Here is a 324,546-nt window from a genome sequence, read left to right on the forward strand (position 1 = left end):
GTGTTCAGTTCTGTCGTCACAAACGGAGCTTGGACACCCTCGCTGTACGCCCGCAGCCGATTAACGAACCTCAGCCCTTGGAATCAACCATCTAGGCGAGGGTGAGGATCTCGCTGCCGCCGTCGGTCACCAGGATGGTGTGCTCGAACTGCGCGGTGCGCTTGCCGTCCTTGGTCACCGCCGTCCAGCCGTCGGCCCACATGTCGTAGTCGATGGTGCCGAGCGTGAGCATCGGCTCGATCGTGAACGTCATGCCGGCCCGCAGCTCCACGCGCAGCGAGGGGTCCTCGTAGTGGGGGACCATCAGGCCGGAGTGGAAGCTCGTGCCGATGCCGTGCCCGGTGAAGTCGCGGACGACGCCGTAGCCGAAGCGCTTGGCGTAGGACTCGATGACGCGGCCGACGACGTTGAGCTGGCGGCCGGGGGCGACCGCCTTGATGGCGCGCATCATGGCCTCACGGGTGCGCTCGACCAGCAGCCTGGACTCCTCGTCGACCTCGCCGACCAGGAAGGTGGCGTCGGTGTCGCCGTGGACGCCGCCGATGAACGCGGTGATGTCGACGTTGACGATGTCGCCGTCGCGCAGCACCGTGTCGTCGGGGATGCCGTGGCAGATGACCTCGTTGATCGAGGTGCACAGCGACTTGGGGTAGCCCTTGTAGCCGAGCGTGCTCGGGTAGGCGCCGTGGTCGAGCAGGAACTCGTGGCCGACCCGGTCGAGCTCGTCGGTGGTGACGCCCGGCCGTACGTGCTTGCCGACCTCGTCGAGTGCCTGGGCGGCCAGCTTGCCGGCGACCCGCATGCGCTCGATGACCTCCGGCGTCTTCACGTCGGACTCACCGGTCTTGGGGCGTTTCTTGCCGACGTACTCCGGCCGCTCGATGTGGGCGGGGACCTTCCGCATCGGCGAGATCCGTCCGGGCTGGAGCAGTGTCGTCATGGGACACGAGTCTACCGAGCCCCAGTCGGTTGACAGATGTTGCGTCACGCCCCCGGCTCATACGGTCGTCGACATGATTCTTGTTACCGGAGCTACCGGAAAAGTCGGCGGCCAGGTGGTCGCCCAGTTGCGTGAGCAGGGTGTCGAGGCGCGGGCGCTGACCCGCGATCCGAAGCGGCCCGGCGAGGTGTACGGCGACCTCACCGACCCCGCCACCTTGGACGCCGCCCTCGACGGCGTGGACAAGGTGTTCCTCGTGTGGCCGACGCTGTCCGCCGACGAGCGGGCCGCCGAGGTGCTGAAGAAGATCACGGAGCGGGTGCGCCGGGTGGTCTACCTGTCCTCGGCGGGGGCGGAGGAGGAGCCCGATCCGGTGAACTCCTCCCACCGGATGATCGAGGGCCTGGTCAGGGAGTCGGGCGTCGAGTGGACGTTCGTGCGGGGCGGCGGCTTCGCCGGCAACGACCTGGGCTGGGTGGCGGGCATCCGGGACGGCGGGGTGGTGCGGGAGCCGTTCGGCGGGTGGGCCAGGTCGCTGGTGCACGAGGCGGACCTGGCCGCCGTGGGAGTGCGGGCGCTGCTGGACGACGGCCACGTCGGGGCCGCGTACGCGGTGACCGGGCCCGAGGCGCTGACGCAGCGGGAACGGGTGGAGATCATCGGCGAGGTCATCGGGCGGCCGCTGCGCTTCGAGGAGTTGCCGCAAGAGGAGGCCAGGGCCTACTTCGAGACGTGGCTGCCGCCGGAGGCCATCGACGACACCTTCGAGGACATGCGGGCGCTCACCGCGCGGCCCGAGCCCGTGACCACCGCGGTCGAGGAGATCACCGGACGGCCGGCGCGCACCTACCGGGAGTGGGTGGCCGATCACGCCCGGGACTTCGCGGGTAGCCTCTGAGGCATGCTGCACGGGCGGACGGACGAGACGGCCATGATCGAGCGGCTGCTGTCCGGGGCCCGGGAAGGCACCAGCGCGGCGCTGATCATCAGGGGTGAGGCGGGCATCGGCAAGACCGCGCTCCTGGAGGCCGCCGCCGCGCGCGCCGGCGAACTGCCGGTGCTGCGGGGGGCAGGGATCGAGTCGGAGCACGAGCTGCCCTATGCCGGTCTCAGCCTGCTGCTGGGCCGTACCGCCGGGCGGCTGGACCGGCTGCCGGAAGGGCAGGCCAGGGCGCTGGCCGCCGCGCTCGGCACCGGACCGGCGGGGGAAGGCGACCCGTTCCTGGTGGGGCTGGCCGTGCTGACGCTGCTGGCCGAGGCGGGGCCGCTGGTCTGCCTCATCGACGACGCCCAATGGCTCGACCACGCCTCCGCCGCGGCGCTGCTGTTCGCCGCGCGGCGGCTGGAGGCCGAGGGGGTGGTGATGCTGCTGACGGTACGCGAGCCGCACGCCCCCGGCTTCCAGGCGGCCGGCCTGGACGAACTGCTCCTGGGCGGCCTGGCCGACGAGAGCGCCCATGCCCTCCTGACCGAGCGCGCGGGCGGCCTGCCGGCCCGCGAGCGCGAGGAGGTGCTGGCCGAGTCGGCGGGCAATCCACTGGCCCTGCTGGAGCTGTCGGCCGCGCGGCGGCAGTCCGGGCCCTACCCGATGGGGATCGTGCCGGTGCAGAGCCGGATCCAGCAGGGGTTCGCCGACCGGGTCGCCGCCCTTCCCGCGGCCACCCGCACGCTGATGCTGGTGGCCGCCGCCGACGACACCGGCGAGGCGGCCGCCGTGCTCGCCGCCGCGGGACTGCTCGGCGCCGGGCCCGCCGACCTCGAACCGGCGGAACGCGCGGACCTGCTCACCGCCTCCGGCGCCCGCCTGGCCTTCGTCCACCCGCTGATCAGGAGCGCCGTCTACCAGCGCGCGCCACTGGCCAGGCGGATGGCCGCGCACCGCGCGCTGGCCGACGTCCTCGACGGAGACCGGAGCGTCTGGCACCTGGCCGCCGCCACCCAGGAACCCGACGAGGACGTCGCCGCCGCGCTGGCGGTCACCGCCGAGCGGGCCAGGGACCGGGGCGGTTACGCGGCCGTCGCCGCCGCCTACGCGCGGGCCGCCGAGCTCACCCCCGACCCGGCCGTACGCGCCCGCCGCCACGTCGCCGCCGCCCGCGCGGCCACCGACGCCGGGCAGTTCGAGAAGGCCGCCGAGCTGCTGCGGCTGACCGGGCTGGAGGAGCGGGTGCACGCCGCCAAGCTGCGCGCCGTCCTCGCCGAGTCCCGCGACGACGCCCAGGACGCCTACCGCATCCTGCTCCACGAGACCGATCCGGCGGCCCCGGGCGACTCCGTCGTCCTGCTGCGCGACGCGGTCGCGGCGGCCTGGCGCAACAACGACTTCGAGTGCGTCGAGATGATGGGCGGCTTCGCGGGCACGCTGGCGGGCGGCGCCCCGGTCGCCACGCTGGCCACCGCCGCCCTGGCCGCCGACCGCGTCGAGCGCGGCGAGGTGGCCGGCGGCCTGGCCGCCCTGCGCGACCTGCTCGCCGACCCGCCGGGCGAGGACGCCGATGTGCGGGACCGGCTGCTGTTCGCCCGGATGCGCCTGATCACCGGCGACGTCGCCGGCGCCTACGGTGAGGTCTCCTGGCTCGAACGCGACGCCCGTGAGCACGGCGCGCTCGGCACGCTGCCCGACGTCCAGGTGATCCTGGCCCGCTGCCAGCTGTTCACCGGCGCGCACCGCGACGCCCGGCTCACCGCCGAGGACGGGCTGCGCATCGCCGCCGACACCGGGCAGAGCAGGCCCGCGCTGGAGCTGCGGGCCGTCCTGGCCGAACTGGCCGCCATCGAGGGCGATGAGCAACGCTGCCGCGAGATGTCGGCCGGGGCGCTGGAGCGCGGGCTCGCCCCCGGCTCGGTGCACGCCGCCGCCGCGCTCAGCCTGCTCGACCTCGGGCTCGGCCGCTACGAACCGGCCCACGACCGGCTGGCCGCCGTCCTCGCGGGCTCGCGGCCGATGGGGATGCTGTCCGCGCTGCCCCTCATGGTCGAGGCCGCGGTACGGCTCGGCCGCCGCGCCGACGCCGCCGGTCCGGCCGCGACCTACGAGCGGTGGGCCCGCGAGAGCGGCCAGGCCTGGGCCCTGGGCGTGTCCCTGCGCAACCGGGCGCTGCTCACCGACGACCTGGACGACTACGCGCGGGCCGTACACCATGAGGCCTTTCCGCTCGACCGGGCGCGTGCCGGGCTCCTGTACGGGGAGCGGCTGCGGCGCGAGCGCAGGATGAGCGAGGCCCGCACGTGGCTGCGGACCGCCGCCGAGGACTTCGAACGCCTGGGCGCGCCGCCGTGGGCCGAGCGGGCGCGCCGCGAGCTGCGCGCGACGGGCGAGAGCCGCGCGGTGCGCACGCACGCGCCCGACCTCGCGCAACGGCTCACCGCCCAGGAACTCCAGGCAGTACGGCTGGCCGCGCAGGGGCTCAGCAACCGGGAGATCGGGGCACGGCTGTTCCTGAGCCCGCGCACGGTCGGCTATCACCTGTACAACGCGTTTCCCAAGCTGGGCGTGGCTTCGCGGGGAGAACTGGCCGGACTCGGCCTGTGATGTTCATGCTTGGGAAGGGATCAAAGGGGCATCATTGCTCACGTGAGCGAAGGCCAGTGGTGGTTCTGCCTCAAGCACATGAGGGTGGAACCCGACCAGGGATGCCCCAACAAGGACCGGATGGGTCCCTACGCCACCCAGGAGGAGGCCGCGGGCGCGCTCGAACGCGCCGCCGCGCGGAACAAGGCGTGGGACGAGGCCGACCAGGACGAGGACGACTGAGGCGCCGCCCTACGGAATGACGGCGTAGGCGCGCACCGGGAAGGTGCCCATGCCCGCCACCATGGGCGGCGCGGCGTGGAAACGGAAACCGCCGGCCGGCAGCGCGGACAGGCCGGTGAGGTGCTCGACGATGGGGATGCCCGCGGCGAGCAGGACGGTGTGCGCGGGGCGTTCGCCGCGTGGCGGTGTGTCGTCGATGTTGAGCGAGTCGATGCCGACCAGCGCGGCGCCCTGCTCGGCGAGCCATCCGGCCGCCTCGGAGGTCAGGAACGGGTGGCCGTTCATGTACGCCTCGGTGCCGAAGTGCGCGTCCCAGCCGGTCCGTACGAGGACGGCGCGGCCGCGTACGAACAGGCCGTCGAAGGCGTCGAGGCCGATCGCGCGGCGGCCCTCGGCGGGCACCACCAGTCCGGGCAGGTCGGCGAGCTTCTCGATCGGGACCCGCGCGAGGTCCGCGGCGCCGGCGTAGCGGTGGTGCGGGGTGTCCAGGTAGGTGCCGGTGTTGGCGGCCAGCGTGATCACGCCGATCTCGAACTCCGTGCCCGGCGCGTAGACCTCCCGGGAGTCCTCCCTGCTCAGGTGGAGGCCGAGCACGGGCCCCGGCACGCCCGGGTAGGTGGTCATGCCTTCGACGATGCGGTGGCTCAGTTCGACGATCATCGGGCGACTCCCAGACGGTAGAGCTTGACGAGGGCGACGATACCGATCCCGGCCCAGATGAGGTTCAGGGCCGCCGACGGCCACGCCGCCTTGTACCCGCTGTTGATCATCAGGCTGACCGATCCGAACAGATTGATCACCTGGTACGGCAGGCCGTCCCCGGACATCTTCCCCGAGGAGACCATGGCGTAGCCGTACAGCAGGGTGGCCGCGCCCAGCCAGCCGAGGGCGTCGAGGAGTAACTCCATGGCGCACATTCTCCGGATTTCCCCAGCTAAAGCACAAGTAACGAGATCTAAATCTGCGCGTAAGCTGACCTGCATGGACATCGATCCTCGGCGCCTGCGTGTCCTGCACGAGGTGGCCCGCCGCGGTGGCGTCATGCGCGCGGCCGAGGCGCTCTTCCTCACCCCCTCGGCCGTCTCCCAGCAGCTGGCCCACCTGGAGCGCGAGGTTGGCCTGGCGCTCATCGACCGTTCCCAGCGCCGCGTGTCGCTCACGCCCGCCGGGCGCGTGCTGGCCGGGTACGCCGAACGCGTCGAGGACGAGCTCGCCGAGGCCCGGCGCGAGCTCACCCGGTTCACCGAGCGGCTGGCCGGTCCGGTGCGGATCGCCGCCTTCCCGACCGTGATCAAGCACATCCTGGTTCCGGCGATGCAGCGGCTCGCCGTACACCATCCGAAGATCATTCCGATCATCCACGAGGTGTACGGCCCGCCCGCCCTCCAGGAGCTCAGGCTCGGCCAGGTCGACGTGCTGATCACCGAGCAGGACATGAGCCTGCCCGCGCTGTCGCAGCCGTCGCTGTCCACGCGGACCCTCTACGTCGACGAGTACCGCATCGTCGCCCCGCCCGCCTGGCCCGAGGCGCCGCGCACGATCGGGGAGCTCACCGGGATGCCCTGGGTGGCCGGTGAGCCCTCCCAGGCCTGCGGGCAGGCGCTTGACCGGCTGGCCGCGATCCACGGGTTCGAGCCGCGCAAGGTGCACGTCATCACCGAGTTCGGCCCGACGCTGTCACTCGTCGTGGCCGGGCACGGGGTCGCCATCGTGCCGGAACTGGCCCTGCTCGACGTGCCGGAGGGCGAGGTGCGGGTCAGCTACATCAAGGACGTCGGGGCCCGGCGGCTGGACGCCGTGACGCGCGTCAGCCGTACCCGGTCGGGGGAGCCCGACCCCGTGCAGGCGGTCGTGATCGGCGCGATCGAGGACGCGACGCGGGAGCTAGTCGGTCACCTGCGGTCCGCTCACGCGGTCGAGGAGCCTGGCGAGCCGGTCACGTAGGCTCGGCCGCTGCGGGATCTCGCCCGCGGCGGTGCTGACCAGGTGCTGGGCGCCGTCGAAGGTGATCAGCCCGTGCTGCGGGATCGCCAGCGCCTCGTGCGCCAGGCCGGTCAGCTCGGGGTCGCCGCTCTCCAGCGCGATGATCGTCGCGCCGATACGGCGGGCGTCGTCCACCCGTTCGAGCAGCGGCACCGGCGCCTGCTGCTCCGCGACCACGAACAACGTCTCGCCGCGCCGCGCCGCCTCGATGCGCTCCAGCCCGATCCGCAGGTGGGCGGGGGCGTCGGCGGGCGGCTGCCAGCGCACCAGCGTGGGCGCGAGCTGCGGCAGGCCGGACAGGCGCGCCTCGTCGCCCAGGTGGGCGGTCAGGTGCCACGGCTCGTCGCCGGGGGTGCCGACCAGGAGCAGGCCGCCGGGGGATCGGGTGGCCCGCAGGGCCATGCCGAGTTCGCGGGTGCGCTCGATCCAGCCCGTGTCGGCGAGGAGCTCGCGGAGGAAGGCCACAGACCCTGAGTCCATCCGACCATACTGCCGGACGGATGTCCTGACCGGCGTTATTTCGGGCCTTGACAGAAGGTTACCGCCGAGTAACGATCAGCGTGGTTTCCACGCTGCCAGCGTGGCCTTCGCGCGGGAGGACGGCGCCATGAGACTGTCCGTGATCTTATCCCTGGTCATCTCGCTCATCCTGCTCCCGGTACCCGCACAGGCGGTCTCGGCCGGAGACGTGATCTCCGCCCGGCCGACCACGGTGTACCTGCTGCCGGGCAAGCTCCTGGAAGTCCCGGTGAACGCCTGGAACGTGCTCTACCGCTCCACCTCCGCGACCGGCGCGCCCAATGCCGTCTCCGCGACCGTGCTCGTGCCCAAGGCCTCCTACCCGTTCGGCCGCCGACCCGTCATCGGCTACGCCGTCGGCACCCACGGCCTCGGCGACCAGTGCGCCCCGTCCCTCGCCATGCGGGAGGGCAGGGAGGCCGAGCTGGCCCTGGTCAGCCTGTTCCTGCTCAAGGGCTTCGCGGTGGCCGTCACCGACTACGAGGGGCTCGGCACGCCCGGCCAGCACACGTACATGGCCGGGATCTCGCAAGGACAGGCCGTCCTCGACTCCGTACGCGCCGCGATCCGGCTGCCCGGCTCCGGCCTGTCGGCCGGTGCGCCCGTCGGCATCATGGGCTACTCGCAGGGCGGCGCCTCCGCCGGGTGGGCCGGCCAGCTTCAGCCCTCCTACGCTCCCGACCTCCGCCTCAAGGGCGTCGCCGCGGGTGGCGTACCCGCCGACCTGAAGGCCGTCGCGCAGAGCCTCGACGGCGGCCCCAACTTCGGCCTCGCCGCCGCGGCCGGTGTCGGCTTCGACGCCGCCTACGACGAGCTCGACCTGTTCAACGACCTCAACGACCGCGGCAAGGCCCTGATGACCGACGCCGCCGACGACTGCGTGGGCGACCTCGGCAAGCTCGCCGGCCTGCGCTTCTCCGACCTGTCGCCCATCGACCTCATGAACCAGCCCAAGTGGCTGGCCCGCCTGGCCGAGAACCGCCTGGGTGCCCGGCCCCCGCGCGTGCCCGTCTTCCTCTACCACGCCCGCGGCGACGAGATCATCCCGCACGCCGTCGGCTCCACGCTGCGCTCGGAGTACTGCCGGGCCGGAGTGAACGCGCGCTGGCTGTCGATCCCCGGCGGCAACCACGTGCTGGGCGCCGTCGAGGGCGGTCCCCTCGCGATCGAGTGGCTGGCCCTGAGGATGTACGGCCTGCCCGCCTTCGGCAACTGCTGAAACCCCGCGGACCAAGGGGTCGCGCCCCACACCCCCCAGCGCGACCCCTTCCCGCGCCTGACAGGCCCTTGGCCAGGTGCTCTCAGCCGGTCAACGTGGCCGGGTCGGTGTTGGAGCCGCAGAGCACCACGGCCACGCGTTCCCCGTCGGCGGGCCGGTACGCGCCGCTGAGCAGGGCCGCGTAGGCGGCGGCGCCGGCGTGCTCGACGGCCAGCCGGTGCTCCGACCACAGGCGGCGGCGCGCGTTGATGATGGCCTCGTCCGAGACCAGGACGCTCTCCACGCCCGCTCCCGACAGGACGCTCTCCGAACCGGCTCCCGACAGGATGCCGAAGGCCAGGTCGCCCACCTGGGTGGCGCCGAGCGCGTCCGCGCCCACGCCGCTGACCTCGATCGGGACGGGGTGGCCCGCCAGCAGCGCCCGGTGCAGGGCCGGGATCAGCTCGGGCTCCACCGCCACCAGCTTCACGTCTTCGCGCAGGCCCAGCGACACACCGGACGCCAGACCGCCGCCACCCACCGCGACCAGGACGGTGTCGACGCCGGGCGCCTGCTCCATCAGTTCGAGAGCCAGCGTGCCCTGCCCGGCGATCACCTCGGGCTGGTCGTAGGCGTGCACGGGCAGCGCGCCGGTCTCCGCGGCCCGCTTCGCCGCGGCTTCCGCGGCCGCGGAGTAGATGGCGCCGGTCTGGGTGATCTCGGCCCCGAGGGCGCGCAGCCCGGCGACCTTCACCGGGCTGGCCACCGTGGGCACGAAGATCTCGGCGCGGACGCCGAGCGCACGGGCGGCGTAGGCGACGGCCAGGCCGTGGTTGCCGCCGCTGGCCGCGATGACGCCGGCGGGCGGCAGGCTCCCCGCCGACAGGATGCGGTTGAACGCCCCGCGCACCTTGAACGAGCCCGACCGCTGCACCTGCTCCAGCTTGAAGATCAGCCCCGGGGAGATCTCCAGGATGGGAGTGCGCAGGACGTGGCCCGCGACGCGTTCCCCGGCCGCCTGCACGTCGGCGTGCGTCACCGTCATCGTCATCCCCTCGCTACGGCGTCGTCGTTCCATCCGACCTTAGGACAGCGCCTGTTCGAGGTCGGCCCAGAGGTCCTCGGGGTGCTCGATGCCGACGGCCACGCGGACGGTGCCCTCGCCGATGCCGTGGCGGGTCAGTTCCTCGGGGCTGAGCGAGCGGTGGGAGGTGGTGGCAGGGTGCATGACCAGGGTCTCGACGCCGCCGAGTGAGGGGGCGAGCAGGGCCAGCCGTACCGCGCTCATGAACTTCTCTCCCGCCGCCCGCCCGCCGGCGAGCTCGAAGGAGAAGACGCCGCCGAAGTCGGGCAGCAGCTTGCCGGCCAGCTCGTAGGAAGGGTGAGAGGGCAGGCCGGGCCAGTGGACGGCGGACACGGCGGGATGGGCGGCCAGGCGGGAGACCAGGTAGCGGGCGTTGGAGCAGTGGCGCTCCATGCGCAGGTGCAGGGTCTGCAGTCCGCGCAGCGTCAGCCACGCGGCGAACGGGTCCGGCGTGGCCCCCAGCTCCACCGAGAAGTGCCAGACCTTGCGGTAGAGGGCGTCGTCGGCGAAGACCGCGAGGCCGCCGACGACGTCGGTGTGGCCGGACAGGTACTTGGTGGCGGAGTGGACCACGATGTCGGCGCCGTGCTCGATCGGGCGGCAGAGCAGGGGCGTGGCGAACGTGTTGTCCACGACCGAGACGACGCCGAGTTCGCGGGCCACGGCGCACATGCCGGGCAGGTCGGCCACCTGGAGGGCGGGGTTGGCGAGCGTCTCCAGGTAGACGAGCTTGGTCTCCGGGCGTACGGCCGCGCGCAGGGCCTCCGGGTCGTCCTCCGGGACGTAGGTGACGGTGACGCCGAAGCGGTGGACCAGCTCGTTGATCATGGCGGCGGTGCCGCCGTAGATGGCCTTCTGGGAGACGAGGTGGTCGCCGGGGCCGAGCAGGCCGAGCAGCACGCAGTTGATGGCGCCCATGCCGGAGCCGGTGGCCAGGGCCGCGACGCCGCCTTCCAGGCCGGAGACCGCGCTCTCCAGGGAGCGGACCGTGGGGTTGGCGAGCCGGCCGTACACGAAGGAACCGTCGGGGCGGCCCATGGCGTCGGCGAAGACCGCGGGATCGTCGAACACGAATCCGGACGTCTGGTAGATCGGCACGGTGATCGGCCTGCTGCCGGTGATCTCCGGCTGGGGCAGGTGGACGGCACGGGTCTCGGGACGAAGTTCCATGTCAACAGCATCTCCAGAAAAGTCCTGCGATGTCAGATCCAATGGGGGAGAATTGGTCCATGGATGGAGCCAATCTGGTGGACCTGCTCGGCCGGTGGGCGACCGGCCGGGGGCCGCTGTACCTCCTGCTCACGGCCCGGTTGCGCGCCCTCATCGACGACGGCGTGCTGCCGCCCGGCCATCTGCTCCCGCCCGACCGCGCGCTGGCCAAGCTCCTGGCCGTCGGCCGCGGCACCGTCGTGGCCACCTACGACCTGCTCCAGCAGGAAGGACGCGTCGTACGCCGCCAGGGCAGCGGCACCCGCGTCGCCGCCGCCCAGCTGTCGGCGGCCCGCGTGGCCGACGGCGTCCCCGCCAACCCGCTGATCCAGCACATGCTCCACCCGCCCGACGGGGTCCAGCTCCTGACCTGCGCCGCGCCGGACGTGCCGCCGCCGTACATGGTGGAGGCCTACGCCGAGGCCGCGGAACGGCTCGCCGCGCGCCCCCACGACCTCGGCTACTACCCGGCGGGCCAGCCCGCGCTGCGCGAGGCCGTCGCCGCCTACTACCGCGCCCGCGGCCTGCCCACCACCGCGGACGAGATCGTCGTCACCACCGGCGCCCAGCAGGCGCTGTCGCTGCTCGCCGGCCTGCTCGTGCAGCCCGGCGACACCGTCCTGACCGAGACGCCCACCTACCCGGGCGCGCTGGAGGTCTTCCGCCACGCCGCCGCCGTCGTACGCGGCGCCGAGCACGGGGTGGCCGGCGCGCTGCGCTCACGCCCCGCCCTCGCCTACACGGTCCCCACCGCCAGCAACCCCTCGGGCGCCGTCATGGACGTGCCCGCCCGCCGCCGCCTGGCCACGCTCGCCGCCGAGCACGACGTGCCGCTCATCGACGACGAGGTCTGCGCCGAGCTGTGCTTCTCCGGCGAGACCCCGCCGCCGCTGGCCTCGTTCACCACGGGCGAGCAGATCATCACGATCGCCTCGCTGAGCAAGGTCGTGTGGGGTGGGCTGCGGATCGGCTGGATCCGCGCCGCCGCGCCGCTCGCCACCCGCCTGGCCCGGCTGCGCGCCATCCACGACCTGGCGGGCGAGGCCGTCTCACAACTGGCCGCCGTCGCGCTGCTGCGCCGCCTGCCGGAGATCCGCCGCGACCGCACCGCCGTACTGCGCGAGCGTCACGACCACCTGTGCGCGGAGTTGCGCGAGCGGCTGCCGTCGTGGTCGTTCGAGCCCGCCCTGGGCGGCCAGACGATCTGGGTACGGCTGCCGCACGGCGACACCGACGCCTTCGCCCAGGTCGCCCTGCGCCACGGCGTGGCCATCCCGCCCGGACGCGCCTTCGACCCGGTGGGCGGGCAGGGTGCCTGGACAAGGCTGCACTTCCTGTTCACGCCCCGCGAGCTCAGCCGGGCCGTGGCCGGGTTGTCGGCCGCCTGGCACTCCTACGACGGCACCCACCAACCCACCACCACCCACGCCCTGATCGTCTAACCCCTCGCTCCCGGCCCCTTCCCTCCCGGCCCCTCCCAGGGCCGCGAGCCCGCAGGGGCGCGAGGGGCCGTGGACCAGGGAGCGGTGTAGCCCGGAAGGGCGGCCTCTGAGGTGTCCGGGGTGGTCGCTCCGGGAATGTCCGGCGGGCATCGCTGGGAGCAGCGATATCGCGGCGGAGGGCTTCGCGGGCGTGGGAAGGTGGCGGGCATGCAGGCGATCTTCGTGCTCGTGCACAGCCCCTCGGTAGGTCCTTCGACGTGGCGGCCCGTGGCCGAGGCGCTCGGCCGGCGGGGGAGGCGGGCCGTGGTGCCGGATCTGACGGCGGTGACCGAGGGCGGCCCGCCGCACTGGCCGAGGGTGGTCGAGGCGGTGCGCTCCGCCGTACCGGAGGAAGGGCCGTTGGTGCTGGCCGGGCACAGCAACGCGGGCCTGTTCCTGCCGGTCGTGAAGGAGGGGCTGGGGGAGCGGGTGGTGGCCTGCGTGTTCGCGGACGCCCACCTGCCGCCACGTGACGGGCTGGTCAGGGCGGGGGAGGAGGCGTTCCTGCCGTTCCTGCGCGACCTCGCCGGAGAGGACGGGCTGCTGCCTCGCTGGACCGACTGGTGGAGCGAGGAGGACGTCGCCCCGATGCTGCCCGACCCCGAGGTCAGGCGGCGCGTGGCCGATGAGCAACCTCGGCTGCCGCTGGCCTACTACACCCAGCTCGTGCCGGTCCCGGCCGGGTGGGACACGGTTCCGTGCGGCTATCTCTGGTACGGCCCGCCGTACGACAAGGTGGCCGAGCGGGCGGCGGGCCGCGGCTGGCCGGTCACCCGGGTTCCGGGCGCTCACCTCCACCAGGTCGTCGACCCGGACGGGGTGGCGGACACACTCCTGCGGATCGTGAATTCTTCACTGTTCCCCGAACGCCGGTCACCGCGACGATCGGAGGCATGACAGCCATCCAGGTATCCGGCCTCGTCAAGCGCTACGGCGCGTTCGAGGCCGTGAAGGGCGTCTCCTTCGAGGTTCAGGAAGGGGAGATCTTCGCGCTGCTCGGCCGCAACGGCGCGGGCAAGACGACGACGGTCGAGGTGCTGGCCGGGTTCCAGCGGCCGGACGAGGGCACGGTGCGGGTGCTCGGGCTCGATCCGGCGGGGCAGCGGGGGGAGGCGCGGCGCCGTACCGGCGTGATGTTGCAGGAGGCGGGGTTCTTCCCCGACCTGACGGTGGCCCGCACGGTCGACACCTGGCGGGACTTCACCGCGGCGGCCCGTCCGCGCGACGAGGCCCTGTCGCTGGCGGGGCTCGCGCACAAGGCGGGCACCAAGGTGCGGCAGCTCTCCGGCGGGGAGAAGCGGCGGCTGGATCTGGCGCTGGCCACGCTGGGACGTCCCGAGGTGCTCTTCCTCGACGAGCCGACGACCGGCATGGATCCGCAGGCCCGCCGCGACACCTGGGAGCTGGTGCGCGGCCTGGCCGCCGAGGGCGTCACGGTGTTGCTGACCACGCACTACCTGGAGGAGGCACAGCGGCTGGCCTCGTCGCTGGCGATCCTGGACGGCGGCGCGATCGTCGCCGCGGGCGGGATGGCCGAGACGCTGGCGGCCCAGAGCGGCCGGGTGGCCTTCCGCATGCCGCCGGGCGTCGCCCCCGGCGAGCTGCCGCTGCCGGTCACCCTCGACGGCGAACTGGCCGTCTGCCGCGCCGAGGATCCCGACCTGGCCGCGCAGACGCTGCTGAGCTGGGCGGCCGGGCGCGGCCTGCGGCTGACCGGGCTCGACGTACGCGCCGCCACCCTCGAAGACCTCTTCCTCGACAGGAGCACCTCATGAGCGTCGCCGCCACCTACAAGCTCGGCGCCCGCCTGTTCTGGCGGGACAAGTCCATGCTGGCCGGGTCGGTGATCACGCCGGTGGGCCTGACCATCGGGATGCCGCTGCTCATGCGGCACGTCCAGGCGGACGGCGTCGCCGCGGCCACCCAGATCTTCTACGGCTCGACCGCGATCGTGCTGTCGATCACCGGGTTCATGAACATCGTCGTGGCGCTGTCCATGCGGCGCGACCAGCTCGTGCTCAAGCGGCTGCGCTCCACGATGCTGACCGACGTGCAGATCCTGGCCGGGGAGATCGCCAGCACGGTCACGCAGACGGTCGCGCTCGTGGCCGGTTGCCTGGTGGCGGTGCGGTTCGTGGCGGATGTGCCGTTCCCCGGCAATCCGGTGGTCTTCGTCGCGGCGACGCTCGGGGGCGCGGTCTGCGTGGCGGTGCTCGGCGCCGCCTACACCGCGGCGATCCCGCGGGCGGAGCTCGCGGCGGCGATGACGGTGCCGGTGTTCCTGCTGTGCGGGGTCGGGGCGGGCGCGATGGGGCCGCTGCTCGACCTGCTGCCTTCCTGGGTGCGTACCGGGTTCGACCTGCTGCCGACCAGCGCCGCCGTACACGCGATGAAGACCGGCGAGTTCGCCGCGCCCGCCCTGAACCTGGCGGTCTGGACGCTCGCCGGGCTGGTCGCGATCCGGCTCTGGTTTCGCTGGGAGCCGCGGCGCTCGTAGATTTGTCGGACAATGACCGCTTCCTCTGCTCAACGCCTCGCCACCTGGCTGATCGCGGTGATCTCCGTCGGCTATCCGATGCTCGGCCTGATCTACCTGAGCTCGGGCCGCCTGGACGTCACCCTGGTCGTGCTCGCCGCGCTCGCCGCTTGCTGGATCCCCCACGTCCTCAACATGCGGGCCGCGCTGAGGGGCGTGCGGCCCCCGCTGTTCCCGCTGACGGTCGTGGTCCAGGCCGTGGCGACCTATCTGCCCGACCCGTTCCTGCCGAGCGGCTGGTCGGGGGTGACCGCGCAGCTGCTCGCCGGCACGCTCCTGCTGTACCTGCCGCTGTGGGCGGCCGGCCCGCTGCTCGCGCTGATGACGGTGGTGCAGGCCGGCGGCATCATGGTCACGCTGAACATCCCCGTCGTCGCCGCCCTCTACGCGGTGACGATCCCGATCAGCGGCATCATCGTGTACGTGGTGGTCCGCCTGGTCGCCGTCAGCCGCGAACTCGAGTCGGCCCGCGCGGGGCTGGCCGAGGCGGCCGTGCTGAAGGAACGGCTGCGCATCTCGCGCGACCTGCACGACGGTCTCGGCCGCAGTCTCACCGCGATCGCGCTGAAGGGCGATCTGGCCGCCCGTCTCATGGACCGCGATCCCGGTACGGCCCGCGCCGAGGTCGGCGACCTGGTGAAGGTGGCCAGGGAGGCGGCCCAGGACGTACGGCAGGTGGCCCGCGGGTACCGGGAGCTGACGCTGCGGGGCGAGACGCAGCGGGCCGCTTCGCTGCTGGAGGCGTCCGGGGTGAGCGTGCAGGTCAACCTCGCCGACGCCGTGCCGCCCCGGGCGTCGGAGGAGGCGCTGGCCTGGGCCGTACGCGAGGGCGTCACCAACGTCCTGCGCCACAGCGCCGCCACGACCTGCACCATCACCACGGCGGCCCAAGCGGGCCGGCTGCGCCTGGAGATCGTCAACGACGGCGCGCCCGGCCCGCCCGGCGAAGACGGCAGCGGGCTGACGGGCCTGGCCGAGCGCGCCGGGCAGGCAGGCGGCAGCGTCGCCGCGCACGCGGACGGCGGCGCGTTCCGGCTGGTCGTGGAGGTGCCGGCGTGATCAGGGTCCTGCTGGCCGAAGACATGCTCATGATCCGCGCGGCGCTCTCCGCGCTGCTGCGGCTGGAGCCCGACCTCGCCGTGGTGTCCGAGGTGACGCGCGGGGACGAGATCGTGCCCGCCGCGCTGGAGCACCGTCCCGACGTCGCGATCGTCGACATCGACCTGCCCGTCGTGGACGGCATCACGGCCGCCGCCGAACTGCGCGAACGGCTGCCGCAGTGCCGCATCCTCGTGCTGACCGCGCTCGGCAGGCCGGGCCAGGTGCGCAGGGCATTGGCGACGGGGATCACCGCGTTCCTGGTGAAGGACGCGCCGGGGGAGCGGCTGGCCGACGCGGTCCGCCGTACGCACGCCGGGCTGCGGGTGCTGGACCCCGAGCTGGTGAGCTCGGCCATGGAGTACGGCGAGAGCCCCCTGACCCAGCGCGAGACCACGGTCCTGCGGCAGGCGGCCCAGGGGGTGAGCGCGGAGGAGACGGCCGGGCGGCTGCATCTGTCGCCGGGCACGGTACGCAACTATCTGACCTCGGCCATCACCAAGACCGGGGCACGGAACAAGATCGACGCGGTGCGGATCGCCGAGGATGCCGGGTGGTTGTGAACCACGTGGCCGGTGCACGGGCCTCGTGGCGGCGGGGAGTGTGTCCGACGTGAGAAGCGCCCGATGACCGGGGGCCGCTCACGTCGGCGGGAGGCGGGTTGGTGGCGGGAGCCGTAACGGATGGGCCGGAGCCGTCAGGAGCGCTCAGACGTCGGCGCGGCGGCCGTCAGGAGCGCTCAGACGTCGGCGCGGCGGCCGTCAGGAGCGCTCAGACGTCGGCGCGGCGGCCGTCAGGGCCGCTCAGACGTCGGTGCGGCGGCCGTCAGGGCCGCTCAGACGTCAGTGACGCGCAGGCCCGCGTGGGCCTTGTAGCGGCGGTTGATGGAGATCAGGTTCGCGGTGAACGCCTCGACCTGGTGGGCGTTGCGCAGGCGGCCGCCGTAGACGCCGCGCACGCCCGGGATGACCGCCGCCAGCGCCTGGACGGTGTCGGTGGCCTCGCGGTCGTCGCCCAGGACCAGCACGTCCAGGTCGACCTTCTCCACGGTCTCGTCCAGGAGCAGCACGGCCGAGACGTGGTGGAAGGCGGCCACCACGCGGCTGTCCGGCAGCACGGCGGCGGCCTGCTGGGCGGCGCTGCCCTCCTCGACGGGCAGCGCGTAGGCGCCCTGCTTGTCGAAGCCGAGTGGGTTGACGCAATCAATCACGATTTTTCCGGACAATTCGGTGCGGAGGGATTCGAGCAGTTCCTTGTGGCCGTCCCAGGGGACCGCGACGATCACCACGTCCGCCTGGGCGGCCACCTCGGCGTTGCCCGCACCCCTCGCGCCGATGGGCTCGGCCGCCTGCTGCGCCCGTTCCGCGCTGCGCGACCCGATGAGGACGGTGTGCCCGGCCAGCACGAACCGCCGTGCCAGCCCCTTGCCCTGGTCTCCGGTGCCACCGAGGATGCCGATCGAAAGCCCGCTCACGTCAGTCATGGCTCAGATCATGCCAGCCCGGCCGCCCGGAGCGGCCTCCAGGTACCGCCCTGCGGAACCGCGGACGCCAGGTGGAGGCCAGGTGGAGGTCAGGTGGAGGCTAGGTGTAGGTGTGCTCGGCGGACGGGAACGCGCCCGACACCACCTCGTCAGAGAACGCGCGGACGGCACGGTCGAGGTCGTCGGCCAGCGTGCCGTAGGCCTTCACGAACCTGGCCGGGTGCTCCGTCAGTCCCATCATGTCCTGCCATACCAGGACCTGGGCGTCGGTGGCGGCACCCGCGCCGATGCCGATCGTCGGGATGGAGAGCGACGTCGTGACCCGCTCGGCCAGTTCGGCGGGTACGCATTCGAGCACCACCGCGAACGCGCCGGCCCGTTCGAGGTCCTTGGCGTCGGCCATGAGCTCGTCGCCCGACTGCCCGCGACCCTGGACCCGGTAGCCGCCGAGCGCGTTGACCGACTGCGGCGTCAGTCCCAGGTGCCCCATCACCGGAACCCCCGCCGACACCAGCAGCTCGACCTGCGGCAGAACGCGGCGCCCGCCCTCCAGCTTGATCGCGTGCGCGCCCGCCTCCTTCATGAAGCGGGCCGACGTCTCCAGCGCCTGGGCGGGCGAGCCCTGGTAGGAACCGAACGGCAGGTCGGCGACGACCAGCGCGCGCGAGGATCCGCGCACCACCGCCGCCGTCAGCGGCAGCAGGTCGTCGACCGTGACGGGCAGGGTGGAGTCGTAGCCGTAGACGACCATGGCCGCCGAGTCGCCGACCAGCAGCACCGGCACCCCGGCCCGGTCGAACGCGCGGGCGGTCATCGCGTCGTACGCGGTGAGCATGGGCCACCTCTCGCCCCGCTCCTTGGCCTGGGCCAGATCGCGGATGGTGACCCGGCGGCCCGTGACGCCGCCATACAGAGAGGACATGGAACAACCCTCCTGAACAAAGCCTCGAGTCGCCCCAGTGGCGTACCCGGACACCATCGATGATGCCTCACCCGGGCCGAATGTGTCAGTGCGACCCGTCACAATAGGGGTCGGAGGTAAGTAACAATCATGGCGATCGAGCCTTACCGGCGCCTGCTGCGGCTGCCCGGTGTCCGGAACCTGCTGCTGATCGGGCTGTTCGCCCGTGTCCCGTCCACGGCGACGGGCATGGCGCTGACCCTGCACGTGGCATACTCCCTCGACCTCGGATTCGCCAAGGCCGGCCTGGTCACGATGGCCAGCACGGTCGGCATGGCGGTGGGTTCGCCGTTGTCGGGGCGCTTCGTCGACAAGTACGGCCTGCGCCCCGTCCTCATCATCACCACCCTCGCCCAGGCGGTGTTCTGGGCCACCGCGTGGACGCTGCCGTTCCCCGTCCTGGCGGTCGCCGCGGCGGTGGCCGGGCTGCTGGCGCTGCCGGTGTTCAGCGTGATCAGGCAGTGCCTGGCCGCGCTGGTGCCGCCGGAGCAGCGCCGGATGGGCTTCTCGCTCGACTCGATGCTGGTCGAGCTGGCGTACATGGCCGGGCCCGCCCTGGCCGTCGCGGGCGTCACGACGCTCGGCAGCACGTGGACCATGACGGTCGTCGCCGTCGGCCTGGTCGGCTCCGGCACCGCCCTGACCCTGCTCAACCCGCCCACCCGCTCGGCCGAGGAACTGCTGGTCGAACAGGTCCGCGTGCCGCGGCGCCAGTGGCTGACGCCCGCGTTCGTGGCGCTGCTGGGCACGACCGCAGCGGCCACGTTCATCCTGACCGCCTCCGAGCTCGCGATGGTGGCCACGATGAAGAACGCCGGCCACGTCGGCTGGGTGGGCCTGGCGGTGGCGATCTGGTGCTTCTACTCGCTGGCCGGCGGCTTCGTCTACGGCGGCCTGTCGCGGGGCTTCTCGCCGCTGCTCCTGATCGGGCTGATGGGCGTGCTCACGGTCCCGGTCGGGCTGGTCGGCGGCGACTGGCGCCTGCTGCTGCTCGCCCTGGTGCCGGCGGGCGTCCTCTGCGCGCCCGCCCTGGCCAGCACCGTCGACACGGCCAGCCGCTGGGTCCCGGCCGCGGCCAGGGGCGAGGCGATGGGCTTCCACGGCACCGCGCTGCTGATCGGGGGCGCGTCGTCCGCGCCGATCGCGGGCGCCCTCATCGACGGGTACGGCCCCGCCTGGGCGTTCGCCGCGGCCGGCCTGGTGGGCGTGGTCATGGTATTGATCGCCCTCCCGCTGTGGCGGCGCCGCCCGGCCGCCTCCGCCCCCGCCCCGGTCCTTGAGGAGACGGTCGCCACGACCTCACCTCGGTGAGAACCCTTGCCCCGCCCATCGCGGGCGAGCGTCTACCGTAGAGCGGGAATTCTCGCGAGAGGGGTACGGCGGTGCGGCTCGGCAACCTGGAGCGCTCGGTCATGGAGGCACTCTGGGCGCACCCGGAGGGGATCCTGGCCCAGGACCTCGCCGCCGCGCTGCCCTCCTCGCCCGCCGTGACGACCGTGCTGACCGTGCTGGTGCGCCTGTCGCGCAAGGGACTGGCGACCAGGGAGCGGGCGGGCCGGGCGCATCTGTACCGCGCGGCGGCCGGCAAGGACGCCTTCGTGGCCGAGGCCATGCGGGAGGCGCTGGACGAGGCCGGTGACGTGGAGGCGGCGGTGAACCGGTTCGTGGGCGTGGTGTCACCGGAGGTGGCGGCCGCCCTCCGGGCCGCCCTGGTGGACCGCCCCGACCTGACGGCGGCCCGGGAAGCGGACGGCGGCGCCACGGACAGGGGCGGGGGGTCGTGACGCTCTGGCTGGTCGTGGCCGGGGTGGCGCTCGTGCCCGCGGTGTTCGGCGGGCGGGTGGCCGCGGCCCTGGCCGGGGCGGAGTGGGCGCGGCGGCATCCGCGGGCGGCGCTGGTGCTCTGGCAGGCGATCGGGCTGGCGGGTGGACTCGGGGCCGTGGGGATGGGGCTGGTCGCGGCGGTCGCCCCGCTGGCGGCGGCCTTTCCGCATGGGATGCACACGTTCGGGCACCAGGTGGTCGACGGGCGCGGCCTGGCCGGGCTCGGTCCCGGCCACCACCTGGCGCTGGCCTGGTCGGCCGCGCTGATCGCCTGGCTCGTGGCGCACACGGCCCGCACCGCCGTCACGACCGTGGCCAGGCAGCGCCGCCAGCGCACGCTCGTGGACATCCTGGCCGACCGGGTCGACGAGCGCGAGGTGGGGCTGGGGACCGGCCGCGAGGTGGGGCTGGGGGCGGGCCGTGAGGTGGGGCCGGCGGCCGGTCGTGAGGTGTACGTGCTGCCGGGCGCCGCGCCCGTGGCCTACTGCGTGCCCGGGTGGCGCTCCCGGGTGGTGCTGAGCCGCGGGGCGCTCGATCTGCTGGACCCCGCCGAGCTCCGGGCGGTGCTCGCGCACGAGCGGGCCCACGCGCGGGGCCGGCATGACCTGTTCCTGATGCCGTTCGCGGCGCTGGCCGCCGCCTTTCCGTGGCTGCCGGTGGTGAAGGCGGCGCGGCGGGCCGTACCGGTGCTGCTGGAGATGCTCGCCGACGACCGGGCACGGCGGGTGAGCGGCGATCGCACGCTGGCCCGCGCGATCGTGCTCATGGCCGTCCCGAAGGGGCCCGAGGGGGCGTTCCGGCTGGCCGACGAGGGCGTCGCGCAGCGGGTGGAACGCCTGCTCGGCACGTCGCGGGGCCGGAGGTGGATCCCGGCAGCGGTGTACACCGCCGCGCTGGTCCTGATGAGCGGCCCGGTGGCGGTGCTGGTCGCCCCGGTGGCTTGCGGCGCCTTCTGGCCCGGCTGAGCCGATGTTCGTCCGACCGCCGGACCGACCACCGTCCTCATCTTCTACGCTATGTAGAAATCCAACTTTCTACGTGACGTAGAAACTCCAGGGAGGCCACGTGTCGGACGAGCAGGATCGGGCCCGGGCGCGCCGCGCCAAGGTCGAGGCCATGCGCGAGGAAGACGACCGCCTGCGCGCCAGAAAGCGCAACACCGCCTTCGTCCTGACCGCCATCGCCGTCTTCGCGGTCGTGGTCGCCGCCGTCCTGGTGGTCGGCAGGTCCGGCGGCGAGGCACCGGCCGGGCAGGCCCAGGTGGTACGCGCCGACAGCCACCGCCTCCAGACCGCCCGGGACGGGAAGGTCACGCTGGTGGAGTTCCTGGACTTCGAGTGCGAGGCCTGCGGCGCCGCGTTCCCGGTGATCGAGCAGTTGCGGAAGCAGTACCAGGGCAAGGTCACCTTCGTCGCCCGCTACTTCCCGATCGCCAGCCACTTCAACGCCGAGCGCGCCGCGCGGGCGGTCGAGGCGGCGGCCCGGCAGGGCCGCTTCGACGCCATGTACCAGCGCATGTACCAGACACAGAAGCAGTGGGCGGAGAAGCAGACCCCGGCCGACAAGCTGTTCAGGGAGTTCGCGCAGAGCATGGGCCTGGACATGGCCGCCTGGGACAAGGCCTACGCCGCCGAGGACACGCTGGCCCGCATCAACAAGGACGTCGCCGACGGGCAGGCGCTCGGCGTCGAGGGCACCCCGACGTTCTTCCTGAACGGCCAGAAGCTCCAGCCCAAGTCCACCGACGACATCAAGGCGGCCATCGATGCGGCTCTCGCCAAGTGAGCAGCGGGCCGAGCCGTTCCCGCGGCTCCTGCCGTACCTGCTGCTGACCGGCGGCGGGATCGGGCTGGTCGCCGCGTTCGTGCTGGCGGTCGAGAAGATCGCGCTGCTGAAGAACCCCGCGTACGTCCCGAGTTGCAGCATCAACCCGGTCCTGTCGTGCGGCTCGATCATGTCCACGCCGCAGGCGGAGCTCTTCGGCTTCCCCAACCCGCTGCTGGGCGTTGCCGGGTTCGCGATCGTCACGACCACCGGTGCCGCACTGCTGGCCGGGGCGGTGCCGAAGCGGTGGTTCTGGGCGGGGCTGCAGATCGGTGTCACGGCGGGCGTCGTGTTCGTGCACTGGCTGATCTACCAGAGCCTCTACGTGATCGGCGCGCTCTGCCCGTACTGCATGGTCGTGTGGGCGGTGACGATCCCGATCTTCCTCTACGTCACGCTCAGGAACCTCGCCCGCCCCTTCGCGCGCAACCACGTGATCGTGCTGACGCTGTGGTACCTGGCCGTCCTCACGCTGATCACCATCCGCTTCTGGACATACTGGAGCAGCCTGGTCTAGCCGCAGGGCGAGGTAGGCGCGCAGCATTGTCTTGGTCTCGTTGATCAGGTGTGGCTCGTCGTGGTGGGCGCGCAGCAGTGCGTCCGCCGCCTCCACCGCGACGAGCAGGACGCCGCTGTCACAAACCAGCCCGGCCTGTACGGCCAGCACCTCCGCCAGCGCCCCGGCCACCTCCGCGTTCGCCCCGAAGTCGACCACCGCGAACCCCGGCACCGTCCGCTTCATCTCCAGGTACTCATCGACCACGGCCTCCACCAGCGGCTCCCAGTGCGTGATCCCGCGCCCGCGCACCCGGCGCACGAACGCGGCCAGGTTCCGCGCCGCCAGCGCGTCGGCCAGTTCCCGCTTGTCGCGGAAGTACCGGTAGACCGAGCCGATCGGCAGCCCGGTCACCGCCGCGACCCGGCGGGTGCTCAGCCCGTCGTAGCCGCTCTCGTCGAGCAGCCGGGCGGCGGCGTCCAGGATGCGCTCGACCCGCTCGGCGCTGCGCCGCTGGACCGGTGCCCTCCTCATGCGGCCAGCAGCAGGGTCAGGCCGCCGATGGTGTAGCAGATCATGAGGACGAACATCGGGATCTGGCCGGCGACCGCCCGCGCGGGCGGCAGCAGGCGTACCGACCGGTCGTGCGCGGCCACCACGCCCGCCACGTGCCCGATGACGATGGCCAGCACCTGCACCGCGGCGATCGTCGCCGGGCTCACCGCCTCCAGGTCCACTTCGGCTCTCAGCCCCAGCGCCAGTACGAACGCCTGCCGGCCCTCGATCACCAGCAGCGAGAAGTAGTGGGCGACCAGGTAGCCGACGGCGATGGGCACCAGCGAGTGCGCGAACCTCGGCGCCAGCCCGCCCGCGCCGCCGATGCGCCCGGCCAGCCACAGGCAGCCCGCGTACAGCGCCGCCACCAGCACGATCGCCCCCACCAGCCCCGCCGTGCCCAGCACGACCCGGCCCGGCGCACCCGACTGCAGCGCCTCCACCCAGACCGGCGCGCCGGAGAACCCGTCGTACCCGGTGCTCCCGAGCAGCACGCACACGGTCGCGACCAGCCCCGGCGCCGGCTGAACGGCATCCAGCCCGTCGAACGGATTGCGCAGCACGAGCCGCCCGTCAGCCCGCCGGCCGAACGGGGCGAGATGCCCGATGAGCGTTGAATACACCTCGAAGGCCTCGCCTCGGGCCAGCCACGCGTGGCCGTACCGGAGCGTGGCGAGGATCTGCGCGCCGCCGTACACCAGCAGAAAGACCAGCAGCGTGTACGGCGCGGCGGGCTCCGGCGAGACGAGCTCCACCCACGTGAACGCCAGCAGTCCGGCGGCGGCCGGCCAGTACCCGAGCCGTGGCGGCAGCGGGCGGCGCGCACGGTCCGGCAGCAGCCGCAACGGGCTCAGCACCCGCCACACCGGCCCGAACACCAGCGAAGCCGGCACCAGCCCCACCCAGAAGATCACATAGACGAGATGCGGCCCCGCGTTGCCCTCCTCGGGCCCCAGGACGAGCCACCCCAGCGTGTACCCGGCCAGCAGAAGCGTGCCCACCCGCAACATCCGCGACATCGCGGGCAGGCGCAGCGGCAGCACGCGGCCCGCGACCTCACCGCGGAAGCGCGAGTCCGGCCACAGCAGCCCCAGCGCCAGGAACGACACCACCAGTGCCGCGAACGCCCCCGCATACGCGTAGAACAGCGGGATCGGCAGGTCTCCCCGGCTGCCGACCCCGTGCGCCAGGATCCCGCTCACTTCACCGCCAGCTGGGTGAGCACCAGCTTGTTCTCATGCGTCTCCACCTGGAACACCCCGGCCACGTCCGCCGTGAACCGCACCGTGACCGCCTTGCCCGCCAGCAGCTCGGCCTCGACGTCGTAACCGTGCACGTGGACCTCGTCGGAGACGTCGCTGGTCACGGTGATGGCGACCCGCTGTCCCTTCTTGATCTCCACCCACCCCGACGGCGGGCTGACCTGCCCCTGCGCGATCGTGATCGGCACCACGACCTCGCCGTCGACCGTACGGGGCGCGGCGGTGGCCACCTCATGGCTGTTTCCGGGCCGATGATGCGTATCGGACAACTGCCCGCACCCCGCCACCAGCACGGCCGCCACCAGCAGTCCCCGCACCCGTCTCACCCGGCCACCCCCCGCTCTCCGGTACGGCGGCGCGGCGCCAGCACCACCACCGCCCACAGCACCCAGACCCCGGTGAGCAGCCCCCGCACCCAGCCCGGACCCAGCGGAACGAACGGGATCAGGTGAACCGCCCGGTCGAAGGCGTCCGCCGCGGTCAGTACCCCGAGCACCACCGTGAACCACCCGAACACCGGCCTGACCCGCCGCGCCACGGCGCCCAGGCAGACCAGCCACCCCGCCACCCCGGCCAGCGCGACCGCCGTGAGCAGAGGCGAGTCGAGGGAAGCGGCCACCACGTCAAGCACCAGCCCGGCCACTCCGGCCACTGTCCCGACCCCAAGCCCAACCCCAAGCGAACGCCCGGCACCCGCCACGCCCGCCGTGCCCGGAGCGCCCGAGATGTCCGCGAGCACGCCCCGGCCGTCCGCCGCGCCCGGACCGTCCGCGGCGCCCGGACCGTCCGCGGCGCCCGGGGCTGCCGCGGCGCCCGGGGCTGCCGCGATCGCCGGGTCTGTCCCCACCGGGGTGTCCGCCATCGCGGTGCCCGCCGTGATCCCCGGTTCAGCCGCCGCGGGGGCTGTCACGTCGGCGGCCCGCGCCGGGGCGCGGTACCAGAACAGTACGGCCAGCAACCCCAGCACCAACGACCCGCCCAACGCCAGCTGCGTCTCCACCTTCCCCAGTCCCGCGGCCCCGAACCAGTCGCACCCCGCGGGCAGCCGGGCGTCCTGGGCCGAGAAGTCCGAGCACAGGTACAGCTTGAGGATCTTCACCGGCTCCGCCACCCACCGATGCGACCCGCCCGACACCCCGGGCGCCGAGGCCGCGCACACCGGCAGCGCCTGCGGCGAGGACGCCCCCGTGTCGCCCTGGAAGCAGTTGCCCGTGCCCTGCCCGTCCCACCACACGTCGCGCCCGTTGGGACGCTGTTCGCCGGTCGGGCTGAGGCCGAAGACGTTGCCCTCGTAGCGGTTGTGGTTGGAGGTGTCGGCCTGCTTGGCGAGCGACTCCTCGCCCCGGATGAACGCCGGCACCCCGAACAGGTGGAACGCGCTGTTGGCGTGGCCCCAGATCCGGTTGTTCCTGAAGACGTTGTAGTTGCCGCCCGCGACGAGGATGCCGGTGCCCGGTGGCACGCCGACCTGGGGGCAGACGACCCCCTTCTCGTAACCGCGTTCGGCGGGTGGCTTCGCGCAGGTGCCGTCGCGGGTGTACCGGTAGTAGTCGCGGTTGTTGTTGTAGATCTTGTTGTTCTCGAACTTCGCGTGGTTCTGCGGGAGTCCGGGGTGGTCGGGCCAGAGGCTGTCCATCGTGGCGCCGACCATGTTGTCGTAGAACTCGTTGTCGTGCACCCACATCGAGTCGCCCGCGGTGCCCGAGTAGCCGAGCGCGTTGTGGTGGCTCTTGCAGCGGCGGATCTCGATGGCGTAGCGGGGGACCTCGTGGCCCCGGCCGTCGTTGAGGTTGGAGGCGCTGCCGGGGTAGAGGCCGCCGTCGCCGTTGCCGTAGGACTCGCAGTCGGTGTAGAGGCCGTGGTCGCTGGCGAAGGTGAGGAAGCCGTACTCGTCGTTCCAGCGGGTCAGCACCTTGTCGATGACGAAGCCGTCGGTCTCCAGGACGTACAGGGAGTTGAAGGTGGTGCGCTGGGCGGTGAAGTTGCGGAAGTAGATGCCGTTCGTGCGGTCGGCGCGGATGGCGTTGAGTTTGCGGTACTCCGCGTCGATGACCACGTCCAGCGGCCCGGCGCCGGTGCCCTCGATCTGCAGATCCTTCTTGCCGAGGATCGCGACGAGGTTCTGGTTGTGCGGGCAGGCCTGCTGTTGTTCGAAGGAGAGGATCTGGTAGCCCCAGCTGGACCAGCGGGCGGGCAGGTTCGCGCACGCGCCGGTGGGGGCGGCCCTGCTGGGCTCTTCGAGGTAGAGCCCGGGAAGGATGGCGATCGCCATGCCCGGTCTGTCGACCTTGTCGACGGCTTCCTGAAGGTTCCTGAAGCCCTTTTGCCGGCATAACTCGTAGAGCTGGATATTGCGCTGCTTGAGGGCTTCGGGGAAGTTTTCGATGCGGCGCTCGAAGTCGGGCCGGTCGCTCTTGCAGACCAGCAGATCGGGCTCGGCCTGCCGGTAGGCCGGGACACTGCCGCTGCCGTCCGGGAGCGTGACCTCGCGCTCCTCGTGGGCCAGTGCGGCGGTGGCGGGTAACAGGAGCCCTAATGTCAGGGCGCCTAAGGCCACGATCCTGCGCATGGGGGGCATGGCCGCGAGACTAGAACATTGCTCACGTTCTGCCCAGCCCCGGCGACGCCATTCCCCGTCTCCCGTACGGCGGGCCGCCCCGCCGTACGGGCAGGGGATGGTTCAGGGTGCGATCCCGGCCAGGACCTGATCGACGATGCCCTCGGCCAGCTCGGGGCCGCGCTCCGTGGTGTCACCCCACTTGGTGAACCAGACCATCGTGCCGGTCAGGATGGCCATGGCCAGCTCGACCTCCAGCGTGGACCGGAGCTCGCCGCTGGCCATGCCCCGCTCCAGGACCTGGCGCATCGCGGCCCGGCGTGGCTCGATCGCGATCTTCCTGAACTTCTCGAACAGGTGCGGATACCGGTCCGACTCGCTCATCGCGATGTTCATCACACACTTGGTCCTGACATGTCCGGACTCGTTGCGCATCTGGTCGAGCAGCGTGACCAGGTCGTCGCGCACCGACTCGCCCGCCAGCGGCGGCACCGGCGCCTTCAGCGTGGCCAGCGCGTCGACGACGAGGTCCTCCTTGTTCGACCAGCGCCGGTAGATCGTCGTCTTGCCGACCCCGGCCCTGGCCGCGATCGCCTCGATCGACAGCTCGGAGATGCCCATGCCCTCGCCGATGAGGTCGAGGGTGGCCTCGAGAATGGCCTTCTCGGCCTTTTCGCTACGCGGCCGGCCCGCCGGACGGGCCGCCGCTGCATCCTGAATCGTCATCGCGGCCTCACACTACCGCTGGTTCCTTGTCGTCCACGGGCAGGACCGCCGCGGCCTTGCCCGGCATCCACTTGGCGACCACCCCGACGCCCACGAGGGCGATGACGGCCGAGACCAGAGCGGTCACGTGCATGCCGTCGATGAAGGCGGTGAAGGCGGGGCCGAGGATGGCCGGGTCGCCCTGCGCCGCGGCGACCGTGTTGGTGATGGATTCGCCGGCCGCGTGCCGTACCGCCTCGGGAAGGGCGGTCAGGGCGGGGGCCACCTCGCCGCGGTAGGCCGAGGACAGGACCGCGCCCAGGACGGCCACGCCGAGCGCGCCGGCGACCTGGCGGACGGTGTTGCTCATCGCGGAGCCGACGCCCGCCTTCTCACGGGGCAGCGCCTCCATGATCGCGGTCGTCGCGGGCGGCATGATGTTGGCCATCGCGGCGCCCTGGATGAAGAAGACGATCTCGATGAGCACGATCGGGGTGTTCTGGTCGAACAGCGCGTAGCTGGCCAGGATCAGGGCGATGATCGTCATGGCGACGGTCGAGGAGAGCTTGGCGCCGAAGCGCTCGTTGATCCGCTGGCTGAGCGGCGCGAAGATGAGCTGCGCGGCGGCGAACGGGATCATCATGGCCCCCGCCTGCAGCGCGCTGAACCCCAGCACGATCTGCAGGTAGAAGGTCAGGAAGAACATCCCGCCCATCATCGCGAAGAAGACGATGCCCATCATGCCGATGGCCGAGCTGAAGCGGACGTTGGAGAAGTTGCGGACGTCGAAGGCGGGGTGCTCGACGCGGCGCTCCCACCAGACGAAGGCGCCCAGCACGAGCAGGCCGAACAGTGTCGGCAGCAGGACCTCGGCGTTGACGACCGAGCCCAGCTCGCCGCCGCGGATGATGCCGTAGACGACCGCGACCAGACCGATGATCGACAGGATCACGCCCACCGGGTCGAGCTTGGAGGGCTTCGGGTCACGCGACTCGGGCACGATCGTGCCGATGAGGATCATGCTGATGATCACGATGGGGACGTTGATCAGGAAGACCGAGCCCCACCAGAAGTGCTCGATCAGCAGGCCGCCGGTGATGGGGCCGATCGCCACCGCCAGGCCGACGCCGCCGGCCCAGACGCCGATGGCCTTGCCGCGCTCGTGGGGCGGGAAGACGTTGGAGATGATGGCCAGCGTGGCCGGCATGATCGCCGCGCCGCCGATGCCCATGGCCGCCCTGGCCAGGATCAGCTGCGTCGGATCCTGGCTGTAGGCGGAGGCAAGAGAGGCCAGCCCGAACAGCAGCATGCCGATGAACAGCATCCTCTTGCGCCCGGTACGGTCACCGATGACGCCGAAGGTGAACAACAGGCCGGCGAACACGAGGGTGTAGGAGTTGATCGCCCACTCCAGCTCGCTCTGGGTGGCGCCGAGTCCTTGGACCGGATCGGCGATCGTCTTCATCGCCACGTTCAGGATGGTGTTGTCGAGCACGACCGCCAGCAGGCTGAAGACGAGCACGCCAAGGATCGCCCATCTGCGGGGGTGTCCGTTGGTGGTTTCCATGGGGGAAGGGTCCTTAATTTCGATACGGGAAAGTTTCGCAACGTCACCGTATCGCAAGAGATTCCGATACGCAACGGTCCCGTTTCGTAACGAAGCTCACAAAAAAGGGGCCAAGGGGATGTGCCCCTCGGCCCCTCCGAAACCCGCTACAGAACCGGCAGGTAGCGGCCCAGCTCGAACTCGGTGACCTGGCGGCGGTAGTCACGCCACTCGGCGCGCTTGTTGCGCAGGAAGTAGCGACCCGGTGCAGTGGCCTGCAAAGGATGGCCTGGTGGGCGCTCTGAGCTGCCAGGGAGGCGTCATCGGTGGCCGTTGTCTGTCATCTATGGCCGGCCCCGGGCGGCCCCTAGGCGGCCCGAGGAACTCGGAATGCTGGCCCGCGGTGAAGTCGATCGACTTGGCAATCGGATGCCAAAAATCGACATCCAAATCGCATGTTAGTGAGGCGTATCCGCATGCGTTGTCCGCTAAGGTAGATCACAAGCAAAGTGATCACAGGAGGACTTCCCCCATGACCATCTCCGCCCCCACTCCTGCATGGACGCTCAAGCCCGGGCAGCAGATCGAGCGCAAGAAGCTGCATGAGGACTTCGGGGGCCGCACCCAGGGCGGCATCGGCCCGTCCAGCCGCAGCGACAACGTCTTCGTCTTCACCGATCCCATCGCCGGCGAGAAGCACGGCTACTTCGACGGCTGGATGCCCGACGGGCTGTTCCACTACAGCGGCGAGGGCCAGTACGGCGATCAGCGGATGGTTTCCGGGAACGCCAGCATCCTCAACCACAAGCAGGACGGCAGGGCTCTGCGCGTCTTCCAGGGCGCCCGCGGCACCGTCACCTACCTCGGCGGGTTCGACGTTGACGACAAGGAACCTTGGTACGAGGCTGACGCACCCGAATCCGGTGGCGGCGCCATCCGCCGCGTCATCGTCTTCCGGCTGCGTCCTATCGACGCCGCCGTACAGCCGCCCCAGACCAGCCTGGCCCGGCTGCTCGATGCCGCCAACGACAACCCGAACGAAGACCAGGTGCAGGAGCTGGCGCTGGAGCAGCAGCTCACCGAGCGGACGTTCGTCAATCCCGACCGGGAACCGTACGAAGCTGAAAGGAGGGAATCCACCCTTGTGCAGGCGCTGGGCGACTACCTGCGCGGCAAGAACCACAAGGTCAGCCGGCACCAGGTGCTGCCCAAGGGCGAGACCCGTCCGCTCTTCACCGACCTCTACGACCACAACCTGAAGCTGCTGATCGAGGCCAAGGGCAGCGTCACCCGGGAGAACGTCCGCATGGCCATCGGCCAGCTGGCCGACTACGGCCGCTTCCTGCCGGATGCGACCAGGGCGATTCTGCTGCCGAGCAAGCCGCGCCAGGACCTGATCGACTTGGCCCACAGCCAGAAAATCGTCGTCGTCTGGCCGGTGAAGGGTGGGTACGGCGTCAGCCAGCCGGACTTCGAACTGTAGCTGTACACCAAAGCCTCGAAGGGCCTGGTCGTCTTTGATCAATGACCGGGTCCTTCGTGTTGCAAAGGCGCAGGTGCTCTAGAGCTGACCATCTGATCCGTAGGGAGAGGCCCAGCTCGACTCATTCCCGCCTATGACCTGCACGGATGTGCCGAAACAATGAGAACGAAGATCCGTCCGGAAAGCCATTGGGAACCGTGAAACGCCACCATGCCCTCTAGCGATAACAGGGTGTGACTACAGGACTGAGATACGTTGATGCGGTACGCCTGCTAGGCGGACAAGATCCTTTACTTAAACGCATTGACACGCTGGCGGGATTGGCTTCTTTGGGAGCACTCCCCGTAGTGGAACTTATCGAAGCGAAAAACGAAGTCATGAAATTAGGCAATGACCTCGTAAATAGAGTTAGAGACCGGCGTTCAGGCGAGTCGTGGACTAGCCGTACTGCCCGCATAGAAGCCGCTCATACTATTATTGTGACAGCCGCGTTCTTTTCCGAAGCGCAGACGCTAAGCTTGCCCTTTAAATGGTCAAATTTGCGCATCACAAAAGAAGAGCAATGTGTGATGGTGGTTGATCTTGTGACTCCTGCACACCCTTCCCCCGAGCTTTCTTTCGAGAAGACATGCAGTAGCATATATACCTATTACGGTTCGTTAAGCAAATCATTGAAGCAGTTCGTAAGTGGATTGAGTTTCTGGAACGATCTCGCGCATCACAAGCGCAAAAAGACATCGACTGAGATTACTAAAACTCTCCCCGTTCGAGCCCTTGAACGATACAAAGACTATTACCGACAACTTCAGGTTGACGTTCAAGAGTTCGCATACTGGGCGAACATGGTCAGTGATGAAGCCACTCGCACTGAATTGGCCTCGGTCAATTCACTATTGACTCGACTGACCGAGGGTTTAGCACTGCCCGTGCAGTTGGAGTCCTTGGCCAAAGTACAGGCCGCGCGCCTTCAACGCCCGATTGCCAAGTCTGGCGACGTACCAATTGGGATGAGCCTTCCCTCGTTGCAGGACGCCTACATAACTCCTCGTTATCGGGCTGTAAGAGCTAATGAGGGAGCGAGTGCTAGCAGCGGAGACGAGGACTACTGGGGAGAGCAGGAAGTAAGAGACGATCTCCCAGCTTTTATAGCAGGCTTTCTTTCTACTTCGGATGCCGCCGCCGTCCCTCTATTAGTATTAGGGCATCCGGGAGGAGGAAAGTCGGTCCTGACGGAGGTGCTCGCCGCCCATTTGCCTTCATCATATATGCCTATCCGGGTTCCCCTTCGAGAGGTATCTGCGAGTAGGGATATCCAGGGCCAGATCGAGCAAGCCATTTACTTATCCACGGGTGAACGTCTGGCGTGGCCATCGCTGGCCAGATCTACCGAGAAGGCCCTCCCAGTAGTAATACTCGATGGATTCGATGAGCTCCTCCAAGCCACAGGTTCCCATCAGTCCGCCTATCTTGAGCGTATTGTGGAGTTCCAAGAACGAGAACGGGATGCGGGACGAGCTGTCGCATTCATAGTAACGTCTCGCATTGCAGTGATAGAGCGGGCACGGATGCCGCTACGGTCTTTGCTCGTTAGAATCGAACCATTCAATCAACTTCAAATAGAGCGATGGATAGATATTTGGAATCGCTGGAATGCAGCGTACTTCACTCGCGCTAATTTGAAGCCATTTAGTGCAGCACTGATTGAGTCTCACTTCTCTTTAGCCGAGCAACCTCTGCTTCTCATGATGTTGGCACTTTATGATGCGGACGACAACGCATTGCACTACACTATTCGCGGGCTTCGCGAAAGTGAGCTATATGAACGGTTGCTGAAGTCTTTTACTTCTAGGGAATTAAGGAAACATCATTCCTCAGAGCGTGTCGAGCAACTCGTCGAACAGGAACTGTTGTCTCTCTCAATAGTCGCTTTCGCAATGTTCAACCGCGGCCGGCAATGGGTCGCAGCAGCAGAGGTCACCGAAGACCTCAACGCCCTCTTGCCAAGCCATCAGATGCATTCGCGGGACCTGGACCTTCCACTGAGCCCAGGCGAGCTGGTGTTTGGGAGATTCTTCTTCGTCCATAGCTCGAAAGCGAACTATGATGAAAAGGCCCTCCAAACATACGAGTTCCTGCATGCAACATTCGGCGAATTTCTCATTGCGCGACTTGTGGTATTGATGTTGCGGGAAATGGCGTCACAAAGAACTAGCCTTTTCACGTCCGAAATTGAAGACACGTGGTTCAGTGCCTTAATGTCGTGGAGGGCAATCAGTACCCGCACTCCCATTCTTGGCTTTCTACAGGAAATACTGGCAGACCTACCGTCGCACGAACGCAATACTTGCCTTCGTCGGGTTCAGGCCATCTTTCATGGGCTGAGTAATCGCCAAAGCGTGGGGCATTCCGCGTATCAACCCATGGCTGCCAACTCTATTGAGCTTCACGCACACTATTCAGCGAATTTGCTCTGTGTTGGGCTCGCATGCACTCCGTTCATAACTGTAAGCCAGCTCTTTCCTGACTATCCAGACGAAGCCCCTGCAGAATGGTTAAAGCTCGTTCGGCTGTGGCAAGCAGGATGCGACGCAGATGAAGTGACAAGTCTTGTGGCTACGATACAAGCGACTTCGCAGCAGGACTCAAAAGGTACGCGTGATCTGCGACTTAGCTACGCGCCCAAAGGTTGGGATCGACCCCCGATTGATCTCCCCTGGATACTTGATCTAAGTCATGGAGCTAATGGTAGTCGTACAATATATCTAAATAAGCCGTGGGCGGAAGTTTGGGCTCGACAGATACACTTCTCATTCTCTCCTTTTGAGAGTATCTTGCTCCATCTAGTGGAGCCTATGATGGAGGAAGGTTGGGACCTACTGAGCGCCTTCCATATTTTAGGTGATTACACTTCCCGCAGCGTTGAGTCCGGTTTGCGAGATCTTCTGTGGTTGCTGGTTAACAACGCTGGGTCCGTAGAGCACCGTGCCGGAGCGTACATTCGACTCCTCATGATTCCTCGATTCGAGGAGACGGAACTATCGGTCTTTAATGTTCTCGCTGCAGATCTTGCTGCTCTAGATGATGAGGACGCGAGGGAGATTGTGAGCACTATAATCTCGCTCAATCCCAGTGGCGAGGTCATGGCATTGGTTCGCAGTCTTGCGCTGGAACGTGGAGTGACGGATCTAGATCATGATGGATAATCATTGGGCTATTGGCAAAGTCCCCGAGCCGGTTCGCGAGGCCCGGTTGTGAATCGAGCATACTTCATCGCTCTTTCGTACGAAGAGCGATGAAGTGCTGAGAAGGTGATCAAGGAGCCAGGGATGCGGCGACTGGTGGACGCTGCTACCGGTTAGGAACTGGGCTGTCGCCGGCGCGCAGGATGCTAAGTATCTCGTCCAACTTAGCCGTGTGGACACGTTCGATTTCAGTGAGTCGTGTCTGAAGCTTAGAGATCTCCACGGCAAGGGCATCCAGCATCGCACCTGGCTCGTCAGGAGCGTCTGCCATTGTGTGCTTAGAGGTCCCTGACTGACGTTCGATTTGGTCCGCGACAAAGACACCGCGCCGGGGTACGGCGCGAACAAGTCCCTGGTTCTTGAGTAGATCGAGGGCCTTGCGAACCACTATATCCGAGACTCCATTCTCCTCGGCGATCTCTTTGTAGCTCGGCAATTGCGCGCGTGACGGCAATTCTCCGCCGCGAATGCGTTTGGCATACTCACATGCGATGCGGATGTAAGCCGGTTCCGACACTTGGTGATCAACCCCTTCGGCCGCGGTTTGGGTTAGACCTGACTGCGAAAGACCGGGCACAGCTTGCGGCGCGAGATGCCCTGAGGAAGGTGTTTCGTTCCCCAGGGCTCCCGACTCGAGACCGGACTCAATCGACGTAGTGGAAGGTCGGCTTTGGATGCATCAAAAAGTCGTGATGCGAGATATTCCAGGCATAGGCGCCGGCCATCAGGAACTCCACCACATCCCCTGTCTTCAGACTTGCCCGCACGTGCCGCGCCATGGTGTCTTTCGGCGTGCACAGCTGCCCGACGACTGTGGTTGGCTCTCCCTGTGTGTCAATGACCATCGGCTGACTGTGCCCCTTGGTCGCCGGGGTCCGGATGTGGTGCGTTCCGCCTGCCACTACAGCGAACAGCTCTCCATGGACGCGCTTCACGTCCATGACTCTCGTGACGTATCGGCCGCAGTAGACCGAGATGGAACGCCCTGGCTCGATGCGTAGCGTCTCGTCAGGGCGTCGGAGAGAGGCAAGTCCAGCGCCGTACGTCTGCCAGTCGAACAGTGCTTCCGGATCGGTGTAGGACACGCTCATGCCGCCGCCGATGTTGACCTCCGTGACGCCAAGGCCGCGCGCGTAGTCGAGGATGGCGCTGGCTAGTTCGAGCATGCTCGGCGCGTCCAAGCCGCTGGCCAGATGGGCGTGGATGCCTCGAAGCCGCACAGCGTCCTGGCCCTTGAGCATGTCAAAACATTCGGCAACGCCCGTCGGGTCCATGCCGAACGGAGTAGCGCCGCCGCCCATCGCCAGTGATGCACCCTTGATGGGGATGTCGAGATTGACCCGTAGGAGCACGTCAGTCGATCGGCCGGCCGCGAAAAGGCGCCTGATCTCGCTCGGGCTCTCGATGTGGAGCCGGTAGACATCGGCGAAGAGTTCGCCGTCCGTCTTGCCCGGACCGCCAAGTGCGATACGTGATCCGGGGAAGTGCTCACGCACATGGGCAAGCTCCCCCCCGGACGCGATCTCGAAGCCCTCGACATAAGGCGCGATGACCTTCATGAGGTTCGGGTCCGGGTTGGCCTTGACGGCGTAGTAGACCTCGATGTCCCCCATGGCCGCCCGGATGGCGGCCATGTGCGCGTCAAGCTCGGCAAGGTTGTAGATGTAGGCGGGCAGCTGGCCCGCGTCGGCCAGCTCCAAGGCCCGTGCGCGGATCGGGAGGGTGGCAGATGTCATCTCGCATCGTCTCCTTCGGGTGGTCTGGCCGTGCGTCAGTTAAGCGGGAAGGTGTGCTCGATCACCAGATAGTGAGCGGGAGTCACGGTCGTCGTGACCTCGACTGCCTGGCCTGATTCCGTCTTGCCTACGTGGAAGATGTCTAGAACTGTGCGCTCCGGGCTGATCTCCAGGGCATCGGCTTCCTCCTCCGTGGGAGGCCTGACGTGAATACGCTCCGTCGCTTTGGTCTGCACGTAGCCGAGTTCGGCCAGAGCGGACTTGACCCCGCCCCGGATGTTCGGCCCTTCGGCTTCCAGGTCGCTGCCCTTCGCGATGGAGAGTGGAAACCATGAGGCGTTGAGCCGTACGGGGATGCCGGAAGCCAGAAGCCGCCGACGGCGAACGAGGGCGTTCTCCTCGCCCGGCGGTAGACCAAGGGCTTCTGCCACGTCGTTCGGTGGTACGGCGCGCTCCACGATGATCTCGTGCTGTGGTTCGAGCCCCAGTTCGCGGATCTCTGCGTCGAAGGCTCCACGAGCGGCACCGCTCTCACGGGCTTCGCGCGAGTACCGAGCTGCCGAGTGGAGCATCGGTGGGATGTAGGTCACCATCGTTCCCCTTCCTTGACGAGGGCGGATCATGCCCTCTGCTGCGAGCACCTGCATTGCCCTGTTGACCAGGCTTCGGGACGCGCCGTACTTATCCGCGAGCACCGGCTCTGGCGGAAGGACCGAAGCCGTCAAGTAGACGCCGTCGATGATCTCCTGCCTGATCCGCGCCGCCATTTGGCGGAAACCCAACTTGTTTGGGGTGCCCATTTCTCCCTCTTTCGGTCCTGGCGTGTCTAACCTTAAACATCAAACGTTTGGCGTTTATTGACACGGGCCTCATGGAGACCCATCATCGAGCTATCGCCAAACGTTTGATGTTTCCTTCGCAGCATACATGCCACGTCAGACCAAGTCGATGAGCCGAGGTGTGGGTTGCCTCACCTGCATTGAGTCAGACCTTGCACGGTCCTACGCCCTGGGGAGGGCGACGCACTCCAGCGTCCCAATGGGCTGTCGCACCTGGAACAGCTTGAGAACTCAACAGCGGGATCGAGGGTCGCCGCCTCCCGAAAAAGGCGGTCCGCGCAGCAACGGGCTGCGCGGATGGGTTGCCCATCTCCCTGCACATCCTTGCGTATGGGAGCGCTCGGCACCTGGATTCACCGCAGTCGCACCATTGCCCTCGGCTCGTGAGCGCATCACGCGCAACCCCTGCTGGCAGGGCACATCAAGGCTCGACTCCCGAGGAGAAACACTCATGTACTCCGATCGCAGGCCGTTGCGCCGCTTCCTGCTGTACGTGCTGATCGCGCTTGTGCTGATCTTCATCGTTCGTCAACCGGACCACGCCGCCACTGCCGCAACTCAGCTCTTCGCATGGCTGGTGACCGTGATCGACGCGCTGGCTTCCTTCGCCACCAACCTCGGCTGAACCACCCCATTCACGAAGTTGCCGCGGTCGTCGCCGCGCCAGCGACCCCGAACGCCCTGTTCTGCCCACGCACCCCCTGAGGGAGTACCTGATGCTGTCCATTCGTCTGGTCGGCGCGCCCGCCGACGTCGCCGACGCCGTGCTGACTCTGCGCGAGGCGTTCTCCATCACCGCGATCAAGGGCCTGTGCTCTGCGGTCCCGGCGCAGTCCAGTGTCCGCGTCTACGTCGAGGTTGACCCCGCCGCCACCTGAACCGCGTTCATGATGCCCGGCTGGCAGCCCCCTTGGGGTGTGAATGCCGGGCGGGCACGGTCGGGTGCCGTTGAGCACCCCGACCACGAGGGAACCACGTCTGTCCGCATCGTTCCGGTGATGGCGCGCCCGACCCCGCCAAGAGCAGAGCGCGCCGCCCGGCTCCACGAACAGGAGACCCCCAGCATGGCACAGACCCCGCACGACAAGGCTTACGACAAGGCCCAGTCGCGGCTGGCGCAGGATGCCGCGCGCCGCTATCAGCAGCCGGACTGGGGCACCGAGGACCCGCACACCCGCGACGCCTACGACCGCCAGCTGGCAGAGACGATGCCCGTGCGCGGACGTAAGAACCGACGCTGATGGCTGTCCCGCGGATTTCCGCCCTGCAGCGCAGGCAGCACCGGGCGCGCATGGATGCCCTGACCGGTCTGCGTGACCAGCTCATCGCCCTGGGCCACCCCGCGGGCATCCGCATCGATCTGGCCGGCGACTCGCTGGAGATCATCGAGTCGATGGAGTACGGCGAGACGGCCCGCCTGATCGTCTGGTTCGGGAACGGCGTTGCGCTCTACATCGACAGCCTCGACACCCCTGGCCGCTACATGATCGACCAGCGGTACGAAACCCCGCGCGGTGTCACGACGGTCACCAGCGCCGGTAAGGATGCCGACGACGTGGATGACGCCGGCGCGCTGCGTATCTATCGGCGGTTCCTGGCCCGCTACGGCCTGCCCGAGCGCGACAGCCTCGGCTGAAGTTCGGGACCTGACTCTGTTCATTCATCCGCCGGGGGCGGCCCACTGATCCGCCAAGACCTCCAGGCCGCCCCCTTGGACTCCCGCAAAGGAGTACGCCCATCATGTCCCACGACCTGACCGCGCATGCAAGACAGGCGCGGACGCCGGCGCGCGATCGTGGCGCGCTGACCTTGCTGGCCGCGCTGACCGAGGCCGGTGCGCCGCGTCACCTGGTCGGGTCGGCCGCCTGCACGGCCGACCCGGAATTGCACACCGGCCCCGACGCCTTCGACGAAGAGCCCGCGGAGGAGCGTGCGGCGCGTGAGCAGGTGGCGCGCGAGGTGTGCGCCGAGTGCCCGGTGCGGGTTTCGTGCCTGTTCTACGCCCTGGACGCCCGCCCCGAGGCTGGCGTGTGGGCAGGGCTGACCGCCGAAGAGATCGCCGCCATGACCGCCCCCGAGGGCGCCGACAGCGTGTCGCCGTTGGAGGTGGCGTAATGCCGGACGCGACGACTTCCCCGAGCCACGCCGCCGCGGTTCCGTACGCGAGCCGCGTCAACGCCGGCGTCAGCATCCACCACCCGCGCGCCGGCGAGATGCGCCTGAGGCCGAGCACCGACCACGACGCGCTGTTCCTGACGCTGTCGGACAGCCACGTGTGGTTCTGCCTCGGCATGGCCGGCACCGACGTGCCCGCCGAGATCGCCGCCATGGAGCGGCTGTCCGCGCTGGCCGCGGAGGCCGCCGACCAGCTCCGCGCCCTGCACACGGCGACGCGCGAGAGGGCGGCATGATGACGAAGCCGCGCCCGACCTGCCGCATCACCTTCGTGCCCGACGATGACGACCGGCCGGAGATGGATTGCGTGCGTACCGGCTTTCACGGCCCGTTCCACGCCACCGCCACCGAGACGTTCACCCGCGTGCCCGGCGGCGCGCTGGTCGCACCCAAACCGACCGATCGCAGGGGCGGGTGAACAGGCAATGTCGCGTATCCGTGCCCGCTTCTGGGACCCGACCGGCGCCCGGTATGGCCTGCCGTCTTACCCGTGGCGGATGGCGCCGCCGCATCTGCTGACCCTGCGCCAGCTGGCCGCCCGCGGGCTTCGTCCCGGCGGTCAGGGTGTGCAGGCGCTGCTGCAGTGGGCCTCGCGCCGCTACCGCGCCCGCGGCGGTGTGCGCGCCGCCTACCTGTATGACATCCGGTTCGCGCTGCCCAAGCGCACCCCAACCCTTCGGCAGCTTGGCGCGCTGGCCAAGGCCAACGCCGCCCGCCGAACCTGTCCGGACTGTTCACGTGACGTTGGCTATGTGCTGTCGCGTCGCCTGGGCGTCTGCAACGACTGCGCCGAACGGCGCGAGATGGAGCATGCCGCATGACCACCCCGACCGCCCCCCACGCCCCCACGCCCGCCACCCCCCACGCCCCCACGCCCGCCACCGCCCAGGCGGCCGACACCGTGAGCGTGTTCGTCCTGATCACCGTCCAGAACCACGGACAGATCGCCACCACCACCGGCCACACCCTGACCATCGCCTCGGGCACCACCCACGCTGACCTGGCCGCCCACGTGACGGCCACTTGCATCGCCGAGGACATGCGCGGCGGGGTGGTCTTGCACTACTCGGTGCATCCGGCGGTGATCACATGAGCACGCTCGTGGCCATCCCCGCCCCCGACCCCGATGACGGCATCGCCCGCGAGCTGGCCGAGCTGGAACGCCAGTTCCAGCCGCCGGCGCCTGTCGAGGCCGCGGACGCCGTACCGGCCGGCCTCGGCGACACCCGTAAGGTGCGGCGGCTGCGACGCAAGGTCGCCGAGGCGCACGTGCTGGCCGGCCTGCACGATGACGACACGCCCCTGCTGCTCGACACGGCCCGGGTACGGCGCCGCCGCCGCGCCGCCCACCAAGCGGCACGGCTGCACGAGCTGAGCCAGGACCCCGCCGCGCTGGCCTACCGCGATCAGAAGGTGCGCCGCACGGTGAGCGTGATGGTGATGGCCGCGGCCGGCATCGCGCTGGCCGTCTCCAGCATCGGCGTGCAGACATCCGTGGTCGCCGCGCTCAACCTGGCCAAGGAGGGCGCGGCCTGGTGGGCTGCCTACCTGGTAGAGCCTGCTCTGTCGCTGCCGTTGCTGGCCACGGTCGCGGTGCAGGCATACGCGGCGATGCGCGGCCAGGTCATCGACCGGCGCAGCGAGCAAGGCCGCAAGATGTTCCGCACCGAAGCCCTCCTGCTCGGGCTCACCCTGGTGCTGAACTGCTGGCCCGCGCTGGCCGGCGGGTTCGATCTGCTGTCGCTGATCGTGCACAGCCTGGGACCCATCGCCGCGGTGACCGCGATCTGGGTGCTGCCCGCGCTGTGGTCGGCGCTGGCCGCCCTGCCCATGCCGCCCGCGGTCCCTACTGCGGGGGCTACTGCCGCGAAGTACAGCGCCAACGCCCACCCGGCAGGAGGGGTGGAAACGCGTGCGGTGGACGTGCACCGCGAGCGGGCACGCGCGCTGATCGCCGCGGGGAAGCTGCCGGCGCAGCCGTCTGCGAGCGCGCTCCGTACCGCGCTGCACTGTGGCACCGACATCGCCACCGTGTTGCGTGACGAACTGGCGGGAGGCGCGCGATGACCGGTGCCGACTCCACCGTGTACGTGATCACCGACGCGGCCTCCCCCCACCCCAACATCGAAACCGCGCCCGTCTCGACCCTCGCGCGGCGGGTGCGGCTGTGTCGGCGCGCCGTGCTGGCGCTGGCCGTGCTGCTGGTGGCGCGCTGGCTGCTGGCTGAGGCGTTCGACGGCTGGCGCTGGTTGATCGGCCCCGTGCTGCTGGTCTGGGTGTGCTGGCCGCACCTGAGGTGGCTGCGCCGTGTCGTCGTGCTGCTGGCCGGTGCGCTGGATGCGCTGGTCACCGCCTATCTGGCCATCCCCCGGCTGGCCTACCTCCTGCAGCGTTTCACCCAGATCGTGCGGGACACCCGCCGAGAGGAGAACCCGTGAGCAACGACCCCAGTGCCGCAGCGCCCGGCCCGTCGTCTGGTACCTCGTCCGGCCCCCGGACGTCTGGCAGGCCCGGCCGTAACCGCATCCCGGAACTGTCGGCGATCCCGTGGGCTGGCCCTTCGGCGATCACCCGTTATGCGCAGGTAGGCCGCAACCTCACCCGCGACATGGCCGAAGAGTTCGCCACCGGCTCCGATGAGCTGTACGCGGTGCTGATCCGCAGCTTCAAGGGTCACCCGGTGCTGAGCCTGTTCGGCGCCCCGGACGTGCGCCGCCGCGCCAGACGGGTGGTCAAGCGGCTCAAGCGCGCCGCCGAACTGCAGAAGGGCGCGGGGGTGGAGCTGGTGAAGTTCCACGCCCAGTTCCGCAAGGAGTTCGTGGACATCTTGCCGCAGGCCAAGCCGGAGAAGCGGCGCAGCACCTTCAACTGGAATGAGGGCACGTGATGCCGCGTACCACCACCCCGCCGACGCCGCACGCGGTGCTACCCGCCGTCCCCGAGTCCGGCTCGTGGGAACAGGTGGCCACCCGCGAGGTGTCCAAGGCGCTGCTGTACCTGCCGCCCTGGCTGATCGGTTTCCTGCTGTTCGGCCTCGGCTTCGTCTTCCACGTCACGTTGCGCAGCGACGACCCGCAGACCATCGCGTGGACCACCGCCGCCATCATCACCTGCGTCCTGGTCTTGACCGCGCTCACCTGGCGCCAGTCGCACGCCCGCAGCATGACAGGCCGCGCGCATACGACGCTGACCACGCTGGCCGGCGGGCTGTGGGTGTGCGCGGCCACCATCAACGGCCCCGCCACCACCGTCACCGGCCGGCTGATCCTGATCGGCGGGGTGGCGTTCGCGCTGTCGTTCAACATCCGCACCGTCATCCGCGCCAAGCAGATCGACGTCAGCGGCGCGGTCGCCGATCCGCTGAGTTTCCTGTTCAACCGCGGCGCGGACAAGGCCGGCCTGCCGCCGGTGCAGGCGCGCACGATCCAGGCGACCGCGCACAAGGTGACCGGCGAAGTGCAGCTCTCGGAGGGCCGGCAGATCGCCGATGACCTGCAAAAGAAGGTCCCCTACATCGAATCCGGGATCGGCCTGCCGCCCGGTTCGATCACCACCGCCGTTGATCCGGATGACGCAAGCAAGGCCAAGGTGATCATCTCGGATGCGCGGGTGATGAAGCAGCCGATCGCCTGGCCCGGCCCCTCCCGCATCGGCGCCAGCATCGCCGCGCCGATCCGCCCAGGGCTGTGGCAGGACCTGGACGAAGTCGAATACGTTATCGTCGGCCACCACGTGCAGGTCATGGGCAAGACCGGCGCCGGCAAGTCCATCGGCGGTGCCTGGAACATGCTCGCCGAGATCGTCACCCGCTCCGACGCCGCGGTGTTCTGCATCGACATCACCAAGGGAGAGCAGACCCTCGGCCCGCTCAAGGCCGCCCTGCACCGGCTGGAGACCAGCAAGGAAGGCGCCCGCACCCTGCTCGGCGAGATGTTCGAGAAGATCAAGCCGCGCACTGACCTGCTCGCCTCCAAGGGGCTACAGAAGTGGGTCGAGGGCTGCGGCCTGACCTATTGGGTGTTGTGGCTGGAGGAGTTCCCCGACATCTACGACGCCCTTTCCGACAAGCAGCAGGAACAGTTCCTGTCGCTGATCAAGGCCATCCGCTCCGCCGGCGGCACCGTCGTGCTGTCGCTGCAGCGCTCGGACTGGACGCAGATGCCGACCATCGCCCGCGGCCAGCTGGCCAAGATGTGCTTCGGCGTCGATTCCAGCGCGGACGCCTCGTTCGGGCTGTCGGAGGCGCAAGAGGAAGCCGGATGCCGGCCCGAGCTGTGGAGCAACAAGCAGCCCGGCATGGCCTACCTCGACGCCCCCTCCATCCCCGAGGACCGCATCGCCATGCCCATGCGCACCTACGCGTGGGGAATCACCGCGGCCGGCGCGTTCGACGACGAGCACGCCAACGCGCAGATGCGCGCCCACGCCGCCGCCTTCCCCGCCATCCACAAGGACATCGACCCGATGACCGCCACCCTGGCCCGGCTGTCGGCCGAAGCGCTCGCCGCGCCCGCGCCCCTGCCCGCCCTCGACAACCCGCACACCGACGACGAATCCGACGCCTACGGCGACGATGACGAGGATGTGCGCGAGGTGGCCGCCGAATACCTGGCCACCGACGACCCCGACCCTGAGGTCAGCGCCGGCCTTGATGACGAGATCACCGACTTCCCTGACGGGGAACCGCCGCTGACTTTCGCCCCGCCCGAGCAGACGATGACGCCCGAACAGCGCGGTGCCGTGCTCATGGCCCGCTTGCACGAGCTGTGGGACGGCGGCGCCCGCGATGTCGGCACCGGCGACTTCAAGATGCTGTGGGAGAGCACGGACATCTCCCGCGCCTGGTTCCAAAAGCAGATGAAGCGCCTGTCCGAGGCCGGCGTCATCGGCGCCTACGACGACGACCGCAACCGCTACCTCATGCCCACCCGCCCCGAACTGCCCTAGCAGACAGGAGAGCGCATGCCGCAAGTCCGCGTCATGGGCGACGACCCCGACCACGTCGAACAGGTCGTCGCCCTCCTCCTGGCCCTGATCGACGCCTCACCCGCCCTCACCGCCGGCGACCCCACCCGGCTGCGCCACCGCAGCGGTGGGGGACGCATCGTCTTCGACGCCAACGCCACCGGCCGCGCTGCCACCTCCGCGGCGCAGCCCGAACGGGTACGCGCCCAGCGCATCGACAACCAGCCCGCCAACCGGCCACGCCGCACACCCCGCCGGCGCGAACTCCCACCCGCCTGACCGGCGACACCTCCCCCGCCTCATGATCCCGTGGCCCCACTGAGGGGGGCCACGGTAGGGGGCTGGGGGAGGGATATACAGGTCAACCCCAGGGCCACACCGCGTGGCCCCCCTCGTGGCCCCCACGCGTGGCCCTCCCACAGCCCCCCTCGCATCCAGGCGTGGCCCCTCGTGTGGCCCCCACTTTCAAGATCGAAAACTTTCGCGGGTGCATCCCACGCGCAGCCGTGCGCGCGAGCATGCCCGCACATCCCGGAAGGGACAACACCTCTGTGATCACCACCGAAACCTGCCTAGTCGTCACCTGCACCCGCTGCGGTCAGGTCGATCCCGACGAGGGTTACGACACCCTGCACGCCGCCAACCTCGACCAACTCCGCGCCTGGCTTCCCGACTGGCAGTGGAGCGATCCCGACACCCCCGACCTGTGCCCCGCCTGCGTCGCCGAAGCCGCCTGCGAGCGCGACGGCCACCCATGGAGCGACTGGCGCCCCAGCGCTATCGCGCCGGAATGGCGGTTCCGCTCCTGCGACCGCTGCCACGTCTGCGAACGCGAGCCCGCGCACACCTCGCCCTCGCCCGCCCTGTCTGGAAGGGACTGAACTGTGAGCCCGCTCAAACTCAACCCGCCCCAATGGCGCATCCTGCGCCTGCTCGGCGCCAACCACGCCAGCGCCACCCGCGCCGGCCTGCGCGCCCCCTACGTGCGCGACCTGTGCGCCGCCACCCCCGCAGACCTGAACACCCTGGCCAACCTCGGCCACATCACCGGACGGCTACACGGCAGCACCGACACCCCCACCGCCGACCTCGTCCACGCCGCCAGCGCCGACCGCAAGCTACGCCTCCACCTCACCCCCGCGGGCAAGAGCGCCGCCGCGATCCTGGACACTGCCTACCGCGCCCTGAACCACCTCAACGTGTACGGCGCCTACGGCGCGCTGCCCGTGGCCACGCTCCACCACGACGCCGGCGTCGGCCTCGACACCCTCACCCAACTCCAGCGGCATGGCCACGTCCACACCACACCCGGTGCGTTCCTAGCCTGGCGCAGCGGCGGCTACACCCACCTGTGCGGGCCACCCCGCACCACCGGTGCGTTCGATAGCGACCCCTGCCCAACCTGCGGCACCCGCCCGACGGCCGGCGCCCGCATCTGGGCCGACGGCTACGGCGAGACCTACTGCGACCGGTGCGCCCGCCACCACGCCGGCGCCTCCCCCACCACGCTGGTCACCCTCACCTCGACCGGAGCCAGCCACGTCGGACGCCCGGCCCCGCAGGACCCGTCATGAGCGGCGCCTCCATCTTCGACGTGCTCGCCATCTTCGCCGCCACCGTGACCATCGTGGCCCTTCTCGTCACAGCGTTGGTGGTCGGCTACCGCTACAGCCTCAAACGCCACCCCTACACCGACTGCCGACGCTGCGAAGGCACTGGTGAGCGGCGTAGCCGGCTGTTCGCCCACTCCTACGGCCACTGCCCCGACTGCACCGGCACCGGCCGCAAAATCCGGCTCGGCGCCCGCCTGCTCAACGTCCGCTAACCCCCCAACGGCAGGAAGGAACCCCGGCCCATGTCCGGAGAGACCACCATCACCATCATCGGCAACCTGACCGGCGACCCCGAAATGCACTACACCGACAGCGGTGCCGGCGTGGCCAGCTTCACCATCGCCTCCAGCGCCCGCGCCTACAACAAGCAACTCGAACAATGGGAAGACGGCGAAGCCCTGTTCCTGCGCTGCAGCGCCTGGCGAGACCTCGGCGACCACATCGCCGAATCCCTCACCCGCGGCACCCGCGTCATCGCCCACGGACGCCTACGCATGCGCACCTACGAAACCAGCGAGGGCGACAAGCGCACCGTCACCGAGATGACCGTGGACGAGATCGGCCCCTCCCTGCGCTTCGCCACCGCCAAACCGCAGAAGGCCGCCCGCAGTGCGAGCAACGGCCAGAGCGGCGGCACCGACAACCCGTTCGCCCACCCCGCTGACGACCCGTGGCTCTCCAGCACCCCCGCCGCAAAGCAGAACCGCGACGGCACCCGGAACGGCGACGAGCCCCCGTTCTAGCCAGCCCAACGGCCCGCCCCGACCCGAAGGAAACCGTGATGACCACCACCCTGCACGAGCTCACCGGCCACGAGTCGCCGCATCCCCTCGCCGCCGCGCTGGCCGCCTACCGCACCGAGCAGAAGCGGCGCGCCGACTGCGAGTACGCCATCGTCGCCGCCCACGCGCGCACCCTGTGCGATCTTCTCGGCCGGCTCAATCTCGCGCCCCTGCGCGGTCTCAGCAGCACCGGCCTCGACACCGTCACCGCGCTGATCGCCGAACTGGCTCCGGATCAGGACGAGAGCGGCCTGGAGTTCGGCCGACGCGTCTGGCTCCAGCTCACCGCCGGCCACCTGCGCATCCTGACCGGCAACAGCGAAACCCCGCGCCACCTCGCCCGCCTCGCCGCAGACTTCGGCCCCGAATGGCGCGACCTGCTCACCGATGACGACCTGCTGGCCCACATCGGCAAAGCCATCCTCCACGACCCCGACCCCGACGACCTGCCACAGCAACCCACCCACTACGAGATCGCAACCGCGTTCCTCAGCCCCACCCCGCTGTCCACGAGCGAACCCGCCGTGTCCCTGGACGCCCGCGAGATCTGCACCGCACTGACCGGCCTCACGTACGCGGTCCTGGCCGTAGCCGACCAAATCGCCGCCCATCAGCCCGCATGAGACAGGCGCCGTGTGCGGCCTCGGCGACAAGCCGCCAAGCACCCCGCCGAGGCCGCCGCGCCCCACTCCAAACCACACAGAGGAAGGCGATACCAGCATGTCAGCCGCCGGTGCCCGCAACCAGCGCCACCACTACCAGCCCTCACTGTCAACACCAACGCCCGCCGCGCTCACCGCGACGCGTGCGGGCGACCTGCGACCAGGCAACGCCGTACGCATCGCCGGATACGGAACCCTCCCCGTTGCGGCACCCGCCGCACCCGTGGCGGCGCCGCTGGTGGCCATCCGCCTCGGTTGGGCTGGTCTCTCCATGGTGGTGCACCCGGCCACCCCATTGGACGCTCTCACCGGCCACCCCGCCGAGGTCTACCGCATCTGGTGGTGTCACCACTGCGCCGGCACCGGCCAATGGCAACCCGAAAGGACGGCGTCCAATGGGGGGCGTTGACACCCACGCCGGCGGCATGATGCACCTCGCACCACCAACCACATGGTCACAGACGGACATCCCCACGTTTGTGATCGGCATACCGGAACCCTCATGGCTGGCGCGCATCAGCTACCCCGTGATGATCAGCTACGGCAGACTGTCCCGCCGGCCCTTGTCCCGCCAGCTGGCCGCGCGCTGCCCCACCTACGTGGACTCACGCGGTTTCACCGAACTCCAGCACCACGGCCGATGGACCATCACCCCACACGAGTACGTGGAATGGCTGCGCCGCCACCGCACGCAGATCAACCTCAAGTGGGCCGCTCAACAGGATTGGATGTGCGAGCCCGCCATCATCCATGGTGGCCGCCTCGGACGACAAACCTTCGTCGGTACCGGATTGAGCGTGCGTGAGCACATTTTCCGCACAGTCGAGAACTACCTCACGCTCACCGAGCTTGCCCCCGATCTGGACATCTTCCCAGTGGTGCCACCCGCAGCACCGGCAACGGCCAGACCAGCGCCGGCAACGACCCGTGGGCCAACACTGCACCCGCCGGCAAGCAGACCCGGGGCGACGCCTGGAACGACGACGAGCCCCCGTTCTAAGCACCCCACCGGCCCCGCCCCCGACCTAAAGGAGGAAACCGCGATGCCGACCCTGAACGACCTGACCAACCACGAATCCACATCCCTGGACGCCCGCGAGGTCTGCGCCGCGTCTACGGACCGGATCACCGCCTGCCAACCCGCATGACCAGCGGGGTGTGCGGCCTCGGCGACAAGCCGCCAAGCACCCCGCCGAGGCCGCGCCCCACTCCCAATCACGCAGAGGAAGGCGCTACCAGCATGTCAGCCGCCGGTACCCGCAACCAGAGCCGCCGCCGCCCTCCCGTATCACCGCAGCCCCCGCCCGGCCTGCTCGCCCCGACGCGTGCAGCCGACGTTGATGGCACCCAACTGACGATCACTCACCCCCGCGATGCGTCGCGTTCTGCCGTCGCCACCCGACGCGTCGCGTCTCTCGGCAATGAACGCGACGCGTCGTCTCCCACCGTGGTGGCACACGACGCGTCGAATCGCGACGCCCGCGTCGACGCACGACGGCTATGCGCCTGGTGTCGCAACCCGATTCCGACCGGTGCACGCCGGGACGCGGTGTGCTGTTCCACCCGGTGCCGGCAAGCCCGGCACCGCTTCACCCGAACCGTGGGCACCGCACAACCAGGCGTCGCCCCTGGCCACCCGCTACGGCTCGCCTACGCAGACCCGCCCTATCCCGGCAAGGCATGGCTGTACCGGGGCCACCCCGACTACGCCGGTGAGGTCGATCACGCCGCCCTGATCCGTCGCCTGTCGACCTACGACGGGTGGGCGCTATCCACCTCCGCCGCCGCCCTGCCCGCCGTGCTCGCCCTCTGCCCGCCCGGCGTCCGCGTCGCGGCCTGGCATCGCGGCGAACGACCGGCGATAAGCCGATGGCCGCTCAACGCCTGGGAACCCGTCATCTTCACCGGGGGGCGCCCCGCCGACCCGTCGCGCGTCGACGCGCCGCTGCGGACGCGACGCGTTGACTCACTCGTACACGGCGTCTCCCCGATGACCACCCTGCCCAGCCGCGTCATCGGCGCCAAGCCCGCCGCGTTCTGCCGCTGGCTGTTCGACCTCCTCGGCGCACAACCCGGCGACAGCCTCGACGACCTGTTCCCCGGCTCTGGCGCCGTCACCCGCGCATGGACGGCCTACACCCACGTCCCCGACCCGTCACCCCAGGCCGAAACCGACACGTCGCGCCCGACGGCAGACGCGACGCCTGACAGGGGCGATGCAGCATGAGCACGCCCGGCACCGTCTACCTACTGCACTTCGCACACCCGTACAAGCACGCCCGCCACTACATCGGATGGACCGGCGACCTGGACGCCCGACTGGCCGAACACCAGGCCGGCCGCGGCGCGCGACTGCTGGCCGTGGTCAAGGCCGCCGGCATCACCTGGACACTAGCCCGCACCTGGAACGGCCCCCGAAGCCGCGAACGCGCCCTCAAACGCCAAGGCGGCGCAAGCCGCTGCTGCCCCCTGTGCGGCGTACGCCCCCGCCCCGACACCCAACCACCCCCACCGACTGCTGCCAAGCCGGTCGTCATCGCCCGGCCGCGGCCCGGCGACCCGGACATGCTCGCCAAAGTGGCCGCCGCCTTCCACGAGTCCGAAACCCTGCTACCCGTCCACGAGATCGCCCAACGGCTACCCGTCCGCCCCGGCGGACCCTGCTTCGGCTGGGAAACCCCCGTCATGGCCGCCACCCTGCGCCGCAACGCCATCCCCATCCACCCCCACACCCACCCGGCCGGCGCCATCCTGCTCACCGAACTACGCACCGCCCTATCTCACGAGGTGGCCGCATGAACACCTGCACCCGCTACGCCCTGGCCGCTGCCGCCCGAGGATGGCCTGTATTCCCGCTCGCCATCGGCGACAAGGCGCCCCCGGAGGGCTTCACCGACTGGGAACAGCGCGCCACCCGCGACCCCCGCCGCATCCGCGCGTGGTGGCGGCGCGCCCCGTTCAACGTCGGTATCGCCACCGGCCCCGCCAACCTGCTCGTCATCGACCTCGACATCCCCAAACCCGGCCAGCACCCACCCGCCGAATGGGACCTGCCCGGCATCCGGTCGGGCGCCGACGTCTTCGCCCTGCTTTGCCGGCGCGCCGGCATTCCGGCGGAGTTCGACACCTTCCGCGTCCAGACTCGCCGCGGCGGCACCCACCTGTACTTCACCGCCCCGCCCTACATACGACTACCAAGCACGAACGGCAGTCTCGGATGGCTGATCGACACCCGCGCCTGGGGCGGCTACGTCGTCGCGCCCGGCAGCACCGTCACCCTCCCAGACGGCACCGGCACCTACACGGTCCTGCACCGCGCCGCGCCCGCCCCGCTACCCCCCTCCCTGTTCAAGCTTCTCCAACCCGCCCCGATCCCGCCCAAGAGCCCCGTCCACGTCCCCATCCCCGACAGCCGCCATTCCGCCTACCTACGCGCCGCCCTCGAACGCGAACTCGCCCACCTGGCCGCCGCCCAACCCGGCCAGCGCAACCGCACCCTCTTCGGAGTATCCGCCGCTCTCGGCGAACTCATCGCCGGCGGCGCCCTCCCCCAACAGCAGGTCCAAGAACGGCTTGAACAGGCAGGGGTGGCCCTCGGACTCACCCTCGCCGAAGCCGCGCGAACCGTCGCCTCCGGGTTCCGGCACGGCGCCCGCCGACCCCGCCGCCTGTCCACCAGCCGCACGCTCACATCAGGGAGAGCCGCATGACCCATCCACCCGATGGCGCCGCCCTGCTCGACCAGCTACGCGACGCGCTCACCCGCTACGTGATCCTGCCCTCGGCCGAGGTCGCCGACGCCGTCACCCTGTGGATCGCCACCAGCCACGCCCAACCCGCCATGGCCCACGCGCCGCGCCTGGTCATCCGCGGCCCCGAAAAGCGCTGCGGCAAGTCCCGGCTGCTCGACGTGGTGGAAGCGACCTGCCACAACCCGTTCATCACCGTGAATTCGTCGTCGCCGGCCGTCTACCGCTCCATCGGCGCTGATCCGCCCACCATCCTGGTCGATGAAGCAGACACCATCTTCGGCCCCAAAGCAGACGGCAACGAAGACCTCCGCGGCCTGCTCAACGCCGGCCACCAACGCAACCGGCCGGCGAAGAGATACGACGCCGCCCGCAATCAGGTCGAGAGCATTCCGACCTTCGCCATGGCCGCTCTGGCCGGTATCGGCCAGATGCCCGACACCATCGAAGACCGCGCCATCGTCGTACGCATGCGCCGCCGCGCCCCCGGCGAGAAAGCCGCCCCCTACCGCATCCGCCGCGACCGGCCCGCGCTACGCGAACTGGCCACCGCCCTCAACCAATGGCTCCGAGCCGACCTGCCCACCCTGGAGGAAGCCGAACCCGCCATGCCCGTCGAAGACCGCGCCGCCGACACCTGGGAACCCCTGGTCATCATCGCCGACCACGCCGGCGCCAGCTGGCCCGACCGAGCCCGCGCCGCCGCCCTCGCCCTCACCGCCGAAGCCGACGACAACGGCACACCATCCGCAGGGCTCCGCCTGCTCACCGACTGCCGGCAAGCGTTCGGCGCCGATACCGCCCTGGCGACCGCCACCCTGCTCGACCGCCTCAAAACCAACCCCGAATCAGGCTGGGCCGACTACGGACCCGCCGGCCTGACCGCCATGAAACTCGGCGCCCTCCTCCGCGAATACGACATCCGATCATGCAACATCCGCTTCACCAACGGACAAGCCAAGGGCTACCAACGTGCCGATTTCCTCGACGCCTGGGCCCGCTACTGCCCCGCCGTCGAACCCGTCCCACCGGCCGACGTGCTCCCCTTCGAGGGGGGTACCCGTCCCAGCCGTCCCAGCCTCATCACCCCAGCTCAAAGCGGGACGGCTTGAAATCGTGGGACGGCTCAAGCCGTCCCACCAAAAAAGCCGTCCCAGGGCTGACCAGCCAAAACGAGGCTGGGACGGCTGGGACGGCTACCCCCTCAAAACGCGCCAACAGGCCCCGGCGACAAGCCGCCAAGCACCCCGCCGAGGCGATCAACTCCCTCACCGATCACGCGCCAAAGGACTCTCGCCCATGGCTGCCAGCCTGCGCCCGGAACCCGTTGGATCCGCCTATCCCGTCATCCTTACGCCGGACGAGCTCGCCGAAATGCTCAAGCTCGACTCCAAGGAAACGATCTATCAGTGGCGTCGTAAGCGGACAGGCCCGCCTGGGTTCCGCGCCGGCCGACACCTTCGGTTCATGCTCTCCGACGTCCTCACTTGGATGGGTGACCAGACCCAGGTTGGAGCGCGATGATATGGCCGGCCACGTCCAAGACCGCTGGTACAAGACCACCTCCAGCGCCGATGGGAAGCCGGCGCGCGTCCGGACCGAGAGGTACGGCACCGGCATGCGATATCGAGCCAGGTACGTCGGCCCCGACGGGACAGAGAAGAGCCGTTCGTTCCCTGATCGGCAAAAGCGCCGAGCTGAGACCTGGCTCACGGAAATCGAAGCGGATATGTCGCGAGGCCAGTACGTCGATCCGCGCGCCGGCCGGACCACCTTCAAGCAGTACGCAGAGAAGTGGTTGGACTCACTGACAACGGACCTCAACACGCGTTCATCTGTCGAGACCCAGATTCGGCGGCACGCCATTCCCTATCTCGGACCGCGCCCGCTCGACTCCTTCCAGCCGAGCCACATTCGTGAGTGGCTTGCCCAGTTGGAACCTGCCCTTCCCAACTCCTCGTACCGTCGGGTCATCTTCGGGAGCGTGTCAGCCATCTTCACCGCCGCAATAGATGACGGGGTGATAGCAAAGAATCCCTGTGCTGTGCGGTCCGTCACCGCGCCGGCACCCGCTAAAGGTCGTGTCCAACCATGGACGGCAGGCCAGGTGTTCGCAGTGCGCGAGGCACTACCAAACCGCTATCAGGCCATGGCCGACCTCGGCGGCGGCTGCGGACTTAGGCAAGGAGAGATCTTCGGTCTCCCGCTAGACGAAGTCGATTTCGGCACCGGATGGCTCCACGTCGCATATCAGATAAAGGTCATCAGGGGGCGCCTAGTATTCGCCCCGCCCAAGCGTGAAAAGGAACGGGATGTGCCACTTCCCGATCGTGTCGCAGGGGCGTTAGGTGAGCACGTCGAGAGCTTCCCTCCGGCAGAAGTCACGCTGCCATGGCGAACGCCGGACGGTCCGCTGCTGACCAAGCGACTTCTGTTCACGCGCGACCAAGGTGGCCCGGTACGACGGAGCGACTTCAACGTGTACGCCTGGAAGCCGGCGCTGGTGGTCGCTGGCATCATTCCGCCGCCGAACGGCAGCGAACGACACCAAGCAGCACGAGAGCATGGCATGCACGCTCTCAGGCACTTCTACGCCTCGGTGTTGCTGGATGCGGGGGAGAACATCAAGGCGCTGAGTCAGCACCTCGGGCACGGCGATCCAGGCTTCACGCTGAGGGTCTACACCCACCTCATGCCGAGCAGCGAAGGCCGTACACGGCGAGCCGTGGACAAGGTCTACGAGGCCACCGACACACAGCCAGACGGCCCACAGACGGCCCGGGGGTGATCAAGCAGGTGTGGGCCAGGGGAACTCATACCTCTGTCCCACACCTGCAAATACCAGCAAAAGGCTTCTGACCTGCCGCTACAGAACCGGCAGGTAGCGGCCCAGCTCGAACTCGGTGACCTGGCGGCGGTAGTCGCGCCACTCGGCCCGCTTGTTGCGCAGGAAGAAGTCGAAGACGTGCTCGCCCAGCGTCTCCGCGGCCAGTTCGCTCTGCTCCATGACCCCGATGGCCTCGTCAAGCGACTGGGGGAGCGGCCGGATGCCCAGGGCGCGGCGTTCGGCGCTGGTCAGGGTCCAGACGTTGTCCTCGGCGGCCGCCGGGAGCTCGTACCCCTCCTCGATGCCCTTCAGGCCGGCGGCGAGGATGACGGCGAAGGCGAGGTAGGGGTTGCAGGCGGAGTCCAGCGAGCGGAACTCGATGCGGGTCGAGCCGCCCTTGTGCGGCTTGTACATGGGGACGCGGACCAGGGCCGAGCGGTTGTTGTGGCCCCAGCAGATGTAGGAGGGGGCCTCGCCGCCCTGGCCGGCGATGGCCTCGGCGCCGCCCCAGAGGCGCTTGTAGGAGTTGACCCACTGGTTGGTGATCGCGGTGATCTCGGCGGCGTGCCGCAGCAGGCCGGCGATGAAGGAGCGGCCGGTCTTGGAGAGCTGGTACTCGGAGCCCGCCTCGTAGAAGGCGTTGCGGTCGCCCTCGAACAACGACATGTGGGTGTGCATGCCCGAGCCCGGGTGCTCGGTGAACGGCTTGGGCATGAACGAGGCCCAGATGCCCTGCTCCAGCGCCACCTCCTTCATGACCAGGCGGAAGGTCATGATGTTGTCGGCGGTGGTGAGGGCGTCGGCGTAACGCAGGTCGATCTCCTGCTGGCCGGGCGCGCCCTCGTGGTGGCTGAACTCCACCGAGATGCCCATCGACTCCAGCATCATGATCGCCTGGCGCCGGAAGTCGTGGCCGGAGCTGTGCGGGGTGTGGTCGAAGTAGCCGCCCGCGTCGATCGGCTCCGGCTTCTCCCCGGTCACCGGGCGGTTCTTCAGCAGGAAGAACTCGATCTCGGGATGGGTGTAGAAGGTGAAGCCCATGTCGGCGCACTTGGCGAGCGTGCGCTTCAGAACCCAGCGCGGGTCGGCGTGGGAGGGCGAGCCGTCCGGCATCAGGATGTCGCAGAAGATACGGCCGGCGCCCGGGTTCTCGCTGCGCCAGGGCAGGATCTGGAACGTCGACGGGTCCGGCTTGGCCAGCATGTCCGACTCGTAGACACGGGCGAAGCCCTCGATGGCCGAGCCGTCGAAGCCGATGCCCTCGGCGAAGGCCCCTTCGAGCTCGGCGGGGGCGATGGCGACCGACTTGAGGAAGCCGAGGACGTCGGTGAACCACAGCCGGATGAACCGGATGTCGCGTTCCTCGAGCGTGCGGAGCACGAACTCCTGCTGGCGGTCCAAGGCAGCCCCTCGTGAAGACATTGGTGGTCGCTTACAGGATGCCGTGTCCGTGTTTCGCACACGTTACGTGCCCCTCCGGTGCGTGGCTCACTGACAAACCACCCGCGCCCACCTAATGTGAGCACGCAGATCAGTCTCGGGGGAGGCATTTCGTGGCTATCGACCTGCGCAATCACAAACTCGACCGCGCCTTCGACCACATCGACGTGAGCGGTGGCGGCGAGATCGAGCGTGCGGACCTTCTGGGTCTGGGCGCGCGCATCCTGGTGGGCTTCGGCGAGTCGCCGACCTCGGCGACCGGCACCAAGCTCGTCGACAGCTTCGACGGGATCTGGGCCGCCCTGTCCGGGGCGCTGGACCGCGACGTGGACGCGCGCATGACCCGGGAGGACTTCCACAAGGCGATGGCGGCGGCGTTCATCGACGGGGAGCGCTACGAGCCGGTCTTCCGTCCCGCGATCCAGGCGGTGGCCGAACTCTGCGACGCCGACGGCGACGGGTTCGTCAGGCCGGGCGAGTTCCGCACGATGCTGAGCGCCTTCGGCACCGCCTACGACGACGTGGACGAGGCCTTCGACCGCCTCGACCGCGCCGGGCACGGGGTCCTGTCGGTGACGGACCTGGTCGAGGCGGCCAAGGAGTACTACACCGGCGAGGACCCGCACGCCTGCGGCAACTGGCTTTTCGGGCCCCTGTGATGGTGATCGCCTCCATGAGGGACGCGCTGCGTTCCGTGCTCGCGAGGAAGCCGGTGCTTCCCGCGCCCCGCCGCGGCGGCATTCCGGCCGAGGCGCTGCTGCCGCTGGTCGAGCGGGTGCCGGCGATGGCCGCGCCCTGCCGTATGCATCCGTCGGTGTACGCGATCGAGGCCGCCGTCCTCGACTGGGCGCGCAGGACGGGGCTGCGCGCCGACCCCGGCGTGGGCTTCCACCGGATGGCCGGGCGGGCGTTCGCGGAGTTCGACGCGGCCGCGGCGGCGTTGTTCGCGCAGTGGCTGACGTGGCTGTTCCACTTCGACGACGAGCTCGACGAGGGGCCGTGCCCGCTGGAGATCTTCCAGGGCCTGCTCCAAGGTACGGCGCAGCATCCGCTGGAGTCGGCGTTCGCCGATCTGTGGCGGGTTACCAGTGCCAGGATGAGCGACCGGTGGCGGGCCAGGTTCGCGATGGGGCTGCAGCGCCAGCACGACGCCTGCCGTACCGAGGCCAGGAACCGGGCGACGGGCCGGATCCCGACGATCGAGGAGTACCCGGCGCTGCGCAGGGGCACCGTCGGCCCCTACCTGTACGACCTGGTCGAGCCGTGCCTGCGCGTCGAGGTCCCGGACTGGGTGCACGCCTGCGACGCCTGGCGCGAACTGGTGGAGGCGTGCAGCGACACGATCGCCTGGTGCAACGACGTGGCCTCGCGCCCGAAGGAGCAGGGCGACGCGCACAACCTGGTCGTCATCGCCATGCACGAGCTCGACCTGGACGAACGCGCGGCGACCGCGTGGGTGCTCGACCGCGTCGAGGAGCGCTGCGCCGACATGCGCGCGGCCGCCCGCCTGCTGCCGCTCGACGAACTGGAGCCCAAGGAGGCCCGCGACGCCAGCAAGGTGGCCTGCGCCTACCTGGCCGCGCCGCGCGCCCACCTGGACTGGCTGCTGGAGTCGGCGCGCTATACGTAACGTGATCGCGCGATCTCCCTATGTACTCATGTGGCGCGGCACAGACGGCGTAGGCGGCGGCGGGGGCTCGGCGCGATCTCGGCGCTGGGCGCGGCGGGCGTGGTGTTGTGGACGGCGAACCTGCTGAACGGGCCCGCCTGCGCGGCGCCGCGTGCCGATCCGCGACTGGAGCGGTCGCTGGGCTTCGTGGTGAAGCCGGGCTCGGACGAGGAGTGGCTGGCCGTACAGGTGCTCGATCACGGCGGGCCGCTGCGCAGCGTCGAGGTCCGCGTGGACGGCCGCTGGCGCGACCTGCGGCGGCGCGCCGACGGCTACTGGGTGGCGCGCGACGGCGCGGGCGACGGCCCGTTCGCGTTCCGGGTGACCGGCGTGCGCGCGCACCGCAGGACCGTCGACGACCTGGACCTGGCACCAGGCGAGGTGCAGCGCACGGGCGTCTTCCTGTACGGCCCCGCCCGCCCCTCACCCGCTCCCACGCCGGCTCCCGCCGCTGCCGACGGCCAGCGCGTCGCCTGTTGAGGTGCGCCGGTAGACGACCTGCTTGCCGACCCGCATGCCGACCGCGAGCCCGCCGTCGCTGAGCACGCCGAGGTGCTGGCTGACCGCGCCGGCGGTGAGCGCCATGCGGCGGGCCAGCGCCGAGGTCGTCGCCGGCTCGGCCAGCGCGAGCAGGATCTGCGCCCGGCTCCTGCCGATGAGGGCGGCCAGCGCGCCGGGCGCGGGCGGCGGCCCGTCCTCCCACAGGGTGCCGACGCCCAGCACGGGATAGATGAGCGCCGACTGGTACGGCGCGGTCATCACGGCGACCGACGGCCAGTAGAAGGCGCTCGGCACCAGGACCAGGCCGTCGCCGTGCAGGCCGCTGTCGTCGCACCAGGGGCGGTCGACGAGCAGCCGCTCGCCGGTCCAGACGACGGCGGGGTCGAGGGAGGCGAACAGCTCGCGGGCGCCGCCGGTGGCCAGTTGCCGCGAGCGGCGCAGGACGTCGCGTTCAAGCAGGCCGTAGACACGCGGCCAGTACTCGGCGAAGCAGGCGTCCCAGTACGCCTGGAGCGCGTCGGCGGTGCGCCGCAGGCCGGCGGCGGGGTCGGCGAGGAAACGGTCGGTCACCGCCCGGTCGACGTTCGCGACCTTGGACGCCTCCTGGGCGGCGGTCCCGGGCGGCGTCCGCCGTACCCGGTCGAGTTCCTGCGCGAAGTCGGGCAGCGGGGTGTCGGGCGGCGGCGTGAGGAAGTCGGCGAGGTAGCCCTCGGCGGGCACGAGCGCGAAGAGCTCGTCCATGTCGAGCTGGGCCAGGCGGGGGCGGACCGCCTTGATCCACGGCAGGTGGACCAGCTGGCGGGCGGGGTCCTGGAGTGTGCGCAGGCTGGCCACGAGCTCCCACAGAGGGGAGAAGCCGAAGCGGATCCTGGCGACGTCCTCGCTCTTCAGCACCCAGGTCACTCCCATAGGTTTTAGTGTGCCCTAAATCGTTGGAGCCTCAAAAGCGGATATTTCATGCTCTGGGGGTGACTAATGCACTTGCCGAGAAGCCGTCCTTCCTGCGATCGAAGGTCGGCGGGCTGCCCAGGCCCTTCTGGGCCCTGTGGAGCGGCACGCTCGTCAACCGCCTCGGCACCATGGTGCTGCCGTTCACCGGCGTCTACCTGACCCAGGCGCGCGGGCTGTCGGTCGCCGCCGCCGGACTCGTGATGGCCCTGTTCGGCGCGGGGTCGCTGATCTCCCAGCTGCTGGCCGGAGTGCTGACCGACCGCATAGGCCGCCGGGCCACGCTGGCCGGCGGCATGCTGGCCACCGCCGCCGCCATGATGTGGCTCGGCTACAGCACCTCGTTGCCGTCGATCCTGGCCGCCATGTTCGTGCTCGGCGTCGTGATCGACGCCTACCGGCCCGCCTCCAACGCGCTCGTGGCCGACCTGGTCCCGCCCGCCGAGCGGCCGCGCGCCTACGGGCTGCTGTTCTGGGCGATCAACCTCGGCTACGCGGTGGGCATGACGGCGGGTGGCTGGCTGGCCGAGCTCGGGTTCGTCTGGCTGTTCTGGATCAACGCCGCCACCAGCGTGGCCTTCGCCCTCCTGGTGTGGCGGGCGGTGCCGGAGACCGCGCCGCCCCCCGCCGAGGGGAAGGCCGGCGGCGGGTTCGGCACGGTGCTGCGCGACCGGGTCATGCTGGGCTTCACGCTCGTCGTGCTGGGCAACGCGCTCATGTACTCGCAGACGTTCACCATGCTTCCCGTCGCCATGACGAAGGTCGTCGGGCTCAGCACCGGCGAGTTCGGACTGGCCATGGCGCTCAACGGGGTGCTCATCGTCGTGGTCCAGCCGCTGGTGTCCAACTGGCTGGGCCGCCTGGACGCGCCCGTCACGCTGGCCACCGGGCTGGCCGTCATGGCCGTCGGCTTCGCCCTCACGGCCTTCGTCACCAACGTGGGCATGCTCGCGTTCACCATCGTCGTCTGGACCGCGGGCGAGATCGTGACCGCGGGCATCGTCGGCACCATCGTCGCCGCCCTCGCCCCCGCCCACCTGCGCGGACGCTACTCCGGGCTGTTCGGCTTCGCCTGGTCGGTCTCGACCGTGCTCGCGCCGCTGGCCGGCAGCGCGCTGCTCGGCGTGAGCGCCGGAGCGCTGTGGTTCACGCTCGGCGGCGTCGGCATCCTCTCGGCCGCCGGGATGATCGCCCTCGGGCCCGCCGTCCGCCGCAGAAGCGCCCTGGCGGGCTAGAGCCGGGGGACATCCCCGCACGGCAACGCCTCCGCAGGTACGAATGCGACGCAGACTAGGCTGTTCACGTGGCTCAACTGCGCATCGCGCTCGTCCAGACGAACCCGACGGTCGGCGACCTGTCCGCCAACGCCGGCAAACTGCTCGCGTGGACCCGCGAAGCGGCCGGGCGCGGCGCCCACCTCGCGGTTTTCACCGAGATGTTCCTCACCGGATATCCCGTCGAGGACCTCGTGCTCCGCACCTCCTTCGTGGAGGCCAGCATCCGCACGCTGGAGGAGTCGGCGGCCCGCCTGGCCGCGGAGGGGCTCGGCGAGCTGCCGGTGCTGGTCGGCTACGTCGACCGCGCCGGGCTCGCGCCGCGGGCCGGCCGGCCGAGGGGCGCGCCGCTCGACGCCGCCGCGCTGCTGCACCGCGGCGAGGTCGTCTACCGTACGGCCAAGCACCACCTGCCCAACTACGGCGTCTTCGACGAGTACCGCTACTTCGTCCGCGGCGACCGGCTGCCGATCTTCCGGCTGCACGGGGTCGACGTGGCCGTCGCGGTCTGCGAGGACCTCTGGCAGGACGGGGGGCCCGTGGCCGTCGTCGGGCAGGCGGGGGCCGGGCTCCTGGTCGCGCCGAACGCCTCGCCGTACGAGAAGGACAAGGACGACGTGCGGCTGGAGCTGTGCGCGCGGCGCGCGCGCGAGGCCGGCTGCCCCCTCGTCTACGTCAACCAGGTCGGCGGGCAGGACGAGCTGGTCTTCGACGGCGACTCGCTGGTCGTCGACGCGACCGGCGCGCTGGTGGCGCGGGCGCCGCAGTTCCGGGAGGACCTGCTCGTGGTGGACCTGGAGCTGGCCGCGTCCGACGCGCCGCCCTCGCAGGTCGCCTACGACGCGGGCGACGGCTCCACGATCACCGTCGACCGGTTCGTGCTGTCGGGCGAGCCGCTCGCCCCTTACGAGCCCGCCCCGGCGCCGCTGGCCGCGCCGCTCGACGCGCCCGCCGAGGTCTACCACGCGCTGGTGCTGGCCGTACGCGACTACGTGGCCAAGAACGGCTTCCAGTCGGTCATCCTGGGCCTGTCGGGCGGCATCGACTCGGCCCTGACCGCGGCCATCGCCTCCGACGCCGTCGGCCCCTCGCGGGTCCACGTCGTGCTCATGCCCTCGCGCTACAGCTCCGAGCACTCCATCGGCGACGCGGAAGAGCTCGTGCGGCGGCAGGGCGTCCACTCGCGCGTCGTGCCCATCGGCGACATCGTCAACGGCTTCGAGAAGGAGATCGAGCTGTCCGGACTGGCCGCGGAGAATCTCCAGGCCAGGGTACGCGGCATGATCCTCATGGGCCTGTCCAACGAGCACGGCCACCTGGTGCTGACCACCGGGAACAAGAGCGAGCTCGCCACCGGCTACTCCACCCTCTACGGCGACTCCGCCGGCGGCTTCGCGCCCATCAAGGACGTGCCGAAGACGATGGTGTGGGAGCTGGCCCGCTGGCGCAACGCCCATCACAGCCCGCTGTTCGCGATGGACGCGCCGGCCCCCATCCCGGAGAACTCCATCACCAAGGAGCCGAGCGCCGAGCTCCGCCCCGACCAGCGCGACACCGACTCGCTGCCGCCGTACGAGGTGCTGGACCGGCTGCTGGACGACTACGTGGAGAAGGACATGGGCTCGGCCGAGCTCATCGCCGCCGGCCACGATCCGGCGCTGGTCACCCGGATCATCAGGCTGGTCGACCTGGCCGAGTACAAGCGCCGCCAGTACCCGCCCGGCCCCAAGATCACCCCGAAGAACTTCGGCCGCGACCGCCGCCTGCCCATCACCAGCCGCTGGCGCGAGGAGGTCTAACCCGCCGCCAGGACGGCCCGGCACGTGGTCAGGATGAGGGCGTCCAGCTCCGGGGGAGGAGTGCGCCCGGCCAGGAGGTGGCGGCGGACGGCGCCGTAGGGGACGTCGGCCAGGGCGAACATCAGGTGCTGCCGGTCCGCGCCGGGGTGGCGCGAGAGGTAGGCGTCGAGGGCGCCGGCCGTTCGCTCGTTCACCTCCGCCAGTTCGGGTCCCAGCTGGTCCGGCCACTGGGCGGCCAGGTCTTCCCTGCGGTGCAGGAGCAGGGCGGCGGCCGCGGCGGGGTTGGCGCGGCACCAGCGCGGCGTGTGAAGGGCCGCCGCCTCGACGTCGTCGTCGGCCATGGCGGCGATGAAGCCCTCCTGGAAGCTGTCCACGCACCGCAGCCACACCCTGGCCAGCAGCAGGTCGCGGGAGGCGAAGCGGTGGTAGAGGGATCCGATCGGGGCGCCCGTGCGCGCCGAGACGGCGGCCATGGTGACGGCGGCGGGGCCGTCGGCGCCGAGGATGGCCAGCGCGGCGTCCAGTATCTGGTCCTGCGTGAATTTCGCCGGTCTTCCCACGCTCGCCCTCCGATGGTATTAGTGGAGTAGTTCTAGAATCTACCATCTAATTGAGGGGGCGGACATGTCCGCAGCGAGCCACGTCGTCAGGGGCTTCTACAGCGCCGCGAAGGCCGCCGACGGGGGCGCGATCCTGGCGCTGCTGCATCCGGACTTCGAGGCGCGCACCGCGCCGGGCATGCCGTGCGGCGCCGGTGGTGTCTTCAGCGGGCCGATGGAGGCGCTGACCCGGGTGTGGGGCGCGGTGTTCGCCGCGTACGACACCGCGCCCCACGACGAGACCTGGCAGGAGACCGCCGACGGGACGGTCGTGGTCACCGGGCACTACCGGGGCCGCGCGAGGGCCACGGGCCGGGAGTACGAGGCCGAGTTCGTCCACCTGTGGCGGGTGGCCGACGGCCGGATCTCCCGGCTGCACCAGTACACCGACACGGCCCGCTGGCACGAGGCGCTCGCCGCCTAGATCCCGGCGCCCGCCACGATGTCGGCCACCACCGGGTCGGACTCCAGCGCGCCCTCACCGAGCACGGTGTTGTCGGACAGCGTCACGCCCTTCGGTGGCAGGCCCGGGTCGGCGTCCCAGAAGTTGCCGATGAACGCCACGTGCTCCAGCGGCGGCGACACCTCCAGCACCACCGGGTTGTCGGCCCGGTGCACCACGTTGCCCTGCACGGTCACCCAGGCCGCGCCGTAGTCGGTGTAGAGGCCGTAGTTGTACGGCGTGAGCGTGTCCTTGATCACGTTGCCGCGGATCAGGGCGCCGCTGGCGTAGGAGGAGCCCTGCGGGCCGGAGACGTACAGGCCGCCGCCGTCGGCCAGCACCTGCATCGTGTCGTGGATCAGGTTGCCGAGCACCTGGGTGCCGCGTCCCGCGTTGACGACGATGCCGTTGTGCGGCACCTCGCCGACGTCGTTGCGCGCCACGACCGTGGACTCGGTCCCGGCGATCAGAATCGCTGGGGAGCCGTGGTAGTCGAGGCCGACGCGGCGCAGGCGGGTGCGCTCGATCCGGTGCTCGCGGGCGCCGTCGCGGATGACCACGCCGCCGCCCGCCACCTCGTCGATCTCGCTGTCGAGCAGCGCGTTGCGCGCCCCGGCGCCGCGGAACTCCAGCGCGACGCCGCCGAGCCGGGTGAACCGGCAGCCCTCCACGCGCACGTCCGAGGCGCCGTCGACGACCACGTTGCCGGGGATGTCGGCCGGGTCGCCCGGCACGGTGACCTGGCCGCCGTCAAACGTGACGACCTGGAGGTCGCCGCCGGCGTAGAAGCCGTTGCCGTGGTAGTGGAGGAACCCTTCCCGCCCGCTCGGCCGGGTCCACGCCGCCTCGGCGAAGGTGATGCCGCGGAAGGCGGCGCCGCGCACCCCGTCGGCGTGCACGAGCGTCTCCAGGACCGGCGCCACCACGTCGTCCAGGCTCTCGCCGGGCAGCGGCAGGTAGTGCAGCACGCCCTCGCTCACCGCGAACGTGCCCGGGGTCAGGAAGGCGGGGCTGTTCTCCGCCGCGGTCGGCGCGTCCACGGCGTAATGCTCGCCGCCGCCCTCCCAGGTGATGATCGAGTGGTAGAGCCGCCGCGCCCAACCGAAGGCGGGCTGGGCCATGGTGATGCTCGTGCCGGAGATCGACGCCACCGGGATGCGCGCCTCCGACCAGGGGTAGGCGCCGCGGTAGACGAACTCGACCGCGCCCGGCCAGTCCACGGCCTCCTCAAGGACGTAGCCGGTCTCGGTGGCGGTGATCGCCGTCTCGCCGAGTGAGAGTGAGGCGCGCTCGGCGCGGCGTCCGCCCACGTAGAGCTGGCGCACGGGGGTCGCGGGCGCCGCCGCCCGCCACACGCCGCCCTCGCCCTCCTGCCAGCCGGTGATCGGCGTGCCGCCGCTGACGACCACCTTTTCCGGTACGGCGGTGCCGTACCCGTGGGCCTGAAGGACGATCCCGGAGTCGGCCCCGGTCAGCCGGAGCGTCTCGGTCAGCCGGTGGACGCCGGCCCTGAGGGTGATCACGCCGCCGGCGGCGCGGGCACGTTCGAGGGTGGCGAAGGGGCGCTCGATCGTGCCGGGGCCCGAGTCGTCGCCGGAGGGGTCGACGAAGATCATAAGAAGTCCCTTCAAGTATGCGGTGTACACATCTGGTATACAGCATAGACAGGGAGAGGAGTCAAGGGGTGGCCGATCCGGAGCGCAGCACGGAACTGCTGTGGGGTGCCAAGGGGCGCGGCGGGCTCAACCTGGAGCGCATCGTGCGCGCCGGGATCGAGCTCGCCGACGCCGAGGGACTGGCGGCGGTGTCGATGCGGCGGGTGGCCGAGCGGCTCGGCTACACCACGATGTCGCTCTATCGTCACGTTCCCGGCAAGGCGGAGCTCGTGGACCTCATGCGCGACACTGTGCTGGGGCGCGAGCCGGACCTCGGCCCGCCGCGCGAGTGGCGGGCGGACACGGAGGCGTGGGCACGCTCGGGCCTGGAGTTCTACCGGCGCCATCCGTGGCTGCTGGAGTCGGCCGGCGTGCGGCACGTGCCGGGGCCGAACGCCGTCGCGGCGTTCGAGCAGGCGCTGGCGATCATGGCCGCGACCGGGCTGCCGCCGGCCCAGGTGGTGGCGGTGGTGGGGCTGGTCGGCGCCTTCGTGGAGAGCGCGGCCCGCGAGGTCGTCGAGACGGCGAAGATCGAGCGGCGGACCGGCGTGGGCCACGACGAGTGGTGGGGCGCGCGCGACTCGCTCTACCGGCACCTCGACCGCTATCCCACGCTGTCGCGCGTCTACGAGGAAGGCGGCTTCGACGAGCCGCTGGACCCGTTCGAGTTCGGGCTGCAACGGGTGCTCGACGGGATCGAGACGCTCATCCGTGATGAAGTGCGTGACGAAACTACGTGTGCTGTGTGCGGGAAGACGATCGACGCGACCGGCGCGGGACGGCCCCGCGCCTATTGCTCGCGGGCCTGCCAGCAGAAGGCCTACCGCCGCCGCAAAGTATGAAACGCTGGCAGACGTCATGATCCGCACGCATACCCTCATCGAGAGCCCCGTCGGGCCCCTCACGCTGGTCGCCCTCGACGGGCTGCTGACCGGCCTCTACATGCGCGAGCAGCGCTACCGGCCGCCGGAGGAGTTCTTCGGCCATCCTGACCCCGAAGCCTTCGGCGAGGTGAGCGCCCAGCTCCAGGCGTACTTCGCCGGTGACCTGAAGGTCTTCGACCTGCCGATGAACCTGGTCGGCACGCCGTTCCAGAAAGAGGTCTGGACGGCGCTCATGGAGATCCCGCACGGCGAGACCCTCACCTACGGCGGGCTGGCGCAACGGCTCGGCCGGCCGCCCAGCGCGGCCCGCGCGGTCGGGCTGGCCAACGGCCACAACCCGGTCAGCATCATCGTCCCCTGCCACCGGCTCGTCGGCGCCAACGGGGACCTGACGGGTTACGGGGGCGGGCTGCCCGTCAAGCGCTACCTGCTCGACTTCGAGCGGGGGACGCTCTTCTAAGCCGCGTCGACAGCGTGATCTCGCGCAGTTCCCCGCGGGTCGTGGCGCAGTCGACCAGGCGAAGCTGCTCCATGACGCGGGCGGCCTGCGGGTTGTAGGTCAGCTCCTCGGGGCAGCCGTCCAGCACCCTGCGCAGCATCGCCGTGGCGCCGGCCGCGTCGCGCTCCATCGAGTGGGCCCTGGCCAGCGACAGGAAGTAGCGGGCCTGGCGATCCCTGGCGCGCAGGCGGGCGGCGTCGATCCCCCCGGACAGGCGGATGGCCTGCCGGTAGCGTCCCAGGCGCACCGCCACGGCCACCGCCTGCGCCTCCACCTCGGCCGCGCCGAACGGGGCGTGCAGGTCGTCGCGGTCCTCGCCCAGCGACTCGCCGATCTTCCTGGCGCGGTGCAGCAGCTCCTCGGTGTGCGGGACGTCGTTCTCCTCGGCGGCGGCCTGCGCCGCGGTCAGGTAACAGCCTCCGGCCACGGCGATCGCGGACGGCCCCGCCTGCCCGGCACCGTCGATCGCGGCCAGGCAGAGCTGGCGGGCGTCGCCGTACCTGCGCAGGTGGATGAGGACCTCGGCCAGCTCGGCGCGCGCCACCGCCGACAGCAGCGGGTCGCCCGCGCGCCCGGCCGCGGCCACGCCCCGGTCGGCGGCGAGCAGCGCGAGCGCGTGCTGGCCGCAGCCGCGCAGGAACGTGGAGAAGAGCCGGTAGACCTGTGTGAGCCCGGCCGCCCCCGGCTCCTCGCCCGGCGGCGCCGTCTCGGCCATCACCAGCAGCTCCGGCAGGCGCCTGCGTACCTCCGAGTAGCGGCGCGGCGAACGCTGCCAGACGTCCCACGCGGCCGAGACGTGGCGGGCGATCCGATGCGCGCTCTCGCCCGGCTCCCCGGAAAGGCGCCTGGGATAGAGCAGCGCGTGGCCGATCTCGTCGTACTCGCCCTGCGCGCCCATCGCCGGCAACGCCACGTCGCCGCCGACCAGCTCCGACAGGTCGCTGATCCGCAGGACGTCGGCGATGCGCAAGATGGTGGACAGCCGATCCAGCGGCCGGGCGCCGTTCTCGATGAGGCGCAGCCACTCCTCGCTGCAGCCCACGAGGTTCGCCAGGATCCGCCGCGAGATGCCGCGCGAGCGGCGTACGGCCATGATCCTGGCTCCGTCGACCATGAAGTCGCTGGTCATGACTTCACCGTAGGCCAGGATCCGGCGGCGCCCCGCGGCTCCCGGCGGCCAGGAAGGGCGGCCACTTGCTGCCGGTTCCGCGGGGCCGGATCCGGGTTACCGTGGAAAGGATCGCCTGCCGTACAACAGCAGTTGGATCTAGCCCGATCTCCCGTGCCCAGACTGCCCCTACACCTTTCGGCAGAAGGAGATCACGATGGGGCTACTGGACGTCGAAACGATTCGGAAGTCGTTCCCCTTCTTCGACCCGGCCGCTGACGGCTCCGGCCCACCGGTCTACCTGGACAGCGCGGCGACCACGCAGAAACCCGCGGCGGTGCTGGACCAGCTCAACGCCTACTACACACGTTCCAACGCCAACGTCCACCGCGGCGTCTACCGCCTCGCGGTCGAGGCCACCGAGCTGTACGAGGGTGCCCGCAGCAAGGTGGCCGCCTTCGTCGGCGCGCGGCGCAGCGAGGAGATCGTGTTCACGAAGAACGCGACGGAAGCCGTCAACCTGCTGTCCTACTCGCTCATGTGGGCCGCCGACGAGCACCGCGTCGGCCCCGGCGACGAGATCGTCGTGACCGAGATGGAACACCACTCGAACCTCATCCCGTGGCGGCTGCTCGCCGAGCGGGTCGGCGCGAAGATCAGCTATCTGGGCATCACGAACGACGGCCGCCTCGACCTGTCCGCACTCGAAGAGCGGGTGACCGAGCGCACCAAGCTGGTCGCCGTCGTCCACGCCTCCAACATCCTCGGCACCATCAACCCCATCGCGCCCATCGCCGCCCGCGCCGCCGAGGTGGGCGCGCTGCTCGTCGTCGACGCCGCCCAGTCGGTGCCGCACCTGGGCATCGACGTGAACGCGCTCGGAGCCGACTTCGTCACGTTCTCCGGGCACAAGATGTGCGGGCCCACCGGCATCGGGGTCCTGTGGGGCAAGTACGACCTGCTCGCCGAACTGCCGCCCTTCCTCGGCGGCGGCGAGATGATCGAGACCGTCACCGTGGACGCCATGGCCTACGCGCCGCCGCCCCTGCGCTTCGAGGCGGGTACGCCACCGGTCGCCCAGGCCGTCGGGCTCGGCGCCGCCTGCGACTACCTCGACTCCCTCGGCATGGACGCCATCGCCGCCCACGACCAGGCCCTCATCGAGTACGCGCTCGACCGGCTCGGCCAGGTCCCCGGCATCCGCTTCATCGGCCCGGAGAACACCGCCGACCGGCTGCCGCTCATGTCCTTCGTCCTGGACGGCGTACCGCTCCAGCAGGTCAGGACCGCCCTCGACCAGGCCGGCATCGCCGTACGCTCCGGACACCACTGCGCCCAGCTGGCCTGCAGCCGCTTCGGCATCCCCGCCGCCGTGCGCGCCTCGTTCTACCTGTACAACACCCCCGCCGAGGTCGACTTCCTGGCCGACACCCTGGAGCGCACCCGCTCCACCACCACCGTCTACGCCACCCCGCCCGAGCTGACCGACACCCGCCCCGTCCGCCCGTACAAGGAGATCCTCATGCCAGGGATCTTCGAACCGTGGGGCCACGCGCTCGTCGGCGCCCTCGCCCCCGCGCCCGGCGCACGGGCCCTCGACGTCGGCACCGGCCCCGGTACGGTCGCCCGCCTCCTGGCCGCCGCCGTGGGACCCACGGGAGCCGTCGTCGGCACCGACATCAGCGCCGGCATGCTCGCCCTCGCCAAGGAGGAGCCGTCCGCGCCGGGCAGCGCCGCCATCCAGTACGTCGAGTGCGGCGCCGCGCCCCTCCACGTCTCCGACGAGGCGTTCGACCTGGTCACCATGCAGCAGGTGCTCCAGTACGTCCCCGACCGCCGGGCCGCCGTCGCCGAACTGCGCCGCGCGCTGCGGCCGGGGGCGCGTCTCGCGATCGCCACCTGGCTGCCCCTGGACCGCAACCCGCTCTTCGAGGCCCTGCACGCCGCGCTCACCTCCGTGCTGGGGCGGGAGGCGGCGGCGCAGTTCGAGGAACCGTGGTCGCTGAGCGGGGAGGAGGTCGCCGACCTGGTGGCCTTCGCCGGGTTCGGGCAGGTGCGGCTGGACCGGTGGACGGTGCCGGTCACCGTGGCAGGTGGGGCTGAGGCGCTGTCGTGCCTGTACTCGTTCTCGGCTGTGGGGCCCGAGGTGGCCGGGCTGGGGGGCGAGCGGCGTACCGCCCTGCTGGACGCGGTCCGCGCCAACCTCGCCGACCGCACCGACGCCGACGGCGTCCACGCGCTGACGGCGTCGAGCGTGGTGACGGCCACAGCCATCTGACGGTTCGCCGGCCTTCGTGCGCTCGCCGGCGCCGGTCTGGAAGGCGGCTCGCGGGTGAGAACCCGCACCGCCACCAGACCGGCCGGAAACAACGCCACCGCCACCCCGGCCCAGAGCCCCGCCGGGCCCTCGACGCCTTCACCGCTGCCCCAGGCCCATGCCTACACGAGCCCGATGGGGCCAAAGCGCCGGCCCGAGCGGTGCGACAGTGTGACGCTGAGGGCGCGATCCCGAGGGGGTGCGAGCCTCGGGGTGACCAAAACTGCGGCCTGGGTCGCCCGAAAGCTGTGAGCCTGGGGTGCCAAGTTGTGAGCCCGCAACGCGCAAAGAGGTGAGCCAGGGGGTGTGAGGGAGGCGGGCGGCCAGGTGGAGTCGGGTCAGGCGGGGCTGCGGGCAGTCAGGGCGAAGCGGTGGGCGGTGGCGGTCAGCGGATGGCCGACGCTCATCTGGTCGTGGAGCTCACGGAGGCGGTCGCCGTACCGGATGACGTCGAAGTCGGGAACGTGCCACGGTGTGATCCGCAGAAACAACACCAGCGCCCCCACGTCGTGGAACGTGGACGCCACCAGAGCCTCGTCCCGCCAGGAGACCTCGAACCCTTCCGCGGCCAGCTCCTCGACGGCGCCGGCGAGATCCCACTCCGCGTACTCGTGCTCCGGCGCGCCCAGCACCCGGTTGATCTCCGCGAGGTCCCGCCCGCCGACCTGCTGAGTGATGAACGTCCCCCCGGGCTTGAGCACCCGCCGCAACTCGGCGGGATCGTAGGACTCATGCCGGCTGACGATCAGCTCGAACGCCCCGTCGGGAAGCGGCAGCCGATCATCATCGCCCACCTCCACCACCTCGACCCCCAGCGGCTCCAGCCGTTTCCTGGCCACCGGAACATTGGGTGCGTATCCCTCGGTGGCCGCCGTCCGGGCGGGCAGCGGAGCGAACGAGGCCAGCACCTCGCCCCCGCCCGTCCCAAGATCCAGCAGCGTCCCCGTGTACGGCAGGCGCCCCCGCACCAGCTCCTCGTAGTCCCAGGGCAGAGCCGTGGAGTCCTCGACCATCCGCCCCCGCAACACCCCGAAGTCCCAGCCCTCGAAGGGCATGGTCAGCCCTTGCGCGATCAGCTCGTCATATTCCACCACCCGATCCTCCCACCCGGCGCTGTGGGCGGATGAGGAGTGGTGAAGGAGGGTGGGTGGCGTGGCTACCACTCGGTCGGTAGGTGTGGCGATGCGTTGGGCCGGGGCGGTCGTGCAATGCGATACGGCGGGGGTGTGGCGGGGCGTCAGGGGTGGAGGAGGCGGGTGGTCAGAGTTGGCGGATGGGGGTGTTGGACAGGTAGGCGTGGATGTCTTCCACTGCCTCACCGAAGTACGTCCTGTAGTTGGCCCGGGTGACGTAGCCCAGGTGCGGGGTGGCCAGGACGTTGGGGAGGGTGCGGAACGGGTGGTCGTGGGGGAGGGGCTCGGTGTCGAAGACGTCCAGGGCGGCGCCGGCTATGCGGCCCTCTCGCAGCGCGGTGATCAGGGCGTCCTGGTCCACGATGGCGGCCCGGGAGGTGTTGACGAGGTAGGACGTGGGGGCGCATGCGGGCCAGGTCGGGGCCTGAGATCAGCGAGCGGGTCCGTGGGCTCAGGACGACGTGGATGGAGACGATGTCGGCGGTCTCCAGGAGGGCCTGTTTGGAGGTGGCCGGCTGGACGCCGCACGCCGCTGCCCGCTCTGGCGTCAGGTTCTCACTCCAGGCGGTGACGTTCATGCCGAACGCCCGCCCCACCCGGGCCACCTGCGTGCCGATCTTGCCGAGGCCGATCACGCCGAGTGTGCCGCCGTGGAGGTCCGTGCCGATCGTCTGCTGCCAGGGGCCGTTGGCGCGCATCGACGCCGACTCCACGGCCGTCTGGCGGGCCAGGCCGAGGATGAGGGCCCAGGTGAGTTCGGCGGGCGGGGTGGAAGCGCTGGCGGTGCCGCAGACGGTGACGCCGTGTTCGCGGGCGGCGGCCAGGTCGATGGAAGCGTTGCGCATGCCGGAGGTGACCAGCAGGCGCAGGTTCGGGAGGCGGGCGAACAGGGAGGCGGGGAACGGCGTGCGTTCGCGCATGATGACGACGACCTCGCAGTCGGCGATGGCGGCGACCAGGTCGTCATGGCCGGCGAAGCGTTCCCGGTAGGTCCGGACGGACAGGCCCGACCAGTCGGCGAGAGTCAGGGCGACGCCCTGGTAGTCGTCCAGCACCGCGCATGTAACCACGCCGCGCAAGGTACCAGGCGGGTTCTGTCCTCCGGGATCCGGCTCGGATTTTCCGTGAGGTTTGGTCTTGATTCGCCTACGCGCAATGTGAAATTTTACATATCACATTACCCACCCCCCAACTCAGGAGTATGCGATGCGAGTCGCAGGATCCTTACTCGTGGCGGCCGGGCTCGTGCTCGGCGGCCTCGCCGTACCGGCCAACGCCCAGACGCCCGCCCCGCAGACCGTCACCCAGCGAACGGACCTCACCCCCCGAACGGACCTCACCCCCCGCACGGACCTCGCCTCCCGCACGGAGCCCGTCTCCCGCACCGACCCGGCACCCCGTCCGGCCACGGAAGCCACCGAAGCCCGGCACCAGCAGGACGAACCCCTCAAGGCCGATGTCCGGCCGCCCCTCCCGGCCACCACGGACCAGCTCAAGCAGGACTACGACGAGCCCGCCAGGCAGCAGAGGTCGCTGGCCGCCTGCGAGGTCGAGGGCCGCACCGGAGCCGCCCTCGTCACCGCCGTCAAGGCCGCCGACATGAGCTGTCTCAACGGGCTCTTCTCGCTCACCGGCTCCCGGGCCCGCGCGGCCTTCCAGGAGCCGCAGATGGTGACGGTCGCGAACGCCCTGCGCGACACCGCCGCCGCCTACCCCGGCGACAACAGCACCAAGACGCTCCAGCTCGTCCTGTACCTGCGCGCCGGCTACTACGTGCAGTGGTACTACCCGCAGGACGTCGGCCAGTACGGCGCCGCGCTCAGGACCGCCATCCGCGGCGGGCTGGACGCCTTCCACAACAACTCCCGATCGGGCACGGTCAGCGACGCCAACGGCGAGGTGCTCGGCGAGGCCGTCATCCTGATCGACAGCGCCCAGGAGAACGCCCGCTACCTCCCCGTCGTACGCCGCCTGCTGACCGCCTACAACAGCACTTACGACGCCTCGTGGTCCATGGTGAACGCGGTCAACAGCGTCTACACCGTCCTGTTCCGCGGCCACCAGCTGCCGGCGTTCGTCACCGCCGTTCAGAACGACCCCAGCACGCTGACCACGCTGCGCGACTTCGCCGTCAGGCACCTGAACCTGCTGAGCACCGAGCGCGCCTACCTGACCGGCAACGCCGGCCGCGAGCTGGCCCGCTTCGTGCAGCACGCCCAGCTCAAGGCGACGGTCCGCCCGATGCTGCGCGACCTGCTGCAGCGCTCGCGGATCACCGGCCCGACCGCCAAGCTCTGGGTGGGCGTGGCCGAGATGGCCGACTTCTACGACCGCGCCAACTGCGCCTTCTACGACACCTGCGATCTGCAGAACCGCCTGACCGCCGCCGCCCTGCCCGTGCGGCACACGTGCGGCCCCACGCTCAGGATCCGCGCCCAGCAGATGACCGCGGCCGAACTGAGCGGCACCTGCTCCAGCCTGAGCGGCCAGGACGCCTACTTCCACAACCTGGCCGCCGACAACGGCCCGGTCGCCGGTGACAACAACACGACGCTGGAGGTCAACGCCTTCGACTCCAGCGACGACTACCAGACCTACGCCGGCGCCATCTTCGGCATCGACACCAACAACGGCGGCATGTACCTGGAGGGCGACCCGTCGGCCGCCGGGAACCTGCCCAGGTTCATCGCCTACGAGGCCGAGTGGCTGCGCCCGGCGTTCCACATCTGGAACCTCAACCACGAGTACACGCACTACCTCGACGGCCGCTTCAACATGCACGGCGACTTCGGGGCAGGCGTGAGCACGCCGACGATCTGGTGGATCGAGGGCTTCGCCGAGTACGTCTCCTACGGCTACCGCCGCCTGGTGTACGACGCCGCGATCGAGGAGGCGGCCAAGCGCACGTACCAGCTGAGCACGCTCTTCGACACCACCTACGACCACGACACCCAGCGCGTCTACCGGTGGGGCTACCTCGCGGTCCGCTACATGTTCGAAAAGCACCGCGCGGACGTCAACACCGTCCTCGGCCACTACCGCAGCGGCAACTGGAACGCCGCCCGCACCCACCTCAGATCACTGAATTACAACGCCGGCTTCGACACCTGGTTGACGGCCTGCGCGGCCGGAGCCTGTGGCGGTGACACCGGCGAGCCGCCGGTGCCGGAGTGCACCGGCTCGGACGCGCGGGCGCTCGGCCAGAACTGCCGCCGCAGCGGCCTGTCGGCCACCCAGGGCAACTACGCCTACCTGTACATCCTCATCCCGCCCGGTACGGCGAAGCTCGCCATCAAGAGCGACGCCGGCACCGGTGACGCCGACCTCTACTACAGCTCCTCGTCGTGGGCCACGACCGGCTCCCACACCCAGCGGGCGACCGGCGCCGGCAACGCGCACACGCTCACCGTCACCAACCCGCCCGCGGGTTACCACTACATCAGCCTCCATGGCTCCGCCGCCTTCACCGGAGCGGCGGTGACCACAAGCTTCTAGAAGTAGCGCGACGTGAGGTCCCCGGTGGGCCACGAGCTCACCGGGACCTTGTTCATCTGCTCGGAGAACCCGTCGAAGTCGGGCGAGCCCTGCTCCTCGCGCCGGTTGAAGCAGGCGGCGTAGCTGAAGCCGTTCTGGATCCGGCACAGGTAGGTGTAGGTGCCCGGCATCGAGCCGTTGTGCCAGGTGTTGATGTTCCCGGGCACCTGGCGCACCCAGATGCCGCCGCCGTACCAGGAGCCGAACTCGTTGACCCCGGTCTCCGGCTTGGCGATGAGCCTGGCGATCGACGCCGAGCTGAGCACCTTGCCGGGCCGGTCCATGGCCAGCGTCCAGCGCACGAGGTCGACGGCGGACGCCAGCCAGCCGCCGTTGGCGTCCTGGTTGGGCATGTTGAACCCGCCGTAAGGGTAGGGCAGGACCTTGCCCGAGGCGTCCACGACGCTCTTGTTGGTGTACTTCGACTCGTAGATCGCCTCGCCGGGGAAGGCCTCGGCGCGCAGGCTGCGCCCGAGCCGCATCCGGGTGATGCCGAGCGGCGCGAGGAGCTTGGAGCGTACGTACGACTCGTAGGACTGGCCGGAGACCTTGGCGATGATCCGGCCCAGCAGCATGTAGCCGTAGTTGCTGTAGACCATCTTGGTGCCGGGGTCGTGGTCGAGGCGGCGCTGCGAGCCGTACCTCATGATCTCGGCGTGCCCGATCGGCAGCGGCACGTCGAGGGCGGCGGCGATCGTGTGGTCCAGCCAGAGCGGGTCCTTGGAGACGTCGCGGTCCCAGCCGCCCAGGTGGTGGATGAGCCGGAGCACGGTGACCTGGGCCAGCCGCGGGTCGGTGGTGGTGGACAGGCCGAGCAGCGGCGCGACCTTCGCCGACAGGGTGAGCTTGCCGTCCTGGACCAGCCGCATGATCGCGGCGGCGGTGATGTTCTTGCTGAGGCTCGCGATGCGCATCGGCGACGTCGGCGTGATCGCGGGCACCGCGCGGGAGCCGTCGTTGTAGCGGTAGGCCCGCGCCAGCACGATCCGGCCGTTCTTCATGATCGCGAGCTGGGACTGCGAGATGTTGCGGTCCTTGACGAACTTCTTCATCAGGTTGTCGAACCCGGCCAGCTGTGACGGGGCGACGCCGTTCGCCTCGACGACGGGCACGGGCGCGGCCTGCGCGGGGCGGGTGACGAGCGCGGCGGCGGGCAGCAGTCCCGCGCCGGTCTTGAGCAGGGTCCGGCGGCTGACGGTCATCGGGTGGGATCTCCTAGGGGTACGACGGGTCAGCTGCGCCCCGGCCTCGGCCGGGTAGTCTCACAGGTGACCCCCGAGTCACATCCGTCTCAATGAGGTCCGTATATTACGGACCTTTCCGGATGTCTCGCACACCCGGGGTCTCCCGTCGGCCTGGGGCGAGCGCAATGGCCCAGGCAAGACACCCTAAAATAGGCCTGTTTGAAATGAACTTTCTGGCGTGGGCGTTATATCGCGATGAAGGAGGATGACGCATGACGACGGCTGCTCTGCAGACTGTTTTGACCGTTCCTGAGCGCTTCCAGGGTCCCCAGGGGATCGTCAACGGAGGCTGGCTGGCCGGTACGGTCGCCGAAGCTCTGGGAGGCCGAGGCAACGCCGTCGAGGTCACCCTCCACGCCCCCACCCCCGTGGAGACCGAACTGCGCCTGGAGCACGTGGCCAACACCGCATCGCTCTACCACGGCGACAAGCTGCTGGTCGAGGCCATCCCCGTGCACGAGGACCTGAAGGCCCCCGAGTACGTGCGCTTCGCCGACGCCGCCCGCGCCGAGGCCGCATTCCCCGGCTGGCAGGGCCACGCCTTCCCCGAGTGCTTCGTCTGCGGCCTGCGCGCCCCCGGCGACGGCCTACGGATCTACCCCGGCCCGGTCGAGGGCACCGGCCTGGTGGCGGCCGGTTGGCGGGTGCCCTACAACGTCGCCGGTGCCGACGGCGTGCCCGACGCCATCGTCGGCGCCGCCCTCGACTGCGTCACCGGCTGGGCGCACTTCGGCCCCGGCGAGTCGGCCCTGCTCGGGCGGCTGGCCGTACAGATCCACCGCCGGGTCTACCCCGACGGCACCTACTCGGTCGTCGGCCGCGCCACCGGCCGCGAGGGCCGCAAGCTCTTCGGTGAGAGCGCCATCTACGACGGCGACGGCACCCTGGTCGCCGCCGCGCGCGCCACCTGGATCGCTCCACGCTGACCCGTCAAGGGGTACGGCCCGGCCGTACTCCTGACAGGCGGGCCGCCACCAGCGCCGCGCACCGCTCGTCGAACATGATCGTGTAGTGGTTGCAGCCGGGCACCAGCTCGTCGCGCAGTCCCGGCACCCGCTGCGCCCAGTGCGCGGCCAGCGGGCCGGGCAGCATCCCGACCTCCTGGTCGAGCAGCCCGCGCGGCGCCCGCAGCAACGTCACCGGCGCCTCGATCGCGGCCAGCGCCGACCCGATCTCCGCCCCCTTGAGCCGCATCCACCGGCCGTCCTCGCGCACCGCCGTACCGACGGCCCGTGAGCGCAGCGCCCCCTCGGGCCCGGTCAGGTCATAGCGGACGTACTCCTCGGCCGCCGGCGTCCAGCGGCCGGCGAAGGCCGGATGCGCCTGAAAGAAGGCCACATAGTCGTCCGCCGACGGGAACGTCTGGCTCAGCCGGGCGATCGCCGGGCCGAGCGTGGCCTCGATCTCGGCGTCCACGTCCGCCCCCGGCGCCGGCGGCGGGAACGGCAGCCCGCCGTCCACCAGGACCACCCGCTCGAACGGGCGCCTTGCCGCCGCCAGCACCGCCACGTACGCGCCCATCGAATGCCCGGTCAGCACCGCGCCGGGGCCGGCGCCCACGTGCCCGGCCACCCGCAGCACGTCCTCGGCGTGCCGGTCCAGCCCGTAGGGGCCAGGCAGGTCCGCGCTGTGGCCGCGCCCGCGCAGGTCCATGGCGACCAGCGACCAGTCGTGCGGCAGGTGCGCGGCCACCGCGTTCCACGCCATCAGCGAGGCGGTGATGCCGTGCACCGCGACGATCAGTTTCGGCCCGGATCCGAAGACCGCGAACCGCATGCCGTCCACCTCGTCGTATCGCATGACGAGATCCTAGGAGCAGCCTTTCGTGTAGGGGAGTCCCGGATTCACGTAGGTCCGCCATTCGGCCTCGCTGAGCGAGCGGCCCGTGCGTGCGCAGACGGCGGCGGCGACCTTGGCGGGGGCGACCGGGTGCTCGTTCAGGTGGCCGTCGCGGTCCAGCGTCAGCAGGGTGGAGCCGTCGGCGCTGAAGGCCAGCGAGAGCACCTCGCGCACCTGCGGGTCCATGGCGCCGCCGATGTCGCGCAGCGTCGCGAGCTCGGTGCCGCTGACCGGCTCGTACAGGCGGATCCTGCCGTCGGCGGTGGTCCAGGCCGCGACCACGTCCTCGCGGGGCGAGCGTGCGCTGATCGTGCCGACGCCGGTGGAGACCGCGCCCGTACGCCGCCAGGTGGCCAGGTCCCAGCCGGTCATGCGCTCGCGGGAGTCGATGACGAACAGGGTGCCGCCGGCGCGGTCGAAGTGCAGGCCGGCGACGGTGCTGTCCCTGCCGCTGCCGCCGAACGGCGGGCCGGTCGGGTTGCCGGTGGCGACGTCCATGACCGTCACCTGCCGCCCGCCCACGGCCAGCCGCCGGCCGTCGGGGGAGAAGGTCGTGAGCGGCTGGCCGTCGTGCCTGAACCGCCACAGCATCCGGCGGGCTCGCCAGTCCCAGACCTGGACCAGATAGTCATCTTTCCGCTTGAACCCCGGCGAGGTCATCGACAGGGCGAGCAGGGCACCGTCCGGGCTGATGGAGACCAGCTCCGGTCCCAGCTTCTCGTCCGGGGTGAAGGTGTGGACCGTGCCGTCCTCCACCACGGTCACCCGGCGGCTTTCCCGATCGATGCTGACCATCAGGCGGCCGTCCGGGCTGAAATGGGCCGACTCCAGCTCCAGCGCCCCGCCCTCTGACCCGCCGTCGGACACGCGCCGGATCCGCACGCCGTCGGCCAGGCCGCCGATCGCCATCCTGGCGCCGCCCGGCGCCAGTTGCCCCACCTCCAGCGGGTTGACCGGCCTGCCGCGCAGGTCGGCGACGTCGAGCGAGAAGACCTGGTCGGCCTGAAGGTAGCGGAAGGTCGTGCCGTCGAAGCCGCCGCTCGGCCGCGACGCCTCCTCCGCCTCGCCCCTGACCGGCACCGAGGCGAGCAACTGGGTGTCGGACATCCGCCAGAACTGGATGGTCTCCTCCGCCATGGTGGCCACCAGCCGCCCGTCGCCGCCGAAGACCGGGGCGCCCATGTTCCAGACGCCCTGCGTGCCGGCGCCGTCGAGGTCGCCGAGTTCCTCCACGCGCCCGCGCCCGGTCAGCCGCACACGATCCGGGTTCGGGACGCCGACCTCCTCGGCCCGCCAGAGCCCGTCCTGGCTGAAGGCCATGCCGTCGCGCACGCGCGAAGGACTGGTCGCGCCCGTGCGCAGATCCCACCGCGTGCCTCCGTCCGCGTCGGTCACCACGGGCGAGTCCTCCGTGGGGAAGACCACGCCGACCCACCCGTAGACGACGTCGAACGGCCTGGCGAAGGTCACGCTCCGGATCGGCCGGCCCGTGCGCGTCTCCCACGCGCGGGCGCGTCCGGCCGTCACCACCAGGAGCGTGCGCCCGGACGGCGACAGCTCCACCGCGCCCATCAGTTCGCCCTTGAGCCCGAGCCGGCGTACCCCGCCGGCGCGCCGCCCCGTCCGCAGGTCCCACAACCGGGCCTCGTCGTCGCCGACGCTCACCAGCCAGCGGCCGTTCGCGCTGATGGCCCGCATCGTGTCCGGGCTGGTCGCGGGATCACGGAACATGCCGGTCTCCCGCTGGTTGGCGGAGACCGTCAGCTCCGCCCGCGTGCGCGGCGTCTGGTCCAGCTTCCACGCCGTCGCGCTGAACAGCGCCGCCAGCATCGGATCGGCGCGCCGGGTCGAGGCGGCGAGCGTGGCCAGCCGGTCCGCCTCCGACCTGCGTAACTGCCCGGCGATCTGCTCGGCCCGCTCGTCGGCCAGCCGCCCCTGGTGGATCGCCAGCCCCCCGGCCACCAGCGCGGCCACCAGCAGCCCCGCCAGGCTCAGCACGGCCAGCCGCGAGCGCCTGGCCCGGCTGCGCGACAGCCGCGCGGCCGCCTCCAGGAAGTCGCGCTCGGCCGTGGACAGCGTGATGTTCCTGCGCGCGGTGGCCGCCCACCGCAGGGCGTTCTCCAGGCTGCTGCCCTGGAACAGGTCGCCGTCCCTGCGCCCCGCCGCCTCCCACCGGCTCGCCGCGGCGAGGATCTCCCGGTGTACGGCCAGGCCGTCGCGGTTGGCCTCGATCCAGCGCCGGTAGCGCGGCCAGGCGTGGGGGAGCGCCGGGCGGGCCAGCGTCACCTCGTCGTCCGTCCTGGTCAGGAGGTAGGCGAAGACCTCCAGCAGGCGCTTGGCCGCTGCCGCCTCGGGCAGGGGGCGGCCGTGGAGGATCTCGGCCAGGGCGGCCCGCCGTACCGTGAGCTCGCCGCGCGCGCCGACCGTGACCAGCCGCAGGAACACCTCGGGCGCCAGTTCCCGCACGGCCGGATCGAGGAGGCCGTAGGTCTCCTCGGCGAGCGTGCCCAGAGCGGGGTCGTCGGCCTCCGCGCCCATCCGCGCCGCCTCGCGCCCGCCCGCGGCCAGCAGGCGCCCGGTGTCGAAGCCGTCCGCGTCCGGCGGCCGCCTGAGGCCGGGCCCGCCGCGGCTCAGGTGCGCGGCGTCGAGCCGGGTGTCACCGCTGACCAGCGCGAGCAGCAACTCCCGGGCGCTCGGGCGCTCGGCCGGGTCCCTTCTCATCGCCGCCTCGGCCATCGGGCGCAGCGAGCCGGGCAGCACGCTCAGGTCGGGCGTGGACGACAGCACGCGGTGCATGATGGCGCCCAGGCTGTCGGCCTCGTACGGATCGGCGCCGGTGGCGGAGAAGACGAGGACGCCGGCCCACGCGAACACGTCCGCCGGAGCTCCCGCCCGCTGCCCGGTGAACACCTCGGGCGCCATGTAGGCGGGCGTCCCGGTCACCAGCCCCGTCGTCGTGAGTGACATCTCGGCGGTCCTGGCGATGCCGAAGTCGATCAGCCGGGGCCCGTCGGGCCCGAGCAGCACGTTGTCGGGCTTGAGGTCGCGGTGCACCACCCCGGCGTCGTGGATCGCGGTCAGCGCGGTGGCGATCGCCGTGGCCAGCCGGTGCAGGTCCCCGCCCGCGAACCGGCGCCCGCCGGCGACCGCCGCCCGCAGGCTCGGCCCCTCGACGTACTCACTCACGATGTACGGCCGCGGCCCCTCCAGATCGGCCCCGACCACCTCGGCGATGCAGAAGGACGCCACCCGCTGGGCCGCCTCCGCCTCCCTGACCAGCTGGGCGGTCTGGTCACCGTGCAGCACCTTGACCGCGACCCGGCGGCCGTCCTCGCCGTACCCCTCGTAGACGACGCCCTGCCCGCCCGCGCCCAGCCGCCCCGCCAGCCAGTACGTGCCGAGCCGCTGCGGGTCCCCGTCGATCAGCTTCCCCATGGCCAGTTGGATGCGGCTGAGCAGGGGAAGGTTGCCGGTAAATTACGCAATATGCGGATTACCGTCATCGAACACGAGGCCGACGCGCCCCTCGGGTACTTCGCCGCCTGGCTCGGCCTGCCCTGTGACATCGTCCGCCCCTACCTCGGTGACCCGATCCCCGTCAGCGCCGCCGACGGCCTCATCGTGCTCGGCGGCGAGATGGCCGCCTGGGAGGACGAGGCCCATCCCTGGCTGCCCGCCACCCGCGACCTGATCCGCCGCTCGGTCGCCGGGCAGACCCCGGTGCTCGGCATCTGCCTGGGCGCCCAGCTCATGACGCTGGCCTGCGGCGGAACGGTCGAACGCGGCGCCGCCGGCCTGGAGATCGGGGCCTGCCGGGTGACCCTCCTCCCCGTCGCCGACCCTCTACTGTCCGGCTCCGGCCTGGCGGGGACGGTCCCCGCCGCGCAGTTCCACCGGGACGCCATGACCACCCTGCCGGAGGGCGCGACGCTGCTCATGACCGGCGAGCGCTACCCCCACCAGGCCTACCGGCTGGGCGCGAAGGCGTGGGCGGTGCAGTTCCACCCCGAGGTCACCCCGGAGATCTTCGACCGCTGGATCGCCGCCTCCGGGCAGGACCAGAACCTGGCTACGGAGGTGAAGGCCGCCGACGCGGCCCTGGTCGCGACCTGGCGGCCCGTCGCCGAAGCCTTCGCCGCCGTCGTCAGAACCAGCGGTCGTCCTTCCGGGGCCGCCGCGGCCGGGTGAGCAGGTGGGCCAGGACGTGGACCCCGCCCAGCACCACGGGAAAGTACAGCAGCCCCGCCGTGCTCCCGCGCACCGGAACCCCCTCGGCCTTCAACCGCCGCCACGCCCAGGCGGCGAACGGCAGCACCACCAGCGGTGAGGTCACCAGCCCCGGCGTGTAACCGCGGGTGATCGCGGCCTGGGCCAGGTGCACCAGCCCGTGCAGCCCGAACCCGGCCAGCACCGTCTGGAACAGCGGGCTGCGCCCGCCCGTACGCGCCCCGTCGGCCGCGGCGCCCGCGATCACTCCGGCCATGAGCCCGATCGCCACGTTCACGTGTCGCTGCGACATCTCCAGCCGTTCCCACGGCACCTGCGGGAACCGCTCCTCCAGCCGCTCCCGGTTGTCGCGCACCCACCCGGCCATCGTCGCGAGCTCCTCGGCGTCGTGCACCGCCCACGCCGCCAGCAGCCCCCACGTCACGGTCTTCGGAACCTGCCCCATCATCGCCCTCCCAACAAAACACAACGCACCGTTGCGTTTCACTTTAAGCGTTTCACGAGGCCACCTGTCAAGATGGGGAGGTGCCCAGGATCGAGTCCACCGCAGCCCGCCTGGCCAAGCTCGGCTTCGCCGACGGCGCCCGCGCGGCCCGCCTGGTCGCCGAACTCACCCCGGCCCCGGCCGCCGCGTCCGTCGTGGAGGAACTGCTCGACGACCTGGTGCGGGTGGCCGATCCCGACCTGGCGCTGACCTCGCTCACCCGGCTCGCCGAACGCGACCCCGCCGTCCTGGCCGCCCTCCACGCCGACCGGCCGCTGCGCGAGCGCCTGTTCGCCGTCCTCGGGGTGAGCGCGGCGCTCGGGGAACACCTGGTACGCCATCCCGGCCAGGTGGGGCTGCTGGCCGTACCGGAGCCGGGCGAGGCGCGCGCCGAGCTGCTGCGCGCGGTCGGCGCCGAGCCCGCCGCGACCGAGCCCCGCGCGAGCACGGCGACCGGCACCCTGGTGGCGCTGCGGGTCGCCTACCGCGGCCGCCTGCTCCACCTGGCCGCGCGCGACCTGACCGGGCAGGCCGCGCCGGCCGAGGTCACGGCGGAGCTGTCCGACCTGGCCGGCGCGGCGCTGGAGGCGGCGCTCGCGATCGCCCGCGCCGAGGCTCCCGACGGCCTGGACACGGTACGGCTGGCCGTCATCGGCATGGGCAAGTGCGGCGCCCGCGAGCTCAACTACATCAGCGACGTCGACGTCATCTTCGTGGCCGAGCCGCGCGACGGCGCCGACGAGACCAAGGCGCTGCGCTCCGCCACCCGGCTGGCCCAGGCGATGATGCGCGCATGCTCCGCCGCCACCTCCGAAGGCGCCCTGTGGGAGGTCGACGCCGGCCTGCGCCCGGAGGGCCGCTCCGGCCCGCTGGTACGCACGCTCGCCAGCCACCTGGCCTACTACCGCCGCTGGGCCAAGACCTGGGAGTTCCAGGCACTGCTCAAGGCCCGCCCGATCGCCGGCGACCTGGAGCTGGGCGCCTCCTACGTCGCCGCGGTGAACGACCTGGTCTGGTCGGCCGCCACCCGCGACAACTTCGTCGAGGACGTCCAGGCGATGCGCCGCCGCGTCGAGGAGCACGTACGGGCCGAGGGCGAACGGCAGATCAAGCTCGGGCCCGGCGGCCTGCGCGACATCGAGTTCGCGGTGCAACTGCTGCAGCTCGTCCACGGCCGCCTCGACCCGCTGCTGCGCCGCAAGGCCACGCTGCCCGCCCTGGCCGCGTTGTCCCGGGGCGGGTACGTCGGCCGCGAGGACGCCCGCCAGCTCGCCGAGGCCTACACGTTCCTGCGCCAGGTCGAGCACCTGCTGCAACTGCACCGGCTGCGCCGCACCCACGTCCTGCCGACCGCCGAGGAGGACCTGCGACGCCTCGGCCGCGCGCTCGGCACGCAGGTGAACCCGGTGGGCGAGTTCACCGCGCGCTGGCGCCGCCACGCCATGGAGGCCAGGCGGCTGCACGAGAAGCTGTTCTACCGGCCGCTGCTGCAGGCGGTCGCCCGGCTGCCCGAGTCGGAGGCGCGCCTTTCCACCTCGGCCGCGGCGGCCAGGCTGGAGGCGCTCGGGTATGTGGACCCCGCCGGCGCCCTGCGTCACATCGCCGCGCTGACCAGCGGAGTCTCCCGCCGCGCCGCCATCCAGCGCACGCTGCTGCCGGTGATGCTGGGCTGGTTCGCCGGCACCCCCGATCCCGACGCAGGACTGCTGGGCTTCCGCCAGGTGAGCGACAAGCTGGGCTCGACGCCGTGGTACCTGCGGCTGCTGCGCGACGAGACCGCCGTGGCCGCGCGGATGGCCCGCGTGCTGGGCACCAGCCGCTACGCGACCGGCCTGCTCACCAACGCCCCCGACGCCGTCGCGCTGCTGGGCTCCGACGACGAGCTCGCCACCCGTCCCGCCGCCGCGCTGCTCGCCGAGGCCTCCGCGGCGGTCTCCCGGCACGACGACGCCGAAGCGGCCGTGGCCGCCGTGCGCGCGCTGCGCCGCAAGGAGCTCTTCCGTACGGCCGTCGCCGACATCTCCGGCCTGATCGACATCGAACAGGTGGGCGTGGCCCTGTCGGAACTCAACGACGTCACCATCCAGGCGGCGCTCGACGCGGCCGTGGCCAAGGTCACCCTGGAACGCCGGGCCCCGCCGCCGACCCGCTTCGCGGTGATCGCGATGGGCCGGCTGGGCGGGATGGAGTGCTCCTACGCCAGCGACGCCGACGTCATGTTCGTCCATTCCCCGCTCGCGGGCCCGGATTCCCGCTCCCCGCTCGCGGGCCCGGATTCCCGCTCCCCGTCCGCGGGCGCGGAGTTCCGCTCCCCGTCCGCGGGCGCGGCGGAGCGGGAGGCGTCGGAGGCCGCGTTCGCGGTGGCCAACGAGCTGCGCCGGCTACTGGCGCTGCCCGCGCAGGACCCGCCCCTGCTGATCGACCCCGACCTGCGGCCGGAGGGCAGGCAGGGCCCGCTGGTGCGTACGCTCGCCTCCTACGCCGCCTACTACGCCCGGTGGTCCTCGCCCTGGGAGTCGCAGGCGCTGCTGCGCGCCCGCTTCTCGGCCGGGGACGCCGCGCTGGGGGCGGAGTTCACCGCGGTGGCCGACGGCCTGCGCTACCCGAAGGGCGGCATCGGCGAGGACGCCGTCAGGGAGATCCGCCGGCTCAAGGCCAGGATGGAGGCCGAGCGCCTGCCCCGCGGCGCCGACCCGGCCCTGCACACCAAGCTGGGCCGCGGTGGCCTGTCCGACGTGGAGTGGGTGGCCCAGCTGCTCCAGCTCCGGCATGCCCACGAACACCCGTCCCTGCGTACCACCCAGACGTTGCGCACGTTGCGCGCGGCGGTGGAGGAGGGCCTGCTCGACGCGGCCGACGAGGCGGTGCTGGGCGAGGCGTGGCGGGCCGCCTCCCGCATCCGGGACGCCATCATGCTCGTCAAGGGCCGTCCGGGTGACAGCCTCCCGGCCGGAGCCCCGGAACGCCGCCTCATCGCCCGCACTCTCGGCTACCCGCCGGACGGCTCCGAGGACCTCCTGGACGACTACCGCCGGGTCACCCGCCGCGCCCGCCAGGTGGTGGAACGCGTCTTCTACGGCTCCTGAGCCGGGATGACGTTTGTCAGGCGGGATCGATGACGGAGGAGTCTGCACCCGCCCCGGGGAAGGCGACACACTCGGGGCATGACGCTGAGCATCGCCGAGGAGTTCGTACTTCTCGCACACGGGGACGAGGACGGCAAGCCGTTGGTCAAGGAGGAGCGGGTCAAGCTCATCCTCGTCGCGGCGCTGATGGCGGAGCTCGCGCTCAGGGAGCGGATCGAGCTCGACGAGGACGGCGGCGTCCTGCTGCTGGAGGGCGCGCCGACCGGCGACGCCGCCCTGGACGCGATGCTGGCCAGGATCGGCGAGGTCGAGACCACGCTCCTTCCGCGCACGTGGTTCGCCAGGCTGCACGCCGGGCAGGACCCGGCCCCGATCCTGGAAAGCCTGGCCCGGACCGGTGCGCTGCGGGCCGAGCGGCGCAGGAGCTTCGGAGTGTTCACCAGCACCCGCTACCCGCAGGGCGACCCCGCCTTCGAGCAGGAGGTACGGGCGCGGATCCAGGCGGGGCTCGACGGCGCTCAGGTCACTCCCCGCACCGCCGCGGTGCTGGCCCTGGTGTACGCCGCGCGCCTGCTGCCCCGGTTGTTCCCCGGCGCCGACACCGCGCGGGCCGACGAGCTCGTCGCCGGCGACTGGGTCGGCCAGGAACTCCTCGCCTACTACGGCGGCGCCACCAAGGGCGACGTGGCCACGACGGCGTTCAACACGGTCTTCGGAGACGGCGCGCTCTAGGGACGGCTCAGCCGGTAGAGGACGGTACGGCGGAGCGGGCTGCCCTCGGGGACGTTCGGGTGGTCGAAGTCGTCGGCGGGGTCGCGGGTCATGCCCAGGCGTTCCATGACGGCGCGCGAGCGGACGTTGCGCACGGCGGTCATCGAGACGATCTCCGCCAGGTTCAGCTCGGCGAAGCCGCGGGCCAGCGCCGCCCTGGCCGCCTCGGTGGCGTACCCGTGGCCCCAGGCGGACCTGGTCAGCCGCCAGCCGATCTCGACGGCCGGGGTGAAATGGGCGGGAAAGTCCCAGTAGATCAGCCCGGTGAAGCCGACGAACTCCCCGCCTTCCCGCACCTCAAGCGCCCACAGCCCGTAGCCGTCGCGCTCGAAGCCCCTCTCCATGCGGTCGATCATCATGTCGCTCTGCGCACGCGTCAGCCGGGCAGGGAAGTGCTCCATCACCTCCGGGTCGGCGTTCATGGCGGCGAACGGCTCGCGGTCCTCCTCGCGCCAGCGGCGCATGATCAGTCGCTCGGTCTCCATCCTGTCAACGATAGGACGAAAGCCCCGCCTCCACAGCCTCCCGCTCATCGTGCAGAAGCCCGTGCACGGCCTCCTGGAGGGCGAAGGTCGCGGCATAGGCGCGCGCCCGTTCCGCGAGATCGGGAAACCGAACGGCCAGCCGCCGCCTGACCGGCTCAGGCGAGGAGACCGACAGCGCCGCGAAGTCGACCGCCGGATCGCCGGGTCCCGCCTCGTCCCAGTCGAGGACGCCGCTCACCCGGCCGTTCTCGATCAGGACGTTGGCGCCGCCCAGGTCGCCGTGGACGAACCCGGTCGGGGCGCTCGCGGCGGTCTCGGCGGCCGCGGTGACCTCGGCCAGCGCCCTTCGGCCCGCCTCGGGGGACAGCAGGGGGACGACGCGGTGCCGTACCTCGGTGGCGAGGGTCCGCCACTCCGTGCGCCAGGACGTGGCGCCGTCGTGCGGGATGGCGGCCAGGCGCACCAGGAGCGCGGCGAGCGCGTCCGGCTTCACGGGCGTCAGCTCCGACAGCGGCGCGCCCGGCAGCAGGCGGGTCACCAGGCAGCCGGCGCGCACGAGCACCACCTCGGGAGCGGGCAGGCCGTGGGCGCGCGCCAGGCGCACCCGATCGGCGAGCGGCTCCACCGGCGCGCCGTGGCGGGGAAAGCGCCAGGCCAGCCCGGCGTCGTCGTCGAGCACCACGTCGGCGTGCTCGCCGCGCACCAGACGCAGGCCGTCGGGGGTACGGCCCATCGCGCGGGCGTAGTCCTCGATCAAGGTCGTCCTCACTCCCGGTAGTGAGGACGACCTTATCGGCGGCCCTTGATCCCGGTGACGCGGCGGAGCAGATCCCACCAGAACGGCGCCCCGAACAGCAGCGCCACGTAGGTCAGCAGGTAGCCGGGCCAGTGGCTGAGCGTGGTGAGGCGCTCCCACCACACGCCGCCGTTCCAGTGGACGCTGGGGTCGCCGTCGGCGGGGATGGTGACACTCATGATCGCGTTGTCGAAGATCTTCACCAGGGCGGGCGAGCTGAGGGTCTCGGTGAGGCAGTCGGTGAGCTGGATGTTCCCGGTGCACTTGGCCTTGAGCTCGTTGACGGTGGCCGGGTCGCCGGCGGCCACCGCGGCCACGCCGGTGCGCAGCGCGTTGTCGCGCAGCAGCGTCTTGGCGTACTCCAGGCCGTCCATGCTGAACAGCAGCGTCACCACCAGCCCGAGCGCGGCCATGACCCACTTCACGTAGCGCTTGTACAGCATCGACAGGCGCTGCATCTCGCCGTCGAACCAGGTCTCGACGCCCTGCCTGAAGCGGTCGAGGTCGCGCTGGGCGCCCTCCCAGACGCCCATCAGGTGGCCGTACAGCGGGCTCTTCATCGCCTTGAGCTTGGCCAGCCAGCCTTCGACGCCGTTGGGGTCGGTGGCCGCCAGCTCCATCAGCGCCACGGCGAAGCGGGCGGGCGGGATGTTGGAGATGCTGGTCTTGCCCGTCTTGGGGTGGTCGATCTCGCGGACCCGCTCGTACAGCAGCTTCGTCATCGCGTCGTCGCCCGCCGACTCGTGGGCCGGCATCGTCGACTCCACCGGCGCCGGCTGGTCGCTGTGCTTGGGCCTCGGATCGCGCAGGAACGGCAGCGCCGTGAAGACGTCACGGATCTTGGCCGGCAGCCACGCCCTGCCTCCGGAGGAGCCGTCCAGGGTGTCGCGCAGGTAGGCCCACAGAAACTTGCTGCGGATGGCCAGCAGCCGCACGATGCCCTCGTTGATGCCGCTGACCAGCAACGACAGCAGCAGGAACGACAGGATCAGCCCGATCGCGAGATCAACATAAAGAGACAGCAAAATGGATCACCCCGCGCCTTGATACACCCCGGCGCGTCCGGCCCGCAATGCGATCGGCGGATCACGCCCGCGACGGACCCCCGAAAAGCACATACTGGGCTATGACCCAGGACGCGGCGGGCGATCGGGCCGTGGCCGCCGGCTCTGTCGGCGAGCGCGCCATCGTCATCCCAGGCGATCACAACACCGTCCAGGTGGGGGTGCCTCCGGCTGCCGCCGGACGGCTCGTCGTGGGGGACATCCCACAGCTTCCGGCCGCCTTCCAGGAGCGTCCCGGCATCATGTCCGGGCTGCGCGGCGAGGATCGGGTGAGCGTGGTCCGCTCGGTGAGCGGGGCGCCGGGCGTCGGCAAGACCACGATGGCCGCCGCGTACGCCCGCGAATGCCAGGCCGCCTCGTTCGCCGTCGTCGCCTGGGTCCACGCCGAGACCCACGAGCAGATCGTCGCCGGGCTCGGCCGCCTCGCCGATCGGGCGGGCCTGCGCGGCGCCGGCGACTCCTCGGCCGAGGCCGCCGAGAAGGCCCGCGACTGGCTGGCCGCCGCCCGCGAGCCGTGCCTCCTGGTCTTCGACAACGCGGCCAGCGTACGCGAGCTGCGCCGATGGGTGCCCGCGGGCGGCAACGTGCGGACGGTGATCACCACCAGGGACCGGGCGTTCGACCGGCTGGGCGCGCGGGTGCCCGTGGACGTGTTCACCGAGCGCGAGTCGGTGGCGTACCTGGAGCGGGCCACCGGCCTCGGCGACCCCGCCGGCGCCGCCGCCCTGGCCCGCGAACTGGGCCACCTGGCACTCGCCCTGGCTCAGGCCGCGGCCCTGATCGAGGATCGCGGCTCCACCTACGCCGCCTACCTGGCCACGCTGCGCCGCGTACCGCTGGCCAGGAGCCTGCGCAGTTCCGACAGCGACGCCTATCCCGACAGCGTCGTGCGGGCCGTGACCCTCGCGGTGGAGGCGGCGGAGGCCGAGATCGACGGCGCGGCCGACGTCCTCAGCGTCCTGTCCGTGCTGTCCCCGGACGGCGTCCCGCGCTGCCTGCTCTACCCGGCGATCGACGACGACGCCCTGGACCGCCTGGCCGCCCTCGTGCGCAGGTCGCTGCTGACCTGGAGCCAGGACCGCCTGTCCGTGGTGGTGCACCGGGTGACGCAGCGCGTACTCAGGGAACGCGACCCCGGCGCCACGGGCCGTGCCCTCGACAGCGCCGCCGAACTCCTCGAGGCCTACCGCCCGCTGGACACCTGGGTGAACCGCGCCAAATGGGAGTCCTTCGTCGCCCAGGCGGAGGCGGCCTACGCCCACGTGGGTGAGCGCTCGGTGCCCGTACTGGCCGCCCTGAGGCAACTGGGCGTGGGCTACCGCGCCCGCCACTCCAGCAACGCCGACGCCGTGGCCCTGTTCGAGCAGTGCCTGGCCGACTTCGAACGCGTCCTCGGCGCCGACCACGAGATCACCCTGAACACCAGGGCCGACCTGGCCTTCTCCTACAGCCACCTGCTCCAGCCCGAACGAGCGGTGGAGCTGTACGAACGCACCATCGCCGACTACATCCGCGTCCTGGGCCCCGACCATCCCGGCACCCTCAAGTGCTACGCGGGCCTGGCCGACGTCTACAGCCTGAACTACAACTCGGCCGACGCGGTGCCGTTGCAGGAGCAGGCGGTGGCCGAGCACGTCCGGGTCCTGGGCTCCGGCCACCGCACCACACTGGGCCGCCGTGGCCTGCTGGCCCTGACCTTCAGCCACGCCGGCCGGCACGAAGACGCGATCTCCCTCATGGAGTCGACCTGCGCGGACTGCGTCCGGGCACTGGGCGAGAACGACTCCGACACGCTGATGGCCGAGCGGGGGCTGGCGATGGTCGTGGGCAACTCCAGGGACGACGAACGCGCCACCCGGCTGTACCGGACCTGCATAGCCGGTTACGAGCGCGTACTCGGCGCCGACAACGTCTTCACCCTGCAGACCAAGCTGGTGTTCGCCGACTTCCTGGCGGCGACCGGCGCCCCGGCCGCCGCCCGAACTCTGTACGCGCAACTGCTGGAAACCGGCGAACGCGTCCTCGGCCCCGGCCATGTGGTGACCGAACAGGCCCGATCCCACCTGTCCACCCTCGACCGGCAGCACGATCCGGCCGGGCCCTGAGCAGGCGAACGGCCCGGCATCGTGGTCGATGCCGGGCCGGGGCCGCTGCCTACACGTCGTAGTACAGCTCGAACTCGTGGGGGTGGGGCCGCAGGCGGATCGGGTCGACCTCGTTCTCGCGCTTGTAGGCGATCCACGTCTCGATCAGGTCGGGCGTGAAGACGCCGCCCTCCAGGAGGTAGTCGTGGTCGGCTTCCAGGGCGTTCAGGACGTCGGTCAAGGAGCCCGGGACCTGCGGGATGTTGCGGGCCTCCTCGGGCGGCAGCTCGTAGAGGTCCTTGTCCACCGGCTCCGGCGGCTCGATCTTGTTGCGGATGCCGTCGATGCCGGCCATCAGCATGGCGGCGAAGGCGAAGTACGGGTTGCACGACGGGTCGGGCACCCGGAACTCGATGCGCTTGGCCTTCGGGTTGGAGCCGGTGATCGGGATGCGGACGCACGCGGAGCGGTTGCGCTGGCTGTAGACCAGGTTGACCGGCGCCTCGTAGCCGGGCACCAGGCGGTGGTAGGAGTTCACCGTCGGGTTGGTGAAGGCCAGCAGCGAGGGGGCGTGCTTCAGCAGGCCGCCGATGTAGTAGCGGGCGGTGTCGGACAGGCCGGCGTAGCCCACCTCGTCGTAGAAGAGCGGGGAGCCGTCCTTCCACAGCGACTGGTGGCAGTGCATGCCGGAGCCGTTGTCACCGAAGATCGGCTTGGGCATGAAGGTGACCGTGTGGCCGTACTCCAGGGCGGTGCTCTTGATGATGTACTTGTAGAGCATCAGGTTGTCGGCGGTCTTGAGCAGCGTGCCGAACCTGAAGTCGATCTCGGCCTGGCCCGCGGTGCCGACCTCGTGGTGCTGCATCTCGACGTCGATGCCGCACTCGATGAGGTTGCGGACCATCTCCGAGCGCAGGTCGGTGAAGTGGTCCATGGGCGGGACGGGGAAGTAGCCGCCCTTGTAGCGCGGCTTGTAACCCAGGTTGCCGCCTTCGGTGGACTTGCCGGTGTTCCAGGCGCCCTCAATGGAGTCGATGTAGTAGTAGCCGGCGTTCGCGCTCGTCTCGAAGCGGACGTCGTCGAAGATGTAGAACTCCGCCTCGGGGCCGAAGAAGACGGTGTCGGCGATGCCCGTGCCCTTGAGATACTCCTCCGCCTTGCGGGCGACGTTGCGCGGGTCGCGGCTGTAGGCCTCGCCGGTCAGCGGGTCGTGCACGAAGAAGTTGATGTTGAGCGTCTTGTGCTGGCGGAACGGGTCCAGGACCGCGCTCGTCGGGTCGGGCAGGAGCAGCATGTCCGACTCGTGGATGGCCTGGAACCCGCGGATCGACGAGCCGTCGAACATGAGGCCGTCGGTGAAGACGCTGGCGCCGAAGTTCTCGACCGGGAAGGTGAAATGGTGCGTCGTCCCCGGCAGGTCGGTGAACCTGACATCGACGAACTGCACCCCTTCGTCCCGGATGAACTTCAGGACGTCGTCGGCGGAGTTGAACACTCTCAAACCTCCCTGGGGACGGGTATCAGCCCGACGTTAGGGGGAGGCGATTTCCACGCCGTGTCTCGTTTGTTTCGCCGGTGTTAAGGGGGCTCACGTGCCCGTGGTCGCCGTGCATCCATCGCTGACGGGCTGGTGCAGGTCATAGGGGTCGCGGGGCGCGCCGGTGCCGCTTACTCGGCCCGGCGCGGAGCCGGGGAAGCGCGGGTGGATGTAGCCGCCGGAGACGTCGCAACGCACCGGGGTGGCGTCGGCGCCGAGGCGTTCCACCCATACGCGCACCTCACCCTCCGACACGTAGATGGCGAACGAGCCGCGCGGCCGCGTCACCAGCCGGACCACCTGGTCCGGCCGGCCCGGACTCTGGACGGCGTAGACGACCAGATAGCTGACCTTCACGCGGGCGCCCTCGCGCAAGCGGGAGAGCGTGGCCTCGCCGCGGACCTTGATGACGTCCGTGGCCAGCTCGGTGGTACCGGGCGCGAAGCTGTTGACCCAGCTCCGGGTGATCTTTTTGCGTTGTCCGGGGTCGGCCAGGGCGGTGAACGCCTTGGGCTCGCCACCCATGAGCGTGGCGGGGTCGAGGTAGGCGGCGGTGAGCAGGTCACGCACCCGCGCCAGCCCCCTGCCCACCTCCTTGGCCGACAGCCCGCCGACCGCCTTGGGCGCGGGCAGCACGAAACCCGCCGCTCCCGAGGCGTATCCGGTGGCGGGCGAGCCCTCGAAGGGATCAGCGGGCGCGGGCGGCTCCGGCGTGCTCGTGGGCGCGGGCTGGGTCCGCCGTACGGCGGGCTCGGGCGTCAGCAACTCGGGACGGAAGGCCAGCACGCTCGCCGCGGCGACCAGCACGGCCAGGACCAGGACGACGGCCAGCGCCCACCGCCGCGCGCGTGAGGACGGCCGCCGGGAAGAGGGCGGCGCGGCCCGGCGCGCGGCCTTGGCGGCGGCCTCGCGCATCCTGCGCTGTTCGTCCTCCCCGATCTGGGACACCAGCTCCTGGAAGCGTGCGTCGAGGTCGTCCATGAGGAGACATCATGCGTGCGGAAACACCCAGGCAGAAGCGCGATTGGGTCACAATCGCGACCGGCGCCCCCGCCGGATACCGTGGTGGGCATGAGTGAGAAGCAGCCGCGCTGGACGCAGACCTGGCTCGGCGGCGTGCGCGCCGCCGGGGTCGACCTCGGGTACCCGGGTCAGCGGCTGGGACTGCCGGAGCGGGGCAGCGGGTCGGTGGCCGGGTGGGGGCGGCGGATCGCGGCGCTGGTCATCGACTGGATGATCTGCACCTGGGCGATCGCGCAGCTCATCCTGGGCATCAGCCCCACGGCCTCGCCGTGGGCGCCGGTGCTCATCTTCGCCCTGCAGTACCTGCTGCTGGTGGCCTTCCTGGGCCAGACGTTCGGGCACCGGCTGATGAAGATCAAGGTCGTCGCCATGGACGGCGGCATCCCGCGCCTGCTGCCGGTGTTTGTGCGGACCGTGCTGCTGTGCCTGGCCGTGCCCGCGGTGATCTACGACCGCGACAACCGCGGCATGCACGACCGCGCGTCCAACACGATCACCGTCAACATGTAGCACCGTCAACATGTAGCACCGTCAGAAGTAGTCCGCGGGCCAGTGGGCCGCGCCCGGGGCCCGCACGACCGGGTCCGGGTCGGACAGCAGCGCGCGGGCCATCCCCGTCCTGTCGCTGTCCCGCCGCACACTCGCCAGCAGGTACGGCACCGCCGGATCGTCCCACGCCAGCCGCGCCCGCGCCCGCCGGATGCCCCGCCGCAGGGCCGCGGCGGCCAGCGCGGGCAGCAACGTCTCCAGGTCACCGGCGACCTCGAAGATCTCCAGCTCGTCGGCGTGCCAGCGCACGGCGGCATAGGCGTCGTCGGTGCGGAGGAGCTCGCCGTACCAGAGAGGCACCCTGACCCGCCAGTGCGCCGGGTCGCGGACGGTGGTCAGCGGACGGCGGCGGTTGTGCTCCTCGTGCAGGGCGGCCAGTTCCCCGGGTACGGCGGCCCGCAGCGGCGCGCGGACCCCGCCGGGAACGGCCAGCGGCCCGCTGACCATCGGCAGCTCGAAGGAACGCCAGCCGGAGTAGACGGCGGGCGTTCCGGTGAACAGCAGCGACCACGCGCAGCCGTCGGCGGCCATCGCCGCCACCGCGGCGGCCAGCAGGCGCCGGACGTGGCCCTGCCCGCGGGCGTCGGGGCGGGTGGCGACGTTGGCGACGCCGCCCACGCGGAGGACCCCGCCGCGGCCGTCGCGGATGGGGCGCGGCAGGTAGTACACGCCGGCCAGCAGGCCGCCGGGGCCGGGCACGACGAAGGTGCGCTCGTGGCGGCCGGGGTCGCTCTCGTACAACGGCACGATGTGCGGCGCGTCGAAGCACGCCGCCCACAGCGCGTAGAGCGCGTCGCGGTCGCCGGGACGGGCCGTCCTGATCATCCCATCCTCGCCGGCATGTCCGCGGCCCACCCGTCCGCCCATCAGCCCTTGATTCCCGACATCGTGACGCCTTCGGTGAAGTAGCGCTGCCCGACCAGGTACGCGGCGAAGATCGGCACGAACGCCACGGTCGCCCCGGCCAGCACCACGCTGAGCGGCACGTTCTCCTGGTGCAGCGAGGCGATGCCGACCGTCAGCGTGCGCATGTCCGCGCTGCCGCCCACGATCAACGGCCACAGCAGGTCGTTCCAGTGCCACAGGAAGACGAAGACCCCGAGCGTGGCCAGGATCGGCTTGCACAGCGGCAGCACGATCCTGGTGAAGATCCGCCACTCGGAGGCGCCGTCGAGCCGCGCCGCCTCGAACAGCTCGTCCGGCAGCCCCATGATGAACTGCCGCATCAGGAACACCGCCTGCGCGTTGGCGAGCGTGGGCAGGATCAGCCCCCAGTAGGTGTCCACGCCGCCGAGCTGCGTGATGAGGACGAAGGTCGGGATCAGCGTGACGTGGTAGGGCACCATCACCATCGCCAGGAACGACCAGAACATGGGCTCGCGCCCCGGAAAGCGCTTCTTGGCGAAGGCGTACCCGGCCAGCGAGGCCAGCAGCAGCACGGCCACGACGCTGACCACGGAGTAGACGAGCGTGTTGAACGTCCACTTCAGCAGGTCGCGCCCGCCGAGCACCTCGCCGTAGGCGCTGAAGTCGACCGGCCAGGGCAGCATGCTCTGCGGGAAGGTGACGGCCGCTCCCGGCTTCAGCGACAGCACGACCATCGCGTAGAAGGGGAAGAGCGTCACCGGCGTCGCGATCGCCAGCAGGACGATCCGGGCGACCTTCCCGCCGCGCGTCGGCTCCAGGGCCTTGTAGGACGGATGTTTCGAGCGTACGGCGTGCGGCCGCGTGGCCGGCATGGTCACTTGCTCCTCCCGATGATCAGGCGCTGGATGAGCGCCACCACGAGGGTCATGACGAACAGGGCGACGCCGATCGCGCTGGCGTAGCCGAACTCGAAGTTCTTGAACCCCTGCTCGTACAGCGCCATCACGAGCGTGAAGCTGCCGTGCGCGGGCCCGCCGCCGGTCATCACGTAGACGAGGTCGAAGACCTGGAAAGAGGTCGTCGTCTCGATGACGGCCACGAAGAACAGCGCCGGGCGCAGCTGGGGCAGGACGATGTGGCGGAAGCGCTGCCAGGTCGAGGCTCCGTCGGACAGCGCCGCCTCCTCCAGTTCGCGGGGGAGATCCTGCAGGCGGGCCAGGACGATGAGCATGCCGTACCCGAATCTCGACCAGACCGAGACGATCACCAGCGCGGGCAGGACCAGCGTCGGCGAGGCCAGCCAGGACAGGCCCGTCAGCTTGGTGATCGGGCCCTCGGAGGAGAACAGCCAGGTGAAGACGGTTCCGGCGAGCACGAGGCTGGTGACGACCGGCAGGAAGAAGACCGAGCGGAAGAAGCGCGCGCCCCGGAAGGAGCGGCGCACCAGCAGCGCCATGCCGACCGATGCGGCCATGGAGACGGGCACGTAGAGCACGGTGTAGACCAGCGTGACCTGCAGCGAGTCCCAGAACACGGGGTCGCCGGCCATGCGGCGGAAGTTGTCCAGGCCGGTGAACGCCGGGCTGTCGCCGATGCCGAACTCGAAGAAGCCGAGCAGCACGCCCGCGATCGACGGGCCGAAGCGGAAGGCCAGGAAGAGCAGGAGGCACGGCAGGACGAACAGCAGTCCGGTCCGCGCCTCCCAGCGCAACGTGAACCTCATCGGCCCAGCAGGGCGTCGGCGGCCTTGGTCGCGTCGGCCAGCGCCTGCTCGGGCGTCTTCTTGCCGATGAGCGCGGCCTGGATCTCCGGCGCGAGCACGCCCATGACGTCACGGGCCTTGTCGTGCAGGGGCCCGGCCGTGGTCAGGTCGAGCGTCTTCTCCACCTCGGACTGGACCGGGTCGGCGGCGTACAGGGCGCCGGTCGTGGTGCGCGGCGAGAAGAAGCCCGAGGCCAGGTTGAACGCCTTGCCCGTCTCGGCCGCGGTGGCGAAGGCGATCCACTTGCCCGCCGCCTCCTTGTTCTTGCTCGCCTTGAGCATGCTCAGCGAGCCGACCGTGCCGTAGGCGACCTGCTTGGCGCCGGTCAGCGGCGGCACCACCTTGATGTTCTCCTTGCCCCAGAACGACTCGACGTCGGCGGGCAACTGCTGCCAGGTGCAGGCCACCTTGTTCTGGGCGGTGCGCGTCTGCTCGAACTTGGGCAGCCCCGTCAGCAGGTCCTTCTCCACGAAGCCGCCGTCGGCGAGCTGCTTGAGGAAGGTCAGCGCCTTGACGCCCTCGGGGCCGCCGAACGCGCTGGCCTTGCCGTCGGCGGTGAAGACGTCGCCGCCGGCCTGCCACAGCAGCGGGTAGAACGACTGGTTGAGCGTCGCGGCCGGGTCGGCCCAGTAGTTGGTGACGTCCACGCCCTTGGCCTTGAACTGCGGGGCCAGGCGCAGCACGTCCTCCCACGTCTTGGGGAAGTCCTTGATCCCGGCGGCGTCGAAGGCCTTCTGGTTGCACACCAGCGGGTTGGCCGACATGAGGACGGGCGCGCCCATGGCCTTGCCGTCGACGGTGACCGCCCGGAGGGCGTTGGGCCGGTAGCCGGCCTTGTCGGCGAGGTAGGAGTCGACCGGCTCCAGCGTCTTCACGTACTTGGGCAACTGGTCGGGGATGAGGTAGACCACGTCGGGCGCCTTGTTGCCGGCGATCGCCGTGGACAGCGCCTCGTCCCGCTTGGCCCACGGGTAGATCTCGACCTTGACGTCCACGTCCGGGTTGGCCGACTCGAACGCCTTGACCTGCCCGTCCCAGAACGCCTGGTGCTTGGCCTGGTCGGCGATGATGGGGTAGATCCACATGGTCACGGCCTGCTTGCCGTCGCCGCCGGACCCGCCGCAGGCGGCGAGCGTTCCGACGGCGAGCAGCGCGGCTGCCAGTGCGCGAGGTCGCATGATCGTTTCCTCTTCTATGATTCGGCCCTTTAGGCATTCGGCCCTTTAGGCATTCGGGCTTTTAGGATTCGGGCTTTTAGGATTCGGGCACGGTGACGACCGTGCCGGTGTGACGGGCCCGCTCGGCGGCGAAGACCGCGAGGTGGCTGTGGAGCGACTCGGTGTGGTCCGAGCGCACGAACGAGCGGTCCCCGGTGGCCAGCGCGCTCACGAAGGCGTCCATGACGCCGGCGTCGCCGCCGCCGTGGCCGTCGCCGGCGTTCGACCCGCTGCTGACGCCTTCCCACCTGGTGGTACGGCTGTCGCGGAAGTCGAGGACCTCCACCGACTCGCCGTCGCCGATCAGCCGCCCGTGGGTGCCGAAGATCTTCGTCTGCCGGTGGGTCTGCTCGGTGAAGGCGGTCATCGTGAACGTGGCCGTGGCCCCGCCGGTCAGCTCCATGGCCAGCACCTGGTGGTCGACCACGTCGTTGTCGCTCGCGTAGACGCACCTGCCGTACGGGCCGGTGCGCAGCGCGTCCATGACCTCGGCCTCGGTGCCGCCGAGCACACTGGTCGGCCAGTCGTAGCCGCGGTTCAGGTAGAGCTTGGGCGCGGAGTAGGGGCAGGCCGGCTCGATCGGGCAGTCGAGGCAGCGCTCGGCCGCGCCGGCGGGGCGCCGGTCGGGCCGGAAGTGGCCGAGCGAGCCGAAGCTGGAGACCCGGCGGATCCGGCGGCCGGTGACGTAGGTGAGCCAGTCGAGGTCGTGCGAGGACTTGGCGAGCAGCATCGGGCTGGCCAGCCGTTCGCTGCGCCAGGGGCCGCGCACGTAGGAGTGGGCGTGGTGCCACCAGCCGACCGGCTCCAGGTGCTCGACGCTCATGATCTCGCCGATCACCCCGCTGCCGGTGACCCGCTTCACCAGTTCGGTGTAGGGCGTGTAGCGCAGCACGTGGCAGACCGCGAACAGCACCCCCGACTCGGACACGGCCCGCACGATGCGCCGGCACTCCTCCTCGGTGGGGGCCAGCGGCTTCTCCATGAGCAGCGCGTAGCCGGCGCCCGCCAGCGCGATGGCGGGCTCGACGTGCATGCGGTCCTGCGTGGACAGGATGACCGCGTCGGCCACCCGGTCGGCGAGCAGGTCCCGCCAGTCGCCGAGCTCCCGGATGCCGGGGCTCCGGGCGCCGATGGCGCGGCGCCTGGCCGGGTCGGGGTCGGCGACCGCGACGAGCTCGGCCCGGCCGGGATGGGCGGCGATCCAGGAGGCGTAGGTCTGCCCCCTGTTGCCCGCTCCCGCGATGGCCAGCGTGACTTTCCGCACCTAAATCACCAGATTTCCGGAAGTGAGGACCTTCGGGCCGTCCGGCGGCAGCTCCCTGGTCACCGCCTCCTCGACGTTGCCGGTGTGCTGGACCAGTTCGAACTGCTTGATCGTGAGCTTGCCGCCGCTGAACTGGCTGCCGGTCGCGGTGTAGCGGTTGCGCCCCGCCTCCAGCAGGACGTGGGCTCCGGTGGTACGGCTGCGCACGCCGTACAGTTCCCAGGACACGAGGCCGGTCGGCTCCGCGCGGGAGAGCAGCGCGCTGCCCCCGCCCCCGCCCTCGCCCTCGCCCTCGCCCGAGATGTCAGTGCCGCCGTCGAGCCGCAGGCGCTGGTCGGTCCTGCCCGCGGCGCGCAGGCCGAGGCCGTTGAGCGTGCAGCCGGTCAGCGTCGCCGAGCCGGCGAAGGTCAGCGGCGCGGCGTTCTGGGCGGCGTTGAAGACGACGTGGGCGAAGACCGTCCGCGCGCCGTTGAACGTGTTGCCGTCCAGGCCGTGCAGGACCGAGCGGCTGATGTGCACCGGGCTGGTGACGTTGGCCTGCACGATCTCGCTCTTGGCCGGCAGCGTGAACGTGCAGCCGTCGATGAGGTTGGGGCGGCCCGAAAGCTTCGACTGCTGCGAGACGATCAGCGTGTGACTGGCCGAGCAGCCGCGCATCTGCACACCGTCGGCGTTGACCCAGATCATGCCCGAGCCGTTGAGCGAGGGCTTGCCGATGACCTGGACGTCCTCCAGCGTCAGATCGGTGATCTTCACCCGGGCCACGAACCACGAGCAGACGTGCTTGCGCACGGTGATGCGCTTGGCCGCCGAGCCCCAGGCGGCGCCGGAGTTGGCGAAGGTCATCAGGCCGGAGTTGCCGGTGTAGGTGAGGTCGTGCTCGTACTGTCCGTGGGTGACGAAGGGGCCCTGGTCGTCGCCGTCACCGTGGCAGTTCTCGACGTAGCAGTACGCGCTGGCGGTGAAGTCGTTGAGATGGCGGGAGTTGGCCACGTGGCAGTCGGCGACGTGGCCGTACAGGCAGTAGATCTGCTGGGTGAGATAGCCGGCGCCGCCCCACGTGACGCTGGCCGGGTTCTTCAGCGTGCAGCGGTCGGTACGGAAGTGCGTGGCCCAGCGGCGCATGATCACCGGCCAGAACGTGCCTTCGGCGTGGATCGACTCGACGTCGCAGTGGACGGCGTACTCGTAGGCGAGGGGGTGGGAGCCGGTGTACTGGTCGCCGGGCACGACGCCGCGGAAGCGCAGGTTGCGGACGTGGACCCGGGCGACCGGCTCGACCAGCGTCCAGGTGACGCTCCGGCCGGCCTTCAGTTCCCAGCCGTTCTTGTAGTTGACCCGGATCTGCGTGGGGCTGACGATCTGCGTGACCTCGACGAGCTTCTGCAGTTCCTTCTCCCAGCGGCCGGCGCCCTGGTCGACCTCGGCGGCCCACCACTGGCCGACCTTGAACCGGCCGGAGTCGCCGACCTCGAAGACGTCCGACAGGTCGGGCATGACCTGGGTGAGCTTGTGGGTGACCTTGGTCTCGGTGACCTTGCCGCGGAACAACAGCACGGCGGCGAAGGGGTCGTCGGCGCCGGCCTTCTCGATGCCGTCGGTGGTCATCAGGTGGCCGCCGAAGTCGAGCACCAGGCCGGAGCGGGAGAAGGTGTGGCGCTTGGTGAAGTTCAGGTCGGTGTGGGCTTCGACGCGGGAGACGCTGGGGTCGTTGACCATGGCGTCGAGTGCGGCGTCTGCGGGGGTTTTGGCGTCGAAGATGCCAAATTTCCGGAAATCTAGGCATCCGTTGTGAATCTGCAGCCAGCGGCCCTTCCTGGCCGTGCCCAGGACGGTGCCGCCGTTGGCCGGGGCGGTGGAGTTCGCGTCCCAGCGGACCAGCATGCCGCCGCCGTCGCCGGGGGAGCGGTAGCCGGCGACCTGGGCCAGGGTGCCGTCGGCCAGCTTCGCCGGCTCGTAGGCGAGCAGCTCGGCGACGGTGGCGGCAGCGCGTACCTCCTCCTTGGGCTTCTTGCCCGGATCGGCCAGCGCGGGCTGGGCGAGCAGGAGGGTGCCGGCGGCGGCCAGGCCGGAGGCGCGCAGGATGTCACGACGTTCCATGGGTGGTTCCTTGCTGGGAGTGGGGGAGATCGGCTCAGAGCGTGATGGTGTGGCTGACCAGCACGCGCGGGCCCGAAGGCGGTAACCGGCGCTCGACGCCGTCCTCGGCGCAGCCGGTGTGCAGGACCTCGGCGGCCCCGGTCAGGGTGAGCGTGCCGCCGGTGAAGGCGGAGCCGGTGGCCCGGTAGCGGTTCTTCCCGCCGGTCAGCTCCAGGTGGGAGCGTTCGGCGCGGCTGCGCACGCCGGCCAGCTCCCAGGTGATGGCGCCGGGGCCGTCCGCCCTGGTCAGCGGGGAGTCGTCCAGCTCCACGCCCTCCAGCCTGAGCACCTGGTCGCGTACGGCGGTGAGCTGGATGGCCGTGTTCCTCACCCGGCCGCCCCTGACCGTGACGCTCGCCGAGCCCAGCAGGAGGGGGCCGGCGCCGTCCAGGACGCAGCCGGTGAACGTGAGCGGGCCGGGGCCGCGCAGGGTCGCGCCGTCGAGGCCGGTGAAGACGCAGTCCTTGAAGTGCACTGCGTTCGTGACCGGCGTCTGCACGACCACCTGGCCCTCGGGCAGTTCGAAGGAACAGCCCTCGATCACGTTGGGCCGGGTGGAGCGGCTGGAGCGCTGGCCGATCGCGAACGTCTTCGCCGAGCAGCCACGCATCTGGACGCCGTCGGCGTTCACCTGGAGCGTTCCCGCCGGGTCGAACGTCGAGCGGGGGATGACCCTGACGTCCTCCAGCGTCAGGTCAGTGATCTTGGTTCCGGCCACGAACCAGGAGCACAGGTGCTTCCTGACCGTGATCCGCTTGGCGCTGGTGCCCCACGGGGCGCCGCTGTTGGCCAGGTCCATGAGGCCGGAGTTGCCGGTGAAGACCAGGTCGTGCTCGTACTGGCCGTGGGTGGTGAAGGGGTTGCCGCCCTCGTCGTCGCCGTCGCCGTGGCAGTTCTCGACCGTGCAGTACGCGCTGGCGGTGAAGTCGTTGAGGTGGCGGACGTTGGAGGTGGCGCAGTCGGCCACGTGGCCGTAGAGGCAGTAGATCTGCTGGGTGAGGTATCCGGCGCCGCCGTACATGACCGTGGGCGGGTTCTTGAGCCCGCACCGCTCGGTACGGAAGAACGTGCACCAGCGGCGCATGATCACCGGCCAGAAGGAGCCCTCGGCGTGGACGTCGGCGACGTCGCAGTGGACCGCGTACTCGTAGGCCAGCGGGTGGGAGCCGGTGTACTGGTCGCCGCCGGGGACGCCGGTGAAGCGGAGGCCGCTCACCCGGACGCGTTCGACCGGTATTACGCGCGTCCAGGTGAGCGACCGGCCGGGAGCGAGCTCCCAGCCGTTCTTGTAGTTCACGCGGACGTGGGAACCGTCCACGACCTGCGTGATCTGTACCAGGCGCTGGAGCTCACGCTCGTACGTCCCGGACAGGGCGTCCACCTCGACCGCCCACCACTGGCCGATCGCGAAGCCGGCCGAGTCGCCCACCTCGAAGACGTCGGACAGATCGGGCAGGACGGCGGTGAGCTTGTGGACGTGGGTGGTCTTCGTCCGCTCGCCCCTGAAGAACAGGACGGCGCCGAAGGGGTTGTCATGGGAGTTCTTCTCGATGCCCTCGGTGGTCATCAGGTGGCCGCCGAAGTCGAGCACGAGGTCCGAGCGGCGGAAGGTGTGCCGCCTGGTGAAGTTCAGGTCGGTGCGGGCTTCGATCCGGCTGACGTTCGGGTCGTTGACCATGGCGTCGAGTGCGGCGTCTGCGGGGGTTTTGGCGTCGAAGATGCCAAATTTCCTGAAATCTAGGCATCCGTCGTGAATCTGGAGCCAGCGGCCCTTCCTGGCCGTGCCCAGGACGGTGCCGCCGTTCGCCTTGGCGGTCGAGCGCGCGTCCCACCGGACGAGCATGCCGCCGCCGTCGCCCGCGGCGCGGTAGCCGGCGACACGGAGCACCGTGCCGTCGGCGAGCTTGGAAGCGTCGAGCGTGAGAAGGCGCGCGACACTGGCCACCTGTTTCATGGTTCTGGCCTCAAAGGGGGTGGAAGGCCGGGCGACACGCATTGAGGCGTGCAGGCGGCGGTGCTGCTGGCCGTACTTCCCGGCGCCGGGGCTGCGGCGGCGGGAGCCAGTGATGCGCCCGAAACGATTAGCCGTGGACGCTAGACAGCGTCCGAGGGTTCTGTCAAGCGCCGAGTTCCCCCGAGATCCGCTCGGCGGTGGCCCTGACCTGGCGCCCGAGCTCCTGATAACGCCAGGCCGGCAGGTCGCGCTTCAGCGAGGTGATGCTGATCGCGCCGACGCAGGCGCCGGTGTGGTCGCGCAGCGCGCTGCCGATGCAGAAGATCCCGTCGGCGTCCTCCTCGTCGTCGACCGCGTAGCCGAGCTCCCTGACCGTCTTGAGGTGCGCGAGCAGTACCGGCAGGTCGGTGATCGTGTGCCCCGTCCGGTACGGCAGGCCGACCCGCCCGACCAGCGCCGTCACTTCCTCGTCGGCCATCTCGGCCAGCAGCGCCTTGCCCAGGCCGGTGCAGTGGGGCAGCTCGCGGGTGCCCATGCGCAGGTCGACCTGGATGCGCTCGCCGTTGCTGACCTGGTCGACGACGACCGCCTGGCCCTCGTCGGGCACCGCCAGGCGGGAGTTCATCCCGGTCTGCCGGGTCAGCTCGACCAGTGCGGGCCGGGCCACGTCGCGCAGGCTCAGCTGGTCCTGGGCGCGGGAGCCGAGCCTGGCCAGCGCCATGCCGAGCCGGTAGCGGCGGTTCATGCCCTCGCCGTCGTCGGCCACCAGGCCGTACTGGCGCAGCGTGTACAGGGTCGCGAAGGCGGCGCTCTTGCTCAGCCCGCAGGCGGCGGCCAGGTCGGTCACGCTCACGCCGCCGTCGCTCTTACTCAGGGCCTCCAGGACCTCGGCGGCGCGGGCCACGCTCCGCACCCAATATCGCGAATCCTCAGCAGGAGTGTTCGTCACAGCCGAACAGCTTAGCGGATTTTGTCGTTGACACCCAGGCTCTGGGCTGTTTATGGTCCTTCCAAGCTGTTCGGTTATGCCAAACAGTGTTCGGCAAATGCACATCAGCGGTGGATCGTCAGTGCTCGCCGCGGCCGGGCTGGGCCGCGACGTGCGCGCTTCTAGGAGAGATCTTGAATCAGCGTGTCCTTTCCGAGCGCGCCCGCCGGGTCATCCCCGGCGGCGTCAACAGCGGGCAGCGCAACGTCCCGGGACTCGGCGACCTCGTCATCGCCAAGGCCGGTGGCGCCCGCTTCCGCGACCGGGACGGCCGGGAGTACGTCGACTACCACGCGGCCTTCGGCCCGCCCCTGCTCGGCCACAACGACCCCGACGTCTCGGCGGCCGTCGCCGAGGCCGGCCGTACCGTCGACCTGTGCGGGGTGGGCGTCACCGAGGACGAGGTCGAGCTCGCCGAGGCGCTGACCGAGCTCGTCCCGAGCGTCGAGCAGGTGCTGCTGACCAGCACCGGCAGCGAGGCCACCTTCCACGCGCTGCGCGTGGCCAGGGCGGCCACCGGGCGGCGGCTCGTGGTCAAGTTCCAGGGCTGCTACCACGGCTGGCACGACGCGGTCAGCCTCAACGTGATCTCCGCCCCCGACCGCGTGGGCGGCAAGGACCCCATCTCCGCCGGGATCCTGCCCGAGGTGCTCGACGCGACGCTCGTGCTGCCGTTCAACTCCGCCGAGGCGGTACGGCAGGCCTTCGCCGAGCACGGCGCCGACATCGCCGCGGTCATCGTCGAGCCGGTGCCGCACAACGTGGGCTCCCTGCTGCCGGAGCAGGACTTCCTGCGGACGTTGCGCGAGGAGTGCACCCGGGCCGGCAGCGTGCTCGTCTTCGACGAAGTGATCACCGGTTTCCGCCACCACCTCGGCGGCTGGCAGGCGATCAGCGGGATCACACCCGACCTGACCACCATGGGCAAGGCCATCGCCAACGGCTACCCGGTGGGCGCGCTCGGAGGCCGCGCCGACCTCATGGACCTGTTCAGCTCCAGGCCCGGCGGGCCCGCCTTCTTCGCCGGCACCTACAACGGCCACCCCGCCGTGGTCGCCGCCGCGCTGGCCACCCTGCGCAAGCTGCGGTCCGAGCCGGTGCACGAGCACGTCTTCCGGCTGGGCGAGCGCATCCGCACCGGCCTTTCCGAGGTCTTCTCCTCGCTGGGCGTCGCCTCGCTGGTGACCGGATACGGCTCGGTCTTCGTCGAGTACTTCATGGAAGGACCCGCCCGCACCTACGACGACCTGCTGCGCAATGATGCCAGCATGTTCATCGGCTACCGGCGCCGGCTGCTCGAACACGGCATCTTCGAGCTGCCGCTGAACCTCAAGCGCAGCCACGTCTCCTACGCCCACACCGACGCCGACGTCGACCACCTGCTGGAGGCATCCGCCCTGGCCGCCAGCGCCCAGCTCGCCACCGGCGCCGACCTCGACCTCACCGGCGCCAGCACGATGGGCGGTGCCCGGTGATGCTGACCGTCGACAAGAACCGCCCCACCGGGCCGGCCGGGCGCATCAGCCGCGTGGAGACCCTCTCCCTCGGTACGGCGTGGCGGGACTTCTCCTACGTGCGCGTCCACACCGACGAGGGACTGTCGGGCGTCGGCGAGATCACCCACCCCTACCGGGGCCGCGAGACGTGCTCGCTGGCCGAGTCGATGGCCGGACGCCACCTGATCGGCGCCGATCCCTTCGACGTGGAGGAGATCTGGCTGCGCATGTACCAGGGCGACTTCCTGCGCGGCGGCGACGTGGGCGGGATCGTGGTCTCCGGGATCGACCAGGCGCTCTACGACATCATGGGCAAGGCGCTCGGCGTCCCCGCCTACCGGCTGACCGGCGGCGCCTGCCGCGAGCGCGTCCGGGTCTACGCCAACGGCTGGTACACCGGCGAGCGCGACCCCGGGACGTTCGCCGCCAAGGCCCGCGAGGTCGCCGCCCGTGGCTACACCGCGCTCAAGTTCGACCCGTTCGGGGCCGGGCTGGGATCCCTGTCCAGGCAGGAGCTGCGGCTGTCGGTGGAGATCGTGGCCGCCGTGCGCGCGGCCGTACCGGATGCCGACCTGTTCGTGGAGGGGCACGCGCGCTTCGCCATGCCCACCGCCCAGCGGCTGGTGCGGGAGCTGGAGCCGTTCGACCTGGGCTGGTTCGAGGAGCCGCTGCCCTGGACGCACATCGAGCGCTACGCCGAGCTGCGGCAGCGGGCCACGATGCCGATCTCGGGCGGGGAGCACTTCCACAACCGGTACGAGTACGCGCGGCTGTTCGCCACCGGCGCGGTGGACATCATCCAGCCCGACCTGTCGATGGCCGGTGGGTTCACCGAGGTCAGGAAGCTGGCTGCGCAGGCGGACGTGCACGCGATGCTGGTCGCGCCGCACAACTCCAACTCGCCGGTCTGCACCACGGTCAGCGTGCACGCGGTGCTCGGGATGCCGAACTTCCTGATCCTGGAGACGTTCGACGGCATGGTGGACCCGCATGTCCACGACGCGGTGCGGGGCGCACTGCCCGTTGAGTCCGGATATATCGGCATTCCTGAGGGTCCGGGGCTCGGGATCGAACTGGTCGACGAGGTCTTCGCCGAGCATCCGCCGTCCCACCGCTTCTGGAACATGTTCGCCGAAGGCTGGGAAAAGCGTGATCGTTGACGTCCACTCGCACCTGTTCTCCTGCCCCGGCGACCTGGGCGACCCGTTCGCGGCCGAGTCCGCCAGGGCCCACGGGGGAGAGGTGGACCTGACCGTGCGCTGGGCCGGGTACGCGGCCACCGCGCCCGAGGACACGACGACCATCGTCGTCGGCGGCAAGGCGCGGCGGTCGGGCCTGTGGGTGGACGACGCCGAGGTGGCCGCCTACGCCGCGGCCCACCCCGGCCGCCTCATCGGCTACCTCGCGCTCGACCCCACCCAGCCCGGCTGGCGCGACGAACTCGTCCACGGCCACCAGGACCTGGGACTGCGCGGCATCAAGCTCATGCCGATGTACGCCGGATTCGACCCGGCCGACCCGGAACTGGACGACCTCTACACCTACGCGGAAACCCACGGGCTCCCCCTGCTCGTGCACACCGGCACCACGTTCGTCTCGGCCGCGCCCCTGCGGTACGCGCTGCCCGTCCACCTGGACGAGGTCGCGATCCGCCATCCCGGGCTGCGGATGGTCCTGGCCCACCTCGGCCATCCGTACGAAGGGGAGTGCATCGCGGTCATCCGCAAACACCGCCACGTCTACGCCGACGTCTCCGCCCTGCACTACCGGCCCTTCCAGCTGTGGCACAGCCTGCGGCTGGTCCAGGACTACGGCGTGTGGGACAAGCTGCTGTTCGGCAGCGACTACCCCTTCACCACGGTGAACGCCTCCGTGGACGGCCTGCGCGCGGTGGGCGCGGTACCCGGGATCCCCGGCCTGCCGCCACTGGACCGCGAGGAGATCGAGAAGCTCATCCACCGCCCGTCGCTCGACCTGCTGGGCCTGTCATGAGCGGCGAACTGGCGGTGGTGACCGGCGCCGCCCGGGGCCTGGGCCAGGCGATCGCCGCCGACCTGCTCGCCGCCGGCCTCCGCGTGGTGTCCATCGACCTGCCCGGCACGGAACCCCCGCCCACCTACGCCTTCGACCTCGCCCACACCGAGGCCATCGCCGCACTGGTCGACCGCGTCCGGGGCGAGCACGGCCCGATCGGCGTCCTCGTCAACAACGCGGGCATCGCCTCGCTGCGCCACTTCAACGAGATCACCGTGGCGGAGTGGCGCAGGGTCATGCGGGTCAACAGCGAGGCGCCCTTCTTCCTGGCGCAGCGGGTGGCCGAACACATGATCGCCGACGGCGTCCGAGGCCGGATCGTCAACATCTCCTCCAAGAACGGCCTCATGGCCGAGGCCGGACTGGCCCACTACAACGCCTCCAAAGCCGCCGTGGAGCTGATCACCAAGTCGCTCGCCGCCGAACTGGGCCCGCACGGCATCACCGTCAACGCGGTCGCCCCCGGAATGATCGCCACACCCATCGACGGCGGCTTCCCCCTCGACCGCGCCGCCTTCGAGCGGGCGTGGGAGGAGCGCATCCCCCTTCACGGCGGGTACGGCACGCCGCGGGACGTGGCGGGGGCGGTCCGCTACCTGGTCTCGGAACAGGCCCGCTACGTCACCGGCGCCACCCTCGTGGTGGACGGCGGCGTCCTGGCCGACCAGATGCCCCGGCTGCGCTTCATGCCGCCCTACCGCAACTCGCTGTGAGGCGGCTCCGGGCGGAGGTCGTGGCACCGGGGACGGCCGAGCTGGGGGAGTGCCCGATCTGGGACCAGGACCGCGGCCTGCTGCTCTGGGCAGACCTCCCCACCGGCCTGATCCACACCTACAACCCCAGCGCATGCACCTGCCTCGAAAGCGCGCCGACCGAGCACTTCGCCGCCGGTGTCCTGGAAGGCGCGGCTGCCCCTGGCGCGGGGTTTCGGGGTGGGGACGCCCGGGGGCGGGGTGCCGATCCTCGGGCCGGAATGGTCACGGCGATGGCCACGCGGCGCGGCGGCGGTCTGGTGGTGGCCCGTGGTGACCGGCTCACCCTGGAGCCCGGTGGCGTGCCGTTGGGGCGGTGGGATCTGCCGCGCGACACCCGGTTCAACGACGGCGCCGTGGACCCGTGGGGACATTTCTGGATCGGCACCATGTGCACCGACCGCCCCGGCACGGCCGCCCTCTACCGGGTCGCTCCCGACGGCCGCACCACCACCGAGCTCACCGGCGTCACCTGCTCCAACGGCCTCGGCTGGGCTCCGGACCACCGCACCATGTACTACGTCGACACCCCCACCCGTACCCTCGACGCCTTCGACGTCCACGATGGCCGCATCACCGGCAGGCGCGTGGTGGCGCAGGTCCGGGGCGGGCTGCCCGACGGCCTGGCCGTCGACGAGGACGGCTGTGTGTGGGTGGCGGTCTGGGACGGCGCCGCCGTACACCGCTATACGCCTGAAGGGCGTCTCGACACGGTCGTCGAGACGCCCTGCGCCCGCCCGACGAGCTGCGCCTTCGGCGGCGGCACGCTCTACGTGACCACCGCCGCGCCCGACGGCGGGTCGTTGCTGGCGGTGACCGGTGTGGGCGGGGGAGTCCCGCCCACACCGTTCCCCGGGGTGAGCCCCTGAGCCCCCTGAGCCCTCTGAGCTACGTGAGGCATGGGAGCCACAAGAGGCACGGGAGCGAGCCCCGGCGGGTCAGAGGAGTGAACGGCACTGCCCGGTGACCGGTCCGCCCACGGTGCTGGGCAGGCCGTTGGCGGTCGGGGCCGGATGGTTGCCCGTGCAGGTCAGCGGCCCCCGCACGGCCGAGGCGGCGATCAGCGGGCCCGTGTTGCCGGTCAGCGCCGCGGGTCCGCCGATGCTCACCGCCTCCAGCGACAGTGCCGCCACGCCGGTGGCCGACAGCGGGCCGCCGATCGACGTGCCGAGCAGCGCCACCGTCTCGGCACCTGCCGCGCTGAGCGGGCCGCCGATCGTGGCCGAGTCCAGCGCGTACAGGCCGGCGCCCTTGCGGACGACCACCGGCCCCGTCACCTTCGCCCCGGCGGCCAGGCACGTGACGCCGGAGCTCACGGTGAGCGGGCCGGGACGGGTGCCGGTGACGGTCTGGGTGCAGGCGGGATCGGGCCGGGCCAGGAGTTCCAGCTCGGCCAGCGTTCCCGTGGCGGTCAGGCGGTAGTGGGCGTAACGGCCCGGGTTGGCGATCTTGAAGGGGCGGGTCTGGCGCGACCAGGTGAACGGCTCGTTCTGGCGCCGGTCGGCGACGGTCCAGGTAGTGCCGTCCAGGGAACCCTCCAGCGTCCACGACGACGGTCCGGTCTGCGCCGAGGTGAGCGTGTAGAAGGAGACCTTCTCCCTGCTGCCCGCGCGGAGCGTGACCGGGCCGGAGAGCTGCGCGGTCGTGGCCGAGGTGTCGTCGGACAGCGCGGCCGGGCCGCCGCTCACCGGGATGTCGCGCAGCGGGCGCGGCGTCGCGCCGTCCGGGGTGATCGAGTTCAGCGGCTCTCCCCAGGCCGACGGCTCCGGTCCCATCGCGAAGTCGAGTACGGCGCCGCGGGCCAGCACGTCGTGCGGCAGCGAGGTCGACGACCACGCCTTGCCGTTGACCTTGAGCCCTTGGACGTAGACGTTCTTCGCGCTGTTGGCCGGTGCGTTGATCACCAGGTCGCGGCCCGAGGGCAGGTGGACCGTGGCCTTGGTGAACAGCGGCGAGCCGACCGTGTAGTGCGGGCTGCCGATCTGGAGCGGGTAGAAGCCGAGCGCGCCGAACAGGTACCAGGCCGACATCTCGCCGTTGTCCTCGTCACCGGCGTAGCCCTGGCCGATCTCGCTGCCGAGGTACAGGCGGGACAGGGCCTCGCGGACCTTCGCCTGCGTCTTCCACGGCTGCCCGGCGTAGTTGTACATGTAGGGAATATGGTGGCTGGGCTGGTTGCTGTGGCCGTACTGGCCCATGCGCACGTCCCTGGCCTCGCGCATCTCGTGGATGACGCCGTTGTACGAGCCGGGGAAGGTGGCGGTCTCCGGGCTGGTGAAGAAGTCGTCGAGCTTCTTGGCCAGGGCCGGGCGGCCGCCGTACAGCCCGGCGAGTCCCACGCCGTCCTGCGGTGCGTGGAAGGCCATGTTCCAGCCGTTGGTCTCGGTGTAGTCGAAGCCCCAGACGCGGGGATCGTAGGTGGCCTTGGTGTGGCGCCACTTGCCGGTGGAGTCGCGGCCCTGGAAGAAGCCCGTGGCCGGATCCCACATGTTCAGATAGTTAAGCGCCCGATTGCCGAAATATTCGGCTTCATCGAGATATGTCGTCTTCTCTGGGCCGGTGGCGGTCTTGGCCAGTTCCTTGGCCATCTCGGCGATGCCGAAGTCGTTGATGTAGCCGTCCACCGCCCACGACAGGCCCTCGCCGACCTCGTTGAGCGCCGTGTACCCGCGGAAGACCGACGTGGCCATGCCCTTGCGGCCCACCGAGGCGTTCGGCGGCACCGTGGTCGCGTTGCGCAGCGCCGCCGCGTAGGCGGCCTTGGCGTCGAATCCGCGCACCCCCTTGGTGTACGCGTCGGCGAAGGCCACGTCCGAGCTGGTGCCCACCATCAGGTCGGCATAGCCGGGCGAGGACCAGCGCGCGATCCAGCCGCCGTCGCGATACTGCTGGACGAAGCCGTCCACCAGCTCCCCGGCCTGGGGCGACAGCAGCGCGTGCGCGGGCCATGTGGTGCGGTAGGTATCCCAGAACCCGTTGTTGACGTAGATCTTGCCGTCCACCACCTTCGCCCCGGTTTGTGTGGGTGTGTTCTGCCCGGCCGGAGGCGAGACCGGACTGGCGTACTTCGGCCCCTGCGGCGTGTTCTCGAAGCCCGAGTTCGGATACAGGAACAGCCGGTACAGGTTGGAGTACAGCGTGGTGAGCTGGTCCGGCGAGGCGCCCTCCACCTCGATCACGCCCAGCTTGTCCTCCCACGCCCGCTTGGCCCGCGCCTTGACCGGCTCGAACCCGTCCGCGACCTCGGCCAGGTTCAGCCTCGCCTGCTCCACGCTGATGAACGAGGTGGCGATGCGCATGGTCACCTGCTTGGCGCCGAAGGCCGTGTAGCCGGTGACGTTGTCGCGGCCCGCGCCGGTCAGCTTGCCACCGGCGGTGACGGGCTGGTCGAACACGGCGTACACGAACATCCGCGTCGCCCCCGCGGACAGTCCGCTGCGCGCGTCCGTGAAGCCGGTCACCACGCCGTCGGCGCCGACCGTGAGCCCGCCGTCGTTGTTGTAGTTGTCGAAGATCAGGCTGCCGCCGTCCCCCGGGAAGGTGAAGCGGAAGACCGCCGCGTGGTCGGCGGGCGCGATCTCCGTGCGGATCCCGTTCAGGAGATCCACCCCGTAGTAGTACGGCCGCGCCGTCTCCTTGTCATGCGAGAACGGCGTCGCCCTGGCCACCCGGTCCGCGTTCGGCCTGGCCAGCAGCGATGGCATCACCTGGAACGACTGCCGGTCGCCCATCCACGGGCTCGGCTGGTGGGAGGCGGCGAACGCCTGGATGGTCGGCACGTTGTCGGCGTTGCCGTTGCGGTGGTACTCATACAGCCACGAGTTCGACCCCGACCCCGTCATCGGCGTCCAGAAGTTGAACCCGTGCGGCACCGCCGTGGCCGGGAAGTTGTTGCCCCGCGAGAAGCCGCCCGTCGAGTGCGTGCCCCGCGTGGTCAGCGCGTAGTCCGCCACGCTGTCCGGCTTCCTGTCGTCGGCCGGGGCGAGCGTGAGGTCGTCCAGCCACCCCTTGAACGACAGCGGACCCACCGGCGCGTCGAAGCCCACGAGGATGCGCTTGATCCGCTTGCCCCTGGCCACGTCCCCGATGCGTACCTTCTTGTGGTTCCACTGGTCGGCGTACAGGGTCTTGGACGCACCCTGGGCGCGCGGGCCCAGGGTGATCCCGTGGTGGTCGGCCGCCTTGAGGTCGCTGAGATAGGTCCCGTCGCCGAAGGCCAGATCGACCGCCCCAAAGGTGCTCGGATAGGCCATCGACGCCCCCGTGAACTCGGGGAAGATCTTGTAGGACAGCTCGGTGTCGGCCGCCACCTCGATGTCGGTCTCGAACACCTTGTTCGTGGCCCGCCCACCCTGCTCACGCGTGGTGCTGCCCGAGTACCGGAAGGCCTGCAGCCCCGTGTACCCGGCGCGCAGCTTGGCCGCGAACCCGCTGCCCGGCCCCGGCCCGACCACGCTGCGCATCGGCGAGGGCGGCTTCGGCGTCGTGTCGCCGTCGGACAACTGCAGCTCGGCGAGCTGCACGATCCCGCCGGACCCGTTGCGGGTCACGTTCAGCCGGTAGTGCAGGTACGGCGCCGCGTTCGCCACCTCGAACTCCCGCGTCTTCAGCCGTGCGTCGAACACCTCGCCCGCACGGGTGTCGACGGCCGTCCAGCTCCGCCCGTCCTGGGATCCCTCCAGAGCCCAGTCGCGCGGATCCCGCTCGGCCGCGTCGTTGGCGCTGGCCAGCGCGTAACGGACGACCTTGATCGGCTTGGTCAGCCTGACCGAGACCCAGCCGGTCGAGGTGAACACGAGCCACTTGGTGTTGACGTCCCCGTCGAGGAGGTTCTCCTTGACCTCGCCCGCCTGGGAGTACTCGCCGCTGGCCGCCACCTCGGCGATCTCGTCGGTGATGTTGCCCGGAATCCCGCCCGTGGTACTCCCGGTGACCCCTTCGCCCGGCCTGCCTTCCTCGGGCGTGTTGACCCAGTCGGGCGAGGGCTGCCCCGTCTCAAAGGAGGAGTGGAACAGCGCCCCGGGCGGAGCCGCGACGGCCCGGCTCCGGCCCGTCGCCGGTTGGGCCGCGGGTTGCTCCTCGATCGGAGCCGGATGGGTGGGGGCCGCGGACGGGGCGTCCGACGGCAGCGGTGACGGCGGTGGATCGGCCGCCGCCACCCCGGATAACCCCGCGAACACCGCCACGGCGACGGCCGTCACGACCGCCAGATGCGTTCTGCGCATACAAGCCTCCCTGACAACGTTGTCACCAGAAGAAACCCAAAAGACAACGTTGTCAATGGCCGATCCACAGAACCATACCGGGTTTACTTTTGAACCCGGTAAGCATTATCGTTCGTCTCATGGTCGGGGTGAGCAAGGAAAAGAAGGCACAGCGGCGCAAGCACATCGGCGACACCGCCCTGCGCCTGTTCGCCGAACGCGGCTTCGAGGCCGTCACGGTCAACGAGATCGCGGAGGCCGCCGGTGTGGCCAAGGTGACGTTGTTCAACTACTTCCCGAACAAGGAGGCCCTGGTACTCGACGGCGTGGAAGAGGACATCGCCGGCGTCGTCGGCGGCCGCCGGCGTGGCCAGACCCCTCTGCGCGCCCTGCGCGAGCACTACCTGCTGTTCGCCGAGCACCTGGAGGCGGAGGTGGACATCCCGGAGCTCATGACCAGGATGAAAGTGATCATCGCCAGCCCCACGCTGACCGCCGCCATGCAGGAGATCCAGTACGGCCAGCGCGCCGCCCTGGCCATGGTCCTGAGCGGCCGCGACACCTGGCACCTGCCCGCCGACGACCTCACCGCCGACCTGATGGCGGCCCAGATCACCGCGACGATCCTGCTGCTGCAGGAGGCGTTCTTCGATCGCCTGGCCGCGGGCATGAGCCTGCGCGAGGCGGGGGAGTCGCTGCGTCCCGACGTGAATCGGGCCTTCGACCTGCTGGAAAGGGGACATGGGACATGAAGAAGGGCATCAACTACGACACCGGGTTCCTGCCGGAGCCCGGCACGCGAGCGGTGTTCGACCGGGAGACGGCCCGCGCCGACATGCGGGTCATCGCCGGTGACCTGCACTGCTCGACCGTGCGCGTGTCAGGCAGAGATCCCGGGCGGCTGAGCGTCGCGGCGGAGGAGGCCGTCGCTGCCGGGCTGGAGGTCTACTTCGCGCCATTCCCCGTAGACCGGTCCACGGCCGAGATGCTCGACCTCTACGCCGAGTGCGCCCGCCGCGCCCAGGCGCTCGACGGCCGGACGATCATGGTGACAGGCTGCGAGACCAGCGCCTTCGGCCAGGGTTTCATGCCCGGCGACACCTACTCCGAGCGCCTGGAGCTGATGGCCGACGCGGAGACCGCCTGGTGGGAGAACCTCGGCCCGGTCATCGAGCGGCTCGACACCTTCCTGGCCGAGGCCGCCCAGACGGTGCGCGAGCACTTCGACGGCCCGGTGACCTATGCCAGCGCGCCGTGGGAGCCCATCGACTGGACGCCGTTCGACCTGGTGGGGGTCGACGCCTACCGAGCGGCGTACAACCAGGAGAGTTTTCCCGAGGAGATCCGCGCCCACGCCCGCCACGGCAAGCCCGTCGTGGTGACCGAGTTCGGCACCTGCGCCTACCGGGGCGCCGGGCTGCTCGGTGGCATGGCCTGGCAGCCGCCGGCGGACGCCGTACCCGACGAGCAGGAGCAGGTCCGCTACCTCGAGGACCTGATGGACGTCTTCGAGCGGGAGGGCGTGGACACCGCGCTGTGGTTCACCTTCGCCGGCTACACCCGCCAGAACGCCGACGACCTCGGCTCCTACGGCGTGGTCAGGATGCTCGACGACACCCGCTGGGAGCCGAAGGCGGTCTTCCACGCCATGGCTAGGCGCTACAGCTGAAGATCGCGGTGCCGGGCAGGTTGCGCCCGCGCAGCGGGCTCCAGCCACCCCACACCCGCTCGTGCCCCGGCGGCCACTCGGGCTCGGTCAGCCCGTCGACGCGCAGTCCCGACGCGGCGATGAGCCCGATCCAGTCGCCCAGCGTGCGATGGTGCTCGACGTAGGTGACCTCGCCGCGTTCGCCGGTCTCGGTGTACGGCGTGCGGTCGAAGTAGGACCGGTCGGAGGTCAGCCCCCGCGGCCCGGGATCATCGGGAAACGCCCACCGGATCGGATGGCTCACCGAGAAGACGAACCGCCCGCCCGGCCGCAGCACCCGGCGCACCTCACGGAAGACGGCCGCCGGATCGGCCACGAACGGCAAAGCCCCGAACGCCGAGCAGACCAGGTCGAACCGGGCGTCGAGGAACGGCAGCTCCTCGGCGTCCGCCTGGACGGCCGGAACCGTCACCCCGGTCTCCAGGTCGATGCGCCGGGAATGGCGCAGCTGGCGGTGGGAGATGTCGAAGGCGGCCACCCGGGCGCCCTGCCCGGCCAGCCACCGCGCGCACTGCGCGGCCCCGCACCCGATCTCCAGGATCTCCCGCCCGCGCACCTCGCCCAGCAGCCGGGCGCCGGCCTCGTCGAGACCCTCCGGGCACCACACGAACCGCGCGTCACCGAGGAAGTGGCCGTGCTCGACCTGGTATTCGTCGGCGTTGCCGTCCCACCACCAGCGGTTGGCCCGCGACGACGGCGACAGCACTAGCGCATCTTGGGGCCGCGCGGGACCCGCGCGCCCTTGGGCATCGGACCCTTGGGCAGCGGCATGTTCTTGGGCAGCGAGCGCAGCCGGTCCTTGACCTCGTTGACCGCGGGCTTCTTCAGGTTGCGCGGCAGCTTCATGATGTGCCGCTGCAGCTTGGCCAGCGGGATCTGGCCCTCGCCATCACCACACTGGAGGTCGTAGATCTCGATGCCGAGCGCGACGCGGGAGATGCGCTTCTTCTCCGCGGTGAGCATCTTGGCCACCCGGTTGCCCGGCCCTTCCGAGACCAGCACGACGCCGGGGAAGCCGACGACCATGTGGATCAGGTCCTGGTCGCGGTTGACCGAGATGGCCGGGGTGACCTGCCAGTTGCCGCGCATGCCCTGCAGGACCGCGGCGGCGGCGCCGGTCTGCCCGTGCAGGATGGAGTACTGCGCCCGCTGGGCGAGCTGGCCGAAGACCACCAGGCCGACGGTGAAGGCCAGCATGATACCGAGGATGATCGAATAGATCAGCTGGTCGATGACCAGGCCGATGACGACGGCCACGGCCAGGGTGGCGACCGCCGAGAGAAAGACGATCGGCAGCCCCTTGGGGTTGGCCTGCTTGATGATCTGCGCGATCATGCGGAGCTGCTTGATACGCCCCGGCTTCTCTTCTGCGGTTGCCATGCCTTGAAGGATACAAAGCCCAGCCCCCCGAGATGAAAACGTGACCACGGGAAAGGGGCGCGCCCGGACCGGGCACGCCCCTCTTCTTCGGTCTCAGACGCTGATGTCCGCCGTCAGCCGCCGGTCGGCGACGCTGGCGCCCACTTCGACCGTGTACGCGCCGGGCACGGTGCTCCAGCCGTCCCCGCCCCATACCTGGAACGTGCGCTCGGGCAGGAACACCGTGCTCACGACGGTCTCACCGGGTTCCGCCTCGACCACCGCGAACCCGGCGAGCCGGCGCGCCGGCCGCTCACCGGGATCGGCCGGAGCCACGTACACCTGCACGACCTCCCGCCCGCGCCGTTCACCGGTGTTGGTGACGGAAACCGTGACCGATTCGGTGCTGGCGTCCACGGCGTTGTAGGTCCACGACGTGTACCCGAGGCCGTGCCCGAACCAGAAGGCCGGAGTACGCCCCGCCTTCTCCCAGCCCCGGTAACCGATGAAGGCCCCCTCGTCGTACGGCACCGCCCCGTCGCGCGGCGTGACGTTGACCACCGGGCTGTCCTCCAGCGACACCGGCCAGGTCGTGGGCAGCCGCCCGCCCGGCTCGGCGTCGCCGAACAGCACGTCGGCCAGCGCCGGCCCGGCCTCCTGACCGGGGAACCAGGTCAGCAGGATGGCGGCCACGTCACCCGCCCACGGCATCTCGACGGGGGAGCCGGCGTTGACCACGACCACCGTGCGCGGGTTGGCCGCGGCCACGGCGGCGATCAGCTCGTCCTGGCGGCCGGGCAGCTTGAGGTCCTTGCGGTCGAAGCCCTCGCTCTCCACCTCCAGCGTGGTCGAGGCCACCACGACCGCCACGTCGCTCCCGGCGGCCAGCCGCGCCGCCTCGGCCAGCAGTTCGTCCTCGCCGGCCGACGGGTTGGCGTGCCCGATCGTGAACAGGATCAGCGTCATCCCGTTGAAGCTGGCCACCTCGTGCTGGCGCAGCGACAGCTCGACGGTCTGACCGGCCTCCAGCGCGTGTGTGAAGCGCCGCTCCGGCGCGTGCAGCAGCCCGGCGGCCGGGTCGTCGCCCTCGAAGACGATGGCCTCGGCGAACACGGTCGTGCCGTCGATCGTGAAGGTGTAGCGGCCGACGCCCGCGACCGAGAACTGGTGCTCCCCGGCGACGTCCGCGGTGTAGCTGGTGCGCAGTTCGACCGCGGCCAGCCGGTCGAGCTCCACGCCCGCGGGCGGCTGGCCCACCCAGCGCGCCTCGGCGATCGGCACCGCCGCCTCGGCCAGCACCTGGCCTTCGCCGTCCAGGAAGAGCGCGGTGGCGGGGGCGTTGAGCGGTGAGAAGCGCAGCCGCGGGTCGGTGCCGAGCGCGTACCGCACCTCGACGCCGTCCCGCTCACGCAGCCCGCGCAGCGGCGAGACGATCCGGTCGGGGAAGACCTGGGCGCTGCCGCCGCCCATGATCCGCGCCTCGTCGGCCGCCGACCCGATGAGCGCGAGCGTCCGCACGCCCGCGAACGGCAGCACCCCGCCCTCGTTCCTGAGCAGCGTGAACGACCGCGCGGCCACCTCGCGCGCGAGCGCCACCCCGTCGATCGAAGCCGCCGATCCGACGGTACGGCCCGCGCCCCCGTCGAGCGCGCCGGTGCGCCAGGCCAGCCGCAGGATGCGGCGGACACGGTCGTCCACGGCCGACTCCGGCACCCGCCCCTCGCGGACCGCGGCCTCCAGTTTCTCGCCCCACGGCCCGTTCGGACCCGGCATGGCCACGTCGGTGCCGCCGAGCGCGGCGGCCTCGGTGGAGCGCACCGCCGTCCAGTCGGACACCACGTACCCGTCGAAGCCCCACTCGTCCTTCAGCACCCCGTTGACCAGGTCGGAGTGCTCGGTCATGGTCGTGCCGTTGACCGAGTTGTAGGCGCTCATGAGACCCCACGCGCCCGCCCGCACGACCCGCTCGAACGGCGCCAGGTACATCTCCCGCAGCACCTTGTCGGTCACCTTGACGTTGACGGTGAAGCGGTCGGTCTCGAAGTCGTTGGCCACGAAGTGCTTGGGCGTGGTGCCGACGCCGCCGTCCTGGACGCCTTCGACGTAGGCCGCGCCGACCTCCCCGGTGAGGAACGGGTCCTCGGAGAAGCACTCGAAGTGCCGTCCGCCCAGCGGCGTGCGGTGCAGGTTGATGGTCGGGGCCAGCAGCACGTGCACGCCCTTGCGCCGGGCTTCCTGGGCGAGCAGCCGGCCGACCTGCCTGACCAGGTCGACGTCCCACGTCGCGGCCAGCGCGGTGGGGCTGGGCAGGGCGATCGACGGGTCCACGGCGCTCCACTGCTCGCCGCGTACGCCGATCGGGCCGTCGCTCATCACGAGCCGGTCGAGCCCGATCTCGGGGATCGCGGGCAGCGACCACATGTCGGCGCCGGTGAGCAGGCGGATCTTGGTGCTGAGGTCCAGCTTGTTGATCAGTTCGTCGAAGTCCACCCCGTCAGTGTTAACCAGAAAACCGACCGAGAGCTAGGTTTGTGACCTTTGCGTTACATAGAGGGCATGAAAAAACCGCACCCCTCGGCGAGGGATGCGGTTTCCCGCCGGCCGGATCAGGCGCTCTGCCGCGCCTCGATCGCCTGCTTGTAGAGCTTGCCCGCCCGGTACGACGAGCGGACCAGTGGACCGGACAGCACGCCGGCGAAGCCGATCGCCTCGGCCTCGGCCTGCAGCTCCACGAACTCCTCCGGCTTCACCCAGCGCTCCACCGGGTGGTGGCGCGGCGTGGGCCGCAGGTACTGCGTGATCGTGAGCAGGTCGGTGCCGGCCTCGTGGAGGTCGCGCATCGCCTGCACGATCTCCTCGCGCTCCTCGCCCATGCCCAGGATCAGGTTGGACTTGGTCACCAGCCCCGCCTCGCGGGCCATCGTGATGACGCCGAGCGAACGCTCGTACCTGAAGGCCGGCCTGATCCGCTTGAAGATGCGCGGCACGGTCTCGACGTTGTGCGCGAACACCTCCGGCTTGCTGGAGAAAACCTCCTCCAGCTGCTCGCGGTCGCCGTTGAAGTCGGGCACCAGCAGCTCGACGCCGCAGCCGGGCAGCAGGGTGTGGATCTGGCGGGCGGTCTCGGCGTAGAGCCAGGCGCCGCCGTCGGGCAGGTCGTCACGGGCGACGCCGGTCACGGTCGCGTAGCGCAGGCCCATCTGCTGGACCGACTCGGCGACCCTGCGCGGCTCGTCCTTGTCGTACTCCTTGGGCTTGCCCGTGTCGATCTGGCAGAAGTCGCACCGGCGGGTGCACTGGTCGCCGCCGATGAGGAAGGTCGCCTCGCGATCCTCCCAGCACTCGTAGATATTGGGACAGCCCGCCTCTTCACAGACCGTGTGCAGGCCCTCCCGGCGCACGAGCGATTTCAGCTCGGTGTACTCGGGGCCCGTCTTCAGCTTGGTCTTGATCCACGGGGGCTTGCGCTCGATAGGGGTCTCGGCGTTGCGCACCTCCAAGCGGAGGAGCTTTCGGCCTTCAGGGGCAACGGTCACGGACCCAGCTTACGTCCCCGCGAGAACATCCCATGACCCGACCTGTATCACGAGATCAGCCCGAACCCGCGGATGGCCCGCGTGTAGTGCTTCAGCAGCTCCTCGTCGATCAGCCCGGACTCCCGCGCCCCCAGCAACTCCGAGCCGGGCGCCGAGGTCAGCACGCCGTCGTCGGAGAGCCTGGCCCTGGTCAGCGCGTCCTGCCTGATCACCGCGACACTCTCCCCGCGCAGCGCCGCCGCCTGGATCGGCGCGAGGTAGCGGCCGCTCGCCATGAGGCCTTCCAGCTCGTCCAGCTCCTCCGCCGACGTCACCCTGGCCGTCAGTGCCCGCCTTTCCTCCCGGGTACGGCTGTCGCCCGCGCGTACCAGGCGGGTCAGCGCGTACTCGGCCAGCAGCACCGGACCGCCCAGTACCCGCCCGAAGATCCGGCCGAGCAGTCCCGCCGCCTCGTAGGAGGCGCCCGGCGCGTGCATCACGCCCAGGGACGCGCGGTCCATGACCACCCTGGCCTCCTCACGCTGCTTGAGCGGCGCCGCACCGACCAGGCCCATCCGCCACTCGGCCAGCGTGGACAGCGCCTCACCCACCACGAGCCCCTCACCGATCTTGCCCGCGGCGTAGGCCCTGGCCAGCAGCGTCACCCGCTGCCTCGGCGTCAGCGCCAGCCACAGCGGCAGCCCGACGACGATCACCGGGGTACGCCGCAGGCCGATCCGCGCGTAGGTGGCGTCGACGCCCAGGTCCATGATGGCCACGGTGGCCGGCGGCTTGACGGCCAGCGCGCCGGCCACGCGGGTGGCGGCGCCGTACAGCTCGGGGGCGGACGAACGCGCCAGCACCTCGGCGTCGGCGGGCAGCCGCCCCAGACGCGGCCGCAGCATGACCCCGACCGCCAGCAGAAGGGCCCCGGCGACCCAGGCGGGGACCTCGCCGGGATTGAACGCGATGAGCGCGCCACCGGCCAGGATGAAGGCCAGGGTCAACGCGTGAACGATCAGCGACAGCACGAGAGCCAGGAGACGCTTCACAGGCCCGATCGTAGAAACGCGTTATCCGGAATCAACCGCAATTAGATGCCGATTCGATTACCAGCCCGACATTTCCCCAACCTCACCACATCCCACCCACCGCCCCGGCCAACACCCTCCGGCAACCCCACCCGGCACCCAGCCTCACACCTGCGCGGCCTCTCACGCGCCCGGCCTCACACGTGCGCGGCCTCTCGCCTGTGCGGCTTCACGCCTGTGCGGCTCCACCGCTTTCCGGCCCCACTTCCGGGGTTGGCCCACGCCACCCCTCGCCCCCACCTCTGCCAGGCCCACGGTCCACCCGGCCAAACCTGCGACCTTCCGGTGCCCGGACCCGCGGCCCGCGCCTTCGGGTTTGGTGCCCTCGGCGCGGCCATCCGGGGGTCAGCGGTGGCGGAGCAGGTCTTCTTCGTGGACGTCGTAGGACTCGAGCCCGAGCACGTCCGCCAGCCGCTTCTCCATGATCGGCATGACCTCCTCGACCACGATGCGGCGGCCGGTCTCGGCGGAGAGGGTGGAGACTCCGGCGCCCGGGATGCCGCAGGGGTCGATGCGGTTGAACCAGCGCGGGTCGTTGGCGCAGTTGAGGGCGAAGCCGTGCATCGCCACTCCGCGCGTCACCCGGATGCCGACCGCGCCCAGCATGCGGTCCGGCAGGCCCAGGGCGGCGTCCCCGGCCGCCCACACCCCGCCCCTGTGCGGCATGCGCCGCGCGCTGACCCCGAAGTCGGCGCAGACCAGCACCATGGCCTCTTCGAGCCGGCGCACGTAGTCGCTGACGTCGGAGACCGCCACGATCGGGTACCCGACCAGCTGGCCGGGCCCATGCCAGGTGATCCGGCCGCCCCGGTCGACGTCGATGACCGGGGTGCCGTCGGCGGGGCGCTCGTGCGGGGCGGTGCGCTTGCCCGCGGTGTAGACGGGCGCGTGCTCCAGGATCAGGGCGGTGTCGCCCAGCTCTCCGGCGAGATGCTTCTCGTGCACCCAGCGCTGGAGGTTCCAGGCCTGCTCGTAGGGGACATCGACACCGAGCCGCACAATGGCCAAGGCGTGGCGCATGTGTCCATTGTGCCGTTCCCTCACCTATGAAGGGTAATTCAGGACGTCAGCAGCCGGGGCTCGATCCTGAACTCCTTCACGCCGTCGTCGCCGTCGTGCTCCAGGCGGTAGGCGTAGCCCCTGGGGTCGACGGTGACCGCCTGGATGAACTCGGTGCCCACGTAATGCAGGCCGACGCCCTCGTCGGCGGCGTACCCGCCGGGCAGTTCGCCGCCCGCCACCGAGGCCTGCAGCATCTCCCGGCGCTGCGGCTCGGAGTTGTAGTGCACGCCGCACGAGTAGGGGAGCAGGCCCATGCCCTCCGCCCACACGTGCAGGTCGGGGCCGAACGAGTCGGTGTTGCCGCCCACGTGCCAGCACAGCGCGCCCGCGCTCTGCCCGGACAGCACCACGCCGGACCGCCAGGCCTCCTCCAGCATCTCGTCGTAGCCGTGCAGCCGCCACAACGCCATCAGGTTGGCGACGCTGCCACCGCTGACGTAGATCATGTCCTGGTCGAGCATCCAGGCCCGCGGGTCCTCCAGGTTGGGCATGGGGAACACCGTCAGGTGGCTCACCTCGACGTCCCAGTGGGAGAAGGCGCCGTACATCTTCAGCAACCAGTCGGCGTCATCGCCCATCGCCGTGGCGAGGAGACCCAGCTTGGGACGGTCCTGTCCGGTGAGGTCGAGTCCGTAGCGCAGCAGCGGGCTGGCTTCGATGAAGCCGTGGCGCCGCGTCGGGCGGAACGATCCACCACCGATGGCAAGGATGTGTGACTGGCCGGTTCTGGTCATGACTGTGCTCCCCCACATCGTGTCGGACAGACTAGATTACGGCGGCCAGTGCCTGATCGAGACGCGTATGGGCGAAGCCGTAGCCGCTGTCCACCAGCTTCTTCGGCACGATGCGGTGGCTCGGGAGCAGGGCTTCCTTGGCGAATTCGCCCAGCCCCAGCTCCAGCGCGAACCCCGGCACTCCGATCGGCATGGTCGGCCGCCGCAGCGCCCGCCCGAGAGTTTTCGTGAATTCCGCGTTGGTCAGGGGAGAAGGCCCCACAAGATTCACCGGTCCCGAGATTTCCCGATTTTCCAGGACATGGAGCACGGAACCCACCCAATCCTCCACGGCAATCCACGACCAGTACTGCCGCCCCGACCCCAGCGGCGCCCCGAGCCCCATCCGGAAGATCGGCAACATGGGCCCAAGCGCCCCGCCCTTCCCGCTCAGCACCAGCCCCGTCCGAAGCTGCGCGTTCCGTACCGGAGCCTCCCGGGCCGTCGCTTCCCAGGCCTCACACAGCCGGGCGAGAAACCCACGCCCGAGCGGCGCGCTCTCGTCGATCACCTGATCCCCGGTATCGCCGTAGAAGTCCACCCCGGAGGCCGAAACCAGCACCTCGGGCGGCGCCGAGAGCCTCCCGATCGCCTCGACGAGCGTGGCCGTGCTGCGCACCCGGCTCTCCACCAGCAGTCTCTTGTACGGCCCGCTCCACCGCTTCCCGGCGATCGAAGCCCCGGCCAGATGCACCACCGCATCGGCCCCGTCGAGCGCACCCGGATCAACAACGCCCGCACCCGGATCCCAGAAGGACTCATGCTCGGCCCGCACCGGCCGCCGGACCAGCTGCCGCACCTCGTGCCCACGCTCGCGAAGCGCCCCCATCAACGCCGGCCCAAGCAGTCCGGAACCCCCGGTCACGGTGATCACCATGCCTCCACCCTACGCTCCACCCACCCAGCCGGCCGGAGCACGCGGCCCTGGGCAGCGAGCGCGTGGCGCGAGGCTGACCGGAAAGGGCATGGTCCATAGGGCCGGCACCGGCGTGGGCGCGGTGTGTGGCATGGGGTGACCGGACCGGCCGTGGTCCCTGAAGGGTGTGGACATGCTGTGTGGGGCCCGGCGGCGGAGCGGGAGGCTCCGGGCAACGGGGCGACGGGGCGACGGGGCGACCGGGCGATGGGCCGCAGGCCGTGGGTTGGGGCGCCGCGCGGTGGGGTGTGGTGTGGTGGGGCTCGGCGCCCTTGTGCGGTGCTGAGCCGGGCCATGGTGGCTGGCCAAGCGTGCCTTGTGGCGGCGGGAAGCCCGTCCGGCTGCCGGCCGCCCGGAAGAGGCCGCCCGCCGACGGCTGCGGTCGGTGGCCCGCTTGGCTTGCCGTAACGGATAGGGCGCCGGAAAGGGCGCAGCCCGGCAGAAAAAGAGCCGGACCGTCCGACGCGGGCGTCGGACGGTCCGGGGAGCGGTTAGGCCAGGCCCAGCTGGGCCTCGAAGCGGCCTTCCTCGAGGCGACGCTTGATCGTCGTCAGGAAGCGGGCCGCGTCCGCGCCGTCGACCAGGCGGTGGTCGTACGTGAGCGCCAGGTACACCATCGAACGCACCGCGATGACCTCGCCCTCAGGCGTGTCCACCACCACGGGACGCTTGACGACCGCGCCGGTTCCCAGCATGCCGACCTGCGGCTGGTTGAGGATCGGCGTGTCGAACAGGGCGCCGCGGCTGCCGGTGTTCGTGAGCGTGAAGGTGCCGCCGGTGATCTCGTCGGGCGTCACCTGGTTGTTGCGGGTGCGCTCGGCGAGGTCGGTGACCTTGCGGGCCAGCCCGGCCAGGTTGAGGTCGCCGGCGTTCTTGACGACGGCGGCCAGCAGGCCGCGCTCGGTGTCCACCGCGACGCCGAGGTTCTCGACGTCGAAGTAGGTCACCTCGTTGGTCTCGTTGTTGATCGTGGCGTTGAGCTTCGGGTGCTGCTTGAGCGCCTCGACCGTGGCCATCGCGAAGAACGGGGTGAAGGTCAGCTTCACGCCCTCGCGGCGCAGGAAGTCGTCCTTCGCCTTGGCCCGCAGGCGGGCGATCTTCGTGACGTCCACCTCGACGACCGAGGTGAGCTGCGCCGCCGTCTGCAGCGACTCCACCATGCGCTTGGCGATCGTCTGACGCAACCGCGTCATCTTCTCGGTACGGCCCCGCAGCGTCGTGTCCACCTCGACCGGCTCGGGCGAGGCGCTGACCGGAGCCGGAGCCTGCGCGGCCGGGGCGGCAGCGGCAGGAGCGGCGGCGGCGGGAGCGGCGGCCGGAGCGGCGGGCTGCGCCGGCGCGGCGGGAGCAGGGGCGGCGGCCTCGCGCTGGGACTTGGCGGCCTCCAGCACGTCCTGCTTGCGGATGCGGCCACCCACACCGGTGCCCGAGATCGCCTCCAGGTCGACGCCGTGCTCGTTGGCCAGCTTGCGCACCAGCGGCGTCACGTACGGGCTCTCACCCGACGACGGCAGCGGAGCCTCGGCCTGCGCGGGCGCCGGAGCCTGAGCGGCGGGCTGCGCCGGCGCGGCGGGAGCGGGGGCCGGAGCGGCCGGAGCCTGGGCAGCCGGAGCTTGGGCAGCCGGAGCCTGGGCGGCGGGCGCCGGGGCGGGGGCCGGGGTGGGCTCGGGCTGCGGGATCGAAGAGGCGGGGGCCGGCTCCGGCTGCGGCGCCGGGGCCTCCTCGGCCGGGGCCGCCGGGGCGCCCGCCTGGCCGTTCTCGTCGATGATCGCCAGCTCGGCCCCGACCTCGACGGTCTCGTCCTCAGCCACGACGATCTTGGTGATGACGCCCGCGGACGGCGACGGGATCTCGGTGTCGACCTTGTCGGTCGACACTTCGAGGAGCGGCTCGTCAGCCTCGACGCGCTCGCCCTCCTTCTTCAGCCAACGGGTTACCGTGCCCTCGGTGACGCTCTCGCCGAGCTGGGGCATCTGTACGGAGACCGGCATGGGTATGTCTTCCTCGAGTTCTTAGTTGTGGACGTGCAGGGGCTTGCCGGCCAGTGCCAGCATCGCCTCGCCCATGGCTTCTGACTGGGTGGGATGCGCGTGGATGAGCTGGGCGACCTCTGCTGGCAGCGCCTCCCAGTTGTAGATGAGCTGAGCCTCGGTGACCAGCTCGCCGATGCGGCGCCCGACCATGTGGACGCCCACGACCGGCCCGTCCTTCTGGGCGATCACCTTGACCGCGCCCGAGGTGCCGAGGATCTGGCTCTTGGGGTTGCCCGCGAGGTCGTAGACCTGCTCGACGATCTCGATGCCCCGGTCGGCGGCCTGCTTGGAGGTGATGCCGACGGAGGCGACCTCGGGGTCGGAGTAGGTGATCCGCGGCACGCCCGCGTAGTCGATGGGCGGCGGGTTGAGCCCGGCGATGTGCTCGGCCACCAGGATGCCCTCGGCGAAGCCCGCGTGGGCCAGCTGCGGGGTGTCGATCAGGTCGCCGATGGCGTAGACGCCGGAGACGGAGGTCTGGCAGTGCTGGTCGACCACGACGGCGCCGCGTTCGACCTGGACGCCCTGCTCCTCGAAGCCCATTCCGGCCGATACGGCGCCGCGGCCGACGGCCACGAGCAGCTGCTCGGCGTCGAGGGTCTTGCCGTTGGCGAGCGTCACCACCACGCCGGTGTCGGTGGTCTTGACGCCGTCGAAGAAGACGCCGAGCTCGTACTTGATGCCGCGGCGGCGGAAGGCCCGCTCCAGCAGCTTGGAGCTGGACTCCTCCTCGGCCGGCAGCAGGTGCGGCAGCGCCTCGACGATGGTCACCTCGGCGCCGAACGAGCGGTAGACGCTGGCCAGCTCGACGCCGATCACGCCGCCGCCCAGCACGACGATCGAGCTCGGCACGCGCTCCATCGTCAGCGTGTGCTCGCTGGTGATGACGCGCTCGCCGTCGATGCGCAGGCCGGGCAGCGACTTGGGCGCCGACCCCGTGGCGAGTACGACGGCGCGGCCCTCGTAGACCTCGGAGCCGACCTGGACGCTGCCGGCGCCGGCCAGGCGCCCCTCGCCCTCGACGACCGTCACACCGGCCGACTTCAGCAGGCCCTGCACGCCCTTCCAGGCACGCGTGACGATCTTGTCTTTGAAGGCGTGGACGCCGGGCACGTCGATGCCCTCGAAGCGCGCCTTGACGCCGAAGGACTCGCTCTCGCGGGTCTCGTCGGCGACCTCCGCGGAGTGCAGGAGGGCCTTGGTGGGGATGCAACCCCGGTGCAGGCAGGTGCCGCCGATCTTGTCTCGTTCGATCAGGGCGACCGACTTGCCCAACTCGGCCGCCCGGAGCGCGCAGGCGTAACCGCCGCTGCCGCCACCTAGGACGACGATGTCGTAGGCCACAGGAAGGCTCCTTGTCGGGATCGTGATGCCGTCATCTTTTCATTTGTTTCAGGCGCTCGCGTGCCGCTCTGCGAGTCCGATGAGGGTCCGGGTGATGGCGCCGGTCCCGCCCTTGGGGGTGTAGCCGTGCGGCTCGCCCTTGTTGAAGGCGGGTCCGGCCATGTCGACGTGCGCCCACTTGACGCCGTCGGGCACGAACTCCTTCAGGAAGATCCCCGCGGCCAGCATGCTGCCCCAGCGCTCGGGCTGGAGGTTGGCGATGTCGGCGATGGGGGAGTCGAGGCCCTTGCGCAGTTCCTCGGGCAGCGGCATGCCCCAGGCGCCCTCGCCGACGGAGCCGGCCACGTCGACGACCAGTTCGCGCAGGTCGTCGTCGTTGGCCATGACGCCGGCGGTGCGCCAGCCGAGCGCGACGATCTGGGCGCCGGTCAGCGTGGCCACGTCCACGATGACGTCGGGCTCGTCCTCGGCGGCGCGGGCGATGCCGTCCATGAGGACCAGGCGGCCCTCGGCGTCGGTGTCGAGCACCTCGACGGTCTTGCCGCTGTAGCTGTGGATGATGTCGGAGGGGCGCTGGGCGGTGCCGCTCGGCATGTTCTCGGCGAGGCAGAGGTAGCCGACCGCGTTGACCTTGAGCCCGAGCTTGGCGATGCCGAGCAGGGCGCCGAGGACCGCGCCCGCGCCGCCCATGTCGGACTTCATCCAGTCCATGGAGGCGGACGGCTTGAGGTTGAGCCCGCCGGTGTCGAACGTGATGCCCTTGCCGACGTAGGCCAGCGTCTTGGTGGCGTCGGCGTGGCTGTAGGACAGGCGTACCAGGCGGGGCGGGTTGACCGAGCCCTGGCCGACGGCGACGAGGCCGCCGAAGCCGCCGTTCTTGAGCTGGACCTCGTCGAGCACCTCGACGTTCAGCCCGGCCTTGCCGCCCTCCTCCTCGGCGATCTCGGCGAAGCGCGCGGGGAACAGGTCGGAGGGCGGGGTGTTGACCAGGTCGCGCACCAGCGTGACGGACTCGGCCAGGACCCCGGCGCGCTCGGCGGCGCCCGCGGTCTCGGCGGCCAGCACGGTCAGCTCGGCGACCGGGTTCTTCTGCTCGCCGTCGGTGCGGTAGCGGGCGAAGGAGTAGGCGCCCAGCAGCCCGCCGAGCGCGACGGCCTCGGGCTCGCCGCCGAGCGCGAGCGCGGCGCGCGTGGTTCCGGCCAGCGACCGTACGGCGGCGCCCGCCGCCCGCCGCAGCGCCTCGGCGCCGGGGTCCTCGCCCAGGCCGATGGCGACCAGGAGCGGCGCGGTGATGGCGCCGAACGCCGGGATCTTGGCCAGTTCGCCGGCCTTGCCGGTGAAGCCCACCGCGGTGAGCGAGGCGGCCAGCTTCCCGCCGAACGCGGCGTCGAGCCCTTCGGCGACGGGGCGCGGGCCCTCAGCGCCGGGGTGGAAACCGACGATCAGTGCGTCGGTGTCGAACGAGACGGGATCTGCTGAGTTCAGCCGCACAGTGGTCACGTAAACCGATGCTATCCGCGCTTTCAGTGTACCCACAAACAGGGGTTCATCCTATGAATCGTAGGTAGGCATCATCAAGTGAATGGTGCTAGTGTCATTAGCACCATGTTGCTCACTCTCGACCTCAACGACGCCCGCCCCCTGCACGAGCAGGTGGCCGGTGCGATCAGGCGCGCCATCGGCGACGGCTCCTACGCCCCCGGCGACCGGCTGCCGTCCGCCCGCGACCTGGCCGACGTGCTCGGCATCAACGCCAATACCGTGCTGCGCGCCCTGCGCGACCTGCGCGACGAGGGGTTGCTCGAGTTCAGGAGAGGGCGCGGGATCAGCGTGGCCGGCCAGGCGGACGGCCGGGCGCTGCTCGTGCAGCGCGCCCGCGAACTGCTGGAAGAGGCCAGACGGTACGGCTACCGCCGTGACGACCTCATCGCGATTTTGGAGGAACTGCCATGACAACCCGGATCTTCGGCGCAGTGTGGGGACTGATCATCACCGCTGTGCTCGTCACGGTGCCCCTCTCCTTCCAGGACCGCCTGCCCGACCCGCTCGCCACCCACTGGTCCGACAGGGCCGACCGGTCCTCGTCGTTCACCCAGTTCATGCTGATGGCCGTCGCGCCGTGGGTGGTGACGTGGGCGGTGATGCTGGGCATGGCCGTACACGGCCGGATGCTGCGCCGCCGCCTCAGCCGGGGCTACTGGTGGGGCTTCCTGGTGGGGGTCGGCCTGTTCGCCGTGGGCATCACGCTGACCACCGTCTACGCCAACCTCGACCGGCCCGTCTGGACCGAGGCCGAGCTGCCGGGCTGGGTCGTGCTGGCCGTCACCCTGGCGGCCGTGAGCGGCGGGCTGGCCGCGGGCTTCCTCGGCAGGGGCGAGCACGACCAGCCGCCGCCCGCCGGTGAGGCGCCGCCCAAGCTGCGCCTGCGCGCCGGCCAGCGCTCGGTGTGGGTGAGCCGGGTCAGCAACCCCTGGCTGCTGGCCCTGACCGTGGCGGGCGGAGCGGTGTTCGTCGCGGCGTCCGGCGTGGCCTTCATCGGCGCCACCCCGGCCACGGTCTGGGGCTCGCTGCTGTTCGCCAGCGCGGTGGTGTTCGTGTCCGGCCTGTTCACCAGCGCCGCCATCGTGCGGGTCACCGACGACGGGCTGGCGCTCGGCTTCGGCCCGTTCGGCTGGCCGGTGCGGCGGATCAGGCTGTCGAAGATCGAGAAGGCGTGGTCCGAGGTCCGCTACCCGAGCCAGGTCGGCGGCTGGGGCGTCCGCGGGGTGCCCGGCATGGCCGCGATCATGCTGCGCGGCGGCGACTGCCTCGTCCTGCGCTACCGCTCCGGCGGCCAGCTGCTCATCAGCGTCGACGACGCCCGGCGCGGCGCCTCGCTGATCAACGCCCTGATCGAGGAGAAGGTGGCGTGATGGCGCTCTTCCTGGTGGTCGCGTTCGGGCTGGCGTGGGCGTTCTGCCTGCCGCTGTGGCTCGGCGGCGGGCTGGCCTCTCCCGCGTTCATGATCTGCGCCACGGCGCTCATGTTCACGCCGGCTCTGGGCGTGCTGGCGGTGTGGGCGAGGACCCGCACGCCGTTCCGTCAGTGGGCGCGCGAGACCGGCCTCACGTTCGGCCCCGACCGCCGCCGCACGCTCCTGCTCATGGCCGCCGCCTGGATCGGCACGCCGCTGGTGGTCGCGCTCTGCCTCGGCCTGAGCGCGGCGCTGGGGCTGGTCTCGCTGGACCTGGGCGGGCTCAGCCTGTTCAAGCAGGGCATGGAGGCGGCGGGCGTCCCGGTGCCCGCCGACGCGAGCGGCCTGCTGATCGCGCAGATCGTGTTCGCGGTGGTGGCCACGCCGCTGCTCAACGCGCTGCCCGTCCTCGGCGAGGAACTGGGCTGGCGGGGATGGCTGCTGCCGCGCCTGGTGGCCGCGCGCGGGATACCGGCCGGGTTGCTGCTGTCCGGGGTGATCTGGGGCGTGTGGCACTTCCCCGTCACCCTGCTCGGCTACAACTACCCGGCGCTGGGTCCGTGGGCGGGGCCGTACTTCGTCGTCGCGTGCGTCCTGCTCGGGGTCACGATGGGCTGGTTGCGGCTGCGCACCGGCAGCGTGTGGCCCGCCGTGGTGGCGCACGGCGCGCTCAACGGCGTCGCGGGCACGTCCCTCCTGCTGGGCGACGCCGCCGCCCCGCCCAACCCGGCCGTCATCGGCGTCACCGGCCTCGTGGGCTGGGTGGTGCTCGCCCTGCTGGGCGTGACCCTCCTCAAGCTCTATCCGGTACGGCCCGCCGAACCGGCCACCGCCTGAACCCCGGCCGGTTCCCGCCCGGCCCGACCACGCCCGCAGGGCGCTGACCGGATGCGCTCAGGTGAGCAGGGCGCAGGTGATCAGGGCGGCGGTGGTGGCCGTTTCCACCAGGGCGCCGAGGACGTCACCGGTGATCCCGCCCAGCCGCCGCCTCGCGTGCCGGAGCAGGGCCATGGCCGCCGCCAGTCCCGCCACGACGCCCAAGGGCAGCACCACCGCGACCGGCAGCCGGCCGTGACCTGGCAGGGCACCGGGCGAGACCTGGAGCCAAGCGTGGAAGCCGGAAGCCAGGGCGAGTGCCAGGGCCAGGGCGAGTGCCAGGGCCAGCGTTCCGACGGTGGCGGCCCAGCGGGCGGCGGGCCGTACCGTGGCGGCGACCATGGCGCCCAGGCCGTCGGGGCGGGCGGCGGGGACGCCCGCCCGGCAGGCCCACGTGAGGGCCAGCCGTCCCGTCGCACAGGCCGTGACCAGGGACACCGCGCCCAGCCACGGGGGCAGGCCGGACAGGGCGGCGGCCTGGATGAGCAGGGTGAAGACCAGCGCCAGCACCCCGAAGGGCCCGATGTCAGACTTTTTCATGATGTCGAGGGCCTGAGGCGGCGGCTTGCCGCTGCCCAGCCCGTCGGCGAGGTCGGCCAGGCCGTCCAGGTGCAGGCCCCGGGTGAGGACGGCGAGCAGCCCCAGCGACAACGCGGCGGCCAGGAGCGGCGGCCCCGGCGACACCAGCGGCAGCAGCAACGGCACCGCCGCGACCACGCCCAGGGCCAGCCCGGCCAGGGGAGCCAGCGCCATCGCCCGCCCGGCCACCGCCCGGTCCACCCGGGAGACCCGCACGGGGAAGATCGACAGCGTGCCGATCGCGAACCTCAGCCCGTCCACGGTCAGAACAGCTCGTCGATCAGCCGGTAGTAGGCCAGCTTGGCCTCGTCGGGCGCCTCCAGGCCGTAGGCGGACAGGAAGGCGGCCACGGCCTCCGGACCGAAGTCGCCGCTCAGGTCGCGCAGCGCGATGGCCAGGTCCCGGTGGCGGTCGGCCACGCCCAGCCGCGCCAGGTCGATGAGCACGCCGTTGGCCATCACGTTGGACGGGGTGAAGTCGCCGTGCGCCACGACCAGGTCCTCCCCCTCCGGCCGCTCGGCCAGCAGCCGCTCGTAGACCTGCGAGGGCGTGCGGCCGAGGTTGTCGTCGTCGAAGTCGCCGGCGTCCACCCGCCCCTCGACGACGTTGCGCCGCGCCTGGGCGAGCAGCACGTCCAGCCGCCCGTCGAAAGGGCAGTCCTTCACGGGTACGGCATGCAGCTCCCGCAACGCCCTGCCCATGGCCGCGCCGACGCCCGGATCGTCCGTCCCCTCGGCGGCCGCCAGCGTCTCCGCCCCGGTGTCGGCGGTGACCAGCACGTCGCCCTCGAACGCCACCACCTCCGCCACCCCGGCCCGCTCCCGCAGCCACACCAGCCGCGCGTGCTCGGCCACCGCCTCCGGCCCCCGGCGCACGAAGTACGAGCCCGCGCGGGCCAGCGACCCGCCGGCGCCGTCGTGGTCGTGGTCCCACTCGGGCCCGGCACCGAGGAGCGCGGCGACAGAGGGCGGCAACGGCACCGCGAGCGCCTCGACGTCTCCCGCCGCGAACAGCTCCTCCGCCGGCATCTCGCCGGACTCCCGGCCCGGCGCCCGGCCGGACTCCCGGCGGAGCTCCAGCGCCTCGCCGAGCGCCTGCCTGGCCGCCTCGGGGCGCCCCTGCCCGGCCAATGTCCAGCCCAGGTGCAGCAGCGGCAGGGCGGCCATCTCGGGCGCCTGCGCCCTGGCCAGCTCCAGCGCCATCCGGCAGATCAGCTCCGCGCCCGGCAGGTCGCCGCCATGCCGGTACACCTCCGCGAGGCCGACCCGGGCGGCGATCACCTGGGCGGGCGACCCGGCCAGCTCCACCGCGCGCCGCAGGTGCCCGGCCGCCCGCTCGTACTCGCCCAGCGCCAGCAGCGCCACACCCAGCGCCCGCCGCGACTCATGATCGGCGTCCCCGCCGGCCGGCGCCCGCTCCACCAGCGCGCGGAGTTTCGGGCGGTCCGCAACGGCCATCCGCCGCCGCGCGTCGTAGGTGATCAGTTGGCGGACCTTGTCACTCAGCATGATTTAGGACGTTATCGTGGCCGGATGCACGTGCTGGAACTCGAAGGTGTCGGTGTCCGTGTCGTCGGCAAGACTCTGCTGTCCTCGATCGACTGGCGGGTCGAATTCGGCGAGCACTGGGTCGTACTCGGCCCCAACGGCGCGGGGAAGACCACCCTGTTGTCGCTGGCCTCGGCCGTACGCCACCCGACCGAGGGGTCGGTCCACGTGCTCGGCCACCGCCTCGGCCGGGTGGACCTGCGCGAGCTGCGCCGCCACATCGGCCTCGTCGCCGCCAGCCAGCGGCTCGTGGACGAGAGCCTGATGGAGGACGAGGACGCCACCGCGCTCACCGTGGTCCTCACCGGGCATACCGGGACCAGCGTCCCGCTGTGGGACAAGCTGGGCGAGGCCGAGCGCGAGCGCGCCCTGCGCCTGCTGGCCGACCTCGGCTGCAAGGACCTGGCCGACCGGGAGTTCCGCGTCTGCTCGCAGGGGGAGCGGGCGCGGGTGCGCATCGCCAGGGCGCTCATGGCCGACCCGGCCGTCCTGCTGCTCGACGAGCCGGCCGCCGGCCTCGACCTGCCCGCCCGCGAGGACCTCATCTCCGCGATCGAGGACCTGGCCGCCACCCGCCCCGTCCTCACCACGGTCACGGTCACCCACCACCTGGAGGAGGTGCCGGCCACGACCACACACGCGATGCTCATGAAGGACGCCCGCGTCCTCGCCGCCGGCCCCGTCGACGCGGTCCTGACCCCGGACAACCTCTCGGACTGCTTCGGCCGCCCGCTACACGCCGACCGCCTCGACGGCCGCTGGTACGCCCGCGCCGTCCGCCCCTGACAGCAGCAGCTCGGTCAGCCTGTCCACGTACGGCCGCGCCGCCCCGCCCCGCCGCCGGGAGGTGGCCACCCCGATGAACCGCGACGGGCTGGGCGCCTCCAGCGCGAGCGCGACCAGATCGGAGGCCTCGTTCAGGGCGATCTCCGGGACGAGCGCCACCCCGACGCCCGCCGACACGAGCGACTGCGCGAAGAAGTAGTCGGTGGCGCTGCACGAGACCCGCAGCTCGAACCCGGCCAGCGCCGCGTAGCCCCGCAGAAGGTCCATGGTCTTGAGGCAGCCGAGCACCCAGCGCTCCCCGCTCAGCTCGCCCAGGGCCACCCGCTCCCGTCCGGCCAGGCGGTGCCCGCGCGGCAGGACCACGCGCAGGGGATCGCGGGCCAGCGGCGTCCAGTCGAGTCCCGAGCGGTCGCCGGGCCGCGCCGGCGGCAGGCCGTCGAAGTGGTAGCCGAGGGCCAGGTCGGCCCGGCCCGCGCGGACCAGCGGGAGCGCGTCCTCGGGCTCGCGTTCGAGGATGGTGAGCTCCACCTCGGGGTGCTCGGCCACGAACGTGGCCAGCGCCTTGGGCAGCACCACCCGTCCGCCGCTGGTGAACGCGGCCACGGTCAGCTGGGCGCGTTCGGCCGACAGGCGGTCGATGCGCTCCTGGGCGTCGCTCAGCTCGGCGGCTATGGCCTCGGCCGCCTCCACGAGCATGCGGCCGGGTTCGGTCAGCGTGACTCCCCGGGTGCTGCGCTCGACCACGGCGATGCCGAGCCCGCGTTCGAGCGCGGCGATCTGCTGCGAGACCGCCGACGGTGTGAAGCGCAGGGCGCCGGCGGCGCGGTTGAAGCTGCCGTGCTTGGCCACCTCGCGCAGGATGCTCAGCCGATGAACGTCGATCAACAGTTCTCCTAATGGCCGAATGAGTAGGTCCTCACTACCGCTGTCGACTATACGGTCGGCATGCTGGCCGCATGAACGAGATCTGCGTCATCGGCGGCAGCCGCTACTTCGGGCGGCGGCTGGTCGAGAACCTGCGCGACCACGGAGCTCGCGTCACCGTCGTCAACCGGGGCTCGTCCGCGCCGCCCGAGGGGGTCACCCACCTGCGCGCCGACCGGGGTGACGAGGAGGGGATGCGGCTGGCGCTGGCCGGCCGTACCTTCGACGCCGTCGTGGACCAGGTCTGCTACACCCCGGGGCAGGCCGCCGTCGCCCGCCGGGTCTTCGAGGGCAGGACCCGGCGGTACGTGATGACCTCCACGGTCGAGGTCTACGCCGATCTCGGCGGCGGCGGGCCGTACCGGGAGGACGCGCTCGACCTGACGGCGGGAATCGTCCACAGGGACCTGCTCCGATGCGAGGAACGTCCCTATGGCGTGGGGAAGCGGCTGGCCGAGGCGGTGCTGGCACGGTCGGCGGGGTTCGTGTTCGCGGCCGTGCGGACCGCCCACGTGCTCGGTGGGAACGACTTCACCGGGCGGCTGGAGCACTACGTGCGGCGGGTGGACGCGGGGCTCCCGGTCGGGATCTGTGCCGATCCGCGTCCCGCCTCCTTCATCGAGGAGCGCGAGATCGCCGCCTTCCTGGCCTGGGCCGCGCTCGGCGACTTCAGCGGGCCGGTCAACGCCTGTTCCCACGGCACGCTCGACGTCAGGCGGCTGTGCGAGGCGATCGGGCGGCCGCTCTACACGCGCGGGGAGTCGCCGTACTCCTTCGAGCGCGACTACACCATGGACAACGGCCGGGCCACGGCACTCGGCTTCACGTTCTCGGACGTCGGCGACTGGCTGCCCGGCGTCGTGAAGGAGGCACGCGCATGCGTCTGATCGGAGCGGTCAAGGTCGGGGCGGTGGGGTTCGGGGCGATGCCCTTGTCCATCGAGGGCCGGCCGGAGGAGGAACGGGCGCTGGCCACCGTCCACGCGGCGCTGGACGCGGGGGTCACGCTCATCGACACCGCCGACTCCTACCACTGGCACGCGGACGAGACCGGGCACAACGAGCGGCTCATCGCGCGGGCCCTGGCCGCCTACGGGCCCGCCGACGTGCTCGTGGCCACCAAGGGCGGGCGCGGGCGGCCGGGAGACGGCTCGTGGACCGTCGACGGCGACCCCCGCCACCTGCGCCGGGCCTGCGAGTCTTCCCTGCGGCGGCTGGCGGTCGAGGCGATCGGCCTCTACCAGCTGCACAAGCCCGACCCGGCGGTGCCGTTCGCGGAGTCCGTCGGGGCGCTGCGCGACCTGCTGGACGAGGGGAAGATCCGCATGGCCGGGATCTCCAACGTGGACACCGGCCAGATCCGGCAGGCCGCCGCCATCCTCGGAGGACGGCTGGCCTCGGTGCAGAACCGCTTCTCGCCCGCGGCGCCGGAAGGGATCAGGGAACTGCGGCTTTGCGCGGAGCTGGGCATCGCGTTCCTGCCCTGGAGCCCGCTGGGCGGCATCTCGCCCAGCGCGCTGGACGCCGGAACCACCGCGCCGCCCAAGAGCGCCTTTCACGAGGTGGCCGCCGAGCGCGGGGTCAGCCCGCAGCGGGTCTGCCTGGCCTGGCACCTCGCGCTCGCGCCGAACGTGATCCCCATCCCCGGCGCCACCAGGCCCGCCACCATCAGGGACTCGGCCGCCGCCGCCGATCTCGTGCTGACCGCCGCCGAACTGGCCCGCCTCCCGTGATCACAGGGGCAGCAGCCGCCCGGCCACCACCAGCGCCACGTACTCGGACTCGCCCGCCAGCCGTTCGTTGAGCTTGCCCAGGACGTCGCGGAAGGCCCGCCCGCTCGCGGTCGCGGGCACCACGCCCAGGCCCACCTCGTCCGAGACGGCCACGATCGCGACCGGCGTCCGCCGCCACGCCTCGACCAGTTCGTCGCAGCGCCGCAGGACGGGCTCACGCGGACCCTCCCAGGCCCCGTGCTCGTCGAACACCGCCGCCACCCACGTCCCCAGCCCGTCCACCAGCAGCGGCGTGGTGGCCGCCGCGATGGCCCCGGCCAGGTCCGTGGTCTCGGCGGTCTCCCAGTGCGCCGGCCGCCGCTCCCGGTGCGCGCGCACCCGCGCCGCCCACTCGCCGTCACCGGCCCCCGACGGCCCGGTCGCCACGTACGTCACGTGCGGCTCGGCCGCCAGCCGCAGCTCGGCCTCGGCCGACTTGCCCGACCGCGACCCGCCCAGCAGCAGCGTCCTGCGCGGGTGCGGGACCCGCGCGGGGCCGGGCAGGTCAAGGACCGTTCCATCCGGTACGGCCCGCGCCCCCCACAACTCCAGCCGCCTGCCCAGCTCTTCCTCCGAGCGCACCCGGTGATCAAGCCCCACGGCCACGACCTGCGCGCCCTCGGCGACCATCCCGGCCCGGCGCAGTTCCCCGAGCCGCTCCGGCCGGCCGAGCAGATCGAGCAGCACCACGTCATACGGCCCGCCCGGCCCATCGCCCGCCGGGGCGGCGTCCGGCTCGTACAGCAGCCGCACCCCTCCGAGCACGTGCGAGCCCGGTGCCAGGGGCCGGCCGTCCACGAGCACCTCGGCAGGGCGCCGGTGGCCGCCGGTCAGGGTCAGGCAGGAGGCGCACGGGCAGCCGGGTTCCGGGCGGCCGCGCGGCCCCGCCGTACCGGAGAGCACGATCTTCACCGTCCGGAGCCTAGCGCCGGCGTCAGTAGCGGGTGCCGTGGGCGGCGGGCCTGGCGCGGCGGCGGGTGGCGACGAGGGCGCCGCCCGCCAGCAGGACCAGGACGCCGGCGCCACCGAGGATCAGCGGCAGCGGCGGCCCGCCCGGTGCGGACGAGGCCGCGGGCGCAGAGGCCTCCGTGCCGCCCTTCTCCCGCGCGGGGTAGTCGTTGACCGCCACGACCCGCCCCCGCGCGTCCACGCGCGCCCTGGCGGCCTGGGCGAGCAGTTGCGCGGCGGTCGCCTCCGTGGTTCCCCGCACACAGGCGCGGATCGGCGCGGGGGGACGCTCGCCGGGGTAGGCGTCGTTGTCGGCGTCGCCGAAGTCCACGAGCACGGCCACGCGCTTGCCGTCGCCGCCGGCCTGCTGCCCGCACACGGCGGTGAAGCCGGCCAGTTCGCCGCCGGGCGGTTCGGCGGGGGTCCCGTCGGGGGAGGCGGCGAAGCGCCAGCCGACCACGTCGCCGTCGGAGGGCACGTCACCGGGCGCGGCGGCCAGCCAGGCGGTGCCGTCGCTCTCCCAGACGCTCCAGACGCGCACGGCGTCCGGATCGGGCGCCCCCGGCACGGGACCACCGGGAGAAACCGGCGCGGTGGCCCGCAAAGGGTTGGCGAGGGGAGCGTTGGCGAGAAGAGCGTTGGAGAGAGGAGGGTTGGCGAGGGGAGGGTTGGCGAGGGCGGGAACGGTGAGGAGTGCCAGTGCCGCCGCCGCACTTCCCGCGGCAACACGAATTCTGCGCAGCATCGAATGACCTCCAGCTGGGGAGTAGGGTTCCATAACCGTCGGAGGGTGCACCGGCGAACCCGCGGAAAAAGGAGCGTATGGCATGACATGGCGGTGGCGTTATGAAAATGCAAATGGTGGTGAGGTAACCGACCGCCCATTGCCGCGAGAAGTCTTTCCGAGCCAGGCCGATGCCGAGTCCTGGCTCGGGGAAAACTACCGTGAGCTGCTCGAAGCCGGTGTCGAACAAGTTGCGTTGCTGGAAGAGGACCGCGTCGAATACACGGGAATGGCATTGCGCACGGAGTAACGAAAAACCCCTTGAGTGACTCAAGGGGTTTTTGTTTTTCACCGAAATGAAGTCAGGGGCGCTTCTCCGGGCTGACCGTCTTGGCCGGGTCGCGCTCCACGATCGGGCCCAGCGCGTCGTCGATGCGCTTCAGCACTTCCGCGTCGAGCTTGACGCCGACGGCCTTCACGTTGTCGCGTACCTGCTCGGGGCGGGTGGCGCCGACGATGGCGCTGGCCACGTTCGGGTTCTGCAGGACCCAGGCGACGGCGAGCTGGGCCATGGTGAGGCCGAGGTCGGCGGCGATCGGCTTGAGCTCCTGCACGCGGGTGAGCACGTCGTCCTCCAGGAAGCGGGAGATGAACCCGGCTCCCGACTCGGAGGTGGCGCGCGAGCCCGCGGGCGGCGGCTGACCCGGCAGGTACTTGCCGCTCAGCACGCCCTGGGCGATCGGCGACCAGACGATCTGGCTGACGCCTTCCTTCTCGCTCAACGGCACGACCTCCGCCTCGATGACCCGCCACAGGGCCGAGTACTGCGGCTGGTTCGACACGATCCGGTCGAAGCCCATCTCGTCGGCGATCTTCAACGCCTGGGCGATCTGGCCGGCGGTCCACTCGCTGACGCCCACGTACAGGACCTTGCCCTGGCGTACCAGGTCGTCGAAGGTCTTGAGCGTCTCCTCCAGCGGCGTCGAGTTGTCGAAGCGGTGCGCCTGGTAGAGGTCGACGTAGTCGGTCTGCAGGCGGCGCAGCGAGCCGTGGACGGACTCGGTGATGTGCTTGCGGGACAGTCCGCGGTCGTTCGGCCCGGGGCCGGTGGGCCAGTAGACCTTGGTGAAGATCTCGAGCGACTCCCTGCGCACTCCCTTGAGCGCCCGTCCGAGGACCTCCTCGGCCTTCGTGCCCGCGTAGACGTCGGCGGTGTCGAAGGTGGTGATGCCCTCGTCGAGCGCAGCCCGCACGCACAGCTTGGCGGCGTCCTCCTCGACCTGTGAGCCGTGGGTGATCCAGTTGCCGTAGCTGATCTCGCTGACCAGGAGACCGCTGCGGCCGAGGTGACGGAATTCCATACGTCCGACCTTAGGCGCTATGGGCGGGGCGCCCCGCCACCGGGCCGTCCGGGCGGGGTTTTCGGGATAGGGTGCCCGGCGTGCTGAAGCTCGTGCGGGTCGCGCTGACGGCCGCGATTCTGGTCGCACTGGGGGTACGGCTGCGCCGCCGCGCCAGGAGGCCGAGCCCGGTGGCCCCTCCCGCTCCCCGGCCGGTGGAGGTCCGCGGGAAGACGGGCATGTGGCTCGCCTGGGTGGTCATCGCCGCGGTGGTCGCGGTGGTCCTGGCCGTGGCCCTGATACCCGCGCAGGGCCGCGACCGGGCAGAAGAGACGGACCGGGAGCAGCCAGGACCGACGCTCACCCTGAACACGCGGGAGCAGGTGCTGCCGGCCGTGACGCCCGCCGCCGCGCAGGCGACACCGTTCCCCGCGCAGGCGACACCGTCCCCCGCGCGGGCCACGCCGTCAGCCGCGGAGGCGACGCCGCGGGCGCTCGCCGGGCCGGCCACGTGCACCCCCGCCAGGCGGCCGGTGGCGATCCGGCCCATCGACGCGGCCGTGAAGCGGCAGGTCACGAGGGAGTGGCGCAGGATCGAGCGCTGGCTCAAGGCGAACGCGCCCACGACCTACCGCACGCTCGGCGCCCCGGGCAGGGCACGCACGATCGCGGTCGCCGAATCCCAGATGGGCGTGGACTTCCCCGACGACCTGCGGGCCTCCCTGCTGCGCCACAACGGCGGCAACGACGGCGTGTTCGCGGGCGGCCTCGACCTGACCGTCAGGCAGATCCGCGACGCCTGGCGCGGGCAGTGCCGCGTGGACGGGGAGTGGTGGCAGGCTCCCGGCAAGCTCCCGTTCCAGTACCGGGGCGAGGGCCGCTGGGGCGTCGTCGACGCCGCGTCACACAACGTGAGCTGGGACGACGACGTCGCGGACTTCGGCCTCGGCGCGGAGCCCACGCCCGTCACCCTCCTGCTGCGCACCACCGCGGACGTGCTGGAACGCGGTGGTGACGTCGCCGGTTGGACGCCGAAGGTGAAGCGCGGGGTACTCCAGTGGAAGCTGGAGTACTGACCGCGGCGCCGTACCGGAAAAGATCTCCTACTTCTTGGGCGGGACCGGCCTGCCGCCGGGAAGCAGCTGGGGCGGCGGGAAGCGCAGCTTGCGGATCTGCAGCGCCCGCATCGCGGCGTAGAACCCGACGCCCTTCATGGGCTCGTTCGGGAACTTGGCCGCCGCCTCCTTCTTGACCTTCCAGGAGACGTACACCGACGTGAACAGCACGCCGACCATCATGATCGGCCAGCCCGTCAGCATCACCCAGTAAAGGACGACCTCCCGCTGGCCGGCCGGCCAGGGAATCCAGGTCAGCAGCAGGATGAGCAGGGAGAACGGCAGGAAGTACTGGCTGGGCAGGCGGCGCGAGTCGACCCAGTCACGGGCGAACTTGCGCGCGGGCCCCCGGTCGCGGACCGGGAAGTACTTCTCGTCACCGGCCAGCATGCCCTTTCTGGCACGGTCGCGCTCGGCGGCCTGTTTCGCCCGCGCGGCGCGGTAGGCCTCCTTGCGGTCCTTCGGCGCGGAGACCGGCTGGCGCCTTCTGCCTTCGGCATCCCGGCGCTTGGGTGTGGGACGACCCTTACCCTGGGGTTTAGGATCGTCAGCGGGGACGGGGGTGTCGTCCACGGAGGTCTGGGAACGGCGTCGCAACACGTCGTCAACCCTACCTGTACTGCAACTTAGTGACGCCCTCGTGCGTTATGCGTAGGGTAATCCCAAGGCGGCTGCGCTGCAGTGGGTGACCAACAGCACGACCTAAGAAGGGGACGGCCGACGCGCATGAGCGTGATGAAGAGACTTTCGATGATCTTCAAGTCCAAGGCCAACAAGGCCCTGGACAAAATGGAGGATCCACGCGAGACCCTCGACTATTCGTACCAGCGCCAGCTTGAGCTGCTGCAGAAGGTACGCAGGGGCGTGGCCGACGTCGCCACCTCCCGTAAGCGGGTCGAGCTGCAGATCAATGGACTGGAGCAGCAATCCAGGAAGCTGGAGGACCAGGGCCGCAAGGCGCTGTCCGTGGGCCGTGAGGACCTCGCGCGTGAGGCGCTGAGCCGTCGCTCCGGTCTGCAGACGCAGATCGCCGATCTGCGCATCCAGCACGACAACCTTCAGGGCGAGGAGGAGAAGCTCACCACGGCCTCCCAGCGCCTGCAGGCCAAGGTCGACTCCTTCCGCACGAAGAAGGAGACGATCAAGGCGACCTACACGGCCGCCGAGGCGCAGACGCGCATCAACGAGGCTTTCTCCGGCATCTCCGAGGAGATGGGCGACGTCGGCCTGGCGATCCAGCGTGCCGAGGACAAGACCGCGCAGATGCAGGCGCGGGCGGGGGCGATCGACGAGCTGCTGGCCAGCGGCGCGCTCGACGACTTCAGCGGCACCCGCGGCGACGACATCCAGGCCGAGCTCGACCGTATGGGCGGCGGCATGGACGTCGAGCTTGAGCTGGCCCGCATGAAGGCCGAGCTCGGCCAGGGCCCGGCGCCGCAGGGCTCGATCGAGCAGGGGCAGCCGCAGCAGGCCCAGCAGCCTCAGCCGCAGGCCCAGCCGCAGCAGCAGCCCCAGACCCAGCAGCTTCCCAGGCAGGGGGACGGAGCATGATCGTACGGATCATGGGCGAGGGTCAGGTGGAGATCTCCGCCGACGACATCGCCGTCCTGAACCAGCTGGACAGCGAGCTCGAGTCGGCCATCGAGGCCAACGACGAGGAGAGCTTCCGGGTACGGCTGCACGCCCTGCTCGACAAGGTGCGCCACGTGGGCAAGGCGCTTTCCGACGACAGCCTTGAGCCGTCAGAGCTGATCCTTCCCCCCGCGGACGCCTCGATCGAGGAAGTCCGGGAGATGCTGGGCGACCAGGGCTTGATCCCTGGTTAACCCGTGCGCACGCGGTTCGCGTCCGACAGCGGCCTGACTCGCCGCATGGTCGTGACGATGTTCCTGCTCGGGTTGCTCTACGTTGCCTTCGTCGGCGTTCTCATCGCTTTGGGGGTGAGGGCGCTGACCGTGCTGGTCATCGCCGGTGTCATGCTGTTCGCGCAGTACTTCCTGTCCGACCGGATCGCCTTGTTCGCGATGGGCGGGCGGGAAGTATCTCCGCAGGAGGCGCCCGAACTCCACGGACTGATCGACCGGCTGTGCGCACTGGCCGACATGCCCAAGCCACGCGTCGCCATCGCCGACTCCGACGTGCCGAACGCCTTCGCCACCGGCCGTAACCAGAAAAAGGCCGTGATCTGCGTCACGACCGGCCTCCTGCGCCGCCTTGAGCCGCAGGAGCTCGAAGGAGTGCTGGCCCACGAACTCTCGCACGTCGCCCACCGTGACGTGGCGGTGATGACGATCGCCTCGTTCCTCGGCATCGTGGCCGGGCTGATGACCCGCTTCGCCCTCTACGCCGGCCTCGGCGGACGCGGCCGTGACGACCGGGGCGGACTGCCCGTCGGCCTGATCATCCTGCTCGTCTCCATCCTCGTCTACGCGGTCAGCTTCCTGCTGACCAGAGCCCTGTCGCGCTACCGCGAGCTGGCCGCCGACCGCGCCGGGGCCCTGCTCACGCAGCGGCCGAGCGCGCTGGCCAGCGCCCTGACCAAGGTGAACGGGGAGATGGCCAGGATCCCGACCCGTGACCTGCGCGCGGCGGAGCCGTTCAACGCCTTCTACTTCGCCCCTGCGCTGTCGAAGGGGGAGTCGCTGGCGAACCTGTTCGCCACGCACCCGCCGCTGCAAAGGCGCCTGGACAACCTGGCCAAGATCTCGGCGGAGCTGGGCCGATGAAGTGGCTCGACTCCCTGCTGGGCCGGACGAAGGCCGTCAAACCCAACCTCGACGCGCTGTTCGCGCTGCCGTCGGCCGCGGTGACGCTGCAGGCCGCGACCGGGCTGGCGCCGACCGGGCTTGGCTCGGTGAGCTTCCGCGCGGCCGAGGGCGGCGCGTTCGCCACGCTGGAGAGCGACGTGCGCGCGCTGCTGGGCGAGCGCGTCGAGCGCTCCACGGACGCCTACGGCTACACCTGGCTCCTGGTACGGCGGGCTCCGTCCGACCTCGGCGACCTGGTCACCGAACTCCACGCGGTGAACTCCTCGCTGGAGGGCGCCGGGTTCGGCCCGTCGCTGCTGTGCTCGCTGGTGTCCTTCGCCGACCCGGACGGCCGCCGCATGGCCGTGGTCTACCTCTACAAGCGCGGCACCTTCTACCCGTTCGCCCCGCGGCCGGGTGAGCGCCGGGACAACGCACTCGAACTCCAGGCCAGGGGCGCGCTGGCCGGTGAGCTGCCGATCGAGGAGGATCTGTCGCGCTGGTTCCCGGTCTGGGGTGCGCCCGGTCTCTGACACGGTGCCCCGGAGCGCCGGAATTGTCACGCAGAGTGATCTAATGGCGACGTGGAGCGTCGTCTGATCATGGTCTCGGCCTGTGCCTTCTTCGTCGCGGGCGTGGTGTACAGCGCCTGGGTGCCGGGCCAGTTCGCCAGCCCGGCGGTCGACCCGGCCGAGGGCTACCTCAGCGAGCTGGCCGCCCGCGATCAGCCCTGGTCGCGGCTGTTCAGGCTGGCCGACGTGCTGGCCGGGCTGGCCGTCGTGACCGGCGTCGCGCTCGCGCCCAGGGCGCCCGCCGCGTGGGGCGGCTGGCTGGCCTTGGCGCTGTTCGGGGTGTTCACCATCGCGGACGGCGCGCTGCCGCTGGACTGCGCGGTCGTCAGCGATCCGGCGTGCGCGCGCGGCCCGCTCTCGCTGCCGCACCACCTCCACACGCTCACCAGCACGCTCGCCTCCGTCGCCGCCCTGGCCGCGATGGTGGAGCTGGCCAGGACCTGGCGTACGCGCGCCGCCGTCCTCCTGGCCGGCGCGTACGTGCTGGCCAGCGTGCTCACGCTGGTCGCGGTCACCGCCGCCCACCTCATCGGGGTGGCCCAGCGCGTCCAGGTCCTGGTGATCGCGCTCTGGCTGGTGTACGTGGCCGCGCGTCTGCTGGCCGCGCCCCAGCCCGTCCGGGACGGGAGCCGCCCGCACGTGGTCGAGGACGGCCGCGGCCCCGCCGTCCTGGTGGCCGCCGGGATGGGCGGCGCCTGGTTCCACTGGGACGCCGTGGCCGCCGGGCTCGCCTCCGCGCACCGCGTGATCCGCTTCGACCGCCCCGGACTCGGCCGCAGTCCCGCCCCCCAGACCCCGCCCACCCTGTACGGCGAGGCCGCCCGCCTGGCCGCGCTGGCCCCCTCCCACCCCGAGAAGGTGGCGGTGATCGCCCATTCGGTGGCCGCCTGGCACGCCGAGGCCTTCGCCCGCCTGCACCCGCTGCGTGTCTCCCGCGTGGTCCTGGTGGACCCGAGCTGCCGCAAGAAGCCTGGCCGCGGCACCTCGGCCCCCGGCAGGGCGCTGGGCCGCTGGCTGCCGGCCTTCGGCGGGACGTGGGCCGCCGCGGCGCTGGCGCGCTGCTTCGGGCCGCTGGCGCACCGGCTGGCCGGTGGCGGGCCCGACCGGGCGGGCGTCTACCGCGAGGGCAAGGTGCTCGCTGCGGTCGCGGGGGAGTGGCTGGCCTACCGGGACATGGCCGGCGAACTCGAGCAGATCCGGCGGGAGCATCCCTATCCGCGGGTGCCGACGCTGGTGATCACGGCCGGGCGCGCCGACGCCTGCCAGAAGCGGCTGGCGGACGCGCTCGGCGCGGACCTGTTGCGGCTGCCGCGGGCCGGGCACCAGGTCCAGCTTGACGCTCCCGAGGCCATCACCAGGTCATTTAACGGAAAGTAGCCGGGTATATCCGGCCAATGACGACGCGCTGGAGGTGGGTGCCGAAGGTCCTGGCCGGAACCCTGGCCGCCCTGGCCGTCTACTGCGCGCTGATCGCGCTGGTCCGGCCACTGCGCGCGTTGCTGCGGCCGGTCACCGACACCTTCAACGACCTCGTCTTCCCCGCCGAGCCCAACCTGGCCTACGCCGTCTTCCTGGCCCTGCTGGCCGGGGCCGTCGCCCGGCGCAAGCGGGCCGCGTACCGGCTGATGCTGGTCTTCCTGATCTTCACGCTGGTCCTGCTGGCGCTCTACGGGCTGATCGTCTGGCTGGAGCCGGTGGCGGGCGAGGACTACCCGGCCTGGAGGGTCGCGGTCAACTTCGGCGTGACCCTCGTCCTGCTCGTGCTGCTGGTGGCGGCGCGGGCGGAGTTCTTCGCCAAGACCCAGCGGGCCGCCTTCCGCAAGGCCCTGCTCACGCTGGTGACCGGGCTGCTGGTCTCGGTCGGCGTCGGGTACGCGCTGATCAGCGCCTTCCACGGCACGCTCCGGCGGCAGGACCGGCTGCCGTGGGTGATCGAGAAGGCGCTCGGCGGCGCGATCACGCTCGACTTCGACCGCGAGGGGTACGGGCCGGCCTGGGTGGCGTTCACGATCGGGCTGCTGAGCGCGATCGCGCTGCTGTGGGCGTTCGCGGTGCTGTTCCGCTCGCAGTGGGCCATCGCCGAACTGCTGCCCGGCGACGAGGCCAGGCTGCGCGGACTGCTGGCCGCCGAGGGCGAGCGCGACTCGCTCGGCTACTTCGCCACCCGCCGCGACCGGGCCGCGATCTTCTCGCCGAGCGGCAAGAGCGCGGTCTCCTACCGCGTCGTCAGCGGGGTCAGCCTGGCGGGCGGCGACCCGATCGGCGACGTGGAGGCGTGGGAGCCGGCCATCGCCCGCTGGCGGCGCCAGGCCGAGGAGTACGGCTGGACGCCCGCCGCCATCGGCGCCGGCGAGGACGGCGCCCGCGCCTACGCCCGCGCCGGGCTCAAGATCCTGCAACTCGGCGACGAGGCGGTCCTGCACGTGGCCGCCTTCACCCTCGACGGCCGCGAGATGCGCGGCGTGCGGCAGGCGGTCAACCGGGTCGGGCGCGCCGGATACACGCTGCGGGTACGCAGGCACGCCGAGCTGTCACCCGAGGAGATGCGCAGCGTCATCGCCAAGGCCGACGCCTGGCGCGACACCGAGACCGAGCGCGGCTTCTCCATGGCGCTCGGCCGGCTCGGCGACCCGGCCGACGGCCGCTGCGTGCTCGTCGAGGCGCTCACCGCGGACGGGGACGAGGCGGCGATCCTGTCGTTCGTCCCGTGGGGCGAGCGCGGCCTCTCGCTCGACCTCATGCGCCGCGACCGCGGGGCCGACAACGGGCTCATGGAGTTCATGGTCACCGGTCTGGCCGAGCGGGCGCCCGAGCTGGGCGTCGAGCGGATCTCGCTCAACTTCGCCGTCTTCCGCGCCGCCTTCGAGGAGGGCGCCAGGATCGGGGCGGGCCCGGTGCTGCGGGCGTGGCGGCGGCTGCTGCTGTTCTTCTCGCGCTGGTGGCAACTGGAGTCGCTCTACCGGTCGAACGTGAAGTACCGGCCCGAGTGGGTGCCGCGTTTCCTCGCCTACGCCGACAACCGCGACCTGCCCAAGGTCGGGCTGGCCTCGGCGGTGGCGGAGGGGTTCCTGGCGGGTCCGAGCCTGCCCACGCTGCTGCGGCGCGGTGCGGGCCGGGCGGTCGAGTCCGTGGCGCCGGCCGCACTCGAAGCGCCCGCCCCCGGGGCCGCTCCCGTGTCCCGCGCCGCGCCGCCGGAGCAGGACGGGGTCCGGGCGGGAAAGCTGGCGCTGGTGGCGGAGCCGTACCCGGTGAACTTCCCGCGCACGCACACGACGGCGCAGGCCGGGCGGGTCGGCGAGACGGTGGCGGTGGCCGGGCGGGTGATGCTGGTGCGCGATCACGGCGGCATCCTGTTCGCCACGTTGCGCGATTGGGCGGGGGAGCGGCAGCTCATGATCACCGACCCGGAGCTGCTGGCCCGCTGGCGGCGCGTCGTGGACCTCGGCGACCACGTCGGGGTCCGCGGGCGGGTCGAGCGCTCCGGGGCGGGCGAGGTCTCCGTGCTGGCCGAGGACTGGACGCTGACCGGCAAGTGCCTGCACCCGCTGCCCGACAAGCACCGCGGGCTGACCGACCCCGAGGCCCGCGTGCGCCGCCGCCACCTCGACCTGATCACCTCGCCCGCCGCGCGGGAGATGCTGCGGGTACGCGCCGCCGCCGTCCGGGCCCTGCGCGACGGCCTGGTACGGCGGGGCTTCCTGGAGGTCGAGACCCCCATCCTGCAGCCGGTGCACGGCGGGGCGAGCGCACGCCCGTTCCGCACGCACATCAATGCCTATGACCTGGACCTGTACCTGCGGATCGCGCCCGAGCTCTACCTCAAGCGGCTGTGCGTGGGCGGGGTGGAGCGGGTGTTCGAGCTCGGCAGGACGTTCAGGAACGAGGGGGTGTCACACAAGCACAACCCGGAGTTCACCATGCTGGAGGCCTATCAGGCGTACGCCGACTACCGGGACATGCTGGACCTCGCCCGCTCGCTGATCCAGGAGGCGGCCGGGGCGGCACTGGGCGGACTGATCGTGCAAGGGGTGGACATCTCGGGCGAGTGGCCGGTCGTCCCGGTCAACCGGGCGATCTCCGCGGCCGCCGGTGAGGAGGTGAGCGCGGCCACCGGGGCGCCGGAGCTGAGGAAGCTCTGTAACCGGCTCGGCGTGCCGTACCACCCGAAGTGGCGGCGCGGGGAGCTGGTCCTGGAGCTGTACGAGCGGCTGGTCGAGGCGCGGACCACCGCGCCCGTCTTCTACGTCGACTTCCCCGCCGACGTCTCGCCGCTGACGCGCCCGCACCGCGACGACCCCCGGCTGGCCGAGCGCTGGGACCTGGTGGCGTTCGGAGCGGAGCTGGGCACCGCCTACTCCGAGCTGACCGACCCGGCCGAGCAGCGGCGGCGGCTGGCCGAGCAGTCGTCGCTGGCCGCCGGTGGCGATCCCGAGGCGATGGAGCTGGACGAGGACTTCCTGGCCGCGCTGGAGTACGCCATGCCGCCGACCGGCGGGCTCGGCCTCGGCGTGGACCGGCTCGTCATGCTCCTGACCGGCGCGCCCATCCGTCAGACGCTGCCTTTCCCGCTGGTACGTCCGGCAAAGAGATGACGAGACTGCCAGACACCCACCACAATGGCCGGGAAAGTCGCCAAATGTGGGGGTGGGGATGCCGGAGCTCGTTGCCCTGCGGGCGGGAGACCCCGGCAGGGTCGGGGCCTACAACCTGACCGGCCGCCTCGGCGAGGGCGGGCAGGGCACCGTCTACCTCGGCGAGAACTCCGCCGGAGCCAAGGTCGCCGTCAAGCTGCTCCGCGCCGACCTGGCCGGGGACGAGGACGCCTCCGAGCGTTTCGTGCGCGAGGTCGCCATGGCCCGCCGGGTCGCGCCCTTCTGCACCGCCCAGGTGATCGAGACCGGGCTGCTGAACGGCCGGCCGTACATCGTCAGCGAGTACATCGACGGGCCCACGCTCCATGAGGTCGTCCAGCGGGAGGGGCCGCGCTCCGGACCCGCGCTGCACCGCCTGGCGATCGGCACCGTCACCGCGCTCGTCGCGATCCACCAGGCCGGGATCGTGCACCGCGACTTCAAGCCGTCCAACGTGGTGCTCGCCCCCGACGGCCCGCGGGTGATCGACTTCGGCATCGCCAAGGCGCTCGACCTCACCTCCACGCTCACCGCCACCGCCATCGGCACCCCCGCGTTCATGGCGCCCGAGCAGCTCACCGACGCGGTGCCCGGTCCCCGGGCCGACATGCACGCGTGGGCCTCCACGATGCTGTACGCCGCCACCGGGCACACGCCCTTCGGGGCCGACAGCCTGCCCGCCATGGTCAACCGCATTCTCAACGCGGAGCCCGACACCGGCGGCATCGCCGATCCGCAGCTGCGCGCGCTGGTCCAGGACTGCCTGGCCAAGGACCCGAACCGGCGGCCGAGCGCGGGGGACGCGCTGATGCGTCTGCTGGGACACGCGCCGGGCGGTCCCTTCGGGCAGGCGCCGGACTCGGGACCGCAGCCGCCCGGCCTGCTGGTCGAGGGCACGGCGGTGGCCGCGGGGCCGGGCGGGACGCCGTTCGCGCCCCCGGACGCCCGCCCCCACGCCGGCCCCGCCGGGATGCCGCCGGGCCACGGGACGCCGCAGAACACCGGGCCGCCGCAGAACATGGGGATGCGGCCGGGCCACGGGATACAGCCGGGCCACGGGATACAGCCGGGCCACGGGATACAGCAGGGCGCGGGGATGCAGCAGGGTGCCGGGATGCCACCGCGGCAGGGCGCCCCGCAGACGCCACCGACGCAGGGGATGCCGCACGGACTGCGGATGCCCGGTCAAGGCGTGCCTCCCGGTCAGGGGACGTGGGTGGGGCCGCCGGCCGTACCGGCCGCTCATCTGCCGCCCCCGCAGCACTCGCGGCCCATGAGCCGGCCACCGGCCACGGCGCCGCGCGGCATGCGCACGGGCTGGGTGATCGCGGCGGCCGCCGTCGCGGTGCTGGTGCTGGCGGTCGTCGGCGTGGTCACGGCCACCCGGCTGGCGGGCGGACCGGTGACGACCTCCGCCACCCCCAGGACGTCGCGCCCGGCCACGCCCGCCCCCACCACCCGCAACCCCTCGTCGCCACCGGCGGCGACCAAGCGGTTCACGCTGCCCGGAACGGTCGTGACGGTCGAGGAGCACGAGGACGACCCGATCAAGCTCGTCTCCTACAGCGCCGACAGCGGCAAGCGCGTCTACGTCAGAAAGGCGGGCGCCGACCGCTTCGTGCTCAACCGCGCCTACTTCGAGTACGCGCTCAACACCACCGGCGCCCGCGCCCTGGCCACCGACGCCGACTACAGCAGCGACGGCTACTCCCAGGTCTCGATCGTCGAGCACGTCACCGGCGTCAAGCGCACGATCAAGCTCACCGCCGCCCCCGTCTACCCGAGCGCGCCGCGCTGGTCGCCGGACGGCAGGCTGGGCCTGTTCACCCTGTACAAGGCCACCGACAACGACAGCGTCCCGTACGGCTACGCCATCCTCGACATCGCCACCGGCAAGCCCCGCGTCTTCCAGATCAAGGACGTCGACACCAGCACCTACGACTACTTCTGGGACGGCGACGGCGAGTCCGTCGGCACCTGGGCCAACGGCGACATGCGCTTCTTCGACCTCGAAGGCAGGCCCGTGGCCCGCACGCTGCCGGACGGCGGACACCCGCTGTGGGTCGAGAGCGACGTGGTGTCGCCCTCGGGCACCCACTACCTCGCCTACTGCGACGAGGCGGGCAGCAACCTGTGCGCCAAGCCCGTCTCCGGCCAGGGCGAGAGCAGGCCGCCCATCCCGGTCCAGACCAACCGCCTGATCGGCTGGTGGGACGAGGACCACGTGGCGATCTGGCGCGTACACGCCGGCGGCTACCAGGCCGTGGTCGTCGACATGAAGGGCGACACGAAGCGGGTCCTGGCCACCGCGCCCAAGAAGAAGGACTTCGACGCCATGGGCTTCCTCTACACGCGGGGAGCACACTAGGCGCTTAGGATCAAGAAGGCCCGAAGCTCCGGACTCCTCAGGGGGTACACGTGGACAGCCAGCAGATCACCGTGCTCGGTCAGGGCGCGGTCTCGGCCGCCCCCGACGTCATGCGGCTCAACGCGGGCGTCGAGGTGCGTAAGGCGAGCGCCGGCGAGGCCTTCGCCGCCGTCCGCGCCGCCGCCGTCCGGCTGCTGCGGACGCTGGCCGATGCGGGCCTGGCCGCCAAGGACCTGCGCACCAGCGAGTTGTCGCTGGGGCCCGAGTACGAGAACTACCCGAAGGTCTCCGCCTACCGCGCCGCTCAGGGCGTCGAGGCGGTGGTGCGCGACCTGTCGCAGGCCGACCGGATCATCGACCTCGTGGCGGGGGTCGGCGAGGAGGCCAGGCTCAACGGCGTGAGCTTCGAGATCTCCGACCCGGTCGCGGCGCTCAAGGACGCGCGCGACCGGGCGTTCAAGGACGCCAGGGCCAGGGCGGAGCAGTACGCGGGCCTGGCGGGCCGCCCGCTCGGCCAGGTCGTGTCCATCAGCGAGGAGGCCGACGCCCCGCCGCGGCCGATGATGATGGCCGCGGCGGCCATGGCCGACCAGTCCTCGATCAGCCCGGGTGAGCAGTCCGTCACGGTGTCGGTCCGGGTGGTGTACGCCTTCGGCGGCTGAGCCGTTACGGCAGCGCCAGCATGCGGTCGAGGGCGACCTTGGCCCAGTGGGCGGTGTCCGGCTCGACCGTGATCTGGTTGACCGTCTCGCCGAGGGCGAGCGACTCCAGCGCCCACACCAGGTGGGGCAGGTCGATCCGGTTCATGGTGGAGCAGTAGCAGACCGTCTTGTCCAGGAACGAGACGCTCTTGTCGGGGAACATCTGGGCCAGCCGCTTGACCAGGTTCAGCTCGGTGCCGATGGCCCAGCTGGACCCGGCGGGCGCGGCCTGGAGCGTCTTGATGATGTACTCGGTCGAGCCCACGTGGTCGGCCTTCAGCACCACCTCGTGGCGGCACTCCGGGTGCACCAGCACGTTGACGCCGGGGACGCGGGCCCGCACGTCGTCCACGGACTCGGCGGTGAAGCGCCCGTGCACCGAGCAGTGACCCTTCCACAGGATCATCTTCGCCTCGGCGACCTTGCCCATGTCGTTGGGCCGGTGCGGATTCCACACCACGCAGTCCTCCAGCGACATGCCCATCTCCAGCACCGCGGTGTTGCGCCCGAGGTGCTGGTCGGGCAGGAACAGCACCTGCTTGCCCTGTTCGAACGCCCACTCCAGAGCCCGCCTGGCGTTGGAGGACGTGCACACCACGCCGCCGTGCCGTCCGCAGAAGGCCTTGATGTCGGCGCTGGAGTTCATGTAGGTGACGGGCACGACGTCGCCGGCCAGCCCCGCGTCCTCCAGCGCCTCCCAGCACTCCTCCACCTGGTCGAAGGTGGCCATGTCGGCCATCGAGCACCCGGCCGCCAGGTCGGGCAGCACCACGCGCTGATCCGGCCCGGTCAGGATGTCGGCCGACTCGGCCATGAAGTGCACGCCGCAGAAGACGATGAACTCCGCCTCCGGCCGCGCGGCCGCCTGCTGGGCCAGCTTGAAGGAGTCACCGGTCACGTCGGCGAACTGGATGACCTCGTCGCGCTGGTAGTGGTGGCCGAGCACGAACACGCGCGCGCCCAGCGCCTCCTTCGCCTTGCGCGCCCGTTCGACCAGGTCAGGGTCGGAGGCGGCGGGAAGCTCGCCGGGACAGTCGACGCCGCGCTCACTGCCCGCGTCGGCGCTCCTGCCAAGGATGAACAACTGGGTGGTGGTCATGGCCGAACCCCTTATCGTCGGATTGACGATACTCATGATGACATACCCATCCCTGCGCTTTGCCGTACCCCACCCCTTTTGCGGGGGTATGGCAGGCCGCACGGACGGTGGGGAATGTGAAGAGGCCGGCCGGTGTTGCTAACGTCTTAGTAGGAAGTCAGAAACAGACCGCGGGAGTTCGCACATGACGGTTGAGAGCAGCGAGACCACGACGCAGGGCCTGATCCTGACCGACGCGGCCTCGGCCAAGGTCAAGAGCCTGCTGGAGCAGCAGGGTGAGGAAGGCCTGCAGCTGCGGGTGGCCGTCCAGCCCGGTGGCTGTTCCGGCCTGCGCTACCAGCTCTTCTTCGACGACCGTTCGATGGACGGCGACGTGGTGACCGACTTCGGCGGCGTCGGTGTCGTGACGGACCGGATGAGCGCGCCGTACCTGCTGGGCGCGACGATCGACTTCGTCGACACCATTGAGAAGCAGGGCTTCACCATCGACAACCCCAACGCCACCGGCTCGTGCGCCTGTGGTGACTCCTTCAACTAAGAAGGCGTTCGCACCGATCCGCCCCGGACCCCCTGAGGGCGCCGGGGTTGTGGTCGTCGTCCAGCCGGTCTGGTGGCCGGTTGGTGGGAGGCCGCGTTCACCTTGGTGTGGACGTGGCCTTCGCATATCCTCGTGAGGCTCTACTTGGCCTGCAGACAACGAGGAAGAAGAATCCCGTGCGCATCGCCGTCACCGGCTCCATCGCGACAGACCATCTGATGACGTTCCCAGGAAGCTTCGGCGACCAGCTCATCGCCGAACAACTGGATCGGGTGTCACTTTCGTTCCTGGTCGACGACCTGCAGATCCGGCGGGGAGGCTGTGCGGCGAACATCGCGTTCGGCATGGGCTGCCTGGGCCTGACCCCCATCCTTGTGGGCGCGGTCGGGCCCGACTTCGCCGACTACCGCTCCTGGCTGGAGCGCCACGGCGTCGACTGCGACTCGGTGCACGTGTCGGAGACTCACCACACCGCCAGGTTCCTGTGCACCACCGACGAACACCACAACCAGATCGCCTCCTTCTACACGGGCGCGATGGCCGAGGCCAGGAACATCGAGCTGCAGCCGACCGCGGCCCGCGTGGGCGCGCTCGACCTGGTGCTGATCAGCCCCAACGACCCCGACGCGATGCTCAGGCACACCGACGAGTGCCGCCAGCGGGGCATCCCGTTCGCCGCCGACATCTCCCAGCAGCTGGCCCGCATGGCCGACGAGCAGATCCGTCAGCTCGTCGACGGGGCCGCGTACCTCTTCTCCAACGACTACGAGAAGGGGCTCATCGAGCAGAAGACCGGCTGGTCCGACGAGGAGATCCTGGACCGCGTGGGCGTGCGCATCACCACGCTGGGCCCGAAGGGCGCCGTCATCGCGCGCAAGGGCGAGCCGTCCATCCAGGTCGCGCCCGCGCCCGAGCTCGGCAAGGCCGACCCGACCGGCGTCGGCGACGCCTTCCGCGCGGGCTTCCTGTCGGCGCTGGCGTGGGGCCTGTCGCTGGAGCGGTGCGGCCAGGTGGGCAACCTCACCGCCACGCACGTGCTGGAGCGCGTCGGCGGCCAGGAGTACGAGCTGGGCCAGAAGTCCTTCCTGGAGCGCTTCACGGCCGCCTACGGCGCGGAGGCGGCGGCCGAGATCTCCGGCCACGTCAAGTGCCACTACGCCTGACCCCGGCGGCGGGCGCGGCCGTCAACGCCGCGCCCGCCCCTCCGGTACGGCCCCGCCGTCAGACGCCCGCGTAGACGCGGTGCACGAACCCGGCGAGCTGGTCGTCCGGCAGGTGCTTGGCCAGGTCCGCCTCGCTGATCATCCCGATGATGCGGTGGTTCTCGATCACCGGCAGCCGGCGGATCTGGTTCTCCTCCATCCGGGCCAGCGCCTCCTCCACGGTGGCGTCGGCCGGGACCCACACCAGCCCCGTGGCCAGGTCGCCGGCGGTGACCCTGGACGGGTCGTGGCCCTCGGCGATGCACTTGGTGACGATGTCACGGTCGGTGATGATGCCCTTGAGCCGGTCGTCGGAACCACAGATCGGCAGCGCGCCGACGCCGCGGTCGCGCATCATCTGCGCCGCCCGGTCCAGGGTCTCGTGAGCGGCGATGCACTCCACGCCCGCGCTCATCAGGTCGCGGGCGGTCTCGTGCGGGTGTCCAGCGGTCATCGGATTCCCCCCGAAATGAGATGACATTCCCGCACGGTCCTACCCACGATCGCAGGTCAGTAATTGCGCCGCACGTGGATGGCCCAGCCGCCGCCGGGCAGCTCGTACGTGCCCACGTGCGGATGCGACTTCAACCGGCACCAGGCGGGCACGTCGGTGTAGGCGGCCGGGTCGTCGGCCAGCACCGCCACCACCGCGTTGAGCGGAACGTAGTTGATCTGCTCGGCGAGCATGATGATCGGGATCGGGCACTTCTTCCCGAGCGCGTCGATCGTCAGTGCGGGCTGAGTCACTTCTGTCATGCCACTCCTGCGTCCTGCCGGATCCGGCGCACCATGTCGGGAAGGACCTCCAGGAACCTGTCCACCTCCGCCGCGGAAGCCCCACGGGGCAGCGAGACCCTGACGTTCCCGTGCGTGAGCACGCCCATCGCCTCCAAAACATGCGATGGTCGAAGCGTACTAGCGGTGCACGAGCTCCCGGACGATACGGCGAATCCCGCCTTGTCGAGCTCGGTGAGCAACACCTCCCCGTCGACGTACAGACAGGAGAAGGTGACGATGTGCGGCGCCCGCTCGACCGGCTCCCCGATGACCTCCACGTCGGGGACGACCTTCGGCACCGTGTTCCTGATCCGGTCCACGAGGGCCGACAGCCGCGCGTGCTCCCGCTCCGCCTCCGCGCTCATCGCGCGCAGCGCCGCCGCCGCGGCCACGATCGCCGGAACGTTCTCGTAGCCGGGCACCCGGCGGCGCTCGCGCTCGTCCTCCGGCAGGAACGAGCGGAACCTGGTGCCCTTGCGCACTGCCAGCACGCCCACCCCGGCCGGCCCGCCCCACTTGTGGGCGCTGGCCGTCAGCACCGACCAGCCCTCCGGCATCGGCAGCCGCCCCGCCGTCTGGGCGGCGTCGACCAGCAGGGGCACCCCGTGCTCGCGGCAGGCAGCCGCCGCCTCGGCCACCGGCTGGAGCGTGCCGACCTCGTGGTTGGCGGTCTGCAGGCAGGCGAGAGCCGTACCCTCGGCCGCGACCGCCGCCGTGAAGGCGGGCAGGTCGACGCGGCCGGTCAGCCCGACGCCCACGGTCTCGACCGTGCCGCCGTCGCGCTCGTGCACCCCCGCCGCGTGCAGGACGCTGGAGTGCTCCACCGCGCTGGTGACCAGATGGCGGCCGGTACGGCGCCGCCCGTGTAGGGTGCCGAGCACGCCGAGATGCACGGCCTGCGTGCCGGAAGAGGTGAACGACACCTCGTCAGGACGCGCGCCGAGTGCCTCTGCCACCTCCGTGCGGGCCTGCTCCAGCAGCATGTGCGCGCGGCGGGCCTGGTTGTAGAGCCGTGCCGGATCGGCCCAGCCCACGTCCAGGGCCGCCAGATACGCCTCGCGTGCCTGGGGGTGAAGCGGCTCGGTGGAGGCCGCGTCGAAGTACGCCACGCGACTTATCGTCCCACTCCCGGCGCGCCATCGAGGGGGCGGGCGGGAGGGCGAGGCCCCTCCGCGCTAATGTGTCTGCAATCAGCTGTGCATTTGGAAATACGAGCGCCCAGGAGTGACTCCTGGGCTTCATCTGTGGGGTAGGCGATCCGTGAGTCCGACTCGCCGTTCGACGCGGCGTTCGTTGGTCCGGGGCAGAGTGCCACGCGCCGCCGCTTTGGCGTTGCTGCTGGCCTCCGCTACGGCGTGTGCGAATGATGTTCCCGAGGCCGACTGGTCCAGCGGCCTCCTGCCGAAGGGCGTAACCGAGCAGGGAAATGTCGTCGAGAGCCTCTGGAACGGGGCCTGGATCGCCGCTCTCGCCACCGGTGCCGTCGTCCTGGCCTTGATCCTTTGGGCATGCATCTTCCACCGCAAGCGGAAGAAGTCGGCCGAGCTGCCGCCGCAGGTGCGCTACAACCTGCCGATCGAGATCTTCTACACGCTCGTTCCGCTGGTCATGGTGTCGGTGTTCTTCTTCTACACCGCGCGTGACAGCAACACGCTGGAGAAGGTGTCGGCCACTCCCGACGTCAAGGTGAAGGTCGAGGCCTTCCAGTGGAGCTGGCGCTTCACCACCGAGGTCGGCGGCAAGAAGCTGACGCCCGTGGTGGGCCAGCCGGTCAGCGACTACAGGCAGGGGCCGCAGCTCGTGCTGCCCGTCGGCAAGACGGTCCAGTTCGACCTGTCCTCGCCTGACGTGATCCACTCCTTCTGGGTGCCCGCGTTCCGGTTCAAGCGTGACGTGATCCCCGGCATCAAGGAGGGCAACCCCGGCCGGGTCTTCGAGGTCAAGACGCTGAACGAGCCCGGTGTCTACGCGGGCCGTTGCGCGGAACTGTGCGGCGTCGACCACAGCCGCATGCTGTTCTCGGTGAAGCTCGTTGCGCAGGATGACTACGACAAGTACCTCGCACAGGCCGGGAGCACCCAGTGACCGCCATCCAAGAGCCGATCACCACGGCGCGTCCGACTCCCAAGGGCCGGATCATCGCGAAGTGGCTTTCCTCGACCGACCACAAGATCATCGGTCACCTGTACCTCATCACGTCGTTCGCGTTCTTCCTGATCGGCGGCGTGATGGCGCTGATCATGCGCGCCGAGCTGGCGCAGCCGGGCCTGCAGTTCACCTCGAACGAGCAGTTCAACCAGCTGTTCACCATGCACGGCACGATCATGCTGCTGATGTTCGCGACGCCGCTGTTCGCCGGCTTCGCCAACGAGCTGATGCCGCTGCAGATCGGCGCCCCCGACGTGGCGTTCCCCCGCCTGAACATGGTCAGCTACTGGCTCTACCTGTTCGGCAGCATCATCGCGGTGTCCGGGTTCTTCACCCCGAACGGCGCGGCCAGCTTCGGCTGGTTCGCCTACACGCCGCTGTCGAACGCGATCAGCTCGCCGGGACTCGGCGGTGACCTGTGGATCATGGGCCTGGCGCTGTCCGGCCTGGGCACGATCCTCGGCTCGGTCAACTTCATCACCACGATCATCTGCATGCGCGCGCCCGGCATGACCATGTTCCGGATGCCGATCTTCACCTGGAACGTCCTGCTCACCAGCATGCTCGTGCTGATGGCCTTCCCGGTGCTGGCCGCCGCGCTGCTCGCCCTGGAGGCCGACCGCAAGCTCGGCACCCACATCTTCGCCAGTGAGACCGGAGGCGCGCTGCTCTGGCAGCACCTGTTCTGGTTCTTCGGCCATCCCGAGGTGTACATCATCGCGCTGCCGTTCTTCGGCATCGTCACCGAGGTCCTGCCGGTCTTCAGCCGCAAGCCGATCTTCGGTTACATCTCGCTGGTCGCCGCGACCATCTCCATCGCGGGTCTGTCGATCACGGTCTGGGCGCACCACATGTTCCCGACCGGGCAGGTGCTGCTGCCGTTCTTCTCGTTCATGACGTTCCTCATCGCGGTGCCGACGGGCGTGAAGTTCTTCAACTGGATCGGCACGATGTGGCGGGGACACCTGTCGTTCGAGTCGCCGATGCTCTACTCGGTCGGCTTCCTGGTGACCTTCCTCCTGGGCGGCCTGACCGGCGTCATCCTGGCCTCGCCGCCGCTGGACTTCCACATCTCCGACACCTACTTCGTCGTGGCCCACTTCCACTACGTGGTCTTCGGCACCGTGGTGTTCGCGATGTTCGCGGGCTTCTACTTCTGGTGGCCCAAGTTCACCGGCAAGATGCTCGACGACCGGCTCGGCAAGCTGCAGTTCTGGCTGCTGTTCATCGGCTTCCACACGACGTTCCTGGTCCAGCACTGGCTCGGCGTGCTCGGCTTCCCGCGCCGCTACGCCGACTACAGCCCGGCCGACGGCTTCACCGACCTCAACATGATCTCGTCGGTGGGCGCGTTCGTCCTGGGCATCTCGGTGCTGCCGTTCTTCTACAACGTGTGGAAGACCGCGCGCAGCGCGCCCAAGGTCACCGTGGACGACCCGTGGGGCTACGGCGGCTCGCTGGAGTGGGCCACCTCGTGCCCGCCGCCGCGGCACAACTTCACCTCGCTGCCGCGCATCCGCTCCGAGCGGCCCGCGTTCGACCTGCACTACCCGCACGTTTCGGCCAAGCAGGAGGTTGAGGCCTGATGAAGGTACAGGGTTGGCTGTTCCTGCTCTGCGGCCTGTTCTTCGCCGCCGTCGACGTCGCCTACTGGTTCTGGACCAAGTCGGCGACCGGGCAGGGCGAGCCGGTCGGCACCACGGCCATGGCCATCTCGGTCGGCTTCGCCTTCATGATCGGCTACTACCTGATGTTCACGGCGCGCCGGATCGGCGACCAGCCGGAGGACAACAAGCAGGGCGAGATCAGCGACGGCGCCGGTGAGATCGGCTTCTTCAGCCCGAGCTCCTGGTGGCCGCTGTTCCTCTGCCTGGCGGCGGCCTTCGCCTTCGCCGGGTTCGCGATCGGCCTCTGGATGTTCCTGATCGGGCTGTTCATGGTCGTCATGGCCATGATCGGGTTCGTGTTCCAGTACTACCGGGGCAACTTCTCCCACTGAGCCTGCGATAACGGGTGTTCTCCTCCGAACCGGGGGAGGGCACCCGTTTTTCGCGTTTTTTACCGCTTGCCATACGTGGCGTTTCGCTCACGGAGGGTAGTAACGGGACGTGAGCGGAGTGATCACATACGGGGGAGTTGTCGTGGGGCGCGTAACGACTGGATCGGCCGGGCTGCTTGCCCTGGCACTGGCGACCGCGTGCTCGGCGAGCAACGCGGCCGGAGCGGACGAGGGCGCGAGCCCGGTGGCGGCCGCGGCGGCAACCACCACCGTGTCGGTACTTCCGGCCAACCAGGCCGTGAACATCGGCACCGACGAGACCGTGATCGTCGCCGCGCCGGGCGGCGGCACGCTGAAGAGCGTCCGCGTCACCGGCCCCGGCACCACGCTGCCCGGCGTGCTCAGCGGCGACGCCACCCGCTGGCGCAGCACCCGCACCGCCAGGCCGGGCACCACCTACACGGTCGCCGTCACGACCGGCGACGGCAAGCAGACCACCAGCACGTTCACCACGGTCAAGGCCACCAAGAGCTTCGAGATCGAGCAGCTGACCCCGCACAAGGACAACACCGGCCTGACCGTCGGCGTCGGCATGCCCATCATGATCACCTTCGACCGGGACATCACCGACCGGGTCAGCGTCGAGCGCAACCTGTACGTCAAGGCGAGCAAGCCCGTCGAGGGCGCCTGGCACTGGTTCGACGACCGGCACGTGGACTTCCGCCCCAAGACGTACTGGCCCGCGCACACCAAGGTCCGCCTCGAGGCGCGCCTGACCGGCGTACGCGGCGGCCCCGGCATGTACGGCAAGCGCGACCACGTACTCGACTTCAAGATCGGCCGCGAGCAGATCACCAAGGGCAGCACCGACGCCCACTACCTGACCGTGCGCAGAGACGGCAAGAAGATCCGCGACATCCCGATGAGCGCCGGCCAGGGCGGAGTCTGGAAGTACTACACGACCTCCGGCGTCCACCTGGCGATGTCCCGCGAGCCGGTCACCGTCATGATCTCGCCCGGCATCGGCCCCGGCTCACCCGGCTACTACCGCATGGTCGTCTACAACACCGTCCGCATCTCCAACAGCGGCGAGTACGTCCACAGCGCGCCCTGGTCCGTCGGCTCCCAGGGCTACTCCAACGTCAGCCACGGCTGCGTGAACATCAGCCCGGCCAACGCCTCCTGGTTCATCAGGAACACCCTGATCGGCGACCCGATCATCATCACGGGCACGCCACGCAAGCTGGAGCCCACCAACGGCTGGGGCCACTGGCAGGAGGACTGGAAGCAGTGGCTGCAGTGGAGTTCGATCAAGGCTGGCCGCACCGAAGCGATGTAGCGCGGCCGGTCATGTAGAGAACGCGCGTGCCGTTCCGACTCTCCCGTGAAAGCCGGAGAACTCTCCCGTGAAGACAGGAGAGCTCCTCCGTGAAACAGGAGAGACGACGGAAGGACGCGCCATGACGGCGACGACGGCGGGACGCCGCGAATGGATCGGGCTGGCGGTGCTGGCCCTGACCTCGCTGCTGGTCTCCATCGATGTGTTCGTGATGCTGCTGGCCCTGCCCCACCTGGCGGCCGACCTGGGCGCGAGCAGCACCCAGCAGTTGTGGATCACCGACATCTACGGCTTCGTGCTGGCCGGGTTCCTGGTGACGATGGGCACCCTCGGGGACCGGATCGGCCGCCGCAGGCTGCTGCTGATCGGCGCGGCCGCCTTCGGCCTCGCCTCGGTCGCGGCCGCCTACTCCACCAGCCCCGGCATGCTGATCGCCGCGCGGGCGCTGCTGGGACTGGCCGGGGCGACGCTGGCGCCGTCCACGCTCGCGCTGATCAGCAACATGTTCACCGACGCCCGCCAGCGAGGGCTGGCGATCGGGGTGTGGCTGGCCTGCTTCATGGGCGGCGCCGCGCTGGGCCCGATCGCGGGAGGCGCGCTGCTTGAGCACTTCTGGTGGGGTTCCGCGTTCCTGCTGGGCGTGCCCGCGATGGTGCTGCTGCTCATTCTCGGCCCGGTGCTCCTGCCCGAGTACCGCGCCCCGTCGGCGGGCCGGATCGACCTCATCAGCGTCGCGCTCTCGCTGGCCGCCATCCTCCCCGTGGTCTACGGCCTCAAGGAGATCGCCAAGCACGGCTGGCAGCCCGTCGCCCTCGCCTGCCTCGCCCTGGGCCTGGCCATGGGCATCCTCTTCGCCCGCAGGCAGGGCAGGCTCGCCCACCCGCTGCTGGACCTGAAGCTGTTCACCCGCCGCGCCTTCAGCACCGCCCTCGCCGGCATGATGGCCGCCACCCTGCTGATGGGTGCCCTCATGTTGTTCCTCACGCAGCACCTGCAGCTCGTCGAGGGCCTGTCGCCGCTGGCCGCCGGCCTGTGGATGCTGCCCGCCGTGGCCGCCAACGGCGTCAGCTTCCTGCTCTCGCCGCTGCTGGCCCGCCGCGTGCGCCCCGCCTACCTGATCGGGTACGGCCTGGCCGTCTCGGTCACCGGCCTCCTCGTCATCACCCAGGTGGACACGGTCTCGGGCCCGCTGACGCTGGCCGGCGGCTGGATCCTGATCAATCTGGGCGCGGGCCCGCTGGTGACGTTGAGCACCGATTTGGTCGTGGGCTCGGTCCCGCCCGAGAAGGCCGGCTCGGCCGCCGCCCTGAACGAGACCAGCGGCGAACTCGGCTTCTCCCTGGGCATCGCCATCCTGGGCAGCCTGGGCGCCGCGCTCTACCGGGGTGCCCTTGCGCTGCCGGACTCCCTCGGCCCGGCCGTGGAGACGGCCTCCAGGGACACGCTCGCGACCGCGCTGACGGCGGCCGGACAGGTGGGCGGGGAAACGGGCGCCACCCTCGTGGCGAGCGCCAGAGAGGCCTTCACGACCAGCCTCAACGGGGTGGCGTTGGTGGCCGCGGTCCTCCTGGCCGCGATGGCCGTCCTGATAGCCCGCCTCCTCCGCCACGTCCCACCCACCCACGCGGCCCCCACCCCGACGGAGGAACTCACCCAGGCAACCCACTGACCCTCGAAACCACCGGGAGCACTCCGGTGGTCCCTGATCCGGAAGGCCGTGAGACGGGCACCAACACGGGGTTGCGCGGCGCGCGGGTGGGTGACCGTGAGACGGGCGCCTACACGGGTGACCGGCCGCGGCGGCAGGAGGTCCGTGGGTGGGGTGTCCGTGAGGCGGGCACCCGCCCGCGGTCTGGGGCGCCGCGCGGTGGGGTGGGGGTCGGCGGGGCTCGGCGCCGTTGGGCGGTGGCCCGGGTGGGGCACGGTGGCCGGTCAAGGGCGGAGTCGTAGCGGCGAGCGACCCCGTGAGCCCTCACGACCGGCGCTCGACAGACCTCAGCTCACGGCGGCGAGTCCGGGCAACCACGGCGGGAGCCGTAACGGATGGAGCCCTGACAACCGTGACAGAGATGGGTGGTCACAGCGGCCGATGAGAGCGGCTGATCTCGATCCAGCGATCCAGGGTGGCGGCGGCGCGGCCGGAGTCGATGGCCTGGACGGCGCGCGCATAGCCGTCGATCATGGCCGAGTCGAGGTCGTCGCCCGCGCCGTCCAGCGCGACCAGTGCCGCGGCCGTGTTGAGCAGGACCGCGTCGCGGATCGGGCCCTTGTCGCCGCGCAGCAGGTTGTGCACCGCCTGGGCGTTGAAGTCGACGTCGCCGCCGCGCAGCGCGCCCACCTCGGCACGCGGGATGCCGAGCACCGCAGGGTCGAACGTGGTCTGCGTGGCGGTGCCGTCCCTGACCACCCACACCGTGGACGTGGTCGCGATCGTGAGCTCGTCGAGGCCGTCGTCGCCGCGGAAGACCAGAGCGGAGACCCCGCGCTCGGCGAACACGCCCGCCAGCACGGGCAGCATGTCCGGGTCGTAGACGCCGATGGCCTGCGCGCTGGGGCGGGCGGGGTTGGTGAGCGGGCCCAGGAAGTTGAAGACGGTGGGGACGCCCAGCTCCTTGCGCGGGGGACCGGCGAAGCGCAGCGCCGGGTGGTAGACGGGGGCGAAGCAGAAGGCGATGCCGGCCTCGCGCGCCACACCGGCCGTCTGCTCGGGCGTCAGGTCGAGGCGGATGCCCAGGTGCTCCAGCACGTCGGCGGCCCCGCACGAGGAGGACGCGGCCCGGTTGCCGTGCTTGACGACGCGGGCGCCCGCCGCGGCGGCCACGATCGCCGCCATCGTGGAGACGTTCACGGTGTGGGCGCGGTCGCCGCCGGTGCCCACGACGTCCACCACGGGACCTTCCACGTGCAGCGGGGTGGCCAGGTCGAGCATGGCGCGCGACAGGCCCACGACCTCGGCCACGGTCTCGCCCTTGGCCCGCAGCGCGATCGCGAACCCGGCGATCTGGGCGGGTGTCGCCGACCCCGACATGATCTCCCGCATGGCCCAGGCGGTCTCGTCCGCGGTGAGGTGCTCTCCGGCGAGGAGGGCTGACAGCAGGGCGGGCCAGGTCGTGCGGGAGTCCATCGTCGGGTACCTACTTTGCGTTGAGTCGGGAGGCGGAACGGCGGCGCATGAGACCGGCGACGGCGTCGGCCAGCACGATCGGCTCGATCGGCTGGGGTACGACGGCGTCGGCCTTGGACCAGTCGGCCAGCCAGCGGTCGTCGCGGCGGGCGATGATGAGGCAGATGGGCGGGCAGTCGTAGACCTCGTCCTTGGCCTGGCGGGAGACGCCCATGCCGCCCGCGGGCTGGGTCTCGCCGTCGAGTACGGCCACGTCGATCTCGCCGGAGCCGAGCCACTGGTGCACCTTGGGCTCGGTGGCGCACTCGACGATCTCCACGAACGGCACGTCGGCCGCGGGGCGACGCCCGATCGCCTGCCGCACCTTGTCCCGGGTGCCGGCGTCGTCGCTGTAGACGAGGACCTTCATGGTCTCGTCGGTGCTCCCAGTGGTGCTCACTGCTGCGCTCGCTATCGGTCGTAGAGGTAGGGTCAACTGGATCGTACCGGGGGCGCGGGACGGAATCCCAGGCCGCCGTGCTTGGCGGGTGATTTGCCCTAATTATCCCTGGTTGGTGGCATGTTTGTTCCTGCTAACGGGGGGTCGTGCGCCGGACCGACCACAGGAGCCGCAATAATGCTGCCCGTGGCGACAGCATCCGCAATCACTTCGACGACGACAGCACATTCGTCGCGCAGACCGAACCTGGTCAGCGTCGGGACGATCGTGTGGCTGTCCTCTGAGCTCATGTTCTTCGCGGCGCTGTTCGCGATGTACTTCACCATCCGGTCGGTGAGCATCGGTGACGGCTTCGAATGGGGCCCGTCCCTCCAGCCTGCGGGCACGGAGGCGGCTGCTCACCTGAACATCCCGTTCGCGACGGTCAACACGATCATCCTGGTTCTGTCTTCTGTGACGTGCCAGCTGGGCGTGTGGGCCGCGGAAAAGGGCCAGGTCGGCAAGCTCCGATTCTGGTACTTCGTCAGCTTCCTCATGGGCGCGGTCTTCGTGGCCGGTCAGCTGTATGAGTACGCGGAGCTGGCGAGCGAGGGCGCGACCCTGTCGGCGAACGCCTACACCTCGGTGTTCTACCTGACGACGGGCTTCCACGGCCTGCACGTGACCGGTGGCCTGATCGCGTTCCTGTTCATGCTGGGACGCACGTACGCCGCGAAGCGCTTCACGCATGAGCAGGCCACCAGCGCGATCGTCGTGTCCTACTACTGGCACTTCGTCGACGTCGTCTGGATCGGTCTTTTCGCGACCATCTACATCATTCGTTAAGGAACGGGATCTCTGTGACTAGGACCACCGCCTGGCGGCGGCATCCCCTCGCGAGATATGCCGTCCTGGTTCTGGCCTTGGCGCTGATCGGGGTGGCCTACGCCACGCTCGTCCAGGGAAGCCGGCCGGCGGACGCGGCTCTCGCGTCCGGCAAGCTCGACGACGTCGCACAGGGCAAGAGCCTCTTCCAGGCCCACTGCTCCAGCTGCCACGGCCTCAGCGCGGAGGGCACCTCCACGGGCCCCACGCTTGTGGGCGTGGGCGCCGCGGCCGTCGACTTCCAGGTGAGCAGCGGCCGCATGCCGGCGGCCAACCCCGGCGCCCAGGCGCCGCGCAAGCCCACCCCCCGGTGGGTGAACGAGGAGACGACCCGCCAGCTGGCCGCATACGTGCAGTCGCTGGGCGGCGGGCCCACGATCCCCTCCAAGGACCAGATCGACCCGGCCATGGGCAACGCGGCCAAGGGCGGTGAGCTCTTCCGCGCCAACTGCATCCAGTGCCACAACTGGGGCGGCGCCGGCGGCGCGCTGACCCGCGGCAAGTACGCCCCCAGCCTCAACGAGTCCTCTCCTCAGCAGATCTACGAGGCGATGGTCACCGGCCCGCAGGCGATGCCGGTCTTCAACGACACGACGATCACGCCGCAGGAAAAGCGCGACATGATCGCCTACATCACCGAGGTCCGCTCCCAGAAGGACCCCGGAGGCTTCGGCCTGGGCCGCATCGGCCCGGTCACCGAAGGACTCGTGGCGTGGGTCGTGGGTATCAGCTTCATGGCGCTCGTCGCCATCTGGATCACCGCGAAGAAGCGGAAGAAGTCATGACAGACAACGAGCACGAGATCGAGCAGCCGGACGAGCGCGTACCCAAGCGCGTCATCGGCACTCCCGCACCGGGCACCTCGATGCTCGGTGCGAAGGAGACCGTCGAGGACGCCGACGTGCCCGGCGTGATGATCCCCGACGAGAAGTCGGCGCGTAAGGCGGAGAAGGTCGTGGCGCTCTGCTTCACGATCACGTTCCTGTCGGCGATCGCCTTCATCATCCTCTACGTGCAGATCCAGGTCGGCACGCCGGAGTCGACGGGCCAGTCCAACCTGGCCCTCGGCGGCACGCTGACGCTGGCGCTGCTCGGCCTGGCCGTCGGCGTCACCGTGTGGGTGCGGTCGATCATGCCGAAGTACAACCTGATCCAGGAACGCCACGACCTCGCCACGGACGAGACGACCCGTGAAGAGGTCGCCGACACGTTCCTGCAGGGCGCCAACGAGAGCGGCTTCGTCAAGCGGCCGCTCCTGCGCCGCACGCTGCTGCTGGCCTCCGCGCCGCTCGGCCTGCTGCCGCTGGTACTGCTGCGCGACCTCGACAACTCCAAGATGACCGGCGCCAACTTCAACAAGCTCCTGCGCCACACCGTGTGGGCGGAGACGCTCAAGAAGCCGATGAAGCTGATCGTCGAGGGCACCGGGCAGCCGATCCGCGCCGCGGACTTCAACTCGCCCGGCGGCATCCTGTCGGTCGTGCCCGAAGGCTACGAGCACGACATGAACGCCCTGGCCAAGGCCACGCTGATCCTGATCAAGTTCAGGCCGGAGGACCTCAAGCCGGGCACGAACAAGAACTGGACGCACGACGGGATCGTGGCGTACTCCAAGATCTGCACGCACGTCGGCTGCCCCGCGGCCCTCTACGAGCAGACCACGCACCACATCCTGTGCCCCTGTCACCAGTCGACGTTCGACGCGGCCGACGGCGCCAAGGTCATCTTCGGCCCGGCCGCGCGGCCGCTGCCGCAGCTGCACATCGGTGTCGACGCCGAGGGTTTCCTCATCGCCAAGGAAGACTTCAACGTCCCCGTCGGCCCCAGCTACTGGGAGCGCGGTGACGCCGAGAAGGCGGCCAGGGAAGGGAGCACGGCATGAGTGAGCTCACGTCAGTGCCCAAGGCCATCAGCGGGCCGTCGAGTTTTCTCGATGACCGGTTGGGGGCGGGCAACTTCCTCAAGCGTAATCTGCGTAAGATCTTCCCGGATCACTGGACGTATCTGCTGGGCGAGGTCGCGCTCTACTCGTTCATCATTCTGCTGCTGACCGGCACGTTTTTGACGTTGTGGTTCAAGCCGGGTATGGAGCATGTGATCTACGACGGTTCCTATGCGCCGCTCAAGGGCGTGGGGATGTCGCAGGCGTACGCGTCGTCGCTGGAGATCAGCTTCGATGTGCGTGGCGGGCTGCTGATGCGGCAGATGCACCACTGGGCGGCGCTGCTGTTCGTGGCGAGCATGATGGTGCACATGCTGCGGGTGTTCTTCATGGGCGCCTACCGTAAGCCGCGTGAGCTGACCTGGCTGATCGGCGTGATTTTGCTGACGCTGGCGCTGGCGGAGGGCCTGACCGGCTACTCGCTGCCGGACGACCTGCTGTCCGGCGCGGGCCTGCGGATCACCGAGGGTGTGGCGATCTCGCTGCCGCTGGTGGGCACGTACATCACGTTCTTCTTGTTCGGTGGTGAGTATCCGGGGATGGATGTCATCTCCCGGTTCTACTCGCTGCACATTCTGCTGATCCCCGGCATCCTGCTCGCGTTGATCGGCGCTCATGTGGTGCTGACCTGGGTGCAGAAGCACACGCAGATGCCGGGCCGCGGCGCGAACAACCACAACGTGGTGGGTGCGCCGTTCTATCCGGCGTTCATGCTCAAGGCCGGGGCGATGTTCCTGTTCACCTTCGCGCTGGTGGCGGGGTTGGGGACGTTCGCGCAGATCAACCCGATCTGGATCTTCGGGCCGTACAACCCGGCGGATATCTCGGCGGGGTCGCAGCCCGACTTCTACATGGGTTTCCTGGAGGGCTCGCTACGGCTCATGCCGGCGTGGGAGATCAACCTGTTCGGCACGTCCCATGCGGGCACGCTGCCGTTGAGTGTGATCATTCCGGCGTTGTTGCCGATGGGCATCATCATGACGGGCCTGGCGTTGTATCCGTTCCTGGAACGCTGGGTGACCGGCGACCACCGGGCGCTGCACGTCTCCGACCGGCCCCGCAACAACCCGCACCGGACCTCGATCGGCATGGCCGCGATCGTGTTCTACGGCGTGTTGTGGCTGCTGGGCGCCAACGACGAGCTGTCGAATGTGTTCCAGATCAGCCTGAATGTGACCACGTATGTGGGCCGGGTGCTGGTGCTGGTCGGGCCGGTGCTGGCGTACGTCATCACGTACCGGATCTGTCTGGGTCTGCAGCGGTCGGATGCCGCGGTGATCGGTCATGGGGTGGAGTCGGGGGTCATCAAGCGGTTGCCGCATGGTGAGTTCATCGAGGTGCACACGCCGCCGATCGACACGGTCGAGGACTCGTTGCGGGCCAAGGAGCCGGTGCCGATGGTGCCGGTCGCACAGGACAGTGCGGGTATTCCGCCCAAGGGGATGCGCGGGCCGCTCGGCAAGCTGCGCGCGGCGCTGTCCAAGGTGTACGGCGGGGAGAAGATCCCCCTCGACGACGGCCACGGCCACGGCCACGAGGACGAACACGCCGCCGTCGGCGCCGGCGACGACAAGTCCATCACGCGTCACTAGCTGGCCGGTCATTCCACCGGCAGCACACGAAGGGCCCGAACCACACGTTCGGGCCCTTCGCGCGTCAGACGTGGTCCCGGGAGCCGGGGCGGGCCGTTAGAAGGGCCGGGGAACGGCGAAGGGCCCCAGGGAGCGGGGTAGGCGGTCTTGAGGGGCTCGGGGCGGCTGAAGGGGGCCCAGGAGCCCGGTGTCGGGAGCGCGGGCGCGTGTTGGCTTTGGCCGTTGCGGCGGGGTGTTGTCCGACGTGAGAAGCGATCCCCACGATCGGCCCAAGCCCACGGCGGCGGGTGGCGGAGGGCGTGGCGGGCCGTAACGGAGAAAGGGCCTTCAGAACCGCACGGAGAAAGCGCCTTCAGAACCGTGAGGAGAGGGCCTTCGGGGCCGCGCGGAGAAGATGCCTTCAGGGAGGTCAGTCGGTTTCGGGCAGGCCGATGGAGAAGGCGGACTCCAGGTCGTGCTTGGAGTACGTGCGGAAGGCGATGTGGGTTTCGGTGTGGAGCACGCCGGCCACCTTGTTCAGGCGGCCCGGGATGACCTCGGCGATCTGCTCGTACGCCGACACGCGGACCATGGCCAGCAAGTCGTATTCGCCGGTGATGGAGTAGACCTCGCTGACCCCGTCGATCTCGGCGATCGTCTGCGCGACCTCCGGGATGCGGTCGACTTCGGCGTTGATGTGAACGATTGCCGTGACCATGGCTGCCACCTTATCGCAGCGCCTTGTGGTCGAGTCCGCGGTAGGCCAGGTCGATGCGGGCCTTGTGGCGGGCGGCGCCGCGGGCGGGCAGGCTCCATTCGCCGTCGACCTCCACGAGGCGGATGCCGGGGGACTCCAGCCAGCGCAGGATGCACTCCGTCTCCTCGGCGGTGGCGGCGTGGGTGGGGCCGGGGCCGGGGATGACGTTCTCCGCCGTGGCGACCAGCGACTCCACGTAGGGGACGGGGTGGGTGCCGCGGGCCATGACGCCGGCGGCGGCGAGGCGGCCGTAGCGGATGACGTGGATGTCCCAGCCGCCGTCGAAGGCCGGGCCGGCGGCGACCATCTGCGGGATGCCGGTCAGCGCGGACAGGCGTTGCATGCGCGCAGCGGCGCGGATGAACGTGGCCAGGCGGTCGCGGTCCACGGAGGCCTCCTCGTAGCGCTGCTCGACCGACAGGCGTTCCATGCGGGCGCTGACGGCGGTGTAGACGGCGCCGGCGTCGTGTTGCATGGCGCGTCTGGCGGCCTCGGTGTGCAGGGCGTAGTCGGCGGGGCTCTCGTGGCCGGCGCACGGCGCGCCGCAGCGGCCCATCTCGTGCAGGGCACAGGCGGCGACGCGGGTGGAGACGCTCAGGCGCTGGGTGCACTGGCGCAGGGGGACGGCCTCGTGCAGGGCCGTCCTGGCGTCGTCGGCGGCTCTGGCGCTGCTGAAGGGGCCCAGGTACGCGGCGTCGTCGTCGCGTACCTCGCGCACGATCGAGAGCCTGGGGAAGGGTTCCTGGGTCAGCTTCAGCCAGACGACCTTCTCGGGGAAGCGGGAGCGGCGGTTGTAGCGGGGTTTGGCGCCGCCGATGAGGCGCAGCTCGCGTACCTCGGCCTCCAGGGCGGTGGCGCAGACCACGTGGCGCACGCGTTCGGCGATGCCGATCATCTCGCGCACCCTCGGGCGGGTCTCGCCGGCGGTGAAGTAGGAGCGGACGCGGTTGCGCAGGTTGTTGGACTTGCCGATGTAGAGGATCTCGCCGCGTTCGTCCTCGAACAGGTAGACGCCGGGCGCGTGCGGCACCGACTCGGCGAGGTGGCGCTTGCGCTGCTGCTCGGGCGTGGGGGCGCGGACGAACGACTTGAGCTCCTCCAGCGTGTGGACCTGGAACGAGCCCGCCCGGCCGATCAGGCCGTGCAGGACGTCCACGGTGGCCCGCGCGTCCTGCAGGGCGCGGTGGCAGGGCTCGGTGGGGCTGCGGAAGAAGCGGGCGAGCGTGCCGAGCTTGGCGTTGGGCACCTCGTCGCGGGTGAGCACGCGGCGGGCCAGGTCGACGGTGTCGACCACCGGGTTGAGCGGGGGCGGATAGCCGAGCGCGGCGCAGGCCGCCTTGATGAAGCGGGTGTCGAACCCGGCGTTGTGCGCGACCAGGACGGCGCCGCTGACGAACTCCAGGAAGCTCGGCAGCACCGACTCGATGCGGGGCGCGGCCACGACCATGGCATCGGTGATGCCGGTCAGCACCGAGATGAACGGCGGGATCGGTCCACCCGGATCGACCAGCGTGGAGAACTCGCCGAGCACCTCGCCCGCCTTGACCTTCACCGCGCCTATCTCGGTGATCGCGTGCTCGGCGGGGGAGCCGCCGGTCGTCTCAAGGTCGAAGACGACGAACGTGACTTCGCTGAGGGGAGTGCCTAGCTCGTCGAGAGTGCCTTGAACCGCGTCCACGAACCAAGACCATAGAAGGGGGGACCGACAGTTATCCGCCCGCGTCCCCTGTCTCACCGATCGAGCCGGGGTTCGGGAGCGTACCTGACCGATAAATCCTGATCTTTCGTTAGTCTCCTACCTATGTCCGGGGGACGACTCGCCAACAGGTACGCCCTGCTCCGGCCGCTCGGCAGCGGCGGCATGGGCCGCGTCTGGCTGGCCCGAGACGAGATGCTTGATCGCGAGGTCGCGGTCAAGGAGCTCACGCTGCCCGAACACCTGGCCCCGCGCGAGCGCCACGAGGCCGTGACCAGGGCGGTCCGCGAGGCGCAGGCCACCGCCCAGCTACGCCACCCGGGGATCGTCGCGCTGCACGACGTCATCGTCGAGCACGACCGGCCCTGGCTGGTGATGGAACTGCTGCGCGGCCGCGACCTCGGCGCGCTGGTGGCCGCCCAGGGGCCGTTGCCGCCCGCCCAGGTCGCCCGCATCGGCGCCGAGACGCTCGACGCGCTGTCGGCCGCCCACGCCCGCGGCCTGCAGCACCGGGACGTGAAGCCGGGCAACGTGTTCCTGACCGACTCGGGCCGCGTGGTGCTGACCGACTTCGGCATCGCCCGCCAGGAGGGCCAGGCCACGCTGACCGAGCAGGGGCTGATGATCGGCTCGCCCGGCTTCATCGCCCCCGAACGCCTGGAGGGCCACCCGGGCGGACCCGCCAGCGACCTGTGGTCTTTGGCCGCCACGCTCTTCCTGGCGGCCGAGGGCAGCCCCGTGTACGACGGGCCGGTGGCCGAGCGGATCAAGAACACGCTCACCAGGCCGCCCAGACCCGCCCGCGGCCCGATCGGCCTGCTCCTGGCCGCCATGCTCGCCCGCGAACCCGCCGCCCGCCCCGACGCGGCCACGGCCCTGCACGCGCTGCGGCAACTGGCCGCCGGCCAGAACCCCGAACTGCCCCGAGGCCACGACGCCACCGTGCCCACGCGGCGCAAGGGCCGGAGCCGGGCCTGGATCTGGATCGCCGCGGCGGCCGCCGTGCTGCTGGTGGCGGGCGCGGGCGGCTTCTTCCTGCTGCGGCCGGGGGAGAACACGCCGCCGAGCGCGTACAACGTGCCGCTCGACCTGTGCAAGCTGCTCACCCCGGAGGAGGTGGGCACGCTGCTGAACACCCGCCAGGCACCGGCGGTCAAGCCGTCCGCCGACGAGGTCGGGCCCAAGTGCGGCTGGACGCTGCGGGGCACGGGCCTCGGCCTGCAGGTGCAGAAGGACTCCGACACCCCTGACCCCTGGCGGATGACCCCCGCCACCGCCGGTCGTCTCCTGACCAACCAGGAGCGCTACTGGAACCGCTCCGACAAGCTGCAGTGGACCTGGCCGGAGATCGGGGTCACGCAGAGCCTGCCCGCCAGCCGCGGCGCCATCAGGAAGGTCACCGCTCCGGGAGAGGGCGGCTTCGCCTTCGAGCTGTCCGGCAAGACCGGGCGGATCCACAGCTCGTTCGTGTTGTTCCGGACGGCGAACCTCGTCGTGCAGGTCGAGTACACCACGATCAACAACAAGCCCACGGACGTGGAGATCAGGAACACCGCGCAGAAGGCCGCGCGGCTGGTCGAACAGGGGCTGCTCCGTGCGGGCTGACGGCTCCGGCTCCTATCTCCTCGCCGGTCGCTACCGCCTCCTGGAGCGGCTCGGGGAGGGCGGCGCGGGCACGGTCTGGCGGGCGCTCGACGAGACCCTGCACCGTTCCGTCGCGGTCAAGCAGGTCAGGGTCCCGGGCGGGCTGAGCCCGCACGAGCGCGCCGAGTTCGCCCACAACGCCATCCACGAGGCCAGGGCCGCGGGACGGCTGCGCGACCCGGCCATCGTGCTCATCCACGACGTGGTGCTCGACGGCGACCAGCCGTGGATCATCATGGACCTGTCCACCGGCCGCTCGCTCGACAAGGTCGTCAAGGAGCACGGCCCGCTCCCGCCCGGCCTGGTGGCGGGGATCGGGCTGCGCGTGCTGTCGGCGCTGGAGACGGCGCACGCCGCCGGAATCGTCCACCAGGACGTGAAGCCGGCCAACATCCTGCTCGACGCCGACGGCACCGCGATGCTCACCGACTTCGGCATCGCCGCCCCCGTCGGCGGGCGCGGCGACCGCTACGGCAGCGCGGGCTCGCCCGGCTACATGGCACCGGAGCGGCTCAACGGCCAGGCTTCGGGGCCCGCCTCCGACCTGTGGTCGCTCGGCGCGAGCCTGTACACCGTGGTGGAGGGACGCCCGCCGTTCGAACGGGCCATGCCCGCCGCGGTGGCCGCCGCCGTACTGCTGCACGAGCCGCCCTTCCCCACACGCGCGGGCCGGGAACTGGGCGGGCTGCTCATGGCGATGCTGGCCAAGGAGCCGGCGGCCCGGCCCACGGCCGCGCAGGTCCGCGCCGCGCTGTCGGGCGGGCCGCCGCCCCGGGTCCAGGCTTCCGGGCCGCGCCGGCGCCGGTGGCTGCTCCCGGCCGTGCTCGCCGCCGTCCTCCTGCTGGGGGCCGGGGCGTGGTACGGCGTGGCCGTACTGACCGCTCCCGACGCCGGAAAGTACGCCACCGCCCCCGACCCGTGCGCCCTGCTCCCCGCTGCCCAGGCGGCCGAACTGCTGAAGACGGCGGCCAAGGCCGAGCGCACCCGCGAGGGCGAGTGCCGCTGGCGGGTCTGGCGGGGTTCGCGGCCGGCCAGGGAGCTGACCGTGCGCACCCGCGCCGAGCAGCCCCGCGGTGGCCTGGACGGGCCCGGCGCGGCACGCACGCTGTTCGACGCCGACCGCGTCAACAGCAGCGCCTCGAAGGGGACCACGTTCCGGCTGACCACCGGCGAGGTCGCCGACGTACCCGGCGTGGGCGAGGCGGCGTTCGCGCAGGCGACGTTCAAGAGGCACCTGTCGGGAAGCAACGGGCAGGCCACCGCGCGGGTGCTGTTCCGCGACAGCAACCTCATCGGGGAGGTCCTGGTGTACGAGCAGGACGCCCGCGAGGTGGGCGCGGACGACAAGGACCTGGCCGCGCGGGCCGCGAAGGCCGTGGCGGGCGCCCTGAAGGGCTGATGTGTATGGGACGGAGCGTAAGGGGCTGATGCCTGCAAGTGCTTTGCAAGCCCCATGACTAGCATGTTTCCCCACCGTTCCCGGGCAAGTCAGGAGTGACGCAGTGAACCCCGGTAGCCAGTTCGAGCCGCCGACCAACCCGTACCGCGGACCGTTCGAGCAGCCGACCATGCCGCCGGCCCAGCTGCCTCCGCCCCGCCGCAGGGGCTGGATCGTCGCCCTGGTCGCCGCCGCGGTCGTGGTGGTCCTGGGGGCCGGGGCGGTGGCGGCGCTCGTGCTCACGGGCAAGGCCTCGCTGCCCGGCACCCGGCCGCCCGTGGCCAAGCCGACGGGCGCGCCCTCCGGCTCGGGCTCGGGCAAGCCGGCGGCGCCGTCCGCGCTCGACGTCTGCGCGATGGTGCCGCAGAAGGAGGCCGAGCGGCTGGTGCCCGGCGCCACGGTCAGCGGCGACTCGCGCGACACCCCCGACTCCTACACGATCTCCTTCACCTGCAACTGGACCAACCGCCGCATCTCCTACAACGAGTTCTGGCGCAGCCGCGAGATCGACATCCGTGTCGAGCAGCACAAGGGCGACGGCGCCAAGACCGGCCGTTCCATGGCCCAGAGCTCCTACGAGCTCGACCTCAGCAGCGCCAAGTACCGCGAGACCGCCAAGCCGGAGCTGCGCAAGGACGAGAAGGAGTACATCTCCCCGATGCGGGAGGTCCCGGGCGTGGGCGAGGGCGCCTTCGTCCAGTACACCTGGCGGCGCTCCGGGGACCTGCTGTGGTACTCCTTCGGCGAGGCCCATGCCAGGAACGGCGACATGACCGTCAAGGTCAAGTTCCAGGCCAGCCAGCAGCCCAAGGACGCCAAGATGCTCACGAACGAGGGCACCAAGTCCATCAACGAGGAGAACGCCCTGCGCGAGGCGAGCGCCCTTGCCGGCCACGTGGTGAAGGGCATGGCGGCCTGGCAGGCGGCCAACCCGGACGTGCTCGCCCAGCCCAAGCCCAAGGTCTCCGCGTCGCCGACCGCCCGCCCCACGCTCTCGCCCACGCCGGTGGCGATCTTCCCGCCGGTGTGCCAGAAGGTCGCGCAGGTCGCGCTGGAGCTCGTACCGGAGGGCGAGACCCGCGCCCGCGGCGCCGAGGCCGGCCAGGAGCGTCAGAGCGAGTGCCGCTGGCTGAACAGGAAGATCCCCATGGAGGGCGCGGGCTACAAACTGCGCAGCGCCATGATCACGATCCACGAGTTCACCAACCGGGCGGGCGCCGAGGACCAGGGCGCGGCCAGGGGCATGTACGCGCAGAAGCGCGGCGCCAACCAGGAGATGGGCTTCGGCGGCATCACCTGGAGCAAGATGACGGACATCAAGGACCTCGGCGACGGCGCCTTCAGCCAGTACGTCAAGTACAAGAAGGGGCTGCTCCACAACGGCAGCGGCACGATCGTCCTGCGCGCCGGCGCCAAGGTGGTCCTCGTGGACTACGCCGGTGTGGACGTCCCCGAGGGCGCCGCGCCCAACTCCGCCAAGGCGCGGCTGCTGGCCGATCAGGAGGCCCGCGAGGGCGCGCTCAAGCTGGCCCGCGCGTTCGTCGCCGCGATGAAGGAACAGCCGACCGGCAGTTGACGTTCCTGCAACTGGGTTGCAACTGCGATGTCTACGGTTGTCGGTCAAGGTCGCATATCGGGAAAGCCGTCGCTTTGCCCAGCACAGGGGCCTGGGCAAAGCGGCGGCTCGCCTCATCGCCCGGCGACGAAGGGCTCCAGCAGTCCCGGCACCGCGACGCACGCCGTGCGCAGGCCCTCGTCCTGGGCGACGTCCAGGACGTCGTAGTGGCCCTTGCCCGCCGCCGTGGTCGCCGAGACCGTGAGCAGCCCGGCCCGGCGCTGGAAGAACGACTGGCGCACCGTCCACCCCACGATGCCCGAGCGTTCCAGCGCCACCGTGCTGCGCAGCGCCGAACCCGACCGGGTGAGCAGGTGCCTGGGCCCCAGCCCGTGCCCAAGCCCCCGGTACGCGTCCACCGCGAGCCCCAGCGCCACCGGCAGGGCCACGACCGGCGCCGCCCAGGCCCAGACCGGCACCCACGCGAACACCGCGTCCAGGACGCCCACAGCGGCGGCCAGCACCACCACGTACGCGACGGCCCAGCGCAGCCGCCTGAGCCTGGCCGCGCGCGGGTGGCGCAGCAGCACCGGGTGCTGCTCGCCGGGGAGCGCGCCGTAGACGGCCGCGGCCACCTTCCAGGCGAGCTCGCGCGGCATGGGCGGGGTGAGCGCCGCCACGTCCTCGGTCTCGTTCTCCTCGGCCTTGCGCAGGCCCGTGGCCACGGCCTTCACCTTGGCGCCGCCGCCCAGTCTCAGCAGCAGCGGCTCGGCCACCTCCACGCCGCGCAGCCGCCGCTCCTCCAGCGTCAGCGAGCGGGTGGTCAGCAGGCCGCGGTGCAGGCGCAGCCGTCCCGGCTCGCGCTCCAGCCGGTAGCGTCCCCATGTCTCGGCGAAGAGCCCCAGCGCCCCCGCGAGGCCCACGAACGCGTTGACGCCCACGAAGGCCAGCCCCGCCGCCCATGGGTGCGCCCGCACCCACGACCACGCCTCCTTCAGCGTGCCCTCGCTCACCAGGTCGAAGCCGAGCGCGTCGAGCAGCTTGTAGAGCGCTCCGGCCACGATCGCGCCGCCCACGAACGTCCAGATGCTCAGCGGGGCGTACCTGATCCAGGCCCAGTCCAGCCGCGCCACCGCCGCGTCGGGCCCGTCCGTCTCCGCCCGCGGGCGCTCTCCCTCCAGCAGCGTACGGCGCAGCGCCTCCGCCTCCGGCCTGACCAGCGGGTCGAGGGTCAGCTCCTTGGACCCGCCGGTGTGCTCCCCGGTGCCGACCTTGACCACGGCCAGCCCGAACGCCCGCCGTACCGGATCGGCGGTGATGTCCACGCTGCGCACGCGATCGAGCGGCACGGACCGGTGTCGGCGCTCGGCGATGCCCGAGCGCAGCTCCAGGCGCTCGCCCGTCAGCCGCCAGCGGGTGGCGCGCAGGCGCAGCACGTCGTAGACCGCCACGGCGGCCATGATGACGACGGCGGCGAGCGCGCCGACGCCGGCCACGGCGGAGAACGACCAGTCCTGGCCGAGCAGGATCCGGCCGAGCACCACGACCACGGGCACGATGATGGCCACCGACATCACCATCGAGGCGGCCACGCTCCTGCCCGCCAGTTTCCGCCAGCCGTCCTGCTCGGGCAGGACCTCCTGTTCCCGCACGGTGGTCATGTGGCGTCTCCCGGAGTGGCCTGGGTGATCGCGGTCAGGCGCTCGGCGAGCCGCGCCGCGAGCTCGTGGTCGAGCGCCTCGATCTTGATGTGGCCGGCGGCCGAGGCGGTGGTCACGGTGACGTCGGCCAGCCCGAACAGCCGTTGCACCGGCCCCCGCGCGGTGTCGACCGTCTGGATGCGCGACATCGGCGCCACCCGCCAGGTGTGGGTCACCCAACCCTGACGGGTGTAGACCGCGTCGTCGGTGATCTCCCAGCGCTGCACCCGGTAGTACGCACGGGGCGCCACCAGGGCCAGCACCAGGCAGATCAGGACGAACGCGGCCACCACCAGCCCCAGCCACAACGGCCGGCCGGAGAAGAACCAAAACGCGGCGACAGCGGCCGCGGCCAGCGGCACGGCCAGCAGCAACGACTGAACCGTCCACCAGGAGACGGCCCTCGGGTCGGCCTGGTGGCGCGGCGGGCGCAGGGTGAGCGTGCTCATCTCACGCCTCCCGCTTCTTGGCCGCGCTCGTGGCGGCCAGGAGCGCCGCGCCGAGTACGCCGAGGAAGATGCTGGCGAACACCTCGTATCCGCTCAGGATCGACAGCTTGTTGACCAGCAGCAGGTCGTGCGCCCAGCTCCACCAGCCGAACAAGGTATTGATCACGCCGCCCGCTCCCTGCAGCAGAAGGAGCCAGCCGGCTATCTCGAGGACCACTCTCATGGCTCCAGCGTGGCCCCGCGCCCGTTGACGCCGCCTCGGCCGTAGGTTGAGCGAGACATCGACTTTGGTCGCTGTCTTTCTGTCGTAGGAAGGCTCTAACCTCGGGAAACGATGAAGGAGTCGGACGGCGCCCGGTCACCCGGGCAGGAGTATCGATGGGCGCTGCCCTCGGTCCTGCTCGGCGACGGCGAGGAGGGGCGGCCGGTCAAGCGCTCGACGCGCGACTGGATCGTCGACACGCTCATGTTCGTGCTGGCCTCCGGCCTCACGCTGCTCACCCTGCCCGAGATCAGCCGGGTTCCCGAGCCGCTCCAGGCCACCGAGCAGGTGATCGGCGCGCTGGCGTGCGCGTCGTTGTGGCTGCGGCGTCGCTGGCCGGTCACGCTGGCCCTGGCGCTCACCCTGCTGTCGACCGGGCTCGTGCTGGTGGGCGGGGCCTCCGCGGTGGCGCTCTTCACCGTGGCCGTGCACCGGCCGTTCAAGATCTCCGGTCCGGTGGCGCTGGCGAACGTCGTCACGCTCTTTCCCCTCGCCTATCTCCGGCCCAGTCCCGATCTGGGCTTCTGGGGCAACTTCATGCTCGGCGCCTCGATCGTGACCGTGCTGTTCGCGTGGGGGCTGGTGGTGCGGGCCAGGCGGCAGCTCGTCTGGTCGCTGCGCGTCCAGGCCGACACCGCGGCCGAGCAGGCCAAGCGTCTCGAACGCGAGCGCATCGCCAGGGAGATGCACGACGTGCTCGCCCACCGTCTGTCGATCCTGAGCCTGCACGCGGGCGCGCTGGAGTTCCGTCCCGACGCCAGGCCCGCCGAGATCGCCAAGGCGGCCGGCGCCATCCGCGAGAGCGCCCACCAGGCCCTTCAGGACCTGCGCGGCGTGATCGGCGTGCTGCGCCACGCCGCGGGCGACGATCCCGTCCCCGACCGCCCGCAGCCCACGCTCGCCGACCTCGGCGCCCTGGTCGCCGAGTGCCGCCGGGCCGGCATGGACGTCACGCTGATCCTGCCCGACCGGGAGGGCGTCCCCGACGCGCTGGGCCGCAACGCCTACCGCATCGTCCAGGAGGCGCTCACCAACGCCCGCAAGCACGCCGCCGGCGCGCCGGTGACGGTGCGAGTCTCGGGCGGTCCCGGCGACGGCCTCACGGTGGAGGTGCGCAATCCGGTCGGGGTACGGCTCGGCCCGCGCATCCCCGGCGCGGGGGCCGGGCTGATCGGCCTGACCGAGCGCGCGGAACTGTCCGGTGGCCGTCTGGAGCACGGCCCGCGACCCGATGGGGATTTTCTGGTGAAGGCATGGCTGCCGTGGACGACATGACCACCGCACCGATCCGCGTCCTGATCGTCGACGACGACGCCCTGGTCAGAGCCGGGCTCTCGATGATCCTTTCGGGGGCGGGCGACATCGAGATCGTGGGCGAGGCGGCCGACGGCGCGCAGGTGCCGCCGAGCGTGGCCGAGTACCGGCCCGACGTGGTGCTCATGGACATCCGCATGCCCGGCGTCGACGGCCTCGCCGCCACCGAGGCCCTGCGGGCCACCGCGTCGCCGCCCGAGGTGGTGGTGCTGACCACGTTCCACGCCGACGCCCAGGTGCTGCGGGCGCTGCGGGCGGGGGCCGCAGGGTTCCTGCTGAAGGACATTCCGCCCGGCGACCTGGTATCGGCGATCCGCAAGGTGGCCGCCGGGGAGCCGATCCTGTCGCCGGTGGTCACCCGGCAGCTCATCTCGCACGTGTCCGACGGGGGCGTGGGGCAGCGTACCGACCGGGCGCGGGTCCTGCTGGCGCGGCTGAGCGAGCGTGAGCGGGAGGTGGCCGTCGCGGTGGGGCAGGGCAGGTCCAACGCGGAGATCGGGGCCGAGCTCTACATGAGCGTGGCCACGGTGAAGGCGCACGTGTCGCGCATCCTCACCAAGCTGGAGCTGAACAACCGGGTCCAGATCGCCCTGACCGTCTACGACGCGGGCCCCTGATCCCCGGCGAGTATCCGCTCGATGGCGGCGCGGTGCATGACCAGGTCGTCCGGGTCCTCGGGGTCGGCCTGCTCGCCGAAGTGGATGCGCCGCTGCCAGACGCGGGCCATGATGATGCCGTGCCGGAGGGCGGCGTACATCTCGTAGAAGTCCATGTCGCGGGGCTCGTAGCCGGTTAGTTCGTGATATTTCCGGCAGACGTCGTCGCGGCGCATGAAGTCTGGCATGCCGGGCAGCTCCAGCATCTCCGCGATGTCCTGGAAGAAGCGGTGCAGGAAGATCATCCAGCCGAGGTCCAGCTCTCGCGGGGCTGCGGCGGCCATCTCCCAGTCCAGCACGGCCACCGGGCGGAAGTCCCGGTACATCACGTTGCCCGGCCGGGCGTCGCCCCAGGTCAGCACGTCGGGCCCGGGATCCTTCGGCCAGTGCGCCTCCAGCCAGTCGAAGGCCCGCTCCAGCACGGGGATGCGGCGCCTGCCGTGCGCCCAGGCGTAGTAGGCCCGCTGGTCCTCCACGTGCGCCCGCAGCCCGGCGGCGCCCAGGAAGGCCAGCTCGGCGGGGCGGATGGGCGCCTGGTGTACCGCCGCCAGGATGGCCACGGTCTCGTCCTGAAGCGTCCGCGCCCCCTCGGGATCGGCCTCCAGCAGCCAGCCCTCGCAGGTGTAGGGCATGACGTCGGGCGGCACCAGTCCCTCCTCACGCTCCATCACGAAGAACGGCATGCCGAGCGGCGCCGGGTCCGGCTCGAACCACAGCGCCCGGGGCGCGGGCACCCCCGCCCGCTCACGGGCCAGCCGCATGACCTCGAACTGGGCGCCGAGATCGTAGGCGGGGAAGACGGGCACCGCCTCGGCGGTGGGCGCCATGCGAGCGACGCACCGTGTGGGCTTTTCGGCCCATTGTGCTGTGAAAAATAACGTTTCGCTGGACATTCCGTTGCCCGAAGGACGCTCCAGCCCCGACACCGGTACGGCCCGGCCGAGCTTGGCCCCGAGCCACGCGGACACCCGATCGTGCAGTTCCTCCAGGTCACGCGTGGAGGTACGCATCTGCTCCGTCACCCTGGACCTCCCTGGCCTGGCACAGTCGTATACCGCCAACCAAGCGCTTGTCCAGATGCAACGCACAGTTACGGTTAGGTACGCGGCAGCCGTACCCTTGACTGAAAGAGCAAGGCGCGAAGGGACACAACGGGATGAGTTCAGCCGGTGAAGGCCTGTCTCGCCCGCTCCCTGAGCAGGTAAGACTGAACGTCGTCGACCTCGCGGCGCAGGTCCTGGGGTCGATGCCGGCCGCCATCGTGCCTCCGCCGCTGCGCGGGATCGCCAGGTTCGATCCGCGCAAGCGCGCGAAGCTCGGCAGCGCGCCCATCGCCGCCCAGCTGGAGAGCGACAAGGAGTTCCGCGAGGCCGTCGCCGAGTCGGTCGCGGCCGGCTGGCCCGAGCTCGTCGCCGCGCTGGCCGAGGGCAACGTGCCGCCCGCCGCCGACCCCGTGCTGGTGGCCGCCGCCGCCTACCTCACCCGCCCGCCCGGCTGGGCGGAGATGGTGGAGACGGCGCGGGCCGACCTGGAGCAGTCCGCCGTCGCGGCCGAAGGGTCGGCGCAGGAGCAGCAGGTCGTACGGCTGCGCGAACAACTGGCCGGGGCGAAGACCGCCGCCAAGGAGGAGGCCGACCGGCTGCGCGAGCAGCTCAAGACCGCCCGCGCCGAGAACTCGGACCTGCGCCGCAAACTCCACGAAGCCCGCGAGCGCGCCAAGGCGGCCGAGCAACGCGTGGCCGCGGTGGAGCAGGACGCCGTCGAGGTGAAGACCGCCGCCACGGCGGCGGGCAGCGCGGGCGAGGCCGAGCTGCGCCGGGTGCGTGAGCGGCTGAGCGACGTGGAGAAACAGCTGGAGGCCTCCCGCCGGGCCGCGCGCGAGGGCAGGAGCATCGAGGACGCCCGCATCAGGGTTCTGCTCGACGCGCTGCAGGACGCCTCGGCCGGCCTGCGCAGGGAACTGGCCCTGCCGACCACCATCAGCCGCCCCGCCGACTCGGTGGCAGCGGTGTCGCCCGGCGCCCCCGGGGTCCGGGGCGTACCGGCGCGTGCCCTGGCCGACGACGACCCGCAGCTGCTGGACCAGTTGCTGGCGTTGCCGCAGGTGCATCTGATCATCGACGGCTACAACGTGACCAAGACCGGCTACGGCAACTTCACCCTCGCCGACCAGCGCGCCCGGCTGATGACCGGTCTCGGCGGGCTGGTCGCCCAGACCCGGGTGGAGGTCACGGTGGTCTTCGACGGCGCCGAACTCAACTCACCCGTCCAGGTGGTGGCTCCCCGGGGGGTCCGCGTGCTGTTCAGCGCCCCGGGCGAGATCGCCGACGACGTGATCCGCCAGCTCGTCCGCGCGGAGCCGCCGGGCCGCGCGATCGCCGTGGTGTCGTCGGACCGCGAGGTGGCCGAGTCGGTCCGCCGCATGGGCGCCCGCCCCGTTCCCTCCGCCCTGATCCTGCGCCGCCTCGGCCGCGTCTGACCCCTCCCACGGCCCTTCGGGTTCCGAGCTCTGGGTGATGGCGTGAGGGGTGCCAGACCGGATTGGTCTGCCTGGGTGCGCGGGTGTCCCGGCTGGGCGTACGTTCCGATCTGCGCCCATCGGCGCGGCCGGCCGCTCGACGGGCACCCCCAGCGGTCCCGGGCATCCGGACGGCGGCCGGTCGCGCGGTGGGGGCGCCCGCCGTCCCCGCCCGTGTGTTGTGCCTGGTGGCGGGTGGGGGAGGTGAGGATGATGGGGCGTGGGTTACAAATCAGGCTAAAGGCTGAGAACACACCCATCACTTCTGTACTATTTGCCCCCAGGTGTGATCACTGGGAGGCGACGCTGTGAGGTTTGGCCGGGTTTCGTTGGCGACTGGTCTGGCGATCGGGCTGCTGGCGTCGCCGGTCGGCGTGGCCGTGGCTGATCCCAAGCCCACGATCAAACAGGCCAAGGCGAAGCTCTCCCGCCTCAACAACAAGGCCGACCACGTCGTCGAGCGCTTCAACACCGCCACCGAGCGGCACAAGACGGCGAAGAAGAAGTACGGCCGGCTCAACTCCTCCTACAAGGTCAAGCTGGCCACCGTCGCCCGCCTGAGGGCCCAGGTCATCACCATGGCGGTCAACGACTACCAGCTCGGCGCCGACGTGACCTCGTGGCCGGCGATGCTGGGCCAGGGCGACCCCATGAGCATGCTCAACAGCATGGCCCTCACCGGTCAGCTCCAGGCGGAGCGGGCGGAGAAGCTGGCCGCGTTCGACCGGGAGAACAAGGGTCTCAAGACCGAGCGCGACCTGGCCCAGGACGCGCTGGTCGCGGCCGACAAGGAGCGCGACGAGGTCGAGAAGGAACGGGCCGAGATCCTCAAGCTGATCCAGGAGCAGAAGAAGCTGCTGCGCGAGCTCGGCGCGTACAAGTCGGGTGATCCCAACAGCACTGGCATCAAGTACACGGGCCCGGCCACCGGGAACGCGGCGGCGGTGCTGAAGTTCGCGTTCGGGCAGATCGGCAAGCCGTACATCTACGGCGGCACCGGTCCGCGCGGGTACGACTGCTCCGGCTTCACCCAGGCCTCCTGGCGGGCGGCCGGCGTCTCGCTGCCGCGTACGACCTGGCAGCAGTGGGCGTGGGGAGCCAAGCGCCGGGTCTCGCTGGACGCGCTGCGCCCCGGTGACCTGATCTTCAGCGAGGGCCTCGGCCACGTCACCATTTACGCGGGCAACGGCAACATCGTGCACGCGCCCCAGACGGGTGACGTCATCAAGGTCGTCAAGTTCTCCTCGTACGGCAGGCGCGTCGTGGGCGCGATCCGGCCCTGAAGCCCCCGGGCCGCCGTCACGGCCCGTCGTCACGACCCGCCGTCACCGCCCGCTGTTCCGGCCCGCTGTTACGGCCTGCCGTACCCGAGCATGGTCCGCAGCAGTTCCTCCACGGCCGGTGAGCGGCCGGGCGCGGGCAGGACGGCGGCGAAGACGCGGCGCGCGGGCAGGGCGGGTTCAGGCCGCAGGAGCCGGATGTCGGGGCGCAGGGCCGCGCCGCCCGCGATCGACGGGAACACCATCACCCCGACGCCCGCCGCCACGAGCCCCTGGCGACCGTTCCAGTCGTCGCACAGGTGGCTGACGCGCGGCGGCGCCCCCAGCGCGGCGGCGAGCTCCGACAGCGGGCCGAGGCAGTCGGGGTGGCTGCCGTCGATCCACGCCTGCCCGGCCAGCGCACGCAGCCGCACGCTCTCCCCGGCCGCCAGCGGGTGACCTTCCGGCAGTGCGACGAGCAGTTCGTCGTCGAGCAGCGGCACCAGGTCCAGGCCGGCCGGCGCGGGGTCCCACGAGGTGACCAGCGCGAGGTCGGCCTCTCCCGCGAGGACGGCGGACGCGCCGCCGCCGACGGTCAGGGACAGCTCGACCGCCGGGTGGCGGGCGGCGAAGAGGCGGAAGCACTCGGGCACGAACGCGGTGGCGGCGCTCGGGAACGCCTGGACGCGCACCCGGCCCTGCTCGCCCGACGCGTGCGCGGCCAGCCGGGTCTCCAGCAGCGCGATCCCGTCGAGCACGTGCGCGGCCTGCTCCAGCGCCGCCTGCCCGGCGCCGGTGGGCCGTACGCCGCGTGGCAGGCGATGGAACAGCGACACCCCCGCCCGGCGCTCCAGCGCGGCGATCTGCCGGGACACGGCCGGTTGGGTCATGGACAGCGCCTCGGCCGCCGCCGAGAACGACCCGAGCCGCCCCACCTCTGACAGCACCTTCAGCGACCAGACGTCAAGCATGCATGGAGCTTATGTCTTTCATGCAGAACCCGCAGTGGTGTGCATGGCTCGGCCGCTGCACGATCGGGGCATGGACACCTGGATTCTCTCCGAACTGCCCGAGGCCCCCGCCCGCGTCCTCGACGCCGGTTGCGGCGACGGCGCGCTGGCCGGCGCCCTGATCGCGCGCGGCCACGACGTCACCGCCATCGACCTCGACCCGTCCGCGGCGCTCGCGGCGGGAGTGCCCGCCAAGCGCGCCGACCTGACGCTCTACGAGGACGACCCGTTCGACGTCATCGTGCTGTCACTGTCGCTGCACCACATGCACCCGCTGGAGGCCGCGCTCGACCGGGTGGCCGCGCTGCTGAGGCCGGACGGGCTGCTCGTCGTGGATGAGTTCGCCTGGGACTGGGCCGACGAGGCCGCCGCCACCTGGTTCTACGACGCCGGAACCCTGCTCGGCCGCTTCGACGAGCCCGAGCGCGACCCGGTGACCCGCTGGCGCGAGGCGCACGTCGATCATTCGCCCGCCGGGGACATGCTCGACGCCATCGCCGCCCGCTTCGAGATCCGGCTGACGCGGCGCGTGCCGTACCTCTTCCGCTATCTCGGCGGCGAGCACGCCGCGCGGCTGAAGGAGATCGAAGAGGTACGGCACACGCCGACCGGCTTCCGGCTGACCGCTGTGACGCGTGTGACAGGAGGGGCGGATGGGACCTGACTCACCCCTGGAGCTCCAAGTGTGAGGAGGGTCACATTTGCGTAACGGGACCCCGTTGCCCAGCAGGAGTTCCCGTCCTGACAGGGTCCTTTATCTGATCTTTACAGCTTTGCCAGGACTTTGCCGGGTCGTGAACCCGGGAGTACGTTCTGGCGTCGCGGCGAACAAGCCATGGCGCCGCGAACCGGCATCGGCCCCGTCCGGGCTCGATGAGGACCCATAGAGATCCGCCGGTCGCCCCCGTACGACCAGGGGCCGCGACCTGCCGAGTCCGTGCAGCCAGGAGGCACGGAGCCGGGGAACCACCGATCCCATTCCCCCGGGATCAAGGGGTGAATCGGCACGTTCAGCGTGCCGTAGGGCGACTTCCAGGCCCGAATCCGTCAGCTAACCCGGTAGGCGTTCGTGGAAGAACCAAGGAGAAATCCTGTCTACCTCCCTGCACAACCCCCGTCTTGTCCTGGGTGGCGCGGCACTCGCCATGACCGTGACGGCCGGAGGGTTCGCCCTCCATGCCCCGGCGGCCCAGGCGCGTACCACGGCCAAGACCACCACCTCGGCCAAGACGGCGACGCAGTCGACGACTGCGCGGCAGAAGAGCAAGGCCCGCAAGGCCGTCTCCGCGGCAAGGGCGCAGATCGGCGACCCGTACCGCTACGGCGGAACGGGACCCGGCGCCTTCGACTGCTCCGGTCTCGTCCAGTACGCCTGGAAGAAGGCCGGAGTCAAGATCCCCCGCGTGACGCACAGCCAGTACGCGCGCATCAAGAAGAAGATCTCGTGGAAGTCTCTGCAGCCGGGTGACCTGCTGTTCTTCCGCGGTCGAGGCCACGTCGGCATGTACGTCGGCAACGGCAAGATGGTCCACTCGCCGAGTTCCGGCAAGCGGGTGCGCATCGAGCGGCTCGGCGGATGGCGCAAGTCGTCCTTCGCGGGAGCCGTCCGGCCCGGTCTGTAGTCGCCCGGTCCGAAAGGCCCCGTCCCCTCCCGGGACGGGGCCTTCGCGCGTCCGGCTACCATCGGGGCCGTGGTCGTGAGCCGTCGCGCCGCGCTGGCGGCCCTCCTCGTCTTCGCGCTGGGCTGCGCCCCCGAGCGGGCTCCCGAGGCAGGAGACCTTCAGCGGCGCGCGGAGCGGGCGGCGGTGCGCGTCGCGGCGATCCTCGGCCAGCCCGTACGGCCCAGCGTCGAACTGGCCGAGAACGCGGCACACGCGGCCCGGACGGCCGGCGTGGACTCGGTCGAGGGCCTGGCCGCGATCGCCCACGACGGCCGGGTCATCGTGATCCCGGAGAACTACGCCAAACTCACCCCCACCGGACGCGACGTCGTCCTCGCCCACGAGCTCACCCACGTCGCCGCGGGCACCGGCGGGCTGCCCGCCTGGCTGTACGAGGGCTTCGCCGACTACGTGGCCTACAAGGACGCCGGCCTGGCCGTACCGGTGGCGGCCGCCGAACTGGCCACCGAGATACGAGCGGGCCAGGTGCCCAGGGATCTACCGGATGCGGACGCGTTCGCGCCCGGGGCCGCGCGGCTGGCACAGTCCTACCAGGAGGCCTGGCTGGCGTGTCGCTTCCTGGCCGCGCGCTTCGGCGAGGACAGGCTGGTGAGGCTCTACCGCGACGCGCGGCGGCTGGGCGTGGAACGGGCTCTGCCCCTGCCGTCCGGCGAGCTCGTCGCCGGGTGGCGCGCCTATCTACGGGAGGAACTCGAGTGACCGATCAGCGGGACAAGGCCCCCGCGCGGATACGCCGGCAGGCCGGGATCGCCGCCGCCGTGCTCGGCGCCGTCGTGGTCGCGGTCGCCGCGTTCACCACGCCGTGGCGGGCGCTGCCGCCGGGAGCGCCCCAGGTCGCCCCCGATCCGGCCCGCGACTTCTCCGCCGCCGAGATCGCCAGGTCGCAGGCGTTCGACGCGGCCACCAGCGTGCCGTCGTACCTGTCGTTCGGGCTCACGATCCTGTTCGCCGGGCTGCTGATCGCCACGCCGCTCGGCGCGAAGGTCCTCGGGCGGCTCAAGGGCCCGTGGTGGCTGCGGGTCGTGCTGGGCGTACTGCTGCTCACCGTGCTGGTCGAGGTCGTGCGCTGGCCGCTCGGAATGTGGTTCGAGGTACGGCTGCGCGAGTTCGGCCTGTCCACGCAGGACTGGGCGGGCTGGAGCGGCGACCGGCTGAAGAACATCGCGGTCCGGGTCGTGCTGCTGTCCATCATGATCGTGGCGCTGGTGGGCCTGGCGCGCAGGTTCCGGCGCTGGTGGGTACCCGCGGCCGTGGGCGCCGCCGCGCTGACCGTCGCCGCCTCGTTCGTGTATCCGGTCGTCTTCGAGCCGCTGTTCAACGACTTCCGGCCCATGCCGCCGTCCCAGCTGCGTACCGGTCTGCTGGCCATGGCCGAGCGCGACGGCGTACCGGTCGAGGACGTGCTCGTCGCCGACGCCTCCCGCCGCACGACCGCGCTCAACGCCTACGTCTCCGGCTTCGGCGCCACCCGCCGCATCGTCGTCTACGACACGCTGCTCAAGGCACCGGAGCGGGAGGTCGAGCTCGTCGTCGCCCACGAACTCGGCCACGCCAAGTACAACGACGTCCTCAACGGCACGCTCATCGGTGCGCTGGGCGCCGCGTTCGGCGCCGCCCTGCTGTTCGCGCTCTTCCCGCTGGTACGGCGGCGCGCCCGCGTCACCGCCATCACCGAACCCCTGGCCGTGGGCGCCGTCATGGGCCTGATGAGCCTGGCCACCGTCCTGTCGGGACCCGCCCAGAACGTCGTCAGCCGTCACGTCGAGGCCCGCGCCGACGCCCACGCCCTCGACCTCACCCGCGACCCGGCGACGTTCGTGGCCATGCAGAAGCGGCTGGCCACGACCAACATCTCCGACCTCGCGCCGGACGCCGTCGAGTACGTCCTGTACGCCTCCCACCCCACCGCGCCGCAGCGCATCGCCATGGCCCGCTCCTGGGCGCTGCTGAACGGCGTCCCGGAGCCGTGAGTCGCGTCCTCTTCGTCACGAACGACTTCCCGCCACGTCAGGGTGGCATCCAGTCGTTCGTGCACGGACTGGCGATGCGCACCCCCGGGGCCGTCGTCTACGCGCCCGCCTGGGCGGGCAGCGCCGAGTTCGACCGGCGGCAGCCGTACCCGATCGTCCGGCACCCCACCTCGCTCATGCTGCCCACGCCCGGCGTCGCGCGGCGGGCCGCCCGGCTCGTGACCCGCCTCGGCGCCGACACGGTGGTCTTCGGCGCCGCGGCCCCTCTGGGACTGCTCGCGCCCCGCCTGCGCGCGGCGGGGGCGCGGCGGGTGGTGATGCTGACGCACGGCCACGAGGCGTCCTGGGCGGGCGCGCCGCTCCTGCGCGGCGTGCTGCGCCGGATCGGCGCGCACGCCGACGTGGTGACCTACCTGGGGGAGTACACGCGCGCGCGGCTCGCCGGGGTCGTTCCCGCCGCCAGGCTGGTACGGCTGGCGCCCGGCGTCGACACGGCGGCCTTCCACCCCGGTGTGGCGCCCGCGGGCGCTTTCGGGGGGCCGGTGGTCGTGTGCGTGTCCCGGCTGGTGCGGCGCAAGGGGCAGGACCAGCTCATCAAGGCCTGGCCAAGCGTGTTGCGGGCGGTGCCGGACGCGGTGCTGCTGCTGGTGGGGGACGGGCCGGACCGGCGGCGCCTGGAACGGCTGGCGGCCCGGACCCGGTCGGTGGTGTTCGCGGGGGCGGTGCCGGGGGAGAGCCTGCCGGGGTACTACGCGGCCGGTGACGTCTTCGCCATGCCTTGCCGTACGCGGTTGCGGGGGGCGGACGTGGAGGGGCTCGGGATCGTCTTCCTGGAGGCGTCGGCCACCGGGTTGCCCGTGGTGGCGGGGGCCTCGGGCGGGGCGCCGGATGCCGTACGCCAGGGGGAGACCGGGCTGGTCGTGGACGGCGGGTCGGTCGGTGCGGTGGCACAGGCGCTGGTCGAGCTGCTGGAGGATCGGGAGCGGGCGGGGAAGATGGGTGCGCTGGGGCGCGAGTGGATCACGTCCGCGTGGTCGTGGGAGCTGGTGGCGAGGCGTTTCCACGACATCCTCGACGGGTGACGTCGGGATGATGCTCTCCTGTGTCAGTTCGCCGCTTGCCATGACAGCACTCTGATGTCATGATGACGTCATGGACCTGACGCCCCACATCGACACCCTCCGCAGAGAGCTCACCGCCGCCGCCGACGTGGGCGGCACGGAGATGCGTGCCGCGGCCGAGTCGCTGACCTCGGCGCTGGAGTCCTCCGTGCGGCTGACGCTGCTGGAGGTGCTGTCGGACGCGGCGGAGTCGGTGACCAGCCAGATCGAGCCCGGTCTCGTCGAGCTGCGGATCCGCGGCAGGGAGCCGGAGCTGGTGGTCACCGTCCCACCCGGTCACGACCCGAGCTGGGGCGCCGCGCCCGGCCAGGGTTCAGGCGGCTACGGTCCAGGCGGTCCAGGTGACCCCGGTCCCGGTGGCCATGGTCCGGGTGCCTACGGCCCAGGTGCTTACGGCTCAGGTGCTTACGGTCCGGGTGCCTACGGTCCCAGTGGCTTCGGCCCTGGTGGCCACGGCCCCGGCGGTGGCTACGCGCCCGGTGGTGGCCACGGCCCTGGTGTCCACGGCCCGCCCGTTCCGCCCGGCTGGCCCGACGCCGCGTGGCCCGGCCCGAATCCGCCCATGCCTCCCACGCCCCTGGTCCCGCCTTCGCCCCCCGAGCCGCCCAGTCCCGGAGACGGCGACGCCGGGACCGCCAGGATGACCCTCCGCCTGCCCGAGCCGCTGAAATCCCGCATCGAACAGGTCGCGGGCCAGGCGGGCATGTCGGTGAACGCCTGGATGGTCCGCGCCCTGACCCAGGCAGTCTCCGGCCAAGGTCAACCCGCCCCGCCCTCCGGCTTCCCCGGCCAGCGCATCACCGGCTGGGCCCGCTAACCCACACCTCTCGCTAGGGCCGCCCCAGCCGGGGCTGCCCCCAACCGGGGATGCACCCCCACCGGGGATGCACCCCCACCGGGCTGTGCCCCCGCTGCCAGGGCCGCACCCGAATCAGGATCGTGCCCCAGCCAGGGTCGTGTTCCCCGGCCAGGGTCGTGCCCCAGCAAGGGACGCACCTCAACCGGGGGCGTCTGGCAGCCAGGCCCGCTTCGCAGCAGTCACCTGCGGGCAGCACTCCCGTCCGTGGCATGTCCTGGGCGGGTACCCCAAAACGCCCTTGGCGCGCCTGACCCCGAGGGTGTTTCTGACCACGCCGATCGGAGATCCCGCCATGCCCACTTTCAGCACCCCGGACCCCATCGCCCTCCACGTGAACTTCCCGGCCGGTGACCTGGTCGTCACCGCGTCCGACCGTACGGACACCACCGTCGAGGTCACCCCCGAACACCTGGACCACGGCGCCGACTACGCCGAATCGGTAAAGATCACCCACCGTGACGGCGTCGTCCAGGTGAAGGCCCCCGACAGCTCCCGCCTGCGCCGCACCCCGAGCCTGGACATCGTCGTAGAGATCCCCACCGGCTCCCGCGTGGTGGTCGAGACCGCCTCGGCCGACGTCAGAATCCGCGGCCGGCTGGCCGGAATCGAGTTCTCCAGCGCCTCGGGTGACCTGGAGGCCACCCATGCCGCCACCGCGATGGCCAAAACGGCGTCAGGTGACATCAACCTTGACGTCATCGATGGCGTCGCCAGCATCAACACCGCCTCGGGCGACGTCCGCATCACCGAAGCCCGAGGCCCCGTCACCGCCACCGTCGTCTCCGGCGACCTGGTGATCGAAAGGGCCGCCTCCGACGCCTCCATCACGTCGATCTCCGGCGAAGTGTCCCTGCGCTGCGTGACCAGCGGCAAGATCGGCATCCGGACCACGTCGGGCGACGCCACGGTGGCCGTGCACGAGGGCACCGCCGCGTGGCTCGACATCAACTCCCTGACCGGCCGCGTAACCTCCGCCCTCACCCAGGACGCCACCGAGCCGTCCCCCGCGGAGCAGACCGTCGAGATCACCGCCCGCAGCCTGAGCGGCGGCATCGCCATCACCAGAGCGGAGTCCACCCGATGAACGAGCACATGATGACCGAGTACGTCCGCACCCGCCACGCCGACCTGATATCCGAAGCCGCCGCCGAACGCACCGCCACCCACCACAGCCGCCGCACCCTTTCCCCACAACCCGATCAAGAACCCAGAGCCACCCCCTCAAGGGCCACCACCTCAGGAGCCATCACCTCAAGGGCCACCACCTCAGGAGCCACTGCCACCGGCGCCACCGCCTCAGGCGCCACGCACGGCCTCCGCCACCGAGCGGCCCGTGCCCTCCACACCCTCGCCAACGCCATCGACCCCCACCCCACAGCCCACTAAGCCCACCACCCCTCGCCCGTGCCACCGGCTGAGCCTCCTGCGCCAGCTCGCCCGCACACCCACTGCCCGTCCCCGGGCCACACCCACCGCCTGTCCCGGACCACACCCGCTGTGGCGGCCTGGTCGCGCCCGCCGCCCATCCTGGCCGCACTTGCCGTGGCGGCCCGGCCGGACCCATCGCCCATCCCGGACCACACCCGCTGTGGCGGCCCGGTCGCACCCATCGCCCGTCCCGGACCACACCCCCTGTGGCGGTCCGGTCGCACCCATCGCCCGTCCCGGACCACACCCCCTGTGGCGGTCGGTCGCACCCTTCGCGCGGCCCGGTCGCGCCCGCTCCGGGGCGCTTCGCGGGTCAGGGCAGCGCCGCCTCCCCGGGCGCGGGGGTCAGGTGGGGAGGCCGACGGCGCGTTCGCCGCTGCGGCGTTGCTGGATCACCACGGCCACGACGAGGAGAGCGCCCTGGGCGACGTTCTGCCAGAAGGTGCTGATGCCGTGGAAGGTGAGGCCGTTTTCCAGGGCGCCCAGCAACACCACCGCCAGGAGCGTGCCGCCCACACCGCCCCGTCCGCCCTTCAGGGCGCAGCCGCCCAGGGCCGCGGCGGTGATGGCCTTCAGTTCCAGGCCGGCGCTGCCCGAGGTGGGGTGGCCGGAGCCGATCCGGGCGGTGAGGATGATGCCGGCTATCGCGGCTACCAGGCCCGCCAGGGCGTACACGGCTATCAGGTATTTGTTGATGTTTATGCCTGCGAGGCGGGCGGCGGTGTCGTTGCCGCCTATGGCGTAGAGGTTGCGGCCTATGTCGGTGTATTTCAGGAGGATGTGGAAGGCCAGGGCCACCAGGATGAGAATCCACACCATCGTGGGCAGGCCCGCCAGGCTGCCTCGGGAGATGAAGATGAACAGGTCGTCGCCCAGCACGTAGCCCTGCGCGGCGCCGCCGGACAGCAGCTGGGCCAGGCCCTTGTACGCGGCCAGCGTGGCAAGGGTGGCGATAACGGCGTTGACGCGGCCGTACACGATGATGATGCCGTTGATCAGACCCAGCAGCAGGCCCACGGCCAGGGCGGCGGCCATGCCGAGCGTCGGGTTGCGGCCGGTGGACATGAAGGCCATCGCGCTGACCACGGACGCCACGCCGGTGGCCGAGCCTACGGAGATGTCGAGGGCGCCGCAGATGATCACTACGGTCTGGACGACGGCCAGCAGACCGGCGATCGTCACCGCGTCGCCGATCACCCGGATGTTGCTCCACGCCAGGTAGCCGGGGTCCAGCACGCCGAACAGCGCGCCCACGGCCACGATGGCCAGCACGAGGATCAGGTTCTGGGCGCCGATGGCGGCGACGGCTCCCGCCCACCGTCCGCGGTTCCCGGGTGGGCCGGTGGGGGCCTTGTGGGCGCTGGTCTGGGAGGTCATCGCGCGCCTCCTGGCGTGGGGTCGGCGTGCTCTGCTGCGGTGGTCATGGGTGTGCGGGCCTCGGCGGGGAGTGGCGGTCAGGTGTACGGCGGTGCGCCGGCCAGGCCGTGGGCAGGTCGGCCGTCGTGGGTGCGTGGGGGTCCACCGGCTGAGGGGAAGAGGCGTGCCGGGCGGCGTTTTGAGGTGTGGGCCAGAGGGTTGGGTGGGGCGATGGGGTTTGCCGGGCCGGGGAGGGCCAGAGGGTTGGGGTGTGGCGGGCCAGGAGTGTGCCGGGTCGGGAGAGGGGGGTTGGGGTGTGCCGCCGAGGGAGGGGCACGTGTGGGGCGTGTCAGGCCAGGAGAGGAGCGGGCGCTGGGGCGTGGTTGAGGGTTGGGTGGGGCCCGGGTTAGGTGGGTCCGGGTGGGTGAGGACAAGGGTGGGGTGAGGACAAGGGTGGGGTGAGGACAAGGGTGGGGTGAGGACAAGGGTGGGGTGAGGACAGGGGGTTGGGTGGGGCCCGGGTGGGGTGAGGACAGAGGGTGGGGTGGGGTGAGGGCAGGGGCGGGGTTAGGAGGGGGTGGGGGTTAGGTCGTCGGTCATGGCGAGGGAGAGGATGGCTTCCTCGGTGGCGCGGGTGCGGGGGAGTTCGCCGGTGATGCGGCCGTTCTGCATGACCAGGACGCGGTCGGCCAGGCCCAAAACCTCGGGGAGTTCCGAGGAGACGACGAGGACGGCCACGCCGGAACGGGCCAGGTCGGCGATGATGTGGTAGATCTCCGCCTTCGCCCCCACATCGATCCCCCGGGTCGGCTCGTCGAGGATGAGCACCTTGGGGCGGCGGGCCAGCCAGCGGGCCAGGACCACCTTCTGCTGGTTGCCGCCGGACAGCTTGCGTACCTCGTGCTCCAGGGACGGGGTGCGGACGCGCAGGCGCTCGACGAACTCGGCGACGGCCCGGTTCTCGGCGGCGCGGCGGACGAAGCGGAACGTGCGCAGGCGGTCGAGGATGACCAGGGAGGTGTTGTCGCGCACGCTCCGGTCGAGGAAGAGGGCCTGGGCCTTGCGTTCCTCGGGGACGTAGCCCAGCCCGGCCCGTACGGCGTCGCCCGGGTGGCGCAGCCGCAGCACCCGGCCGCCCACGCTGACGGTCCCGGAGCGGATGGGCAGGTCACCGGCCAGGGCGCGGGAGAGTTCTGAGCGGCCGGCGCCGACCAGTCCGGCCAGGGCGACGACTTCGCCGGCCCGCACCTGGAAGGTGATGCCGCGCACGTCGTCGGTGGTCACCTCGCGTACGTCGAGGACGACGTCGCCGGCCTCGGTGCCGGGGCGTTCGAACATGGACGACAGGTCCCGCCCGACCATCATGCGCACGATCTCGCCCTCGCTCGCCTCGGCGGCCTGCCGTACGCCGACCAGGGCGCCGTCGCGCAGGACGGCGATGCGGTCGGCCAGGCGGAAGATCTCCTTGAGACGGTGGGAGACGTAGACGATGGCCAGGCCCTGTTCGCGCAGCCGGGTGATGAGGGTGAAGAGGGCTTCGGTCTCGTGTTCGCCGAGGGAGGAGGTGGGTTCGTCGAAGGCGATGACGCGGGCCTCGCCGGTCAGGGCACGCAGGATCTCGACGAGCTGGCGTTGCGCGGGGGTCAGGGCGGAGCCGAGGGTGCCGGGGTCGAGGGCGTGCTCGAAGCCGAGCCGTACCAGCTGGGACCGGACGCGCTCGCGCAGGGCGGCGCGGTCGAGCAGGCGGCCGCGGCGGCGCGGCAGGGCGCCGGCGTGGACGTTCTCGGCGACGGAGACGTGCGGGATGATCTCCGGCTCCTGGGGGATGACGCGGATGCCGTGACGGCGGGCGTCGGCGGGGGAGTGGAGGTCGAGGGGGTGGCCGTCGAGCAGGACGCGGCCGCCGTCGGGACGGTGGTCACCGTTGACGATCTTGATCAGCGTGGACTTGCCCGCGCCGTTCTCGCCCATGAGGGCGGTGACCCGCCCGGCCGGGAAGTCGCAGGTGACGCCGCGTAGTGCCTGGACGCCGGAGAAGTGTTTGGCCAGCTCCTCTACCCTGAGCACGCGATCACCGGGTCTCCCCAGGCTGCCGCGTCACCGGTGGGGCCGTCGCCCGCGTCGGTGACGACGAGCCTGACGAGACGGGCGCCGGTGACGTCGGCGGCGAGCGGCAGCGCCGCCATGGCGCCGGTCCGCACCCCGGAGACGGCGGCCTTGCGGCCGTCGGCCCAGATCTCGAAGGTGACGGTGCCGCCCGTGCCGGCGGTGTCGTCGACGCCCACGTGCGCGGTGATCTTGGTGCAGCGCCCGCCGAGGTAGTAGTCGAGGGTGCCGGGGGCGTGGGCGGTCAGGCCCTTGGCGTAGGCGGCGCCGTTCACCACGACCTTGCGCCGCTCGACCGCGCCCTTGCCGTTGGCCATGCTGAGCCAGCGCAGGTCGCTGACGTAGGCGGTGCCTGTGGGGGCGGGCGGGGGCACGACGAAGACGGAGGCGGCGCGGAGCTTGGCCGCGCCGGCCTCCAGCCAGTACGCGTTGCGGGGCAGGTCGGCCGGGGTGGTGAGGTTCCAGGCGGTGGCCAGGCGCTGGCCGGGGCCGAGGACCTTGGCGTTGGCCGGGGTCGCCGCGGCCGACAGCCAGCGGTCGGGCACGCGCAGGGCCGAGGCGATGTCGGCGGCGTTGGTGAGCCCGTGGTTGGTGACGACGGTGGTCACCTGGGCGGTGGCGCCGGGCTCGATGAGCGCGGCGGCCCCCTGGTAGGGGGTGGGGACCTGGAGGTCGAACTCGAGGAGCGGCGGGTAGGAGGACCAGGCCGCGTCCCGGGAGATCTGGTAGAGCATCGCCTGCCTGGCGGGCACGTTGGCGGCCAGGACGCCCGCGGTGTGGGCGTCGGCGCCGGTTAACAACTCGCGGACACGGTAGGCGGGCGCCGCAGCGGGGAGACCGATGTCGGTGACCGTGGTGACGATGCGCTGCGGGTGCCCGCTGTCGTTGTACAGCGCCACCGCCATGTCGCCGTTGGGCAGGTGTTTGGCCACCACCCAGCGGCCGTCGTCGACGCGCACGACCCGGCTGCCGTCGCCGAGCAGGGCGCCTTCCGGCACCTCGTCGGCCGCCGCCGGGTTCGCGAGCGTTGCCAGAGCGGTGGCCGCCGCCGCGGCGGCCACCGATAACCGTGTCAGGCGCTGCACTTGACTCCCTCGGCCTGCCAGTTGGTCGCATCCACCATCTTCGTCGGTGCGAAGGCCTCGGCCGGCATGGCGGTGCCGTTCTTGATGTTGTCGAACATCGTCTGCACGGCGAGCTTGCCGACCTCGTATCCGTTGATGAACAACGCTGCCTTCATACCTGAAGGTTTGCCGCTGTTCCAGTCCTTGCACGCAAGATAGGCGCCCAAACCCACCCCGATGATGTTCTCCGGTTTGATTCCGGAGTTCTGCATGGCGGTGACGCCGCCGCTGACGTTCTCGTCGTTGCAGCCGAGCATCACCCAGTTCTTGACCGCCCGGTTGCCGCTGATCGTGGCGGCGACCTTGTCCTGGGCGCCGGTCGGGGTGTTGTCGGTGCCGACCTCGATGACCTTCACGCCGGTGACGCCCGCCGCCGCCTCGAACGTGGGCACCGCGGCCTTGACGCGGTCGGTGCAGACGGTCACGTCCTGCTGCCAGGCCGTGATGATCGCGGAGTCCTCCTTCTTCCACCCGGCCTTCTTGAACTCCTCGCCGGCGCGGGTGCCGACGGACTCGCCCATCTGGGTGCCAGAGAAGCCGACGCGCGGCACCAGCTTGGACGTGTCGCAGGCGGCCGGGTCGGGGCCGTCGACGCAGACCTGGTCGTCGGAGGTGAGCAGCGGTACGCCGCCGTCCTTGGCGAGCTGGACGATCTGGGGGCCGACGGCGGGGGCGGGCACCACGATGATGATGCCGCCGACCTTCTTGCCGATGGCCGCCCGCGTCTCGGTGACCGCCTTGTTGGCGTCCTCGCCGAGGTCGACGACCTGCAGGTCGACGCCCAGCTCCGCGGCCTTGTCCCTGGCGCCCTGGGCCTCGCCGATGAAGTACTCCTGGTCGCCCTGCTTCTGGAGGTAGGCGATCGAGACCTTGCCGCCCGCCGGCGCCTTGCTCGCGCCCGCGGTGGTCTCCTCCTTGCCGGACGAACACGCGGCCAGTACCAGCGCGGCGACGAGCAACGCGGCGGCGGTTCTGGCGGACGGCAGGATCATGGGGGATGCACCTGCTTCCTTGCGTTGACTGGGATCTTTTTCCGTTTGTCAGGCCGGCTAAACTCACCCCTTCGTGGCTCCGCCGGTGAGTCCCTTGACGAACTGCTTCTGCAGGGCGAGATAGAAGATCAGGACGGGCAGCGTCGAGAGGAACATGAGCGCGAAGACGCCGCCGTAGTCGAAGGAGTACTGCCCGAGCGAGCGGTAGATGCCGGTGGTGACCGTGGTGCCCTGACCGGGGCCGAGGATGATGAGCGGGCTGAGGAAGTCGTTCCAGATCCACACCGACAGGAAGATCAGGACGCTGGCGGTGGCCGGGCGCAGCAGCGGGAAGACGATGCGCCAGAACGCCTGACCGCGCCCCGCGCCGTCGATCGCCGCCGCCTCCTCCAGGTCGGCGGGGATGCCCTTGAGGAACCCGGTGAACACGAACACCCCGAACGGGATGTAGTAGCCGACGTTGAACAGCATCAGCCCCTGGACCGTCGTCATGAGGCCGAAGGCCCGCAGCACCTGGGTGATCGGGACCAGGATGACCTGGGGCGGGATCATCAGGCCGCACAGCAGGAGCACGGTGATGAGCCGGCCCCAACGGCCCGCCGTACGGGCGAGGTAGTGGGCGAGCATCGCCGACAGCAGCGTCAGCGCGATCACCGACAGCGTCGTGACGATGACGCTGTTGGCCAGGCTCGCCCAGAACAGGTTGGTCGGGTCGGTGAGGACCGCGCTCAGGTTGTCCAGGGTCGGCGGGATCGGCAGCGCGATCGCGCCCGCGCCGGGGATGAGCGCGCTCGGCTTGACGACGTTGACCAGCGCGACGTAGAGCGGCACGAAGAAGACGCTGGTGACCGCGAGCGTGACGAGCGGGCGTCTCACAGCTGCACCTCTCTTCTCTGGAGTACGCGCAGCGCGACGACGGAGGCCACGGCGATGATCACCAGCATGACCACGGCCATGGCCGAGGCGTAGCCCTGGTGGTTCTCGACGAAGCCCTCCTGCATGATCGTGAAGGCCACGGTGGCGGTGGTGCCAGTGCCGGGCCCGCCGTTGGTGATGACCTTGACGTGGTCGAAGATCTTGAAGGTGGTGATCAGCAGGACCACGGTGTTGACGGTCAGGGCGGGGGCCAGCAGCGGCCAGGTGATGCGGCGAAAGCGCGTCCAGGGTCCCGCGCCGTCGATGGAGGCGGCCTCGGCCAGCTCGTTCGGCACGCCCTGCAGCCCGGCCAGGTAGACCACGACGCAGAAGCCGAGCATCTGCCACGAGACGATGCCGCCCAGGGAGAACAGGGCGTAGTCGGGATCGGACAGCCACCCCGGCGGGTCGGCGACGCCGAGGAAGCGCAGCGCCTGGTTGAGCGGGCCCTCGTCGTCGAGGACCCGCGTCCAGATCACGCTGACCACGACGGAGCTGAGCACCATCGGGGTGAAGTAGACGCTGCGCATGGCGTTGTAGAACCATCCGCGGCGATCCAGCAGCACCGCGATCGCCAGCCCCAGGAGGTTGGGCGCGACCAGGACCATGACGGTCAGGATCGTGGTGACCCGCAGGGAGGTCAGGAACGCCTGGTCGGTGAGGAGCAGTTCGTAGTTGCGCCACCCCACCCAGGTCCAGCCGGGGCGCAGCAGGCTGTAGTTCGTCATGCTGTAGCCCACGCTGAGCAGGATCGGCACGAGCACGAAGCACATGTAGACGAGCAGTCCGGGCGCGCCGAAGCTGAGGAAGTACCAGGCCCTCCCGTACGCGACTCTCAAGAGGACTTGTCCCACTCGTCGTCGAGGTAGCTCAGCACCTCGTCCACGGTCTTCTTGCCGCTGACGAGGTCCTGGGCCGAGGACCACCACTTCTCCTTCATGCCGGGCAGCATGGCGTCGTCGCCGGCCTCCCAGCCGAACGACGGCACGATCGCGCCCGCCGTCTTGGCGTCCGACCAGGCCTTGTACGACTCCGTGAACACGGGCCCCATCGACGGCGGCGCGTAGCCCTTGATCGCCGGGAAGAGCGCGTCGGCCTTGACCGAGGCGTCCAGGTTGGCCTTGTCGAGCTGGAAGGCCAGGGCGAACCTCTTCGCCGACTCCAGGTCCTTGGCGGTGGCGCTGACCGTGAGCCCGCCGCCGGTGAACCCGGCCAGCTTGGCGGAATCGGTCTCGCCGGGCCAGTTGAAGCGGCCGATCTCGATCTTGTTGTCCGGGTTGTCGCCGGCGCCGGGCGAGGCGAACCAGCTGCCCATCGGGTACATGGCGCCCTTGCCTTCGAGGAAGGCGGTCTGCGTGGCGCCGTAGTCGCGGGAGAGGTCCTTCTTGTCGATGTAGCCCTTGGCCGCGAGGTCGGCGAACTTCTGGGTGGCGGCCTTGAAGCCGGGGTCGGAGAACTTGACCTTGCCCTCGCGCCGCTGGCGCATCCAGCCGGGGTTCTTGGCGTACACGTCGGTGGTCAGGACGCCGGTCCAGGCCAGGGTGGAGGCGAAGGCGTCGGGGCCGCCGCCGGTCACGAACGGCGTGATGCCCTTGGCCTTGAGCTTGGCCGCGGCGTCCAGCAGTTCGGCGTAGGTCGTGGGCGGGGCGGTGATGCCGGCCTTCTCGAACAGGCCCTTGTTGTAGTAGACGTTCGAGTGCGTCTGCGTGTTGGTGGGCAGTTGCACGACCTTGCCGCCGGTCGCGCCGCAGGTGGCGCACTCGAAGTCCTTGAGGTCCTCGGGTGTCCAGGAGTAGAGGTTCGGGGCGAAGCCGAGGATGTCCTGCAGGCCGATGTGCACGTCGGGGAACTGGCCCGAGGCGATGAGCTGCTTGGCGAACTCGTCGCGGCTGCCCGCCGCGGGCGCCACGACCTTCTTCACGGTGATGCCGGGAACCGCGCCGGTCGCCCGCTTGATCTGCGCGTCCCAGTAGGCCGCGTTCAGGTTGGGCGACTCGAACAGCAGAAACGTGACTTCCTTGGCGCCTGCCGGGGCCGGCGATGACGGCGCGGCCGCCTCGTTCACCGAACACGCGGTGAGCGCGAGCAGGGCCGCTAAGCCTGCTGCGAGGGTCCTGTTCACCCTTGCCGCCTTCCTCGCCGGGCGTGACGAACCGGCTGGTTGACTGTGCGGCCCATTCATCGGAGCACTGCTAATCAGGGCCGCTGAATGATACGACCTCTAGTAGCTGTGATCCGTCTCAAGTTGTCAATATCGGCCCTGCAACCGTTCTCAAACAGAAAAGTGATCGGAGGGGTTACGTGGTGTAGAGCTCCTCGACCGTGTCCGCGAAGTCGCGCATGACGATGTTGCGCTTGATCTTCAGGGTCGGCGTCAGGTGGCCGCTCTCCTCGGTGATGTCGATGTCGAGCACCACGAACTTCTTGATCTGCTCGGCCCGCGAGACCATCAGGTTGGCGGTGTCGACCGCGGTCCGCACCTCGGCCAGGATCCGCGGGTCGCGGCTCAGCTCCGCCGCCGTCGCGCTCTCCGCGCCGTTCTCCTTCTTCCAGTGCTCCAGCGCCTCGGGGTCGAGTGTGATCAGCGCGCCGACGAACGGCCGGTCGTCGCCCACGATCATGGCCTGGGAGATGAGCGGGTACGCGCGCAGCGCGTCCTCCAGCGGGCCGGGGGCGACGTTCTTGCCCGCCGCGGTCACCAGGATCTCCTTCTTGCGGCCGGTGATGCGCAGGTAGCCGTCGTCGTCCAGCTCGCCCACGTCGCCCGTGTGGTACCAGCCTTCGGCGTCGACCGCCTCGGCCGTGGCCTGGTCGTTGTTCCAGTAGCCCGCGAAGACGTGGCGGCCCCTGACCAGGATCTCGCCGTCCTCGCCGATGCGCACCGTGACGCCGGGCAGCGGCTTGCCGACCGTGCCGATCTTGTTGCCGCCGGGCAGGTTGACCGTCGAGGGGGCCGAGGTCTCGGTCAGGCCGTAGCCTTCGAGCACCTCGATGCCCACGCCGCGGAAGAAGTGGCCCAGGCGCTCGCCCAGCGCCGAGCCGCCGCAGATCGCGGTGGACAGCCGGCCGCCGGTGGCCGCGCGCAGCTTGGAGTAGACGAGCCGGTCGAACAGCGCGTGCTTGAGCCGCAGCCCGAACCCGGCCGTGCCGGACGCCTTGCTGTAGGCGACCGCCACGTCCACCGCGCGGGCGAAGATCTTGCCCTTGCCGCCCTGGATCGCCTTCTGCTCGGCGCCGTTGTAGACCTTCTCGAAGACCCGCGGCACGCCGAGCAGCAGCGTCGGCCTGGCCGACACCAGGTCCGGCGCCACGTTCTTCATGTTCGGCGTGTGCGAGAGAACCGTTCCGGTCTCGATCGCGACCACCTGGATCAGCCGGGCGAAGACGTGGGCCAGCGGCAGGAACAGCAGCACCCCCGGCTCGTCGGTCATGAACACCGTCTCCAGCGGCCCGCCGGCCACGTTGCGCGCGGTGAACAGCATGTTGTCGTGGGTCAGCCGGCAGCCCTTGGGCCGCCCGGTGGTGCCCGAGGTGTAGATGATCGTGGCCAGGTCCGCGCCGGTCAGGGCGGTGCGGCGGCGCTCGATCTCCTCGCCGCCCACGCCGGAGCCGTCGAGCGCCTCGTCCATCCGCCAGATCGGCTTCAGCTCGGGCGCGGCCTCGCGTACGGTCTCCACGTGGTTGTCCAGTTCGGCGAAGACCGCCTTGGCGCCGCTGTCGGACAGGATCCAGCGCACCTGCTCGACCGAGGAGGTCTCGTAGACCGGGACCGAGACCGCGCCCGCGGCCCAGATCGCGTAGTCGGCGAGCGTCCACTCGTAACGGGTGCGGGAGATGATCGCGATCCGGTCGCCCGGTTCGATGCCCGCCGCGACCAGGCCCTTGGCCAGCGCCACGACCTGGTCCCTGAACTCGGCCGCGGTCACGGCCGGCCAGTCGTCACCCGATTTGCGCCGTAGCACCACCGCGCCCGGCTCCTGCTCGCCTCGCCTGAACACGGTGTCGGTCAGGCTGGCCGAAGCCGGCACATCCACCAGGACGGGGACGCTGTACTCGCGCACGGATCAAACTCCTCTTCGGGGACCGGCGAGACGTTACCGCGTTAAGTTACGCACCGGTAGCTTCGTCATACAGGCGTTATGAAGGGCAAACCTCATGCTAGCCGCCGCCGCTCATAGGATTTCCCGCATGCGGGTCCATGTCGTGAGCGATGTCCACGGAAGCGCCGAGGCGCTGGCCCGATCGGGCGACGGGGCCGACGCCCTGATCTGTCTCGGCGACCTCATCCTCTACATCGACTACGACGACCACGCGCAGGGGATCTTCGCCGACCTGTTCGGCGCCGAGAACGCGGCCGCGTTCATCGCCCTGCGCACCGCCAAGCGCTTCGACGAGGCCAGGGCCATGTCGGCGGAGCTGTGGAAGGGCCTCGGCGGCGACCCGCGCGAGCACATCGAGTCCAACGTGCGCAGGCAGTACGCCGCGCTGTTCGCCGCCATGCCCGAGCCCGCCTACCTCACCTACGGCAACGTGGACGTGCCGCGCCTGTGGGCCGACTACCTCAAGCCGGGGCACCGGGTGCTCGACGGGCAGGAGGCGGAGATCGGGGGATGGCGTTTCGGGTTCGTCGGGGGCGGGCTGAAGACGGCGTACCGCACGCCGTACGAGATCGAGGACGAGGAGTACGCGGCGAAGGTCGCCGCGCTCGGCGAGGTGGACGTGCTGTGCGCGCACATCCCGCCCGCGGTGCCGCAGCTGCTGTACGACACGGTCGCCAGGCGCTTCGAGCGCGGCAGCGAGGCGACGCTCGACTACATCCGGCGCGTCCAGCCGCGCTACGCCCTGTTCGGGCACGTTCACCAGCCGCTATACCAACGCACCAGGATCGGCCGCACCGAATGCGTGAACGTCGGCCATTTCCGGGGAAAGGGACGGCCGTTCGTCCTGGAGTGGTGAGCGGACCGATACTGTGGTCGCATGGCTGATCGCACCACTTCGAGCATCACCATCTCCGCAGACAGGGCCGCGGTCATGGCGGTCATCGCGGACCTGCCCGCGTACCCGGAATGGGCCGGCGCGGTCAAGAGCGCCGAGGTCCGCACCACCGGCGCCGACGGACGGCCGGCCGACGTGCGCTTCGTGCTCGACGCCGGCGTGATCAGCGACTCCTACACCCTCGGCTACACCTGGGACGACGACACCGGCGTCAGCTGGCGGGTCGTCGAGCAGGGCAAGATGATCTCCGAGCTCAGCGGGAGTTACCGGCTGGCCGAGACGGGCAGTGGCACCGAGGTGACCTACGAACTCGCCGTCGACCTCAAGGTCCCGATGATCGGCATGATCAAGCGCAAGGCCGAGAAGGTGATCGTCGACACGGCGCTCAAGGGCCTGAAGAAGCGGGTCGAGGTACGCACGTGAGTCCTCGTGTCCTGCTGTTCACCGGCAAGGGTGGCGTCGGCAAGACGACCGTCGCCGCGGCCACGGCCACGCTCGCGGCCAGCCGCGGGCTCAAGACGCTGGTGATCTCCACCGACACCGCCCACTCGCTGGCCGACGCCCTGGCCGTCCAGCCCGGCGAGATCGCCCCCGGCCTGCGCCTGCACCAGGTCGACACCCAGAAGTCCCTGGAGGAGCACTGGGGCGAGCTGCAGGACTACGCCCGCGGCGTGCTCGGCGAACTCGGCCTCGACCAGATCACCGCCGAGGAGATCACCGTCCTGCCCGGCGCCGAAGAGGTCATCGCGTTGCTGGAGCTGCGCGAGCACGCCCGCTCCGGCGGCTGGGACGTCATCGTGGTCGACTGCGCGCCCACCGCCGAGACGCTGCGCCTGCTCGCCCTGCCGGAGGCGCTCGACTGGCACGTCAGCCGCCTGCTGCCGGTCGGCCGCCGGATCATGAAGGTCGTCTCGCCGTTCATGCGCAGCGTCGCCCACGTCAGCGCGCCCGGCGACGACGTGGTCAGCGCCGGCGAGCGCCTGCACCGCGGGCTCATGGAGATCCGTGAGCTGCTCACCGGCCCCGGCGCGTCCGTGCGCCTCGTGCTCACGCCCGAGTCGGTGGTGCTCGCCGAAGCGCGCCGCACCCTCACCTCACTCAACCTGTACGGCTACCGCGTCGACGCCGTCATCGCCAACCGGGTCTTCCCCGCCGGCGACGCCGACGAGTGGCGCGCCCAGTGGGTACGCGCCCAGGCCCGGCTGCTGGCCGAGGCGGAGGAGTCGTTCGCGCCCCTGCCCATCCACGTGGTGCCCTACCTGCCCGCCGAACCCGTCGGCGCCGACGCCCTCACCGCCCTCGGCGAGAGCCTCTACGGCGAGAGCGACCCGTTCGCCCCGCCGGCCGTCGAAGCGCCGCTGGTCCTGACCGCCGACGAGCTCAGCCTGGCGCTGCCCGGGGCCACCAAGGGCGAGGTCGACCTGGCCCGCAAGCGGGACGAGCTGATCGTGACGGCCGGGCCGTACCGCAGGATCATCGCGCTGCCCGCGGCGCTCGCCCGCAGGAAGATCGGTGCCGCGGCGCTCCAGGACGGGTTCCTGAAGGTACGGTTCGTCTCAGGGAGCGAATCCGACGCAACGAACGGAGCGGACGACCGACGGAGGAGGTCGGCCGCGGAGTGAGTGAGGAGGATGAGCGACTCTTCGGCAGGGAGGGCCACATGACTGAGACGAGCAACGACAGGGATCCGATCGGATCCGTGGCTGACGAGGCGCGCAAGCTGTTCGGCGTGATCCAGGACCGCGCGACCAGACAGGTCGGCAAGACCGTCTTCAACTCCGTCGCCAGCACCGTCACCGGTGGCGGGCGCAGGGAGAAGGACGTGTGGGGCGAGGCCGTGTCCGAGCCCCACGACGAGTACATCTGCCGCGCCTGCCCGGTCTGTCGGGCGATCGCGGCGCGGCGGGAATCCGGCTCCGACGTGGCCGGGCACCTGGTGGCCGCGGGCGGCGAGCTGTTCGCCGCGGTCCGTGGCGCGTTCGACGCGCTGAACAGGCCCACCCCCGGGGCAGCCGAGAGGACTCGCGACCGCACGCGCGACGAGCGCGGCGGCGACGACGTGGAACACATCGACCTGGGGTGAGCATGCTGACTATCGGGGTGGACATCGGCGGCACGAAGGTCGCCGCCGGCGTGGTCGACGAGGACGGCGAGATCGTCGCGCACGCGCTGCGCCCGACGCCGGCCGACCAGCCGGACCTCGTCGCCGAGACCGTGGCCGACGTGGTCAAGGAACTCGCCGAGGGCCGCGAGATCGAGGCGATCGGCGTCGGCGCGGCCGGGTTCGTCGACGAGACCCGCTCGATCGTGCGCTTCGCCCCGAACCTCGCCTGGCGCGAGGAGCCCCTGCAGAAGAAGATCACCGGCCTGGTCGGCCTGCCGGTCGTCGTCGAGAACGACGCCAACGCGATGGCGTGGGGCGAGACCAACTTCGGCGCCGGACGCGGGCAGACCCACGTCGTCTGCATCACCGTCGGCACCGGCATCGGCGGCGGGCTCGTCTTCGACGGCAAGCTGTTTCGCGGCCGGTGGGGGATGGGCGCCGAGCTCGGGCACATGCAGGTCGTTCCCGAGGGACGGCTGTGCGGGTGCGGCAACCTCGGCTGCTGGGAGCAGTACGCCAGCGGCAACGCCCTCGTCGCCGACGCCCGGGAGATCGCCAGGCAGCAGCCCGAGCGGGCGCGGATCCTGTTCGAGCTGGCCGGGGAGAAGATCGAGGGCGAGGAGGTGACCGAGGCCGCCCGCAAGGGCGACGACGCCTCGCTGTCCGCGTTCGCCTCGCTGGCCGACTGGCTGGGGCAGGGCATGGCCGACCTGGCCGCCGTCCTCGACCCCGGCTGCTTCATCATCGGCGGCGGCGTCTCGCGCGCCGCCGACCTGTTCTTCGACCGGGCCAAGGAGACCTTCGCCCGTCAGCTCACCGGCCGCGGGCATCGTCCCGTCGCCGACATCCGGCTGGCCGAGCTCGGCGCCTCCGCCGGGGTCGTCGGCGCGGCCGACCTGGCGCGGCAGCGCTGACAGCGCCGCCGGACGGGGCTAGATTCCCCAGCGTGAGGGTCGGCACCTACAACGTGCGCGGGCTGAAGGACAGTGTGCCCGCGCTGGTCCGCGTGATCACGGCGATGCGCCCGGACGTGCTGTGCGTGCAGGAGGCGCCGCGCTTCCTCTACTGGCGCGGACGGCGCCAGGCGCTGGCCGAGGCGGCGGGCATGCGGGTGGCGGCCGGCGGGCGGCTCGGCGGGGTTTCGGTGTACGTGGGCCCGCGGGCGCGGGTCCTGCACGCCGAGCACCACGTGCTGAAGATCTTCGTCGGGCTGGAGATCCGGGGCGTGGCGATCGCCGTGGTCGAGCTGGAAGGGGTACGGCTGGCGGTCGCCTCCATCCACCTCGACCTGAGCGCCGCGGCCCGCTTCCGGCACGCGGCGGAGGCGCTGGGCCGGCTGGAGAAGGCCGCGGCGCGGTTCGGGGCCGTCCCGGTGGTGTGCGGGGACGTCAACGAGCAGAGTGACGCGCCCACCTGGCGTTACCTGGCCGGGCGGCTGGCGGACGCGTACGCGTGGGCGCCGCAGGGGGACGGGATGACGTTCACGGCCCGGGAGCCGCGCAAGCGGATCGACGGGGTGTTCACGGGCGCGGGGGTGCGGGTGGTGGCGTGCGGGGGTGTCGGGGCCGCCCGGGAAGATCTGATCTCCGCCACCGACCATCTGCCCGTCGTCGCCGAGCTGATCGGTCACGCCCAGGCAACGGTCAGCTGAACATCTTCCCGTGTCGATCCGCACACGCTGAGTGATCTTGCCCAGGTCGGGCCGGGTAATACGGGACCCCGGTGGCGCAAGGGCCCCGGTGCCGCCCGGGGCCTGATGGCGGGGTCCCCGGGCGGGCGTGCTCGCGCAGCCCGTACCATTTGCTCATGACCCGTCGCTCTCGGCGGCGTGCGCTCTCCCTGACCGCGGCGGTGTGTCTGGCGTCCTCGCTGGTCGCCCCGGCCGGAGCGGCGCATGCTGACCCTCGCCCTGCCACGATCGAGGCGTGGCAGCAGTCGACGAGCGCGCGGCTGGACGCCGACGGCTCGCTCTCCGACGTGCTGGCGTTGTCCGCGGGCGACATCTGGGCCGTGGGCCAGCAGGCGATCTGGGACGTCTGGAAGAATCGCGGCACCATCCGCCACTGGAACGGCAAGGCCTGGGGCGAGGTCGCCATCCGCGACTCCACCGGCGCGGGGAACCTGCGCAGCGTGGCCGCCGCGGCGCCGGGTGAGGTCTGGGCGCTGGGCGACGGGCACGACGGCCTGCCGTACCTGGCGAAGGGCGACCTCGCGGGCTTCGACCGCGTGCAGGTGCCGGGGCTCTGGAGCGGTGACTGGCTCGGCGGGCTCGACGCGCGCGGCGGGAAGGTCGTCGCGGTCGGGCGGCGCGACAAGACCGGGCTGATCGTCACGGGCCAGGGCAACTCCTGGACGGTGCAGAAGACCAAGGAGAAGGGCGCGCTCTACGCGGTCTCCTCGGGGTTCGCGGTCGGCGACACGGGGGAGCAGCCGCTGATCGTGCGGCAGTCGGGCGGTTCGTGGAAGGCGATGCCGGTCCCGTCGGTGCCCGGCGGCTACCTGCGCGACATCCAGGTCGACAACGCCAAGCGGGCGCTGGCCGTGGGCGGCGTCTACCACGGGCCGGGCAGCGTCGAGCCGCTCGTGCTGTCGTGGAACGGCAAGAAGTGGTCCCGCGAGAAGCTGCCCGCCATCGAGGCCCGTCTCTACGGCGTCACGGGCGACGGCAAGGGCCGCTACTGGATCGCCGGTTACGACGCGGCGCGGCCGACCGAGGGCTTCCTCATGCGGCAGGGCAAGGACGGATTCCAGGTGATCAGGGGCGGCGGCACGCTCAAGGGCCGCGACGCCGTACGCCTGCAGGCGGTGACCTATCTGCCGGGCAAGGGCACGGTGTGGGCGGTCGGGCACGTCGTGGACGCCACCGACCGCTACACCGACGTCGTGGAGACGTTCGGCCTGAAGACGCCCACCCAGTCCTGAGGGCGGGCGCTACAGGACCGCGCCGTCGTCCCAGCCCGAGTCGTTGGGCGGGCCGTCGCCCATCCGCACCACCAGCGCCACGAAGCCGCCGATGAAGGCGGCCACGGCGGTGAACAGCGCCCAGCCCTCCATCTCCCACTCGGCCATCGCGGCCAGCAGCAGATAGGCGGGGCCGCCGAACAGCGCCACCCAGGCCAGTTTGGTGGGCAGGTCGAGCTTGGGCAGCGGGGGCGGGGGAGGCGGCACGTAATGCCCCTCTTCCTCCTCCTCGCGCACCGGCTCGCTCTCGCCTTCGGGCTCGGCGAGATCGGTGTCGACCTCGCGGAACTCAGGCGGACGCACCACCCGCCGGGTCGGCTCCTCCGGCACGTTCTCGCTGTCGGGCCATGGTTGGTCGGCCGAGTCGCGCTCGGCTGTCTCGTTGAAGGACGCGACGATCTGACGCCAGACCTCGTCCTCGTCACTCTGGGGCGTCACCTACGCGCCTTCCCCCTGGGTGCGTTCAGTCCCTCTGCAAGGGTACCGAGGCATGTGTCCGGATGAAGTCGAGGCTCCCGGCAAAGATCCTGTCGGCATCATTATCCAGCGTCGCAACATGGTAGCTATCGGAGAGTTCCTCGATCGTCGCGTGTTTGAGGACTTGTCGTAGTATCCCGACCGATGTCGGCTTGACTACATGGTCATCGGTGCTGTGGTACACCAGCAGCGGCTGCGTGACCTTGGTCAGATCCGCCTGGACCAAGGACCACAACCTCGGCAGCGACGCCGCCGCCTTCACCGGGGTCCGCGTGTAGGCCAGCTCCCGCACCCCGGGCTTCTTGACGTCGTTGGCCACTCCGGGCACCGACGGCAGGAACCACTTGAGCACCGGCGCCAGCCTGAGCAGCGGCACGTCGAGCGCGATCGACGGGTTGACGACCACCACCCCCTTCACCGCCGGTCCGTGGACCTCCGCCAGCCGCAGCGCGAGGCAGCCGCCCAGCGACAACCCGGCCACGAACACCTCCGAGCACCGTCCGAGAAGATCCTGGAACGCCTTCTCCACCTCGGCGTACCAATCCTCCCAGCGGGTGCGGTTCATCTCCTGCCACGTCGTGCCGTGTCCCGGCTGGCGTGGCAGCGACACGCTCAGCCCGTGGCCGGCGAGGAACTCACCCCACGGCCGCAGCGACTGCGGCGTGCCGGTGAATCCATGGCACAACAACACGCCGACCGGACCGGCCTCGTGGTGGTATGGCTCAGCGCCAGACATGAGCGGCATGACAGCTCCCACAACATCGGCGTGGTTGTAATTCATCCCGGAATTGCCCGATCGTCGCACGGTTATCGCCGTAGTGCGAGAGCATGTGTAGGAGCATCGGCCCTGGGATGCGAAGATGACTCTGCTCGCAGAACCAGATTCGCGAAGGGGTGGCCGGGTGTTCTATTGGGTGGTCAAGGCCATCTTGGCGCCGATCCTCCACGTGGTGTTCCGCCCCTGGGCAGAGGGCGTCGAGAACGTTCCCAAGCACGGCCCGGCCATCCTCGCCGGCAACCACCTGTCGTTCGCCGACCACTTCTTCGGCCCGCTCCAGCTCCGCCGTAAGGTCATCTCGCTCGGCAAGTCCGACTACTTCACCGGCCGGGGCCTCAAGGGCTTCTTCACCCGGATGTTCTTCAGCGGGGTCGGCACCGTGCCCATCGACCGCTCCGGCGGCAAGGCCAGCGAAGCCGCCCTGCGTACCGGCAAGCGCATCCTGCGCGAGGGCAACGTCCTCGGCATCTACCCCGAGGGCACCCGCTCGCCCGACGGCCGCCTCTACAAGGGCAAGACCGGCGTGGCCCGCATGGCCCTGGAGTCGCGCGTCCCGGTGATCCCGTGGGCGATGGTCAACACCTACGAGATGATGCCGCCCGGCCGCGTTTTGCCCAAGCTCGGCATCCGTCCGGGCGTACGCTTCGGCAAGCCGCTCGACTTCTCCCGCTACTACGGCATGGAGGAGGACCGGCTCGTGCTGCGGGCGGTCACCGACGAGATCATGTACGCGCTCATGGAGCTGTCCGGCCAGGAGTACGTCGACAAGTACGCCGCCAGCGCCAGAGTCGAGATCGAGCGCGCCGCCCGCGCGGCGCGCCAGCAGTCCTAGTCCCGCAGCACGGCCTGCGCCTTGAGCAGCGCCTGTGTCATCGTGCGCAGTTCGTCGGGCGTGAGGTGGTCGATGAGGTACTCGCGCACCACGTCCACGTGCCCGGGCGCGGTGCGCTCCAGGCAGCGCAGGCCGTCGTCGGTCAGCACCGCCAGCACGCCCCGGTCGTCGGAGGGGCAGGTGGTGCGCTCCACCAGCCCCGCCTTCTCCAGCTGGGTGATCTGGTAGGTCAGCGCGCTCTTGGTGACCACGACTTCCCTGGCCAGCTGCGTCATCCGCAGCCGCCGGTCAGGCTCGTCGGACAGCCGCACGAGGATCTCGTACTGCGGATGCGTCAGGCCGGCTTCCGTCTTCAGCTGCTCCTCGATGCGCCGTTCGAGCAGGTGCGCGGTGAACAGGAAGGCCCGCCAGGCGGCCGCCTCCGTCTCGTCGAGCCACCGTGTCTGTGTCACCCCACCATTGCACCACCCCGGGCGGGCGCCCGCGCGATCACCTCTCACGCGCGGAACGGGCCGGTCACCTCGAACGTGTGCCCGTCGGTGCCGGCCCTGGCCCCCGTGCGGCCGCGCTGGGAGGAGAAGTAGAGGCGGGTGCCGTCCGGGCTGAAGGCGGGACCGGCCGGCTCGGAGTGTCCGTGCCCCTCCAGCCGGGCGAAGGGCGCCACCTCCCCGGCACGGGTGATCACGCTGATCACGAACCGCTCGCCCGGACCACCGGGGCGATTCACGTCGCGGACCGGCTCCAGCCGGCCGGTGCCGGCCGAGTAGCTCCACACCCGGCCGTCGCCCTCGCTGGTGAAGGAGCAGATCCCGTCCGCGTAGCGGCACCCTCGCGCGCCGTCGAAGCGCAGGGCGTCGGGCACCTGGAAGCGGGTCGGCTCGACCGGCGCCGCCGGTTGGGGCACCGGGCGCCACGCGCCGCCGGAGGTGAGCACCTCCAGCGTGCCCTCGGTGAGGTCGGCCCAGTCGCGGGGGCGGAAGCGGTAGAAGCAGCCGTCGGGCTCGTCCTCGGTCAGGTACACCACCTGGCGCTCCGGGTCGCAGGCCACCGCCCCGTGCCGGAACCTGCCCATCGCCAGGCGGGGGCGGGCGGCGCGCTCGCCGTACGGGTCGCACTCGAACACGCGGCCGCTCTCCGTCTCCTCGCACGACAGCCAGGTGTTCCACGGTGTCGCGCCGCCGGCGGAGTTGAGCGTGGTGCCCGGCAGGACGCGGTAGGCCTCGATCACGGTGCCGTTGGCGCCGAAGCACAGCGCGGAGGCCCCGCCCAGCAGGGGGACCTTCGAGTTGGAGACATAGATCCAGCCGTCGCCGTCGGGGAAACAGGCGCCGCCGGCGGGCGCCGCGTGCCACTTCAGGCCCGCCACCTTCCGCCCGCTTCTCGCGACGGTCCGGCTGGTGAATCCCTCGGGGAGCGCGAGCCCGTCGCCGTTGGGCGGCAGCAGCGGCCCGTACGGGCCGGCGTCGGCGCGGGCCGTACCCTGCCGGAGCGTGCCCACCGCCACGACGGCGCTCGCGCGGAGGGGCGTGCTGGGCAACATGCCGTCAGTCGATCGCACCGACGTGAATGGGAGGTACTCGCAAGGCCAAACTCTCCGCAAACCTGGGGCCACCGGTACCGCGGAGTCGGCACATTTCGATCATGACAGCACTACGGCTGGCGCCCGCGATCAAGACACGCAGGGCCCTGGTCTATCTCGACGGGACACCATCGGCGCCCCGCCTGGCCAGAGCGCTGCGCATGACCGGGTACGACGTGCGCACCGTGGAGGCCGCCGACGCGGCTCCGCGGGAGCTGGCGGCGTTCCTGACCTCGGCCCGGCCGGACGAACTGCTGCTGGTGCGCTGGCCGTCGGGCGCGGGATGGGCGCCGAGCTCGTTCACGCGGCTCATCGTGGACTTCGGCCGCCGCCTCGGTGACTCGCCCGCCGCCGCGCTGGTGCTGGTCGTGGACTTCGGCTGGGTCGTCAACGGCGACGGCGAGGCCCGGCTGAACGTGCCCGGCGACCCGCCCGTCGTCGCCGCCGCCCTGACCGCCTCCATGGCCTCCACGAGCGACCGGCCCGGTAGCGCGCCCAGCCTGACCGGGGTCCTGGCCGACGCGCTGCTGGCCGCCGACGGGCCCCTCACCATCGCCGACCTGCACGAACTGGCCACCGCCAGGTACGCGGGCTCCGGGCTGACCGCGATGCTCTTCAGCCACGGCGACATCGCGCACGTGCCGGTCGGCACCGGGCAGCGGTTCACGGCCGATCCGGCCAGGCGGCGCAGGGACGCCCAGCGGCGGGCCGTACGGCCGCGCACGCTGCTGGCCTCCGACCGCTGGACGCTCGACGACCGGCTGGGCCACCGCGTCTACGCCGAGGCGATCGCGGCGTTCCTGCGGCACCGGGACACCTCGCCGCCGCTGACGATCGGCATCAAGGGGCCGTGGGGTGCGGGCAAGACCTCGCTCATGCGGATGGTGCAGGAACTGCTGGATCCGCCGGGGTCGGGCGGGCTGCGGTTGCGGCGCCGTACGGGGAGGCTGACCAATCTCGACGTGCTCGGCCGGCTGCGCGTGCGGCGGCCCGCCGACGCGTGCGCGCAGGCGCCCGCGGACGCGGGCTGGCGGCCGACGGTGTGGTTCAACCCCTGGATGTACCAGAACGGCGAGCAGGTCTGGGCCGGGCTCGCCCACGAGATCATCAGCCAGATCACCGGCCGGCTGCCGGCCGCCGAGCGCGAGCGCTTCTGGCTGGAGCTGAACCTGTCGCGCATCGACACCGAGGAGGTGCGCCGGCGCATGTACTGGCTGGCGCTGACCCGCCTCGCGCCCGTGGCGCTCGGGCTGCTGGCCACGGGGCTGGTCACCGCCGCCTGCGTGGCCGCCAGCGCCCTGTTCCCCTCCTTGCAGGGTACGGCTGCCGCCGTCGCCTCGGCCGGCTGCCTGGCCTCGGTGGGCGCGGGGGTGATGCGGATGGCGAGGTTCCTGGCCGAGTCGGCGGACGGCGCCTTCGGCCCGCTGGTGCGCCAGCCCGATCCGCTGGCCCGCTTCGGCGTGGCCGACCAGGGCTACCGCAACCAGGCCGGGCTGCTGCACCTGGTCCAGGGCGACATGCGGCGGGTCCTGGACCTGGTCGCCACCGAGGAACGCCCGCTGGTGGTCTTCGTCGACGACCTCGACCGCTGCTCGCCCGGAACGGTGTCGCAGGTGATCGAGGCGATCAACCTGTTCGTGGCCGGTGACTTCGGCAACTGCGTGTTCGTGCTGGGCATGGAGCCCGAGGTGGTCGCGGCGCACGTCGGGCTGGCCTACCGGGAACTGATGGGGACGCTGCCCGACGAGCGCACCAACCGGCTCGGCTGGCGTTTCCTGGAGAAGATCGTGCAGTTGCCGTTGAGCGTCCCGTCACTGGACGAGGGCGCGCCCGACTACATCAAGGAGGTACTGGGGCTGCGCTCGTCCGCGCCCCTCGCCCAGCCCGTGCCGGAGCCTGGGGCGGACCTCGTCGACCGGCTGGAGACGGCGATCCGCAGCCTGTCGCCGACGATCGAGACGCTGGACCAGGCGGCCCGCAGCGCGCGGGCGGCGGCGGGACCGTCCGAGGCGGCCTCCCTCGCCGCCGCCCGTGCCGCCGACCGGGTGTTCGACGAGCTCTACAGCGATGAGCGGGCCTGCCGGGCGGTGGAGACGGCGCTGCCCGCGCTCAACCTCACCAATCCGCGCGAGGTGAAGCGGTACCTGAACGTCTTCCGCTTCTACTCCTTCATCACCTACCGCCGCCATCTGGCCGGGCAGCCGCATCACGGTGACGAGTGCGTGGCCAAGGTGGCGGCGCTGACGATCAGGTGGCCGCACCTGTTGTGGGCGCTGGCGCAGGAGGCGCACCCCGGGGCCACGGTGCTCGAACGGCTGGAGGAGGCGGCGCTGTCGTGCGACGGCGACGGGTGGGCGCGCACGATGGCGGAGGCCGGGCTGGCTGAGGAGGAGGCGTTGCGCCAGCTCCTGGCCACCCGGCCACCGATCGCCGCATTGGTCCGCACACTGCTTTAGCGCAGCGGTGCTTCTCTAGCGCTGAGCCCTTCTCTAGCGCTGTGCCTGGAACATCCAGTGCTGCTTCTCGATGTCCTGCGCGACCGCGATGAGCAGGTCCTGGGTGACCGGGTCCGGCTCGTCGGTGGCGGCGATGTGCTCGCGCAGACGCTGGATGACGCCCTCGAGGATGTCGGTGAACAGGGCGACGACCTTGCCGTCCTCGATCCACGCCCGCTCGGGCTGGGCCAGCTTCGTCGAGCCGGCGACGGTGGCGGCCCGGCCGTCCGGGTTCAGTCCCAGCGCCACGGCCCGCTCGGCGAGCGTGTCGGCGTGCTCGCGCACGATCGCGACGAGTTCGTCGAGCTGCAGGTGCAGCGGGCGGAAGTGCGCGCCGATGACGTTCCAGTGCGCCTGCTTGGCGACCAGGGAGAGGTCGACGAGGTCCACCAGCGCGCCCTGGAGCGCGTCGGCCACGACCTTCTTGGCGTCTCCGGAGAGAGGTCCGGTGATCGCTGCCATATCTGAATCCTCCTTCTCGATCCGCTTCCTCTCTTTTCAACAGATCTTGCTGCCCGATTCTTCCGCATTGACACTGTAATAATGACAGTGTAATTGTGAGGGTATGAGGGATACCTGGACCATCGGCGAGCTGGCTGAGCGGGCGGCGGACGCGCTTCGGCCCGGTCTCCAGCGCGCCAACGGCCGGATCCGCGAGGTGCCCGGCGAGCGTCTCATCCGCTGGTACACGACCATCGGCCTCGTCGACCCGCCCCTGACCAGACGCGGCCGCCTCGCCCAGTACGGCAGGCGGCACCTGCTCCAGGTCGTGGCGGTCAAACGACTGCAGGCCGAGGGCCACTCGATCGCCGAGATCCAGACCCGCCTGACCGGCGCCACCGACGCCATGCTGGAGGCCACCGCCCACCTGGACCTTCCTGGCGGCGACCTGGGCGACGGCTTGGGTGGCGACCTGGGGGGCGATCTGGGCGAAGGCTTGGGTGGCGAGCTTCCCGACGGGACCCGGGACGAGGCCCCCCGCCCCCGCTTCTGGGCCTCCCACCCCACAACGGAACCCACCCCATCGAGACCCACCACACAGGCCGGGCCGGGAGGGCCGCCCCGGGCGGAGCCCTTCGCGCGCTCCGCCGACGGTGCTTCCGCCGGTGCAGGTCAGCCCGAGGCGGCTGTCGCGTCCTCCCAGGGTCCGTCCTCCCCGGGTTCTGCCTCCGGGTGTTCTGCCCCGGAGGCCGCGCGTGGGCTCGCGGGGGACGCCACCCAGGAGACCGCCCGGAAAGCCCCGCGGGAGGCTGCCCGCGAAGCCGTATCGGCGGCCGTCCAGAAAGTCACCCGGCAACCCGATCGGGGTGGTGGGCGGGTTTCCGGTGTGTGGCTGGCGCCTGGGGTGGCGCTGGTGCTGGATGGCGCCGGCCGTACCCCCACAGACGATGACATCGAGGCAGTCCTCGCCGCGGCCGGACCGCTTCTTCAGGTGCTACAGGAGAGGAAGCTCACATGAAGATCACTTCTCTCGATCCGGCCCGCTGCCTGCCGCTGCCCGACGCCGGGCTGGGGGCGCTGGAGACCGGGCGCGGCAACCTCCCGCTGGAGAGCGTCGACGTGGCCGCCTCCATCTCGGGGCTGGTCGCGGGGGTGGAGGTCGCGCAGGGGTTCAGGAACCCGTTCGAGGTGCCGCTGGAGGCCACCTACGTCTTCCCGCTGCCCGACCGCGCCGCCGTCACCGCCTTCCGCATGGAGGCCGACGACCGGGTGATCGAGGGTGTGCTCAAGGAACGCGGTGAGGCCAGGGCCGACTACGACCAGGCATTGCGCGAGGGGCGGCGGGCGGCGATCGCGGAGGAGGATCGGCCGGACGTGTTCACGATCCGGGTGGGCAACATCGTGCCGGGCGAGCGGGTCACCGTCCGGCTGACGCTGAGCCAGCCGCTTCCCTACGAGGACGGCGCCGCCACCTTCCGCTTCCCGCTGGTGGTCGCGCCGCGCTACGTTCCCGGCGCGCCGCTGGACGGGACGCCCGCGGGTGACGGCGTGGTGCCCGACACCGACGCGGTGCCGGACGCCTCCCGCATCTCGCCGCCGGTGCTGCTGCCGGGCTTCCCGAATCCGGTACGGCTGTCGCTCACGGTCGACGTGGACGCCGCCGGCCTCGAACTGCGCGAGCTGGCCTCCAGCCTGCACCTCGTCCGGCGGGAGGGCGACCGGCTCAGCCTGGAGCCGGGCGAACGGCTGGACCGGGACTTCATCCTGCGCCTCGGGTTCGACGCCTCGACGGCGCTGCAGCTCGACGGCGCCGGGACGTTCGCGCTCACCGTGGTGCCGCCGCCGCTTGCCGGGACGCGTACGCCGCGGGACCTGGTGCTGCTGCTCGACCGTTCGGGCAGCATGGGCGGCTGGAAGATGGTCGCCGCCCGCCGCGCCGCCTCCCGCATCGTCGACACGCTCACCGACCAGGACCGCTTCGCCGTACTCGCGTTCGACTCCTACGTCGAGGCGGCCTTCGACGGCCTGCGCGAGGCGAGCGACCGCAACCGCTACCGGGCCGTCGAGCACCTGTCGCGCATGGACGCCCGCGGCGGCACCGAGCTCCTCGAACCCCTGCGCCAGGCGATCACCCTGCTCGGCGAGACCACCCGCGAACGCGTGATCGTCCTGGTCACCGACGGCCAGGTCGGCAACGAGGACCAGATCCTCGAGCAGACCGGCGGCGCGCTGTCGGCCATGCGGGTGCACACGGTCGGCATCGACCAGGCGGTCAACGCCGGGTTCCTGAGCCGCCTGGCCGGCCTCGGCGCCGGGCGCTGCGAACTGGTCGAGTCGGAGGACCGGCTCGACGCCGCCATGGAGCAGATCCACCGCAGGATCGGCGCGCCGCTGGTGACCGACCTGTCGCTGAAGGGCCTGGAGACCGAGCCGGGCACCGTCACGCACCTGGGCTCGATCTTCCCCGGGGTGCCGCTGCGCGTGTACGGCCGATACCGCGAGGCCGCCGCCGTGACCGTGCGCGGGCTGGCCGCGGGCGCGCCATGGGAGGAGCAGGTGCCCGCCACCGTCGTGGACAACCCCGCGCTCAGGGCCGTCTGGGCCCGCGCCCACCTGCGCGAGCTGGAGGACCGCTACGCGATGGGCGAGCACGAACTGGAGGGCCAGATCGTGCGGACCTCTCTGGAGTACGGCGTGCTGTGCCGCTTCACCGCCTACGTGGCCGCCGACACCCGGCAGGTCGCCGAGGGCGGACCGGAGCACCGGGTGATACAGCCGGTCGAGATGCCACGCGGCTGGGACATGCCCGCCGCCGCCCCGATGGCCGCGGCCGCCTTCCACATGCCGGCGCCCGGTTCACCCCTGTCCGGGCCGGTCGCCGAGATCCACGAGGCCTCCGACGGCATGGCGAGCTACGGCGGAGCGGGCGGCGCCGCCGGTCCGCGCGGATTCACCCCGCCTCCTCCCGCGGGCGGCGGCCAGGCGATGAAGCGCGGACGGGGCTTCGCGCGGGCCATGCCCGCCGCCCGGCCCATGGCCCCGGGCGCGGTGCGTCACTCCCTCGACGCGGTACGCCCGCAACTGGTGGCCGAACTCGACCGCCTGAAGGCGGCCCGAGGCGTACCCGACCCCCTGTACCTGGCCGACCTGGCCTCCCGGCTGGCCGTGCTCGCCGCCTTCCTGGGCGGGCACGCGGAACTGGCGGCACTGGCCCGCGAACTGGAGTCCGCCGACCGGCCGGGCGCCGACCTGGCCGCCCTGTGGGCCCGCGCCATCGAGGTCCTCACCTCCATGACCTCGGACGGAGGAACCTCGGACGGAGGAACCTCGGACGGCACCCCCAGAACCGCCTTCTGGAAGCGCCCTTGACCACCCGATGTGGGCGCCGGAACCTCCACCCGGCGCCCACAACACCCCCAAGAGCGGCAGGACCACCTCAAGCGGCACCCCCAAGCGGCGCCCCACCCGAAGCGGCACCCCACTCCAAGCGGCGGCGGCCGGAGACCTCGCCGGCTCGCCAGGGGTTTGCGCGCTCTCGACGCGCGGCGTCCCGTTGCGTTGCGTTGCGGTCCAGGGGCGGCGGCGGGATGCCGCGGCTGTGGTGTCCCGGCGCTCGTTGCGCGGCGGGCCCATGGGCGGCGGTGGTGGGGTGTCGCGGTTTGGCGCCGTGACCGCGCACTCGCGACCCGCGGTCTGGCGCCGTGAGCCAGCGCTCGCGACACATCGCCGCCCCGGGGTCCCGGGTGCTCCCCGTCGGGGTTTGTGGGGCTGGGGGTTGGTTGGGGTGATCTTTCGGGTTATAACCCGAACCATGGAGTTCCAGGGACGTGTAGGGCGGACGTTCGCCGGTTCCGAGTCCTGGTGGCCGCCGCGGCCGTCGCCGGGGCCCGGAGCACCCAACATCGTGCTGGTCCTGGTGGACGACGTGGGCTTCGCCGACCTGGGCTGCTACGGGTCGGAGATCCCCACCCCCCACCTCGACGAGCTGGCCGCCCACGGCACCCAGTGGACCGACTTCCACGTCACCCCCATGTGCTCCCCGACCAGGGCGGCCCTGCTGACCGGTGTCGACCCGCACCGCGCGGGCGTCGGGCATGTGGCCAACTCCGATCCCGGGTTCCCCGGGTACGCGGGGGAGCCGGCCCGTGAGGCGGTCACCATGGCGGAGGTCTTCAGGCAGGCGGGCTGGCTCACGCTGGCCGTCGGCAAGTGGCACCTGACCAAGGACTCCGACATGTCGGATGCCGGTCCCCGCCACGCCTGGCCCCTTCAGCGGGGCTTCGACCGCTTCTACGGCTTCCTGGAGGCGTTCACCAACTTCCACCACCCGCACCGCCTCATCCGCGACAACTCGGCCGTCGAGGTCGACCGCTACCCGGACGGCTACCACCTCACCGACGACCTCACCCGCGAGGCCGTCGCGATGGTCAGGCAGGCGGGCGACCAGCCGTTCTTCCTCTACCTGGCCCACGGCGCCGCCCACGCGCCGCTGCAGGCCCCCGCGGCCGACATCACGCGGTTCGCCGGTCACTACGCCGCGGGATGGGACGCCATCCGGCAGCGGCGCTTCGAACGTCAGCAGGAGCTGGGGCTCCACCCCGAGGGCATCGTCCTGCCGGAGCGCAACGCCGAGGACGGCGACGACGTTCCGGCCTGGGACTCCCTGGACGAGGACACCCGCCGCCTGTTCCAGCGCTACATGGAGGTCTACGCCGCCATGATCGCCGGGATCGACCGCAGCGTCGGCGCCCTGCGTCAGACCCTGCGCGAGCTGGGCAAGCTCGACAACACCATCTTCGTGTTCACCTCCGACAACGGCGCCTCCCGCGAGGGCGAGCGGCACGGGACCACCCAGTACCTGCGCACGCTGCTGTCGGCCAACAGCCGCCACGACCGCGAGGACCCGGCCGCCGACCTGGCCAGGATCGACCTCATCGGCGGCCCCCGCACGCTGTCGCACTACCCGCGCGGCTGGGCCATGGCCTCCAACACCCCCTTCCGCCTGTACAAGCGCAACGCCCACGCGGGCGGCCACGCCGTGCCCCTGCTCGTCTCGTGGCCGGACGGGCTGCCCGGGTGCGGCGGGCTGCGCCACCAGTGGGCCTACGTCACCGACGTGCTGCCGACGCTGATCGAGCTGACCGGGGTGGAGGCGGCGGAGGGGCTGCCGCGCTCGGGTGCCTCGCTGGTGAAGGTGCTGCGCGATCCGCGGGCCGTACACGATCATGTGGAGCAGCACACGGAGCTGCAGGGACACCGCGGACATGTGCGCGGTGAGTGGGAGATCGTGACCAGGCACGCGCCGCTGACGCCGTTCGGCGAGCACGAGTGGGAGCTCTACCACCGCCCCTCGGACCGCACGCAGACGCGCGACCTCGCCGCCCGCCACCCCGGGATCGTGCGCGAACTCGCCGCGGCGTGGGAGCGCGCCGCCCGCGACGGCCAGGTCTACCCGCTCGACGAGGGCTCGCGCCTGCGCTACCTGCTGCGCCCGCCGTGGCAGCAGGACCCCTCCCCGGTACGGCTGACGCCACCCGTCCCCACGCTGGAGCGCTGGCGGGCGCTGCAGCTGATCCAGTGGCGTTCGTTCACGATCACCGTGACCGTCGCGGAGCAGGGACAGGGCGTGCTGGTGGCGCACGGCGGCCAGGGCGGCGGCTACCTGCTGTACGTGGAGGACGGCGAGGTCGTCTTCCTCCACAACGGTTACGGAGAGTTACGCGAGCTGCGGGCCGGGCCGCCGGGGGAGCGGATCGAGGTGGAGGTGCGCGCGCCGGGCAACTGGGTGTGGGAGGCGGCGGTCCGGGTGGACGGCCGCGAGCGCGGGAAGCTGCCCGGACTGCCGATGCTGGCGGCGTTCTGCCCGATGGAGGGCATCGACGTGGGGGCCGACCGGCGTTCGCCGGTATCGTGGGAGGTGTTCGAACGCCATGGGCCCTTCCCGTTCAGCGGGCGGTTGCGTGAGGTGTGTTACACACCGGGTGACTTCGCGCCGGACGCGGGGGCGAACTTCGTGGATCTGGTCAGGGAGATCGGCTTACGCTTTGAATAGGGCGAATAGGCTGTTGAGGTGAAAACCCTCGTCCTGGACGGTGGCCTGGCCACCCACCTCGAAGCGCTCGGCGCCGACCTGCGCGACGAGCTCTGGTCGGCACGGCTGCTCCTGGAGAACCCCGACCTGATCCGCGCCGTGCACGCCGCCTATTTCGCGGCCGGCGCCGACGTCGCCACCACGGCCAGCTACCAGGCTTCGGTGCACGGCTTCATGGCCCGCGGCCTGGACGGTTCCGAGGCCGCGCGGCTGATCACGCTGTCGGTGGAGCTGGCCGCGCAGGCCCGCGACGAGGCCGGTGGCGGCCTGGTCGCCGCCTCCGTGGGCCCCTACGGCGCCTATCTGGCCAACGGCGCCGAGTACACCGGCGACTACGACCTCGACGAGGACGGCCTGCGCGCCTGGCACGAGCCGCGCTGGGAGATCCTGGCGGCCGCCGAGCCCGACATGATGGCCGTCGAGACCATCCCCTCCTACCAGGAGGCGCGCGCGATCGCCCGCCTGCTGGAGGAGACGCCGCAGGTCAAGGTCTGGGTGAGCTTCTCCTGCCGGGACGAGGCGCACCTCAACGACGGCACCCCGATCACCGAGGCGGCCGCGCTGTTCTCCGGCAACCCGCAGGTGGTGGCGGTCGGCGTCAACTGCACCGCGCCCCGCCACATCCCCGGCCTGATCTCCCGGCTGACCGAACTGCCGGTCGTCGTCTACCCGAACTCGGGCGAGACCTGGGACGCCGAGAACCGCCGCTGGCTGGGCCTGGCCGACCCGGTGGAGTTCGGCCAGGCGGCCAAGGAATGGCAGGAGCTGGGCGCCTCCCTCATCGGGGGCTGCTGCCGTACCACCCCCGAGCACATCAGGCACGTGGCCGCCGGCGTCGGCTGACGTGACCTGACAGGGACGGCTCCGGGTCGTCAGGTCCGCGTCAGCTCTCCGCCGCATCGTTGGGGACGCAATCGATCCCAACGATCCGGGGGAGTTCCCGATGTCTCATCCACGCCGATGGTGGATCCTCGGCGTTCTGTGTACGGCGCTGCTGGTCCTGACCGTCGACAACATGATCCTCACGCTGGCGATCCCCTCGTTCATGCGTGAGCTGGGAGCCGGCCCCGCCGACGTCCAGTGGATCCTGGACGCCTACATCCTGGTCTTCGCCGGGATGCTGATCACCGCGGGCAGCCTGTCCGACCGCTTCGGCCGCCGCAGGATGCTGATCCTCGGGCTGGTCGTCCTCGGCGCCGCGTCCCTGCTCGCCACGTTCGCGAGCGAGCCCTGGCAGCTGATCGCCTGCCGGGCGGTCATGGGCCTCGGCGGGGCGCTGGCGATGCCCAGCACCATGTCCATCGTCATCGTCGTCTTCGAGGAGTCGGAGCGGCGCAAGGCGATGTCGGTGTGGGGCATGGTCAGCATCGTCGGCCTCGTGGCCGGTCCCACGCTCGGCGGGCTGCTGCTCCAGCACTACTGGTGGGGCGCGGTCTTCCTGGTCAACGTGCCGCTCGTGGTGGCCGCCCTCATCGGCGTCCTCGCCGTCGTGCCGGAGTCTCGGGGGCCGGCACGACGCGCGGACCCGCCGGGCGTGCTGCTGTCGGTCCTGGGAATGGCGGCGCTGGTCTGGGCGATCATCTCGCTGCCGCACGAGGGCTGGTCGGCGCCGGTGATCGTGGCGCTGGCGGCCGCCGTGATCATGCTGGTCGGGTTCGCGTGGTGGGAGGCGCGCACGGAGCATCCGATGCTGCCGCTGGGCATCTTCCGCAACCGCGATTTCACCGTGGCCGCCCTGTCGGTGGTGCTGCTGGTGTTCTCCACGGCCGCGATGCAGCTGGCCCTGACCCAGTTCCTCCAGCTCGTCCTCGGCTACGGGGCCATGACGGCGGCGCTGGCGTTCGTGCCGATGGCCATCGCGGTGCTCATCTTCAACATCGTGGGCGCCACGCTGGGCAAGCGGCTCAGCAACAAGACGCTGATCGTGGCCGGCATGCTGGTCGTCGCCGCCGCGCAGGCCGTCCTGGCCTCCATCGGCCCCGGCGACGGGTACCCGCTGCTGGCCGTGTCGCTGACGCTGATGGGCATCGGCACCGGCATCGCCAGCCCGTCCATCTACGCCACGCTCATGGGCGCCATCCCGCGCGAGCACGCGGGGGTGGGCTCGGCGGTCAACGACACCATCCAGCAGGGCGGCACGGCCATGGGGGTGGCCGTGCTCGGCAGCGTGCTCTCGCTCGGATACACCTCCGCACTGCCGGAGTCCGCACCGGAGGCGGCCAGGGTCTCGCTGACCGACGCCCTGGCCGTGGCCGCCGCGACCGGATCCGACGGGCTGGCGCAGGCCGCGCGTGAGGCGTTCCTGTCGTCCATGTCCCTCGTGAGCGTCGTGGCCGCCGTGCTGTCGGTGGCCGGGACCGTCTTCGCCCTCGTCGGGCTCCGCCGTCCCGCCGCTCCCGCCGAGGCGAGAAAGGAAGAGGACTATGCGACACCTTGACGTCACCGCCTACCGGAACGCCGAGAAGCTGCTGCCGCATCACCGGAACAAGCTCCTCACCGGTGCGAAGGTGCGGCCCATGTGGATCGGCGGCGGGCCGCGCTTCTGGTACCGGGCCGACGGCCGGTTCGTGCTCGTGGACCCGGCCGCGGGCACCCGCGAGCCGGCCTTCGACCACTCGCGCCTGGCCGACGCGCTCGCCAAGGCCTCGGGGCAGGAGGTGGACGCGGCGGCGCTGCCGTTCACCGCCATCGAGACGGACGGGGGAGCGGTCGAGTTCGCCGCGTTCGGTCAGTACTGGCGCTGTCCCTTGGACAGCCACGCGGTGGAGCGCGCCGAGCCGCGGCCGGCGGCGGCCTTCGTCGAGCTCGCCGCGCCCGGCGGGGCGCGCGCGCTCTTCAGCCGCGACCACAACCTGTGGCTGCGCGAGCTTGACGGCGGCCGGGAGCGGGCGCTGACCTCCGACGGCGAGCCGGACCGCGAGTACGGCACCGGCCCCGACTGGTGGCAGAACTCCGTGCTGGTGCGCCGGCTCGGATTCCCCACCATGCCGCCCGCCGCCGCCTGGTCCCCGGACGGCACCCGGGTGGTCACCCACCGCACCGACCAGCGCGGCGTGCGCCGCAACGCCTTCGTCGAGGCGCTGCCCGCCGACCAGGGGCCCCCGATCCTGCACACCCAGCGCTACGCCTACCCGGGCGACGAGCGGATCCCGCTGGCCGAGCTCGTCGTCCTCGACATCACGACCGGCGCCGTCGTGCGCGCCCAGGCCGAACCGCTGCCGATGTCGGTGGTCTCGCCGATCATGACGCGCTGGGTGTGGTGGTCGCCCGACAGCCGCGCCGTGTACTACCTGCACCAGACCCGCGACGGCCGCGGCCTCTCGCTGCGCCACCTCGACCCGGTCACCGGCCGGGTGGACACGCTGCTGACCGAGACCGGCCGGACCCGCGTCGAGCCGAACCAGTGGGCGGAAGGCCAGGCGCCCATGGTCGAGGTGATCTCCGGCGGAGGTGAGGTGCTGTGGTACTCGCAGCGCGACGGCTGGGGGCACCTCTACCTGTACGGCACGGACGGCACGCTCAAGGGCCAGGTCACCTCGGGCGCATGGGCGGTACGCCAGATCCTGCACGTGGACGAGTCCCGGCGGGTCGTCTACTTCACCGCCTCCGGCCTGGTCGCCGGCCACCCGTACCGCCGCACGGTCTGCAGGATCGGGCTGGACGGCAACGGGTTCGCCCGGCTCACCGCCGACGACCTGGACCACGAGGTCGTCGTCGCGCCGGACACATCCTGCTTCGTCGACTCGGCCTCCACCACCGGCACGCCGCCGGTGACGACCGTGCGCCACTGGGACGGCCACATCCTGGCCGAACTGGAACGCGCCGGCGTCGCGGCCCTGCGCGCGACGGGCTGGACCCCGCCGGAGCCGTTCCGCGTCAAGGCCGCCGACGGCCGTACCGACCTGTACGGCCTGCTCCACCTGCCCCACGGCTTCGACCCCGAGCTGCGCTACCCGGTCATCGACCACCCGTACCCGGGACCGCAGACCAACCGCGTCCAGCCGACGTTCGACCAGGGCTACTACGGCTACGAGGCCGAGGGCATGGCCGCGCTCGGGTTCGTCGTGGTCGCGCTCGACGGGCGCGGCTCACCGGGCAGGGACAAGGCGTTCTCCGACGCCTCGCTCGGCAACCTGGGCGACCCCGCCGACCACGTCGCCGCGCTCCGGCAACTGGCGGAGACCAGGCCGTGGATGGACATGGACCGCGTGGGCGTCGCCGGAGCCTCGGCCGGCGGACACCAGGCCGTGCGCGCCATGCTGGAGTACCCCGAGCTGTACAAGGCCGGCGTCTCCAGCTGCGGCAACCAGGACCTGCGCCACACCCACGCCGCGTACGGCGAGCTCTACCACGGCATGATGGGCGAGGCCGACTACGCCGGAGTCTCCACCGTCGACCACGCCGGGCGGCTGCGGGGCAAGCTGCTGCTGATCCACGGCGCCATGGACCCCAACGTGCTGCCCGACCAGACGATGCGGCTGGCCGAACGGCTGATCATGCTGGACAAGGACGTCGAGATGCTGATCGTGCCCGGGGCCGAGCACCTGTTCTTCGGCTACGAGCACCACGTCACCCGCCGCAGGTGGGACTTCCTGGTGCGGCACGTGATGGGCGCCGAGCCGCCGGAACACCGGATCGCGCCGATGGTGTTCGACGCGGAGCTGCTGGCCGCCTGGTTCTGACGGCGCTCACAGCCGCGACAGCGCCTCCCGCCTCGGCAGCCCGGCACCCAGGCGGTACGCGCGGTCGTACTCCGGGGCGCCAAGGCGTTCCCGCAGTTCCCCGGCCAGGGCGGCCAGTTCGGGCTCGCCGCGGTCGAAGGCCCCGCGGACCGCCGCGCTCAGGCCCAGCGCGGTGGCCGCGCCCGCCGGATCGCCCTCCAGCAGGAGCAGCCGGGCCAGCAGCTCCGCGGCGCTCGCGGCGGCGCCCTGCGCGGCGGTGCCGCTGACCGCCGCGGGCAGCAACGCGCGGGCCCGCTCGGCCTGCCCGGCCGCCAGCTGGATGGCCATCCGGTCCGGTGCCACCAGGTCCGCGATGGCCTCCTCCTCGACCGACAGTTCGCGGGCGAGCGCCTCCATGTCGTCGAGGGCGCGTTCCGCCTGGTCCAGCTCGCCGGCCCGGCGGTGCAGGTCGGCGACGCGGCGGTGCAGCTCCAGCTCGGAGTGCCGTCTCACGCCGCCTTCGGCGCGCCGCCGTACCGCCTCGATCTCGCGCCAGGCGGAGGCGGCGTCGCCGGCGCGCACGAACTCGGCGGCCAGCCAGGTGCGGTGCCAGATCTCCTCGCCCGCGCCGAGCTCGGTGGCCACGGTGACGCCGCGCCGGTGGTGCTCAAGGGCCGTGCCGTGGTCGCCGTCGACGGAGGCGGCCTGGGCGGCGGCGAGCAGGGTCCAGGCCAGGCCGTAGCGTTCGCCCAGCTCCTCGAACCCGCGCAGGGCCTTGGCCCGCGCCCTGGTGCCGGCCCGCCAATCGCCCTGCTCGACCAGGACGAAGGCCTCGACCCAGTGCGCGCATGCCCGCACCCAGGGCTCGCGGTGCTCCAGCGCGCGCCGCAGCTCCCGCTCCGCCAGGTCGGCCAGGCCCTGGGTGAACGCGGTGCCGAGGATGACCGGCACGAGCACCCAGTAGTCCTCGATGGCGCCGGTGCGCACGCAGTCGCCGATCAGCGTGCGGATCCGCTCGGCGCTGGGGAACCACGAGCGGTCGTTGGCCAGCTCGTGCATCGCGGTGATGGCCGCCCGCGGTCCTTCCGGGACCGCCTCGCCGAGCTGGAGCACCTCGGCCATGAAGCTCTCGGCCCTGGCGTCGTAGCGGACGTTCCAGTACCAGAACAGGGAAACGGTCAGCCGGGCCGCGGCGCCGGCGTCCCCGGCCGCGACCGCCGAGCGCAGCGCCACCACCACGTTGTCGTACTCGGCGTCGAAGACCGCGAACGCGCCGAGCTGGTCGCGCGTGTGCAGGAGCGGCTCCTGCGCCTCCGCCAGCCGGGTGAAGTGGCCGATCAGCCGGTCGCGTACCGCCTCCTGCTCGCCGCTGCGCGCCAGTTCGTCGGCGGCGAAGGCCCTGACCGTCTCCAGCATCCGGTACCGGCCGCCGGCCGCCTCCACGATCGACTTCTCGACCAGGGCGTCCAGGACGTAAGGGCCGTCCTGCTCGGCGCAGACCGCCGAGACGGCCCCCTCGTCCACGCCGCCCTGGAACACCGAGAAGCGCCTGGCCAGCGCCCGCTCCGGCTCGCTCAGCAGGTCCCAGCTCCACTGGACCACCGCGTGCAGCGTCCGCTGGTGCGGCAGCGCGACCCGGTCACCCGAGGTGAGCAGCCGGAACCGGTCGTCCAGCCGGCGCGCGACCTGCTCGACGCTCATCGAGCGCAGCCGGGCCGCCGCCAGTTCCAGCGCGAGCGGCAGCCCGTCCAGCCGTCGGCAGATGTCCGCGACCGCTTCCGGGTCCGGCGCGAGGCCCGGCCGCACGCTGAGCGCCCGGTCGGTGAACAGCCGCGCCGCCGCCTCCCGCCCGAGCGGGCCGAGCGGGCACAGCGCCTCGCCCGTGATCGCCAGCGGCTCCCTGCTCACGGCCAGCACGATGAGGTACGGCAGCCGCCCCAGCAACGCGTAGACCAGTTCGGCGACGCCATCGACCAGCCGCTCGCAGTTGTCGAGCACCAGCACCGCCTCCCCGCCCGCGAGCAGTTCGGCCACCTGCCCGGCCGGATCGGCCGGCAGCGGGCGCCCCTCCGGCGGCCGGAGGTCGGCCGACCTGAGCGCCCCGAGCACCGCGTCGGCCAGCCGGTCGGCCGTCTCCACCCCCGCCAGCGGCACGAACCACAGCCGGCCGTCGCGGTAGGCCCGGTGCCGGACCACCGCCTCCACCGCGAGCCGGGTCTTGCCCGCGCCGCCGGGCCCCACGACGGTGACCAGCCGGGAGCCCTCCATGAGCGTGAGCACCGTGCGCAGTTCCTCGTCACGGCCGACGAAGCTGGTCAGGCGGGCGGGCAACCGGGGTTCCGCGCGGGCGGCCGGCCGGTCGTAGGAGCCGCGCAGCACGGCCAGATGCGCCTCACGCAGCTCCTGGCCGGGATCGACGCCCAGCTGGTCGGCCAGCGCGGCCCTGACGTTCTCGTAGACCGCCAGCGCCTCGGCCTGCCGGCCCGCCGAGGTCAGCGCCCGCATCCGCAGGACGGCCAGCCGCTCGCGCAGCTGATGGCGGGCACCGGCCGCCTCCAGGTCGGCCAGGACCTCCGCGTGCCGGCCCAGCCTCAGCTCCGCCTCGAACCGCTCCTCGGCCGCCGCCGCCCGCAGCTCCTCCAGCCGGGCGGCGGACGCCCCGGCGAACGCGGCGCCGTCCAGATCCTCCAGCGCCGCTCCGTGCCACAGCCCGAGCGCCTCGGTGAGCAGGGTCGAGGCGGCCTGCGGCCGGTCGGCGGCCAGTTCCTTCCTGCCGCGGGCCAGCAGGTCCTCGAAGCGGTGCGCGTCCACGTCCTCGGCCCGCGCCGCGAGCCGATAGCCGCCGGCGACCGACTCGACCGTCTCGGGGCCGCCCAGCGCCTTGCGCAGCCGCGACACCAGAGCCTGCAGGGCGTTGGCGGCGTCCGCCGGCAGACCGGCGGCCCAGAGGTCGTCGACCAGCGCGTCCGCCGGGACGACCCGGCCCGGGTCGAGGGCGAGCCTGGCCAGCAGGACGCGCAGCCTGGCGCCGCGTATCTCCAGCGGCGACCCGTCGTCGCCGACCGCCCGCACCCGTCCCAGTAGCTCGATCCGCACCCCACCACCCTCTCAGAACGCGTGAGTGCGATTAGGTTGGTGCCCTTCGATTCCTAGGGTCGGTGAGGCACGATGAGGGTTCTCCTGGTGACGACGGTCCTGCTCGGCGGGGTGCTGACGGGCTGCGGCGGGGGCGGTTCCGAGGTGAACATTGGCAGCGAGGCCATGGCGCCGACGCTCGCGAAGGGCACCTCGGCCGGGGTACGGCCGCTGGAGAAGGGCCAGGTGCCCAAAGTGGGGGAGGTCATCGCGTTCAAGGCGCCCGGCTGGGGCCCGGACGGCACGGCCGACGTCTACGTGCGCCGGGTGATCGGGACGCCGGGCAGCAAGGTGCTGTGCTGCGACCCGTCCGGGCGGGTGATGATCGACGGCCAACCCTTGGACGAGCCGTATCTCAGGGGGCGGCCCGCCTCCCTCGTCTCCTTCGACCTCGTGGTGCCCGAGGGCCGCGTGTGGGTCCTGGCCGACAACCGGGCCGCCGCCGTGGACTCGCGTGCCAAGCAGGACCAGCCGGGCCGGGGCGGCATCGCGCTGAGCGACGTGATCGGCGTCGTCGAGCTCCCCTGACGACGGCAGCGGTCAGGGGCCGCCGAACCGACGACGTGAGCGGTCAGGGGTCTGGGGTCCCGGGACTGACGACGTGAGTGGTCAGGGGCCGCGGAACGTGCGGCGGTAGGCGGTCGGGGTCGTGGCGGCGTCGCGGGACAGGTGGAGGCGGAGGTTGGCGGCGGTGCCGAGGCCGCAGCGGCGTGCGACCTCGTCCACGGGCAGGTCCGTGCGCTCCAGGAGGCGACGGGCCCGCTGTACGCGCTGGGCGGCCAGCCAGCGGTGCGGGCTGACGCCGGTCTGGGCGGTGAAGTGGCGGGCGAAGGTACGCGGCGCGAGATGGGCCCGCGCGGCCAGGTCGGCGACGGTGAGCGGGTCGGCCAGCCGTTCCAGGGCCCAGGCGCACACCTCCGCCATCCCGTCGCCGGCGGCGGGGATCGGCTGCTCCAGATACTGGGCCTGCCCGCCCGCGCGGTGCGGCGCCACCACCAGCCGCCGTGCCACCCGCACCGCCGCCTCCGCCCCGTGGTCGCTGCGCACGAGGTGCAGGCACATGTCGATGCCGGCGGCGAATCCGGCGCTGGTCAGCACGTTGCCGGCGCCCGCGTACAGTTTGGCGGGGTCCACCTCGACGCCCGGATGGCGTGCGGCGAGGGCGGGCGCGTCCATCCAGTGGGTGGTGGCGGGGAGCCCGTCGAGGAGCCCGGCGGCGGCGAGGGCGAACGCGCCGGTGCACACCGAGACCATGCGCGCGCCGCGTGCGGCCGCCTCGCGCAGCGCCTCCAGGACCGGCTCCGCGGGCTCGTCCAGCGGCGCGTAACCGGGGACCACGACGGTGCCGGCCTCACGCAGCGCGTCCAGGCCGTGCGCGACGACGATCTCGAACCCCGTCGTGGCCGGTACCGGGCCGGGGACCTGCGCGCAGACGGCGAAGGAGTACTCCTCGCCGCCGAAGACCTCCGCCGGGATGGCCAGGTCGAAGGCCACCACCGACGGCAGCGCCAGCGCCACCACACGATGCATGGCAGGATTCTTACGGATATCGGCATTCCTGTCACTCGTCAGCCGGTGCCGGGCGGCGACAGGATCGGAGCATGCGATTCATCGACGCCCTGTCGTTCACCGCCAACCGCCCCTGGGGCGCGCTGGACATCACCGAGATCGACCGGGCCACCGTGCGCCTGCACTGGACGGACACGCCGTACGTCTGGCACGTCAACGACGGTCCCGAGGTCTTCGTGGTCCTGGACGGCGCCGTGGACATGCGCTATCGGCGCGACGGCGAGGAGCACGTCGAGCGCCTCACCCCGGGCCGCGTCTGCCACGCCGAGCCCGGCGACGAGCACGTCGCGCACCCGGTCCCCGAGGCCCGCATCCTGGTCGTCGAACGGAAGGGCAGCCGCTGAGGGCGGGCAGGGGTGCGGCGGGCTCGTGCGGGAGCCCGCCGCGCCTACCGCGTCGTGCAGGGGAGGAGCTGGCCGGGTGCGGTGTTAAACCTTCCGGTCCGGGGTCTCGGCGGCGGTGGCCTGGCTGAGGATGGCGGTCAGCGCGGCGATGGAGGCGCGGGCCGAGCGGATGCGCGCGCTGCCCGCCTCGTCCTTCCAGCCGAGCTTCAGACCCTCCTCGGCCAGGTCGCCGAAGGCGGAGAAGGCGGCCAGCTTCTGCTGGAGCACCTTGGACCAGGCGTCGTCCTCGATCTGGTAGTACACGGTCCGTTCGCCCGGCTTGCGGAAGCGGCGTACCAGCCGGATGGAGGTGAGCAGTTGCATGTTCGTGGTGAGCGAGGCCCGGCTGGCGCCGATGGCCTCGGCGATCTCGCCGGCGGTCTGCTCGGGCGGGTCGCAGGCCATGAGCCAGCCCAGGACGCGTCCGGTGATCGGCGCCAGCCCCCATTCCTCCGAGACGAACGTGGCCACGCGCTCGACCCACTCGAGTGCCCGCTCGCGGTCGGGGCCGTGCGGAGAGGTCATGGCGCCAGCCTATCGTGTTTCAGTTGTTTCAGGCGCTTCTAAAATTAGCCGATGCGCAGCGCCTCCTTGAGGAAGACGCGGTAGACGCTCGGGGTGCCTTCGGTGGTGATGACCTCCACGATGGAGCGGACGTTGCGATCCTCCACCGCCTCCCTGATGAGCGCGTCGGCCAGGTCGCGGCGCGCGGTGAACCGCCCGATCATCTGGGGGGCGCCGACGGTGTAGCGGGTGACCGCCGCGCCGTCGAACAGCCCGGACGGGCGCACGATGGTCCAGTCGAGGTCCGTGCCGGAGACGATGCGCTCCATGAGCGCGGCGTCCTCATAGAGCGGGCGGCCCATCCGCAGCAGCATGGGCACGACCACCTTCCGGTACACGAAGGTCTCGCCGGGCGGGGGCTTCATCGGCACGCCGGTCGAGGTCGTGCAGACCAGGCGGCGTACGCCGTGCTCGGCCATGGCCGCGGTGATGTGCCGCGCCGACCGCGAGCCCGTGGTGACGGCGGGCGACTTGTACGGCACGCCGAGCGAGGAGATCACCGCGTCGTGCCCCCGCACCACGCGGCTGACGGCCGCGGGGTCGAGGGCGTCGGCCCGGACGACGTCGAGGCCCGGATGGGTGATCGGGAACTCCTCCGGACGGCGGGTCACCGCGGTGACGACGTGCCCATCGCCGAGCGCCTGGGCCGTGGTGAGCCGGCCCGTGGGTCCGTTGGCGCCGAAGATCACGAGCTTCATGTGCCTGCCTCTCCAGGTGGGTGACCTGAACTATATTCATTATAGATAGTGTCAAGTCAAATGGAGAGATCGTGACGCGGCGCCGGTACGCCTCGCCGCGCTCGTCAGTGAGCGGGGCTGGACGCCGGGGCGCGTCGAGGCGTGGTGGCGGCGGGCTCCGGCACGAGAGCCGCCGGCCTGAGCAGCCACCGCTCGACCGCACCGGTCATCTTCGCCCCCGCCAGGAGCGCCGCCGCCTTGGCCGCGGCCGGGGTCGTGCCGGGCTTCTGGGCGAGGATCACACCGAGCACCAGGTGGCCCCGCACCCGGGAGGCCCACATCAGATTGCCGCCCGCGGCCGTGCCCGAGCCGGTCTTGATGCCGATGACGCCGTGCTCGTTCAGCAGGGTGTTGGTGTTGGGCAGTCTCTGCCCGCCGCCGGGGACGGGCGTCCCGGCCATCGCCACCACCTCACGGAAGACCGGGTCGGCCATGGCCGCCCTGGCCAGCTTCAGCTGGTCGGTGGCGGTGCTGACCGTGCTGTCCTCGTTGCCGCTGGCCCCGGTGTACGTGGTGTCGCGCATGCCGAGGCGGCGGGCGGCGGCGTTCATCTTCGCGGTGAAACGCTCCTGCGATCCGGCGTCCCAGCGGGCCAGGAGGCGGGCCACGTTGTTGCCGGAGGGGACCATCATCAGCTCCAGCAGGTGGCGCAGCCGTACCTGCTGGCCCGCCCTGACCGGGGCGGTCGACTCCTCGCGGGAGTGCGACTCGTCGGCGGCGGTCCGGTCCACCTCGATCAGCGGGCCCCGCTCACCGGGGCGCAGGCGGTGGCCGCGCAGGACCACGTAGGCGGTCATCACCTTCGCGACGCTGGCGATCGGGACGGGCTCGCCGTCACCGCTGGTGCCCAGGCTGCCCATGCCCTCGACCTCGACCGCGGCCTGCCCCTCGTCCGGCCAGGGCAGCGGCACGCCGGACTTGGGGGTCGCCGATACGGCGGCGCAGCCGGACACCGCGCCTGCCAGCAGGAGGAACAGCAGGAAAAGTCGCATACCGCCCAGAGTGGGTGGTGCACGCATCCGGCCCGCCGTACACGTGTGTTGGGTGGCGCTCAGGTTTGTATCGGCCCGGCATCACCGGCAGCCAAGGGGGCCGCCGGTGATCAACCTCGGTACTTGGCGCCCCACCAGGTCGCCTCGCGCAGCCCGCCGAGCTCCACGGCCCGCCCGGCGATCAGCCGCGCCGTCCGGCGCCGTTCACCAGGGAGTCGTCCAGCAGGCGGCCGTACTCGCGGGCCGCGGCCCCCTTGGGCACGAACGCGGCCGGATCCTTCGCCCGCGTGGGGCCGGAGCGGTCGGCCAGGACGACGTTCGTGGAGACGGGCGTGGCTCACCCGCCCTCGTCGGCCGTGCGCGGCTGCGGAATCCGGGCGCTGGCCTGCCCGCCGGGCTCCTGTGGCGGCTCGGCGGCGGGCTCCTCGGGCTCGTCGTCGTCCGGATCGGGCACGGCCACGTGCTCCTGGACCCGCTCCCCGTGCCAGGCCCGCCGCTCCGGCCCCGCGTCCTCGCCCGGGGCGGTGCCGAACATCTCGGGCTCGGGACCCTCCGCGTCCTGGCCCATGCCGAACACGTGGAGCATCGGGTCGTTCTCGTTGTAGGGCAGCAGCTCGTTCCGCAGCATCTCGCCCACCAGGTCGTACCTCGGCAGGTCGTAGGCCTTGACCATCTTGCGCAGCAGGTCCTCCACGCTCACCGCGAAGTCGTAGTGCCCCGCGCCGCGCAGCTGCTTGATGACGTCCTGGTAGAAGCCCGCGGCGAACGTGACGTCGCGCCTGCGCCGCCAGTGCATGCTGGCCACCGTCTCGGTCACCTGCCGTCCGTGCTCTGCCAGCCGGATCGCGAACGGCAGCCGCCAATCGTGCGTGAGCTTGCCCGGATCGGCGCCCAGGAACACCAGCCACTCGTCGCGCAGCTTGGTCAGGGTGCCGATGGCCTGCGTGGAGTCGTGGGCGTGCGCCGCCCAGGACAGGCTCGCCCGCCACTCCTTCTCCTGGTAGGCGCGCACCGGCTCGGCCACGTCGATCTCGACCCAGGCGGTGCAGGTCGCGCTCATGTCCGCGCGCGTGGTGGTGCCGAGCAGCACGGGCCCGTCGTCGGTGAGCGTCTTGTTGGCCGCGTCCTCGGCGTCCTTGGCCGCGTAGGGCGGGAACTCCCGCACCGCGGCGCGTACCATCCGCCGGATGGCCTGCTCGTCCAGGCGCCGCCGCTCGCCGACGAAGTCCTCCATCTTGCCGCGGTCGGGTCCGCCGCGGGCGCACCAGCAGCACCGCACGGTCACGGTGAAGGAGAAGGCGTCGTCGCGGGCGGGGGTGGTGAAGGTGAAGCCGCCGATCACGTTCACCGGCGGGACCTCGGGGGTGAGCCGGCGGAACCAGCTCAGCAGGCGCCGGCCCAGACCCGGCCGCGAGGGCCGGGGTATTGCAGTGGTTGCCGTCATATGACGTCCTCAAGTGTCAGATATAGGGGAATGCCTGGAACGCGGCGCCCCCACGGCGCCGCTTCCACTGCTCGATCTGGTGGTAGAACCGCTTGCGCTCCAGGCGGCTACGGGTGGCGAGCGGGACCACGAGCTCGCGTACCGGCTCGACCAGGGCCTCGTCGCCGTCCGCCGCCTCGACCCAGCGGCGCAGGACCTGCCACGCGCTCTCGCCCATGTCCCGGTCGGCGAGGCTGAGCTGCCACAGCGGGCGCACCCCGGCCGCGGAGACCTCGCCGGCCGCCAGCATGCGCAGCAGCGCGGGCGTACGGGGTACGGCCGTGCCCGGCGCGGGCAACCTGGCCACGCGGACCATCGCGCGCACCGCCACCTTGCGCCGGACGAACGCCGCCACCGGCTCCCTGCCGTCCCGCGGCCCGCCCGACCATCCGCGCAGCTGGTTCAGGACCTGGTGGGCCGCGCCGCCCGCGAAGATCTCGGTGACGACGCGGGCGATCCTGGACAGCCCGACCTCGGCCGCCACCCGGGCACCGTCCCCGGGGCCGGCGTCAGTGGCGGCCTCGTGCAGGAGGTCGTCGATCGCCCGCAGCGCGTCGCCGGGGAACAGGGCGCCGATCCGCGTGCCGTACGCGTCGATGAGGGCGCCGGGCGCCGGCCGCGAAGCACCCGGGTTCAGCAGGCGGCGGACCCGCTCGGCGGTGCGCTGGTCGGCGCCGGCGGCGGCCTCCAGCGCCAGGCTGAAGGCACGGTGGTGCAGCGGGCTGGGCGAGTCGCGCCAGGGGAGCAGCGTGGAGCCGGCGACGTGCTCGAAGTCGAGAACGGCGAACATCCCGACGGCCTGCGCGGCCTGGACGCGGATGGCCGGATCCTCCTGCTCGGCCTGCGCCCGCAGCCAGCCGAGGATCGTGGCCCGCAGGCCCGGCAGGTCGCGCCAGGCCACGGTCAGCACGTCCCGGCCGAGTGACTCGGGCAGCAGGATCACCCGGGGGTCGCGGCCACGCCGGGCCGCCTCCTCGTCCATGCCCTTGAATCCGCTGACGAAGACGTCCAGGTTCTCCGGCAGGGAGCGCAGGAACGGGTTCGGCGGGATCGTCTGGCCCGGCATGCTCTCCCGCAGCCGGTCCGCCGCGCGCACGACCTTCCCGACCGGCTGCCCCTGGAACACGGCGGCGGCCACCAGCGGCAGCGCCAGATACCGGGGATCGACGTCGTGGAAGCACGCGCGCAGCCGTTCCCTGCGCCGCCCCGGCAGCCGGGTCAGCACGTCCCCGGCCGAGGTGCCCGCCAGGAGCTGGATGGCCAGGTCGCCGGACAGGCGTACCGCCTCCGCGGGAAACCGCAGCGTGCCCACCTCCAGCAGGAGGGCGTCGGAGCTCAGCAGGCGGCGCGCGTTCTCCATGACCTCGGCCGCCGCGTCCTCCAGCCGTCCCCACAGGTGGTTCTCCAGCACGCTCAGCAGGTCGGGACATTCGTGCGTGACCACCTCCGCCGCCCCGTGGAGATCTTCGGCCAGGGCGGGCCCGGCGGCCAGCACGATCACCCATGACCGCCTGCCCGCCGCCCGCTTCAGCGCGTCCAGATGGGCGCGGTTGACCCGCCCGCCCAGCCCGGACGCGTCGAGCACGTAGGCCCGCTCGGGCTCCACGCGCCAGCCCGCCAGCCGGCCTGGCGCCGGATCGCCCGGCGGCTCGGGGAACAGCGCCTCGATCGTGCCCACCTCGGCGATCTCCACCGGGAACTCGTGCGCCCGCGGCACCGGGACGATCGCCGACAACACCCGCAACGCGCTGTCGCGCCGCCCCGTCGACGCCTCCCCGCACAGCACGACCGCCCGATGCCGCGCCACGCTCGCGCGCAGCCACTCGTCGGAGCCGGTGCCGACATGGAGCCGGTGGCGCAGGTCCAGGTCGTCCCGCGTCAGCCCGCCGAACCTGGGAGGCGTGACGAAGTCCTGGGTGACCTGGTAGACGGTGTGCATGTTGACCGTGTCGGCGTGGTAAGTGTGCACGTCGCGGGCGGCCCAGGACGTCGTGTGGTCGCGGCCCGCGCCGCCGGGGCCTGCGTACCAGGCCGGGCCGAACAGGTACCGCAGACCGTCGGCCCGCCGTCCGCGCTCGGTGTCGGCCTGGCGCTGTTCTTCCTCGGCGCTGGGCTCGGGTTCCTCGCGTGGCGGGGGGTCGTTCTGGTCCCGCGGGGGGTCGGGTCGCGGCTCTTCCTTCCGGTACGGCCCGCCGTACGGCATGAGCTCGGTCATGGCCGGTTCCCGAGGTTGATGGTGTCGGCATGGTAGGAGTGGATGGCGCCGTCGCCGTAAGTGTTGTTGGTGACGGTGTCCCGCCTACCAGGGGCCGCCGGCTGTTGTGGCGCGCCGGGTTCCGGCGGGTCGGCGCGGGTCACGGTGACGGGTGGCGCCGGCGTGCCGGGGAGGTCGATCGCCTCGGGCCGGTACAGGTCCGGGTCCGACTTGAGCATCCTGCGTTCCAGGTCGCGCAGGAACTCCGGAGCACTGGGCACGCCCTGCAGCACCCGATGGGCCAGTTCCCAGCGGTGGTCGCGGAAGTAGGCGTGCATGAGCAGCCACGCGGCGGCCACGTTGTTCCGGTCCTGCTCCACCACGGCCTTGAGCGGGGCGATCTGCTCGCTGTGATCCCCGCCCTTGATGCGGGCGGCGGCCAGGACCAGCCGCGCCTGCGTGACCTCCGTGCTCAGCGCCTCGCGGTACCGGCCCATCAGGCGGCCGTCCAGGCCGGTGAGCGGCTCGCCCTTCGAGCGGGCCAGCGCCTGGCTGAGCATCCGCACCGCGGGGGTGTCCTCGCCGGTGGCCAGGAGGTGGACGGCCTGCCGTACCTCCTCGCGGAACAGACGGACGTCCACGTGCTCGTCGGCGATCCGCAGCCGGTAGGACAGGCCCTCCTTACCGAGCGCCGCCGTGATCCCCGCGTCCTTGAACGCCTTGCGTACGGCGCTGGCCAGACCGTGCAGGGCGTCGGCCGGGTAACCGTCGGCGGGCCGGCCCTGCCAGACCCACTCCTTCAATCTGTCGTGGGAGAGGGGTTTGCCCCCGGCTTCCACGAGTGCCACGATCATGCGCTTGACCTGCGGGCCGCCCAGGGAGAAGCGCGAGTCTCCCCGCAGGACCTCCACCGGGCCGAGCAGGCTCAGCACCGGCGGCGGGCCTTCGCGGACCGCTATTTCCGCTGTCATTTCCCTCGTCTACCTCCTTCGAAAGGTCTCCGGAAATCCGGAGCAACGGCTTGGCGCGGCCCAGGAGAACTTCGGAGTATTCCCAGGTCACGGCCAGATGGTTGCCAGTGAAGCCTTGGACTCTGGAGTCAGGAAGAAACACCCGACACCAGGAAGGGAAGGGCTCGAGATGAGCAGGATCACGCTGGAGACGCCGGTGGAGTTCCGCGGCGCGTGCGAGGGCGGCACCTGCGTGGAGGTGGCCATGGTGCAGGTCGTGGCCGTACGCGACTCAAAGGACCCGCACGGGCCGGTGCTGCTGTTCGACGGCAAGGAGTGGGAGGAGTTCACCGGGGCGGTGAAGGCCGGCGAGTTCGACGTGCCGGGTGGGTGGGCCGCGATCGCCTGACGCGTTGAGCGGCCGTCCGGGCGACCCCCACCCGGACGGCCGCGACTCGGACCACGCCTGGCCGGGCACCCACGTCGCACGCGGCCCTCGCGCGGAACCCCCACACCCCCAGCCCACCCCCGGCCGGAGGGCACCAGGTCCGACAGCCTGCGGTCTGACAGCCTGCGGTCTGACAGCCTGCGGTCTGACAGCCTGCGGTCTGACGGTCCCTGGTCTGACAGCCTGCGGTCTGACGGTCCCTGGTCTGACAGCCTGCGGTCTGACGGTCCCTGGTCTGACGGCCTGTGGTCTGACCCCCTCCTGTCCGACCACCGCCTTCGACCCGACCGCCTCCTGCCCGGCCCTGGTTGGCCCGGCAGTGCTCCGGCTTGCCGTTCCGGGACTGGCCGACCCGGGACTGGCCGACCCGGGGCTGGTAGACCCTAGGCTGGACGATCCGGGACTGGCCGACCTGGGGCTGGTAGACCCGAGGCTGGACGACCCGGGGGTGGCCGACCTGGGGCTGGTAGACCCGAGGCTGGACGACCCGGGGGTGGGCGGCCTGGGGGTGGACGGACTGGGGGTGGACGGACTGGGGGTGGGCGGCTTTTGGGCGTGTGGCGCCGGGTCCGGTGGGCGTGGGGCGGGGGGTAAGGGTGGTGTGGGCATGGTTCAGCCTCCGGCCCGGATGGTGGTGCTGATCTCGGACAGGAAGGACCGGGCCTCGTCGTCGAAGACCGCCATCCGGCGCAGCGACGTCCACCGGTCGTGGTAGAGGCTCACGCTCTCGGTCCCCTTGACGACCAGGTTGGCGTGCACCGTCTCCACGGTCACCACCGCGCCGTCCTCCTCCTCGTCTTCGTGCTCGTCGCCGGTCGCGCCACCGTCCGCCTCGAACATGACGAACGCGTGCGCCATGCTGGTGACCGCCTCGGTGGCGAGCGGGATGAGGCCGATGGAGACGTTCTCCAGGGTGCTGAGCGACGCGATCCGGTCGAGCTGGGCCAGCAGCAGGCGCGGCGGCCCCGGCCGCCATCGCAGGGCCGCCTCGGTGATGAGGAACTCGAAGCGCTTGGCCTCGTCGTACAACGCGAGCTGCCGGTCCAGCCGGGCGGCGAGGACGGTGGCGAGCTTGTCCTCCGCGTACCCGGGCTGGAACAACGTCAGCACCCGCTTCACGTACTCGGCCGTCTGCAGCAACCCGGGCACGAGCGCCGGCTGGAACGTACGAATCACCTGCGCCCTCCGCTCCAGCTTCTGGATCTCCCCCTGCAGATGCGGCCGGTTACGCAGGGCCGCCCGCCACGTCTGCACCTCGGTGAAGGCCGCCTGGGTCAGCGAGGCGAGTACCTGCCGGGTGTCATCCGGCGCGTTCACCGCCTCGGCCCACGCCATCACCTGCGAGAACGACGGCATCGCCGCACCGGCTTCGATCCGCGAGACCTTGGACTGGCTGATCCCGATCTGCTCGGCGAGATCTCGTCCGGAGACGCCGGCCATGTCACGCAAACGCCTCAACTCTGCTCCAAGCCATTGCCGCTTGATCTGCGGATCCATACCGTCGTCCGTCACCACAGGCACGTGCCTCCCGCATCGTCCGAAACCCCCGCGCGTGTCCGATGCGCAGTGATTCGACATGATTCAATATGATGCGAGTTTGTGGGTGATTCAGTGGGTAGTCAACCACCGTACAGGTGGCAGCTCCCCAGTTAGCGGTATAAAGACCGAAATATATGTCTCATAGCGACTTAGCATGATTCACCCGCAACCCCACCCCGGGCCCCATGACCTCGCTATGCTCCCGCGCGCCCCACCACCCCCACCCCTCTCCTCAGCCCCACCCCTCATGCCCCTTGTCTCGCGCTGCTCGGTGCGGCCGGGCTCGCGCATCTCTTGGCAGGCCCGGCGCCTCGGGCCTGTCGCATCGCGCGTGGGCCTCTGTGCGCCCGTCGGGTGGCGTGGGTTAAGTGGCGTGGGTTGGGTGGAGCGCGATCGGGTGGCGTGGGTGGGGTTCTCTCGGTCTGTCGCGGCGCAGAAGGGGCCAGCCAGGGCGCGACGGGGTGGTCGCGGCGGGCGTGGCGGGGTGGAGCGGCGTCGAGTCCGTGGCGGGCCCGACGGTGGGAGGTGTCCTTTCCGGGCGTCCGCCTGCGGGGTGCGGGTCTCTGGTTGCGGGCCGGGGGTTGGTTGCGGGCCGGGAGGTGGGGATGCGGGCCGTACCGTGTCTGGTGGGGTGGGGGTGATCTGTGGGGGGCATGCGTAAATAGACGGGAATTTCGTATTTCCCGTGCGCCCACTTAAAGCCTCGGTATGATCTGGCGCCGAGATTAGAACGAGGGCTCGAAAGCGGTTATCTCAAATCCATAAATTCGGATACCCTCAAACGACGGAGCGCCGAACAGTGGGATCTCATGCTGCCAGGTCGAAGCGTAAAAGATCGCGACTGGCGTTAGGGGTGCTCGTGGCCGTCGCGCTTGTCGCCATACCGACGACGAGCGCCGTGGCGGGGGAGTCGGCCCGCCAGGCTCAGAAAACGCAGAAGGCGCAGAAAGCCGAAAAGATGCGGGCGCAGACCGCACCCGACACGCTTCAGGCGAGCCTGTGGAACAAAGGTCCGGTCACAGCCCCGCGCCGCGCCGAGCGGATGCCCCTGGAACTCGGCGTACGCTTCACCGCCGACAGAAACGGCGAGATCGCCGGCATCCGCTTCTACAAGCCGCGCGGCGAGCGCGGCCGCCACGTCGGCACCCTCTGGGACGCCAGGGGCCGCGCGCTGGCCAGGGTGCAGTTCACCGGCGAGACCCGCGAAGGATGGCAGACGGCGCTCTTCGGCACCCCCGTCCCGGTCTGGGCGGGCGCCGTCTACACCGCCTCGTACCACACCCGCCACGGCACCTACGTCGCCCAGCGCGGCGGCCTCTCGCAGCCGGTCGTCTCCGGCCCGCTGTCCGCGCCGTCCGACCGTAACGGCGTCTTCGCGTACGGCAAGCGCTCCCGCTTCCCCTCCTACGCCAACCCGGCCAAGTTCAACTACTTCACGGACGTGATCTTCAACTACCGTCCGTCATCCGGCCCCACCCCGACCGGCAGGCCGACGCCCACGCCCACGGTGACCGCGACGCCGACGACCACGCCGACCAGGCCGACGAGCACCCCCACGAAGCCGACGACCACCCCCACGGTGACCCCGACCGGCACTCCCACCAAGCCGACGACCACCCCGACGCAACCGACCAGCACCCCCACCAAACCGACGAGCACCCCCACGAAGCCGACCAGCACGCCCACCAAGCCCACGAGCACCCCCACCAAGCCCACGAGCACGCCCACGAAGCCGACCAGTACGCCCACCAAGCCCACCGACCCGCCCCCCATGACCGGCTTCCCCAACGAGGGCAACACCGGCCCCACCATCTCCACGTTCAGGAAGATCAAGGGCGGCGAGGTCAAGCAGGACGGCGAGGTCTTCGACGGGGTGGAGGTCAGTGAGGGCTTCGACATCTGGGCCGACAACGTGACGATCCGCAACTGCAGGATCATCGTCGGCGGCTACTGGGGCATCCAGCTACGCGCGGGCCACACCAACCTCACGGTCGAGAACTGCGAGATCGGCTCGAACAAGAAGACCAAGCTCGACATCGGCATCTGGAACGACGGCACCGGCGACATGACCGTTCGCCGCAACAACATCCACACCACGTCGAACGCCGCCATCATGGCCAAGTCCGGAGTCATCGAGGACAACTACATCCACGACATGTGGCAGGCGAACCCGGGTGACCACACCGACGGCATCCAGACCAACGGCAACAAGGAAAAGAACAAGCTGGTGATCCGCCACAACACGATCATCAACCCGGAGAACCAGACCTCGGCCATCATCCTGAGCCCGGTCTTCGGCCCGATCCACGACGTGGAGGTCACCGGCAACCTGCTCGCCGGCGGCGGCTACTGCATCTACGGCGGCGCCAAGCACATCGAGCACCCGTACTCGCCGTACAACGTGGTCATCAAGGACAACGTCTTCAGCCGCCAGGTCTTCAGCAAATGCGGGTACTACGGCCCGATGGCCCACTTCGACGCCAAGGCCGAGGGCAACCTGTGGAGCAACAACCGCTGGGAGGACGGCGGCCAGGCCGTAGGGGCAGGCTGACCCCTCACCCGGGCGGCGGGCCTCCACCCCCGCCGCCCACCTTCCCCGGCAGCCCCCACCCGGCTCCCCGGGGAACCCGTGCGGCAGGCGCGGCAGGTGCGGCCGCCCCTGCCGCACCGGGCGGGCGCACTCTGTCGTAGTCCCGGGAACGGACTTCCGCTCGCCCGAGGTGGCAGGCCCGGCGGGCGTCAGCCCGAGGCGCAATGGTCTTTCGCGCCAACTCGACGAAGATGCCTGGTCCGCTCTGGCGGACGAGCCTGGACAGGGTCGCGGTGCCCGGCATGGGGCCGGTGGGCCGTACGGGCGCGCACCGACGGCATGACGCGTGGTGGCGCCGTCAACGCGGCCCGGCGAGAGCTCGCGGGCCCCGGAGGCGCGCGAGCGGTCAGGGGCGCTGCCAGTTCGGGTCGCGGCCGATCAGCCCGAGCAACCGCTCCTGCGGGGAGGCGTCGGGCCCGACCTCGAACTCGGGCCCGAACACCTCCACTCCCGGCCCGAACGCCCCCGGAGTCCGGTACTGCTCGATCAGCTCAGGCGGCAGCGCGGAGACCGACTCCCAGGACTGCCGTACGTCCTCCGGGTCGATCGTGGCGTTCTGCCCCGTGGCCTTGGCCAGGTCCCAGCCGTGCAGGGGCAGGTCGGCGCTGATGACCTCGTTGACGTGCCGGGCGGCGGTGAACCGCCCGGCCGGGGTGTCGCACTCGGTCGCGGCCGCGACCGGATCGGCGAGCAGCGCCTCGACGTCCGCGCGGGCGGCGCGGAAGGCGGCGAGCGGGTTCTCCTTCACCGAGGGGGCGGGGCTGAGCGCGCGGCCGACCGGGCTCAGCATGACGGCGTGCATGTCCACGATGTGCCCCACCACGTCGCGGGCGGTCCACTGCGCGCAGGGCGACGGTGCTGACCACTGCTCCGGCTTGACGGCGGCGACCTTCGCCTCGAAGGCGTCGGCCCGGCGCCGGTAGACGTCGGCTATCTCGCTCATAACCCCTCGTTTCTATAACCTACTGGTTTTCTACCGGCTGGCGAGGGGTCAGTCAAGGCGGCGTCAGCCGAGCCAGCCCGGCACCACCAGCAGCGCCCATGCCGCAAGCGGGCCGATGACCACGACGGCGGCGCCGTAGCCGAGGAGCTTGCGGTAGAAGACGTCGCGGTCCATGCCCCGGACGTTGGCCACGAGCAGCGCGCCCGTGGTCGAGAACGGGCTGACGTCCACGATCGCCGACGACACCGACAGCGCCGCGATCATCGCGATCGGGCCGAGCGTCCCCTGCGACAGGAACGGCACCGCCAGTGGCACCAGCGCCCCCAGGATGCCGACGGTCGAGGCGAAGGCCGACACCACGCCGCCCACGTAGCAGATGAGCAGCGCGACCACGAGCGGGACGCCGATCGCGGCCACGTGCGTGCCGACCCAGTCGATGGTCCCGATCTCCTGCAGCACCCCCACGTAGGTGACCACGCCGCAGATCAGCAGCACCGTCGGCCACGCCACCCGCTCGACGGCGCCCTTGTTGGCCTTGGGCGAGGTGAGCGAGAGGATGACCGCGATGGTGACCGCGGTCAGGCCGAGGTCCAGCTTGAACGCGAGCACCCCCGCGCACAGCCCCACGATCCCGGCCAGCGTGAGCGCCTGGTGCGCGGTCAGCCGCAGGCCCGTCCCGGGCCTGGCGATCGTGGCAGTCCCGCCGCCACCAGAAACCGTGCCACCAGAAACCGTGCCACCAGAAACCGTGCCGCCGGAAACCGTGCCGCCAGGAGCCGTGCCGCCGGGAACCCCGGCGCCGGACGCCCCGCCGTGCTCCTCCGCGAGCGCCTCCTCCGCGACCTCCTCCTCGGAAGGCCCGTCGGACGCGGTACGGCGGGCCAGCGCGGGCCCGCCGAACATCAGGAACACGATGACCGCCGCCGCCGCGTTGAAGGCGAAGCTGGACAGGAACAGCACCAGGTTCGAGCTGGGCAGCCCCGCCTCCTTGGTGACCCCGTTCACGATGCCGCCCAGCACCGAGATCGGGGAGAACGCCCCGGCCTGCGTGCCGTGGGCGACCATGAGGCCGATGAGCAGGGCATGAATCTTGTACTGGGCGGCGAAGCCGTACGCGATGGGGGCGAGGATCGCGGCGACGGCGGGCGCGGGCGCGCCGACCGCGGTGAGCAGCGCGGCGATCGCGAAGATCACCAGCGGGATGGCCACGATGCGCCCGCGCACGAGATGGACGGCGGCGCGCACGAGCCAGTCGACGGTCCCGTTGTTGGTGGCGATCGCGAACAGCAGCGTCACCCCGACCAGGATCACGAACAGGCTGCCGGGGAAGGCGCCGAGGATGTCGTCGGTGCCCATCCCGGCGGCGAGCGTGCCGACGAGGAAGGCCCCGACGAGGGCCAGGGCTCCCAGATTGACCGGGAAGGCCGTGGCCACCACGAACATCAGGATGAGGGCGAGTATGGACAGAAGTTCGGCGGACATGACATGACTCCGTTCTCCCCCGAGTCAGGTCAGCAGGCGGATGAGTTCGACGGGATGGCGGGCGGTGCGGCCGGTGCCGTGCGCGATCTGCTGGCGGCAGGACACCCCTGTGGCCGCGACCAGGGTGTCCTCGGTGGTGGCGGACACGGCAGGGAACAGCCGCAGGCCGCCGATCTTCATGGACAACTCGTAGTGCTCGGCCTCGAACCCGAACGATCCGGCCATGCCACAGCAGCCGGCGTCGAGTTCGCTCACCCGCGCGCCGGGGATGCGCGCGAGCAGTTCGCGCGTGGCCGCGGTGCCGGTGACGGCCTTCTCATGGCAGTGGCCGTGGAAGAGGATCGTGCGGCCGCTGAGGGCGTCGCCGAGCGGCAGCGCGCCGTCGTCGATGGCTTCGAGCAGCAGTTCCGGTACGAGGCGGGCGCGCCCGGCCACCGCCTGGACGCGGGGGTCGCCGGGCAGGAGCGCCGCGTACTCGTCCTTGAGCGTCAGCAGGCAGGACGGCTCCAGGCCGACGATCGGGGCGTCCGAGGCCGACAAGCGTCCGACCATGGCTTCGGCCATGCTCTTCGCCCGGTCGAGCAGGCCCTTGGACAGGCTCGATCGGCCGCAGCAGCCTTCGGCGGCCAGCCGTACCGTGTAGCCGGCCTTTTCCAGCAGTTCGACGGCGGCCCGGCCGATGGCGGGCTCGGTGAAGGAGGTGAAGGAGTCGGCCAGGAGGATGACCTCGCCCCGCCGGCCGGGGGCCGGGGTGCGGCGGGCGTGCCAGCGCGGCAGCGTGTCGCGCTCGAAGCGGGGCAGCGGGCGCTGCCGGGCGAGGCCCAGCGCGCCGCGCAGCGGGGCGGCCAGCAGGTTGGACAGCGGCGCGGTGGCCGAGCCGAGCCGGTTGAGCGTGCGGATCGCGCCGAACAGCCGCGAGCGCAGCGGCACGCCGTGGGTCTGGTGGTACTGGTGCAGCGCCTCGCTCTTCAGCGAGGCCATGTCCACGCCGAGCGGGCACTCCGACGTGCACGCCTTGCACTCCAGGCAGAGGTCGAGGATGCCGTGCAGCCGCTCCTCGCCGAGCGCCGCCCGGGGGTCGGGTGAGGACAGCGCCTTGACCAGGGCGTTGGCCCGGCCGCGGGTGGAGTGCTCCTCCTCGCGGGTGGCCATGTAGGAGGGGCACATGACGCCCGTGTCCTCTTTGCGGCAGGCGCCGATGTTCATGCAGCGGTCGGCGGCGGCGTGCATGCCGTCCGCGAACGCCAGCGCCGTCCGCAGAGGCGGGGGCTCGGGGCGGGAGGGGTCGCGCAGGTGCTCGGTCATCGGGGCGGCGTCCACGATCTTGCCGGGGTTCAGCAGGTTGCCGGGATCGAACAACCGCTTGACCTCCCGCATCGCCGCGTAGACGGCCGGGCCGAACAGCTTCTCGTTGAACTCCGAGCGGGCCAGGCCGTCGCCGTGCTCGCTGGAGTTCACGCCACCGTGGCGGGCGGCCAGTTCGGCGACCTCCTCGGCGACCGCCCGCATGGCCGCGATCTCGCCGGGGGCGCGCAGGTCGACGAACGGGCGTATGTGCAGGCAGCCGACGGAGCAGTGGCCGTAGAAGCCGGCCTTCATGCCGTGCCGCTCCAGGATCTTCTCGAACTCCGCCACGTACGGCACCAGCGCCTCGGGCGGCACGGCGGTGTCCTCGACGAAGGCCAGCGGGCGCCGGCTGCCGACGCTGGAGGCCATCAGCAGCCCCAGCCCGGCCTTGCGCACCTTCAGTACGGCCTCGCGCCGCTCCTTGTCGATGGCCCGGAGCGTGTGGTATCCGTGCCCGCCCGCCTTCCAGGCCCTGGCCAGCTCGTCCACCTTGGCGGCCGCGTCGTCCCCGAAGAACTCCACGAACAGCAGCGCCTCCGGATCGCCCTCCAGGATGTCGCCGAGCCGGGCGTAGTCCACCCTCTGGCGGGACAGGTCGAGGATGGCCTTGTCCATGAGCTCGACGGAGGCGGCGTCCAGGGCGAGGGCGTCGTGGGTGGCGGCGATGGCGGACAGGGTCCCGGTGAAGTGGCCTACGGCGATCGCCCGCGTCGTGGGGCGCGGCACGAGGCGCACGGTCGCCTCCGTGACGATGGCCAGCGTGCCCTCGGAGCCGACGACGAGCGGGGTGAGGTCGTCCGGTGTGACCCGGTCGAGCCGGTAGCCGCCGGAGTGCCGCCAGAAGCGCGGGTAGCCCGCCAGGTCCAGGTTCTCCAGGATCTTGTCCACGCCGGCGCGCAGCCGCCCGTCCGTGGCCAGGTCGGGCGTGGAGGCGTCGGCCAGGACCACGTTCAGGGCCCGCACGTGGTCGATCGTCGAGCCGTAGCGGATCGAGTGGCTGCCGGCGGAGTTGTTGCCGATCATGCCGCCGATCGTGGCCCGGTTGCTCGTCGAGGTGTCGGGACCGAACATCATCCCGTGCTTGGCCGCGGCCCGGTTGAGCTGGTCCTGGACCACGCCGGGCTGCACCCGGGCCAGGTCGCCGTCCAGTTCCAGGACGCGGTTCATGTGCCGGGAGAAGTCCACGATCACCGCCGCGCCCACGGTCTGCCCGGCCAGGCTCGTGCCCGCGCCTCTGGGCAGCACCGGCACCCCGAGGCCGCCGCAGGCCGTGACCAGCGCGCGTACGTCGTCGGTGTGCTTGGGGTAGGCGACGGCCAGAGGCTCGATGGCGTACATGCTGGCGTCGGAGGAGTACAGGTGGCGGGTGTAGTCGTCGTCCCTGACCTCGCCTGCCAGCAGCGGCCCGAGCGTCCGCGCGAGGCTCACGCCCCGCCCTCCAGGTAGGCCAGGGCCTGCTGGACGCCGCCGTCCTTGATCGGCACCCCGGCCGCCCGCAGTCCCATCTCGACGCCGCTCAGCGTGCCGGCGAGCATGAGGTCGGTGAAGTGGCCGAGGTGGCCGATGCGGAAGACCCGCCCGGCGAGCCTGCCCAGGCCGGTGCCGAGCGACATGTCGAAGCGCTCCAGCACGATCCGGCGCACCTCGTCGGCGTCGAACCCGTTCGGCACCACCACCGCGGTCAGCGCGCTGGAGTACTCCCGCTCGTCGGCGCACAACACCTCGAGCCCCCATCCCCGTACGGCCCGCCGCGTCGCCTCCGCGTGCCGGTCGTGCCGGGCGAAGACCTGGGCGAGTCCTTCTTCCTCCAGCATGGACAGTGCCTCGGCCAGGCCGTACAGCAGGTTGGTGGGTGGGGTGTAGGGGAAGTAGCCGGAGTGGTTGGCCTCGATGATCGGCCGCCAGTCCCAGTAGGCGCGCGGCAGGCGGCCCTGGTGGTCCAGCGCCTTGGGGCTGACGGCGTTGAAGGCCAGGCCGGGCGGGAGCATCAGGCCCTTCTGGGAGCAGCCGACGGTGACGTCGACGCCCCACTCGTCGTGCCGGTAGTCGATGGAGCCCAGCGACGAGATCGTGTCGACCAGCAGCAGCGCCCGGTGCCCCGCGCGGTCGAGCGCCGCCCTGATCTCGGGGACCCGGCTGCGCACGCCGGTCGAGGTCTCGTTGTGCACCACCATGACGGCGGCGGTCTCGTCGGTCAGGTGCTCGGCGACCAGGTCGGGGTCCACGCCGTGCCGCCAGTCGCCGGGGACGAGGTCGACTTCCAGCCCGAGCTTGGCGGCCATGCGGCACCAGAGCATGGCGAAGTGCCCGGTCTCGAAGGCCAGCACCCGGTCGCCGGGCGACAGCGTGTTGACGAGCGCCGCCTCCCACGCGCCGGTGCCGGATGACGGGTAGACGACCACGTCGCCGCCGGTCTGGACGACCGACGCGAGGCGGGGGAGCAGGTCGAGCGTGAGCTCGGCGAACTCCGGTCCGCGATGGTCGATGGTCGGGCGGGCCATCGCCTGCAGGACGCGGTGCGGGACGTTGGTGGGGCCTGGGATCTGCAGGAAGTGCACGATACCTCCGTGCCGTGTAGCGGCACAGCGTGCCGTGGTGCGGTTCACTAACCTTAGAAGCGGGTCGTCGAAGGAGTCAATGGATGCAGAACGTCGTCAACGCTTTGCGCGCTCTCGAAGAGGTCGCCGCCCGCCAGCCCATCGGCGTGGGTGAGCTGTCGCGCGCGCTCGGACTGCCGAAGAGCACGGTGCAGCGCTCGCTGCGCACCTTGCACGAGGCCGGCTGGATCCGGCCCGCCGGCGGCGAGGTCACCCGCTGGCTGGTCACCACCAAGGCGCTGCAGGTCGGCCGGCGCGCCGAGCTGGGACTGCGCGACGTGGCGCTGCCGGTCATGGAGGAACTGCGGCAGCGCACCGGCGAGACCGTGCACCTGATGGTCCCGGAGGGCGACGCCGTCGTGCTCATCGAGCGGCTGGAGACCGACAAGCCCCTGCGCATCGTGCTTCCGCTCGGCATCCGGCTGCCGCTGCACGCCTCGGCGAACGGTAAGGCCGTACTCGCCCACCTGCCCGGGGAACTGCCTGAGCTGGAGTCCTACACCCCGGCCACCATCACCGACCCCGCCGAGCTGCGGGAGGAACTGGCCTCGATCCGCGCCCAGGGCTGGGCCGCCAACCGGGGGGAGTGGCGCTCCGACATCGCCGCCGTGGCCGCCGCCGTCCTCGGTGCCGACGGGCCGGTGGCCACCGTCAGCGTCTCCTGCCCCGCCACCCGCATGACCGGCGAGCTGCGCCCGGAGTACGGCAAGCTCGTCACCGAAGCCGCCGCCCGGATCGCCGCCGCCCTCTGACCCCCGCGTTCAGGGGGCGAGGTAGCGGGTCAGGGCGGTCTTGAGCTCGGCGACCAGCTCGTCCGGGTCCGGGGACGTGGAGAGCAGCGGCATCACCGCCTTCACCATCGCCACCGCCATCGTCCCCAGCGTGAGCGCGCGCGCCTGCGGCAGATCGGGTGAGCGCCGGCGCAGCATGGCGGCCACGTTGGCGGCGATGGCCGCGTGCAGGCGGGCCGCGGCCGAGGCCAGGCGGTCGCCGGTGGCCGAGCCGTACAACAGGGCCCAGTAGGCGGGGGCGCGGGACTTGAACGCGACGCTCTCGTCGACCAGCTGCCCGACCAGCGCCTCCAGCGGCACCTCCGGGGTGAGCGCGGCCAGCCGCCCGGCCCAGAACTCCTGCCGCTCGTCGGTGTAGCGGACGACGAGCCCGTCGAGGATCTCCTCCTTGTTGCGGAAGAACTGGTACAGCGACCCCGGCGACAGCCCCGCCCGCGCCGCGACGTGGTTGGTCGTCATGTCCGGATAGCCGATCTCGGCGATCACCAGCTCGGCGGCGTCGAGGATCTCGGCCATGCGCTTGAGCCCGCGCGCCTGCCTGCGGACGGGTCGCTCGGTCATGGGCACACCTCGTTGACAAATGCGAGCATTTACTTGTATTTCTGGCTGGGACAGCAAAACACGAGCAGTTTACCGAGTTTCGGGGAGAAGTCTCATGACCGCCGTGCCGACCCGTCCGTGCCGCGAAGGCGCCGCGAAAGCACCGCCACCACCCAGGCTCCGCAAGCTGGGATATTTCCTGGTACGGCGCCACCGCCTCGTCCTGTCCCTGGCCCTCCTCGCCTTCGTGGCCGCCGCCGCGCTGGCGGCGGGAGCGGTGCCGAGGTTGTCGCTGGCCAGGTTCGAGGCGCCCGGCTCGGAGTCGGACCGGGCCCAGGCCGAACTGGTGAACCGGTTCCAGACCGGCAGCCCCGACGTGGTCTTCCTGGTCACCGCGGTCAAGGGCGGCGTGGACGACCCGGCCGTGGCCGCCGCGGGGCGCGAGCTCACCGCCCGCGCGAAGGCCACGCCCGGCGTGGCCGAGGCCGCCTCCTACTGGACCCGCGGCAACCCCGCCACCCTGCGCAGCGGCGACGGCCGGCACGCGCTCATCGTCGTCCGCGTCCCCGGCGACGCCGACCACGTGCGCGGCACGATCCTGCCCGCTTTGGTACCGAGGATGGGTGAGGGCGTCGCCGGAGTGGCCGCGGTGCGGGCCGGGGGCGGCGAGGAGGTGTTCCGCCAGACCGTCCCGCTGGCCCGGCAGGACTTCGTCAGGGCCGAGCTGGTGATCTTCCCGCTGGTGTTCGCGCTGCTGTGGTGGTACCTGCGGCGGGCGGTCGCGGCGCTGGTGCCGATCCTGGCCGGGGTGTTCGCGATGGCGGTCGGGCTGGCGTTGCTGCGCGGCGTCCTGGTCTTCACCGACGTGTCCACGTTCGCGCTGAACCTCACGCTCGCCATGGGCCTCGGGCTCGGCATCGACTACTGCCTGTTCGTCATCGCCCGCTTCCGCGAGGAGACCAAGGCCGGGCGCGAGCGCGCCGACGCGGTGGCCGGGGCGGTGGAGCACGCCGGCCGGACGGTGATCTTCAGCGGGCTGACCGTGGCGGCGTCGCTGGCCGTGCTGTTCGCGCTGCCCTTCGGGTTCCTGCGCTCGTTCGCGTACGCGGGGATCGCGGTCGTGGTGGGCGGGGTGGCGGTGGCGGTGCTCGTGCTGCCGGCCGTGCTGGCGAGTGCCGGGGGCGCCTTCCTGCCCAGGCGGGAGCGGTCCGTGCGGGGCGAGGGGTTCTGGCACGGGCTGGCCGTGCGCGTGATGCGGCGTCCGCTTCTGTACGGCGGCGCGGCCACGGCGGCGCTGCTCGTGCTGGCCTCGCCGTTCCTGGGCCTGAACTTCGGCACCGCCGATGACCGCATCCTGCCGCCGTCCGCGCCCGCTCGGCAGACCCAGGACGTCATCCGGCAGAACTTCCCGGCCGAGGAGACCGACGCCATCCAGATCGTCGCCACAAGCACCCCGCCAGGCGGTGTTTCCGAATCAGGCGACATGTCAGAAGCAGGCGACATTTCGCGATATGCGGCTACACTCTCCCGCCTGCCCGGCGTCGCCCAGGTCGACTCCGCCGCCGGCTCCTACGCGCGGGGTGAGCGGACCGGCGACGGCGAGCCCGCCAGGTTCGGCCCCGCGGGCCGGGGCACGTGGCTGTCGGTGGTCCCGTCCGCCCAGGCATTGGCCGGAGACCCGGTCGACCTCGTGGCGGCGGTCCGCGCCACCCCCGCGCCGTTCGAGCGGCTGGTCGGCGGCTACCCGGCCGAGCTGGCCGACTACCGTGCCTCCATCGTCGAGCGCCTGCCCCTCGTCCTGGCCCTGATGCTGGGCGTCACCTTCGTCCTGCTGTTCGCCATGACCCGCAGCCTGCTCATCCCGCTGAAGGCGACCCTCCTCAACGTCCTCAGCCTCGGCGTCATGTTCGGCGCGATCGTCTGGATCTTCCAGGAGGGGAACCTGTCCGGGCCACTGGGCTTCACCGCGACCGGGACGCTGGACGCGAGCATCCCGATCCTCATGCTCTGTGTCGCCTACGGCCTGTCCATGGACTACGAGGTGTTCCTGCTGTCGCGGATCAAGGAGGAGTACGACCGCACCGGCGACACGACGCGCGCGGTCGCGGCGGGCCTGCGCAAGAGCGCCCCGCTGATCTCGGCGGCGGGCGGCATCCTGGCGGCCTCGTTCGCCGCCTACGCGACGGCGAGCGTGTCGTTCGTGCAGATGCTGGGCGTCGGCATGGCGATCGCCGTCCTGGCCGACGCCACGGTGATCAGGGCGATCCTGGTCCCGGCGGCCATGCGCCTGGCCGGACCGCTGAACTGGTGGCCCAGGAAGGGTTAGAGCGCGCGCGACCAGATCTGCTCGGTCACCGCGACGCCGTTCTCCTCGCCCTTCTCCTCCGACTCCATCGCGAACCCGGCCGCCTGGTAGATCCGCCGCGCGCTCACGAGGTCGTCGCGCGTCCACAGCATGATCCGCTTGAACCCCCGCTCCCGCGCGTGCCGCAGGCACTCCCCGACCAGCCTCTGCCCGATGCCGAGCCCCCTGGCCGACGGCTCGACCAGCAGCATCCGCAGCTGCGCCGTCTCCTCGTCCCTGCGCACGCAGAACACGCAGCCCACCCGCTGCCCGTCGACCTCGACGATCCAGCCGGCGTCGCGCTCGGGGGAGTAGGCGGCGCAGATCCCGGCCACGGTCTGCTCGAAGGCCAGCCCCCAGCCGTACTCCTCGGCGTAGAGGGCGCCGTGGCGCTGCACGACCCAGCCCAGGTCCCCGGCGCGGGGCGCTCTGATGAGGTACGGCTCCCGCCCGGCCGTCGCCGCCGGATCGCCGAGCAGGCGGCGGATCAGGGCCATGCCGCCGACCAGCCGCCGCTGGTCCTCCTCGGTCAGCCCGGCCAGCAGCGCCGCGACCTCGCCGGCCGCCTGCTCGTCGAGCCGGTCGAAGGTGGCGGCGCCGAGGGGGCTGAGCCGTACCAGCTGCTTGCGGGCGTCGTGGGGGGAGCGGCGGCGGGAGATGACGCCGTCGTTCTCGAAGCGGGCGAGCATACGGCTCAGGTAGCCCGCGTCGAGGTCGAGCAGGGCCCGCAGCTCGCCGGTCTCCAGCTCACCGGCGTGCGCGATCTCGAACAGCACCCGCACCTCGGTCAGGGAGTAAGGGGAGTCGAGCAGCCCTGCCTGCAGGACGCCGATCACCTTCGTATAGAACCGGTTGAAGGCCCTGACCTCAGAAACCCTTGCTTCCGTCAACGAACTCATTGCCCTAGTCAACCATGAAGAGGATTCTCCCGTGACGCAGCTCTACGTCGGTTCCTACGGGGACGGCATTCTCACCGCCGGTGAAGGCATCACCCCGGCCCCGTCCCCCTCCTTCCTGGCCGCGCACCCGGTGCTGCCCGTCCTGTACGCCGCGGGCGAGCTCGGCGAGGGGGTGCTGCTGTCGTACGCGACCGGCGGCGGCCTGCGCGAGACCGGACGGCGGCCGAGCGGCGGCGACAGCCCGTGCCACCTGGCCGTGCACCCGTCGGGCACGCTGCTGGCCGCGGCCAACTACGGCGACGGCGTCGCGAGCCTGCACCACCTCGACGCCGAGGGCCGCTTCACCGGCGAGCCGATCCTGCTGCCCCATCAGGGCTCCGGCCCCCACCCCGACCGCCAGCGGGGCCCGCACGCCCACCAGTGCGTCTTCCACGGCGACGTGCTCCACGTCTCCGACCTCGGCACCGACGAGATCCGCCGCTACACGCTGACCGGCGACGCGCTCGAACCGGTGCGCCTGGCGCCCGGCATGGGCCCCCGCCACCTCGTCTTCACCCCGGACGGGCGCGTCTACGTGGCCGGCGAGCTCGACGGCACCCTGCGCGCCTACGACGCCGACGGCTGGCGCGAACTGTGGCGGGCACCGGCCAGCGCCGCCGCCGGCGTCAACTTCCCCGCCCACGTCGACGCCGCCGGCGGCCGCCTCTACATACTCAACCGCGGCCCCAACACGCTCTCCGTCTTCACCGCCGACGGGGACAAGCTCGCGGAACTCCCCTCCGGCGGCGACTGGCCGCGCCACTTCGCCATCGCCGGTGACACCCTCTGGATCGCCAACCAGAACTCCGGCACCGTCGACGCCTTCACCCTGGACGGCGGCCTGCCCGCTCCCACCGGCGAGACGATCGCGGTCAAGAGTCCCGCCTGCGTGCTGCCGGTGTAGGCAAAGCCGCCCGCGCCCCCGGGCGGCGCCGGTGATCATGAGCGCTCGTGCGCATGCTCTTCCCGACCGCCGCCCCGGCCGTGGCCGCGACGCTGACCCTGGCCACGGCCCTGACCCTGGCCGCCGGCTGCACCGCCGCCACCCCCGCCCCCGTCGCCCCGCCCGCGGCGCCCGCGGCGCCGCCGGACGCCGCCGCTCCGCCGCGCGCGGTCCCGTGGCGGATCACCGGGCAGGGCGCCGAGCATGAGATCGAGGGCTACGCCGACCGCGTCAGCGTCCTGCCGGGCGAGCGGTTCGGGCTGCGCGTGTCCACGACGGCGCCGCGCTTCACCGTGCGGGCCTTCCGCATGGGCGCGCCCGTCACGCAGGTGTGGGCCTCCGGCCAGGTCTCCGGCGTACGGCAGGCCGCGCCCAGGACCGGCGCGGCCGGCATGGTCACCGCCGCCCACTGGAAGCCGTCCCTGAGCGTGCACACGGCCGGCTGGCCGGAAGGCGCCTACCTGCTGCGCCTGGACGCCTCCACCGGCGGCGAGCGGTATGTGCCGATCACCGTCAGGTCGGCCGCCACCTCCGGGCGCGTCGTGATCGTCAACGCGGTCACCACCTGGCAGGCCTACAACCGCTGGGGCGGCCGCAACCTCTACGAGGGACCCGGCGGCTTCGCCGCCCGCTCCCGGGCCGTCACCTTCGACCGCCCCTACGACACCAACGGCGCCCGCCTCTTCCTCGACCTGGAGAAGGACGCCATCGAGGTGGCCGAGCGCAGCGGCGTCCGCCTCGCCTACCTGACCTCGCTGGACCTGCGTCCCGGCGTGCTGGACGGGGCGCGGGCCGTGGTCTCGCTCGGTCACGACGAGTACTGGACGGCCGGCATGCGCGAGACCGTCACCCGCGCCCGCGACCGCGGCGTCAACCTGGCCTTCCTCGGCGCGAACGCCGTTTACTGGAAGATCGGGCTGACCGGGCGGGTGGTCGAGTGCGACAAGGAGACGCGCTGCCCGCTCTGGCGCAGCGTCGCGCCGGAGAGCTCGCTGGTGGGACAGATGTACGACTGCTTTCCCGCGGAGGCGGCTTACGTGGTGCGCAGGCCGGGCCACTGGATCTTCGAGGGCACGCGCGGGCGGCGCTTCCCCGGGATGGCGGGCGTGGAGACGGACCGGGTCTCGCGTGGCTCGCCGCGCGCGGTGGAGGTGCTGGCCGAGTCTCCGGTCGACTGCGGTGGCCGCCAGACCGTGTCCCACAGCACCTACTACGTCGCGCCCGGCGGCGCGGGGGTGTTCGCCAGCGGGACCATGCGCTGGGTGTGCGGGATGCGGGGGCGGCGCTGCGGCCACGGTGTCACCAAGGACGCCGCCGCCTTCACCCGCCGCGCCACCGCGAACATCCTGACCAGGTTCGCCAAGGGCCCCGCCGGCCGCCTATGACCCGCCGGTGATCTCGCCGAGCACGCGCAGGATCTCCCGTTCGGCCGCCTCCTTGGTGACGCCGAGGCCCTCCAGCACGATCAGCGCGGGTACCTCGGCCGCCTCGGGCAGCGACAGCGTGCCGAGCAGGATGTGCTCGGTGCCCACGTAGTTGTGCCCGAGCCGCAGGGCCTCGCGCAGGGTCAGCTCCATGATCTTCCTGCCCTGGGCGGAGAACGGGACCTGCGGGCCGGGAGCGCCGGTGCCGGGCGGCAGCGAGTTGAGCATCGCCTCCTTGACCGTGTCCAGGGGGGCGCCGAGCGCGACCATGCACCTGCCGGCCAGTGCCTCGGGCTCGTGCAGCAGCCCCAGGACGACGTGGGCGGGCTCGATGTGGTCGTGGCCGGTGCCCTTGGCCTCTTCCATCGCGCCGACGACGCAGCGGCGGGCGCGGTCGGTGTAGCGGGTGTAGGCGGAGAGGTCGTCGCTCAGGGAGCCCTCCTTGGTGACGAACCGCTTCTGGGCGGCCTGCTTGGTCACGCCCATGCTGCGGCCGATCTCGGTCCAGGAGGCGCCGGAGTGGCGGGCCCGGTCGACGAAGTGGCCGATGAGATGGTCGGCCACCTCGCCCAGGTGCTCACCCATGAACACGGCGTCCGACAACTCGCCGAGAGGGTCGCCGTCGGGGTGACGCTGCTTGATCGCGTTGATGATGTCGTCGAGACGAACGGTTCCATCCATGCGTCAACGATAGGTTGACGATCGCACGAACGTCAACTTCTGGTTGACGATTTCAGTGCTTGGTCAGGGCGACGGCGGCGCGCCAGCGGTCGTAGGCGGCGTCGTCGCGGGCGCCGGGCTCGAAGCGGCGGTCCAGACGCCAGGTCGCGCGCAACTCCTCGTCCGAGTCCCAGACGCCGGAGCCGAGACCGGCTAGGAAGGCGGCGCCCAGCGCGGTGGTCTCCTGGATCACCGGGCGCTCCACCGGTACGCCCAGCTGGTCGGCCTGCACCTGCATCAGCAGGTCGTTGCCGCTGGCGCCGCCGTCGGCCTTCAGCCCGGCGACCGGGCCGCCCATCACCTCCACCACGTCACGCACCTCGAACGCGATCGCCTCCAGCGTCGCGCGCACCAGGTGCGCGCGCGTGGTGCCGCGGGTGATGCCGGTGATGAGGCCGCGCGCCTCCGGGTTCCAGTGCGGGGCGCCGAGGCCGGTCAGCGCGGGCACGAAGACCACGCCGCCGCTGTCGGGGACCGTGCGGGCGACCGCCTCCGACTCGGGCGCCGTCCCGATCACGCCCAGGCCGTCGCGCAGCCACTGTACGGCCGCGCCGGTCACGAAGATCGAGCCCTCCAGCGCGTACGTCCGCTCGCCGGACGGCTTCTGCCACGCCACCGTCGTCAGCAGCCCGGCATCCGAGCGGACGATCTCCGGGCCGGTGTTGGTGAGGATGAACGAGCCGGTGCCGTAGGTGCACTTGACCTCGCCGGGCGCGAAACACGTCTGGCCGAACAGGGCCGCCTGCTGGTCGCCGGCCATGCCGCTGATCGGCAGGCCGAGGCCGAGGAAGGCGTCCGGGTCGGTGTGGCCGATCGGGCCGTGGTTCGGGACGATCTCCGGCAGCGCGGACTCGGGGACGCCGAACAGCTCGCACAGCTCCGGTTCCCAGGTTCCGGAGGCCAGGCCGTACAGGAGAGTGCGCGAGGCGTTGGACGGGTCGGTGACGTGGCGCGCGCCCGCGGTCAGGCGGGCGACGAGGTAGCTGTCCACGGTGCCGAGCGCGGTGCGGCCCGAGGTGACGCCCGCCCACGCGGCGGGGTCGCGCTCGGCCAGCCAGGTGAGCTTGGTGGCGGTGAAGTACGGGTCGAGGCGCAGGCCGGTCAGCTCCGACACGCGCGGCTCGTGCCCGGCCGCGCGCAGGCGCTCGCAGACCCCGGCCGTGCGGCGGTCCTGCCAGACCACGGCCCTGCGCGGCGCGGCCAGCGTCCGCCGGTCCCACAGGACGGCGGTCTCGCGCTGGTTGGTGATCCCGACGCACGACGGCGCCGTCCCCGCGCCGCGCAGGGCCGTCGCGCACGCGGCGAGCGTGGCCTGCCAGATGTCCTCCGGGTTGTGCTCGACCCAGCCCGGTTCGGGGAAGTGCTGCGGAAACTCCTCATATCCCCGGGACTCGATCCGGCCGTCCTCGGTCACGATCAGGGCGATGACTCCAGTCGTTCCCGCGTCAATGGCCAAAACAGTCACGGAACCGCCTTCCTGTTACTAATCTGGGCCGTGAATTTGGTCTAGACCACTGCCCGAGGCCACGGGCACAATGCGATTCTGGGTCGTGAACCCCATTGGGAGGAACCCGCCATGCGTATTGGAGTGCTCACCGGCGGCGGCGACTGCCCCGGTCTCAACGCTGTGATCAGGGCCGTCGTCCGCAAGGGCGTGAGTGTTTACGGTCATGAGTTCGTCGGATTCCGTGACGGCTGGCGTGGCCCCCTGGAGGGGGACACGATGCCGCTGGACATCCAGGCCGTCCGCGGCATCCTGCCGCGCGGCGGCACCATACTTGGCTCGTCCAGGACCAACCCCATCAAGATCGAGGGCGGCGTCGACCGCATCAAGGAGAACCTCGCGGCGGGCGGCGTCGACGCGCTGATCGCCATCGGCGGCGAGGACACGCTCGGCGTGGCCAAGCAGTTGTGGGATCGCGAGGTCAAGGTCGTCGGCGTGCCCAAGACGATCGACAACGACCTGTCGGGCACCGACTACACCTTCGGATTCGACACCGCGGTCAACATCGCCACTGAAGCCATCGACCGCCTCCACACCACGGCGGAATCGCACCACCGTGCGCTGATCTGCGAGGTCATGGGCCGCCACGCCGGCTGGATCGCGCTGCACGCCGGCATGGCGGGCGGCGCCAACGTCATCCTCATCCCGGAGAAGCCCTTCGACATCGACCGGGTCTGCGAGTACGTGGAGTCGCGCTTCCGCACCCGCTACTCGCCGATCATCGTCGTGGCCGAGGGCGCCCACCCGATCGAGGGCCAGATGACCCTGCAGACCGGCGAGCTCGACTCCTTCGGCCACGTACGCCTCGGCGGCATCGGCGAGATGCTGGCCAAGGAGATCGAGAAGCGCACCGGTAAGGAGGCCCGCACCACCGTGCTCGGCCACATCCAGCGCGGCGGCACCCCGACCGCGTTCGACCGGGTCCTGGCCACCAGGTTCGGCCTGCAGGCGATCGACGCCGTGCACGACGGCGCCTACGGCTCCATGGTCGCGCTGCGCGGCACCGACATCGTCAGGGTCGGTCTCGACGAGGCGACGGCCGAGCTCAAGACCGTCCCGGACGAGCGCTACGCCGAGGCCGAGGTCTTCTTCGGCTGAGCGTGCAAGCGGACCGTGATCATCCGTAAGCGGCTTGCAAGTGGCGGGCCGTACCTTTCAACGCAGCGGGGTTAGACGAACCGCTGCAACCCCTCTCAGGGTACGGCTCGCGCCGCGGAAGCATCGGCGGCCCACCGGGGCGCGAGCCGTACCCAGGACATAGCTCAACCGCGGGGCGTGCCGAAGAGATTCACCTCCGGCGCGCCTTCGTCGTCTCTGGCGGCCTTTCTGGCCTGGAAGGCGATCTCGCCGCGCAGTTCCTTCTCCGAGGGGGAGAGGATCACCAGCAGCAGCAGCCCGACGGTGACCACGCACAGGCCCACGATGAGCGGCAGCAGGAAGTCCAGGGCGCGCGAACCCGGAATGGGCCCGGCGGACGGCACCAGCTCCACGGACATCGCGAACATGCCGGTGTAGTGCATCCCGGACACCGCCGCGCCCATCATGAGCGCGGCGCCGCCGATGCGCCAGGCGCCCCGCACCCGCAGCGTGAACCAGAGCGCCACCGTGGCCGCGACGATCGCGATGAGGACCGACAGGACGACGACCAGCGGGTCGTAGTGCACGTGCCCGGACATGTTCATGGCGGCCATGCCGAGGTAGTGCATGCCGGCGACGCCGAGCCCGGTCAGGGCGCCGCCGCCCAGCAGGTACGGCGGGCGGGACCCGCCCCGGCCGACCAGGAGCAGCCCGGCGCCCACGACCGCCACCGCGAGGACCGCGGAGGCGACCGTGAGCGGGACGTCGTAGCGGATGGGCGTGCCGGTGACGGCGAAGCCCATCATGGCGATGAAGTGCATCGTCCAGATGCCCGTGCCGCCGATCGCGAGCGCCGCGCCGGCCAGCCAGAACCGGCCCTCGCGACCGCCGACGAGGCGGGCGCGGGAGGTCAGCAGGAGGCCGAGCATGGAGCCGGCGCTTGACATCACGTAGGCGAGGGCGGGTGTCAGGAACCCGAAGGAGAAGTGATCGACAGCTGACATGGGCATTCGTCCCTTGATGAGTAAAGCAAGGGGAGTATGGGGCCCAGGTCGCTGCCTGTGCAACTACCGGCGGCGCGACCTCCCCGCGGGCTGCGGCCTGGGGGCCGGTGCGGGGTAGGTGAGCTGCTGCGATGTCCGTCTGCGCAGCTCCAGCCTGGCGAGGAGTTCGGCGTCCTCGTGGAGTTCCTCCTCCGAGGGCGACAGGATGACCATGAGCAGCATGGTCAGCGTGATCAGGCTGATCACGGTCATGAGCGGCACGAGGAAGTCGAGCGCGTCGGCCCCGGGCACCGGCGCGGGCGCGTGGTGCGGGGTGACGGTCATCGCGAACATCCCCGTGTAGTGCATTCCGGCCACCGCGACGCCCATGACCAGGGCGGCGGCGGCGATCCAGATGGGCCGCCTGACCCGCAGCGTGAACCAGAGCGCCACCGTCGCGGCCACGACCGCGATCGCCACCGACAGGGCCACCGTCAGGCGGTCGTAGGAGACGTGGGCGGACATGTTCATGGCGTACATGCCGAGGTAGTGCATGCTCGCCACGCCGAGGCCGGTGAGCAGTCCGCCGCCGAGCAGCGCCAGCACCCGGCCGCCGCCGTAGGAGACGAGGAACAGGCCGGTGCCCACGACCACGATCGCGACCACCGCGGAGGCCACGGTCAGCGGGACGTCGTAGCGGATCGGGGTGCCCTCGATGTCGAAGCCCATCATGGCGATGAAGTGCATGACCCAGATGCCGGTGCCGCCGATCGATACGGCCGCGCCGAGCAACCAGCGCACCCGCGAACCCCCGCGCGAGGCGTGGGCCTGAGCGGTCAGCCGCAGTCCGAGCATTGACCCGATGCACGACATCACGTAGGCGAGGGCCGGGGTGAGCGGGCCGTGGGTGAAATGATTAACAGCGGTAGACATGTATCGATATTTCCTTGCATTAGGGATCACCGGATTCTGGCAGTGGTGTGGCCCGATTCGCATGGATACTTCGACTATCTGTCAACCGACCCTGTCGGAAACGTGAGAAAGATTCATGGGTATCGAGGGACCGTTCTGGCGCGCGATCGCCGTCTTCAGGGTCGCGTCGCTGGTCTACGCGGGTGTGCTCCTGGTTCAGCACGACGGGTACGCCCGGCCCGTCATGGGGTGGTTCGTCCTCAGCCTCATGGCGCTGTGGACCGCGGCGTCGATCTTCGCCTACTCCGTCGAGGCGCTGCGCGGCTGGCCGCTGCTGGTCATCGACATGCTGGTGACGCTGGCCTGCCTGCTGGCCTCGCCGTACGTGGAAGGGCCCTACCAATACGCCGAAGGCGTCATGCCGCTGCCCGCCACCTGGATCGCCGGACCCGTGCTCGCCTGGGCCGTCTACGGCGGACGCCGCCTGGGCGCGCTGGGCGCGGCCATCGTCGCCGCGGCCGACGTCTGGCTGCGCGTACGCACCCCCGAGGCGCCCGTCCTCATCAACGGCGCCGTCCTGCTGTTCCTGTCCGGCGTCGTGGTCGGCCACGTCGCGCGCCTGGCCAAACAGGCCGAGGAACGCATGCAGCGGGCCGCCGAGATGGAGGCCGCCCAGCGCGAGCGCGACCGCCTCTCGCGCGGCATCCACGACTCCGTGCTCCAGGTGCTCGCGCTGGTGCAGCGGCGCGGCCAGGAACTCGGCGGCGAGGCGGCCGAACTCGGGCGCCTGGCCGGCGAGCAGGAAGCCGCCCTGCGCGACCTGATCTCCCTGCGCCCCGCCCCCTCCGGCGACCTGCGCTCCCTCCTCACCAGGTACGGCTCCGCCACCGTCACCGTCTCCACCCCCGCCACCCCCATCGTCCTGCCCCCGGCCACGGCGGCCGAGGTCGCGGCGGCGGTCGGCGCGGCCCTGGACAACGTCCGCACCCACGTCGGGCCGGACGCCCGCGCCTGGGTCTTCGCCGAGCAGGAGGAGGACTGCGTCATCGTCAGCGTCAGGGACGAGGGGAACGGCATCCCCCCGGGCCGCCTGGAGGAGGCCGAGCGGGACGGCCGGATGGGCGTGGCCCAGTCGATCAAGGGCCGCATCGCCGACGCGGGCGGCACCGTCACCATCATCACCGCCCCCGGCGAGGGCACCGAGCTCGAAATCAGGATCCCGGCAGGAGGGAACACGTAATGTTGGGTAGGCCCCATGGAGACGGGAAGGAGAGTCGGGTGAGCGTCGCTCCCATCCACGACTATGGCCGCTACACCATCTATGACCTGGACGCGATGCCGGAAGAAGGCAAGCGTTACGAGCTCGCCGACGGGTGGTTGTTCGAGTTGTCCCCCAGCGCTTTGCATGACCATACGGCCGATCGTTTGAAGGACCTGTTGAAGGAGGCTGCGAAGGCGGCGGGCGCGGAGATGTACGTGGCTGGAGGGTCCAACGACGTGACCACTCCGGCGGGCGTGCGCAAGCCGGACGTGTTCGTCATGAGCAAGGACGCGGCCCGTGCCACGATCGAGAGCCACGCGAGAACCTTCTACGCCGGAGACATCCTGATCGTCGTCGAGGTGGTGTCACCTCGAAGCGGCAGTGAGCAGACGGACCGGGTGCGGAAGGTCCGGGAGTACGCGGAGGCCGGGATCCCCCAGTACTGGATTGTGGACCTTGAACCTGAGCCCAGGATCACCGTCCTTGACCGTGACGGGGACGTCTACCGGCTGGCGCGTGAGGTGAAGGCGGGTCAGATGTTCAGCGGCGACTTCCCGTTCGTCTTCTCCTTCGATCCCGGGGCTCTGGGCGAGTTCGGGTAGGGGGCTGCCGTACGCTGCGGGCATGGTGCGGGTCATGGTGGTGGACGACCACCCGATGTGGCGTGATGGGGTGGCCAGGGATCTGGCGGAGGCCGGGTACGAGGTCGTGGCGGCCGTGGGGGAGGGGCGGCAGGCGATCCGGGTGGCCGGGGCGGTGCGGCCCGAGGTCGTGGTGCTCGACCTGCAGTTGCCGGATCTGTCGGGCGCCGAGGTGGCGCAGGGGCTCAGCGGGCTGGAGAGCCCGCCCCGGGTGCTGGTGCTGTCGGCCAGCGCCGAACAGGACGACGTGCTGGCGGCGGTCAAGGCCGGGGCCTCGGGGTATCTGGTGAAGTCGGCCTCCCGGGAGGAGTTTCTCGACGCGGTACGGCGGACGGCCGAGGGTGACGCGGTGTTCACGCCGGGGCTGGCGGGGCTGGTGCTGGGGGAGTACCGCAGGCTGGCGGCCCAACCGGCGCAGGAGGAGGACGGGCCGCGGCTGACCGAGCGGGAGACCGAGGTGCTCAGGCTCGTGGCCAAGGGGCTGTCGTACCGGCAGATCGCCGACCGGCTGGTGCTGTCCCACCGGACCGTGCAGAACCATGTCCAGAACACCCTCAACAAGCTCCAGCTCCACAACCGGGTGGAGCTCGTCCGATATGCGATCGAGCGTGGTCTGGACGAGGACTAAACTCGGTAGGTCGAAAGCACTGGAATTCTCGGAGGACCCCCATGACGATCACCGCCCTGGGTGAGCCGTGCGTCCTGCTCAAGCTGGGCGAGATCGTCCTCAAGGGCAAGAACCGCGAGCTGTTCGAACGCCGCCTGATCGGCAACATTCGCAACGCGCTGCGCGAGCTCGACATCAAGGTCGACGTGCGCAAGCGGCACGGCGTGATCGCCATCTTCCTGCCCACCGGCACCACCGTCGAGCAGGCCGACGCGGTGGCCGCCCGGGTCTCCGACGTGCCCGGACTGGTGTGGATCCACCGCGCCTGGCGGGTCGCCAAGGACCCGGACACGGTCGTCAAGGCCGGCCTCGAACTGGTCCGCGACACCGAGCAGGCGGCCCGCAAGGCCACCTTCGCCGTCCGCTCGCGCCGCCGCGACAAGCGCTTCCCGCTGCGCTCCAACGAGCTCGACCGGATGGTCGGCGGCGCCATCAACGACGAGTACGGCCTGCCCGTCGACCTCAAGAACCCCGCGCTCACCCTCCACATCGAGGTCGACCGCGACGAGGTGTTCGTGTTCACCGACGGCCTGCCCGGCCAGGGCGGCCTGCCCGTCGGCTCCAGCGGCAGGGCGCTCGTGCTCATGTCCGGCGGCATCGACTCGCCCGTCGCCGCCTACCGCATGATGCGCCGCGGCCTGCACGTGGACTTCCTGCACTTCTCCGGCATCCCGTTCACGACGAGCGAGTCGATCTACAAGGCGTACGCGCTGGTGCGCAAGCTCGACCGCTTCCAGGGCGGGTCGAGGCTGTGGGTGGTCCCGTTCGGCAAGGCGCAGCAGTCCATCCGCAACTCCGGCCAGGACCGGCTGGCGGTCATCGCGCAGCGACGGCTCATGCTGAAGACCGCCGAGGAGGTGGCCCACCGCATCCGCGCCGCCGCCCTGATCACCGGCGACGCTCTCGGCCAGGTCTCCTCCCAGACCCTCGCCAACATCACCGCCCAGGACCACGCGGTCGAACTGCCGATCCTGCGGCCGCTGGTCGGCTGGGACAAGACCGAGATCATGGCGGAGGCGCGCCGGATCGGCACGCTGGCCATCTCCGAACTGCCGGACGAGGACTGCTGCTCCCTGCTGGCGCCGAAGCGGGCCGAGACCCGGGCCAAGATCGAGGACCTGAAGCAGATTGAGAAGCGCCTCGACGCCGAAGAGCTGGCCGTCCAGCTGGCCGACTCCATCCAGGAGTACACCCTGGAAGGCGTCAGCCCCACCGCCTGAACCCCGGGAACGGCCCGCCCCGCGAGACCTTCGGCCACGGAAGTACACGAACCGGTCCACGGGATCTCCGCGGGCCGGTTCCGGGCGTCTCCTGGCGGGTGCACGAGGTCGTCGCGGGTTCTTGCGATCCCCGTCAGGTGGTTCACGAAGGGCCGTGACGGTGGCGCGTCCGTCCGGCGTGAGAAGCGATCCCGCCGACCCGCCGGCGCGCGTCGGCGGGTGGGGGCGGGGGTGGCTGGGCCGTAAGGGATCAGCTGAGGTGGTGGGCCATAGAGGATCAGCGGCCTTGGGCGGGGGCGGCGGAGGCGGTGCGGCCCAGCAGCGGCGGGAAGGTGGCGAGCACGTCGGCGAGAACGTCGAGGTCGGTGTCGACCAGCGCCTGGGGGCCGTCGCAGAGGGCGGTCTCCGGCGCGGGGTGCACGTCGATGATCACGCCGTCGGCGCCCACGGCGATGGCCGCGCGGGTCAGTGGGAGCACCAGGTCGCGGCGGCCGCCCGAGTGGGACGGGTCGATGATGACCGGCAGGTGCGACAGGCGCTGCGCCACCGGCACCGCCGACACGTCCAGAGTGTTGCGCGTGGCCGTCTCGAACGTGCGGATGCCGCGCTCGCACAGCACGATGTCCAGGTTGCCGCGCTGGGCGATGTACTCGGCCGCCATCAGCCACTCCTCGATCGTGGCGTTCATGCCGCGCTTCAGCATCACCGGCCTGCCCGCCGCGCCGACCGCCTGCAGCAGCGCGAAGTTCTGCGCGTTGCGGGTGCCGACCTGCAGCATGTCGGCGTAGGAGGCGACCAGTTCGACGTCGTGGGCGTCCACGACCTCCGTGACGACCGGCAGCCCGGTCTCCTCGCGCACGTCGGCCAGGATGCGCAGGCCCGCCTCGCCGAGGCCCTGGAAGGCGTACGGGGAGGTGCGCGGCTTGTACGCCCCGCCCCGCAGCAACGTCGCCCCGGCCTTCTTGGCCATCAGCGCCGCGTCCAGCGTCTGCTGCGGCGTCTCCACCGCACAGGGCCCGGCGATCAGCGTCACGGTGTCGGGGCCGATCGCCACCCCGCCCACGTGCACGGTGGAGCGTTCCGGATGGTTCTCCCGGCTGACGAGCTTGTAGGGCGTGGACACGCGCATCACGTCCCGCACGCCGGCCATGCCGCGCAGGTTGCCCTGGTCGAGCTGGGCCACGTCGCCGACCAGTCCGACGATCGTGCGCCGTACGCCCCGGCTCACGAACGCCTCCACCCCCGCCGCCTGCACGACCGCGACGATCGCGGCGACGTCGTCCGGGGTGACCTCGGGGCCCATCACGATGACCATGGTTTTCTCCTCTGAACATGCGAAAGGCCCCGGATCCTTACGGACCCGGGGCCTTTCGCTCGTCTGTGTCTGCTAGCGCAGCGCCACATGGCGATCGGTCCTCACGGGTCCGCCGCCATACCAAAAGATGAATGCGGTGCGCATAGGCCGCAATAGTAGCGCACTCCCACCCGGCGACGAGCCGTACGCCCGGCGATGACAGGATGGCCGAATGAACGAGGAGGAGTCGCGCCTGCCCCCAGGCCAGTACGTCCCGCGCGGCCGGCCCGTCATCCACTACGGCCGGGTGCCGCAGTTCAAGCCCGACAGCTGGGACTTCCGCGTTTTCGGCGCCACCGCGTCAGGGGAGATGCACCGCTTCAGCTGGCCGGAGTTCGAGAAGCTGCCGCGCACCGGCGTGCTCGCCGACTTCCACTGCGTCACCAAGTTCTCGATCATGGGGAACGAGTGGCGCGGCGTCAGCCCGCACGAGATCCTGGCCGCCGCACCGCCCGCCGAGGGAGTGACGCACGTGATGATCTGGGCGGAGTACGGCTACAGCGCCAACGTCCGCCTCTCCGACTTCACCGCCCCGGAGACGCTGTTCGCCACCGAGCTCGACGACAAGCCCATCAGCCCCGACCGGGGCTTCCCGCTGCGCGTCGTGGTCCCCCATCTCTACGCCTGGAAGAGCGTGAAATGGGTGCGCAGCATCGAGTATCTGCTGGAGGACCGGCGCGGCTTCTGGGAGGAACGCGGCTATCACAACGTGGCGGATCCGTGGCGAGAGCAGCGCTACTCATACCAAGAGGAGCCGGGGGAGGGGCCACCGTAGCGTTTCCGCCCGAACACCCCGCGTGACGAGCTACGGTTTGCCGCATGTCGATCGCCGCCTCCGTGGCGCTCGCCTCCCTCCTGGCATTCGCGCTCGGCTACCTCGTCGCGCGCCGCCGCCCCGAGCTGCCCGAAGGCGGCTGGAAGGACGAGGCGACGTTCATGACGCTGCACATCGCCGCGCTGGCCGCGCCGTCCCTGCGGGGCGGGCTCACGAAGGAGTCCGCACGCAAGGCCGTGAGGCATCTGCGCGTACTGCTCGGCACCCACGCGCTCGCGATCACCTCCACCGACGCGGCACTCGCGTGGGACGGGCCCTGCACGGACGAGGTGCTCGACCACGCCCGCGCGGCGCTGACCTCGGGCCGCGCGGAGGTCTTCGCCGGTCAGCCGCACGGCGCGGTCGTCGTGCCGCTCACCGTCGACGACCGGGTGGTCGGCGCGCTGGCCGCCTACGACGAGGAGCTGAGCGCGGCGCTCGTGCGCACCGTCACCGAGGTCGCCCGCTGGGTCTCGGGCCAGCTGGAGCTCGCCGAGCTCGACACCTCCCGCCGCCGCGCGCTCGAAGCCGAGATGCGCGCCCTGCGCGCGCAGATCTCGCCGCACTTCGTCTACAACGCCCTCACCACCATCGCCTCCTTCGTGCGCACCGATCCCGGCCGCGCGCGCGAACTGCTGCTCGACTTCGCCGACTTCTCCCGGTACGCGCTGCGCCGCGCCCAGGACTTCACGACCCTGGCCGACGAGCTGACCTGCGTCGACCGCTACCTGCTGCTGGAGCGCGCCCGGTTCGGCGACCGGCTGCGCTTCACCGTCCAGGTGTCGCCGGAGGTGCTGCCGGTGCCGGTGCCGTTCCTGTGCCTGCAACCCCTCGTCGAAAACGCGATCAAGCACGGCGTGCGCGCCGCCGGCGGCGCGGGCGAGGTGCGCGTGGTGGTCCGCGACGCCGGCCCCGAGGCGCACATCACCGTCGAGGACGACGGCGCCGGCATGGACCCCGAGCACGCCAGGCAGGTGCTCGACGACGGCCCGTGCCGCGAGGGCGGCGGCATCGGCCTGGCCAACGTCGACGTGCGGCTGCGCCAGATCTACGGCGAGGACTACGGGCTCGCGGTCGAGACCGCGCCGGGCGCCGGCACCCGCGTACGGCTGCGCGTCCCCAAGGCTCGACCTAGCTCTTTGTAGTCAATTCTTTACTCAACGTAGGCGTGTCGCTTGTGAGCAGGGCGTTCTTGCGGCAGCGTGGACGGCATGCTACGCGTTCTGGCTGTTGACGACGAGGTGCCGGCCCTGGAAGAGCTGGCCTACCTGCTGCGCCGGGACAGCAGGGTGGAGCAGGTCCTCACCGCAGCCGACGGGGTCTCGGCGCTGCAGGACATGGTGCAGATGATCGGTGCGGGGGAACGGCTGGACGGGGTGTTCCTCGACATCCGCATGCCCGGCCTCGACGGGCTCGACCTGGCCCGGCTCATCGGCGGGTTCCCCAGCCCGCCGCGCCTGGTGTTCGTCACCGCGCACGACGACTGCGCCGTGCAGGCCTTCGAGCTGCAGGCCGTCGACTACCTGCTCAAACCGGTGCGCGCCGACCGGCTGGCCGAAGCCGTGCGCAGGCTGGAGGCGGTCTCCGCGCCCCCCGACGACTGCGGTCTCGACGACGTCATCCCCGTGGAGCTGGGCGGGCGCACCAGGTTCGTGCCGCAGCAGGCCGTCTGGTTCGCCGAGGCCAAGGGCGACTACGTGCGGCTGCACACCGTCGACGGCAGCTACCTCGTGCGCATGTCCCTGGCCGCGCTCGAACGCCGCTGGGCCGGAGTCGGCTTCATCCGCGTGCACCGCAGCACGCTCGTCTCCGCCCGCCACGTCAGCGAGCTGCGCTTCGAGGGCGGCAAGGTGATGCTCACCGTCGGCACGGAGACGCTGCCCGTCAGCCGCCGCCACACCAGGCAGGTGCGCGAGCAGCTCGTCAACCAGCATCGGGGCGCGCAGTGACCGTGCGCCGCGTGCTGGTCGAGCGGCGTCCCGCGGCGGTCGGGCGCCTGGGTCCGGTGCCGCCCGCCGACGTCTCCCGCGACATCGAGACGCGGGCGGCCATGCGCCGTCAGCTCTCGGCGGGCGCCGTCACCGCGGGGGCCGGGCTTGCCGTGCTGGTCGGGGCGCCGGTCCTGGCCGCCGGGTTCACCGACGTGCGCTGGTGGGTGGTGCTGTCGGTGGGGGTCCAGCCGGTGTGGGTGCTGCTGGCCGTACGCCATCTGCGGCATGCCGAGCAGGCCGAACGAGCGGGACCGTGACCGTCGCGGCGCTGGCCGGGATCGCCGTCGTGCTGGTCCTCGCCGTGACGGTGGGCACCGTGCGGCCGCGCCGCTACCTCAGCGTGTCGGAGTTCTACGTGGCGGCGCGGGCGGTGCGGCCGTGGCGCAACGGCGCCGCCATCGGCGCCGAGTTCACCGGCGCCGCCGTCTGCCTGGGGCTGGCCGGGCTCATCGCCACGCACGGGGCGCCGATGCTGTGGTATCCGGTGGGGGCGGCGGCGGGGTTCGTGGTCGTGCTGGCGCTGGTGGTCGCGCCCCTGCGCAGGTCAGGAACGTTCACGCTGCCCGACTTCGCCGAATGGCGGCTGGGCTCGGCGCGGCTGCGGCGCTTCACCACGTGCTGGGTGCTGGGGATCGGGATGTTGTTCCTCGTGGCCCAGTTCCAGGCGGCCGGGATCGTCACGCGGCTGCTCACCGGGCTGCCGCCCTGGGCCGGTTGGGTGGCGGTCGCCGCGACCGCCGCCTTCGTGGCGCTGGCGGGTGGCATGGGCAGCGTCACGAGCGTGCAGGCCTCGCAGTTCTGGGTGAAGCTGGTCGCCTTTCTCGGTGTGGGGCTGGCGCTGTGGTGCACATGGCATTGCGGCCAGGTGCCGGCCGAAGGGCTTTCCGGTGGGTACGGCTCTGGCGACCAGTCGTTGCCCGGCGTGCTGACGGTGTTGCTGGCCTGCGCGCTCGGGACCATGGGCCTGCCGCACGTCGTGGTCCGGGTCTACGCCGCCGCGGACGGGCGCGGGGCGCGCCGGTCGATCGTGGTGGCGCAGGTGTTACTCGGGGTGTTCGCCGTGGTGCCCCCTTTATATGGAATTCTCGCGAATGTGCATTTTCCCGGGGCGGGGGGCGAGGAGGTCGTGCTGCTGCTGCCGTCCCGGATGCTGCCCGGCACTGTCGGGAACATGCTGACCGGGGTGTTGTCGGCGGGCGCCTTCGCGGCGTTCCTCGCGACGTCGTGCGGGGTGCTCGGGGCCGTGTCGGGGGCGGTGTCGGCCTGTGTGGCGCGGCCCGGGGTGCGCTCGTTCCGTACCTCGCTGGCCGGGGTGACCGTGGCCGCCCTGGTGCTGACCGCGACGAGCGTTCCCGTCGGGTCGGTGGAGCTGGTGCTCGCCGCCTTCAGCCTGTCGGCGGCCACGTTCTGCCCGCTGCTGGTGCTGGGCATCTGGTGGCGGCGCCTGACCGCGGCGGGCGCCGCCTCGGGGTTCGCGACGGGCGGGGGCTTGACAGCGGTGCTTGTGGGGCTGGAATGGGTGGGCGTGAAGCCCTTCGTCCCGCCGGCCGCCGGCGTGCCGCTGGCTTTCGCCGTGATGGTCATGATTTCCCTGCTCACGCCCGGTCGGATCCCGGCCGGGGTGGCGGCGATGATGGCGCGGATGCACCTTCCCGAGCCGGCCGCGGGCCCCTTGATCGACCGTTCGTCGCGCGGGGGCGACCGCTCAGCCTCTTGACACGCTCCGTATATCGATGACTACAGACCGTTCAACGAGCTGTCCGTAAACGGGGTTTCGCCCACAAGATCGCAACCGTAGTGTTGCCCGCATCGAAGCCGCACCGCCGCATCGGGGGGGACGAGCCGCAAGGCTCACACAGGCCTGATGTGGCGGTTTCACCGGTGACCACGAGGTCACCACGGCGGTCGGGCCCTCGACCGGGGGGTGGGGCCCGCCGGCCGGAATGTGGAGGGGCGCCCGCTGAGCCGCGGAAATCGGACCGCGATCCGGCCTGACGGGGGCGGCCGGATCGCGCGAGCGGGCGCCCCCTCACATCACTCCCTCAGAACGTCGGTGAGGCGGGTGAGACTGTCCTGGCCGTGCCCGGCCGCGATGCCGCGGCGGAACGTGTCCAGCAGGGCCCGCGGGATCGTCCCGTCCACCCCCGCGGCCTCGGCCGTGCGCACCACGTGTTCCAGGCTCGCCGCCGCCATCCCCAGGTTCTCCATGTCGCCGGAGTGGTCGCCCGCGTCGATCCGCGGCGCGTAGAGCTCCACGAAGTACCGGAAGTCCATCGACTTGACCGCGTTCTCCCGGAACTGCCGCGCCGACACCCCGTACGCCCGCGCCACCGCCTGCCCGTGCAGGTAGCCCGCGAGTCCGGTCCAGAACATGTCGATGCCGATCTGGTAGTACAGGGCGGCCAGGCCGGGGTCCTCGCCCAGGTACTCGATCCCGGTCAGCGCTTCGAGGGCGGCCCGGTGGGTCTCGACGGCGCCGGCGGGGCCGCTGTAGTACGTCGAGGTGCCGGGCGTGCCGATGCCGGGGGGCGGCGTCTGCACGCCTCCGGTGATCTGCGTCCCGCCGTGCCCGGCCACCCACTCCGCCGCCTTCCGCGCCTCGGCGGGCGTGTCGGAGGTCAGATTGACCACGGTACGGCCGGCCAGCGCCCCCGGCGCCTGCTCCAGCACGGCGTAGACGGCGTCGTAGCCGGTCAGGCTCAGCACCACGAGCTCATTGGCCCCGAGCGCCGCCTCCACGCTCGGGGCCAGGCGCGCCCCACGGGCGACCAGGTCGCCGGCCTTGCGGGCGGTGCGGTTCCAGACGGTGACGTCGTAGCCCTTGTCCAGGTAGGCGGCGGCCATCGCGTGGCCCATGGGGCCGAGGCCGATGACGGTGACGGACATGCGTCCTCCCTAAAACGAACGTTCTATTTAGGAGTGGACGATAGCACGGCACTAAAATGAACGCTCTATCCAATAGAATGCGGAGTCATGAAGACCAAGGAGCGCATCGTCCGCTCGACCGCCCGCCTGATGCAGCGGCAGGGGTACGCGGCCACGGGCCTCAAGCAGATCTCCCAGGAGGCCGAGGCCACGCTCGGCTCGGTCTACCACTTCTTCCCCGGAGGCAAGACGGAGCTGGCGATCGCGGCCCTGCGGCACGGCGGCCAGGAGTTCGCCGGCATGCTGCGGGAGGCGCTGGAGCGCGAGGACGACCCGGCCGTGGCGATCGCCGCCTGCGCCGACGAACTGGCGGAGGGGCTGCGCGCCTCCCAATGGCTGGACGGGTGCCCCATCGTCATCACCGCGCTGGAGAGCACCGGCCGGGCGCCCGAGATCCAGCGGGCCGCGGAGGAGGAGTTCGCCGCCTGGCGGGAGCTGGTCGGCGGCAAGCTGCGCCGTAGCGGCTTCCCCGAGGACGTCGCCCACGAGCTCGCGCACACGGTGATCAGCACGCTGGAGGGGGCCGAGATGGCCGCGCAGGTGGCCGAGAGCGAGGAACCCCTGCGCATCGCGGGCCGCCACCTGGCCCGGCTCATCGCCTCGTACCGCTGAGAGCACGGTCCGCCACCCGGGGCTCATCGGCGGGTTCGTGGCGATGGGACCGCCCGCCGCTGGCTATCCTGTGGCACGTCGAGCCGGGTAAGGCTCCCCACCACGAGCCCACCGGGAGGCGACGACCGTGACAGCCGCCCAGCGCCGGAGCACCTGGCCGGCGACGACGGTGGCCGCGCACGTGGTCCTGGGTCTCCTGACGGTGATCGTCCTGGTGGCCGCCCGGCACTTCGGCGTGGACCTGTGGCAGATCCTCGCCGCCGCGGGCGCCGCCGTCCTGCTCCATGGGGGAGCCGTGGTGGCCCGCCGGCGGCCGTGGGCGGGGTACACGATCGGCGCGCTGGGGATGCTCGTCCTGGTGACGCTGCCCTTCCCGGGCTGGTCACCGGTCATGCTGCCCTCTGCCGCGTTCTTTCCCCTGACGTTGTGGCGGCTGACCGGCCAGGTCCCGGTCAGGTCCTCGGTACTCGCGCTGGCCGTCGCCGCGCTCGGGATCGTCCTCAACGAGCTGGTGGCGTGGTCCCGGCTGCCCACCGGCGTTCCCGGGTGGACCCGCCTGTCCGAGGGCGGGCTGCTGATGCTCGTGGTCGGCGGGGTATGGCTCGTGGCCCTTCTGGTACGCCGCAGGCACGAGGCCCGCCGGCGAGCCGAGAGCGAACGCCTGGCCGCGGCGGTCGCGGGCGAACGGGCCAGCATCCGCCGCGACCTGCACGACGTGATCGCGCACACGGTCACCGTCATGGTCGCGCGGATCGAGGCCGCGGCGGTGACCACGGCGGATCCGGCGACCCGCCGCGAGCTCGGCGACATCGCCGAGGCCGGCCGGGACGCCCACCAGGGCCTGCGGGCGATGCTCGCCACCCTGGGCCCGGTCACCGCGGCGCCGCGCGGAGAGGTCCCGATCTCGCTCGACGCCCTTCCCGACCTCGTGGCCTCGGCGGCGAGCCCGCTGCACGCGGTGACGTTCGCGGAGGCGGGCGAGCGACGGCCCTTGAGCCTGAGTGCCGAGGTCGCGGCGGTCCGTACCGTGCAGGAGGGCATCACCAACGCGCTGCGTCACCTCGAGCCCCCGGTCAAGGTGACCGTTCACCTGCGGTGGAGCCCGGCCGAGGTGATGGTGGAGGTGCGCGACGACGGCGGCAGGGCGCTTCGCGACACCGGCGGCGGCCGGGGGACCGGTCTGATGGGGATCGAGGAACGTGTGCGTACCGCGGGCGGCACCCTGTCGATCGGCGCCGGGGACGACGGATGGGTGCTGCGGGCGCGGCTCCCCACGAAGGAGGCGGTATGACGGGGATCCGGGTCATGCTCGTCGACGACCAGGAGTTGCTGCGGGCCTCGCTCCGCACGGTCCTGTCGGCCGACGAGCGCATCGAGGTCACCCACGACGTCGGGAACGGCGCCGACGCGATCGAGGTCGTCCGCCGCCACCGCCTCGACGTGGTGCTGATGGACATCCGCATGCCCCGCATGGACGGGGTCGCCGCCACCGCGGAGATCGTCAGGATCGCCCCGGAGACCCGGGTGCTCATGCTGACGACGTTCGACGACGACGAACTGGTCGTGGCCGCCATCCGGGCCGGCGCGAGCGGCTACCTGACCAAGGACGTCCGGCCCGCCGCCCTGGCCCAGGCCGTGTGCGACGTCGCCTCCGGGACGTCGGCGCTGGCCCCGGGCGTGGCCGCGACGATCCTCGATCTCGTACGGCAGGTGCCGATGCGCAGGACGACCGCCCTGGAGGGCCTCACCCCGCGCGAGGTCGAGATCTTCGGCCTGCTGGCCCGCGGCCGGTCCAACAGCGAGATCTGCGCGGAACTGGTGCTGAGCGAGAACACCGTGAAGTCCCACGTCCGGGCCGTCCTGCAGAAGCTGGACCTGCGCGACCGCGTGCACGCGGTGATCCACGCCTACGAGAACGGGCTCGTGGGCCGCAACGATCTGCCCGGCTGAGATCCCATCCTGCCGGGTGGGCCCGTCTCACCCCGTGGGGTGATGTCCGCCGGCGACGCCCGGCCTAGGTTCGACGTCGTGTACTTCCCGCGCCTGAGCCTTCCTCGTATGACCGCCCTCCTTGTCCTGGGCGGTGTGCTCGTCGCCGTGCTGCTCGGCTGGACGGCACCGGCCCACGCCGCCGGCGGGCGGCTGGTCGACGACTACCGCTCCGTCTACGGCACACCGGGCGTCGCGGCGGCCGTGGTCGACGGGTCGTCGGTCGAGACGATCGTCCGTGGCCGGGACGGGGACGGCGACGCGGTGACCGCGCGGACACGGTTCCGGATCGCGTCGATGAGCAAGTCGATGACGGCCACGGCGATCATGCTGCTGGCCGACCGTGGCCGCGTCTCCCTGGACGACCCGGTCGTCAAGCTCCTGCCCGGCTTCACGATGGCCGATCCGCGCTTCACCGGGATCACCGTGCGCCAGATCCTCAGCCACACCTCGGGGCTGTCGAACAGCACGAACAACGAGTACGTGTTCCCCCCTCCGCGCAGCCCGCAGGAGATCGTGTCCAAGCTGGCCGACAAGCGGCTGGCCGCCGATCCGGGCACCCGCTCGGAGTACCACAACACCAACTACTCGATCGCGGCGAGGATCGTCGAGGTGGTGTCGGGGAAGTCCTTCGGCTCCTTCCTGCACGCCGAGCTGTTCACGCCGCTGGGCATGACCGGCACCAGTTCGACGCTGGGGTGTTCCGATGCCGCCGAGGGGCTGCCGTCCGCGTTCGAGGTCGTGCTCGGGGTCGCCGTCGCGGCGCCGGAGATGCCGGGGATGTGCGCCGGCAACGGCGGGGTGATCTCGACCCTGGACGACATGGTCCGGTGGGTACGGTTCAACCAGGGAACCTTCGGCGCCGGCCTGCTGAGCGCCGCCTCCCTGGCCGAGCTGCACACCGTCCAGCCGAAGGCCGGCAACTACGCGCTCGGCTGGCAGTCCCGCCCCGTCTCGGCGGGCGCCCAGCCGTCGGTGATCGGCCACGGCGGAACCCTGGCGACGTGGACCGGGGACATGGTCTTCTCGCCCAGGACCGGCAAGGCCGCTCTCGTCCTCACCAACAGCGCCGGCGATCCCGGCGTGCTCTCGGCCAACCTTCTCGCCGAACGGATCGGGGCTCCGGCGACGCCGATGAGCAACCCGCTGACCGTCGTGAACGCGGTCCTGCTCGGGCTCACGCTGGTGATGGCCGCACTGCTGGTCACCGCGATCGTCCGGGCGCGCCGCTGGGCCTCGCGACGCCGCCTGGCGCGCCGGCCGTGGCTGGTCCCGCGACTCCTTCCCCTCGCCCTGGTGATCGTGGTGGGCGTGCTGCTGCCGACGCTGGTCTGGGGCGCGTTCAGCTTCCAGAACTGGATCGTCACCGTCTGGCTGCTGCCGCTGCTCGCGCTCTTCGGCCTGGTCTGCTCGGTGCTCGGGGCGGTCGCGCTCGGCCGCCGCGTCCATCGCTACCGCCGCGCCGGTCAGGTGGCCTCCGCACCGGTACGGCCGCCGGTGGCGAACACCAGAGCCTAAAGGCCGTCGTCCACGTGCCAGTGGTTCTGCCAGCGCGGGTCGATGACCTCGGTGGCCGACTGGTAGCGGATGTCGGTGGACAGGCGGACCATTCCCTCCGGGTCGGCGTTGTCCAGGGAGGCGTGGATGATGTGCGCGCCGTGCACCATCATGTCGCCGGCCCGGAAGCCGGTGACGAGCCAGCGGGCGTCGTACTCCTCGGCCAGCGCGGGCAGGTCCGCGGTGATCGAGGCGGCGGGCCGCCGCAGCGTGCCCGCGGCCTCCTCGGCCAGCACGCGGTGGTGACTGCCCTCCAGGTAGATGAGCGGCCCGCGCTCGATGGGGCAGTCACCGAGCGGAATCCACGAGGACAGCACCCTGTCGGTGCCCTCGCGCAGGTAGACCAGGTCGTAGTGGGCCTGGGTGGCGGTGCCGACACCCGTCTCGCCGGGTCCGACGTGCCGGATCAGCTTCCTGCGGTGCAGATGCACCTCCTCGGTGTCCAGCAGCCACCGATAGAAGCCGGAGATCCGGGGATGGCGGCACAACGCCTCGTACGCGGCGCCGGGGACGATGTCGCGAAACAGCACGCGGCGCATCGCCGCGCGGTCGAGGTCGCCGCCGCCGGCCCTGCCGAGCCGGGGGTCGCTGCCCGGCTCGGTGACGCCCGTCCCCTCCAGGGCCGCGAAGTAGTAGCGGCGGAACTCCAGGATCTCCGCGCGGTCGAGGAAACCCGGCAGGAACAGGTAGCCGTCGCGGGCCAGCCGGTGCCGCAACGCGGCCCGGTCGTGGCGTTCGCAGGCGCGGACGGGCTCAAGCCGCCCAAGCCGCCGCGGGCCAGGATCGAGCCGGTGGCCGTTGGAGGTCAGGACATCTGTCGATATCGGAGCGGACATGACCCCATGTTCAGGGCACGGTCGGTCGCCATGGTATGCAGTGTTTCCGGATCCATTTGCACTTTTGTCGGGGAGTTGAGTGGGGTGCCGGAGCAGATCGCCCACTATCGGACCCCGCCCGAGGGCGTACGGGCCCTCGGCCTGGCCGTCACCGGAGCCGGCACCATCCGGGGCCAGGACCGGCCCCGGACCAGGCAGGCACTGACGGGGTACGCCGGGGTCCTGGTCACCTCGGGCACCGGGCATCTCGTCCTGCACGACCGCCCAGGACGGCACCGGGTCGGGCCCGGCACCCTCTTCTGGCTCCCACCCGGAGTCCTGCACACGTACGGGCCGTCGGGCGGGACCTGGGACGAGCACTGGGTGCTGTTTGAAGGACCGGGCACCGGCGGCTACGAGCACCTCGGATACCTCGGCGGGGGAGTGGCGGCCGTGGAGGTGGCCGATCCCGCAGCGGTGGGGGCGGCGATGACCCGGCTGGTCGAACTGGCCGGACGGGCCACCTCCCTGCCCGACCATGTCGAGCTCGGCGCGGTTCTCCACGCGGTGATCCACGCCGTCGGCCCGGGACGCGGGCTCCCGGCGGATCGGGCGCCCGCCTCGCCGCTGGGCCAGCGGGCGATCGCGCTGCTCACCGCCGATCTGGAACGCCCGGTGAGGATCGGCGAGGTGGCCAGGGAACTGTCCGTTTCGCGGGACACGCTGATCGCGGCGGTCCGCGCCGTCACCGGGGACACCCCGATCGGCTACCTCACCCGGTATCGCCTGGACCGTGCGAAGGTGATGCTGGCCGACACCGACCTGCCCGTGGGCGCCATCGCCCGCAGGGTCGGATACGCCGGCCACGCCTACTTCACCCGCGTGTTCACCCAGCGGGCGGGAATGTCACCGACGGCCTTCCGCGAGCAGGCCTTCCGTGAGCAGGCCTCGCCGGAGGACGCCGGGACGGCGCACCGCCTCCGGCCCGCCTGACGGACGCCCATGCCGTACCCACACCTTGCACGGGCCGCCCCATCTGACACCCCGGCCAGGACAAGGGCCGCCGCCGCGGGATGCGGCGACGGCCCGGGAAGAGCGCTCACGCGGCGAGCACGCTCTCCTCGTAGGACCGCCGGACCGTCCGCGGCTGCGGGGCCGGGCGGGTGAGCAGGGCCTCGGCGAGGTTCGCCTTGAGCATCGCCGCGATCCGCACGACCGCCGGGAGCGTCAGCGCGAACAACAGGCCGGCCGCGGTGTTGAAGGCGACGAAGACGCCGTCGCCGTCGCCCAGGCCGAGCAGTGCCGGCAGGCCGCCGTCGAGCCCGGGGATCTTGGCCAGCGCCCAGCCGTAGATCGGGAAGGTCAGCCCGGCGATCGCGCCGGCCCACCACACGACGGTCAGGACGAACGAGGCGATCGCGAACGGCAGCGCCACGATCGCGTGCAGCAGGTCGAGGAAGGCCTGGCCGTTCGCGATCGGGGTCATCGTGCGGCGGAACCAGCCCGCGCCCGCCGGGGCGGCCGGGTACTCGGGCCGAGCCAAGGGCCGGCCGACGACGCCGGGCAGGGCGGCCCGCTCGGCGTCGGCGAACTTCCTGGCCAGGACCGCGGTCGCGGCGAGCACCGGGAGGCCGACGAAGGCCACGGCGCCGCCCAGACCTGCCGCCACGCCCGCGACGACCAGGACGAAGGCGATGACGGTGACCGGGAAGCCGGCCAGGACATAGCGGGTGTCGGTGGTGATGCGGTGCTGGAGGGTTCTCATGGCAAAGACGCTACGGATCGGGCCCGGGCGCGACGACCCTGCGTACCGGCGTCGTGGGGGTAGGGCTGTCCCTACCCTTGGCAAAGCGCATTAGATAGCTGTACTATCTAATAGAACGCTATCCATGTGGAGGGGTCATGTTTCTCACCGTCATCGTGCTCGTGGTCGCCGTGCTGGGATTCCGGCTGCTGGGGGTGCTCGGGGTGGGCAGGTTCGCGTCGTGGCCGGTCAGCGCGGCGCACGGAATGGCCGTGCTGCTGGTGGTCACCGCGAGCGCGCACTTCGTGCCCGCGGGCTCGCCGCTGCCGATGCCCGGACACGCCGACATGGTGGCGATGGTGCCGCCGTTCGTCCCGTTCCCGAGCGCCGTCGTCTACCTGACCGGTGTGCTGGAACTGCTCGGGGCCGCCGGGCTCGTGCTCGCCCGTACCCGCCGGGCGGCGGGGTTCGCGCTCGCGGTGCTGTTCGTGGCGATGTTCCCGGCCAACGTCCACGCGGCGCTTGCGGGGGTCTCGTTCGCCGGCGGCGAGGCCACGCCGCTGTGGTTCCGCACGCCCGAGCAGGTGCTGTTCATCGCGGTCGCCCTCTGGGCGACCAGGGGGGCCGAGCGCACGCTCCTGCCCGTCGCGCGCCGCCTTGTCACCGGATGAGGTACGGCGCAGCCACCCGCCCCGGCGGACAGCTCAGCCACCCGCCCCGGCGGGCAGCTCGGCCCCGGCGGACGGGTGGCCATCCGCGCCGGTGGGCGGTCAGTCGCCCGCCCCGGTGGCGAGGCGGCGTAGCACCTGCGTCCGTGCCCCGGCGTCGCGGACCTGGTCGCGGGCGGCGAGGTGGCCGGCCACCCGCTCCCGGAGCTCGACCGGCTTGTGGCTGTCGTACTTGAACTTCGCCCGCGCCTCGACGACCTCCAGCCGCAGGCCGCGGATGGCCGAGAGCATCTTGTGGTACGGCCCTTCGGTGGCCGCCACCGTGCCGTGTCCGCCGCCGGGCTGGTGGTGGGCGAGCTGGCGGCGCAGGATCTCGGCCTTGTCCTCGCGCCCGTCCAGGATCTCGGCCCGGCAGATGAGCTGGACGGCGGCGTAGTAGCTGGTCGGCACGCCGTCCACGGGGGCGCGCCAGGTGGAGGGGATGTAGGCGTAGTCGTCGGCGACGGTCAGCGTCACCCGCGGGCCGGCCTCCAGCGCCGCCCAGATCGGGTTCGGCCTGGCCAGGTGCAGGCACACCTCCCGCTCGCCGTCGAACAGGAAGTGCGAGGGGACGACCACCGGCGGCCCGCCGTCCACCCCGTTGGCCGCCAGCAGGCCGAAGTCGCGCCCGCGCAGCCACTCGTGCCACTCGTCCTCGCCGCGGGCGGCGTCCCAAGGATGGATCAGCATCTTGAAAATCCCTTTGTACTAATACAAAATAGACTTTGTGCTAGTAAGCTACACGTTTGCCGGCGGGACAGCCAGCGAGATCGCCGCCGGCATCGAGACGGCCGTCGCCGAGGGCGTCCTCGCGCCCGGCTCGGCCCTCCCGACGGTGCGCGAGCTCGCCGCCAGGACCGGCGTCAACGCCAACACCGCCGCCTCCGCCTACCGCCTGCTGCGCGAGCGCGGCGTCGTGGAGACCGCCGGCCGCCGCGGCTCGCGGATCAGGCCCCGCCCGGCCAGCACCGCCCGCGAGGACATCCGCATCCACGTCCCGCCCGGGACCCGCGATCTGTCGCGCGGAAACCCCGACCCCGCGCTGCTGCCCGACCTCACCGACGCCCTGGCCGCCGCCGCCCGCGCCCACGCCGCCGGCCCCGCCCTGTACGGCACCGCCGACCTCCCCGACCTGGTGACCCACGCCGCCGCGGCCTTCGAGGCCGACGGCGTCCTCGGCGGCGCCCGCCCGGCGGTCACCTCGGGCACGCTGGACGCGGTGGAGCGCGTGCTGACCATGCGCCTGCGACCGGGCGACGCCGTGGCCGTGGAGGACCCCGGCTGGTCGGCCGCCCTCGACCTCGTCACCGCCCTGGGCCTGCGCCCGGTCCCGGTGCCGGTCGACGACGACGGCCCGGACGCCGCCGGGCTGGAGCGCGCCCTGGCCGCGGGCGTACGGGCGGTCATCGTCACCGCCCGCGCCCAGAACCCCACCGGAGCGGCCATATCGGCCGCCCGCGCCGCCGCCCTGCGCCCCCTGCTGGCGGCGTACCCGCAGGTCCTGCTCATCGAGGACGACCACGCCGCTGGCCTGGCGAACCTGCCCATCCACACGCTGACCGGCACCACGGCCCACTGGATCCTGACCCGCTCCACCGCCAAGTCCCACGGCCCCGACCTGCGCCTGGCCGTCGTCACCGGCGACGCCCAGACCGTCGACCGCCTGCGCGGCCGCCAGCGGCTGGCCGCGGGCTGGGTCAGCCACCTCCTGCAGCGCACCGTCGCCCACCTCTGGCGGACCGGCGCCGTGTCCACCCCGCGGGTCGCGGCCTCCTACACCGCGCGCCGGCAGGCCCTCGTCGCCGCGCTGGCCGGGCACGGCATCCCCGCGCACGGCCGTAGCGGGCTCAACGTCTGGATTCCCGTCGCCGACGAGACCACCGCCATCACCGGCCTGCTCGCCCGGGGCTGGGCCGCCGCCCCCGGGGCCCGCAACCGCCTCGCCACCCCGCCGGCGATCCGCGTCACGGTGGCCTCGCTGGCGCCGGAGGAGATCCCCGCCGTGGCGGACGCCCTCGCCGCCGCCGTCCTCCCCGTCACACAGGGCCGTTACGGCTGACGCGCGGCTCAGCCGAGCAGGTCGTGAACCAGTTCGCCGCCGATCACGGTGGCCAGCACCGCGATGTCCCTGATGCTCTGCGGCGCCACCGCCAGCAGGTCGTCGGACAGGACCGCGAAGTCGGCCAGCCTGCCCCGCGACAGGGTCCCCTTGAGGTGCTCGTCGAAGACCGCGTACGCCGAGCCCGAAGTGTAGGCGCGCAGGGCCTGCTCCGTGGTCAGCGCCTCGCCGGGATTGAACGGCCGCCCGCCCGAGGTCCGCTGGTTGACCAGGTCGTGGATGCCCAGCAGCGGCGCCCCCTCGACCACGGGGCAGTCGGAACTGCCCGGCAGCACGATCCCTGCCTCCAGGAACGAACGCTGCCGGTAGCACCCGGCCGACCGCTCAGGTCCCAGGGCGGCGAGCATGCCGTCGCCGATCTCCGAGATGAACCGCCCCTGCGGCACCGGGATGACGCCGAGCGCGGCGATCCTGGCCACCTGCGCGGGACTGGTGACGGCGCAGTGCTCGATGCGGTGGCGGGCGTCGGCTCTCGGCCAGCGCGACTGGGCCTCGGCGTAGGCGTCCAGGACCACGTCCACGGCGCGGTCGCCGATGGCGTGCGCGGCCACCTGCCAGCCGGCCCGGTGGGCGCGCAGGATGAACGCGTGCAGCGCCGCGGCCTCCTCCTGCAGGAAGCCCCGGTTGCCCGGCTCACCGGCGTAGTCGCAGCACATGGCGGCGGTACGCCCGATCAGCGAGCCGTCGGAGAAGACCTTCACCGGACCCAGGCGCAGCCGCTCGTCGCCCAGCCCGGGGCCGATCCCGAGGTCGAGGCCGAAACCGTCGCCGACGTCGTGCAGGTTGGGCGAGCCCGGCATCAGGACGGCGCGCTGGAGCAGCAGCCCGCGGCGCCGCGCCTCCTGGAACGCGGCCACGTCCAGCGGGCCGTTCCCGGCCAGCCCCAGGCCGACGCCGGGCTCGGCGAAGCTGGTCAGCCCCTCCGCCGCCGCGACCCGCGAGGCCAGGCCGATGCCCTCCACGAACTCCTCCTGCGCCACCGGCCGCAGCACCCGGTGCGCCAGGTCCTGCGCCTGCTCGGTCAGCAGCCCGTCGGGCCGGCCGTCCCGGTCACGGCCGACCGAACCGCCGGGCACGTCGGGCACGTCCAGGCCGGGAAAGCCCATCAGCGCGAACGCGGCGGTGCTGGCCACGCCCATGTGGCCGGAGTTGTGCTGCAGCCAGACGGGCCGCCCGCCGGCCGCGCGGTCGAGCGCCTCGCGCTCCGGATGCGCGCCGAGCTTGTTCTGGTCGTAGCCCGCGCCGCGTACCCACGCCTCCCGCGGCAACTCGGCCGCGCGCGCGGCCACGAGCGCGTAGAGCTCGTCGAGCGTGCCGACCCGCAGGTCCAGCTCGCGCAGCCGCTGGCCGCGCATGCTGAGGTGGTGGTGGGCGTCGTTGAACCCGGGTACGGCGGGCCGCCCGCCCAGGTCGACCACCCGCTCGGCGGTGAGCCCGTCGAGTTCCTCGTCCAGCCCCGCGATGCGGCCGGCGAACACGCCGAGCCGGGAGGCCGACGGCCGGTCGGGGTCCAGCGTGGTGAACCGGCCGTTGACGTAGAGCGCGTCGAGGCGCATCACACCTCCACAGGAGTCGGGCGGGTGGCCGGGCGGCGGCTCAGGGCCAGCACGCAGGCCATGGTGAGCAGGATGACGACCAAATACTGTCCGACGACCGCCCAGATCGTCCCGGTCGAGCTGAGCAGCGCCTGGGCGATCATGGGCGTGGTGCCGCCGATCAGCGCCCCGCACAGCTGGTAGGCCAGCGAGATGCCGGTGTAGCGGACCCGGGCGGGGAAGGCCTCGGCCAGGAAGCCGGCCAGCGCGGCGTAGGAGGAGCCGCTGAAGACGACGCTGAGCGCCAGGCCGATCGTGGCCCACGCCGGCGAGCCGGTGCCGACCATCAGGAAGGTGACCGGCGTGCACACGATCAGCGCGGTGAACGCGATCAGCATGTACCTGGCCGCGCCCATCCGCTGGCCGAGGACCGCGCCGATCGGCTGGGTGACGAACTGGGTGACCGAGACGATCAGCAGCACGTTGAGCATGGTGCTCTTGGTGATGCCCAGGTCGGTGGTGGCCCAGGACAGGATGAAGGTGTTGGTGAAGTAGGCCGAGGCGATGCCGACGCCGCTGGCGCCGATGCCGAGCAGGACGAGCGGCCACGACGTGCGGAAGACCTCGGCGACGGGGAGCTTCACGACCTCGCGCTTCTCGCGCATCCGCACGAACTCCGGCGACTCCTCCACCCGCAGCCGGATGACCAGGCCGACGATGACCAGGATGGCCGACATCAGGAACGGGATGCGCCAGCCGTAGGACAGGAAGGCGTCCTCCGGCATGAGGCTGACCAGGGCGAACACGCCGGTGGCCAGGATGGATCCGGCGGGGGAGCCCTGCTGGGCGAAGGCGGCGTAGAAGATGCGCTTCGGACCGGCGTGCTCGGCGGCGATGAGGACGGCGCCGCCCCACTCGCCGCCGACGGCGATGCCCTGCACGAAGCGGAGCGTGGCCAGCAGGATCGGGGCCAGGATGCCGATGGAGGCGTAGGTGGGCAGCACGCCGACCAGGGTGGTGGCGCCGCCCATGAGCAGCAGCGTCGCGACGAGCGTGCCCTTGCGACCGATGCGGTCGCCGAGGTGGCCGAAGATCACGCCGCCGAGCGGCCTGGCCAGGAAGCCCACCCAGAACGTGGCGAAGGACGCCATCACCCCCGCGGTCGGGCTGGCCTCGGGGAAGAACAACCTGCCGAAGACCAGCGCGGCGGCGGTGCCGTAGATGTAGAAGTCGTACCACTCGATGGAGGTTCCGACGAAGGACGCGATTCCGGCGCCACGGGGATTGCTCATGAGGGGGGTTCCTAGGCGAAGTGGTGGAGTTGGGCCAGCGGCACCTGGGTGGCGGGGTCCATGCTCACCTCGGCGCCGTCCACGAGGACGGGTCCGGGTTCGCGGGGCACCACCACCGACGGCGTCGCGATATTTCGGTACATGTCGGCGCGGGTCAGGCCGCGCGCGTTCTTGATCGCCGCGTACCGGAGGCCGCGGGGGAGCGCGTCCCTGGTGTCGGCGGCGTCGAGGGCGTCGTGGGCGACGAAGATCCGCGACAGCTGCGCGGGCGCGTCGCCGAGGCCGCCGAAGTAGTCGCGGTAGACGCGCGGCTGGGTCAGCCGCGTGGAGCCGGACCCGCTGCCCGACACCCCATGAGCGACAAATCCGGATTTGATGACCAGCTCCGGCTTCGCCCCGAACCACGCCGGATGCCACAGCACGATGTCGGCCAGCCGCCCCGGCAGCAGCGTGCCCACCTCGTGCGCCATCCCGTGGGCCAGCGCCGGATTGACCGTGAGCTTGGCCAGATACCGCAGAATCCGCTCATTGGCGCTCCGGCCCGCGTCGCCCGCCGTACCGCCGAGGCTGCCCGTCGCGGCGAGATCGCGGAGTTCGTGCAGGTGGGCGAGCTGCCAGGTGCGGCGTACCGTCTCGGCCACGCGGCCCATGCCCATCGAGTCGGAGTTGACGATGCTGATCGCGCCCAGGTCGTGCAGGACGTTCTCGGCCGCGATGCCGTGCGCGCGCACCCGGCTCCTGGTCACCTCGACGTCGCTGCCGATGTGGTGGTTCTGCCGGTGCACGGTCATCGTCATCGGGAACAGCTCGCCGACCGTGTTCGTCGTGTACGGAATCGTCGGCGTCGTCGAGGACGGCAGCACGTGCGGCTCGCTGAGGATCTCCAGCAGGTCGGGATGCCCGCCACCCCCCTCCACGTGGTACGCGTGCACCGTCCGCCCGCGCGTCGCCGAGATCGTGTCGGCCAGGTACCCCGACTCGTTCATCGAGTCGGAGTGCAGCGCCACCGGCAGGTCGGCTTCCTCGGCCACTCCGAGACAGGTGTCGATGATGCGCGGCGTCGCCCCGAAGTCCTCGTGGATCTTGAAGCCTCCGGCGCCCGCCAGCACCGCCTCCTCCAGAAGCTGCCGTGAGCTGGAGGAGCCTCTGGCCAGGAAGGCGACGTTCAGCGCTGTCCCGCGCCAGGCGGACATGAGCATGTGCAGGTTGCGCGCCGGGTTCACGCCGACGTCCCACACCCCGCCGAGCCCCATGCCGACCACGGTCGTGACGCCGGAGGCCAGCGCCGCCGGGGCGATCTGGGGAGAGGACAGGTGCACGTGCGAGTCCACGATGCCCGGCGTCGCGATCAGGCCCTCGCCCGGCACGATCGCGGTGTGCGAGTCGATGATCGCGCCCCGGAACGGCACGACCCGACCGTCCTTGACCCCGATGTGCGTCTTGCGCACCCCGAGCACCGGGTCGATCAGCACCACCCCGGCCACGATCAGGTCCAGCGCCGACTCCCGGTCGCCGCGCGGGCGGGCCAGCAGGCCGTCGCGCAGCGTCTTGCCGCAGCCGCCGAGCAGTTCGTCGCCATGCGGGACGTCGTCGTGCTCGACCTCGGCCCACAGGCACGTGTCGCCCAGGCGGACCCGGTCGCCGGTGGTGGGGCCGTAGATCGCGTTGTAGGTCTCGCGGTCGATTCCGGGTGTGGTCATGACTCGATCACCTCCACGTCGACGCTCTCGCCGGGGCGGAACGCGGTAGCCGTACCGGCCGGGATGTCCAGGCGCAGGCCGGATGGGTCGCGGTCGAAGGCCAGCGCCGCGTTGACCTCCCCGAGCGGGAAGTGCGACGAGACGAAGACCGTGCGCGCGCCCTCGTTGGTCACCCGCAGCCTGGCGCGCGGGCGGCCGGGGTTGATCGCGACGGGCTCGGCGGCGGTACGCACCGCGCCGGGGCCGCCCTCGCGGGCCGGGCCGATGGGGGCGTCGACGGCGACCAGCGCGGTGCCGTTCGGGAACAGCGCCTCCACCTGGACGTGCGTGACGAGCGCGGCGACGCCGTCCATGACCTCGCCCTCGTCCAGTACGGCCTTCGCCCCCGCGATGACCTCCTCCAGGGACAGGCCGTCCCAGGCGAGCTCCAGGATCTCGTCGCAGATGAGGGCGATGGACTCCGGCGCGTTGAGCGGGCGGCCGCGGGCACGGCGGCGGCGGGCGAGTTCCGCGAGCGTGAAGATGGTGAGCCGCTCCTGCTCACGAGGCGTCAGATGCACGTGCTTCCTCCCTTGCGGCCACCGTAAGCCCAGGTCACGGAGGTGGCCAACGGCGATACGGCGCGTAAACAGCGCGTTAGATTGTGCATATGACCAACGATGTCGTCTCGCGGCTCGCCACGCGATGCCTGAACGGCTACGACGACCTCATCGACGCGTGGCTGCCCGAGGTGATGGCCATCGAGCCCTACGCGCGCGGGCTCGTGCCGCCCGAGGAGGTGCGGGCGGGGGCGCGGGTGGCGTTCGCGCTGATCCTGCGCGTGCTGGCCGACGGGCGTACCCCGGAGGAGCTCGCGCCGCATTCGGAGGGGATGGGCGAGCGCCGGGCCGGGCAGGGCGTGCCCCTGGAGTCGCTGCTGGCCGCGGCGCGGCTGGACGCCAAGGTGCTGTGGCACGGCCTCATCGCCCAGGCGGAACCGGACGACCTGCCCGGCCTGCTGGTCTCGGCGAACCTGGTGTGGGAGGCGGTCGAGCAGCACAACACCGGCCTCATGACCGGCTACCAGCGGGCCGTGCTGGAGATGGGCCGCCAGCGCGAGGACCAGCGGCGCACGTGGTTCGCCCGGCTGCTGGACAACGACGGCCGCAATCCCGACGTGGTGCGCGACGCCGGGCGGGTCCTGGGCTTCGACACCTCAGCGGCCTTCGTCGCCGTCGTCACCGACGGCGGCGCGGGCCCGCTCCGGTCCGGCTCCCCGCCGTCCCCGGCGCTGGCCGGCCCCGCCGCGGGCGCCTCGCTCCGGGCGGCGCTCTCCACGCTGGGCTCGCTCGGCCTGCGCCTGCACCGCCACGACGCGCCGACCGGCGACATCCTCGTCGTCCAGCTCCCGGCCCGCGCGGGCGGGGCGGAACGTGTGGTGCTCGACGCGCTGGCGGGCGTCCCCTGTGGCCTCTCGCCCGAGGTGGCGGGCCTGGCGAGAGTCCCCCACGCCGTACGGCTGGCCGCCGCGACCGCCCGCGCCTGCGCACCGGAGGGCGGCCCGGTCCGTCTGGAGGACAGCTGGCTGGAGGTCTTCACCGCCCACAACCCCGAGCTGTCGGCCGAACTGGCCGCCCGGGTGCTCGGCCCTCTCTACACGGTGGGCGCGGCCGAGCGGGAACGGCTCCTGGAGACGGTCCGCGTGCACCTGGCCGGCGACGGGGCGATCGCCGCCACGGCCGCCGCCCTGTACTGCCACCGCAACACCGTCCAGCACCGTTTCGCCCGCTTCAAGGACCTGACCGGCCGCGACGTCCGCGCCCCCGAGGACGCCGCGGTGATCGCGCTGGCCCTGCGCGCGGCCACGTTCTGACCTACTCGGTGACCGTCCTGGCGGGGGCCGGGTCCAGGTGGTCGGCGGTGCGGCGCAGGGTGCGGGCCAGCCGGACCCTGACGCGTTCGACGTCTCGGCCGGGCTGTCGCGGGGCGTCGGGCAGCGCGGTGCGAAGGCCGTCCTCATACCCCATCGCCGTCTGGTGGGCGAGCACTTGCATGGCATCCATGTTGCCTCCTTAATCCATTAAGAGCTTAACTGATTAAGAAGTCATTCGCTAGGGTGTGTGGATGACCGAGCGAGTGACCCTGCAGACGATCGCGGACCGCGTGGGCGTCTCGCGCGCCACGGTCTCGTACGCCTTCTCCCGCCCCGACCAGCTCAGCGCCGAGTTGCGCGAGCGCATCCTGCGGGTGGCCGACGAGCTCGGGTACGCCGGCCCCAACCCGACCGCGCGATCCCTGAGACTCGGCAGGGCGGGGGCGCTGGGCCTGATCTTCACCGAGACGCTGCCCTACGCCTTCGCCGACCCGTACGCGATCGGCTTCCTCCAGGGGCTGGCGGTCGCGGCCGAGGAGGCCGCGGTCGGGCTGCTCATCCTGCAGCAGCCGCGCGGCGTCGAACGTACCGAGCTGGTGCGCGACGCCGTGGTGGACGCCTTCTGCGTGTTCTCGCTGCCCGACGGGCACGCGGCGCTCGACGCCGTGCTGGCCAGGCGGCTGCCGACGGTGATGGTGGACGAGCCGTTCGTGGAGGGCGTGCCGTTCGTGGGAATCGACGAACCGGCGGCGGCCGGATCGGCCGCGCGGCATCTGCTCGACCTCGGGCACACACGGGTCGGGCTGGCCGTCGTCGGCCTCCACCAGGACGGCCGCCACGGCTGGGCCGACGTCGAGCGGCAGGAGAGCGCGGTCTTCCAGGCCATGCGCAACCGGGTCCTCGGCTACCGCGCCGCCTTCGAGGCCGGGGGAGTCGACTGGGCGGAGGTGCCGGTCTACGAGGTGGTGGGCAACGAGCGCGAGGCGGGCCGCGAGGCCGGGCGGGCGCTGCTGGCCCGCTCACCCCGGCCCACGGCGGTGCTGTGCAACACCGACGTGCTGGCGCTCGGCGTGCTGGACGCGGCGGCGGAGGCGGGCGTCAAAGTGCCCGCGGAGCTGTCGGTGGTCGGCTTCTCCGACAGCGCCGCCGAGGAGGCGGACCTCACGTCGGTCAGGCAGCACAGCCAGCTCGCCGGCCAGACCGCGGGCCGGCTGCTCCTGTCGGGCGACCCGCGGCCCGAGCGGCTGCTGCTCCCGCACGAGCTGCACGTCAGGAACAGCACCGCCGCGCCCCCGTCCTAGAGCGGGGCGTCGCGCAGGTCCTTGAGCGCCTGGATGTCGACGCGGTACTCCGGCGGCTTGCCCGGCGTCTCGATGCAGACCGGGACCCCGGCCACGATGTCGTGCCGGAACAGCTCGCCGAAGGCGGCCAGCCCGATCTCGCCCTGGCCGATCTTCTCGTGGCGGTCCTTCTTGGAGCCGCAGACGTCCTTGGAGTCGTTGGCGTGGACCAGCTTCAACCGGCCCGGCGCGATCTTGTGCAGCGCGTCGAGGGTCTCGGTGACACCGCCCTCCTTGGCCAGGTCGTGCCCGGCGGCGAACGCGTGGCAGGTGTCGAAGCAGATGCCCGCCTTCGGGTGCCAGTCGAGCGCCGCGAGGTAGGGCTCCAGGTCCTGGACCGTCGCGCACAACATCGCGCCCTGCCCGGCCATCGGCTCCAGCAGCAGGTCGGGGCCGCCCTCGGGGATCTCCTCCAGGAGCGGCAGCAGGTGCTCGTGCAACTGCGCCATCGCGGCCTCGCGCGGCTGCGTGACCGCCGAGCCGGTGTGCACGACCACGCCCTTGGCGCCCGTCTCGACACCGCGCCGCAGCGTGTAGCGGGTCAGCTCGATGGAGTTGGCGAGTGTGTCGGGGTTGGGCGAGCCGAAGTTGACCAGGTAGGGGATGTGGATGAAGCTCTCCACTCCCGACTCGGCGAGCTTGGCGTCCTCGTCGGGCTTGCGCTCGGTCAGTGCCCACGAGCGCGGATTGGTGACGAAGACCTGCATCATCTCGGCGCCGATGTCGGCCATGAACTTCAGGCCGCCGGTGGCCAGGCCGCCCGCGACGGAGACGTGCCCGCCGATGAGTGAAGTGGGAGTCATGATGGCGTCCAGTCTATCGCCGCGCCCCCTCTGCCTCCGTCGCCATGACCTCTCTTTACCCGCCTAACCCAGCCGCAGCGCCAGGAAGAAGTCCACCCGGTCCTCCAGCCGCGACAGGTCGCGTCCGGTGAGGTCCTGGATGCGCTGGATGCGGTAGCGCAGCGTGTTGACGTGCACGTGGAGCAGCTCGGCGCACTTGGTCCACGACCCCGAGCACAGCAGGAACGCCTCCAGCGTGCGCACCAGGTCGGCCCGGTGCACCTGGTCGTAGGAGCGCAGCGGGTCCAGCAGCCGCACCCGGAACATGTGCCGCACGTCGTCGGGCACCGACGCCAGCAGCAGCACGTGCGTGGCCAGTTCGTCGTGGCCCACGACCGCGTCGGGTTCGGCCCTGCCCTCGGCCATCCGGCGCGCGTACCGGGCCTCTTCGACCGCGCCGCGCAGGCCCTCCACCTGCGCCTGGCCGCTCACTCCGACCTTGAGCCTGCTGCCGCCGAGCCCGGGTGCCAGCGCGTGTACGGCGTCGCGTACCCGGCCGGTGACGTCCTCGCCGGTCGCCGGCACGAGGGCGATCGTCTCGTCCTCGACGACGCCGATGACGGGGCGCAGGCCGTACAGGATCTCCTTGACGACCACCCGCAGCTCGCCGGGACGCAGGCTGGCGCCGGCCGCGGCGGCGACGGCGACGTACCCGGCCGCCTCGGCCAGGCCGGTCACCTGCAGGCGCGGCAGGATGTCGCTGGGCCGTCCGTCGGTCAGCACGAGACGGACCAGTTCCTGGCCGATGCGGCCCTCGGGGCTGAGCCGGTCGTCCAGCCGCATGCGCTCCAGCGCGGCGACGGCCGCCAGTTCCGCGGCCAGCGCGAGCCGTTCCTCCGGCCAGTCGTCCATGGAGCCCTCGAAGGCCACGAACCAGTCGGCCACCCGCGAGGTCGTCTGCTCGTCCACGGGGAAGATCGTGTAGCCGCCGCGTACGCACGGCAGCCGCTTGGCCGTCAGGAACGCCCTGGCCAGCATGGCCGTGTCGGCGGGCGGCTCGGCGCCGGCCACGGTACGGCCGGAGGCGGTCAGCACCCAGCCGCGCATGCCGAGGTCGCGCCCGATCATCTCCATCACGGGGTCGAGCCCGGCGCCGGAGACGAGCTGGCGGTGCCGGTCGAGCACGGCCTTGACGTCGGAGGCCCGCGCGCCCGACAGCCGGCGCACGATGTGCTCGGTCACCTCGGCGAACCCGAGCGCCTGCGGCACGTGGAACAGCGGCACCCGGTGCTTCTCGCACGCGGCCACCAGGTCGGCGGGCAGGCCGCCGGAGGCCGCCTCGCAGGCGCCCAGCCCGGAGACCCCGGCGGCGGCCAGCGCGGCCACGAACGTCTCGCTGTCGGCGGGGGAGTTGCGCCAGATGAGGCCGGTCAGGACGAGTTCGCCGCCGCTCAGGTAGCGGCCCGGGTGGAGCAGGTCGGTGGTGACGACCCAGCGCAGCGGCCGGTCGAGCTCGTCGTGCCCGACCACGGCCGACAGGCCCAGCTCCGGCATCTCCAGCAGCGCGTTGAGTCGCATGCTCGGACAGTACCCGCGGGTGCGGTCCCCAAGAACTTGGAGCATGACACGAAAAGTCCTGACCAACCCCTGGAGCAGTTCGGAGTTCTTGCGGATGGACCGGGCACGAGAGCCCTGTGTGTACTTCTGACATGCCGAACCTGCAGACCGTGTCCGGGCTGGCCGACTTCAACGCCCTCGGTCAGGCCGACGCCGAGCGCGAGCTGATGGCCTGCTGCGCCTCGCCCGCCTTCGCCAGGACCGTGGCCGCGCTCCGGCCCCACCGGGACCTGGCCCAGCTCACCGCCACCGCCGACACCGCGGTACGCGCGCTGGAGTGGCCCGAGGTGCTGGAGGCGCTCGGCGCCCACCCCAGGATCGGGGAGCGCACCGCGGAGAAGTGGTCACGTCAGGAGCAGGCCGGAGTCGGCGACGACGTGCTGGCCGAGCTCGCGCGGGGCAACCGGGACTACGAGGACAGGTTCGGCCACGTGTACCTGATCTGCGCGACCGGCCTGAGCGGCCGCCAGATGCTGGACCGCCTCAACGAGCGCCTGCTCAACGACGAGGAGGCCGAGCGCCGCGTGGTACGCGACGAACTCGCCAAGATCACCCGGCTGCGCATGGCGAAGCTGGTGGGCGTGGCATGAGCTTCTCCACCCACATCCTGAACGCCGCGACGGGCCGCCCCGCCGCGGGAGTACCCGTACGGCTGGAGCGGGACGGCGAGGTCGTGGCCGAGGGCCGCACCGACGACGACGGCCGGATCAAGGGCTGGAACCCCGGCCGGGGCGTGCACCGCGTCGTCTTCGACACCGGCGCGCTGACCTCCTTCTACCCCGAGGTGGTCATCACGTTCGCCGTCGAGGACCCGGACCAGCACTACCACGTGCCGCTCCTGCTCAGCCCGTTCGCGTACTCCACCTATCGAGGGAGCTAGATGCCTGTCATTCTCGGGCCCAACCGCTACGGAAAGGCGGAGACCAGGCTCGTCCGGGTCGTGCGAGACGGCGTTGTCCATCACATCAAGGACATCAACGTCAGCTCGTCCCTGTCCGGCGACATGGCCGATGTCCACCTGACCGGCGGCAACGCGGCCGTTCTCCCCACCGACACGCAGAAGAACACGGCCTTCGCCTTCGCCCGCAAGCACGGCGTCGACCAGATCGAGGACTTCGCCCTCCTGCTGGCCAGGCACTACGTCGGCAGCCAGCCCACGATCGGCCACGCCCGCGTGGAGATCGAGGAGTACGGCTGGCGCCGCATCCCCGTCTCCGGCGAACAGCGGCACTCCTTCGTCCGCGACGGCCAGGAGGTACGCACCTGCGTGGTCCACCACGACAGGGACGGCCGCACCACCGTCGTGTCCGGCCTGAAGGACCTCGTGGTGCTCAACTCGACCGGCTCGGAGTTCCACGGCTACATCGAGGACGAGTACACGACGCTGAAGCCCACCACCGACCGCATCCTCGCGACCGCGGTCAGCGCCCAGTGGCGGCACACCGGCGAGGACACCCCCTTCGGCACGTCCTACAACGAGGTACGGCGCCGCCTGCTCGAAGCCTTCGCCGACACCCACAGCCTCTCCCTCCAGCAGACCCTCTACGCCATGGGCAGGCGGGTGCTCGACACCCGCGGGGAAGTCTGCGAGATCAGGTTCGCGATGCCGAACAAGCACCACTTCCTCGTGGACCTGGCGCCGTTCGGGCTCGACAACGACAACGAGGTCTACTACGCGGCCGACCGGCCCTACGGGCTGATCGAGGGCGCCGTCCTGCGGGACGACGCCCCCGAGGCCGCCTTCGCCTGGGAGTGACTGACTGATGGAGTTCTTGCGTCCCACCACGTGGGCGGAGGCGCTGGCCGCCAAGGCGGACCAGCCGGAGGCCGTGCCCATCCAGGGCGGCACCGACGTGATGGTGGAGATCAACTTCGACGTGCACAGGCCGCCGGCGCTGCTCGACCTCAACCAGGTGGGCGAGCTGGCCACCTGGTCGCGGGAGGGCGACGCCTACCGGGTCGGGGCGGGCCTGCCGTACGTGAAGATCATCGAGGAGCTCGGCGGGGTGCTGCCGGGGCTCGCGCAGGCCTCGCGGACGGTCGGCTCGCCGCAGATCCGCAACCGCGGCACCGTCGGCGGCAACCTCGGGGCGGCCTCGCCCGCGGGCGACAGCCATCCGCCGCTGCTGGCGGCCGGGGCGGTCGTCGAGGTGGAGTCGCGGGCGCGGGGCGTGCGGATGATCCCCGCGCACGAGTTCTACCTGGGCGTCAAGCGCAGCGCGCTGGAGCCGGACGAGCTGATCAGGGCGGTGCGGATCGAGGCCGCGGGCGGGCCGCAGTACTTCTCCAAGGTCGGCACCCGCAACGCCATGGTCATCGCGGTCTGCTCGTTCTCGGTCGCGCTGCACCCCGGCGAGCGCCGGGTCGGTACCGGGATCGGCTCGGCCGCCCCCACCCCGCGCCGCGCCCTCGAAGCCGAGGAGTTCCTGGCCGGCGAGCTCGACTGGGACGCCCGCCTCGACTCCGCGGTGCTCAAGCGCTTCGGCGAGCTGTGCTCCCGCGCCGCCTCGCCGATCGACGACGTGCGCGGCACCGCCGACTACCGCAGGCACGCCATCGCCGTGATGGCCCGCCGCACGCTCACCTGGGCGTGGAACGACTACCGGAAAGTGAGGGCCGCCTGATGAGGGTCTCCTTCACCGTCAACGGCCGCGAAGAGTCCGTCGACGACGTGTGGGCCGGAGAGAGCCTGCTGTACGTGCTGCGCGAGCGGGTCGGGCTGCCCGGCTCCAAGAACGCCTGCGAGCAGGGCGAATGCGGCTCCTGCACCGTTTACCTGGACGGCACGCCGGTCTGCGCCTGCCTGGTCGCCGCGGGTCAGGCCGAGGGCCGCCAGGTCCGCACGGTCGAGGGCCTGGCCGACGGCGACCGCCTCGACCCCGTGCAGGAGGCGTTCGTCGAGTGCGGCGCCGTGCAGTGCGGATTCTGCACGCCCGGACTGATCGTGCAGGCGCACGACCTCATCGACAGAGTGCCCGACCCGTCCGACGCGGAGATCCGCGAGGCGCTCGCGGGCAACCTGTGCCGCTGCACGGGCTACGAGAAGATCCTCGACGCGGTACGGCTGGCCGCGTCCCGAAAGGCCGTCACCCCATGATCATCGAGAACGTCTACATCGCGCCGGTCACCGGCCCGGAGATCCCGTCCGGATACATCCGGATCGAGGGAGACCGGATCACGGAGGTCGGCTCCGGCGCCGCCGAGCCGGTCCCCGGCGAGGCCCGCGTCGACGGCACCGGCTGCCTGGCCACGCCCGGCCTGGTCAACACCCACCACCACCTCTACCAGTGGGCCTCGCAGGGCCTGGCCCAGGACGCCACCCTGTTCGAGTGGCTGGTCGCCAGCTACCAGGTGTGGGCCGCCATGGACGCCGAGGTCGTCAAGGGCGCCGCCGCCGCCGGGCTCGGCTACCTGGCGCTGTCGGGCTGCACGCTCTCCAGCGACCACCACTACGTCTTCCCGAAGGGCCGCGGCGACCTGTTCGCCGCCGAGATCGAGGCCGCCCGCGAGCTCGGCATCCGCTTCCACCCCGCCCGCGGCTCCATGGACCGCGGCCAGTCGCAGGGCGGCCTGCCGCCGGACGTGGTGGTCGAGGGCCGCGACACCGTCCTGGCCGCCACCGCCGAGGCCATCGACGCCTACCACGACCCGTCGTTCTCCTCGAAGCTGCGCGTCGCGGTCGCGCCCTGCTCGCCGTTCTCGGTCACCGCCGAGCTGATGACCGACGCCGCCGAGCTGGCCAGGGCCAAGGGCGTACGCCTGCACACGCACCTGGCCGAGACGCTCGACGAGGACGAGCACTGCGTCGAGGCGTTCGGCGTACGGCCGGTCGACTACATGGAGAAGCTCGGCTGGCTCGGCCCCGACGTGTGGTTCGCCCACACCGTGCACCTGAGCGACGCCGACATCGACAAGTTCGCCGCGACCGGCACCGGCGCCGCCCACTGCCCCTCCTCCAACGGCCGCCTCGGCGCCGGCATCGCCCGCGTCTCGGAGATGCTGCGGCGCGGGGCCAACGTGGGGCTCGGCGTCGACGGCAACGCCTCCTCCGAGCTGACCACGCTGTCCGGCGAGATGCGCCAGGCGCTGCTGTTCCAGCGCGCCGCGCACGGGCCCACCGCGCTCACCGCCCGCCAGGCGCTGGAGATGGCCACCATGGGCGGCGCGCGCAACCTCGGCCGCGCCGGCGAGCTCGGCTCGCTGGAGGCGGGCAAGCTCGCCGACATCGCGCTGTGGCGCGTCGACGGCGCCTTCGCCGGCGCCGTCGAGGACCCCGTCTGCCAGCTGGTGTTCGCCACCCGGCAGCCGCCGCTGGCCCGCCTGCTCGTCGGCGGCGAGAGCGTCGTCGAGAACGACGAGCTGAAGACCGTCGACCAGGACGCGTCGGGACGCGCGGGCGCCGAGGCGCACCGCCGCCTGATGCGGCTGGCGCGGGAACAGGGATTCTCCGTCGCCAAGGAGGTACACACGTGACCATCCCGCTGCGCGCGCCGCACGACATCGCCGCTCCCGGCATCGGGGGAGTGGGCGAGAGCACGTTGCGGCCCGACGGGACGCTCAAGGTCAAGGGCGAGTTCGCCTACACCTCCGACCTGTGGATGGACGGGATGCTCTGGGGCGCCACGCTCCGCAGCCCGCATCCGCGGGCGCGCATCGTCTCCATCGACACCGCTCCCGCGCTCGCCCACCCGGGTGTGCACGCCGTCCTCACGCACGAGGACGTCCCCGGCCGCAAGCACTACGGGGTCGACCTCACCTGGGACCAGCCGGTGCTGGCCATCGGCGAGGTACGGCACCAGGGCGAGCCGATCGCGCTCGTGGCCGCCGACCACCCGGAGACCGCCCGCCGCGCGCTCGACAAGATCGCCATCGAGTGGGAGATCCTGGAGCCGCTGACCGACGCCAGGCGCGCCGCCCTCGACCCTTCCTACCCCCAGGTCCAGGACCGGCCGAACCCGGCCAGGCACCAGCCGGTCAGGGTCGGCGACGTCGAGGCGGTGCGCGGGCAGGCCGAGGTCGTGGTCTCGGGCACGTACGAGGTCGGCATCCAGGACCAGGCCTTCCTCGGCCCCGAGTCGGGCCTGGCGGTGCCGGGAGAGGACGGCGGCGTCGAGCTGTACGTCGCCACCCAGTGGATGCACAACGACCTGAAGCAGATCGGTCCCTGCCTCGGCCTGCCCGAGGACCGCATCAGGATGACGCTGTCCGGGGTCGGCGGCGCGTTCGGCGGACGCGAGGACCTGTCCATGCAGATCCACGCCGCCATGCTCGCCCTGCACACCGGCCGGCCGATCAAGATGGTCTACAACCGGTACGAGTCGTTCTTCGGCCACGTGCACCGGCACCCCGCCCAGATGCGCTACGAGTACGGCGCGTCGAAGGACGGCAAGATCCTCTACGCCGACGTCGAGATCATCCTGGACGGCGGCGCCTACACCTCGTCCACGCTCAACGTCATCGGCAACGCCGCCTCGCTCGGCGTCGGCCCCTACGTGATCCCCAACGTCAAGATCGACGCTTATGGCGTCTACACGAACAACCCGCCCTGCGGGGCGATGCGCGGGTTCGGCGCGGTGCAGGCGTGTTTCGCCTACGAGTCGATCCTGGACAAGCTGGGTGAAGCCTGTGGGCTGGATCCGGTGACCATCAGGCAAACGAACGCCGCCGCCCAGGGGTCGGCGCTGGCCACCGGGCAGATCATCCACGCGCCGCTGCCCATGAAGGAGATGCTGGCGCAGGCGCGCGACCTGCCCATGCCCGCTCCCCTCGACAGCACCGACCTGCGCAACCTGCCGGGCGGCGCCTCCCAGACCACCCACGGGGAAGGGGTACGGCGCGGCGTCGGCTACGGCGTCGGCATCAAGAACCTCTGCTTCTCCGAGGGCTACGACGACTACTCCACCGCCAAGGTGCGGCTGGAGGTGATCGGCGGCGCCGCCACCGCCCTGGTGCACACGGCGGCCGCCGAGGTCGGGCAGGGGCTGGTGACCATCGAGGCCCAGATCGCTCGCACCGAGCTGGGAATCGAGAACGTGGTCATCCACCCGGCCGACAACCAGGTGGGCGACGCCGGGTCGTCGTCGGCGTCCAGGCAGTCGTACATGACCGGCGGTGCCGTGCAGGCGGCCTGCCGGGCCGTACGGGATCGGGTCCTGGAGCTCGTCAACGCCACCTACGACGATGTGTCGCTCGCCGGGGGGAAGGTCGTATCGGCCTCCGGGGGAGTGATCGCCGCCATCGAGGACGTGCTCGGCGACCGGGCCATCGAGGAGACCCGCGAATACCACCACCAGCCCACCACCGGCATGGACAAGGTCACGGGGCAGGGCGACACCCACGCCCAGCTCGGCCTGTGCGTGCACCGGGCCGTCGTCGACGTGGACGTGGACCTCGGCCTGGTGAAGGTGGTCGAACTGGCCGCCGTCCAGGACGTCGGCAAGATCCTCAACCGCCTCTCCCTGGAAGGCCAGATCCACGGCGGCACCGCCCAGGGCCTCGGCCTCGCCGTGATGGAGGAGATCGTGGTCAGCGACGGCAAGGTACGCAACCCGTCCTTCACCGACTACCTCATCCCCACCATCCTCGACATGCCGCCCATGCGGCTGGAAATCCTCGAGAACGCCGACCCGCGTGCCCCATACGGGCTGCGTGGCGCCGGAGAGCCACCCACGCTCTCCTCCACCCCGGCCATCGTCGCGGCCATCCGCGACGCCACCGGGCTCGCACTCCACCGAGTGCCTGTGCGTCCGGAGCACATCACGGGATGACCCACTCCGGGTGAGTTGATCAACAGGGGCAGCCCGCACCCCCCATGTCAGCGGGACAGACTCCACAACCGCACCCAGCGGCAGCGCAGCCGCAGGTCGACCACGCCCGAGGAGGGCCCCGACCATGACCCAACTCCAGACAAAACCCCCAACCGGAGCGCTGGACCGGTTCTTCGACCTGTCGGGCAGGGGGAGCACCGTCGGCAGGGAGGTGCGCGGCGGCATCACCACGTTCGTGGCCGTCGCCTACATCATCCTGCTCATCCCGATCATCCTCAGCGGCGCCAAGGACGTCACCGGAGCCGCGCTCACCATCCCGCAGCTGACCACCGCCGTCGCGCTGTCGGCCGCGCTCACCACCATCCTGATGGGCCTGGTGGGCAACGCCCCGTTCGCGCTGGCCTCCGGGCTCGGCGTGGCGCCGGTGGTGGCCTTCCAGGCGGCGCCGTTCATGACCTGGGACCAGGCCATGGGCCTGGTCGTGCTCGAAGGCGTCGTGATCGTCGTCTTCGCCCTCACCGGCATCAGGCAGCTCATCATGGACGCCATCCCCACCGGCCTGAAACACGCCATCGGGGTCGGCATCGGCATGTTCATCGCGCTCATCGGGCTCGTGGACGCCGGATTCGTCGGCAGGGGCGAAGGCACGCCCATCACCCTCGGCACCGGCGGTCACCTTCAGGGCTGGCCCGTGGTCGTCTTCTGCGCCGGGTTGCTGCTCATGCTCGGCCTGTACGTGCGCCGCGTGCCCGGAGCCATCCTCATCAGCATCGTCGCCGCGACCGCGCTGGCCATCGTCATCAACGCCGCCGTCGACGGGCTGAAGTGGGGCGTGGTCACCCCGGCCATGCCCAAGGACGTCTTCGCCACCCCCGACTTCGGGCTGCTCGGCTCCGTCGACCTGTTCGGCGGCTTCGGCCAGGCCGGGATCCTGACCGCCACCGTGGTGCTGTTCACGCTGGTGCTGTCGGGCTTCTTCGACGCGATGGGCACCATCATCGGCGTCGGCGAGGAAGCCGGGCTGTCCGATGACAAGGGGCAGATCAAGGGCATCGGCAAGATCCTCACCATCGACGGCTTCGGCGCCATCATCGGCGGCGCCACCGGAGCCTCGGCCAACACGGTCGTCGTGGAGTCGGCGGCGGGAGTCGGGGAGGGCGCTCGCACCGGCCTCGCCAGCCTCGTCACCGGCGGATTGTTCGCGGGGGCCATGTTCCTGACCCCGCTGGCCGCCGTCGTGCCCGCCCAGGCGGCGGCGCCCGCGCTGGTGCTGGTGGGGGCGCTCATGATGACCGCCGCCCGCAAGATCTCCTGGGACGATCTGGAGCTGGCCGTCCCGGCCTTCCTCACGATCTCCCTGATGCCGTTCACCTACTCGATCACCAACGGGGTGGGGGCGGGGATCGTCGCCTACACCGTGATCAAGGCGGCGCGCGGCAGGTTCTCCGAGATCCACTGGCTGCTGTGGCTGATCACGGCCATCTTCGTGGCCTATTTCGGGATCTCGTTCATCGAGGGCCTGTTCGGCTAGGCCCCTCGGGAACGCCTCCACCACCCGGGAGGCGTTCCCCCATCTGCGGCTCGGTAAGGAGAGACCATGCGTGATCTCGTCGACGACCTCCTGGCCTGGACCGGGGAGGGCCGGCGGTTCGCGGTCGCCTCCGTCATCGGGGTCAGCGGCAGCGCGCCCCGCGAGCCGGGAGCCGCGCTGGCCGTGGCGGAGGACGGCACCGCCGTCGGCAGCGTCTCCGGCGGTTGCGTGGAAGGCGCCGTGTACGAGCTGTGCCTGCGTTCACTCGAAGAGAACCGGCCCTTGCGTCAGACGTTCGGCTACAGCGACGACGACGCGTTCGCGGTCGGGCTGACCTGCGGCGGCATCATCGAGATCCTCGTATGGCCGAACACCGCGCAGCCCGCCTTCCGCGCCTACCTGGAAGCGCTGGCCGCCGATAGACCGGCCGCCCTGGCCCGGATCCTGCCTCCGGCCAGTGGCGGCCCCTCCTGCCTGACGCTTGAGGTGGCCGGGCAGGCCACCGGCACGTCCGGCGACCCCGTCGTCGACCGCCTCGTGGCGGCTGAGGCGGCGGCCATGCTGGACACCGGCCTGACCGGCGTCAGGGAGGTGGGCTGCGACGGCCTGCGGATGTTCGTGGAGACCTACGCGCCCCCGCCCCGCCTGCTGGTCTTCGGCGCCATCGACTTCGCCGCCGCCCTCACCCGCGCCGGCCGCTTCCTCGGCTACCACGTGACCGTCTGCGACGCCCGCCCGGTCTTCGCCACCCGCGGGCGATTCCCCGACGCCCACGAGGTGGTCGTCGACTGGCCGCACCGCTACCTGGAGCGCACCCCCGTGGACGCCCGCACCGCCATCGCCGTCCTGACCCACGACCCGAAGTTCGACATCCCCCTGCTGGAACGGGCCCTGCGCACCGAAGCCGGTTACGTGGGCGCGATGGGCTCGCGCCGTACCCACGACGAGAGGTCGCGCCGGCTGCGCGAGGCGGGCCTGTCCGAGGCGGAACTGTCGCGCCTGCGCTCCCCGATCGGCCTCGACCTCGGCGCCCGCACCCCGGAGGAGGTCGCCGTCTCCATCGCCGCCGAACTCGTGGCCACCCGCCGCGGCGGCACCTGCCGGCCGCTGGCCACCACCTCCGGCCCCGTCCACGCCCTCACCCGCTAGGCGCGCTTGCGCTCGCGGTAGGCGCGCACCTTCGCGATGCTTCCGCACCCCCGCGCGTCCGAACCACCCGGGCTCATCACGCACCACCGGCGGCTGCCGTTGCGGCTGTGGTCGTAGAACACCCACGAGCAGTCGGGACAGGCCTTGAGCCGCGCCCACTGACCGGCCCGCACCGCCTCGGCCACCACCGCCAGAACCTGCCCCGCCGCCGTGCCGTCCTCGGGGGTCAGCACGAGCGGCGGGCTCCCGGCGTCGGACGAGAGCGCGGCCCGCAGTGGGTGCCGCTCCAGCCACGACGCCAGTACGGCCGGCCGCTCGGCCCCCAGCGCAGCCCGCAAGGCCGTCCTGAGCTCCGACATCTCGCCGAGGTCGGCCGGATCGGCCAGCGTCTCGGCCAGCCTGTCCTCGGCCACCCGCGTGTCGTTGGGCACCCACCACGTGTTGAGGAACGTCCGCACCCGCTCCAGCGCTCCCGGCGCCACGCTGTCCGTCATGTAACCAGTTTACTCGATAGCCGGTAACTGTTACCGTCTATAAGTATGACCGGTAAACAGTATCTCGCCGTACTGCGTTCGCCGGGGGTCGGTGTCTGGTTCGCCGTCCTGGTCTGCCAGCGGTTCCCGGTGGCCGCCGCGCCGCTCGCGCTGGTCTTCCTCGGACACGCCGTCACCGGCTCCTACGCCGTCGGCGCCCTCCTGGGCGGCGGCCACGCGCTCGCCGAGGCGGTCGCGGCGGGCCCCCTGGGCAGGCGCTTCGACCGCCGCTCCGCCCGCTCCGAGACCACCCTGGTCCTGGGCGTGGAAGCCGCGGCCTTCGCCCTGCTGGCCCTGCTCGCCACCGCCTCCCCCCGGGCGGAGTGGTGGACGCCCGCGGGAATGCTCGCCCTGGCCGGGCTCGGCGGCGCGATCTCCGCGGGCGCCCACGGCGGCCTGCGCGCCCTCCTGGTACGGCTGGCGCCACCCCGGCGACGCGTGCCCGCGCTCAGCCTCGAATCGGCGGCCAGCACGACCGTCTGGACCGTCGCCCCCGCGGTGGTGGCGCTCCTGGCCGTCGTGGACGCCCGCCTCCCGATCCTCCTCATGGCCGCCGTGGCGGCGGCGGGAGCGCTGGCCGGACGCCGCCTCCTCGACCCGCCCAGGACCACCACCGCCCACCGCGCGCGCCTCTGGCGGATCAGCTGGCCCGCGATGGCGTACGACGGGGCGATGATGTTCGCCTTCGGCGCCGTCAGCCTGGCCCTGCCGGTCCTCCTGGCCACGCACGGCGCCGGCGCCGCCCTGGCCGGCCCGGTCCTGACCGCGTACACGCTGGCCGGCATCGGCGGCGGCCTCCTGTACGGCGCCCGCGCCTGGCCCGGCACCCCGCTGGCCCAGGCGGCGCTGTTGTCGGCCGGCATCGGTCTCGCGCTGGGCGCGGCCGCGCTGGTCCCGGTGCTCGGCCTGGTCGTGGCCCTGTTCGCGGTCGCCGGTCTCCTGCAGACGCCCGCCCTGACCGCCCGCGCGGTGTCCCTGCAGGAGCGGCTGCCGGAGTCGCAGTGGGCCGTGGGCTTCTCCGGCATGTACGCCGCCGGCGGACTCGGTTACGGCGCCGCCGGCATGACCGTGGCCTGGCTCGTGGAGCGCGTCGGCGCCCAGCCCGCCATCGGCCTGTGCGTGGCCCTGAGCACGCTGGTCGCCCTGGGCTCCTCCGTGGCCGAACGCCGTCAGCTCATCACGGACGCGGCGATGGCCTGAGGGGTCTCACACCAGATTGCCGTGCAGGCGGATCCTGGCCAGGCCGCCGTCCGGGTAGATGTCGGCCCGCACGTCGGTGACGGGCCGGACCTCCTCGACCCGGAAGCGGTGCGGGGTGTCGGGCTGCAGGCCCGTCCGGGGGAGCAGGTCGAACCAGTCGCCGTCGCCGTCCCTGCCCCGCAGCCCGATCGCGCCCGGCGCGTTGAACAGCAGGTTCGTCGTGTCGACCTCGGCCAGCCTGATGACGCCCCGCCCGGCCAGGCGAACCACGATCCAGTCGTTGCCCTCGTCGCGGCGCCGCGCCGTCTCCCAGCCCTCCGCCTGGTGCCTGGCCAGGCCGGGGGCGATGGCGTTGTGGGGCGCGGAGTAGAACTCGTTCGAGCACCCGGTCACCACCGCGCCGTTGGCCAGCGCCGCCAGGTCGAGGCTCAGCCCGTCATACAGCGACAGGTCAGGGCGTACCTCGCCGTGCACGCGCAGCCGGGCGATTCCCCCGTCGGGGTACATGTTCAGCCGCACATGGGTGTAGCGCCGCTCGTCGCGCACCTCGAAGTGATGCTCGGCATCGCCCTTGAGGCCGGCGCGCGGCACGATCTCCACCCACCCGGCCGTCGCCAGCTCCTCCGCCGACGGGGTCCCGGCCACCTCGCACGCCTCCACCGAGGCGTGCGGCGGGAAGTTCCCCTTGAACCACGCCGTGTCGATCACCACGCCGCGCACCGTGCCGGGCAGCCCCAGCCGGATGATCGCCCAGTCGTGGCCGGGCGTGCGGCGGCGGCGGGTCTCCCAGCCGTCGTACACCTGTCCCTTGTTGCCGAACGTCTCCGCCTGGAAGGCCGGTCTGCCCGGCCGGACGAGCGCCTCCTTCTCGGCGAACGACTCGTCGCTCGCGGCGATGACGGCGCCGCCGTACCCGCGCAGGGCGAGATCGGGAAGTCTGGTGAAGGCGGGCATTCAGTGTGCTCCCAACTGCAGAAAGGTTCCGTACGGCCCCGCCGCCACGTCGACGCGCCGGCCGCGGAGCCAGGTGGTGCGGACCACGCCCCGCAGGGCGCGCCCGTGGTAGGGGGTGACGGGGTTCTTGTGGTGCAAGGCCAGGGCGTCGACCCGGTGACCGGCCTCGGGGTCGAAGGCGACCAGGTCGGCGTCGTACCCGGGCAGGATGGCGCCCTTGCCGGGGACGCGGGCCAGCCGGGCGGGGTTCTCCGCCATCCAGCGGGTGACGTCGGCCAGGCCGTACCCGCGTCGCGATCCTTCGGTCCAGACGGCGCTCAGCCCGAGCTGCAGCGAGGCGATGCCGCCCCACGCGGCGGCGAAGTCGGGCACCTTGAGGTCCGCGGGCGACGGCGAGTGGTCGGAGACGACGCAGCTCAGCACGCCGTCGGCCAGTCCCCGCCAGAGCAGGTCGCGGTTGGCGGCCGAGCGGATGGGCGGGCAGCACTTGTACGCGGTCGCGCCCTCGGGCACCTGCTCGGCGGCGATGGTCAGGTAGTGCGGGCAGGTCTCGGCGGTGATCGGCAGGCCCTCCGCCCGGGCGGCGCGCAGCGGCTCCAGGCAGTCGGCGCTGGAGACGTGCAGGATGTGCGTGCGGGCGCCGGTCTCCCGGGTCAGCCTGATGACCTGCTCGACGGCGCTGCGCTCGGCCGAGCCGGGGCGCGAGTCGAGGAACTCGGGGTAGCTCGGGCCGGCCGGGTCGGTGAGCAGCGCGGGGTCCTCGGCGTGCACGATCATCAGGCCGTCGAACGCGGCGATCTCGGCCAGCGCGAGGCGTACCTCGTCGAGCGGCAGCGGCGGGAACTCCTCCACGCCCGACGGCGACAGGAAGCACTTGAAGCCGAACACGCCCAGCTCGTGCAGCGCCCGCAGCTCCTTGACGTTGCCGGGCACCGCCCCGCCCCAGAACCCGGTGTCCACGAAGCACTGCCCGGCGGCGGCGGCCCGCTTGGCGGCGAGCGCGGCGGGCGTCACGGTGGGCGGCAGCGAGTTGAGCGGCATGTCCACGATCGTGGTGACGCCGCCCGCCGCGGCCGCGCGCGTCGCGGAGGCGAACCCCTCCCAGTGGGTGCGGCCCGGCTCGTTGACGTGCACGTGGGTGTCGACCAGGCCGGGCAGCAGCGCCACCTCGCCGAGGTCGAGCTCGGCGGCCGCGGGCGTGCGCGCCTCGTGGGGGCGCACCGCCGCGATCTTCCCCTCCCGTACGGCCACAGCCGCCGCGCGTACCCCCTCCGGGGTCACCACGCGCCGCGACCGGATCACCAGGTCGTCCATCTCACCTCCATTCGGCGGCGATGCGCGCCGCCAGCCGTTCGAGCAGCGGGCCGGCTTCGGCCATGCAGCGGTCCAGGTCGGGCTCGATGTCGCTGAGCGCGTAGGCGGCGCGGATCCCGGCGGCGTCGAGTTGCTCGTCGGTGAGCGTGCGCCGCCCGCAGACGGCCACGACCGGCACGCCCGCCCTGGCCGCGGCCCTGGCGACGCCCACGGGAGCCTTGCCGCGCAGCGACTGCTCGTCGAGCGAGCCCTCGCCGGTGACGACGAGCCGGGCGCCGCGCACCCGCTCGCCGAAGCCGAGCAGGTCGAGCAGGTACTCGATGCCCGGCTGGATGTCGGCCCTCAGGAAGGCCAGCGCGGCGAACCCGACCCCGCCCGCCGCGCCCGCGCCGGGCGCGCCCGCGACGCCCATCGGCCGGGGCGTGCCGTCATGCTCGTGCTCATGGTCGCGCCCGCTTCGCTCGTCGTTGGCTCCTGCGTCGCTCTCTCCTCCCGAGCTCCTGCGCTCCGGGGCGCCGACCAGGCCATGCGTGGCCGCCGCGCGGGCCGCGAGCCGGGCCAGCCCGGCCTCCAGCACCTGGACGTCCTCGGGCGAGGCGCCCTTCTGCGGCCCGTAGACGGCGGCGGCGCCGTGCGGGCCGAGCAGCGGGTTGTCGACATCGCTGGCGACCACCACCTCGACCCCGGAAAGGTCGATAAAAGCGGACATGTCGATCTTCGCCAGGTTCCGCAGCGCCGCCCCGCCCTCGGGCAGCTCCGCACCCGCCTCGTCCAGGAACCGGGCGCCCAGCGCACGCGCCATCCCGGCGCCGCCGTCGGTGGAGGCGCTGCCGCCGATGCCCAGCACGACGCGGGTGGCGCCCCGCTTGACCGCGTCCGCGATCAGCTCGCCGGTGCCGTAGCTGGTGGCGCCGAGCGCGTCCGGCGCGCCGGGCAGCCTGCGCAACCCGGACGCCTCGGCCATCTCGACGACCGCGACCGGCGCCCGCCAGGCGTACGCGGCCTCGACGGGCTCGCCGGTGGGACCGGTGACGGTCAGGGGCACGCGCTCGAAACCGCAGGCCACGGCGGCATCGACGGTTCCGTCGCCGCCGTCGGCCACGGGCAGCTCGACCGTCGTGACGCCCAGGCCGGCACTGACCCGGGAGGCCACTTCGGCCGCCGTGAGCGACCCCTTGAACTTGTCGGGGGCAACAAGCACGTGCTCCACCACTACGAACTCCTCGCGAGCTGTTACAGAATGGCCGGACGCGCCTTCCTGCCCGGTGCGAGCGGGCAGGAAGGCGTGCCTATCATCACACCTGCTCCGGAAGGGGTTCGAACTCCCGCACCGCGTCGATGGACGACAGGCTGTGCGGGGTGTTGGCCTCGCGCTCGATCATGATCTCGACCAGCACGGGCCGCGAGGTCCGCTCGGCCTCCTTCGTGGCCCATTCCAGCGAGGATCGGATCTGGGCCGGGTCGAAGACGCGCGTGCCCGTGCATCCGTACGCCTCCATGATCTTGACGTTGTCGGTGCCGAACTCGTCGTAGTGGATGTTCACCTCGTAGTTCATCTCGTAGCCGATGGACGCCTGGCGGATCAGGCCGAGGTACTCGTTGTTCAGCATGATCAGCACGAACGGCACGTTGTACTGCGCCGCCACGGCCAGCTCCTCGACCAGGAACTGGAAGCCGTAGTCGCCGACCACGCCGACCACCTTCGCCTCGGGTTTGGCCTTCTTGACGCCGATGGCCGCCGGGATCTCCCAGCCGAGCGGTCCCGCCTGGCCGCACACCTGGTAGCGGCGCGGCTTGCCGCCCTTCTGATGCTGGCCGCCCCAGATCTGGTAGAGGCCGATCGCGGTGACGAAGTAGGTCTCCTCGTCGTAGTAGTCGTTGATCTCCTTGTACACGCGGGGCGCCTTGATGGGGATCTCGTCGAAGTCCTCGCGGCGGGTCAGCGTGCGCTTCAGCTCCTGCACCCGGCTCACCCAGGCGCCGGGCTCGCGCCGGACGCCGCGGTCGCGGGCCAGGTCCGTCAGCGCGCGCAGGAACAGCCGGGTGTCGGAGACGACGCCCAGGTCGGGGCCGAACACGCGGCCGAGCTGGGTGGGCTCGATGTCCACGTGGATGAACGTGCGCTCGCCCCGGTAGACGTCGAGGGTGCCCGTGTGCCTGTCCCCGAAGCGGGCGCCGAGGGCCAGGACCAGGTCGGACTCCAGGAAGGAGGCGTTGCCGTACCTCTGGGAGGTCTGGATGCCGGTCATGCCGCAGTACAGCGGGTGGTCCTCGTCGATGGAGCCCTTGCCCATGAGCGTGGCCTGCACCGGGATCTGCAGGAGCTCGGCCAGTTCGGCCAGTTCGGCGGAGGCGTCGGCGAGGATGACGCCGCCACCCGACAGGATGATCGGGCGCTCGGCGGCCAGGAGCATGTCCAGGGCGCGCTCGACGCGCGGCTGATGCGGGTGCGCCTTGGTGACGGGCAACGGCGCGTCGATGGCCGGGTCGTACTCGATCTCCTGCTTGGCGATGTCCACCGGGATGTCGATCAGGACCGGCCCCGGGCGGCCCGATCGAGCGATGCGGAACGCCTCGCGGAAGATCCAGGGGGCCTGCGCGGCCTCCTTGATCTGCACGGCCCACTTGGTGACGGGCTTGGCGATCTCCACGATGTCGACCGCCTGGAACGCCTCCTGGTGCAGCTTCGTGGAGGCGGCCTGGCCCGTGACGCAGATCATCGGGATCGAGTCGGCGATCGCGGTGTACAGACCGGTGATCATGTTGGTGCCGGCCGGGCCCGAGGTGCCGATGGCAAGGCCGACCCGGCCGTTGGTGCGCGCCCAGCCGTCGGCCATGTGGGTGGCGCCCTCCTCGTGCCTGACGATGAGGTGCTCGATGCCGCCGAGCCGTTCCATGGCCTTGTACAGGGGCAGGATCGCCGCGCCCGGACAGCCGAAGGCGACGTCGACGCCCTCCGACCGCAGGACGTGGACGACGGCCTCCATCGCCGGCATCTTCATCGGCTCAGCCCTTCGACGACCTTGAGCAGGGCGGAGTGGTCGAGCCCGCCGTGCCCCTGCGCCCGCGCGGCGGCGATGAGCTGCGCGGTCAGCGCGCCCATCGGGATGGCCACCTCGGCGCCGCGGGCGGCGTCGAGGATGATGCCCATGTCCTTGTGGTGCAGGTCGATGCGGAAGCCCGGCCGGAAGTCGCGGGCCAGCATCGAGGCGCGCTTGAGCTCCAGGACGCGGCTGCCGGCCAGGCCGCCGGCGAGCACGTCCAGGCCCGCGGCTGCGTCCACTCCCGCCGCCTCCATCAGCACGATCGCCTCGGCGACGAGCGCGTAGGTGCCGCCGACGACGAGCTGGTTGGCGGCCTTCACGTACTGGCCGGCTCCCGGGCCGCCGACCAGCCTGTACGTCGTGCCGACGGCCTCGAAGACCGGCCTGGCGGCCTCGAAGTCGTCCGCCGAGCCGCCCACCATGATCGACAGGACCGCGTCGACCGCGCCCTTCTCACCGCCGGAGACCGGCGCGTCGAGGCTGCGCTTCCATTGCTGGGCCACCTTCCGCGAGGTCTGCGGGGTGATGGTGGAGAAGTCGATGTACAGGGCGTCCGGCCGGGCGTTCGCCGCGATCTCCGGGAAGACGGCCTCGACCTGAGGGTCGGCGGGCAGCATCGTGATCACCACGTCCGCCCCGCTCACCGCCTCGGCCACGCCGCCCGCGAGGGCGCCCCCGAACTCCACGGGGTTGAGGTCGTAACCGGTCACCTCGTGTCCCGCCTTGACCAGATGCCCGGCCATGGGCCTGCCCATGATCCCGAGCCCGATGAAACCGATCTTCACTAGCTGAACTCCTTGATCCAGTCGAAGTCGAGGCCGGGGTCCTTGTACTCCAGCCCCACCCAGCCGTCGTAGCCGTCCAGGAGGCGCCTGAACGGGATCTCCCCGGTCCCGGGACGGCCGCGGCCCGGCGCGTCGGCGATCTGGACGTGGCCGACCAGCGGATGCACGAGAGCCGCGGTCAGGTCCTCGCCCATGCGGGCCAGGTGGTACAGGTCGCACAGGAAGCGCACGTTCGGCTCCCCGACGTTCTCGATCACGTCGATCGCGCCCTTCACCGACACCAGCGGGTAGGACGGCGACTCGTAGCTGTTGAGCGCCTCGACCAGCACCACCGCGCCGATCGCCGCCGCCTTGCGCGCGGCCAGCGCCAGGTTCTCCAGCGCCAGCACGTCCTGCTGCCGCTCCTGGCCGGCGACGCGGTTGCCGTACAGGGCGTTGAGCGCCGTGCATCCCAGCCGCCCGGCGATGCCGACCGCGACGTCGAGGTTGTCGCGCAGCCGCGCCCGGTCGGCGGGCCGCGAGAACAGCCCGCGCCCGCCCTCGGCGATGTCGTCGGCGAAGTTCAGCCCGACCAGCCGCACCCCCGCGTCCTCGATCGCGGCGACGAACGCGTCCACCTCATGGTCATCCGGTACGGCGGCCGCGAACGGCCACCAGAACTCCACCCCGTCGAACCCGGCGGCCTTGGCCGCGGCCGGCCTCTCCAGCAAGGGGAGGCCGGTGAACAGGATGGAGCAGTTGACGTCGAACCTCACGCTCTCTCCTTGTAGGTCGTCCAGGAACCGAAGTCGGTGATGTCGGCCAGCTCGGCGTGCGAGGTGTTCGGCCGGCGCAGCAGCATGGCCAGCGCCGACCTGCCGTCGGCCAGCTCGATCACCCCCAGCTCCAGCTCCGGCGGCTCGGCCGGCAGAACCCGGTCACGCAGCCGGTCCAGGTCCAGGTCGTACAGCTCGCCGTCGATCTCGGCGCCGCCGTGCGAGACCGGGTACAGCGCGGGGCAGCGGCCGCCGACGGAGTAGAAGCGGTACTTGGCCGCCGTCCGGGTCTCGGCCACGAGTGGCGCGTCGCCGAGCAGGTGGTGCAGCGGTCCGCCCCGCATGGCGCCGCCGTTCAGGAACATCAGGGTCATGCAGGCTCCTTCGCTGTGGACGGGGCCCGTAGGTCTGCCCGAGGCGGGCAGCGCGGTGCCTGAGTGCCGTTTCAGTACACCCAGCGGCCTCGTGGCCGGTCTAGCCGCCAGACGTCCGAAGCTGGCGGGTGCCGTACGCGATCAGCTTGTGCGTTGTGCCAAGCCGGTGCGGCTGAAGAGCACGTTGTGTGCGATGGTGGCCTCGGCAAAAGGGACGGAGGCATCCGTGGAGCGGATCACGGCGGAGCAGCGGCGCGCCCGCCTGGGCGTACGGCACGCGCTGGCGCGCAAGGCGGCCGGCGTCGAGCAGGCCGTGGAGTCGGTCGTGGCCCTGCACGCGACCGACCCCGCGACGGTGTTCCTGTCGGCGGGCGCCCGCCTGGCCCTGCCCACGGTCTCGGCGGTGGAGAAAGCCCTCTACACCGACCGGACCCTCGTGCGGATGACCGGCATGCGGCGCACCGTCTTCGTCGTGCCCGAGGCGCTCGTACCCGTCGTGCACCACTCCTCGACCGTGGCCATCGCCGCCAGGGAGCGCAGGACGCTGGTCAAGCACTTCGCCGAGGGCGGGCCGTACGACGAGGAGTGGATCGCCACCGCCGAGGCGGCGGTGGTCGCGGCGCTGGGCGAGCTCGGCGAGGCCGCCGCCACCGAACTCGGCGCCGTCGTGCCCGAACTGCGCCGGCAGATCGTGTACGCCCCCGGCACCCGCCAGGAGACCCGCCAGGGAGTGGCCACGCGCCTGCTGGCGTTGATGGCCATGGACGGCACGGTGGTGCGCCGCGGGCGCCCGGCGGGCTCCTGGATCAGCGGCCTGCACAAATGGGCCCTGGCCGGCCCGATGCCCGGCCTGCCGGTGGAGCAGGCGCAGTCCGCGCTCGTGGAGCGGTGGCTGCGGGCCTTCGGCCCGGGGACCGAGGCCGACATCAAGTGGTGGACCGGCTGGACGCTGGGCGACACCCGCCGCGCGCTGAAGGCGCTGGACGCGGTGCGGGTCGACCTGGACGAGGGCACCGGCTACGTCCTTCCCGACGACCCCTCGCCCCCGTCACCCGAGCCGTGGGCGGCCCTGCTCCCCGCGCTGGACCCGACCCCGATGGGCTGGCAGGGACGCGACTGGTACCTGCCCGGTGAACACCGCGCCGCCCTGTTCGACCGCAGCGGCAACGTGGGCCCGACCGTCTGGTGGAACGGCCAGGTCGTGGGCGGCTGGGCGACCCGGGCGGACGGCGAGGTCGTCTGGCGCCTGCTGTCCGACGTGGGCTCCGAGGCCCGCACCGCCATCGAGTCGGAGGCGCGGGGCCTGGCCACCTGGCTGGACGGCGCCAAGGTGACCCCCCGCTTCCGCACCCCCCTCGAACGCGCCCTGACCGCCTGACTTATCGGGACTTAGCACCGGTGGGCCTACAAAGATCCTCGACCTCGGCCTGAGGGACACCCTCATGCCGCCGGACGTGGAAGGGACCCACTGTGGGGAAACGTGTGACCGCGGGACTGGCCGGTGCCATTCTCGCGCTGGGCCTGGCCCAGCCCGCCACCGCGCGGGCCGAGCCCGGCAGGGGCGACGTACGGCGGGCCATCGCCGAACTGGCCGACGCGAACGGGGTGCTGGGGGCGATCGGAGAGCTGTACGTGGACGGCAGGCGCGTGGGCCGGAGCAGCGCGGGGTCGCGGCTGCTCGGCGGGAAGGGCGGGAAGATCCCGACGGACGCGCGTTACCGGATCGGCTCCCAGACCAAGGGGATGACCGCCACCGTGATCCTGCAACTCGTCAAGGAGGGCAGGCTCGGCCTGGACGACAAGCTCGCCGACGTGCTGCCGGTCGTGGCCGGGAAGGACCTGGTCGAACGGGCCGGCGAGATCACCGTGCGGCAGCTGATCAGGCACACCTCCGGCGTACCGGAGTGGTTCAGGCCGGACCTCGTCGACGTCTTCGACTTCACCACCTACTACCGCCCGGCCGACCTGCTCAAGCTCTCTCGCGCGCGGCCCCGTACCGGCGAGCCGGGGGAGAAGTTCTCCTACTCCAGCGCCAACTACACGCTGCTCACCATGATCATCGAACGGATCACGGGCAGGAGCCTGGCGGCCGAGTTCGAGCGGCGGTTGTTCCGGCCGCTGGGGATGAGCGGGACCTACCTGCCGGTCCGGCCCCCGCAGGCCATCAAGGGCCCGCACGGCCACGGCTACGCGCCCGGCCCCGGCGGCAGGCTCCACGACATGGATCGCCTGAACGCCAGCTGGGGACACGGTGCCGGCGGCGTCATCTCCACGGCCCGCGACATGAGCGCCTACCGGCGGGCCTTCCTCCAGGGCAGGCTCCTGCCGGCCGACCTCCAGCGAGTGATCACCGATCCGCCGGAGGGCGCGCCCGCGCCGCCGGCACCGCCGTGCGGCGGGCAGATCGTGCAGACCAACGGCGGCGCCCCCGGCTTCACCTCGGCGACCATCAGCACCCGCGACGGGCGCAAGCACTTCGCGATCTCCACCACGCTGGACGCCGAGCAGAGCCTGAACGTGATCAGGGCCATCTCCAAGGCCGCGGAGTCCGTCCTCTGCCCGGAAGGCCCGGAAAACCCGGAAAGCCCGGCGAGCCCGCAGAGCGCGGGAGCGCACGGGTAGCCGGGGGAGTGGTCAGCGTGGGGCGAGGATGGCGATCTCGCCCCGCGCGACCGGCAGCCGCCTCACCCGCAGAGCACGCTCACCCGGGCGCCAGTCCACCACCATCGACGCGTAGTCCGACTCGGCCGGATACACCTTGTCCGTCATCACGTAGTCCCCCGTCAGCACCAGCCGCCCATCCGGAGTCCACGCCATGGACGCGGTCTTGATCGAGGCGGGCACCGGCATCGACGGCAGCCGGGTCCACCGCAGCGTCCCGATCTCCAGCACCCACACGTCCAGGTACTGCCGCGGCCCGGGAAACGCCGGATCCCCGAACCGGACGGCCAGAAGCCGCCCGGCGGGGTCGGGGACCGCCACCACGGAACGCCCTTCGGTGGCCGGAGACCCCACCGGGGTCGCCCGCCGGGTGGCGGGATCCAGCAGCGCCAGCGACTCCCTCCCGCCGGCTCCCACGGACCGCACCAACGCCACCGCCGGACGCCGCGTGGTCCCCAGCACCTGCCACCCGGGCTCATCCCGCGACACGCTCAACGGCCGCCCGCCGTCGCGGGAGAGCACGGCCATGGTCCCGTCGTTCCGGTTGGCCAGCAGCCCGAGCTCGGAATCGGCGAAGGGCGCCTCGTCACACCCGACCGGAAACCCCGGCCGCGAAGCCGTACCGGCGAAGGTGAATTCACGCAGCTCGCACCGGGACCCGGCGGTCCGCGTCACCCACACCCCGCGCCCGTCGCGCGAGGCGAACGCCCACACCCCGTCGGCCAGCGGCCGGGCCCGCACGCCGTCGAGCACATGGAACCGCCCGGGATCGCGCCGGCCGGGCTTGACCGCGGCCACCACGGTCCGCCGCCCCGCCACGAACCCCCAGTACTGCCTGCCGGACGGCAGGCCCTCGATGGCCGTCCGCCGCCCGGAGTCCACCTCCAGCAGGTACGCCCGGTCCCCGGTCACCAGCAACCGCAGCCCACTGCCGGTCAGCGGCCCGCCGGCTAGCGGCGCCATGGGCCGATCGCCCCGGGCGAAGGCGGTGGGAGAAGGCACGGCCGTACCCGATGCCGTGCACCCGGCCACGACCGCCACGGCGGCCAGCACCACAGCGACTCTCATGAACCTCATACCGCGCGGGACGGCGAAAGGTTCACCGCCAGAGGTACACCAGCGCTCCCGGCGGCCGCTCGCTGTTCGGCGTGGGCCGCTGGAAGCGCACCACGTCCCCGCCCATCAGGCTGCGCACCCTGACCTTGAACCCCTGCGCCGACAACTCGCTCCTGGCGTCGTTGACGGTCTTGCCGATCACCTGCGGCACGATCCGGAACTCGGCGTCGTCACGGGCCTCGTCGTCGTCGCCGCGGAACCAGTCGAAGAAGTCGCGGCAGCGCGAGATCGTGAGCTGCGCGGGCGTGCCCTTGTCCACCTCGGACTTGGCCTTGGGGCTCTGCGCGATGACCGTGCACGGCTCGGCGTCGTCGTCGACCTCGTTGACCTGCACCCCGAGCCCGCGCTCGCCCAGGTAGGCGGCGGCCTCGTCCTTGGGCATGCCACCGACGTCCGGCATGATCAGCCCGGCGCTGACGAACAGCCCGACCTTCGAGCCCTCCTTGACCTGCTCGCCCACGTCGGGCGAGGAGCGGATGACGGTGCTGCGGGGCACCTGGAGGTTCTCGATCCGCCGCACGTTGCCGACCTGCAGCCCCGCCGCGGCGATCGCGGCGCGCGCGTCGGCCTCCGACATGCCCTGGGTCTTGGGTACGGCCACGCGCTTCGGCCCCAGCGACGGCACGATCGTCAGCGTCGAGCCCTCCGCCAGTTCCGACCCGGCGACGGGGTCGGTGCTGAGCACGAGCCCCTTGCCGTACTTCTCGTCGTGGCGGCCCTCGGCGGGCTTGACGACGAAGCCCAGCCCCTGGGCGTTCTTGATGGCGGCGTCGACGTTCTCCCCGATCAGGGTGGGCACCTTGACGTAGCGGGTCTGCGCGAAGTACGCGCCGGTCATCGCGATCGCGGCGACCATCACGGTGGCCAGCCCGATCAGGAACCAGCTGGGCTTGAACCCCTTGCCACCGCCGCGCGAGCGGCGCGGCGGCGCCGGCGGGGCGGTGTGGAGGTCGGCGCGCGGCTGGATGAGCGTGTGGCTGGGCGGCGGCACGTGCTGCGGGCCCGGCATGCGGGCGTGCGCCCCGGTGTGCGGCGCGTGCGGCGGCGTGCTCTGCCTCGGCAGCATCCGGTGGGCGTCGACGGCGGCGACCAGCATCGCGGTGGCGTCGGCCGGCCGGTCCTGCGGGTCGCGGGCGGTGGCGTGGGTGACGAGCGTGTCGATGAGCGGCGGCGTCTCGTACACCAGCGACGACGGCGGCGGCACGCTGTCGTGCACGTGCCGGTAGGCCACCGACATGGGCGTCTCGCCGTCATAGGGCTGCTGCCCGGTGACCAGCTCGAACAGCATGATCCCCGCGGCGTAGACGTCGCTGCGCACGTCGGCGCCGCCGGTCGTCACCTGCTCGGGCGACATGTAGCCGATCGTGCCGATCATCACGCCGGTGCGGGTCTGGTTCGTGGCCTCGATGGCGCGGGCCAGGCCGAAGTCCACGACCTTGACCCGGCCGTCGTCGGTCAGCAGGACGTTCTCCGGCTTGACGTCGCGGTGGACCATCCCGCTCTGGTGGGCGGCGCCGAGCGCGGCCAGCACCGGGATCATGATCTCCAGGGCCTCGCGGGCGGGCAGCCTGACCCGCTCGCGCAGGATGTCGCGCAGCGTCTTGCCCGGCACGTACTCCATCGACAGGTAGACGACGTCGCCGTCGGTGCCCTGGTCGAAGACGTGCACCACGTTGGGATGGGAGAGGCTGGCCACGGACTTGGCCTCGCCGATGAACCGGCGCACGAACGCGGGGTCCTCGGCCAGCGAGCGGTGCATGACCTTCAGCGCCACCGTGCGGTCGAGCCTGACGTCGAGCGCGAGGTAGACGGTCGCCATCCCGCCCCGGGCGATCCGGGACTCGATGCGATAGCGCCCGTCGAGCAGTCGCCCGACGAGAGGGTCCGCGGTCGTCGTGTCCACGTGGCCGAGTTTACGGTCGTTTTGCCACTGGAGGGGCCTGACCATCCGAAACCGATGCCATTACGTGGCACTCCGTCGTCACTAAGGGTGCATGGGCGAGGACGCTTCAGCATAGCGGCGGCGGGGGATGCGCCCGGCCCGGCGCGCCATCCGGCCCGCCTGGACGGCCTGCCTCATCGCCGTGGCCATGAGCTCGGGCCGCTGCGCCCTGGTCACGGCGGTGGCCAGGAGCACCGCGTCACAGCCCAGCTCCATGGCGAGCGCGGCGTCGCTGGCGGTGCCGATCCCGGCGTCCAGGATGACCGGCACGGAGGCGGCCTCGACGATGAGCTCGATGTTGTGCGGGTTGCGGATGCCGAGCCCGGAGCCGATGGGCGCGCCGAGCGGCATGACCGCCGCGCACCCGGCCTGCTCCAGGCGGCGGGCCAGCGCGGGGTCGTCGCCGATGTAGGGCAGCACCACGAACCCGTCGGCCACCAGCCGCTCCGCCGCGTCGAACGTCTCGATCGGGTCGGGCAGCAGCGTGCGCTCGTCGGCGATGACTTCGAGCTTGACCCAGTTGGTGCCCAGCGCCTCGCGGGCCAGCCGGGCGGTCAGCACGGCCTCGCCCGCGGTGAAGCATCCCGCGGTGTTGGGCAGCACCTTGATGCCGCGCTCGCGCAGCACGTCGAGCACGGAGCCGGGCGCCGACGGGTCGAGCCGCCGCATCGCCACCGTGGTCAGCTCGGTGCCCGAGGCGGCCAGCGCCTGGTCGAGCACGTCCAGCGAGGGGGCGCCGCCGGTGCCCATGATGAGGCGGGAGGCGAACTTCTCCCCGCCGATGATCAGCTCATCCACCCTGCACCGCCGTCAGCACCTCGACCCGGTCGCGGTCGGCCAGCGCCGTGGTCTCCCACGAGCCGCGCGTGACCACCTCGTCGTTCACGGCCACCGCGACGCCCTTGGTGGCGTCGGTCAGCGTCCGTACGGCCTGCGCCACCGTCGTCCCGAGGGGCACCTCATGGGCGGCCCCGTTGATCGTCACATTCATGAAATATCCCCCTTCGGGATGAAATTTTGGGACATTTTGGAGGTGGGGTTGGAGGTGGGGTTGGCGGCCGGTTCGGTGGCTGGTTCGGGGACTGGTTCGGCGGCAGCGCTGCTCAGGGCGCGAACCGGGCGGGCGAGCACAACGACGACAGCTCGCGCTCCTCGCCCATGAGGACGGCGGCCGTGAGCGGGGCCAGCAGCACCCCGCCCCGGTGATGCCCGGTGGCCACCAGCAGCCCCGGCTCACCACCCGGCCCGACGAGCGGCAGGTTGTCCGGCGTGCCGGGCCGCAGCCCCGCCACCACCTCCGCCAGCTCCAGCTCGCTCACCCCCGGCACCAGCTCGCGGGCGTCGCGCAGCAGCTCGTACACCCCGCCCGCGGTCACCCGGGTGTCGAACCCCAGCTCCTCCTGCGTGGCTCCCACGACCAGCTCGCCGTCGCCGCGCGGCACCAGGTAGACGGGCAGGCCGTGCACCGTGCCCCGCACGCACCTGCCCAGGAGCGGTTGCGGCGAGCGCAGGCGCAGGATCTGGCCCTTCACCGGCCGCACCGGCACCGGGGCCAGCGCGCCGCTCCACGCCCCCGCCGCCAGCACCACCCGCTCGGCGCGCAGCTCCTCCGGGTACGGCCCGTCACTGGCCTCCCGGTACGGCCCGCCGCCGGCCTCCCGGTAGGACCCGCCGCCGGTCTCCCGGTGCGGCCCGTCGCCGGTGTCACCCGGGCTCAGCCGTACCCCCTGGACGCCCTCATCGCCACGCAGCAGCTCGCGCACCCGCGCCCGCACGATCGGGACCCCGAGGCGCTCCAAGGCGGCCAGCAGCGCGCCGGCGACCCTGCGCGGGTCCACCCAGGCGTCGTCGGGCGCCAGGAGGCCGCCGCGCACCGACGGCGCGAGCATGGGCTCCAGACGGCGGCATTCGCGCCCGCTGAGCCGTTCCACCCGCAGCCCCAGCTTCTCCATGAAGCCCGCGGTCTCCTCCAGGACGGCCAGGTCGTCGGCGCCGAAGGCCACGTCGAGCGTGCCGTCGGCGCGGTAGTCGAGCGCCCCGGGACCGAGCCCCGCGTCGGCGGTCAGCTCGGCGGCGAAGGCGGGCCAGCGCGCCAGGGAGGCCGCGCCCAGGCGCAGCAACGGCTCCTCGGTGAACGTGACCTCGCTCACCGGCGCGAGCATCCCCGCGGCGGCGTGGGTGGCGCCCGAGGCGGGCGCGGGGTCGACGACGGTGACGGGCCGTCCTGAGCGGGCCAGGCGCCAGGCCACGCTGAGCCCGACGACGCCGCCGCCCACGATCACGTGCATGTCCGCTCCCTACGCCGGCATGATCCGGATCAGGTGTCTTGCGGTCGAAGGCCCGATGAAGCCTTCCTCTCAGTCCGGTTAAGGCCGGACTCCCGCGCGTCTTACGGTCCCAGCCTACGGCCTCGGCAGGCACTCCCACGAATGACCCCGGTATGGTCGGAACCGTGGATCACGTGGTGGTGGTGGGAGCCGGCCTGGCCGGAGTTCGCAGTGTCGAGTCGCTGCGCGGGCGCGGCTTCGAAGGAAGGATCACTCTCCTCGGCGAGGAGCGGCACCGGCCCTACGATCGTCCGCCCCTGTCGAAGGCGGTGCTGCTGGGCACGAGCGACGACAGCTTCGTCGACACCGACCTGGCCGCGCTGCGGGCCGACTTCCGGCCGGGCGTGGCCGCGAAGGGCCTGCGTGAGGGCGTGGTGGAGACCACCGAGGGCGAGCTGCCCTACGACGGCCTGGTGATCGCGACGGGTTCCGAGCCGATCCGGCTGCCGGGCGAGGGGCCCCAGCTCGTGCTGCGTACGCTCGACGACGCCCACGTGCTGCGGGCCGCCCTGGTGCCCGGCGCGCGGGTGGCCGTGGTGGGCGCCGGCTGGATCGGCGCCGAGGTGGCGACCGCGGCGCGCAAGGCGGGCTGCGTGGTCACCGTGATCGAGGCGGCCGGAACGCCGCTGTCGCACGCGATCGGCGAGATGGGCGCGCGCACGCTGCCCTGGTACGAGGGCGTCGACCTGCGGCTCGACACGATGGTCAGCGAGGTCGTCGAAGGCGGCGTGGAGCTGGTCGGCGGCGAGTTCGTGCCCGCGCACGTCGTGGTCTCCGGCATCGGCGCACGCCCCGTGCTCGAATGGCTCGCCGACGCCGACATCGACCTGCACAACGGCGTCGTCACCGACGAGCACCTGCGGACCTCGCTGCCCGGCGTGGTGGCCGTCGGCGACTGCGCCAACTGGTGGTCGCGCCGGTTCCAGACCAGGATGCGGGTCGAGCACTGGGACACCGCGCTCAACTCTCCCGACGTGGCCGCCGCCACGCTGCTGGGCGAGAAGGCGGTCTACGACCCGGTGCCGTACTTCTGGTCGGAGCAGTTCGGTCACATGCTGCAATACGCCGGATACCACCCCGCGGGCGGCCGGGTCGTGTACCGCGAGGGGCTGAAGTGGTCGGCGGTGTGGCTGACCGCGGAAGATCGGATCACCGCCGTGCTGGCCGCCGACCGGCCCCGCGACCTCGTCCAGGGCCGCCGTCTCATCGAGGCTGGCGCCCGTCTTGATGTGGAACGCCTGGTAGATCCGGATGTGGCCCTACGAGATTGTGTTGTTTGAGCAAGCACTCCATGTGGTAGTTGTGGTTTCGTGACGCTTTCTGTTGCACAGATCGACCGGGAGACCGACCAGCTCGTCAGCGAGTGGCTCACTCTCCCCGAAGTGGCCGCGCGCCTGGATCTCACGATCGGGCGGGCCAAGCAGCTCCTCAAAGACCACAAGCTCCTCGGCGTACGGCGAGGCAGCGGCGGGCCCCAGGTGCCCGCGGTCTTCCTCGACGGAAAGGAAGTGATGAAGGGCCTGCCAGGCACGCTCACCGTGCTGCAGGACGCCGGCTACGACGAAGCCGAAGCCCTGCGCTGGCTCTTCACCCCAGATGACTCACTGCCAGGATCGCCCGTTGACGCGATCAAGGCCGGTCGGCACACAGAGGTCAAGCGGCGTGCCCAGGCCCTCGGTTTCTGAGGCCCGCCTCTACCTCTGCACCGACGGGCGGCGAGGACGCGGCGACCTGGCCGACTTCCTCGACGCCGTGCTGGCCAACGGCGTGGACATCGTCCAGTTGCGGGAGAAGGGACTCGAGGCGCGCGAAGAGCTCGCGCTGCTCGAGGTCTTCCGTGACGCCTGCGACCGGCACGGCAAACTGCTCGCCGTCAACGACCGGGCCGACATCGCCTACGCGGCCCGACCAGACGTGCTCCACCTGGGGCAGGACGACCTTCCTGTGACGGTCGCACGAGAGATCCTCGGCGACGACATCGTCATCGGACGGTCCACCCACTCCGCCGCGGAGGCTTCCGCCGCCGCGGTGGAGCCGGGCGTCGACTACTACTGCTGCGGCCCGATCTGGCCGACGCCGACCAAACCCGGACGCCACGCGCCCGGACCCGCGCTGCCACGGCACGCGGCGGCGCTCGGCACGGACCGGCCGTGGTTCGGCATCGGCGGCATCGACCTGGACAACCTCGACGAGGTGCTCTCCTTCGGAGTGCGCCGGGCCGTGGTCGTCCGTGCCATCACCGAGGCGCCCGACCCCGGCGCCGCGGCGGCCGAGTTCGCCAAGCGCCTGTCCGGCGCGTCCTCCTGATGCGGTAAACGTCCGGGGCCGTGCGTCGGGCAGACGTGCGGCCCCGCCCAGCCGGGAACGTCAGGACTTGCGGGACGTGGCGGCAACGGCCAGGCCGTCCAGGGCCGCCCGCGCCTCCTCCGTGATCGGCGCCCTGGCCAGCGCCGCGAGCGCCTCGTCCAGGTAGGACGCGATCAGGTCCTCGCACTCCTGCAGCGCCCCGGTGTCGGCGATGATGCCGCGCAGCGTCGCCACCCCCTGCTCGTCCAGCGCCGGATCGCCCAGCAGGCGGCGCACGATCTGGGCGTCGTCGGACGAGGCGGCCGCCAGCGTCTTGGCCACCAGCATCGTCCGCTTGCCCTCGCGCAGGTCGTCCCCGGCCGGCTTGCCGGTCTGCGCCGGGTCGCCGAACACGCCCAGGATGTCGTCGCGCAACTGGAAGGCGATGCCGACGCGCCGGCCGTACTCCACGCAGAGCTCGTCGATCCACGGCTCCGCGCTGCGGGCCGCCAGCACGAGCCCGAGCCGCAACGGCTGCTCCACCGAGTACTTGCCGCTCTTGTACAGCGCCACCCGCAGCGCCGAGTCGAAGGAGTTCTCGCCGTGGGCCTGCTCCAGCAGGTCCAGGTACTGGCCGCACATCAGCTCGGTGCGCATGTGGTCGTGCAACGGCTGCGCGGCCGCCAGCGACTCCGGCGGCAGCGCGCTGGTGCGCCACATCTCGCCCGACCAGATGAGCAGCAGGTTGCCCAGCAGGATCGCGGCGCCCTCGCCGAACTGCTCGGCCGCGCCGTGCCAGCCGGCCTTCTCGTGCAGCGCCTGGAAACGGCGATGCGCGGACGGCATGCCGCGGCGCAGATCGCTCTTGTCCATGACGTCGTCGTGGACAAGCGCGCTGGCCTGCAGCAGCTCCAGCGAGGCCGCCGCGGCGAAGATGCCGGGCCCGTCCTCGCCGCCGGCGCCGCGCCAGCCCCAGTAGCAGAACGCCGGGCGCAGCCGCTTGCCCCCCGACAGCAGGTCGTTCGCCGCCGCCAGCAGCGGCTCCAGGTCGGGGTCGCCGAGGGCAGGCTCCTGCCGGCCGACGAACTGCCTGAGCGAACGGTCCACCTGCTGGCGCAGGGCGTCAGTGGTCATGCTCATGAGACTAACGGGCGGTGGACCAGGCTTCGATCTCCGCTCGATCCGGGGGCGGTAACCTTGGTGCATGGCGCTTGGTCGACCCTCCATCCTGCCCGATCGTGTTCCCACCGTGCGCGAGCTGCTCGCCTCCGGTGGACGGTCGTTCTCCTTCGAATTCTTCCCGCCGAAGACCGACGAAGGCGAGCGGCAGCTGTGGCGAGCCATCCGCGAGCTGGAGTCGCTCCGTCCCACCTTCGTCTCCGTGACCTACGGCGCGGGCGGCAGCACCCGCGACCGCACCGTCGACATCGTCGAACGCGTCGCCCACGAGACCACGCTCACCCCGGTGGCGCACTTCACCGCCGTCAACCACTCCATCCGTGAACTGCGTCACCTGGTGGGCCGCTTCGCCGACGCCGGAGTACGCAACATCCTGGCCGTGCGCGGCGACCCTCCCGGCGACCCGGGCGCCGAGTGGGTCCAGCACCCGGAAGGCGTCCTCTACGCCGAGGAACTGGTCCGGCTGATCCGCCAGGCCGGCGACTTCTGCGTGGGCGTGGCCGCCTTCCCCTACAAGCACCCCCGCTCGCCGTCGATCGACTCGGACACCGACTACTTCGTCCAGAAGTGCCGTGCGGGCGCCGACTACGCGATCACCCAGATGTTCTTCCAGGCGGAGGACTACCTGCGGCTGCGCGACAGGGTGGCGGCCAAGGGCTGCGCCACCCCGATCATCCCGTGCATCATGCCCGTCACCCAGATGAGCACGATCGCCCGTTCCGAGCAGTTGTCCGGGGCGCCGTTCCCGCCGGACGTGGCCGCGCGCTTCGAGGCCGTGGCCGACGACCCGGCGGCGGTGCGGCGGCTGGGCATCGACCACGGTGCCGAGCTGTGCCAGCGGCTGCTCGACGAGGGCGCGCCGGGCATCCACTTCATCACGTTCAACCGCTCCAGCGCCTCCGCGGAGGTCTTCCAGCGGCTCAACCACTCGGCGGTGGCCGTCTGAGCTGAGGCCCGCCGTACCCGCTCAGAAGCCGCACAAGGTGCGGATGTCGCGGCAGGCGCCCACCACGCGGTCCACGTCCTGGTCGGACAGGGCCGCGTGCGGGGCCAGGCGCACCAGGCCGCGCTCGTGCGAGCCGAACGGCGGGAAGCAGACCGAGGCGTAGACGCCGCGCTGTTCCAGCAGGTCGCGGGCGAGCAGGACGTCGGTCCTGCTGCGCGCGCCCAGCGCCAGGATGTGGGCGTGGCCGGGCTCCGGGGCGTAGCCGAGCGTGGTGATCTCCTGGCGCAGGCGGCGGGTGATCTCGCGCAGCCGGGTACGCCGCCAGTCCTCCTCACGCACCAGCGCCAGCGCCGCGGCCAGCCCCGCGATGTCGTGCGGTTGCAGCGGCGAGCTGAACACCGCGGGAAAGGCCTCCGCCCGGAAGTACGGCACGAACTCCGGGCGGTCGCAGACGATCAGCCCCGCCCGCCCCGGGATCGCCTTGGCCAGGCTGGCCGTCCTGAAGTCGGCGCCCACCCGCGCCGCCAGCCCCTCGCCGTGCGGCCCGTGCGTGCCGAGCGCGTGCGACTCGTCCACCACCAGCAGGCTCTCGTACTCCCGCGCCGTCGCGGCCATCTCCGCCAGCGGGCAGACCGCGCCGTCGACGCCGTGAACCGCGTCCACGGCGATCACACCCGAGCCGTGCCTGCGCAGGCGGCCGCGCAGGTGGTCGGGATCGTTGTGGCGGAACCACACCACCGGCGCGCGGGCCGCGTGCGCGCCCTCCCGCAGCGAGTGGTGCACGCGTTCGTCCAGGTAGACGGGCAGGTGCGGGTCGGCGATCAGCTGCATCAGCCCGGTGTTCGCCGCCCACCCCGACGGGCACAGCACCGCCGCCGACGCGCCGAGGAAGGCCGCGAACTCCGCCTCCAGACGATCCTGCTTCTCCGGTACGGCTGCCGCCTCCATCGCCCGCGCCATGGCCGAGACGATGCGTGGATGCCGGGCGATGGCCAGACAGTCGCTGCCGGTCAGGATGATCGCGTCGGGGTCCGGCGGCCGGCTGGCGAGCATGAGCGGCCCGGCCCAGGTTCCCGAGATCCGCGCCAGGTGGAAGGCGTTGAGCCGCTCGTCGAGGCGGTCCGGGGCGCTGGGCATGGCAACCCCTTCATGGAGTAAATAGACGGTCACGCTCTGTGGTCGAAGGGATGCCCGGAGTGCCGCCGGTCAAACACCGCCGCGGGTCAAGAAAGGGGGAGGGGGCGGCCGACGATCGCGTACTCCTCGTAGCCGCCGGGGAAGACGAAGCGCGTCAGCAGGTCGGTGAAGCCGAGCGCGGCGTACAGGTGGCGGGCGGCCGTCGGGCGGTCGTGCGTGGACAGCACGCCGGAACGCTCCTTTCTGCCCGCGCACAACGTGTTGATCATCGCCCGGCCGATGCCCTTGCCCTGGAAGTCCGGGTGCACGTGGATCTCGGCCAGCTCGAACGCGTCGCCGAGCCAGGCGTCGGCGGCCTCACCGCCCGACTTCTCGGCCAGGGCCCGGGCGACCACGTCGTGCCACCACTGGCCGATCGCGCCGTGGAAACCGTAGGCGAAGCCGACCACCTGGTGCTCGCCGGCCGTCTCGCCGGCGGGACCGAGGTCCACGGCGCCCGCGCGGACGGCGGGCACCTGCCGGAGTTCGGCGAAATAGCACTGGAACAGCGGGTACGTGCTGTGGTTGTGCATGATGCCCTTGCGACCGGTGACCTGCTCCACCGGCGGGCGCATGGCGGCGGTGTAGACGTCGATCACGGTGTCCAGCCGCTCGACGAACTCCGCCGGGCCCGCGCCGCGAAACTCGATCACCCGGTGCACGCTACTCCACGTCCGCGGGAGTGCCGCCGGTCATCCGGACCAGCTCGTCGAACGAGGTCGGGAAGACCGTGTGCGGATGGCCGCCCGCCGCCCACACCACCTCGTGCTTGCCGAGCCAGGTGTCGACCAGCGTACGGACCGGGGCGGGGTGGCCGACCGGGGCGACGCCGCCGATCGGCTGGCCGGTCGCCTCCCTGACGAACTCGGGCGAGGCCCGGCGTACCTTCCGTGCCCCCACGATGCTCGCGATCAGCTCCACGTTGACGCGGTGGGCGCCGCTCGTCAGCACCAGCAGCGGGGCGCCGTCGGCGTCGAAGATGAGGCTGTTGGCGATGGCGCCGACCTCGCAGCCGAGCTGGGCCGCGGCGGTGGCGGCCGTCGGCGCCGTCTCCGGCAATATCACGATCTCACCCGTCGCTCCGAGTCCGCGCAGGACATCGGCCACATGGACGGCGTTGGCAGGCAACTTCTCCGGCATGCCGACACTCTAAACAGATTGACCCGTGGATTACCTCGACATGGTGGTGGTGTAGGGTCCCTTGATTCGATTGTTAGTGATATGAGGGGTGATGTACGTGGGGGGACCTCGTCGGCGCGGGGCGCTCGGCTTTGCCGCTCTTGTGACGGTGGGGGCCGTCGCGTTCACCGGAGTGGGTACGGCCGGGGCTGAGGCCGTACCGGCCGCAAGCCAGAGGGCAACGGACACGCGCACACAGCCGGCGGTGAGCACGAGCGGCACGGCCGCGAGCACACGGCCGGTGGTGAGCACGAGCGGCACGGCCGCCAGCACGTTCGCCGCCCCGAAGAAGAAGCTGAAGCTCGGAGCCAAGGGCAAGACGGTCGTCCTGCTCCAGAAGCGGCTGGCGGAGCTGGGCTACCGCCCGGGCAAGGCCGACGGCCGCTACGGCGGCTCGACACTGACCGCCATCTGGGCCTTCCAGAAGGTCAACGGCATCAGGCCGACCAGCACGATCAGCAGCAGGACCTGGAACGCCCTGGAGACCCCGAAGCTCCCCAAGGTCCTCGTCAAGAACGGCAAGCCGACCCGGGCCGAGGTGAACCTCAGCACCCAGATCATGGTCATGTACGTGAAGGGCGAGCCCAAGCTGATCACCCACATCTCGTCGGGCAGCGGCATCCCCTACTGCGAGACGACGACGTGGCAGGGCAAGAGCCAGCGCTTCTGCGGCTCGGCCCGCACCCCGACCGGCAACTACCGGACCACGTGGCGCAGGAGCGGCTGGCACAAGAGCTACCTGGGCCAGCTGTACAACCCGATCTTCTTCAACGGCGGCATCGCGTTCCACGGAGCGCTGTCGGTGCCGCTGTCCCCGGCATCGCACGGCTGCGTACGCCTGCCCATGAACGTGGCACAGACGTTGCCCGGCATGCTCGGCAAGGGCGTCCCGGTCCACGTACGCGGCGCCTTCAAGCGCTGACCCCAAAGGCACGGTCCTCCCCAAGGGCGCGCTTCGCGCGTCTGCGGGGAGGGCTGTCCTGACGGGGGAGCCCAGCTCCCCCGAACCCCTCGCCGGTGGCCTGCCGGCCCCCGGCCCCCCCGGACGCGACCCCGGGCACGGTGGAAATTGCTCTGACCGCCGATCAGAAGGGTCGGGTCTCGAGTATCTCGGGCCCACGACCTAGCTCAAAGGCCCTTCGGATGACACTGAGCCGTTTTCATTCCCGTGCGGTGACTGCTGATCACAACATGATCGCAAGGTCGACATTCGTCTGATGACATGGCGAAACCCCTGGTAGACGGGTTGATCACCACAAT

Annotated in this window: 303 protein-coding genes, 2 pseudogenes and 2 riboswitches; of the genes and pseudogenes, 170 read left to right on the forward strand and 135 right to left on the reverse strand. The window is 71.5% G+C overall.

The genetic code is table 11. The annotated features are described in order from the left end of the window. Positions 1–91 precede the first annotated feature (91 nt). Entirely contained in the window at positions 92–940 is an 849-nt protein-coding gene (gene map, locus ACIBKY_RS38910) for a type I methionyl aminopeptidase (protein ID WP_397104936.1), read from the reverse strand. Positions 941–1,013: 73 nt separating this feature from the next. Between map and ACIBKY_RS38915 the strand changes: the two genes are divergently transcribed. From ACIBKY_RS38915 to ACIBKY_RS38925, 3 genes are read left to right on the forward strand one after another with little or no spacing between them, the layout of a single operon-like run. Then, on the forward strand, positions 1,014–1,838 hold the full coding sequence (locus ACIBKY_RS38915) for an NAD(P)H-binding protein (RefSeq protein ID WP_397104937.1): 825 nt from the start codon (positions 1,014–1,016) through the stop codon (positions 1,836–1,838). Positions 1,839–1,841: 3 nt separating this feature from the next. After that, entirely contained in the window at positions 1,842–4,472 is a 2,631-nt protein-coding gene (locus ACIBKY_RS38920; protein ID WP_397104939.1) for an AAA family ATPase, read from the forward strand. A 42-nt stretch (positions 4,473–4,514) separates the two neighbouring features. Beyond that, on the forward strand, positions 4,515–4,694 hold the full coding sequence (locus tag ACIBKY_RS38925; protein WP_184970998.1) for a hypothetical protein: 180 nt from the start codon (positions 4,515–4,517) through the stop codon (positions 4,692–4,694). A gap of 9 nt (positions 4,695–4,703) precedes the next feature. Here the strand turns inward: ACIBKY_RS38925 and ACIBKY_RS38930 are convergent, their stop codons facing one another. Together ACIBKY_RS38930 and ACIBKY_RS38935 are read right to left on the reverse strand one after the other, a co-directional pair. Continuing rightward, positions 4,704–5,354 carry a cyclase family protein gene (locus ACIBKY_RS38930; protein WP_397104940.1) on the reverse strand — a complete coding sequence of 217 codons (651 nt, stop codon included), beginning with the start codon at positions 5,352–5,354 and terminating at the stop codon, positions 4,704–4,706. Next, entirely contained in the window at positions 5,351–5,602 is a 252-nt protein-coding gene (locus tag ACIBKY_RS38935) for a hypothetical protein (RefSeq protein WP_184970658.1), read from the reverse strand. Before ACIBKY_RS38935 ends, ACIBKY_RS38930 begins: the two co-directional genes overlap by 4 nt. A gap of 73 nt (positions 5,603–5,675) precedes the next feature. Here ACIBKY_RS38935 and ACIBKY_RS38940 point away from each other — a divergent pair, with 73 nt between their 5' ends. Beyond that, positions 5,676–6,638, forward strand: coding sequence for a LysR family transcriptional regulator (locus ACIBKY_RS38940; RefSeq protein ID WP_397104942.1), 963 nt, complete (start codon positions 5,676–5,678; stop codon positions 6,636–6,638). Here the strand turns inward: ACIBKY_RS38940 and ACIBKY_RS38945 are convergent. Then, positions 6,579–7,157: a hypothetical protein gene (locus ACIBKY_RS38945; protein ID WP_397104944.1), complete on the reverse strand. Its 579-nt coding sequence runs from the start codon at positions 7,155–7,157 to the stop codon at positions 6,579–6,581. The genes ACIBKY_RS38940 and ACIBKY_RS38945 overlap by 60 nt on opposite strands. A gap of 127 nt (positions 7,158–7,284) precedes the next feature. Between ACIBKY_RS38945 and ACIBKY_RS38950 the strand changes: the two genes are divergently transcribed. Continuing rightward, entirely contained in the window at positions 7,285–8,415 is a 1,131-nt protein-coding gene (locus ACIBKY_RS38950) for a lipase family protein (RefSeq protein ID WP_397104945.1), read from the forward strand. 82 nt (positions 8,416–8,497) lie between these two features. Here the strand turns inward: ACIBKY_RS38950 and ACIBKY_RS38955 are convergent, their stop codons facing one another. Both ACIBKY_RS38955 and ACIBKY_RS38960 read right to left on the reverse strand, forming a co-directional pair. Then, on the reverse strand, positions 8,498–9,439 hold the full coding sequence (locus ACIBKY_RS38955) for a threonine/serine dehydratase (protein ID WP_397104947.1): 942 nt from the start codon (positions 9,437–9,439) through the stop codon (positions 8,498–8,500). Positions 9,440–9,478: 39 nt separating this feature from the next. After that, the gene (locus ACIBKY_RS38960; protein WP_397104948.1) at positions 9,479–10,648 is read right to left on the reverse strand and encodes a trans-sulfuration enzyme family protein; all 1,170 of its coding nucleotides are present in this window, start codon (positions 10,646–10,648) and stop codon (positions 9,479–9,481) included. Between the two features lie 59 nt (positions 10,649–10,707). On the opposite strand from ACIBKY_RS38960, the gene ACIBKY_RS38965 reads away from it, so the two are divergent. From ACIBKY_RS38965 to ACIBKY_RS38990, 6 genes are all read left to right on the forward strand, one after another. Continuing rightward, entirely contained in the window at positions 10,708–12,129 is a 1,422-nt protein-coding gene (locus ACIBKY_RS38965; RefSeq protein ID WP_397104950.1) for a PLP-dependent aminotransferase family protein, read from the forward strand. A gap of 207 nt (positions 12,130–12,336) precedes the next feature. Continuing rightward, complete coding sequence (locus ACIBKY_RS38970; protein ID WP_397104951.1) at positions 12,337–13,065, forward strand: alpha/beta hydrolase; 729 nt, start codon at positions 12,337–12,339, stop codon at positions 13,063–13,065. Then, the gene (locus tag ACIBKY_RS38975; RefSeq protein WP_397104953.1) at positions 13,062–13,943 is read left to right on the forward strand and encodes an ABC transporter ATP-binding protein; all 882 of its coding nucleotides are present in this window, start codon (positions 13,062–13,064) and stop codon (positions 13,941–13,943) included. Before ACIBKY_RS38970 ends, ACIBKY_RS38975 begins: the two co-directional genes overlap by 4 nt. Beyond that, on the forward strand, positions 13,940–14,665 hold the full coding sequence (locus tag ACIBKY_RS38980) for an ABC transporter permease (protein WP_397104955.1): 726 nt from the start codon (positions 13,940–13,942) through the stop codon (positions 14,663–14,665). Before ACIBKY_RS38975 ends, ACIBKY_RS38980 begins: the two co-directional genes overlap by 4 nt. A gap of 12 nt (positions 14,666–14,677) precedes the next feature. Continuing rightward, entirely contained in the window at positions 14,678–15,763 is a 1,086-nt protein-coding gene (locus tag ACIBKY_RS38985) for a sensor histidine kinase (protein WP_397104957.1), read from the forward strand. Beyond that, positions 15,760–16,365, forward strand: coding sequence for a DNA-binding response regulator (locus ACIBKY_RS38990; protein ID WP_397104958.1), 606 nt, complete (start codon positions 15,760–15,762; stop codon positions 16,363–16,365). Before ACIBKY_RS38985 ends, ACIBKY_RS38990 begins: the two co-directional genes overlap by 4 nt. Positions 16,366–16,637: 272 nt before the next feature. Here ACIBKY_RS38990 and npdG read toward each other — a convergent pair whose 3' ends face one another. Together npdG and panB are read right to left on the reverse strand one after the other, a co-directional pair. Beyond that, positions 16,638–17,285 (reverse strand): NADPH-dependent F420 reductase, encoded by a 648-nt coding sequence (npdG, locus tag ACIBKY_RS38995; protein ID WP_397104960.1) that lies wholly within the window; start codon positions 17,283–17,285, stop codon positions 16,638–16,640. A 100-nt stretch (positions 17,286–17,385) separates the two neighbouring features. After that, complete coding sequence (gene panB / locus ACIBKY_RS39000) at positions 17,386–18,207, reverse strand: 3-methyl-2-oxobutanoate hydroxymethyltransferase (RefSeq protein WP_397104962.1); 822 nt, start codon at positions 18,205–18,207, stop codon at positions 17,386–17,388. 129 nt (positions 18,208–18,336) lie between these two features. Here panB and ACIBKY_RS39005 point away from each other — a divergent pair, with 129 nt between their 5' ends. The 6 genes from ACIBKY_RS39005 to ACIBKY_RS39030 all read left to right on the forward strand — a co-directional run bounded on the left by ACIBKY_RS39005 (position 18,337) and on the right by ACIBKY_RS39030 (position 22,777). Continuing rightward, positions 18,337–19,557 (forward strand): MFS transporter, encoded by a 1,221-nt coding sequence (locus ACIBKY_RS39005; RefSeq protein WP_397104964.1) that lies wholly within the window; start codon positions 18,337–18,339, stop codon positions 19,555–19,557. 71 nt (positions 19,558–19,628) lie between these two features. Beyond that, positions 19,629–20,030 carry a BlaI/MecI/CopY family transcriptional regulator gene (locus ACIBKY_RS39010; protein WP_397104966.1) on the forward strand — a complete coding sequence of 134 codons (402 nt, stop codon included), beginning with the start codon at positions 19,629–19,631 and terminating at the stop codon, positions 20,028–20,030. Next, on the forward strand, positions 20,027–21,034 hold the full coding sequence (locus ACIBKY_RS39015) for a M56 family metallopeptidase (RefSeq protein WP_397104968.1): 1,008 nt from the start codon (positions 20,027–20,029) through the stop codon (positions 21,032–21,034). Before ACIBKY_RS39010 ends, ACIBKY_RS39015 begins: the two co-directional genes overlap by 4 nt. Positions 21,035–21,134: 100 nt before the next feature. Continuing rightward, complete coding sequence (locus ACIBKY_RS39020) at positions 21,135–21,854, forward strand: DsbA family protein (RefSeq protein ID WP_397104970.1); 720 nt, start codon at positions 21,135–21,137, stop codon at positions 21,852–21,854. Next, on the forward strand, positions 21,835–22,410 hold the full coding sequence (locus ACIBKY_RS39025; protein ID WP_397104972.1) for a vitamin K epoxide reductase family protein: 576 nt from the start codon (positions 21,835–21,837) through the stop codon (positions 22,408–22,410). Before ACIBKY_RS39020 ends, ACIBKY_RS39025 begins: the two co-directional genes overlap by 20 nt. A gap of 40 nt (positions 22,411–22,450) precedes the next feature. Next, positions 22,451–22,777 carry a hypothetical protein gene (locus ACIBKY_RS39030; protein WP_397104974.1) on the forward strand — a complete coding sequence of 109 codons (327 nt, stop codon included), beginning with the start codon at positions 22,451–22,453 and terminating at the stop codon, positions 22,775–22,777. 17 nt (positions 22,778–22,794) lie between these two features. Here ACIBKY_RS39030 and ACIBKY_RS39035 read toward each other — a convergent pair. The 6 genes and pseudogenes from ACIBKY_RS39035 to ACIBKY_RS39060 all read right to left on the reverse strand — a co-directional run. Beyond that, a pseudogene (locus tag ACIBKY_RS39035) lies at positions 22,795–22,923 on the reverse strand (TetR family transcriptional regulator); the annotation flags it as partial. Beyond that, positions 22,920–24,146, reverse strand: coding sequence for a hypothetical protein (locus ACIBKY_RS39040; protein WP_397104976.1), 1,227 nt, complete (start codon positions 24,144–24,146; stop codon positions 22,920–22,922). The pseudogene ACIBKY_RS39035 and the gene ACIBKY_RS39040, both read right to left, overlap by 4 nt. Then, entirely contained in the window at positions 24,143–24,532 is a 390-nt protein-coding gene (locus ACIBKY_RS39045) for a hypothetical protein (RefSeq protein ID WP_397104978.1), read from the reverse strand. Before ACIBKY_RS39045 ends, ACIBKY_RS39040 begins: the two co-directional genes overlap by 4 nt. Continuing rightward, on the reverse strand, positions 24,529–26,784 hold the full coding sequence (locus ACIBKY_RS39050; protein WP_397104980.1) for a hypothetical protein: 2,256 nt from the start codon (positions 26,782–26,784) through the stop codon (positions 24,529–24,531). The genes ACIBKY_RS39045 and ACIBKY_RS39050 overlap by 4 nt, the downstream gene beginning before the upstream one ends. Before the next feature lie 102 nt (positions 26,785–26,886). After that, positions 26,887–27,489, reverse strand: a complete 603-nt coding sequence (locus ACIBKY_RS39055; RefSeq protein WP_397104982.1) for a TetR/AcrR family transcriptional regulator — start codon at positions 27,487–27,489, stop codon at positions 26,887–26,889. A gap of 7 nt (positions 27,490–27,496) precedes the next feature. Next, complete coding sequence (locus ACIBKY_RS39060; protein ID WP_397104984.1) at positions 27,497–29,035, reverse strand: MFS transporter; 1,539 nt, start codon at positions 29,033–29,035, stop codon at positions 27,497–27,499. 511 nt (positions 29,036–29,546) lie between these two features. Between ACIBKY_RS39060 and ACIBKY_RS39065 the strand changes: the two genes are divergently transcribed. Together ACIBKY_RS39065 and ACIBKY_RS39070 are read left to right on the forward strand one after the other, a co-directional pair. Further along, positions 29,547–30,497 (forward strand): restriction endonuclease, encoded by a 951-nt coding sequence (locus ACIBKY_RS39065; protein ID WP_397104986.1) that lies wholly within the window; start codon positions 29,547–29,549, stop codon positions 30,495–30,497. Positions 30,498–30,730: 233 nt separating this feature from the next. Next, complete coding sequence (locus ACIBKY_RS39070) at positions 30,731–33,700, forward strand: NACHT domain-containing protein (protein ID WP_397104988.1); 2,970 nt, start codon at positions 30,731–30,733, stop codon at positions 33,698–33,700. Between the two features lie 145 nt (positions 33,701–33,845). Here the strand turns inward: ACIBKY_RS39070 and ACIBKY_RS39075 are convergent, their stop codons facing one another. The 3 genes from ACIBKY_RS39075 to ACIBKY_RS39085 all read right to left on the reverse strand — a co-directional run bounded on the left by ACIBKY_RS39075 (position 33,846) and on the right by ACIBKY_RS39085 (position 36,275). After that, positions 33,846–34,256, reverse strand: a complete 411-nt coding sequence (locus tag ACIBKY_RS39075; protein ID WP_397104990.1) for a GntR family transcriptional regulator — start codon at positions 34,254–34,256, stop codon at positions 33,846–33,848. Between the two features lie 127 nt (positions 34,257–34,383). Further along, the gene (locus ACIBKY_RS39080) at positions 34,384–35,475 is read right to left on the reverse strand and encodes an alanine racemase (protein WP_397104992.1); all 1,092 of its coding nucleotides are present in this window, start codon (positions 35,473–35,475) and stop codon (positions 34,384–34,386) included. A gap of 35 nt (positions 35,476–35,510) precedes the next feature. Continuing rightward, positions 35,511–36,275 (reverse strand): GntR family transcriptional regulator, encoded by a 765-nt coding sequence (locus ACIBKY_RS39085; protein WP_397104994.1) that lies wholly within the window; start codon positions 36,273–36,275, stop codon positions 35,511–35,513. 490 nt (positions 36,276–36,765) lie between these two features. On the opposite strand from ACIBKY_RS39085, the gene ACIBKY_RS39090 reads away from it, so the two are divergent. The 27 genes from ACIBKY_RS39090 to ACIBKY_RS39220 all read left to right on the forward strand — a co-directional run bounded on the left by ACIBKY_RS39090 (position 36,766) and on the right by ACIBKY_RS39220 (position 53,048). Continuing rightward, positions 36,766–36,939, forward strand: coding sequence for a hypothetical protein (locus ACIBKY_RS39090; RefSeq protein WP_397104995.1), 174 nt, complete (start codon positions 36,766–36,768; stop codon positions 36,937–36,939). Between the two features lie 91 nt (positions 36,940–37,030). Further along, entirely contained in the window at positions 37,031–37,192 is a 162-nt protein-coding gene (locus ACIBKY_RS39095; protein ID WP_397104997.1) for a hypothetical protein, read from the forward strand. Between the two features lie 186 nt (positions 37,193–37,378). Then, complete coding sequence (locus tag ACIBKY_RS39100) at positions 37,379–37,555, forward strand: hypothetical protein (protein WP_397104999.1); 177 nt, start codon at positions 37,379–37,381, stop codon at positions 37,553–37,555. Continuing rightward, positions 37,555–37,950: a hypothetical protein gene (locus ACIBKY_RS39105; RefSeq protein ID WP_397105000.1), complete on the forward strand. Its 396-nt coding sequence runs from the start codon at positions 37,555–37,557 to the stop codon at positions 37,948–37,950. The genes ACIBKY_RS39100 and ACIBKY_RS39105 overlap by 1 nt, the downstream gene beginning before the upstream one ends. 104 nt (positions 37,951–38,054) lie before the next feature. Then, positions 38,055–38,429 carry a WhiB family transcriptional regulator gene (locus ACIBKY_RS39110; RefSeq protein ID WP_397105002.1) on the forward strand — a complete coding sequence of 125 codons (375 nt, stop codon included), beginning with the start codon at positions 38,055–38,057 and terminating at the stop codon, positions 38,427–38,429. Next, positions 38,429–38,725, forward strand: coding sequence for a hypothetical protein (locus ACIBKY_RS39115; protein WP_397105004.1), 297 nt, complete (start codon positions 38,429–38,431; stop codon positions 38,723–38,725). The genes ACIBKY_RS39110 and ACIBKY_RS39115 overlap by 1 nt, the downstream gene beginning before the upstream one ends. Beyond that, a complete protein-coding gene (locus ACIBKY_RS39120) occupies positions 38,722–38,907 on the forward strand; it encodes a hypothetical protein (RefSeq protein ID WP_397105005.1) in 186 nt (61 codons plus the stop codon). Before ACIBKY_RS39115 ends, ACIBKY_RS39120 begins: the two co-directional genes overlap by 4 nt. A 7-nt stretch (positions 38,908–38,914) precedes the next feature. Next, the gene (locus ACIBKY_RS39125) at positions 38,915–39,310 is read left to right on the forward strand and encodes an RRQRL motif-containing zinc-binding protein (RefSeq protein ID WP_397105007.1); all 396 of its coding nucleotides are present in this window, start codon (positions 38,915–38,917) and stop codon (positions 39,308–39,310) included. After that, positions 39,307–39,582: a hypothetical protein gene (locus tag ACIBKY_RS39130; RefSeq protein ID WP_397105009.1), complete on the forward strand. Its 276-nt coding sequence runs from the start codon at positions 39,307–39,309 to the stop codon at positions 39,580–39,582. Before ACIBKY_RS39125 ends, ACIBKY_RS39130 begins: the two co-directional genes overlap by 4 nt. Beyond that, complete coding sequence (locus ACIBKY_RS39135; protein ID WP_397105011.1) at positions 39,579–40,556, forward strand: hypothetical protein; 978 nt, start codon at positions 39,579–39,581, stop codon at positions 40,554–40,556. Before ACIBKY_RS39130 ends, ACIBKY_RS39135 begins: the two co-directional genes overlap by 4 nt. Continuing rightward, positions 40,553–40,927 carry a hypothetical protein gene (locus ACIBKY_RS39140; RefSeq protein ID WP_397105012.1) on the forward strand — a complete coding sequence of 125 codons (375 nt, stop codon included), beginning with the start codon at positions 40,553–40,555 and terminating at the stop codon, positions 40,925–40,927. The genes ACIBKY_RS39135 and ACIBKY_RS39140 overlap by 4 nt, the downstream gene beginning before the upstream one ends. Continuing rightward, on the forward strand, positions 40,924–41,376 hold the full coding sequence (locus ACIBKY_RS39145) for a hypothetical protein (RefSeq protein ID WP_397105014.1): 453 nt from the start codon (positions 40,924–40,926) through the stop codon (positions 41,374–41,376). Before ACIBKY_RS39140 ends, ACIBKY_RS39145 begins: the two co-directional genes overlap by 4 nt. After that, positions 41,373–43,436 carry a hypothetical protein gene (locus tag ACIBKY_RS39150; protein WP_397105016.1) on the forward strand — a complete coding sequence of 688 codons (2,064 nt, stop codon included), beginning with the start codon at positions 41,373–41,375 and terminating at the stop codon, positions 43,434–43,436. Before ACIBKY_RS39145 ends, ACIBKY_RS39150 begins: the two co-directional genes overlap by 4 nt. Before the next feature lie 15 nt (positions 43,437–43,451). Continuing rightward, positions 43,452–43,733: a hypothetical protein gene (locus tag ACIBKY_RS39155; protein ID WP_397105017.1), complete on the forward strand. Its 282-nt coding sequence runs from the start codon at positions 43,452–43,454 to the stop codon at positions 43,731–43,733. 272 nt (positions 43,734–44,005) lie between these two features. Beyond that, positions 44,006–44,335: a hypothetical protein gene (locus ACIBKY_RS39160; RefSeq protein ID WP_397105019.1), complete on the forward strand. Its 330-nt coding sequence runs from the start codon at positions 44,006–44,008 to the stop codon at positions 44,333–44,335. A gap of 3 nt (positions 44,336–44,338) precedes the next feature. Beyond that, positions 44,339–45,028 (forward strand): hypothetical protein, encoded by a 690-nt coding sequence (locus ACIBKY_RS39165; RefSeq protein ID WP_397105021.1) that lies wholly within the window; start codon positions 44,339–44,341, stop codon positions 45,026–45,028. Continuing rightward, on the forward strand, positions 45,025–45,279 hold the full coding sequence (locus tag ACIBKY_RS39170; RefSeq protein WP_397105023.1) for a hypothetical protein: 255 nt from the start codon (positions 45,025–45,027) through the stop codon (positions 45,277–45,279). The genes ACIBKY_RS39165 and ACIBKY_RS39170 overlap by 4 nt, the downstream gene beginning before the upstream one ends. A gap of 30 nt (positions 45,280–45,309) precedes the next feature. After that, entirely contained in the window at positions 45,310–45,810 is a 501-nt protein-coding gene (locus tag ACIBKY_RS39175) for a single-stranded DNA-binding protein (RefSeq protein WP_397105025.1), read from the forward strand. Positions 45,811–45,848: 38 nt separating this feature from the next. After that, the gene (locus tag ACIBKY_RS39180) at positions 45,849–46,472 is read left to right on the forward strand and encodes a hypothetical protein (RefSeq protein ID WP_397105027.1); all 624 of its coding nucleotides are present in this window, start codon (positions 45,849–45,851) and stop codon (positions 46,470–46,472) included. 97 nt (positions 46,473–46,569) lie between these two features. Further along, positions 46,570–46,920 carry a hypothetical protein gene (locus ACIBKY_RS39185; RefSeq protein WP_397105029.1) on the forward strand — a complete coding sequence of 117 codons (351 nt, stop codon included), beginning with the start codon at positions 46,570–46,572 and terminating at the stop codon, positions 46,918–46,920. A 16-nt stretch (positions 46,921–46,936) separates the two neighbouring features. After that, positions 46,937–47,659 carry a hypothetical protein gene (locus tag ACIBKY_RS39190; protein ID WP_397105031.1) on the forward strand — a complete coding sequence of 241 codons (723 nt, stop codon included), beginning with the start codon at positions 46,937–46,939 and terminating at the stop codon, positions 47,657–47,659. 452 nt (positions 47,660–48,111) lie between these two features. After that, positions 48,112–48,738: a hypothetical protein gene (locus ACIBKY_RS39195; protein ID WP_397105033.1), complete on the forward strand. Its 627-nt coding sequence runs from the start codon at positions 48,112–48,114 to the stop codon at positions 48,736–48,738. Next, positions 48,735–49,310: a hypothetical protein gene (locus ACIBKY_RS39200; protein WP_397105034.1), complete on the forward strand. Its 576-nt coding sequence runs from the start codon at positions 48,735–48,737 to the stop codon at positions 49,308–49,310. Before ACIBKY_RS39195 ends, ACIBKY_RS39200 begins: the two co-directional genes overlap by 4 nt. Then, entirely contained in the window at positions 49,307–50,221 is a 915-nt protein-coding gene (locus ACIBKY_RS39205; protein WP_397105036.1) for a bifunctional DNA primase/polymerase, read from the forward strand. Before ACIBKY_RS39200 ends, ACIBKY_RS39205 begins: the two co-directional genes overlap by 4 nt. Then, complete coding sequence (locus tag ACIBKY_RS39210) at positions 50,218–51,372, forward strand: DUF3631 domain-containing protein (RefSeq protein WP_397105038.1); 1,155 nt, start codon at positions 50,218–50,220, stop codon at positions 51,370–51,372. The genes ACIBKY_RS39205 and ACIBKY_RS39210 overlap by 4 nt, the downstream gene beginning before the upstream one ends. A 187-nt stretch (positions 51,373–51,559) precedes the next feature. Continuing rightward, entirely contained in the window at positions 51,560–51,784 is a 225-nt protein-coding gene (locus tag ACIBKY_RS39215) for a helix-turn-helix domain-containing protein (RefSeq protein ID WP_397105040.1), read from the forward strand. Position 51,785: 1 nt separating this feature from the next. Next, positions 51,786–53,048 (forward strand): tyrosine-type recombinase/integrase, encoded by a 1,263-nt coding sequence (locus tag ACIBKY_RS39220; protein WP_397105042.1) that lies wholly within the window; start codon positions 51,786–51,788, stop codon positions 53,046–53,048. Between the two features lie 78 nt (positions 53,049–53,126). Here the strand turns inward: ACIBKY_RS39220 and glnA (ACIBKY_RS39225) are convergent, their stop codons facing one another. Then, positions 53,127–54,488: a type I glutamate--ammonia ligase gene (glnA, locus tag ACIBKY_RS39225; RefSeq protein WP_379611505.1), complete on the reverse strand. Its 1,362-nt coding sequence runs from the start codon at positions 54,486–54,488 to the stop codon at positions 53,127–53,129. 152 nt (positions 54,489–54,640) lie between these two features. Between glnA (ACIBKY_RS39225) and ACIBKY_RS39230 the strand changes: the two genes are divergently transcribed. Genes ACIBKY_RS39230 through ACIBKY_RS39240 form a run of 3 tightly spaced genes read left to right on the forward strand, consistent with a single transcriptional unit; the run spans position 54,641 to position 56,676 of the window. Further along, a complete protein-coding gene (locus tag ACIBKY_RS39230) occupies positions 54,641–55,186 on the forward strand; it encodes an EF-hand domain-containing protein (protein ID WP_397105044.1) in 546 nt (181 codons plus the stop codon). Between the two features lie 14 nt (positions 55,187–55,200). Beyond that, a complete protein-coding gene (locus ACIBKY_RS39235; protein ID WP_397105046.1) occupies positions 55,201–56,157 on the forward strand; it encodes a terpene synthase family protein in 957 nt (318 codons plus the stop codon). A gap of 30 nt (positions 56,158–56,187) precedes the next feature. Beyond that, on the forward strand, positions 56,188–56,676 hold the full coding sequence (locus tag ACIBKY_RS39240) for an expansin C-terminal domain-related protein (RefSeq protein ID WP_397105048.1): 489 nt from the start codon (positions 56,188–56,190) through the stop codon (positions 56,674–56,676). Here the strand turns inward: ACIBKY_RS39240 and ACIBKY_RS39245 are convergent. Then, positions 56,620–57,606 (reverse strand): DUF5937 family protein, encoded by a 987-nt coding sequence (locus ACIBKY_RS39245; RefSeq protein ID WP_397105050.1) that lies wholly within the window; start codon positions 57,604–57,606, stop codon positions 56,620–56,622. The genes ACIBKY_RS39240 and ACIBKY_RS39245 overlap by 57 nt on opposite strands. A 59-nt stretch (positions 57,607–57,665) precedes the next feature. Here ACIBKY_RS39245 and ACIBKY_RS39250 point away from each other — a divergent pair, with 59 nt between their 5' ends. Together ACIBKY_RS39250 and ACIBKY_RS39255 are read left to right on the forward strand one after the other, a co-directional pair. After that, complete coding sequence (locus ACIBKY_RS39250; protein ID WP_397105052.1) at positions 57,666–58,880, forward strand: MDR family MFS transporter; 1,215 nt, start codon at positions 57,666–57,668, stop codon at positions 58,878–58,880. Between the two features lie 68 nt (positions 58,881–58,948). Continuing rightward, positions 58,949–60,718, forward strand: a complete 1,770-nt coding sequence (locus ACIBKY_RS39255; RefSeq protein ID WP_397105054.1) for an NAD+ synthase — start codon at positions 58,949–58,951, stop codon at positions 60,716–60,718. Here ACIBKY_RS39255 and ACIBKY_RS39260 read toward each other — a convergent pair. Next, the gene (locus tag ACIBKY_RS39260; protein WP_397105056.1) at positions 60,715–61,278 is read right to left on the reverse strand and encodes a TetR/AcrR family transcriptional regulator; all 564 of its coding nucleotides are present in this window, start codon (positions 61,276–61,278) and stop codon (positions 60,715–60,717) included. The two genes, ACIBKY_RS39255 and ACIBKY_RS39260, sit on opposite strands and share 4 nt — an antisense overlap. Before the next feature lie 64 nt (positions 61,279–61,342). On the opposite strand from ACIBKY_RS39260, the gene ACIBKY_RS39265 reads away from it, so the two are divergent. After that, complete coding sequence (locus ACIBKY_RS39265) at positions 61,343–61,741, forward strand: nuclear transport factor 2 family protein (protein WP_397105058.1); 399 nt, start codon at positions 61,343–61,345, stop codon at positions 61,739–61,741. Here ACIBKY_RS39265 and ACIBKY_RS39270 read toward each other — a convergent pair. Continuing rightward, positions 61,738–63,375: a right-handed parallel beta-helix repeat-containing protein gene (locus ACIBKY_RS39270; protein ID WP_397105060.1), complete on the reverse strand. Its 1,638-nt coding sequence runs from the start codon at positions 63,373–63,375 to the stop codon at positions 61,738–61,740. The genes ACIBKY_RS39265 and ACIBKY_RS39270 overlap by 4 nt on opposite strands. A 68-nt stretch (positions 63,376–63,443) precedes the next feature. On the opposite strand from ACIBKY_RS39270, the gene ACIBKY_RS39275 reads away from it, so the two are divergent. Continuing rightward, complete coding sequence (locus ACIBKY_RS39275; RefSeq protein ID WP_397105062.1) at positions 63,444–64,256, forward strand: TetR/AcrR family transcriptional regulator; 813 nt, start codon at positions 63,444–63,446, stop codon at positions 64,254–64,256. Positions 64,257–64,272: 16 nt separating this feature from the next. Beyond that, complete coding sequence (locus ACIBKY_RS39280; RefSeq protein WP_397105064.1) at positions 64,273–64,758, forward strand: methylated-DNA--[protein]-cysteine S-methyltransferase; 486 nt, start codon at positions 64,273–64,275, stop codon at positions 64,756–64,758. On the opposite strand, the gene ACIBKY_RS39285 is transcribed toward ACIBKY_RS39280, so the two are convergent. Next, positions 64,715–65,926: a helix-turn-helix domain-containing protein gene (locus ACIBKY_RS39285; protein ID WP_397105066.1), complete on the reverse strand. Its 1,212-nt coding sequence runs from the start codon at positions 65,924–65,926 to the stop codon at positions 64,715–64,717. The genes ACIBKY_RS39280 and ACIBKY_RS39285 overlap by 44 nt on opposite strands. Positions 65,927–66,122: 196 nt before the next feature. Between ACIBKY_RS39285 and ACIBKY_RS39290 the strand changes: the two genes are divergently transcribed. Next, entirely contained in the window at positions 66,123–68,183 is a 2,061-nt protein-coding gene (locus ACIBKY_RS39290) for a SufS family cysteine desulfurase (protein ID WP_397105068.1), read from the forward strand. A gap of 377 nt (positions 68,184–68,560) precedes the next feature. Here ACIBKY_RS39290 and ACIBKY_RS39295 read toward each other — a convergent pair whose 3' ends face one another. The 3 genes and pseudogenes from ACIBKY_RS39295 to ACIBKY_RS39305 form a co-directional block, all read right to left on the reverse strand. Beyond that, complete coding sequence (locus tag ACIBKY_RS39295; protein ID WP_397105070.1) at positions 68,561–69,313, reverse strand: class I SAM-dependent methyltransferase; 753 nt, start codon at positions 69,311–69,313, stop codon at positions 68,561–68,563. Positions 69,314–69,482: 169 nt separating this feature from the next. Further along, positions 69,483–69,716 (reverse strand): NAD(P)-dependent oxidoreductase, encoded by a 234-nt coding sequence (locus ACIBKY_RS39300; RefSeq protein WP_397105072.1) that lies wholly within the window; start codon positions 69,714–69,716, stop codon positions 69,483–69,485. Positions 69,717–69,807: 91 nt separating this feature from the next. Beyond that, a pseudogene (locus tag ACIBKY_RS39305) lies at positions 69,808–70,425 on the reverse strand (NAD(P)-dependent oxidoreductase); the annotation flags it as partial. Positions 70,426–70,561: 136 nt separating this feature from the next. Between ACIBKY_RS39305 and ACIBKY_RS39310 the strand changes: the two are divergent. Beyond that, the gene (locus ACIBKY_RS39310) at positions 70,562–72,850 is read left to right on the forward strand and encodes a M9 family metallopeptidase (protein WP_397105074.1); all 2,289 of its coding nucleotides are present in this window, start codon (positions 70,562–70,564) and stop codon (positions 72,848–72,850) included. Here ACIBKY_RS39310 and ACIBKY_RS39315 read toward each other — a convergent pair. Further along, entirely contained in the window at positions 72,847–74,091 is a 1,245-nt protein-coding gene (locus ACIBKY_RS39315; RefSeq protein WP_397105076.1) for a serine hydrolase domain-containing protein, read from the reverse strand. The genes ACIBKY_RS39310 and ACIBKY_RS39315 overlap by 4 nt on opposite strands. A 254-nt stretch (positions 74,092–74,345) precedes the next feature. On the opposite strand from ACIBKY_RS39315, the gene ACIBKY_RS39320 reads away from it, so the two are divergent. Continuing rightward, a complete protein-coding gene (locus tag ACIBKY_RS39320; RefSeq protein WP_397105078.1) occupies positions 74,346–75,059 on the forward strand; it encodes a PaaI family thioesterase in 714 nt (237 codons plus the stop codon). A 4-nt stretch (positions 75,060–75,063) separates the two neighbouring features. On the opposite strand, the gene ACIBKY_RS39325 is transcribed toward ACIBKY_RS39320, so the two are convergent. Together ACIBKY_RS39325 and ACIBKY_RS39330 are read right to left on the reverse strand one after the other, a co-directional pair. After that, the gene (locus tag ACIBKY_RS39325) at positions 75,064–75,933 is read right to left on the reverse strand and encodes an alpha/beta fold hydrolase (protein ID WP_397105080.1); all 870 of its coding nucleotides are present in this window, start codon (positions 75,931–75,933) and stop codon (positions 75,064–75,066) included. Positions 75,934–75,942: 9 nt separating this feature from the next. After that, positions 75,943–79,407, reverse strand: a complete 3,465-nt coding sequence (locus ACIBKY_RS39330) for a protein kinase (RefSeq protein ID WP_397105082.1) — start codon at positions 79,405–79,407, stop codon at positions 75,943–75,945. A 51-nt stretch (positions 79,408–79,458) separates the two neighbouring features. Between ACIBKY_RS39330 and ACIBKY_RS39335 the strand changes: the two genes are divergently transcribed. Then, positions 79,459–80,160, forward strand: a complete 702-nt coding sequence (locus ACIBKY_RS39335) for a type 1 glutamine amidotransferase (protein WP_397105084.1) — start codon at positions 79,459–79,461, stop codon at positions 80,158–80,160. Here ACIBKY_RS39335 and ACIBKY_RS39340 read toward each other — a convergent pair. Further along, entirely contained in the window at positions 80,117–80,647 is a 531-nt protein-coding gene (locus tag ACIBKY_RS39340) for an HXXEE domain-containing protein (RefSeq protein ID WP_397105086.1), read from the reverse strand. The two genes, ACIBKY_RS39335 and ACIBKY_RS39340, sit on opposite strands and share 44 nt — an antisense overlap. A gap of 77 nt (positions 80,648–80,724) precedes the next feature. Between ACIBKY_RS39340 and ACIBKY_RS39345 the strand changes: the two genes are divergently transcribed. Both ACIBKY_RS39345 and ACIBKY_RS39350 read left to right on the forward strand, forming a co-directional pair. After that, positions 80,725–83,769, forward strand: coding sequence for a bifunctional [glutamine synthetase] adenylyltransferase/[glutamine synthetase]-adenylyl-L-tyrosine phosphorylase (locus ACIBKY_RS39345; protein WP_397105088.1), 3,045 nt, complete (start codon positions 80,725–80,727; stop codon positions 83,767–83,769). A gap of 78 nt (positions 83,770–83,847) precedes the next feature. Continuing rightward, positions 83,848–84,501 carry a GPP34 family phosphoprotein gene (locus ACIBKY_RS39350; protein ID WP_397105090.1) on the forward strand — a complete coding sequence of 218 codons (654 nt, stop codon included), beginning with the start codon at positions 83,848–83,850 and terminating at the stop codon, positions 84,499–84,501. Here ACIBKY_RS39350 and ACIBKY_RS39355 read toward each other — a convergent pair. From ACIBKY_RS39355 to ACIBKY_RS39365, 3 genes are read right to left on the reverse strand one after another with little or no spacing between them, the layout of a single operon-like run. Next, positions 84,498–85,025 (reverse strand): GNAT family N-acetyltransferase, encoded by a 528-nt coding sequence (locus ACIBKY_RS39355; protein ID WP_397105092.1) that lies wholly within the window; start codon positions 85,023–85,025, stop codon positions 84,498–84,500. The two genes, ACIBKY_RS39350 and ACIBKY_RS39355, sit on opposite strands and share 4 nt — an antisense overlap. A 4-nt stretch (positions 85,026–85,029) precedes the next feature. Further along, the gene (locus tag ACIBKY_RS39360) at positions 85,030–85,794 is read right to left on the reverse strand and encodes an aminoglycoside phosphotransferase family protein (RefSeq protein WP_397105094.1); all 765 of its coding nucleotides are present in this window, start codon (positions 85,792–85,794) and stop codon (positions 85,030–85,032) included. Between the two features lie 20 nt (positions 85,795–85,814). Then, positions 85,815–86,846, reverse strand: coding sequence for a hypothetical protein (locus ACIBKY_RS39365; protein WP_397105096.1), 1,032 nt, complete (start codon positions 86,844–86,846; stop codon positions 85,815–85,817). 101 nt (positions 86,847–86,947) lie between these two features. On the opposite strand from ACIBKY_RS39365, the gene ACIBKY_RS39370 reads away from it, so the two are divergent. Next, complete coding sequence (locus ACIBKY_RS39370) at positions 86,948–88,990, forward strand: tetratricopeptide repeat protein (RefSeq protein WP_397105098.1); 2,043 nt, start codon at positions 86,948–86,950, stop codon at positions 88,988–88,990. Positions 88,991–89,039: 49 nt separating this feature from the next. Here ACIBKY_RS39370 and glnA (ACIBKY_RS39375) read toward each other — a convergent pair whose 3' ends face one another. Further along, complete coding sequence (glnA, locus tag ACIBKY_RS39375; RefSeq protein WP_397105100.1) at positions 89,040–90,464, reverse strand: type I glutamate--ammonia ligase; 1,425 nt, start codon at positions 90,462–90,464, stop codon at positions 89,040–89,042. Positions 90,465–90,557: 93 nt separating this feature from the next. Then, positions 90,558–91,487, reverse strand: a complete 930-nt coding sequence (locus ACIBKY_RS39380) for a hypothetical protein (protein WP_397105102.1) — start codon at positions 91,485–91,487, stop codon at positions 90,558–90,560. 90 nt (positions 91,488–91,577) lie between these two features. Between ACIBKY_RS39380 and ACIBKY_RS39385 the strand changes: the two genes are divergently transcribed. Next, positions 91,578–92,039, forward strand: coding sequence for an RDD family protein (locus tag ACIBKY_RS39385; RefSeq protein ID WP_397105104.1), 462 nt, complete (start codon positions 91,578–91,580; stop codon positions 92,037–92,039). A gap of 21 nt (positions 92,040–92,060) precedes the next feature. On the opposite strand, the gene ACIBKY_RS39390 is transcribed toward ACIBKY_RS39385, so the two are convergent. The 8 genes from ACIBKY_RS39390 to ACIBKY_RS39425 form a co-directional block, all read right to left on the reverse strand. Further along, positions 92,061–92,903, reverse strand: a complete 843-nt coding sequence (locus ACIBKY_RS39390) for a GNAT family N-acetyltransferase (protein ID WP_397105106.1) — start codon at positions 92,901–92,903, stop codon at positions 92,061–92,063. A gap of 41 nt (positions 92,904–92,944) precedes the next feature. Beyond that, positions 92,945–93,817 carry a carbohydrate ABC transporter permease gene (locus ACIBKY_RS39395; protein ID WP_397105108.1) on the reverse strand — a complete coding sequence of 291 codons (873 nt, stop codon included), beginning with the start codon at positions 93,815–93,817 and terminating at the stop codon, positions 92,945–92,947. Between the two features lie 2 nt (positions 93,818–93,819). Continuing rightward, positions 93,820–94,668, reverse strand: coding sequence for a carbohydrate ABC transporter permease (locus tag ACIBKY_RS39400; RefSeq protein WP_397105110.1), 849 nt, complete (start codon positions 94,666–94,668; stop codon positions 93,820–93,822). Further along, entirely contained in the window at positions 94,665–95,885 is a 1,221-nt protein-coding gene (locus tag ACIBKY_RS39405) for an ABC transporter substrate-binding protein (RefSeq protein WP_397105112.1), read from the reverse strand. Before ACIBKY_RS39405 ends, ACIBKY_RS39400 begins: the two co-directional genes overlap by 4 nt. Before the next feature lie 76 nt (positions 95,886–95,961). Continuing rightward, positions 95,962–97,188, reverse strand: coding sequence for a Gfo/Idh/MocA family protein (locus tag ACIBKY_RS39410; RefSeq protein WP_397105114.1), 1,227 nt, complete (start codon positions 97,186–97,188; stop codon positions 95,962–95,964). Then, positions 97,189–99,288 (reverse strand): hypothetical protein, encoded by a 2,100-nt coding sequence (locus tag ACIBKY_RS39415; protein ID WP_397105116.1) that lies wholly within the window; start codon positions 99,286–99,288, stop codon positions 97,189–97,191. Positions 99,289–99,322: 34 nt separating this feature from the next. Further along, positions 99,323–101,272, reverse strand: a complete 1,950-nt coding sequence (locus ACIBKY_RS39420; protein WP_397105118.1) for a hypothetical protein — start codon at positions 101,270–101,272, stop codon at positions 99,323–99,325. Between the two features lie 172 nt (positions 101,273–101,444). Next, positions 101,445–102,185: an IclR family transcriptional regulator gene (locus ACIBKY_RS39425; RefSeq protein ID WP_397105120.1), complete on the reverse strand. Its 741-nt coding sequence runs from the start codon at positions 102,183–102,185 to the stop codon at positions 101,445–101,447. Positions 102,186–102,403: 218 nt separating this feature from the next. On the opposite strand from ACIBKY_RS39425, the gene ACIBKY_RS39430 reads away from it, so the two are divergent. Genes ACIBKY_RS39430 through ACIBKY_RS39450 form a run of 5 tightly spaced genes read left to right on the forward strand, consistent with a single transcriptional unit; the run spans position 102,404 to position 107,420 of the window. Continuing rightward, complete coding sequence (locus tag ACIBKY_RS39430) at positions 102,404–103,744, forward strand: aspartate aminotransferase family protein (protein ID WP_397105122.1); 1,341 nt, start codon at positions 102,404–102,406, stop codon at positions 103,742–103,744. Beyond that, complete coding sequence (locus ACIBKY_RS39435; RefSeq protein WP_397105124.1) at positions 103,744–104,925, forward strand: mandelate racemase/muconate lactonizing enzyme family protein; 1,182 nt, start codon at positions 103,744–103,746, stop codon at positions 104,923–104,925. The genes ACIBKY_RS39430 and ACIBKY_RS39435 overlap by 1 nt, the downstream gene beginning before the upstream one ends. After that, entirely contained in the window at positions 104,915–105,757 is an 843-nt protein-coding gene (locus ACIBKY_RS39440; protein ID WP_397105126.1) for an amidohydrolase family protein, read from the forward strand. The genes ACIBKY_RS39435 and ACIBKY_RS39440 overlap by 11 nt, the downstream gene beginning before the upstream one ends. Beyond that, positions 105,754–106,512 carry an SDR family NAD(P)-dependent oxidoreductase gene (locus tag ACIBKY_RS39445; protein ID WP_397105128.1) on the forward strand — a complete coding sequence of 253 codons (759 nt, stop codon included), beginning with the start codon at positions 105,754–105,756 and terminating at the stop codon, positions 106,510–106,512. The genes ACIBKY_RS39440 and ACIBKY_RS39445 overlap by 4 nt, the downstream gene beginning before the upstream one ends. Further along, positions 106,509–107,420 (forward strand): SMP-30/gluconolactonase/LRE family protein, encoded by a 912-nt coding sequence (locus ACIBKY_RS39450; protein ID WP_397105130.1) that lies wholly within the window; start codon positions 106,509–106,511, stop codon positions 107,418–107,420. Before ACIBKY_RS39445 ends, ACIBKY_RS39450 begins: the two co-directional genes overlap by 4 nt. Positions 107,421–107,489: 69 nt before the next feature. On the opposite strand, the gene ACIBKY_RS39455 is transcribed toward ACIBKY_RS39450, so the two are convergent. Next, positions 107,490–111,776 (reverse strand): GH92 family glycosyl hydrolase, encoded by a 4,287-nt coding sequence (locus ACIBKY_RS39455; protein WP_397105132.1) that lies wholly within the window; start codon positions 111,774–111,776, stop codon positions 107,490–107,492. Between the two features lie 119 nt (positions 111,777–111,895). On the opposite strand from ACIBKY_RS39455, the gene ACIBKY_RS39460 reads away from it, so the two are divergent. After that, positions 111,896–112,507, forward strand: coding sequence for a TetR family transcriptional regulator (locus ACIBKY_RS39460; protein WP_397105134.1), 612 nt, complete (start codon positions 111,896–111,898; stop codon positions 112,505–112,507). Next, positions 112,504–113,424, forward strand: a complete 921-nt coding sequence (locus ACIBKY_RS39465; RefSeq protein ID WP_397105136.1) for a hypothetical protein — start codon at positions 112,504–112,506, stop codon at positions 113,422–113,424. The genes ACIBKY_RS39460 and ACIBKY_RS39465 overlap by 4 nt, the downstream gene beginning before the upstream one ends. Here ACIBKY_RS39465 and ACIBKY_RS39470 read toward each other — a convergent pair. The 11 genes from ACIBKY_RS39470 to ACIBKY_RS39520 form a co-directional block, all read right to left on the reverse strand. Continuing rightward, positions 113,408–114,169 (reverse strand): class I SAM-dependent methyltransferase, encoded by a 762-nt coding sequence (locus ACIBKY_RS39470; RefSeq protein ID WP_397105138.1) that lies wholly within the window; start codon positions 114,167–114,169, stop codon positions 113,408–113,410. The two genes, ACIBKY_RS39465 and ACIBKY_RS39470, sit on opposite strands and share 17 nt — an antisense overlap. Continuing rightward, positions 114,169–114,843 carry a DUF4191 domain-containing protein gene (locus ACIBKY_RS39475; protein ID WP_379611558.1) on the reverse strand — a complete coding sequence of 225 codons (675 nt, stop codon included), beginning with the start codon at positions 114,841–114,843 and terminating at the stop codon, positions 114,169–114,171. Before ACIBKY_RS39475 ends, ACIBKY_RS39470 begins: the two co-directional genes overlap by 1 nt. Positions 114,844–114,936: 93 nt before the next feature. After that, positions 114,937–117,312, reverse strand: a complete 2,376-nt coding sequence (locus ACIBKY_RS39480) for a beta-glucosidase (RefSeq protein ID WP_397105140.1) — start codon at positions 117,310–117,312, stop codon at positions 114,937–114,939. Between the two features lie 116 nt (positions 117,313–117,428). Then, the gene (lipA, locus tag ACIBKY_RS39485) at positions 117,429–118,358 is read right to left on the reverse strand and encodes a lipoyl synthase (protein ID WP_379611560.1); all 930 of its coding nucleotides are present in this window, start codon (positions 118,356–118,358) and stop codon (positions 117,429–117,431) included. 47 nt (positions 118,359–118,405) lie between these two features. Then, positions 118,406–119,389, reverse strand: a complete 984-nt coding sequence (locus ACIBKY_RS39490) for a hypothetical protein (protein WP_397105142.1) — start codon at positions 119,387–119,389, stop codon at positions 118,406–118,408. 384 nt (positions 119,390–119,773) lie between these two features. Next, positions 119,774–120,448, reverse strand: a complete 675-nt coding sequence (gene lipB / locus ACIBKY_RS39495; protein ID WP_397105144.1) for a lipoyl(octanoyl) transferase LipB — start codon at positions 120,446–120,448, stop codon at positions 119,774–119,776. A 38-nt stretch (positions 120,449–120,486) separates the two neighbouring features. Then, positions 120,487–121,224: a Type 1 glutamine amidotransferase-like domain-containing protein gene (locus tag ACIBKY_RS39500; RefSeq protein WP_397105146.1), complete on the reverse strand. Its 738-nt coding sequence runs from the start codon at positions 121,222–121,224 to the stop codon at positions 120,487–120,489. 31 nt (positions 121,225–121,255) lie between these two features. Further along, the gene (locus tag ACIBKY_RS39505; RefSeq protein WP_397105148.1) at positions 121,256–122,140 is read right to left on the reverse strand and encodes a TIGR01777 family oxidoreductase; all 885 of its coding nucleotides are present in this window, start codon (positions 122,138–122,140) and stop codon (positions 121,256–121,258) included. Between the two features lie 530 nt (positions 122,141–122,670). Next, a complete protein-coding gene (locus ACIBKY_RS39510; RefSeq protein ID WP_397105150.1) occupies positions 122,671–124,170 on the reverse strand; it encodes a 2-oxo acid dehydrogenase subunit E2 in 1,500 nt (499 codons plus the stop codon). A 21-nt stretch (positions 124,171–124,191) separates the two neighbouring features. After that, on the reverse strand, positions 124,192–125,556 hold the full coding sequence (gene lpdA, locus ACIBKY_RS39515; RefSeq protein ID WP_397105152.1) for a dihydrolipoyl dehydrogenase: 1,365 nt from the start codon (positions 125,554–125,556) through the stop codon (positions 124,192–124,194). A 48-nt stretch (positions 125,557–125,604) separates the two neighbouring features. After that, positions 125,605–127,056, reverse strand: coding sequence for a leucyl aminopeptidase (locus tag ACIBKY_RS39520; protein ID WP_397105154.1), 1,452 nt, complete (start codon positions 127,054–127,056; stop codon positions 125,605–125,607). 105 nt (positions 127,057–127,161) lie between these two features. Here ACIBKY_RS39520 and ACIBKY_RS39525 point away from each other — a divergent pair, with 105 nt between their 5' ends. Genes ACIBKY_RS39525 through ACIBKY_RS39535 form a run of 3 tightly spaced genes read left to right on the forward strand, consistent with a single transcriptional unit; the run spans position 127,162 to position 129,346 of the window. After that, positions 127,162–127,509 carry a GntR family transcriptional regulator gene (locus tag ACIBKY_RS39525; protein WP_379611569.1) on the forward strand — a complete coding sequence of 116 codons (348 nt, stop codon included), beginning with the start codon at positions 127,162–127,164 and terminating at the stop codon, positions 127,507–127,509. Then, entirely contained in the window at positions 127,506–128,468 is a 963-nt protein-coding gene (locus ACIBKY_RS39530) for a hypothetical protein (protein ID WP_397105156.1), read from the forward strand. Before ACIBKY_RS39525 ends, ACIBKY_RS39530 begins: the two co-directional genes overlap by 4 nt. Continuing rightward, a complete protein-coding gene (locus ACIBKY_RS39535; protein WP_397105158.1) occupies positions 128,468–129,346 on the forward strand; it encodes a CPBP family intramembrane glutamic endopeptidase in 879 nt (292 codons plus the stop codon). The genes ACIBKY_RS39530 and ACIBKY_RS39535 overlap by 1 nt, the downstream gene beginning before the upstream one ends. A gap of 57 nt (positions 129,347–129,403) precedes the next feature. On the opposite strand, the gene ACIBKY_RS39540 is transcribed toward ACIBKY_RS39535, so the two are convergent. After that, a complete protein-coding gene (locus ACIBKY_RS39540) occupies positions 129,404–130,225 on the reverse strand; it encodes an adenosylcobinamide-GDP ribazoletransferase (RefSeq protein WP_397105160.1) in 822 nt (273 codons plus the stop codon). Between the two features lie 2 nt (positions 130,226–130,227). Further along, a complete protein-coding gene (locus tag ACIBKY_RS39545) occupies positions 130,228–131,472 on the reverse strand; it encodes a phosphotransferase (RefSeq protein WP_397105162.1) in 1,245 nt (414 codons plus the stop codon). 24 nt (positions 131,473–131,496) lie between these two features. Here ACIBKY_RS39545 and ACIBKY_RS39550 point away from each other — a divergent pair, with 24 nt between their 5' ends. Beyond that, positions 131,497–132,297, forward strand: coding sequence for an ABC transporter ATP-binding protein (locus ACIBKY_RS39550; protein ID WP_379611573.1), 801 nt, complete (start codon positions 131,497–131,499; stop codon positions 132,295–132,297). Here ACIBKY_RS39550 and ACIBKY_RS39555 read toward each other — a convergent pair. Further along, positions 132,244–133,182: a LysR family transcriptional regulator gene (locus tag ACIBKY_RS39555; protein ID WP_397105165.1), complete on the reverse strand. Its 939-nt coding sequence runs from the start codon at positions 133,180–133,182 to the stop codon at positions 132,244–132,246. The genes ACIBKY_RS39550 and ACIBKY_RS39555 overlap by 54 nt on opposite strands. Positions 133,183–133,253: 71 nt before the next feature. Here ACIBKY_RS39555 and ACIBKY_RS39560 point away from each other — a divergent pair, with 71 nt between their 5' ends. Together ACIBKY_RS39560 and ACIBKY_RS39565 are read left to right on the forward strand one after the other, a co-directional pair. Further along, on the forward strand, positions 133,254–134,108 hold the full coding sequence (locus ACIBKY_RS39560; RefSeq protein WP_397105167.1) for an NAD-dependent epimerase/dehydratase family protein: 855 nt from the start codon (positions 133,254–133,256) through the stop codon (positions 134,106–134,108). Next, on the forward strand, positions 134,099–134,953 hold the full coding sequence (locus ACIBKY_RS39565) for an aldo/keto reductase (RefSeq protein WP_397105169.1): 855 nt from the start codon (positions 134,099–134,101) through the stop codon (positions 134,951–134,953). The genes ACIBKY_RS39560 and ACIBKY_RS39565 overlap by 10 nt, the downstream gene beginning before the upstream one ends. Here the strand turns inward: ACIBKY_RS39565 and ACIBKY_RS39570 are convergent, their stop codons facing one another. Together ACIBKY_RS39570 and ACIBKY_RS39575 are read right to left on the reverse strand one after the other, a co-directional pair. Then, positions 134,954–135,904 carry a bifunctional adenosylcobinamide kinase/adenosylcobinamide-phosphate guanylyltransferase gene (locus tag ACIBKY_RS39570; protein ID WP_397105171.1) on the reverse strand — a complete coding sequence of 317 codons (951 nt, stop codon included), beginning with the start codon at positions 135,902–135,904 and terminating at the stop codon, positions 134,954–134,956. 22 nt (positions 135,905–135,926) lie between these two features. Beyond that, positions 135,927–136,685, reverse strand: coding sequence for an SCO2322 family protein (locus tag ACIBKY_RS39575; protein ID WP_397105173.1), 759 nt, complete (start codon positions 136,683–136,685; stop codon positions 135,927–135,929). A gap of 82 nt (positions 136,686–136,767) precedes the next feature. On the opposite strand from ACIBKY_RS39575, the gene ACIBKY_RS39580 reads away from it, so the two are divergent. After that, on the forward strand, positions 136,768–136,974 hold the full coding sequence (locus ACIBKY_RS39580; RefSeq protein WP_379611580.1) for a hypothetical protein: 207 nt from the start codon (positions 136,768–136,770) through the stop codon (positions 136,972–136,974). 52 nt (positions 136,975–137,026) lie between these two features. Here ACIBKY_RS39580 and ACIBKY_RS39585 read toward each other — a convergent pair whose 3' ends face one another. Next, complete coding sequence (locus tag ACIBKY_RS39585; protein ID WP_397105175.1) at positions 137,027–138,025, reverse strand: aldo/keto reductase family protein; 999 nt, start codon at positions 138,023–138,025, stop codon at positions 137,027–137,029. 80 nt (positions 138,026–138,105) lie between these two features. Here ACIBKY_RS39585 and ACIBKY_RS39590 point away from each other — a divergent pair, with 80 nt between their 5' ends. Next, a complete protein-coding gene (locus tag ACIBKY_RS39590; RefSeq protein ID WP_397105177.1) occupies positions 138,106–139,080 on the forward strand; it encodes an SMI1/KNR4 family protein in 975 nt (324 codons plus the stop codon). Positions 139,081–139,107: 27 nt separating this feature from the next. On the opposite strand, the gene ACIBKY_RS39595 is transcribed toward ACIBKY_RS39590, so the two are convergent. Next, complete coding sequence (locus ACIBKY_RS39595; RefSeq protein ID WP_397105179.1) at positions 139,108–139,719, reverse strand: DUF3043 domain-containing protein; 612 nt, start codon at positions 139,717–139,719, stop codon at positions 139,108–139,110. A 126-nt stretch (positions 139,720–139,845) separates the two neighbouring features. Here ACIBKY_RS39595 and ACIBKY_RS39600 point away from each other — a divergent pair, with 126 nt between their 5' ends. Genes ACIBKY_RS39600 through ACIBKY_RS39635 form a run of 8 tightly spaced genes read left to right on the forward strand, consistent with a single transcriptional unit; the run spans position 139,846 to position 150,099 of the window. Further along, entirely contained in the window at positions 139,846–140,670 is an 825-nt protein-coding gene (locus ACIBKY_RS39600; protein WP_397105181.1) for a PspA/IM30 family protein, read from the forward strand. Further along, positions 140,667–140,945, forward strand: coding sequence for a hypothetical protein (locus tag ACIBKY_RS39605; RefSeq protein WP_397105183.1), 279 nt, complete (start codon positions 140,667–140,669; stop codon positions 140,943–140,945). Before ACIBKY_RS39600 ends, ACIBKY_RS39605 begins: the two co-directional genes overlap by 4 nt. 3 nt (positions 140,946–140,948) lie before the next feature. Continuing rightward, positions 140,949–141,845 carry a zinc metalloprotease HtpX gene (htpX, locus tag ACIBKY_RS39610; protein WP_397105185.1) on the forward strand — a complete coding sequence of 299 codons (897 nt, stop codon included), beginning with the start codon at positions 140,949–140,951 and terminating at the stop codon, positions 141,843–141,845. Then, positions 141,842–142,399 (forward strand): hypothetical protein, encoded by a 558-nt coding sequence (locus ACIBKY_RS39615; protein ID WP_397105187.1) that lies wholly within the window; start codon positions 141,842–141,844, stop codon positions 142,397–142,399. The genes htpX and ACIBKY_RS39615 overlap by 4 nt, the downstream gene beginning before the upstream one ends. 51 nt (positions 142,400–142,450) lie before the next feature. Then, the gene (locus tag ACIBKY_RS39620) at positions 142,451–143,815 is read left to right on the forward strand and encodes an alpha/beta fold hydrolase (RefSeq protein WP_397105189.1); all 1,365 of its coding nucleotides are present in this window, start codon (positions 142,451–142,453) and stop codon (positions 143,813–143,815) included. Between the two features lie 17 nt (positions 143,816–143,832). Beyond that, positions 143,833–147,030: a bifunctional lysylphosphatidylglycerol synthetase/lysine--tRNA ligase LysX gene (gene lysX, locus ACIBKY_RS39625; protein WP_397105191.1), complete on the forward strand. Its 3,198-nt coding sequence runs from the start codon at positions 143,833–143,835 to the stop codon at positions 147,028–147,030. Positions 147,031–147,088: 58 nt separating this feature from the next. Beyond that, positions 147,089–149,437, forward strand: coding sequence for a protein kinase (locus ACIBKY_RS39630; RefSeq protein WP_397105193.1), 2,349 nt, complete (start codon positions 147,089–147,091; stop codon positions 149,435–149,437). 50 nt (positions 149,438–149,487) lie between these two features. Next, positions 149,488–150,099 (forward strand): SIMPL domain-containing protein, encoded by a 612-nt coding sequence (locus ACIBKY_RS39635; protein ID WP_397105195.1) that lies wholly within the window; start codon positions 149,488–149,490, stop codon positions 150,097–150,099. A 4-nt stretch (positions 150,100–150,103) separates the two neighbouring features. Here ACIBKY_RS39635 and nadA read toward each other — a convergent pair whose 3' ends face one another. After that, the gene (gene nadA, locus ACIBKY_RS39640) at positions 150,104–151,237 is read right to left on the reverse strand and encodes a quinolinate synthase NadA (RefSeq protein ID WP_397105197.1); all 1,134 of its coding nucleotides are present in this window, start codon (positions 151,235–151,237) and stop codon (positions 150,104–150,106) included. 184 nt (positions 151,238–151,421) lie between these two features. Here nadA and ACIBKY_RS39645 point away from each other — a divergent pair, with 184 nt between their 5' ends. After that, positions 151,422–151,775, forward strand: a complete 354-nt coding sequence (locus ACIBKY_RS39645) for an iron-sulfur cluster assembly accessory protein (protein WP_184970832.1) — start codon at positions 151,422–151,424, stop codon at positions 151,773–151,775. Positions 151,776–151,951: 176 nt separating this feature from the next. Next, positions 151,952–152,938: a carbohydrate kinase family protein gene (locus ACIBKY_RS39650; RefSeq protein WP_397105199.1), complete on the forward strand. Its 987-nt coding sequence runs from the start codon at positions 151,952–151,954 to the stop codon at positions 152,936–152,938. Between the two features lie 58 nt (positions 152,939–152,996). Here ACIBKY_RS39650 and ACIBKY_RS39655 read toward each other — a convergent pair whose 3' ends face one another. From ACIBKY_RS39655 to ACIBKY_RS39665, 3 genes are read right to left on the reverse strand one after another with little or no spacing between them, the layout of a single operon-like run. Further along, positions 152,997–153,431 carry a CBS domain-containing protein gene (locus ACIBKY_RS39655; protein ID WP_379611595.1) on the reverse strand — a complete coding sequence of 145 codons (435 nt, stop codon included), beginning with the start codon at positions 153,429–153,431 and terminating at the stop codon, positions 152,997–152,999. A gap of 56 nt (positions 153,432–153,487) precedes the next feature. Beyond that, entirely contained in the window at positions 153,488–153,733 is a 246-nt protein-coding gene (locus ACIBKY_RS39660) for a sulfurtransferase TusA family protein (protein ID WP_379611596.1), read from the reverse strand. Continuing rightward, positions 153,730–154,863: a cysteine desulfurase family protein gene (locus tag ACIBKY_RS39665; RefSeq protein ID WP_397105202.1), complete on the reverse strand. Its 1,134-nt coding sequence runs from the start codon at positions 154,861–154,863 to the stop codon at positions 153,730–153,732. Before ACIBKY_RS39665 ends, ACIBKY_RS39660 begins: the two co-directional genes overlap by 4 nt. A 199-nt stretch (positions 154,864–155,062) precedes the next feature. Here ACIBKY_RS39665 and ACIBKY_RS39670 point away from each other — a divergent pair, with 199 nt between their 5' ends. The 5 genes from ACIBKY_RS39670 (at position 155,063) to ACIBKY_RS39690 (ending at position 160,909) form a co-directional block, all read left to right on the forward strand. After that, positions 155,063–155,839 (forward strand): cytochrome c oxidase subunit II, encoded by a 777-nt coding sequence (locus ACIBKY_RS39670; RefSeq protein WP_379611598.1) that lies wholly within the window; start codon positions 155,063–155,065, stop codon positions 155,837–155,839. Beyond that, on the forward strand, positions 155,836–157,488 hold the full coding sequence (ctaD, locus tag ACIBKY_RS39675) for a cytochrome c oxidase subunit I (protein WP_184970845.1): 1,653 nt from the start codon (positions 155,836–155,838) through the stop codon (positions 157,486–157,488). Before ACIBKY_RS39670 ends, ctaD begins: the two co-directional genes overlap by 4 nt. Continuing rightward, on the forward strand, positions 157,488–157,901 hold the full coding sequence (locus ACIBKY_RS39680) for a cytochrome c oxidase subunit 4 (protein WP_184970847.1): 414 nt from the start codon (positions 157,488–157,490) through the stop codon (positions 157,899–157,901). The genes ctaD and ACIBKY_RS39680 overlap by 1 nt, the downstream gene beginning before the upstream one ends. Before the next feature lie 142 nt (positions 157,902–158,043). Beyond that, positions 158,044–159,240 (forward strand): Ig-like domain-containing protein, encoded by a 1,197-nt coding sequence (locus tag ACIBKY_RS39685; protein ID WP_397105205.1) that lies wholly within the window; start codon positions 158,044–158,046, stop codon positions 159,238–159,240. Positions 159,241–159,361: 121 nt separating this feature from the next. Continuing rightward, positions 159,362–160,909 carry an MFS transporter gene (locus ACIBKY_RS39690; RefSeq protein ID WP_397105207.1) on the forward strand — a complete coding sequence of 516 codons (1,548 nt, stop codon included), beginning with the start codon at positions 159,362–159,364 and terminating at the stop codon, positions 160,907–160,909. 408 nt (positions 160,910–161,317) lie between these two features. Here ACIBKY_RS39690 and trpD read toward each other — a convergent pair whose 3' ends face one another. Together trpD and ACIBKY_RS39700 are read right to left on the reverse strand one after the other, a co-directional pair. Then, the gene (gene trpD, locus ACIBKY_RS39695) at positions 161,318–162,364 is read right to left on the reverse strand and encodes an anthranilate phosphoribosyltransferase (RefSeq protein ID WP_397105209.1); all 1,047 of its coding nucleotides are present in this window, start codon (positions 162,362–162,364) and stop codon (positions 161,318–161,320) included. Positions 162,365–162,374: 10 nt separating this feature from the next. Then, positions 162,375–162,773: a hypothetical protein gene (locus ACIBKY_RS39700; protein ID WP_379611732.1), complete on the reverse strand. Its 399-nt coding sequence runs from the start codon at positions 162,771–162,773 to the stop codon at positions 162,375–162,377. A 207-nt stretch (positions 162,774–162,980) separates the two neighbouring features. Between ACIBKY_RS39700 and ACIBKY_RS39705 the strand changes: the two genes are divergently transcribed. The 4 genes from ACIBKY_RS39705 to ACIBKY_RS39720 are packed head-to-tail and all read left to right on the forward strand — an operon-like array spanning position 162,981 to position 167,201. Next, positions 162,981–163,628 carry a heme-copper oxidase subunit III gene (locus tag ACIBKY_RS39705; protein WP_184970856.1) on the forward strand — a complete coding sequence of 216 codons (648 nt, stop codon included), beginning with the start codon at positions 162,981–162,983 and terminating at the stop codon, positions 163,626–163,628. Positions 163,629–163,642: 14 nt separating this feature from the next. Then, positions 163,643–164,452: a c-type cytochrome gene (locus ACIBKY_RS39710; RefSeq protein ID WP_397105211.1), complete on the forward strand. Its 810-nt coding sequence runs from the start codon at positions 163,643–163,645 to the stop codon at positions 164,450–164,452. Then, positions 164,449–165,549: a Rieske 2Fe-2S domain-containing protein gene (locus ACIBKY_RS39715; protein ID WP_397105213.1), complete on the forward strand. Its 1,101-nt coding sequence runs from the start codon at positions 164,449–164,451 to the stop codon at positions 165,547–165,549. The genes ACIBKY_RS39710 and ACIBKY_RS39715 overlap by 4 nt, the downstream gene beginning before the upstream one ends. Beyond that, complete coding sequence (locus ACIBKY_RS39720) at positions 165,546–167,201, forward strand: cytochrome bc complex cytochrome b subunit (RefSeq protein WP_397105215.1); 1,656 nt, start codon at positions 165,546–165,548, stop codon at positions 167,199–167,201. The genes ACIBKY_RS39715 and ACIBKY_RS39720 overlap by 4 nt, the downstream gene beginning before the upstream one ends. Positions 167,202–167,610: 409 nt before the next feature. Here the strand turns inward: ACIBKY_RS39720 and ACIBKY_RS39725 are convergent, their stop codons facing one another. Together ACIBKY_RS39725 and ACIBKY_RS39730 are read right to left on the reverse strand one after the other, a co-directional pair. Beyond that, on the reverse strand, positions 167,611–167,898 hold the full coding sequence (locus tag ACIBKY_RS39725; RefSeq protein ID WP_184970864.1) for an Lrp/AsnC family transcriptional regulator: 288 nt from the start codon (positions 167,896–167,898) through the stop codon (positions 167,611–167,613). A 10-nt stretch (positions 167,899–167,908) separates the two neighbouring features. Continuing rightward, on the reverse strand, positions 167,909–169,615 hold the full coding sequence (locus ACIBKY_RS39730; protein ID WP_397105217.1) for a DEDD exonuclease domain-containing protein: 1,707 nt from the start codon (positions 169,613–169,615) through the stop codon (positions 167,909–167,911). A 123-nt stretch (positions 169,616–169,738) separates the two neighbouring features. Here ACIBKY_RS39730 and ACIBKY_RS39735 point away from each other — a divergent pair, with 123 nt between their 5' ends. From ACIBKY_RS39735 to ACIBKY_RS39745, 3 genes are all read left to right on the forward strand, one after another. Further along, positions 169,739–171,238, forward strand: coding sequence for a serine/threonine-protein kinase (locus ACIBKY_RS39735; protein WP_397105219.1), 1,500 nt, complete (start codon positions 169,739–169,741; stop codon positions 171,236–171,238). Then, complete coding sequence (locus tag ACIBKY_RS39740) at positions 171,228–172,676, forward strand: serine/threonine-protein kinase (protein ID WP_397105221.1); 1,449 nt, start codon at positions 171,228–171,230, stop codon at positions 172,674–172,676. Before ACIBKY_RS39735 ends, ACIBKY_RS39740 begins: the two co-directional genes overlap by 11 nt. 103 nt (positions 172,677–172,779) lie before the next feature. After that, the gene (locus tag ACIBKY_RS39745) at positions 172,780–174,291 is read left to right on the forward strand and encodes a hypothetical protein (RefSeq protein ID WP_397105223.1); all 1,512 of its coding nucleotides are present in this window, start codon (positions 172,780–172,782) and stop codon (positions 174,289–174,291) included. A gap of 113 nt (positions 174,292–174,404) precedes the next feature. Here ACIBKY_RS39745 and ACIBKY_RS39750 read toward each other — a convergent pair whose 3' ends face one another. The 3 genes from ACIBKY_RS39750 to ACIBKY_RS39760 are packed head-to-tail and all read right to left on the reverse strand — an operon-like array spanning position 174,405 to position 176,642. Beyond that, entirely contained in the window at positions 174,405–175,931 is a 1,527-nt protein-coding gene (locus ACIBKY_RS39750) for a PH domain-containing protein (protein WP_397105225.1), read from the reverse strand. Further along, positions 175,928–176,419: a PH domain-containing protein gene (locus ACIBKY_RS39755; RefSeq protein WP_397105227.1), complete on the reverse strand. Its 492-nt coding sequence runs from the start codon at positions 176,417–176,419 to the stop codon at positions 175,928–175,930. The genes ACIBKY_RS39750 and ACIBKY_RS39755 overlap by 4 nt, the downstream gene beginning before the upstream one ends. Before the next feature lies 1 nt (position 176,420). Then, positions 176,421–176,642 (reverse strand): hypothetical protein, encoded by a 222-nt coding sequence (locus tag ACIBKY_RS39760; RefSeq protein WP_397105229.1) that lies wholly within the window; start codon positions 176,640–176,642, stop codon positions 176,421–176,423. Positions 176,643–176,753: 111 nt separating this feature from the next. Here ACIBKY_RS39760 and ACIBKY_RS39765 point away from each other — a divergent pair, with 111 nt between their 5' ends. Beyond that, on the forward strand, positions 176,754–177,956 hold the full coding sequence (locus tag ACIBKY_RS39765; protein ID WP_397105231.1) for a sensor histidine kinase: 1,203 nt from the start codon (positions 176,754–176,756) through the stop codon (positions 177,954–177,956). Then, a complete protein-coding gene (locus ACIBKY_RS39770; protein WP_397105233.1) occupies positions 177,953–178,612 on the forward strand; it encodes a response regulator in 660 nt (219 codons plus the stop codon). The genes ACIBKY_RS39765 and ACIBKY_RS39770 overlap by 4 nt, the downstream gene beginning before the upstream one ends. Here ACIBKY_RS39770 and ACIBKY_RS39775 read toward each other — a convergent pair. Continuing rightward, on the reverse strand, positions 178,594–179,673 hold the full coding sequence (locus ACIBKY_RS39775; RefSeq protein ID WP_397105235.1) for a phosphotransferase family protein: 1,080 nt from the start codon (positions 179,671–179,673) through the stop codon (positions 178,594–178,596). The two genes, ACIBKY_RS39770 and ACIBKY_RS39775, sit on opposite strands and share 19 nt — an antisense overlap. A gap of 134 nt (positions 179,674–179,807) precedes the next feature. Here ACIBKY_RS39775 and ACIBKY_RS39780 point away from each other — a divergent pair, with 134 nt between their 5' ends. Beyond that, positions 179,808–181,130, forward strand: coding sequence for an NYN domain-containing protein (locus ACIBKY_RS39780; protein WP_397105237.1), 1,323 nt, complete (start codon positions 179,808–179,810; stop codon positions 181,128–181,130). A gap of 368 nt (positions 181,131–181,498) precedes the next feature. Further along, on the forward strand, positions 181,499–182,452 hold the full coding sequence (locus ACIBKY_RS39785) for an NlpC/P60 family protein (protein ID WP_397105239.1): 954 nt from the start codon (positions 181,499–181,501) through the stop codon (positions 182,450–182,452). A gap of 68 nt (positions 182,453–182,520) precedes the next feature. Here the strand turns inward: ACIBKY_RS39785 and ACIBKY_RS39790 are convergent, their stop codons facing one another. Further along, a complete protein-coding gene (locus tag ACIBKY_RS39790; protein ID WP_397105241.1) occupies positions 182,521–183,399 on the reverse strand; it encodes a LysR family transcriptional regulator in 879 nt (292 codons plus the stop codon). Between the two features lie 70 nt (positions 183,400–183,469). Here ACIBKY_RS39790 and ACIBKY_RS39795 point away from each other — a divergent pair, with 70 nt between their 5' ends. The 8 genes from ACIBKY_RS39795 (at position 183,470) to ACIBKY_RS39830 (ending at position 190,456) form a co-directional block, all read left to right on the forward strand. After that, positions 183,470–184,102, forward strand: a complete 633-nt coding sequence (locus ACIBKY_RS39795) for a class I SAM-dependent methyltransferase (protein ID WP_397105243.1) — start codon at positions 183,470–183,472, stop codon at positions 184,100–184,102. Between the two features lie 253 nt (positions 184,103–184,355). Beyond that, positions 184,356–184,519, forward strand: a riboswitch (cyclic di-AMP (ydaO/yuaA leader). A 64-nt stretch (positions 184,520–184,583) separates the two neighbouring features. Then, entirely contained in the window at positions 184,584–185,060 is a 477-nt protein-coding gene (locus ACIBKY_RS39800; RefSeq protein ID WP_397105245.1) for a C40 family peptidase, read from the forward strand. A 69-nt stretch (positions 185,061–185,129) separates the two neighbouring features. After that, positions 185,130–185,819, forward strand: a complete 690-nt coding sequence (locus tag ACIBKY_RS39805) for a hypothetical protein (RefSeq protein ID WP_397105247.1) — start codon at positions 185,130–185,132, stop codon at positions 185,817–185,819. After that, positions 185,816–187,090, forward strand: coding sequence for a M48 family metallopeptidase (locus ACIBKY_RS39810; RefSeq protein WP_397105249.1), 1,275 nt, complete (start codon positions 185,816–185,818; stop codon positions 187,088–187,090). Before ACIBKY_RS39805 ends, ACIBKY_RS39810 begins: the two co-directional genes overlap by 4 nt. Continuing rightward, a complete protein-coding gene (locus ACIBKY_RS39815; RefSeq protein WP_397105250.1) occupies positions 187,087–188,172 on the forward strand; it encodes a glycosyltransferase family 4 protein in 1,086 nt (361 codons plus the stop codon). Before ACIBKY_RS39810 ends, ACIBKY_RS39815 begins: the two co-directional genes overlap by 4 nt. Before the next feature lie 70 nt (positions 188,173–188,242). Then, entirely contained in the window at positions 188,243–189,028 is a 786-nt protein-coding gene (locus tag ACIBKY_RS39820) for a hypothetical protein (RefSeq protein ID WP_397105252.1), read from the forward strand. Positions 189,029–189,362: 334 nt separating this feature from the next. Further along, positions 189,363–190,154, forward strand: a complete 792-nt coding sequence (locus ACIBKY_RS39825; protein ID WP_397105256.1) for a DUF4097 family beta strand repeat-containing protein — start codon at positions 189,363–189,365, stop codon at positions 190,152–190,154. Next, the gene (locus ACIBKY_RS39830; protein ID WP_397105258.1) at positions 190,151–190,456 is read left to right on the forward strand and encodes a hypothetical protein; all 306 of its coding nucleotides are present in this window, start codon (positions 190,151–190,153) and stop codon (positions 190,454–190,456) included. Before ACIBKY_RS39825 ends, ACIBKY_RS39830 begins: the two co-directional genes overlap by 4 nt. Before the next feature lie 387 nt (positions 190,457–190,843). Here the strand turns inward: ACIBKY_RS39830 and ACIBKY_RS39835 are convergent, their stop codons facing one another. The 8 genes from ACIBKY_RS39835 to ACIBKY_RS39870 form a co-directional block, all read right to left on the reverse strand. After that, positions 190,844–191,875, reverse strand: coding sequence for an ABC transporter permease (locus ACIBKY_RS39835; protein WP_397105260.1), 1,032 nt, complete (start codon positions 191,873–191,875; stop codon positions 190,844–190,846). Positions 191,876–192,421: 546 nt separating this feature from the next. Beyond that, positions 192,422–193,921 carry a sugar ABC transporter ATP-binding protein gene (locus ACIBKY_RS39840; RefSeq protein WP_397105262.1) on the reverse strand — a complete coding sequence of 500 codons (1,500 nt, stop codon included), beginning with the start codon at positions 193,919–193,921 and terminating at the stop codon, positions 192,422–192,424. Further along, complete coding sequence (locus tag ACIBKY_RS39845) at positions 193,909–195,045, reverse strand: NPCBM/NEW2 domain-containing protein (protein WP_397105264.1); 1,137 nt, start codon at positions 195,043–195,045, stop codon at positions 193,909–193,911. The genes ACIBKY_RS39840 and ACIBKY_RS39845 overlap by 13 nt, the downstream gene beginning before the upstream one ends. Continuing rightward, complete coding sequence (locus ACIBKY_RS39850; RefSeq protein WP_397105266.1) at positions 195,033–196,076, reverse strand: substrate-binding domain-containing protein; 1,044 nt, start codon at positions 196,074–196,076, stop codon at positions 195,033–195,035. The genes ACIBKY_RS39845 and ACIBKY_RS39850 overlap by 13 nt, the downstream gene beginning before the upstream one ends. Before the next feature lie 63 nt (positions 196,077–196,139). Beyond that, positions 196,140–196,952 carry a carbohydrate ABC transporter permease gene (locus ACIBKY_RS39855; RefSeq protein WP_397105268.1) on the reverse strand — a complete coding sequence of 271 codons (813 nt, stop codon included), beginning with the start codon at positions 196,950–196,952 and terminating at the stop codon, positions 196,140–196,142. Then, on the reverse strand, positions 196,949–197,830 hold the full coding sequence (locus ACIBKY_RS39860; protein ID WP_397105270.1) for a carbohydrate ABC transporter permease: 882 nt from the start codon (positions 197,828–197,830) through the stop codon (positions 196,949–196,951). The genes ACIBKY_RS39855 and ACIBKY_RS39860 overlap by 4 nt, the downstream gene beginning before the upstream one ends. After that, positions 197,827–199,113 (reverse strand): extracellular solute-binding protein, encoded by a 1,287-nt coding sequence (locus tag ACIBKY_RS39865; RefSeq protein ID WP_397105272.1) that lies wholly within the window; start codon positions 199,111–199,113, stop codon positions 197,827–197,829. Before ACIBKY_RS39865 ends, ACIBKY_RS39860 begins: the two co-directional genes overlap by 4 nt. A gap of 175 nt (positions 199,114–199,288) precedes the next feature. Then, positions 199,289–201,052 (reverse strand): AMP-dependent synthetase/ligase, encoded by a 1,764-nt coding sequence (locus ACIBKY_RS39870; RefSeq protein ID WP_397105274.1) that lies wholly within the window; start codon positions 201,050–201,052, stop codon positions 199,289–199,291. A 127-nt stretch (positions 201,053–201,179) separates the two neighbouring features. Between ACIBKY_RS39870 and ACIBKY_RS39875 the strand changes: the two genes are divergently transcribed. From ACIBKY_RS39875 to ACIBKY_RS39905, 7 genes are all read left to right on the forward strand, one after another. Then, entirely contained in the window at positions 201,180–201,947 is a 768-nt protein-coding gene (locus tag ACIBKY_RS39875) for a metallophosphoesterase (protein ID WP_397105276.1), read from the forward strand. 21 nt (positions 201,948–201,968) lie between these two features. Continuing rightward, positions 201,969–202,409 (forward strand): SRPBCC family protein, encoded by a 441-nt coding sequence (locus tag ACIBKY_RS39880; protein WP_397105278.1) that lies wholly within the window; start codon positions 201,969–201,971, stop codon positions 202,407–202,409. Continuing rightward, complete coding sequence (locus ACIBKY_RS39885; RefSeq protein ID WP_397105280.1) at positions 202,406–203,608, forward strand: ArsA family ATPase; 1,203 nt, start codon at positions 202,406–202,408, stop codon at positions 203,606–203,608. Before ACIBKY_RS39880 ends, ACIBKY_RS39885 begins: the two co-directional genes overlap by 4 nt. Positions 203,609–203,646: 38 nt before the next feature. Continuing rightward, entirely contained in the window at positions 203,647–204,069 is a 423-nt protein-coding gene (locus ACIBKY_RS39890) for a DUF5304 family protein (protein ID WP_397105282.1), read from the forward strand. Between the two features lie 2 nt (positions 204,070–204,071). Next, positions 204,072–205,004, forward strand: coding sequence for an ROK family glucokinase (locus ACIBKY_RS39895; protein WP_397105465.1), 933 nt, complete (start codon positions 204,072–204,074; stop codon positions 205,002–205,004). Between the two features lie 32 nt (positions 205,005–205,036). Beyond that, on the forward strand, positions 205,037–205,741 hold the full coding sequence (locus tag ACIBKY_RS39900; protein ID WP_397105284.1) for an endonuclease/exonuclease/phosphatase family protein: 705 nt from the start codon (positions 205,037–205,039) through the stop codon (positions 205,739–205,741). Positions 205,742–205,896: 155 nt separating this feature from the next. After that, on the forward strand, positions 205,897–207,012 hold the full coding sequence (locus ACIBKY_RS39905; RefSeq protein WP_397105286.1) for a hypothetical protein: 1,116 nt from the start codon (positions 205,897–205,899) through the stop codon (positions 207,010–207,012). 9 nt (positions 207,013–207,021) lie between these two features. Here the strand turns inward: ACIBKY_RS39905 and ACIBKY_RS39910 are convergent, their stop codons facing one another. Together ACIBKY_RS39910 and ACIBKY_RS39915 are read right to left on the reverse strand one after the other, a co-directional pair. Next, positions 207,022–207,489 (reverse strand): hypothetical protein, encoded by a 468-nt coding sequence (locus ACIBKY_RS39910; RefSeq protein WP_397105288.1) that lies wholly within the window; start codon positions 207,487–207,489, stop codon positions 207,022–207,024. Between the two features lie 25 nt (positions 207,490–207,514). Continuing rightward, positions 207,515–208,273 carry an alpha/beta hydrolase gene (locus ACIBKY_RS39915; RefSeq protein ID WP_397105467.1) on the reverse strand — a complete coding sequence of 253 codons (759 nt, stop codon included), beginning with the start codon at positions 208,271–208,273 and terminating at the stop codon, positions 207,515–207,517. A 157-nt stretch (positions 208,274–208,430) separates the two neighbouring features. Between ACIBKY_RS39915 and ACIBKY_RS39920 the strand changes: the two genes are divergently transcribed. Beyond that, on the forward strand, positions 208,431–209,138 hold the full coding sequence (locus tag ACIBKY_RS39920; RefSeq protein ID WP_397105290.1) for a lysophospholipid acyltransferase family protein: 708 nt from the start codon (positions 208,431–208,433) through the stop codon (positions 209,136–209,138). On the opposite strand, the gene ACIBKY_RS39925 is transcribed toward ACIBKY_RS39920, so the two are convergent. Beyond that, entirely contained in the window at positions 209,135–209,590 is a 456-nt protein-coding gene (locus ACIBKY_RS39925) for a MarR family winged helix-turn-helix transcriptional regulator (RefSeq protein ID WP_397105292.1), read from the reverse strand. The two genes, ACIBKY_RS39920 and ACIBKY_RS39925, sit on opposite strands and share 4 nt — an antisense overlap. Positions 209,591–209,634: 44 nt before the next feature. Further along, entirely contained in the window at positions 209,635–210,678 is a 1,044-nt protein-coding gene (locus ACIBKY_RS39930) for an alkaline phosphatase PhoX (protein ID WP_397105294.1), read from the reverse strand. A gap of 101 nt (positions 210,679–210,779) precedes the next feature. Here ACIBKY_RS39930 and ACIBKY_RS39935 point away from each other — a divergent pair, with 101 nt between their 5' ends. Next, positions 210,780–213,173 carry a P-loop NTPase fold protein gene (locus ACIBKY_RS39935; protein ID WP_397105296.1) on the forward strand — a complete coding sequence of 798 codons (2,394 nt, stop codon included), beginning with the start codon at positions 210,780–210,782 and terminating at the stop codon, positions 213,171–213,173. Between the two features lie 33 nt (positions 213,174–213,206). Here the strand turns inward: ACIBKY_RS39935 and ACIBKY_RS39940 are convergent, their stop codons facing one another. Continuing rightward, the gene (locus tag ACIBKY_RS39940) at positions 213,207–213,674 is read right to left on the reverse strand and encodes a Dps family protein (protein WP_397105298.1); all 468 of its coding nucleotides are present in this window, start codon (positions 213,672–213,674) and stop codon (positions 213,207–213,209) included. Positions 213,675–213,777: 103 nt separating this feature from the next. Between ACIBKY_RS39940 and ACIBKY_RS39945 the strand changes: the two genes are divergently transcribed. The 6 genes from ACIBKY_RS39945 (at position 213,778) to ACIBKY_RS39970 (ending at position 224,426) form a co-directional block, all read left to right on the forward strand. Further along, positions 213,778–214,671, forward strand: a complete 894-nt coding sequence (locus ACIBKY_RS39945) for a helix-turn-helix domain-containing protein (RefSeq protein WP_397105300.1) — start codon at positions 213,778–213,780, stop codon at positions 214,669–214,671. Continuing rightward, on the forward strand, positions 214,668–217,022 hold the full coding sequence (locus ACIBKY_RS39950) for a VIT domain-containing protein (protein ID WP_397105302.1): 2,355 nt from the start codon (positions 214,668–214,670) through the stop codon (positions 217,020–217,022). The genes ACIBKY_RS39945 and ACIBKY_RS39950 overlap by 4 nt, the downstream gene beginning before the upstream one ends. A 442-nt stretch (positions 217,023–217,464) precedes the next feature. Continuing rightward, a complete protein-coding gene (locus ACIBKY_RS39955) occupies positions 217,465–219,705 on the forward strand; it encodes a sulfatase-like hydrolase/transferase (RefSeq protein WP_397105304.1) in 2,241 nt (746 codons plus the stop codon). A gap of 18 nt (positions 219,706–219,723) precedes the next feature. Next, positions 219,724–220,587, forward strand: a complete 864-nt coding sequence (gene mmuM / locus ACIBKY_RS39960; RefSeq protein ID WP_397105306.1) for a homocysteine S-methyltransferase — start codon at positions 219,724–219,726, stop codon at positions 220,585–220,587. Positions 220,588–220,687: 100 nt separating this feature from the next. Further along, complete coding sequence (locus ACIBKY_RS39965) at positions 220,688–222,181, forward strand: MFS transporter (RefSeq protein ID WP_397105308.1); 1,494 nt, start codon at positions 220,688–220,690, stop codon at positions 222,179–222,181. Next, the gene (locus ACIBKY_RS39970) at positions 222,168–224,426 is read left to right on the forward strand and encodes a DPP IV N-terminal domain-containing protein (RefSeq protein ID WP_397105310.1); all 2,259 of its coding nucleotides are present in this window, start codon (positions 222,168–222,170) and stop codon (positions 224,424–224,426) included. The genes ACIBKY_RS39965 and ACIBKY_RS39970 overlap by 14 nt, the downstream gene beginning before the upstream one ends. A 6-nt stretch (positions 224,427–224,432) precedes the next feature. Here the strand turns inward: ACIBKY_RS39970 and ACIBKY_RS39975 are convergent, their stop codons facing one another. Further along, on the reverse strand, positions 224,433–227,501 hold the full coding sequence (locus ACIBKY_RS39975; RefSeq protein ID WP_397105312.1) for a BTAD domain-containing putative transcriptional regulator: 3,069 nt from the start codon (positions 227,499–227,501) through the stop codon (positions 224,433–224,435). Between the two features lie 72 nt (positions 227,502–227,573). Here ACIBKY_RS39975 and lepB point away from each other — a divergent pair, with 72 nt between their 5' ends. Then, entirely contained in the window at positions 227,574–228,068 is a 495-nt protein-coding gene (gene lepB, locus ACIBKY_RS39980; protein ID WP_397105314.1) for a signal peptidase I, read from the forward strand. Between the two features lie 81 nt (positions 228,069–228,149). Here the strand turns inward: lepB and ACIBKY_RS39985 are convergent, their stop codons facing one another. Further along, on the reverse strand, positions 228,150–229,070 hold the full coding sequence (locus ACIBKY_RS39985) for a helix-turn-helix domain-containing protein (RefSeq protein ID WP_397105316.1): 921 nt from the start codon (positions 229,068–229,070) through the stop codon (positions 228,150–228,152). A 71-nt stretch (positions 229,071–229,141) separates the two neighbouring features. Here ACIBKY_RS39985 and ACIBKY_RS39990 point away from each other — a divergent pair, with 71 nt between their 5' ends. Next, positions 229,142–229,453, forward strand: coding sequence for a hypothetical protein (locus tag ACIBKY_RS39990; RefSeq protein WP_397105318.1), 312 nt, complete (start codon positions 229,142–229,144; stop codon positions 229,451–229,453). Between the two features lie 84 nt (positions 229,454–229,537). On the opposite strand, the gene ACIBKY_RS39995 is transcribed toward ACIBKY_RS39990, so the two are convergent. From ACIBKY_RS39995 to ACIBKY_RS40020, 6 genes are all read right to left on the reverse strand, one after another. After that, on the reverse strand, positions 229,538–230,017 hold the full coding sequence (locus tag ACIBKY_RS39995; protein ID WP_397105320.1) for a GbsR/MarR family transcriptional regulator: 480 nt from the start codon (positions 230,015–230,017) through the stop codon (positions 229,538–229,540). A 44-nt stretch (positions 230,018–230,061) separates the two neighbouring features. After that, a complete protein-coding gene (locus ACIBKY_RS40000; protein ID WP_397105322.1) occupies positions 230,062–230,754 on the reverse strand; it encodes an NAD(P)-dependent oxidoreductase in 693 nt (230 codons plus the stop codon). Between the two features lie 104 nt (positions 230,755–230,858). Further along, positions 230,859–231,785 (reverse strand): D-alanyl-D-alanine carboxypeptidase family protein, encoded by a 927-nt coding sequence (locus tag ACIBKY_RS40005; protein WP_397105324.1) that lies wholly within the window; start codon positions 231,783–231,785, stop codon positions 230,859–230,861. Positions 231,786–232,122: 337 nt separating this feature from the next. After that, positions 232,123–233,229 carry a hypothetical protein gene (locus ACIBKY_RS40010; RefSeq protein ID WP_397105326.1) on the reverse strand — a complete coding sequence of 369 codons (1,107 nt, stop codon included), beginning with the start codon at positions 233,227–233,229 and terminating at the stop codon, positions 232,123–232,125. A 16-nt stretch (positions 233,230–233,245) separates the two neighbouring features. After that, the gene (locus tag ACIBKY_RS40015) at positions 233,246–235,483 is read right to left on the reverse strand and encodes a hypothetical protein (RefSeq protein ID WP_397105328.1); all 2,238 of its coding nucleotides are present in this window, start codon (positions 235,481–235,483) and stop codon (positions 233,246–233,248) included. Continuing rightward, positions 235,480–236,433: a BTAD domain-containing putative transcriptional regulator gene (locus ACIBKY_RS40020; protein ID WP_397105330.1), complete on the reverse strand. Its 954-nt coding sequence runs from the start codon at positions 236,431–236,433 to the stop codon at positions 235,480–235,482. The genes ACIBKY_RS40015 and ACIBKY_RS40020 overlap by 4 nt, the downstream gene beginning before the upstream one ends. A gap of 169 nt (positions 236,434–236,602) precedes the next feature. Here ACIBKY_RS40020 and ACIBKY_RS40025 point away from each other — a divergent pair, with 169 nt between their 5' ends. Then, positions 236,603–236,821 (forward strand): DUF397 domain-containing protein, encoded by a 219-nt coding sequence (locus ACIBKY_RS40025; protein WP_397105332.1) that lies wholly within the window; start codon positions 236,603–236,605, stop codon positions 236,819–236,821. A 651-nt stretch (positions 236,822–237,472) separates the two neighbouring features. On the opposite strand, the gene ACIBKY_RS40030 is transcribed toward ACIBKY_RS40025, so the two are convergent. Then, positions 237,473–238,357: a helix-turn-helix domain-containing protein gene (locus tag ACIBKY_RS40030; protein WP_397105334.1), complete on the reverse strand. Its 885-nt coding sequence runs from the start codon at positions 238,355–238,357 to the stop codon at positions 237,473–237,475. 901 nt (positions 238,358–239,258) lie between these two features. Here ACIBKY_RS40030 and ACIBKY_RS40035 point away from each other — a divergent pair. After that, positions 239,259–240,950, forward strand: a complete 1,692-nt coding sequence (locus tag ACIBKY_RS40035; protein ID WP_397105336.1) for a DUF4082 domain-containing protein — start codon at positions 239,259–239,261, stop codon at positions 240,948–240,950. Positions 240,951–241,335: 385 nt separating this feature from the next. Here the strand turns inward: ACIBKY_RS40035 and ACIBKY_RS40040 are convergent, their stop codons facing one another. The 4 genes from ACIBKY_RS40040 to ACIBKY_RS40055 form a co-directional block, all read right to left on the reverse strand. Next, positions 241,336–241,932: a TIGR03086 family metal-binding protein gene (locus tag ACIBKY_RS40040; protein ID WP_397105338.1), complete on the reverse strand. Its 597-nt coding sequence runs from the start codon at positions 241,930–241,932 to the stop codon at positions 241,336–241,338. Between the two features lie 63 nt (positions 241,933–241,995). After that, a complete protein-coding gene (locus ACIBKY_RS40045) occupies positions 241,996–243,414 on the reverse strand; it encodes an SLC13 family permease (protein ID WP_397105340.1) in 1,419 nt (472 codons plus the stop codon). Positions 243,415–243,438: 24 nt separating this feature from the next. Beyond that, a complete protein-coding gene (locus tag ACIBKY_RS40050; RefSeq protein ID WP_397105341.1) occupies positions 243,439–246,189 on the reverse strand; it encodes an FAD-binding and (Fe-S)-binding domain-containing protein in 2,751 nt (916 codons plus the stop codon). Next, positions 246,186–247,319, reverse strand: a complete 1,134-nt coding sequence (locus ACIBKY_RS40055; RefSeq protein ID WP_397105343.1) for a pyridoxal-phosphate-dependent aminotransferase family protein — start codon at positions 247,317–247,319, stop codon at positions 246,186–246,188. The genes ACIBKY_RS40050 and ACIBKY_RS40055 overlap by 4 nt, the downstream gene beginning before the upstream one ends. 83 nt (positions 247,320–247,402) lie before the next feature. On the opposite strand from ACIBKY_RS40055, the gene ACIBKY_RS40060 reads away from it, so the two are divergent. Further along, positions 247,403–248,110 (forward strand): IclR family transcriptional regulator, encoded by a 708-nt coding sequence (locus tag ACIBKY_RS40060; protein ID WP_397105345.1) that lies wholly within the window; start codon positions 247,403–247,405, stop codon positions 248,108–248,110. A 9-nt stretch (positions 248,111–248,119) separates the two neighbouring features. Here ACIBKY_RS40060 and ACIBKY_RS40065 read toward each other — a convergent pair whose 3' ends face one another. Next, the gene (locus tag ACIBKY_RS40065; RefSeq protein ID WP_397105347.1) at positions 248,120–248,710 is read right to left on the reverse strand and encodes a TetR/AcrR family transcriptional regulator; all 591 of its coding nucleotides are present in this window, start codon (positions 248,708–248,710) and stop codon (positions 248,120–248,122) included. 94 nt (positions 248,711–248,804) lie between these two features. Between ACIBKY_RS40065 and ACIBKY_RS40070 the strand changes: the two genes are divergently transcribed. After that, positions 248,805–251,015 carry an MMPL family transporter gene (locus tag ACIBKY_RS40070; RefSeq protein WP_397105349.1) on the forward strand — a complete coding sequence of 737 codons (2,211 nt, stop codon included), beginning with the start codon at positions 248,805–248,807 and terminating at the stop codon, positions 251,013–251,015. Here ACIBKY_RS40070 and ACIBKY_RS40075 read toward each other — a convergent pair. Further along, positions 251,012–251,869: a GNAT family N-acetyltransferase gene (locus tag ACIBKY_RS40075; RefSeq protein ID WP_397105351.1), complete on the reverse strand. Its 858-nt coding sequence runs from the start codon at positions 251,867–251,869 to the stop codon at positions 251,012–251,014. The two genes, ACIBKY_RS40070 and ACIBKY_RS40075, sit on opposite strands and share 4 nt — an antisense overlap. Positions 251,870–251,963: 94 nt before the next feature. On the opposite strand from ACIBKY_RS40075, the gene ACIBKY_RS40080 reads away from it, so the two are divergent. Beyond that, on the forward strand, positions 251,964–252,875 hold the full coding sequence (locus ACIBKY_RS40080) for a lactonase family protein (RefSeq protein ID WP_397105353.1): 912 nt from the start codon (positions 251,964–251,966) through the stop codon (positions 252,873–252,875). Between the two features lie 53 nt (positions 252,876–252,928). Continuing rightward, on the forward strand, positions 252,929–254,299 hold the full coding sequence (locus tag ACIBKY_RS40085) for a N,N-dimethylformamidase beta subunit family domain-containing protein (RefSeq protein ID WP_397105469.1): 1,371 nt from the start codon (positions 252,929–252,931) through the stop codon (positions 254,297–254,299). Here ACIBKY_RS40085 and ACIBKY_RS40090 read toward each other — a convergent pair. Together ACIBKY_RS40090 and ACIBKY_RS40095 are read right to left on the reverse strand one after the other, a co-directional pair. After that, complete coding sequence (locus tag ACIBKY_RS40090; protein WP_397105355.1) at positions 254,294–255,019, reverse strand: Clp protease N-terminal domain-containing protein; 726 nt, start codon at positions 255,017–255,019, stop codon at positions 254,294–254,296. The two genes, ACIBKY_RS40085 and ACIBKY_RS40090, sit on opposite strands and share 6 nt — an antisense overlap. Positions 255,020–255,071: 52 nt before the next feature. Further along, positions 255,072–256,523: an FGGY family carbohydrate kinase gene (locus ACIBKY_RS40095; protein WP_397105357.1), complete on the reverse strand. Its 1,452-nt coding sequence runs from the start codon at positions 256,521–256,523 to the stop codon at positions 255,072–255,074. Positions 256,524–256,634: 111 nt separating this feature from the next. On the opposite strand from ACIBKY_RS40095, the gene ACIBKY_RS40100 reads away from it, so the two are divergent. Next, positions 256,635–257,660 (forward strand): 6-phosphofructokinase, encoded by a 1,026-nt coding sequence (locus ACIBKY_RS40100; protein ID WP_379611692.1) that lies wholly within the window; start codon positions 256,635–256,637, stop codon positions 257,658–257,660. Between the two features lie 164 nt (positions 257,661–257,824). Here ACIBKY_RS40100 and ACIBKY_RS40105 read toward each other — a convergent pair whose 3' ends face one another. Beyond that, positions 257,825–258,643: an MHYT domain-containing protein gene (locus tag ACIBKY_RS40105; RefSeq protein WP_397105359.1), complete on the reverse strand. Its 819-nt coding sequence runs from the start codon at positions 258,641–258,643 to the stop codon at positions 257,825–257,827. A gap of 63 nt (positions 258,644–258,706) precedes the next feature. Continuing rightward, a complete protein-coding gene (locus ACIBKY_RS40110; RefSeq protein ID WP_397105361.1) occupies positions 258,707–259,555 on the reverse strand; it encodes an MHYT domain-containing protein in 849 nt (282 codons plus the stop codon). A gap of 115 nt (positions 259,556–259,670) precedes the next feature. Here ACIBKY_RS40110 and macS point away from each other — a divergent pair, with 115 nt between their 5' ends. The 4 genes from macS to thiI are packed head-to-tail and all read left to right on the forward strand — an operon-like array spanning position 259,671 to position 263,323. Beyond that, positions 259,671–260,774, forward strand: coding sequence for a MacS family sensor histidine kinase (gene macS, locus ACIBKY_RS40115; RefSeq protein ID WP_397105363.1), 1,104 nt, complete (start codon positions 259,671–259,673; stop codon positions 260,772–260,774). 38 nt (positions 260,775–260,812) lie between these two features. Further along, on the forward strand, positions 260,813–261,397 hold the full coding sequence (locus ACIBKY_RS40120) for a Uma2 family endonuclease (RefSeq protein ID WP_397105365.1): 585 nt from the start codon (positions 260,813–260,815) through the stop codon (positions 261,395–261,397). Between the two features lie 22 nt (positions 261,398–261,419). Continuing rightward, a complete protein-coding gene (locus ACIBKY_RS40125) occupies positions 261,420–262,064 on the forward strand; it encodes a response regulator transcription factor (protein ID WP_184975872.1) in 645 nt (214 codons plus the stop codon). Positions 262,065–262,105: 41 nt separating this feature from the next. Continuing rightward, positions 262,106–263,323, forward strand: a complete 1,218-nt coding sequence (gene thiI, locus ACIBKY_RS40130; RefSeq protein WP_397105367.1) for a tRNA uracil 4-sulfurtransferase ThiI — start codon at positions 262,106–262,108, stop codon at positions 263,321–263,323. Between the two features lie 277 nt (positions 263,324–263,600). On the opposite strand, the gene aroF is transcribed toward thiI, so the two are convergent. Beyond that, a complete protein-coding gene (aroF, locus tag ACIBKY_RS40135; protein WP_397105369.1) occupies positions 263,601–264,638 on the reverse strand; it encodes a 3-deoxy-7-phosphoheptulonate synthase in 1,038 nt (345 codons plus the stop codon). Between the two features lie 211 nt (positions 264,639–264,849). Here aroF and ACIBKY_RS40140 point away from each other — a divergent pair, with 211 nt between their 5' ends. From ACIBKY_RS40140 to ACIBKY_RS40160, 5 genes are all read left to right on the forward strand, one after another. Then, on the forward strand, positions 264,850–265,452 hold the full coding sequence (locus ACIBKY_RS40140) for a sulfite oxidase-like oxidoreductase (protein WP_397105371.1): 603 nt from the start codon (positions 264,850–264,852) through the stop codon (positions 265,450–265,452). A gap of 44 nt (positions 265,453–265,496) precedes the next feature. Next, positions 265,497–266,636: a sensor histidine kinase gene (locus ACIBKY_RS40145; protein ID WP_397105373.1), complete on the forward strand. Its 1,140-nt coding sequence runs from the start codon at positions 265,497–265,499 to the stop codon at positions 266,634–266,636. A 66-nt stretch (positions 266,637–266,702) separates the two neighbouring features. Then, on the forward strand, positions 266,703–267,440 hold the full coding sequence (locus ACIBKY_RS40150; RefSeq protein WP_397105375.1) for a LytR/AlgR family response regulator transcription factor: 738 nt from the start codon (positions 266,703–266,705) through the stop codon (positions 267,438–267,440). Then, the gene (locus tag ACIBKY_RS40155) at positions 267,437–267,739 is read left to right on the forward strand and encodes a hypothetical protein (RefSeq protein WP_397105377.1); all 303 of its coding nucleotides are present in this window, start codon (positions 267,437–267,439) and stop codon (positions 267,737–267,739) included. The genes ACIBKY_RS40150 and ACIBKY_RS40155 overlap by 4 nt, the downstream gene beginning before the upstream one ends. Further along, positions 267,736–269,199, forward strand: coding sequence for a cation acetate symporter (locus tag ACIBKY_RS40160; RefSeq protein ID WP_397105378.1), 1,464 nt, complete (start codon positions 267,736–267,738; stop codon positions 269,197–269,199). Before ACIBKY_RS40155 ends, ACIBKY_RS40160 begins: the two co-directional genes overlap by 4 nt. A gap of 317 nt (positions 269,200–269,516) precedes the next feature. Here ACIBKY_RS40160 and ACIBKY_RS40165 read toward each other — a convergent pair whose 3' ends face one another. Continuing rightward, positions 269,517–270,368, reverse strand: coding sequence for an NAD(P)-dependent oxidoreductase (locus tag ACIBKY_RS40165; RefSeq protein WP_397105380.1), 852 nt, complete (start codon positions 270,366–270,368; stop codon positions 269,517–269,519). 87 nt (positions 270,369–270,455) lie between these two features. On the opposite strand from ACIBKY_RS40165, the gene ACIBKY_RS40170 reads away from it, so the two are divergent. From ACIBKY_RS40170 to ACIBKY_RS40185, 4 genes are all read left to right on the forward strand, one after another. Further along, the gene (locus tag ACIBKY_RS40170; RefSeq protein WP_397105382.1) at positions 270,456–271,019 is read left to right on the forward strand and encodes a TetR/AcrR family transcriptional regulator; all 564 of its coding nucleotides are present in this window, start codon (positions 270,456–270,458) and stop codon (positions 271,017–271,019) included. A gap of 127 nt (positions 271,020–271,146) precedes the next feature. Further along, entirely contained in the window at positions 271,147–272,310 is a 1,164-nt protein-coding gene (locus tag ACIBKY_RS40175; RefSeq protein WP_397105384.1) for a sensor histidine kinase, read from the forward strand. Beyond that, positions 272,307–272,969 (forward strand): response regulator, encoded by a 663-nt coding sequence (locus tag ACIBKY_RS40180; RefSeq protein ID WP_397105386.1) that lies wholly within the window; start codon positions 272,307–272,309, stop codon positions 272,967–272,969. Before ACIBKY_RS40175 ends, ACIBKY_RS40180 begins: the two co-directional genes overlap by 4 nt. Before the next feature lie 108 nt (positions 272,970–273,077). Then, on the forward strand, positions 273,078–274,526 hold the full coding sequence (locus ACIBKY_RS40185) for a serine hydrolase domain-containing protein (RefSeq protein ID WP_397105388.1): 1,449 nt from the start codon (positions 273,078–273,080) through the stop codon (positions 274,524–274,526). Here the strand turns inward: ACIBKY_RS40185 and ACIBKY_RS40190 are convergent. Continuing rightward, the gene (locus tag ACIBKY_RS40190) at positions 274,523–275,401 is read right to left on the reverse strand and encodes a phytanoyl-CoA dioxygenase family protein (protein ID WP_397105390.1); all 879 of its coding nucleotides are present in this window, start codon (positions 275,399–275,401) and stop codon (positions 274,523–274,525) included. The two genes, ACIBKY_RS40185 and ACIBKY_RS40190, sit on opposite strands and share 4 nt — an antisense overlap. Before the next feature lie 84 nt (positions 275,402–275,485). Here ACIBKY_RS40190 and ACIBKY_RS40195 point away from each other — a divergent pair, with 84 nt between their 5' ends. Next, positions 275,486–276,373 (forward strand): AraC family transcriptional regulator, encoded by an 888-nt coding sequence (locus tag ACIBKY_RS40195; RefSeq protein ID WP_397105392.1) that lies wholly within the window; start codon positions 275,486–275,488, stop codon positions 276,371–276,373. 106 nt (positions 276,374–276,479) lie between these two features. Here the strand turns inward: ACIBKY_RS40195 and ACIBKY_RS40200 are convergent, their stop codons facing one another. Then, positions 276,480–277,145, reverse strand: a complete 666-nt coding sequence (locus ACIBKY_RS40200) for a sensor domain-containing protein (protein ID WP_397105394.1) — start codon at positions 277,143–277,145, stop codon at positions 276,480–276,482. Between the two features lie 137 nt (positions 277,146–277,282). On the opposite strand from ACIBKY_RS40200, the gene ACIBKY_RS40205 reads away from it, so the two are divergent. Beyond that, positions 277,283–277,795 (forward strand): hypothetical protein, encoded by a 513-nt coding sequence (locus ACIBKY_RS40205; protein ID WP_397105396.1) that lies wholly within the window; start codon positions 277,283–277,285, stop codon positions 277,793–277,795. A gap of 99 nt (positions 277,796–277,894) precedes the next feature. Here the strand turns inward: ACIBKY_RS40205 and ACIBKY_RS40210 are convergent, their stop codons facing one another. Next, positions 277,895–278,521 (reverse strand): FMN-binding negative transcriptional regulator, encoded by a 627-nt coding sequence (locus tag ACIBKY_RS40210; protein ID WP_397105398.1) that lies wholly within the window; start codon positions 278,519–278,521, stop codon positions 277,895–277,897. Between the two features lie 37 nt (positions 278,522–278,558). Here ACIBKY_RS40210 and ACIBKY_RS40215 point away from each other — a divergent pair, with 37 nt between their 5' ends. Next, positions 278,559–279,890, forward strand: coding sequence for an aminotransferase class I/II-fold pyridoxal phosphate-dependent enzyme (locus ACIBKY_RS40215; RefSeq protein ID WP_397105400.1), 1,332 nt, complete (start codon positions 278,559–278,561; stop codon positions 279,888–279,890). Positions 279,891–279,898: 8 nt separating this feature from the next. On the opposite strand, the gene ACIBKY_RS40220 is transcribed toward ACIBKY_RS40215, so the two are convergent. From ACIBKY_RS40220 to ureA, 4 genes are read right to left on the reverse strand one after another with little or no spacing between them, the layout of a single operon-like run. After that, positions 279,899–281,506 carry an amidohydrolase gene (locus ACIBKY_RS40220; RefSeq protein WP_397105402.1) on the reverse strand — a complete coding sequence of 536 codons (1,608 nt, stop codon included), beginning with the start codon at positions 281,504–281,506 and terminating at the stop codon, positions 279,899–279,901. Further along, positions 281,506–282,777 carry an MFS transporter gene (locus ACIBKY_RS40225; protein WP_397105404.1) on the reverse strand — a complete coding sequence of 424 codons (1,272 nt, stop codon included), beginning with the start codon at positions 282,775–282,777 and terminating at the stop codon, positions 281,506–281,508. Before ACIBKY_RS40225 ends, ACIBKY_RS40220 begins: the two co-directional genes overlap by 1 nt. Positions 282,778–282,788: 11 nt before the next feature. Then, a complete protein-coding gene (locus ACIBKY_RS40230; protein WP_397105406.1) occupies positions 282,789–284,477 on the reverse strand; it encodes an urease subunit alpha in 1,689 nt (562 codons plus the stop codon). After that, positions 284,474–285,037, reverse strand: a complete 564-nt coding sequence (ureA, locus tag ACIBKY_RS40235; RefSeq protein WP_397105408.1) for an urease subunit gamma — start codon at positions 285,035–285,037, stop codon at positions 284,474–284,476. Before ureA ends, ACIBKY_RS40230 begins: the two co-directional genes overlap by 4 nt. An 89-nt stretch (positions 285,038–285,126) precedes the next feature. Here ureA and ACIBKY_RS40240 point away from each other — a divergent pair, with 89 nt between their 5' ends. Then, entirely contained in the window at positions 285,127–286,329 is a 1,203-nt protein-coding gene (locus tag ACIBKY_RS40240) for a helix-turn-helix domain-containing protein (protein ID WP_397105410.1), read from the forward strand. A 1-nt stretch (position 286,330) separates the two neighbouring features. Here the strand turns inward: ACIBKY_RS40240 and ACIBKY_RS40245 are convergent, their stop codons facing one another. Next, a complete protein-coding gene (locus ACIBKY_RS40245) occupies positions 286,331–286,519 on the reverse strand; it encodes a hypothetical protein (protein ID WP_397105412.1) in 189 nt (62 codons plus the stop codon). Between the two features lie 61 nt (positions 286,520–286,580). Here ACIBKY_RS40245 and ACIBKY_RS40250 point away from each other — a divergent pair, with 61 nt between their 5' ends. Continuing rightward, entirely contained in the window at positions 286,581–287,630 is a 1,050-nt protein-coding gene (locus tag ACIBKY_RS40250; RefSeq protein WP_397105414.1) for a LacI family DNA-binding transcriptional regulator, read from the forward strand. On the opposite strand, the gene ACIBKY_RS40255 is transcribed toward ACIBKY_RS40250, so the two are convergent. Both ACIBKY_RS40255 and ACIBKY_RS40260 read right to left on the reverse strand, forming a co-directional pair. Then, positions 287,627–288,472 carry a deoxyribonuclease IV gene (locus ACIBKY_RS40255; RefSeq protein WP_397105416.1) on the reverse strand — a complete coding sequence of 282 codons (846 nt, stop codon included), beginning with the start codon at positions 288,470–288,472 and terminating at the stop codon, positions 287,627–287,629. The two genes, ACIBKY_RS40250 and ACIBKY_RS40255, sit on opposite strands and share 4 nt — an antisense overlap. A 63-nt stretch (positions 288,473–288,535) precedes the next feature. Beyond that, the gene (locus ACIBKY_RS40260; RefSeq protein ID WP_397105418.1) at positions 288,536–290,029 is read right to left on the reverse strand and encodes a PucR family transcriptional regulator; all 1,494 of its coding nucleotides are present in this window, start codon (positions 290,027–290,029) and stop codon (positions 288,536–288,538) included. Between the two features lie 131 nt (positions 290,030–290,160). On the opposite strand from ACIBKY_RS40260, the gene uraD reads away from it, so the two are divergent. From uraD to ACIBKY_RS40305, 9 genes are all read left to right on the forward strand, one after another. Beyond that, the gene (uraD, locus tag ACIBKY_RS40265) at positions 290,161–290,658 is read left to right on the forward strand and encodes a 2-oxo-4-hydroxy-4-carboxy-5-ureidoimidazoline decarboxylase (RefSeq protein ID WP_397105420.1); all 498 of its coding nucleotides are present in this window, start codon (positions 290,161–290,163) and stop codon (positions 290,656–290,658) included. Further along, entirely contained in the window at positions 290,655–290,948 is a 294-nt protein-coding gene (gene uraH, locus ACIBKY_RS40270) for a hydroxyisourate hydrolase (protein ID WP_379611728.1), read from the forward strand. Before uraD ends, uraH begins: the two co-directional genes overlap by 4 nt. Continuing rightward, a complete protein-coding gene (gene pucL, locus ACIBKY_RS40275; RefSeq protein ID WP_397105422.1) occupies positions 290,949–291,824 on the forward strand; it encodes a factor-independent urate hydroxylase in 876 nt (291 codons plus the stop codon). A gap of 7 nt (positions 291,825–291,831) precedes the next feature. Next, the gene (locus tag ACIBKY_RS40280) at positions 291,832–292,692 is read left to right on the forward strand and encodes an FAD binding domain-containing protein (RefSeq protein WP_397105423.1); all 861 of its coding nucleotides are present in this window, start codon (positions 291,832–291,834) and stop codon (positions 292,690–292,692) included. Next, the gene (locus ACIBKY_RS40285; RefSeq protein WP_397105424.1) at positions 292,692–293,165 is read left to right on the forward strand and encodes a (2Fe-2S)-binding protein; all 474 of its coding nucleotides are present in this window, start codon (positions 292,692–292,694) and stop codon (positions 293,163–293,165) included. The genes ACIBKY_RS40280 and ACIBKY_RS40285 overlap by 1 nt, the downstream gene beginning before the upstream one ends. After that, positions 293,162–294,541 carry an 8-oxoguanine deaminase gene (locus ACIBKY_RS40290; RefSeq protein WP_397105425.1) on the forward strand — a complete coding sequence of 460 codons (1,380 nt, stop codon included), beginning with the start codon at positions 293,162–293,164 and terminating at the stop codon, positions 294,539–294,541. The genes ACIBKY_RS40285 and ACIBKY_RS40290 overlap by 4 nt, the downstream gene beginning before the upstream one ends. After that, the gene (locus tag ACIBKY_RS40295) at positions 294,538–296,835 is read left to right on the forward strand and encodes a xanthine dehydrogenase family protein molybdopterin-binding subunit (RefSeq protein ID WP_397105426.1); all 2,298 of its coding nucleotides are present in this window, start codon (positions 294,538–294,540) and stop codon (positions 296,833–296,835) included. The genes ACIBKY_RS40290 and ACIBKY_RS40295 overlap by 4 nt, the downstream gene beginning before the upstream one ends. A gap of 124 nt (positions 296,836–296,959) precedes the next feature. Further along, positions 296,960–298,366, forward strand: coding sequence for an NCS2 family permease (locus ACIBKY_RS40300; protein WP_397105427.1), 1,407 nt, complete (start codon positions 296,960–296,962; stop codon positions 298,364–298,366). 66 nt (positions 298,367–298,432) lie between these two features. After that, positions 298,433–299,515: an XdhC family protein gene (locus tag ACIBKY_RS40305; RefSeq protein WP_397105428.1), complete on the forward strand. Its 1,083-nt coding sequence runs from the start codon at positions 298,433–298,435 to the stop codon at positions 299,513–299,515. Here ACIBKY_RS40305 and ACIBKY_RS40310 read toward each other — a convergent pair. After that, positions 299,512–300,009, reverse strand: coding sequence for a CGNR zinc finger domain-containing protein (locus ACIBKY_RS40310; protein WP_397105429.1), 498 nt, complete (start codon positions 300,007–300,009; stop codon positions 299,512–299,514). The genes ACIBKY_RS40305 and ACIBKY_RS40310 overlap by 4 nt on opposite strands. A gap of 45 nt (positions 300,010–300,054) precedes the next feature. On the opposite strand from ACIBKY_RS40310, the gene ACIBKY_RS40315 reads away from it, so the two are divergent. Continuing rightward, positions 300,055–301,248 (forward strand): MFS transporter, encoded by a 1,194-nt coding sequence (locus ACIBKY_RS40315; protein WP_397105430.1) that lies wholly within the window; start codon positions 300,055–300,057, stop codon positions 301,246–301,248. A 6-nt stretch (positions 301,249–301,254) separates the two neighbouring features. On the opposite strand, the gene alc is transcribed toward ACIBKY_RS40315, so the two are convergent. The 7 genes from alc to ACIBKY_RS40350 all read right to left on the reverse strand — a co-directional run bounded on the left by alc (position 301,255) and on the right by ACIBKY_RS40350 (position 308,474). Beyond that, positions 301,255–302,202: an allantoicase gene (gene alc / locus ACIBKY_RS40320; protein WP_397105431.1), complete on the reverse strand. Its 948-nt coding sequence runs from the start codon at positions 302,200–302,202 to the stop codon at positions 301,255–301,257. Next, entirely contained in the window at positions 302,203–303,516 is a 1,314-nt protein-coding gene (allB, locus tag ACIBKY_RS40325; RefSeq protein WP_397105432.1) for an allantoinase AllB, read from the reverse strand. 1 nt (position 303,517) lies between these two features. Then, the gene (locus tag ACIBKY_RS40330) at positions 303,518–304,717 is read right to left on the reverse strand and encodes a glycerate kinase (protein WP_397105433.1); all 1,200 of its coding nucleotides are present in this window, start codon (positions 304,715–304,717) and stop codon (positions 303,518–303,520) included. A 94-nt stretch (positions 304,718–304,811) separates the two neighbouring features. Next, complete coding sequence (gcl, locus tag ACIBKY_RS40335) at positions 304,812–306,512, reverse strand: glyoxylate carboligase (RefSeq protein WP_397105471.1); 1,701 nt, start codon at positions 306,510–306,512, stop codon at positions 304,812–304,814. Between the two features lie 2 nt (positions 306,513–306,514). Then, positions 306,515–307,315 (reverse strand): NAD(P)-dependent oxidoreductase, encoded by an 801-nt coding sequence (locus ACIBKY_RS40340; protein ID WP_397105473.1) that lies wholly within the window; start codon positions 307,313–307,315, stop codon positions 306,515–306,517. 29 nt (positions 307,316–307,344) lie between these two features. Continuing rightward, positions 307,345–308,100: a hydroxypyruvate isomerase family protein gene (locus tag ACIBKY_RS40345; RefSeq protein WP_397105434.1), complete on the reverse strand. Its 756-nt coding sequence runs from the start codon at positions 308,098–308,100 to the stop codon at positions 307,345–307,347. Then, entirely contained in the window at positions 308,097–308,474 is a 378-nt protein-coding gene (locus tag ACIBKY_RS40350) for a gamma-glutamylcyclotransferase (protein ID WP_397105435.1), read from the reverse strand. The genes ACIBKY_RS40345 and ACIBKY_RS40350 overlap by 4 nt, the downstream gene beginning before the upstream one ends. Before the next feature lie 226 nt (positions 308,475–308,700). On the opposite strand from ACIBKY_RS40350, the gene ACIBKY_RS40355 reads away from it, so the two are divergent. Then, a complete protein-coding gene (locus tag ACIBKY_RS40355; protein WP_397105436.1) occupies positions 308,701–309,852 on the forward strand; it encodes a winged helix DNA-binding domain-containing protein in 1,152 nt (383 codons plus the stop codon). A gap of 92 nt (positions 309,853–309,944) precedes the next feature. Beyond that, the gene (locus ACIBKY_RS40360) at positions 309,945–311,096 is read left to right on the forward strand and encodes a serine hydrolase domain-containing protein (RefSeq protein WP_397105438.1); all 1,152 of its coding nucleotides are present in this window, start codon (positions 309,945–309,947) and stop codon (positions 311,094–311,096) included. A 12-nt stretch (positions 311,097–311,108) separates the two neighbouring features. Here the strand turns inward: ACIBKY_RS40360 and ACIBKY_RS40365 are convergent, their stop codons facing one another. The 5 genes from ACIBKY_RS40365 to thiO all read right to left on the reverse strand — a co-directional run bounded on the left by ACIBKY_RS40365 (position 311,109) and on the right by thiO (position 316,481). Then, a complete protein-coding gene (locus tag ACIBKY_RS40365) occupies positions 311,109–312,203 on the reverse strand; it encodes a hypothetical protein (RefSeq protein ID WP_397105440.1) in 1,095 nt (364 codons plus the stop codon). 31 nt (positions 312,204–312,234) lie between these two features. Then, on the reverse strand, positions 312,235–314,154 hold the full coding sequence (gene pknB / locus ACIBKY_RS40370; RefSeq protein ID WP_397105442.1) for a Stk1 family PASTA domain-containing Ser/Thr kinase: 1,920 nt from the start codon (positions 314,152–314,154) through the stop codon (positions 312,235–312,237). Positions 314,155–314,235: 81 nt separating this feature from the next. Next, positions 314,236–314,991 (reverse strand): thiazole synthase, encoded by a 756-nt coding sequence (locus ACIBKY_RS40375; RefSeq protein WP_397105444.1) that lies wholly within the window; start codon positions 314,989–314,991, stop codon positions 314,236–314,238. After that, positions 314,984–315,184: a sulfur carrier protein ThiS gene (thiS, locus tag ACIBKY_RS40380; protein WP_397105446.1), complete on the reverse strand. Its 201-nt coding sequence runs from the start codon at positions 315,182–315,184 to the stop codon at positions 314,984–314,986. The genes ACIBKY_RS40375 and thiS overlap by 8 nt, the downstream gene beginning before the upstream one ends. 112 nt (positions 315,185–315,296) lie before the next feature. Next, positions 315,297–316,481 (reverse strand): glycine oxidase ThiO, encoded by a 1,185-nt coding sequence (gene thiO / locus ACIBKY_RS40385; protein WP_397105448.1) that lies wholly within the window; start codon positions 316,479–316,481, stop codon positions 315,297–315,299. After that, positions 316,471–316,587, reverse strand: a riboswitch (TPP riboswitch). (Overlaps the previous gene by 11 nt.) Before the next feature lie 58 nt (positions 316,588–316,645). Between thiO and ACIBKY_RS40390 the strand changes: the two genes are divergently transcribed. The 3 genes from ACIBKY_RS40390 to thiE are packed head-to-tail and all read left to right on the forward strand — an operon-like array spanning position 316,646 to position 318,827. Next, positions 316,646–317,800 (forward strand): NAD(P)/FAD-dependent oxidoreductase, encoded by a 1,155-nt coding sequence (locus tag ACIBKY_RS40390; RefSeq protein WP_397105450.1) that lies wholly within the window; start codon positions 316,646–316,648, stop codon positions 317,798–317,800. 30 nt (positions 317,801–317,830) lie between these two features. Further along, positions 317,831–318,205 carry an Rv2175c family DNA-binding protein gene (locus ACIBKY_RS40395; RefSeq protein ID WP_379621476.1) on the forward strand — a complete coding sequence of 125 codons (375 nt, stop codon included), beginning with the start codon at positions 317,831–317,833 and terminating at the stop codon, positions 318,203–318,205. Further along, a complete protein-coding gene (gene thiE, locus ACIBKY_RS40400; RefSeq protein WP_397105452.1) occupies positions 318,183–318,827 on the forward strand; it encodes a thiamine phosphate synthase in 645 nt (214 codons plus the stop codon). The genes ACIBKY_RS40395 and thiE overlap by 23 nt, the downstream gene beginning before the upstream one ends. Before the next feature lie 60 nt (positions 318,828–318,887). Here the strand turns inward: thiE and ACIBKY_RS40405 are convergent, their stop codons facing one another. After that, positions 318,888–319,940, reverse strand: coding sequence for a polyprenyl synthetase family protein (locus ACIBKY_RS40405; protein WP_379621472.1), 1,053 nt, complete (start codon positions 319,938–319,940; stop codon positions 318,888–318,890). A 70-nt stretch (positions 319,941–320,010) separates the two neighbouring features. Here ACIBKY_RS40405 and metF point away from each other — a divergent pair, with 70 nt between their 5' ends. Next, positions 320,011–320,931 carry a methylenetetrahydrofolate reductase [NAD(P)H] gene (gene metF, locus ACIBKY_RS40410; protein WP_397105455.1) on the forward strand — a complete coding sequence of 307 codons (921 nt, stop codon included), beginning with the start codon at positions 320,011–320,013 and terminating at the stop codon, positions 320,929–320,931. A gap of 21 nt (positions 320,932–320,952) precedes the next feature. On the opposite strand, the gene ACIBKY_RS40415 is transcribed toward metF, so the two are convergent. From ACIBKY_RS40415 to ACIBKY_RS40425, 3 genes are all read right to left on the reverse strand, one after another. Further along, the gene (locus ACIBKY_RS40415) at positions 320,953–322,068 is read right to left on the reverse strand and encodes an aminotransferase class I/II-fold pyridoxal phosphate-dependent enzyme (protein ID WP_397105457.1); all 1,116 of its coding nucleotides are present in this window, start codon (positions 322,066–322,068) and stop codon (positions 320,953–320,955) included. An 86-nt stretch (positions 322,069–322,154) separates the two neighbouring features. Further along, positions 322,155–322,760, reverse strand: a complete 606-nt coding sequence (locus ACIBKY_RS40420; RefSeq protein ID WP_397105459.1) for a GNAT family N-acetyltransferase — start codon at positions 322,758–322,760, stop codon at positions 322,155–322,157. Between the two features lie 10 nt (positions 322,761–322,770). Then, on the reverse strand, positions 322,771–323,247 hold the full coding sequence (locus ACIBKY_RS40425; RefSeq protein ID WP_397105461.1) for a YbaK/EbsC family protein: 477 nt from the start codon (positions 323,245–323,247) through the stop codon (positions 322,771–322,773). Between the two features lie 244 nt (positions 323,248–323,491). On the opposite strand from ACIBKY_RS40425, the gene ACIBKY_RS40430 reads away from it, so the two are divergent. Further along, a complete protein-coding gene (locus tag ACIBKY_RS40430; protein ID WP_397105463.1) occupies positions 323,492–324,208 on the forward strand; it encodes a L,D-transpeptidase family protein in 717 nt (238 codons plus the stop codon). Positions 324,209–324,546: the final 338 nt, after the last annotated feature.

Origin of the sequence: Nonomuraea sp. NPDC050394 (genome assembly GCF_044459065.1) — a bacterium.
In the GTDB taxonomy this organism is placed as follows: domain Bacteria; phylum Actinomycetota; class Actinomycetes; order Streptosporangiales; family Streptosporangiaceae; genus Nonomuraea.

What these genes read in the sequence shown, in the direction of transcription:
- ACIBKY_RS40000 (WP_397105322.1), bottom strand. Translation starts at nt 230,754, where the DNA reads ATGAAGCTCGTGATCTTCGGCGCCAACGGACCCACGGGCCGGCTCACC.
- ACIBKY_RS39545 (WP_397105162.1), bottom strand. Translation starts at nt 131,472, where the DNA reads ATGCTGAGTGACAAGGTCCGCCAACTGATCACCTACGACGCGCGGCGG.
- ACIBKY_RS39125 (WP_397105007.1), top strand. Translation starts at nt 38,915, where the DNA reads ATGTCGCGTATCCGTGCCCGCTTCTGGGACCCGACCGGCGCCCGGTAT.
- ACIBKY_RS40285 (WP_397105424.1), top strand. Translation starts at nt 292,692, where the DNA reads ATGAGGGTCTCCTTCACCGTCAACGGCCGCGAAGAGTCCGTCGACGAC.
- ACIBKY_RS39370 (WP_397105098.1), top strand. Translation starts at nt 86,948, where the DNA reads ATGACCCAGGACGCGGCGGGCGATCGGGCCGTGGCCGCCGGCTCTGTC.
- ACIBKY_RS39790 (WP_397105241.1), bottom strand. Translation starts at nt 183,399, where the DNA reads ATGCTTGACGTCTGGTCGCTGAAGGTGCTGTCAGAGGTGGGGCGGCTC.
- ACIBKY_RS39315 (WP_397105076.1), bottom strand. Translation starts at nt 74,091, where the DNA reads ATGACCGTCAGCCGCCGGACCCTGCTCAAGACCGGCGCGGGACTGCTG.
- ACIBKY_RS39605 (WP_397105183.1), top strand. Translation starts at nt 140,667, where the DNA reads ATGATCGTACGGATCATGGGCGAGGGTCAGGTGGAGATCTCCGCCGAC.
- thiI (WP_397105367.1), top strand. Translation starts at nt 262,106, where the DNA reads ATGACGATCACCGCCCTGGGTGAGCCGTGCGTCCTGCTCAAGCTGGGC.
- ACIBKY_RS40065 (WP_397105347.1), bottom strand. Translation starts at nt 248,710, where the DNA reads ATGACCGAGCGACCCGTCCGCAGGCAGGCGCGCGGGCTCAAGCGCATG.
- ACIBKY_RS40010 (WP_397105326.1), bottom strand. Translation starts at nt 233,229, where the DNA reads ATGACGGCAACCACTGCAATACCCCGGCCCTCGCGGCCGGGTCTGGGC.
- ACIBKY_RS40280 (WP_397105423.1), top strand. Translation starts at nt 291,832, where the DNA reads ATGGAGTTCTTGCGTCCCACCACGTGGGCGGAGGCGCTGGCCGCCAAG.
- ACIBKY_RS39905 (WP_397105286.1), top strand. Translation starts at nt 205,897, where the DNA reads ATGACCCGTCGCTCTCGGCGGCGTGCGCTCTCCCTGACCGCGGCGGTG.
- alc (WP_397105431.1), bottom strand. Translation starts at nt 302,202, where the DNA reads ATGCCCGCCTTCACCAGACTTCCCGATCTCGCCCTGCGCGGGTACGGC.
- ACIBKY_RS39270 (WP_397105060.1), bottom strand. Translation starts at nt 63,375, where the DNA reads ATGATCTTCGTCGACCCCTCCGGCGACGACTCGGGCCCCGGCACGATC.
- trpD (WP_397105209.1), bottom strand. Translation starts at nt 162,364, where the DNA reads ATGGACTCCCGCACGACCTGGCCCGCCCTGCTGTCAGCCCTCCTCGCC.
- ACIBKY_RS39705 (WP_184970856.1), top strand. Translation starts at nt 162,981, where the DNA reads ATGCTGCCCGTGGCGACAGCATCCGCAATCACTTCGACGACGACAGCA.
- ACIBKY_RS39475 (WP_379611558.1), bottom strand. Translation starts at nt 114,843, where the DNA reads ATGGCAACCGCAGAAGAGAAGCCGGGGCGTATCAAGCAGCTCCGCATG.
- ACIBKY_RS39395 (WP_397105108.1), bottom strand. Translation starts at nt 93,817, where the DNA reads ATGCCGGCCACGCGGCCGCACGCCGTACGCTCGAAACATCCGTCCTAC.
- ACIBKY_RS39630 (WP_397105193.1), top strand. Translation starts at nt 147,089, where the DNA reads ATGCCGGAGCTCGTTGCCCTGCGGGCGGGAGACCCCGGCAGGGTCGGG.
- ACIBKY_RS39220 (WP_397105042.1), top strand. Translation starts at nt 51,786, where the DNA reads ATGGCCGGCCACGTCCAAGACCGCTGGTACAAGACCACCTCCAGCGCC.
- ACIBKY_RS38965 (WP_397104950.1), top strand. Translation starts at nt 10,708, where the DNA reads ATGGATGGAGCCAATCTGGTGGACCTGCTCGGCCGGTGGGCGACCGGC.
- ACIBKY_RS40310 (WP_397105429.1), bottom strand. Translation starts at nt 300,009, where the DNA reads ATGACGGACAGCGTGGCGCCGGGAGCGCTGGAGCGGGTGCGGACGTTC.
- ACIBKY_RS39560 (WP_397105167.1), top strand. Translation starts at nt 133,254, where the DNA reads ATGAACGAGATCTGCGTCATCGGCGGCAGCCGCTACTTCGGGCGGCGG.
- npdG (WP_397104960.1), bottom strand. Translation starts at nt 17,285, where the DNA reads ATGACTGACGTGAGCGGGCTTTCGATCGGCATCCTCGGTGGCACCGGA.
- ACIBKY_RS39690 (WP_397105207.1), top strand. Translation starts at nt 159,362, where the DNA reads ATGACGGCGACGACGGCGGGACGCCGCGAATGGATCGGGCTGGCGGTG.
- lipB (WP_397105144.1), bottom strand. Translation starts at nt 120,448, where the DNA reads ATGCGCCACGCCTTGGCCATTGTGCGGCTCGGTGTCGATGTCCCCTAC.
- ACIBKY_RS40090 (WP_397105355.1), bottom strand. Translation starts at nt 255,019, where the DNA reads ATGGATGGAACCGTTCGTCTCGACGACATCATCAACGCGATCAAGCAG.
- ACIBKY_RS40425 (WP_397105461.1), bottom strand. Translation starts at nt 323,247, where the DNA reads ATGCCGGAGAAGTTGCCTGCCAACGCCGTCCATGTGGCCGATGTCCTG.
- map (WP_397104936.1), bottom strand. Translation starts at nt 940, where the DNA reads ATGACGACACTGCTCCAGCCCGGACGGATCTCGCCGATGCGGAAGGTC.
- ACIBKY_RS40230 (WP_397105406.1), bottom strand. Translation starts at nt 284,477, where the DNA reads ATGACCACACCCGGAATCGACCGCGAGACCTACAACGCGATCTACGGC.
- ACIBKY_RS39095 (WP_397104997.1), top strand. Translation starts at nt 37,031, where the DNA reads ATGCTGTCCATTCGTCTGGTCGGCGCGCCCGCCGACGTCGCCGACGCC.
- ACIBKY_RS39875 (WP_397105276.1), top strand. Translation starts at nt 201,180, where the DNA reads ATGCGGGTCCATGTCGTGAGCGATGTCCACGGAAGCGCCGAGGCGCTG.
- ACIBKY_RS39100 (WP_397104999.1), top strand. Translation starts at nt 37,379, where the DNA reads ATGGCACAGACCCCGCACGACAAGGCTTACGACAAGGCCCAGTCGCGG.
- ACIBKY_RS39435 (WP_397105124.1), top strand. Translation starts at nt 103,744, where the DNA reads ATGCTGACCGTCGACAAGAACCGCCCCACCGGGCCGGCCGGGCGCATC.
- ACIBKY_RS38950 (WP_397104945.1), top strand. Translation starts at nt 7,285, where the DNA reads ATGAGACTGTCCGTGATCTTATCCCTGGTCATCTCGCTCATCCTGCTC.
- ACIBKY_RS39285 (WP_397105066.1), bottom strand. Translation starts at nt 65,926, where the DNA reads ATGACCAGCGACTTCATGGTCGACGGAGCCAGGATCATGGCCGTACGC.
- ACIBKY_RS39140 (WP_397105012.1), top strand. Translation starts at nt 40,553, where the DNA reads ATGACCGGTGCCGACTCCACCGTGTACGTGATCACCGACGCGGCCTCC.
- ACIBKY_RS39120 (WP_397105005.1), top strand. Translation starts at nt 38,722, where the DNA reads ATGATGACGAAGCCGCGCCCGACCTGCCGCATCACCTTCGTGCCCGAC.
- ACIBKY_RS40305 (WP_397105428.1), top strand. Translation starts at nt 298,433, where the DNA reads ATGCGTGATCTCGTCGACGACCTCCTGGCCTGGACCGGGGAGGGCCGG.
- ACIBKY_RS39525 (WP_379611569.1), top strand. Translation starts at nt 127,162, where the DNA reads ATGTTGCTCACTCTCGACCTCAACGACGCCCGCCCCCTGCACGAGCAG.
- ACIBKY_RS39760 (WP_397105229.1), bottom strand. Translation starts at nt 176,642, where the DNA reads ATGAGAGTGGTCCTCGAGATAGCCGGCTGGCTCCTTCTGCTGCAGGGA.
- ACIBKY_RS39990 (WP_397105318.1), top strand. Translation starts at nt 229,142, where the DNA reads ATGCGATTCATCGACGCCCTGTCGTTCACCGCCAACCGCCCCTGGGGC.
- ACIBKY_RS39385 (WP_397105104.1), top strand. Translation starts at nt 91,578, where the DNA reads ATGAGTGAGAAGCAGCCGCGCTGGACGCAGACCTGGCTCGGCGGCGTG.
- ACIBKY_RS39735 (WP_397105219.1), top strand. Translation starts at nt 169,739, where the DNA reads ATGTCCGGGGGACGACTCGCCAACAGGTACGCCCTGCTCCGGCCGCTC.
- ACIBKY_RS40405 (WP_379621472.1), bottom strand. Translation starts at nt 319,940, where the DNA reads ATGACCACTGACGCCCTGCGCCAGCAGGTGGACCGTTCGCTCAGGCAG.
- ACIBKY_RS39830 (WP_397105258.1), top strand. Translation starts at nt 190,151, where the DNA reads ATGAACGAGCACATGATGACCGAGTACGTCCGCACCCGCCACGCCGAC.
- ACIBKY_RS39175 (WP_397105025.1), top strand. Translation starts at nt 45,310, where the DNA reads ATGTCCGGAGAGACCACCATCACCATCATCGGCAACCTGACCGGCGAC.
- ACIBKY_RS40250 (WP_397105414.1), top strand. Translation starts at nt 286,581, where the DNA reads ATGACCGAGCGAGTGACCCTGCAGACGATCGCGGACCGCGTGGGCGTC.
- lepB (WP_397105314.1), top strand. Translation starts at nt 227,574, where the DNA reads ATGAGGGTTCTCCTGGTGACGACGGTCCTGCTCGGCGGGGTGCTGACG.
- ACIBKY_RS39720 (WP_397105215.1), top strand. Translation starts at nt 165,546, where the DNA reads ATGAGTGAGCTCACGTCAGTGCCCAAGGCCATCAGCGGGCCGTCGAGT.
- ACIBKY_RS38960 (WP_397104948.1), bottom strand. Translation starts at nt 10,648, where the DNA reads ATGGAACTTCGTCCCGAGACCCGTGCCGTCCACCTGCCCCAGCCGGAG.
- ACIBKY_RS39355 (WP_397105092.1), bottom strand. Translation starts at nt 85,025, where the DNA reads ATGGAGACCGAGCGACTGATCATGCGCCGCTGGCGCGAGGAGGACCGC.
- ACIBKY_RS40315 (WP_397105430.1), top strand. Translation starts at nt 300,055, where the DNA reads ATGACCGGTAAACAGTATCTCGCCGTACTGCGTTCGCCGGGGGTCGGT.
- ACIBKY_RS39390 (WP_397105106.1), bottom strand. Translation starts at nt 92,903, where the DNA reads ATGATCAGGACGGCCCGTCCCGGCGACCGCGACGCGCTCTACGCGCTG.
- thiS (WP_397105446.1), bottom strand. Translation starts at nt 315,184, where the DNA reads ATGAATGTGACGATCAACGGGGCCGCCCATGAGGTGCCCCTCGGGACG.
- ACIBKY_RS39890 (WP_397105282.1), top strand. Translation starts at nt 203,647, where the DNA reads ATGACTGAGACGAGCAACGACAGGGATCCGATCGGATCCGTGGCTGAC.
- ACIBKY_RS40205 (WP_397105396.1), top strand. Translation starts at nt 277,283, where the DNA reads ATGTTTCTCACCGTCATCGTGCTCGTGGTCGCCGTGCTGGGATTCCGG.
- ACIBKY_RS39580 (WP_379611580.1), top strand. Translation starts at nt 136,768, where the DNA reads ATGACATGGCGGTGGCGTTATGAAAATGCAAATGGTGGTGAGGTAACC.
- ACIBKY_RS39130 (WP_397105009.1), top strand. Translation starts at nt 39,307, where the DNA reads ATGACCACCCCGACCGCCCCCCACGCCCCCACGCCCGCCACCCCCCAC.
- ACIBKY_RS40040 (WP_397105338.1), bottom strand. Translation starts at nt 241,932, where the DNA reads ATGAGCGAGATAGCCGACGTCTACCGGCGCCGGGCCGACGCCTTCGAG.
- ACIBKY_RS39265 (WP_397105058.1), top strand. Translation starts at nt 61,343, where the DNA reads ATGTCCGCAGCGAGCCACGTCGTCAGGGGCTTCTACAGCGCCGCGAAG.
- ACIBKY_RS39180 (WP_397105027.1), top strand. Translation starts at nt 45,849, where the DNA reads ATGACCACCACCCTGCACGAGCTCACCGGCCACGAGTCGCCGCATCCC.
- ACIBKY_RS39005 (WP_397104964.1), top strand. Translation starts at nt 18,337, where the DNA reads ATGGCGATCGAGCCTTACCGGCGCCTGCTGCGGCTGCCCGGTGTCCGG.
- ACIBKY_RS40240 (WP_397105410.1), top strand. Translation starts at nt 285,127, where the DNA reads ATGACCAACGATGTCGTCTCGCGGCTCGCCACGCGATGCCTGAACGGC.
- ACIBKY_RS39110 (WP_397105002.1), top strand. Translation starts at nt 38,055, where the DNA reads ATGTCCCACGACCTGACCGCGCATGCAAGACAGGCGCGGACGCCGGCG.
- ACIBKY_RS39310 (WP_397105074.1), top strand. Translation starts at nt 70,562, where the DNA reads ATGCGAGTCGCAGGATCCTTACTCGTGGCGGCCGGGCTCGTGCTCGGC.
- ACIBKY_RS39215 (WP_397105040.1), top strand. Translation starts at nt 51,560, where the DNA reads ATGGCTGCCAGCCTGCGCCCGGAACCCGTTGGATCCGCCTATCCCGTC.
- ACIBKY_RS39725 (WP_184970864.1), bottom strand. Translation starts at nt 167,898, where the DNA reads ATGGTCACGGCAATCGTTCACATCAACGCCGAAGTCGACCGCATCCCG.
- aroF (WP_397105369.1), bottom strand. Translation starts at nt 264,638, where the DNA reads ATGGTCATCGTGATGGGCCCCGAGGTCACCCCGGACGACGTCGCCGCG.
- ACIBKY_RS39065 (WP_397104986.1), top strand. Translation starts at nt 29,547, where the DNA reads ATGACCATCTCCGCCCCCACTCCTGCATGGACGCTCAAGCCCGGGCAG.
- ACIBKY_RS39340 (WP_397105086.1), bottom strand. Translation starts at nt 80,647, where the DNA reads ATGATGGGGCAGGTTCCGAAGACCGTGACGTGGGGGCTGCTGGCGGCG.
- ACIBKY_RS39930 (WP_397105294.1), bottom strand. Translation starts at nt 210,678, where the DNA reads ATGTTGCCCAGCACGCCCCTCCGCGCGAGCGCCGTCGTGGCGGTGGGC.
- metF (WP_397105455.1), top strand. Translation starts at nt 320,011, where the DNA reads ATGGCGCTTGGTCGACCCTCCATCCTGCCCGATCGTGTTCCCACCGTG.
- lysX (WP_397105191.1), top strand. Translation starts at nt 143,833, where the DNA reads ATGACGACGCGCTGGAGGTGGGTGCCGAAGGTCCTGGCCGGAACCCTG.
- ACIBKY_RS39970 (WP_397105310.1), top strand. Translation starts at nt 222,168, where the DNA reads ATGCGACACCTTGACGTCACCGCCTACCGGAACGCCGAGAAGCTGCTG.
- ACIBKY_RS40125 (WP_184975872.1), top strand. Translation starts at nt 261,420, where the DNA reads ATGGTGCGGGTCATGGTGGTGGACGACCACCCGATGTGGCGTGATGGG.
- ACIBKY_RS39350 (WP_397105090.1), top strand. Translation starts at nt 83,848, where the DNA reads ATGACGCTGAGCATCGCCGAGGAGTTCGTACTTCTCGCACACGGGGAC.
- ACIBKY_RS39205 (WP_397105036.1), top strand. Translation starts at nt 49,307, where the DNA reads ATGAACACCTGCACCCGCTACGCCCTGGCCGCTGCCGCCCGAGGATGG.
- ACIBKY_RS40255 (WP_397105416.1), bottom strand. Translation starts at nt 288,472, where the DNA reads ATGACTCCCACTTCACTCATCGGCGGGCACGTCTCCGTCGCGGGCGGC.
- ACIBKY_RS39715 (WP_397105213.1), top strand. Translation starts at nt 164,449, where the DNA reads ATGACAGACAACGAGCACGAGATCGAGCAGCCGGACGAGCGCGTACCC.
- ACIBKY_RS39210 (WP_397105038.1), top strand. Translation starts at nt 50,218, where the DNA reads ATGACCCATCCACCCGATGGCGCCGCCCTGCTCGACCAGCTACGCGAC.
- ACIBKY_RS39945 (WP_397105300.1), top strand. Translation starts at nt 213,778, where the DNA reads ATGAGGGATACCTGGACCATCGGCGAGCTGGCTGAGCGGGCGGCGGAC.
- panB (WP_397104962.1), bottom strand. Translation starts at nt 18,207, where the DNA reads ATGTCCTCTCTGTATGGCGGCGTCACGGGCCGCCGGGTCACCATCCGC.
- ACIBKY_RS40190 (WP_397105390.1), bottom strand. Translation starts at nt 275,401, where the DNA reads ATGTCCGCTCCGATATCGACAGATGTCCTGACCTCCAACGGCCACCGG.
- ACIBKY_RS39170 (WP_397105023.1), top strand. Translation starts at nt 45,025, where the DNA reads ATGAGCGGCGCCTCCATCTTCGACGTGCTCGCCATCTTCGCCGCCACC.
- ACIBKY_RS39080 (WP_397104992.1), bottom strand. Translation starts at nt 35,475, where the DNA reads ATGACATCTGCCACCCTCCCGATCCGCGCACGGGCCTTGGAGCTGGCC.
- ACIBKY_RS40350 (WP_397105435.1), bottom strand. Translation starts at nt 308,474, where the DNA reads ATGACCCTGATGTTCCTGAACGGCGGCGCCATGCGGGGCGGACCGCTG.
- ACIBKY_RS39955 (WP_397105304.1), top strand. Translation starts at nt 217,465, where the DNA reads ATGGAGTTCCAGGGACGTGTAGGGCGGACGTTCGCCGGTTCCGAGTCC.
- uraH (WP_379611728.1), top strand. Translation starts at nt 290,655, where the DNA reads ATGAGCTTCTCCACCCACATCCTGAACGCCGCGACGGGCCGCCCCGCC.
- ACIBKY_RS40225 (WP_397105404.1), bottom strand. Translation starts at nt 282,777, where the DNA reads ATGAGCAATCCCCGTGGCGCCGGAATCGCGTCCTTCGTCGGAACCTCC.
- ACIBKY_RS39280 (WP_397105064.1), top strand. Translation starts at nt 64,273, where the DNA reads ATGATCCGCACGCATACCCTCATCGAGAGCCCCGTCGGGCCCCTCACG.
- ACIBKY_RS40245 (WP_397105412.1), bottom strand. Translation starts at nt 286,519, where the DNA reads ATGGATGCCATGCAAGTGCTCGCCCACCAGACGGCGATGGGGTATGAG.
- ACIBKY_RS40220 (WP_397105402.1), bottom strand. Translation starts at nt 281,506, where the DNA reads ATGCGCCTCGACGCGCTCTACGTCAACGGCCGGTTCACCACGCTGGAC.
- ACIBKY_RS39405 (WP_397105112.1), bottom strand. Translation starts at nt 95,885, where the DNA reads ATGCGACCTCGCGCACTGGCAGCCGCGCTGCTCGCCGTCGGAACGCTC.
- ACIBKY_RS38985 (WP_397104957.1), top strand. Translation starts at nt 14,678, where the DNA reads ATGACCGCTTCCTCTGCTCAACGCCTCGCCACCTGGCTGATCGCGGTG.
- ACIBKY_RS39090 (WP_397104995.1), top strand. Translation starts at nt 36,766, where the DNA reads ATGTACTCCGATCGCAGGCCGTTGCGCCGCTTCCTGCTGTACGTGCTG.
- ACIBKY_RS39530 (WP_397105156.1), top strand. Translation starts at nt 127,506, where the DNA reads ATGACAACCCGGATCTTCGGCGCAGTGTGGGGACTGATCATCACCGCT.
- ACIBKY_RS40045 (WP_397105340.1), bottom strand. Translation starts at nt 243,414, where the DNA reads ATGTCCGCCGAACTTCTGTCCATACTCGCCCTCATCCTGATGTTCGTG.
- ACIBKY_RS39660 (WP_379611596.1), bottom strand. Translation starts at nt 153,733, where the DNA reads ATGACAGAAGTGACTCAGCCCGCACTGACGATCGACGCGCTCGGGAAG.
- ACIBKY_RS40165 (WP_397105380.1), bottom strand. Translation starts at nt 270,368, where the DNA reads ATGTCCGTCACCGTCATCGGCCTCGGCCCCATGGGCCACGCGATGGCC.
- ACIBKY_RS40030 (WP_397105334.1), bottom strand. Translation starts at nt 238,357, where the DNA reads ATGGATCCGCAGATCAAGCGGCAATGGCTTGGAGCAGAGTTGAGGCGT.
- ACIBKY_RS39190 (WP_397105031.1), top strand. Translation starts at nt 46,937, where the DNA reads ATGATGCACCTCGCACCACCAACCACATGGTCACAGACGGACATCCCC.
- ACIBKY_RS40200 (WP_397105394.1), bottom strand. Translation starts at nt 277,145, where the DNA reads ATGAGAACCCTCCAGCACCGCATCACCACCGACACCCGCTATGTCCTG.
- ACIBKY_RS38945 (WP_397104944.1), bottom strand. Translation starts at nt 7,157, where the DNA reads ATGGACTCAGGGTCTGTGGCCTTCCTCCGCGAGCTCCTCGCCGACACG.
- ACIBKY_RS39155 (WP_397105017.1), top strand. Translation starts at nt 43,452, where the DNA reads ATGCCGCAAGTCCGCGTCATGGGCGACGACCCCGACCACGTCGAACAG.
- ACIBKY_RS39995 (WP_397105320.1), bottom strand. Translation starts at nt 230,017, where the DNA reads ATGACCTCTCCGCACGGCCCCGACCGCGAGCGGGCACTCGAGTGGGTC.
- ACIBKY_RS39500 (WP_397105146.1), bottom strand. Translation starts at nt 121,224, where the DNA reads ATGACCAGAACCGGCCAGTCACACATCCTTGCCATCGGTGGTGGATCG.
- macS (WP_397105363.1), top strand. Translation starts at nt 259,671, where the DNA reads ATGGGTATCGAGGGACCGTTCTGGCGCGCGATCGCCGTCTTCAGGGTC.
- ACIBKY_RS39935 (WP_397105296.1), top strand. Translation starts at nt 210,780, where the DNA reads ATGACAGCACTACGGCTGGCGCCCGCGATCAAGACACGCAGGGCCCTG.
- ACIBKY_RS39985 (WP_397105316.1), bottom strand. Translation starts at nt 229,070, where the DNA reads ATGCATCGTGTGGTGGCGCTGGCGCTGCCGTCGGTGGTGGCCTTCGAC.
- ACIBKY_RS39655 (WP_379611595.1), bottom strand. Translation starts at nt 153,431, where the DNA reads ATGACCGCTGGACACCCGCACGAGACCGCCCGCGACCTGATGAGCGCG.
- ACIBKY_RS39680 (WP_184970847.1), top strand. Translation starts at nt 157,488, where the DNA reads ATGAAGGTACAGGGTTGGCTGTTCCTGCTCTGCGGCCTGTTCTTCGCC.
- ACIBKY_RS39565 (WP_397105169.1), top strand. Translation starts at nt 134,099, where the DNA reads ATGCGTCTGATCGGAGCGGTCAAGGTCGGGGCGGTGGGGTTCGGGGCG.
- ACIBKY_RS39915 (WP_397105467.1), bottom strand. Translation starts at nt 208,273, where the DNA reads ATGCCGCTCATGTCTGGCGCTGAGCCATACCACCACGAGGCCGGTCCG.
- ACIBKY_RS39505 (WP_397105148.1), bottom strand. Translation starts at nt 122,140, where the DNA reads ATGGTGATCACCGTGACCGGGGGTTCCGGACTGCTTGGGCCGGCGTTG.
- ACIBKY_RS39615 (WP_397105187.1), top strand. Translation starts at nt 141,842, where the DNA reads ATGAAGTGGCTCGACTCCCTGCTGGGCCGGACGAAGGCCGTCAAACCC.
- ACIBKY_RS38975 (WP_397104953.1), top strand. Translation starts at nt 13,062, where the DNA reads ATGACAGCCATCCAGGTATCCGGCCTCGTCAAGCGCTACGGCGCGTTC.
- ACIBKY_RS40150 (WP_397105375.1), top strand. Translation starts at nt 266,703, where the DNA reads ATGCTACGCGTTCTGGCTGTTGACGACGAGGTGCCGGCCCTGGAAGAG.
- ACIBKY_RS39025 (WP_397104972.1), top strand. Translation starts at nt 21,835, where the DNA reads ATGCGGCTCTCGCCAAGTGAGCAGCGGGCCGAGCCGTTCCCGCGGCTC.
- ACIBKY_RS40415 (WP_397105457.1), bottom strand. Translation starts at nt 322,068, where the DNA reads ATGCCCAGCGCCCCGGACCGCCTCGACGAGCGGCTCAACGCCTTCCAC.
- ACIBKY_RS38955 (WP_397104947.1), bottom strand. Translation starts at nt 9,439, where the DNA reads ATGACGGTGACGCACGCCGACGTGCAGGCGGCCGGGGAACGCGTCGCG.
- ACIBKY_RS39050 (WP_397104980.1), bottom strand. Translation starts at nt 26,784, where the DNA reads ATGCCCCCCATGCGCAGGATCGTGGCCTTAGGCGCCCTGACATTAGGG.
- ACIBKY_RS39245 (WP_397105050.1), bottom strand. Translation starts at nt 57,606, where the DNA reads ATGGGAGTGACCTGGGTGCTGAAGAGCGAGGACGTCGCCAGGATCCGC.
- ACIBKY_RS39880 (WP_397105278.1), top strand. Translation starts at nt 201,969, where the DNA reads ATGGCTGATCGCACCACTTCGAGCATCACCATCTCCGCAGACAGGGCC.
- ACIBKY_RS39800 (WP_397105245.1), top strand. Translation starts at nt 184,584, where the DNA reads ATGACCGTGACGGCCGGAGGGTTCGCCCTCCATGCCCCGGCGGCCCAG.
- ACIBKY_RS39765 (WP_397105231.1), top strand. Translation starts at nt 176,754, where the DNA reads ATGAAGGAGTCGGACGGCGCCCGGTCACCCGGGCAGGAGTATCGATGG.
- ACIBKY_RS38920 (WP_397104939.1), top strand. Translation starts at nt 1,842, where the DNA reads ATGCTGCACGGGCGGACGGACGAGACGGCCATGATCGAGCGGCTGCTG.
- ACIBKY_RS39460 (WP_397105134.1), top strand. Translation starts at nt 111,896, where the DNA reads ATGGTCGGGGTGAGCAAGGAAAAGAAGGCACAGCGGCGCAAGCACATC.
- ACIBKY_RS39330 (WP_397105082.1), bottom strand. Translation starts at nt 79,407, where the DNA reads ATGGGGAAGCTGATCGACGGGGACCCGCAGCGGCTCGGCACGTACTGG.
- ACIBKY_RS39235 (WP_397105046.1), top strand. Translation starts at nt 55,201, where the DNA reads ATGAGGGACGCGCTGCGTTCCGTGCTCGCGAGGAAGCCGGTGCTTCCC.
- ACIBKY_RS40110 (WP_397105361.1), bottom strand. Translation starts at nt 259,555, where the DNA reads ATGTCTACCGCTGTTAATCATTTCACCCACGGCCCGCTCACCCCGGCC.
- ACIBKY_RS40260 (WP_397105418.1), bottom strand. Translation starts at nt 290,029, where the DNA reads ATGCGACTCAACGCGCTGCTGGAGATGCCGGAGCTGGGCCTGTCGGCC.
- ACIBKY_RS39115 (WP_397105004.1), top strand. Translation starts at nt 38,429, where the DNA reads ATGCCGGACGCGACGACTTCCCCGAGCCACGCCGCCGCGGTTCCGTAC.
- ACIBKY_RS40180 (WP_397105386.1), top strand. Translation starts at nt 272,307, where the DNA reads ATGACGGGGATCCGGGTCATGCTCGTCGACGACCAGGAGTTGCTGCGG.
- ACIBKY_RS39825 (WP_397105256.1), top strand. Translation starts at nt 189,363, where the DNA reads ATGCCCACTTTCAGCACCCCGGACCCCATCGCCCTCCACGTGAACTTC.
- ACIBKY_RS39510 (WP_397105150.1), bottom strand. Translation starts at nt 124,170, where the DNA reads ATGCCGGTCTCCGTACAGATGCCCCAGCTCGGCGAGAGCGTCACCGAG.
- ACIBKY_RS39415 (WP_397105116.1), bottom strand. Translation starts at nt 99,288, where the DNA reads ATGGAACGTCGTGACATCCTGCGCGCCTCCGGCCTGGCCGCCGCCGGC.
- ACIBKY_RS39940 (WP_397105298.1), bottom strand. Translation starts at nt 213,674, where the DNA reads ATGGCAGCGATCACCGGACCTCTCTCCGGAGACGCCAAGAAGGTCGTG.
- ACIBKY_RS39060 (WP_397104984.1), bottom strand. Translation starts at nt 29,035, where the DNA reads ATGGAAACCACCAACGGACACCCCCGCAGATGGGCGATCCTTGGCGTG.
- ACIBKY_RS40105 (WP_397105359.1), bottom strand. Translation starts at nt 258,643, where the DNA reads ATGTCAGCTGTCGATCACTTCTCCTTCGGGTTCCTGACACCCGCCCTC.
- ACIBKY_RS39200 (WP_397105034.1), top strand. Translation starts at nt 48,735, where the DNA reads ATGAGCACGCCCGGCACCGTCTACCTACTGCACTTCGCACACCCGTAC.
- ACIBKY_RS39455 (WP_397105132.1), bottom strand. Translation starts at nt 111,776, where the DNA reads ATGCGCAGAACGCATCTGGCGGTCGTGACGGCCGTCGCCGTGGCGGTG.
- ACIBKY_RS40070 (WP_397105349.1), top strand. Translation starts at nt 248,805, where the DNA reads ATGACCGCCGTGCCGACCCGTCCGTGCCGCGAAGGCGCCGCGAAAGCA.
- ACIBKY_RS39465 (WP_397105136.1), top strand. Translation starts at nt 112,504, where the DNA reads ATGAAGAAGGGCATCAACTACGACACCGGGTTCCTGCCGGAGCCCGGC.
- ACIBKY_RS40170 (WP_397105382.1), top strand. Translation starts at nt 270,456, where the DNA reads ATGAAGACCAAGGAGCGCATCGTCCGCTCGACCGCCCGCCTGATGCAG.
- ACIBKY_RS38915 (WP_397104937.1), top strand. Translation starts at nt 1,014, where the DNA reads ATGATTCTTGTTACCGGAGCTACCGGAAAAGTCGGCGGCCAGGTGGTC.
- ACIBKY_RS40100 (WP_379611692.1), top strand. Translation starts at nt 256,635, where the DNA reads ATGCGTATTGGAGTGCTCACCGGCGGCGGCGACTGCCCCGGTCTCAAC.
- ACIBKY_RS39575 (WP_397105173.1), bottom strand. Translation starts at nt 136,685, where the DNA reads ATGCTGCGCAGAATTCGTGTTGCCGCGGGAAGTGCGGCGGCGGCACTG.
- ACIBKY_RS40340 (WP_397105473.1), bottom strand. Translation starts at nt 307,315, where the DNA reads ATGGGCAGGCCCATGGCCGGGCATCTGGTCAAGGCGGGACACGAGGTG.
- ACIBKY_RS39055 (WP_397104982.1), bottom strand. Translation starts at nt 27,489, where the DNA reads ATGACGATTCAGGATGCAGCGGCGGCCCGTCCGGCGGGCCGGCCGCGT.
- ACIBKY_RS40145 (WP_397105373.1), top strand. Translation starts at nt 265,497, where the DNA reads ATGTCGATCGCCGCCTCCGTGGCGCTCGCCTCCCTCCTGGCATTCGCG.
- pucL (WP_397105422.1), top strand. Translation starts at nt 290,949, where the DNA reads ATGCCTGTCATTCTCGGGCCCAACCGCTACGGAAAGGCGGAGACCAGG.
- ACIBKY_RS39105 (WP_397105000.1), top strand. Translation starts at nt 37,555, where the DNA reads ATGGCTGTCCCGCGGATTTCCGCCCTGCAGCGCAGGCAGCACCGGGCG.
- ACIBKY_RS39135 (WP_397105011.1), top strand. Translation starts at nt 39,579, where the DNA reads ATGAGCACGCTCGTGGCCATCCCCGCCCCCGACCCCGATGACGGCATC.
- ACIBKY_RS39585 (WP_397105175.1), bottom strand. Translation starts at nt 138,025, where the DNA reads ATGGAATTCCGTCACCTCGGCCGCAGCGGTCTCCTGGTCAGCGAGATC.
- ACIBKY_RS40025 (WP_397105332.1), top strand. Translation starts at nt 236,603, where the DNA reads ATGAGCAGGATCACGCTGGAGACGCCGGTGGAGTTCCGCGGCGCGTGC.
- ACIBKY_RS39185 (WP_397105029.1), top strand. Translation starts at nt 46,570, where the DNA reads ATGTCAGCCGCCGGTGCCCGCAACCAGCGCCACCACTACCAGCCCTCA.
- ACIBKY_RS40210 (WP_397105398.1), bottom strand. Translation starts at nt 278,521, where the DNA reads ATGCTGATCCATCCTTGGGACGCCGCCCGCGGCGAGGACGAGTGGCAC.
- ACIBKY_RS38940 (WP_397104942.1), top strand. Translation starts at nt 5,676, where the DNA reads ATGGACATCGATCCTCGGCGCCTGCGTGTCCTGCACGAGGTGGCCCGC.
- nadA (WP_397105197.1), bottom strand. Translation starts at nt 151,237, where the DNA reads ATGACCACCACCCAGTTGTTCATCCTTGGCAGGAGCGCCGACGCGGGC.
- uraD (WP_397105420.1), top strand. Translation starts at nt 290,161, where the DNA reads ATGCCGAACCTGCAGACCGTGTCCGGGCTGGCCGACTTCAACGCCCTC.
- ACIBKY_RS39755 (WP_397105227.1), bottom strand. Translation starts at nt 176,419, where the DNA reads ATGAGCACGCTCACCCTGCGCCCGCCGCGCCACCAGGCCGACCCGAGG.
- ACIBKY_RS39780 (WP_397105237.1), top strand. Translation starts at nt 179,808, where the DNA reads ATGAGTTCAGCCGGTGAAGGCCTGTCTCGCCCGCTCCCTGAGCAGGTA.
- ACIBKY_RS39380 (WP_397105102.1), bottom strand. Translation starts at nt 91,487, where the DNA reads ATGGACGACCTCGACGCACGCTTCCAGGAGCTGGTGTCCCAGATCGGG.
- ACIBKY_RS39835 (WP_397105260.1), bottom strand. Translation starts at nt 191,875, where the DNA reads ATGACCTCCCAGACCAGCGCCCACAAGGCCCCCACCGGCCCACCCGGG.
- ACIBKY_RS40290 (WP_397105425.1), top strand. Translation starts at nt 293,162, where the DNA reads ATGATCATCGAGAACGTCTACATCGCGCCGGTCACCGGCCCGGAGATC.
- ACIBKY_RS39085 (WP_397104994.1), bottom strand. Translation starts at nt 36,275, where the DNA reads ATGGGCACCCCAAACAAGTTGGGTTTCCGCCAAATGGCGGCGCGGATC.
- ACIBKY_RS38935 (WP_184970658.1), bottom strand. Translation starts at nt 5,602, where the DNA reads ATGGAGTTACTCCTCGACGCCCTCGGCTGGCTGGGCGCGGCCACCCTG.
- ACIBKY_RS40020 (WP_397105330.1), bottom strand. Translation starts at nt 236,433, where the DNA reads ATGACAGCGGAAATAGCGGTCCGCGAAGGCCCGCCGCCGGTGCTGAGC.
- ACIBKY_RS39795 (WP_397105243.1), top strand. Translation starts at nt 183,470, where the DNA reads ATGGACACCTGGATTCTCTCCGAACTGCCCGAGGCCCCCGCCCGCGTC.
- ACIBKY_RS39320 (WP_397105078.1), top strand. Translation starts at nt 74,346, where the DNA reads ATGACGACGGCTGCTCTGCAGACTGTTTTGACCGTTCCTGAGCGCTTC.
- thiO (WP_397105448.1), bottom strand. Translation starts at nt 316,481, where the DNA reads ATGCACGTGATCGTGGGCGGCGGCGTCGTCGGGCTCAGCGTGGCCTGG.
- ACIBKY_RS40300 (WP_397105427.1), top strand. Translation starts at nt 296,960, where the DNA reads ATGACCCAACTCCAGACAAAACCCCCAACCGGAGCGCTGGACCGGTTC.
- ACIBKY_RS39550 (WP_379611573.1), top strand. Translation starts at nt 131,497, where the DNA reads ATGCACGTGCTGGAACTCGAAGGTGTCGGTGTCCGTGTCGTCGGCAAG.
- ACIBKY_RS39325 (WP_397105080.1), bottom strand. Translation starts at nt 75,933, where the DNA reads ATGCGATACGACGAGGTGGACGGCATGCGGTTCGCGGTCTTCGGATCC.
- ACIBKY_RS40060 (WP_397105345.1), top strand. Translation starts at nt 247,403, where the DNA reads ATGCAGAACGTCGTCAACGCTTTGCGCGCTCTCGAAGAGGTCGCCGCC.
- gcl (WP_397105471.1), bottom strand. Translation starts at nt 306,512, where the DNA reads ATGCCGGCGATGGAGGCCGTCGTCCACGTCCTGCGGTCGGAGGGCGTC.
- ACIBKY_RS39950 (WP_397105302.1), top strand. Translation starts at nt 214,668, where the DNA reads ATGAAGATCACTTCTCTCGATCCGGCCCGCTGCCTGCCGCTGCCCGAC.
- ACIBKY_RS38970 (WP_397104951.1), top strand. Translation starts at nt 12,337, where the DNA reads ATGCAGGCGATCTTCGTGCTCGTGCACAGCCCCTCGGTAGGTCCTTCG.
- ACIBKY_RS39965 (WP_397105308.1), top strand. Translation starts at nt 220,688, where the DNA reads ATGTCTCATCCACGCCGATGGTGGATCCTCGGCGTTCTGTGTACGGCG.
- ACIBKY_RS40085 (WP_397105469.1), top strand. Translation starts at nt 252,929, where the DNA reads ATGCTCTTCCCGACCGCCGCCCCGGCCGTGGCCGCGACGCTGACCCTG.
- ACIBKY_RS40015 (WP_397105328.1), bottom strand. Translation starts at nt 235,483, where the DNA reads ATGACCGAGCTCATGCCGTACGGCGGGCCGTACCGGAAGGAAGAGCCG.
- ACIBKY_RS40185 (WP_397105388.1), top strand. Translation starts at nt 273,078, where the DNA reads ATGACCGCCCTCCTTGTCCTGGGCGGTGTGCTCGTCGCCGTGCTGCTC.
- ACIBKY_RS39750 (WP_397105225.1), bottom strand. Translation starts at nt 175,931, where the DNA reads ATGACCACCGTGCGGGAACAGGAGGTCCTGCCCGAGCAGGACGGCTGG.
- ACIBKY_RS39895 (WP_397105465.1), top strand. Translation starts at nt 204,072, where the DNA reads ATGCTGACTATCGGGGTGGACATCGGCGGCACGAAGGTCGCCGCCGGC.
- ACIBKY_RS39535 (WP_397105158.1), top strand. Translation starts at nt 128,468, where the DNA reads ATGGCGCTCTTCCTGGTGGTCGCGTTCGGGCTGGCGTGGGCGTTCTGC.
- allB (WP_397105432.1), bottom strand. Translation starts at nt 303,516, where the DNA reads ATGGACGACCTGGTGATCCGGTCGCGGCGCGTGGTGACCCCGGAGGGG.
- ACIBKY_RS40005 (WP_397105324.1), bottom strand. Translation starts at nt 231,785, where the DNA reads ATGCGACTTTTCCTGCTGTTCCTCCTGCTGGCAGGCGCGGTGTCCGGC.
- ACIBKY_RS38980 (WP_397104955.1), top strand. Translation starts at nt 13,940, where the DNA reads ATGAGCGTCGCCGCCACCTACAAGCTCGGCGCCCGCCTGTTCTGGCGG.
- ACIBKY_RS39770 (WP_397105233.1), top strand. Translation starts at nt 177,953, where the DNA reads ATGACCACCGCACCGATCCGCGTCCTGATCGTCGACGACGACGCCCTG.
- ACIBKY_RS39290 (WP_397105068.1), top strand. Translation starts at nt 66,123, where the DNA reads ATGGGGCTACTGGACGTCGAAACGATTCGGAAGTCGTTCCCCTTCTTC.
- ACIBKY_RS39335 (WP_397105084.1), top strand. Translation starts at nt 79,459, where the DNA reads ATGCGGATTACCGTCATCGAACACGAGGCCGACGCGCCCCTCGGGTAC.
- ACIBKY_RS40140 (WP_397105371.1), top strand. Translation starts at nt 264,850, where the DNA reads ATGAACGAGGAGGAGTCGCGCCTGCCCCCAGGCCAGTACGTCCCGCGC.
- ACIBKY_RS39850 (WP_397105266.1), bottom strand. Translation starts at nt 196,076, where the DNA reads ATGATCCTGCCGTCCGCCAGAACCGCCGCCGCGTTGCTCGTCGCCGCG.
- ACIBKY_RS39645 (WP_184970832.1), top strand. Translation starts at nt 151,422, where the DNA reads ATGACGGTTGAGAGCAGCGAGACCACGACGCAGGGCCTGATCCTGACC.
- ACIBKY_RS39445 (WP_397105128.1), top strand. Translation starts at nt 105,754, where the DNA reads ATGAGCGGCGAACTGGCGGTGGTGACCGGCGCCGCCCGGGGCCTGGGC.
- ACIBKY_RS40365 (WP_397105440.1), bottom strand. Translation starts at nt 312,203, where the DNA reads ATGAGAGTCGCTGTGGTGCTGGCCGCCGTGGCGGTCGTGGCCGGGTGC.
- ACIBKY_RS38930 (WP_397104940.1), bottom strand. Translation starts at nt 5,354, where the DNA reads ATGATCGTCGAACTGAGCCACCGCATCGTCGAAGGCATGACCACCTAC.
- ACIBKY_RS39400 (WP_397105110.1), bottom strand. Translation starts at nt 94,668, where the DNA reads ATGAGGTTCACGTTGCGCTGGGAGGCGCGGACCGGACTGCTGTTCGTC.
- ACIBKY_RS39820 (WP_397105252.1), top strand. Translation starts at nt 188,243, where the DNA reads ATGGACCTGACGCCCCACATCGACACCCTCCGCAGAGAGCTCACCGCC.
- ACIBKY_RS39700 (WP_379611732.1), bottom strand. Translation starts at nt 162,773, where the DNA reads ATGAAGGTCCTCGTCTACAGCGACGACGCCGGCACCCGGGACAAGGTG.
- ACIBKY_RS39600 (WP_397105181.1), top strand. Translation starts at nt 139,846, where the DNA reads ATGAGCGTGATGAAGAGACTTTCGATGATCTTCAAGTCCAAGGCCAAC.